The organism is Enterococcus sp. DIV0756 (genome assembly GCF_051710745.1).
In the GTDB taxonomy this organism is placed as follows: domain Bacteria; phylum Bacillota; class Bacilli; order Lactobacillales; family Enterococcaceae; genus Enterococcus_A.
In genome coordinates this window covers 403,461-864,833 of sequence record NZ_JBIOLF010000002.1, presented here as the reverse complement: position 1 = coordinate 864,833, position 461,373 = coordinate 403,461, and the positions used below count along the sequence as shown (strand labels likewise).

The 461,373-nt window shown below is 40.3% G+C and carries 443 protein-coding genes, 1 tRNA gene, 7 pseudogenes, 1 riboswitch and 1 other annotated feature (2 of these 453 running past the window's edge); of the genes and pseudogenes, 213 read left to right on the top strand and 238 right to left on the bottom strand.

Annotation, left to right across the window (positions count from 1 at the left end; all coding sequences use genetic code 11):
• The 3 genes in view from IGI44_RS20590 to IGI44_RS20580 are tightly spaced (at most 16 nt apart) and all read left to right on the top strand, a layout consistent with a single transcriptional unit that may run on beyond the window.
• Positions 1-1,069: the 3' portion of a family 78 glycoside hydrolase catalytic domain gene (locus IGI44_RS20590; protein WP_438789783.1), read on the top strand. The gene continues 1,757 nt to the left of window position 1, outside the view; only the last 1,069 of its 2,826 coding nucleotides appear in the window; the start codon falls outside the window, past its left edge; its stop codon occupies positions 1,067-1,069.
• Entirely contained in the window at positions 1,062-1,718 is a 657-nt protein-coding gene (gene pgmB / locus IGI44_RS20585; RefSeq protein WP_438789782.1) for a beta-phosphoglucomutase, read from the top strand. The genes IGI44_RS20590 and pgmB (IGI44_RS20585) overlap by 8 nt, the downstream gene beginning before the upstream one ends.
• Positions 1,719-1,734: 16 nt before the next feature.
• On the top strand, positions 1,735-3,279 hold the full coding sequence (locus tag IGI44_RS20580; RefSeq protein ID WP_438789781.1) for a family 43 glycosylhydrolase: 1,545 nt from the start codon (positions 1,735-1,737) through the stop codon (positions 3,277-3,279).
• A 114-nt stretch (positions 3,280-3,393) separates the two neighbouring features.
• Here IGI44_RS20580 and IGI44_RS20575 read toward each other — a convergent pair whose 3' ends face one another.
• The 4 genes from IGI44_RS20575 to chvE all read right to left on the bottom strand — a co-directional run bounded on the left by IGI44_RS20575 (position 3,394) and on the right by chvE (position 7,626).
• Positions 3,394-3,720 (bottom strand): PTS sugar transporter subunit IIB, encoded by a 327-nt coding sequence (locus tag IGI44_RS20575; RefSeq protein ID WP_438789780.1) that lies wholly within the window; start codon positions 3,718-3,720, stop codon positions 3,394-3,396.
• Between the two features lie 13 nt (positions 3,721-3,733).
• On the bottom strand, positions 3,734-4,939 hold the full coding sequence (mmsB, locus tag IGI44_RS20570) for a multiple monosaccharide ABC transporter permease (RefSeq protein WP_438789779.1): 1,206 nt from the start codon (positions 4,937-4,939) through the stop codon (positions 3,734-3,736).
• Positions 4,939-6,471 carry a multiple monosaccharide ABC transporter ATP-binding protein gene (mmsA, locus tag IGI44_RS20565; protein ID WP_438789778.1) on the bottom strand — a complete coding sequence of 511 codons (1,533 nt, stop codon included), beginning with the start codon at positions 6,469-6,471 and terminating at the stop codon, positions 4,939-4,941. The genes mmsB and mmsA overlap by 1 nt, the downstream gene beginning before the upstream one ends.
• 66 nt (positions 6,472-6,537) lie before the next feature.
• Entirely contained in the window at positions 6,538-7,626 is a 1,089-nt protein-coding gene (chvE, locus tag IGI44_RS20560; protein ID WP_311871511.1) for a multiple monosaccharide ABC transporter substrate-binding protein, read from the bottom strand.
• Positions 7,627-7,913: 287 nt separating this feature from the next.
• Between chvE and IGI44_RS20555 the strand changes: the two genes are divergently transcribed.
• From IGI44_RS20555 to IGI44_RS20545, 3 genes are read left to right on the top strand one after another with little or no spacing between them, the layout of a single operon-like run.
• Positions 7,914-8,879, top strand: a complete 966-nt coding sequence (locus IGI44_RS20555) for an ABC transporter substrate-binding protein (RefSeq protein WP_438789777.1) — start codon at positions 7,914-7,916, stop codon at positions 8,877-8,879.
• Between the two features lie 11 nt (positions 8,880-8,890).
• Entirely contained in the window at positions 8,891-10,336 is a 1,446-nt protein-coding gene (locus tag IGI44_RS20550) for a sensor histidine kinase (protein ID WP_438789776.1), read from the top strand.
• Positions 10,329-11,861, top strand: coding sequence for a response regulator (locus IGI44_RS20545; protein ID WP_438789775.1), 1,533 nt, complete (start codon positions 10,329-10,331; stop codon positions 11,859-11,861). The genes IGI44_RS20550 and IGI44_RS20545 overlap by 8 nt, the downstream gene beginning before the upstream one ends.
• Before the next feature lie 55 nt (positions 11,862-11,916).
• Here the strand turns inward: IGI44_RS20545 and IGI44_RS20540 are convergent, their stop codons facing one another.
• From IGI44_RS20540 to IGI44_RS20515, 6 genes are all read right to left on the bottom strand, one after another.
• A complete protein-coding gene (locus IGI44_RS20540; RefSeq protein WP_438789774.1) occupies positions 11,917-14,301 on the bottom strand; it encodes a phosphoketolase family protein in 2,385 nt (794 codons plus the stop codon).
• Between the two features lie 163 nt (positions 14,302-14,464).
• Entirely contained in the window at positions 14,465-15,889 is a 1,425-nt protein-coding gene (gene araA, locus IGI44_RS20535) for an L-arabinose isomerase (protein WP_438789773.1), read from the bottom strand.
• Between the two features lie 18 nt (positions 15,890-15,907).
• Entirely contained in the window at positions 15,908-16,606 is a 699-nt protein-coding gene (locus IGI44_RS20530; RefSeq protein ID WP_311871517.1) for an L-ribulose-5-phosphate 4-epimerase, read from the bottom strand.
• A 154-nt stretch (positions 16,607-16,760) separates the two neighbouring features.
• Complete coding sequence (locus IGI44_RS20525) at positions 16,761-18,353, bottom strand: xylulokinase (protein WP_438789772.1); 1,593 nt, start codon at positions 18,351-18,353, stop codon at positions 16,761-16,763.
• Positions 18,354-18,513: 160 nt separating this feature from the next.
• Positions 18,514-19,593: a GntR family transcriptional regulator gene (locus IGI44_RS20520; RefSeq protein WP_311871519.1), complete on the bottom strand. Its 1,080-nt coding sequence runs from the start codon at positions 19,591-19,593 to the stop codon at positions 18,514-18,516.
• A gap of 491 nt (positions 19,594-20,084) precedes the next feature.
• Positions 20,085-20,312, bottom strand: a complete 228-nt coding sequence (locus tag IGI44_RS20515) for a hypothetical protein (RefSeq protein ID WP_438789771.1) — start codon at positions 20,310-20,312, stop codon at positions 20,085-20,087.
• Between the two features lie 405 nt (positions 20,313-20,717).
• On the opposite strand from IGI44_RS20515, the gene IGI44_RS20510 reads away from it, so the two are divergent.
• The 4 genes from IGI44_RS20510 to IGI44_RS20495 all read left to right on the top strand — a co-directional run bounded on the left by IGI44_RS20510 (position 20,718) and on the right by IGI44_RS20495 (position 22,656).
• A complete protein-coding gene (locus IGI44_RS20510; protein WP_438789770.1) occupies positions 20,718-21,050 on the top strand; it encodes a PadR family transcriptional regulator in 333 nt (110 codons plus the stop codon).
• Between the two features lie 2 nt (positions 21,051-21,052).
• Entirely contained in the window at positions 21,053-21,868 is an 816-nt protein-coding gene (locus IGI44_RS20505) for a hypothetical protein (RefSeq protein ID WP_438789769.1), read from the top strand.
• A 42-nt stretch (positions 21,869-21,910) separates the two neighbouring features.
• Positions 21,911-22,435, top strand: a complete 525-nt coding sequence (locus tag IGI44_RS20500) for a hypothetical protein (protein ID WP_438789768.1) — start codon at positions 21,911-21,913, stop codon at positions 22,433-22,435.
• A gap of 98 nt (positions 22,436-22,533) precedes the next feature.
• On the top strand, positions 22,534-22,656 hold the full coding sequence (locus tag IGI44_RS20495; RefSeq protein ID WP_311871524.1) for a hypothetical protein: 123 nt from the start codon (positions 22,534-22,536) through the stop codon (positions 22,654-22,656).
• A gap of 148 nt (positions 22,657-22,804) precedes the next feature.
• Here IGI44_RS20495 and IGI44_RS20490 read toward each other — a convergent pair whose 3' ends face one another.
• The 5 genes and pseudogenes from IGI44_RS20490 to IGI44_RS20470 form a co-directional block, all read right to left on the bottom strand.
• Entirely contained in the window at positions 22,805-23,236 is a 432-nt protein-coding gene (locus IGI44_RS20490) for an Hsp20/alpha crystallin family protein (protein ID WP_438789767.1), read from the bottom strand.
• A 261-nt stretch (positions 23,237-23,497) separates the two neighbouring features.
• Positions 23,498-25,021, bottom strand: coding sequence for a helix-turn-helix domain-containing protein (locus IGI44_RS20485; RefSeq protein WP_438789766.1), 1,524 nt, complete (start codon positions 25,019-25,021; stop codon positions 23,498-23,500).
• A gap of 349 nt (positions 25,022-25,370) precedes the next feature.
• Positions 25,371-25,661 (bottom strand): annotated as a pseudogene (locus tag IGI44_RS20480) (PspC domain-containing protein).
• A gap of 15 nt (positions 25,662-25,676) precedes the next feature.
• Positions 25,677-27,458, bottom strand: a complete 1,782-nt coding sequence (gene liaX, locus IGI44_RS20475) for a daptomycin-sensing surface protein LiaX (protein ID WP_438789765.1) — start codon at positions 27,456-27,458, stop codon at positions 25,677-25,679.
• A gap of 309 nt (positions 27,459-27,767) precedes the next feature.
• The gene (locus IGI44_RS20470) at positions 27,768-28,049 is read right to left on the bottom strand and encodes a PspC domain-containing protein (protein WP_438789764.1); all 282 of its coding nucleotides are present in this window, start codon (positions 28,047-28,049) and stop codon (positions 27,768-27,770) included.
• Positions 28,050-28,331: 282 nt separating this feature from the next.
• Between IGI44_RS20470 and IGI44_RS20465 the strand changes: the two genes are divergently transcribed.
• The 3 genes from IGI44_RS20465 (at position 28,332) to IGI44_RS20455 (ending at position 30,240) form a co-directional block, all read left to right on the top strand.
• A complete protein-coding gene (locus IGI44_RS20465; RefSeq protein ID WP_438789763.1) occupies positions 28,332-28,751 on the top strand; it encodes a GNAT family N-acetyltransferase in 420 nt (139 codons plus the stop codon).
• Positions 28,752-28,943: 192 nt separating this feature from the next.
• Positions 28,944-29,058: riboswitch (FMN riboswitch) on the top strand.
• A gap of 127 nt (positions 29,059-29,185) precedes the next feature.
• On the top strand, positions 29,186-29,785 hold the full coding sequence (locus IGI44_RS20460; protein ID WP_438789762.1) for an ECF transporter S component: 600 nt from the start codon (positions 29,186-29,188) through the stop codon (positions 29,783-29,785).
• Positions 29,785-30,240, top strand: a complete 456-nt coding sequence (locus tag IGI44_RS20455) for a pyridoxamine 5'-phosphate oxidase family protein (protein ID WP_438789761.1) — start codon at positions 29,785-29,787, stop codon at positions 30,238-30,240. The genes IGI44_RS20460 and IGI44_RS20455 overlap by 1 nt, the downstream gene beginning before the upstream one ends.
• Before the next feature lie 43 nt (positions 30,241-30,283).
• Here IGI44_RS20455 and IGI44_RS20450 read toward each other — a convergent pair whose 3' ends face one another.
• The 10 genes from IGI44_RS20450 to rpiB all read right to left on the bottom strand — a co-directional run bounded on the left by IGI44_RS20450 (position 30,284) and on the right by rpiB (position 37,025).
• Positions 30,284-31,207: a transketolase family protein gene (locus IGI44_RS20450; RefSeq protein WP_438789760.1), complete on the bottom strand. Its 924-nt coding sequence runs from the start codon at positions 31,205-31,207 to the stop codon at positions 30,284-30,286.
• 1 nt (position 31,208) lies between these two features.
• Complete coding sequence (locus tag IGI44_RS20445; RefSeq protein ID WP_438789759.1) at positions 31,209-32,021, bottom strand: transketolase; 813 nt, start codon at positions 32,019-32,021, stop codon at positions 31,209-31,211.
• 18 nt (positions 32,022-32,039) lie between these two features.
• Entirely contained in the window at positions 32,040-32,684 is a 645-nt protein-coding gene (gene dhaL / locus IGI44_RS20440) for a dihydroxyacetone kinase subunit DhaL (protein ID WP_438789758.1), read from the bottom strand.
• A gap of 71 nt (positions 32,685-32,755) precedes the next feature.
• Positions 32,756-33,748, bottom strand: a complete 993-nt coding sequence (locus IGI44_RS20435) for a dihydroxyacetone kinase subunit DhaK (RefSeq protein WP_438789757.1) — start codon at positions 33,746-33,748, stop codon at positions 32,756-32,758.
• 47 nt (positions 33,749-33,795) lie between these two features.
• Complete coding sequence (locus tag IGI44_RS20430; RefSeq protein ID WP_438789756.1) at positions 33,796-34,134, bottom strand: Lin0368 family putative glycerol transporter subunit; 339 nt, start codon at positions 34,132-34,134, stop codon at positions 33,796-33,798.
• A 28-nt stretch (positions 34,135-34,162) separates the two neighbouring features.
• Positions 34,163-34,585: a Lin0368 family putative glycerol transporter subunit gene (locus tag IGI44_RS20425; protein WP_438789755.1), complete on the bottom strand. Its 423-nt coding sequence runs from the start codon at positions 34,583-34,585 to the stop codon at positions 34,163-34,165.
• Between the two features lie 34 nt (positions 34,586-34,619).
• A complete protein-coding gene (gene dhaM / locus IGI44_RS20420; RefSeq protein ID WP_438789754.1) occupies positions 34,620-35,003 on the bottom strand; it encodes a dihydroxyacetone kinase phosphoryl donor subunit DhaM in 384 nt (127 codons plus the stop codon).
• A 2-nt stretch (positions 35,004-35,005) separates the two neighbouring features.
• Entirely contained in the window at positions 35,006-35,779 is a 774-nt protein-coding gene (locus tag IGI44_RS20415; RefSeq protein ID WP_311871752.1) for a triose-phosphate isomerase family protein, read from the bottom strand.
• Positions 35,780-35,913: 134 nt separating this feature from the next.
• Complete coding sequence (fsa, locus tag IGI44_RS20410) at positions 35,914-36,564, bottom strand: fructose-6-phosphate aldolase (protein ID WP_311871753.1); 651 nt, start codon at positions 36,562-36,564, stop codon at positions 35,914-35,916.
• 11 nt (positions 36,565-36,575) lie between these two features.
• The gene (gene rpiB / locus IGI44_RS20405; RefSeq protein WP_434266600.1) at positions 36,576-37,025 is read right to left on the bottom strand and encodes a ribose 5-phosphate isomerase B; all 450 of its coding nucleotides are present in this window, start codon (positions 37,023-37,025) and stop codon (positions 36,576-36,578) included.
• A 213-nt stretch (positions 37,026-37,238) separates the two neighbouring features.
• On the opposite strand from rpiB, the gene IGI44_RS20400 reads away from it, so the two are divergent.
• Positions 37,239-38,006, top strand: a complete 768-nt coding sequence (locus IGI44_RS20400; RefSeq protein WP_311871757.1) for a DeoR/GlpR family DNA-binding transcription regulator — start codon at positions 37,239-37,241, stop codon at positions 38,004-38,006.
• A 388-nt stretch (positions 38,007-38,394) separates the two neighbouring features.
• Here IGI44_RS20400 and IGI44_RS20395 read toward each other — a convergent pair whose 3' ends face one another.
• Positions 38,395-39,045 carry a M23 family metallopeptidase gene (locus IGI44_RS20395; RefSeq protein WP_438789753.1) on the bottom strand — a complete coding sequence of 217 codons (651 nt, stop codon included), beginning with the start codon at positions 39,043-39,045 and terminating at the stop codon, positions 38,395-38,397.
• Between the two features lie 718 nt (positions 39,046-39,763).
• Here IGI44_RS20395 and IGI44_RS20390 point away from each other — a divergent pair.
• Positions 39,764-40,180 carry a hypothetical protein gene (locus IGI44_RS20390; protein ID WP_438789752.1) on the top strand — a complete coding sequence of 139 codons (417 nt, stop codon included), beginning with the start codon at positions 39,764-39,766 and terminating at the stop codon, positions 40,178-40,180.
• A gap of 154 nt (positions 40,181-40,334) precedes the next feature.
• A complete protein-coding gene (locus IGI44_RS20385) occupies positions 40,335-41,186 on the top strand; it encodes a Cof-type HAD-IIB family hydrolase (protein WP_438789751.1) in 852 nt (283 codons plus the stop codon).
• A gap of 49 nt (positions 41,187-41,235) precedes the next feature.
• On the opposite strand, the gene IGI44_RS20380 is transcribed toward IGI44_RS20385, so the two are convergent.
• The 12 genes from IGI44_RS20380 to IGI44_RS20325 form a co-directional block, all read right to left on the bottom strand.
• On the bottom strand, positions 41,236-41,946 hold the full coding sequence (locus IGI44_RS20380; RefSeq protein ID WP_438789750.1) for a B3/B4 domain-containing protein: 711 nt from the start codon (positions 41,944-41,946) through the stop codon (positions 41,236-41,238).
• Between the two features lie 16 nt (positions 41,947-41,962).
• Positions 41,963-42,433 (bottom strand): MarR family winged helix-turn-helix transcriptional regulator, encoded by a 471-nt coding sequence (locus tag IGI44_RS20375; protein WP_311871762.1) that lies wholly within the window; start codon positions 42,431-42,433, stop codon positions 41,963-41,965.
• 108 nt (positions 42,434-42,541) lie between these two features.
• A complete protein-coding gene (locus tag IGI44_RS20370; protein ID WP_311871763.1) occupies positions 42,542-43,978 on the bottom strand; it encodes a helix-turn-helix domain-containing protein in 1,437 nt (478 codons plus the stop codon).
• Positions 43,959-44,552: a hypothetical protein gene (locus IGI44_RS20365; RefSeq protein WP_311871764.1), complete on the bottom strand. Its 594-nt coding sequence runs from the start codon at positions 44,550-44,552 to the stop codon at positions 43,959-43,961. The genes IGI44_RS20370 and IGI44_RS20365 overlap by 20 nt, the downstream gene beginning before the upstream one ends.
• A gap of 160 nt (positions 44,553-44,712) precedes the next feature.
• Complete coding sequence (locus tag IGI44_RS20360; protein ID WP_438789749.1) at positions 44,713-45,477, bottom strand: class A sortase; 765 nt, start codon at positions 45,475-45,477, stop codon at positions 44,713-44,715.
• A complete protein-coding gene (locus tag IGI44_RS20355; protein ID WP_438789748.1) occupies positions 45,455-46,540 on the bottom strand; it encodes a DUF916 and DUF3324 domain-containing protein in 1,086 nt (361 codons plus the stop codon). Before IGI44_RS20355 ends, IGI44_RS20360 begins: the two co-directional genes overlap by 23 nt.
• Positions 46,541-46,607: 67 nt before the next feature.
• On the bottom strand, positions 46,608-47,345 hold the full coding sequence (locus IGI44_RS20350) for a WxL domain-containing protein (RefSeq protein ID WP_438789747.1): 738 nt from the start codon (positions 47,343-47,345) through the stop codon (positions 46,608-46,610).
• A gap of 123 nt (positions 47,346-47,468) precedes the next feature.
• A complete protein-coding gene (locus IGI44_RS20345) occupies positions 47,469-48,248 on the bottom strand; it encodes a WxL domain-containing protein (RefSeq protein ID WP_438789746.1) in 780 nt (259 codons plus the stop codon).
• A 26-nt stretch (positions 48,249-48,274) separates the two neighbouring features.
• Entirely contained in the window at positions 48,275-48,958 is a 684-nt protein-coding gene (locus tag IGI44_RS20340; protein ID WP_311904801.1) for a WxL domain-containing protein, read from the bottom strand.
• A gap of 13 nt (positions 48,959-48,971) precedes the next feature.
• The gene (locus tag IGI44_RS20335) at positions 48,972-49,364 is read right to left on the bottom strand and encodes an LPXTG cell wall anchor domain-containing protein (protein WP_438789745.1); all 393 of its coding nucleotides are present in this window, start codon (positions 49,362-49,364) and stop codon (positions 48,972-48,974) included.
• An 8-nt stretch (positions 49,365-49,372) separates the two neighbouring features.
• On the bottom strand, positions 49,373-52,036 hold the full coding sequence (locus tag IGI44_RS20330; RefSeq protein ID WP_438789744.1) for a pectate lyase-like adhesive domain-containing protein: 2,664 nt from the start codon (positions 52,034-52,036) through the stop codon (positions 49,373-49,375).
• A gap of 735 nt (positions 52,037-52,771) precedes the next feature.
• Positions 52,772-53,440: a cyclic nucleotide-binding domain-containing protein gene (locus IGI44_RS20325; protein WP_438789743.1), complete on the bottom strand. Its 669-nt coding sequence runs from the start codon at positions 53,438-53,440 to the stop codon at positions 52,772-52,774.
• Positions 53,441-53,521: 81 nt separating this feature from the next.
• Here IGI44_RS20325 and IGI44_RS20320 point away from each other — a divergent pair, with 81 nt between their 5' ends.
• The gene (locus IGI44_RS20320; RefSeq protein ID WP_438789742.1) at positions 53,522-54,121 is read left to right on the top strand and encodes a YczE/YyaS/YitT family protein; all 600 of its coding nucleotides are present in this window, start codon (positions 53,522-53,524) and stop codon (positions 54,119-54,121) included.
• A 115-nt stretch (positions 54,122-54,236) separates the two neighbouring features.
• On the opposite strand, the gene IGI44_RS20315 is transcribed toward IGI44_RS20320, so the two are convergent.
• A complete protein-coding gene (locus tag IGI44_RS20315; RefSeq protein ID WP_438789741.1) occupies positions 54,237-54,452 on the bottom strand; it encodes a helix-turn-helix domain-containing protein in 216 nt (71 codons plus the stop codon).
• Between IGI44_RS20315 and IGI44_RS20310 the strand changes: the two genes are divergently transcribed.
• Positions 54,442-54,942 carry a hypothetical protein gene (locus IGI44_RS20310; RefSeq protein WP_438789740.1) on the top strand — a complete coding sequence of 167 codons (501 nt, stop codon included), beginning with the start codon at positions 54,442-54,444 and terminating at the stop codon, positions 54,940-54,942. The genes IGI44_RS20315 and IGI44_RS20310 overlap by 11 nt on opposite strands.
• A gap of 53 nt (positions 54,943-54,995) precedes the next feature.
• Here IGI44_RS20310 and IGI44_RS20305 read toward each other — a convergent pair whose 3' ends face one another.
• From IGI44_RS20305 to IGI44_RS20260, 10 genes are all read right to left on the bottom strand, one after another.
• Positions 54,996-56,144: a cation:proton antiporter gene (locus tag IGI44_RS20305; RefSeq protein ID WP_438789739.1), complete on the bottom strand. Its 1,149-nt coding sequence runs from the start codon at positions 56,142-56,144 to the stop codon at positions 54,996-54,998.
• A gap of 134 nt (positions 56,145-56,278) precedes the next feature.
• Positions 56,279-57,688 (bottom strand): glycoside hydrolase family 1 protein, encoded by a 1,410-nt coding sequence (locus tag IGI44_RS20300; protein ID WP_438789738.1) that lies wholly within the window; start codon positions 57,686-57,688, stop codon positions 56,279-56,281.
• A 30-nt stretch (positions 57,689-57,718) separates the two neighbouring features.
• Positions 57,719-59,566, bottom strand: coding sequence for a beta-glucoside-specific PTS transporter subunit IIABC (locus IGI44_RS20295; RefSeq protein WP_438789737.1), 1,848 nt, complete (start codon positions 59,564-59,566; stop codon positions 57,719-57,721).
• A 188-nt stretch (positions 59,567-59,754) separates the two neighbouring features.
• Entirely contained in the window at positions 59,755-60,588 is an 834-nt protein-coding gene (gene licT / locus IGI44_RS20290; protein WP_438789736.1) for a BglG family transcription antiterminator LicT, read from the bottom strand.
• A 316-nt stretch (positions 60,589-60,904) separates the two neighbouring features.
• On the bottom strand, positions 60,905-61,555 hold the full coding sequence (pgmB, locus tag IGI44_RS20285) for a beta-phosphoglucomutase (RefSeq protein ID WP_438790304.1): 651 nt from the start codon (positions 61,553-61,555) through the stop codon (positions 60,905-60,907).
• On the bottom strand, positions 61,552-63,690 hold the full coding sequence (locus IGI44_RS20280) for a glycoside hydrolase family 65 protein (protein ID WP_438789735.1): 2,139 nt from the start codon (positions 63,688-63,690) through the stop codon (positions 61,552-61,554). Before IGI44_RS20280 ends, pgmB (IGI44_RS20285) begins: the two co-directional genes overlap by 4 nt.
• A 56-nt stretch (positions 63,691-63,746) precedes the next feature.
• Complete coding sequence (locus IGI44_RS20275; protein WP_438789734.1) at positions 63,747-65,165, bottom strand: PTS transporter subunit EIIC; 1,419 nt, start codon at positions 65,163-65,165, stop codon at positions 63,747-63,749.
• Between the two features lie 14 nt (positions 65,166-65,179).
• Positions 65,180-66,613 (bottom strand): family 1 glycosylhydrolase, encoded by a 1,434-nt coding sequence (locus IGI44_RS20270; protein ID WP_438789733.1) that lies wholly within the window; start codon positions 66,611-66,613, stop codon positions 65,180-65,182.
• A 162-nt stretch (positions 66,614-66,775) separates the two neighbouring features.
• On the bottom strand, positions 66,776-67,630 hold the full coding sequence (locus tag IGI44_RS20265) for an AraC family transcriptional regulator (RefSeq protein ID WP_438789732.1): 855 nt from the start codon (positions 67,628-67,630) through the stop codon (positions 66,776-66,778).
• Positions 67,631-67,810: 180 nt separating this feature from the next.
• Positions 67,811-68,176: a potassium channel family protein gene (locus IGI44_RS20260; RefSeq protein WP_438789731.1), complete on the bottom strand. Its 366-nt coding sequence runs from the start codon at positions 68,174-68,176 to the stop codon at positions 67,811-67,813.
• Between the two features lie 145 nt (positions 68,177-68,321).
• Here IGI44_RS20260 and IGI44_RS20255 point away from each other — a divergent pair, with 145 nt between their 5' ends.
• Entirely contained in the window at positions 68,322-68,678 is a 357-nt protein-coding gene (locus IGI44_RS20255; protein ID WP_438789730.1) for a DUF488 domain-containing protein, read from the top strand.
• 330 nt (positions 68,679-69,008) lie between these two features.
• Here IGI44_RS20255 and IGI44_RS20250 read toward each other — a convergent pair whose 3' ends face one another.
• The 4 genes from IGI44_RS20250 to IGI44_RS20235 all read right to left on the bottom strand — a co-directional run bounded on the left by IGI44_RS20250 (position 69,009) and on the right by IGI44_RS20235 (position 75,021).
• Positions 69,009-69,572, bottom strand: a complete 564-nt coding sequence (locus IGI44_RS20250) for a methyltransferase family protein (protein ID WP_438789729.1) — start codon at positions 69,570-69,572, stop codon at positions 69,009-69,011.
• A gap of 161 nt (positions 69,573-69,733) precedes the next feature.
• Complete coding sequence (locus IGI44_RS20245) at positions 69,734-70,195, bottom strand: hypothetical protein (protein WP_438789728.1); 462 nt, start codon at positions 70,193-70,195, stop codon at positions 69,734-69,736.
• A 267-nt stretch (positions 70,196-70,462) separates the two neighbouring features.
• Complete coding sequence (ebgA, locus tag IGI44_RS20240; RefSeq protein WP_438789727.1) at positions 70,463-73,528, bottom strand: beta-galactosidase subunit alpha; 3,066 nt, start codon at positions 73,526-73,528, stop codon at positions 70,463-70,465.
• Complete coding sequence (locus IGI44_RS20235) at positions 73,525-75,021, bottom strand: amino acid permease (protein WP_438789726.1); 1,497 nt, start codon at positions 75,019-75,021, stop codon at positions 73,525-73,527. The genes ebgA and IGI44_RS20235 overlap by 4 nt, the downstream gene beginning before the upstream one ends.
• Positions 75,022-75,153: 132 nt before the next feature.
• On the opposite strand from IGI44_RS20235, the gene IGI44_RS20230 reads away from it, so the two are divergent.
• Positions 75,154-75,990, top strand: coding sequence for an AraC family transcriptional regulator (locus IGI44_RS20230; protein ID WP_438789725.1), 837 nt, complete (start codon positions 75,154-75,156; stop codon positions 75,988-75,990).
• Positions 75,991-76,047: 57 nt separating this feature from the next.
• Here IGI44_RS20230 and IGI44_RS20225 read toward each other — a convergent pair whose 3' ends face one another.
• Genes IGI44_RS20225 through IGI44_RS20215 form a run of 3 tightly spaced genes read right to left on the bottom strand, consistent with a single transcriptional unit; the run spans position 76,048 to position 79,909 of the window.
• The gene (locus tag IGI44_RS20225) at positions 76,048-77,682 is read right to left on the bottom strand and encodes an aryl-sulfate sulfotransferase (RefSeq protein ID WP_438789724.1); all 1,635 of its coding nucleotides are present in this window, start codon (positions 77,680-77,682) and stop codon (positions 76,048-76,050) included.
• A gap of 25 nt (positions 77,683-77,707) precedes the next feature.
• Positions 77,708-78,367 (bottom strand): ABC transporter ATP-binding protein, encoded by a 660-nt coding sequence (locus IGI44_RS20220; protein WP_438789723.1) that lies wholly within the window; start codon positions 78,365-78,367, stop codon positions 77,708-77,710.
• A 54-nt stretch (positions 78,368-78,421) separates the two neighbouring features.
• On the bottom strand, positions 78,422-79,909 hold the full coding sequence (locus IGI44_RS20215) for an ABC transporter permease (protein WP_438789722.1): 1,488 nt from the start codon (positions 79,907-79,909) through the stop codon (positions 78,422-78,424).
• Between the two features lie 142 nt (positions 79,910-80,051).
• Between IGI44_RS20215 and IGI44_RS20210 the strand changes: the two genes are divergently transcribed.
• Together IGI44_RS20210 and IGI44_RS20205 are read left to right on the top strand one after the other, a co-directional pair.
• The gene (locus tag IGI44_RS20210) at positions 80,052-80,726 is read left to right on the top strand and encodes a response regulator transcription factor (protein ID WP_438789721.1); all 675 of its coding nucleotides are present in this window, start codon (positions 80,052-80,054) and stop codon (positions 80,724-80,726) included.
• Positions 80,727-80,730: 4 nt separating this feature from the next.
• Positions 80,731-82,047 carry a sensor histidine kinase gene (locus IGI44_RS20205; RefSeq protein ID WP_438789720.1) on the top strand — a complete coding sequence of 439 codons (1,317 nt, stop codon included), beginning with the start codon at positions 80,731-80,733 and terminating at the stop codon, positions 82,045-82,047.
• 36 nt (positions 82,048-82,083) lie between these two features.
• Here IGI44_RS20205 and IGI44_RS20200 read toward each other — a convergent pair.
• Together IGI44_RS20200 and IGI44_RS20195 are read right to left on the bottom strand one after the other, a co-directional pair.
• Positions 82,084-82,944 (bottom strand): annotated as a pseudogene (locus tag IGI44_RS20200) (aminoglycoside 6-adenylyltransferase).
• A gap of 29 nt (positions 82,945-82,973) precedes the next feature.
• Positions 82,974-83,747 carry an HAD hydrolase family protein gene (locus IGI44_RS20195; RefSeq protein ID WP_438789719.1) on the bottom strand — a complete coding sequence of 258 codons (774 nt, stop codon included), beginning with the start codon at positions 83,745-83,747 and terminating at the stop codon, positions 82,974-82,976.
• 242 nt (positions 83,748-83,989) lie between these two features.
• Here IGI44_RS20195 and thyA point away from each other — a divergent pair, with 242 nt between their 5' ends.
• Together thyA and IGI44_RS20185 are read left to right on the top strand one after the other, a co-directional pair.
• Positions 83,990-84,865: a thymidylate synthase gene (thyA, locus tag IGI44_RS20190; RefSeq protein WP_438789718.1), complete on the top strand. Its 876-nt coding sequence runs from the start codon at positions 83,990-83,992 to the stop codon at positions 84,863-84,865.
• A gap of 177 nt (positions 84,866-85,042) precedes the next feature.
• Positions 85,043-85,351, top strand: coding sequence for a YrhK family protein (locus IGI44_RS20185; protein WP_438789717.1), 309 nt, complete (start codon positions 85,043-85,045; stop codon positions 85,349-85,351).
• 186 nt (positions 85,352-85,537) lie between these two features.
• Here the strand turns inward: IGI44_RS20185 and IGI44_RS20180 are convergent, their stop codons facing one another.
• Positions 85,538-86,983, bottom strand: coding sequence for a MucBP domain-containing protein (locus IGI44_RS20180; protein WP_438789716.1), 1,446 nt, complete (start codon positions 86,981-86,983; stop codon positions 85,538-85,540).
• Positions 86,984-87,047: 64 nt separating this feature from the next.
• A complete protein-coding gene (locus IGI44_RS20175) occupies positions 87,048-87,170 on the bottom strand; it encodes a hypothetical protein (RefSeq protein ID WP_438789715.1) in 123 nt (40 codons plus the stop codon).
• A 649-nt stretch (positions 87,171-87,819) separates the two neighbouring features.
• Here IGI44_RS20175 and IGI44_RS20170 point away from each other — a divergent pair.
• Positions 87,820-88,332 (top strand): hypothetical protein, encoded by a 513-nt coding sequence (locus IGI44_RS20170; protein ID WP_438789714.1) that lies wholly within the window; start codon positions 87,820-87,822, stop codon positions 88,330-88,332.
• Positions 88,333-88,845: 513 nt separating this feature from the next.
• Here IGI44_RS20170 and IGI44_RS20165 read toward each other — a convergent pair.
• From IGI44_RS20165 to IGI44_RS20110, 12 genes are all read right to left on the bottom strand, one after another.
• Positions 88,846-89,478: a dihydroxyacetone kinase family protein gene (locus IGI44_RS20165; protein ID WP_438789713.1), complete on the bottom strand. Its 633-nt coding sequence runs from the start codon at positions 89,476-89,478 to the stop codon at positions 88,846-88,848.
• Positions 89,479-89,493: 15 nt separating this feature from the next.
• On the bottom strand, positions 89,494-90,504 hold the full coding sequence (locus IGI44_RS20160; RefSeq protein WP_438789712.1) for a dihydroxyacetone kinase subunit DhaK: 1,011 nt from the start codon (positions 90,502-90,504) through the stop codon (positions 89,494-89,496).
• Between the two features lie 106 nt (positions 90,505-90,610).
• Positions 90,611-91,171 (bottom strand): 6-phospho-3-hexuloisomerase, encoded by a 561-nt coding sequence (gene hxlB / locus IGI44_RS20155; RefSeq protein ID WP_438789711.1) that lies wholly within the window; start codon positions 91,169-91,171, stop codon positions 90,611-90,613.
• A gap of 1 nt (position 91,172) precedes the next feature.
• Entirely contained in the window at positions 91,173-91,820 is a 648-nt protein-coding gene (hxlA, locus tag IGI44_RS20150; RefSeq protein WP_311872226.1) for a 3-hexulose-6-phosphate synthase, read from the bottom strand.
• 25 nt (positions 91,821-91,845) lie between these two features.
• Entirely contained in the window at positions 91,846-92,841 is a 996-nt protein-coding gene (locus IGI44_RS20145) for a dihydroxyacetone kinase subunit DhaK (protein ID WP_438789710.1), read from the bottom strand.
• A gap of 12 nt (positions 92,842-92,853) precedes the next feature.
• The gene (gene dhaL / locus IGI44_RS20140) at positions 92,854-93,495 is read right to left on the bottom strand and encodes a dihydroxyacetone kinase subunit DhaL (protein ID WP_438789709.1); all 642 of its coding nucleotides are present in this window, start codon (positions 93,493-93,495) and stop codon (positions 92,854-92,856) included.
• Positions 93,495-94,658 (bottom strand): mannitol-1-phosphate 5-dehydrogenase, encoded by a 1,164-nt coding sequence (locus IGI44_RS20135; RefSeq protein WP_438789708.1) that lies wholly within the window; start codon positions 94,656-94,658, stop codon positions 93,495-93,497. Before IGI44_RS20135 ends, dhaL (IGI44_RS20140) begins: the two co-directional genes overlap by 1 nt.
• A gap of 19 nt (positions 94,659-94,677) precedes the next feature.
• A complete protein-coding gene (locus IGI44_RS20130; RefSeq protein WP_311872230.1) occupies positions 94,678-95,493 on the bottom strand; it encodes a PTS system mannose/fructose/sorbose family transporter subunit IID in 816 nt (271 codons plus the stop codon).
• A 5-nt stretch (positions 95,494-95,498) separates the two neighbouring features.
• Positions 95,499-96,239, bottom strand: a complete 741-nt coding sequence (locus IGI44_RS20125) for a PTS mannose/fructose/sorbose/N-acetylgalactosamine transporter subunit IIC (protein WP_311872232.1) — start codon at positions 96,237-96,239, stop codon at positions 95,499-95,501.
• Between the two features lie 4 nt (positions 96,240-96,243).
• Positions 96,244-96,735: a PTS system mannose/fructose/N-acetylgalactosamine-transporter subunit IIB gene (locus IGI44_RS20120; RefSeq protein ID WP_311872233.1), complete on the bottom strand. Its 492-nt coding sequence runs from the start codon at positions 96,733-96,735 to the stop codon at positions 96,244-96,246.
• Entirely contained in the window at positions 96,732-97,142 is a 411-nt protein-coding gene (locus IGI44_RS20115) for a PTS sugar transporter subunit IIA (protein ID WP_438789707.1), read from the bottom strand. The genes IGI44_RS20120 and IGI44_RS20115 overlap by 4 nt, the downstream gene beginning before the upstream one ends.
• A gap of 12 nt (positions 97,143-97,154) precedes the next feature.
• Positions 97,155-97,958, bottom strand: coding sequence for an SDR family oxidoreductase (locus tag IGI44_RS20110; protein ID WP_438789706.1), 804 nt, complete (start codon positions 97,956-97,958; stop codon positions 97,155-97,157).
• Between the two features lie 200 nt (positions 97,959-98,158).
• On the opposite strand from IGI44_RS20110, the gene IGI44_RS20105 reads away from it, so the two are divergent.
• The gene (locus IGI44_RS20105; RefSeq protein ID WP_311872237.1) at positions 98,159-98,890 is read left to right on the top strand and encodes a GntR family transcriptional regulator; all 732 of its coding nucleotides are present in this window, start codon (positions 98,159-98,161) and stop codon (positions 98,888-98,890) included.
• Between the two features lie 131 nt (positions 98,891-99,021).
• On the opposite strand, the gene IGI44_RS20100 is transcribed toward IGI44_RS20105, so the two are convergent.
• The 9 genes from IGI44_RS20100 to IGI44_RS20060 all read right to left on the bottom strand — a co-directional run bounded on the left by IGI44_RS20100 (position 99,022) and on the right by IGI44_RS20060 (position 113,999).
• The gene (locus tag IGI44_RS20100; RefSeq protein WP_438789705.1) at positions 99,022-100,005 is read right to left on the bottom strand and encodes an ADP-ribosylglycohydrolase family protein; all 984 of its coding nucleotides are present in this window, start codon (positions 100,003-100,005) and stop codon (positions 99,022-99,024) included.
• Complete coding sequence (locus IGI44_RS20095; protein WP_438789704.1) at positions 100,006-101,931, bottom strand: beta-glucoside-specific PTS transporter subunit IIABC; 1,926 nt, start codon at positions 101,929-101,931, stop codon at positions 100,006-100,008.
• Positions 101,932-102,032: 101 nt separating this feature from the next.
• The gene (licT, locus tag IGI44_RS20090) at positions 102,033-102,863 is read right to left on the bottom strand and encodes a BglG family transcription antiterminator LicT (protein ID WP_154059561.1); all 831 of its coding nucleotides are present in this window, start codon (positions 102,861-102,863) and stop codon (positions 102,033-102,035) included.
• Positions 102,864-102,970: 107 nt separating this feature from the next.
• Positions 102,971-105,247, bottom strand: a complete 2,277-nt coding sequence (locus IGI44_RS20085) for a hypothetical protein (RefSeq protein ID WP_438789703.1) — start codon at positions 105,245-105,247, stop codon at positions 102,971-102,973.
• A gap of 175 nt (positions 105,248-105,422) precedes the next feature.
• Positions 105,423-107,510: a DUF262 domain-containing protein gene (locus tag IGI44_RS20080; RefSeq protein ID WP_438789702.1), complete on the bottom strand. Its 2,088-nt coding sequence runs from the start codon at positions 107,508-107,510 to the stop codon at positions 105,423-105,425.
• Positions 107,511-107,583: 73 nt separating this feature from the next.
• Positions 107,584-108,159 (bottom strand): hypothetical protein, encoded by a 576-nt coding sequence (locus tag IGI44_RS20075; RefSeq protein WP_438789701.1) that lies wholly within the window; start codon positions 108,157-108,159, stop codon positions 107,584-107,586.
• A gap of 11 nt (positions 108,160-108,170) precedes the next feature.
• The gene (locus IGI44_RS20070; protein ID WP_438789700.1) at positions 108,171-109,319 is read right to left on the bottom strand and encodes a GIY-YIG nuclease family protein; all 1,149 of its coding nucleotides are present in this window, start codon (positions 109,317-109,319) and stop codon (positions 108,171-108,173) included.
• Positions 109,312-111,234 (bottom strand): DEAD/DEAH box helicase, encoded by a 1,923-nt coding sequence (locus tag IGI44_RS20065; protein ID WP_438789699.1) that lies wholly within the window; start codon positions 111,232-111,234, stop codon positions 109,312-109,314. Before IGI44_RS20065 ends, IGI44_RS20070 begins: the two co-directional genes overlap by 8 nt.
• Positions 111,231-113,999, bottom strand: coding sequence for a class I SAM-dependent DNA methyltransferase (locus IGI44_RS20060; protein ID WP_438789698.1), 2,769 nt, complete (start codon positions 113,997-113,999; stop codon positions 111,231-111,233). Before IGI44_RS20060 ends, IGI44_RS20065 begins: the two co-directional genes overlap by 4 nt.
• 689 nt (positions 114,000-114,688) lie before the next feature.
• On the opposite strand from IGI44_RS20060, the gene IGI44_RS20055 reads away from it, so the two are divergent.
• Positions 114,689-116,137 carry an IS1182 family transposase gene (locus IGI44_RS20055; protein WP_438789697.1) on the top strand — a complete coding sequence of 483 codons (1,449 nt, stop codon included), beginning with the start codon at positions 114,689-114,691 and terminating at the stop codon, positions 116,135-116,137.
• A gap of 174 nt (positions 116,138-116,311) precedes the next feature.
• On the opposite strand, the pseudogene IGI44_RS20050 reads toward IGI44_RS20055, so the two are convergent.
• The 15 genes and pseudogenes from IGI44_RS20050 to IGI44_RS19980 all read right to left on the bottom strand — a co-directional run bounded on the left by IGI44_RS20050 (position 116,312) and on the right by IGI44_RS19980 (position 132,045).
• A pseudogene (locus tag IGI44_RS20050) lies at positions 116,312-117,480 on the bottom strand (IS256 family transposase).
• Between the two features lie 157 nt (positions 117,481-117,637).
• Entirely contained in the window at positions 117,638-117,760 is a 123-nt protein-coding gene (locus IGI44_RS20045) for a hypothetical protein (protein WP_438789696.1), read from the bottom strand.
• Entirely contained in the window at positions 117,757-117,957 is a 201-nt protein-coding gene (locus IGI44_RS20040) for a Blp family class II bacteriocin (RefSeq protein WP_438789695.1), read from the bottom strand. The genes IGI44_RS20045 and IGI44_RS20040 overlap by 4 nt, the downstream gene beginning before the upstream one ends.
• Positions 117,958-118,166: 209 nt before the next feature.
• Complete coding sequence (locus IGI44_RS20035; RefSeq protein WP_438789694.1) at positions 118,167-118,757, bottom strand: hypothetical protein; 591 nt, start codon at positions 118,755-118,757, stop codon at positions 118,167-118,169.
• 324 nt (positions 118,758-119,081) lie between these two features.
• A complete protein-coding gene (locus IGI44_RS20030; RefSeq protein ID WP_438789693.1) occupies positions 119,082-120,821 on the bottom strand; it encodes an ABC transporter ATP-binding protein in 1,740 nt (579 codons plus the stop codon).
• A gap of 1 nt (position 120,822) precedes the next feature.
• Positions 120,823-122,571 carry an ABC transporter ATP-binding protein gene (locus IGI44_RS20025; RefSeq protein WP_438789692.1) on the bottom strand — a complete coding sequence of 583 codons (1,749 nt, stop codon included), beginning with the start codon at positions 122,569-122,571 and terminating at the stop codon, positions 120,823-120,825.
• Positions 122,572-122,930: 359 nt separating this feature from the next.
• A complete protein-coding gene (locus IGI44_RS20020) occupies positions 122,931-124,061 on the bottom strand; it encodes a glycerate kinase (RefSeq protein ID WP_438789691.1) in 1,131 nt (376 codons plus the stop codon).
• 12 nt (positions 124,062-124,073) lie between these two features.
• Entirely contained in the window at positions 124,074-125,555 is a 1,482-nt protein-coding gene (locus IGI44_RS20015; RefSeq protein WP_438789690.1) for a glycoside hydrolase family 1 protein, read from the bottom strand.
• Between the two features lie 11 nt (positions 125,556-125,566).
• The gene (locus IGI44_RS20010) at positions 125,567-127,381 is read right to left on the bottom strand and encodes a beta-glucoside-specific PTS transporter subunit IIABC (RefSeq protein WP_438789689.1); all 1,815 of its coding nucleotides are present in this window, start codon (positions 127,379-127,381) and stop codon (positions 125,567-125,569) included.
• A gap of 136 nt (positions 127,382-127,517) precedes the next feature.
• Entirely contained in the window at positions 127,518-128,321 is an 804-nt protein-coding gene (locus IGI44_RS20005; RefSeq protein ID WP_438789688.1) for a MurR/RpiR family transcriptional regulator, read from the bottom strand.
• Between the two features lie 282 nt (positions 128,322-128,603).
• On the bottom strand, positions 128,604-128,771 hold the full coding sequence (locus tag IGI44_RS20000; protein ID WP_438789687.1) for a hypothetical protein: 168 nt from the start codon (positions 128,769-128,771) through the stop codon (positions 128,604-128,606).
• Positions 128,764-129,207, bottom strand: a pseudogene (locus IGI44_RS19995) (zeta toxin family protein); the annotation flags it as partial. The pseudogene IGI44_RS19995 and the gene IGI44_RS20000, both read right to left, overlap by 8 nt.
• A gap of 111 nt (positions 129,208-129,318) precedes the next feature.
• Positions 129,319-130,053 carry a hypothetical protein gene (locus IGI44_RS19990; protein ID WP_438789686.1) on the bottom strand — a complete coding sequence of 245 codons (735 nt, stop codon included), beginning with the start codon at positions 130,051-130,053 and terminating at the stop codon, positions 129,319-129,321.
• Between the two features lie 206 nt (positions 130,054-130,259).
• Entirely contained in the window at positions 130,260-131,402 is a 1,143-nt protein-coding gene (queG, locus tag IGI44_RS19985) for a tRNA epoxyqueuosine(34) reductase QueG (protein ID WP_438789685.1), read from the bottom strand.
• Between the two features lie 469 nt (positions 131,403-131,871).
• Complete coding sequence (locus IGI44_RS19980; protein ID WP_438789684.1) at positions 131,872-132,045, bottom strand: hypothetical protein; 174 nt, start codon at positions 132,043-132,045, stop codon at positions 131,872-131,874.
• A gap of 415 nt (positions 132,046-132,460) precedes the next feature.
• Between IGI44_RS19980 and IGI44_RS19975 the strand changes: the two genes are divergently transcribed.
• Together IGI44_RS19975 and IGI44_RS19970 are read left to right on the top strand one after the other, a co-directional pair.
• Positions 132,461-133,069 (top strand): TetR/AcrR family transcriptional regulator, encoded by a 609-nt coding sequence (locus IGI44_RS19975; protein ID WP_438789683.1) that lies wholly within the window; start codon positions 132,461-132,463, stop codon positions 133,067-133,069.
• On the top strand, positions 133,066-133,836 hold the full coding sequence (locus IGI44_RS19970; protein ID WP_438789682.1) for a CPBP family intramembrane glutamic endopeptidase: 771 nt from the start codon (positions 133,066-133,068) through the stop codon (positions 133,834-133,836). The genes IGI44_RS19975 and IGI44_RS19970 overlap by 4 nt, the downstream gene beginning before the upstream one ends.
• Before the next feature lie 487 nt (positions 133,837-134,323).
• On the opposite strand, the gene IGI44_RS19965 is transcribed toward IGI44_RS19970, so the two are convergent.
• From IGI44_RS19965 to IGI44_RS19955, 3 genes are all read right to left on the bottom strand, one after another.
• On the bottom strand, positions 134,324-135,121 hold the full coding sequence (locus IGI44_RS19965) for a Cof-type HAD-IIB family hydrolase (RefSeq protein ID WP_438789681.1): 798 nt from the start codon (positions 135,119-135,121) through the stop codon (positions 134,324-134,326).
• A gap of 208 nt (positions 135,122-135,329) precedes the next feature.
• Positions 135,330-135,944, bottom strand: a complete 615-nt coding sequence (locus IGI44_RS19960) for a YitT family protein (RefSeq protein WP_438790303.1) — start codon at positions 135,942-135,944, stop codon at positions 135,330-135,332.
• 438 nt (positions 135,945-136,382) lie between these two features.
• Positions 136,383-136,934, bottom strand: coding sequence for a helix-turn-helix domain-containing protein (locus tag IGI44_RS19955; protein ID WP_438789680.1), 552 nt, complete (start codon positions 136,932-136,934; stop codon positions 136,383-136,385).
• 153 nt (positions 136,935-137,087) lie between these two features.
• Here IGI44_RS19955 and IGI44_RS19950 point away from each other — a divergent pair, with 153 nt between their 5' ends.
• From IGI44_RS19950 to IGI44_RS19920, 7 genes are all read left to right on the top strand, one after another.
• A complete protein-coding gene (locus IGI44_RS19950; RefSeq protein WP_438789679.1) occupies positions 137,088-137,801 on the top strand; it encodes an AzlC family ABC transporter permease in 714 nt (237 codons plus the stop codon).
• The gene (locus tag IGI44_RS19945; RefSeq protein ID WP_438789678.1) at positions 137,792-138,121 is read left to right on the top strand and encodes a branched-chain amino acid transporter permease; all 330 of its coding nucleotides are present in this window, start codon (positions 137,792-137,794) and stop codon (positions 138,119-138,121) included. Before IGI44_RS19950 ends, IGI44_RS19945 begins: the two co-directional genes overlap by 10 nt.
• Positions 138,122-138,595: 474 nt before the next feature.
• Positions 138,596-138,799 carry a hypothetical protein gene (locus IGI44_RS19940; RefSeq protein ID WP_438789677.1) on the top strand — a complete coding sequence of 68 codons (204 nt, stop codon included), beginning with the start codon at positions 138,596-138,598 and terminating at the stop codon, positions 138,797-138,799.
• A gap of 16 nt (positions 138,800-138,815) precedes the next feature.
• Positions 138,816-139,049: a DUF2922 domain-containing protein gene (locus tag IGI44_RS19935; protein WP_438789676.1), complete on the top strand. Its 234-nt coding sequence runs from the start codon at positions 138,816-138,818 to the stop codon at positions 139,047-139,049.
• A 77-nt stretch (positions 139,050-139,126) separates the two neighbouring features.
• Positions 139,127-139,510 (top strand): hypothetical protein, encoded by a 384-nt coding sequence (locus IGI44_RS19930; protein ID WP_438789675.1) that lies wholly within the window; start codon positions 139,127-139,129, stop codon positions 139,508-139,510.
• A gap of 197 nt (positions 139,511-139,707) precedes the next feature.
• Positions 139,708-140,268, top strand: coding sequence for a DUF2922 domain-containing protein (locus IGI44_RS19925; protein ID WP_438789674.1), 561 nt, complete (start codon positions 139,708-139,710; stop codon positions 140,266-140,268).
• 100 nt (positions 140,269-140,368) lie between these two features.
• Positions 140,369-140,800: a phage holin family protein gene (locus IGI44_RS19920; protein ID WP_438789673.1), complete on the top strand. Its 432-nt coding sequence runs from the start codon at positions 140,369-140,371 to the stop codon at positions 140,798-140,800.
• Positions 140,801-140,994: 194 nt separating this feature from the next.
• Here IGI44_RS19920 and IGI44_RS19915 read toward each other — a convergent pair whose 3' ends face one another.
• Positions 140,995-142,197 carry an MFS transporter gene (locus tag IGI44_RS19915; RefSeq protein WP_438789672.1) on the bottom strand — a complete coding sequence of 401 codons (1,203 nt, stop codon included), beginning with the start codon at positions 142,195-142,197 and terminating at the stop codon, positions 140,995-140,997.
• Between the two features lie 508 nt (positions 142,198-142,705).
• Between IGI44_RS19915 and IGI44_RS19910 the strand changes: the two genes are divergently transcribed.
• On the top strand, positions 142,706-143,158 hold the full coding sequence (locus IGI44_RS19910; RefSeq protein WP_438789671.1) for a MarR family winged helix-turn-helix transcriptional regulator: 453 nt from the start codon (positions 142,706-142,708) through the stop codon (positions 143,156-143,158).
• A gap of 598 nt (positions 143,159-143,756) precedes the next feature.
• Here the strand turns inward: IGI44_RS19910 and IGI44_RS19905 are convergent.
• The 36 genes from IGI44_RS19905 to IGI44_RS19730 all read right to left on the bottom strand — a co-directional run bounded on the left by IGI44_RS19905 (position 143,757) and on the right by IGI44_RS19730 (position 181,116).
• Positions 143,757-144,626 (bottom strand): HpcH/HpaI aldolase family protein, encoded by an 870-nt coding sequence (locus tag IGI44_RS19905; protein ID WP_438789670.1) that lies wholly within the window; start codon positions 144,624-144,626, stop codon positions 143,757-143,759.
• Positions 144,623-145,513, bottom strand: a complete 891-nt coding sequence (locus IGI44_RS19900; RefSeq protein ID WP_438789669.1) for an alpha/beta fold hydrolase — start codon at positions 145,511-145,513, stop codon at positions 144,623-144,625. The genes IGI44_RS19905 and IGI44_RS19900 overlap by 4 nt, the downstream gene beginning before the upstream one ends.
• Positions 145,514-146,026: 513 nt before the next feature.
• Positions 146,027-148,003: a transketolase gene (gene tkt / locus IGI44_RS19895; RefSeq protein ID WP_438789668.1), complete on the bottom strand. Its 1,977-nt coding sequence runs from the start codon at positions 148,001-148,003 to the stop codon at positions 146,027-146,029.
• Positions 148,004-148,038: 35 nt separating this feature from the next.
• Positions 148,039-149,313 (bottom strand): PTS ascorbate transporter subunit IIC, encoded by a 1,275-nt coding sequence (locus IGI44_RS19890; RefSeq protein WP_438789667.1) that lies wholly within the window; start codon positions 149,311-149,313, stop codon positions 148,039-148,041.
• Positions 149,314-149,327: 14 nt separating this feature from the next.
• Positions 149,328-149,612 carry a PTS sugar transporter subunit IIB gene (locus tag IGI44_RS19885; RefSeq protein ID WP_438789666.1) on the bottom strand — a complete coding sequence of 95 codons (285 nt, stop codon included), beginning with the start codon at positions 149,610-149,612 and terminating at the stop codon, positions 149,328-149,330.
• Between the two features lie 2 nt (positions 149,613-149,614).
• The gene (locus IGI44_RS19880; RefSeq protein ID WP_438789665.1) at positions 149,615-151,678 is read right to left on the bottom strand and encodes a BglG family transcription antiterminator; all 2,064 of its coding nucleotides are present in this window, start codon (positions 151,676-151,678) and stop codon (positions 149,615-149,617) included.
• 977 nt (positions 151,679-152,655) lie between these two features.
• Complete coding sequence (locus tag IGI44_RS19875) at positions 152,656-153,528, bottom strand: class II fructose-bisphosphate aldolase (protein ID WP_438789664.1); 873 nt, start codon at positions 153,526-153,528, stop codon at positions 152,656-152,658.
• Positions 153,522-154,061, bottom strand: coding sequence for a DUF4428 domain-containing protein (locus tag IGI44_RS19870; RefSeq protein WP_438789663.1), 540 nt, complete (start codon positions 154,059-154,061; stop codon positions 153,522-153,524). Before IGI44_RS19870 ends, IGI44_RS19875 begins: the two co-directional genes overlap by 7 nt.
• A complete protein-coding gene (locus tag IGI44_RS19865) occupies positions 154,058-155,527 on the bottom strand; it encodes a xylulokinase (RefSeq protein WP_438789662.1) in 1,470 nt (489 codons plus the stop codon). Before IGI44_RS19865 ends, IGI44_RS19870 begins: the two co-directional genes overlap by 4 nt.
• Positions 155,528-155,545: 18 nt before the next feature.
• Complete coding sequence (locus IGI44_RS19860; RefSeq protein ID WP_438789661.1) at positions 155,546-156,589, bottom strand: zinc-dependent alcohol dehydrogenase; 1,044 nt, start codon at positions 156,587-156,589, stop codon at positions 155,546-155,548.
• Between the two features lie 38 nt (positions 156,590-156,627).
• Positions 156,628-157,458, bottom strand: coding sequence for a PTS system mannose/fructose/sorbose family transporter subunit IID (locus IGI44_RS19855; protein ID WP_438789660.1), 831 nt, complete (start codon positions 157,456-157,458; stop codon positions 156,628-156,630).
• Positions 157,451-158,215 (bottom strand): PTS mannose/fructose/sorbose/N-acetylgalactosamine transporter subunit IIC, encoded by a 765-nt coding sequence (locus tag IGI44_RS19850; RefSeq protein ID WP_438789659.1) that lies wholly within the window; start codon positions 158,213-158,215, stop codon positions 157,451-157,453. Before IGI44_RS19850 ends, IGI44_RS19855 begins: the two co-directional genes overlap by 8 nt.
• A 233-nt stretch (positions 158,216-158,448) precedes the next feature.
• Positions 158,449-158,925, bottom strand: coding sequence for a PTS sugar transporter subunit IIB (locus IGI44_RS19845; RefSeq protein WP_438789658.1), 477 nt, complete (start codon positions 158,923-158,925; stop codon positions 158,449-158,451).
• Positions 158,926-158,943: 18 nt separating this feature from the next.
• Positions 158,944-159,357, bottom strand: coding sequence for a PTS sugar transporter subunit IIA (locus IGI44_RS19840; RefSeq protein ID WP_438789657.1), 414 nt, complete (start codon positions 159,355-159,357; stop codon positions 158,944-158,946).
• A 30-nt stretch (positions 159,358-159,387) separates the two neighbouring features.
• Positions 159,388-161,289 carry a BglG family transcription antiterminator gene (locus tag IGI44_RS19835; RefSeq protein ID WP_438789656.1) on the bottom strand — a complete coding sequence of 634 codons (1,902 nt, stop codon included), beginning with the start codon at positions 161,287-161,289 and terminating at the stop codon, positions 159,388-159,390.
• 144 nt (positions 161,290-161,433) lie between these two features.
• Entirely contained in the window at positions 161,434-162,270 is an 837-nt protein-coding gene (locus IGI44_RS19830) for a class II aldolase (protein WP_438789655.1), read from the bottom strand.
• A gap of 395 nt (positions 162,271-162,665) precedes the next feature.
• Positions 162,666-164,192 carry an FGGY-family carbohydrate kinase gene (locus IGI44_RS19825; RefSeq protein WP_438789654.1) on the bottom strand — a complete coding sequence of 509 codons (1,527 nt, stop codon included), beginning with the start codon at positions 164,190-164,192 and terminating at the stop codon, positions 162,666-162,668.
• Positions 164,185-165,585 carry a PTS galactitol transporter subunit IIC gene (locus IGI44_RS19820; RefSeq protein WP_438789653.1) on the bottom strand — a complete coding sequence of 467 codons (1,401 nt, stop codon included), beginning with the start codon at positions 165,583-165,585 and terminating at the stop codon, positions 164,185-164,187. Before IGI44_RS19820 ends, IGI44_RS19825 begins: the two co-directional genes overlap by 8 nt.
• Position 165,586: 1 nt before the next feature.
• Positions 165,587-165,874 (bottom strand): PTS sugar transporter subunit IIB, encoded by a 288-nt coding sequence (locus tag IGI44_RS19815; RefSeq protein WP_438789652.1) that lies wholly within the window; start codon positions 165,872-165,874, stop codon positions 165,587-165,589.
• Positions 165,875-165,892: 18 nt separating this feature from the next.
• Positions 165,893-166,375, bottom strand: a complete 483-nt coding sequence (locus tag IGI44_RS19810) for a PTS sugar transporter subunit IIA (RefSeq protein ID WP_438789651.1) — start codon at positions 166,373-166,375, stop codon at positions 165,893-165,895.
• 2 nt (positions 166,376-166,377) lie between these two features.
• Positions 166,378-167,226: a class II aldolase gene (locus tag IGI44_RS19805; protein WP_438789650.1), complete on the bottom strand. Its 849-nt coding sequence runs from the start codon at positions 167,224-167,226 to the stop codon at positions 166,378-166,380.
• A 3-nt stretch (positions 167,227-167,229) separates the two neighbouring features.
• Positions 167,230-167,970: a GntR family transcriptional regulator gene (locus IGI44_RS19800; RefSeq protein WP_438789649.1), complete on the bottom strand. Its 741-nt coding sequence runs from the start codon at positions 167,968-167,970 to the stop codon at positions 167,230-167,232.
• Between the two features lie 295 nt (positions 167,971-168,265).
• The gene (locus tag IGI44_RS19795; RefSeq protein ID WP_438789648.1) at positions 168,266-169,396 is read right to left on the bottom strand and encodes a sensor histidine kinase; all 1,131 of its coding nucleotides are present in this window, start codon (positions 169,394-169,396) and stop codon (positions 168,266-168,268) included.
• The gene (locus IGI44_RS19790) at positions 169,396-170,049 is read right to left on the bottom strand and encodes a response regulator transcription factor (protein ID WP_438789647.1); all 654 of its coding nucleotides are present in this window, start codon (positions 170,047-170,049) and stop codon (positions 169,396-169,398) included. Before IGI44_RS19790 ends, IGI44_RS19795 begins: the two co-directional genes overlap by 1 nt.
• 15 nt (positions 170,050-170,064) lie before the next feature.
• Entirely contained in the window at positions 170,065-170,607 is a 543-nt protein-coding gene (locus IGI44_RS19785; RefSeq protein WP_438789646.1) for a hypothetical protein, read from the bottom strand.
• Positions 170,608-170,942: 335 nt separating this feature from the next.
• Positions 170,943-171,887, bottom strand: a complete 945-nt coding sequence (locus tag IGI44_RS19780; RefSeq protein ID WP_438789645.1) for a nucleoside hydrolase — start codon at positions 171,885-171,887, stop codon at positions 170,943-170,945.
• Positions 171,884-172,681: an energy-coupling factor ABC transporter ATP-binding protein gene (locus IGI44_RS19775; RefSeq protein ID WP_438789644.1), complete on the bottom strand. Its 798-nt coding sequence runs from the start codon at positions 172,679-172,681 to the stop codon at positions 171,884-171,886. The genes IGI44_RS19780 and IGI44_RS19775 overlap by 4 nt, the downstream gene beginning before the upstream one ends.
• Positions 172,678-173,517, bottom strand: a complete 840-nt coding sequence (locus IGI44_RS19770; RefSeq protein ID WP_438789643.1) for an energy-coupling factor ABC transporter ATP-binding protein — start codon at positions 173,515-173,517, stop codon at positions 172,678-172,680. The genes IGI44_RS19775 and IGI44_RS19770 overlap by 4 nt, the downstream gene beginning before the upstream one ends.
• Complete coding sequence (locus IGI44_RS19765) at positions 173,514-174,251, bottom strand: energy-coupling factor transporter transmembrane component T (RefSeq protein WP_438789642.1); 738 nt, start codon at positions 174,249-174,251, stop codon at positions 173,514-173,516. The genes IGI44_RS19770 and IGI44_RS19765 overlap by 4 nt, the downstream gene beginning before the upstream one ends.
• Positions 174,244-174,852 carry an ECF transporter S component gene (locus IGI44_RS19760; protein ID WP_016179094.1) on the bottom strand — a complete coding sequence of 203 codons (609 nt, stop codon included), beginning with the start codon at positions 174,850-174,852 and terminating at the stop codon, positions 174,244-174,246. Before IGI44_RS19760 ends, IGI44_RS19765 begins: the two co-directional genes overlap by 8 nt.
• 134 nt (positions 174,853-174,986) lie before the next feature.
• On the bottom strand, positions 174,987-175,691 hold the full coding sequence (locus tag IGI44_RS19755) for a Crp/Fnr family transcriptional regulator (protein ID WP_438789641.1): 705 nt from the start codon (positions 175,689-175,691) through the stop codon (positions 174,987-174,989).
• A gap of 201 nt (positions 175,692-175,892) precedes the next feature.
• The gene (locus IGI44_RS19750; protein WP_438789640.1) at positions 175,893-176,687 is read right to left on the bottom strand and encodes a CPBP family intramembrane glutamic endopeptidase; all 795 of its coding nucleotides are present in this window, start codon (positions 176,685-176,687) and stop codon (positions 175,893-175,895) included.
• A gap of 36 nt (positions 176,688-176,723) precedes the next feature.
• The gene (locus IGI44_RS19745) at positions 176,724-177,515 is read right to left on the bottom strand and encodes an ABC transporter permease subunit (protein ID WP_438789639.1); all 792 of its coding nucleotides are present in this window, start codon (positions 177,513-177,515) and stop codon (positions 176,724-176,726) included.
• A 13-nt stretch (positions 177,516-177,528) separates the two neighbouring features.
• Positions 177,529-178,506: an ATP-binding cassette domain-containing protein gene (locus tag IGI44_RS19740; protein ID WP_438789638.1), complete on the bottom strand. Its 978-nt coding sequence runs from the start codon at positions 178,504-178,506 to the stop codon at positions 177,529-177,531.
• A gap of 608 nt (positions 178,507-179,114) precedes the next feature.
• Positions 179,115-180,431, bottom strand: a complete 1,317-nt coding sequence (locus IGI44_RS19735) for a sensor histidine kinase (RefSeq protein ID WP_438789637.1) — start codon at positions 180,429-180,431, stop codon at positions 179,115-179,117.
• A complete protein-coding gene (locus IGI44_RS19730) occupies positions 180,424-181,116 on the bottom strand; it encodes a response regulator transcription factor (protein WP_438789636.1) in 693 nt (230 codons plus the stop codon). Before IGI44_RS19730 ends, IGI44_RS19735 begins: the two co-directional genes overlap by 8 nt.
• A 251-nt stretch (positions 181,117-181,367) precedes the next feature.
• On the opposite strand from IGI44_RS19730, the gene IGI44_RS19725 reads away from it, so the two are divergent.
• The 4 genes from IGI44_RS19725 to IGI44_RS19710 all read left to right on the top strand — a co-directional run bounded on the left by IGI44_RS19725 (position 181,368) and on the right by IGI44_RS19710 (position 184,639).
• On the top strand, positions 181,368-182,327 hold the full coding sequence (locus tag IGI44_RS19725; RefSeq protein ID WP_438789635.1) for an exo-alpha-sialidase: 960 nt from the start codon (positions 181,368-181,370) through the stop codon (positions 182,325-182,327).
• 241 nt (positions 182,328-182,568) lie between these two features.
• A complete protein-coding gene (locus IGI44_RS19720) occupies positions 182,569-183,042 on the top strand; it encodes a GyrI-like domain-containing protein (protein ID WP_438789634.1) in 474 nt (157 codons plus the stop codon).
• A gap of 333 nt (positions 183,043-183,375) precedes the next feature.
• Positions 183,376-184,014 (top strand): TetR/AcrR family transcriptional regulator, encoded by a 639-nt coding sequence (locus tag IGI44_RS19715; protein WP_438789633.1) that lies wholly within the window; start codon positions 183,376-183,378, stop codon positions 184,012-184,014.
• Entirely contained in the window at positions 184,007-184,639 is a 633-nt protein-coding gene (locus IGI44_RS19710; protein ID WP_438789632.1) for a DUF998 domain-containing protein, read from the top strand. The genes IGI44_RS19715 and IGI44_RS19710 overlap by 8 nt, the downstream gene beginning before the upstream one ends.
• A 77-nt stretch (positions 184,640-184,716) precedes the next feature.
• Here IGI44_RS19710 and IGI44_RS19705 read toward each other — a convergent pair whose 3' ends face one another.
• From IGI44_RS19705 to IGI44_RS19545, 33 genes are all read right to left on the bottom strand, one after another.
• On the bottom strand, positions 184,717-185,598 hold the full coding sequence (locus IGI44_RS19705; RefSeq protein ID WP_438789631.1) for a phytoene/squalene synthase family protein: 882 nt from the start codon (positions 185,596-185,598) through the stop codon (positions 184,717-184,719).
• Positions 185,588-187,075, bottom strand: coding sequence for a phytoene desaturase family protein (locus tag IGI44_RS19700; RefSeq protein ID WP_438789630.1), 1,488 nt, complete (start codon positions 187,073-187,075; stop codon positions 185,588-185,590). Before IGI44_RS19700 ends, IGI44_RS19705 begins: the two co-directional genes overlap by 11 nt.
• Before the next feature lie 505 nt (positions 187,076-187,580).
• Positions 187,581-188,528 carry a peptidoglycan amidohydrolase family protein gene (locus IGI44_RS19695; RefSeq protein WP_438789629.1) on the bottom strand — a complete coding sequence of 316 codons (948 nt, stop codon included), beginning with the start codon at positions 188,526-188,528 and terminating at the stop codon, positions 187,581-187,583.
• Between the two features lie 327 nt (positions 188,529-188,855).
• Complete coding sequence (locus IGI44_RS19690; protein WP_438789628.1) at positions 188,856-190,658, bottom strand: FtsX-like permease family protein; 1,803 nt, start codon at positions 190,656-190,658, stop codon at positions 188,856-188,858.
• 11 nt (positions 190,659-190,669) lie between these two features.
• Positions 190,670-191,422 (bottom strand): ABC transporter ATP-binding protein, encoded by a 753-nt coding sequence (locus IGI44_RS19685; protein ID WP_438789627.1) that lies wholly within the window; start codon positions 191,420-191,422, stop codon positions 190,670-190,672.
• Between the two features lie 86 nt (positions 191,423-191,508).
• The gene (locus tag IGI44_RS19680; protein ID WP_438789626.1) at positions 191,509-191,868 is read right to left on the bottom strand and encodes a YxeA family protein; all 360 of its coding nucleotides are present in this window, start codon (positions 191,866-191,868) and stop codon (positions 191,509-191,511) included.
• A 161-nt stretch (positions 191,869-192,029) separates the two neighbouring features.
• Positions 192,030-193,610 carry a ribosomal protection-like ABC-F family protein gene (gene abc-f / locus IGI44_RS19675; protein ID WP_438789625.1) on the bottom strand — a complete coding sequence of 527 codons (1,581 nt, stop codon included), beginning with the start codon at positions 193,608-193,610 and terminating at the stop codon, positions 192,030-192,032.
• A 423-nt stretch (positions 193,611-194,033) separates the two neighbouring features.
• Entirely contained in the window at positions 194,034-194,579 is a 546-nt protein-coding gene (locus IGI44_RS19670; protein ID WP_438789624.1) for a CD3073 family putative ECF transporter S component, read from the bottom strand.
• Entirely contained in the window at positions 194,572-195,072 is a 501-nt protein-coding gene (locus IGI44_RS19665) for a CD3072 family TudS-related putative desulfidase (RefSeq protein ID WP_438790302.1), read from the bottom strand. The genes IGI44_RS19670 and IGI44_RS19665 overlap by 8 nt, the downstream gene beginning before the upstream one ends.
• 18 nt (positions 195,073-195,090) lie before the next feature.
• Positions 195,091-196,467, bottom strand: a complete 1,377-nt coding sequence (selA, locus tag IGI44_RS19660; protein WP_438789623.1) for an L-seryl-tRNA(Sec) selenium transferase — start codon at positions 196,465-196,467, stop codon at positions 195,091-195,093.
• Positions 196,468-196,482: 15 nt separating this feature from the next.
• Positions 196,483-197,607 (bottom strand): aminotransferase class V-fold PLP-dependent enzyme, encoded by a 1,125-nt coding sequence (locus IGI44_RS19655; protein WP_438789622.1) that lies wholly within the window; start codon positions 197,605-197,607, stop codon positions 196,483-196,485.
• A complete protein-coding gene (gene selB / locus IGI44_RS19650; RefSeq protein ID WP_438789621.1) occupies positions 197,608-199,497 on the bottom strand; it encodes a selenocysteine-specific translation elongation factor in 1,890 nt (629 codons plus the stop codon). It lies immediately after the preceding gene.
• A 4-nt stretch (positions 199,498-199,501) separates the two neighbouring features.
• The gene (locus IGI44_RS19645; RefSeq protein WP_438789620.1) at positions 199,502-199,768 is read right to left on the bottom strand and encodes a DUF3343 domain-containing protein; all 267 of its coding nucleotides are present in this window, start codon (positions 199,766-199,768) and stop codon (positions 199,502-199,504) included.
• An 83-nt stretch (positions 199,769-199,851) separates the two neighbouring features.
• Positions 199,852-200,442: a sulfurtransferase-like selenium metabolism protein YedF gene (yedF, locus tag IGI44_RS19640; RefSeq protein ID WP_438789619.1), complete on the bottom strand. Its 591-nt coding sequence runs from the start codon at positions 200,440-200,442 to the stop codon at positions 199,852-199,854.
• Between the two features lie 42 nt (positions 200,443-200,484).
• The gene (gene selD / locus IGI44_RS19635; protein ID WP_438789618.1) at positions 200,485-201,507 is read right to left on the bottom strand and encodes a selenide, water dikinase SelD; all 1,023 of its coding nucleotides are present in this window, start codon (positions 201,505-201,507) and stop codon (positions 200,485-200,487) included.
• A 192-nt stretch (positions 201,508-201,699) separates the two neighbouring features.
• Positions 201,700-203,268, bottom strand: coding sequence for a hydantoinase/oxoprolinase N-terminal domain-containing protein (locus tag IGI44_RS19630; RefSeq protein WP_438789617.1), 1,569 nt, complete (start codon positions 203,266-203,268; stop codon positions 201,700-201,702).
• Complete coding sequence (locus IGI44_RS19625) at positions 203,256-204,353, bottom strand: DUF917 domain-containing protein (protein ID WP_438789616.1); 1,098 nt, start codon at positions 204,351-204,353, stop codon at positions 203,256-203,258. The genes IGI44_RS19630 and IGI44_RS19625 overlap by 13 nt, the downstream gene beginning before the upstream one ends.
• Positions 204,354-204,356: 3 nt before the next feature.
• Entirely contained in the window at positions 204,357-205,649 is a 1,293-nt protein-coding gene (locus IGI44_RS19620) for a cytosine permease (RefSeq protein WP_438789615.1), read from the bottom strand.
• 133 nt (positions 205,650-205,782) lie between these two features.
• Positions 205,783-207,273: a PucR family transcriptional regulator ligand-binding domain-containing protein gene (locus IGI44_RS19615; RefSeq protein WP_438789614.1), complete on the bottom strand. Its 1,491-nt coding sequence runs from the start codon at positions 207,271-207,273 to the stop codon at positions 205,783-205,785.
• A 211-nt stretch (positions 207,274-207,484) separates the two neighbouring features.
• Entirely contained in the window at positions 207,485-208,369 is an 885-nt protein-coding gene (locus IGI44_RS19610) for a TSUP family transporter (RefSeq protein WP_438789613.1), read from the bottom strand.
• 18 nt (positions 208,370-208,387) lie between these two features.
• Positions 208,388-209,404, bottom strand: a complete 1,017-nt coding sequence (locus IGI44_RS19605; protein WP_316403033.1) for a proline racemase family protein — start codon at positions 209,402-209,404, stop codon at positions 208,388-208,390.
• Positions 209,405-209,473: 69 nt separating this feature from the next.
• Positions 209,474-209,953 carry a glycine/sarcosine/betaine reductase component B subunit gene (locus tag IGI44_RS19600; RefSeq protein WP_016178900.1) on the bottom strand — a complete coding sequence of 160 codons (480 nt, stop codon included), beginning with the start codon at positions 209,951-209,953 and terminating at the stop codon, positions 209,474-209,476.
• A gap of 27 nt (positions 209,954-209,980) precedes the next feature.
• Positions 209,981-210,718, bottom strand: a complete 738-nt coding sequence (prdD, locus tag IGI44_RS19595; protein ID WP_438790301.1) for a proline reductase cluster protein PrdD — start codon at positions 210,716-210,718, stop codon at positions 209,981-209,983.
• Positions 210,719-210,734: 16 nt separating this feature from the next.
• Positions 210,735-211,460, bottom strand: a complete 726-nt coding sequence (prdB, locus tag IGI44_RS19590) for a D-proline reductase (dithiol) protein PrdB (RefSeq protein WP_277988950.1) — start codon at positions 211,458-211,460, stop codon at positions 210,735-210,737.
• A gap of 3 nt (positions 211,461-211,463) precedes the next feature.
• A complete protein-coding gene (locus IGI44_RS19585) occupies positions 211,464-211,769 on the bottom strand; it encodes a CBO2463/CBO2479 domain-containing protein (RefSeq protein WP_438789612.1) in 306 nt (101 codons plus the stop codon).
• 9 nt (positions 211,770-211,778) lie between these two features.
• A complete protein-coding gene (gene prdA, locus IGI44_RS19580; RefSeq protein WP_438789611.1) occupies positions 211,779-213,677 on the bottom strand; it encodes a D-proline reductase (dithiol) proprotein PrdA in 1,899 nt (632 codons plus the stop codon).
• A 28-nt stretch (positions 213,678-213,705) separates the two neighbouring features.
• Positions 213,706-214,995, bottom strand: coding sequence for a proline reductase-associated electron transfer protein PrdC (prdC, locus tag IGI44_RS19575; RefSeq protein WP_301282214.1), 1,290 nt, complete (start codon positions 214,993-214,995; stop codon positions 213,706-213,708).
• A 540-nt stretch (positions 214,996-215,535) separates the two neighbouring features.
• Entirely contained in the window at positions 215,536-216,891 is a 1,356-nt protein-coding gene (locus IGI44_RS19570; RefSeq protein WP_438782697.1) for a peptide MFS transporter, read from the bottom strand.
• 25 nt (positions 216,892-216,916) lie between these two features.
• Entirely contained in the window at positions 216,917-217,798 is an 882-nt protein-coding gene (gene pepI / locus IGI44_RS19565) for a proline iminopeptidase (RefSeq protein ID WP_438789610.1), read from the bottom strand.
• A 15-nt stretch (positions 217,799-217,813) separates the two neighbouring features.
• Positions 217,814-218,890, bottom strand: a complete 1,077-nt coding sequence (locus tag IGI44_RS19560) for a M24 family metallopeptidase (RefSeq protein WP_438789609.1) — start codon at positions 218,888-218,890, stop codon at positions 217,814-217,816.
• 516 nt (positions 218,891-219,406) lie between these two features.
• Entirely contained in the window at positions 219,407-219,871 is a 465-nt protein-coding gene (locus tag IGI44_RS19555; protein WP_438789608.1) for a threonine/serine exporter family protein, read from the bottom strand.
• Between the two features lie 33 nt (positions 219,872-219,904).
• Positions 219,905-220,657 carry a threonine/serine ThrE exporter family protein gene (locus tag IGI44_RS19550; protein WP_216410681.1) on the bottom strand — a complete coding sequence of 251 codons (753 nt, stop codon included), beginning with the start codon at positions 220,655-220,657 and terminating at the stop codon, positions 219,905-219,907.
• 121 nt (positions 220,658-220,778) lie between these two features.
• Positions 220,779-222,032 (bottom strand): M24 family metallopeptidase, encoded by a 1,254-nt coding sequence (locus tag IGI44_RS19545; RefSeq protein WP_438789607.1) that lies wholly within the window; start codon positions 222,030-222,032, stop codon positions 220,779-220,781.
• 332 nt (positions 222,033-222,364) lie between these two features.
• Here IGI44_RS19545 and IGI44_RS19540 point away from each other — a divergent pair.
• A protein-coding gene (locus tag IGI44_RS19540) for an IS3 family transposase (RefSeq protein WP_438786903.1) occupies positions 222,365-223,785 on the top strand; the annotation gives its coding sequence in 2 pieces (ribosomal slippage) (positions 222,365-222,842 and positions 222,842-223,785; 1,422 coding nt in all).
• A 98-nt stretch (positions 223,786-223,883) separates the two neighbouring features.
• Here IGI44_RS19540 and IGI44_RS19535 read toward each other — a convergent pair.
• From IGI44_RS19535 to IGI44_RS19515, 5 genes are all read right to left on the bottom strand, one after another.
• The gene (locus tag IGI44_RS19535) at positions 223,884-225,404 is read right to left on the bottom strand and encodes a chloride channel protein (RefSeq protein ID WP_438789606.1); all 1,521 of its coding nucleotides are present in this window, start codon (positions 225,402-225,404) and stop codon (positions 223,884-223,886) included.
• A 57-nt stretch (positions 225,405-225,461) separates the two neighbouring features.
• Positions 225,462-226,538 carry a replication initiator protein A gene (locus tag IGI44_RS19530; RefSeq protein WP_438789605.1) on the bottom strand — a complete coding sequence of 359 codons (1,077 nt, stop codon included), beginning with the start codon at positions 226,536-226,538 and terminating at the stop codon, positions 225,462-225,464.
• A 650-nt stretch (positions 226,539-227,188) separates the two neighbouring features.
• Positions 227,189-227,728 (bottom strand): hypothetical protein, encoded by a 540-nt coding sequence (locus IGI44_RS19525; protein WP_438789604.1) that lies wholly within the window; start codon positions 227,726-227,728, stop codon positions 227,189-227,191.
• A gap of 12 nt (positions 227,729-227,740) precedes the next feature.
• Positions 227,741-228,589 (bottom strand): ParA family protein, encoded by an 849-nt coding sequence (locus IGI44_RS19520; protein WP_438789603.1) that lies wholly within the window; start codon positions 228,587-228,589, stop codon positions 227,741-227,743.
• Between the two features lie 1,089 nt (positions 228,590-229,678).
• The gene (locus IGI44_RS19515; protein WP_438789602.1) at positions 229,679-230,746 is read right to left on the bottom strand and encodes an iron-containing alcohol dehydrogenase family protein; all 1,068 of its coding nucleotides are present in this window, start codon (positions 230,744-230,746) and stop codon (positions 229,679-229,681) included.
• A 226-nt stretch (positions 230,747-230,972) separates the two neighbouring features.
• Positions 230,973-231,205 (top strand) — a binding site (T-box leader).
• A gap of 72 nt (positions 231,206-231,277) precedes the next feature.
• Here IGI44_RS19515 and IGI44_RS19510 point away from each other — a divergent pair.
• From IGI44_RS19510 to trhA, 5 genes are all read left to right on the top strand, one after another.
• Positions 231,278-232,102, top strand: coding sequence for a MetQ/NlpA family ABC transporter substrate-binding protein (locus IGI44_RS19510; protein WP_438789601.1), 825 nt, complete (start codon positions 231,278-231,280; stop codon positions 232,100-232,102).
• Positions 232,103-232,138: 36 nt separating this feature from the next.
• On the top strand, positions 232,139-233,152 hold the full coding sequence (locus IGI44_RS19505) for a methionine ABC transporter ATP-binding protein (protein ID WP_438789600.1): 1,014 nt from the start codon (positions 232,139-232,141) through the stop codon (positions 233,150-233,152).
• Positions 233,152-233,814, top strand: coding sequence for a methionine ABC transporter permease (locus tag IGI44_RS19500; RefSeq protein WP_438789599.1), 663 nt, complete (start codon positions 233,152-233,154; stop codon positions 233,812-233,814). The genes IGI44_RS19505 and IGI44_RS19500 overlap by 1 nt, the downstream gene beginning before the upstream one ends.
• Before the next feature lie 80 nt (positions 233,815-233,894).
• The gene (locus IGI44_RS19495; protein WP_438789598.1) at positions 233,895-234,182 is read left to right on the top strand and encodes a hypothetical protein; all 288 of its coding nucleotides are present in this window, start codon (positions 233,895-233,897) and stop codon (positions 234,180-234,182) included.
• Between the two features lie 89 nt (positions 234,183-234,271).
• Complete coding sequence (gene trhA, locus IGI44_RS19490) at positions 234,272-234,907, top strand: PAQR family membrane homeostasis protein TrhA (RefSeq protein ID WP_438789597.1); 636 nt, start codon at positions 234,272-234,274, stop codon at positions 234,905-234,907.
• A 52-nt stretch (positions 234,908-234,959) separates the two neighbouring features.
• On the opposite strand, the gene IGI44_RS19485 is transcribed toward trhA, so the two are convergent.
• The 4 genes from IGI44_RS19485 to IGI44_RS19470 form a co-directional block, all read right to left on the bottom strand.
• Positions 234,960-236,135, bottom strand: a complete 1,176-nt coding sequence (locus tag IGI44_RS19485; protein ID WP_438789596.1) for an AI-2E family transporter — start codon at positions 236,133-236,135, stop codon at positions 234,960-234,962.
• 314 nt (positions 236,136-236,449) lie between these two features.
• Positions 236,450-237,379 (bottom strand): NAD-dependent epimerase/dehydratase family protein, encoded by a 930-nt coding sequence (locus IGI44_RS19480; RefSeq protein WP_438789595.1) that lies wholly within the window; start codon positions 237,377-237,379, stop codon positions 236,450-236,452.
• The gene (locus IGI44_RS19475; protein ID WP_438789594.1) at positions 237,364-238,056 is read right to left on the bottom strand and encodes a type 1 glutamine amidotransferase domain-containing protein; all 693 of its coding nucleotides are present in this window, start codon (positions 238,054-238,056) and stop codon (positions 237,364-237,366) included. The genes IGI44_RS19480 and IGI44_RS19475 overlap by 16 nt, the downstream gene beginning before the upstream one ends.
• Before the next feature lie 253 nt (positions 238,057-238,309).
• Positions 238,310-239,182 carry a cation diffusion facilitator family transporter gene (locus tag IGI44_RS19470; protein ID WP_438789593.1) on the bottom strand — a complete coding sequence of 291 codons (873 nt, stop codon included), beginning with the start codon at positions 239,180-239,182 and terminating at the stop codon, positions 238,310-238,312.
• Between the two features lie 382 nt (positions 239,183-239,564).
• Between IGI44_RS19470 and IGI44_RS19465 the strand changes: the two genes are divergently transcribed.
• The 3 genes from IGI44_RS19465 (at position 239,565) to IGI44_RS19455 (ending at position 241,127) form a co-directional block, all read left to right on the top strand.
• Positions 239,565-240,266, top strand: coding sequence for a MarR family winged helix-turn-helix transcriptional regulator (locus IGI44_RS19465; protein WP_438789592.1), 702 nt, complete (start codon positions 239,565-239,567; stop codon positions 240,264-240,266).
• 200 nt (positions 240,267-240,466) lie between these two features.
• Positions 240,467-240,910: a GNAT family N-acetyltransferase gene (locus IGI44_RS19460; protein ID WP_438789591.1), complete on the top strand. Its 444-nt coding sequence runs from the start codon at positions 240,467-240,469 to the stop codon at positions 240,908-240,910.
• A gap of 49 nt (positions 240,911-240,959) precedes the next feature.
• Entirely contained in the window at positions 240,960-241,127 is a 168-nt protein-coding gene (locus IGI44_RS19455) for a hypothetical protein (protein ID WP_438789590.1), read from the top strand.
• Between the two features lie 47 nt (positions 241,128-241,174).
• Here IGI44_RS19455 and IGI44_RS19450 read toward each other — a convergent pair whose 3' ends face one another.
• Both IGI44_RS19450 and IGI44_RS19445 read right to left on the bottom strand, forming a co-directional pair.
• Positions 241,175-241,582, bottom strand: coding sequence for a hypothetical protein (locus IGI44_RS19450; RefSeq protein ID WP_438789589.1), 408 nt, complete (start codon positions 241,580-241,582; stop codon positions 241,175-241,177).
• 314 nt (positions 241,583-241,896) lie between these two features.
• Entirely contained in the window at positions 241,897-242,043 is a 147-nt protein-coding gene (locus IGI44_RS19445) for a hypothetical protein (protein WP_438789588.1), read from the bottom strand.
• A 106-nt stretch (positions 242,044-242,149) separates the two neighbouring features.
• Here IGI44_RS19445 and IGI44_RS19440 point away from each other — a divergent pair, with 106 nt between their 5' ends.
• A complete protein-coding gene (locus IGI44_RS19440; protein ID WP_438789587.1) occupies positions 242,150-242,497 on the top strand; it encodes a hypothetical protein in 348 nt (115 codons plus the stop codon).
• Positions 242,498-242,613: 116 nt separating this feature from the next.
• Here the strand turns inward: IGI44_RS19440 and IGI44_RS19435 are convergent, their stop codons facing one another.
• Positions 242,614-243,312: a hypothetical protein gene (locus tag IGI44_RS19435; protein WP_438789586.1), complete on the bottom strand. Its 699-nt coding sequence runs from the start codon at positions 243,310-243,312 to the stop codon at positions 242,614-242,616.
• Positions 243,313-244,291: 979 nt separating this feature from the next.
• Between IGI44_RS19435 and IGI44_RS19430 the strand changes: the two genes are divergently transcribed.
• From IGI44_RS19430 to IGI44_RS19375, 12 genes are all read left to right on the top strand, one after another.
• Positions 244,292-245,395, top strand: a complete 1,104-nt coding sequence (locus IGI44_RS19430) for a tyrosine-type recombinase/integrase (protein ID WP_438789585.1) — start codon at positions 244,292-244,294, stop codon at positions 245,393-245,395.
• Between the two features lie 514 nt (positions 245,396-245,909).
• Positions 245,910-247,778: a SpaH/EbpB family LPXTG-anchored major pilin gene (locus tag IGI44_RS19425; RefSeq protein WP_438789584.1), complete on the top strand. Its 1,869-nt coding sequence runs from the start codon at positions 245,910-245,912 to the stop codon at positions 247,776-247,778.
• A gap of 66 nt (positions 247,779-247,844) precedes the next feature.
• Positions 247,845-252,374, top strand: coding sequence for a SpaA isopeptide-forming pilin-related protein (locus IGI44_RS19420; RefSeq protein WP_438789583.1), 4,530 nt, complete (start codon positions 247,845-247,847; stop codon positions 252,372-252,374).
• Between the two features lies 1 nt (position 252,375).
• The gene (locus IGI44_RS19415) at positions 252,376-253,083 is read left to right on the top strand and encodes a pilin N-terminal domain-containing protein (protein ID WP_438789582.1); all 708 of its coding nucleotides are present in this window, start codon (positions 252,376-252,378) and stop codon (positions 253,081-253,083) included.
• Positions 253,084-253,183: 100 nt separating this feature from the next.
• Positions 253,184-254,947: a class C sortase gene (locus tag IGI44_RS19410; protein WP_438789581.1), complete on the top strand. Its 1,764-nt coding sequence runs from the start codon at positions 253,184-253,186 to the stop codon at positions 254,945-254,947.
• Positions 254,948-254,961: 14 nt separating this feature from the next.
• The gene (locus IGI44_RS19405; protein ID WP_438789580.1) at positions 254,962-257,073 is read left to right on the top strand and encodes a glucosaminidase domain-containing protein; all 2,112 of its coding nucleotides are present in this window, start codon (positions 254,962-254,964) and stop codon (positions 257,071-257,073) included.
• Positions 257,074-257,118: 45 nt separating this feature from the next.
• Positions 257,119-257,697 carry a signal peptidase I gene (lepB, locus tag IGI44_RS19400; RefSeq protein ID WP_438789579.1) on the top strand — a complete coding sequence of 193 codons (579 nt, stop codon included), beginning with the start codon at positions 257,119-257,121 and terminating at the stop codon, positions 257,695-257,697.
• A 28-nt stretch (positions 257,698-257,725) separates the two neighbouring features.
• A complete protein-coding gene (locus tag IGI44_RS19395) occupies positions 257,726-258,502 on the top strand; it encodes a hypothetical protein (RefSeq protein ID WP_438789578.1) in 777 nt (258 codons plus the stop codon).
• Entirely contained in the window at positions 258,502-260,106 is a 1,605-nt protein-coding gene (locus IGI44_RS19390; RefSeq protein WP_438789577.1) for a hypothetical protein, read from the top strand. The genes IGI44_RS19395 and IGI44_RS19390 overlap by 1 nt, the downstream gene beginning before the upstream one ends.
• A 30-nt stretch (positions 260,107-260,136) precedes the next feature.
• Positions 260,137-260,877: a hypothetical protein gene (locus IGI44_RS19385; protein WP_438789576.1), complete on the top strand. Its 741-nt coding sequence runs from the start codon at positions 260,137-260,139 to the stop codon at positions 260,875-260,877.
• A 109-nt stretch (positions 260,878-260,986) separates the two neighbouring features.
• Positions 260,987-262,096 (top strand): hypothetical protein, encoded by a 1,110-nt coding sequence (locus IGI44_RS19380; protein WP_438789575.1) that lies wholly within the window; start codon positions 260,987-260,989, stop codon positions 262,094-262,096.
• A 107-nt stretch (positions 262,097-262,203) separates the two neighbouring features.
• Positions 262,204-262,995, top strand: a complete 792-nt coding sequence (locus IGI44_RS19375) for a helix-turn-helix domain-containing protein (RefSeq protein ID WP_438789574.1) — start codon at positions 262,204-262,206, stop codon at positions 262,993-262,995.
• 251 nt (positions 262,996-263,246) lie between these two features.
• Here the strand turns inward: IGI44_RS19375 and IGI44_RS19370 are convergent, their stop codons facing one another.
• The 9 genes from IGI44_RS19370 to IGI44_RS19330 all read right to left on the bottom strand — a co-directional run bounded on the left by IGI44_RS19370 (position 263,247) and on the right by IGI44_RS19330 (position 269,482).
• Positions 263,247-263,960, bottom strand: a complete 714-nt coding sequence (locus tag IGI44_RS19370) for a GntR family transcriptional regulator (protein ID WP_438789573.1) — start codon at positions 263,958-263,960, stop codon at positions 263,247-263,249.
• Complete coding sequence (locus tag IGI44_RS19365; protein ID WP_438789572.1) at positions 263,941-264,987, bottom strand: ADP-ribosylglycohydrolase family protein; 1,047 nt, start codon at positions 264,985-264,987, stop codon at positions 263,941-263,943. Before IGI44_RS19365 ends, IGI44_RS19370 begins: the two co-directional genes overlap by 20 nt.
• Positions 264,988-265,008: 21 nt before the next feature.
• Positions 265,009-266,391, bottom strand: a complete 1,383-nt coding sequence (locus tag IGI44_RS19360; protein ID WP_438789571.1) for a PTS transporter subunit EIIC — start codon at positions 266,389-266,391, stop codon at positions 265,009-265,011.
• Positions 266,392-266,704: 313 nt separating this feature from the next.
• Positions 266,705-267,502, bottom strand: coding sequence for a peptidoglycan amidohydrolase family protein (locus tag IGI44_RS19355; protein WP_438789570.1), 798 nt, complete (start codon positions 267,500-267,502; stop codon positions 266,705-266,707).
• A 14-nt stretch (positions 267,503-267,516) separates the two neighbouring features.
• Positions 267,517-267,948 carry a phage holin family protein gene (locus tag IGI44_RS19350; RefSeq protein ID WP_438789569.1) on the bottom strand — a complete coding sequence of 144 codons (432 nt, stop codon included), beginning with the start codon at positions 267,946-267,948 and terminating at the stop codon, positions 267,517-267,519.
• A 98-nt stretch (positions 267,949-268,046) separates the two neighbouring features.
• Positions 268,047-268,538: a hypothetical protein gene (locus tag IGI44_RS19345; protein WP_438789568.1), complete on the bottom strand. Its 492-nt coding sequence runs from the start codon at positions 268,536-268,538 to the stop codon at positions 268,047-268,049.
• Positions 268,539-268,584: 46 nt separating this feature from the next.
• On the bottom strand, positions 268,585-268,968 hold the full coding sequence (locus IGI44_RS19340) for a hypothetical protein (protein ID WP_438789567.1): 384 nt from the start codon (positions 268,966-268,968) through the stop codon (positions 268,585-268,587).
• Between the two features lie 69 nt (positions 268,969-269,037).
• Complete coding sequence (locus IGI44_RS19335) at positions 269,038-269,250, bottom strand: DUF2922 domain-containing protein (RefSeq protein WP_438789566.1); 213 nt, start codon at positions 269,248-269,250, stop codon at positions 269,038-269,040.
• 28 nt (positions 269,251-269,278) lie between these two features.
• Positions 269,279-269,482 carry a hypothetical protein gene (locus IGI44_RS19330; protein WP_438789565.1) on the bottom strand — a complete coding sequence of 68 codons (204 nt, stop codon included), beginning with the start codon at positions 269,480-269,482 and terminating at the stop codon, positions 269,279-269,281.
• Positions 269,483-269,931: 449 nt separating this feature from the next.
• Between IGI44_RS19330 and IGI44_RS19325 the strand changes: the two genes are divergently transcribed.
• From IGI44_RS19325 to IGI44_RS19310, 4 genes are read left to right on the top strand one after another with little or no spacing between them, the layout of a single operon-like run.
• Positions 269,932-270,594, top strand: a complete 663-nt coding sequence (locus IGI44_RS19325; RefSeq protein WP_438789564.1) for a TetR/AcrR family transcriptional regulator — start codon at positions 269,932-269,934, stop codon at positions 270,592-270,594.
• Entirely contained in the window at positions 270,584-271,315 is a 732-nt protein-coding gene (locus tag IGI44_RS19320; protein WP_438789563.1) for an ABC transporter ATP-binding protein, read from the top strand. The genes IGI44_RS19325 and IGI44_RS19320 overlap by 11 nt, the downstream gene beginning before the upstream one ends.
• Entirely contained in the window at positions 271,308-272,027 is a 720-nt protein-coding gene (locus IGI44_RS19315) for an ABC transporter permease (RefSeq protein WP_438789562.1), read from the top strand. Before IGI44_RS19320 ends, IGI44_RS19315 begins: the two co-directional genes overlap by 8 nt.
• Complete coding sequence (locus tag IGI44_RS19310; protein WP_438789561.1) at positions 272,027-272,245, top strand: hypothetical protein; 219 nt, start codon at positions 272,027-272,029, stop codon at positions 272,243-272,245. Before IGI44_RS19315 ends, IGI44_RS19310 begins: the two co-directional genes overlap by 1 nt.
• Before the next feature lie 32 nt (positions 272,246-272,277).
• On the opposite strand, the gene IGI44_RS19305 is transcribed toward IGI44_RS19310, so the two are convergent.
• Complete coding sequence (locus tag IGI44_RS19305) at positions 272,278-273,132, bottom strand: helix-turn-helix domain-containing protein (RefSeq protein WP_438789560.1); 855 nt, start codon at positions 273,130-273,132, stop codon at positions 272,278-272,280.
• Positions 273,133-273,234: 102 nt separating this feature from the next.
• On the opposite strand from IGI44_RS19305, the gene IGI44_RS19300 reads away from it, so the two are divergent.
• Genes IGI44_RS19300 through IGI44_RS19280 form a run of 5 tightly spaced genes read left to right on the top strand, consistent with a single transcriptional unit; the run spans position 273,235 to position 276,252 of the window.
• On the top strand, positions 273,235-274,305 hold the full coding sequence (locus IGI44_RS19300) for a hypothetical protein (RefSeq protein ID WP_438789559.1): 1,071 nt from the start codon (positions 273,235-273,237) through the stop codon (positions 274,303-274,305).
• A gap of 35 nt (positions 274,306-274,340) precedes the next feature.
• Complete coding sequence (locus IGI44_RS19295; protein WP_438789558.1) at positions 274,341-274,778, top strand: DUF3788 family protein; 438 nt, start codon at positions 274,341-274,343, stop codon at positions 274,776-274,778.
• 37 nt (positions 274,779-274,815) lie between these two features.
• A complete protein-coding gene (locus IGI44_RS19290; RefSeq protein ID WP_438789557.1) occupies positions 274,816-275,313 on the top strand; it encodes a hypothetical protein in 498 nt (165 codons plus the stop codon).
• 20 nt (positions 275,314-275,333) lie between these two features.
• Positions 275,334-275,735 carry a hypothetical protein gene (locus IGI44_RS19285; RefSeq protein ID WP_438789556.1) on the top strand — a complete coding sequence of 134 codons (402 nt, stop codon included), beginning with the start codon at positions 275,334-275,336 and terminating at the stop codon, positions 275,733-275,735.
• A gap of 40 nt (positions 275,736-275,775) precedes the next feature.
• Positions 275,776-276,252, top strand: a complete 477-nt coding sequence (locus IGI44_RS19280) for a GyrI-like domain-containing protein (protein ID WP_438789555.1) — start codon at positions 275,776-275,778, stop codon at positions 276,250-276,252.
• Between the two features lie 192 nt (positions 276,253-276,444).
• Here IGI44_RS19280 and IGI44_RS19275 read toward each other — a convergent pair whose 3' ends face one another.
• Positions 276,445-278,367 carry a glucosaminidase domain-containing protein gene (locus IGI44_RS19275; protein ID WP_438789554.1) on the bottom strand — a complete coding sequence of 641 codons (1,923 nt, stop codon included), beginning with the start codon at positions 278,365-278,367 and terminating at the stop codon, positions 276,445-276,447.
• 785 nt (positions 278,368-279,152) lie between these two features.
• Here IGI44_RS19275 and IGI44_RS19270 point away from each other — a divergent pair.
• From IGI44_RS19270 to IGI44_RS19230, 9 genes are all read left to right on the top strand, one after another.
• Positions 279,153-279,812, top strand: coding sequence for a class B sortase (locus IGI44_RS19270; protein WP_438789553.1), 660 nt, complete (start codon positions 279,153-279,155; stop codon positions 279,810-279,812).
• Positions 279,793-280,446 (top strand): hypothetical protein, encoded by a 654-nt coding sequence (locus tag IGI44_RS19265; protein ID WP_438789552.1) that lies wholly within the window; start codon positions 279,793-279,795, stop codon positions 280,444-280,446. The genes IGI44_RS19270 and IGI44_RS19265 overlap by 20 nt, the downstream gene beginning before the upstream one ends.
• 11 nt (positions 280,447-280,457) lie before the next feature.
• The gene (locus IGI44_RS19260; RefSeq protein WP_438789551.1) at positions 280,458-289,796 is read left to right on the top strand and encodes a DUF6531 domain-containing protein; all 9,339 of its coding nucleotides are present in this window, start codon (positions 280,458-280,460) and stop codon (positions 289,794-289,796) included.
• A gap of 13 nt (positions 289,797-289,809) precedes the next feature.
• Complete coding sequence (locus tag IGI44_RS19255) at positions 289,810-290,229, top strand: hypothetical protein (RefSeq protein WP_438789550.1); 420 nt, start codon at positions 289,810-289,812, stop codon at positions 290,227-290,229.
• Positions 290,230-290,701: 472 nt separating this feature from the next.
• Positions 290,702-290,827, top strand: a complete 126-nt coding sequence (locus tag IGI44_RS19250; RefSeq protein WP_438789549.1) for a DUF6980 family protein — start codon at positions 290,702-290,704, stop codon at positions 290,825-290,827.
• A gap of 141 nt (positions 290,828-290,968) precedes the next feature.
• Positions 290,969-291,625: a hypothetical protein gene (locus IGI44_RS19245; protein WP_438789548.1), complete on the top strand. Its 657-nt coding sequence runs from the start codon at positions 290,969-290,971 to the stop codon at positions 291,623-291,625.
• A 265-nt stretch (positions 291,626-291,890) separates the two neighbouring features.
• Positions 291,891-292,142, top strand: a complete 252-nt coding sequence (locus IGI44_RS19240) for a hypothetical protein (protein WP_438789547.1) — start codon at positions 291,891-291,893, stop codon at positions 292,140-292,142.
• A gap of 50 nt (positions 292,143-292,192) precedes the next feature.
• A complete protein-coding gene (locus IGI44_RS19235) occupies positions 292,193-292,444 on the top strand; it encodes a hypothetical protein (RefSeq protein WP_438789546.1) in 252 nt (83 codons plus the stop codon).
• Positions 292,445-292,686: 242 nt separating this feature from the next.
• Complete coding sequence (locus IGI44_RS19230; protein ID WP_438789545.1) at positions 292,687-293,118, top strand: hypothetical protein; 432 nt, start codon at positions 292,687-292,689, stop codon at positions 293,116-293,118.
• A gap of 175 nt (positions 293,119-293,293) precedes the next feature.
• On the opposite strand, the gene IGI44_RS19225 is transcribed toward IGI44_RS19230, so the two are convergent.
• On the bottom strand, positions 293,294-295,180 hold the full coding sequence (locus IGI44_RS19225; RefSeq protein ID WP_438789544.1) for a sigma 54-interacting transcriptional regulator: 1,887 nt from the start codon (positions 295,178-295,180) through the stop codon (positions 293,294-293,296).
• 161 nt (positions 295,181-295,341) lie between these two features.
• Here IGI44_RS19225 and IGI44_RS19220 point away from each other — a divergent pair, with 161 nt between their 5' ends.
• Genes IGI44_RS19220 through IGI44_RS19205 form a run of 4 tightly spaced genes read left to right on the top strand, consistent with a single transcriptional unit; the run spans position 295,342 to position 299,075 of the window.
• On the top strand, positions 295,342-296,325 hold the full coding sequence (locus tag IGI44_RS19220; protein ID WP_438789543.1) for a hydroxyacid dehydrogenase: 984 nt from the start codon (positions 295,342-295,344) through the stop codon (positions 296,323-296,325).
• Between the two features lie 25 nt (positions 296,326-296,350).
• Positions 296,351-297,751 carry a DASS family sodium-coupled anion symporter gene (locus IGI44_RS19215; protein ID WP_438789542.1) on the top strand — a complete coding sequence of 467 codons (1,401 nt, stop codon included), beginning with the start codon at positions 296,351-296,353 and terminating at the stop codon, positions 297,749-297,751.
• 44 nt (positions 297,752-297,795) lie between these two features.
• Positions 297,796-298,362: an HD domain-containing protein gene (locus IGI44_RS19210; protein ID WP_438789541.1), complete on the top strand. Its 567-nt coding sequence runs from the start codon at positions 297,796-297,798 to the stop codon at positions 298,360-298,362.
• 11 nt (positions 298,363-298,373) lie between these two features.
• Positions 298,374-299,075, top strand: a complete 702-nt coding sequence (locus IGI44_RS19205; protein ID WP_438789540.1) for an RraA family protein — start codon at positions 298,374-298,376, stop codon at positions 299,073-299,075.
• A 279-nt stretch (positions 299,076-299,354) separates the two neighbouring features.
• Here the strand turns inward: IGI44_RS19205 and IGI44_RS19200 are convergent, their stop codons facing one another.
• The 3 genes from IGI44_RS19200 to IGI44_RS19190 all read right to left on the bottom strand — a co-directional run bounded on the left by IGI44_RS19200 (position 299,355) and on the right by IGI44_RS19190 (position 301,534).
• Complete coding sequence (locus IGI44_RS19200; protein WP_438789539.1) at positions 299,355-299,483, bottom strand: hypothetical protein; 129 nt, start codon at positions 299,481-299,483, stop codon at positions 299,355-299,357.
• Positions 299,484-299,782: 299 nt separating this feature from the next.
• The gene (locus IGI44_RS19195) at positions 299,783-300,094 is read right to left on the bottom strand and encodes a carboxymuconolactone decarboxylase family protein (protein WP_438789538.1); all 312 of its coding nucleotides are present in this window, start codon (positions 300,092-300,094) and stop codon (positions 299,783-299,785) included.
• An 828-nt stretch (positions 300,095-300,922) separates the two neighbouring features.
• Positions 300,923-301,534, bottom strand: a complete 612-nt coding sequence (locus IGI44_RS19190) for a Type 1 glutamine amidotransferase-like domain-containing protein (RefSeq protein WP_438789537.1) — start codon at positions 301,532-301,534, stop codon at positions 300,923-300,925.
• Positions 301,535-301,823: 289 nt separating this feature from the next.
• On the opposite strand from IGI44_RS19190, the gene IGI44_RS19185 reads away from it, so the two are divergent.
• The 5 genes from IGI44_RS19185 to IGI44_RS19165 all read left to right on the top strand — a co-directional run bounded on the left by IGI44_RS19185 (position 301,824) and on the right by IGI44_RS19165 (position 307,435).
• Entirely contained in the window at positions 301,824-303,359 is a 1,536-nt protein-coding gene (locus IGI44_RS19185) for a helix-turn-helix domain-containing protein (RefSeq protein ID WP_438789536.1), read from the top strand.
• A gap of 236 nt (positions 303,360-303,595) precedes the next feature.
• Positions 303,596-306,064, top strand: a complete 2,469-nt coding sequence (locus IGI44_RS19180) for a BspA family leucine-rich repeat surface protein (protein WP_438789535.1) — start codon at positions 303,596-303,598, stop codon at positions 306,062-306,064.
• Positions 306,065-306,077: 13 nt separating this feature from the next.
• Positions 306,078-306,551 carry a tRNA (uracil-5-)-methyltransferase gene (locus IGI44_RS19175; protein WP_438789534.1) on the top strand — a complete coding sequence of 158 codons (474 nt, stop codon included), beginning with the start codon at positions 306,078-306,080 and terminating at the stop codon, positions 306,549-306,551.
• A 21-nt stretch (positions 306,552-306,572) separates the two neighbouring features.
• Positions 306,573-307,061: a hypothetical protein gene (locus tag IGI44_RS19170; RefSeq protein ID WP_438789533.1), complete on the top strand. Its 489-nt coding sequence runs from the start codon at positions 306,573-306,575 to the stop codon at positions 307,059-307,061.
• A gap of 14 nt (positions 307,062-307,075) precedes the next feature.
• A complete protein-coding gene (locus IGI44_RS19165) occupies positions 307,076-307,435 on the top strand; it encodes an LPXTG cell wall anchor domain-containing protein (protein WP_438789532.1) in 360 nt (119 codons plus the stop codon).
• Positions 307,436-307,501: 66 nt separating this feature from the next.
• Here the strand turns inward: IGI44_RS19165 and IGI44_RS19160 are convergent, their stop codons facing one another.
• Together IGI44_RS19160 and IGI44_RS19155 are read right to left on the bottom strand one after the other, a co-directional pair.
• Complete coding sequence (locus IGI44_RS19160) at positions 307,502-308,005, bottom strand: GNAT family N-acetyltransferase (protein WP_438789531.1); 504 nt, start codon at positions 308,003-308,005, stop codon at positions 307,502-307,504.
• A gap of 465 nt (positions 308,006-308,470) precedes the next feature.
• Positions 308,471-308,584: pseudogene (locus IGI44_RS19155) on the bottom strand (DUF4143 domain-containing protein); the annotation flags it as partial.
• Positions 308,585-308,961: 377 nt separating this feature from the next.
• Between IGI44_RS19155 and IGI44_RS19150 the strand changes: the two are divergent.
• Entirely contained in the window at positions 308,962-309,882 is a 921-nt protein-coding gene (locus IGI44_RS19150) for an Rpn family recombination-promoting nuclease/putative transposase (protein WP_438789530.1), read from the top strand.
• A 41-nt stretch (positions 309,883-309,923) separates the two neighbouring features.
• The gene (locus IGI44_RS19145) at positions 309,924-310,124 is read left to right on the top strand and encodes a hypothetical protein (RefSeq protein WP_438789529.1); all 201 of its coding nucleotides are present in this window, start codon (positions 309,924-309,926) and stop codon (positions 310,122-310,124) included.
• A gap of 142 nt (positions 310,125-310,266) precedes the next feature.
• On the opposite strand, the gene IGI44_RS19140 is transcribed toward IGI44_RS19145, so the two are convergent.
• From IGI44_RS19140 to IGI44_RS19130, 3 genes are all read right to left on the bottom strand, one after another.
• Positions 310,267-310,689: a VOC family protein gene (locus IGI44_RS19140; protein ID WP_438789528.1), complete on the bottom strand. Its 423-nt coding sequence runs from the start codon at positions 310,687-310,689 to the stop codon at positions 310,267-310,269.
• 347 nt (positions 310,690-311,036) lie between these two features.
• Positions 311,037-311,459, bottom strand: coding sequence for a hypothetical protein (locus tag IGI44_RS19135; RefSeq protein ID WP_438789527.1), 423 nt, complete (start codon positions 311,457-311,459; stop codon positions 311,037-311,039).
• Between the two features lie 233 nt (positions 311,460-311,692).
• Positions 311,693-311,953 (bottom strand): hypothetical protein, encoded by a 261-nt coding sequence (locus IGI44_RS19130; protein WP_438789526.1) that lies wholly within the window; start codon positions 311,951-311,953, stop codon positions 311,693-311,695.
• A 432-nt stretch (positions 311,954-312,385) separates the two neighbouring features.
• Here IGI44_RS19130 and IGI44_RS19125 point away from each other — a divergent pair, with 432 nt between their 5' ends.
• Genes IGI44_RS19125 through IGI44_RS19115 form a run of 3 tightly spaced genes read left to right on the top strand, consistent with a single transcriptional unit; the run spans position 312,386 to position 313,202 of the window.
• The gene (locus IGI44_RS19125) at positions 312,386-312,601 is read left to right on the top strand and encodes a hypothetical protein (protein ID WP_429957849.1); all 216 of its coding nucleotides are present in this window, start codon (positions 312,386-312,388) and stop codon (positions 312,599-312,601) included.
• Positions 312,594-312,887 carry a hypothetical protein gene (locus tag IGI44_RS19120; protein ID WP_438789525.1) on the top strand — a complete coding sequence of 98 codons (294 nt, stop codon included), beginning with the start codon at positions 312,594-312,596 and terminating at the stop codon, positions 312,885-312,887. The genes IGI44_RS19125 and IGI44_RS19120 overlap by 8 nt, the downstream gene beginning before the upstream one ends.
• Positions 312,888-312,893: 6 nt before the next feature.
• Positions 312,894-313,202: a Fic family protein gene (locus tag IGI44_RS19115; protein WP_438790300.1), complete on the top strand. Its 309-nt coding sequence runs from the start codon at positions 312,894-312,896 to the stop codon at positions 313,200-313,202.
• A gap of 652 nt (positions 313,203-313,854) precedes the next feature.
• Here IGI44_RS19115 and IGI44_RS19110 read toward each other — a convergent pair.
• On the bottom strand, positions 313,855-313,950 hold the full coding sequence (locus IGI44_RS19110) for a type I toxin-antitoxin system Fst family toxin (protein ID WP_438789524.1): 96 nt from the start codon (positions 313,948-313,950) through the stop codon (positions 313,855-313,857).
• Between the two features lie 186 nt (positions 313,951-314,136).
• Here IGI44_RS19110 and IGI44_RS19105 point away from each other — a divergent pair.
• Positions 314,137-314,413: pseudogene (locus IGI44_RS19105) on the top strand (helix-turn-helix transcriptional regulator).
• 229 nt (positions 314,414-314,642) lie between these two features.
• Here IGI44_RS19105 and IGI44_RS19100 read toward each other — a convergent pair.
• Positions 314,643-319,550, bottom strand: coding sequence for an InlB B-repeat-containing protein (locus IGI44_RS19100; protein WP_438789523.1), 4,908 nt, complete (start codon positions 319,548-319,550; stop codon positions 314,643-314,645).
• A gap of 288 nt (positions 319,551-319,838) precedes the next feature.
• Here IGI44_RS19100 and relB point away from each other — a divergent pair, with 288 nt between their 5' ends.
• Both relB and IGI44_RS19090 read left to right on the top strand, forming a co-directional pair.
• Positions 319,839-320,060: a type II toxin-antitoxin system RelB family antitoxin gene (relB, locus tag IGI44_RS19095; RefSeq protein WP_438789522.1), complete on the top strand. Its 222-nt coding sequence runs from the start codon at positions 319,839-319,841 to the stop codon at positions 320,058-320,060.
• Between the two features lie 4 nt (positions 320,061-320,064).
• Positions 320,065-320,325, top strand: coding sequence for a type II toxin-antitoxin system RelE family toxin (locus IGI44_RS19090; protein ID WP_438789521.1), 261 nt, complete (start codon positions 320,065-320,067; stop codon positions 320,323-320,325).
• 1,161 nt (positions 320,326-321,486) lie between these two features.
• Here the strand turns inward: IGI44_RS19090 and IGI44_RS19085 are convergent.
• The 3 genes from IGI44_RS19085 to IGI44_RS19075 all read right to left on the bottom strand — a co-directional run bounded on the left by IGI44_RS19085 (position 321,487) and on the right by IGI44_RS19075 (position 323,501).
• The gene (locus IGI44_RS19085; RefSeq protein ID WP_438789520.1) at positions 321,487-321,783 is read right to left on the bottom strand and encodes a hypothetical protein; all 297 of its coding nucleotides are present in this window, start codon (positions 321,781-321,783) and stop codon (positions 321,487-321,489) included.
• A 422-nt stretch (positions 321,784-322,205) separates the two neighbouring features.
• Positions 322,206-322,664, bottom strand: coding sequence for a hypothetical protein (locus IGI44_RS19080; RefSeq protein ID WP_438789519.1), 459 nt, complete (start codon positions 322,662-322,664; stop codon positions 322,206-322,208).
• Between the two features lie 174 nt (positions 322,665-322,838).
• On the bottom strand, positions 322,839-323,501 hold the full coding sequence (locus IGI44_RS19075; protein ID WP_438789518.1) for a 5'-methylthioadenosine/S-adenosylhomocysteine nucleosidase: 663 nt from the start codon (positions 323,499-323,501) through the stop codon (positions 322,839-322,841).
• A gap of 457 nt (positions 323,502-323,958) precedes the next feature.
• On the opposite strand from IGI44_RS19075, the gene IGI44_RS19070 reads away from it, so the two are divergent.
• The 3 genes from IGI44_RS19070 (at position 323,959) to IGI44_RS19060 (ending at position 326,203) form a co-directional block, all read left to right on the top strand.
• On the top strand, positions 323,959-324,732 hold the full coding sequence (locus tag IGI44_RS19070) for a DeoR/GlpR family DNA-binding transcription regulator (RefSeq protein ID WP_438789517.1): 774 nt from the start codon (positions 323,959-323,961) through the stop codon (positions 324,730-324,732).
• On the top strand, positions 324,729-325,358 hold the full coding sequence (locus IGI44_RS19065) for an HAD family hydrolase (RefSeq protein WP_438789516.1): 630 nt from the start codon (positions 324,729-324,731) through the stop codon (positions 325,356-325,358). The genes IGI44_RS19070 and IGI44_RS19065 overlap by 4 nt, the downstream gene beginning before the upstream one ends.
• Positions 325,359-325,849: 491 nt before the next feature.
• On the top strand, positions 325,850-326,203 hold the full coding sequence (locus IGI44_RS19060) for a hypothetical protein (RefSeq protein WP_438789515.1): 354 nt from the start codon (positions 325,850-325,852) through the stop codon (positions 326,201-326,203).
• A gap of 699 nt (positions 326,204-326,902) precedes the next feature.
• Here the strand turns inward: IGI44_RS19060 and IGI44_RS19055 are convergent.
• A complete protein-coding gene (locus tag IGI44_RS19055) occupies positions 326,903-327,595 on the bottom strand; it encodes a YoaK family protein (protein ID WP_438789514.1) in 693 nt (230 codons plus the stop codon).
• 396 nt (positions 327,596-327,991) lie between these two features.
• Between IGI44_RS19055 and IGI44_RS19050 the strand changes: the two genes are divergently transcribed.
• Both IGI44_RS19050 and IGI44_RS19045 read left to right on the top strand, forming a co-directional pair.
• Complete coding sequence (locus IGI44_RS19050) at positions 327,992-328,402, top strand: MarR family winged helix-turn-helix transcriptional regulator (RefSeq protein WP_438789513.1); 411 nt, start codon at positions 327,992-327,994, stop codon at positions 328,400-328,402.
• A 2-nt stretch (positions 328,403-328,404) separates the two neighbouring features.
• Positions 328,405-329,271, top strand: coding sequence for an SDR family oxidoreductase (locus IGI44_RS19045; protein ID WP_438789512.1), 867 nt, complete (start codon positions 328,405-328,407; stop codon positions 329,269-329,271).
• A gap of 42 nt (positions 329,272-329,313) precedes the next feature.
• On the opposite strand, the gene IGI44_RS19040 is transcribed toward IGI44_RS19045, so the two are convergent.
• Both IGI44_RS19040 and IGI44_RS19035 read right to left on the bottom strand, forming a co-directional pair.
• The gene (locus tag IGI44_RS19040; RefSeq protein WP_438789511.1) at positions 329,314-329,943 is read right to left on the bottom strand and encodes a hypothetical protein; all 630 of its coding nucleotides are present in this window, start codon (positions 329,941-329,943) and stop codon (positions 329,314-329,316) included.
• Between the two features lie 184 nt (positions 329,944-330,127).
• A complete protein-coding gene (locus IGI44_RS19035; RefSeq protein WP_438789510.1) occupies positions 330,128-330,865 on the bottom strand; it encodes a hypothetical protein in 738 nt (245 codons plus the stop codon).
• A gap of 542 nt (positions 330,866-331,407) precedes the next feature.
• Here IGI44_RS19035 and IGI44_RS19030 point away from each other — a divergent pair.
• The 29 genes from IGI44_RS19030 (at position 331,408) to IGI44_RS18890 (ending at position 357,918) form a co-directional block, all read left to right on the top strand.
• A complete protein-coding gene (locus tag IGI44_RS19030; RefSeq protein WP_438789509.1) occupies positions 331,408-332,517 on the top strand; it encodes a tyrosine-type recombinase/integrase in 1,110 nt (369 codons plus the stop codon).
• 393 nt (positions 332,518-332,910) lie between these two features.
• Complete coding sequence (locus IGI44_RS19025; protein WP_438789508.1) at positions 332,911-333,687, top strand: hypothetical protein; 777 nt, start codon at positions 332,911-332,913, stop codon at positions 333,685-333,687.
• 11 nt (positions 333,688-333,698) lie between these two features.
• Complete coding sequence (locus IGI44_RS19020) at positions 333,699-334,928, top strand: hypothetical protein (protein WP_438789507.1); 1,230 nt, start codon at positions 333,699-333,701, stop codon at positions 334,926-334,928.
• A 48-nt stretch (positions 334,929-334,976) separates the two neighbouring features.
• Positions 334,977-335,453 (top strand): signal peptidase I, encoded by a 477-nt coding sequence (gene lepB / locus IGI44_RS19015; protein WP_438789506.1) that lies wholly within the window; start codon positions 334,977-334,979, stop codon positions 335,451-335,453.
• On the top strand, positions 335,428-335,721 hold the full coding sequence (locus IGI44_RS19010) for a hypothetical protein (protein ID WP_438789505.1): 294 nt from the start codon (positions 335,428-335,430) through the stop codon (positions 335,719-335,721). Before lepB (IGI44_RS19015) ends, IGI44_RS19010 begins: the two co-directional genes overlap by 26 nt.
• Positions 335,711-336,880, top strand: a complete 1,170-nt coding sequence (locus tag IGI44_RS19005) for a glucosaminidase domain-containing protein (RefSeq protein ID WP_438789504.1) — start codon at positions 335,711-335,713, stop codon at positions 336,878-336,880. Before IGI44_RS19010 ends, IGI44_RS19005 begins: the two co-directional genes overlap by 11 nt.
• A gap of 13 nt (positions 336,881-336,893) precedes the next feature.
• Positions 336,894-337,862, top strand: a complete 969-nt coding sequence (locus tag IGI44_RS19000; RefSeq protein WP_438789503.1) for a signal peptidase I — start codon at positions 336,894-336,896, stop codon at positions 337,860-337,862.
• A 60-nt stretch (positions 337,863-337,922) separates the two neighbouring features.
• Positions 337,923-339,173: a hypothetical protein gene (locus IGI44_RS18995; protein WP_438789502.1), complete on the top strand. Its 1,251-nt coding sequence runs from the start codon at positions 337,923-337,925 to the stop codon at positions 339,171-339,173.
• Between the two features lie 38 nt (positions 339,174-339,211).
• Positions 339,212-339,991 (top strand): cell wall protein, encoded by a 780-nt coding sequence (locus IGI44_RS18990; RefSeq protein WP_438789501.1) that lies wholly within the window; start codon positions 339,212-339,214, stop codon positions 339,989-339,991.
• Positions 339,988-340,836, top strand: coding sequence for a BsaA family SipW-dependent biofilm matrix protein (locus IGI44_RS18985; RefSeq protein WP_438789500.1), 849 nt, complete (start codon positions 339,988-339,990; stop codon positions 340,834-340,836). The genes IGI44_RS18990 and IGI44_RS18985 overlap by 4 nt, the downstream gene beginning before the upstream one ends.
• 12 nt (positions 340,837-340,848) lie before the next feature.
• Entirely contained in the window at positions 340,849-341,484 is a 636-nt protein-coding gene (locus tag IGI44_RS18980) for a hypothetical protein (RefSeq protein WP_438789499.1), read from the top strand.
• Between the two features lie 85 nt (positions 341,485-341,569).
• Entirely contained in the window at positions 341,570-342,352 is a 783-nt protein-coding gene (locus tag IGI44_RS18975) for a lysostaphin resistance A-like protein (RefSeq protein ID WP_438789498.1), read from the top strand.
• A gap of 105 nt (positions 342,353-342,457) precedes the next feature.
• Positions 342,458-345,769 (top strand): hypothetical protein, encoded by a 3,312-nt coding sequence (locus IGI44_RS18970; RefSeq protein WP_438789497.1) that lies wholly within the window; start codon positions 342,458-342,460, stop codon positions 345,767-345,769.
• Between the two features lie 15 nt (positions 345,770-345,784).
• Entirely contained in the window at positions 345,785-345,958 is a 174-nt protein-coding gene (locus IGI44_RS18965) for a hypothetical protein (RefSeq protein ID WP_438789496.1), read from the top strand.
• Positions 345,955-346,683, top strand: coding sequence for a recombinase family protein (locus tag IGI44_RS18960; RefSeq protein WP_438789495.1), 729 nt, complete (start codon positions 345,955-345,957; stop codon positions 346,681-346,683). The genes IGI44_RS18965 and IGI44_RS18960 overlap by 4 nt, the downstream gene beginning before the upstream one ends.
• A gap of 5 nt (positions 346,684-346,688) precedes the next feature.
• Entirely contained in the window at positions 346,689-347,462 is a 774-nt protein-coding gene (locus IGI44_RS18955) for a helix-turn-helix domain-containing protein (protein ID WP_438789494.1), read from the top strand.
• Positions 347,463-347,496: 34 nt separating this feature from the next.
• Positions 347,497-348,567 carry an NlpC/P60 family protein gene (locus IGI44_RS18950; protein WP_438789493.1) on the top strand — a complete coding sequence of 357 codons (1,071 nt, stop codon included), beginning with the start codon at positions 347,497-347,499 and terminating at the stop codon, positions 348,565-348,567.
• A complete protein-coding gene (locus IGI44_RS18945; protein ID WP_438789492.1) occupies positions 348,564-349,457 on the top strand; it encodes a permease-like cell division protein FtsX in 894 nt (297 codons plus the stop codon). Before IGI44_RS18950 ends, IGI44_RS18945 begins: the two co-directional genes overlap by 4 nt.
• An 11-nt stretch (positions 349,458-349,468) precedes the next feature.
• Positions 349,469-350,155 (top strand): cell division ATP-binding protein FtsE, encoded by a 687-nt coding sequence (locus tag IGI44_RS18940; RefSeq protein ID WP_438789491.1) that lies wholly within the window; start codon positions 349,469-349,471, stop codon positions 350,153-350,155.
• A 22-nt stretch (positions 350,156-350,177) separates the two neighbouring features.
• A complete protein-coding gene (locus tag IGI44_RS18935; protein WP_438789490.1) occupies positions 350,178-350,885 on the top strand; it encodes a helix-turn-helix domain-containing protein in 708 nt (235 codons plus the stop codon).
• Positions 350,886-351,018: 133 nt separating this feature from the next.
• Positions 351,019-351,678: a hypothetical protein gene (locus IGI44_RS18930; RefSeq protein WP_438789489.1), complete on the top strand. Its 660-nt coding sequence runs from the start codon at positions 351,019-351,021 to the stop codon at positions 351,676-351,678.
• Positions 351,659-352,036 (top strand): hypothetical protein, encoded by a 378-nt coding sequence (locus IGI44_RS18925; protein WP_438789488.1) that lies wholly within the window; start codon positions 351,659-351,661, stop codon positions 352,034-352,036. The genes IGI44_RS18930 and IGI44_RS18925 overlap by 20 nt, the downstream gene beginning before the upstream one ends.
• A gap of 345 nt (positions 352,037-352,381) precedes the next feature.
• Entirely contained in the window at positions 352,382-352,975 is a 594-nt protein-coding gene (locus tag IGI44_RS18920) for a TetR/AcrR family transcriptional regulator (RefSeq protein ID WP_438789487.1), read from the top strand.
• Positions 352,968-353,726, top strand: a complete 759-nt coding sequence (locus tag IGI44_RS18915) for a lysostaphin resistance A-like protein (protein WP_438789486.1) — start codon at positions 352,968-352,970, stop codon at positions 353,724-353,726. The genes IGI44_RS18920 and IGI44_RS18915 overlap by 8 nt, the downstream gene beginning before the upstream one ends.
• 1,148 nt (positions 353,727-354,874) lie before the next feature.
• Positions 354,875-355,513 (top strand): TetR/AcrR family transcriptional regulator, encoded by a 639-nt coding sequence (locus tag IGI44_RS18910; protein ID WP_438789485.1) that lies wholly within the window; start codon positions 354,875-354,877, stop codon positions 355,511-355,513.
• 4 nt (positions 355,514-355,517) lie between these two features.
• The gene (locus IGI44_RS18905; protein ID WP_438789484.1) at positions 355,518-356,003 is read left to right on the top strand and encodes a flavodoxin domain-containing protein; all 486 of its coding nucleotides are present in this window, start codon (positions 355,518-355,520) and stop codon (positions 356,001-356,003) included.
• Positions 356,004-356,053: 50 nt separating this feature from the next.
• Positions 356,054-356,344, top strand: a complete 291-nt coding sequence (locus tag IGI44_RS18900) for a hypothetical protein (protein WP_438789483.1) — start codon at positions 356,054-356,056, stop codon at positions 356,342-356,344.
• Between the two features lie 418 nt (positions 356,345-356,762).
• Positions 356,763-357,593 (top strand): AraC family transcriptional regulator, encoded by an 831-nt coding sequence (locus tag IGI44_RS18895; protein ID WP_438789482.1) that lies wholly within the window; start codon positions 356,763-356,765, stop codon positions 357,591-357,593.
• A gap of 175 nt (positions 357,594-357,768) precedes the next feature.
• The gene (locus tag IGI44_RS18890; protein ID WP_438789481.1) at positions 357,769-357,918 is read left to right on the top strand and encodes a 50S ribosomal protein L35; all 150 of its coding nucleotides are present in this window, start codon (positions 357,769-357,771) and stop codon (positions 357,916-357,918) included.
• A gap of 206 nt (positions 357,919-358,124) precedes the next feature.
• On the opposite strand, the gene IGI44_RS18885 is transcribed toward IGI44_RS18890, so the two are convergent.
• A complete protein-coding gene (locus tag IGI44_RS18885; RefSeq protein WP_438789480.1) occupies positions 358,125-358,454 on the bottom strand; it encodes a hypothetical protein in 330 nt (109 codons plus the stop codon).
• Positions 358,454-358,744, bottom strand: a complete 291-nt coding sequence (locus tag IGI44_RS18880; protein WP_438789479.1) for a type II toxin-antitoxin system RelB/DinJ family antitoxin — start codon at positions 358,742-358,744, stop codon at positions 358,454-358,456. Before IGI44_RS18880 ends, IGI44_RS18885 begins: the two co-directional genes overlap by 1 nt.
• A gap of 546 nt (positions 358,745-359,290) precedes the next feature.
• Here IGI44_RS18880 and IGI44_RS18875 point away from each other — a divergent pair.
• From IGI44_RS18875 to IGI44_RS18855, 5 genes are all read left to right on the top strand, one after another.
• Positions 359,291-359,530, top strand: a complete 240-nt coding sequence (locus IGI44_RS18875; protein ID WP_438789478.1) for a hypothetical protein — start codon at positions 359,291-359,293, stop codon at positions 359,528-359,530.
• Positions 359,531-359,669: 139 nt separating this feature from the next.
• Complete coding sequence (locus IGI44_RS18870) at positions 359,670-359,981, top strand: hypothetical protein (protein WP_438789477.1); 312 nt, start codon at positions 359,670-359,672, stop codon at positions 359,979-359,981.
• 349 nt (positions 359,982-360,330) lie between these two features.
• Positions 360,331-360,933, top strand: coding sequence for a PadR family transcriptional regulator (locus tag IGI44_RS18865; RefSeq protein WP_438790299.1), 603 nt, complete (start codon positions 360,331-360,333; stop codon positions 360,931-360,933).
• Positions 360,933-361,877 (top strand): ATP-binding cassette domain-containing protein, encoded by a 945-nt coding sequence (locus IGI44_RS18860; protein WP_438789476.1) that lies wholly within the window; start codon positions 360,933-360,935, stop codon positions 361,875-361,877. The genes IGI44_RS18865 and IGI44_RS18860 overlap by 1 nt, the downstream gene beginning before the upstream one ends.
• On the top strand, positions 361,874-362,650 hold the full coding sequence (locus tag IGI44_RS18855) for an ABC transporter permease (RefSeq protein WP_438789475.1): 777 nt from the start codon (positions 361,874-361,876) through the stop codon (positions 362,648-362,650). Before IGI44_RS18860 ends, IGI44_RS18855 begins: the two co-directional genes overlap by 4 nt.
• A gap of 49 nt (positions 362,651-362,699) precedes the next feature.
• On the opposite strand, the gene IGI44_RS18850 is transcribed toward IGI44_RS18855, so the two are convergent.
• Positions 362,700-363,497: a MurR/RpiR family transcriptional regulator gene (locus IGI44_RS18850; protein WP_438789474.1), complete on the bottom strand. Its 798-nt coding sequence runs from the start codon at positions 363,495-363,497 to the stop codon at positions 362,700-362,702.
• 175 nt (positions 363,498-363,672) lie between these two features.
• On the opposite strand from IGI44_RS18850, the gene IGI44_RS18845 reads away from it, so the two are divergent.
• The 5 genes from IGI44_RS18845 (at position 363,673) to IGI44_RS18825 (ending at position 375,452) form a co-directional block, all read left to right on the top strand.
• Entirely contained in the window at positions 363,673-365,121 is a 1,449-nt protein-coding gene (locus IGI44_RS18845) for a glycoside hydrolase family 1 protein (protein ID WP_438789473.1), read from the top strand.
• A gap of 405 nt (positions 365,122-365,526) precedes the next feature.
• Positions 365,527-366,957 (top strand): ATP-binding protein, encoded by a 1,431-nt coding sequence (locus IGI44_RS18840; RefSeq protein ID WP_438789472.1) that lies wholly within the window; start codon positions 365,527-365,529, stop codon positions 366,955-366,957.
• 244 nt (positions 366,958-367,201) lie between these two features.
• Positions 367,202-370,324 carry a BspA family leucine-rich repeat surface protein gene (locus IGI44_RS18835; protein ID WP_438789471.1) on the top strand — a complete coding sequence of 1,041 codons (3,123 nt, stop codon included), beginning with the start codon at positions 367,202-367,204 and terminating at the stop codon, positions 370,322-370,324.
• A gap of 350 nt (positions 370,325-370,674) precedes the next feature.
• Positions 370,675-374,433, top strand: coding sequence for a MucBP domain-containing protein (locus IGI44_RS18830; protein WP_438789470.1), 3,759 nt, complete (start codon positions 370,675-370,677; stop codon positions 374,431-374,433).
• A 179-nt stretch (positions 374,434-374,612) separates the two neighbouring features.
• On the top strand, positions 374,613-375,452 hold the full coding sequence (locus IGI44_RS18825; protein ID WP_438789469.1) for an HAD family hydrolase: 840 nt from the start codon (positions 374,613-374,615) through the stop codon (positions 375,450-375,452).
• Between the two features lie 80 nt (positions 375,453-375,532).
• Here IGI44_RS18825 and IGI44_RS18820 read toward each other — a convergent pair whose 3' ends face one another.
• Together IGI44_RS18820 and IGI44_RS18815 are read right to left on the bottom strand one after the other, a co-directional pair.
• Positions 375,533-375,943 (bottom strand): type II toxin-antitoxin system death-on-curing family toxin, encoded by a 411-nt coding sequence (locus IGI44_RS18820; RefSeq protein ID WP_438789468.1) that lies wholly within the window; start codon positions 375,941-375,943, stop codon positions 375,533-375,535.
• Positions 375,940-376,182, bottom strand: a complete 243-nt coding sequence (locus tag IGI44_RS18815; protein ID WP_438790298.1) for an addiction module antitoxin — start codon at positions 376,180-376,182, stop codon at positions 375,940-375,942. The genes IGI44_RS18820 and IGI44_RS18815 overlap by 4 nt, the downstream gene beginning before the upstream one ends.
• 166 nt (positions 376,183-376,348) lie before the next feature.
• Between IGI44_RS18815 and IGI44_RS18810 the strand changes: the two genes are divergently transcribed.
• From IGI44_RS18810 to IGI44_RS18785, 6 genes are all read left to right on the top strand, one after another.
• A complete protein-coding gene (locus IGI44_RS18810) occupies positions 376,349-376,603 on the top strand; it encodes a cytoplasmic protein (protein ID WP_438789467.1) in 255 nt (84 codons plus the stop codon).
• Positions 376,604-376,707: 104 nt separating this feature from the next.
• A complete protein-coding gene (locus tag IGI44_RS18805) occupies positions 376,708-377,103 on the top strand; it encodes a VOC family protein (RefSeq protein WP_438789466.1) in 396 nt (131 codons plus the stop codon).
• A gap of 524 nt (positions 377,104-377,627) precedes the next feature.
• A complete protein-coding gene (locus tag IGI44_RS18800; RefSeq protein ID WP_438789465.1) occupies positions 377,628-378,215 on the top strand; it encodes a type IV toxin-antitoxin system AbiEi family antitoxin domain-containing protein in 588 nt (195 codons plus the stop codon).
• Positions 378,212-379,066 carry a nucleotidyl transferase AbiEii/AbiGii toxin family protein gene (locus IGI44_RS18795; RefSeq protein WP_438789464.1) on the top strand — a complete coding sequence of 285 codons (855 nt, stop codon included), beginning with the start codon at positions 378,212-378,214 and terminating at the stop codon, positions 379,064-379,066. Before IGI44_RS18800 ends, IGI44_RS18795 begins: the two co-directional genes overlap by 4 nt.
• Positions 379,067-379,155: 89 nt before the next feature.
• Positions 379,156-379,392 (top strand): hypothetical protein, encoded by a 237-nt coding sequence (locus IGI44_RS18790; RefSeq protein ID WP_438789463.1) that lies wholly within the window; start codon positions 379,156-379,158, stop codon positions 379,390-379,392.
• Between the two features lie 196 nt (positions 379,393-379,588).
• Positions 379,589-379,801 (top strand): hypothetical protein, encoded by a 213-nt coding sequence (locus tag IGI44_RS18785; RefSeq protein ID WP_438789462.1) that lies wholly within the window; start codon positions 379,589-379,591, stop codon positions 379,799-379,801.
• Between the two features lie 505 nt (positions 379,802-380,306).
• Here the strand turns inward: IGI44_RS18785 and IGI44_RS18780 are convergent.
• Positions 380,307-382,205 carry a BglG family transcription antiterminator gene (locus tag IGI44_RS18780; RefSeq protein WP_438789461.1) on the bottom strand — a complete coding sequence of 633 codons (1,899 nt, stop codon included), beginning with the start codon at positions 382,203-382,205 and terminating at the stop codon, positions 380,307-380,309.
• A 182-nt stretch (positions 382,206-382,387) separates the two neighbouring features.
• Between IGI44_RS18780 and IGI44_RS18775 the strand changes: the two genes are divergently transcribed.
• The 5 genes from IGI44_RS18775 to arcA all read left to right on the top strand — a co-directional run bounded on the left by IGI44_RS18775 (position 382,388) and on the right by arcA (position 387,362).
• Positions 382,388-382,696, top strand: coding sequence for a PTS sugar transporter subunit IIB (locus IGI44_RS18775; protein WP_438789460.1), 309 nt, complete (start codon positions 382,388-382,390; stop codon positions 382,694-382,696).
• A gap of 10 nt (positions 382,697-382,706) precedes the next feature.
• The gene (locus tag IGI44_RS18770) at positions 382,707-383,984 is read left to right on the top strand and encodes a PTS sugar transporter subunit IIC (protein ID WP_438789459.1); all 1,278 of its coding nucleotides are present in this window, start codon (positions 382,707-382,709) and stop codon (positions 383,982-383,984) included.
• 24 nt (positions 383,985-384,008) lie between these two features.
• On the top strand, positions 384,009-384,338 hold the full coding sequence (locus tag IGI44_RS18765; protein ID WP_438789458.1) for a PTS lactose/cellobiose transporter subunit IIA: 330 nt from the start codon (positions 384,009-384,011) through the stop codon (positions 384,336-384,338).
• The gene (locus IGI44_RS18760; RefSeq protein WP_438789457.1) at positions 384,338-385,849 is read left to right on the top strand and encodes a glycoside hydrolase family 1 protein; all 1,512 of its coding nucleotides are present in this window, start codon (positions 384,338-384,340) and stop codon (positions 385,847-385,849) included. Before IGI44_RS18765 ends, IGI44_RS18760 begins: the two co-directional genes overlap by 1 nt.
• Positions 385,850-386,144: 295 nt before the next feature.
• On the top strand, positions 386,145-387,362 hold the full coding sequence (gene arcA / locus IGI44_RS18755) for an arginine deiminase (RefSeq protein WP_438789456.1): 1,218 nt from the start codon (positions 386,145-386,147) through the stop codon (positions 387,360-387,362).
• Positions 387,363-387,713: 351 nt separating this feature from the next.
• On the opposite strand, the pseudogene IGI44_RS18750 reads toward arcA, so the two are convergent.
• Together IGI44_RS18750 and mazE are read right to left on the bottom strand one after the other, a co-directional pair.
• Positions 387,714-388,057, bottom strand: a pseudogene (locus IGI44_RS18750) (type II toxin-antitoxin system PemK/MazF family toxin).
• Positions 388,057-388,287: a type II toxin-antitoxin system PemI/MazE family antitoxin gene (gene mazE, locus IGI44_RS18745; protein WP_438789455.1), complete on the bottom strand. Its 231-nt coding sequence runs from the start codon at positions 388,285-388,287 to the stop codon at positions 388,057-388,059. The pseudogene IGI44_RS18750 and the gene mazE overlap by 1 nt, the downstream one beginning before the upstream one ends.
• A 344-nt stretch (positions 388,288-388,631) precedes the next feature.
• On the opposite strand from mazE, the gene fic reads away from it, so the two are divergent.
• Entirely contained in the window at positions 388,632-389,240 is a 609-nt protein-coding gene (gene fic / locus IGI44_RS18740; protein WP_438789454.1) for a protein adenylyltransferase Fic, read from the top strand.
• Positions 389,241-389,344: 104 nt separating this feature from the next.
• Here the strand turns inward: fic and IGI44_RS18735 are convergent, their stop codons facing one another.
• The 4 genes from IGI44_RS18735 to IGI44_RS18720 form a co-directional block, all read right to left on the bottom strand.
• Positions 389,345-390,856: a sigma-54 interaction domain-containing protein gene (locus tag IGI44_RS18735; protein ID WP_438789453.1), complete on the bottom strand. Its 1,512-nt coding sequence runs from the start codon at positions 390,854-390,856 to the stop codon at positions 389,345-389,347.
• Between the two features lie 190 nt (positions 390,857-391,046).
• Positions 391,047-391,577 carry a DUF1097 domain-containing protein gene (locus IGI44_RS18730; RefSeq protein ID WP_438790297.1) on the bottom strand — a complete coding sequence of 177 codons (531 nt, stop codon included), beginning with the start codon at positions 391,575-391,577 and terminating at the stop codon, positions 391,047-391,049.
• A 73-nt stretch (positions 391,578-391,650) separates the two neighbouring features.
• On the bottom strand, positions 391,651-392,532 hold the full coding sequence (locus tag IGI44_RS18725) for an alpha/beta fold hydrolase (protein WP_438789452.1): 882 nt from the start codon (positions 392,530-392,532) through the stop codon (positions 391,651-391,653).
• A complete protein-coding gene (locus IGI44_RS18720; RefSeq protein ID WP_438789451.1) occupies positions 392,532-392,915 on the bottom strand; it encodes a hypothetical protein in 384 nt (127 codons plus the stop codon). The genes IGI44_RS18725 and IGI44_RS18720 overlap by 1 nt, the downstream gene beginning before the upstream one ends.
• 522 nt (positions 392,916-393,437) lie before the next feature.
• Here IGI44_RS18720 and IGI44_RS18715 point away from each other — a divergent pair.
• From IGI44_RS18715 to IGI44_RS18620, 20 genes are all read left to right on the top strand, one after another.
• A complete protein-coding gene (locus IGI44_RS18715) occupies positions 393,438-394,562 on the top strand; it encodes a 2-methylaconitate cis-trans isomerase PrpF family protein (RefSeq protein ID WP_438789450.1) in 1,125 nt (374 codons plus the stop codon).
• Between the two features lie 19 nt (positions 394,563-394,581).
• Entirely contained in the window at positions 394,582-395,850 is a 1,269-nt protein-coding gene (locus tag IGI44_RS18710) for a 3-isopropylmalate dehydratase large subunit (protein WP_438789449.1), read from the top strand.
• A 2-nt stretch (positions 395,851-395,852) separates the two neighbouring features.
• The gene (locus IGI44_RS18705; protein ID WP_438789448.1) at positions 395,853-396,359 is read left to right on the top strand and encodes a 3-isopropylmalate dehydratase; all 507 of its coding nucleotides are present in this window, start codon (positions 395,853-395,855) and stop codon (positions 396,357-396,359) included.
• Positions 396,360-396,593: 234 nt separating this feature from the next.
• On the top strand, positions 396,594-397,787 hold the full coding sequence (locus tag IGI44_RS18700; protein WP_438789447.1) for a CaiB/BaiF CoA transferase family protein: 1,194 nt from the start codon (positions 396,594-396,596) through the stop codon (positions 397,785-397,787).
• Between the two features lie 11 nt (positions 397,788-397,798).
• Positions 397,799-398,719, top strand: coding sequence for a hydroxymethylglutaryl-CoA lyase (locus IGI44_RS18695; RefSeq protein ID WP_438789446.1), 921 nt, complete (start codon positions 397,799-397,801; stop codon positions 398,717-398,719).
• A 16-nt stretch (positions 398,720-398,735) separates the two neighbouring features.
• Positions 398,736-400,145 carry an aldehyde dehydrogenase family protein gene (locus IGI44_RS18690; RefSeq protein WP_438789445.1) on the top strand — a complete coding sequence of 470 codons (1,410 nt, stop codon included), beginning with the start codon at positions 398,736-398,738 and terminating at the stop codon, positions 400,143-400,145.
• A 10-nt stretch (positions 400,146-400,155) separates the two neighbouring features.
• Entirely contained in the window at positions 400,156-400,956 is an 801-nt protein-coding gene (locus tag IGI44_RS18685; RefSeq protein ID WP_438789444.1) for a hypothetical protein, read from the top strand.
• Entirely contained in the window at positions 400,953-401,654 is a 702-nt protein-coding gene (locus IGI44_RS18680; RefSeq protein WP_438789443.1) for a hypothetical protein, read from the top strand. The genes IGI44_RS18685 and IGI44_RS18680 overlap by 4 nt, the downstream gene beginning before the upstream one ends.
• A 3-nt stretch (positions 401,655-401,657) precedes the next feature.
• The gene (locus IGI44_RS18675; RefSeq protein ID WP_438789442.1) at positions 401,658-402,650 is read left to right on the top strand and encodes a GGGtGRT protein; all 993 of its coding nucleotides are present in this window, start codon (positions 401,658-401,660) and stop codon (positions 402,648-402,650) included.
• Positions 402,651-402,818: 168 nt separating this feature from the next.
• Complete coding sequence (locus IGI44_RS18670) at positions 402,819-403,487, top strand: helix-turn-helix domain-containing protein (protein ID WP_438789441.1); 669 nt, start codon at positions 402,819-402,821, stop codon at positions 403,485-403,487.
• A 78-nt stretch (positions 403,488-403,565) separates the two neighbouring features.
• Positions 403,566-404,513: a serine hydrolase domain-containing protein gene (locus tag IGI44_RS18665; protein ID WP_438789440.1), complete on the top strand. Its 948-nt coding sequence runs from the start codon at positions 403,566-403,568 to the stop codon at positions 404,511-404,513.
• Positions 404,514-405,089: 576 nt separating this feature from the next.
• Entirely contained in the window at positions 405,090-405,473 is a 384-nt protein-coding gene (locus IGI44_RS18660) for a hypothetical protein (RefSeq protein WP_438789439.1), read from the top strand.
• Positions 405,474-405,531: 58 nt separating this feature from the next.
• On the top strand, positions 405,532-406,209 hold the full coding sequence (locus IGI44_RS18655; RefSeq protein ID WP_438789438.1) for a DUF2922 family protein: 678 nt from the start codon (positions 405,532-405,534) through the stop codon (positions 406,207-406,209).
• 374 nt (positions 406,210-406,583) lie between these two features.
• The gene (locus tag IGI44_RS18650; protein WP_438789437.1) at positions 406,584-407,753 is read left to right on the top strand and encodes a metallo-dependent hydrolase; all 1,170 of its coding nucleotides are present in this window, start codon (positions 406,584-406,586) and stop codon (positions 407,751-407,753) included.
• Positions 407,754-407,774: 21 nt separating this feature from the next.
• Entirely contained in the window at positions 407,775-409,190 is a 1,416-nt protein-coding gene (locus IGI44_RS18645; protein WP_438789436.1) for a DASS family sodium-coupled anion symporter, read from the top strand.
• A gap of 13 nt (positions 409,191-409,203) precedes the next feature.
• Positions 409,204-410,232: a hydroxyacid dehydrogenase gene (locus IGI44_RS18640; protein ID WP_438789435.1), complete on the top strand. Its 1,029-nt coding sequence runs from the start codon at positions 409,204-409,206 to the stop codon at positions 410,230-410,232.
• Positions 410,205-410,900 carry an RraA family protein gene (locus tag IGI44_RS18635; protein WP_438789434.1) on the top strand — a complete coding sequence of 232 codons (696 nt, stop codon included), beginning with the start codon at positions 410,205-410,207 and terminating at the stop codon, positions 410,898-410,900. The genes IGI44_RS18640 and IGI44_RS18635 overlap by 28 nt, the downstream gene beginning before the upstream one ends.
• 344 nt (positions 410,901-411,244) lie before the next feature.
• Complete coding sequence (locus IGI44_RS18630) at positions 411,245-411,793, top strand: PadR family transcriptional regulator (protein WP_438789433.1); 549 nt, start codon at positions 411,245-411,247, stop codon at positions 411,791-411,793.
• Positions 411,794-411,795: 2 nt separating this feature from the next.
• Complete coding sequence (locus IGI44_RS18625) at positions 411,796-412,728, top strand: ATP-binding cassette domain-containing protein (protein WP_438789432.1); 933 nt, start codon at positions 411,796-411,798, stop codon at positions 412,726-412,728.
• Between the two features lie 4 nt (positions 412,729-412,732).
• A complete protein-coding gene (locus IGI44_RS18620; RefSeq protein ID WP_438789431.1) occupies positions 412,733-413,503 on the top strand; it encodes an ABC transporter permease in 771 nt (256 codons plus the stop codon).
• Between the two features lie 98 nt (positions 413,504-413,601).
• Here IGI44_RS18620 and IGI44_RS18615 read toward each other — a convergent pair whose 3' ends face one another.
• Both IGI44_RS18615 and IGI44_RS18610 read right to left on the bottom strand, forming a co-directional pair.
• Complete coding sequence (locus IGI44_RS18615) at positions 413,602-415,464, bottom strand: sigma 54-interacting transcriptional regulator (RefSeq protein ID WP_438789430.1); 1,863 nt, start codon at positions 415,462-415,464, stop codon at positions 413,602-413,604.
• 181 nt (positions 415,465-415,645) lie between these two features.
• Positions 415,646-416,422 (bottom strand): glycyl-radical enzyme activating protein, encoded by a 777-nt coding sequence (locus tag IGI44_RS18610; protein WP_438789429.1) that lies wholly within the window; start codon positions 416,420-416,422, stop codon positions 415,646-415,648.
• Positions 416,423-416,570: 148 nt separating this feature from the next.
• Here IGI44_RS18610 and IGI44_RS18605 point away from each other — a divergent pair, with 148 nt between their 5' ends.
• From IGI44_RS18605 to IGI44_RS18580, 6 genes are all read left to right on the top strand, one after another.
• Complete coding sequence (locus IGI44_RS18605) at positions 416,571-417,317, top strand: DeoR/GlpR family DNA-binding transcription regulator (protein WP_438789428.1); 747 nt, start codon at positions 416,571-416,573, stop codon at positions 417,315-417,317.
• 184 nt (positions 417,318-417,501) lie between these two features.
• The gene (locus tag IGI44_RS18600) at positions 417,502-419,943 is read left to right on the top strand and encodes a glycyl radical protein (protein ID WP_438789427.1); all 2,442 of its coding nucleotides are present in this window, start codon (positions 417,502-417,504) and stop codon (positions 419,941-419,943) included.
• Positions 419,944-420,085: 142 nt separating this feature from the next.
• Entirely contained in the window at positions 420,086-420,766 is a 681-nt protein-coding gene (locus IGI44_RS18595; protein WP_438789426.1) for a fructose-6-phosphate aldolase, read from the top strand.
• 324 nt (positions 420,767-421,090) lie between these two features.
• Complete coding sequence (locus IGI44_RS18590; protein ID WP_438789425.1) at positions 421,091-421,969, top strand: alpha/beta hydrolase; 879 nt, start codon at positions 421,091-421,093, stop codon at positions 421,967-421,969.
• Between the two features lie 42 nt (positions 421,970-422,011).
• A complete protein-coding gene (locus tag IGI44_RS18585) occupies positions 422,012-423,103 on the top strand; it encodes a GDSL-type esterase/lipase family protein (RefSeq protein WP_438789424.1) in 1,092 nt (363 codons plus the stop codon).
• A gap of 3 nt (positions 423,104-423,106) precedes the next feature.
• The gene (locus IGI44_RS18580) at positions 423,107-424,012 is read left to right on the top strand and encodes an alpha/beta hydrolase (RefSeq protein ID WP_438789423.1); all 906 of its coding nucleotides are present in this window, start codon (positions 423,107-423,109) and stop codon (positions 424,010-424,012) included.
• 154 nt (positions 424,013-424,166) lie between these two features.
• Here the strand turns inward: IGI44_RS18580 and IGI44_RS18575 are convergent, their stop codons facing one another.
• A complete protein-coding gene (locus tag IGI44_RS18575) occupies positions 424,167-424,886 on the bottom strand; it encodes a GntR family transcriptional regulator (RefSeq protein WP_438789422.1) in 720 nt (239 codons plus the stop codon).
• Between the two features lie 189 nt (positions 424,887-425,075).
• Here IGI44_RS18575 and IGI44_RS18570 point away from each other — a divergent pair, with 189 nt between their 5' ends.
• From IGI44_RS18570 to IGI44_RS18550, 5 genes are all read left to right on the top strand, one after another.
• Positions 425,076-426,482 (top strand): PTS transporter subunit EIIC, encoded by a 1,407-nt coding sequence (locus IGI44_RS18570; protein ID WP_438789421.1) that lies wholly within the window; start codon positions 425,076-425,078, stop codon positions 426,480-426,482.
• A 12-nt stretch (positions 426,483-426,494) separates the two neighbouring features.
• Positions 426,495-427,292, top strand: coding sequence for a ChbG/HpnK family deacetylase (locus IGI44_RS18565; RefSeq protein WP_438789420.1), 798 nt, complete (start codon positions 426,495-426,497; stop codon positions 427,290-427,292).
• Between the two features lie 11 nt (positions 427,293-427,303).
• Positions 427,304-428,134 carry an MBL fold metallo-hydrolase gene (locus IGI44_RS18560; protein ID WP_438789419.1) on the top strand — a complete coding sequence of 277 codons (831 nt, stop codon included), beginning with the start codon at positions 427,304-427,306 and terminating at the stop codon, positions 428,132-428,134.
• A 544-nt stretch (positions 428,135-428,678) separates the two neighbouring features.
• Complete coding sequence (locus IGI44_RS18555) at positions 428,679-429,236, top strand: DUF2716 domain-containing protein (RefSeq protein ID WP_438789418.1); 558 nt, start codon at positions 428,679-428,681, stop codon at positions 429,234-429,236.
• 93 nt (positions 429,237-429,329) lie between these two features.
• Positions 429,330-429,653: a hypothetical protein gene (locus IGI44_RS18550; RefSeq protein WP_438789417.1), complete on the top strand. Its 324-nt coding sequence runs from the start codon at positions 429,330-429,332 to the stop codon at positions 429,651-429,653.
• 226 nt (positions 429,654-429,879) lie between these two features.
• On the opposite strand, the gene IGI44_RS18545 is transcribed toward IGI44_RS18550, so the two are convergent.
• Both IGI44_RS18545 and IGI44_RS18540 read right to left on the bottom strand, forming a co-directional pair.
• Positions 429,880-430,962 carry a DUF871 domain-containing protein gene (locus IGI44_RS18545; RefSeq protein WP_438790296.1) on the bottom strand — a complete coding sequence of 361 codons (1,083 nt, stop codon included), beginning with the start codon at positions 430,960-430,962 and terminating at the stop codon, positions 429,880-429,882.
• Between the two features lie 3 nt (positions 430,963-430,965).
• Positions 430,966-431,850, bottom strand: a complete 885-nt coding sequence (locus IGI44_RS18540) for a BadF/BadG/BcrA/BcrD ATPase family protein (RefSeq protein ID WP_438789416.1) — start codon at positions 431,848-431,850, stop codon at positions 430,966-430,968.
• Positions 431,851-432,026: 176 nt separating this feature from the next.
• On the opposite strand from IGI44_RS18540, the gene IGI44_RS18535 reads away from it, so the two are divergent.
• The 3 genes from IGI44_RS18535 (at position 432,027) to IGI44_RS18525 (ending at position 434,595) form a co-directional block, all read left to right on the top strand.
• Entirely contained in the window at positions 432,027-432,893 is an 867-nt protein-coding gene (locus tag IGI44_RS18535) for a MurR/RpiR family transcriptional regulator (protein ID WP_438789415.1), read from the top strand.
• Between the two features lie 84 nt (positions 432,894-432,977).
• A complete protein-coding gene (locus tag IGI44_RS18530; protein WP_438789414.1) occupies positions 432,978-434,276 on the top strand; it encodes a PTS sugar transporter subunit IIC in 1,299 nt (432 codons plus the stop codon).
• 25 nt (positions 434,277-434,301) lie between these two features.
• Entirely contained in the window at positions 434,302-434,595 is a 294-nt protein-coding gene (locus IGI44_RS18525) for a diacylglycerol kinase (protein WP_438789413.1), read from the top strand.
• A gap of 124 nt (positions 434,596-434,719) precedes the next feature.
• Here the strand turns inward: IGI44_RS18525 and IGI44_RS18520 are convergent, their stop codons facing one another.
• Positions 434,720-435,505: a glucosaminidase domain-containing protein gene (locus tag IGI44_RS18520; protein ID WP_438789412.1), complete on the bottom strand. Its 786-nt coding sequence runs from the start codon at positions 435,503-435,505 to the stop codon at positions 434,720-434,722.
• Positions 435,506-436,009: 504 nt separating this feature from the next.
• Here IGI44_RS18520 and IGI44_RS18515 point away from each other — a divergent pair.
• The 7 genes from IGI44_RS18515 to IGI44_RS18485 all read left to right on the top strand — a co-directional run bounded on the left by IGI44_RS18515 (position 436,010) and on the right by IGI44_RS18485 (position 441,723).
• Positions 436,010-438,076: an LTA synthase family protein gene (locus IGI44_RS18515; RefSeq protein ID WP_438789411.1), complete on the top strand. Its 2,067-nt coding sequence runs from the start codon at positions 436,010-436,012 to the stop codon at positions 438,074-438,076.
• A gap of 430 nt (positions 438,077-438,506) precedes the next feature.
• Positions 438,507-438,860, top strand: a complete 354-nt coding sequence (locus tag IGI44_RS18510) for a DUF1622 domain-containing protein (protein WP_438789410.1) — start codon at positions 438,507-438,509, stop codon at positions 438,858-438,860.
• Between the two features lie 151 nt (positions 438,861-439,011).
• Positions 439,012-439,108: transfer RNA gene (locus tag IGI44_RS18505), tRNA-Sec, on the top strand.
• Between the two features lie 142 nt (positions 439,109-439,250).
• Positions 439,251-439,535, top strand: coding sequence for a DUF1905 domain-containing protein (locus IGI44_RS18500; RefSeq protein ID WP_438789409.1), 285 nt, complete (start codon positions 439,251-439,253; stop codon positions 439,533-439,535).
• A gap of 229 nt (positions 439,536-439,764) precedes the next feature.
• Complete coding sequence (locus IGI44_RS18495; RefSeq protein WP_438789408.1) at positions 439,765-440,814, top strand: acyltransferase family protein; 1,050 nt, start codon at positions 439,765-439,767, stop codon at positions 440,812-440,814.
• A gap of 398 nt (positions 440,815-441,212) precedes the next feature.
• Entirely contained in the window at positions 441,213-441,413 is a 201-nt protein-coding gene (locus tag IGI44_RS18490) for a cold-shock protein (protein WP_216410722.1), read from the top strand.
• Between the two features lie 76 nt (positions 441,414-441,489).
• Positions 441,490-441,723 carry a hypothetical protein gene (locus tag IGI44_RS18485; RefSeq protein ID WP_438789407.1) on the top strand — a complete coding sequence of 78 codons (234 nt, stop codon included), beginning with the start codon at positions 441,490-441,492 and terminating at the stop codon, positions 441,721-441,723.
• A 105-nt stretch (positions 441,724-441,828) separates the two neighbouring features.
• On the opposite strand, the gene IGI44_RS18480 is transcribed toward IGI44_RS18485, so the two are convergent.
• Both IGI44_RS18480 and IGI44_RS18475 read right to left on the bottom strand, forming a co-directional pair.
• Positions 441,829-442,296, bottom strand: coding sequence for an ImmA/IrrE family metallo-endopeptidase (locus IGI44_RS18480; protein WP_438789406.1), 468 nt, complete (start codon positions 442,294-442,296; stop codon positions 441,829-441,831).
• A 4-nt stretch (positions 442,297-442,300) separates the two neighbouring features.
• Positions 442,301-442,627, bottom strand: coding sequence for a helix-turn-helix domain-containing protein (locus IGI44_RS18475; protein WP_438789405.1), 327 nt, complete (start codon positions 442,625-442,627; stop codon positions 442,301-442,303).
• Positions 442,628-442,825: 198 nt separating this feature from the next.
• Here IGI44_RS18475 and IGI44_RS18470 point away from each other — a divergent pair, with 198 nt between their 5' ends.
• The 3 genes from IGI44_RS18470 (at position 442,826) to IGI44_RS18460 (ending at position 443,996) form a co-directional block, all read left to right on the top strand.
• Positions 442,826-443,215, top strand: coding sequence for a transcriptional regulator (locus IGI44_RS18470; protein ID WP_438789404.1), 390 nt, complete (start codon positions 442,826-442,828; stop codon positions 443,213-443,215).
• Positions 443,216-443,512: 297 nt separating this feature from the next.
• Positions 443,513-443,728 carry a BhlA/UviB family holin-like peptide gene (locus IGI44_RS18465; protein WP_438789403.1) on the top strand — a complete coding sequence of 72 codons (216 nt, stop codon included), beginning with the start codon at positions 443,513-443,515 and terminating at the stop codon, positions 443,726-443,728.
• Positions 443,721-443,996 (top strand): holin, encoded by a 276-nt coding sequence (locus tag IGI44_RS18460; RefSeq protein WP_438789402.1) that lies wholly within the window; start codon positions 443,721-443,723, stop codon positions 443,994-443,996. The genes IGI44_RS18465 and IGI44_RS18460 overlap by 8 nt, the downstream gene beginning before the upstream one ends.
• 42 nt (positions 443,997-444,038) lie before the next feature.
• Here IGI44_RS18460 and IGI44_RS18455 read toward each other — a convergent pair whose 3' ends face one another.
• Entirely contained in the window at positions 444,039-444,767 is a 729-nt protein-coding gene (locus IGI44_RS18455) for a class I SAM-dependent methyltransferase (protein WP_438789401.1), read from the bottom strand.
• A gap of 86 nt (positions 444,768-444,853) precedes the next feature.
• Positions 444,854-445,069, bottom strand: coding sequence for a hypothetical protein (locus IGI44_RS18450; RefSeq protein WP_438789400.1), 216 nt, complete (start codon positions 445,067-445,069; stop codon positions 444,854-444,856).
• A 561-nt stretch (positions 445,070-445,630) separates the two neighbouring features.
• On the opposite strand from IGI44_RS18450, the gene IGI44_RS18445 reads away from it, so the two are divergent.
• Together IGI44_RS18445 and IGI44_RS18440 are read left to right on the top strand one after the other, a co-directional pair.
• Positions 445,631-446,062, top strand: coding sequence for a universal stress protein (locus IGI44_RS18445; protein WP_438789399.1), 432 nt, complete (start codon positions 445,631-445,633; stop codon positions 446,060-446,062).
• A 519-nt stretch (positions 446,063-446,581) separates the two neighbouring features.
• Positions 446,582-447,010, top strand: a complete 429-nt coding sequence (locus IGI44_RS18440; protein ID WP_438789398.1) for a universal stress protein — start codon at positions 446,582-446,584, stop codon at positions 447,008-447,010.
• A 21-nt stretch (positions 447,011-447,031) separates the two neighbouring features.
• Here IGI44_RS18440 and IGI44_RS18435 read toward each other — a convergent pair whose 3' ends face one another.
• Positions 447,032-447,592, bottom strand: coding sequence for a GNAT family N-acetyltransferase (locus IGI44_RS18435; RefSeq protein ID WP_438789397.1), 561 nt, complete (start codon positions 447,590-447,592; stop codon positions 447,032-447,034).
• A gap of 198 nt (positions 447,593-447,790) precedes the next feature.
• Between IGI44_RS18435 and IGI44_RS18430 the strand changes: the two genes are divergently transcribed.
• Together IGI44_RS18430 and IGI44_RS18425 are read left to right on the top strand one after the other, a co-directional pair.
• A complete protein-coding gene (locus tag IGI44_RS18430) occupies positions 447,791-448,513 on the top strand; it encodes a C39 family peptidase (protein ID WP_438789396.1) in 723 nt (240 codons plus the stop codon).
• A gap of 162 nt (positions 448,514-448,675) precedes the next feature.
• Positions 448,676-449,104, top strand: coding sequence for a universal stress protein (locus IGI44_RS18425; RefSeq protein WP_438789395.1), 429 nt, complete (start codon positions 448,676-448,678; stop codon positions 449,102-449,104).
• Between the two features lie 162 nt (positions 449,105-449,266).
• Here the strand turns inward: IGI44_RS18425 and IGI44_RS18420 are convergent, their stop codons facing one another.
• Positions 449,267-449,959 carry a hypothetical protein gene (locus IGI44_RS18420; RefSeq protein WP_438789394.1) on the bottom strand — a complete coding sequence of 231 codons (693 nt, stop codon included), beginning with the start codon at positions 449,957-449,959 and terminating at the stop codon, positions 449,267-449,269.
• A 125-nt stretch (positions 449,960-450,084) separates the two neighbouring features.
• Here IGI44_RS18420 and IGI44_RS18415 point away from each other — a divergent pair, with 125 nt between their 5' ends.
• A complete protein-coding gene (locus tag IGI44_RS18415; RefSeq protein ID WP_438789393.1) occupies positions 450,085-450,345 on the top strand; it encodes a hypothetical protein in 261 nt (86 codons plus the stop codon).
• A gap of 552 nt (positions 450,346-450,897) precedes the next feature.
• On the top strand, positions 450,898-451,323 hold the full coding sequence (locus tag IGI44_RS18410) for a universal stress protein (RefSeq protein ID WP_438789392.1): 426 nt from the start codon (positions 450,898-450,900) through the stop codon (positions 451,321-451,323).
• Between the two features lie 172 nt (positions 451,324-451,495).
• Here IGI44_RS18410 and IGI44_RS18405 read toward each other — a convergent pair whose 3' ends face one another.
• The 3 genes from IGI44_RS18405 to IGI44_RS18395 form a co-directional block, all read right to left on the bottom strand.
• On the bottom strand, positions 451,496-451,756 hold the full coding sequence (locus tag IGI44_RS18405; protein ID WP_438789391.1) for a hypothetical protein: 261 nt from the start codon (positions 451,754-451,756) through the stop codon (positions 451,496-451,498).
• Positions 451,743-451,997 carry a DUF5960 family protein gene (locus tag IGI44_RS18400; protein ID WP_438789390.1) on the bottom strand — a complete coding sequence of 85 codons (255 nt, stop codon included), beginning with the start codon at positions 451,995-451,997 and terminating at the stop codon, positions 451,743-451,745. Before IGI44_RS18400 ends, IGI44_RS18405 begins: the two co-directional genes overlap by 14 nt.
• Before the next feature lie 481 nt (positions 451,998-452,478).
• Positions 452,479-452,850, bottom strand: coding sequence for a hypothetical protein (locus IGI44_RS18395; RefSeq protein ID WP_438789389.1), 372 nt, complete (start codon positions 452,848-452,850; stop codon positions 452,479-452,481).
• Between the two features lie 209 nt (positions 452,851-453,059).
• On the opposite strand from IGI44_RS18395, the gene IGI44_RS18390 reads away from it, so the two are divergent.
• A complete protein-coding gene (locus tag IGI44_RS18390) occupies positions 453,060-453,497 on the top strand; it encodes a universal stress protein (RefSeq protein ID WP_438790295.1) in 438 nt (145 codons plus the stop codon).
• Positions 453,498-453,521: 24 nt separating this feature from the next.
• On the opposite strand, the gene IGI44_RS18385 is transcribed toward IGI44_RS18390, so the two are convergent.
• Positions 453,522-453,842, bottom strand: a complete 321-nt coding sequence (locus IGI44_RS18385; protein ID WP_438789388.1) for a DUF960 family protein — start codon at positions 453,840-453,842, stop codon at positions 453,522-453,524.
• A 193-nt stretch (positions 453,843-454,035) separates the two neighbouring features.
• On the opposite strand from IGI44_RS18385, the gene IGI44_RS18380 reads away from it, so the two are divergent.
• On the top strand, positions 454,036-454,926 hold the full coding sequence (locus IGI44_RS18380; protein WP_438789387.1) for a diacylglycerol/lipid kinase family protein: 891 nt from the start codon (positions 454,036-454,038) through the stop codon (positions 454,924-454,926).
• 15 nt (positions 454,927-454,941) lie between these two features.
• On the top strand, positions 454,942-455,349 hold the full coding sequence (locus IGI44_RS18375; RefSeq protein WP_438789386.1) for a pyridoxamine 5'-phosphate oxidase family protein: 408 nt from the start codon (positions 454,942-454,944) through the stop codon (positions 455,347-455,349).
• Between the two features lie 40 nt (positions 455,350-455,389).
• Here the strand turns inward: IGI44_RS18375 and IGI44_RS18370 are convergent, their stop codons facing one another.
• Complete coding sequence (locus IGI44_RS18370) at positions 455,390-456,649, bottom strand: MFS transporter (protein ID WP_438789385.1); 1,260 nt, start codon at positions 456,647-456,649, stop codon at positions 455,390-455,392.
• A 430-nt stretch (positions 456,650-457,079) separates the two neighbouring features.
• Between IGI44_RS18370 and IGI44_RS18365 the strand changes: the two genes are divergently transcribed.
• The 6 genes from IGI44_RS18365 to IGI44_RS18340 form a co-directional block, all read left to right on the top strand.
• Positions 457,080-457,646 carry a glycerol-3-phosphate responsive antiterminator gene (locus tag IGI44_RS18365; RefSeq protein ID WP_438789384.1) on the top strand — a complete coding sequence of 189 codons (567 nt, stop codon included), beginning with the start codon at positions 457,080-457,082 and terminating at the stop codon, positions 457,644-457,646.
• A 103-nt stretch (positions 457,647-457,749) separates the two neighbouring features.
• A complete protein-coding gene (locus IGI44_RS18360; RefSeq protein WP_438789383.1) occupies positions 457,750-458,526 on the top strand; it encodes an SDR family NAD(P)-dependent oxidoreductase in 777 nt (258 codons plus the stop codon).
• Between the two features lie 67 nt (positions 458,527-458,593).
• Complete coding sequence (locus IGI44_RS18355) at positions 458,594-459,715, top strand: ABC transporter ATP-binding protein (RefSeq protein ID WP_438789382.1); 1,122 nt, start codon at positions 458,594-458,596, stop codon at positions 459,713-459,715.
• An 11-nt stretch (positions 459,716-459,726) separates the two neighbouring features.
• On the top strand, positions 459,727-460,347 hold the full coding sequence (locus tag IGI44_RS18350) for an ABC transporter permease (RefSeq protein WP_438789381.1): 621 nt from the start codon (positions 459,727-459,729) through the stop codon (positions 460,345-460,347).
• Positions 460,348-460,351: 4 nt separating this feature from the next.
• Complete coding sequence (locus IGI44_RS18345; protein ID WP_438789380.1) at positions 460,352-461,260, top strand: osmoprotectant ABC transporter substrate-binding protein; 909 nt, start codon at positions 460,352-460,354, stop codon at positions 461,258-461,260.
• Positions 461,260-461,373, top strand: partial view of an ABC transporter permease gene (locus IGI44_RS18340; protein ID WP_438789379.1) — the beginning only. It continues 504 nt past the right edge of the window; 114 of the gene's 618 nt are visible here — the first part of the coding sequence; it begins with the start codon at positions 461,260-461,262; its stop codon lies beyond the right edge, outside the window. The genes IGI44_RS18345 and IGI44_RS18340 overlap by 1 nt, the downstream gene beginning before the upstream one ends.

The window sequence follows — 461,373 nt, the reverse complement described above, 5'->3', positions numbered from 1 at the left end:
AATCATTGCTAAAACTGCTGAAATTTTGAAGCTTCCTAATGATGCGATCTATTATCAAAGACAAGCTCAACGAATCAAAGAGGCTATCGTTAAGGAATATATTACTGCAAATGGCCGTTTAGCAATTGATACTCAGACGGCTTATGCAATCGCCTTATATTTTGAGTTGATCCCTCAATCACAACAATCTCGAGTAGCTAAAGATTTAGTCGCTCGTTTGAAAAAAGATAATGACCATCTCAAAACCGGATTTGTCGGTACTCCCTTCATTTGTCAGGTTTTATCTAATTATGGCTATCATAAACTAGCCACGAAAATTTTCCTTTTAGAAGATTTCCCAAGCTGGCTCTATGCAGTAAATCTTGGTGCAACAACTGTCTGGGAACGCTGGAACTCCGTTCTTCCCGATGGTTCTATGAATCCAGAAGGAATGAATTCATTAAATCATTATAGCTTTGGTGCAATTATGGAATGGGCCTATAGCTATCTTCTAGGAATTCAACCAGCTCAACCTGGCTATCAGGAAATCAGCTTTGCGCCACTTTTTGATTACCGCTTAAAACAGGTTAATGGACATTTCGATACACCATATGGAACGTTCGCTGTAAGCTATCAAATCGAATCAGACAGCGAACACACAATTAAGCTCAACTTGACTGTGCCTTTTGGAACGACTGTGCATGTCAACTTACCGCGAGGAGAAAATTGTTCCGTAACCGTCAATAATCAGATGAAAGCCAACGGACACTTCTCCCTTACCTGCGGCACCTATGAAATCGCCTATGTTCCGAGTGAAAGTTACGTAGAATACTATAATAGCGAAACACCTGCGGCCGAAATTATGGCAGATGAACTGTTGGTTCAAAAAATTGATGCAATTGATCCTGTGCTAAATTTTTTCAAAGCAGATCCAGCAGCCATTAAAGGTGGTTTAGGAACTATGTCCTTGACCAAATTGAATACGCTCTTACCTTTTATTCAAATCACACCAGAGAATCTAGCAAAAATCAATGACGTGCTAGGTTCAACCCCTATTTTAAGTGAACGGGAGGAAATCTCACTTGTTTAAAGGTGCATTATTTGATTTAGATGGAGTCATCGCCGACACCTCTACCCTCCATTTTGAAGCTTGGAAAAAACTTACAAACAATTACTTTGCTGTGAAACTTCCAAGTGACTTGGAAGAAAAGACAAAGGGCGTGAGTCGAGCGGATTCTTTGAAGGTGATCTTAAACTATTTAGACGTGTCGGTCTCTGAGCGTATGTTTCAACAGCTTTTGTTTGAAAAGAATGAACAGTATAAGGAGTCACTTAAACAGCTATCCCCTGACAATATCTTGCCAGGGGTTGCGGCATTCATCTCTGAACTGAAACAGCAGAATGTGAAGCTTGCTTTAGCCTCTTCTAGCTTAAACGGACCGCTTATTTTAGAAAAGTTAGCATTGGCAGAGACATTTGATGCCATCGTCGATCCAAGTAAAGTAGAAAATGGAAAGCCAGCACCAGATATTTTCATCGCTGCAGCTAACTCATTGAATCTTAAGCCTTCAGAATGCGTCGGTATTGAAGATTCGATCGCTGGACTTGAAGCCATCAAAGAAAGTGGCGCTTTCTCTGTTGCAATAGGAAATAGCATTGATCTGAAGACAGCAAATCTTCCGCTTTCTACTACCGCTGAACTAACGTTTGCTGCTGTTCGTACAGCCTATCATCAATAGAAAAGGAGTGTCTTATATGGTGGAATCTTATCAAAATCCAATTCTACGCGGTATGTATCCTGATCCGAGCATCGTTTTGGTAAAAGATACTTATTATATGGTCAACAGTACTTTTGAGTACTACCCAGGGATCGCCTTAAGTAAAAGCACTGATTTATTAAACTGGAAAAAACTCCCTGGAATCGTCGTAAAAACGGAACAAGCCGACCTTTCAAAGGCGAAATCTAATGAAGGAATTTTCGCAGTTTGTATTCGCTTTTTCAATGATCACTTCTATGTGATCACCACAAATTTTGCAGAGTTCAAAAACTTTATTATCAAAGGCAGATTGAATGTCAATGGTGAAATCATTTGGGAACAGCACCGAACAGAAATCGATATTACGGGGATAGATCCCGATTTATATCATGAAAATGGACATACTTATGTCACCTTCACAGGATATATTGATGATAAAGGGACAAAAGCGATCCAACAAGCGGAAATAGATCTATCAACTGGCACTATTTTACGCGGTCCAGAAATAACCAGTCTAGGTACAGGCGGTCGTGATGTAGAAGGTCCTCACATCATAAAAAAAGAACAATCCTATTACCTGCTAGCTGCTGAAGGCGGAACCGGTGTAGGACATATGATTACAATGTTCAAATCAGACAATCTATGGGGACCATTTGTGGATCACTCGACAATCAATCCTATTTTTACAAATCGTGATCGCGCAAATGAACCTTTACAAAATATTGGTCACGCGGATCTCTTCCAAGATACAAAAGGAAATTGGTGGTTGACCTGTTTAGGAACGCGTCCATCTACAATTGATTTCAAACAAATTACCAATATGGGACGAGAAACCCTGCTCTATCCAGTCGATTGGGAGAAGGAATGGCCGAAAATCAATCAGGGTATTCCTAGCGAAGTTGTCGATATGAGTCAATTCCCTGAACATCAAAGCGTGCTTGTAAACGAGCAACAACTATTGCCGTTTATTGATACATTTGACCAATCTACTTTAAACCCTGAATGGCTCAGTTTACGGGGGGACCTTGAGGAAAGCATTTTTTTACAAAATACTACCCTAACGTTAATCGGCCGCTCAACAACCATTGAACACGGCGCAACACCAGCCTTTCTCGGGATCAGGCAAACCGAAAAAGCAGAAATATTTACTGTTAAAGTCGAAGAATCTACTACTTTTAATAATGGAAAGATCGGTATCATCAGCATGATCAACGATACCCATTTTGCTGCTATTTTAGTGCGGGAAGAGGCAGAAAAATTTCTTGTATCGCGCTATCAAAAAGTAGAAGATTTAGTTGTAGAGGAAGCTTTGGGAAGCCTTGAGTCATTGCCAACGAAGTTTGAACTAATCAATCAACCAGCAACGAAAGCATTCACTGTCACTGACGGTAAAAAAGTTCTAAGCTTTAAAACTAGCTCGTTACATTTTTCTAATGAAGCAATCGCTGCCCTAAATACAGGAGATATCCAAGGCATCTATGCTTTGAATGATGCATCATTAGTTGTTAAAGAGATACGACGTCAAGCGGTTGATGTTGAATAAAAATACATTTAAGGCACTGTCCATATGCAGACAGTGCCTTAAACTTAGTTATTATTGAAACTGTTCAATTTCTTACTTAAACATGTCAGCTAGACAGCCACTCTCTTTCATTGCTTACATAAAACTCGCGATTATTTCCTTAAGCACCGCTTCCCCATCCAACGTTTCATAATCTTCTTTCTTGATCATTTTGTAGCTGACCGCTTTGTAGTTCAAAAAATCCTTTAAGCGGCTGACTTCATATTCTGATTGGGGGCCAATCAGCAGGCCATCGATTTGCTGATTTTGGATTGCTTGTTCAGCGATGATGGCTGGAGCAGAATAGACGCGAATCGGAATCTTTTGCTCGTCTGCGGCTGTTTGAATATTTTTTACTAATAAACCGGAGGTGATCCCAGCCGTACAGATCAGCAGAATGCGTTTTTCTTTTTGTTCCGTCATATTGTCTACCGCCTTATGAGATTTTTCGTTTCTTATTATAGATATCTAATACGACTGCTAATAGTAAGATCAAGCCTTTGATCGCCTGCTGCCAGTCGACACCGACACCAAGGATCGACATCCCATTGTTCAGAACCCCCATAACCAAACCACCGACGATTGCACCAGTAATTGTTCCAATCCCACCTGAAGTCGACGCGCCACCGAAATAAACAGAGGCCATCGCATCTAATTCTAATGAGGTTCCGGCTTGAGGAGTTGCCGCATTCAGACGAGCAGCTAGGATCAAGCCCGCTAACGCCGCCATCATGCCCATATTGACGAAGACCCAGAAGGTGATCTTCTTGGTTTTGATCCCGGAAAGCTGTGCGGCTTTCAGATTGCCACCTGTTGCGTAAATCTGACGACCTGCGACTGTGCTGTTGGTTAAGAAACCATATACACCAACGATGACTCCTAGGATAATTAGGATAATCGGAAATCCTTGATACGAGGCAAAAATGTAACTCATTCCTAAAACGATTCCCACAGTCAAAATAGATTTCAGAATAAACGCATTCATTGAAGGAACTTCGAACAAATTCTTTTTACGTTTTTCACGGGCTTTCCACTGGAAAAAAACCAAACCTGCGGCTAATATTAAGCCTAAAACAAGTGTCAAAAAGTGCATACCTGAAGAGGAAACCATGATTTCTGGCAGATACCCCGTCGAGATTTTTTGGAAGGCTCTCGGAAACGGTGCGAGTGATTGTCCGCCAAGTACGACTTGCGTCAAGCCACGGAACATTAGTAATCCAGCGAGGGTTACAATAAAGGCGGGAATGCCGACATAGGCGACCCAAAACCCTTGCCATGCTCCGATAAGAGCTCCGATTGCCAAGCAAATGGGCACTGCGAGCCAGGGACTCATATGATTGTTCACCATCATCATTCCGGCAATTGCTCCAACAAAGGCCATGACTGAACCGACAGATAAATCAACAAATCCCAATAATACAACCAGTAGCATGCCCGCGGCTAAAACTAGAATATGACTGTTTTGCAGGACAATGTTCGTAATATTTAGTGGTCGAAGGAAAATTCCTCCTGTCATCATTTGAAAAGCGATCAATAAGGCGATCAAAATAATAACCATACTATATTTGCTAAAAATATCTAAAACTTTTTCTTTTATATTAATCGTACTTTTTTCTTTACTTTCTTTCGTTGCGTTCTCCATTAGGATACTGCCTCCTCTTCCATCGTCATCAAGTTCATCAGCGTTTCTTGGTTGGCGTCTGCGCGCATGACTTCACCAGTCATGGTTCCTTCATTCATCGTATAGATGCGGTCACACATTCCGATGATCTCTGGTAATTCTGATGAAATGATACAGACACATTTTCCTTGTGCGGCCATTTCTTCAATAATCGTATAGATCTCATACTTCGCTCCGACATCGATCCCGCGTGTAGGCTCGTCCAAGAAAAGAACATCTGGTTCGGTCATCAGCCATTTTGCTAAAACAACCTTTTGCTGGTTTCCACCACTCAAGCTGCCCACATTTTGGAACACATTGTTGGCTTTAGTACGCATTTTCTTGCGGTAATTTTCAGATTCCGTGACTTCTTTTTCCTTATCTAAAATGCCATTTTTACTGATCTTTCCTAGGCTGGCGATCGTGGTATTCTCTCGAATATCCATCAGTAGATTCAATCCCACCGCTTTTCGGTCTTCTGACACATAGGCTAAGCCGTTTTCAATTGCCTGTGATACATCGTTGATTTTTATTTCCTTGCCATCTTTATAGATTTTGCCACTGATATTGCTGCCGTAGGATTTTCCGAAGATGCTCATGGCAAACTCTGTGCGACCAGCACCCATCAAGCCAGCGATTCCGACAATTTCACCCTTACGAATGTTGAAATTGATATGATTGTTCATTACCCGAGTGGTATCTATTGGGTGATGCACCGTCCAATCTTTGACTTCGAAGAAAACGTCGCCGATATTCGGATGACGGTCGGGGTAGCGATTGGTCAAGTCTCGGCCAACCATGCCTTTGATGATTCGTTCTTCATTGATGTCCTCATTCTCTAGGGTCTCAATCGTTTGGCCATCTCGTAAAATGGTGATGCGATCCGCTACATCCACGATCTCATTTAATTTATGAGAAATGATGATCGAGGTGATGCCTTGGGTTCGGAACTCTTTGATCAATTCCAGCAGATTCGCACTTTCTTCTTCATTCAAGGCGGCTGTTGGTTCGTCCAAGATAAGCAATCGAACATTTTTGGAGAAGGCTTTGGCGATCTCGACCAGCTGTTGGTGACCTACACCAATTTGCGAAACCAACGTATTCGGGTTGATTTTTAATCCCACTGTTTTTAACAGGTTTTCGGTTTTTCGTTCTGTTAGGTTCCAATCAATGATCCCATGGTTGGTTTGCTCATTGCCTAAAAAAATATTTTCTTTGATTGATAGATAAGGACTCAAGGCTAACTCTTGATGGATGATTACGATACCCTTTTCCTCACTATCTCGCAGCCCTTTGAACTGACAGGTCTCACCGTCGTAAATAATATCGCCTGAATAATTGCCATAAGAAAAGAGTCCACTAAGAACATTCATTAACGTTGATTTGCCTGCACCGTTTTCTCCGCAAAGGGCATGGATCTCTCCCCGCTTGATACTTAGATTCACGTCATCCAGGGCGCGTACACCGGAGAATTCTTTAACGATGTTTTTCATTTCCAAAATGTAATCGGCCATTTTTCCACTTCCTTATCAAGAGGATCGAGAAAAGTACGCGTGATCTTGTACTTTTCTCATCCCTATTTATTCGCTTAAGTCTTTTTCGGTATAATATTTTGTATCAATCAGCTCTTGCTTGTAGTTTTCTTTGTCTACGGAAACAGGTTTTGCTAAATAAGTCGGAACAACTTTTTCACCGTTGTCATAGGTTTCCTTATCATTCACTGGTACTTTTTTGTCGTCATGGATCGCTTCAATCATTTCAACGGTATTATCTGCTAGAATCCGGGTATCTTTAAAGATCGTCTCTGTTTGCTCTCCGGCAATGATTGATTTTACTCCGGCAATTGTCGCATCTTGCCCTGTAATAACTGGCAGTGGCTTATCACCTGATCCATAACCAACGCCTTTTAATGATGAAATAATTCCTAAACTGATTGGATCATAAGGTGATAACACCGCATCTAATTTCTTGTCTGTATAATTGGCACTTAAAAGGTTATCCATTCGAGACTGGGCAGTCGAGCCGTCCCAACGCAAGGTTGCAATTTGGTTGAATTTCGTTTGACCTGAAGGAACGATCAGTTGCTTGCTGTCGAAATATGGTTTAAAGACGGACATCACGCCGTTATAATTGATGAGTGCATTGTTATCGTCTGGTGAACCACCGAACAATTCAATGTTGTAAGGTCCTTTGCCATCTTTTAAACCTAATTGATCTTCAATATAAGAGGCCTGTAAAACTCCCACGCCAAAATTATCAAAGGTCGCGTAATAATCGACATATTTGGAATTCATTAACAAACGGTCATAAGCAATCACTTTAATATCTGCCTGATGCGCTTTTTCCAATACATCAGTAAGTGCGGAGCCATCAATCGAGGCGATCACTAATGTATCGACCCCTTTAGTAATCATATTTTCAATTTGCGCGACTTGATTTTCGACTTTATCCTCGCCGTATTGCAAATCCGTTTTATAGCCTTTCTTTTTTAATTGCTTCACGATGTTGTCGCCATCAGCGATCCAGCGTTCCGCTGACTTTGTAGGCATAGATACACCAACATAGCCCTTTTCTTCCCCTGATGCATTTCCTTTTCCACAAGCAGTTAATGCGGTTAGCGCAATCAGTGAAACAGTCGCCACTAACATTTTTTTGAACCCTCGTTTCATGTCTTTCCCTCCATAACATATTTGATAGGTTAAGTGTACGTTTTCTAGCAAACGCTTTCATTGAGATTCTTATTTATTTTCTTAGAAAAACACGGGACTTTTTTCCTACCGAAAGAATTTCTTGGATTTCTTTTGCCGATTCTTGACATTTATTCGGAATCCCTCAGCATGTTAGTATTAAGAATGAGAGCGCTATATAATAGAAGAAAGATTTCCTATTTCAAATTAAGTTCCAAAAATTATTATCCGAGCTACTTAAAAAATCCTTTATCACGAGGTGTAACTAAATGAAAAAAATCAATCTACTCCTGCTGATTGGCTTGTGCCTTTTATTAGCAGGCTGTCAAAAAGAAGCACCAAAAGAAAATCATCGAGAAATCACGATTGGATTTGCTCAAGCCGGAACCGAAAGTAACTGGCGCAAAACGCAAAGTAAATCAATCAGAGAGGCGCTTGAAAAACAAAATTATCAAGTCATGTCTCGCAATAGTTTTTCTGATCCAAAACAGCAATACCAAGACGTAATGACCTTTATCGCCTATCAAGTGGATTTGATTGTTCTCTCCCCGATTCAGGAGATCGGTTGGGAACCTGTCTTAGAAGAGGCAAAAAAAGCCAAGATCCCGGTGATTATCGTGGATCGTAACATTGCGACAAATCGCTCGGATCTTTTTTTGACACACATTGGCTCCAGTTTTAAAGCCCAAGGCGGACGAGCTGGTCTGTATGTAACGAATCATTATCAAAAAAGTAATAAAGAAGCGATCAATGTCTTGGAGATAAAGGGCATTGAAAATTCGTCTCCTACAAGATTGCGTCATGATGGCTTTTCTGAGACGATTGGACGTGATCCAAGGATACAGATTACTCAGACAATTACAGGCGACTTTATTCGCTTAAAGGCAAAAGAAACGTTTTCCAAAGCGATTGAGGCTGGAAAACTTGAAGGGATTGATGTCATTTACTCCCATAATGATGAAATGACTTTAGGCGCACTCGACGCTCTCAAAGAACATCAAATTGAAAATAACTTTGTGATCGTATCAATTGATGCGCAAAAAGAAATGATTGATCTACTGAAACAAGGAAAAGTGAATTGTGTGGTGGAATGCAACCCCTTCATGGGAGAACTCGTCGCCAATACTGTCAAACGTTATTTCGACAATAAAACGATCTCCGAAGACATTTATGTTTCTGATACCGTTTTTTCTGATCAAAATTCACTTTCCACCATCCCGCCGAGAAACTATTAGGAGGCTCGCTGATGAAAAGACAGGTATCTATTAAATCCCTTTTACAACGCATTAGCTGGCTTATGCTCGTTCTGTCCATCGTGCCGTTGATTATCAGTGTCTTGATATACACTCGCTACATCTTTGCTTATGAACGCAGCGTGGCAAATATTTCAGAAGCCAATCGAATTGCCAACGATGTCGAAGAAAAGATTATGGAGGAAGCCTGGAGTCTTACTTATGGTCAGATGACGCCCGCTGAATTTACCAAAAACAATAGTGTCTATCGCATCAAAAAGGAGATCAGCCAAGTTAAGAAGAATACCAAAAGTTCTCAAGAGCGTGCCACATTAAATATCGTCAATCGCTCGTTAGATAACGTAAACAATTACTTGGAAAAGATCATAACCAATATTGAAGCAAACACACCCTTTCAGGAGAATCAAGAATTAATGGTCCATGTGGAATCAGCCACCAACTTGGTACATGATATCTTGCAAGATTTTGTGAATGTTGAAATCAAGTCAGCAGCTAATCAAAGTCAGCAAGTTCGACAATCAATCATCATCTTGTCAGTCATTGAAGCTTTTATTATCGCTATCATCATCCTATTCTCTCGAACAACCAACAACCGCTTGATGAAACAGATTCAACAACCCATGGAAGAAATGATTCATATGGCGGATGCCTTATCAGAAGGTAAACTCAATTATCGAATCAAGACACTTCCGGGAAATGAGCTGCAAAAATTGAGTACCAGCATGAATGAAATGGCAGATAATCTAGTGGTACTCCTAGAAGAAAATGCTCTGAAGCAATACAATCTTGCCCAAAGTGAAGTCCGCGTGCTCCAAGCACAGATCACTCCGCATTTTATCTATAACAGTTTAGATGCCATTCTCGTGTTAGAAGAAATGGGCGAAAGCGAAAAGGTCAAAGAAATGACGTATGCACTCTCTGATTTCTTCCGAATCTCCTTGAACCAAGGCCAAGATTGGATTCCTGTCGAAAAGGAAATCAAGCATATTCGCGACTATTTGATTATTTTGCAGATTCGTTATGGAGACGCTTTGACTTATTCGATTGAAATCGAGGAAACGATCACTAACTATTCGATGCTGAAGATGATCCTGCAGCCCCTGATCGAAAATGCCGTCTATCATGGAACAAAACTTGTGCGGCGAACAGGAAAGATCATCGTTCAAGCCTTTTTAGATGAGCATGACTATATCCATTTTTATATTATTGATAATGGGAAAGGAATTCCGGATAAAAAACTGAAGGAAATTAATCAGGAGCTTTCGAATGGATTAGATACTGATTTTAAAGAGGGCTACGGTTTGTTTAATGTAAACAAACGCTTGTTACTCTACTATGGAAAAGAAGCAAAAATCCAGATCACGAGTATTGTAGACACTGGAACAACCGTCCACGTGATTATTCCAACGATGAAAAAAGGAGCCGCAAAACATGTATAAAGTCTTTATTGCCGAAGATGAACACTTAATTCGTGAATCTTTAAAACGAACGATCCAACAGTTATCCGAAACATTGCCAATCGGAATCGTTGGCGAAGCTAGTGACGGTGAAGTTGCTTTAACAATGATTTTAGAAAGGCAACCAGACATCTTGTTGACAGATATCCGCATGCCATTCATGGATGGCATTGAACTCTCGCAAGAAGTCCGACAAAGTCTTCCTGATATTCAGATCATTTTTATTAGTGGTTTTGATGAATTTACTTACGCTAAGGCGGCAATCCATTTACAAGTAGCCGAATACTTATTGAAGCCGATCAAATCTGATGAATTGCGTGAAAGCCTTGAAAAAGTCGTTACTCGCCTCGAACAGCAGCCACAGCCTATGATTGATACTTCTTACTCCTTCGATGTTAAGAAAAACCTATTTTTGAATGCCGTCTTTGGTAATCAATCGACCTTGTCAGAAGCATTGGAAGAAGCGCGTCAACTTGACCGGCAAATCGCTGGAAAGAAATTTATCGTACTTTTAATCGCCAATCATATCAACAAGAACTTTGCTGACTATGAACGATTTAGAGGAAAGATGGCTGGTTTATTTTCCGAGGATAAAAACGTCGTATTTTCTTGTCTATCTTCTCGTTTTATCAAACTGCTGCTCTTTCAAACAAAAGAAGAAGACCTGCTCCTACAAGCAGATCAAGTGGCGTTTACTCTTTATACTGAACTTAACGAAGACGACTCAAATCTAGTGGTTGCAGTAGGCAATCCAGTGGAACGAATTAGCGAGATCCAGAAAAGCTATGAAACAGCGAAAAGCCTTTTAGACTATTCCTTAGTTCAGACCAAACAACCGATTCTTCACTATCAAGACTTTGATCAACAATTGACTCACTATCAGAAGACGCTTCACTTAAAGGAACGAATCGATCAATCTACGAACCAATCTCTACGATTGTTGGCGGATGAGTTTATTGAAGAAACAGATAATTGTGAAAATCCCCTACTTTTTCGTTTGATTCTGGTCAATGAATTAAACCAACTAGCTGAAAAAAAGAATACCCAAAGTAAGGAAAAATTTTTAATCCCTTCGCCCACCAAAATCTCAACAATTTTATCGGATTCTCTCCTATTTCGAAATTATCTGGAACAAATTCTACGATTTATAAAGCATACCGTTATTGATGCACGCATGGGACAATACCGTGAGCTGATCGAACAAGCAATTCTATATATTAAGCAAAATTTCGCTGATACCGAACTCTCCTTAGGCAGTGTCGCTGCTCATATCAATTTAAGCAGTTCTCACTTTAGTACGGTCTTCTCTCAGGCACTTGGAAAAACCTTTGTTGAGTATCTAACTGAACAGCGTTTGAAGGAAGCAAAACGTCTGCTAACAACAACTGACTGGAAATTATCTATGATTGCCTCTGAAATTGGCTACAATGATCCCAACTACTTTAGTTACATTTTTAAACGAAAAGAAGGCCTCTCACCAAAGGATTATCGGAAGCAGCAACGATAAAAGAAAAGGCTACAAACACACCTGAAATGGTGATGTTTGCAGCCTTTTTTTGTTTTTAGCTAAAATGATATTCTTTACGATTTAACGCTTCCCATTTCCAATCCTCAACTTCTGGAATGTCTTTTCCTTCTGTCCGAATAAAGTCATGGTGTTTCGCCAACGTTTGATCCATTTGAGCAGAGAATTCTTTCGCATCATCCGCAAGTACTGCGTTCGCAGCATCTTGTGCTAAGTGGAAACGGTCCATCTCACTGAAGACACGCATGTCGAATGGTGTAGTGATATCCCCATTTTCACGGTAGCCGTGAATGTGCAAATTGTGGTTGTGGCGATCAAAAAAGATATCGCGAACCATGCCTTCATAGCCATGGAAAGCAAAGACGATTGGCTTGTCTGCTGTGAAGATCGCATCGAATTCTTCATCGGTTAATCCACGAGGATCAATCTTCGGATGACGTAATTTCAAGATGTCCACAACATTGACAAAGCGGATCTTCAAATCAGGGAATTGCTTGTTTAAGATCGATACAGCGGCTAAAGCTTCTAAGTTTGGTTCTGTGCCGGCTGCTGCAATCACAACATCGGGTTCTTCTCCATTGTCTGTACTTGCCCAATCGATGACTTTCAAGCCCTTTTCGACCAATTCTTCTGCTTCATCCGCGGAGTAGAATTGTGGACGAGGATGCTTACTTGAAACAATCAAGTTAATCATTTGTTTGTCTTGCATCGCTTTATCCATGACGGCCATTAAGCTGTTAGCATCCGCTGGTAAATATTCACGAATGAATTCTGGTTTTTTCTCAGCCAAATGAGTCAACACACCTGGATCTTGGTGAGTATAACCATTATGGTCTTGTTGGAATACGGTTGATGTCGCAATCAGGTTCAACGCTGGATATTCTTTACGCCATGCGTGAGCACTTGCTTTGCGCATCCATTTGAAATGTTGTGTCAACATTGAGTCAACTACCCGCAAGAAAGATTCATAGCTGGCGAAGAAACCATGACGACCCGTTAATACATAACCTTCCAAGAAACCTTCCGCTTGGTGTTCAGATAATTGACCGTCGATGACACGTCCGACAGATGATTGCCATTCGTCGGTACTGTTTTTTGGTTCCATCCATTGACGATTCGTCACATCAAACACTTTGTTCAAACGGTTGGATTTCGTTTCATCTGGTCCAAAGATGCGGAAATTGGTTGGATTTTCAGTGATCATATCACGAGCTTGTTGACCAAAGACGATCATGTCTTGTGCCATCACCGCACCTGGTGTGGTTGTATCAATCGCATACTCTTTCCAATTTGGCATCTTCATTGGTTTTGGATCAATTCCGCCGTTAGTAATTGGGTTGGTTGACATCCGACGATCGCCTTTTGGAGAAATTTCTTTTAATTCGTCGACGATTTTTCCATTTTCGTCAAACAATTCTTCCGGACGGTAAGAGTTTAACCAATCCACTAATTTATCGGCATGCTCCATGTCTTCTGAACTTACTGGAATTGGCACTTGGTGCGCACGGAATGTTCCTTCTAGTTGTTCGCCGTCCCATGTTTGCGGACCTGTCCAGCCTTTTGGTGTGCGGAATAAGATCACAGGCCATTTTGGCATTACAGCATCTTCCGCTTTTCCTTTGCGAGCTTCTGCTTGGATATCTTTGATTTCAGTGATTACTTTATCTAGCGTTTCAGCCATAATTGGGTGAACTTTTTCAGGGTCTGTTCCTTCAACAAAGTAAGGTTTCCAGCCTAATCCTTCAAAATATTTTTTCAAATCTTCATCACTTTTACGAGAGAGAATCGTCGGGTTCGAAATTTTTCCGCCGTTCAAATAAACAATTGGCAATACCGCACCATCATTCACTGGATTAATAAATACATTTGAGAACCAACCGCCAGCTAATGGACCGGTTTCCGCTTCTCCATCCCCCACAACAGTCGCAGCGATCACATCTGGATTATCTAAGATTGCACCTGTCGCATGCGAGAGTGAGTAGCCAAGCTCTCCGCCTTCGTGGATAGAGCCGGGTGTTTCTGGTGCCGCATGTGAGGCAATTCCGCCTGGGAATGAGAACATCTTGAATAATTTTTTCAATCCAGCTTCATCTTCAGTGACTTCTGGATAAATTTCACTGTAGCTGCCATCGATGTAAGAATTTGACACCATTACTTGACCACCATGACCGGGGCCTTCAATGTAGAACATGTTCAAGTCATATTTATTGATTGCACGATTTAAATGAGCATACAAGAAGTTCTGACCAGCGATAGTTCCCCAGTGACCGATTGGATGCGTTTTGACATCTTCTTTTTCCAAAGGTTTTCTTAACAATGGGTTATCTTTCAAATACATTTGTGCAACCGAGATATAATTCGCTGCACGCCACCATGCGTCAACCTTTTCTAAATACTCTTTTGAGTCGAACTTGCTTTCCATAAATAAAAACTCCTTTATAGTTTTTTTTACTTTTATTATTTTAGTACAATATACCTTTAATTAATCCAAAAGTAAACCCTTTTAACTTAAAATATCAGTATTTTTTACTTTAATTAACCGATGAAAATATTGGTCTGGTTGTCCCAAACCAATATTTCATCCTTTATTTAATCGTTACGTACTCTAAATCGACCAGTTTTGCCCATGTAATAATTTGTTCAGTCGTAAGATTCAAAGAGACAACTGTATGATGTCCACCGCCTGTTTCAATCCATTTGCCGACTCCTTCATGAAAGTTTGGTTTCACTTTCCAAAGAACACGCGCTACTGGTAATTTTGGTGCTTTCTCCGTTGGCTCAAAAGCTTCCACTTCATTAATCAATAATTTGTAGTGCGTGCCAAAATCTGCCATAGAGACAACTACCCCATCACCGGCTTTGCCATCAAAAACCAATCGAGCGGGATCTTCGCGGTCACCCATTGATAATGGGGAAACAACGATTTTGGGTTTGTTTACAGCTAGAGTTGGATCTACTTCCATCATGTGAGATTGCAGAATTGCTTCTTTTCCAGCCGCTAATTCATAGGTGTAATCCTCCATGAAACCTGTATTTTGATTGTGGGCCATCACCTTCATCAAGCGATCCAAGGCTGCTGTTTTCCAGTCCCCTTCACCAGCAAAGCCGTAGCCTTCTGCCATCAAGCGTTGGACCGCTAAGCCTGGTAGCTGCTGCATGCCATACAAATCTTCAAAGTTCGAAGTGAAGGCATTGTAATTGCCATCCTCTAGGAAACGACGAATCCCAATTTCTTGTTTGGCCTGCACCTTGACATGGGCATCCCAAGTTGCATGATCATAATCCCCGTAGTCAAAATCATAAAGCTCTTTGTATTTCGCAAACAGGGCATCGACTTCTTCATCCTTGACCGCATCGACATATTGCACTAAATCACCGATGCCAAAGTAATCCACGACCCAGCCGAATTGAATCTGCGCTTCGACTTTATCGCCTTCAGTTACGGCAACATTCCGCATATTATCGCCAAAACGAGCTACTTTGATGTTAAAGCTTTCATTGAAGGCTACCGCAACATCCATCCAGTCAGCAATCTGTTTTTGAACGCTTTCTGTTTGCCAATAGCCAACCACGATTTGATTTTGCTTTTTCAAGCGGGCATTAATGAAGCCATACTCACGATCTCCGTGAGCCGATTGATTCAAGTTCATGAAGTCCATGTCGATCGTTTCCCATGGAATGCTTTCGTTGAATTGCGTTGCTAAATGCAGTAATGGTTTCTGTAATAGTTTTGTACCGCGAATCCACATTTTTGCTGGTGAGAAAGTGTGCATCCAGGTAATCACGCCAGCTACTTCATCACGATAATTAACTTCTTTCATAATTTTAGTAATCGTATCAGAAGTTACCGCTAATTCTTTCAAAACAATTGGGTAGTTCAATTTCCCGCTGTCATTCAACCCTTTGACGATTGCTTCCGCATCCGCCTTCACACTTTTTAATGCTTCTTCTCCGTATAAATGCTGCGAGCCTACGACAAACCAAAATTCTTTTTTACTAATTTCTAACATGCTGTTCGCTCCTTTTTTCTATTTTCCTTGCCCGTAATAGGCATTTTTTCCATGTTTTCTTAAATAGTGTTTATCTAATATGCGCTGTGGTAGTTCTTCAGCAAAGCTGTTCAATTGACGTGCAAAGAGATTCATTTTGGCAACCTCATCTAAAACAACTGCGTTCATCACGGCGCTATCCGCATCTTTCCCCCAAGTGAATGGCCCGTGTCCGTGCAATAATACGCCTGGAACTTCCATCACATCAATCTCGCGTTCTTTAAAAGTCTCAATGATGACATTTCCAGTTTCATGTTCATAGCCCTCATCGACTTCTTCTTGAGTTAAAAATCTGGCACAAGGAACTTTCCCATAAAAAGTGTCCGCATGCGTCGTTCCCATCGCGGGCAAATCCACTCCTGCCTGCGCCCAGATCGTTGCCCAAGTCGAATGGGTGTGACAAATGCCGCCGATTTCCGGAAAGGCTTTGTATAGAACCGCATGAGTTGGTGTATCCGAAGATGGGTTCATTTCCCCTTCGATGACGTTGTTATCCAAATCAACTACGACCATATCGGAAGCCTGCATTTTTTCATAGCTTACTCCGCTTGGCTTGATGACAAAGTAACCCGTCTCCTTATCAAACGCACTGACATTTCCCCAAGTGTATTTGATCAATCCTTGCTTCGGCAGTTCAAGATTCGCTTGAAAAACTTCTGCTTTTAATTCCTCTAACATATAACTATCACTCCATATTCGTCTCAAGGTATTTGCTTTTAATTAAAAAGAGATACTTCATTCTCTTGTCGTATTTCATTCCTCCAGATTGCTGCTGCATGGGTATTTTTAGCGTACTTATAAGACAACTGGCAAAAAGGTGGAACCCAAGTCCTTATTTCAACGCCGTAATTGCTTCCGCCTCAATCGATAACCCTTTTTCGTAGCGGTCAATAAATTCGCTATAGCCTTGCAAATCTTCTTCCATCGGTTCGATGGTCACTCCCTCACTCGATGCAAATACCTTTTGCTCTAAGAAATCTGCTAACGAAAGTCCAGTATCTTCCAACTGATAAGCAGCCAGTAAAGCAATCCCCCAAGCACCGCCTTCACCCGCTGTCTCCATGACTGTTACCGGGGCTTCCATCGCTGAAGCTAAAATTCTTTGCCCTACTTCTGGGGTCTTGAAGATTCCGCCGTGTCCAACAAGCTTATCGATCTGAATATTTTCCTCTTTCAAAATTTCCATTCCGATGCGCATTGCGCCAAATGCACTCGACAAATGAAGACGCATAAAATTAGCTAAATCAAATTTACTTTCTGGTGTCCGGACAAATAATGGACGCCCTTCATTCATTCCAGTAATATTCTCTCCAGAGTAATAGCCATAAGAAAGCATCCCGCCACAATCAGGTGTTCCCTCCAGGGCTTTTTCAAATAGTGTAGTGTATAGCTTATCTCCACTGATTTCTAAGCCTAGCGCTTCAGAAAATTCCCTGAACAGGTTAACCCACGCATTGATTTCGGATGAACAGTTATTCGTATGAACCATCGCCACTAAATCACCCACGGGTGTAGTCACTAAATCGATTTCCGGATGGACCTTTTTTAGTTTTTCTTCAAGTACGATCATGGCAAAAGCTGAGGTTCCAGCCGAAACATTTCCAGTTCGTTGGCGGACACTGTTCGTCGCCACCATTCCAGTTCCCGCATCACCTTCTGGCGGGCAAAGCGGGATTCCCGCTTGCAAAGTCCCTGTCGGATCAAGTAGATAAGCACCTTCTTGCGTCAAGCTTCCAGCTGATTCTCCTGCTAGAATGACCTGCGGTAGCACTTGATTCAGTTCTTGTGTAAAAGCCGTTCCCTTCGTCAAATCGCTGAAAAGGTCCAGCATTCTTCGATCATAATTCTTCGCTGCTGTATCGATCGGAAACATTCCTGACGCATCACCTACACCTAACACTTTTTGTCCGGTCATCTGCCAATGAATATAGCCGGCTAGCGTCGTCAAAAATCGAACGTCACTAACATGCTCCTCTTGATTCAAAATCGCCTGATACAAATGCGCGATGCTCCAGCGTTGAGGGATGTTGTATTGAAAGACTTCCGTTAGTTTCTTCTCCGCTTCCGCCGTAATTGAGTTGCGCCACGTTCTGAACGGTACCAACAACTCATCATTCTCATCAAAAGCCATATACCCATGCATCATCGCACTGAAGCCGATTGAACCGATCGTCGTCAAATTCTCCCCATACTTCTCGAATACCTCTGTCGCCATTTTGCGATAACTCACTCGTAAACCCTTCCAAATATTCTCAAGTGAGTACGTCCAAATCCCGTTTTCCAGCGTGTTTTCCCATTCAAAGCTCCCTGCAGCAATCGGAACCAAATCAGAACCGATCAAGACTGCTTTGATTCGCGTAGAACCAAATTCAATCCCCAAAGCTGTCCGGCCATCCATGATATCCAACTTCGTTTTTGCAATCATTTCCTTCGTTTTGATAGGAATCTCCTCCTTTTCGCGCTTTTGTTACCGTTATCATACAATTTATGTACGTACATGTCAATAAAAATATTATATTTTGTTCGTACAAATATTGAAAAAAAGGCACAAAAAAAGCCCATCGAAATGAGCTTTTTTCTAATGACTATAATTGTTTGACAGAATCTCGTTCAATTAATGTTGGTTCATACAGAATATTATCAGGTTCATGCCCTTCTTCGATCGCCTCAATGATCCAGTTCGCCGCATCATGGCCCAGTAGGTCTTTCGGGTGATTCAGTGTCGTAAGCTTCACACTTCCGATCTTGCTTAATGCAGAATTGTCATTTCCAACAATCGATAACTCATCAGGAATTTCAAATCCGGCTTCCGTTAACTTATCCACCAATCCACTAGCGATCTGATCATTGTAACAGACGATCCCAGTAATCAGCGGTTCTGCTTTCAACCGATTCAGCACCTGATCGACAATTGCTTTTCTCGTTTCTGTCTCATATGTGATAATATCCTCCGGAGAAAATTGGACACCAAATTCTTCACAGGCTTTGATAAAGCCTTTCATTCGGTACTTGCCTTGAAGGTCATCAATTTTTGTTATCAACAGCAGCTTCTGATGGTTTTTTCGAATTAAGTATTCTGTTGCCAAGTAGCCGCTTTTAACATCATCGACACAAATATAAGAGGCGCTGATTTCTTCATACACAGCGTTGATCATCACCATTGGAATGCCCTGCTCCTTCAAACGAACATATAGAGCCAAATTGGGATTGTATTGATTACTCTTTGTTGGCTCAACAATCAAGCCCTCCACCCCTTGGGTAATCATTTTTTCAATACATTCCTTTTCCTGCTGAAAATCATTGTTGGTGCTGGCTAATAATAAGGAATACCCTTTTTCCCGCAGCGTTTTTTCAATCCCGCGAATAATCGAAGGAAAAATGTAGTCAGATAAATAGGTCGTTACTACTCCGATCGTTTTATTTCCGGTGCCATTGTTTTCAGTGCGCCTATATTTTGCATCAACATACGTGCCTGAGCCCTTTTCTTTTCTAAGAAAACCTTCATTGGCTAGTAGCGCAATTGCCTGACGAATCGTGTGGCGGCTGACCTGATAGTCTTTTTGTAATTGCAGTTCTGGCGGAATCGTTGTATTTTCTGGATATTCGCCTGAAAGAATTTTTGATTTTAACTCATCAGCGATCATTTGATATTTTGATTGATTCATCTTGTTCCCTTTCTTTCCACTAATTGTTGTATACAGATTAACAGAAACGATCAAAGATTGCTATATATGTCCGAACAGCTTTTTTTATTTCTTCAGTTATCGGACATATTTTACTTATTAAATAGTAAAAACCTTTGACCAACAGAGCTGAAAGTCAAAGGCTTTTGAAAATTACGTATTATTATCTACCTATTTTTAATTCTTTTACTTTTGTCTTACTAGAGAGTGACGAATCAATTGACCTCGTAGCGTGAAGCCAAAAGCTCCTCACTACTCTTCGTAGGGCAAGGTGTCCTTTTACTCGAAATTGCCTTAGCCTCTCCAAGTGTCTTAAAAAGCTACCTATAAAAATAAAAACTCCTGCGTTAGAAAGAGAAATTGGATGTTAAAAAAGCAGTTTTTATTCTCACTTTCTCTATTGTAATCAAATTCTTGAAAAAGAAAAGATAGATTGCAATATTTTTATCCCATAAATTTAATAGTACAAAAAATCATTCCACTTTTTGTAGTTTCATCGTTTTTATTTTCTTTTTATTATTGAAAATATGCATCTCTAACTGTTCTTTATCTAGTTTACTGATATGGTACTCTGTCTGGCTATCCTCTCTCGTCAGGACGATATTATCCTTTGAAGAGCTGGCGGAAATTTTTGCATTTTTCATCAGTATGTAGCCATTTTGTCTGATATTCCAGTATTTGTGATCGTCATTCTTTGCCATAATTGAATACTGCTCCGATTTATTCGACCAGGTTCCTTCTAGCCAAGTCGGATTATTGACAGCGTAAGCATTGAGAAAGCCAAATAAGCAGAATACACAAAAAATCAACAGACAGAAAACGAATCGTTTCTGCCTCTTTGTTAAATTCCTTAAACTCCACAATCTTTGTTTGACTGACTGTGCCATCTCAGATACATTCCTTTCTTTCAAAATTGTATCTATTTCTATAACTACCACTATAACGGAAAATTTTTCCAACCGAATCAAACTGTCCTAAACGATCAATTTTCCGTCCTGAATGGTGGTAATAACTCTTAAATCAATCTTTATCGCTAGTTTGCATTGCAATATAGCAAGGAATGCTTTACTATGTTGTTAAGCAAACTAGTAGAGAGAGGGTCAACCATGAATCAGCAAGTTTCGTCTCAAATGCTAAAAGGAATTTTAATGGGCTGTATCTTAATTATCCTGTCAAAAAAAGAACTCTATGGATACAAAATTAGTGAAGAACTGCAACGTTTCGGCTTTGACAGTATCCCTAAAGGAACGATCTACCCTCTTTTAATGAATATGGATAAAAAAGGCTTGATTGTTGGAGAAATGCGCGCTTCCGACGAGGGGCCTCAGCGGAAGTATTATCATTTAACAGAGGACGGATTCAAGGAAAAAGAATCATTTATCAAACAGTGGGTGTTTTTGTCAAGTAATGTTGAAAAACTATTGAAGGAGAGTAAATAAAAATGAAAAAGTCCTCGTTTATTAAAGAAAATGCACAATTGCAGGAATTTTTGAATCCAATCAATGATGAGTATTATGGAAACCTATTAGTTTATGTGCGAAGTAGGTCTTTTCTCAAAGACGAAAACGTATTAGAAGGTGCACTCTTAGAAATTCTTCAAGACATCCTCGATGCTCAAGAAAATGGTGAGACAGCCGAAGCTTATTTCGGCAAACAGCCAAAAGAAATCGCTGATGAGTTGCTAAAAGAAACTCCGACCAGCATTGCGGACAGCGCCAAATTAGTAGGCAGCGTTTTGTTTGTCTATATCCTGATTACCTTAATCCCAACCCTTGCCTCCCCCAATGCATTCCTTGATGTAGGAAATTTACTGATAGGCGGTCTTTACTGGACGGCACTTGCGGTAATTATTGTACGGTTGATTGGTAATGATACCTATGCGACTAGACAGTCCCCGATCAAAAAGGCTCTAGCAATCTTCGTAACAGCACTTTTAGCGATTCTTGGAATTGTTTTGACAGTGTTTATTGATACGAGCTTGATCCTTAATACAGCAGGTTCAGTAGGAATTATCATCATTGGAGGAATTATTCTGATTTGTGGCCTATTCTTTTTCCGGCAAACAGCTAGAAAGGAATGGATTCCGTTTATTCCGCTTCTGCTTATTGCTGCTGTGATCGGTATCTTGTACAGAATTCCAGCTTCTCAAGCATTCTTAACCAGTAATACTGGCAAAATTATCGTGATACTCTGTATGGTTCTCAGTCTTATCAGCTTTTATATTTTGTTAAATAAAGGAATGAAAAAGCGAAACTAAATCCGTTGTCTATTTTTTCTTCCATTGAAAGGAGTTTGAAAGATGCAAAATTTTGATTTTACTATCGGGGACACGAATTTTATCAGTTTAGTCGATGCTCAGGCCTATGAAAGCTTTGTCGATGAAGACTGGGATCTCCTCGCCGACTTGCTTCCGCATGTTATCGAACAACAGCATAAAGGAACTATTTTAATGTATCAGATGACTGCTGATGGGATCGAAGATGATTGGAAAATCACTATTTCCTGTGAGCCTGTTTCAGTCGAGACGTATATAAAGAAAACCGTGAATCACATCACGGTTACTAATCACTCACTTTACTTAATCGACTACACAAATCTAACGATGGCCGCCCAATTCCCAGATGAAACTATCCCTGATCAGGATTGCGCTCCATTTCAAATTGAACTTAAAAATGGCCGCTATGCCGTCACTGCTTATCTTTTCAAAGATGTCGATAACGAAACTATTACGAATAAAGAATGCGAACTACTCCTAGTCTTCCAGCCATATACAGACTCTCTTTCTTATTCGAACCAGCAAATCAGCTGGAGCACTTTCAGCTGAACAAACGTTACTATTTCATGCAATTAGCTAACAGTATTGTTAGGTCGCTGAATTTCCTTTTCTTTTCTGATAGGATTTCGTAAAGGGGGAGAGATAGGATGTTCGATGCGTTCTTTCAACTTATTTTGGATATGATCGCCGGTGTTATTGACATGATTATTTCATTTGCTTATGTCCCATTCGAGATGCTTTCGGATTTTATTAATACTATTTTTAGCTAATACCTTTTTAAGATTCACGTAAAGTTTGGTGCTGACTACCATATTCTCGAGAGCGTCAAATTTATCGATCAATCATGATTTTAATGAAATTTAAGTAAAATTCCGCCCCACATGTATCTCAACTTGAGACACACGTGGGGCGGAAACTTTATTCAATTGGAATAGCTGTTTTACGTTCCAATTTTTCTGCTGATTTTGGCAAAGTAACTTTCAAGATACCGTCTTTATATTCAGCCTTGATATCTTCTTCTCTAACATTTTTAATGGCGAACTGTCGGCGAATACTGCTGAAGCTGCGCTCACTTCTAACTAAATTTCCTTTATCATCTTCGGTTTGATTGTCTATTTGGTGTTTTCCTTCGATCGTCAAAACATCATTTTCATAGTTGATTTGAATATTTTCCTTAGGAATTCCTGGTACTTCTGCTTCCAACAAATACTCCGTATCCGTTTCATGAATATCTGTCTTCACCATATTGCCTTTAAAACCTTCAAAAAAATTCCGTCCAAAGTCCTCAAAAAAATTGAAAGGTGTCATGTCAAATAAATCAGAGCGACGGGGAATCATGTTGTTAGCCATCTTGATCCTTCCTTTCTTTTTTTTATCTTCCTTCACTTATAATTTTATTCACGATAACTAAAATTTCAAGTGAAAACCGGTTGAGGTAAAGCTTAAAAAAAGAAAGCATATCATCTTGATAAAACAGCTTATATTCGCTGTTCAATCGACTATTTAAACAAATTTACCTAGTCAGCTACTGCTTCTGAGACGCTTAAATTCAGGACTCTTTTCCACCTTTAGTTTTCTTAAATTTGAGAATCATTTAATTCTTTTTTGATACTACTTACCGGGGAAAGGACGTGGCTTTTTTTCAGATAAATCGTTGATTAAATTTTGAATAGCCACAATGGCTTGCGGTGTAACATAAGGGTCCATTGAGACAAATGGAAAATCCTTTGGAATCCCTTCTCTGGGGCCCGTTGTAATTAGACCGTCATAAGATAAAATTTTCTTGACCATCTCCTCATGACTATCCCATATATCTTCTAAATGATGTATCTTGAAATTCCCATATACAATTTGGGTTATCACCCGTGAAATGAATTTTTCTTCTGTAGGAGTAAGGTCTGAAACTAGTAATAAATGATGTGTTTTTTCTTGAGAAGCCAATAGCTCTAAACTTTGTTCTTCCTCTGTCAGTAAAAGATACACATAATTTGTAATAAAATCTTGTGTCTGAAACATAGAATACTTTTCAACGAAGGATTGAACAATGTTGGTTACTTTTTCCACTGCATGTTGATGCATAATTTTGACCATCTCTAAAAAAGTAGTCCGATTTTTTCGCAAAATAGAGATGAAATCCCCATTTTCATTATGGAGATAGGTCTCATTCACCAGAACTGTGGCTAGTTCTATTTTTCGTTCATCATTAAATGCCCCACCAAGTAAATTTGTAAACTCTTCTGCTAACTCTAGATGTCGGTTAAAAAGTCTTCTATAACGCGGGTTATCCTTGAGTGCAGCCTGTCGATGTTCTTCGTTAAAAATAATCGAATCTGAAAAGGAAAGCCATAAGCAATCACGGAGAAGCTTATCTGACAATGTTAACTGAAAAACCTCAGTGATCATATAACTGAGCTCATCTGTCACGCTCCCTTTTGGCAACAGCAAAGGAGACACTCGTAATTCTTCTTCAGGATAATAGTGCTCATTTTTGATTCGCCATAAGCTGATAAAGAGATTGTATGCCACTCTTTTTTGAAGAATGTGCCTTTTTTGCATATGATTGATTTTGATAAACTCCATAACAAAGTTTTTGATTGCTTTTAAGTGATTTTCACTTAACTCTGGCAATACAATTTTTAAGGTGTACTGTTTTTCAACAAAATAACGATAATAGAAATGCCGGATTACACTTTCTTTCCCCTCTAGTCGCAACGGTCGATAACGTAACCGGATGTCGATTCGCTTTAAATCATTTTCTATTTTTTTTAAGTAACGTTGGGTATTTGAAAAGCTCAAATATAGAATCTTTGACAACCCTTCAATATTGTCAGAGCTCTCATACAATAACTGTTCAACAATCTTAAATTCAAGCGAATGATCAAGTGCTTCTGCGTAAAGCTTTCCAATGCTTATCCCGTCTTTGAGCTTTACCCGATGCAGCCCTTTATCCTTTTCAACAATAAAATCAGCATTGATTTCATTAATTAGATTAATGTCGTTCAATAAAATTGGTAATGAACAATCGAGTTCATTAAGAATCGCATCACTTGAGACCCCTTGACGGTTATAATACAACAGTTCGATCAGTTCTAATCTGCGTCTATTACTTGTTCCTAAAACCTGACGAAAATCCATCTTATCTCCCCTTACTTAGTTAAAGATAACACCTCTGTACAGTATCATATTTTAAATAACTCAAACGCGTGAATTCAAAAATTTTAAAATAAATATTTTTTTATAATTTTAGCGGCGCATGAATATCTTTATTTTACTCTTTTTCACTGAGCGATTGTAGTTTTTAGCAATTTTTTCAGCAGAGCAGTAAACGTTTTTTGTTCTCTGTAGCAAGTTTCCTTTTTAAGAAAAAGAACAATAAAAAAACAGTAGTCATCTAATGCTTCTTTTCCATAGAAAAAAGGACACTTCTCAAATTCAAGAAATGTCCTCCACTTAAAATGACTAATTACCTAGTATGTCTTAAAGACTAAAAATCACTCCAACTATCTTCGTCGACAACTTCTGCCTGCTGGCGCTGTTTTTTGGATTTTTTAGGCTGTTCATAGCGATATTGCTGGTAGTTTTTGCTGCTGTCTGCTCTTGGAATAATCAATGCTAGCAGAATATAAAGAAATATTGGGGCACCTACCAAGATTACGCTAATAAAAACATAGATTACTCATGCGATGGTTGGGTCAATCCCAAAATACTCTGCTATCCCCCCAATTGTTCCCGTCAGCATTCTATTCGTTTGTGATTTTGTCATTCTTTTTCTCATATCCATCAGTCTCCTCTATTTATCATAGTCTTTCAGGAAGATATCGCCTGACTTCGAGGAAACCTCAATCTCAGCTGTTTCTCCTGCATTTCGTTGAAAATGTAGCACCTTCTGTGTATTGCCATTTCTTTCCTGCAATGTTTCACAATTCGCAAAACGATAATTAATCGTACCGATTCCAGTTTTAGCGATACCCTCGATACCAACTGTCCGCGGCAGAGCTACTTTGACATTTCCGTTAACAGATTGCGCCTCGATTTTTTTCAAATCCTCATTACCTGACGTTAATTTGATATCCCCATTAATCAGTGAATATTCTGATCGCACAATATTGGCTTTTGAAATGATTGTGCCAGTAACTGTCTCGATCAATGCGTTCGTAATCTGTCCTTCACGAATTTCAATATCATTGTTCGTTCCTTCAAATTCCAGCATGGTAGCATCTAACTCTTTCATCAGGACGGTGCCGTTTGTTGCTTTGATGGCGACATTCTTTGCACCAAGATCTTCAACCATTAAATCGCCTGCTAATAATCGAACGGATAAATTATGGTATTGTCGTTTGGGTAAATAGAAGGTCAATTTAGCATCGACTCTTTTATTTGGAACATGGAATAAAATTTGATAATTATTGACATCAATTTGACTACGTTCTAAAAAGGCATCGATGGGATCTGACTCCTCCATTTGACCTAAAAGTGCGACGGTTGCCTCCACTTTCACATCATTGATCGTTTCATCATCCCAGCTTTTCAAGATTACTTTCCCTTTAGCTAATTTGATATCAATCGTTTTTGCATCAATGTCCTCAAAGGTGAATTGATGACTGAAGTGTGTTTTAGCTGTTCCATAAAATTTTTGATTGACTCTTTTCCAATCAAACTCATTGTTCACCTTATCCGAAACTCTCTCGGTTGTTCTCGTTACCATTCGGGCAATGCGGCTGGCCAAATCCGTCGGTTCTTCTTGGGGACGGTCCATTGGACGGTATTTTTGCTCTTCAAAATCATCGGGTACTTCAAAAAATCCATCTGAAACATACGGGCCTTCCGGTGAGGTGAAAAGATCCTTGTCGATGGCTTTACGCTCATGCTTCAAGAGCACGATTTCTTCTTCTAGTTGATTTATTTCAATCTTCATTCGGTTGTAGATCACTTCGTTTTCTGCTGAAATGATTCCTAGCTCGGCTTCAAGATTCAACTCTCGAAATTCTTCCTTTTTATTACGCAGTGTTTCGATTTTCGTTTGCAACGCCTCATCAAACTCGTCAATCTTTGACCGCACTGGATCAACCTCTTCTGGTTCTGTTTTCTTGTTTTCCCACTCATCAATCATGCTGGAAACACTGTCAGAGGGCTGTGTTTCTTCTGGTACTGCTCTTGATTCCACTTCCGTTTCCGATGTTTCAGCGGTCGTTGTCTGAGCCATGTGATTCTCTGCTTCTTCCGCTAGTTCCGGCTCCTGTTCAGCGATTGATTCAGCTTGTCCTTCCGATATTTCTTCAGTTTCTAACGGTTCTTGATTGTGGCTATCTTCTTCAGACTCAATATTTGATTTAATAGTTAGTTCTTCTTCAGCTGCTTCTGCCGGTTCTGTTTTTTCTTCAGTAACTTGCGGTGCTTCTATCTCTGATTCAAACTCCGCTGTCATTTCATCGAGCGGTTCTGCTTTCCTCTCAGATAGAGATTCAACTGCTGTTTCTTCACTCAAACCAAGACTTTCTAGTAAATCTAAGCCTTCTTCTGGTGATAATATGCCTTTTTTGATAGATTCTAAGATTTTTTGTCGTTCGTTCATGTTCATCTCTCCTCGACGAAATGTTCTATGCGTCTATTATGCACGATCCACTTCTATCCGTCATGGGTCGAAAGGCCTATCTTTCCCATTGAATAGACGAATTTTTTAACAAATGATAGTTTCATTTTCGCTGCGCACATATGATCAAACTACACTGCTCAATCTATGTTTCAACAAACTTCGATTTTTCTTTTTTTACACTATACATTGCGAAAAGTTTGACTCGTAAAAAGAGTGAACCGTTTTTTTACGGTTCACTCTTCTGATTTATAGATTAAGCTCGATTAGTTACGAGCGTTGTTTTATTGATTAGAAGTCACTCCATGGATCGTCTGACACAGCTTCGGCCTGTTTGGCTTGGCTTCTAGCTGAAGATTCATAGGGTTGTTGGTACGTACGATTTCCGCTTTCTGCTTTAGGAACAAGCAGCATCATCAGTAAATAAAGTAAAATCGGTGTGCCTTCTAAGAAGAAGATCATGAAGACAAAGATGACACGTGCAATTGTAGGATCAATTCCAAAATAGTCAGCAATACCAGCTAACGTACCTGTTAATACTCGATTGTCTTGTGATTTCGTTAATTTTTTCATTTTTAATTTCCCCTTTAATTTTCCAAAAACACTTTTTTGGAACCCAATTTAGTTGTATTTTTTATTTCCCACTCGCGATGTGTTTTTATCTTATGTCTATATTATGCTCAATCTTCCTTGATTCGTCATAGGGCGAAAGAAGTATTTTTCCTCTAGTTATTTAGACGGAGTTTTTCTAGTTCTTTTATTCATTAGCAAACAACTCAAGTTTTTTCTCTAACTGTGCTAAAGTAAATACGGACATCACAACAACCAATTTAATTATAAGAAAGGACGATCTGCTTGTTAGAAATTCGTGAAATAACACAACAAGATAAATCGAGACTTAGACAGTTATACTTAGAAAGCCGCCGTACAACATTTTACTGGGACGATCCTGAGTTGATGCATTTGGAAGATTTTGATCGCGACACAGAGGCCGAACTTGTCTTCGTTGCAGAACTACAGCAAACCATCATTGGGTTTATTTCTTTGTATCTACCAGACAACTTCATCCACTGTCTATTTGTGGATAGTCGCTACAAAGGGCAAGGGGCTGGCCATCAGCTTCTGAAGGAAGCCATGCGGCATCTGCAGCGACCAATGAAATTGAAATGCCTATCACGAAACACCTCTGCTCTTGCTTTCTATGAAAAAGAAGGCTGGGAAAAAGTTCGTGAAATAAATGTGGCTGATCCTTATTGGAACATGATTTATTATTAAAACAGAAGTTTACTTTATTCACGCTCTCTCTTCTATACCAAGATTAGACGTTACTATTGATCTTTCTCGGATTGGCTACTCCCTCCGATGAGCCCCTTCTTAAATCATTTTATTGTGGTAAGTTCTTTTTACCCAACAGTTATTCGAAAAAACGCTTGCATTTCCATTGAAACCATGTGAGAATAAACACAATAAGTTCTTCAGGGCAGGGTTTAATTCCCGACCGGCGGTGATAGTCCGCGAGCCTTTTGGCTGACTCAGTGCAATTCTGAGACCGACAGTACAGTCTGGATGGAAGAAGAAAGTGTGTGTTTGTTGATCGTTCAGATAACAAACGCTATTTGACGAATCAATACACCTTTTTCTACTTTGACTGTGCCTTGCAAATGTTGTTGTAAGGTTCTTTTTTACGTTTCAAGAAAGGTGTGTTCGAAATGAAATTTACCGCAAGAAAACTCGTAATGATCGCAATTTTTGGAGCTCTTTCCTATGTTTTGATGCTGTTCAAATTCCCCTTGCCATTCATGCCGCCATTTATGGACTTTGATTTAGCTGGGATTCCCGAACTATTAGGGACCTTTTTACTGGGACCTGTCGCGGGTGTCTTCATCGTACTAATCAAACTTCTGATCAAGCTAGCAACTGTGGGTACTGCTTCAATGTTTACAGGTGAAATTCAGAACTTTATTTTGAGTCTAAGTTTCATTTTACCCGCTAGTTTCCTGTATAAACACTCTACTCACAAACGTTCGGCACTGCGGGGGATGCTAGCAGGTACAGCGGTCGTTACGATTGTTGCTTGTCTATCAAATGTCTATTTCATCATTCCCTTTTATACCAGGCTGTACGGACTGTCCATGGAGGCGATTATCGCCATGACACAAGCTGTTAATCCAATGGTAGACAGTGTTTGGAAATTGGTCGTGATTGGAATTATCCCCTTCAACTTGATCAAATACGGCGTCACCACCGCAATTGTCTATTTTTCTCTCGACCGCTTGCGCGCCATCTTTCTTAGACGGGAGTATTTATAATGGAATATCAGACAGTGGTTGATCAATTTTATAAAAAATTAGGACGAAAAAAGATCATGGCCTTGGCAACAAGTTTGAATGATCATGTCATGGTACGCAATGTCAGCGTCATTATTCATGAAGAAAAGATCTTATTTAAAACGGATAAAAATTTTCGCAAGACACAACAATTGATCGAAAATCCCCAGGTGGCGATCTGCTACTGGGGCGTTCAGATCGAAGGGATTGCGGTGAATCATGGATTAGTCGCGGATCAGAAGGATGACTCCTTTCAAACGTTGTATCAAAAATACTGGGAAAAAAGCTATAATGCCTATCCTCATAAAGATAGTGAAATTTTGATTGAAATAGTGCCTAAATTGGTTGAAATTTGGGATCAGGATGAAGAGGATAAAGGTTTTCAACTGTTGATTGATTTTGAACAGGAAAAGGCTAAAATCGAAAAATATGATTAAAATAAACGCAGATCAGACGAAATTTCGCTTGATCTGCGTTTGATTAGTTCCTTAATTCTTTGATTTTTTTGATAATATTCCCCGCCGTCAAGCCATAGTGTTTCTTCAGTAATTCTGGATTTCCTGATTGACCGAATTGGTCTTGAACACCGATTTTTACCACTCTAGTTGGTTGATTCTCGGATAAGAATTCTGAAACAGCACTGCCGAGTCCGCCGACTACGCTGTGTTCTTCAGCGGTGATGATCCAAGGTGTTTCTTTTGCTGCTTGTAGAACCAACGTTTCATCTAATGGCTTGATCGTCGAGAAATTCAGCACACGAACATGGATGCTTTCCTCTGCCAACTGTTTTGCGGCGTCCAATGCTTCCTGCACCATCAAACCAGTCGCGATGATCGTTCCATCATTTCCTGATACTAAGTTTTCCGCTTTTCCGATCACGAAAGGTTGCTTTTCTTCGTGAACTCTATCCACAGCGAGTCGTCCTAATCGCAGATAGACGGGACCCTCGTGTTCCAAGATTGTCTCGATCGCCGCTTCAGTCTCAAGGTCATCCACAGGATTAATGATCGTCATCCCGGGAATCGCCCGCATCAATGCAATGTCTTCGATCGCTTGATGAGAACCACCATCTTCGCCAACGGTAATTCCGGCGTGAGTCGCGGCGATCGTTACGTTCAATTTCTGATATGCCACAGCATTACGGATCTGCTCGTACGCTCTGCCGGCTGCGAAGATTGCAAAGCTGCTGGCAAACGGCCGCTTTCCACCCAAAGCCAAGCCTGCTGCTGTGCCGATCATATCAGCTTCCGCGATACCTATATTGAAAAATTTCTCTGGTACTGCTTTGGCGAACACATCCGTTTTTGTTGCCGCAGACAGATCCGCATCCAACACCACTAAATCGGGATGTTCTTTGAATTTTACCAGCGTTTCACCGTAAGCTTGCCTCGTTGCTTTTTTCACTCTAAAACGCCTCCTTCAATTCTGCCAATGCTTGATCCGCTTCTTCCTTAGAAGGTGCTTTCCCATGCCAGCCAACTTGGTCTTCCATGAAGCTGACGCCTTTACCCTTATGTGTGTCGCACACAATGACAGTTGGACCTTCACCATAGTTTTTCGCTCGATCGATTGCGGTTGTTAACGAAGTGAAGTCATGACCATTGGCGTTCAAAACCTTCCAGTGAAAAGCAGCGAACTTCTGTCCGATATCCTTTACACCCATTACTTCATCATTTGTTCCATCGATCTGTAATCCGTTATTATCAACAAAGGCAATCACATTACTCAATTTGTAATGCGCAGCCGTCATTGCGGCTTCCCAGACTTGACCTTCCTGTAACTCGCCGTCGCCAAGCAAAATATACACGTTCTTTTCGATACCATCCAGTCGCTTTGCCAAAGCTAAGCCATTTGCAATCGATAACCCTTGCCCTAACGAACCACTAGAAGTATCCACTCCCAGAGTTTTAATTCGATCTGGATGACCCTGTAGATGACAGCCAAATTTTCGCAAATCAAGCAGCTCCTCTTTAGGGAAAAAGTCCTTATCCGCTAAAACGGCGTATAAGGCTGGTGCCGCATGGCCTTTTGAAAGGACAAAATGATCGCGATCTTTTTGATCGTAATTTTCCACCGTGATATCCATCTCTTGATAATAAAGCGTCGTTAAAATATCAATCGCCGAAAGTGATCCGCCTGGATGTCCCGATCCAGCCGAAGCCAGAGAGCGAATGATCCACTCTCGCAGCTCCAATGCTTTTTGTTCTAAGTTTGTCATAGTAATCTTCCGTTCACTCTATTTTTTCATTTCTTCTAAGAAGACATTCATCAGCATCCATGAGGATTCCGATCCAGGGTCTTTATGGCCGACGGCACGTTCGCCTAAACGCATCGCTCTACCCTTTTTCGCAACCAAAGGAATGGTCGATTCTGCTCCTTGTTTCATGATCGCAACAGTTTCTTCCATCACCGCAATGGCATCCTCATCGTTCTTATGCGCTTCCAAGTACTCGATTCCTGGAAGCAACGCATCGATCATCGTTTTATCCTGTAATTCCGCTTTTCCACGCAGTTGCACGGCTTCGACACCATTTTTCAACATGCCGGCAAATTCTGAGAAAGTAACTGTTTCTTTACCTATATCATCTTTGCCCATTTTGATAAAGAAACTGCCGTATAGAGGACCGGAAGCCCCTCCGACTTTACTCAATAGCAGCATACCGGATTTTTTCAGAAGTGTAGTGATATCCGCCGATTTTTCTAAATTGTCCTGTAAGTTGGCATTCACTGCTCGAAAACCAATACTTAAATTAATTCCATGATCACCATCACCAATGTCTGAATCTAGCTTTGTCCAATAATCGCGATTTACTTCCGCAAGCTCTGCCATTTTCGCTAAACTGTCGGCAAAAAACTGCTTATCTAACACCATTTCACTCATAAAGCACACCTCATTCTTTCTAATTTCGTGTTCCTATGGTAACTCCTAATACCAGAAATGTAACCCTTTTCTTATAATTTATAATAAGGTGTATCACATGGTGCATCAAGCAATTCTTTGATCTCGTCATCTAACTTCACTAAAGTAACGGACATTCCGACCATATCCATTGAAGTGGCGAAGTTTCCAACATCTGTCCGATGAATTTGGATTCCTTTTTCAGTTAAAATTTGATCTACCCGACGGTAGCAGACATATTGGTCCATCACCGGTAATCCGCCTAAACCATTGACAAGGACATAGACTTCATCCCCATCACCGATCTGAGAATCTTCAAGGATTATCTTCATGATCTCATCAATGATCACATCTGCTTTTTCGACTTTACGCCGCTCGATCCCAGGCTCGCCATGAATCCCCATACCGATCTCCATATCGCCTTCGTCCATTTGGAAGATCACTTCACCAGTCACTGGTAACGTTGAAGAAGATAACGCGACACCTAGTGAATACGTGCTGTCATTCGCTTTTTCTGTTACTGCTTTGACTTTATCCAGGTCATAACCCTTCGCCGCAGCACTTCCAGCTACTTTGAAGACTGGCAAGTCGCCAGCCACGCCACGACGATCCTTCTTGTCTTTTGCCGAATAAACATCGTCAGTTGTTGTCACCGTTTCTACTCGGATGCCGTCTTCTTCAAGTGCCATTTCTGCACCCATATCGAAATTCATCACATCGCCTGCGTAATTTCCATATAAATAGAGACAACCTTTTCCACTATCAACCGCTTTCACTGCTTCGTAACAGGCATCCGGCGCTGGTGAAGTATTCACATTTCCCACAACCGCTGCATCCGCAAAATCTTTTCCAACATACCCTAAAAACATCGGCTCATGCCCTGATCCACCGCCGACAATTACGCGAACGCGCGGTTCTTCACTCATTAATTTACTGACAACCACACGATTTTCCAAATCTAAGTCCACATATTGCTTGTTCGCTGCCGCATACCCCTCTAACATTTCCTCTACTACTTCATAGCCATCATTGATTAAACGTTTCATCTTCCCATTTCTCCTTTAAAATACATTTTTTAGTTAATAATTTATTTTTATAAGAATAAAGACAATAAAAATCCGCCTAATAATCCGCCACAAACCGCAGCTGCGATTTTCGGAAGTGATTTTTTCACGTTCCCGCCGACCAATGCGGAAGCTACCCAAACGCCGACACCTGCTGCCAGCCCTTGATCGACCCAGGCACCAGTTTGTGCGATCATCGGGGTTGAAATCCCGTGATTAATACACCAAACCGTTCCAACAATAAAGAGTGCTGCCATCCATCCGCCGATTGGTCCCCAGTGATCCACCATTTTTCCCCAAGCCATTCGAATCACAAAGGGAAATAAAAATCCGCCGCATACTGTTGCAAGTCCTAAACCCAAAGTCATTTATGTTTCCTCCGTTTCTTAATCAGTACTACTCTTCGCCAACTAAACGATCCAACTCTTTTTCGGTCATGCCTGGTTCAGGCGCATTTTCATCACGTTGTTCTTGTTTTGCGACACTCTTTTCAAACGCTGCCGCCACGATCCCACCAAGTACAGCTCCCACGATTACTAGTACAATCGTTGGTAAAGCATCCGTGAAAACGGCTCCGCCTTGCATGAAGGTATCTCGAGCGATTCCACAAACACCGATCGCCAGCCCCATGTCCACAAAGGCCGCGTCATCTTCGTTCCCGGTTAAATTAAGATAATGATTCATAAACCACATGGGACCAATAATAATTCCAGCTGCCAAGTAACCGCCAAAGATGCCAAAACTGCCTAATTCATTCCAAACGGACATTACAATCGTACCGGCGATCATGTACCCTACCATACTTCTCAGAAATTTCATTTTTTTCGCTCCTTTTATTTTATTTAACAAAGCCTTACAGCTGTGCTAATTCTTGAATGATTGCTGCCTTCTCCTGACAGACGGTTGCTTGAACGGCTGCCGCAAAGGCCCCTTCCACTAACGGACAATCCATAATTTCTGTTTTCGCGCTTAGTTCTTCATCATCAATGAGATCAATCGCCGTTTCCGAACTCAAAATAGCGCTTCCAATATCGCAAAAAATTAAGATGTGATCACAATCGGCATTGTCTTCAATCGCTTCCATAATCATCACTGAATTCGTACCAAGTCGACCGTCTCCCGTTCCACCTGCGGAAATGATACGGACGGCATCACTGGTTCCAGTCATTTCTTCGATCATTTCCTTTGTCCCATCCGTGATCTTTTGACTATGAGAGACAAGAATAATCCCAAACATGCTTATTCCCCCTTTACTTTTTTAACGGTTTCGACAATTGACGCATACTGCTTTGGATGATGACCAAAGCGGCCAACAAAGACACCATCAACATTCTCATCAGAAACGATCAATTTAACATTTTCCTGTGAAACTGATCCGCCGTATATAATGCGGATTTTTTCTGACGTTTGTCTGTCGTACAATTCCTTGATGCATTCGCGAATCAATCCATGAACCTGCTGCACATGAACTGCACTAGCAGCACAGGTTTTTCCTACCGCCCAAGCCGGTTCATAAGCTAAAATAATTTTCTCTGCCTTCTTGCCCTCGATTTGGAATAAATCCAGAAATAGCTGTTTCTTCATTAAATCTTTGATTTCTTGATAGTCGTCCGTCTTCATGACCTCACCGATACATAGCACAGGGGTGACGCCGTAATCCAGCGCTAGACGGACCTTTTGATTAATCATGTCATCCGTCTCGTTGAAAATTGTTCGTCGTTCAATGTGTCCAATCTCAGCATAGCTACCGTTCATTTCCTTTAATGACTCGATTGAAAATTCTCCAGTATAGGCGCCATTTGCTGCGGGTGCAATATTTTGTGACCCTAATCCAATCTCCGAGTCCTTCAAAATCATTGCTACCGGGTAAAGCACGCCCATTCCCGGACACATAAATTGCTCGAGCTTTTTCTCGTCTCCAACTTCCTCCACGATCGCATGAGCAAAATCACGAGCCTTATCGATCTGATTTTGATACAGTTTTAAGCTAATACCTACTATTGGTTTACGCATGATGCTTCCCTCCTTCTCTTCTATTGTATTAAACAATTAAAAAACTATTTGATTTTTTTATTTTAATGTCCTCCAGCAATCCCTTAAATGATCCTGAATCGTGAAAACTGGAAGGACATCATTTGAATGTTTTTCTACTTTTCCTTCTTGAACGTTTCCCAATCCTTTAAGAAAGCCTGAATTCCTGCATCAGTCAGTGGATGTGACCACAATTTAGGGAACAAAGCTCCTGGGATCGTTGCGATATCGGAACCTAATTCCGCAACATCTTCCACATGCTTTAAGCTGCGAATACTCGCAGCGATAATTTCTGTTTGATAACCATATTGGGTTAACACGTTTTTTAAATTGCTGATGAGTGCCAAGCTGTCTGTTGCGATATCGTCTAAACGTCCAACAAACGGACTAACATAGGTTGCTCCTGCCTTAGCAGCCATCAATCCTTGTGCAACAGTAAATACTAAAGTGACATTTGTTTTGATTCCTTCTTTCGACAAAGTATTCACTGCCCGTAAGCCATCTTCTGTCATAGGAATTTTCACGACTACGTTGTCTGCCCAAGTCGCAATATCTCTGGCTTCCTTTACCATATTCTCCGTGTCTAAAGCGATAACCTCGGCGCTAACTGGTCCTTCTATCAAGTCGCAGATTTCAGTGATGACTTCTTTAAAATCCCGCCCCTCCTTTGAAATAATCGTCGGGTTGGTTGTCACGCCGTCCACTAATCCTAATTCATTGATTCGTCTAATTTCCTCAACATTTGCTGTGTCTAAAAAGAATTTCATCGTTTTTCCTCCTATTTTGAATACTCCGCTTCTTTTTCCATGATTTGATCAATTTTTCTGCCAGAATTGCCGCCCTCAAATGTGACAGACAGATATTCGTCCACAATTTTTTTGGCAACTTCTAAGCCAATAACTTTTGAGCCCATGGTAATGATTTGCGCGTTATTGCTTAATTGTGCACGTTCCGCTGAATAGGTATCATGAACTTGAGCAGCCCTTACGCCGGGAATTTTATTGGCCGCCATCGCCATTCCGATTCCTGTGCCGCAGCAGAGAATTCCGCGATCAATCTCTTGGTTCACTACCCCGTTAGCAACATTAAAAGCAATATCTGGATAATCGACTTCATTTGGAGAAAAGCAACCGTAGTCCTTCACTTCAAAGCCTTTTGCTTCTATATATGCAAATAATTCACGTTTCATTTCAAAAGCATTATGATCTGATCCGATTCCAATTTTCATATTTCTCTCTCCTTTTTCTCTTTGTACCCTCATAATAATCGCTAACTTTCGCTTTGTCAATCATTATTTTCGTTTGCTTTCGTTTTTATCTATAAAAGCGAAAGATCAATAGCGTAAAAGATACGAAACGAAAACAAAAAGCTGCTTTTCTATTGTTTTTTCGTTTTTTTTACTTTATACTATAGACAAGTAAAAATTGTGGAGGATAACTATATGTATACAAATCAGCGAAGAGAAAAAATTCTTGCTTTACTACAGGAACGAGATTCCGTTTCTGTCAATGAATTAACTGATCTACTTTCCGTCTCAAAGGCAACTATTCGTTCGGATTTAAATTATCTAAGCGATAACAATATGTTGATTCGCACACATGGCGGTGCAACTCGTTCGAAAGAAGACGAAACACTAAAAATCGATAAAAACTATGACATTCGAAAACAAAAGAATATTGAAAAAAAAGCCCAGATTGCGAAAAAGGCGTTTCCTTTGATTGCAAATGGTGAATGCATCGTTTTAGATGCCAGCTCTACTTGTTATGAGCTGGCAAAGCTGATTAGTCAATCAGACTTGCGCATCACCGTTTTGACAAACGGCTTACGAACAGCCTCTCTTTTAAAAGAAAACTTGAACTTAACAGTTGTTTTGATCGGAGGCGTAGTCAAAGGCAGTTCGAATGCGGTGGAAGGCATTTTAGGCATAGAAATTCTAAAGAAAGTCAATATTGATACTCTATTCACCTCAGCCTATGCGATCTCGGCAACAGAGGGGCTGTCCGATTTCAACCTTTATGAAGTAGAATTGAAAAAACGAATGGTGGAGTTAGCTTCCCAAACAATTGCCCTGATTGATAGTTCAAAGTTTGAGAAAAAATCAATCGCGACATTTGCTACCTTGCCTCAATTAACTGCGTTGATTACGGATGATGGAATTCTTAGCGAAGTAAAAGAGCATTATAGTTCCGTTGTGACATTTTTAGATTAAGAAAAGAGCGAGGAACATTCTAAAATTAATGAATGATTCTCGCTCTTTTTTGTTTTCTATTATCCGTTTAAGCTTTCTATAAGCTAACCGTCGTACACTCTTCTTGTGGATGAACTTGGTGTTTAAACTCCGAAATGGGACTTAAAACGACGGTTTGTTTCATTTAATACGAGGTGCGGGTTCGATTCCTGTCATCCACGTTTGGAGAGCTGATTAAGACGTATTGAATCATAAAAGGATATTTTTATAAAAGTTATCACTCTCGAAAATCTTATTGAACTAAAAAACAACCAATGATGTCAAAAAAGACCTTAGCTTTTTTTGCTAAAGTCTTTTGCGATCAAAATTTACAAACAGTTAAGATTAATCTATAACTTATTATCTTAAACTATTTTACTTCTTCTGCAGTGGCTTTTAAGTATTTAACTTGATTACTGCTTGCAAATACCATTGTATCGTAGCCAGCATGTTCCATCATTCCCTTTAGACTAGATAAATCCACTGTATTATCTACATATCTGTATTTGTTTCCATTCAAAAAGTAAGTACGCCCATTTTCAGTAAATAATAACATTACATCTCCTCTTTCCTTTTTTGTATTAGTTTCTCCACCTGATGTTAAAATCGGAATTGGATTTAACCACGTTCCATCATTGATATCCCAGCTACTCAAAGCCGTTCTCCAATCTTTCTTAGTAATACCTACGTGTAAGTGATTACTAGTCAAAGTTCCCAAAACTTGACCAACTTTCACTGTATCCCCTGTTTTAACCAAATAAGTACTTCCAAATTCCTGATACATCACCTGATATTCCGCGATTTGAAGAACAATCACATAGCCGATAGCACCACCGTAATATCCAGCAAAAATGACTTTTCCATCATTCACGGCTTTAAAATTTCCTGAGTATTTTGCTGATCCAAAATCATACCCGTCATGAAAAAAACCTCTGCCTCGTGGAACCGAAGTGTTACCAAACTGTTGACCTTCTTCATATGGCTTTAACTGTCCATCAAATGGAAGTCTCCAAATTCCCAATTGCTTCATTCCTTTCTTTTCTTAAATTTTTAGTGCAGTAAGTATACTCAAAATTGAATCGCCTCTTTTTTGTTACTGTCGAATCACTAAGTATCACACTGAACTTTTAAATGAAATGACTTTATACGTGCGTCCACGTTGCGAACATATGTGCTTCATTTCTAAAATAAGTATAACGTCCCTGTTCGTTTAAAAAGTGTCAAAAAAATGCCAAGAGAATATCCCTAATGAAACGATTAGAATTCAAAGTAGTCTGCGATACGAGTTATAATCACTAAACAAGCTGGATTGGTGTAAATTGACTGCTTGATAAAAAACTAAATCATTTTTTTCTGCCCCTTTCGCGAGTAATTTTTCGAATACTTGATCACTGAACCAATATATTTCTGATAGAAGTCTTCAATTATATTCAATAACTCAAATAACTTTCGATAGACCTCATTTCCACAAACACTTAAAATAGACACAAATAAACACTGACAATCATTTTTATTTCAATGATCATCAGTGTTTTATTCTTTTGTTGCTTAACTTCATCGATTAAGTTTAGTTCAAATTGATACGCCACCAAGCCACTAATCGTTATTTATTCGTTTATTTTTTATAGGTATCTCATAGCAAAAACCATAAGTCCATACTCTTTTTAGAAAATCGATTCTTAACAATGAACAGTTGTATTTCTTTTGCCGCACTGTATACTTTTTATTGAGGTGAATTAATGAAGATTGAAGAAAAATACACTTTGAAGAAACCCTTCGTGATTAGTTACTATTTATTGCTTTTTATCGGCTTTTTACTGACGATCGGTAGATGGCTGAGTGTGCCGATTCCCGGGTTTGTTGTGATTAACGCGGAGATTCACTCCCACATATCGAATTTTTCTCTGAGTCTGATCTTTTACCTTTCAATCGGAACTTTTTGGCTGCTTTCTGACGTAAAATTCCGCTATATAACTATCCTAGGCGGAGTGCTCTTGGCTGGAAATCTTCTCTGTGAAACGCTAATGGGATTTATGAACACTCCGGACATTATTGATGCTCTTTACGGAGCAGTTGGGACGTTGATTGCTTTTGCCTATTTAATTGCGACATTCAAATCAGGTCTAGTCCCTGCGAAGTCAAAAGAGACAGACTAAAGTGATCCGTGATATTTCCGTTAACCCATAAAATGATAGGAATTCTCTTCAGACTAACTCATCTATTTTCCACTGACGTTTACAAATGAAACCATTTACACTGCATCCGCTCGATAGTAGACTGAAAGTAACAACTGGATGAGGATGTGATGGAGTGGCTATCAAAGCAATCGTACTAGACATTGATGGTACATTATTGAATACGGGAAAAATAATCGCGGAAAAAACCAAGCAAGCCCTGGTTGCGGCACAGAAAAAAGGGATTAAGGTGATACTGGCTTCGGGACGGCCAACAACAGGGATGTTTGACCTAGCCGAGCAATTAGAAATGACTAAATATGAAGGATTTCTCGTTTCCTATAACGGGGCACGTGTGACAGATTGTCTGACGAAGGACGTTTTATTCAATCAGGCAATGAGTGTTGAAACGGGTCAAGCGATCTTGGAGCATCTGAAAAAATTCGAGGTTGTTCCGATGATTGACAAGGAAGACTATCTTTATGTAAATGACGTTTACAACAAAGACCTGCAAAAGGTGGCTGCTGACTTTAATCTGGAGGAATTCGGCAGCATTATCGAATATGAAGCGCGGGGCGGAAATTTCAAGTTGTGTGAAAAAGAGGATCTAGCAGCCTTCGCTGATTTCCCAATCAATAAAATCTTGGTTGCTGGAAAACCAGATTACATGGCTGAGCATGCGGAAGCGATGCACACGCCTTTTGACGAAAAAGTGACCGCCGCTTTTTCGGCTCCTTTCTATTTTGAGTTCACGGATAAAGGAATCGATAAAGCCAAAGCTTTGAATACTGTTTTCCCTGAAATGGGAATTCATTCCGACAACATCATCGCATTCGGAGACGGGCATAATGACCGATCGATTATCGAGTATGCAGGGATTGGCATCGCCATGGGAAATGCGGTTGATGAATTGAAGGAGATTGCCGATGATGTGACCCTTTCTTGCGATGAGGATGGCATTGCGGCAGGCTTGGAAAAGTATTTATAATTATTCGCAAGGTTCAGGCAGTACTCTCCTGAACCTTGCTTTTTTACTATTAAATTTTTACTTCTGAATGTGCTGCATCTAAAATAAAATCAGTTCCTTCGACACCAAAAAAAGTTGTAATCCTTTTTTTCAATTCCAACATCGCTTGATTGGCACGCATAGCTTGCTCTGGAGTGACTGATTCCATGAAGAAGATAACATCGCTAGTTTCTTCCGTCAGCATCGTTCGCTGGGCTTCCCGCCAATTTAAGCAACGGCAAATGGCCCCTTCGTTATCATAATAAATGATTTCCCCTGGCAAAGCGGGGGCATCGGTATCTGCACCTAAAGGTAAAAACGTTTCGCCGCCAACAGCCTGACCTAAGTGAATATCTCCAGCGATTTTTTGCAGGTCTTCCCCACCACAGGGCACAGCATATTCTAAAGAAATACTGTTATAGATATCAACTAAAGGATTGATCGGCTGAAACTCACGGTCTTGATTAACCCGTTTTAATAAGGCTTCGATCGACGAACGGGCACCTTTTTTTGTTTTGAATTGACTGAACGCCTCACGCCACTCTTTAATGACTGAATTCTGGCTAAAGGTTTCTTCGGTTAAAAATCCTTTTGCACTTTCTACGCCGTCAGCTAATAAGTTTGTTAAATAGGAATCACTTTCTTGTCTTGAATTGTCTGTTATACCTTTTACTACCAGCACATTGATTTGGGCTTTAGGAAAAATCTCCCAAAAGGATGGTTCTACGATAAACTTGTTCATCTACTCTACTCCTCCACTAAATTAAGCGTTCATTCAAATACGGGCGTATGTTCCCTTTTTTGACTGCCTTCCATTCTGTATCAATATTTTCTTCGATTTGTTTTAAAATTTTGGAAAAAAAGGCGATCTCTTCATCCGTTAAATGCTGTAAAGCCATCTGATTGGAATAATCATTTTCCAACTGAATAATCGGCGCCAATGAAGCCCCTTCTGCTGTTACAAACAAGCGGCGAATTTTTTTGTTCTCATCATCCGCTCGTTTCTCAATCAAACCTTTTTCTTCAAGCTTCTGAATCGCCCGAGCAGCAGTCGTCCGATCGACCTTGATCATTTCCGCCAGCTTATCCGGAATAATTCCAGGATTTTCATAAATTCGAACCAAATACAAATATTGCCCCTTTGAAAGCTGATAATCTTTAAATTCAATATTTGCGATTGAATCCAGTGCTCGGGCAATTTTTCCTAGGTCTCTAAGAACATCAATCATTTCAATCCTCCCAATCGATACCTTGCTATCATAATTTATTTTTGTTGCAAATGCAACAAAAATATTCGACTAAAAAAAGTGTAGAAAGAAAATGGTCTTTTCTACACTTCATTTTTCTTTTTCGATTCTTTTTTCAATGATTTTTTGACCAAGATTGGCCCAATCTAACGGGCGTGGCGGGGATAACCACACGATACATTCGATGTCATACAGATTGCCTAAATCTCTCGAATCCGTCAATAAAATATCCGCCGATTCAATCTCATCGATTATTTTAGCTCCCACTAAATGAAAGAAATTCAAATTCTCTGTGATGAACTGATTGTATAAACTGCCAAATGAAAAATCCACATAGACGGTAATAGGTGCAACAAATGCTTCTTTTGGAAAGCTGTCTAAAATCAAAAAAAGGTATTGGAAAAGAAGCTGCTTTTTCTTCTTGTACAATAAAGGTTCATCCTGGTTTAAATGATTAATATAGATCCGGCAAAAATCTACCACTGCAGAATAATTTTGCTGGAAATACGCAATATTGATTTCCGGTTGGATCATTTCGCTTGCTTGGCTAGTTTCTAGCAATTGAAAATGTATAAATTGACAGCGGCTAAAAAAAGCCTCATGCGTTTCAAGATTCTCCCCTATTTTGGGAAAGGATTCAATCAAGCTTCTCAATAAATTTTGGCTCCAAGTAGTCAGTTGTTTATTTTTAGTCAATTGTAAGTTGCTGCCTAACTCTTCTGAACGAGAATAGTAATAACTTAGAAAGGCGGTAACCTCCGACTCGCGAAATTCTAGTGGAACTCGTTTAAAAAAATAGTCCGTCAGTTCTTGGTTGATTGCCTCCCTGAGTAATACCTCATCAGACTTTTTTTCAATATATTTTTGCTGCTGAATGCGCAGATTCGTTACGTAAAGGTAATGCTGCAGACTGATTTTCTGATGAAGCGTCATTTTCGTCTGCTCCAGTAAAGACAGCTTGAATTTTACGTCTCCTTCTATAGGTTGTTCAAAAAAATCGTAGTCGTTTTTATAAATACGAGAAAACAGCTCCGTCAAAAACAACCGAACATTTTTTTCACTTTCACCAACAAGACGGAACTTCTTATCGATTTTCAATCCATAGTTTGCCAAGTACTTATTTAACCGCTTGAAATTGTTATAGGCGATGGGATAACTGATCAACGCCTTTTCGGAAAGGTCATTTAATGATTTGTATTTTCCTAACACCGCGGCTAATAAGATAGTAAATTCGACAGATTCTTCTACATACTTTTCTAAAAGCGTTTCTGAACTAGCCGTTCCAGTTATTTCTAGCCGAATAAAAGGCTCTTCTAAAAGAACCTGAATTTCTTGTGCTAGGCCGTATTTTTCAAGGTCCTGAATCAGCTGTTCAATAGTACTTTTAAGCACGTAGTTTGAAATCTCTAAAAAGTCCATAATTTCTTTTTTTGATAAAGCAAAATAAGAATTGCGCTCCAATCGCTTTAAAAGCTGATATTTGCGCCATTCTTCTTTTGCTAATAAATTATCCAACAAATTGATCACTCATCCTTGTCGCCAATCTCCCATTCGCTTCGCCATATAAAACAACACCCGATAGTAAATACGCGCTTTGCGCAATATCCGCAAACTCATTCGGAGCACCAGCAGCGCCAGACCCGCTATCGGGAGGAAGTGCAGTCGTATTTGTCGAAGAAAAGAACTCATCGTCCAGCATCAGAACCTGATTTTTTGGCTGTTTTTTTAATTTTCCAGGCTGGAGATCAAAAATCGGATAATCGTCGTCGTTTTCTTTTTGTTTTAATGGTTCTTCAAGCAGTTGCTCACTTGTTAATTGCTCGCTTGATGCTTGATCCCTTGTAACCTCGTTTTCCGGAGTCTTTTCAAGTATCACCTTCGCTTTTTGCTCTTGCATCGAGCTTTCCTCTGTTGACTCCACAGTTGTTTGACTATCAATGAGATAGTCGCTTGGGTCCGGATCATCATTGGGCACTGGCGTAATTGTATTATGCGGATCTAGCGGATCGTAAATGACGTTGTTTGCTAAGACCTGCTCTGAATACAAGAAAAACGATGCTCCAAAGGCCAGAATCAAAGAACGTGATACCATCCTTCTCATTTCATCACTCCTCGTTTTAATGAATTAATTTTTCTAAAAAATAAATTGTTTTGTAAACCCTCTGTCATTTATCTAAAGGGTTTATGCCACAGAATTACCAATCTCAGCAGGTGCTCTACCCATTTAGAAACCTGCCGAAAGTCAAATGGCTTCTGCTGGATTATCTTTTACTGATTTTAGTGATGATCCCTATTCCGATTATTCCACTCATAAGAAAGAGCATCAAAATAAGCACACAATAGAGTCGATTTTTTTGTTTATTTTCTTCTCGGATTTGCTTTTGCTGCACCACGATTGTTTGCTCCAAAGTTTTTTCTGGCCCCTCAATCAGCTCTCCTTTGACTATGAATCGTTGATCCGTATATGTTGGCTTATCACAGGTGATCAATGTAATTACAGCCTTCTGATTATTTGCCAACACCTGAAGCTCTGTTTGTGGAACGACCTTTGTCTGCATCACTCGATACTGATAAAACTGATTTTGATACTCCAAGTAGAGCATGTCTCCCACAGTTGCCTTCAGCAGTTTACCAAACAATAAATTTTCGCGACCTAAATGATGACCTAATAGGACGATATTTTGTTGCTCCGCACGTCTTTCTGGAAACAAGGTTCCAACACCAACCAAAAGCTGTTCATTTGTCACTCCTGAAAAGACCGGTAGGCTAATTCCAGCTTTTGGAATGACGATTTGTCCCGCGGAGTGAAAGCTTTGCTTCTTATCGAAGGCCAAGACTTCTGTCAAACCGGGTGGCTGAACAGCGTCCAATGGCACCTCTTTCGCTTCGCTCGTCATTTTGCTTGGTGTGATGGGAATGGTTTCAGTCTGATAAATAATCAGAACTTGCTTGATAAATGGTAAAAATAACAAAGTGATTGCTAAGCAATAAATCAAAATAAGGCTAAACCGCGTTTTTTTTGTCATTGTTCTTCTTACGCCACACAAGGAACAGAATGATCAGCAACAATAGGACAATACCGATTAGGATATACACCCATGTATAGTCTTTCTTGATCGTGACATCCGAATCATTCAGCTTCTTAGCAACATCGGCTTTGATCTCAAAATCCTTCTCCAATGACCAATGGTAACGGTATTTTTCTTCCTTTTGGCTGCCTTTTGCTAGGAACGGATAACTGCCGTTTTGATCTTTTTGTCCATAGGCTTCAATTTTCATCGTGTAGGTTCCGGCTTTTAGTCGATCGCCTTTTAACGGTACAGATAAATTGAAATTAGAATTTGGTGCCATCTGCATTCCCGATTGCTCTTCTGTGTATAGAGCCTCCGTTTCTCCTTTTTTGGTAATCGTTGTTTTAGTCGCCAACTGATTTAAGTAGGTCGCGTTCGGATTGTGTAGATTTCCTTGGATAACATTCCGTGCATTTCGTTGATTGGGTTGAACATTTTCTAGCTTCAAATCAGGGTCCCCATTTTCGGTCGTTTGTCGCATTAATAAGGCAACAACATAGGAATACTCGTTTTTGATTGCCAAACCTTTATCATTCTTGTCAGAGGAAGTAGCTGTTTGGGACGATCCTTTTTCCTTAAAGGTAATTCCCCCAGCAATCACACCTGCAAATTTTTCATTTGGCATATGTATTTTCACTTTATATTCGGCCGCTGATTGCGGTTTTAGCGTGATTTCTTTTGGAGCCTCTACGTAGTCTTTAATGTTATATTTCAGGGTTTTATCTGCTTTAATTTCATTTTGGCTATACTCAACAACACCGTTATCATTAGTTGTTGCACTAGTAATTTGAGCCTCCACCACAACATCCTGGTCCGTGTCATTCCTTAAATCAACAGTCAATGTCTCTTCTTGGTTTGGGGCTAACATTAAATCAAAATAAGTCTTTTGCTTGTCGATTTGGTTTTCTGATGGCTTAGGCGTCACTGCGAAATTGAATTCTGATGCCAAGCTTGGCGTAGTGATTATCAAACTACTGAAAATCATCAGTATAAGCGGCGCAATTTTTCTACATTTCATCGTGTCTTTTCCTCTCAACGAAAGAAAGGGATGCTGCGAGAGCATCCCCTCTTCAGTATTCTTCGTATTAGTTTCCTGGTGTGTCACTTAGTACCCAAGTAAAAGTTGTGGAATATTTCTTCGCATATTTCGTTGTTGAGCCAGGGACACTTAGTTCTATACTCTCTGCAGCTGTAGCCGCATCGGTTCCCCAATCAAGCAAGTATGTTCCAGCTCCTTGACCGTCTTTGGCTTCCATGACATTCTTTAACGCACCAGAAGGATCAGCTACGATGGTCGCTTGTCCAGTTGGTTTTGCTGAATCAGAAGCAGTCACCACATTTCCATTTTTGAAGGTAATCACCGCACCTGTTAATTCTTCTGCATCCGTTGTTTTAAATTGACTATTTTGCTTCATTTGCAACGTCCAGCCAGCTTCAGTACCGCGATTATCTGTTACTTGGACAAAGTTCGGACCGGTTTTTTCATTGTTGTCTTTGTCTAGGTATTTTTGTGCTTTCGCCTTGTAAATTTCGTCCTTAGAAGTGATCTTCTGAGTCCCGAAATCTAAACTTGAAGCATAATCGATTGAAAGCGGCCCAGCCGTTCCTGGTTTAGGACCGGTTGGATCAGTTGGATCAACGGGTGTGACTGGATTGGTTGGATCAACAGGATCTACTGGATTTGTGATATCGGTATTGGGTGTAAACGTGATCACACCATTTGAATCATAGTTTCCACCGTCTGCTGCAAAGGAAGTAGCTGGTACCAAAGCAATCCCTGCTAAAATCGTCGTTGCCAATAATAAAGAACCAAATTTTTTCATTGTAATAGTCTCCTTTTTTGTGAATGGTCGTTTTTTCAAATCGTTTTCAGCCTACCCATTTGGTGCTTTTATACAAAAAGCTGCATGTTTAATTCTATTACCAAAGGTGCCTCGTTTTTCTAATTAGTTACCGGGTACATCAGATAAGCTCCACGTCAATGACGTACTGTATTTCACCGCATCTTTTGGCGTACTGCCAGGCACTGCCAAAGTGACAGCCTTCGTTACGTCAGCGTCGACTTCATTTCCATCCTTATCTGTTTCCTTCACCGTTTCTACAGTACCCCAACGGTTTGAATAGGTTCCTGCACCTTGATTCACTTTTGCAGACATAACTAAGCTTTCTGTTCCAGCAGGATCTAGTTCGATCGTTGCCGCAGCTGTCGGAAAGACCGCCGTCGAATTGCTGTTAACTGTCGGACTAACTAACTTCACTGCTGAACCTGTCAGGGTATCGTTCAGCGTGCCGGTTGCCTTGAATTGCCCATTTTGTTTGACCTTCAATGTCCAGCCGGCATTATTGCCGCGATTGTCAGATACCTGAACATAATTTGGGGTTGCTGCACGACCATCTTTGAATTGCTGCGCTCTAGCATAATACACTTCATCTTTATTAGTAATCTTATTTACCCCAAAGTCTAATGAGGAAGCATAGTCGATGGACAAAGGACCATCCGTTCCAGGTTTTGGACCAGTTGGATCAGTCGGATCGATAGGATCTACTGGATTTGTTGGATCTGGATCGGTTGGATCGACGGGTTTAGTGGGATCTGGATTTGGAATGAATTCCACTACTCCATTTGAATCGTAGTCCACTGAATCAGCATGAGAAGTGATTCCACCAGCTGTTGATAAGGATAATGCCGCTAAGGTCGCGACTGTCATTAAGTTCAATTTTTTCATCTTTTTTTCTCCTCTTATAGGATTTTTTATGGTACGTTTTTTAAACTCCAAGTTAAGGAAGTTTGATATTTTTTGGCATATTTTACTGAACTGCCGGGAACGTTCAATTGAATGGAACGCCCGCCGCTAGTTTCGTCTGAACCGAACCGATACAACCAAGTGCCGATTCCTTGTTCACTGTTAGCCGTTACGACATCAACCTCCGCGTTCAAAGGCATTTTGATCGTTGCGTTTGCATTTGGCGCGTAGGTGCTTGAAAGATTTGAGACCATTTCCCCATTGTTAAACCGTAGTTCAGCACCTTTAAGCTGTTGCGCCTCATCTGTTTGAAATTGACCGTTTTGCTTTACACTCAATTGCCAACCTGCTCCAGTTCCTCGAATGTCCGTAACTTGAACATAATTAGGGCCTTTCTTCTTCGTCCCATCGAAGTCCGTATATTCCTGCGGCAGCGCATAATAGATTTTGTCCTTCGTTGAAATTGGCTGACTGCCAAATTGAAAGCCAGAGGCGAAATCAAGGGAAAGGCTGCCGCCAGTCCCAGCCGGCGGACCGGTTGGATTGGTTGGATCAATTGGTACTACTGGTTTTGTAGGATCTGGCAGCAAAGGATCAAGCGGTTGAATGGTTGTCCCGCCGCTTTGGTAGTTCATATGAGTCTCTGTGTCATCCGCCTGTACGGCTAATTGACCCGCAAAAAGTAAAGAAATCAGGAGGAGAAAACTAACGAATTGAATTTTTTTCAGTATCTCCGACCTCCTTTAGCTTAAAAAAGACAAGTACCAATAAGAAACAACCGATTAATGAAGCCAACAGATTCGATGTGTCTCCTGTTGCCGGAATAATGGGGCCTTCCCCTTTATATGACGGCAAGCTGTTTGCGAGCTGTTGTGTAGTTCCACCAGCGGTGTCTTGCATTTTTCCTTCTGCGGAAGGATTGCCGCTTTCTTTCTCTTTTACCGGCGGTATCTTTTCAGGATTTTCTTTCGGGTATTCATATTTTCCATAAAATGTGGTCACTCCATTACTATCATAATTAGCTTCTGACCCAAAAACAGGGACCGTAGTAAAGAGCACCAACAGGATGAACAAACTATTTATAATGAATCGTCTCATTTACTCACCTAATTTCCTGGGACATCTTCTAATTTCCATGATATTTTTCCTGAATAGTCTCCGATACGTTGTTTTTCGACAGGGACGGTCAGCTTGAAGCCATTACTGCCTTGCCAGTCAGCCGATATATTTTTTGAGCCATCTGAAGTAAATTCCCCCGACTCCACGATTTGTGTCGCTGTTGTAATTTGCTTTTCACCTAATTGTGAAGTGTAATAAAGAGCATCCTCAAGCGAAATAGCTCCGTTCTTGAGCTCTTCCGATTGACTTAAGGTCAGTCGCCAAGGTTTCTTTGCTCCACCACGAGTATCGGATACGATCAAATCACCGTTTACCGTTGGGTGATAGTCCTCCGTTTTGTTAGATACTTGATGATTTCCAAACTCTAATCCTGTCGGTATCGAAGCTAATGACAGATAACCAACAACAGTGGCCTTCGTCGCTGCCTTGAACGTCGCATCACGATACGTTAATTCATTTTTCGGATTGATATTTCCGATTGCGTTATTTGTACTTGGGCGTTCCGCTTCACTTAATTCAGTGATTGGTCCACTTTGATCTTGTAAAAAGAATTGAAGAATATCGTCTTTTACAAGATTCAGATTAGAGATATCGATTTCCCATTTTCCATCTGCTCCGACCAGCTGTCCTGGAATTCCTGATGGCTGGTCATTGATGGTTAATGTTATAATACTGTTAGGCTCCCCAGTTCCCGTTAACTTAGTAGTCGTACTTTGGATGGCGTCCGAATGATCGACTTTAGCGGGTTCTGGTGGTGTTGCATCAATAACCGTTGTCTCAATTGGATTAGAAGTGATCCATGGGCCTCGTTCAGCAATCCCTGAAATTTTTTCGCCAGCCTTTTGAAATTGGATCGGATCGTTTATATCTGAATATGAAACATACCCATTTGCATCTGTAGATAAGTTGTTGCGAATGTTTCCATACGTATCCGTCAATGTTACCTTCGCTTGGTCTTGTGAGGCATAGACTGGAATGTATTTGATCTCTCCCGCGACTAATCCGTTGTTATCCGGAACTTCTCCAATAATTACACGCCCTTTGATTGTCTTATCCGCGTCGGTAACAGGTGTCCACTCAATTTTTGGCTCCTGGTTCATTCCAGAAATCCGACGATAATTCGCTTGTTTAAACTGATTTAGTGAAGCAACTGACGTTGTTACCACCTCACCGCTCCCACTTCCGACTACCTGAAGACTTGGAACTTTTGCGTAAGTTTCATTGGATGGTCCAAGTACTGGAACACCGACCTTCCACAGATCAATATCTGAATCGAGTATGGAGAACCTATTATTTGAGGTGTTCCCATAGGCCACGTTTACCGCCGTTCGACTGTCATGCAAATTCCGCAAATCATATTGGGCTGGACTGTTTAATGTGAAACTGTTCCCCGTTCGATTGACACTTGCGATTCCTGTCGCATCGGCAGCCAGATTGATCAACGGCTGACTACTTGTTCCGATGACGTAAAGAAAACTCCCAGGTTCGGCGTTGAGATACGTGTTATTGTTACTAAAGGCCACTACTGATCCTGAGGCTTGCTTACTCGTCAAATTTACGACGGCACCTTTTTTGATTATCATTCCTGCACCTACATCATCAAAACGTACCGCATTCCCTGGCATATCCACGTTGTAGACACTATTTTCACCAACTGTTAAGGTAAGATAATGATGGTAAACAGCAGGATAAGTGCGACCGACTGTTTGTGTTTGTCCAACATCCACACGGCAATTCTTTCCAATCGTAAACTCCCTAGTCTCGCCGGTTGATCCTGAACCTGCTGCTACGTTGTACCAAAAAACGGAAAAGTTATAGTTATTCACGTTTCCCCGATAATCTGTTCCATCTTCCATAATCAAGCTTCCTAAGTAAAAGTTTTCTGCACGAGTATCAATAGCCATCTTGCCGTAAACTCTCACCTCTGAATGAGAAGCCCTAGCTAAGCGTTGAACACCAGGCTCTGTAGTGATATTTCCAAAACGATACTTCCATTTTGCTCCATAGGTGTAGTTCAATCTTGTACCCACGATATCTTCTGAGGATGCGCCTACATAATTTTGATTCAACACAATATCATGCATATGAAAGAGTCCAATCGCATTTGATGGAGCTCCTAAACGAATCGAAGAGTTTCGAAAATCTACTCGATGACCTTGACCATCGATTTCTAAATCATTGTTTCGTTGATAGCCAGAAAGATTAGCGTCTGATGCACTGGGATTATCGAAACTTGCTGTCAAGGTAATTTTTGTAATAGTTTCGTTTCGTATAGCATTTACAAAATCAGCCCAAGTACTTACTTCAGCCTCATTTGCTGCTAAACGTTGCAATGCAGCGTTTTTGACCTGTTCATCCGCTTCTTTGCTTTCTGAATTTTCCGTCGCCTTAACCGTCGTTTCAGAATCACTTACGTATTCTTCCGTTTCCTCTGAATCCGACTTTGATTCTGACGTTATATTCTCCTTGCTTATCTCATCATCCGTAGAAACAGTTTCGTTAGTTTTTACATTGTCTTCTGTACGTTGATCCGTTTTATCGGATGGGCTTATGGGAGAGGGCGGCATTTCTTCGGCATTTACGGAAAAAACAGTTGCATTCGGAAGTAAAATAATTAGTAATAAGAAAAAAATTACTTTCCGTCGGTTCATTTTTTTCTCACCTCCTTCACATCCAAAATCCTAACACATTTAATACCCATTTTTTATAATTATTTTTAAATAAATTGATAATTAACTTATAACCAGTGAAATGTCGTTTAATTTCTCGTGAAACCAAATTAAATTATGTATATTTCCTATTAAATAAATAATCTATGTTACATTACAAAGGATTTTCAAAATTGCTTAGGTTTTTTTCGAAGCAAGTGCGTTAAATGAACCGTCACTATTTTTTTCAACTGTTCTATATCTTTTGTAGTTTCAACTGCTAATCCATTTAACAACAGACGACTTTTTTCAGTTCTAAGTGGTTGTTTCATTACTTTAAAATCCCATTAAACAAAGGAATATCCTCATCAAAAATTGCGTATTTATCCTTTTGCTCAAAAATCACATTCGTTATATTATCACGTATAGTTTATCCTCTAATGACATCATAATAAACTGAATTATCAGACAATTTGATAGGTAATACTTATTTGCCAAACAGTTAAAACATGAAAGGGAAGTGTTTTTTTATTTTTGTATTGTTTACATTAAATAGAAAACTAAAAACAATGATTAAATAACACTCTATTTGTATCACACACTAACTTTTCAATCGAATAAATTAGCTATACCAAAAATAACGACGCAAAAATAAAAAACTCCTAATTTTTTAAAAAAATAGGAGTTTTTTTATTCTATTGAAAACTTTCGCTTCATTTTGCTAACAATTTTAACTCTCTAAGCTTCGTTTCCTTCATTGATCAATTGACGAAGCTTCGTTGGATAAATCAAATAACCCGCTTGATTTTTTTCGATATACCCATTTTCCCGTAAAAATTTAAACGTATGAGTCAAATGACGATAACTGACACCTAAATAATACGCGATTTGCGTATTATTCTCACTATATTGTTCATTTACCGCAATCTCTATTAACAGTGCCGCCAAACGGTACTTCAGCTCGAAGGTTTGAGCATTTGAAAAGTGTTCCATTCGCAACAACAGCTTTTCCCCAATGTATTTAGCAATAAATTTAGGAAAGTCCGCTTCAGTCATCAAATCAGCCTCTACCACGCTCAGTGGGATTGCCAAACAGTTAACCGAACCAATCGCGATAACGTCTTTAGGTGTTTCTTCTGCCTTTACTACCGTCAGTTCACCAATAAAATCGCCTGGCTCAAGAAATTGCAGGATCAGATTTTTCCCGTTGGGCTCCTGCTGAATGATTCGCGCTTTTCCTGTCAGAAGGATAAACAAATGGGACATTTTTTTAGCTTGACTCACAATTTTTTCATTGCGGTCATACGCAATAAAAAAACTTTGTTGTAAAATTTTTTCTGTTAAAAACGGGAATCGTTCTTGATTTATCAATGTTTGATTGACTTGACTATACTTTTTTTTATTCATCAGTAGGCTATATCTCCTAGTTCTAATTCTTTTGATCCGGCATACTCATCCTATCAATTAGTTACAGGAGGAACAACTACTATGAATCAAAAAAAATTAACATTTTCATTTTTATACTATTTAATCAGTGCTTTTGGCATCAGTCTGACCTTGAAAGCGAGTATCGGCGTCAGCAGCTTTAATTCCCTCAATGCTACCTTAGCTGATTTTAGTCAAATCAAGATCGGCACCATCACCGCAGGCATCAATTTTCTGTTTCTGATTTGCTGCGTGCTACTAGACCCGCAACGCAAGCTGAAAAATTATCTGGTAATGAGTATCGCTCTATTATTCTTCGGCTCAACAATTAATCTCTTTACCTATTTTGTCTTCCCGCTTTTTACGTTGCATGCCTATTTACTAAAATGCCTGCTTTTCGTTCTAGGAACGATTATTGCTGGCATTGGCACGGGAAAAGTGTTGAAATACCAGCTGCTTAAATTCCCTATTGAGACCTTTTGCCTATTTTTATCCGAACGAACCCAACGAAGCTTCAAATTCTATCGTTATAGTATTGACTTGGTCTGTATCTTGATTGCATTAATCCTGACAATTACCTTCCATTTAACGTTAACGGTCAGGGAAGGAACGATTATTAGTTTTCTCCTTTTATCCCCTATCATTAACTTAGCCAAAGACTAGAAAGAAATCCTGCCACAATGCGTGACAGGATTTCTTTCTCGCAACTGGTGGATTTTTATCGCTCGTTGGGTTTCCTTTACAGGCTGCTTTTATCGTCTGAATGATAATCACAGCTCTATGTAGATGATTCGTGATACATTTGTTCTGCCAGTTCCATCATATAAAAGGCAATCATTAATGACCTGAAAGTATTCGAGTCTTTTAAAGATACATGAAAAAGCTCTTCGATTCGACCAATGCGATACAACAAAGAATTTCGGTGGATATGCAATTCCTTCGGCGGAACCGCGTTTCTGTCCTTCGCCCCTACCTGGTGGCAAATGAACGGCATGAGTGCGACCAATGCAGCAAATTGGAACGCGGTCTACTTGCTGTTTGCAGGTATTCTCTTAATGGCAGCAGGAACTATTTCAACAAAATTACGCATGTCTGGATTCGTGATCTACGTCTGCAGTGCCTTTGTTTTGACTTTTATTTGTCTGAACTTATGGGCAGCGAACGACTCAAACTTACTGATGATCCTCACAGTGCTATTGGCAGCTGCGGCTTACCCCGTCTGTGCGAGTATTCCTTCCTTCGTAGGCACAGAGGCATTTGGTCCTCAAGTATTTGCACAAATATCTGCTACCTTAATGATTGCAGTCTATTTAGGACAAGCCATTGCCTCTCCATTAATGGCTGTGTTTTTAGCCTCCAGCGGCGGAATGGGCCTAGCTTGGAACGTCTTTGCGGGAACAACAGCAATTGGTATGCTTCTGCTGTTAGCCGCTCTTAGAATTTCACAACTAGCAAAACAACGAAAGGAAGGTCTTCCTTCCTAACCAAAGAAACTCTAACCTGATTGCATGGTCATAATCGGGTTAGAGTTTCTTTTTTAAACATAGATTTTTTTTGTAAAGTACTTTAAAAAGAATGGCGACGATAAAGTAGTAATGAGAATCACCAAAATCATCGAAGAGTAATATTTTCCAGTAATTAACTGTGCCTGAAAGCCTAGCTGAATGATAATCAGGGCCATCTCTCCACGAGAAACCATGCCCGAGCCCACCATCAGACTACTATTGTTGTCAAATCCAGAAAGCCTTCCGCCCATGAAGCCACCGACCAATTTAGAGACAATCGCAATCACAGTAAAGACAAGAATGAACAGCAATTGCTTAGTAAACCCATCAAAGGTTACCTCCAAGCCAATGCTGATGAAAAAGACGGGAATAAACACAGCATAACCAATCGCTTCAATATTGTAGCGGACATCTTTCCAAACATTGGTTTGACCAATCGCGATCCCTGTCGAAAATGCGCCGATCACTGAACTTAATCCGATGAAATCAGCCAAATAGGACATGCTCAAACACAAGGTTAAGGAAACGATGATGACAGAGGACTGCGCAAAAATTTTCTTACTCAAATTCATTAAATAGGGGGCTCCCCAACGAATTAGGAAGAAAACAGCAAAAAAGAACAGTACTTGGGCAATCAACATGAAGCCTAGCGGTTTATCGCTGCTGCCTTCTACGCCTAATAACGGCATACATAGACTGACGATAATAACCACTAAAATGTCATCAACAACTGCAGCTCCCAGAATCGTTGATCCTTCCTTCGTGTTGGCTGCTTTTAACTCCTTCAAAACCTCCACTGAAATGCTAACAGAAGTCGCCGCTAAAATCAGACCAAAGAAAAAAGATTGATTCCACGGGACATGAAAAAAGCTACCACTACCGGTTCCTAACAAGAGCGGAAATAGAATGCCTAATAAAGCCACAAGAACCCCTGGTCGAAAGTATTTTTTTAACAACGGTAAATTGCTTTCAATCCCGGCTAAAAACATTAACAAAATCACTCCGATCTCAGAAAAATCCTTCACCAGAATATCTGGATGGACAATCCTCAGTCCGCCATTACCCAACAGGATGCCCACGAGCAACTGCCCCACCACCGCTGGTATACCAATCCTTCTCGAAAAGTGGCTTGCTACGGTGACGCTCACTAAAATCAGACACAAAACCCCAATAAATTCCATCTCTTCGCCTCCACAAGTGCAAACTGAAAAGCTGCTGTTAATGCAATTGTATTCGTTTCCAATGAGTAAGTCTATCGGAAAAATAAAAAGAACCCAAGCACTTATAAGTTTCAAGCACCGGATTCTTCTTTTAATTACTTGATTAACGAAGCGCCATTGGAAGCAATCACTTCTTTGTACCAGAAAAAGCTTTTCTTCTTGTAGCGCTCTAACGTACCTGAACCGTCACTGTTACGATCTACATAAATCATACCATAACGCTTTTTGATCTCAGCTGTAGTAAAGCTGACCAAATCAATACACCCCCAAGAAGTATAGCCCATTACAGGAACGCCATCTTCGATCGCTTCTTCTACCTGAACTAAATGATCGTTCATATAGTTGATCCGATAGTCATCAATGACTGTCTTCTCTCCGTTTTCTAAACTAACCAGCTCATCTACTGCACCCAAGCCATTTTCAACGATAAACACTGGCTTTTGATAGCGATCATATAAACTATTCAAATAGTAGCGCAACCCCTTCGGATCAATCTGCCATCCCCATTCACTCGCCTTCAAATAAGGATTGGGAATACCGCCAATGATGTTACCTTCACCCGCTTCTTTTGTCGGATCAGCCGATTCGCAGACACTCATATAGTAACTAAAGGAAATGAAGTCCACCGTATGCTTCAAGTCTTCCAAATCCTGCGGTAAAATTTCCAACTCAATCCCTTTTTCTTTAAATAATCGCTTCGAATAGCTTGAATAGTAGCCACGGACCTGGACATCCGAGAAAAATAAATTTTCTCGTTCCGTAGCTAACGATTTTAAAACATCCTCAGGATCCGGCGTTAGCGGATAGACCGGAACACCTAAAATCATACAGCCGATCTTTGCTTCAGGAATCAACTCATGACACGCACGGACCGCACGACTACTAGCCACTAGTTCATGATGGATTGCTTGATAAATGTCCTGTTGCGTTAATTTTTCTTTCGGCGTATTGATCCCACCACTCAGAAATGGAACATGAGTGATTGAATTGATCTCGTTGAAGGTCAACCAAAATTTCACCTTCTTCTTGTATCGTTCAAAAACAGTTCGAACATAATGCTCAAAGAAACCTATCATTTTACGGTTTCGCCAGCCGTCATAAGTCCGCGTCAAATATAGTGGTGTCTCATAATGAGAGAGTGTCACTAAAGGTTCAATTCCGTGTTTCAAACATTCATCGAAGACTGCATCATAAAAGGCCAATCCCGCCTCGTTGGGCTCCTGTTCATCCCCTTTCGGAAAAATACGTGTCCAAGCGATCGAGAGACGAAATACCTTGAATCCCATATCCGCAAATAATTGAATATCTTCTTTGTAACGATGATAAAAATCAATGCCGACCAATTTTAAGTTATCCTCAAGCGGCTCCTCGCTGGGCGCTTCATGCCAACCTTTTCGCGTCACATCCTGTACAGACAAACCTTTGCCATCTTCTAGATAGGCGCCTTCACATTGATTCGCAGCAACTGCTCCGCCCCATAAAAAATCCGTTGGAAATCTACTCATATTCGTCCTACCTCCAATTCTTGTTTCTATTTAAATCACATATAAAACGGCATCCTCGTAATCAGCCGTTTTCATCTCATCCTTCGGCACTACATCAATGAAAGTATCACTATTTGTCACAACGATCGGAATCACTGTATCATATCCTGCCGCTTTGACCGCTGCAAAATCAACTGTTAATAATGGTTGCCCCGCTTTGACTGCATCGCCTGCTGCAACAAGACTTTCGAAATACTTGCCATTCAATTCCACCGTATCAATTCCAACGTGAATCAGTAACTCCATCCCTGCCTCACTCGTTAAGCCGATAGCATGTTTAGTCGGGAACAATGCAGAAATGGTTCCATCAAACGGGGCAACAATCGTGTTTTCCTCTGGAATGATCGCGATTCCCTCACCCATCATCTTACTTGAAAACGCAGAATCATTGACCTTTTCCAAAGGAATTACCGTGCCCTTTACCGGCGCCAGTACTTTTTTAGGATCACTGCTGCCGCTGCCAACAACCTCTAATATGGCATCCTCTGTCTTCGTTTCCTCTTCAAACCCAAAGAACCATGTCAACGCAAAGGTAAGTACAATAGAAGCCACGGCAACGATACATGCATTGATAAAATTACCATCAATATTGCCGTTGATAAATTGTGGAAGAGCAACAAGTGACGGTACCGCGAAGGCATACGATTCCACTCCAGTGATTCCCATGAAAATTCCGCAGATTGCTCCAGAAATCATCGCTGCGTATAATGGTTTTTTATATTTTAACGTGACCCCGTACAAAGCTGGTTCAGTCACACCCGCAAGAAGAGCAGAAATTCCCGCACCTAGAGCCACCTGTTTCAAATTTTTGTCCTTTGTCTTCATGGAAACTGCCATTGCCGCTGCTCCTTGTGCGATATTTGCCGCCAGCATCGCTGGTAGAATCAACATATCTGGGGTAGCTGGAGAAGCGATTAAGAAAATCGGTGCAAAAGCCCAATGCATACCTGTCATAACAATTAATGGCATCAAAGCAGACATCAATCCTAACGCTAACCAACCAGCTTTAGCTTGAATCCAAATTACTGCTGCCGATAAGCCCTGTCCTGCGAATGTTCCTAGTGGACCGACAACTACTAATGCAATAATACCCGATACCAATAATACAGCTAATGGCTGCAACAAATTTTTCATGACTGCTGGAACGATTCGATTAAAAAAGGCTTCAATATATTTCATCAACCAAACCATGATCAAAATCGGAATAACCGATGATCCATAGCTCGCTAATGTGATCGGCAAACCAAAAATACTGACCGCATCTCCTGCTGTGACCATCGCTGCAAAGCTTGGGTGCAGCATAATCCCGCCTACCGCAACAGCTAACATCGGTGTTACTCCAAATTTTTGGGAAGCAGTAAATGCTAGCATCACCGGCATAAAGTAAAACGGTGCATCTCCAAAAAAGGTTAAAACAGCGTAAGTTGATGAGGACTCGCTTAAAACATTGATTAATGGTAAAACAATCAGCAATACTTTGATCATTCCGCCTCCAAGTAAAGCGGGAATCAGTGGTGACATACAACCAGAGATCACATCTACCAAACTTTCAAATACATTTTTCTTTTCCGTTGATGCGACCGGTTCGGCGCTAAAATCCCCCAATTTTGTAAAAGCACGATAGTAATTTGCCACATCATTTCCTAAAATAATATGATATTGCCCAGCTTTCTTCATGACTCCCATAACACCAGAAATCGCTTTTACCTTTTCATCATCCACCTGTTGTTGGCTTTTTAGAATCAAGCGCAGACGGGTAACACAATGTGTTGCGGTTTGTATATTATTACTGCCGCCAACAGCATCGTATATTTCTTTTGCGGTTTGTTGATAGTTCATTTATTTTCCTCTTTTCTTAATATAACAACTATTTTATAGTAATGTTTAACAAAAAATTCGCGTTTAATACCTAGTACAGTTAGTTTTAGTCACACTCTTCATTAATGAATCCGATTCAAAAAAATGACCTAAAGCTGTCTTGTAGGACAAGCTCTAGGTCATGCTCCCTGTGGGATAACAATCCTAGTTTATAAATTTTTGGTGATACGACGAATGTGTGCCGTCAGGTAGAGCAATTCAGTCGAGCTTAGATCATACTCAAAATCCTTTTGAACATAATCCTTGATCTCTAACGCACTAGCATACTCACCTTCATATTTGTGCTTCAACGTATTTAATAATTCCTCATCATCATCATCATAATGATCTCCCGCTAACAAACGCTGAGCAAAGAACTTCACATGAGTGACAAAGCGATAATAATCCAGCGAACTTTCATCAAACTCAGTGCGATAATGGTTCTTGATGATCGTTTCGATATTCTTGGTAATCTCAGCGATTTCGTAGGCGAATTCCCAAGTCTTGTCCATCTCAGCATTTACGAAATGAATCGCGATAAAGGCCGCCTCATCAATTTCAAAGGATACACCCAACTCATTTCGAACTACTTCAATCGCCTTTTCACCGACTGCGTATTCATCCGGATAGAAACGCGCGATATCCCAGCGCAATGGGTTCTTCAAAATCAATCCTTCTCGGTACCGATCGATCGCTGAATTGATATGGTCGGTCAGGTTGACATAAATGATTTCGTTTAGATTCTTGCCTAGTTTGATTTTTCCGAAATTGATAATCTTCTCTGAAACCAAAATATGCTCCATTGGCACATTGATCAACAATTCGGTAAACTTACTTTGCGTCTCTTTATCCTTCAGCAAAAATGTTTTTTCGACCTGTTCCATGTCAACTATCTGTCCTTTTTTCTTTCCGAAGGCAATCCCCTTGCCCATCAAAAGTACATCGACACCCTTACTGTTTGAAGAAATAATTGTATTATTATTTAACACTCGTTTTATGATCATAAAAATTTCCCTCGCTAGCCACAAAAAAAGCCCATTTACATACACGTCAATTGTGCGGTAAATAGGTCCTGCTCACATTAAGTGATAACATCCAACAATTTTCAGTTAATCCTCGCATGCTTACCCGAAGTAATAACATCAAGAACTTATGAAAAGGTTATCACGAAATAGTTACTACTGTCAATCTTTTTTTAATCTAATTCTCATAGTTTGTTTTTATGTACAATTTCTGAGGAAACATCTACATTTAGATACCATAAGTATCACGTTTGCTCGAGCTAAAAAAGACTGCCAAAACACGGCAGTCTTCATCGTTCTACAAGGAAATCAATTCTTCGATCGAAATTTCAGTTAAATCGCTGATCAAGCGATCGGCTCCTTTAAGTTGCTTGGCTTCACCGATCCCCACCGCATACATGCCGCAGGCCTTGATACCATCAATACCTGCCTGTGCATCCTCAAAACCAATCACTTCGTTTGGTTGAAGCCTCATCAACGCTGCGGCTTTGACAAAGATTTCTGGATGCGGTTTGCCTTTGTTCAGAGCTGACGGGTCGACAACTCCTACAAAATAGTCGTCGAGGGCTAATTTATTCAAGATAAACGGTGCATTTTTAGATGCGGAGGCAACACTACATGGGATATTCTGGGCTCGAGCCTCAGCCAAAAAAAGTGTAACACCTGGTAAGGCATCTGCCGGTGTTAATTGCTCCAGTAATTCAACATATTGACGATTCTTCTTTTCAGCAAGTGCCGTTAATTCTTCCTCAGAAAAATCCCTGCTTTTCCCGCCATAGGCTAAGATGCGCGCCAGCGATTCTTTTCGACTGATCCCTTTCAACTGTTCATTGAAGGCTTCATCAATCGTGATACCGATCTCCATAGCCAATTGCTTCCACGCGATATAATGGTACTTTGCGGTATCGGCCAGCACCCCATCTAAATCAAACACAAATCCCTTCATTATCTGTTCCCTTCCACTTGCTTTTCAATCCAATACTCGTGATGATTTACATAGATGCGATACTTCTCGTTTTTAAAATACGTGTAAAAATCAATCTCTTCAATTTCCTTTGGCAAGTTTGGAGTAATCGTCAATTTTTCATCGACCACTCGCAAATTACAAAAGCCATAAACGATCGTCATAAAGGTGCCGCCCATTGAAGCCGTATGGATCCCATCTTTGGTATTTTTATGACTATTGTCCAGATCGGTTCGAGCGTTTTTGATAAAGTACTCATAGCCTTTTTCCACTTGGCCCAAGCGACTATAAACGGTTGAAAAGGTTGAATAGGACAACGAAGAATCATGGGTCGTCACCTGATCATAATAAGCAATACTTTTCTCGATTATTGCTTTATCAAAGGTCTCCGGAAACAGCATCAGCGCCAATACCGCGTCGGCTTGTTTTGAAATTTGATAGCGATAAATCGTTAATGGATGGTAGTTTAACAATAACGGATAGTGAGTCTCTTCTTTTGCGTAAGGCCAAAAGCCTTTATTTAAGAAATCCCGATCTTGAGCGATAATGCCCTTCTCCTCATCAAAGGGCAATGCCATCGTCTCGGCAAATTGTGCCAGCTGCTGCAATTCTTCTTCCGCCACATGAAGCTTTGTTGTCAATCCTGCCCATGCTTCAGGATACTGTCCCTGCAGCCTTTTCGCCAAACGATTGATCCATTCAAACTGATACGCCACCAATTGATTGGTGTAATAGTTATCATTGACCAAGACCGTGTATTCATCTGGACCGGTCACCTTGTCAATATGGAATGTTCCATTTTTCATATAGCCGATCTCGGAGAAGATCCGCGCCGTTTCTAGCAGGACCTCGAAGCCACATTCCGCCATGAAAGCCAAATCATCTGTGTATCGATAGTACTGAATAAAGGCATACGCAATATCCGCATTGATATGATGCTGCGCCGATCCGCCCTCGAAAAAGGGAGAGGATTCCGTTCCTGAAATCGTTCGCCAAGGATAAAGCGCCCCCGTTTGATAACCAAATAACTGAGCATTCTCCCGTGCCTTGTCGAGAATGCCATACCGGTAAGTCAGTAATTGCTGCGCTAAAGCCGGATTTAAATGGAGGAAAACGGGAAAGACAAACATTTCCGCATCCCAGAAATAATGCCCCTCGTACCCGCTGCCGCTTAAGCCCTTCGCAGCAATACTAGTTTTTCCATTCGTCCCAAGCGATTGCAGCAAAGCAAAGGTGCTGTAGTTAACGCTTTCTTCCAAATTTTCGGTACTTTTAATGGTTACTTTTGCGCTTTTCCAAAAATCAGCTAAATAGCTGGCTTGTGCCTGTACCAATTCCGTGAAGCTGCGTTCGATACCTTCATGCGTTTGTTCTTGGAAAGCATAGCTCAAATTCTTTTGATAGCTGTCACCCTCCAGCTTCGTACGAATCACGATTCGCTCCTCTTCGACCGTTTGCTCAATGGTTTGATTATCAATCGACCAAATCAACTCAGCCTCTAATTGCGAATAAGCTGTTCCGAATGTACAGCGCTTCGCCTCCAGATCAATTTCCTTAACCGTGATTTTTTGCAGCTCATGACTCATACGCGGATCATTTTTATCGATCGTACGCACCGGATAAAAGTTCAAATGCGTCGTCAGTTCGATCTTTTCTTGATGATCCATCCGTTCGAAATCAAGCTTCAGCGAGAACAAATTTTTATACTGGAAAGATGCCAGACGTGAAATCGTGATCTTTGTTTGACGGCCTTTCGGTGATGTCCAAACCAAGCTTCGAACAGTGATCCCCTTGTCCATATCTAAATAGCGCGTATTTTCACTAATGGTGCCTTCTGTAATGGAAAAACGTTCCCCACCGATCGTAATCAAGGTCGTCTGCCCATCAATCACACTGATCATGGTTTCGCCAGTCGGTGTAAAACCAAACATTTTTTCGGGATAATGAATATCTTTTGTTTCATAGAACCCGTTAATGTAAGTCTCGCGATTGGTCGAAAAATGATCGTAATACGCTTCCTCTAGATTCCCTCGTAGACCGATAAACCCATTCCCGTTAAATAGCAAGCTCTCGGCTTTTTCCAACGTTTCTGTGTCGTAATCATTTAAATAGATTTTCATAAATAATCCTCCAAAAAGCAGGATAGAAGTGTTCTCTTCTACCCCACCTTACTTTTTTATGACTGTACAGCTATGTCTCCAGCAGACTTTTCGGCTGGTGCCGCTTCGATTTTCTCATCTTTTTGCAAAATAAATGTCAAGACAAAGGATAGTACCACCGACATCACCATCATTGATAAACCAGCGATGACATTGGCTGTCCCTTTGTCACCAGAGAAGCCTAAAACCGCCATCAAACTATTTTGTGGAACATACAACGTCACATGCATCAAACCAGCGAAGCAGCCTGAGATACCCGCGCTGATACAAGCGGCTACTAATGGTTTTTTATACTTCATCGTAATACCGTATAAAGCCGGTTCGGTGATTCCCATAATTGCTGAGATACCCGCTGCTGCTGCAATCGATTTGACATTCTTTTGTTTTGATTTAAAGGCCACTGCTAAGGTCGCGCCGCCTTGAGCTAAGTTAGCACAGATTTGCGCCACTAAAATCAAGGATTCCGTTCCAGTCGCCGCAAACGACGCAACGAAGATCGGTGTCAAGGCATGGTGCATCCCGGTCATAACGATGAATGGCATCGTTGCCGCTAATAAAGCCACCATAATAAAGCCTAATTGTCCCTGCATCAGGTTGATCACCCATGCCAACCCTTGTCCCGCGTAATTCCCTAATGGTCCAATCACGATCAACGCTAATGGTGCCGTAATCAATAGTGTCAAGGTCGGATTCAACAGGATTTTCAAGGATTGCGGAGTGATCTTATCGACACCACGTTCAATATAAGACATTGCCCAGATCGTCAATAGCGCTGGAATGACCGATGCTGCATAAATCACTCCTTGAATCGGCATCCCAAGAAATGAAATCGGATCACCAGAAGCCACCCACTGACTAAAATTCGGATGCAAGAAAACCCCGACGACAATAATGGCAATCGATGTATTGACTTTAAATTTGTTCGCAGCAAACACTGCCAATAAAATTGGCATGAAATAGAATGCTCCGTCGCCGATAAAATCCAACACACGGTAGGTACTCGACTCATTCGACATCCAATGGAAGGTCGTCGATAACGATAGAATCACCTTGATCATCCCCGCAGCCGTCAAAGCTGGGATCATCGGTGTCATACAGCCGGTAATCGTGTCCACGACTTTATTGAAAAGATTGGTTTCTTTAGTTGAAGCAGTTGAAGATGGCGCTTTTCCTTCAGCATCGCCATTGGCTACTCCTTGGCTAATTACTTCGTCAAACACCTCACCAACGTGACTCCCGATAATCACCTGTAATTGCGTTGGCGTCGGATTTACACCTACTACACCATCAATTCCCTTTAAACCATCCAGATTGGCCTTCGCTTGATTCTTTAGGTCAAAACGCAAACGCGTCGCACAATGGACAGCTGAATGTATATTGTCTGTTCCCCCGAGCTCTTGAATGATTTCTTTTGCTAACTGCTGATACTTTTTCATGATTATTCCCCTTTCTATTCAAATACAACGGCACCATTTGATGAAATAATTTTTTGATAAAAGGCAAAACTATCTTTTTTATAGCGTTGCTGAGTTCCATTGCCTTCATCGTCCTGATCAACATAAATCACGCCGTAGCGCTTACTGATTTTTCCTTCACTAACACTTGGCAGATCGATGATTCCCCACATTAGGTACCCCATTAGATCAACGCCGTCCTCTTCAACTGCCAGCACCATATTTTTGATGTGCTCTCGCAAATAATGAATGCGATATTCGTCATGCACCTTGCCAGCTGTGAACTCATCCTGCGTGCCGATACCATTCTCAACAATAAACAACGGCTTGTGGTAACGGTCCTGCAGCTGATTCAAGGTGATTCGCAGCCCTAACGGATCGTCCTGCCAAACACTCTTACCTTTTGGCAAATACGGATTTCGCAACGTTGTGTAGCCATTCGTAGCCACACGATCAATGCCGTTCTCTTCTGCCGCGGTACAGGCGCTAGAATAATAACTAAAGGAAACAAAATCAACGGTATTCGCTTTAAGCAGCTGACGATCCTCTGGATGAATCGTTAGTTTTAACCCTTTTTCAGTCATATAATGAGGAAAGAATTTCGGATACTCGCCAAAAACCTGCACATCAGAGAACAATAAATTCTCTTTTTCCTGCTGCAAAGCCGCAAAGACGTCTTGTGGATCACAAGTATACGCATAGGTTTTTCCGGCTGCCAGCATTGCCCCGAACTGATTGCTTGGATCAATTTCTTTTCCCGCCTTAATCGTCAGCGCATTCGCCAATAATTGATGATGACCGGCTTGATACTGGATCGACAAATGATCTTTGCCTTCTTCAAACAGGATGCCGCCGCCAATAAATGGAATGTGCAGCACCATATTCATCTCATTAAAGGGAATCCAATAATTGATTCGGCCTTTGAAACGCTTCATCACTGTCTTTGCATAATGCAAAAATAAATCGACTACTTCTCGTGCTTGCCAGCCATTGTATTTTTTCACCAAATGCATTGGAATCTCAAAATGTGACAGTGTTACGATTGGCTCCATTTGATACTTTTCCAGTTCCGTTAAAAGCTTATCGTAGAACTGAAGACCTGCTTCATTTGGCGTCGCTTCTTCACCGGTTGGAAAGATTCGCGACCAGGAAATTGAAAAACGAAAACTGTTTGCCCCAAGCTCTTTTAATAGAGCAATATCTTCTTGATAATGATGATAAAAGTCATTACCATTTCGGCTGGGATAGATTTCATCTCCCTTTGATTCTAAAATCGAATCCGACTGATTCTTATATACTGCCTTCAAACGTCGATCGTCTAGCGGCAAATAATCAAAATTCGAGGGCTTTCTGCCATCGGCGAGATAGTTTCCCTCAGCTTGAGCAGCTGAGACCGCTCCGCCCCAGAAAAACTGCGTTTCTTTTTTCATTTATTATTTCTCCCTTATTGTCAGTATCCGTTTTCATTCGTGTTGATACTTTTATTATAGTCAGGAAAAAATTTTATGATTCCCCCATTTTTGTTGTATTATTCTCAAATATTGTCAAAGGGCAATTACTGAATCAGTAATTGCCCTTTGACATAGAAAGAGTTATTCAATTTTCATCGCGTGTCGATATTCCAGCGGTGCCATTGACATCGAGTTCTTGAACAAACGATAGAAGGTTTTGTCACTTTCAAAGCCCGTCTGCGTAATAATCTCTGAAACGGGCAGATCACTATTGATCAGCAGCCACTTTGCTTTATCTATACGGTACTCGTTAAGAAAGGTCAAAAACGTTTTCCCCGTATTCTTCTTGAAAAATTTCGTAAAATAGAACGAACTATAACCAGAAACCTCGGCAATATCCTGTAAAGTCAGTGTCTCTCGATAATGTGCCTCAACATAGTTGAATATCTCGTCCAGTTTTTCCAACACATCCTGAGTCCCCAGTTTATTGATCTTCTTTGGCTCCTTCACCTGCGTGGGAATCTCTCGAAGCAGCAAGGTGATCAGTTGAAACAGATCCGATTTTAAAGAAAATTGGTACCCCAATTCCTGTTTTTCCGACTCCAAATTCATTTTGGTCAACAGCCCTCTAATCAGCTCCTCTTCGTGCTTTTCCCACTGAGGACTAACAGGCACCAACTCAGAAAAAAGCTTCTGCAAATCCAAATTTTCTTTATTTCCCGCCGCAAAATACGTCAAATCAAACTGATAGACCAGCCGTTCACTGCCCGGTGAAGCCAAGACATAATGGATCAATCCCCCGCCAATAAAGGCGATCTCGCCTTCCTTCAGCTTATATGGTACATCATCGATTCCTAAAGCAATCGTCCCTTTAGTCACATAGATCAGCTCAACCTCTCGATGCCAATGAGGTGTCGTCAAAATATCACCGTCATTCACCAAAATTCGAAAAGGAAACTCCTTGTTTAATTCAGGCATCTCTAAATAAATTGCCATCACGTTCACCTCCTGTTTATTTTGGCTGAAAAATGATAGAAAGTAAACGCTTAGTTTTACTCTCAAGTAACAGTATGAAAAAATCGCCCACTTGAGTAAGGCGATTTCCTTATTATCTTCAATCTAAGAACTATTACGGTATATTCTAGAACCATTCTACATGCAGAACGCTTTTCTCCTTCAATGATGAGGTTTTCGTCCAGTTTCCTCATGATGTTTCTTCATTTTATGATATTCAGCCAATGCACGGCTGAAATTCGCAATCACTGCAGTAATGATCCCCACTCCGATCAAAACATAGATAATTGTAAAAAGTTTACCTAGAGCTGTGTGGGGAGCTAAATCCCCGTATCCGACTGTCGCTAAGGTCATCACAGAAAAGTACAACGCATCTAGATAGGTCATCCCTTCAACATTATGATAGAAGATCGTCCCGATCGTCAGAATAAATAGAACCGCCAGCATGATTGCTTTTTGTTCATCCTGACGGAACAGAATTTTTAAAATATGCCATAGGCTTCTGAATAATAGTGCAAATGCAACCATAAGAATCGTCCTTCCAATTCTTTCTTAATTTATCGTTTATTTTATCAGATATTAACAAAAGCATAAAACGACTCGAAAAGAGAAAGTACTTTTACTCACTCTTTACTATCATCTTTGCTAATATAAAGTAAAGGAAGTGTTCGACATGCTGAAACTAAAGAGGGCCTATTTACCAGCAGAAGAAGCGGATGGTTATCGAGTATTAGTAGATCGCTTGTGGCCACGAGGAAAATCTAAAGAAACAGAAAACATCGATTTGTGGCTGAAGGAAATCGCACCAAGCCCTGAATTACGCAAATGGTTCAATCACGATTCTGAAAAATATCCAGAATTTCGCACAAGCTATCGCAAAGAACTTGATAATGGAGCTAAAAAAGAAGCTTTAGAACAGTTACGAGCAATTATTACGCGCCATAAAACAGTCACGCTAGTCTATGGTGCTAAAAATGAATCAGAAAACAATGCCCAAGTTTTGTATGAGCTGCTCACTGAAAATCGATAAAACTGATTTACTTAACTCGACGAACGAACTTTTTTCTTTTGCAGATCCTAAAAATGCCTAACTGGAAACCTCCAACTAGGCATTTTTCTTGTTCTATCAAATAGTAGATTTTTCTCGTAAAATTTTTCAATAATAATGATGAGGCTGTAGTACTGACTAAAATCAAACACAAAACACCGATAAATGCCAATTCCTTCACCCCCTCACATTTCACAATAATAAATTATTTTGACTTTAATCGTGATATTGTCTCGACCTCTCTAGTCTAGCGAAAATGAAATCGATTGGAAAATAATTGGGTTCACTGCAAATGCTTTGTGAATGTTAGGATTACAGATATCTTCTTACCGCTTTTTGATAGTCCCGGTAGCGTTCCCCAAAAACAGCGATCAAATAGTTTTCCTCGCCGCGAATCTGCCAATGAAACAGGAAAAGCGCCAGCACTGCCATTACAATCATCAAGACGTTCGGAAAAATCAACGCAAAACCCAGATACAATAAATCAAAGGCCACAAAAGCCGGATTTCGACTAAACCGATAAATTCCAGTAGTCACTAAATCTGTTCGTTGTTGTTCATTAAAGCCCGCTCGCCAATTCAATCCCATCGCTTTGACCGCAATAAAGAATAAAATTACTCCTAAAAATGTCAGAACCAATCCAGCATATCCCCAGCTCGTTTGATTAACAGCAAATAGAAATGGCGCAAGAAACTGAATAAGCGCACCAAATCCAGTCATGACTCGTAAAACAATTTCAAAATACTTTTCACGCGAACTCTGTTTGTCCCCCAGTAAATTAACCTTAATTCCCTGTTTTTTTAGTAGCCATGCCTTCCCAAGATAAATCAAATAGAAGGACGTTAAAATAAGCAATGCACTGACACGTACCAGCATGATGATTTCTCCTTTTTATATGATTGTGTATTCATATGTTTATTATTTCATATGAACATTCTCCCGTCAACAACAAATCTGCTAACTTACTTCCCATAAAAATAACCACCCAATGACCGTTGAGCCTGGTCATTGGGTGGCTAATAAAAAAATCATCCTTTTTACAATTGAATATCCTCAATGTTGTCTGTAATAATCCAATCATCCATATTTTTTTCGCGATTATAATAGAAGGGTTCAATCTTCTCTAAATGGCTAACTTCATAGAGTCCGATACACTTTTTTCCATACCATCTAGTTTTTTGTTTTTCAGATAAATTTAGCTCCTGTCCAAAACCTTCGATAAACTCCGTTGATTCTTCCGGAGTCATTTTGTATTTCTCAATCACTTTGGTTAATACACCGCGGTGAGTGATTTCCATTTTCCCGCCCTTTTCAACAAAGTATAGAATATCGTTCTCTTTCGCTCGCCCACCAAGCGGACTCTTCTTGCCAGCCGCTCCACGAATGATCATTGATTTTTCACCATTGATCAATTTTCCCAATTCCTTGCCTTCATTATCTAAATAAACCAAATGCTCTGCTTGTCCTTCTCTTTTTTGGTACCAATCTCTATTTGCCATTTCTTCAGCCTCCATCAGCGATAACGTATTGTTACTAAATACTCTATCGTAGTGCAGAATAAATTTCTACTCAATTTCTGAGTCAAAATTGGTAAATGACCTAGATACTGATTAAAAATTAGCTGATATATCCGAGAACCGTCGGTAGAGCATAAAGGTTGATAGGAAAAAGTTTATCTGCCTTCTTTTTTTATACAACAAAAAATACTCTCTTCATTCAATGGCAATTAACCATTTTCTGAATTGAAGAGAGTACTAGTTTACTTTTTAAAAGGATGTTTTGAGGACTTCATGAGACAATGCTACTGCATCTATCTCCTTCGTATTAAATCCAGTTAATCGGAAGGACAGAGCGAATTTTTCAAAGGTCGCCCGATATTTTTCTAGTTGCCATTGTCCGCAGGAATAACTGCCTAGCGCATTCTGTTTATAATCGATATTCACCACCACATAGTCACGTTGCTTAAGGTCACAGGTATGCTTCGCGTTATCTAGATCCTCCTCCTCATAATAAGAGGTGCTGAAGTTGAATCCCTCTGTATCTGCAGCAAACAATCCTTGTCCGCGGTCATCCGTTAATGCCACCCATCTTGTATCCATTCGATTCCCGTTTGCCTGAGGAACAACATAATTCGTAAACATGTCCTCAACGGTAGAATCATAGACACCAAGATAACCAGCTTCTTTTGAATCTGCATAGTTTTCTCTTGGCCCGCGACCTAAATACTTCACTTGATGAAGATCTTTATTTACATGCATGGAAATGCCTAAGCGCGGCAACATATTTGGGGCGGTATCCATTTTCCCGCTAGGCGTCCCTTCTAAGTTGAATAGAATCTCCCCGTTTCCATAAATCGTATAGTGATAGATACACTTGTAATGCCACGCACTGTTTGTCGTTGAATTGATCGTCTTCACCGTAATTTGAACGGCCTGCTCATCCTCCTGCCAGTCAAAGGAATTCACGATTTCATGTTCCAAATGCAGGAAGTATTGCTTCTTCATCTCATCAATGATTTCCATATCGTTACTAATTGGTGCACGCCACAAAGTAAATTTTGGTCCGCGTTCAAGAATTGGCTGACCATTTCGCACCAATTTCAAGAGCGTTCCTCTAACTGTATCAAACATTACTGAGAAGTTTGCCCCTGTGATCGTCAACGTCGTTTCAAATTTTTCAACCTGTAGGCTACCACTTGGTACGACTGCTATCCCTTCCGCTTTGATTGGAAGTTCAAAATTGGCCGACGCCAATTCGTAGCCTTTTGGAGCAAAGTTCGTTGTTGCTTTTAAACGATAGGAAATGTTCAAGAAATAGCTTGCTCCAGGCTTCACTGAAAAATTCAAGTCATATGGTAAGGTCAATTGAAGACTTTTTCTTGCCGGAATTGAAGGCAGTGATATTGTGCCGTCTTCAATCAGCGTTTGATCCTCAAGAATCGTATAATACAAATCAAAAATTTGTAGATCTTGAAAATCAAAGCGACTTAAAAGTTCGATTTCTCCACTGTTTAGATCAATCGCCGTCGTTTGAATCGGCTCAATTACCTTCTTGTATTCATACAGGCTTGGCGACGGTGTACGGTCCGGCATCAACATGCCATCAATACAAAAATCTTTATTAGAAGGATCATCCCCGAAGTCGCCGCCGTAGCGATAATATTTCTCACCATTCTCTGTATAGGACTCGATACCATGATCAAACCATTCCCAAATGAATCCCCCCTGCAGCTTATCATGCCCATAAAACAGGTCTTGATACTCCTTTAAATTTCCTGGTCCATTTCCCATCGCGTGTCCATATTCACACAAAATGTGGGGCTTTTTCGATTCTTTGATGATCGTTTCCATCAATGGCTGCTTCGTTGGATGCTCTAACCAACTGTACATGGTTGAGTAAATATCAGCAGCTTCTACCTCAAAATCTCCCTCATAATGAACCAAACGTGTAGGGTCCATTTTTTTCGCTATTTCCGTCATTTTGACAAAATTCGTACCAAAAGCTGATTCGTTCCCAAGCGACCAGAAAATAATTGATGGATGATTCTTATCTCGTTCGATCATTCGGACCATTCTAGAAACGTAGGCCATTTCCCATTTCGAATCGTCACTGATCCAATCGTATTTTCCAGTTAACTCAAAACCGTGACACTCCAAATCGGTCTCATCGATCACATACATTCCGTACTCATCACACAGATCATATAGATAAGAAGAAGCTGGATAATGGCTGGTTCGAATGGCATTGATGTTAAATTGTTTCATTAAAAGGATGTCTTTTTCGATTTCCTCTTTTGATACAACTCGCCCATTTCTAGGGTTGTAATCATGACGATTGACCCCCTTAAATTTGATGGCTACGCCGTTGACAAGGAAGACCTCGCCAGACAAGCGAATATTTCTAAAGCCTACCTTTTGAGGAATAACTTCAATTAAATGATCCCCTTCGTAAACAGAGATCAATAACTGATAAAGCACGGGTGTTTCTGCCGTCCAATGTGCGACATTAGGAATTTCTACATGAAGATTTCCGCCTTCGTCAACGATCTTTTGACTGAATACTTGTTGACCGCGGGAATCCATCAGCTCTACTTCGATGCGCTGACCGATCGCTTCGCGGAATTTGAAGGACAGATCCAATAGCCCTGTTTGATAATCCTCATCCAAGTCGGCAACTACTTTAAAATCATTGATTCCCGCAGTTGGAACGCCCAACAGTTCTACATCGCGAAAAATACCGCTTAACCACCACATATCCTGATCCTCTAAGTAGGTGCCATCAGACCATTGATACACTCTTACCGTTAAATCATTTTCCGCATCTTGATGAATAAACTTGGTTATGTCAAACTCGGCTTCATTTCTAGCGCCTTTGCTGTAGCCGACTTCCTCTCCGTTGACCCAAACATGAAAAGCGGAATCGACACCACAAAAACGGAGAATGATCTGTTTGTCTTTGAAGCTTTCATCGATCATAAATTGGCGCTTGTAAATTCCAGTTGGATTTTCTGTTGGAACATAAGGCGGATTTATCGGAAAGTTATACCACAAATCGGAATAGTGCATCTTGCCATAGCCTTGAACCTGCCAATTTCCAGGAACCTTGATGTCAGCCATTTCTGCTGTATCAAAATCCGGTTCATAAAACTTGCTTGGACTATATTCTGGCGCATCTACCAATAAAAATTTCCAAATCCCATTCAAGTTTTTGAAAGCATGTGTATACTTATTTTGATTTAACAGCGCTTTTTCTCTTGTTGGAAATGTCGAGAAATGCGCTCGTGGCTCTAAACGATTGATATGATCTAATTGATAGTTTTCCCAAATTTTCATTTACCTGTCACCTCTGCATTTGTCTCTTTGTTACTCATTAATTTTGTTTTTCTTTCATATCGATTCCAGCAAATCCAAGCAAAGCCCATAAATATCACTAAGCCTGCGATATTGTAGATCAACATGCCGATTGGGCTTGCCTCACCCGCTGGCAATGTCCCATTTATCTCAGCCATGATCAGCTGCGGATCAGGAACTGTTGACATAAAGAAGACGAAGATAAAAAGCACTAATAAAGCTATCCCCGCAAAAATCCCAAATTGACGACTGCCAAACTTAAAGCTACGAGGCATTGAGTCCTTCTTCAAACGCAGTCCAATATAGGCAATCAATAGAAAGAGCACCGGCAGCAAGGATGTAGACGCTGTCATATTAATTAATGTCGACAGGAAGCTATCCATATTCCCAATCCCTAATGCGGGAATGATCAGCAGCATCGTTACGATCACACCTTGAACAATCAACGCATTGGTTGGATTTCCTTCTTCATTTGTTTTCACCAGCCATTTCCCAAATACCCCCTCTGGAATTTCCGAGAAAAAGACCTTTACAGGAGCCGCTGTCCATAACGCCAACGAGCCTAGACTACCGATAAACAAAATCAATCCGACCAATCGAACCATGACTCCACTTGGAATATGGAAATAAGCGCCTAAAATTTTGAAGATATCAAAAATTCCGTTAGAGAAGTTCCCCTTCAACACTTCTGTCGGGACGACAAAACCAACTGCTACAGCACCTAAAACATACATAATCCCAACGATGATCGTCGCTCCAATCATCGTTCTAACAAATGTACTGTTTCCACCTTTTACATCTTTAATGTAAACACCGATACTTTCACCGCCACCAACTGCCTGTAAAATCCACGCCATCGTCATGAAAAAAGTCCAGTTGAAGCTAGGAGTAATTGATTGCATTGTAAAATCCTGCGCCGGCTCTTTACCAAAACCAAATACAACGATAAAAGCTAACACAACAAAAGCGACTCCCATAAACAACCGCGCGCTTCCGGCAAAGCTGGTAACCTTTGAAATCCAAGAGACCCCTTTAATACAAACCCAGGTCATCAGCCAGAAAAGTAAAATTGAAATAATCGCAATAATTATCGTACTCTTTCCGCCTTGAAAGACATTCCTACCACCAAAAGCATAAGAGCCATAGATCAATGTGTTTGGCAACAAGGAACAGAAGTAAAATAAATTAACAAAAAAGTACGACCAAGCTCCTAAAAAAGCCCACTTATCTCCCAAAACCGATTGCAGCCAGCTATGAACCCCCGATTCCTTTCCTGAATTAGCAGATGCGAATTCCGCAATCATTAAAATGAACGGCAAAAAGTAGAAAATACTACCGAACAAATAACCGGGAATCGTCGCCAATCCAATTTGAATGCTGTTGTTGACAATGCTAGGAAACGCGAATACTGCTGAAAAGGTCATAAGCATCAACGCGACTGACCCCAAGCGCTGTCTTGAATTAGAGTTTTCCATCTCAAACATCCTTTCAATAATTAATTACACATTGATTTTATAGCGCTTTCATGATATAAAAAATAAGAAATGTTTCCAAAAACTTGTAATAATGTTGACATTTTGCTGTTTAAAAAAAAGGGGGGAGTTCAAATGTACAGCTCATTACCAAGCGATGTCAGTATTTTAATAAACAATGAAATGTTGAGCTCCGAGTTTCATATTTGCGAAGTTGGATATGAACAATGTCGCTCAACCAAGCCGATGGAGTACGCTCCAATTGATTATTGGGTGATTCATTATTGTGTGGCCGGAGAAGGCTTTTTTTCCACACCGTTTTTTCCTGAAAGAAAAATTACAGCCGGAGACTTTTTTATCATTCCATCCAATTGTAAAAATGTGTATTATCCCAATCGCGAGAACCCTTGGCAGTATCGCTGGGTAGGATTTTCAGGTACGTTAATGGATCACTATTTTTCAAATTTAAACTTAGGCAAATCGAATTGTGTTATCAGCCATTCCTTTGATCATCGAATGGATGATCTGTTTCAAGATATCTACGAAGCGTTCAAAAAAAATGAACATTTTCGCACGATGGCCTCTTCCTTCATTCTATTCGACACCATCGATAGAATAAACAAAAAAACAGATGACACACCGCAAAGTGAACACCTGTTTAAAAAAATTCTGAATTACATTGATGACAATATCTCAGAAAATCTCAGCGTCTATCAAATTTCGGAAGCGAACAGCATTGATCGAACCTATCTATACAAGCTATTTCAGATCCATAAAGGTATCGGTCCTAGTGAATATATTCAGGAACTAAAACTGCAAAAGGCCTGTTCACTGCTGCGGAAAAGTTCTCTATCCATCACCGAGATCGCGTATGAGACTGGCTTTGCTTCTTCATCCTACTTTTCTAAATTCTTTCACTCCAAGTTAGGAATTGCACCTTCGACCTATCGAAAGAAATTTGTTATTAATTAATGCAAAAAAGGAGCTGAGTCAAAAAGTCTAAAAGACTTTTGACTCAGCTCCTCTACTTTATTCATTCATCCGATATGACCAACTCTCATTATACAGTGAAAACCGTTCTGCACGATAAGCCCATGCACTAGTTGGAAAATTAGTAAGATCGACATTCAAGACAGTTTCACCATCTTCCGTAACTTCCATGATCGAGCTGGTTTGGCCTTCATCACGATAGGCAAAGTTAACGAGGCGATTGCCTGTGTTGCTTAAGTAGCGCGCACTACCAATAATCTTGGTATAGTAATCCTCTCCTAGCTCTTCACCAAAGGTCCATACTTCTTCGATCGTCATTTCTGCTTCGTTAATCCGAACTTGGCGGGCTTCTGAGTATTGTTCAGAAGTCTCCTCATCGCCGCGGGTAACCGAGATGTTATTGTCATAATACAAAATATCGGTCGTCTCGTCGTTATTGTCTTGATCTGGCAGAACGATCGCCGCGTGCTGTCCGCCGCTGGCTTTGACTTCGCCCTCTAAGAAATATTTCTGATAGCTGTCAGGCCAGCCGCTACTGTTGCCCATGATCCATTTGATCTCGGAGGTGTCATAATCAATCTTCATAATCGTATCTTGATGCCTCCCCGAAATAATAATGCTATTGTCCGATTCGTCATACTCTACCGAATTTTGATGGAACCAATCGACCTTTCCGTCCTCACGACTCGTTGAATTGTAGTCTTCGTAAAAGGCCTCCGGTAAAATATCCTTTAGATCAATCGTTTTTTCGATCTCGCCAGTCTCGCGATTCAGTTCGATCATGGTGTCTTCAATATAGTTACTGCCATCATTGACCGTCAGTAAGAAATTCCCGCTTGGCAGTTCGATGCCATCATGATGAATGACGGTCATTTCTCCTTCGCTTTTACCTGTATCATTTGCGGCGCTAGAGCTTGAGAAATCATATCGGTGATAGATTTTCCCTAAGTAGTCCGTCTCTAGCAGCACATTATAGGTGTCCGCGTCATTGGATTCTTTGGTCAGATACAACAAATTACCATTATCTAGTTCTTTAAAAATATGACTGTTGTAACGGGTCGAGTACCAGCGAACATCCCCGTTAGTATCAAAAGCGTAGGCTCGTTTTGTACTCGGTACGACAAAGGTTAATTCGCTGTCACCTAGCTCCATTTTTTGTGTATCGACTTCTTTGACATCAATAGCTGCGATGGATTTGGCTAACGTTCCTGTTTTTATCGTTACCTTATTCTCCACGCTGTTGCCGGATTCGTCCGTCAAAGTGACCGTCACTTCGTTTTCTGTATCTGCGTACAATCCTAAAATCGGAACACTGTGATTCGTTGTATAGTCGTCAAAGCTGTTCTTGATGGTCGTCGCCTCATCCTTGCCGGCCACCGAGATATCCACCTTCATAGCTTCCTCTGTTTGGAAAAGTAGCAATGCTGAAAGCGGACTAGCATCATAGGGATCAAGCTGAACATAGATATTGTCTTCTGTATACTCACCACTTTTTAGAAGAGACTGATACTTTTTCTCTTTTTCCGTTTGTTCCTCCTGCCACTCCTCATTCAGTGAGACGGATAGTTGTTCCTCCGTGTCCACCTCATTTGAAACTGAGCCACTGACGCCACAGCCAGTTAAACATACTGTCATACCAATAAAATAACTGATTTTCTTTAGTGTTGCCCTCATTCACGTCCTCCTTTTCAAGCATTGATTAAGAAACCTGACGAAACATTTGATTTTTCAATTCGTACACGACATCACAGGCTTTTGCGACTTCCTGTTCATGGGTGACTAAAATAATGCATTTTTGCTGCTCATGAGCGATTTCTTGAAAAAGCTTGACGATGTCACCGGATGTCGCCTCATCTAGATTTCCTGTAGGTTCATCAGCGACAATCAGATCATGCTCGCAGCATAATGCCCGCGTGATCGCAACCCGCTGCTGCTGCCCGCCAGATAGCATTGTTACTTTTTTCTCTGCCAGTTCTTGAGTGATACCGACTTTTTCTAAATTAGCTAAGGCATAGGCCTTTTTATCCGCCTGCTGACTTTGGGCAATTTCCATCGCCGTTACCACGTTATCCACTGCGGATAAATAAGGCAGAAGATTGTAGGCTTGGAAAACAATGGACACATCCTTGCGCCGGTATTCCCGCAGCCCAATTTTGGCTAACGATGTTTCTTTATAGAGAATCTCTCCGCTTTTAGGGGTATCCAGGCCAGCGATCAAGGATAAAAAAGTTGTTTTTCCTGATCCGCTCATACCTAAAATGGCGTACATCTTGCCTTTTTCAAAGGTCAAATTCACCTTTTCAAATAAAGGCTCATTATTTTCATACCAATAGCCTAAATCCTTGGTTGATAATGTCATAAAAATTCCTCCTTAAAATTTGTTCTATTCATTTTTCCTAACGGACCTCTACGTTTAAGAGATCAAGATTTTCTTCGGATTCAATCGCAGAATTCCGGCTGATGAAAGGACGATCGAGAAGAAGCTAATCCCTAACCCAATTCCCGCGAGACTGAGAACCTCTGTTGGCTGCATTGAGATATTTAACTCTTGAATTTCTTCGGATTGAGTAAATGGATTGCCGCCCATTTGTCCTCCACCGCGTGGACCGCCATTTCCGCCACCAGGCATTTGTCCTGGACCGCCGTTGTTTCCAGCTGCATTCGCTTCCTGTCCATCAGCATTTTGAGAAGTCGTTTGCTGGCTCAATAATTGATTACCGACAGCATTTCCCACCACATTTCCGCTGGCTGCCGCGATTCCTAACGCAAAAACCATACAGACAAAAATTTCAACGAAAAATTGTGAGATGACCTTCATCCGTGATTCACCTAACGAAAGTAAAACACCAATTTCATATTTCCGTTCACGAATCGACAGCATAATGATCAGCGTTAAAATAATGACACCCGCTGCTGCAACAAGAATCACGATATTTTTCGCAAAACTTGAGACATTGTTTAATGGTTGAAGCATTTGCTGATACATTTGATCATTGGTTTCTAGGCTAAAGGTATCGATATCGATTAATTTATTGGCCTGTTTCACGAAGCTATCCATGTCCTTCGGATCTTCTAGGTTATAAACGGCTGAATCAATCGTTTTGCCTTCTGAACCCGTCAACGTGTTGACCATGGTATAAGAAGAAAAGATCGTATTGGCTGGGTTCATAAAGTTAAAGCGTGCGCTCATGCTGTCACCTGAATTGCTGGTTTTGTAAATGCCTTTAATGGTCACTTCTACGTCCTTGTCATCGCTGTCTTTAATTTTAAATTTGTCACCGACACTTAGATCGTTGGCTTCAGCTAAGCTTTGTTCAATCAAAACATTATTGGTTTCTTCATCCGCAGAAGTGATCGCTTCCCCTTCGACAAGGCTGGCGGTTCCTGCTGAAAATTCGCTATAGGAACTGCTTTCTGAAACACCTTTGATTTGGAAATCGCCTTGACTCATGCCGCCAGGTGCTCCTTGACCGCCAAAGCCGCCCATTTGTTCATCAGAGGAGTCTTCCTCGCTCGCCTCACTATCGGTAGAAATCGGTGTGATCCCCGAGCCTGTATCCGCGGAAGTACTTGCTTCAAAGGAATAAGATTTTACATTGGCTAATTTCGCGATTTTTTTCGCGTCACTCAGATTCACTGGTGTTCGTTCAAAGCTGCCGGGATCAGGACGGCTGTTTTCATCCTCTGAATCGGATTGTTTAAACATCGCCTCGCGATTCGTCGATAAGGTCACGGTCGCACCGACGCTCTTCTTCGCATTTGTCGTCGCCAGTTCTGCGCCACTGCGGATCGTCAATCCTGCCAAGACGAAAATTAGTATCGCCGAAAAGACGGCGATCATAATAATGCTGCGCCCCTTTTTGGCCCAAAGGCTTTGAATCGCCCGTTTGATATAGTTCATAATGGTTCCCCCTTCATTTGTCTGTCTGTAGAATAATTAAACTGGCTTAACCGAAGCTTAAGCGGGAAATAAAAAGTTTTAAGGTTGATTTAGGAAAGCATGGTACACTGAGTGAGTACTATATAAAGAGGGAGAAAAATCGATGATTAACCTATTAATAGTGGAAGATGAAGCAACACTTTCAGAGAATATAAAAGAAATTTTGTCCGATTTAGGAAATATTACGCAGGCTTACGATGGTGAAGAAGGATTGTTCGAGGCGGAAAGCGGGATGTATGATTTGATTCTGCTGGATCTGATGCTGCCGGAGAAAAATGGTTATGAGGTTTTAGCGGAAATGCGTGAAAAAAATATCCAGACACCTGTATTGATCTTAACTGCCAAAGATAGTCTTGAGGATAAAGTGACAGGCTTTCAAAAAGGTGCGGATGACTATTTAACCAAACCCTTTTATCGAGAAGAGCTAATCATGCGCGTCAAAGCGCTATTGAAACGCTCGCTGGGACTATTCGCTGAAAATCAGTTAGTCTACAAAAATATCAGCTGCAATCTTTCGACTAAAGAAGTGACCGTCAATGATGAGGTACTGCCGATTCAGGGGAAAGAGTTTGATCTTTTAGTCTACTTTATTCAAAACAAAGGGGTCATTCTGACGAAGGAACAAATTTTTGATCGAATCTGGGGCTTTGATTCTGACACGACGATAACGGTGGTGGAGGTTTACATGAGTCATTTACGCAAACATCTGAAGTCGTCCGGAGCCGATCAGCTGTTTAAAACACTGCGCAACGTTGGCTACATCTTACAAAAGGATTGATACCATGAATACAGAATTTTCAAGAAAACAACGGTTAAAATTTTTCTTCATTAACGTAGTCGCCTTTGCTGGAATTTTTCTGCTGCTGGGCTTCATTACGCTGCAGCTGCTACAAAGCTCAGCCTATCGTCAAACCGATCTTTCCTTGACACAGATGGCGGAGAACGACCGTCTGATTCAAATGGAGATTAATCGTTATCAGCAGGGCAATCCCTTTCTAGCCCCCATGCCTGATAATCAGCGAATGGATCAAGGTCCAGTTGGTAATAATCGGTTTAATACTCAGATTATTCTTTGGTCTAAGGATGGGCAAATCCTGAATAAGGACGTTCTAGGTGGCCGTTTTACCGAATTAGAAGACCTAACGTTGGATAAGAAGCATCTGGATTCTGTTCAATCATTGGATTTAAAAAGCTCCTCTGATTCCACTCAGAAGCTGGCTTTTCATTCGTATACGATCCAAGCCGATAAAGGGAAGGACATTGCTTATATTCAATTTTTAGCCAACACAGATCAGATCGCAGATTCCATGAAAACCTTTGAGACCACGCTGATCATCTGTATGATCATTTTTTGGCTGATTTCTATCGGTATTAGCTTTTATATTTCAAAAATGAATATGCAGCCGATCATGAATTCGTGGCGCAAGCAGCAGGAATTTGTGGAGAATGCTTCTCATGAATTGCGCACACCGCTTGCGATTATTCAAAACAGCTTACAGCAGCTTTTTACCAGACCCGATCAAACTATTTTAGAGGAATCAGAAACTATTGCACAAGCCTTGAATGAGACGCGTCGAATGAATGGTCTAACTGAAGACCTATTAACTCTGGCTCGTAGCGACTCCAATCAATTGCTGCTGCAAAAAGAAGTCGTAGATCCCAAAATATTCATCCAACAGCTGGCTCAGCCCTTCCAGGAAATTGCGGAAATGAACAACAAACAGTTCATTTTAGAAAACTTCGCTGATCAACCTATGTTAGTCGATGAAAAACGTATCCATCAAGTGCTGGTGATCCTATTAGATAACGCCTTGAAATATACGGAAGCCGGCGAAAAAATCATCCTGCAATCGGAGATTTCCAATGAGAATTGGCTGATTGAAGTCAAAAACAACGGTCCGTCCATCAGCGACGAAGACAAGAAACACATCTTCGAACGCTTCTATCGCGAAGACCGCTCTCGTTCCAAAGAAACTGGCGGGTACGGTTTGGGTCTTGCCATTGCCAAACAAATTATTACCCAGCATAAAGGCAAGCTGACCGTCCGTGACTGGGAACCCCGCGGTGCAGTGTTTCAAATTAAATTACCGATGAAATAAGCAAACCCCTTGAGTCGAATGCCTCAAGGGGTTCTCCTATTTATTCAATCGTTTTTGATGCGCCGCAAGCCACTGCTTTACTTCAGCCGCTAATGCTTCAGGATATGGATAATGATAGTGCTCTGCTAATTTGCGCGAGAGCGTTTCATATAGGGCGATCGTTTTCTGCATTGCACGCCAACTATCTGCGGCATCAAAACGACCATAGACATCATTCAACTGCTCAAAAATATCCTGATCTACCCTTTCATAGATAAAACGTCCGGCATGCCAAGTATCGTAGTTTTCACCATGAACCATCTTCTCATACCATTCGATCGTTTGCAGCAACACCTGCTTACATTCGGCATCCCGCAGCTTACCTGTCCACAATTCCTTCCGCACAATTTGTTTGGCCAAATAAATTGCAAGGAACCAAAAAGTATTTACCGTATACTCAAAGCCTTCTGCTGTTATGGGAGAATAACTCGACCATTCGAATTTTTCAGGGATCAAACGTTGGGCATCCCCCGTCTTGTCAAGTAGCACTCTCGCCCCACGACGAAACCAGTCTAACGGTTCATTTTTCGCGAGTTCCGCTTGATAGTCAGCTAGTGAACTAATGACGAAATCAACTTGATAGCCCCCTTCAAACAAGGATAGCCACTCCAGACCCCCGCCACTTTTGAATGGAATCGCCGTATTCACTGTCCCAAAATGGTCAATCTATTCTTTCGTAGTGAGATAACGCTGCGGATCATCTACATACATCTGAATATCCAGATCAGAATACTCATCTGCACCATGATCCCTCCTTGCTCTCGAACCGGCAACGTACGCTACATGAACATCGGGTTGTCCCTGTCCCCATTCAATAAAACGCGCCTCGATTTTTTGATAAAACTCTTCACTGTTCATCCCATTCCCTCTTTCTTCTCCATTCTTTTTTAAATCCAGCCAAACTTTCGGCACGCATTGTAAATCCCATCGTCAACATTTCGATCCGTCACGTAATCCGCCTGCTCCTTCAACGCAGGAACCGCATTCCCCATCGCGATACTCGTCCAGCTTTTATCAAACATCACCAGATCATTTACGTCATCGCCAAAGACCACCACATCCTGTGCAGGACGCTTAAAATAATCCAGAACATCAAGAATTCCCTGTTTCTTGTTGTCATGCTGGCACATCGTATAGTCAGGCACAAAGCGCAGCTTCGCAAAATTTGTCGGTTCTGGAATCAAGTGATCCTGTTCCTTCGGCAATGCCAAATAGAACTTGAAGATCGCATCCACTTCATCCACCTTAAATGCCGGATCAATGAAATATTCCGTCGGTTCTTGCCGCGGCCCCACCTGTTCTCTAAACAGATCATTTTGCGCATAGACCTTTTCCGAGTCATCCGTGGCGATCAACACACCAATGCCTTTTTCTTCCGCTTGATGAATCACTGCCAGCGCTTCCTTTTTATCCAAGGGAGTATTCTTCACCAATTTATTTTTAATCACTACACCCATACCGCCAGAGCACACCATGTTTTCCAGTCCCAGCTCCTCCAACAAGCCACGACACTTATAATGCGCACGTCCCGTGGCAATCGAAACAAAATGTCCATTCTCTTCCAAAAGCTCCAGCGCCCGTTTCGCACTAGGAACCACTTGTCCCGTACTCCGATCCGTCAACGTTCCATCAATATCAAAGAAAAACAGCCTCTTCTCCATTTTTTACCCGCTCCTTCAACTTAGTCACACTTCTCATTAATTGTATCATATCTGGGGAGTTGAAAAATTTTGACCAACTTGAAAGGTTCCTTTTCATCGATCATATTCAATCTCGCTATTTTGATTGATTTCTTTTTTAATCAACCCACAATTCATCAGTTTTATTCTCTAAAGAATTTTTAATCCACGAAATCCCGCAAATGTGTTAAACTCAGACAAAAGCATAAAAGAGGAGAATTCTTGTGACTGAATATACTGGCTTCGACAAAATTTATCGCGATATCGTCATGGATATTATTGATAACGGCACAGACCAAGACCCGGCATTAGTTCGAGCAAAATATGCTGATGGCAGCCCTGCACCGACGCGCTTTATCCAAGGCGTAAACTTTAAAATTACCCCGGCGGACGGTATTCCAATCTTAAAATCAAAACGTGTCTTCCAAAAAACACCCTTGATCGAATTGGAATGGATCTGGCAAGAATTATCCAACGATGTGACTTGGCTACAAGACCACAACTGTAAAGTTTGGAACGAGTGGGTTGACGATAACAATACTATCGGCAAAGCATACGGCTATCAATTAGCTAAAAAATGCCGCAAGCTGCCAGACCATGAAGAAAAACTCAATCAAGTCGAATACGTGCTGCATCAATTAGAAAACAATCCCGGCTCTCGCCGTATTATGACTAGTCTGTGGGATGTCGATGATTTAGATGAAATGACGTTAGAACCCTGTGTCTGGGCTACCAATTGGAAAGTCAACAATGGCGTCCTTGATCTGCATGTCAAACAACGCTCCGCCGACATGGCATTAGGCCAACCTTTTAACACCTATCAATACGCAGTACTGCATCGTTTGATTGCTGATCAGCTTGGTTTCGAACTGGGAACGATGCACTGGTGCATCGATGACGCCCATGTCTACGATCGCCATATCGATGCCTTAAAGGAACAATTGTCTCAGCCAATCCCAGACAACGAACCAACGCTTGTATTACCAGATAAATTCGATGAAGACGGCAACCAACGTTCCTTCTTTGAACGTCGGTTATCTGATGTGAAGCTGGAAGGTTATGAGCATAACGGTGTAATTAAGTATGAAATAGCGGAATAAATACAAACAGAGCCATAAACGAATAAAAGTCGTTTATGGCTCTGTTTGTATTTATTCCGCTACCTGTTCCTTAAAAATACCTAATCCATCTGTTCTTATAAGCAACATGTTTAGGCTTTCTGTTATTCGATAGTAGAATGAACCTTCATACAAAAAAAGAAAGGTCTGAATACTCTCATGCCCAAAATTGAACGTAAAGCCCATGAAGTAGAAGCCGCCATTGAAGAAGATATTGAAATACAGGGAAAGAGATTTCGTGTGTATTTTCAAAATAGATATACGATTCTCTCTCTGGCAGTCGATCTATTAACCGGCTTCTTTTATATCCTCGGCAGTGTCGCCGCCCTAACCCCGATCCCTGATCGCATTGGCATGTATTTCTATCTCGCCGGTTCGATCTTTCTGACTATACGCCCCATTTTACGAATTATCAAAAATGTTTTTATCTATGATGATTTAAAGATAGAAAAAAAGAATAAGAAATAATACTATCACTCTGTTCCTAAGTAAAAGCTAAAGAACACGCACACTACTTTAAAGAACGGTTGCTGTGATAAACAGATCACAAAATGGCTACATCCTCATATTTAATTGCTAAAAACTTGCGGGAGACAATCTTTTACAAAATAAAAAAAGCTACAGCGAAATGACTAAGCCGCTGTAGCCTATTTTCTAGTTCGGAACGTACATATGATAAACGATCGTTTGATTTTCCTCGGTATAGGCTAAAGGTACCTCTTCGTTGAAGGAAGCACTCGTACCTGGGATCTCTGCTACTTGCTCCACTCCCTCTGAATCAAGATAAGCAATGCCCAATGGGTGATATTCAGAGACTTCCAGATTTAATCCACTTGGCCCTACTACTTTGGTGCCCACTTCTCCTTCAAGTTCAAGCTTTCCATTGTCTGGAATGCGGTAATTCGTGTCATAAAGGAAGAATCCTTCCGCCTTCACTCTGGTCCATTTAGGTCCCCCATCTTCATCTATATAGATATAGAAGTTCTCACCAATACGTGAAGTTATTTCGCTGAAGTCAACGGTCACGCGTCCTAACTGTTTTTCTTTTTCATACACATAAGTGACTTCTTGTTGCTGTTCAGTAAATGTACCTGTAGCATTTCCTTGAACTTCTTTGAAGCGGTAGCCTTCGATTGCTTTTTCATCGGACGTATATTGTTCGCCAATATTTCCTGCTAACGTCACATCTGGAGCAATTGTGTTGCCTTCTTCGTCAACATAATGGACAACGACATCCGCTCCTTTGACAGGTTCCTTCGTATACACATAGGTGACTTCTTGTTGCTGTTCAGTAAATGTACCTGCAGCATTTCCTTGAACTTCTTTGAGACGGTAACCTTCAATTGCTTTTTCCTCGGACGAATATTGTTCGCCAACCTTTCCTGTTAACGTCTCATCTGGGGCGATTGTCTTGCCCTCTTCATCCACAAAATGTACCAACACTTTGCCTTCTTTTTTCTCGGGAATCACTGGGGGCTCGTGATCTTTGGTCGAGTGGATATAGCCGAGATAATCATAGCCTGAAACGGAAGTATCGGGTTTAAATGCACTGCCCTTGGCTAATGTCTCTGTTTTCGCTGCTGGTAATTCAAGCGTGGCCGCTGCCGAACTACTTGTAAAACTGGTTCCGCCAATAAGCGCTGATACTAATAGCACTTTTTTTGCTTGACGACGTTTCCAGATTAAAAGAAGGATGCCCGCAGCTAGGAAAATCATCCCAAAATAGGTAATCGTGTTATTCTGCTTCTGCTCCCCTGTTTTCGGCAGTGTTTTGTAGCTACTTTGCAGGACCTGATGTGTATTAATTTGCCGAGTGGTTTGCTGCAAGGGTGCTTCAGTAGTTTTATTCGTTTGATTAACTGGCTCAGCGGCTTTTTTCTGATAAATTAAGCGGAAGTTTTCCTCGTCATGCGTAATTGTTGCTGCTGGCTGCTCAGTAATCAAATTTTTTTGTTCTGCTGGCGACAAGGAATCATATAAGGCGTATTCTGTCGTAACCGTTGCCGTTGATTCCTCCGCAAAACCTTCTGCTGCCCCAAAATGACACACTCCAACAATCATTGAAAGTACTGCCAAACAGCGAATATAATACCTTCTCATTCAACTCTCTCCTTTACCTATGTATTTAATTACAGAAGCTGCTTTTACAGTCTGTATGGTGCCATTATTTTTTCTTTTCCTGCTTTTTCTGTTTCTTACGGAAAGCTACCCAGCGAGTATAATAAAAAACCCACAACCCTAACGCTACTACGACAATAGCCAATCCACTAATTTCTAAAAATTTCAAAATAAACTCTCCTATTTGCAGCATGTAATGACTGGTAGATGAATCGATCATCATTTCCTTTGTATTTTGAATAGAACCGATTTTCTACGCTTTTAGGATGAAAAGACTTACGTTGTCTACTGATTCGTTCTAGTTCCAGATTATCCATAAACTGTTTCATGTGAACACTATTTCCTTGCAATAGTAAAATTAATGCAACCTGTCGGCTTTGATAATCTATTTTTGCACGAATAAAGAAATAATAGACAAATAAAAAGCCTACTCACTCCACCCAGTAACCCAATTGTTTTCTGAAGAAAGGCAGTCTTAATCCGAATGACCTTCATCAACTTGAAGCTTTTAATGAATCATTTGTATAGCAATAAATAAATTCACTTCTCTTAAAAACGATTATTTTATCTTTAATTTAAGAGATTGGACGTTTACAAATAACGCTAGTTTTCATTACATTCTTAAATTATACCAAATTTAACTTAAAAACACATCGTTAATTATTAATAATTATTATTTGTCAAAAGGAACACATATCGAGTGACAGACGCACTAATTACAAATGAATAATTGATTATTTGCAGTGTTCCATTTCTTTCCTCATGCTATACTAAACTCGTTGAAAAAAGGAAAATACCTACTAATGGAGGGTTGATGGATGAAAACCAAGAAGCAAAAAGAGCTGATCGATTCATTTTTACTCACGCTAGATAATGAGGACAAATCTGTGTACCGCGAGATTGTTCTTTACCTATCTGAACTCGGCTATAACCCCAAAAAAGAACGGTCGCATATCTCATTCAAGCATAGCCTGCACAATAAGCAGATCGCCAAAATGGGCATCCGAAAGAAAAAAGAGCCTTCACCCTTTTTCGCCCTTCGTTTTTCAGCTTGTAACGGCTACTCGCAAAAGTTCGCTGAGGTCATTCGTGCCAACATTGAAAAATATCCCAGTAAAACCCCCGGCTGTATCGAAAACGCCTGCGACTATTGCGCCGGTGAACCTGAGACACATATCTATAGCTATATTTATCCAGACGGAGAGAATAAAACCCATTGCGGAGCCAGCGCACTGGAAATTCCGAATATTTGCGCTGAAGATTCCACCGAAATCAAACAGCTGATTAAAGAAGAACATGAGTATTTGTTGAAGTATGAGGCGAACGTGTAATGCACAGCTATAACCAAAATAAACAAGAGCCGCAAACGATTTAAGTCGCTTGCGGCTCTTGTTTTGATGACGGAAATTTGAAGTTTAGTGCAAATTTTGACGAAAAACTCGAAAATATGAAGTTTGCTTCAAATTTTCCCAATGTAAATAAAAAAATGAACTTCACTTCAAATTTACTCACGTTGCCTTCTTTCCTCTTAATTCACTAACATAGAATCTTTTTCAGGCATTAACCAGTCTTTACGCTGCCTATAGTCATTATAATTTCGGATCAAGTTTTCATTTGGACGATCAAAATCAGCATATAAAAAATCATTCTTTATAGCTATAAAACATTTCCTATATACAAGTACGCCTTTTCTAGTAAAAAAATTTTTTCACAACAGGATTTTGAATCGAGATTGATTCATCCAAGGAAGCGTAAGCCTCCTGAACGAGAATCTTACGCTTCAATATTTCCTAATTTACCAATAAAACATTTTTAACTTAGATTGAGTCGTTAGCTATTTCTCATTATAAAAATTTCTCTACACTCTTCTCCAGAGCTTTCATCATCAAAACAGCCACGGCTGCTCCAGGATCTTTCAATGACCTTGACGCTTCTCCGCGAGTTGCTGCTCTTCCGTGTACAGCCAGCATACCTGCTGTACTGTCGTAACCCTTCGCAGCTCCATTAAATCCATTATTAATGGCAGTACGAGCATCCACCCCACTGGTAAATGCTTCATCCATATTATCAATTGCTGGTAACAGACCATCAATGAAGGTTTTTTCTCCTGCTTGCGCTTTTCCTCGATTCATGACTCCCTCCGCGTAAGCTCGCAGCAAAGTAGCTATCTCTCTAGTATCCATAGTTACCTTACCTTTAAAAGCTTTTCCAGCCTGTATAAATCCAGAAGCCATCAGGGTTCCCATCGTAGAAGGTACAGCAGAAGACATCGCTTTTCCAGCAGTGAAAAGTAACCTACCTAAATCTTTTTCTTTAGATGTTCTGATAGCTTCATAAGCTGCTTTAAAACCATCGCTCATTGTTAAACCGAGATCTCCATCTCCCACCACGCTATCAAGTTCAATCAGATAGTCTTTCTTTTCCACCATGATACTCGATAATTCTTTTAGATAATCAATTATAAACAACTGATCCATTTCTTTCACCTACTTTCAGACTTGCTTAAAGAATGGGGTATTTACCGGTGTGTCAATGAAATTCTTCAATTCATCATCCAATTTCAGTAACGAAATGGAAAAACCAGCCATTTCTAGAGACGTAGCAAACTCACCAACATAATATTTATAAGCAACAATTCCGATCTCTTTCAGTTTTTCATTTATTCTGCGAACAACGATATATTGTTCATCCAACGGAGTTGCACCTAATCCATTGACCAAAACCGCTACCTCATCATTTTGTACATAAGGAATATCAGTTAAGATCTTCTCCAACAATTCATCAACGATTTCATCCGCAGATGCTAATGGACCACGACGAAATCCGGTTTCTCCATGGATTCCCATGCCGATCTCCATGTCGTTTTCTCCAATCGTAAAACCGGCTTTTCCAACACGTGGAACGATACACGGAGTAAGCGCAACACCCATCGTACGAACGTTGGCAGCAGCTTTATCAGCCACACGCTTTACCTCATCAAGACTTAACATCGCCTCTGCCGCTGCTCCAGCACATTTGTACACAAAAAAGATTCCCGCGACACCTCGACGCTTATTTTTTTCATCTGGAGAAGCCGATTTTTCTGTTGCGACATCATCTCCAGCCACCACACTCTTCACTTCGATCCCATCCTCAAAGTCCGCCATTTCTGCGGCCATATCGAAATTAAAAATATCTCCATTATAATTCCCATAAATGTATAAGACGCCCGATCCCGAGTCGATTTCTTTGGTCACATTGTACATTTGCTCAGGACTAGGAGATTGGAAAACGTCGCCGATCGTACAGCCATCCAGCATCCCTTCGCCGACATAGCCTAAAAATAATGGCAAATGTCCCGAACCACCTCCCGTAGCAAGGCCGACCTTCCCTGCTTTTTTGACTTTAGATACGTAGCAGTGTAGATCGTCGCTGACATAGGTGACCATATCTGCATGCGCAGTGTAGATCCCCTCCAGCATCTCTGTAACATAGTTCTCAGGAGCATTAATAATTTTTTTCATAATTGTTTTAGCACTACTTTTAAGTGCCATCTCCTTTCGTAAATATTTATTGATCAAGTGAAAAACAGTGACCGAGCTTTATAAACCGATCACTGTTTTAAGATATCTATTCCATATTTGCGTGACGGTAATCCATATCTTCCTGTTCCTGCTTCGTCGCTTTTTTCAAATCCACGATCATGCTGTCATAGACCAACCAGGATAACTGTTCAAAAGAAGATCCATTTGGTTGAACTGATGGCGCTTTTTCTACCGCTTCATCGCGAGAAGAAATTCCTGGAATTCGAATGTGAGCATCCGCCATCGAACCGATCGTATTTTCAGGATGGATCGTGACCGTCGCCAGCAGTGCGCCTTCACTTTTGGCTTTCTTCGCCATCGTGACTAAGCTTTCTGTTTTTCCAGATCCAGAACCGATGATCAACAGATCTCCCTTTCTAATCGAAGGCGTCGTAGGTTCTCCCACAAAATTTGAATCAAAGCCTAAATGCATCAGGCGATTTGAAAAAGCCCGAGCAGCAAAGCCGGAACGGCCAGCACCAACAATAAACACCCGCTTCGCCTGTAGGATCAGCTCTTCGATTTTCGCTAATTGATCGTTGTCAACTTGTTTTGCATCCTGAGCCAGCTCTTCAATGATCGCCAGCAAATTTTCACATTCAACCATCTTATTTCCCTGCCTTCATATGTTCATTAATCGCTTCTTTGATCAAACGCGCTTCCTCGACTGGATTTTCCGCCCGCGTGATTCCCGTTCCGACAATAATGATATCTGGGTCTAATTCCACATATTTTTGGATCGTTTGGCTATTGATTCCTCCTGCGACGGCGATTTTTGCCTTTTTCGCGTGCTGGGTCATCACCTTCAAATCATCTAATGGTGTGCGTCCCAGCACCTGCACGTCTGCACCGGTATGAACAGCCAAAACATGCGCTCCGATCTCTTCTAATTCCTCAATGCGTTTTGGCATATCCTCCACACAGATCATATCTACTACGGTTTGCTTCTTGAAATCATCCGCTGCCTTGATACAGCCCTTGATCGTCACCAAGTCACTAACACCTAATGCCGTCACATATTCTGCTCCCGCTTCAAAGCCTAATTGTGACTCATAATAACCGCCGTCCATGATTTTTTCGTCCGATAAAATTTCTTTTTCTGGAAATTTTTCTTTGAAACGACGTACTGCCTCCATGCCCGAATCAATGACAAAAGGGGTACCGATCTCGATGATGTCTACATAATCAACAACCTTCTCTGCAAATACTAGTGCGTCCTCTAATTTGTGTTCGTCCAATGCTAACTGTAATTTCATTTTTTACGCTCCTCAACTGTAATCTTTAGTAATTTTTCATTCCCACAGGACTTCCTGCTACATCCATCAATTCCTTGATCTCTTCATCTAAGTCGATCAACGTTAATGAAGCACCAGACATATCCAGCGATGTCACAAAGTTTCCGACATAGACCCTATGAATGTCGTGGCCCTTTTCCTTCAAAATCTCCAAGACTTTTCCGATCAGGATGTATTGCTCCATCAGCATCGTGCTGCCTAATCCAGATAACATGACGGAAAGCTCACGTCCATCCTCAAAGGCGAAATCCTCTAATAGCGTGCTTACCATTTCTTCTGCAATAGCATCTGCATTTTTTAGCTCTTCTTTTCGAATTCCGGTTTCGCCATGGTGACCGATCCCAAACTCCATCGTTCCTGCTTCAATCTCAAAATTTGGTTTACCGACAGCAGGGATCATGCACGGCACCAAGCCGACACAAATACTGCGGGTACGATCGACGACCTTTTGAGCGACCGCGATCACCTCATCTAACGTAGCACCAGTTGCTGCCTTGGCACCGCCGACCTTCCACATGAAATAGCCGCCGGCGATGCCGTGACGTTTTTCCTTCGTTTCTTTTGGCGAAGACGCCACATCATCCGTCGCAACCACACACTTGACTTCGACGTCATCATCCTCTGCCATTTGGATCGCCATTTTTACATTCATGTTATCTCCAGCATAATTACCGAATAAGCAGGCAACACCTGCACCTGTATCTGCTTCAAGCATTGCATCATAAAAGGCTTGAGCAGGAGGAGAAGCAAATACCTCGCCAATCGCTACCGCGTCCAGCATTCCTTCACCTACATAGCCGAGGAAGGCTGGCTCATGACCGCTACCTCCACCGGTAATTACGCCGACCTTTCCGGATTGTTTTTCCTTCTTTACCACGACATGATCATTAGCCTTCGCTAATTCAACTTCAGAATTTGCTAAAACAAAGCCCTTTAGCATGTCCTCAACGACAAAATCCGGATCATTTACAAAACGCTGCACAAAATCTCCTCCTTAAAGTAACTCCTTGATTCCTTCTGCTAATGCCTTCAGCATCAAATAGCACGAGGTCGCTCCAGCATCCTGATGTCCTCGAGAACGATCACCGATCCGACTTGCCCGACCAACTTTGGCCGCCATCTGCTTCGTTGATTCCAGTCCAGCTTCGGAAGCCTTCAGCATTTCCTCCAAGCAATCCGCGAAGCTGCCCGCTGCCGCCTGCGCCTGATAGGTCTCTACTGCTGGTATCAGCACATCCATCAAGGTCTTATCGCCGATCTTCGCCTCTGTCAGCATGGCAATATTTTGATAGGCTTTCTCCAACATCGCACCAAACACCTCTTTATTGATCTCTACTTCTTTTTTCGAAGCCACACTTAATCCACGAAAAAAGCTGCCGTATAAAGGGCCCATTGAGCCGCCGATTTTATTGACTAACACACCACTGATAATTTTGAAGCCCTCGCTCATGTTGACCTGAGCTTGACCCTCGATTTCCTTTTCTGCCATGGTGAAGCCCTTGTTCATATTGATGCCGTGATCCCCGTCACCACCGACACTGTCCACTTCACTCAGATACTCCCGATTGGACTTGATCGTCTCGATGACCTTTATTACTACAGTCAACCCGGCTTCATTCGTAAACGACTGTTTCATCAGCTCTCTCCCTTTTGCTTTTGCAGCTGTTGATATTTTTGGACGATTTTTTGATGCATCGAACCTTCAGGTGGCAATTCAGTATAATGAGTGATCGCCTCGGAAACCCCATGCTCCTCTACGTAAGCCAGCAACTCTCTCGACTGCTGATCCTCAGGATTATCAAAAAGGAACACTGCCGCGATGCCTTCTAGCAAACGATCATTTTTCAACTGATTCTCTTCGCATTGATTTGCAGGTCCGACTAATCGTTCATTCGGCTCCAGCTTACGAATCGGTGAGCGGCAGACCCGAGAAACCGTATCAACTACACCTGGCGTTTGGAAGCGTCGAATAGCAAAATCAATATACCCATTCAAATCTTCTGTCGTGAAGCCATATTTCTTGGCTAACAGGTTGGCGGATTCTCCCATAACCTCTCGTGTCGTCTCTACTAATTGTTCGTCAGCGAAGATATCCGACATCACGTCATAGCCCTTGATCGCACCAAGATATCCCGAACATGCATGACCGCAATTAATAATATAAAGTTTACGCTCGATGTATTTCACTAAATTATTCGTATATTCCGCACCTTTAATTGGTGAGCTTGTTGGATCGACCAATTTATTCCGTTCAATCACTAGTTCAAAGTCCACACCGATATTGATCACCTTTTCGCCATTCCGCTCATCCTCCAGGACCATCCGATCCACTGCGGTATTGGGAAAAGCGGCGATCTGCTCTAGCTGCTCTTCGGTCAGCTGACCCAGCTTCAAAATCTCAGTCCTCAAGATCTCACTGTTGAACATGGCATTTTCACAGGCCAGAACATTGATCTTCTTTTTTGATTGTAAAAAACGTCGATACAAGCCTTCCGAAATCGTCGGAGCTACCTTGGGCAGGTTATCCGCCCAAACAGCAGTCGTAAGAATATCCGCCAAGACGATTTCTTGGATCACCTCAGCTCTCTCTTCCACAGGAGACAGTGCCTTCACTCGGTCGATCGTTTTTTCCTGATAATCTTCTTCGATCACATATAGATGATACGAATGATTCTGATTGATTTGCTGATTCAGCTGCGCGTTGACATCCACCAATGTAATGTCATAGCCAGAGTCATGCAGCAAATCAGCAATAAAGCCTCTACCAATACTACCTGCACCAAAATGTACTGCCTTCATAGTTGCTTACCCCTCTTTATTAAAGTATGCCGGTGATCGCTCCGATTAATGAGATTGCCAAGATAATCAGCATAATCGCCACCATGTTTTGGTTTTTCTTATTCAACCACCAGTAGATGCCTAATACAGCCAGCAGCGGCAATAAACCAGGAACAATACTATCAATAATGTTTTGCACGACAAAAGGATCATTGCCCTTCCCAAACGTAAATTTCAACGGAGAACTTAACGCAACATAATTCGAGGAAAGAGCCCCCATCATAAACAGACCCAAAGTACTAGCACCATTGATCAATTCCTTGATTCGACCTGAACTCAAAATTTCTCGAATTGACGCTCGTCCCATCTTGTAGCCATAGACAGATAGTTGTGTACCGATCGCGATTTGAATGATTGGCAGCAGAAGTAGAACAAAAGCACCAATGGCATTCCCACTAGCAGACAAACTCGCACCCAAAGCAAAAATGATCGGTTTCAAGGTCGCCCAGTCAATCGAATCACCTACTCCGGCTAACGGTCCCATTAGTCCGGTTTTCAACCCGGTAATCGCATCGTCTTCGATCGGTTCACCCTTAGCTTTTTGTTCCTCTAGCGCAATAACAATCCCATTGATCGGCGAGCCAAATACGGCCTCTGTATTGTAAAAAACCAAGTGACGTTGCAACGCAGCCTTCATATCCTCCTTATCTGGATAGATTTTTTTAAAGATCGGAATCAATGAGTAGCAAAAACTAAGTGCCTGCAGACGTTCATAAGAAATTCCCACTTCACAAAACATGTAATAGCGCAGCCAAGCATTCCTGACATCTTTTTCAGTAATTACTTTTTCTTCCATTTTTTTTACCCCTCCACACTCGCTTTTTGATACATATTAATCAATAAGATCGCACATAACCCGAAGATCGCTGCTCCCAACACTGGAATGCCACTGAACTGGATCAAGAAATAGCCAATGAAGAACCAAGGCAGCAATTCCTTTTTCCCAATAACAAACATGGTCAACGCGAACCCTAAGGCCGGCAACAAACCACCTGCGACAGAAAAGCCGTGAGTCAACCATTCAGGAACACTTTCCATAAAGCTGTTCACCGCATCAGCTCCGTAATAATTCGCTAGAAACGGAATCGGAAAACGCAGAATAAAGTTCAGAATCGTTGGATACACATTGTTACAAAGCATGATTTGTCTGGTATTTGCTTCTTCTGCGTAACGGTCTGCCATGTGGACGAAGGTAACATTTAACGTCTTTCGCAACTGATCAATAAAAACGCCCATTACCCCAACAGGTACAGCAATCGCAATCGCCAGTTCCGTTGATAAGCCTGAATGCAGGGCTATCGGAATTGCGATCAAGCCCGCCAAACAATCATCTGCCGGCAGGTTTGACCCCGCAGCAACCAAACCGATATAGAGAATCTGGACGGCCGCCCCAATAATGATCGCCTGCTTCAAATCCCCCATGATAGCGCCAATAAAAAGTGCAGAAAACAATGGTTGCCTTATTGCGTGTGTGATGCCGTATCCAACATCCGTTTTCATAATCCAATAATAAATACCTGTAAAAATACTAACCCCTAACATATTTTCAACCCACTTTCTTACTTGCTTTTTCTAAACTCAATTTTGGTTCCTCTGGTGTGACCTGGAACGTGACTTCAGCACCTTGGTCTTGAACAAAAGCTAAATTGGCGATGTCTGCTTTATCAACTGAGATTCCTTTGACAACCGATGTTCTGCCATTGCCGCTGCCTAAACCGCCAACCTGCACCTGCTTAAATGCCACTCCCTTCTCGACTACTTCACGGGCGTCCTCAATGTTTTTGAACAAAACAAGGATCTTGCCAGAATCAAATTCCCCATTCTTCGCTCCTTGAACGAACTGTTCCTTCGAGATCACATCCACCTGCATCCCCGGTGGAGCTGCGATCACATAGATGTCCGCCATAAACTCATCAGCCGCTAATTCATCATTGACTACTATGATCGATTTCACATCGGTCAGCTTGCTCCACTTGGTAATGACCTGACCATGGATCAATCGAAAATCAATCCGTACTAATCGAATTCCCTCCATCATTTTTCTCCCTTCCTTTCCTGCATGATTTTTTTAACATCCTTGATTCCTTCCGTCGCGCTCGTCATTAGCTTCTCTGTTAACCCATCATAATTCCCCTGCATCCGTGCCATCTCTGCTTCGACCAGCATCGGCAGATTCACACCAGATAAGACGATCACATTCTCTTCTAAAGAAAAACGTGCCGCTACATTACAAGGCGTGCCGCCAAACAAATCAGCGAGAATGAGATACTGATCAAAGTCTTTTTCTAAAAACGTTTTCAATTCTGTCATTAACTCCATCGGCTCTCTTTCAGCCTCCAACGAAATCGAAAAGACATCCTTCAACTCTCCTAAAATTAGTGCTCCTGAAGCAATCAGCTCCTTTCCAAAGCTGCCGTGTGTCATTAAAATAATCGCTGTTTTCATCTCCATCCCCTTCTATCCTCGTGACTTTCCTCCAGTAACATTGATGATCGTTCCTGTGATATATGATGAGTGATCCGATTGCAGATAACTAACTAAATCGGCTACCTCTTGAAGCCTTCCGATCCGACCTAAAGGAATGATCTTGGTATAATCTCCTTTGATCTCACCTGATTGAGTCCCCCGTGTATACGCCAGCTTCTCCATGTGCTTTTGATTCCCCATCGGAGTCGGCTCGTTGATACCCGGTGCTACGCCAATGACCCGAATATTGAATTGTCCCAATTCCTTAGCCCAAGAAAGAGTGAAGGAATTCACCGCTCCTTTAGTTGCAGAATATCCGCTTTGTCCTTTAGAGCCCTCCATCCCAGCCTCCGAAGAAATATTGACGATTACCCCACTTTTTTGTTTCACCATTTCACGCGCGGCCGCCTGAGAAATTAAAAACAACCCCTTTTGGTTGACCTGATACATAATGTCTAATTCCTCTTCACTCATCTCACGTTCAGAATTCTGATGATAATAATCCACCAAAAGATTCGGACGATTGGCTCCAGCATTATTGACTAGCCCATCAACACGTCCAAATTTCTCTACTGCCATCTCGATGCATTTCTCTGCATCTGTCTTTTTCGTAATATCACAGGGAACAAATAAAACACGATCATTTTCTGTCTGTTCCTCGTTCTCAACGAGATCAGCAATGACTACCTTTGCTCCGTTATCTAGTAAATTACGAACAATATTCTCACCAATGCCCATACTTCCCCCTGTAACTACAATTACCTTTTGCGACAGATCAAGCCAGTTTCCACTCATAATTTTCCTCCTCATCGCTTGTAGAGACATCATTACGTCACTACATCGTTATACTGTGTATTATAGAGAAATAGTTTCGTTTGTCAACGCTTTCTTTTAAATTATTTTTAATACTTTTGCCTTTAACAACAAATTTTGTTATTATCTTAAGTGGTAATGACGTCATGATTAATGTAATGGTATGAAGAAAGGATATCGATATGGAAGCAATAGATAAGAATAGTCCTCTTCCCTTATATTTCCAGGTAAAAGAGGATATTGAAAAGAAAATTAAAGAAGAAATCTATATAGAGGGAGAAGCACTACCTTCAGAAATCGCTCTAATAGATCAATATAATGTAAGTCGTACAACTATTCGCCAAGCTGTCGAGCAGCTGGTAAATGATGGACTTCTTGAAAGAAGACGCGGTAAAGGAACCTTTGTTAAAAAAAGAGAGGTCTTTTCATGGGATGTCTCAGAGTTACGCAGCTTTAATGATGTAGCTCAAAAGAAGCAATTCTCTACAAGTACAGAAGTATTATCGATCGAGATCGTAGAGAGTGACGAAATTGTCCGCCGCATTTTCAAAGATAAATATACTCATTTTTATCATTTAGAACGGTTACGGTTCGTAGAAAACCAACCTTCAGAAATTGTCACTACCTATGTTCCTACTGCTATCGCATCAAATTTAGATAAGTTTGATTTTTCTAAGATTTCCTTATTTGATATTTTGCGAGAAACCTATCACATTGACATTTCTCATGCTGAAAAAAAATTTACTGCGATCAATTGTTCCAGTGAAGATGCAAAGATTTTAAACATAAGGAAAAACGACGCACTACAACTAGTAGAAACAGTCACCTTTGACAGTTCAGATAATCCAATCGAGTACTCTATCGCGCGTGATAAGGGATTGATTTCTACATTTAAGGTTACGTTTAAAAAGTAGTACTCTTAGATTTATTAAATACAAAAAAACAGCAACCGAAGTTTCCTTTGTGGAATTTCGGTTGCTGTCTTATATTTATAAATTCAAGGTACAACTCCACCTGAGTTGAACTGGGTAAAACGAAATGATCCCTACTTCACAAACGGAGCGACTTCCTCAGTCAGCTCCTCAAAATCCAACTGATTAACTTCTTCGATCTGCTGGACCATTTCCTTTGGCAGCTCAGGATTCATCCCGCCACAAATTGCAGCGCTAATAGCACCAATCGTGTCGGTATCCCATCCTAGAGAAGCGCTTAGTTGTGCGGCTTTTAATGGATCACCTTTGGCTAACTCGACAATCACAAAGGCGCTTGGAATGGTTTCGATGGTTTCCATGCCGGTCCCGATTTCTTCGTATAGTCGTTTTAGGATGACAGCTTCATCGGCTTCCTGACGCAGGATCTTGCGGGCCTGATTCATACGGAAGGTCAGGGAAGCTGCTGGAAAATCGTGTCCATACTCTTTGGCGGCATTGATGGCGTCAAAGGCCACTGACCAGATTTCTTCGATAGATTGTCCCCCGCGAACAGTGTAGCTGATCGCAGCTGCTACCGCACTTGCGCCGGCGATGGCGATTTTGGTGTTGTGGGTTGGCAGGCAGATTTCCGCGACATTTTTTACCAGTGTCGGTAAATCATGGTAGTCACTGATTAGTCCGATCGGAGCAATTTTCATGGATGCTCCATTGGTTGTTCCCGTGACTCCCGTCTCTTCGATCGGCACGCCTTGAGCGATTTTATCCAGAGCCTTTAAGGTTGATGGACCGGAAACAAAGGCGGAGACGCCTGAATTGTCGTTCCATTCCCGCAGCTCTGCGACATAGTCCGCCACCCGAATCTGCCCGTGGTTTTTCTTGATCATGGATAGGATCATCAGCACGTTCAGCGTATCATCGGTGATCGCTCCAGAAGCTAATTTGCGTCCAAAGACATCGTTTTCGTTGGATGCGATTAATTCGGTTACTCCATTGGGAAAATTCTGACGGATTTTTTCCTGTGACCAGCATTCTGTCGGCATCCCCATCGCATCACCTAATGCACCGGCGGCGAGCACGCCCCAAATCTTTTCTCTCACTTAATTTACCTCCGCTAAGTTGATTGTTTCTGCTTGATTGTTGAAAGGAATGACGGTCATGACCTTGTCGTTGAGCTTCACATGACCCTCCTGTTGACTAAGCACATCTAGAAATTGGTCGGAATTCGTGACCGTCACGAAGGATTCAATTGAATAACCTGCTTCGGAAACTTTTTCCAAATCTACTTCTAAAATTTTCTCGCCTTGAACGACAGATTGGCCTTTTTCCACCAATGGATGAAAGCCTTGACCTTCTAATTCCACCGTATCAATCCCGATATGGATCAACACTTCGATCCCCGTGTCACTAATGATTCCAATAGCATGACCACTTGGGAAAACAGTTTCCACTGTACCAGTGACCGGTGAAACCACCTCGCCCTTTTCTGGGACAATCACAAAGCCACTGCCTAATGCTTTTGAGGCAAAGCTAGCATCCGTCGCCTGTTCGATCGGCTTGATTTCTCCTGTTAAGGGTGAAACTAATACTTCAGCTTTCACGAGGCTTTTTTCTTCAGGATCGACGACATCCTCTTCTTTTTTAAATGTCATATAGGTTAATATAAACGGCACTGCCGCAGTCGCGATCGACGCAATAACCGCAATGATGACGCCATTCATACTGCCGCTTTTCGGATCGATAAAGGCTGCAAAACCTAGAATCCCAAAGGACATCGCGTACATTTTTGTCGAGGTCAACGCCAAGATCAATGACCCCACCGCACCGCCAAGCATTGAGAAGGCAAAACGTTTCTTCACAGGTAAGCTAAAGCCGTAGATCGCTGGTTCAATAATACAGAACAAGCCCGATACCATGGCTGGAATCGCCAAGGCCTTTTGATCCTTCGAGCGCGTCCGTAAAAAGACCGCTAATACAACAGCCGTTTGCGCAAAATTGGCAGTAAAGGACATTGGGAAAATGTAATCCACACCTGATTGCGCCAAATTTGTAATCCCGATCGCGGAAATCGGCCAATGCAACCCAAAAATAACCAAAGGTTGATAAAGCAACGCTACGACTAACGAAGTCACGACAGGAGAAATGGCGTATAAACCTGATACGCCGGCACTGATTAATGAGCTAAGAACATTCGTCACCGGACCAACCACCAAGATCGCTAAAGGAACCGTGATCAAGATTGTTAAGAACGAATTCACGTTGTGGGCAATCACTGCCGGCACGACCTTTTTCAGCCATTTTTCGACCTTTGAACCAACATAGACAATAAAGATGATGGGAATGACGGTGTATTGATAGCCGTTCGCCGGAAACAAAATCGGAATCCCAAAGAAGGTGTTAAAGACCGGCGTTTTGAACAGCGTCCCCTTGAACAACGTATACAGCGCATCGCCGCTCGTAAGTCCTGTCATCAGCTCTGGAATCAGCAGTGTTGCTCCAAGCATCATCCCCACAAACGGATTCATCTTGAAGGCCTTCGCACTCGTGTAGCCTAATGTGACAGGTAAAAAGTAAAAGACCGCCTGTCCCATCGCGTGTAAAATAATATACGCGCCATCGTCGATCGACAAAACATTCGTCGCCGTCAATAAAGCCAAGATCCCCTGCAGCAAACCAGAAGCGGTTAAAATTCCTAAGACTGGCGTGATCACTTTGGTAATTGTGTCAACTAACGTACTGACTAACCCTTTTTTCTCTTCTTCCGCCGCAACTGTTTTCCCATTCAGTTGTTCCTGAACCACTTGAAATATATCCGCCACATTTGTCCCGACAACTACCTGAAACCGTCCGCTAGCAAATTGCGCACTCATGACATCCGGTGATTTCACCACTTCCTCACGCTGAACCAACGAATCATCCTTCAAGGTAAAACGCAGTCGCGTCATACAATGCGTGACGCTTAACACATTCTCCTTTCCCCCGACTTTTTCCAAAATAAATGATACCAAGCTTTGATACTTATCCATGTTGCTTCCCCCTTTTTTGACATATAAAAAAGGCAACACTCAAACAAGAGACTCTTCATCCCTTGCTTGGGTGTTGCCTGCATAATCAGTTACAATCCCGTTTATTTAATTAGCCGCTGGACATGGAGAATCAAATACATCTCCTCCTCCGGATAAATCCGACAAGCCAGCTTCTCTTGTAAATAATGCTTAATGATCCCGACACTCTCCGTCGCCTTCGGATAAAACTGAACGACCTGTTCATACATCTCCGGCACCGCTTCCTGTCTCGGTTCATTTATTATGACACGTTGAATAAAGAATTTCAAGTGGGTAACGAAACGAACATAATTCAGCGATTCCGTATCCAGCTCAATCCCTAAACCATCCTCAACGATCAAGACCACCTTCTGCAGCATCTCCGTCGTCAATAACGTCTGAGCCGTATCATTGTTCAAACCGCCATTGATAAAGTGAAGCGCAATGAACCCCGCCTCATCCTCATTCAGCTCGATCCCCTCATAATAGCTGATCTGCTCTAACGCCTTCATCCCCGCCGCAAATTCCTTCGGATAAAACTTCTTGATCTCCAATAACAAGGCATTTTGAATCGTTTCCCCATTCCGAAACCGATTCACCGCATAATTAATGTGATCCGCCAGCCCAATATAAGTATTCCCGTCAAAGGTCCGCTCCAGCTCCGCTTCCGCAGCCTTGACGATTACCGTCACCATCTCCAGCCGATTGATCGGGACTTCTTCGATCAATTGCACAAACCGATCCGCCACATTCGGAGAATCCACCACGAACGTCTTCTCGATCTTATCCTTCTCAACCGTCTCGCCAACCCGTTTCCGAAAGGCGATCCCTCTGCCGATCAAGATCCGCTCCAGACCCTTCGTATCAATCACCAAGACCACATTGTTGTTAAAAATCTTCTTAATTCTAAGCAAGCTCTCTCCCCATCCTCCGCCTCAGCAAACTTTCATAAGCTATGATACGGGTTCTTTGGGGAAAGTCAATGTCAGATTATAAACTAGTTACAAAAAAAACCAATAATTTATTTAAAGAAAATTAATTCCAACTTGTTAGCTACCTGTTTTAAACGAATTTTCCCCATTTTCGCGTAAGGTGCATTTTTAAGTTCGCTATAAATATTATATACATACTCATCAATTGTTACTCCCAAATTATCGAGTATATGTACCCCAGCTTCTCTGAAGGTGTCCAAAAAATGATCATCATTAAAATATTGATCATATTCTCTATCAATTAGCTTAATAGCGAAAAAGGTAAAGATTGATTCATTATAAAGGTATTGATTAGCTGCATGATCACTATCATATCCAATCGCTTCCAAAAAGACGTCTTTCGCAAAGACGCTATTATTATTCCTCAAGATACTTTCATAATAAAGTAAACTTACTATCCCAAAATTACAAATCGAATAGTAATTTTTAAAAATTACTCCTTCGAGTAGCTTCTTCATTGTAAAAGATAATTCCTTAAATTCTATAATCTCTGGTACTCGATCAACAATCTGTAAATAATCCAAACAAAGTTTCTTGATTATTCTTGATTCATTTTCATTTGACCTATCGAAACGAATTCGATCAGAATAATCATTATCATGTTCTAAAATACCTTGCACAAATAGAACCATAACTGAAGATATACGACTATATTGAAATTGATCAAAATAATCTACGTTGGTAATTTGTTTTTTCCTATCTTTAAAAATGGTCATCAATATATCGAAAGTAATTCTATGATTTATATGTGTGGTCGCAATTTTTTTCGCAGCAGCGCGATACAATTGCTCATTCTCATTTTCATCATAACGATCAAATTTTGATTCAAGTTTATTCTTGAAATATACCGCATTTTCCTTCCAGTCATGATCATTTGGATAAAATAATTGATACAAAGAATAGGCCACGAAATGGACCGCATTCATTGATTCAATTATTTTTTTTAATTTTTCATCACTATCAATGGATTTTCTTAAATCACCATAATCTTCGATCAATACTTTAAATACTGCATTAGAATAAAAGTCTTTATCATCACGATCAAAAAAAACTGGTAGATCGAATTCTATGTCAGAATTTAAATAATTCTCAATCAATCGTTCCCATTTATGATTTTCCACACTTTCATAATATTTTTGGAGTTTATTTTTTGATAAATACTTCAGCTTTCTTGTACTCTCTTTAATGCTTTTATACAATTCGTCTATTTCATTTGGTTCGATCATTGATCTTACGATTAATTGATCAAATAAATAATTATGAACATTATCAATTTGATCATTTAGAACAAAACGCACCCTATCATTCTTTTCTACTAACTTAGGCGTTTCATTAACTAATCGTTTAAAAACAGTTATATCACTTTCTAAAAGTTTTTTAAATTGACGCCATCCTATTTTGTATTTATTAGAAGTAAGAAATTTCCATTTCTCGTGAACGAATCGTTTATAACTATTATATAAATATTTTTCTCTTTCTCCATTTTTAACACTTTTAAAAGCTCCTTCACTCGACTCTAGTTCACATTCTATCTTTGAGAATACTTCATTCAGAAAAATATCTATTAATTTAGTATCAATTTCTAAAAGATCATACTTTAGATTTCTAAAAAACTTATAATTGTAGTCTTGTGAAAACTCCTTAGCATAAGCTTTTTGAAAAAGATTATAGTATTTATTTGAAATTTGACTTCTGATTTGTCCCTCAAGCAACTTATCCTTATTATCCTTCATCAAAAACATGATTTGAATGATTTCCAAACTCATCCCTATTAAAAAGATATAAATTAAAAGCAACATTATGATACTTGTTTGCCAAACATAAATTGAATACTCTTGTACTTTTCCCTGAGTATTGACAATCAGAATAGGAGAAATAATAAATGCAAACAACCCGAATAAGAATGTTCTTGTTTGAGTAAGTTTATACCATATAGATGAGTCTGCTAAGTACTTAATTTTATTTGTGCCTAAATATTTTGCCTTCTCACTATCAGCTACTATGAACTGCAAAAAACCTATATAGATACCATACATACTTAAAAGTCCAATAATAAATCCATATATACCTATTAGATCAAAATTCTCAACTTGATAACTAATAAACTTAAACTCAAAATGCCTTTGTATTGCTATCACAAATAAACAAACTATAATAAATAATCTATTAGTAAATGTCCGAGATATTTTACTAGTTTGTTCCTCTATCAACCCTAAAGTGCAAATTAACATTTTGTATAGCATAAGCAAAATAAGTATACCTACAATAATTTGTAGTCCTGTAATTTCATGATTAAATACGTTCAATTAATAACCTCTATTCTAAATTGACAAAAATACTTACAAAACCCATTAATAAATACTATGTTATCTCTATTTCTAAAATAAATATCCCACTATCCATAAAAAGAATGTGGGACACCAATTTAAAAGAAATTCATCATAGTTTAAAAATTGTCTAATAATTAAATATAGAATACAATCAATTATCTACACTTTCTTGTTTAGTTTCATACAACACTGCATCGATTGATAATGAATCATACTCTATTTTATATAGGTCCAATAGTAGCTTAATATAATTCATTTTCCGCCAGTTAGACAAGGAAGTATAGACGTACAAGCCTTCTGTTACTTCACTGTTTACCGCATTAGGTTCACTGGAAAAAATCCCTTCTAGTCCGTTTTGAATGTCCAATTTAGACAGTTCAATCATTGGATTGAGATTTATTTCTCCTAGTTGTTTAATAACAGCAACAAAAAAATCTTTCCAACTAGTTACTGCCTGATACTCATCCGTTATAAAGCTGTATCCACTAATTTGATAATTAGTAAATTTCTGTTCACCGTCAAAAGTTATCATCTCCTTTTCCTGTAACATTGGAGCATACTTAGTTACTGGATACGGCCAAACTTTAAGGGCGACATTTAAAAGCTCTTCAGTCCTAAGATTAATCTCATTTTCTCCCCAACTTTCAGCTTTCGCAGGAATGCGATTCAAATTTACAAAATGACTATCTTTAAATCCTTTTTGCATCGTCTGTTTTTCTCTAAAGGATTTATTGCTATACTTTGAATTATAGCCAGTAAGAGTTAAATTACCTAACTGATGTATATAGTTTTGATGGACATGCTTGTAATTGTCACCAAGCTCGTTTATCCATTGGGTACTTAATTTCCGTGGCATGATGTGTTCTATCGAATAATCTTGATCTTTAACTCCTTGATAAATTTTTAAAGCTTCAATATGATCAAAATTCTCCAATCGCTCAAAAAGATAGGTTCTGAAAGACGAATTGATATTATAAAAATCATTGGTTCGAAGACTGTTAGCAATCTCTTGATCGTTAGGTAATTTCGCTGTATTCGTTTTTGAAAGTAAAATATAGCTCAATATATCCTGTGTTGATACATTCTCATCATGATCAATTTTTTTTATATCTCTATACAAAGTAGCAATAACCTTATTAAGAGAATTTGATGGAATCTTAGCGATCATCCTTCTAGCAATATATGTTTCTAGAATATTTAGAACACCTACTACTTCATCACTTTGAATCCTTTTTCCATTAAAGTCAGATAAAATCGCCAACAAAAATGGTCGAACAACGGTCACCTGTAATTCATTGAAACGATTTAATATCTCATCAATCTGTTTATCCTTAGTAGAAGCCTCTAATATTTGTTGATAGGCGAAAGAATAGTCAGAAAGTTCGTCAAATAATTTCTTCTTATCATCACAATTATGTTTATAGAAATCAATAAATGTCTCATAAACTTTCGCAATATTCGGATATTTTCCATTCTTTACAGTAAGGTAATCTCTAAAAAATGAACTTAGCTGAAAATGGGTACGTTCTTCTATAGGTTCCCAGTAATTGTTAAAGTAAAAGAGTTGCTCCTCTTGCCTTTCATTCATCAACAAAAAATTTCTTATTTTATCAGCGTCAGTCAAATCTACACCAGTTGAATTTAAACTTTCAAAGATCAACTGAGGATCATCATCAGGTGAATTAAGATTTACAACCATTACTTGTAATTTGTCAATTGAATTCATCAACATATCTAAATCGAAAGAGTTCTTTTCCAATTCCGTATAAAAGTATTCATAGTTCGTAGTAATATTAGAATTTTTGACAAAATATTTCTCTTCTGTAAATAGCTTTTTATACGCATTCAAATCTCTTGGATTAGGTTTAAGCTTGTATTTATCAATATCACGACTAAAACTATCTATCAAATAGGTCGTTTCAAGATTACCTGGATTTATCCTCTCACCATTACATTGATTATTCTCCATCCAGTTTTTCATAGCCAGGAGCAACAATGAAGTTGTGGTTAATCGCTGCTGGCCATCAATTACAATAATTTCTTGAGATAGATCTCCAGGCTTAACTACTATACTGCCAAAAAAGTGTGTCCTCTTCTGTTCTGATTCTAAAGTTATCAAATCATCAATTAATCGTTTACAATTTTCTTTTTTCCAATCATAATTACGCTGATAAACTGGAATAATCAATTTGGTTGCCCCACGCAGATATTCAGTTAAATACCGTACATTTCCTTCCATGAAATAACGCCCCATTTCTTTTTATACTAGATCAATTTCTGTAAATATAGAAACTAAAAATCATTATTTATTTTTAACTATCCAATGTTACTAATAGTTCCACATATTGTTCTGTAAAAGAATCATGTACTGATTGAATTTCATAAATAATATTTTGTAGAGAATTAATCAAATCATGAGGAGCGGCCTTATGATAAGCCTTTTCAATAATATTTATACTAAAATTTATATTTTTTAATCTTGTTTCAATCTGTTCCCTCAATTCATGATCGGAAACAAAAGAAGTATTCATCGCTAAAGCAGTAGTAGCAAAAGAAGATATTCTCTGTATCCCAGTCTGAACAGAAATGAGACTAGATATTGTCTCTGTCGACTCATATTCATTCAAAACCAATAGTATCTTTAAAACTTCATTTATTGATTCTGATGACAAGTCTAAGCATTTTTGATACATCGCAATTTTATGAGTCAAAATAACTTTATTATTTTGAATTTCTTTTTCTGCTTTCATTTTTTTTTCAAAATCTTTTACTGCACTGAAAGATTCAAGTTTGGCTATAAAAAGAGCGAACATGCCACCCAAAAAAGAAGAAACAATACTAATTGATAAATCAGGATTTTTCAACAAATCAAAAAAATAGTTTTTCATATCAGCTATCCTCACATTTGTGAATTAATCTTTACTATTACTTCATTAATTATTTTATTTAGCCTTTCAAGTGAAATTACAAACCATTCTCTAGGAACTATCATACGACCATTAGCACCTACTATTTCAACATCTAGTCGACAGTCTTGGAGTAAATTATGAAGTGTCTTCTCCAGTTTTCCAGCATTTAAATTGTATACATGATACTTTGTAACGATTTCTACAGGAGCATACAAATAAGTAGACTCATTTACTGCATTAGCAATTCTCCGTTCTACTGATCCAGTAGTTACCCCAATCTTATATAAGGCATCAAATGATTTTATTTGAGGATCATCCGATAATGACCGTAAAACATAAATATAGCCCGAAGATATATCATCGTGATTAATATTATCAACAAGCTCCTCAATATTATCCGTTATCATTTTTCCTCCACTACCTGTACGATATAGATTCGCAGCCAGTGAACGAAGTAAAACGTTACTATCTGTTCCATTCTCATATATGACATGTAATCGAGCATTATCTTCTCCATTATCTGTTTTAAAGAAAGCTCCAACAGAATCAATATACAGAAGTATGCCTTTTTGAACAAAAAAGCCACCTTGTTTAATATCATAATTCTTAAATGGAATTACCTTTCTTTTTCCTTCTGCAATTTCTTGCTGTACTTGTCTGAATAAAGGTTCATAAATAGCAAAATCTTTCATCTGTTTTCTTTTAGCAACATAATCCGGCCTATTCTCTACTTCACGAAATCGATCAGTATTAAAAATGGATACTTCTGATCTGTGATTTACACTTCCATCTAGCAAAGCAGATGAGCCAAAATTCAATATATCATCGATTGATTCTATTTCTTTATCAAATTTTCGGGTTTCTAGCAGTCCTTCTTCATCGTATTCTTTTAATTTGGCAACACGTTCAGGATCTTTTCTGATCCCCTTTAATCTACTAGCCAATCCTCGCTCCGATAAACGAGCAAGATCCGTTGTTCTTTTTGGTTCGCGTCCATGCTTTTTATAAAACTGAACAATTTCATTGAACTTTTCAACTTCAGGATCATAAAACGATACCACTTTTTTATCCAAAGTTACTATTTGATCAAAAAGGGCACTCCTCATTATCTCTTCAAGAGAATTATAACGTTTAGTCATTCATACGACTCCTTTTCAAATTACGCATATAAATAACAGCCTCACCCATTCTTTTTTCTATATGATTATTAGATTTTGCATCAGGTGCCCTTCCGTTTTCATAGAAAAATTCTTCAACTTTAGGCCAAATATATTTAAGTTCCCCTTCATCAAATTCAAATCGCTTTGCATCAATACTTTCTTGAATCAAACGTAGGGTTGGAGCGTTCAACTCTTTAGAAATTACTTCGTAAGCTTGTTGGAACGGATTAATAGAATCAATCAAGTCAATACTTAGATCCTCGACATTAACAAATTTATCTGCCATACGAATAAATTCCTTAGATCCTGTTATTTCCCTCACACTACTTTTTAGCGCATTGTCGGCAACAACATTTTGACGCACTTCTTCTACTTCTTCATCCGTTAATGTTGGATATTTCTCTTGTATTACTTTTGGAATTAGAAGTTTATTTATTACTGTAGGATCGACATCTCGATTGATCATGGCCTTTTGAATTTGTGTATCTTGAAAAATTGCTGCTTTTAAATCATTTAAGTCATTTTCAATTATTTTTCTTGTATTTTGCGTTGACGGTTCTTTAAATCCTTTGATATATAGTTCGCCAATTTTATTTATATCTGTTGAGCTTTTTCGGGTTTTAAATTTGAAATCAGGAGTTAAAACTTGCTCCATAAGTAACGATGAAGAAATTGCTTTTAGCATCGTATTAACTGTAAAGGTAACTTCATCATCTTTTGCATCCGGCTGTGCAATCAAGTTAGTGAATTGCGCGTGGGATTTATTGAAGCTATCGCGTGTGCATCGACCAATGATTTGAACAATTTCTGTAAGTGATCCTCTATATCCTATAGTTAATGCGTGTTCACAATATGGCCAATCAAATCCTTCTTTAGCCATTCCTAATGCAATAATAATATCAACATCATCTAATTCTGTTACATTTCTCAAATAGTCTACAACTCTATCGCGTCCTTCAACTTTTACCAGATCAGCAATTTTTAACACTTTTCCATCAGAACCACGCTTCACATAAAGAATTCCTGTTTTAGGGTCAATTTGATCGACTACTCCAATTAGGTCAAGTATGTGGTCGACTTCCATTTCCTTTTCTTTCGTCGATTCAACTGAATTAACATTAGGAATATGAATAATTGTTTTTTTATTAGTATCTAAAACTTCATCGATCGCTGATAAATATTTGCCTTGATAAAAGTGATAACCAATGCCAAATGACTTAAGGTATTCATAACCATCTAATTGCTCATAATACGTATAAGTTACTTTATCAAATAATTCTTCGTCTTGAGGCTCTAGTATGGGAACAGAGTCTCCTCGAAAATAAGAACCAGTCATTGCAACAATATGACATGTAGAATTTCGAAGAACACTACGTAATAGTTCTCCTAATCGAGAATTTACATCCGCTGAAACATGATGGAACTCGTCAATTGCTAACAGACAGTCATCAAACATAGAATCTTCAACTTGCTCAAATGCGAAACGCAAAGTCGCATGGGTACAAACAAGTATTTTCTCATTAGAACTCATAAACCGCAAAAATCCTTGAACTTTGCTTTTATCTCCGCCTGGTGTAGTTAAATTATTGCGAGGTTCGACTTTCCAATTCGAATAAAACCCGCCACTAATGAGATCCGTATCCTTAAACGAAGCTCCAATTGAACGTTCTGGTACCGCTACGATCACTTTTTTTATTCCTTGATTAATTAACTTATCTAAACCAATGAACATTAATGCTCGGCTTTTACCAGAAGCTGGAGGTGCTTTAACTAGTAAGTGTTGAGAATTGCGTTTTTCAAAAACTCTAGATTGCATTTCACGCATTCCAAGTTCATTTGTTGATTTACTATTACCCGTATGATTATAGTTTATGTCAAAAATGTTATTCATCATATTTCACCCTTCATAAAGACAGTCTTGTAACTATTCAAGAGATACTCTAATCTTTCATTATCATTTTTAAAATCACTTTGTTTGTATATTTTATCTACTACTCCATCTAAAATTTGATGAGCTTTTAGTAAATTTTCATCCATTACTTTAGGATTTTTTAAAGCCCGAGGGCTACCATATAGATCACCTAAACTTTTCCCAGATTCTTCACGAATATCTAAAATCTCTAACATGCAATCTCGTATTTCATTTTTTTTTCGTTTCGATATATCGGGAAAAGGAAACGAGTTATATACTAAACTGGTATATCTGTAATCAGTTTTCAAGCGTCCACCCACTGTACCTAACCAAACCATATGCATTCGTGATTCCAGAATTCCTAATAACCATAATGGAGCATCGTAAATACCATAAGCTGAATTCGATAATATAGTTTTGAATTTATCAAAAGTACCCATAGGTACATATAATCTATTTGAAGAAGAGGTACTCGGAATAATAATAGAAATTAGATTTGTTTTTCTAAGTTTATTTTTATATATAGGGGAAATTTGTTTAAATGCATAAGGAAATTCTGCCGCTTTATTTGTCGATTTAGTATCACTAGAAAGTCTAAATTTTTTTACAAGATCAATTCTATTAATAATAATTGGATTGTTTTTCACTTTCTCATAATCCTCATATGCTAACCATAAAACACTTCTTGAGTTCCCATTAATATAATCCTTGCCACCAACATAACTTTTAAAATACTTCTTCAACTCAGGAAACAAACTTATTGCATCTTCATATTCATCTTTAGAGAATATCAGTCCTCCTCCATCTGTAGGTTTATTTCCAAATAAAATGCTGGGAAGCTTTGATATCTGATAGCCAGGATCTTCAACAATGAAATTTTCACCCTCAACAAGATAAGCATTTATATTATCGACTATTTTAGAAGAATCATCATCAAAAATCTTTTTTTCTTTTTTTAATTCTGTATTGGACATACCTATTATTACTACATAAACAGCAGCATTTTTTCTAGCACTATTATTCCATTTAAATGACGTATACGCGAATTTTATATTTATTCCAAGAGAAAACAGCTCAGGCCATAATACTGCAACTTGTTCGCCTTGACAAATAGAATTGGTAGAAACAAAAGCCATTTCTCCCTTTGTATTTTTGATAAATTGAGCACCTTTATAGAACCAGCCTGAAATATAATCTAGATAACCATTTCCTTTGACCCCTTTAAAAATATCTCGAATCTCCTTCTTTTGTATACTATTTTGTAATGAATGGCCAAAGTAAGGTGGATTTCCAAATATATATATTTCATCTTCAGGTTCATGTGGACAGCATTCTAACCAATCAATTTCCAAAGCGTTGGCACAACGAATATCACCTGCTGCCTTTAATGGTAAAGTCGGTCTTACTGCTTCAGTAACTGCTTGTTTTAACTCAAGATTTTTTTGATGTTCTGCAATCCAAAGAGATAGCTTAGCAATATCACTTGCAAATTCATCGATTTCAATACCATAAAATTGAGACAGCGTGACTATTGGTTCATAGACTAACATCTGAGCACCGCTAATTTCATTCATAAGAACATAAATCTCAATTTCAAGCTGACGCAGCTCCTTATATGTGATAATTAGGAAGTTTCCTGATCCGCATGCTGGATCAAAAAATTTCATATTTTGAATTCTTTGAGAAAGGTCTGTTAATCTTGATAGATGCTTGTTTCGAATATCTAATATTTTTTTCTTTCCCAGATTGGCTTGTTGAAATGCTTCATTCCATGAATCCTCAATTTCCTTAAATTGTTGTTTGATGTTATCTAAAAATAATGGGTTTATTACTTTAATAATGTTCGGGACACTAGTATAATGCATTCCTAAATGACTTCGATTATCCTCAGTCGCAACAGCTTGAATCATTGAACCAAAAATATCCGGATTTATTTTTGACCAATCTAATAACTCCCCACACTCTATTATTAGTTGCCTTGCCTTTTTACTAAAAATAATTGGTTTGTGGGGTTCAGCAAATAATTGACCATTTACATAGGGAAAATTTCTATAAATAGCCTTAACATCATCTCTTGATCGCAAATCTAAAACTCTAAACAATCCTGCTAAATATTCATTCAAGTCACTAGAGTCTTCCTCAGTATATTGTTTAATTCCATTAGTGAACTGACCTTTTGAAAAAATGGCTGTATCCTCTGCAAACAAACAAAATAGTAACCTCATTAAAAATAGATTTAGAGCATGTCTCTCTTTGTCACTATCTGAGTCAACTTCCTTATTAAGAACATCGAATAGCCGAGCAAATCTTTCTGCTGCTTTGATGTCAAGAGGATTTTCTCTCTCACGATCTACTTTCTCTATTCCGTTCCAAGCTAAGAAAAAATCAAAATGAAAAGGTAACTCCTGTAATTGAATATCTAATGATTCTCCGGTTTTAGTATCTTTCGCTAAAATAGTTACAAAATCGGTCACCATTAAATATCTAGGATTTGATGAAGAGTCATTAGCTTTTTTTTCTATTTCCACAAAAGCTTCAAACACACTATTATTAACAAATTTAAAATACAATTTATTTTTTAAATGTACTTCATTCGAAACTTTCGAGAGATTGTTTACTCCTTTCCTTAATTTAGTAATAGTTGCATTAGGAATATCATAAACTTTTAAGAACTCATATATAAATTCGTCCTTATCAATGTTATTCACTATATTAATAATCTTATCCTCTACCTCAATTACTGCCAACTCTACTCCTCCTTATGTTGCTTATACTTTTTCCATATTTCATTCTTCATATACTATAATTTCTATGCCTATCAATTATACCAATATTTTCTCACTTTTTTCCAAATTCTCTATTTTCTATCTCTTAATAAGAATAATATTTTTTAATTTAGAAAATTACTTAATTAGTAATTCTTGCTCATTAACTATTTACTATGCAATCCAATCTTTCCCATTTAAAATTCGTTTTTTAAATACTCATTTAATTTTGTTGACTACCCTATATAATAGTTACAATTTTCCAGTTTTATTACATATAGAATTCTCTTTTTATTTCTCGTAGTTTTATCCTCGGTTATTGATCAATAACTAATCAGTCGTAAGTGCATCATTTTGATAATAAAAACTATTATTATTTTATCACTTTTTTGAACTAAAACCATCACCATTTATTCTCAAATCCAATTACTTCCAAACATTCTTATTCCTATTTCCCCCGTAAAAATAGTTGATTAATATCTTGCCGATAGTAGTGAAATAACAAAAAGACAGTATCGAAATCACGTTAAGTAAAGCAAGTAAAAATATACCCCTTTTTCTGAGGCTGCTGAAAAAGTCCCACTCATTAGACTGAAACCCGCTAGAAGTCATCTTGGCTTCTAGCGGGTTTTTTCGTATAATTGAGCTATCAACGAATGGTGGTTAGAGAGATGCTAAAAAGACAAGAAGAACTTGTATTGAGTACACATACAGAACTTTACGATATTCTTATTCCTGAAGATCATGAACTTCGCTTGATTCTGGAATTGACAGACTTTGAATTTGTCTATGAAGAATTAAAAGATACCTATTGCTTAGTCGATGGTCGCAATGCCATCGATCCTATTCGCATGTTCAAATATCTTCTGCTCAAAGTTATCTATAAGATGTCTGATCGTGACCTAGTGAAGCGCACAAAGACAGACCTAGCTTTCAAATTCTTTCTGGGAATGGCACCAGAAGAAGAGGTCATCAATCCATCCTCTTTAACCAAATTCAGACGTCAACGCTTAAAAGATAAAAATCTATTGGATCTGCTTGTCGCTAAATCTGTTCAAATTGCGGTTGACCAGGACGTGCTTAAAAGTAACACCCTCATCGTTGATGCGACGCATACGGTCTCTCGATTCAATAAGAAATCACCTGTAGAAATCTTGCGCAATTATTCTAAAAATCTAAGAAATACAGCTTATGGACTAGATGATGAACTTAAAGCGAAACTGCCATCCAAAACGACGATCACTGATTTAGATGCAGAAAAAAACTACACACAAGAAGTCATTCAAATTATTGAAAAGCAACCTTATGTGCGTATACCTGCCGTAGCCGAAGCATTGAATATGCTTAAAGAAAAACTTGATGATATCAATGTAGCTTCTGTCGAATCATTCGACGAGGATGCGCGCATTGGTCATAAATCAGCTGATACATCATACCTTGGTTTCAAAACACATCTCTCCATGACCATTGAACGCCTCATCACAGCTGCAGTTATTACCAGTGGTGAAAAAGGCGACGGTCCTTATCTGCAAGAACTCATTGAAAAATCGGAAGCGAATGGAGTTGATGTTAAAGCTGTGCTTGGTGATCGTGCTTACTCTGGAAAAGAAAATATCGACTATACTGAAGCAAATGAAATTGAACTCTACTCAAGACTAAATCCGCAAATTTCTAATGGTGCACCAAGGAAGCATTGGGATTATAACAAGGACGCTGAACGGTTTGTCTGCCCCGCAGGCCATCTAGCGACCCGTAAAGCAAGAACCGGTAAGAAAAACCAAAATAGCAATCAAAGCATGACGTATTACTTTGATATAGAGAAATGCAAGGTCTGCCCATTTAGTGAGGGCTGTTATAAGCCAAACGCAAAAAGCAAAACCTACCGTGTCACGATTTTATCTGATACGCATCTTGCGCAGAAAGAGTTTCAAGAAACGGAACACTTCAAAGAGAAAATCAAAGATCGATACATGATTGAAGCCAAAAATGATGAACTCAAGAACCGTCACGGATACAATGTATCTCAGGCAAACGGTCTTTTAGGCATGGATATACAAGGCGCAACAACAATATTCGCAGTGAACTTGAAGCGGATCATCAAATTAAGACAGGAAAAATAACTACAAAAACCAAAGGAAAAGAGTCGCTTCTCATGAAAATATGAGAAGCGACGGGTTTGTCAACTAAACTGTGGAAGTTAAATAGTTAAGAGTTTTTAACAACCAGAATTCTCTCGGCTATTTTGAAATCAGATAAATTTTGATCGGACACATAGTTGAATAAACCTACCGTTGTTATGGAAGGTAGATCGCATACTTTTCAATTCTAGAGGAGAAGGTCTCGTTGATCATTAACTGATTAAGCACCATAGCCCAGTTTTGAATTCGACCACCTGACCACTTCGCATGTAATTCTTTCGTGCGTAAATAAAGTAGTTTTAGGAGTGCATTCTCATTGGAGAACGCTCCTTTTTTTGTGACTTTTCTGAAGCTTGAGTGGACACTTTCAACCGCATTGGTAGTGTACATAATTTTTCGAATGGCACTACCATAATCAAATAGTTGTTCAACATGTGCAGCGTTTAGAGAAGAAGCACCGTAGAACTTTTTCATATCTCGGCAGACTTCCTTATAGTCCTTACTTGGAATATAGCGCAATGCATTTCGAACAAGATGAACAATACAGCGCTGAACAATTACGGATGGAAAGATCGCTTTTGCGCCTTCTTCGAGGCCAGAAACACCGTCCATCGAAATGAAAAAGACATCTTCGACACCACGTGCTTTCAGTTCATCAAATACTTGCATCCAGCGATTTTTAGATTCTGTTTGATTTAACCATAATCCTAAAATCTCCTTATTTCCTTTGAGATCATAGCCAAGAATGGTGTATACAGCATATTCTTTGGCTTCATAATTTTCTCGTAAAGTAACATACATACAATCAACGATAGAAAAGCATAGCACTTGGCCAATGGTCGGGCTTGCCATTCTTCCAATTCGGGAAGTACGGCGTCAGTGATATCTGAAATCATCTCATGGGAAATATCAAAGCCATAAATATCTTCGACTGTTGCGGCGATATCTCGTTGACTCATTCCTCGTGCATACATGGAAAGAACCTTCCCTTCGATGTCGGAAACATCTCGTTTTCGCTTAGGAATTAACTCTGGTTCAAAGGAAGCCTCCCGATCTCTAGGAACATCAATAGCTACTTCACCAAAACTGGTTTTAAGTGTTTTATTTCCATAGCCATTTCGACGGTTATCGTGTTCTTTAGGCTCTTTAGAATGGGCATCATAACCTAAATGATTATTCAATTCTCCTTGAAGCATTTTTTCAAATAAGGGACCAAACACATCTTTCAAAGCATCTTGCATGTCATCGACAGATTCAGGTTGATAGGCATTCAGAATGGATTCAGCTAACTTTTCGGCATCAGGATTTCTTTTTTTTCTAGCCATCGTGTAATCACCTCTTGATCTTATTTTAGAAAAAGAAAAACCGCGAAGCAACCATCTGCCTAGGATTGATGGTTACTTACACGGTTTATATTACACTCTCGAAGCGACTCTTTTTTAGTTTTGAAATGATTCTTAAAATCCATAGTTGTCTGAAAAGCTATAGTTTTTCAGCAGCCTCCTTTTTCTTCCACTGTTTTTTAGCATGAAGTTTTTTATATAAAAATATCCCTATTACTCCAAAACGCCAAAGTATTGCAGAATCACTCGGTTTATTTTTCATTTTACCTCTCCTTTCCAAATCCTTAATCTTTTAAGGACTAATTCGCGCGGGTCTTCTACATCAAAACTAGTAGTAGTTTCGCCAAAGCCTCCGGTTACTGCTCCACCTACTGTGTTAATAGCACAATTTGCATCAGCATTCCCGCCACCGATAACTTTTTGCATTTCTTGAACAGTCATTTCTTTAATGTTTTGCATGTTATAACACGCTCATTCTAATTATTTTTAGTACGAAATGAATGTATCATAGTATTTTTATCTATGGGGAAAACCATCCTGAACGTTAGGTATTTCATCTTGAACGAGTTATTTCGTTGGACCAAACGATGACTCAAAGCCTATTTGTTCGATAATCCCAACGGAAAACAAAATAGCCATTCAGAAATAAGAGGCCTTACCAAAAATCTTCACTCATCCCGCTCTTCAAATTCCAGCAGATAATGATCAATCTGTCCGTTTTCTATGATCTTCATTTCGATCACATCCCATTCTTTATGGTTCAGGAGTTTTTGAACGAGACCGTTTTCAATCTCCGCTTTCGTTATTGACCCTACCTCATGATAGTCTATCTCAAACAGATCTTCGATTTTATTTCCTTCTTCATCTTCTTCATAACTTGAGTAAATGTCGTAATCGACCACAATCCTATTATTTTTTCGCGTATACCTCACTAATCGATCTACGCGCGCGATTTCATAGCCAAAATACCGCAACGCCTCTTCTATTTTTTCGTCATCCCATTTGTGATGAGGTTCGTTTTTTTCAAGAATTTGTTGAATGTCTTCTTTTTGTTCTTCAGTTAGTGATTCGTAAGCAATCTTACTTTGGATCTCTCCATCCGCATCATCTTTTTGTTCAACTTTATATAAAACGTTTCCATCTCGATCCAGTATATTGAACTTTGCTGCACTGTTACCGTTCAACAGAGTGATCCAGATCGCACGTTCAGGTCGATACCCGCCATAAGTTAATTGTGTTTTTTGATACTCTACCGTCACCTTTTCATCCTCCTTAACAACGTCTGTTTTTCCCGTCATTATTATACAATGAGGCGGGCAAAGCCGACTAGCGGATTTCAAGAAATAAAAACCCCAAATGCGATTGATTATTTAATAATTTGACTAAATTAGAGAAAGAAATTTACGATTTCTTACGTACAAAGCTCCTAGTTATTCAATAGCTATCTATTTTTTATCGATCGTCCAATTCATACAAAAAACTTCAAAATGACGCCTGAATTAATCGCGTCATTTTGAAGTTCTATTTACTATGTTAGATCTGGTTGAACATCTTCATTCAACCGCTGCTCTTTCATTTTAGAATTACGTCCTGCTGAATTTCCAATTCGTCGCTTCGTTTTGCATATCAACTAATTTATGGTAAAGCTCACAGGTGTGATAGATGTCCTGATGTGTACCCTTTGCGATGATTCGTCCTTTTTCCAATACAACAATCTGATCTGCCTTCATGACTGTCTTTAACCGATGGGCGATGACGATCACGGTCTTGTCAGCGACTAGATTTTTGATAGCCCGTTGCACTCCTGCTTCGTTTTCTAAATCAAGCGCGGCGGTCGCTTCATCGAGTAGAATAATTTCTGATTGTTTGATAAAGGCGCGGGCAATACTGATCCGCTGCTTCTCCCCACCGGACAACGTGGAGCCTCCTTCACCGACTAGCGTGTCATAGCCGTCTGGCAAGGCGCTGATAAAATCATGGCAATGGGCCTTTTTAGCAGCAGCGACTACTTCTTCAAAACTAGCCGCTTGATTACCCACACGAATATTGTTTAAAATCGTGTCCTTAAAAAGGTATACATCCTGAAAAACCATTGATAAATAGCTGTATAGATTTTCTGGATTTACCGTCTTCAGATCTTTGCCGCCAATTTCAATCACGCCTGCTTGAGCATCATAGAAACGAGCTAATAATTTTACGATCGTCGATTTTCCGCTGCCAGATGGCCCTACTAAAGCAGTCAAAGTTCTAGGCTGAATCGTCAAATTGATCTTTTGCAATACAAGGTCGTCCTTGTAGGAAAAGTCCACATCAGTGAACCGAATCGTATAGTCGTCCGTCAGTTGTTCCTTTCCCTGAACCTCTGGCTGATTGCGAATCGCCATGATTCGTTCCCCACTGATCAAGGCATAACGCATTTCCGTATAATTGATCATAAGTGTCGTGAAGGGATCGTAAATTCGACTCGCCACAACGATAAACACTAAGAAAACGGATTCTACCAACGTTCTTTGAGCCAGCAAATAGGAGCCCATAAAAACAAGAATCGGCAACCCCATCCGTAACAGGGAGATGGCGACCATGACTATTGGTCCTAATGCGCCTTCTATTCGAATCGATTCCTTTCGCAATGTATCAAAGGCTTGTTGGATTCTAGCAAACTGCTGTCCACCTAATGAATAAGCTTTGATTTCTCTAATGCCCTGCAAATATTCTTGAAGACGAGACGCACTTTCGACTTTTGCCTGGATGTGTCGTCCTCCTAGCTTATTCATCAAGATATTTGATCCCTTGACTACCAACAAAACGATCGGCAGCATGGCATACAAACAAAGTGTCATCCGCCAATCAATCAAGCACAATGAAACGAACGCTAAAGCCAGCAGAATAATCGCCGCAAGAGCTTGGGGCACTAAATGAGAAACTGCGGTTTCAAGTAAAGTGTAGTCTCCCAACATCATCGTAGTTAAATCACCTGGATCTCGACTATCTAGAAATCCCAGTGAAAGTTTTCTCAAATGGTTGGCTAATCTTGTTCGCCCCTTTTCGGAGACATCATAGGCAGCCGTGTACTGTCTATCATAGGCGAGTGTCGAAATTAAGACTTGCACTCCAAACCAGACAACACTGGCCAAAATCAAATAAAGATAAAGTTGCGTATTTAGAGTGCGATTTTGCTGGTAAGAGTCAAACAATTCAAAGATTCCATAAAAGGCAATGACCGCCGGCAACAAACGAGCAATGGATTCCAACGTTGCCCAAAACGTAGACTGAACCAATGTTTTTGGTTCTCCCGAGGTAATATTATAAATCAGCTGTTTCATTCTACTTTACCTCCCAATCTTTCGTCTCTGCATTGATCGCCCATAATTTTTGATAGAGGGAATTGTTTTCAAGTAATTCACTATGTGAACCTGCTGCTTGAATCGTGCCGTGATCACAAACCAAAATCTGATCGACATGCTGGATCGTCCACAGGCGATGCGCGATAATCAACACTGTTTTCCCTTTGACCAGCTCGCTGATCGCCTGCTGGATGTAGACTTCATTTTCGGCATCCGCATAAGCGGTCGCTTCATCTAAAACTAAAATCGGCGAATTTTTTAATAGCGCACGGGCAATCGAAATCCGTTGCGCCTCGCCTTTAGATAAGAACACCCCCTGCTCCCCCATCATCGTGTCATAGCCATTAGGCAACTCTTGAATAAACTCATCACAGCGAGCCAATTGTGCTGCCCAACGAATTTCTTCCATACTTGCTTTTTTATTTCCCATGCGGATGTTCGCCGCGACTGTGTCATTGAACAAGGTGACATCCTGGAAAACAAACGAAACATTTTTCATTAATGTATCGATCGTCGCCTCACGAATATCTGTGCCGCCAATTTTTATCGTTCCTTCTTCTGGTTTGTAGAAACGCAATAATAATTGCGCAATGGTGCTTTTTCCCCCACCGGAAGGACCGACTAACGCATTCATCGTATTCGGCTGCAGCTCAAAGCTGACTTTTTTCAGAATCCGATTGCCTTTGGTGTAGGAGAATGACACATCCTTAAATGAAATACTGTTTCCTGAAAACGTCGACGCATTTTCCTTTTCGCTTACTGGTGCCTCTGCAAAAATTTCGTCCACGCGTTTCACCCCTTCATTGACGTTGCTAAAGGTCGAGGCTGCATACATCAACTTCATGAAAGGACTAGTCGTTCCAGAGGCTAAAATGATAAACAGCATCACCGTTAAAGACAATGTTTTATCCTGCGGACTCTGACTAATCAAAAAGGCCCCTAACGGCATGACGAACAAAACAACGGATGTTATTAAAGTGGTAAATAAAACATAACCCATCCGGAAACCATTGGACCAATCCATGACCAGTGTTCGATAATCCTTAATGCTTTGATGGAATCGTTTAAAGTTGCCGACCGATAATCCAAAGACCTTAACTGCTGGCATTGCACGTACATATTCCACGCCATTACTATTCATCGCTTCCAATGCGTCATGATACTCTTTCACTCTATTGTTCTTCATTGTTCTTCCCATCATAAGGGCATACATGCCAACTGCTAGGAAAAGCGGAACTAGCGACATTAATCCTAATCGCCAATCAATCGTCAACATCAACACAATATAAATTACAGGAAAAAGCAAAGCAGAAACAATATCGGGAATCTGATGGGCAATGAAAGATTCCATCTTCTCCACACATTGATCAATGATTTTCATTAACTGTCCGCTGGTTTTTTTGGTAAAGTAGCCCATCGAAACTTTGGACAAATGTTGCAGGATATCCATTCGAATCTCATACAAAATATCAAAAGCAGCAACGTGGGAACACATCGATGAGCCATACAATAGGACAACACCTAGCAGCACACTTCCCATTGAAAGCAAACTCCAATGAATCATTCCACTAGCTGAATAATCTCCCACCATCAGCAACTCGATAATCTTATAAATACAATAAAAAGGAATAAACTGTACCACCGTCGAAATCGTCGCTAAAATCCCTGATACCGTCAATAATCCCCTCTTCTTTTTGATGTAGTGAATCAACACGGATTCATCCTTCATTTATCTAACCCCTTCCTTATTTCAAACCAAAAAACGACCTGAGAATCCCTATTGATAATGAGATTCATTCTCATTTAACCATTATTTATGATGTATTTCAACACTATTCTTATCGACAATCATTGAATATTGTGTTTTTTGATGCTTTTTACAGTGGAATGAACAGAAAGTGACTTTACCTTAGTTTTTGTTTCGATGCAAAATTACTTTATCTAACAATTCCATTGCAAATTATTTTCATCTAAATTACCCGTAGCACTCTTTTAGCGGAAAGAACAATTTATGTAGAATTCATCTATTGCAAAAAATAGGATCCTAGGAAAATTTATTCCTAAGATCCTATCAATCAAAATTATTGTTTAGCGTTCCAATAAATGAACTATACGTCCGATATCTCTACCTATTTCTTCTGCTAAAAAATTCGTATTCCTCATTGATTCTTCTAAAGACAGCGGACCTCGAGGTAGGCTCAACACCAAGTCAATTCCCACAGCATAATTCTCAGAAGTGACCTCACTACCGTCACCGACGACAGCAAAAACTTTTTTTCTATATTTTTTTGCTAGACGGGCAACGATGGTTGGCAGCTTTCCAAAAGCAGACTGCCGATCCATCTTCCCTTCACCTGTGATCACTAGATCTATTTCTGCTAATTTTTTCTCCAATCCCAAAATATCGATAATGTACTCAGCACCGGAAATAAATTGCGCATTTAAGAAGTACAAAAAGCTGATCCCAATACCACCTGCTGCTCCAGTTGAAGGAACTGTCACATAGTCCACACCATACGTTTCTTTTAACTTCTCCCCGTAGTGAGCGATATTTTTGTCTAAACGCTCCAAATCCGAGATGCCTTTCTGTTTACCGAAAATCATGGTTGCTCCAGTTGGGCCTGTTAGTTGATTTTTTACATCCGAAAGTAAAATGATTTCTTTCTCTTTTATCTCTGGGATCAAGTTCGTGTCATCAATTTGAGAAATCGTATGGATTTCACTCGTTCCAAAAGCAATTTCATCGCCATTGCTTTTTTTGAACTGAACTCCTAGGGCCTGCATCATCCCGATACCCGCGTCATTTATGCCGCTTCCACCAAGTCCGATAATCACTCTTTTTACTTGCGGATATTCTGTCAAAATATTTCTTAACATGACCCCGACCCCATACGAAGTAGCTGCTGTTTCGGGTTTGTCATCCGATAAAAAATGGATTCCGGCAGTCTCGGCTACTTCCAGGACGACTGTCTCTTGGTTTAACAAAACAAAATTTGCTGTAATTTCTGTTAAATATAAATTCTTTGCACAGATACTTTTTCGCTCACCTAAACCGTTTTGATAGAAGGCTGCAGCTGTTCCTTCTCCACCGTCAGCAACAGCAAATGAAACGATCTCAGCTGTGGAATCTATCTTTTTGATACCAGAAGCAACGGACTGATTCAGTTCATTGGATGTTAGGCTTCCTTTGAAAGAATCAATGGCTATCAAATATTTCATGACAAGAACTCCTTATACTTCAACAAGTGGTTTTAACGCGATACCATTCGTCGCAATTATTTCTTTATACCAATAGAAGGAACTTTTTTTATAGCGTTTATAGGAGCCTCGACCAAAATCATCAACGTCCACATAAATAAATCCATACCGTTTTTCCATTTGATTGGTAGAATTTGAAATCAAGTCAATGCATCCCCAAGAGGTGTAACCAAGTACTTCCACCCCATCCTGATTGATGGCTTCTGAAATTTGCACAATATGATCATTCATATAGTTGATCCGATAATCATCTTTGATTATGCCGTCAATCATTTCATCCTTGGCACCTAATCCGTTTTCCACCACAAAGAGGGGTTTACGGTAACGATCATATAATTCAATCAGAGAAATCCGCATGCCTAATGGATCGATCTGCCATCCCCAGTCAGTTGCTGAAAGATAGGGATTTTTGATTGTTGTTGCGGTATTCCCTTCATTGATATCTAGTCCCGTTTTATCAAACGCTGAACAGGAAGAACTGTAGTAGCTAAAGGAGACAAAGTCAACAGCATTCTCTTTCATTATTTTAAAATCGTCTTCTGCTACAGCCAGTTGAATCCCTTCATTTTCATAACGCTTCAATAGATAAGCGGGATATTCTCCGAAAACCTGCGTATCAGAAAAAGCAAAGAGCTCCCTTGCATCTAATTGTGCTGACAAGACATCTTCTGGTTTTGAAGTAAGTGGATAATATGTTTGTTTGGTGATCATACAGCCGACTTGAGCACCCGGAATCTTTTCATGACAAATCTTTGTAGCCAACGCACTCGCGACAAATTGATGGTGCATCGCTTGATAGATCGCTTGCTGATAACTTTCTTCGTCTGTGAAATGATCGCGAATCAATCCACCGGACATGAATGGATGGCGAATGATACTATCAATTTCATTAAACGTAATCCAATACTTCACTTTCTTTTTATACCGTTCGCAAATCACTTCAACATAGCGGGTGAAAAAGTCGATCGATTCGCGTGCCGCCCATCCGTCATATTTCTCACTAAAGTACAGTGGTTGTTCATAGTGACTCATGGTCACTAGTGGCTCAATCCCGTATCTTGCCAGCTCATCAAAGACCTCATCATAAAATTTCAAACCAGCTTCATTCGGTACCAACTCATCTCCATTTGGAAAGATGCGTGACCAAGCGATAGACAAACGAAAGACTTTGAAGCCCATCTCAGCAAATAGCTTGATATCTTCCTTATAATGATGATAAAAATCAATCCCGTGGCGTTTAGAATAATAAGTTGTATCTTTAGATTTCTTTGCCGCTTCGATATCCTCCGAAGTGATATTCCAATGTTGGCTCATGTTCGTTTGGTCGACATTCGGTTTGAATAGACAAACATCTGCGACGCATAAGCCTTTACCGTCACTGTCCCATGCGCCCTCCATTTGATTAGCAGCAGTCGCGCCGCCCCATAAAAAGTTATCTGGAAAAGGTTTACTCATTTAAAATCCCTCTACATTTCTACTGATAATACAGTATCAGCAGTATTTTTTTTACCAAAGGAGAAATCGGTGACTTCATTGACCGATGAAGTAAAAACGACCATTGTAGTCGGATCATAACCGGCATCAATAATACCCGCCAGATTAAAATCAATCAACGGTTGCCCTTTTTTGACGGTATCACCTGTTTTAACAAGGGCATCGAACATGTCCCCTTTTAAATTTATCGTATCTAAACCAATATGGATCAAAAGCTCTAAACCATTTTCACAGGTTAATCCGATTGCGTGTTTGGTATCAAAGACCATCGTCACTTTTCCCTCAATAGGAGAGATCAAGTGTCCATCTGTAGGAATGACCGCAAACCCTTCACCCATCATTTTCTTTGAGAAAACCTCATCGTTTACTGCGGATAAGTCAATAATTTCGCCATTCACAGGTGTTGGAATCGTTACTTTCCCTGCCTTCTTAACTGGGATATCCTCTGGTTTGAAGCCCCATACATACGTAATGATGAAAGTTGAAACAAAGGCGATCAGCATTGTAATCAATGCGTGAATCAAATTCATCGGATTTTCCCCGATAAACACAGGCAGTAAAGCGATCCCTGCTCCCCCTGCCGAATAACGAACCAACCCAGAGAATCCTGCATACGCACCTCCGATAAGACCACCTGCCATAACAGAAAATAGAATACTTTTTTGTTTGATCGTTACGCCGAACATTGCCGGTTCAGTGATACCCAATAAAGCTGTAAAACCAGCCGAACTAGCAATCGATTTTTGTTCAGGGTCTTTTGTTTTGATTGCAACGACTAGAGATGCTGCACCTTGTGCAATGTTAGAAGCTAATGACCCAGGTCCTAACAGCGTTTCTGAACCTGTATTCGCAATTGAGCCTAACCAGAATGGTGCCAAACTCCAATGCATCCCAGTCATTACAAGTAATGGGAATACCCCACCAATGACTGTCGGAACAATCCATGAGCCATAAGCATTCAAGCCTTCGATCAACCCAGCCACGACATTTCCGATCAAATTTCCTAATGGCGCCAGAGCGAGAATGGTAATAGTGGCTGTTACCGCGATGACGACTAACGGTTTCAAGAAATATTTTAAGAAACTAGGAATAATCTTTTCACTGATTTTTTCTACGTAAGACATTAACCATGTAGATAACAATGCTGGAATAATCGTGCTGCCGTAGCTAACCAGCGTGACCGGAATACCTAGAAATGTCAGCGATGTTCCTTCGCCAACTAGCGTTGTAAAAGTCGGGTGAATCAAGGTTGCTGCAACGACCATTGCCAATACCTGATTCGTCTTGAATTTCTTGGCAGCGCCATAAGCAACAATCACTGGCATGAAATAAAATGCCGCATCAGCGATAAAACTTAACATCACATAGGTGTCGGATGTATTGCTCATCCATTTAAGGTTAACGAACAATGCTAAGAACGCTTTCAATAAACCGGCACCTGTCAATGCTGGAATCATCGGCGTGATCGCTCCAGAGATGATTCCGAGTACTTGATTGAACCAGCCTTCCTTCGGTCTCTCACTATCATCCGAATGAATCTCCCCGCCCAATTCATGGTTGATTGCTTGATAGGCTTTAGGAACTTCCGTACCGATAATGATCTGATATTGTCCAGAAGTACGGGACAAGCCCTTCACTCCTTGGATTTTTTCTACCTGTTGATCATTCGGAATCTGACTATCCTTCAAAACAAAGCGTAAACGGGTGGCACAGTGACTCAATTCAAGAATGTTTTCTTTTCCACCAACTGCTGCAATAATTTCTTTTGCCGAACTTGTGTAATCCATTTTCTTGCCTCCAAATTTTTCGAATAAGTTCTATTTCTTGCTATCAGTATACTGAGGATTTTTTCTTAAAATGACTATTTTCAGATTCTGAAAACGATTTTTTCTCACAAAAAAACTGATTCCTAAAAATAGGGAATCAGTTCGGCTTATTCTTCACGTATTTTTCGTAATAAATCAGCGTAATCAAATTCACCAGCAGCAAGGAATCTAACGGGTGAGCGGAAAAGCTATCCGCATCAGTCGGCAGCAGAATCGCTTCGTAAACGTATTTTAACTCCTTGACGGCTTCATTTTTTGTCACGACATATATTTTCAGTTTCTTTTTATCACTAATATTTGCAAGATACTCTCTTACGTAGTTGCCTGATAAGGAAAAGATTATGACCAACAAATCCTTTTGTTGATTCTCAACAAAATCAATCTGCTTGCCGGGATCTAATCGAGTCTCAATAATCTTTTTACACCTGAACAAGTTGTTTTGCAACATTAACGAGACCGTCTCCATATGCATCGCACCAAATGTCACGACTTCTTGATAGACATACAAATCATCTACTAATTGATTTAGCTTGCTCATATCAACCGCTTGCGCTAGCTGATCGATGTCATTTTTGACCGCAGAAAAATAATCCTCAACGATATTGTCCGTCTTCTCCACTGTATGATACTCGTAACGAGGCTCGGTCGATTTTTGCCGATTATTGATCAATGTCCTCAATTCACCAAAATTATCTAAACCGATCTCCTTAACAAATCGACTAATAGAAGCAATCGATACATTTGTCTTACTAGCCAATTCCTTGATCGAAACATCCTGCAACTCATCCATATGAGTCAGGATGTATTTCCCAACGATATAATAAGGCGAATCCATATCCACCCGATTTAAAAATGCATATAATGCTACCCCTAGTCCATAAGGCCCGATCATCTGTACCATCTTGTTCTCCTATCAGCTTTTCTTATATTATACCTTTCTTATAGGTTGGATTGGTGTCAATATTATCGAACTCACGTGATTTTTTGTTTAATTAAACTAAAATACTTTTTATCGAAAAAGCTTCCAGACGAATCGCTTGCTTAAACATACAAAAAAGACAAAGAATTTAATCGTACGAATCCTTCGTCTTTTTGTTTTCAACTATTTCATAAAAATCTTCAAGCAACCAATTGTTTAATGGAGGCTTCTATCTCTGTCCCAGAAAAAAATAAATAGAATCGCTTATTTTTCTTTATCAAGACCAATTAATTCACGTTGTTTTCGGTTGGACTCATCGCCAATATATTTAAATACTGTCTTAATTTCTCGGACAGTCGCCTTATTTTGGAGCTCTGAAAAATTACGATTGTACTTGATCATAATCGCCTCTACTTTTTCTTTCTCAGTCATATAACATCTCCTCCAATCCTTCTCTTGTATATTTTATTGGTAATGCAAGTTCAATATTCTCTATATCCATAATCGAATCTGATATTTCATTTTGAAAGTTTTTGACGAAAATGTTAAAGATTACCAAGTCTTTATACAAATCTTTAATTTTTAATAAATTATCTCGTGATTGGAAAAAAGCATTAATAAAGCGCTCTTTGGGAACATACCTTCCTTCAATCTTCTCACGTTTTTTGGTAAACTCCCAAGCAACTAAAGGATCTTGGTAAACGTAGTATATTAAAACATTATAATCCCTCTTCAAGGCTCTTTCAATATTTGACTTAACCTTAGGAGTCGCAAATGTACCATCCAATACAAAACTATATCCTTTTTTTAATACTAAATCTAACGAAGCATCAACCAAAAGTGTTGATCCTCTCTGAAATACATCAGAATTATTGCCTTCTTTTTTACTGCAAAATACCTAAATTATGTCTTCCTTAATCCGTCATTGTATTCCATTATTATACATACTAGCTTGTTGATGATGTTTTATTCAAGATGATTAATAAATAAATCCAGAATAGTGCTTTATATTTTCATCCTTAATCTCTTTACTAAATAATTGATTATTATTATCAAGCTCAAAAATTTCTTTCAGCGATAGGTTAACATGTTCGGAGTAATCAGACTCTTCAATCAAACTTTGTTTGTTCAATGTGGAGAAAAAACCTGCTTTATTATAGGCTCTCTCAACAAATTTTTGGATACCTTTTTCAGGTGAAACATATAGTCGTCCATTAAAAGAAACCAACGTTATATCGTTGCAAAACAGTTGTTTCCAAGTATGCTTCCAATTATGTAAAAATCCTTCAAATAGACGAGCTTGAACCTTTTCACTAGCATCTTTAATTTCTTTCTCTAAAAAAACTGACTCCATAGTTGCCCAACGATTTATCACATTTCCTGTGACACTTATAATTTCATCATGAAATTCAGTATCAAATACGCGTTCATAAAATCCTTTTGCAAATGAATAGTTTTCTATAGTACTCTCTGCAATAGCATCCGCTGTGTAAATAAAATCATGATCAAAATCCCCTGTGTGACCTATAATCGAAAATACTGGAACAGTTTCAACGTTAATTTCTTCATCATTTTCTATAGATAGATTTTTATCCACATAATAAGTGGCTCTGAATTGAAAAAGGGGATCCTCTAATTCCACTGATGCTGAGGGAAAAATAATAGAAAGTTCAACATAACTGAAATCTGTTTCGTAAACGTCTAATATATCCATAATAATACTCCTCTTATTAGGCATTCTGGATTTATACTGATAATAGTTTAAAATCCAGTACCTGTTATTAATATAAGAAAATTATACCAAACGTATGTTCGTGTTTCTACAGTGATTTTAAAACAAGAGACAGAGTTCTCCAATATATTTTTATCCTCTCAAAACAAAAAGACCGAACACCATAACTCGTGTTCGATCCCTTAAACTCAACCAAGCCTTTCCAAAACATTCGTTATCTCAGTCAAAACTTCTGAATCCGTTTCAGTTTCCTTCAATTCCTGCAACAGCCCTATTGTTTCTTCTGGCGCTTTCTTTGTCAACTGCCCCAATGCCCAGACTGCGGTGCCGCGAATAACTGGACGCTGGTCTTGTAGACAGGCTTGGATTTCTGGCAGTGCTTCTTTGCCGCCAAGATTGGCTAACGCAATCAGCGCATTGCGCTGCACCGGTTTTTTCCCTCGCCAAGAGCCGGCTAGGTATCCGAATTGTTCTTTGAATTCGCGATTTGAGATGGACAGGAGCGGTGCTAGTTTTGGATGGACCTCATCGATTTTGGGTTCCATCTCTTCGTGAAAATGAAAATCTTTGCCACGATTATATGGACAGACGAGCTGACAAATATCGCAGCCATAAATCACATTGCGCATTTTCTTACGATATTCCTCCGGCATCATGCCCTTGGTTTGAGTCTGATAGGAGAGACATTTCTTGGCGTTCATTCGCCCGTCTCCCAATAAGGCACCGGTTGGACAGCCGGTAATGCAACGTGTGCAATCGCCGCAGCCGTTTGGCACTGGCTGGTCGGGTTCAAATTGGATGTTGGTGATGATTTCGCCAAGATAGACGAATGACCCGTATTCTTCGGTGATCAGCAGGCCATTGCGGCCGATAAACCCAAGACCTGCGCGTTGCGCGACGGCCACATCCACCAGCTCACCTGTATCGACCTGCGGAGCAAATCGCCATTCAGCCTGAAGCTGTTCCGTCTCCGCCTGTTCTTTGATAAAGGCAATCAGCTTCGTCAATCGTTCTTCTAATATATGGTGATAATCCGTTCCCCACGAAGCACGGGCAAATTGTCCGCGTTTTTCATCACGGGGAACTTTTTCGTGTATTTTAGTCGGATACGCCAAAGCAATCGCAATGATACTTTTGGGATCTTCAAAGGTTTCCTCTGGATACAGCCGTTCTTTGATATTTTGATGTTCAAAACCAGAGGTATGACCAAGCGCGCGCTGCTCCAGCAAGGATTCCTCCATATAATCAAAAGGATCAGCTGTTGTAAAGCCGATTTTATCAATCCCAAGCTGCTTACTTTCAGCGATGATCCGTTCTTTTAAAGTTTGCATGGTTCCACTCCTACTTCGTTTTAAAGGAAATCATTTTTTAAAAACCAAAAAATGAGTCTGGTTCTCATCACGTATGTCTTTCTACTAGACCTGCTAAAGCAGGAAGTAGAACTGAAATCCTATTTCGTATTAAGGAATTCTTTTTTCTAAAAACCGAAAAATGAGTCTGATTCTCTCCACGTATGTCTTTCTACTAATCCTGCTAAAGCAAGTAGTAGAACTGAGATTTTAGCACGAATTTACAGGCCTTACTATATCACATGTTCCCTACTAGCAAAAGAAATCAACTGTTTGCACGGAAAAGTATGTCTGGTATTTTTACATAAGACAATTACAATTAAAAACTAGCGTTGAATGCCTCGATTGCTGCTTAGATTTTCATCGAAGCACATTCTTCCTCCAATGTAAAAAAACAATCATCCATCAAGTTGATTGCCTTTCATACTAATCATTTTTTTATTAGCCAGCGTTAATTCATCGCAAACAAATAGTTATTAATGAATGCTTTAGTCACCACATCAAATTCTTCTTTGCTTAATTTATCCGAGTAGTCCAGCCGATATAGCGCCTGGATCGGGGTAACTCCAACCGTCTTAAATTGCCGCTCCATTTGTTCAAGCGCTTCTTTTTGTCGATCGTTCATCTAGTTCATGCTCCTTCTACACCTCTTCTATCCATCATATCAGCAAACTCCTACAATTAGAATCTTTTTCACATATTCATGGAAGAACCAATAGAGATCGCGCGCTGATCCTCTCCCGAAGAATGAAAAATCCGTCTTTTTGTGGAGGTAAAAGTCGTTCGGCACCAAGTTGTAAAAAAGCTATGAGCAACATACGATCCAAACTTTTTACTCTAAGTATTTAGCCAATCAACGAGTCGTTTCTACCATCTTTCGCTTGATTCCTTCAAAGTCTCTCTTTGAATGTATTGATAGGACAGCGCTTATTTAGAACTTTACAGTCAAAATAGACCTAGTATACTTTAAATTGACTAAAGGATATAAAACGAGTCAGAATAAACGCAGCAATTACAACGATCTAACAAAGGAGAATTTTATGCCAAAAATAGTCACGGAAGAAGAGAAACAACGCGTAAAAGATGAGATGTATACTGAAACGATTCAATTGATCAAGACAAAAGGAATAAAGAAGATCACCGTGGAGGATATCATTCAGGCAGTCGGCATTGCCAAAGGAACTTTTTACAACCATTACTCTTCTAAAGAAGCGCTGCTCTTTCATGTGATCCAAAAAAGCGAAGAAACACTTTTAAACGAGGTTCTGGCAATCGATTATCAGAATGGGGATTTTCACAAAAAGATCCAATGGGCCCTCAGAGAAATTTATCTGGCCCCGTCCAGTATCGCCCTCTATATTCAGCCAGAGGACCTGTCCTCATTGATGGTTAAACTGCCGAAGCAAATGCAAGCAGTTTTCGAAGAAAAGCAACAGCGAAACTTTCAGCGAATCACTGAGCTTTTCGCTCTTGATCCAAAAGATTCTCACGTCTTCGGAGTTATCTCGTACTTGATGGATTGTCTCCATTTTACCGCGACAAATGTTGATTATGGCGATCAGGCACGGCAAGCATCCCTAGACATCCTAATTAATACGATCGCAGATTTTTTGACAAAAAAACAAGAACAAAAAAGGAGAGACGAATGAAAACACAAACAATTAAATCCTACCTACTTTCAACTATAATGATCTCTTGGGGCTTCTGGCTCGCCGCTGCCGGTCTGACTCATTTTGGGAATCTGCCTTTTTCCAATCCCTTCGTCATGATCCTGTTTATCTTAGGCGGGATATCCCCAGCCTTCAATGAACTTCATCTTAAAAAGAAGACGAGCACACCAGAGGACTATCGTGCCTTCAAGAAGAATATCCTTCAATTCAAACAACCCATCCGGGTCTATCTATTAACCATCGGGATCGCTTGGCTGTTCTGTGCACTTCCTGTCTTACTCGGCGGAAGTGTTCAAAAGCTTCCATTATATGTCGCACTGCTTGAATTCCCCATCATGATCATTGGCGGAGGAATCGAAGAAATCGGTTGGCGCGGCTTTTTACAGCCAATGCTGCAAAAGAAATACTCCGCACTGATTTCGGCTGGTTTAGTGAGCGTCATTTGGACATTTTGGCACATTCCTTTATGGTGGATCAAAGGATCGAATCAAAGCTCGATGAGTTTCATTTGGTTTACGCTAACTTGCTTCAGCCTGTCGATTCTGCTGTCATTTATTTGGAACAACTACGAAAGCATCTATCTGTGCATCCTCTTTCACGCGGCAATAAACGCTTTCTGGGATGTCTATGTCTCGAACAATAAGCTTCTGCCGACAGTGATCCTTTTGGGGCTATGCGTGATCTTCTTCGTTCTGACGAATAGACGGATTCAAAAATACCCAAACAAAATCGATGCCTATGAATAGCAGGCATCAATGAAGATCAACCCAAGGAAAAATCCCCGCAGATAGTCGCTTAAATGACTATCTGCGGGCTTTCCCTCTGTCTTGAAGTCCATCGTGCCGATCATTTCCTGTTGCCTCTTTTAAGTGTTTGAAAATTTTCTGACACGAGCGATGCCACACTGAAATAGTTCTCAAAAAAAAGAGATGCCAATATCCATCAGCTATCTCGCATAAAATCATTCAGTTCTTCGCCCTCCAACATCTATCCTATGTATCATTCTTGTTCTTCTAAACCGTTATCTCAAAGACCCCCTTCTTCAACACCCGCTATCCCCTTCACTTAGAAGGATCACATCGGGTTCTTTTGTCCGTTTCTTCAAATAACCAATATCGTATAAGGATGGTAAAACGATCAAAAAAGCCTTACCCCAGCCAGAGTAAGACTTTTGACTTTTCGTATTTAGTGAATGGCGTCCTCTTTTTATCAGGGCTTGTTGGATGCTTTAGCCTATAGCTGCGGCTGTTTTTCAATCAAGCCATTTGCTAAACAGTAGTGATAGATGCCCTCTTCTGCGACATGTCCGATGACTTCATCCGCGATTTCCTTTAAATCCTCTGAGGCATTGTCCATGGCTAAGCCCCAGCCCACCGCTTCGAGCATCTCAATGTCATTATTTCCATCTCCGAAAGCGATCGCTTGGGACTTATCAAAGCCATAATATTCCAGCATTTTCTTAATCCCAGTTCCTTTGCCGCTGCTTGTGGGAATAATATCCACCGCGCGATCCCACCAGGCAGTAATCTTCGAAGCTGTGGTATGTGCCATGACCTCCGCATACTCCTCTTTACGGGCGCCTAACATCAATTGAAAAATTTCCTCGTTCTGGATGGTCGCGTCAAAATCCTCTGAGACAATCACCGGTTGGTGAGCAAAAGAGAAATACTCCGCTAGATCCGCGTCGTTGCCGTTAGTAATCGTCTGCTTGCTGGTTGCAATCGCTACTGGACGATTCAAGGCCTTCGCATTTTCAACAATCTGTTCTACGTCGTTTTGAGGGATCGGATTTTTATAGATACTTTCTTTTTGGTTAAAGCAATAGGACCCATTAAAGGTCAAAAAAGCGTCAAATGTCAGGCCATCAAATTGAGGCAACGCGATCGGGCTTCTGCCTGTCGCAATGCATAAAATAATATTCTGCTCCTTCAGCGCTCTCAGAGTTGCTAGCATCTGCTCTGAAATTTGTTTCTTCTCCATGTCAATCAAGGTTCCGTCTACGTCAAAAAAAATAATCTTTACGTCATTCATCCTGCTCCACCTTCTCCTACTTACTATTTGGCGTTTCTATACGTCTGCTTGTTTCTCAGGTTGTTTTTGTTCCAGTCACTCTTCGTTTCGAAACAATTTTCCCATATGTCAGCGTTTTTTTCTGCAATAAACACAAATTTATTACAAATCCTTAACTTCTCAACCGCTGAGAACAAAGGGACACCAGCTAACCAAAATGCCCGCTTGCTTATTGGTTTGACTCTATTTTTTCGATCTTTTGAAGGAGCCATTTCCGATCAATGGCAGCATACAGCTGCATAGAGATGGTCATGATGACGATCGACAGCGTAGCAAATAATCCATCTAGCGGTCCAAGTATATAGAAATTCAACAGAACAATCACAAGATTCGTCAGCAACAAGCCTCGATGGGTAGGAATGCTAAAATAGCGCTCCAGAATAATCGGCGGAATGGTCACTCCGCCGTTTGACGAGCCTGACTTGTACAGGAAAAAAACGCCCAAACTAAATAAGGCACTCCCTAAAACTAATGAAGCTCGGTGAGAATAGAGTACCTGCGAGAGTGGAACGACTCTTAAAAATACCGGAAACAGCAGGCTGCCTAGGAATACTTTTGAAAAAACTTGTCTGTCTAGCAGCAGATAAGTCAATGCCAGCATGGACAAGTTCATCACCCAAACAGTAAGATTACGATCAATGGCCCACTGTAGCTCAAGCAAATGACCAATCGCGCCCACCCCCGCAGAAGCAATCTGATGCGGCAGCAAAAAGAAATTCAAGGCCACAGAAATAATCGTTACACCGATTGAAATTTTTAACACCTGTACAATTTTATTGATGATCCTCACCCTCTTCTCTTTAGTGCATCAATCGTAGCATGCATACGAATGATCAGAGGGTCATTTTTTTCAGTGGAGGATGAAATTTTTAGTGAAAAAAAATTTTTAGCTCATTCCCAAATAATTGGGGCGGAATACGATTTTGCCCCGAATATTTGGCGATAAAAAGCTTCAAGAACCTCGCTTCACCACTGGTTGGTATGTTTTATATTAACACCATAGCCTCGAATAGGTTGAGCAATGTACATAATGAAGCCACACAAGAATGTGATCCATACGAATGATTCAATAATTTGTTTCTTCAAAGCCACTCTCCTGTTTTCGTTTTATTTGTTAATACAAAAGTTAAAAAGAACGACTCGTAGGAGCTACGAGCCGTTCCAGCAATCATTTTTTCGTTTTTACTGATTAAGTATTCCCTATCCTCGTACGTCTTCTTTATTACTCAGGATAATAATTAATAACCATGAACGTTGCCAATCGATTCTCTTTGTTTGAGTATGTATGTTCCACTGATGAATCAAAAGACAGTGAATCCCCTTCATTCAAGATATACTCGCCATTCTCCGTATTCAAAACCAATTGTCCCTCCAACACATAAATATACTCCTGTGCTTTTATTGAGTGCCCGATGGATTTATTTGAAGAATTAGGATCTAGTTCACAGAAAAATAGTTCAAAATTTCGTGTAGAAGAGGTTTTGTAGTAACAGTACACACGGTACGCTTTTGATTCTCCAGTCTGTGGGACGATTCCTTCTCTATGGACTATTTTCGCATCATCCTCAATCGCGTCAATCAAACTGGTATAAGGAACATTTAATCCGTTGGCAATTTTCCAAATAGTATTGATCGTGGGATTACTGCCGCCTTTTTCGATATCCGATAGCATGGTTTTACTTATTCCTGATTCAGTCGCCAATTGTCCTAAACTAAGATTTCTTTCTGTTCGTAATTTTTTTAAATTAAAGGCTATTGTTTTCCCTAAATCCATCTCAATCGCTCCAGTCTCTTATTGACAACTATAACGAACAAACGTAATATATACTTTACAAAAAGATATATCGTTCATTCGTAAGTTATACTGTTCAAAAACTATTATATTTTAGCCGTATGCACATTGCAAACCCCAGAAGGAGTTGTTTTTATGAAGTTTCTAGCATTAAAAAAAGCTTTTCCTTATACACTCCCCATATTATTTGGCTTTCTTTTTTTAGGGATGTCCTATGGTTTCTTGATGGTAAATAAAGGTTTTTCGTTTGTTTATCCGATGCTCATGAGCTTATTCATTTGTGCGGGCTCAATGGAGTTTTTAGCCATCACCTTATTACTCTCTGCGTTTAATCCCGGCTATGCATTTGTGCTCACGCTCATGGTGAATGCACGTCATTTATTCTATGGCATTGCTATGCTTGAAAAATACAAAAACCAAGGAATTAAAAAGTTTTACCTGATCTACGCTATGTGTGACGAATCGTTTTCCATCAACTGCTCAACGACCCTCCCTCAAGAAGTCGATGAAGGCTGGTTCATGTTTTGGGTCACAGTACTCAATCATTTTTACTGGGTTATGGGCGCAACATTGGGTGGACTGCTGGGCTATGTCATTCATTTTAATGTGAAAGGCATTGAGTTTGTTATGACTGCCTTATTTTTGGTCATGTTCCTTGATCAATGGCAGCAAAATAAGAAGCATTTACCAGCTATCGTCGGCTTGATCTGCTCTTTACTATCCTTGATTCTTTTCGGAGGTCAACAGTTTATTATTCCAGCTATGCTGCTGATTGTGTTAAGTTTTGCCATCCTTAAACCTCGCTTTGATCAAGATAAGAAGAAGGGAGAGAACAAGACATGGACTTGATAGAAATTATTCTTACCATCCTGATCGTTGTCATCGGTACAATGATTACTCGCTTCCTACCGTTCATCATCTTTCCGGCAAATAAAACACCACCAGCATTTATTCAATATTTGGGCAACGTCCTTCCCAGTGCAGTAATCGCCTTATTAGTCATTTATTCCCTTAAGGTCTCTTTCGCTGGAAACTATTACGGATTTCCAGAAGTGATTTCAATCGCCTTCATCGTTCTTCTTCATAAATGGAAGAGAAATACCCTCCTGAGCATTGGATTGGGTACCATTTTCTATATGATTTTAGTTCAGAATTTCTTTACAGCTTGAGTTCATTCCATAGTGAATGGGCTTTTTTTATTGCTGAAAAATCTATTCTTTTGTATCGAAAATCTACGTGAATTCTAGATTATCTTCATTACACACTTCCCTTTTTTTGAAAGCTTAATGGATTTGTTTTCTTCTTTATTCATTAAGAAATCCTTAAGCTAAATAAAACTTTTGGCTTTATTGAAGAACGTTTTCTTTATAAAAACATTGGCAAACCAACCTTCCTCCTTAAAGCCTAAAACCCAAAATGTGTCAACGCGGACAAAATTGCATAGGGCTATGAAAATTACCGCCCTCTTTCATTTCTCACAAAGACAAATCCCGTTCTTATAGGTTTTCACTAAAACAGAGAATGAAAACATCGGCAATTTTGACCCTCAAATGTCATTTTGCCGGTTTTGACCAAGTTTGTGTTTTGCCATTATCGTTAAGTCACCGGCCGGAACAAAAAAACAACACTAGGAGGAATGAAAGATGATTCAAAAAATCGGCAACAAATTACAAGTACAGATCGACGCTGGAGAGGACAAGCTAAGAAAGGTGAACTTCCAAAACGTCATCGATGAACCAGCCGAAGAAGCCGTGCTTGAACTAGGAGATATCTTAAAGGAGCTTTCACCAGAAGGCAGCAATCTAGACGGCGTGATCCTAACCAGTCAATCACGGTACACCAAATAAGGAAGGAGGAATTTAAATGTTAAAACTTGTCGCAACTTTTAGAACGAGTTTGGGGAAAAGCCAAACTTGGAGCATGAACAATCCCAACCCAAATAAAACAGCAAGCGAAGTCAAAAGTTTATTGCAACGTTTAACGGGGATCAAGCTTTTCCACAAAGACGGTGCGGACCTTTTCAACACGGTCGAAAGCGCGAAATATGTGGAAACAACTGAAACCATTCTATTTGATCACACACAGGAACAACCGTAGTATCAGCACTTGACTAAAAAAGAATTAGAGGAGCGGCGGCAAGCTCGCCCGCTTCTCTTATAAGGAGGATAAGATCCATGAATGAACCACTCTTAACGCATCAACAGATTTTTTCACTAAAACCCGAGACATTGGAAGCACGAATCATGACCTATTACCAAGAAACCCAGAATAGCAGCTTAACGATCAAATATATTATGGCATTACGCATCCGCTTTAAACTTGGTGCGCAGGAGTTTGCGAACATTCTCAGCGATCTTGTCCGCTATCTCTTCATGAACACCAAACCAACACGGACCATGAAGCGCTTCTTCTATTATTTTCAGGATTACTTCGCGGCACCTGAATGGAAACAGCTGACGATGAGAGTCTTTCCTTTGAGAAATTTTGGCAAGAAAGTCTTATCTGTCGCGCGTTCACTGGTTTCACTTGTGCGTCCTGAAGAAAATACAGAGCCTTGATAAGAATTACCCTACGCAGAAAATAAATGAGAGGATGCCAGTCCAACTTTTAGCAGTTTACTCGCTAGACTTATCAACCGAATATTTTAGCAAATAAAATTAACGAAAACTAGTTGGATGGTATACGGCTCGAAAATCGAACTTATTTTTCTGGTAAGAAAAATAAATTCGTTGAGCTGAGAAAGGAAAGAAGAAAAATGATTACTGAGTCTACGAAATTGGTCACTACCTTTTTAAACAGTGACCGAAAGAAACACAACTTGACCTATCAGGACGTGGATACAAGCTTGTCGGCCAAAGAGATCAAAGAAGCTTGCGAATTATTGACAACCTTAGACCTTTTTGAACAAGATGGCGTAACCCTATTTGATTCTGTTGTATCGGCAAAATATGTCTCTACAAAAGTAATCACGCTGTTTGACCTGAAACATGAGATTGATGTGGACCAAACTGAACCGTTTAATGAAACCATTTGTGAAGAAGTTGGTTGTTTTGTGGTAGCCGAAACACAACAAAAGAAATCCGAACAAATGCAGCTCCAGCTGCCTGTAGCGATTGTTCCCTTCAGTAAGACCCAATTATCATTAGAGGCTAATAAACCTGTTACGCCTTTAGCAACTACAACTGCATCTGCCAAACGATCCGCTGAGCAGCCAGCGAGGAAAGAAGTCACAGATAAGCAGAGCTTGCTCCAACGGATGTTCAGGCGAAGGAAGCGAAATAAAGAGGACCCAGCAACTCATGATTCTAGTACGTAGCTATTGGCTTTCTCCATTCTATCTCGCGTAGGACACAGACACCTGCGATTGTGATGCCATCGCAGGTGTTGATTATATCTATTGAAAGAAGGTAGTTGAAATGACTCTTTTAGCAATCTTAGCAGGAGGAACGTTCGTCCATTATCTATTCGGCGGAAGTGTCCCACTCATGGGTGTCTTTTTGACAATGGTTGGCTTGGATCTTTTTACCGGTTATGCCAAAACCCTGAAAAACCACACGTGGGTCTCCTCTATCAATCTTTACGGACTATTTACGAAGTTCATCACGTTTTCAACGATCATTTGTGCCGCTGCCTTAGACAAACTTGCACCTGTTGTCGGCATCGTACTGCCTATCAATGTCGCCCTGATTTGGACTGCCCTCTTGATTCTGTACGAGATTGGTTCGATTCTAGAAAACGCCCATGCCTTTGGTTTAAAGATTACATGGCTGCAGAAATGGCTGCGGGTCTTTGAACGAGATGTTGGGAAGGTGCCTGATAAGGATGATCAGGAGAACAATGTACAATAAAAAAGCGTCCATACTGCAAGTGCTGAAGCAACATTGCAGTATGGACTGACTTTGCGTGGGATTTTTTTAAGCTGACTAAATCGCTCGACATTCGGCGTTCATAATAATCAATTAGGATTTGATTTTCTAAATACTTATTCCATCATGAACAATTATACTCAGAGCAGCTAATAAAATGGATTCCTATTATCGTACTAAAATTGTGCTTGATCATTCGGATCGGGAACTGAATTTTTCTTCATAAAATAAATGAAGAAAGTGATAATCGTTAGCACTCCGAAGCTTACCAAGCCGGACCAGTACTGAAATCTCATTGAGGTGATTTCTAAGACGCCCATTAGCCCTGCGTACATGAAAGCTGAAAGAAAACCACCTAAGGACATGCCTGCGTTCACTAGAGACATGGCCATTGGCGTTTTATCAGAAGAAACGGCCCCTCCAACTGCCATCATAATTGAGTTATTAACAAAGAAACTTCCGATGCCTAATAGAAATTCAGCAATCACAAAAGTCAAAAAAGTCATTCCAGTTGCCATCAATATCTGTGAACAGGCTATGATCGCAAATCCAACTGGCAAGCATTTGTACCCGATTGATCCGAAGATTTTTCCAAAGGCAATCCCTGTTACCATTCCCCCTATTGTCATTACGGTAACCGCCGTACCAGCCATAGCAGAGCTTAATCCCATTTGTTTAAAAATTGTCGAAATATTCATTAAGGAAGGATACTGCAAAATTGAAAATATCGTCATCACTGCTGTCCAAATCCAAACAATCGCAGGCATGGATCTAGACGTTTTAGACACATCCGTTTCCGAGCTAACAGCTTCTTGTCTCTCAGGCTCGGGAAGAAAAAGCACTACTATTACCAAAACAAAAAGTGGAATAACATTTAATAAGAAAGGTAGATTCCAACTTATTGACGCTAGAATTCCCCCTAACACAGTGAACAACATTCCACCTACGAATCCCATAACACCATATAATCCCATAATACTTGCTACCTTATCTGGAGCAATCAGGTTAAATATAAGTGCGCCAATCAACGGCATTAGAAGTCCCATACCAATTCCGAACACTGTCATTGCCACAAGGATCATGGTCCAATTCGTCATCCAATACGGACTCACTCCACCGATAGTCATAAGTAATAACGAAATGTATAGGACCGTCTTGTAATTTAAGACTTTTCCAGTGATAGCTCCACCTAAAATTGAGGAAGGAACAGAAACAAGTGATGGAAGCGTTGAAACTAGCATAATTGAAGTAAACGGTACAGTAGGAAATGCCTCACTTATAACTTGGATTGCCGGGGTGGTTGCACTCACTATCATATTTATAAAGCTAAGTGAAAGTATTGCGAATATAATTTTTGACTGGCTTTTATTATTGCTCATTCTCTTCATCCCTTCATTTTTTCAACTGAGTTACGCTGCTTTTGACGATCACAATAACTAAATGGCGGCTACATGAAATAAAGTATTTCCAGTGGGGTAACTATTCAAAAAATTGACTACTAGATGCTCGAGAAGTATCACAAACAAGAATTGGCTTTTCCCAGCCTACGTACTATAAACTTCGAACCTAAAGATTTTCTACAGCACCCTTCCGATCGTAAAGCTAACTATATAAATCTTTACTCTAATGACACAAGTGATGGAGGACTTTTAAGGGTTATATTCTTGTCCTTCTTTCATCAATACTCACCTTAAATGATCAGTAGTATGCCATGCTCTATAGTGCGGTTTGACAGGTTTATTATCCTATGACAACTGCTCTTCTATGACTTCAAAAGCCCTTAAAACTTGAATTATCAACAAATTGACAAGCTTTTCCACCAAGGATACAATGATGAAAGTATTACTATCCAAGATTTGTTAGGATGATAAAAGGAGAGTTGTTATTGTGTTAGAACGTTTATTGGAGCAGCAGGTACGCTATAACAAAGTGCATAAGGAATTAAATGAGTTGTATCACAACGTTGCATTACAGTTTGGGCTCTCGGATGCCTCGTCAACCATCTTATATACTCTGTATGTATCCGAAAAACCCTGTTCGCAAAAGGAACTGTGCGAACAGTGGTCCCTCACAAAAACCACTGTTAACTCTGCCTTACGTAAGTTAATCAAGTCCGAATATGTTGCCTTATCATCGGACCCGACCAATTATAAAGTAAAGCTGGCGAGACTCACAAAAAGTGGCGAAGCTCTCGCAGAAAAGTCCGCTCGGCCATTGTTCGAAGCTGAACTCAAGGCGTTTGAACGCCTGACGGAGGAGGAACAAGAACAGTTGGCGGTAATTTCAAAGAAACATGTTAAATTGTTAAGGGAAGAAATAGGGAATGCTTTCGACAACTAACGCCCTATGATTGCTAGACACTGCTGCTTTATTTGTAGAGGCACCTGTAGTTCATTTGTCTACTAAAATTTGTCCCTCACAATTCTGTTTTTAATTTAATTTCCATTATTTGACAAAGCATCTTGTGCTTTGTTTTTTTCTTCGTCGAACATACGTTAATGCGTAATTGATAGAAAGGTACTTACACTTCCAAATACTTTTTAGGCGTTGGTGATATTTAACCTATGGCTATTAACTCCACTGGCTGTATAAAAACCTTGGAATTTCTATTTATCGTACATGTAACAACCAACATAACTTCTGGTTCTACATTCATTCCATCGTTTTTATTCAGCCTTTCACACGTCAGTACCTTTTTAATTTGTGACAAAAAACGTTAGAAGAAAATCGACTTTGATTTTCTTCTAACAACTATTTTTCTCGACTTTTTGTCCAAATCATCTTAAACTTTTCCACCAACTACGCACTATGCGATTGCCACGGATAGAAAGAATACTTTTTTGGTACCGCTTTCTTTAATAAGCGTAGGAAATTGCATGCTTTTTGTTCGTGAACCTTTTGCTAACTAGCGTTGTTCCCTCACAAAATGCGAGTTACGTTAATCATTCTTCTCTCGTTCAGTAATTACTCGTCTAGCAGCATCTTTTCCAAGATCAATTTCTTTTGGGGTCGATAGTAAGAGACGGTATCCTGCATTGACCACCTCTTCTGCGTTATTTGGAGTCACATTGGCATGCGCAACAGCGATGCCTCGTTCAAGACAAATTTCGAGCACACGAGATTGGCATTCTTGAACATCAGGATGTTGGTGTTGCCCAGGTACTCCGAGCTCTTGGCTTAAATCTGCTGGACCTGTAAGCACCAAACCTATGCCTGGAACTTCGTCAAGAATGGACGGCAAATTTTCTACTCCCATCAGGCTTTCAATCATAATACAAACAATAAGCTCACCCTCTGGGTTAAGAGGCCAGACATCTGCACGCTCATAGTATTCAGCAACGTTGATCCCCCAATAATGCGCAGCTGCATAGGGACCATCTCCTCGAAGACCTTTAGGCTCATGAAGTCCTGCGTTAGACCCTCTGGGATATCGACAAGCAGCAACAGCATTTCTTGCCTCAGCAACTGTATTAATATGTGGCCAAACGATTCCATAAGCACCCATATCAAGAGCTTGTTTAGCATGCCATTGAGAGAACTCTCCACCATTAGAGGGGATTCGAACTAAGGGAGTAACAGACGGTCTCAGATTATCTGATTCAAATACTCGCCGTCTGTTTATTAAGTATTGGAGACTGTCGCGAATACCATTTACATCCCATGGACGATGTTCTGCATCAAGTATCACAGCATCATAATCACTAGTAGATAGAGTAACAGCAGCAGATATATCCAGTGCACTGATGGTACCAAAGACATGAGTCCCTGTCTCAAGCGCTTCAATGATGCCATTTAGACGATTCTTCATCGTAGGTCAGCCACCCAATCGCGGTAGCAATCAGCAAAGGCTTGCTCCTCTTCCCAATATGGGAAATGACCACTCTTTTCAAACACTTCAACTTGAACACCTGGAATCCCTCGGAATAGACCTGCTTTTCCATCAATCGGTTCCCCAGGTTTAGGAAGTGGCGAAACCATAAAATCATACTTGCCATAGGCGATTAATGCAGGGACTTTTAGCTTCTTGAGTGTTTCTATAAATCGAAAATCTGCCCATTTCTCGTTAGATTCAAAAACCGCTTCCATTGTTTTTGACAAAAGAGAGACATCAAACCAATCAGCCATAGAATTATTAGGATCATAGAAATAAATCGGAGATTCAAGCTCAAAGAGACGAACAAGTTTATCAGGCGTATCGAATTTAAAGATTTCTTCTCTCTCCATTGCAGCCTCATTTTCTGTTCGTAAGCGTCGCCGTTCATCGTCCGCATACTTCTCCCAATAATCATTATTTTTTAAAGCATCCAGACTGTTTGGAGTACCAAAGGTGACCAGGCGCAAAACAGATTCTGGGTATTTTGCCGCGTAATGAGCGGCCATGATACCATTTCTCGATTGTCCAAGCGAAATTACTTTTTCAAATCCCAGTATTTTACGTACCTCATCCAGATCATCTGCGATCCGATCAAGGGACCCTACATCGCTTGTATCACCACTTGACCTTGAAGTCCCACGTACTTCGATAAAATTGAATTGGATATTTTTCTTTAGCTCATCTCCAAAAGTTCTCTCAAATGGGGGACTTGATCCAACACATGGAACCAGAGCGGGCTCTCCATGTCCAGAAGTAACCACATGAATTGTTGCGCCATCTGAAAGTGTGACAAATTGCTCAGAAAATGTGTTTTTTTGCATCTCTTTGACTCCTTTTCCCTTTATTTTTAGTCAGTACGATTTCGTACTCACAATTGCATCTTATCAGGTCTATTTCTTTAAGTCAATAACTTTTCCAAGATATTTATCGCTATTTTTTAGCTTTTTTAACAAGAATAATTTTATAAAATGAGTAAACATACAGACTTCAACCCCTTATTAATTGCTCTATTCTCACTAATAAATCTCCTAATAGTTCGTTTCACCTTTAGCATTTTGTTATTAGTTTTGAATAGGAATCGCAGTTGCTACACCACTTTTTTAATGGTGATATTTGAAATAGCTCTTCTAACAATTTTATCGAGAGAACAATGTCCAATAAAAAAGCGTCCATACTGCAAGTGCTGAAGCAACATTGCAGTATGGACTGACTTTGCGTGAAAAAATAGCCGAACGATCAAGCCCTATCGTTATTGATAGAGGCAAAATCGTTCGGCTCTGATTTAATGACTGGTCATTCTTAAGACTTTTTCTTCAGCCTCACCTTGAATCAGACTATTTATTTTTTTCGATTAGTCGTTGAGCTTCTTCAATGATATGATCGACTGTAAAATTGTAATCCTTCAACAAATCTCCAGCAGGAGCGGACTTTCCGAATTGTTCTAAGCCAAATGATGCTCCATTGGCGCCTACATATTTGGACCAGCCAATTGTTGAACCCAACTCAATTGATAACTTGTTATCAACGTTTGTTGGCAGCACGGATTCTTTGTATTCTTCGCTTTGTGCATCAAATAGTTCCCAGCTAGGCAATGAAACAACGTTTACTTTATACTGTTTAAGCTGTTCTTTTGCCAACAATGCCATTTCAACTTCAGAACCACTTGCAATTAGAATTAAATCTGGATTTTCTGAGTCTTTAGATAGGACGTATCCGCCTTTTTCAGCATTTTCGTAATTGACATCCTCAATTACCGGCACATCGTGTCTTCCGAGAGCGATTAGGAATGGACGATCTTTAGATTGGGCTGCCAGTTTCCATGCAACGATTGTTTCGTTAGCATCTGCTGGTCGGTAAACAACTAGATTAGGCATCGCTCTTAAAGAGACTAAGTGTTCTACTGGTTGGTGAGTTGGTCCATCCTGCCCGACTTGTATACTGTCATGGGTCATGATATAAGTCACAGGAACACCCATCAACGCAGAATGACGGATGGCAGAACGCATGTAGTCAGAAAATACTAAGAAAGTTCCACAATATCCTCTTAATCCACCATGCAATGTCAATCCGTTACAAATTGAAGCCATGGCAAATTCACGAACGCCAAAATAGATATTTGGACCTTCATGATTTTCTTCATCCATAAAGGGTAGTCCTTCAATCGTTGTCTTGTTTGAAGAGGCTAAATCGGCAGAGCCGCCGACTAAAATCGGTAAATCTTTGTAAATTCGATTCAACATTTTTCCACTAGCTGTTCTTGTTGCCATTTTTTCTTCTGTAAATGGTGTCAAAGCCGTTTCTGTTACTTCAAATTCCTCATGAATCACTTTTTTCAATTCTGCCGCCAATTCAGGGTACTCATTTGAATATTCGTTCATTAATTCATTCCATTGCATTTCTAGTTTTTCACCATTTATAGCAATTTCATCAAAATTTGTTTTTACATCCTCAGGTACAAAGAAATCGTCATATTCCCAACCGATTGCTTCTTTGATTTTTTTGGCTTCTTCGGCACCGACTGGATTGCTGTGGATCTTCTCAGTCCCCTGCAAGGTTGAGCCGAATCCAATGATTGTTTTTACTTCAATTAGCGTGGGTTTCGTTGTTTCGGCTTGCGCTTCTTTGATTGCTGCGGAAATTTCATCTAAATTATTCCCGTCAGTGACGTAGAGCGTTTGCCAATTCATTGCTCTAAATTTTTCTTGAATATCTTCATGGGCTGATTGCGTTAATGGCCCATCTGACGTAATGTCATTTGAATCATAAAGAACAATTAATTTTCCAAGTCCTAATTTTCCAGCAATAGCGGCTGCCTCTAATGCAACCCCTTCTTCTAAATCACCATCCCCGCATACGGTATAGGTGAAGTGATTTACTACATCAAAGTCCTCTTTATTAAACCGATCTCGTAAATGTGCTTCAGCAATAGCCATCCCCACTGTCATTGAAAAGCCTTGCCCTAATGGTCCTGTTGTTGCTTCTACCCCTGGCGTGTGGAAGACTTCTGGATGTCCAGGTGTCTTACTGTCTAGTTTTCTAAATTGTTTAATATCATCCATCGATAGATCATAACCGGATAAATGCAACAACGAATACAACAGCATCGAACCATGACCCGAAGTTAAAACAAAGCGATCTCGATTAAACCACTTAGGATTTTTAGGATTGTGGTTCATATGATACCTAAATAGTTCATACCCCATAGGTGCTGAACCAAGGGGTGCACCCATGTGACCATGATTGGCATTTTCAACGCTGTCAACAACCAGATTTCTCATAGTAGCAACCGATTTTAGATCAATTTTATTCATTAGATTTCCTCCATTAAATTCGCGATAATTGAAATTTAAAATACACTTTGTAATAATTGTCCGATATAATAGACTAGTAGTCCGACAATGTTAAAGTCTGTTTCTGGGAAAGATGTCCCAGTCAATCCAATATTTTCCATAATTGGGTAAATTAATGCTGGGCCAACAGCAATTAAAATCCCGACAACAAAGGAGCCTACCACGCATCCTTTCCATCCGCCGGTAGCATTACCGAAGACACCTGCGGTTGCGCCAATGAAAAAGTATGGAACTGCTACTGGAATGATTACGATTGTTCCAATTAGCCCCATGATAACCATGGTGACTAATCCACCAGCATAGGCTGCTAAAAAACCAATTACAGTCGCTGTTGGAGCAAATGGAAAGACCACAGGACAATCTAAAGCCGGGCGTGCGTTAGGAATGAGCTTTTCAGAGATCCCAACAAACGCGCTGACGATTTCTCCCAGAAACAGTCGAACTCCAGTAATAATTACATAAAGTGCCGCCGAGAATCCTAATCCTTGGAATAGTGGATAGACTAACCAGTTTACCCCACCAGATAATTCCTCTACTGCCCCTTTTCCCGCTGCAATCGCCGCAATGTAGAAGAAAATAATCATCGTAATTGAGACACCTACCACATAATCCTTAAACATCGTTAACCAGCCGGGTAAGTTTAAATTTTCAGTACTATCTTCCGGTTTTCCGACCTTTGAACCAATCCATCCAGAGAGGGCATAACCGACTGTTACGTAGTGTCCCATCGCCAGTTCATCATCACCAGTGACTTTTCGCATGTATGGTTGGGCAATGGCTGGAAATAACCCTGCACAAATCCCTAAAATGATTCCTCCAAATACGATAGTCAACGAATTGCTCATTCCTAGCGCTTTGAACATAATTGTCAATAAAGCGGCTAAATAAAGATTGTGCTGTCCTGTTAAAAAGATATATTTTAATGGCGTAAACTTAGCAACTAGTAAATTGCACAAAAACCCAATCAACATGACTAATGAAACCGTAGTACCGAACTTATCTTGAGCTAAAGCAGTTACCGCCTCAGCTAATGGCAGAACTCCCTTCAACCCAAAGCCTTCCGCAAACAACGCTTGAAAACTATCTAAGGAAGTCACTGCTGCTGCCGATCCAACGCCAAAAACTAAGAACCCAACAATTGTTTTTAATGTACCTGAAATGACTTTATCCGCAGGTTGCTTCTGCAGTAACAGCCCGGTTAAGGCAATAATACCAACTAAAATTGGTGCCGAAGCGAGCAAGTCAAACACCACTACCTTTAATACTTCCATTGTTTTTCCCCCTTTTATGACTCCTGACTATCAAAAAATGCCTGCAATTTCGTCTCGATTTCCTTTTTGTCCATCAAATTATTGATCCCGATAATATATGGAACCTGCCCTTTTAATTCATCTGCTACATCAGCCATTGTGATCAATACGTCTCCTTTAAAGCTTTTCACATCATCTAAAGTGCTGTGCTGTACCTCTAATGGAAACGACTTGGCTCTCACCACTTGATCCACTTTGATTTTCAGCATCATACTTGACCCCATTCCTGTTCTACAGGCAATCAATGCTTTTTTTATCATTCCTACATCCTCTCTTTCTCAAAACGTTTGATATACGCGATAATCTCTTCCGGATCTGTAGCATTATCCAATACCTGATAGAAGCTTTCCTGATCCAGCAATTCTGCTAGCTCCGACATGGCGGTTAAATGAGTCTGATTATCCAAGGCGCTTAAACCAAAAACATATTTCACTGGATCATTTTCCTTGTTACCAAAAACTACAGGTGTCTTTAAGGTAGAAATACTAATCCCGATTCTTCTCGCCCCTTCTTCAGGTCGGGCATGTGGTAGAGCTACATGTTTGGTAATGACAATGTAGGGGCCGGTTTCTTTCGTTGTCTGAATCATTCCATCAATATAGCTAGGCGTGGCAACCCCTGTACTGACTAAAACATCTGTAGACTTACGGATTGCTTCCTCCCAGTTCGTAGCCTCTACCTGTAGTTTTACAAGATCCTTATTGGTAATTTCACTTAACAACGGATACTCACCTCCTTCTTCGATGATGATTCTAGAATGATTGACATCTGCTTGAATAAGCAGCTCATTTTCAATTTTTTCATATTGTTCTCTCGTTACATACTTTTTCACTACCTTAAGTGTCTCCGCGAGTTTTGAGTCTAGTAACGATTCATCGTTTAAAATTTCATACACACGTCCAATCAACTCAAATTTTTCTTTTGATGTCATAATTGGATTTACGACAATAAATGGAATTTTCATACTCAACATGTCCGTGGTGATCGTCGTCGTAAAAACAATATCAAAACTTTCAAAAGCTATTTTTCTGCGAAAATCTCGCACGATAAACTCTATGCTAGGAAATAAGGACTCTAATTCTTTTTGTAAAATGATTGATGTGCCAATGCCGTTTGGACACAAAATCAATCCCCGATTTCTCTTTACGTGCTCTTCCTGTTCGTCAAAAGCGGATGCAGCAAAATGAACAGTTAAAAAAGCAATTTCATCTGTTGGCAGCTCTCTATCAAATAGCGGTTGTAAAGGCCGAATTGCTTCATTAACTAGGGCATACATTTCTGGATACTCTTCTTGTATTTTGTTCGCTAAAGGATTAACGATAGGTAAGTGATAAAATATCCGATAATAGCTAGGTCTAAAATGCTCATACAACCTGCGAGTAACAGCATCCTTATCTAAGAAGCGAATACCTGACAAGCTCTCGAATCGTGCAATTAATCGTTGAATGATTTTTACGATCATTGGTTGATCTGACGTTCTATTATCGATATTTCCAGCTGACAATCCTAAAATCCAGGCAGAAATATAGAGGATATTCTCTGGTAATTCTATTTGAAAAAAATTACAGACATGAAGACTAAACTGATACTCATTCGATTGATGATCGATAAAATCACTAACCATCTTCTGAGGTCGTTCATATTTAAATCGCTGACTCAAAAGAATGAAGCAATAGGTAAATTCTTTGAGTTTGTTTTCAAAAAAAGAAATATTATTTTTTTCGCTCGCTTCTAAGATTTTGTCTTCAATTTCCGAGTAATCAATATCTAATTGTTTTTTTAAGAAACTTTCTAGAAAAAGTTCTCCATTGTCCTGATGCAGAAAGTTAATTACCGTGTTCATTACCAAATACCTTATATCTGCTTCATCGCCCTGTAAAAAATACCCTTTTGTTCGAGTGTATCCAACGTTGATATCATTTTTTTGGAGCCTTCGTTTCACCTCCTTCAGATCATTTACAACAGTTGATCGACTACTATCCAACATTAAAATTAAGTGGTCCAACGACAAATAATCCAATGAACAAGAAAGCGTTAGTAAGATCATTAATTGTCGATTTTCCTTCGAATGATACACATCCGAAAAAAATTCCATTTTCAGTAAATAATTTTGTAAGAATTTTTGAACGGTATGATTTAAAATGAGTTCACTGCTCGAGACCTTAACCAACTCTTGATTGCCTTCAGCTAGCAGTTCATTTATCTTTTTTATAGAATAAGTAATCTGCCTCCTTGTTAGTAAAAATTTTCTTTCTAATTCTGCTGTACTTCTTTGATTTCTAAAAGCAATCTCATGAAGAATAGATAAATCTTGACTATCAATCATTTCCCTCAGCTCCTACCTAGAATATAATGGCTGCGTTTACATCCTTCAATCGCTATTCAATTCATCTTTTGTTCTCCCCCTTAACAAAAATTAATCCGTTCAAGAAAACCTATAGCCTATTAGGCGTGTATTAAATAACAAAAAACCGGCTGACAGTGACTTAAGCGAATTCGTGCCGATTGCCTTATACTTCTATAAAGTACTGTTACCTTGTGGCATCCTATCAAAATAAGCAAGATATTTAAAAAGCTAATAGACTTCTCCAGTATTCCTTTGATCAAATCCCTCCAAGTTCTGAGAGTCAGAAAAAAATGATATGTGCAATATTCGATTTCATTTATCTGTTTTAAATAAAATAAAGACTAGATAAAAAGCGACCAAAAGATTGGTATATCAATCTTTTGGTCGCTTAAAGCTTTATAATTCATTCAAAAAAACAGGCAATACCACAGTTGTCTATTGATGACGCATCTATTATTTCGCTGCCTCTGATGCTAAAGAGGCAAATTGATCTCATCCAACATTCCCTTTTGTCACTTCGCTTCTACCATCTATCGTTCCAAAATCGTCACTGTAATATCGATCTTTAATTTTAAGTATTAATACATAAGCACTATTAAAAATTCGCAAAGTAAACTTCTCTTCTTCACGTATTTGGACACTTTTAGGGAAAATTATACCGACAGAAATACCAATTTTTTACTCTCGATATCCCTTTTATTGCCACTCATTAATATCGCTAGATTACTCTGTACTTAGTTTCTTCATCATTTCCATCACTAGATTTAAGCAACGCAAATCCAAGATATCGTGCTTTCTTAATTTGAGAATAAACAGAACAGGCCTAAAAATAGAGGTTATTTAAATAACTAAAAAAAGCGATCTTCTCCTAACTAATTGGGAAGATCGTCTTCTTAAAATCATATTACTTTACTCTACAAACAGATTTACGCATAAAACAGACTTGTACTCTCCCCTTACACGCTCGAGTTACTAAATACTTGAATCGCTTGAGTATAATCCATCTTTAACGCTTTCATTGCGATAGCCACGTACTCTTCGAAGAAACCGTCTTGTGCCTCATAAGTCACGTGTTCTTTTAGTGCATTGGCAGCAGCTTTGTTCGCATAGGTGTAGTAATTGATCTTCGCGATGCCGTTTTCGATGGCGGTCTGATAATCGGCGGCAGCAACGCCTGAGCCGCCATGCATGACTAAGGGAATATTGACTTCTTGGTAAATCTCCCGCACCCGAGTCAAATCCAACCTTGGTTCCTTGAGGTAAATTCCATGGACGGTTCCGAAAGCTACTGCTAAACAGTCCACGTCTGTTGCCTCTACGAAGGCCTTGGCTTGTTTTGGATTCGTATAAATCTCCGTATCGCCAATTTGGTCATCGTCTGGCGCCCGTCCTTCGCCGCCTCCCAAAGAGGAAGTGAATACGTGTCCCAGTTCTGCTTCAACGCTTACTCCTAAACTATGAGCAATTCTCACGATTTCTTTGGTTCTCGCGACATTTTCATCAAAAGGCAGATCCGAGGCATCAATCATCACTGACGTAAAGCCCAATTTGATTGCTTGCATCAGCGCTTCAAAGGACTTCCCGTGATCGAGATGGACTACCACAGGAACCCTACTGCGTTCCGCATATTGACGCATGATCGGACCAATCTCTTCCAAGGGGATCAATGAACCATGGCCTTCTGCGTGCTGCAGGATCACAGGCTTATTGGCTTCCTCGGCTGCTTGAATCGCAGCACGGACCATTTCCAAATTTGGTACATTAAACGCGGCAATTGCTTGCTTATTCGCCCTGGCTTGAACCAACACTTCCTTTAATCCTACTAGCATGTGACACCCTCCTTCGATTGGTTCACTTCGGTGACAATAGTTGTCGCTAATGTGCGCATCGTTTGATAAGCCATACTATCTCGGTGGATAAAATTCGGAATTAACCAGATTTCACGGGTGGTCTTTTTAAAAGTTAATACAATTTTGATTCGACCCAACTGTTGTTGTTTTTTCTTGACGACTCTTTCGATTTGTTCCTCTACCGATTGACACTGAACAATTTCTGAAAAAGAAAAGATCTCTGGCTTCAGATTAGTCTTCGTATATTTTTTATGATTTGGCAGACAGATCTGCTGATGGTTATCATCAAAGAAGATTAGCTGATTGATTTTCCTCGTTAGTTCAAACGTATCCTCTGTCTGTTCTTTTTTCACATTACTTAGTGTTGCTAAGAGCTCGGTTTTGGTTTTCGTTTTGATCGTTTGAGTAAAATTCAAGCTGGCTTTCTCATAACAGTTCTTGCAAACATACCCGTCTGCACACTTGAATTTCATTAGTTTTAGCGGGGTACTGCAAATTAAACATTCCTTCATTTTCCGTCACCTCCGAGAAGTACTAGCTGCTGGGACAATTTCAAATAGTTTTTATAGCGTTGGTTGTATTTGGCAACGATCGTAGGATTCGGCTCGGTCCATTGGGCCTTACTTTTGGGAAAAGTGAAGCTGCCTTCTACGCCCATGATCGCTAGGATTGCTGCGCCATGGACTGCTTCTTGACAAGTTTGCACCCGCTTAATAGGATATCCCAAAACATTCGCAAAAATTTTGATCCATAAGTCACTTTTGGCTCCCCCGCCAACGATTGCGAAATACTCAGGCTGTTCCTCATTTTTCATTGCTTCAAACAATTGTCTTAAACCAAATGCTAAGCCTTCTAAAACAGCTAAATACATATCCTTTCGCATTGTTTCCAAACTAAGGCCGATAAAAGCCCCCCTTAAGTTCGGATTCGAAAAGAGTGTTTTTTCGCCATTCATATGTGGGAAAAAGAAAACATCATTCTCACCTAATCGGTCACTGGGAATGGTTGCTTGCTCACTAGTATAGTCTGCCGTCTGCAAAATGTTCTCTAGCCACCAGCTATTGATTTTTGCTCCTGCTTGAACCGTCCCTTGAGTGATGATGGAATCATCCTCTTCAGTCAATTTAGCTACGACATTTTTACCAATTTGTTTTAACTGATACTGACTATTCGGAATGACCACTACACCAGAGGTCCCTAAGGAAAGGAGCGGCTGCCCCGTTTCAAAACTACCAGACGCTAATGCAGAGGCCACGTTGTCACCACTGCCTGAAATCACTGGAATGGGCTCTTCAATAGACAATGCTGTGCATACTTCTCTGCTCAATTCACCAACGATTGTTGAAGCAGGATGGATTTCGGGATACATCCCTTGTGCGAAGTCAAATAACTCCTGCACGTCCTTGGACCAGCAATCGTTGTGTAAGTCATACAAAGAAGACGTGGATGCATCACAATAATCTGTCGTATAGGTATCGGTCAATTTTAATTTTACATAGTCTTTGGCAATTAAAAATTTGTTGATTTGATCGTACTGCTCCGGTTCATGTTGGCGTACCCAGAGCAAGCTAGCCAACGGACTGCCTGTGGACACAATTTTCGCAAGATGCTTCGTTTTTTTGCGGCTTTGCAACTTTTGCTTGATTGCTGGAAGGCTCTCTTTCGTTCGATTGTCATTCCACAGGATCGCTGGTCGAACAGAGAAGCCGTGTTTATCTACAAACACAGTCGTATGCATCTGACCGGTGACCCCGATGGCCTTGACGGTGTCAGCAGGAATATGATGGAATAATTCCTTCAAACCCTGCATAGCTATTTCAACCCACGTGTCAGGATTGATCTCCGTCCAGCCCTTTTGTGGAGTCTGATACTCATAAGCATACTGTTTCTCAAAAACAGCCTCTAATTGCTTGTTTACAGCGGCGACCTTGATTGAGGTGGTACCAATATCCAATCCAACATAAACGGGGGCGTTCATTTTTTCTCCTGCTTTCTGTTAATCAAAGGTAATGATTGTTTTTAGCGTATCTGGTCTTAAGGCATAGTCAAAGGCTTCAGCGGCCTTCGTGTAATCAAACGTCTTCGCTAGTAAAGGGGTAACATCGACAATTCCTTTAGCGATCAGCTGAACGGAACGGTAGAAGGTCGGAATCTTCGGACTGACCGTTCCGGTAATCACTTTTTCATACGAATGGACGACCCCCATATCTGTCGGGACTGGCTCATTCGGGTGCAGCGAACTAAACATAAAGGTCTGGCCGCCCGTGGCGGTAAAATCCAGCGCTTGCTTAGCGATTTGCGGAAGGGCTGTGGTATTGAAGACGACTTCAGCACCTCTTCCTGCCGTTTGCTCTTTAACAAATGCTACTGCATCGCCCTTCGTTGGATCAAAGGTCACATCCGCTCCTAATTCTTCGGCCAGCTTTCGCCGTTCAGCATTTGGTTCACTGAGGATCGCACGTGTCCCAGATAATTTGGCTAAAATGACATGGAAAAGCCCCATTACTCCGCCACCAATAATCACAACATCCTGTCCGAACATCAGCTGAGCCCGCTCCACACTATTTACAACACAGGCCAATGGTTCTGTAAAGGCGCTGTGAGTGAAAGGCACCTCTTTGGGATATTTATAAAGATCGCGGCTTTTTACCGCGATATACTGCGACATTCCCAAGAAACCCGAGATTCCGTCAGGATTTTGAAAGGTTTTTGAGTCAGCTACTTCAGTACATAGATTTTCGCGTCCCGTTTTACAGTAATGACATTCTCCGCAAGCTGGAATGATGTATTTCACGACATGATCGCCTACATCAAAATGTTCCGGCGCCACTTCGCTGCCAATCGCCACGACCTCGCCGCTGAATTCATGACCCCCGATTCTAGGATAGGTGTATTTCATATCGCCTAAGTAATCCCGTAAATCATTGGTACATAAGCCATTTGCACGTACCTTCATCAGCACTTCATCTTTTTCAATTTCTGGCATCGGTAGTTCTTGAATTTCCAGTTGTTTGACACCTGTTTCAACAATTGCTTTCATTTCAACGTTCCTCGTTCCTATTAAGGTAATTATGTTTCTTAGCCTAAAATTCCAAAGAAGCCTGTGACGATCCCGGCAACGACGATCAAACCGATGATTTTCAGGGACGACCAGCCGCGCTTCATCAATAGATAGATCAACATGGTAAAGGCGAAAGGCAAGATATTCGGCATCACGGCATCCAGAAATTGCTCCTGCACCTTAAAGGTCGATGTCGAGCTGACGATCTTCAATGCGACATGCATCTTCACATAACTAGAGATTAAGCCGCCCATAACCATACATCCCATGATTTCAGCGCCCCTTAGCACCTTGTTCAGAATGCCCTTCTCCAGAAAGTCCATGACAGCATCTGCTCCGGCTCGATAGCCGAACATGAAATTGGCGTAACTCATTCCCCAAGCAATCGCGATAATAGCAACAGCATAAATGATCGAACCCCAGATCGTACCCTTTAACGTCAAATCAATACAAATAGCTAATAAAATCGGAATCAATACTCCTTGGAAGATCGTGTCACCAATCCCAGATAGCGGTCCCATCAAAGAGGTTTTCAAGCTGGTGATAAATTCATTCGGAATCTCTACGCCTTTGGCTTTTTGTTCCTCTAAGGCAATGATCATCCCGATAATACATGCGCCAAATTCAATGTGCACGTTGAAGAATTCAATCTCACGTTTCATCATTTCCTTCTTTTTCTCAGGATTATCATTGTGTAATCTTTTTGAAATTGGGACGAATACGTGCGCAACGGCCTGGCCCATCATCCGCTCGTAGTTGTAACAGGTTTGCGGCAGATTTTCCCAAATTAGCCAAGAACGGAACAAATCTTTTTTGCGAATCAAACTTCCTTCTACCTCTTTACTCATAAATTTCATCCTCCTCAGAATCAGATTTGTTGCCGGTCGCTTGTACATAGATTAGTGCAGTCAAGCCAGCGATCACACCTAATGGTAATAAGTCCAGGCCAGAATAAGTGGCTAAAATAAAACCTAAGAACAAGAAGACTCGCGCTTCGCCCTTGAAAATGTATTGCAGCGTAATTGCTACCCCTAACGCCGGCATCATTCCACCGATTACCGTAAAGATCGTCAATGCCGTACCGCTCAATGCTTCGATAAATCCAGAAATATAGCTTGCACCGAAATAAGCCGCCAAACCACATGGGATAATGGTCATTACAGCCGTCATTAACTGCGGATAGAGAACATTGGCTCGCCAGATCTTGTGGTATTCGCCTTTTTCAATATAATTATCTGCCACATGAACAAAAACGGAGCCAAAAGTCATCCGGCCATACCAGACAATTGTCCCTAACAAGCCGATCGGTACAGCAACAGATAAGGCTGTTTTCGCATCAAGGCCACCTGTAATCGCAAAAGCTGTTCCTAAAATCCCCGCTAACGCCATGTCCGCCGGCATCGAACCCCCAGCAGAGATGAAACCTAAGTAAACTAAGTTGATCGACGCGCCTGTCATTGCACCCACCAATGGATCTCCTAAAATAATTCCGGTAATAAGTCCACATACCAATGGCCGCTGTAACGACCACAACCCTACGAAGGGAAGATTTCCTATCGCTAGGAAATAAACGACCCCACACATAAAAGCTTGAAAGACTGACATACATTTTTCCTCCTTATTCTTAATAATGTATCTATTTTTTTCAAAAATAGGTTCGATTTTCATGCCGTATATCATCCAACTAGCTCATCAACTGCTATCGGCTAGCTTGTTGATAACGTATAAATTTCTTTGACGTAAAATTTCAAAAAATTCTTATATACATACAACTTTACTCATCGTACTAAAGGGACGAAGTGAAACTAGCAACTGCGAAAAGTTGGACTGTTATCCTTTTATAATAAATTTGTGATCTCAATTAAGCGTTGTTCAGGGACTAGTTGATAGAACACATGCACACCCTTGTTGACCATTTGACGGATCGCCTCCACTTCGGCGTCGTCACAGGCCACGTTTTTGACAAATGGCTTTCGCTCATCGCGAATCCCCATGCCGCCCAGATTGACCTGCTTTAGATCGATTCCGCCTTCGACGAGCTTAGCATAGGTGATTGGCGTTTTTGTTAATAACAGCACACGTTCCTTTTCATTAAAGGGTTTATTCAATTCTGCAATGCCTTCTTCTGTCGTGAAGGCATCTACTCGAACCTTCGTCGGTGCCAGCGCTTTCAAAATTCTTTTTTGGAACGGGTCGCTGGCTACGATGTCATCAATAATGATAATGTGGTTGATGCTATAGGTGGGGGTCCAAGCGGTTACGACCTCCCCATGGATCAATCGATCATCGACTCTGGCAAATACGATATTTTTCATACTACTCTCTCCTTTGTTTTAGTCTTCTAGATTAACACCTAAATAATTATTCACATCGATAAAAGTTTTTGGTGCCTCTTTCAACAATTTCGCGCTGATGAGTTCCGCCGTAGTCTCCACATTCATTCTCGCCATAAAAGCCTCCAGCACCATCGGCAAATTTATGCCGGTGATATGTCGGATTGGATAGTCTCCCATTAAAGCAACCACCGCATTAAAAGGACTGCCGCTAAAGAGATCCGTAAAGCATATAATGTCCTCCCCGCCACCAAATTCTTCGATCGCGATCCTCACCTGCTCCTTCAATCCGCCGATATCATCATTTGGATACAAGCCGAAAGCCTTGGTATCTGTCTGCTCACCGACGATCATCTGCGCACTTGCCAACAGACTTTTCGCGAGATCCCCGTGGGACACAAAAATAAATTTCATGGTACATCCTCCTAGTTTACTAATTACGTTCTAAATATATTCATCCAGTAGTTGGGACAGATTCTCTCTAAAATGCTCAAATGTCGGATCTTTGATCACACGATCAACGAATCCTTTTTCTTGAATGATTTTGGCTAAATAATTCCACAACTGGAACACTTTTGCATTGTTTTTTTCGATGGCTACTAGCATGACGAGACGGACCTTATTGCCATCAGAATCCCAAGGCAGCTCATTTTTCAATAAAATGACCGAGACAAAGGTTTCTGCCAGGATCGGATTGATCGGATGCGGCAAAGCAATACCATTTCCGAAATAGCTGCTGCCGAGCTCTTCCCGAAGCTCCACTGCTTCTCTTAGCTGAAAAACCTTGTCGCTAACCTTTGAAACCGAGATTGAGCAAATCTTATCCAGCACTTCCTTCTTATTAGAAAAATGACCGAAACGGAAAAGCTCTTTATTGAAGAGATTGACAATCTCGAACTTATCGTTAAATCCATCGATCGCTAGCTTGATTTTGGAGTATTCCTGCTCACTTGGGAAGAAGCTGATTAAGATCGCCCCCATCTTGTCTGTCAACTCTGTTTGCTCCGTCGTGAAAATAACATCATAGTCTTCGATATCGACTGTCGCTACTTCGTGGGTATTCACTAAGGTCAAAATCGTGATCTCATTCGAGAACCAGGTCGCAAAGCGCTGTCTGAGTAGGATACTTTCACTACGCTTCAGGCTGGTAATAATCATGATGCGTTTCTTACCGGAGATATCATTGTATTTTGCTAAATACTGATTAAAGTAAATCGCCAAATAGGCGATCTCGCCTTCCTCGATTTTCTTGTCGATACTATTTTGCAGCAGCAAGCACATATATGCTGCAATGTCGAAGCCCAATGGAAAGGACTGTTTGATCTGATCCAAAAGCTGATTTTCATTTTGAATATTGTACTCGATCCTCGTCAATAAGGGCATTAGATGCAGCGCCAACGAAATCCGTAGATCAATTTCCTGACGAAAGTCGATATCGAACTTCTCGTTGATTTCTTTTAACGCATGAAGGATAAAGGTATTGACCTCCTCTGAGATATAATCGTCGTTCTCATAATCACTTTTCCCTTTGATATAAATGGCGAGATTGACAATTTCCTCCTGTGATAATTTGAAGTACGAGCGTTCTGAAAGTCGCTGGAAAATTTCTGTCGATACCTCCATCTCAGAATCAAAATCGGCTACCCCTTCAAACTCATCGCCCCCGATGTAAAAACCGCTGTTCATACGTTTGATTGCCATTTCAATATGCACGATTAGGTTTTGGAACAAAGTCTCTGAAATATGGAAGTGGTGCTTCAGTAAAACACTGACCAATACCATCTCAATGTCTTGCCGAAAAGCTTCTTGGCTCGTGATAATTCCTTGATTCTGGTGAATATCAATGTGTCCCAGTTTCAATAGGCATTTTCGCTTGTCGTATTCCTTTCCTTGAATGTAAATACCTGCATTGCGCTTCCGTTCAATACTTAAGTGATAGTTACTCAGCAATTTGTCTGCTTCTTTTAGATCGCTATTCAACGTTGATTGGGCGATGAATAGCTGATCTAGCAGCTTTTGTCGACTAACCGGACGCTTTTGATTTAACAGTAAAACGCAGAGCTTGCGGATCCGATCTGATTGGTTTTGATCCATCAAATTATCCTTTTTCGCGATCGTGGTTTGGAAGACTTCGTAGTCCTTTACCAGCAGCTTACTCCCTTTAGAAGCAACTGAGATCAGTTCCGCATATTGACTCTTGGCTAATTCCTCGCGGATCTTTTTGATATCTGATTGGATCGTTCGCATACTTACTTGAAACTTATCTACAAAATGGTCAGCGGTTAAAAAAGAGGGACTACGTCGTTCAAATTCCTGAATCATTTCTTTTTGTCGGTTATTCAACATCCTATCCCCCTCTTTCATCCTAATAATTATTTTTTTGCCCTATGTCATTCCTTCACATAGGCAGTAATCTTATCTTGTTTACTTTTATCATTTGCTCTGTCAATTATAAACCTGCAAAAAAGAACGAACATCCTACGTTTAACACTAGTTTCCGTTGACTTCCGTGATAATCGCCTTAACACGGTCTTCAACATTGTTGATCGCTGCTTTCGACAGCGACATAATGTCAAATTCATTATGATTTTCCTCATAGGCTTGCCCAAATGTGCGAATAAACGCTTGGCGCAGATCGGAACCGTAATTTACTTTGATCAAGTTTTGCTTTCTCGCTCTTCTAACTTGATCGAAAGGAATACCCGAACCGCCATGCAAGACCAGCGGCACTGTGGAAATAGCCGCAATTTTCTCTAATAAGGGAAAATCCAAATTCGGCTTCAAGTCCATCCCGTGTACGTTACCAATCGCTACTGCTAGCAGATCACAGTTTGTTCGTTCCACAAATTCCTGCACATCTTCCGGGTTCGTCTTTGCGTCTTCTTCGGAAATATGATCATCCTCTTTCCCGCCGATCGCTCCCAGTTCCGCTTCTACTGGGATGCCATAAAAGTGACAATATTCGACGGTTCGTCTTACCTCTTCAATATTTTCTTCAAATGGTAAATGTGAGGCATCCACCATGATTGAAGTAAAACCGGCTTCGATACAAGCCTTCACATCCGCAAAGCTTTTCCCGTGATCCAGATGTAAAGCTACTGGAACAGAAGCATCCCTCATCGCTGATTTGACCATGTCCGCGATAATCTTAGGACTGGAAAGCTTTAAATTGCTTGATGAGATAGCGATATACCCGCCTAATCCTTTTTCCTGATAGCCGCGAATGATACCAGCGGTTAACTCATAGTTGGTCGTATTGAATGCCGGTAAGACTAATTCTTTTTCTTTTGCATAGTCCATTAATCTGTAGCCATTCACTAATTGCATGTCGTGCCCTTCTTTCTCTCTTGCTACCTGAATCATATACTGAAAGAAGTCTGCTTGGTGCCGAACTTATTGCAGGATGAATCATGCAATTTGCTCAGTGAAGCTTAAATCATAGAAGGATAAATCCCGGATCTATCAGGATTTCCACCTTCATTCGCCAGGTGCAAGAATGACGACAGCAAGCTGAAAACGTCTAGTAACGAAAATGTTGCAGGATGAATCATGCAGTTGTCGTTCTTAAATAGTAATCCTGTTGTTCTCTTTTTAAACCGTTGACCATAACAGTTATTTGTTGCCTAATTATCTCAAAAATCTAAAGAGGTGAATATTTTATTTCTTTATTAGGTTACTGACGAAGCTAATAAAAAAAGGAACTCAATGAGTCCCTTTCTCAACTAAAATATTTCTTTCGCTTCTTTACACTGTTCAATTGAGTCCTTGCTATTAATAAAATGTTGCTGAGGTTCTTCTTCTACTAAAAAACGTTTCGATTCATACAGATACGAATACTTGTCTAATAACCGATCAAATGATGCCACTTGGTGTTCCATAGGATTGACAATCTGATAATCGATCTCATAATCAAAGTTTGAATAAGTCGCCTTCAATGCCCCAAAGGACACGGCTTCTTCCATTTGAACTACTGAAATTTCTTTGTTTAAAGCATCCGCTTTTAATTGGATCCATAAAGGATTCTTTACCACCGGTCCAATAGTGATGACGCGATTCACTTCTTCTATTGGAAAACAACCTGCAACATACTTCATTTCAAGGCACAATCCTAAAATGATCCCTAGCAAAACATCTTCTCTTCTCGTCTCCAAACTGATGCCGTACATCAATCCACGGGATTTCCCATTCTTGAAGGGGGCACCGGAACCGTTTAAATGTGGAATTAAGATAACGGGATCATCTAGGGAAATTTGATCCGTTACATAGCGTTGATACAACTGTTGACAATCTTCTTCAAATTCCTGTTGATCAACGTTAAAGAAATTTTGGTACCATTCGAAGGCGTTGCCTCCCGTCGGCATCGATGAGAACAATGTATAGTATTTCGGATCAGTAAAAATACCGTTAGATAAAGATTCCTGAAATGATTTTGCTTCTAAAAAGGGATGATCATCAATCAAGAGTAGTCCTTCTGTTGTCCCAGTCGAATTCAGCAAATCCTTGTCATGCAAATTGATGCCCAATGCCCCCACCATGTGATCATGACCCGCAATGCGGACAGATATTTCTTCTTTTTGCAGTTCAAGAATAGTTCCTGAAGTTGTATAACCAACTACCTCACCAGAAGAAATCACCTGCGGAAAAGTGATCCATTCATGCAAATTAAACAATTCCAATACCTCTTTTGACCAGCAGCGTTCTTTTAAATCAAAACACATCGTTCGACTGGCCATTGAGAATTCCGTTTTCATTTGATTCGTCAAAAAATAGCTAAATAAATCAGGTACGTTCAACCAAGTGTAGGTTTGATCCGAAAGCTCTAAATGATCCACCAACCATTTGATTTTCGGCACACTGTAATTCGAGTGAGCGGGAAGCCCTGTAATCTCGTAAATACGCTGCTTTTGTACTTGATCTAGTTCAGCGATATAGCCAACCGCACGTTTATCGTACCAAGCAATCAAAGGCGTCACGACTCGACCGCTGGAATCAACTAAAACTCCAGCCTCTCCAACACTGGAAATATTGATCGAATCAATATTTCCAGAATTATCAGCAACAATTTTTAGTAAGATTTCCAACAATCGATCCCAGATTACAGGCAAATCAAATAATTCACCATATTCATCGACTTTCTTGGTTGTTTGAAAACTCTCGCGGAAAACTAAATTCCCACTAGCAATTTCAAAAAGGGACACTTTCGAATTCGTCGTTCCGATATCAATTGTAATGGAAAGCTCCTTAGCCATTCAATGACTCCCCTTCTGGTGCAGAAGAATCATCGATCATATGTGTTTGCTTGAAGGTTACTTTATAGATCCAGAACAAACCAATTCCTACAACAGGAATCAGAACTAACGCGATAAGATTTCCATTGAAGATTTGTAGAATCCAATATCTCAGTGGATTTCCGCCGTCCAAGAAGCTTGATACCAATCCACTTGAGCCTTCTGGGAAACTGAAATTTACATCCTTAGCCATGCCCGTGATAAACGGTGCAACCGCTGAGGCAATGTACAAATCACCGATCATAATTGGAATAGCAATCAATACTGCTCTAAAGACATTTCCTTTAGTGGACAAAACAACCATTGAAGCCATTACTGCTAAATTCGCCAAATCACCTAAAGGCAACACCGTATTTCCTGGTAAAACAAACGCCAAGATAACTGCGATTGGTGTTAATAGCAACGCTGTAGAAATAATCGCTGGATTTCCAACTGCTACTGCGATATCCAGTCCGATGTACAGATCATCACGATCCGGATAACGATTATTCAGGAATTTTTTGATTGCTTCGGAGATCGGTAGTAATCCCTCCATTAAAATACGAACCATTCTTGGCAAGATAAACATCACTGCCCCGATACTGATTCCCATCGTCAGAATTCCTTTAAGATCATAGCGAGCGGCTACACCTAATAGTAAGCCTAAGATTGTTCCTACCATCATTGGTTCACCAAAAATACCGAAGCGTTTTTGAATACTGACAGGATTGATATCAATTTTGCGAATTCCCGGAATCATATCGATGATTTTATTTCCAATTAGTCCAATTGGGAAAAAGGTAATAGAAGAAACGGTTGGCAGCGAAATGCCTTCCAAACCAAAGTATTCTTCCCCTAATGGCGCTGCCCAATCTGCCATTTTTAGAACAATAATGGCAATCAAAGCTGAAGCTAAAATTCCCAACCAGAAACTACCTGTGCTATAATAAACAAGTGTCCCTGCAAGTGCAAAATGCCAATAATTCCACATGTCGACATCAACTGTTTTTGTTTGGTTAATCGCCAACATGATAATGTTGATCAGCATCGTCATTGGAATAACAAATGGTGCGATCGGTGATCCCCATGTAATTGCTGATAAAGGCGGCCAACCTAAGTCAACTACTGGAAGATTGATCCCCGTTTGTTCTACCATGGCTTGCGCTGCGGGGCCTACATTATTTGTTAAAATATCAAAAATTGCATAAATTCCGACAAAACCGATCCCGACTGTGAGTGAAGAACGGAGCGCTTTTGCCGGTTTTATTTTGAAGATCAACGCTAAGACAAACAATACTAATGGCAACATAACAGTTGGTCCAAAACCTAGAACATACTGTACAACGTCATATAATGTTTTTGTCATATTCTCCATATTATTCTCCTTTTAGCTGCTCATAAATAGCATTCAATACTTTTTCTTCCTTGATCCCTGTAATTAATGGCAACCCATTGATGACAGGCGTTTCTAATTCATAAGGAATTTTAGTCGTTGAAACAATTAAATCAGCCTCGTCAGAATTTTGTTGAACAGAAGCAACGTTTGTTTGCGAATAATTTACATCTGTCATATTCTTTTCCTTTAAAAACTCCATTACCTTCTCCGTTACTGCTGTTGAAGTCGCAATCCCCGTTGCACATACAAATAATAAATTTTTAGCCATTTTTCTTCCTCCTATTTTTTAAAGTCCAATTTCATTTTTTGCAAGTTGATAGATTTCTTCTTTACTGCCATTCTTAATTTTTTTCAATAATTCAGCATCCGGCAAAATACTCATTAATTTCTTTAAGATGTTTAATTGTTTGTTTGATTGACCTAACGCTAATAAGAAAACAATCGATACATCGATTCTCTCGTCATCCATGCCACCCATTACTTCCATTTTGATTGGGTTCTTTAATGTAGCAATCGTCACGCGATTAGTGTTCACGTATTTGGCATCTGTGTGAGGAATAGCCACACCAATCGGTTCTGTAGGCAAGCCGGTTGGAAATCCTTCTTCTCGTTTGATCACCTGTGTAGGATACTCAGCAACCACATCTTGATCGTCAATTAAAGGCTGGGCAATTTTATGGATGAGCTCAGGAAAATCTGTTACTTCCAGATCAACAAAGATATTCTTTTCATTGGTCAATGATTTTTCATTTATTAATGATTCAGTCATTCTTAAACCTCCACAGTGGCAGCGTTCATACTCAGAATTTTGGCATAAACCGTTTCAAAAACAGCATCTTCGGCATTTTGCAAGACCTTAATCAAATTTGCTTCATCGTTATTTTCTTGATAAGCTTTTCCGACACTCTTGATATAGCTTTGACGTAAGTCACTGGCGATGTTGATTTTAGTAACGTTAAACGCGACCATTTGTTGAATGTGTTCATCTGGAATCCCCGATCCGCCATGAATAACTAAAGGCACTGGTGAAACTTCATTGATTTCTTTTAACAAGTCAAAATCAATTCGTGGTTCATCCTCTAACCCATGAACATTCCCTACTGAAATAGCCAACATATCACAGCCTGTCCGTTCCACAAACTCCTTCACTTGAGCAGGATTTGTTTTCGAATCCGCTTCACTAACATGATCGTCTTCTTTTCCTAAGATAGCGCCTAATTCTGCTTCGACTGGAATCCCATAACCCTTTGCAAAATCCACAGCCTTCTTAGTAAAGGCAATATTCTCTTCAAAATCATACGAGGCACCATCGATCATCACTGAAGTAAAACCGGCCCGAGTGGCCATTTTTACATCCTCAAACTTCTTTCCATGGTCTAAATGCAGAGCTACAGGTGTATCCATATTCTCAGCATAGCGAGAAACCATATCGACAATATATTCATAGCCAGCCAACGTGATATTGGTCGGAGCAACTTGAATAAATGTCGGAATCCCGCTTTCCTCAATCGCTTTTAAAATTCCAACAGTTGTTTCCAAGTTTGTCGTATTGAACGCCCCGGCAATTACTTTTCTTTCTTTAATAATGTCTAATAATCTGTAACCATTTACTAACGGCATATGCTACATTTCCTCCCTTTGAAGTACCGTTCCAAGGTAGTACTTGTTCGCTTTCAGCCATACATTTCCGAATTCTACTGGTAACCCTCCTTCTAAATAGACTAATTGTTCCAGATGCAATACTGGAGAATCAGGGGAAACTTCTAATTCTTTTCCGCGCTTCTCACCTACTACTCTGGCTGCGTATCTACTTTCAGAGTAACCAATCCGTTTGCCGCTGATTTCTTCCATCACTTTAAATAAGCTTTCTTTATTAAAATCATGTTCCTCAACACCTGGGCATAAGCGACTGTTGATCCTATTTTCAATCAACATGACTTTTTCCCCTTCAACAAACCGAATCCGTTTCATGTACAAATACTCTTCACCAACAGCAATCTTCAACCTTGAAGCGATCTCTTTTGTTGCCTTACGAAATTCAGAAGTGATGACCTTCGTTTCATAAGCTAATTTCTGACCCTCCAATGATTCTGCAAAAGATAGAAGACCTTTGCCCAATGAATAAGAAATATTGTCCTCTGTAACATAGGTTCCCTTTCCCTGAATCTGGTATAACAATCCCTCTTCAACCAACATGTTAACTGCTTTTTTCACGGTGCCGCGACTTATTTCCAGAGACTTCATGATTTGATTCTCTGACGGTATTTGCTCCCCCTTTCCCCATTCTTCAGAATAAATATTATTCCGCAAATAATCTGCTACCTGAAGATAAACTGGCTTTGAAACTTCTCTATTAATGATCATTTGATCACCTCCTGCATTCGTTTGTACAACTAGAAACAAGAATGTACAAGTGTATTCATCAATGTACAAGTTTGGACTAGCGTGTACAAGTAGGTACAAGTTGATTGTAACCGGTGTCAACAAAAAAGTAAAGAGACTTTTTTATTTCATCCATTAAAAATTAGCTTAAAAATCTTTCTAGAACAAAAAAAAGACGATCTCCTCATGTCTAATTGAGAAGTTCGTCTATTTTAATGCTTCATTTTTATTTTGTATCTACACTTCCTAGATTGTTTGAATCTATATACTCAGGCATTTAAAACTGTACATCTTCTTCCCTAAACTGGAGCGAGGCAATCGTCCCTCTTTCATCCGACGTATAGCTCAGCTTGCCATGGTGATAAGTCATAATCTCATGACAGAGGATTACCCCTTTTCCCATCCCAGAGATTTCCTTTTTATTTAAGGAAAGGCCCTGATTCAATTTGTTTAACAGGGGCGGACTAAGCTCGGCTCCGCTATTTCCGACCTGAATCGTCGCTCCATCGGCTTTAATCCAGACCGTTTGACTTTCACGAAGGGCATTTGATAATAGATTGCTAAAGAGTGCCTTTATTAGCACTTTATTTCCTCTGAGCTTCGGCAAAGGTTTCTGAATAGTCAAATGAGGATATATTTTTTGAAAATCGGAAAGACACTCTTCTAGTGAAAACAACTCCACATGAATCGGCTGATCCTTTAAATTACCGATAATCAGCAACTTTTCCACTAGCTCCTTCAAATAAATCGACTGTCCCATGATTTGTTCAGCAACAAAGAATTTTTCTTCTTCATCGGTTTTCGCTCGAATCAGATAATCGGAGTAGCCTTGAATTGTGGTTAGAGGCGTTCTCAGTTCATGAGCGATGTTTTCAATCGGTTGATAGATTTTTTTCATCATTTTGTATAAAAGAAACGCGACGATAACATTGCAGATGCTGAATAAACCGATCCCTTGAAAGATTCGCTGATAATGGTGTTCGTAAACTTGATGGATATTTTTTGCATAGAGCACAGAGATTGTCGTTCCTTGATAGTTTTCGAAGGATTCATGAAATGTCAGAAATTCATTTCCGTTGTTTTTGTGGATTGGCAGGCGTATCCCCTGCTCGCCGCGGAGATTTTCATCGATCGTATTTACCAAAACCTGCTCCTCTTCTTTTACTTCTAAAAAAATAGAACTATCCGCATATTGTTGGCAATACTCAATGATATCATTGGACGTAGCCTTGATTCGATACCATTTTTCTAAAGTATGAATAAGGGTATCCTGTTCGATTCTCGCGAGATCCGCTACATGCTGCAACTCATTTTTAAAATTTCCGCTGATAAAAATGGTCAAACTAAGTGCAAAAACAAGTGCAAACAGACCATGAGCTACGAAATAATATTTACGCCATAGTTGCATCACTCCAACTCCAATCGATACCCGTACTTAAATACGGTTTTAATTGTTTGGCTTAAACCTAGCTTGCTGCGAAGGCGTTGGATATGAACGTCAACAGTTCGCGTGTCTCCTAGATAGTCTATACCCCAAGCAATATCAAGGAGCTGTTCCCGAGATAGCGCGATGTTTTTATTCACAAGCAACGCCTCCAGCAACAAAAATTCCTGCGTCGTTAAAAATAGTTCGGTCGTCTCTTTGTAGATTCTTTTTTCCTCCAGATTAACACGGATCTGCTCCTCTAGCTCAATCCAGTTGTCACATGGATAGTATCTCCGCAAAACAACGTCAATTCGAGCCAATAGCTCAGCCATCGCAAACGGTTTGATAATATAATCCTCCGCCCCTAATTGCAGGCCTTTCACTCGATCCGTAATCTCATCTCTGGCGGTCAAATAAATCGTCGGCAGCTTCGGCAAGCGTTGGATCAGTAAAAAACCATCACTATCAGGTAACCCCACATCTAACAGCAGGAGCTGAAGCTGCTCTTTTTTGATTCCTTGGACAGCCTCTTCACCGGTAAAAAACTGATAGCAGCAGTGTCCAGACTTTTCCAGCGTCCGTTTTACCAGTTCGCTGATACTGCGATCGTCTTCGATTATCCCAATACTTGCCATAAAACCGCTCCTTACTTAGTTTTTCGGATGATCAGAAACTTGGTAGGCACGTTCATGAATCAACAGCAGGGTCTCCTCACTTAAGTCCTTGATTTTAGCTGTTGCTGCATCGATCCCGGCCGCATTACAAACCTCTTCAATGACCTCCTTCGCTCCGTGAAAAGCGTAGATATCCCCGATCTCAACTTCTAGACTCAATGCCATATCCTTCGATTTGTCACTCGCTAAAACCGGTTGCTCGCCTTTCGTAATCAGCGCATCGGCCACCATTTCATAATCAAACATTTCTTCGGTCAATTCGGCATTTGTCACTGTGTCGTAATCCAAATCAAACTTCTCACAGACTTTCCTGATTACTTTTTCAGACAGATACGGTTGGTTTTTGTATAACTCATCTTCTTTTCGAATGGTGACTTCTATCGGTTCACTTTCTGCTTGTTCTAAACTGGCTTCGGTTTTGCCTTGAGAATAGAAAATTCCGGCGATCATTACGCCAATCAAACCTAGTGTAATCATCAGCGTCGTTCCCCATAACTTTTTTTCCTTGATAAAATTCATTTTCCTCATCCTCTCGTTGATCGTTTTCGATTCGTCCTGATCTATTTTTTAGTATAAAGAGGAGTTGTTGCAGAGTTGTTACCGCGAAACACTTTTTTACTATCCCGTAGTTAAATTTGAATCAAATCGACACATTAAGAAGCTTGAATAGTCTTTTTATTATTATACCAATTCAAGAAGACGGTGGGACAGAAACGATGGTTTGATTAGATAGAGAACGGCAAAATAGACAAGAACAACGGCGATTCTCTCTTAGTTGAATGAGAAAATCGCCGTTGCTTTTATTCTTTGTTATAGCGTTTTGGTTTTAAACGTCTCACATTGCTTTTACTTTTTTAGTAAGTCTCTCTGGTCTCTTGATCCAATCTCACAAGTGCCTCTATCAAAACATCCACAAACCCTTCCCGATCGACCTCTTCTAACACAAGGGTCTGCTTCGGTTCTGGTGCGATTCTGCGAAAATCACCATAGGTTAAACCTCGTGCGGGTGAATCATCGGTAATGACGTGGATATTGGCGAAGCTGCCGGTGAATAGTTCTGGCTTTAATAAATAGACAACCGCACACAGGTCATGAATCGGCGAATTGATAAAGCCAAATTGTCGTCCAGATTGATTATAGAAGGACAATAATTCATAGGCTAACTGGCTGACTCTCCCTTTATCTTTTAGTTGATGGATTTCCTCTACCGTGATCTCGGCTTTTTCCGTTACATCTAAGCCGGACATGATGATCGGCAGTCCACTTTGAAAAACGATCTCGGCAGCATCTGGATCGACATAGATGTTGAATTCTGCCAGTGCTGTGTGATTGCCGTGATGAATGCCGCCGCCCATTAAAGAAATTTCCTCAATTTTTGGAAGCACTTCGGGATAATTTTTGATCAAGAGCGCAATATTGGTTAATGGTCCTAAAGCGACAAGGGTTACCTTTTCCTGACTTGCTCGAATTTTTTCGGCGAGAAATTGAACGCCGTTGCTTGATGTAATTGGATAATCTGCACCATCAAAATAGGGACCGTCCATCCCTGAATCTCCATGGGCTTCTGGTGCGGTTTGCAGCGGCTTGACTAAAGGACCTGCTTGACCTGTTGACAATGGAACATCTGCTTTTAGAAAGCTTAAAATATTTTGGGCATTTTCAGTTACTTTTTTTAGTGTTTGGTTCCCGCCGATAGTGGTGATTCCTAGTATATTAAAGCTTTCTGGATTGGCGAGTGCCGCCATGATCGCCAGGGCATCGTCATGTCCGGGATCGCAATCAATCAGAAGGTTTTTCATGCAATGATCCTCTTTTCTAGCTCAGCCATCGTCATGACATCTTGGTAATCAAGGGCTTTGGCTAATTGGCAGATGTAGGGCTGTTTTAAGGCACTTCGTTGCAGCAATTCCTCGTCCCAGAAAATTTCTCGCGGAGTGCCTTCCTTTTGCAGCTGTTTTTCGGCGAAGACTAATACCCGCTGAAACTCCTTGGTTACAAATTCCATATCATGGGTGATGGTAATAACGGTTTTCTTCTTTTCGGTCAAGAGTCGGATCAGTTTACCAAGTAGCTCTGTCGACTCGCGATCCTGTCCGGCTGTTGGCTCATCTAAAATGACTACTTCTGGGTCCATCGCCATCACGGCAGCAATCGTAATGAATTTTCGTTTGGAATAGGGCAAATTGTAGGGATGCTCCTGTAAAACATCCTGCAATCCACAGGCTTCTGCGGCTTCTTGAACTCTTGTTTGAACAATCTCGGCTGCCAATTTTTGTTTCTTAGGACCAAAGGCGATTTCCTTTTCAATACTATCCTGGAAAATCTGGTCGTCGGGATTTTGGAAAACATAGCCGATTCGCTTGGCCATTTGTGCGGTAGTCAAGCCTTTGGTTTCCTTGCCATCAATCAGCACCCGTCCCTGTGTTGGTCGTAATAGACCGTTCATTAATTTGACGGTCGTCGTTTTTCCGGCACCATTTTGCCCGATGATCGCCACTGCTTCGCCTAATTGAAATTCGACAGAAACATTTTTTGTCGCCTCAAAGCCATTTGGATAACTGAAGCTGACGTTTTCTAAGGTTAAAAAGCTCATTGAAAAGCGCCTCCCTTCAATTTTTTGATTGCTTCTTCCATGGTGATTGGGACAGAAGTATTTTGCTTTAAATGCTTCAAATAAAATAGCGATACCTGCGGTAATGCACCGCCATGCTTAAGAATCTCCGGATCGCTTAACACCTGATGGGCGGAACCTTTTTTCACGAGTTGACCCTTTTCCAATAAAATGATCTCATCACAATACTCCGCTAAAAGGTCAACCTTATGCTCTACGACAATAATCGTTTTCCCTTGTTTTTTCAGCATCGCAATAATCTCAAAGACCTCTTCGGTGCTCTGCGGATCTAGCTGTGATGTCGGTTCGTCCAAGATAACAACATCTGGGTCTAACGCGACGATTGAAGCCAGTGCCACTCGTTGCTTTTGTCCACCGGATAGCTCGAAGGGATTTTTTTCCTTTAGCGCCTCTAGCTTGAACAGGGCGATCAATTCTTGAACCTTTTGCTTCATCGTCGCTGGTGAAATACCAATATTTTCCATCCCGTACGCGATTTCCTCTTCAACGGTGTCCTTGACTCCTGATATTTGCGTGAAGGGATTTTGCGAAGAATAGCCGATCTCCGCTGCCAACGAGCCGATATTGTATTCTTGAATCACTTTTGATTTATAGGTGATACTTCCCGAGAGCTGTCCTAGAAACATTTCCGGAATAAAGCCCCGAATAATATTGCAAAGCGTGGTTTTCCCCGCTTGATTATTGCCGATCAACCCATAGACCTTCCCCTGTTCGATAGTCAGATCGATATTCTTGATAATCGCATCGGAATCTAACGGGTATTGATAGCTCACATTCTTTAATTCAGTAATATTCATAGCGGACCTCCTACAAAATAAGCGACCAAGCCTAGCAAACAAACACCCACGATCAGATAGTCCAACGCTGTTTTCTTCATGGAATAGTACGCGGTCTTTTTAATGGGGGCAGAAAAGCCGCGAGCCTCCAAGGTTAATACACGTTCATCGGTTTGTTGGATCGAGGTTAATACCAATGGTCCCATCATGGGAATAAACGCCTTCATCCGCACCAACACAGAACCTTCTGTTTCAATTCCTCTGGCACGCTGCGCATCGGTAATGGTTTGCGAAAGCTTGGTCATCTGTGGCACTAATTGGATCGTAGCAGAAATTACAAAGGTGACCTTCTTCGGAATTCGAGCCTTTTCTAATGCTGCGACGATGTCCTTCACACTTGTTACTTGAAAGAACCAAATAATAATTGAGCTGATAGCGACAATCCTTGAGGACAGGCCGATACTTGTGTCCAGCCCTATTTGTGAATAGCTGATAAACCACCAAATCGGTTGACTATCTTCATTCTTAACGATAAATACCTGAACCAAAAAGATAAATAATACAATGATGAAGATCGATTTGAAGAAAGTGGTTAAAAAACGCCCGATTTTTCCTGAACAAAGGCTCAACAACAGCGCTACGCCAAACAACACATATTGTACCGGCGGAATCGTTGAAAACATACTAATGATAATGATAGTAAGTACAATCATCAGTTTTGTGGAGGGATACCATTTTTCGATCGGGTTAGCCATGCTTCAAAACCTCCTTACTGATGTAAGTCGCACCGTAATTCAATTTAACTAGGAAACGCGGTGGAATACGCTTAACGACTAGATAACTGATAGCAAAATTCAAAATTGTATTGATGGTTCCGGTGATGATATTCGTTGAAAACACCGAATCCCATAACTGACGCCCTGCCGCTAAAAAAGCTGCCGTTACAAGGTCAGTCCCCGCTCCGGTGATGCCGCCAAACATAAACACTGTCACAATTGCGGCTGTTCCCGCTGAAACAATCGTCAACACACCACAGGCAACAATCATCCCAATCAAATGATTGAAAAATTTAAATCGAGAAAAATATCCAGCGAATAGTCCAATACTCATGGAAACCAAACCATAAGGAATCGCCACCGGATTCAGCATCCCATTGACCACATTTCCTAAAAAACCGGTCATCACTCCAACCCAGGGTCCTGCTACCATCGCCACTAGATACGTACCAATCTGATCAATAAAAACTGGAAGCTTTAATATCGTACATAGCTGATACCCGACAACATTTAAAGACACACCGACTGGAATCAGCATCAATGCCTGCAGACCGAAGTCATACCTTAATCCACGTTTCATCTCTCTTCCTACTTTCCTTCTTTTTTGAAAGCAACCCCTCACTTTGTAAGGGCTTCCTTCCTGTTGCCATTAGTATAGTTAAAATGAAAAGACCACGAAAGGTCATGTGTCCCTTCGTGGTAGATAATCGAATTTTAACTGCGCGTTAAGTTCTGCTGCAGTCGTTGCCTTTCCTTTGGTCCAACGTAGATTTTACGATCTATGCTGACGATTTCTTGACTTTCCCGCAGTTTTTTTAAGGCCCGACCGACTGTCCGCACGCTCATCCCAAGCTTGTTGCCGATTTTTTCTCGAAACTCCTGTACCTCAACTAAAGGTTCTCCGCTTTTCAAATGGCTATCGTAATACTGTACCAAATAATAGCGCAAACGATCCACACCGTGAAGCTGGTAAAAGAATCCATCACTACCTGAGCGATGATAAAGATCATCCGCCAGAAGGTTCGCGCTAAGTCGCAGCAGCTCCAAATCCTGCATGATCCATTGATAGACTGTAGCTGACGGTACCCGTACCACCTCTACGTCCGTTAAACAAGTGATCGTAGCGATTATCGCTTCCTTTTGCGCCAAAGTTTCTAAGAGTCCGACACTACCATTGGTTTTATCCAGTTGAAAATAATCGTATTCACTGCCGTCCTCGTAATCCCTGATCCCAACCGCTACCCCGCTGCAAATAAAATAGATGTACGTTGGAAACTCCCCGCGCATCACGATCGGCTCATTTGCTCGAAATCGCATGGTCGGATGATTTTCTCCTAAACGATCCTGAATCCTCGCATAATTGAAACGTTTTTCACTGCCATAGATTTCCCACATATTCTTTAAGCGTTGCTCTTCCAAGAGTGACTCCTTTCATAAACCGCATTCTGTATTTTTACTAACTATAGCATGACGTATTTAGAATACAATGAAAAGATCGTCTTTGATTCACACCAACAAAACGAAACGTATCTCGTTCATTCTACCCATGTAAAGAGACAAATTGAGGCGCGAAAAAAGGCAGTGCGAAGTATGATTACTCGGCACAGCCTTTTTAAAGGTCTAAAACTTTCCATTTGTTTCTAGCGAATCAACGGGCTTCTTTGCATACAGAAAAGAGACAATCAATAAAATCAAAATAGTCAGAACGCCAGTTTCACCGACTAAATACGGTTTGTTTGGTCCGTTAATTGATTGATCTAGTAGAACTTGAATGACAAAGTTGTGGGTAAAGTGAAAGAAGGCTGCCGGCCACACACTTTTTGATTTAAGACTTAAATACGACATCGGATAGGAAATGGCAATACATTGGATCACATAAATTGGTGCTTGGTACCAAATCGGAATATCGGACACATAACCCGCGAGAATCAAAGGTAAATGCCAGAGCGCCCAGATAGAACCAGTTAGAAAGGCTCCTTTGCGATAGCCGAAAAGCTGGAACATTTCACGATTCAAGAAGCCGCGCCAGCCTATTTCCTCTCCTAAAGCGGTGAAGAGGAAAAGACCTAGGTACAAGAGTAGTAGAAACGGCTTCCTTAGAAGCGCCTCAATGAAATTACCTGAGAAGCCTTCTTTTCCTCGTAGGATTAAGTAGATACTGTATGATAAAAGACTGTAGCTAAGTGGAATAACGATTCCTAACAACACATTCTTCAGATTAGCTTTCTTCAAATTGAACCTCTTCACTTCGCGGTAATAAAGCCGCTGAACAATTATCGCAGCAACACCAGGACACCACATCAGGAAGTTAGCCATATCTAACATCTGATAGTTGATAATAAGCACATAGAAAACGGAACTCAGTGCAAAGCAAAGGATCACAAATGTAATAATCGATTGTTTAGTATTGGGCATAAAAATCTCCTTTCAAGAGTCGACATGTTTATTTTGCTACGCAATATCCGCGGTAGCATACAGCCGTGATCCGGCAAACAGCAGAAGTACATCTAAGAAAAGCCAAAATAGAAGAATCATTCCAACCGTACCGGAGGGAAATTCCCAAAACCTTGATAACACAGAAAATGCCGATAATGGATCACAAAGCTGCAGCCATTCTGCTTTTGGAAATAATTGAAAGAGTTGATTCGTAAAGGATGGAAAAACAATTAACCCAATCAAATAGGCCGCAATAGTGATACTTGTCCGCTTCGTAAAAACCAGCAGCCCATGTCCAATAGCGATCATTCCGATATACAACGGAATGGATAAGAGAAGCTGGAGAAAAACTTTTATGACCAGCGTCAAACTGAAGCCGCCGAGACCGAAAAGGAGTGTCCCCACTATGAAGCTTACGATCAAGCACAAGCAGGAATAAACTAAACAGCATAATAATCCAGTCAGGCATTTTGCATAGTATACTTTCCTGCGATCATCAAAATAGGACAAGCTGTTTCGAATCGTTCCGGTCGAATACTCCGCCCCCAGCACAGCTACAGCAAAGGCTAATATAAAGAAAGGAAAGAGCCCATCATCACGCATCTGCTGTAGGAATTCAGCACCATTCCCGGGCAAGGATCTCGCGGCACTGGCGGTGGATTGAACACCGACTCCTCCAAAACCGCTGCTAGATCCCGACATGTTTATTCCAGTAATAACAATAATGAGGATGCCCGCTAAAAGAACATTGCGAACGGCTGCCCCTTTGCATAAACGAAAAATATCTGATTTTATTATATGAACCATCATCTGTACTCCTTTACACTATTTCATCTAATAGACGGATGAAATAGTCCTCCAAATTTATCTTTACTTCATTAGATGAATAGATTTTTATGCCATTAGTACTTAAAAGATCGATCACCTGCGACGTGTCTTTAGAAAAACCGAAGAGTCGAATTTCCTCTGTTGATGGCACCTCAACTTGTGCCGTGTTCAAGGTTGACTGGATTAAATCTCCAGCCTTTACCGCGCTGCTGACCCTCATAGAGATATATCCTTGAACATTTTTGTCTAGCTCCTCCTTGGTAAATTCTTTTATGAGCACTCCGTGATGAATAACGCCATACCTTGTGGCTATTTGCGTGAGTTCTGAAAGGATATGGCTAGAGATTAGGATGGTTAGGTTCCTCTCTCGATTTAGCTGGCGAATGATTTCACGAAACTCGATCATTCCTGTTGGGTCCAAGCCGTTTATCGGCTCATCTAGAATCAATAATTCGGGCTCTCCCATGATTGCTAAGGCCAGTCCCAAACGCTGCTTCATTCCAAGCGAAAATTGATTGAATGATTTGCTCCCGGTCGCGTCTAAATTGACTAATTTCAGGACGCGTTCGATTTCGCTTTGATTCTTGATCGCTCGCTGTATACGGTAATACTCCAGATTTTCCCGTGCTGTCATTTTTGGAAAAAAAGCCGGCATTTCAATCATGGCGCCAATTCTTTTTCTTGCCAGGATCAGTGCCTGTTCCTCGCTGCTCCCAAAAAGCTCAAGATTTCCGCTGGTTGGATGGATCAGCCGGGTGATCAGGCGTAAAAGGGTGGTTTTTCCTGCACCGTTTTGGCCGATAAAACCGTAGATATCTCCCTTCCTCAACGTCATATTTATTTGCTTTGCACCTGCGCCTCCAGAATATTTTTTTGTAAGATCATTGGTTTTTAAAATCATTTCCTTCATTTTCTTACTCCCCTTCACATTGTTTTCCTCACCCACATGGGTCAAATCTGGTGTTCCCACTATAACGATTCAACCTATAATGAACCTTGAATAGTCCATCGTGTCGTCGGTTGGACACAAAAAAGTCTATTTATCGGTTCCAATGAATAGACTTTTCAACTTTATAGTCCGTCGCCGTTTACTTAGCGAAAAAAATGGGGCATTTGTCACTATTAAAACAACTGAAGTAGTAATTTAATAGAACATGTAAAAGAAAAACGTAGTCCGAATTTTTCATTTAAAAATGGATCAAAATAGCAATCATTTCCAATCTCCTATTTGGTGTCATTGTGTCGGTTAGAAAAAAGTATGTTAACAACTGTGGTGAGAATCAATGACAGTACGAGAGAACGCATCAGCATTTCTTTCACCTCCATTTCTGTAATGCCTCTGATGTGAAAGTTACTATACAGCACCTAACTATAATGAACCTATAATCAATAGACTTTTTCATGAAAGGAATTACTATTCGGCTGTTTAGCTGAAATTATTATCCAAATATTTTCTGATCAACTACCACTGATGACAGATCAAAAAAGAAGATTGATTAAGGCTTGGATTTAGAAAACAAAAACACTCGCCAATCATAGGCGAGTGTTCAATCAAAGTCTGCTAAACATGCAGGACAGTTATTTATTAGTCGAGAATTGCTTCTTTAAAGGCAAGCGAATCGTAAACTTAGTCACCTCATTTACTGTGCTTTCGACATTAATGGTTCCACCCAATTGCTCAATGATCCCTTGGGCAATGGATAAGCCTAAGCCATAGCTGCCCTCGTATTTTTGACGGACCTCATTGGTACGGTAAAAGCGATCAAAAATTTTGGGCAGGTCTTTTTCGGAGATGCCATCACCGGTATTCTGAAAAGTAATGATTCCCTCTCGACCTTTGACTTCTAAGGAAACATCTAGCACACCCTTTTCGTTTGTATATTTGCTGGCATTATCAATAAAGATATCGAAAAGCTGCTGAAGTAAGATTTCATCTGTTTTTATGGTCATTTTTGCGATGTTTCTATTGAGCGTCACCCGTTTCTCTTCAAGCTTGGTTTCGTAATTGGCTAACGCATTTATAAGCAGCTGATCCACTTGAACACTCGTCACGTTTAGCTGGTCAAAGCTGCTATCGGCTTTCGCTACAATAAGTAATTTGTTGACGAGTCCATTCATTCGTTTCGTGCCACGAGAGATATTATCCAGCCATTTCAGCTGGTCTCTGATGGTATCCTCCTGACTCGCATAAAGAACATCGACATTCGTTGAAACAATGCTTAGCGGCGTCTTCAGTTCATGAGACGCATCGGCGATAAACTGCTTTTGCTTTTTCCAGGCTTCCTCCATCGGACGCAGCGCACGATTCGTAAAGAAAACAATGACTAAAAAAAAGAAAAGGATCAAGCCTAGCCCCACGACGATTAAGGTAGTTCCCAGAGTCACTAAGCTTTTTTTTGAATCCGTAACATCTAGAAAACGCATGAGATATGTCTCATCCTTTTTCTGATTGTCTTGGTCCTGAGCGCTATTGCCATAATCAAAATTGGCGATAGCAGGTGCAACTACGTATTCCCATTCACGCCCGTTCATCTTTATCACACCACCGTCTTGATGTTTCCAAGTGTATTTTGCGGCTTTATGATACTGCTTTTTTGACAGCTTCAATGCAGAATCTATCATAAACGGCTTACCAGATTTGTCTACCAACATGTTGAAATAGACACCAGCCCCCGGCACGATGCGATTAATTTCCATCGTATCCGCACTCTTCTCGTCAAAGCTGACTTTGCCCCCCGTAATCCGCAGCTGTTCGGTCTGATTCAATTTTTCATAATTATCCGATTTTTGCTTCAAATAGGTTGTTAGAAAAATCGTCGCAAAAGCTGCAATTAGGATAAGCGTCACAAAAACAGTCGTCATTACGATCAGGCGTTTTCTAAATTGCTTAATCATCGACATCACCTTGAGTAAACTCTAAACGATAGCCTAAATTTCGCACAACCTTAATTTGAGCGACGCTCTCTACTTGGCGCAGCTTTTTTCTCAAGAGGGATATATGCATCTCGACATGATTGTCTTCAGCCTCCGAATCATAGCTCCAAACCTTTTCAATCATTCGATCCTTTGAGGTTAGTTGTGGATAATTCGCTACTAGGATTTCCAAAATATTTGCTTCTTTTTTTGTTAAGCTTCGCTCTCCCATCTGCGTCTTCAACTGTAAATTGTAAGGATTCAGTTCAAAATCACCAAAGGAAAGTAAGCCATCAATTTTAAATTCGCCTTTTCGTCTGCCTAGTGCCTTTAGTCGCGCCAGCAATTCTTGGTATTGGAATGGTTTGCACAAATAATCATCCGCTCCGCTATTCAGTCCGTCAACGCGATCCTCTAATTCGCCTTTTGCCGTCAGCATCAGGATCGGAATATCAATACCAGCTTCCCTGGCTTCCTTTAAAATCATCAAGCCGTCTTTATTTGGCAACATAATATCTAAAATTGCTAAATCATATACGCCTGAAAGCAGACAATCCAAACCATATTCTCCCTCTTCTGCAAGATCAACTGAGTAGCCTTGCTTTTTCAAAATTTGAGCGGTAGCCTCCGCTAACATCGCCTCATCTTCAACTAATAAAAGTTTCATTTAGCGTCCTCCTTCTTCCTCTTTTTCTACAAAAAGTTGGACCAACCTTCTCAACGCTCCTCTCAATTATATAGGATGAACCTCTAATGAAGCTTGAATCGCCAAACATAACGCGCGTAATGAAACGATTTTTACAAATACTATAGATTTTCTTCAATTATTGTTGCCCCATGAATGTCTTTTTCAATTACAGCTTCATTATAGGTTCGCCATTTATAGTGGCTACATAAAATAGAAATGAGGTCGTGCATATGAAAAACAGGAAAATCCCCAACAGTTCAGCCAAAATAACCTGGTCCACCATTCTACGAGATATTCCTTTTACAGTAAGAGTAGTCGTACTCACGATATTGATCGGGCTTTCAGTCGTCTCCTACAATATCGGAAAGGCTGTGACGGAAGCAAAAGCCAATAGTCAGACGGAGGTCACCTTTCCAAGTAAACACAATAAAAAAACGGCGGTAGACGATGTCAAAATTCGCCGAAACAACGGGCGCTGGGAGTTCTCTTCTGATGAAGGTCTTTCATGGTCCACCACACCGCCTGATGGCATTTATGAAGACGATGATGGCCGTTTGCGCTACCAAAATTCCAAATCAGAAACCATCACCTCCACTAAAAACACCTTTAAATTTCCCTTCAGTGATCAAAAGGGAAACAGTACGATTATGAAGCAGGAAGATGGGAAATGGACCTTCTCCTCTGATGGGGGAAAAACCTGGACGGAGGAAAAGCCAGAAGGTGTGGCGGTTGATAAAAATGGGAAACTAACTTGGAAAAGCACTGACGGAAACAAAGTCTCCACCTTCGATCCAAAAGAAAAGCAATGGAAATATTCTGAAGATGGCGGAAAAACCTGGTCAGACCCGCTAAAAGAGATCGAAGACTGGCTTGAAAACGGCTTTACCGTTCCGGTTGAAGGCGGCGTATCGATGAAAATCAACGATGGAAAAATCCAATATTCCACGGATGGCGGAAAAACTTGGACAGATCAAGCCCCTGAAGGCTTTGAAGAGAACGTGAAATCGATGATTACCAAGCAATCTGAAGGCGGAAAGACACTGTATTCAACCGATGGCGGCAAGACCTGGTCGGAAGAAAAACCTGAAGGCTACGAGATTCCCAACGTTCAGGATATCTTGGACTCCCTTCCCGACGACATCCTGCCAAAGGACGAAGACTTAGACCAAAACCAAGCCACTGCAGTTTAAAAAAGAAAACCAAGAGAGGTTGATGCCTCCATAAGAAAAGTATGGCACCAACCTCTTTTTAAAAACTCTTGCTTATTACTTCTCTGCCTAGTCTTACTGATTCTATTAAACAGTGATAAATGACGAAGTTAATCGTTCGGTGTATCGCCATGCAGGAAGCAAACTGAGCATTGGAGAACAAGCCAAGCGTCGGTGAATTTGTTATGCTTCTTTTAAAGACAACGGAAAAGAGGATTTTATCATGACAAAAATCGCTGATATTAGGGTCAAACAATTACCTGAGCAGCACCTGCTGACGCTTCGCAAAACGATCAATTTCTTTGAAGACTACGCAGAGTTTATGGGCGAAGCCATCAGTAGAATTCTTAAGCTGATTGAAGAAAACGAGGCATTCCCCAGCAGCGGTCCCATCGTCTGCTTTCATAATGTTGACTTGGAGGCATTAGAGGTAGAAATCGGTTTTGCCACTCCGAAACCTCTCAAAGCGCGAAATGAGCTGCACACTCTGACCCATCCGATACGCACAATCGCAGTAACAATTGATCGAGGCCCCTATGAAAAACAAGATCCAACACTTGAAGCTCTTATGAAATGGATCCCCGATAATGGTTATGAAGCAGTCGGTGGTATTTACTACCATTACTTAAATGACGAAAAGCAGCCAGAAAATGAGTATTTGACTGAGATGTATATCCCGGTTCAAAAAAACAGTTGATTAATCAACGATGCCCAACAAACTATCCACGAAATTTTCGGATAATTTGTTGGGCTTTTTAACTGAATGTAGGGGTAAAACGGGTGCTCTAACTTAAAATATTTAACTGGACTATCCGTCTGTAAGGTATCAGTTCTATGCATTTTTTATGAACGTTTAAATCTTGATTCTTCTCCCAAGCTCAATACTGAAAATACCTGTGTTACCAGCAGAAAAAGAGACAGGCATGGAATTTTTTCGGGGGACTTCCCAAAAATTCAATTGACAGGCTAATAACCATTAGCTAAAATGGAAGAAAAGCTAATAGTCATTAGCCAAAAAGGAGTGTGCACCATGAGCAACCTTCCTACAAAAGAACGAATCCTTGCAGAAGCCTCTCGTCTCTTTGCCCAAAAAGGCTATGATACGGTCAGTGTTGAGGAGATCGCACAAGCCGTTGGGATCAAAGCCCCCTCTTTGTATAAGCATTATAAAAATAAGCAAGAAATATTTGATGCAGTTGTGCAAAAAATGAACCAGCGCTACAAAGAAAATATGAACAAGCTGCAGATGAACGGGCAAGATAGCCACACTGACGTGAACTTTTTCGAACGTATGACAGAAGAACAGCTTGTAGAACTAGGGAAAAACTTATTTGCTTTCTTTTTACATGATGATTATGCGGCAAATTTTCGCAAACTGTTGACAATCGAACAGTTTCAAAACAACGAGCTGGCCGCAATGTTCACGAAGCAATACGCAGACAATCCACTTTCCTATCAAGGAATGCTGTTTTCGATGCTCATACAAGCAGGTGTCATGCAGCCAAGCGATCCCCAGATTATGGCGCTGCAATTTTACGCACCAATTCATTTGCTGTTGACGATTTGTGATCGGCATCCCGATAGAGAAGCAGCTGCATTGCAGACACTGGAACAGCATATCCACCAATTCAACAAACTTTACCGAACAGGAGAACCTACTCATGGCTAAAAGAAGAGACCTCATTCAATGGTTGGGCCTATTTGGCGTTATTAGTTTTCTCTCATACGTCACGGCGCTAATTTTCAGTCCGCTAGCTTACCCTGGCTATGATTGGATGGCCCAGGCGGTCAGTGATCTAAGTGCAGAGAATTCCCCCTCCAGAATTTTATGGAACCAGCTATCTTCCCTGTCTGGTATTGGCAGTGTGGTCTGTATCATGCTGGTCTGTGTCTATATCCAAGGAAAACTGACCAAGTCTTTGCGCATCGGGATCTACCTTTTCGCTGTCATGCTGTGGTTATCAGCGGTAGGTTATACTATGTTTCCTCTGACCGATAGCGGCTTTGCCGGCGCCTTTCAAGACCTCATGCACGTAGTTGTAACGGTGCTGGTCGTTGGGCTCTCCATTGCTTCGCTGTTGACTATTATGATTGGCAGCTTCCGTTCTGAAGACTACCGATCATTAGGAAAATGGGCAGCCTTCGCACTCCTGCTCATGGTCGCTGGAGCAATCGGGATTAATGTCGTTCCTACTCAATACTTCGGAATTCCTGAACGCTTCAGCGTGATTTCCGCGATGGGTTTTAATGCGATTCTTGGAATTTATTTGTTTCGAGGGTTTGTGGAAACGTGAGCCCTTTTTTATAACAAAAAGCTCATCTTAACACCCTAGAATTCTGTTCTAAAGGTTACTAAGATGAGCTTCATTTATTAAGAGATAGTTGCAATATTTTTTAGTTCACTATTGATTTCTTTAAACACAATAAGCTTCCGAGATGCCTTCACTGCGTGCCTGCGGGTAAACACTTGATAGTCATTCTCACGAACAGCATTCAAAATCTCCCGATAGAGATAGCTAGCTGCAAGTAATGGCCCTCGACAATCCTCATCGATCAACGGCATCATCTCACGACTTTTTTCATAAGCTGCTTCTGCTCGTCGTGCTTCGTACTCCCAAAGAGCAATGAAGCCTTGCGTTTTCTGATGGGCGTGAATAGCCTCGTTCGTGACATCGAATGCGAGCATTTTTTCCTTTGGTAAATAAATACGAGCTTCTGCCGCATCCTCCCCAATGTCGCGTAAAATATTGGTAATCTGCATCGCTTTGCCTAGCTCCTTGGCTTCTTCAACAATGCTTTGCCATTCTTGAGAAAGGATCGGCAGCAGCATCAAGCCAACAGATCCAGCAACATAATAACTATACTCTTCTAACTCCGCTTGGGTTTCAGGCTGTTTAAAATGAGCATCGCGCCGCTGTCCTTCCAGCATGTCATAAAAATAGTTGATATTTAGAGGATAGTGTTCAAAAACCACCGCTAGCGCACGCCACATGGGCTCATCCGGACAATCTCCATTTTGGAATTCCTCCAGCTGTCTGCGCATCTCTTCTAATTTTTCCGGCGCTTTTTCTACATCAATCAGATCATCCGCCTGACGACAAAAAGCATAGATCGCATAGACACTCATCGCCTTTTGCTCTGGTAATTTCGAAAACGCGGCATAAAAGCTCTTCGAATGATGTTTGATAATGCTTTCGCAAACAGCAAAATCTTCTTGCTGCTCCAGGAACTTCTCAGCTAGTTTATCGGTCATCGCGCATCAGCTCCTCCACTGCTAATTTGGCACTTTGCATAACGATTGGGACCCCTGCTCCCGGGTGGGTACTGCTTCCGCAAAAATACAGGCGATCTGCATAATTGAACTTATTGTGGGGACGGTAATAGTTGCTTTGCTTCAATGTTGGTTTCAAACCAAATGTCGCCCCACGGTAAGCATTAAAATTCTGATCAAAATCTTTTGGTGTATAGTGTTCCTCAAAAACGATATGCTCTTCAAGATCCGTAAAGACCGTTTCCTGTTGAATCTTTTGAATTACATGGTTCCGATACTGCTGAATGGTTGCTTCCTCCCAGTCCGAGAATTTCGACAATTCCGGCACCGGCACCAAGACATACAATGTTTCATGCCCCTCTTTTGCCATCTCAGGATCTAGTAGTGTCGGCACGTACAAATAATAGGAAGGATCATCTGGCAGCACCCCTTGATCAAAAATGTCTGAAATATTTTTTTCGAAATCAGTAGCAAAATGGATCGAATGCAGCGCTTCGGCATCGTATTTTTTATCTAATCCTAAATAGAGCAGAAAACAGGAGCAAGAATATTCCATCTGATCAATTTTTTGATCGGTATACTTTCCGCGATCTTTTTCATTTGGCAATAAATGCTTCATCGCATAAGGAAAGTCAGCTCCACAGACAACTGCATCCGCCAAAATAGCTTTATCCGCCACCTTGATCCCTATTGCTTCTTTGTTCTCAATCAGAATTTCCTGAACTTCCGTATCACAATAGATTTCTCCTCCTAACTCGACAAAGAGACGCTCCAGCCCTTGAGCCAGTGTGTACATGCCGCCCTTCATAAAGTGAATCCCATACAGCAATTCAATCATGGGAATAATCGTGTACAAAGAAGGCCCTTGATACGGTGAAATACCAATATAAAGTGTTTGGAATGCCAATGATTTTCGTAAACGATCATCTTTGACAAATTTCGAAATAGAACTATACGCATCGCCGAAGGTCTTCAGCTTCAACCCATTTAATAGTGATTTTGGATTGTAAAAATCCCAAAACGAGCGAAATGAACGCATAATAAACGATTCTTTTGCGATCAAATAGCGCTTGTAAATATCCGCCAGAAAAGCAAAATAGCCTTGCGCATCCTCTTCAGATATTCCTTCCAGCGTTTTCGTCAATTCAACTAAATCCGATGAAAAAACTAAGGGCTCATCCTCAGAAAAATACAGCTTCAGCATGGGATCAATCTTTTCCATCGGAATGTACGCATCCGGGTCTTTCCCGCAAAACTCAAAAACTTCTCGATAGATATCCGGCATCATGACAATGGTCGGTCCTACATCAAAGGTAAATCCGTCCTTTTTAATTTGATTCATTTTTCCGCCTACTTGGCTAGCCTTCTCAAAGAGTTGTACGGAGTAGCCTAATTTTTGCAATCTCACTGCGGCAGAGAGTCCAGCGACGCCTGCACCTATTACTATAACTTTCTTCATAGACACGCTCCTTTTATTAATATCTTATTATTTATCATCTGATAAGTAAAAAAATACGTTTGGCGGGCAAAATTGGACCATCTCCACAAACGAATCACGTGCTTTACTTATGGAGACACTGCCTTCATCTGATCGTCAAAAGAAAAATGACCGGTTAGGTACAAACGGACAAAAACGGCATGATCAATGTACCTGTTTTCCCACTGAAAACAGGAGAAAAATAGGCGTTTCTCCATGCTAAAAAAGCTGCCAGGAAATTTCCTAGTCTATTATTGAAGTAAGAAAGGCTTCGCGAACTCGCTCAGCTTTTGAGCAATAAGACCAAAATATTTCTAAATTGTTTCTCAAATTTCGAAATATTTTTGCTTATTGCCGATAAAGCTAGTTCGTGAAGCCGGACATGGATATTCCTGCTGTAAAGCGATTTATTTATGTGAAAATTTTATACTCCCTTTAAGTACAAAAAAAGATCGCCTCAACAGCGATCTTCTCTAAAATTAGTTGCTTAATATTTGAATGCTTTTACAGCAAACGCATTGGCTCCGGTCTTTTTCACTCGAGCCTCAATTTCATTTCGAACGATTGGTGTATCCACATCATTAAATCCTTCACCCTTCACACGAACATCCCAAGTACCATAAGCATTCGCATACCCATAGGTTTGATCGGACAACAAGATATCTTTTAAGAAATTGCGCAAATGAGGCACCATTTGATCTGTTTGAGCTTTGGTCAAGTTTCTACACTCAATAGTAGATACTGTTTTATCTCCATTAACAATCGCAATATTTTGTTGCATATACCCAGGCTGATACGTACGTAGCTCTTGTTGTGTACGAGCTGTAGCTTCATTTAATTTCTTATTGGTCGGGTTGCAAGTAATGAGCATGGTATAACGACCATCACTTTGCTGTCTTGCTTTCACTTGATCCCGTAATAGTGTCCAGCAATATTGGGTTTGAATCCAGGCAACCATTGTTTTTGCTTGGTCATTAGAAATGTTATCAATCGCAATCCCGTTTTTATTTCCCGGATTGACACTTCCGCCTTTTAGACGGTAGCAAAACGTTGGTGGTCCTCCCATCCATCCTGAAGCAGCCGTTTCCCCAATCCCATTCAATGGATAGGTACAATGAATAATTTGACTGTTACTTAAGAAGACACCTGTATGTCCATTAGCTCCACCACTTGCACCTTTCGTTCCAGAAACGAAAATATCGCCTCTTTTTGCTTCACTTCGGTTGATCGGTTGTAGCAAACTTCCTTCTAATCGGTATAAACTTTCCGTGTTCCCAATGGAAGTTCCTCCCGGTAAAAATCCTGCTTCAATTAGCGCAAAATAGACCGCTGAGCTACAATCATAACTATTTGGACCTAACCGATTAGTCATTGAGTATGTCACCCGACCTTGTCGAGCTCTGAACCAATTAATTACTGCTTCTGTACTTGCCATTATATTTCCTCTTTTCTTTAAATTATTAGAAGTGGCCTCTTCTGACTATTATATTACCCGAACGTACGTTCTGATTGTTGCCAAAAAAAAGACATCCCTATTCCTTCTGTCTGTCTATATTTTTCATAAAGGTGTCGTCTTCTATTTATTCTTGTGTATAGATAAAGGAATCCGTACCGCTTCATTTTGTCTATGCTGAAGTTTCCGCATTCGTTTATCAATTTTGGGAGGTGATTTTCTTACCACGTTAAAAGCGTTCCAAAACCACTTTCAAATCAAAATAGACTAAAAAGCCCCTTCCAGACTAAACTGGAAGGGGCTAGCATTTTAGGCTTCGCGTTTCATAACAATTCCTGTGTAGATCCACACGGTTAATACATAGTAGATAAAGTATAGAACAAAGAAGATCAGAAACGGTACCCATATGTTACTGTAGGGCTCAGTTAATAACGTCTTAAAGAGCTGTAGTCCGAACAAGACATGGGTAACCCCTAATAATCCCGGAACTAAAAATAAGATTCCGATTTCTTTGCGAATCGATTGCTTCAATAGCTGACGCCGTGCCCCGATTTTTTCCAACATACTGTAGCGTTGAATATCGCTTTTCGCGCCAGATAAAATTTTGAACATCAAGCAGCTGGCTAACATTGTCAAAAAGGCAATTCCAAGGAAGAAGCCCATAAATTCAAATCCTGAGAATAAGGCGTTGTATAGGTCATAAACCAAGACTTTTTGATTCATAGTTGTTTGATTCTTATCCAAAGTCGGATTTTTACGGAAATTTTCTTCGGCCAAAGCTTTTAATTTACCTTTGTCCTTTGCAAAATCAGCAACGGTGATCAGACGGATTTCTGTTGGAGTTCCTGGTAATGCTGCAAAAGCGTCACTAGATAAAAATTGATGTTTCTTCGTACTTTGTTCTGGTAATTCTAACGACCGTAATTGATCAGAAGCACTCAAATCATTGGCTAGCTGTTCCCCTGTGTAACGTACTTCTTTTGTTTGACGACTAGCTGAGAACTCCTTGACGACCAATGGTTTTTGGTCAAACTGTGAACGATCATAATAAACATTTTCATTGTCCTCTTTTTGCTGATAAACCGCATCTGAAGTCGGTTTAATTGTGTCCAACTCGGAAGCACTGAAATTTTGCCCATTATTTAACACGAGATCATACGCAGCTGTTGATTCCGTCATTTTCATAATTTCGTTATGAAAACCTAATCCAACGGTAATCGCACCGAGAGCCAAGGCAAAGAGCATAGCCACCATTGACAAAATTCTCGTGTAATCTTGAATTCGGAAGCTCAACTGCGACAACGTGAAATTGTTCAACTTCTTCAATGCGATGCTATCGCGGCGTTTCAGTAAATCTAGTACAAAAATCAGGATGGAATGGAAGACAAAATAGGTTCCTAAAATAATCGTGATCAACGCTACGATCAAGGCTAGGAAGGCCAGCTTCATTACTTGCGTCATCATGAAATAGCCGATTCCTAAAAATACGATCCCTGCGAGTACTTCCAAGACCAACGTAATAATTTTACGATTTGCTGGCAATGGGGTTTCGCTGGCTTTCAACAAGTTTAAGATCGGCTTTTTCACGATCGTCATGGCATTTACAAAGGCCGCTAGTAAGAAGATTACTGTGAAAAAGATCAACGTGAATACTACAGCTGAAGAATTTACAGCGGTAAAGTGAGTGATCTTGATAGCTAGCTGTTTAACCAATAATTGCTGCACAACACCACTCAAGCCAATACCTAACAAGGTTCCGACAAGTGTCGCACTAACCCCTACTACAAAGGTTTCAATAAAAATCAGTTGAGCGATCTTACGACCTTTTGCCCCCAACATCATAAACATCGCGTAATCCTTCTGCCGCATCGACATCAAGAAGGAATTAGCATATAAAATATAGACAAAGGTGATAATTGAAAGCAGGACGGTCCCTAAGTGAAAGATCATTACTACTGACGAGATCATCGAATTGCTTTCTAAGAAGGTCTTATTAGTCGCCAGACCCTCAAACATATAAAAGATTCCGGACGCCACCACAAGGCCTGAAAAGAGCACCACATAGTCTCGCAGACGGCCTTTGATTCCAGCGAGTGATAATTTTAAAAGCATCGAATCACCCCCTACTGTTCCAAATTACCGAGAATACTTAAAATTTGACGATAGAAAGCTTCTCGGGTTTGATTTTCTCTTTTTACTTCTTGATAGATGACCCCATCTTTAATGAACAGGATTCGTTGACAATAACTGGCTGAAAATGGATCATGGGTTACCAATAAAATCGACACCTGATCCTTCTGATTCAGTTCCTCCATTGTATCTAAAAGATCCCGCGCGCTGTTAGAATCCAACGCACCTGTTGGTTCATCGCCTAAAAGAATCGTTGGTTGCGTAATTAAAGCCCGAGCCGCAGCCACCCGCTGCTTTTGTCCACCAGAGATTTGAGCCGGATAGCTGTTTAAAATACCATCGATTGATAAGCGTTTTGCCACTTCAGCCACTCGCCGATGGATGACTTTGCTCTTAGCCCCTTGTAACGATAACGGAACTGCGATGTTTTCAGCTGCTGTCAAATTTTCCAACAAGTTGAAATCTTGGAAGATAAAGCCAATCTCACGACTGCGAAAATCTGCCAATTGATTGCCTGATAATTTTGTGACATCGGATTGATTGATTTGGATTTTACCGTCCGTCGGCTTATCCAACGTAGCGAGTAAATTTAATAGCGTCGACTTCCCAGAGCCAGATGCCCCCATGATTCCGACGAACTCGCCTTTCTCTACTTCAAATGAGATTCCCTTTAAGGCTTGCGTTTTTTTCTGGTTGCCTTTTCCGTAAGTTTTCTTTACCTCATTTACTGATACGATTTTTTCCATACTTCCACTCCTTAATAAAATCAACAGGGTCATTTTTTTCAACGACCCTGCTTTGCTTCTCGCCTATCCACCGTTAGGGTTACAAATTAGACACCCAATTTAGTCGCTGTCTTCTTAGGCAAATCTTTTTGCTGTACTTCTTCGTAAGAGGTTACCCCTTTTTTCTTGTTCCAAGTCACTTTAAGAAATGCTTCTTTACGTAGTGGGCGATCTTTTGTCGCGTTAAATTCTAGCTCTTTCTTGTTTCCATCCTTGTCATAACCTGGCAACGAGTACTTGTAGTCGACATATTTATTGCCGCTATCATCTTTTTCTTCCACTCGTTGACCATCCGTTGTAATCTGGACGTAATACTCGTCCCCGCCTTTAACAACTTTATCTGCTATTTGTAAGCCTACGAAGGCGATGACGATTAAACTAACTAAACCGATTAAAAATTTTTTCATAACTGATTGCTCCTTTTTATTTTCTAGAGCAACTATACAAAACTTCTAAAAATTCAACCATTGAAACAACCTAAAAACACCTAACATTTTTGTCATTTTGAAGAATTTTGGCCTACAAAAAGCTGGTATCAACTTTTTGTCGATACCAGCTTCTAAAAAAATTAACTTAATTTAGCAGCTTTTCTAATGACTGCGTCTTCGATCACTAATTGTCCTTGTGTCACCTTCCGTAAAAAATAGCGATCATGGGAAACGACCAGTAGAGTCTCATCGTAATCCGCCAAAAGCTCCTCCAATTCTTCTTTACCAGCAATATCTAAATGATTGGTAGGTTCATCTAAAATCAGGAAATTGATTTGCTGCTGTAACAGCATGAGTAGGTACAGTCGCATCTGTTCTCCTCCGGAAAGGTCCTGAATTCGTTTTGAAACATCTTCTGCAAAGAAACCATATTGTGCCAGTGTTCGTCGCGCCTTTTGCTCATCCGTCAGGAATTCACGAACATAAGCTAATAGACGTTGTGTCGGTTTATCAAAGATTATTTTTTGCGGCAGATAGCCAATTTTGACGCTGGCACCTAGTTTAATAATTCCTTCGTCTAAATCAGCTGTCCCCAGCAAGCAGCGGATAAGTGTCGTTTTCCCACTGCCATTAGCACCTGTTAACGCCAATCGTTCTTGACGATAGATGACAAAATCCGACTCTGCAAATAAAAGTCGGTCTCCCATTAATTTGCCAATCCCTTCAGCCTTCAACACTTCTTTTCCTGAGCGACTTGCCTGTACCACCGGCTGCAAACGCTTCTTATCTGATTCTGGCGGTTTTACTAGAGACTGCTTCAGTTTTTCGATCCGCCGCTCGATCTCTTTTGCCTTGCGGAAAAAATCTTCATTATCCGCCTCCTTACCCCATTGACGGTAGCGCCGGCTCATTCGTTGTAGCCGCAGGATTTCTTTTTGCTGCAAGTCAAAATTCTTCTGCAATAAAGCGATTCGCTCCCGCTTAAGCTGTGCAAACTTGCTATAGTTGCCAGAATAGCTGACAATCTCTTCGCCATCGATTTCCACAATTTGATCAACCACTTGATCCAGAAATTCGCGATTATGGGAAATCACTACGTAGGCCGGCTTGCTGCGGCTTAGGTAGTTTTCCAACCAATTGATTCCCTCTAAGTCCAAGTGATTGGTCGGCTCGTCCAACAGCAGAACATCCGCCGGATCGGTGAGGACCCGCGCCAACTCTATACGCACCCGTTGCCCACCGCTTAACATTGAAAGCGGGGTATCCAATTTATCCTCAATACCTAACCCTTTTAAGGTGCCGGCTATTCGATCCTCCAGCGTATAACCGCCGGCCTCTTCATAATTTTCTTGCAGACGACCGTATTGTGTCAACAGTCGATCAATCTCCTCGGCAGGAGCTGTCATAGCCTGCTCTAGCTGCTGTAATTTTTGGCGCAGGTATCCGATTTCTTCAAAACTACTTAGCAGATAGTCTTTGATCAATTCATTCGTAGTTGGCAATTTTTGCGGAATATATCCGATTCTCAATCCTTTCTTTCGTGCAACGGTTCCTTCGTTGATCCCTTCTTCCCCGGTTAAAATCCGCAACAAGGTGCTTTTGCCGCACCCGTTCATTCCCACTAAACCAATTCTATCACCCGCATTTACAGCGAGCGTTACTCCTTTAAAAACAGGTGCTGTACTAAAATTCTTGGTAATCTTATTTGCTTGAATCAACATTGTTCTCGTCTCCTTAGAGCACGACCGCAAAAAAGATCATGAATGGATAATCCAAACATGACCTTGTTATTATTTAAACTTCCAAAAGCTCAGGATTTTACCGCATGGTCATGCATTTTTTTTAAATTTAGATGTTTTTGGGCAGACTGCTCCCTTGAACACTGATTTAAAGGTAAGTGTATGACAAAAGCTGATATGGAATCGGAGGCTATCTTGATTCATCGTTATTTTTGACATACAGACCATGTGTAATTTCCCCCTCTCAATAATTACTTACCTATAGGATAGCATAATCGAAAACGTTCGCAAAACATTCCTTTCTTCACTGCAAAAAAAATAAGCTAGCCTCAACATAGTTTTGTTGATTCTAGCTCACTTTAGTATTTCCAGACTAAGCACCTTAGTCTCAGAAGCTGCTCAAGCTCATTTTACCGCGAAGCGTTTCATCTGTGGCAGCTTGATAAACCAGGCGACCAAGAGACAAGAGACGATTTTATCCACTAAATTTCCGGCTACTGCACCCCAATAGGTTGCAGAGATCATTTCCTTGCCGGATGCCCGCAACGCCATAATTACAACATCCGTACCTGATCCGGTAAATCCTCCAAATAGGGCTAATCGAATCGGTGCACCAATCATCGGACAAATAAAGGCCAATAAAAGACCTGCGATCAACGCTTTGCCAAAGCTGAACCCATTTTTTGCGAACAAGGCAACAATGATCGCTACCGCAACATTTACAAGTGCAAAAGGAATCGCCGTCACACCGCTAAATAAGCCCATCAATAAATTGGTGGTCACACCAGTCAAAATGCCGTATCCCATCCCAAAATTCGCCGCAATAAAAATCGTTCCCATCGTGTCTAAGAACAACAGCGGAATCCTCATCATCGACACCGCTTCACCAAGCACTACATTTAAGCCTACCGCGATGGCGCACATAGTGATTATCTTTGCTTTACTAGTCATTTACTTCTCCTTTTTCTAAAAAACACTGCAACTGGGCAACAAAACTTCCTTGATCGTCCTCGCTGTACCACGTAGGTACTTCTAAAAAGTTCGTACCAATCTGAGCCTTATGACATTCTGCGAAAAACTCTTCCATCAAAACCCCGCGTTGCCCACTAATCGAACAATTGGGGCTTTCGTGAATGCCAATGACTCCTAGATACTGGTACCCTTCTGCCTGATAAGCCTGAATCTGTTGGATCATCGGCTGCAGCAGTCTCTGGCATTCCTGACGAAAATCTGGCAAATTATGGTACTCTTCATAAGTCATTGGCGGACGATCCCCGCCTAGCACGATAAATTCCGGGCAAGGCAGTTGAATCAATGCGATTCCGCTGCGCAACAGCTCGATCGCAAAGGGAAAGGCCCCTCGTGCTCTTTCCCAGCCATGGATCACCGCATTTTGGTTTAAAACACAATGAGACACGGCTACTAATTGCTTCTGTGGTTGGATAATTCTACCTCCTTTCCTCTATTGAAAAATTTCCTGCAAGCTCTCCTGAATTGCCGCGAATTCTTCTATGGCAACCGTTCGCATATCCAAGAAATTACAGTCGTCCTTGATGCGGCTGATAATCGGTGTAGCAGCCAAGCGCAGCTTCTCCTGCAGTGTATCTGCAGAGAATTTACTACTGCTTAACACGACCGCGTAGGTGGGTAACACGTGCTCTGGATAGGAGCCGCCGCCAATTTTGCTACTGTCTTTTTCAATCTTCACACTTAGCTCCGTGATCGATTGGAGCATCGCCGCCAATTCAGCCGCCTTCCCTAAGCAATCTTCTTCGCTTTGTCCGATCATTTGCAACGTAGGCACTGATTTTAAGGCTTCCTTTTCATCAAGATACAATGCCAACGTCGCTTCCAAAGCGCTTAAAGTCATCTTGTCAATACGCAGGGCCCGCAGCAGTTGATTTTTCTTCATTTTATCAATATATTCTTTTTTCCCAACAATGATTCCTGCCTGTGGTCCACCTAATAGCTTGTCCCCGCTAAAGGTGACAATGTCGCAGCCCTGGTCCAACACTTCCTTCACCGTAGGTTCATAAGGCAGACCAAGTGGGCGCATGTCCAGCAGCAAGCCGCTACCTAAATCATTGATCAACGGTAGATCGTTGGCATGGGCTAATTCTGCTAACTCGTTCAATTCTGGTGTTTCAGTAAAACCAATAATGCGATAATTACTCGTGTGCACCTTCAGAATCGCACCAGTTTCTTCCGTCAACGCTTTTTCGTAGTCTGTCAAGTGCGTTTTATTCGTTGTGCCGACCTCTACGATTGTTCCACCGCTTGAGGTGATCACATCTGGAATTCGAAAGGCACCACCGATTTCAACCAATTCGCCACGGGACACCAAGACTTCTTTTTCTTGCGTCAAGGTACTCAAAACTAAGAGGACGGCCGCCGCATTATTATTTACTACTAGAACATCCTCTGCTCCCGTGAGCTTTTTCACGATTGAAACTAAGTGACTATAACGCGATCCTCGCTTTCCGCTTTCTAAATCAAATTCTAAATTTGAGTAATGAAAGCTGGTCGCTAACAGCTGCTCCTGCGTTTTAGCACTTAATGAGGAACGTCCCAGGTTCGTATGGATGACTGTTCCAGTACCATTGATTACTCGCCGCAATGAAAATTGTTTTTCTTCTAGCTGCTTATGGATCATGTCGACAACTTCTTTTTGCTCAATCACGGTTTTTCTAGAGCCGTCCACCACTGATTCACGTAGACGCGCGACAACTTGCTGAGCAGCTTCTTTGGCTTTCCCATGAGGGTAGCTTGGATCGATTTGCTTCAGTAGCACATCTACAGAAGGCAAACTTGCTAAAATATTCTGAATCTCTTTTGACATAGGCCACCTGCTTTCTTAGCGTAACGCCAGATTTTGTAATGCTGCTAAGACTGTATCGACTTCAGCCTTAGTAGTGAAACTCGAAAATGACAGCCGCACCGTTCCGCGATCAGCGGTCCCCAATGCTTCATGCATTAAAGGCGCACAATGATATCCCGGGCGGGTCGCGATTTGAAACTCTTCCCATAAAAGATCACTAACAATCGCAGATTCCGCATCTTTGATATTCATCGAGAAAACATCGACTCGCGGCAAATTAAAATCACCGTATATCGTTAGTCCATCAATTTTTTGTAATTCCTGATAGAAGTATTCTCCTAACGCTGGTCGTGCTTCCTTTTCTCGCAGCCATTGGATACTAGCCGCTAAGCCCGCTAGGCCGGGAATATTCAAGGTCCCCGCCTCTAACAAGGTCGGTAATTCCTTCGGCTGGACCTTTGAAAAGGACTGCATTCCATCGCCGCCTGTGATCACAGGCTCTAAAGACAAATCCTTGCGCACACACACGCCGCCTGTTCCCTGCGGGCCATAGAGCGACTTATGACCAGTAAAACAGACAGCAGCGATTTTCCCATCACTAAGGTCAATCGGAACTACACCAGCTGTTTGCGAAGCATCAATAATCAAATACAATTCATGCGCTTCGCAGAAATCCTTGACCCATTCCAGATCTAATAAATTGCCCGTGACATTACTGGCGTGATTACAAATCACAGCTTTCGTTTCCGGACGAATTTTTTCCGTAAATTCCTGGTAGTTCAAACGTCCAGTCACGGCTTCACTGGCTACCACATCAAAGCTGGCACCTTGAGCTTCTAGCTGATACAGCGGTCGTAAAACGGAATTGTGTTCCCACGAAGTCGTAATGATATGATCACCTGTTTGAATCAAACCTTTCAAAACTTCATTCAACGCAACCGTCGCATTATTGGTGAACGCTACTTCATAACGCCGATCTGCTTTGAAAAGCTGCTTCACCTGATTACGGGCACTTTCCGCTACACGGTATCCTGCTAAGGAATAGCCGTGCGCACCACGAGAAGGGTTGCCATATTCACCTGTCAAGATCTCCGTCATCGCTTCTGCCACGACAGCCGGTTTTTGCGCAGTCGTAGCGGCATTGTCTAAGTAAATACCCATTTATTTCCCCTTCTCTCCTAGCACACGATAGTTCTCCACTCGTTTCGTGATTCCCTGCTTGTCCATATATTCAAGAATCAGCATCGATGACTTACGGCTAGAATCGGTCAAATCACGAAAATCGCCTAAAGTCATTTGATCATGCTCGGCAATGTATTGTTGGATCAATGCTACGGATTGATCAAAAACTTTGCCTAACAAAACAAATTCATGTGTCAAGAAGATAACGGTGTCGCCATTTAAGGCCTCTAGGACTTCCTCAGCATTTTTGTCTAAACCGAATAATTCCTCTTTCTTAACAGGCGTATAGCCGTTCTTAGCAAGCGTCTGCTCGATCTTTTCTTTCGCGGCTTGCTGGTATTTGTTGAAAGTCACCTCGAAATCCTTCAAAGCGATCTTGTCATTATTTTCTTTAACAACAGTTTCTTTCATCAAGGTGATCAACGCTGAGATTTCCTTCTCCGCTAAAACACCCCGCATCCGCGAACGAAATTCCTCTAAAGGCATTCCATAGCGCAAACGATATTGCTTATGGTAAGCCGACAAGATTTCAGTTGCCTGAGCGACCAATTTCTGATAACTAGCTTGCGCCAAATAGCCGACCTTGGTTTCAATTACACGGCCTTCAGCCAACATCTCTGTTAACATCGGCTGCAATTCTTCTTGACCTACACCTAGATAGTCCAACAGCTCTTTTTCTTTCGTAAACGGCTGTTTTTTGTTGACCATAAAATCTGCAATCAATTCGTCTAAACTGCCTTCTTCTTTCGCCTTCAAGCTCTCAAGAATTTCCACCTTGAAACGACGATGCTTGTGGGGAGCCGCATCCAACACCTCGCCGCCTGCGATCGTGTACATCGGTGAGTAAGAACGCAAAATAAAACGATCCCGCTCTTTTACTGCCACCTGCTCTTCCAAACGCAATTGCAGAAAGCCCTCTTCTCCTGGTCCGATCCAATCCACACCTAAAGGCACAGTCCGCGCCATCACTTCACGGGTTCCAACTAATAGACGGACGCGATCCCACAGGCCAATCCCGCCTTCTACTTCCGGCAAACAGGTGACCTTGACGTCCAGCATCCAGGTGTCCTCCAGCTTCTCTGAAACGGACAAGACATCCCCCCGTTGGATTTCATCAGTTGCGATATTCGCTAAATTTAACGCTGTTCGCTGACCCGGCTGTGCACTTTTCACATCTGTTTCGTGAACCTGGATGTTTCTGACCCGCGTTTTTTTCTGGCTTGGGTAAAGATACAGGTCATCTCCAGCATTGATGGAGCCATCTAACAGCGTTCCCGTAACTACCGTTCCAAAACCCTTCACGCTAAAGACTCGATCCACATTCAAGCGGGCGGAACCGCTGCCTGAACGTTCCTGCGCCTCTTCTGAATGTTCCTGAATTTTTTCCAACAATTCTTTAATCCCAGTGCCGGTTACTGCATCCGTCTCAATTAAATCCGCCTCTGCTAATGGTGTATCCGCTAATTGTTCACGAATATCGTCCACCACTAATTCCTTCAAGTCTGGATCAACGGTATCTACCTTGGTCAACACGATCAAGAAGTCGCGAATGCCCAATAACGTTAAAATATCAATGTGTTCCTTCGTTTGCGGCATAATCCCTTCCGCCGCATCGATCACCAGCAGAACCAGATTAATACCCGGCAAACCAGCGACCATGTTTTTAATAAATTTTTCGTGTCCCGGCACATCCACGATCCCGACCCGCTTCTTATTTGGCAAATCCAAATAAGCAAAGCCTAAATTAATCGACATCCCGCGCTTTTTTTCTTCACTCGTCGTGTCCGTTTCGATACCCGTCAGCGCTTTGATCAACGTGGTTTTTCCATGGTCGATATGCCCAGCCGTTCCTATCACAATATTTGCCATCTGCTTATCCTTTCTGAACCAATTTATAGTCTGTTTTCAACCCTTCTTGGGTTGCATGATAAAAGCCCTCTGAGGCAATCTCTGCCGCTGTAAGCAAAGACGCTAACGCCTCCTCTTCTTTCAACGGATATTTCAAAGAAAAGCCGCAACTAGCATGAATCTTTTCCGGTGTGGGAATGATTCGAACGGCAAGTTGGGCTTCCTTCGCGATTTCCTCAGCTTTCATGGCCTCCCGGGTTGAATAAAACAACGCAACACCGTACGTTTGCATAAAAACTGCTCCTTTTTTTCATAATACTGTAATCAATAAGCTACAGCTTCAAGCCATATCCCTCTAATGATGCGCTGCACCCTCTATGGTTTAACGATTCTCGGTGCTTGACGCATCATTTCCACGATGCGATACATATTCGTCACTTCGCCAACTGCTGAAGTCAACTCATAGAAATTCAAACAAGCTCCGCAGGCGTAAATTTCCACGCCTTGTTCTTCCATGCCCTTAAGGTCCTCCAGCGAATCAGAGCCTTCTACGACTGAATGCACACCGCCATTGTAAAAAATAACCTTTTCCGGCAGCACATCTTGTTCGGTCAACGAATAGATAAACCCTTTCAATAAGTTTTTCCCTAATTCATCTGAACCACGACCCATCACATTTGTATCTACGACTACGATATAATCGTCCTTCGTTGCCACAGGTTCGACTACTTGCGGCGCATCCTCAGTTAGATCCGCATTCCCTTTTGAAATGACCACTGTATAATGATTCGGCGCATCCTGATCCATTTGATAGATATAGCCAAGCTGCTCCGCCATTTTTTTTAAATTTTGCGTAGCGATCTCATTGTCCACCAGCGTTTGCACAACTTCATGCTCCCGCAGTGCTTTTTTTGTTTCAATGACTGGTAACGGGCAAGCTTTGCCCAATGCATCAATTTTGAACATTTCTTTCACTCCGATCCTCAATTGATTTTCATCTTATTGCTATTAATAAACGATCAATTCCTTCGTCTGCTTTTCAACCACCACTCCGAAATCTTGTGCCGGAATGTCCGCTGCTTGTAATTCCTGTACTAGCGTATCTGCTTGATCTGCTGGAACGCTGACTAATAAACCACCAGACGTTTGGGGATCAAACAATAATTCTTCAATCCCGAAATCCTCAATCTGAAAATCCATCTTCTCTTCCATGTAATTCCGATTACGCTGACCGCCAGCAGTTAAAATGAACTCTTTCGCACCTTGATAGGCCTCTTCAAAATATGGCAGATCTTTGGAATGGATCTCCGCGCTGTAGCGTCCATTCGTCATTTCATGCAGGTGTCCGGCCAAGCCGAAGCCGGTCACATCTGTGCAGCTGTTGATCGGATATTTACGAATAATATCCATCGCATATTTGTTCAATGTTTCCATGCTCGTGGTGGCTTTCACAAATGCCTCTTCACTAATTTCCTCTGCGCTGTAGCCCACCGTGATAATGCTGACACCCAATGGTTTCGTCAAAATCAAGTGATCTCCCAGCTGACAAGTATTGTTTTGATAAATTTTATTTGGATCAATCGTTCCTGTAACAGACAAGCCGTATTTCACTGACTGATCATGAATCGAGTGGCCGCCAGCCAAGATTGCCCCAGCTTCTTGCACCTTTTCAGCGCCGCCTCGTAAGATTTCTTTTAATATATTCAAGTCCTTTTCCTCTGGGAAAGCGACAATATTCAGAGCAGACAAAACATCTCCTCCCATTGCATACACGTCACTTAGCGCATTCGCTGCCGCGATCTTGCCAAAAAGATAAGGATCGGTCACCATCGTTGGGAAAAAATCTAACGTTTGAATAATTGCTAGGTCATCACGCAGTTTAATAACAGCGGCATCGTCTGTCGAGTCAAATCCCACCAGTAAATTCTCGTTTGTTGCTTTAGGTAAATCTGCCAGCAGCTCGCCTAAATTCCCTGGTCCGATTTTCGCGTTGCATCCACCGCAAACAATCAATTGTTGCACTGTCTCCATGCTATCCACCATCCTTCACGCCCTCTATTATAACAGTTTACTTTTTGTTTCTCCACGTATATTTCCATTCAATTTATAACGGTTTTAATCTCTCATAAAAACGCTTCAATTATACTAAGTAATTTCTTATCTGCACATGAGGAGCGCATTAAAAATGCGTCTCCTAATTATTAGGAAACGCATTTCTATTACTTATCCTTCTACTGATGCTAAAGCTTTAGAAAAGCTCAGCTTTCCAGCTACTTTCACTTTAATATTCACTGCTTGTTTTGGCAGATAAGCCAATGGAATGACCTCCACAAAGATCGTTTTTAGCGTGTCTTTTGCCGCTCCCGAAGCAATGGCTTCACGTTTAGCCCCTTCGATTGCTATATTTACTGCCGCTTCTTGAGTTTGCTTTTCTAGAGAATAGACCGAATTGACTTCACCGGAAACTTCTCCTAAAGCCGCACCGATCGCATTTGCAGCATCGTAATTGGTTGGAATGATTACTTCTGAGACCCCAGCCATTTCTTTTGGAAGGATAATACTGCCGCCGCCAACCAAAATAACCGGAACATTCTTACGATCGGTTTTCATTTGATCAATCGCGTCTTCAATTAATTCGCTTATTTTTCCCTTCACTTGATTTACGAATGTCACATCTAAATCAGGGGAAAGTGCTCCAGTTACCGGATGTTCTTTCTGATTGGCGATCGCGATATCTGTTGTACACAAGACATTCCCGCCAAAAGCGAGACTCTCTTCCAAAATTCGATAGCCTAAGCTATCAGGACCGACCCTCAGCTCATTTTCTACATGTACGATCGTTCCGCCGCCTAACCCAATAGATAGAACATCTGGCATACGGAAATTAGTCCTGATTCCACCAATTTCAGTTGCTAATGAAGATTCCCGAGGAAAGCCTTTTTTCAATACTCCGATATCTGTCGTTGTTCCGCCAACATCGACCACTAAGGCATTCTCCATATTGCTTAAATGAGCCGCCCCACGAATTGAATTAGTCGGACCGCAGCCAATTGTCAGCACAGGATAACGCAAGGCCTTTTCTAGATTCATCAGCGTACCGTCATTTTGACAAATAAAAACTTCCGCGTTCAGGTTATTATTGCTTAATGCTTGCTTCAACCCACGAATCATCTGCTGAATTGTTTGTGTTAGAGCCGCATTCAAAACACTCGCATTTTCCCTTTCTAACAATCCGATAGACCCAATCTCGCTCGATAGTGTTATCGGGACCGCCAATTCTTCCTCCACGATCGCAGCAACCTGTTCTTCCTGCTCTCTATTCACTGGCGAGAACACACCAACAACTGCCACCGCTTCTACTTTACCCTTCATCCCTTGACAGGCTTCGCGAATCTCCTTCTCATCAACATCCGCGATTTTATTTCCGTTGTACTCGTAACCACCAGAAACAATGGCCGTTTGCGCGTGCATTTTTTCGGCTAAATCCTCTGGCCAGCCAACCATCGGAGCGACCGCCGTGGTTGCAGGTTTAGCTAAACGAATGATTCCCACTTTACTCATGTCTTTTCTTTGGACGATAGCATTCGTGCAATGGGTCGTTCCTAGCATCACTACACTGATTTTTTCCGTTGGAATACAGGTTTCTGCCAATATTTTTTGAATCGCCGCATCAATCCCCAAACTGACATCCTTCATCGTGGGGCTTTTGATTTTTCCAATACAGTTTAGGTGTTCATCTAAAATCGCGCAATCTGTATTCGTTCCGCCAACATCAATCCCTAATCTATACATATCGCTTTTTCTCCCATCAATTCTTCCACCGGTCTGTACTCTATTTCGTATCCAAAATAGTTCGGTCCGGCAACTTCTATGCCTTTTTCTGTTCGCCATTTAGCATCGCAAGGCAAGGCGATCACATGAATACGTGCACCATAACGCAAGGTTTCTGTCGTAATCGGTCGACCTGTTTCATAATCCAATGCACAGATTAAATCAGGCGTAGAGGCTAGAACTTTCCCGTCTTTTTTGGCCAGCAGCAATTCGTTTTGGAAAAGAACCTCTAGCTCCTCCCCTTTATTCTTACCGATACCGGCAAATAACGCACTGCCGCGAGTAAAGCCGCCTTCCACATTCCGTTCAATACTCTTGATTTTCCCTTCGAATAACGAATGCCCCTTTAAGGTAGATAACAATCGCTTAACAGGTGCTGTTGTTTCTTTGGGATTGGTTAATTCCTCGCCGATTTTTTTAGCCAAACTCAAGGTGCCACGAATCCCGCACTCTTTCACAATTCTCCCAGGAAAGACATTATCAACCATATTGGCGCTGCCACCCATCACATCCGTAATTGCACGAGCAATCTTTTCAGACCATTCCCCATCTTTTGGATAATAAATAATTCGATTTCCCTGACTATCCGCCATTGCCACAATCTCAGGCTGATAACCCTTTAAGAAGAAAGTAACCATCTGCGATTCAGGAAAAGCTCGACCCATAGCATCCGCATCCACGATCGGCAAGCCCATTTTTGCAGCGCAGGCAATCGGCAGCAAAGAGTTTCCGCCACCAATTTCAATAGGCATAATTGCTTGTGTTCGTTCTGGAAAGGTTTCTTTTAATACTTCCGCAGGCGCGTAGAGTTCTTCCTCTGAAGCAATTTTCTCGTTCGAAACAGAAGGTGCCCCAATCGAGCCGACAGGCATAACTAGAGCATCATCGTCCAAGTCTTCTACCTGTAAAACCTTCACTGGACCATATTTTTGAAGCGCCTGCAGCGCCATCAACCGACCGACAAACGGATCGCCGCCACCACCGGTTCCTAACAAAGTCGCACCGATTGAAATGTTCTCTAAATCTTCTACCGTAATCCATTCCATGAGTTATTTCCGTCCTTTAGTCAATTTTGTTGCAATAAAATAGCAAAGTCCCGCCACTAAAATACCATCTAGCGCTGATACATTCGTCAGTGCAAATAAGCCAAAGCCGGCTGGCGGCTGACTGGTCATAAAGGCCACTGTACTGCCGACTACCCAAGAAAAAATGGAAATTGGATAATAGTCCTGCAGCTTCTCTTCGTAAGAATAATCATACTTTTCTTTGTAAAAGAAATAGTCGATCATGTATATCCCAGCAATTGGCGAGACTAAAACCGTCACAATCGATAAAAAGTTCTCAAACATTCCGTAAATCCCAAACATCGCCATTAAAATACCTAACGTCCCACAAACAACGGTAATCACTTTTGGGTTGACCCGTTTAAACACAATCGAAAAATCCAAAGATGCTGAATAAAGATTGTTTGTATTCGTCGTCCATTGGGCAAGCGTTAAGACCAAAATCGATGGAATCCCCAAGCCTAAGGTAAAGAAAACAGCCGTAAGATCCGCGGTGTTCATCACTTTCACTAGAATCAGCGAAATGATAATCATAAAACTATTTCCAATGGTAAAACCAACAAAGCCCGCAATCATTGCCTGTTTTGGACTTTGGGCCCAACGAGCAACATCTGGTGCCATAACCACCCCTACCATATACACGCCTATGACAAGAGAAACAGCCAAACCAAAAGAGATCGCTGAACCTTGCGGAGGACTAGCTAAACCCGAAGTCCCATTTCGGTTTAAGGACATCAATGTCGCGACGATAATCAAAACCGCTAATAGCGGAACCGAATAAGTGCACAGCTTTTCAATCGCCTGATAACCCCAAAAGGCAGACAGCATCATTAAGCCGCCACCAATCAACGATAAAAGCCATGAAGGCATATTGGCACCGGTTAATTGATTGATTGCAGAACCGATATTTTCAGCAAAGAAACCAATTTGCACACCAAACCAGCCCAAAGAAGAAATCCCCATGATCGCCCCCATCAATGAGGCACCCTTTTTCCCAAATGAGATTCTTGAAATCATTCCTGTAGATAAGCCAGCCTTCGCACCGATATAGGTTGCGCCAATTGCTAATACACCTAAAATGACCGAACCAATGATGACTGCGGAGATAGCGGTCCAAAAGGCCATTCCTTGAGACAAGGCAACTCCCATAAACATTCCTGATAAGTCAATCCCAATAGCAATCCAAACCATACTGATGGACAACCAGCGCTTTCTCTCATTTTCAGGTACTCGTTCTCTTTCATAATTTCCCGACGTTGTTTCAACCGTTTCCTCCATTTAACACCCTCATTTCTGAATATTCTGACAAATAAATATTTTATCATTATAGCTAAATGAGAAATCTCTGACTATGTTAATCTGACAAAATAGAAGAAGCCGTCTTGTCACAATTGACAAACGCGGCTTTCTATCAATCTTTATTCAAGTATTTTCGATAATAAATGAGATTTTTAATCAGCAAATAACGGGAAGCCGTATGAGAAAAAGACATTCCTAAGTGCTCTTGTGCTCGTTTCAACCGATACTTAATCGTATTATTATGCAAAAAAAGACGGTTCGCTGTATCATTAATATTTTCATCGCAGTCTAAAAAGAAAACCGCTAACGTTTCGATTAATTCCTCCTCCAAATAGGATTCTAAAAAAATCGATTCCGTTTCTCGTGTCACATCTTTTAGTAAATACAATTCTTCCGGAAAGAAACATTTTTTTTGTGGGAAGACTTTTTTACTCTCTTCAATCTGATCTGCGATAAAGGATAGCTGTTCGAAAACCGAGGACAGTCCTACAAACTCGCGACCAAGAAAAAAGTAGTCCGTCTCAGAATCATAAGTTGGAAAAAGTGTTGTGATCGATGTACTTAGAGAGTTGCTGATCACCCACTCCAGATCCTTTTCCTGATAATAGATACCATGCTTTATATAGGCGGCTCTCCCTTTTTTAGGTACGCCTTTTTGCAGACAATACAATTTTAACGGCTGACCGACGTCCACACCTTCCTTTTGTGCCAATAATGTCGCTGTATGAAAATCTCCTGTTTGGCAGGCAGAAAAGAATTGTTGTCCTGTATTCAGCAGCTGATCTTCCCCAAAGTACTTGATTGTCTTTTCAACAACGATTCGTATCCCATCTATTTGCTTTTCTGCTAACGGCTCTCTTCTAAAAATCGATAAATAGTAAGGATGCTCTAAGGACGATAGCACTAACTGAATATCTGTTTGAAAATAGTAATTTTGGTTGAGTTCTACAGGCACATTTTTCTTAGTCTCTTTCTCCTGCTTGCTGGCAATAATCTCTCTCAAATTCTGATCGAGACTGCGCGGCCAAGCTTTAGACAGCAAAACCTCATTTTCTCGACTTTTAATAAATAGGCTGCATTTAAACTTGTCGGATAAAATACTCAATCCTGTTTCAACCTGATTTGGCGCCGGCAATTGTCGAATCGTCTCGAGTAAAACCTCCTGTTGAGGATCGAGCTCCGCCTCTTCTTTACTAATATAAGTCAAGGCTTCAGAAATCACTTCGCTGTATCTCAAATCCATGCGATTGACCGGCATCAAAATCAAAACCATTTCCAATTCATTCATCTTAGCAATCACCTTTTCGGAAACCTCCGGCAGGATCAATCCAACGTAATATAAGATAATGCCAAGCTGGCTATGTTGATGAAGAATCGAAATAATTTCCAGCTGCTTGTCGACGTCATTGGCGATTTGAGCAAAGGAGGTCAGAACCAACTCATTTCCGGAGTATTCCCCTTTAATCGGCATTCCACTATACAACTTCGGCTCAGAGACCTCCAAAACCGAAATCGTAGTGACTAAACGCTGGTTTTGAGACGCACCGGCGATTATCTTTGCTCCCTTCATGGAAGACAATCTCAATATATCCTGAACATTCAATGGTATTCCCCCATTCACGAAAGCGTTTGAATCATTCTATCAAAAAATGAAAGGAATATCATTTAATTCTTAATTATTTGTTAGAGTCATTCTTTTAAAGCAGATTTTTTACTATTGAGTAAATTGTTCGAGTATCTACTTTGTTATATTTCCTTTACACAAAAAACTACCCGCCCAATAGATGAGCAGGTAGTTTTAATAATCATGTTTTCTATTCTGCAGCAGCTGCTGCTGGTTTCATACTCTTACGAATATACATCACACCAGTAATAATGATTACTACAATGATAATGTACGTAAGCACATTCAAGTCTAATCCAGTGACAAATTTCGCAGCAATGTATACTCCGATAATCCCACCGACTGTAATTGCCAAACTAACTTTACGTGCGTAATCACCCGTTTTAACAAAGTTGATACTTGCGACAGGCATTAAGCCGGCACAAGAACCCATCATTACAGGGAAAGCAACAAGCGGGCTTAAACCTAACATGTATACTAACGCCATACATGGTGCATATAAGCCAACACCGATCGTCATCAATGCCCCTAAAATAAAGTTCACAACAACACCAATAACTAACTTAATTCCTGTCAATGCTGTTGCAGTATTATCTGCACCCAAGATATCAATCCAGCCTTGTTGACGAGCAAACATCAAAACGGCTGTCAAAATTAAAGCCCAGCCCATCCACAATTGAACTTTTCTCTCTGGCAAACCTGTAACGAATCTAGAACCAATAAATGCACCGACCGTTGCTGAACCAACTAGTGCGAATAACGTAACTGGCGATACGTCTACAACCTGAGTAAAGATAAATGCTTCAACTAACACGGGAATTCCGTGCCCTACGTTTAATGTTCCTGGTAGTAAACGGTCAGAACTTAATTGTTTCGTTACATTTAAAAGTAAGGTTGTTGGTGCGAAACTTCCGATACCTAATGTATCTAAAAAGTCAGTAACAAATCCAATAATCCCAGAAACAAACCAGTTACCGCTACCCAAATCATTCTTATGTTTGACTGTATCAACACCCATATTAACTGCATGCAGCAACATTAAACCAACATAAATCGCTAATAATACTGTTACCATATTACCCCTCCTTCATCTTTATCCTAAAAGGAAACCGTCCTTCAAGGAATCTTTCGGATCAACTAAAAATGAGTTGTATCCAGTGACATAAGCAGAACCTGATACCCGAGGAATGATTGCTTTGTATCCTCCAACCTCTGCTTCTTCAACAATTTCACCTTTAAATTTCGTGCATAAAATACTTTCATACACGAAAGTGTCGCCAACTTTCATTTCACCCTTGCCATATAATGTTGCCAATTTGGCGCTAGTACCAGTTCCACAAGGAGAACGATCCACTTGTCCATCACCAAAGACAACGACATTTTGATACGTTGCATCTGGGCTTGTTGCAGGACCATAGAACTCAACAAGGTCAACGGTCTTGATGTGTTCCAATGTCGGATGTTGAATTTCGATCTGTTCGTTCACTGCATCGCGAATAATCATACCTAATTCATTAAATTTCGAAGCATTTTCCGGCTTAATTTCTAAGTTAATAGATGCTGCCGGTAAGATCGCGAAGAAGCTTCCGCCAAAGGAAATATCCATTGTCAATTCACCAATTTCAGGAACATTGACCGTTACATTTTCTTTATAAAGGAATGATTCCACGTTTTCGAATGAAACGGATTCAGCTGAATAGTCTTCATCCAAATGAACGGTTCCGCGTACGATTCCTGCTGGTGTATCTTGAACAACTTTGACTTCACGTTCGCCTTCTTTAACTTCTACCCAGCCTTGCTCAACGGCTGATGTCATCGCTGCGATCGTATTGTGTCCGCACATATTCAAGTAGCCGCCTGAATCCATGAAGATGATTCCATAATCTGCTTCTTTGTGGACCGGTTCAGTAATGAAGGCGCCAAACATATCACGGTGCCCACGTGGTTCCAGCATCAACATTCTACGTAGGTCGTCTGCTTCCGTTTCTAAATAAGCTCTCTTGTCAGCCATTGTTTCACCTGGGAATTTTGGAATTCCGCCGATGATCAAACGTGCAGCTTCACCTGCTGTATGTGTGTCGATTGCTGAGATCATTTTTGATACTTTCATGATTATCCTCCCTTGTTACCTGTTTAAAATAAACAGGACTTTGATGATTCATACTCATAAAAAATTACGCTAACGTATTTGCTGATTATCTTTTCGCATTTTTAATTTAATTGACGCAAGCGCTTTAACTGCATCCCGGTGGTTGATCGTATTTTCACCAACAACCTCCGTCTCGACTCCGGCTTCAGATTTATTAAAGTCTAATACGTGATCTGTAAAGTCATTTTCCACTACAAATTTTGCTTGTGTACCAATGAACTTGAGTCCAATCACGCTAATATCTCGACGACCGATTTCTTCTAAGGTATTCGCAAAATCCACATCTGAATTCCCCCAACCATCGGTTGAAGCAATCACGCCATTGGTGCGCATGCCTTCCAACCATGCAGCCGTTCGCTGCCCGACGAGGTATTTCATTGCGTTGCTTTGCGGTGTTCCCACGACCACGACTCCTTGAAAGTCAATGTCTGGGTCCTTACCAAGAAGATCGACAAGCGGATCTTGGAAATGATGCAGTGATGTTTCTTTGGTCGATGGACCAATTCCCATAACGCCACCACCTATCCGTTATTTACGTTAAACCATGGAACGAATTGCCCCATCGCGATATTCATTCGCTGTTAGAAAGACAGGCATATTGTTCATATCAATGATCGAACAACCGCCTTTGAAGCCACTCGGTTCGTTGGGATAAAGCAGCATATCGTACATTGCTCCCTGTCCGGCCACCTGTTTGACTAAAGCGACTTTGGGTTTACCTGGATTGGCATGCTCTTCATAGACATGCACCTCACAGGCATCCTTCCCTTCTAACATCTTCATTCTTTCGCGAATTTCTTGAACAAAATCGTCCACGATCGCAAACATTTTAAGACAGAGCTCACGATTAAAAGGAGTCCCCTTTTTCGCTAAGAGATCTACATGAATAATGTAGTCCTCCGCTTTAGGCGTCCCTGCTCGATCCAATACTAAATGATCACGCAAAACACCTTCAGAGGAGCCAAATTCATGCATTTGTTCTCCATCTTCAATAGCCCCAGTCATGACGACTGAAACTCCCGTAAGTGTATGCGTGATCCCTGTACCCAACGCGCCCAACACCTTTGTGGAGATCGGAATGATGTCCATAATGGTGTTGGTTTCAACAGTAAGTTGTTGCGGTGGGAGCAATCGAATCGTCAGCTTCTGAATAGCGGCGTCCTCGCAGTCAAAGTCTTGCTTAATTTGTAAACGAGTTGGTTCGATACGAAAGTCGTTACCGGTAGTAACTTCTTCCATATGAAAAACTTTGATCTTTAAAGTTTCGCCTCGCATCATTCACACCTACTTTTTAGACGTGGGCAATGTATTCATAAGGTAATGGAACAATTTTCCCTGGCGTTTCGATTGATACTAGTGCTTCTAAGGTATCCTTCATGATACCAGTTTGCATTTCAATGTTATGTGGTTCACCTGCATTGGCACCCATTGGTACACGCGGCGCAACGGCACGTGGAGTCCCGTTTTGGCGTACAACTGGTGGTAATGCGGCGATTAAAATAGTAGGAATTCCCGCTTCCTCAATAGCTCTCTGCACGATCACGGCAGTTCTATGACAGGTTCCTCAGCCAGCGGTTAAGACGACAGCGTCGACTTCTTCTTCTACTAATTTTTGAGCGATTTCTGGTCCAGTTACATCGTGGAAGGCATCTTGGTCTCCACCACCGCCCATGAATGCGTAATGAACAGGTGCAGATTCTTTGATGAAGCCTTCTGCAGCTAATTCATGTAAACGATCCAATGGGAACATCGCATTGATGTCACGGTTCGCATCGGCGTTATCATAACCACCGTGAGAAACCATCAATTCCTCTACTTTTGAAGTATCTGGTACTTCGCGGTATGTTGTATCACCCGCTAAATTGAAACGTTTATCTGTTTTTAAGTGTACGCCGGCAGCTGTTGCTAATGCCACACGCATTTCTTTAAGCTCTTTTTTCACAGGGGTAAAGACAGATTTTGGCGTAATCGGCACAAAAATTTCTGACTGTAACCCTTCAAAGACTGTTAAGCCCATGTGTTAATTCTCCTCTCCTGCTTCTTCACGTTTTCTTCTGGCTTCGGCCCGACGACGTTCATGCTCGTAAATAGCTGTTTTGTAATGTTCATCCGGCTCTTCTGCCAAAACTTCTGGATAGCTCATTAAAAACCCAACTTCTTGACCGATTTCTAGATTGTACTCAGAAATGATCATCCGACGGGGAATTTTAAGCTGACCGAGTCGACCTTTTAAGTCGATCGTTACGCTGGCATCATGAAGTTCAACGATAATGCCTTCAAACATCTGTTCCGTCGAAATATATTTGAGTTTATCCATTCCATCCATTGCTTCACCTTATTCTACTTCGTAAATTTCTTGGCGTTTTTTACTCTTAGGTAAGACTTGTTCGTTATCTACTAGATCAATCTTCTTGCCTGTTGTTTTTTCGATAATCTCGATGTTGTTGGCTTTCACGTTTGGATTCCATTTACGTTCAGCAGCTTTGATTGTGCCGCCGCCCATCAAGGTCTTCAACATAGCTAAATCACGAATTGCGTCTTCTTTACATAGGGTATTGTTCGACAAGATTTCGTTTTCGATTCCTTGCATTGATTTGTTGTTGTCTACCATAGCAACCATTTCTGGGTTACCGACAACTAACGCACCCTGTACTGCTGAGTAAGAGTCTCCGACAACTTTAATGCCGCGTTTACCAATTTCTTCGATATGTGAAGCAAAGTCGATGTGGTTATTACCAAATCCTTCAGTTGTAACGATTGCGCCATCAACATCCATCGCTTCGATCGTCATACCTAAACGTTTAGAAACATAGTATTTTTCAGTGTTCGCTTGCGGAGAACCTACAAACATAACACCGACTAAATCGATTTCTTCGTCTTCCATTGCTTCACGTACTAATGGTTCTCTCCAGTAGTGACGAGAAGTTTCTTTTGAAGCTGGTCCAATACATGTTAATGCATGGATCCCGCCGTCTAATACTTCAGTTGGTGCCAAAATGACTGGTAAGTTTCCAAGGTCAACGTTAGGTTTCGCACCTAATGTTCCAACTGGTTCGATTGGCATGATCAAGTTATCGTGCATTGCACCTTGACCCATGATCTCTTTAACGATGATCACACGTTTGTTACCAATCCGGCGTTTTTGTACGATTTCATCTTGTTCTACCACTAGAGATTCGTCTGCTTTTTTCACTGCTTCGCGAATTTCTTGTGTAATGTAGTCAGATGCTTTATGAGCGGCTAATGGTCCAGGACGTTCCATATTCGCGCCTTCTTTAATTGTTACTTGTGTTTTGATGAAGATTTCGCCTTTGTCTGGTGCACCAGGACGTCCCCACATGATGTTACGGTCTAATTCACCTTCAGATGAACCGAATTCACCGATTTGCACACCATTGGCATCTGTTCCTGTAAGAACCATAACGACGCCATCTAACACACGCGTAACACCATGGCCGATATCTGCGCCATCAACTTTAGCAGCGATAGGTTGTACGTCCATGATCGTTTCACTATATTCGTTGTATTTATCTGGTGTAATGATTTCAAAAGTTACACTTTCAACTAGTTCTTCTAGTTCTGCCGCTTCCGCACACATGTCTTCCATTTTACGTAAAACTAATGTCGTACCTTCGATCTTTGTTTCATCGCCAAACACCACTTTTTCAATCTTCATGTGATCGCGACGAACCGAACGAACAACTTTTTCTTCTACTTTTGCTTCTGGAGCTGCTGCTGCAACTGGCGCTTCTGGCGCTGGAGCTGCTGCAACTGGAGGTACTGGTGCTGCTGGGGGGGCAACACCCATTTGACCTGCGATAGCCATCGGTACTTCTAAATCGATACCGCGTCCTTCAGCAATATGGATTTTGATTGTTTGTCCGCCCACTGGCGCAACTGGTGCTACGGGAGCGATAGGAGCAACTGGCGTTGGCGCTTCTTCAACAGGAGCTTCCTCTTCCGCTACTTCTTCAGTGTCCTCTGAAACACCATCTAATAATTCTTTTGTCAATGGAACCAACGCATCCGTTGTTTCTTTCAATGTCGTACCAAGTACTTGTTCGATTGTTAACGTTGTTTCAGGCAATTCTAATAACCCTGAATCCTCTAAATCTGGGAAGATCGCTGGATCTTCTAAATCATCTGGTGCGATTACTTTGCCTGCTTCCGCGCGGCAGCATAATACGGCAGGGTCTTTGGCATGTTCTTTAGCAGTTTCTGCTGTAATAGACATTCGTTAATTCCTCCTAATTTTTTAAAAATTAATTTGTAGGTAATCGACGATATAGTCTATGCCCATCTGCCCGCAGCACATGATCTGTATGATGATAAACCGGAACTCCTAACCTAGGAGCTACACCCATAACGGTGTTCGTTCAATCGGAACAGGATCCAGTCAATACTACTTCTGCTCCTTGCTTCTTCAAGGACATCACAGTTGCAGCTTGGCCTGGACAAATACCTGGCAGGGCACATCTATATCTTCCATTTACTTCTACCATTCGCTTGCAGCGTTCTGCAGCGACAACTTCTGCGCCCATGTTGTTAGCGATCTCGGTCATGCGTTCGGCTGAACCGCCGCACTCACAAATCAGCAAACCGACTTTTCGGCTCTCTTGAGGGAATGGCATAGCGACTAGTACACCACCACTTGTTTTAGTGATCGGTGTCATTTCATCACCGCTTCTTCCTGTCATTGGTCCGCCAATCACGATTTCACCATGAGGCTCAACATATCCGCCTACATTGTTAATCAGCGTTTTGACTGGTGTTCCAATCGGCACATCTACGAAAACTGTTTCTTTTTGTTTTACACGACCAGAAACGGTTACGTCTTTGTCAATAAACGGTTTGCGGTCTTCAATTGCTTCAGCGATTCGTTTAATCGTTTCCACATTATCAATCACTGCACCAACTTCTGTTGGAAGTTGACCTGGTTCCAAAACAATGTCCATTACTTCACGAACGATCATACGCTCATCCCCTGCTGGATAAATATCCGGCAATTGATAAACGTCAAGCGTTGGTTCATTGTCCACTGCTTTCAACAGGCGCGTCACTAACATCCGATGTTTGCCTTTTACAGCGATGACACCTTTTGGCGCCTTCGTCATCTCCATACAGTATTTCATTCCGCGAATCAGTTGATCGATGTGTTCGCTCATTTGTTTGACATTATGAGCTAATAACGCTTCACATTCAGCACCGTTAGCGATGAAAAGTCCTTCTGGAATCTCACAAGCCAGTTTCAAGAATGTTGGGAAACCCGCACCTCCAGCACCGACGATTCCCGCAGCTTCCACTGCTTTTGCATGAGAATCCGTTTCAGGGATGGGAACGAATGTTGAAAAATCTTGTTCCTCGTCAATGGTCAGAACGATGTTTTCGCCATCCACATCCACTACTTTTCCAGAAAAGCTTGCATGAATATTGGCACCTAAACCATTAGGTTCAGCGATTAATTGTCCTCGTTGGACTTGATCACCAGCCTGTACGATCCCTTTACAAGGAGCGCCGACATGTTGTTTTAATGGTATAAGAATTTGTGTCAAATTATTTCACCTCCTTGCTTCTTTGTTTGTTCGAACTTGAGCAAATCAGCCACCCGTAGTTCAAATAAATCATAGCACACTCATCCCCCTTGTAAAAGGTCGTTTCCCGATTATTTTGATATTTTCTGACAAATAACTTAACAAATTGTAGATTTTTTTGGATTCTCTAATTAAATTTTCATCAAAAACATCAATTCCTCAAAAACCGTTTACAAAGACTGATTCAATCCTATTTTTACCATTTGTAGATTGTCGACAACGCGAGTTATCTGTTTAGCTTTTAAGAAAACACGGCTGTTATTTCACAATTACAAAGATTAATAATAATCGTTATTTTATTTAGACTGTTCATCGCTTTTATTCGTTTTTAAAGGTTCTTTTTACCCGAATAAACAAAAAATTCCTTTACTATTCATATGTATAGACGTTCACATTAAAATTTCCTGATGCTTCGCTTTTCCCCTTAAAATGTCCCTTTTTGGAATCTACTGCATAGAAAAAAGCACTTGCCTTGTTGAGGCAAGTGCTTGATGTCTAAAATTATTCAGCTGTTTCCAATTTGTCCAAGGTTTTACTACCAAACCATAGAATCAAACCTAAAACGATAACAATTGCTGCTAATACACCGTAACCCATTTGGAAATCTCCAGGTACATCTGTTTCTAGCAAAGCATAGATAACAGGATAAATCATTTGTGAGAAGAACACAGCGATTGTCCAGAATCCTAATAATAGCCCCATTAATTTTGCTGGAGCAAGTTTTGCAATAAAGGAATTACCTAGTGGAGAGAAGATCATTTCACCAATTGACATCAATAAACTTACCATAACTAACCAAATAATTGATGTATGTCCTTTACCTACAATATCAGCAAGAACCATTACCACATAAGAAATACCAACTAAGATCATTCCTAGAGCTGTTTTCTTAAACATACTCATATCCCCTTTTGGACGAGCAGCTAATTTAGTCCATAAACGACCTAGAACAGGACCAAGTATGATACAAGTCAAGGCATTCATTGAGTCGAAGTAAGATGTTGGAATTTTGAAGCTTCCAACTACCCAATTCGCACGTTCGATAAATCCTGCTCCATCACCATATCCAAAATAGAAATATGCTGGCATATAAGCTAGATACCACACAGTCCAGAAAACAACAGAGAACAGAGTAACCAAAATAATAGCAATGATTCGTTTTTTATCTCCAGAAGTCAATTTATTATCTACAGCTTCTGACTTTTTACCAGCAGAGTCATATTGACGTTGGTCAACTTTGAATGGTTTTTTACCAGCTTCGCCTAGTGAGCGACTGTTAAAAATGAACCATAATGCATCAATAAGTAATAATACTCCACAAATCATAAATACAAAATTATATCCAAATGCTGGAATTAGTAATACTAAGAAAGTCGTTCCAATGAATGAACCGATATTAACAAATGAATACTGTACAGAGAACGCTTCATTCAGTGCTTTTTCATCATCAAATAGTAGCGCGTTTACACCAGACAGATTTCCTTTAAACAAGCCGGTTCCAAGAGCAACCAAGATGATCATGAACCACACCATGCCCATTGAACTTGCCTGCCAAGCTAACATATAGCCAATACCCATCATAATCATTCCTGCGGCTACACATAATCGAGGACTTAACCAATAATCGGCAATATATCCACCAATTGTTGGTGTGATATATGTTGCAGCAACAAACCATGCTGAGATTTGTACACCTTGTGCACTTGTCATTCCCAATCCACCTGAAGCAGCAGTTGTTGCGATCCAGATCGCCAACATATATTTCGCTGTGTAGAATGCACATCGTTCAAATGTAAATCCGAGTGCACAGACATAAAACCCAAAAGGTTTCTTTGTTTTTACTGGAGTTGTTTCCACTATCATTCCTTCTCTCTTTAAAAAATTAATCGTTCGCTGCTAGCCATTCTTCCAACAACTTCATGTATTTTTCACGTTCTTCAACAAATGGCATGTGTCTGCTATTAGCAAACAACTCCCATTTTGCTCCCGGAATCGCATCATACATGGTTTTTGCTACTAATGGCGTAGATAAATCGTTTGTGCCACTCGTAACAAGCGTTGGGATAGTAATATCACGCAGCTTTTCGGTATAGTCATACCCTTGTAAAGTGCCTTCCGGCGAGTATTCATTCGGACCCCAAGCCGTCACATAGCTTTCTGTTCCTGCGACTTTTTCGCGCCACAATGGCTCAGGATCATTTTTGGTAAATACCGGAGCCGCATGGCGAACCATGAAACGATCATTTGCGGCTAAATAAGCCGGATCGTCATAAACACCTGTTTCTTCTGCTTTCGCGATCGCTGCTTGATCTTCCTCAGACATGAATTTGATCATCCGATGTTGTTCTTGTGCCCAAAGTTTTGCAGAAGACAATGTACTAGAAAGTACCATGCTCTTGATGCCTTTAGGTGCATAATCGCATACATAAATGATTTCTAACATTCCGCCCCAAGATTGGCCTAATAAATGGACTTCGTCCAAACCTAGATGTTCTCTCAAAGCGATCAATTCATTGACCCATGTTTCCGCCGTCCAAAGTTCCGGCTGTGAAGGCACCGCAGATTTCCCGCAACCTAGTTGATCATACATGATGATCTGGCGGCCATCGACCGCCATTTCATCAAGTACTTCAAAATAGTTATGAGTAGATCCAGGTCCGCCGTGCATGACAATCAATGGTTTCTTATTTCCGCTTTGTTCTCCAACAACTCGATAATAAGTTTGATGCCCAAGATAAGGCATATATCCTTCTTCGATTTTCATACGTTGCGCGGCCTCCTAACCGATTACTTCTAAGTCTTTCGGATAATGGTTCAAGTTTTCACAGCCATCTTCTGTCACAATCACTAAATCTTCGATCCGGACACCCACTTCGCCTGGAATGTAGATTCCTGGCTCGATGGAGAAGACGTTGCCCACTTCTGCAACAGCATCATTTGCTCCTGAAACATCCCCTGCTTCGTGGCAATCGATTCCGATGAAGTGACCAAGACGGTGAGTAAAGTACTCTCCGTAGCCTTTTTCTGTAATGTAGTCGCGTGCTGCCGCATCAATATCAGACAATTTAACGCCTGGTTTTACTAAGTCGATGGCACGTTGGTTGGCTTCTTTGACGATTTCGTAGACTTCACGACCTTTGTCAGACACTTCTTTGTAGAAGAACGTCCGAGTCATGTCTGAAGCGTACGAATTTTTGATACCGCCGATGTCCAAGATAACTGAATCTCCAGGTTTAACTTTTGAATCGTCCGTTTCGTGGTGAGGGTCTGCCGCATTTGCGCCATAACCGACGATCGGATCAAATGAAAAGCCAGTGTTACCTAACTCTTTGTAGATTTCGCCTAATTTATCCGCCATTTCAGCTTCAGTTAGCTCTTGTGGCAATAATTTTTTCAAACGATCAATTGCGATCTCGTTATCTGCTTGCGCATCACGCATCAATTGTTTTTCTTCTTCGTCCTTAATCGCACGAACAGCGTCAGTAACTTCAGAACCATTGCCTAATTTGGCATCTGGAACAAGTTCTAACAAGTGCAATAAGAAATGCGCAGGCCAGTTCTTATCTACACCAATTTTTTGGTCAGTATCAACATACTCAAGTACTTTTTTCACAGCGTCGTCGGTATCATCAATAAATACTTTTTCCACGCCCAAGTCTTCTTCGATTGGGAATAATTTGTTAACGATCAATGTGTTTTTATTTTCCGGAGTAATCACTAATACTAACAACCGTTCACCAGGATGAATCCAGCGACCAGTTAGATAGAAAATAGTTGTTGGATCTGAAACTAGCAGTTGGCCGTAACCTTGTTCTTTCATTTTCTCAATTACTCTTTCAACGCGACGTTCTTTCAAAATGTTTCACTCCTTCTATTGATATTCTTTGCCTGACGGCATTATTAAAAACAGCTCAGCTTTCACGTAGCTGTTGATAATCTTTTTTCGCGGAAATTAACTGCTATGCAACAGTTCGAATTCAACACAAAAAAATTGTGCAGCTATTCACCTATCACTAGTTTTAAAATAACCATAAATTCATTTGAATTTCAAGCCTTTCACAGAATAAAATTTAATAGATTTATCGGTATCCGCTTCCACTAGTTTACTATATCTTTCGGTGTATTTAAACAATTCTTTAAACTTTTTTTCAAAATCACCACCCAGTTGGAAGTTTTATCAAAAAAAGTGACACAAATTCTATTATTTCTCCAGTTATTTCCATTCCTTAGTCTTCTCTCATGAATTTGTTTTTTTATTAAAATAATGGGATTTTCAATAACACTTTTCGAAACACATCTTTTGTTTTTTTAATCTTTAAAATAAAATAAAAAAGAGTCCTGTTGTACAACAAGGCTCTTTTTCATTATTTATTCATGAGAGTGAATTTTTATTCTTTTGCATTTTATGATACGAATAGAAAAATTTAGGCGATAGTTCATAGCCTACCGTGATTCCCACAGCAATTGCGATGGCAATTTTTAACACCTGAACACCAATTTGCGCCGCTTTAATAGAATCGCCAATGAAAAAATTATAAGTAAAATTGTAAATTCCCATTCCGGGAACCAAACAAAAAATACCGCAAATCAAAAAAATTGTTACTGGTGCCTTCAGCGCAAAGGATGCTTCTCGTGAAAGATAGATCAAGACCATCGAAGCAATAAAAGTTGCTGCGACCGGTGCGACCCAAAAATGCATGATTAATAAATAGATCGCCCATCCGCAAGCGCCAATCACTCCGCAATGAACGTAGTAACGGCGAGGAACCTCAAAAAGAATCGCGAATGAGATCGTTCCTAAGAAACCTGCTAAAATTTGAAGCAACGTCGTTATCATGGCCGTCTTCGCTCCTTTCAAGATTGAAATGACTTAACTAAATAGCTGCAGGACCAGACCGACTCCGACTGAAACACACAACGCGGTAATCAATGCATTGATCATCTGACCCCAACCAGAGCTGTAATCCCCATCAAATAAATAACGAATCCCATTGACAATTGCGACACCAGGCAGCAGTGAAATGATCCCGCCAGTAACGAGACTTGTCAGTTGCAGGACTGGAAAAAAATGAACAAACAGACAGGCCAGAATGCTGACAAATCCGCTGCTGGTAATCGTTGAAATAATATCTGACATATTGAATTTCGGTAATAAGTACATAGAAAAACAGGCTAACAGCACCCCTAAGATAAACGCACCAATCGTATCCCAGAGACTTCCGCCAAAGATAAAGCAAAAGCTGGCACTGCCAAAGGCATAAGCAAAAATTTTTAATGGATTTGACGCAAAGGATTCCTTTTTAATTTCTTGCAGCCACTCATTGGCATCTTCAGGACTCAAACGTTTTTCCGTTAAGCGTCGTGACAAGGTGTTGATTTGTTCGATCCGGCCTAAATTAATCGGTGAAATCGGAATATCCCGCACACGCGCCTGAACCGTCTGATCCTTCAAGCGAGCAGTCATAAAAATCCCGTTGATTAGGACAAAGCTGTCAAATTCCTTCAAATCCAACGCTTCAGCGATATGGCGAATGGTCGTCTCAATTCGTTTGATCTCCGCACCATTTTTTAATAATGTCTCTCCAATATCATAGACGAAATCAAACGCTTCCTGTTCATTCATTGGTTTCCCTCCCTTTTCTACGTAGAATGTACAAATTCATACGTTTTTTGTGTGATCAATTGACTTTAAAAAACGACGACAGCCCTCTGCCGTCGTCGTCTTAGTATAGCCTATCTCACGATTATAATTCAATCAAATCATGAGAAATACTGATCATATTTTCATAGCCGTCATCGGTGATCAAGACTTGGTCCTCGATCCGCACACCGCCCCAATCAGGAATGTAAATTCCTGGTTCGATGGTCATGACCATACCCGTTTCCAAAACATCGTCGTATTGCTCATCGATGTATGGCAACTCATGAACAAATAGTCCGATACTGTGACCAATATTTCGATACGTATATTGCGGATATTCTGTGCCCTCTAAAGGTTTCAGAGAGGCTTGATAAATATCTTTCACCGCAGCACCGTTTTTCATGACCGCTTCAGCTGCTTCCAAGCTTTGCTTTTCAAGTTCGTAAACTTCTCGTTGCTTTTCAGAAGCTTTACCGACAACGACTGTCCGGGTCATATCAGACATATATCCTTCGTACTGACAGCCGAAGTCCATTAAGACAAAGTCGCCATATTCAATTGATTTTTTCGATGGAATCCCATGCAACAAAGAAGTATTCGCCCCAGAGATTAAAATATTGCCATAAGGCTGAGTATCGGCTCCCTCTTGTACCATATAAAGGGAAAGTTTAGCCGCTAATTCTTTCTCGGTTATCCCGATACGAATTTCCGGTAATAGTCGATTCAACGCGCGGCAAGAAATTTCACAGGCATTGCGCATGTATTGAATTTCTTTTGGTGATTTGATCGCTCGCATGCGATCAATCACACCGCCAGCCTGAACAAACTCCGCTTTTGTTTTCGAAGTAAAGTCGGAATACATATCATAGGTTAGATAATCTGCTTCAAAGGCGATCGTTTTAATATTTTTCTCACTAGCTAAACGTGCCACCGTATCTCCGACAGTCCGTCCTGGCAAGCGCCAATTAATAATTTCATAATCTGGTACTTCAATATCCGCCTGTTCGGTATAGCGCGGATCGGTCAAAAAGTATTGTCCCTCTTGTGTGAGCAAAATAAATGAATCGTCTCCTGTCCAACCGCTAGTAAAACGAACATTTACTCTTTTGGCAATAAAAAAAGCATCCAAATTCTCTTTTTCCAAATACGCACGAATCTTTGTTTCGTTTAACATTGTCACACGTTCCTTTCTGTTTTGAAGTTCTAGCCTTCTAATCAATAGAGTAGCAGTCGGCAGAACTTTGGTCAACGCTTTCAAAAAAATGACAATCATTTTCCAACGAACAACCAATGGAATGGCCAGCTGCGTGCTTGCTCCCGTACTATTTACACGAGTGCTGCCGCTAATTGACAGCATATAATGAAATCACTTACCATTATATACCTGCTACCAACTCGATTATTGGCAAGGAATTTTGACCTATTATCCTCTTAAGTCTACTGAACTAGATTTACCAGAACTACTTTATCGAGGGAAAAGAATGGCCTTTATGAACCAACTACTCCAAGGAAAAACGACTGAATTAAAAGAATGGCGTTCTTTATTTGAAACAAATCCCGACGAACGTTACTTCAATATCATTGAGCCATAATTGAACTGAGCATATAAAAAAACAATAGAAATTCTTCTCAATGAACCGACCCCCAAAAGTTAGACCAAAATCTAGCTCTTGGAGGTCGGTATTTTTTATGACTAAATATAGTTTTGAATTCAAATTGAAAGTAGTTCAAGAATACTTAGATGGGAAAGGTGGTTATAGCTATTTAGCAAAGGTACATTCGGTTAAGGATAGTAGACAAATACTAGATTGGGTGAATTCCTACCGGGAATTTGGCGAAGAAGGTCTTCTCAGAAAACGTAAAAATGCGAATTATTCTGTTCAATTTAAGTTGGATGCGATAGAGTTATATCAAACTAGTGAGCTGTCTTATCGTGAAATTGCCAATGTACTTAAAATGAATAATCCGTCTCTCATTGCCAATTGGATGAGAAAATTTCGGGATGATGGTATCGATGGACTCTCAAAAACGAAAGGACGTCCATCCGCTTTGGCTGAGAAAAAAGAACAGAAAAAGAAGCGTTCAATTGAGACAACACCGGAAGAACGAGACCGTATTAAAGAATTAGAAAAACAAGTGCGTTCCCTTCAAATTGAGAATGCCTTTTTAAAAGAGCTGAGGAAGCTGCGAAAACAGGAAGCCCAACAAAGACGAACGAATCAATCGCACGAACCATCGACAGCCTCCGAGGATCATTCAAATTAGTTGAGCTTCTTGAGACGTTGAACTTTCCTAAAGCGACATTTATGTACTGGCAAAAACGATTTGACAGAGAAAATCCCGATCAAGGAATCGAAGCCGAAATGCTTCGTATTCGTAAAGAACACAAAGATTATGGCTGTTTACGAATGACCAACGAACTAAAAGAGCGAGGCTTTCATGTCAATAAAAAGAAAGTTCAACGTTTGATTCGAAAACTAGGGATCGAAGTCCGTTCCTACACTCGGAAATCACGTCGCTACAGCTCTTACCGAGGAAAGGTCGGCAAAGTGGCGAAACACCGAATTCGTCGTCATTTTTACACGAATATCTGTCATCAAAAAATTACGACTGATACAACAGAATTCAAGTATTTTGAAATAGATACCAAAGGCGTGATCCGACAAAGAAAGTTATACCTAGACCCGTTTATGGACATGTATAATAGCGAGATTCTTTCGTACCGCATTTCAGAAAAACCGAATGCCTTGGCAATTATGGAAGGTTTAGAAGAAGCCATCGCGATCACGGCTGATTGCCCCTATCGTCGCACCTTCCATTCGGATCAAGGTTGGGCTTATCAAATGAAGGCCTATCGGCAAAAACTAAAGAAACAGAAAATCTTTCAAAGTATGTCTCGCAAAGGGAATTGTTTAGATAATTCAATCATGGAGAATTTCTTCAGTCTTCTAAAACAAGAAATCTTTCATGGGGAAACCTATCACAGTTTTGATGAACTAAAAACGGCGATCGATGACTATATCTATTACTACAACAATCACCGGATGAAACAGAAATTGAACTGGAAAAGCCCTGTTCAATTTCGAAAAGCTGCACAGAAAGCGGCATAATTGCCCATCTTAACAAACAAAAAAAGGAGTAGATTTCTCTACTCCGAAATAAGTCTAACTTTTGGGGGTCACTTCACAATGAAGAATTTCTATTGTTTTTACTTGCGTCGATGACGACTCATTCGAGTCATTGGTGCGTCTGTAGAAGGCTCGGCTGTTTTTGTTGTCACAGTCCGTTTCACTTCACGTGACTGGCGAGCTTCTTTTCGTTCTAAAATTTCTTGCTTTGGTTCAGCCACTCGCGGCTGCACATCCGCTTTTTCAGCTTTTTTACGATCTGCGGCTTTTCTTAACGCCGAAACATCACGTGTTGTACTTTCTTCCTCTTTTTTCCCTGCGGGCTTTTTCGTTCGCTTCGGTAATTCAGGAAGCTTGAAGGATTTGATCGTTTGCTCTTCGTGGAAAAAAGGAATACGTTGTAAAAATAAGTTTCCTAGATAACCCGCTAGCCAGATCCATAAAAATAATTCTACTGGAAACAGCAACAAGAACAAGCAAGCTGTTGCAAATGGTTGTTTTAAAATCACCGCACAGGCACTTGCAGTAAATACCGCCACTAATAACCCCGGTGAATATGGTGATAAATTGGCAAAAGCCAAGGCTACGGCAATGCTGGAAAAAATCATCGGAAAGATGGTTCCGCCCCTCCAGTTACAAGCCAAACAAATCATCGTAATCGCCAACTTGCCTAAACCGATCAACAGTAGAATGATGAAACTCATCGTTTCTGCCTGACGAGTAAAGGATAAGAGATTGTGCTCCCCGGAAAATAAGAAGTAAGGGGAGAGCGTTCCTAATATTCCTAAAAGAAGACCTGCCAGAATAGCCAAGGGCAATGGATTTCGAATTCGTTGATTCAGCTTATCGCCTTTTTCCTGTAAAATTAAAAATAATTTCCCAAAAAGTGCACCTAAAATGATCATTGGAAGGACTAGCAGTAGGCCTTGCCAGGTAAAACTGCTCTCCATTCTGCGAATTGCAAAAACTTGTTCCTGATTTGGAAAGAGACTATACGCTAACAGATAACCAATGAAACCTGTAAAAGTAGTAAAAATATACAGAACGTATTTTTTTAGTTTACTTTCAGTTACAACTTGCCAATCATCACGTTCCACCGATCGCCCTACCCCAAACAACGGAGTCATAAAGATGACTCCCAGCGAGGTGCCGACGCTAAACTCGACCATGTCCGCACGCTGTTCATCTGGAATCTTTCTTCGATCCGCAACATAGGTCACTAGACCCCCAATAATTGCCACCAAAGCCGCTTCAGGACCTAAGCTTGCGCCAAACAATAAGACGAGCAAAGCTCCTAATAAGTTCCGGATCAACTTTCCATCATGATAATCTACTCGTTGCGTCTCTCGAAATTCATCAAAAGATTCTTGTAACGTTCGGGGATAGCGCCCAAAAGCTTTTACAAAAAAACCGATGGCCACCCCACCAATCGTACAGACGATCAAGGGGTAAAAACGCGGATCACCCAATGCTTTAGGCAACGTTTGCCAAATAAGGTGATGCCCTATTTCTGCCAGCCCCATAAATAAAGCTATAATGACTCCTACAGCCAAGCCCAAAAGCCCACTATAGCCAAAAAGTGCTAGTTTAAACTTATTCATAAAATTAACCTTTCTATACTGATAGACTCCGCTATATTATATCAAAGGTTTTCGTTCTTAGGAGACCTTTTTAATGACTTTTTCCGATTTTTCAAGCTTTTGGCGCACATTTTTTTGTTGAATAATTAATTGAACACATGAAAGCGTTTGTTTCAAGTCGTCCGTCAATTCATAATGATCCACTAAATACTGGCGCGTTTTTTCAGTGAAAAAACCCTTCATGAAGGCGAAGAAAAAACCTTCTGGATTTTTCACTGTTTTAAAACGATACATTTGTTCAATGGCTTTAGCGATAGCATCTCCAATATCGGCTTTAAAATAGTCGTTGTGTTCAAAGGTCAGAACTTCGGCTTCTGCTGGTAAGCCCGCCTGAATGTATTGCTGAGTGCTGGCATACTTTGCTTTAAAAATCGTGTCCACAAACCAACGTGCTTTTTGGTAGTCCCCATTGCAAAAAGGTAGAAACCGCTGAAACGCTTGCTGCGGTAATAAGTGGGCATAGCGAGCACTTAAGCCTTCGATCAGGCTTTGATCTTGCGATTTTTCAGGCTGCTGGCTGGTTACTCTTGTTGCATTTGTGGTTTGTTTTGCTAAGCGTTTTTGTGTACTTGTAAGCAAATTTTGCGAGCTCGTAGACGCAGATTCTGCTTCTCTATCCACAGTGGATAACTCCGGTATTTTTTCTGCTGCTGGTTTTTCCACAGGCACGACAGTTTTTGTACTTGTATAATTTTTGAAGGACAATTGTACAACGACTCCCTTTTCTGGAGCCTGAGGATTTGAAACATAGATTCGATAATTTTTTAAGCCATGACGAAGAACCTGGATCAAGCCAGCATCAATCAATGCATTTTTTAAATTAGTTACTTTCCGTTCAGACACACGCAATAAGGTTGCGGCTTCTTCGTTTGAAAAATAAATGTACGGAAGTCCGGATTCATCCAGCCAGCTGCCGTCCTTTTGGGAATTGTAAATGCTGCAGGTCATACGCATGGTGTATAAAGCATGAAGCATCATAGCCTCAATAGATAGCTTTTTATATTGTGGATTATTAATTAAGTTCAAATCAATTGGAAGATAATTTCCGTTGGGTAAGTTTGTTGCAGTCATGATGTTCTCTAAATTTGTGGACACGACAAAAAACCTCCTTGTTCACTCTCAAAGTTAGTTACGAAAGTTTAAAGGAATGCTTACTGTCACTAGATATATGATTGAGAAAGTTACCAAAATATGGTATACTTAATAGAAGGTTAGGCAAACGCCAATTTTTCTAACCCTTAAATGTTTATCTAAATGTGACAGGCTAATTCGCCAAAATTAGCTCAAACCTTTGAGTTTAAAGATCGCCAAATCTTTAAACTCTTTTTTTCGCTTTTTTCTACATGTATAGAATAATGGATTGAAAGCCTGTTGTAAAGCGATTCCCTAACATCTTTTTTTAGGGTAAACTTTTATCATATTTATAAAACAAATTGAAGTTTACTATAATACAGAGATAAAAACAATTTTGGTTTACTTTATTAAAGGTTGTAAAAGTATTTTTGGTAAACTCTAAATAAAGTAATAAGTATTCCCTGCTTCACTTAGAATGTGGATAAAAAGTAATGTGGATAAGGGCTTCAATAGTTATCCACAGTCTGTAAAGGGAAAGCCCTTTTTGCTATAAAGGTAAACTTTTAAAAATAATAAACAATAATAAAGGTAAACTTAAATATCGACTAACTTTAAAAAAAGTAAACCGTAATGCAGATGATATCCTGCATTACGGTTTACTTTTTTTATGTTTATTTCTCATCGTTTTCTAATTCTTTGAATAATTTTTGGTACTTCGGCTTCTCTTTATACTCCTCCATAGAGGCTTCTTCAAGCTGATTTAAGAAACTTCGATCGTCTCTTGACAGTCCCTTTTCAAGATAATAGTCATATAAGAAGTCGATCATTTTATCCGGAGTATACCCATCAAACTTTGCATTGATCAAATTCTGCATACGAATCTTAGTCCGAGCAGAGATTTTTTGCATTTCCAGTGCTTTCAAGCGTGGATCATAGTATTGTCGCTTCCGCCCCCTCTTCCCTGCCTCAGTTTCTTGCGGCTGAGAAGGTCGTTCTTGAATTTGAGCTCTCTCATTCAAGGGTCTAGAGTCTTCATGAAATGAAGGACGACGAAAATCTGTTTCTGGACTTAAGGTTCGTTTTGCTAAGAGGTCTTGGGAACTGGGCTTCTTCTCCTCTTTGTCTTGATTGGAATACTCAGACATTTTTTCAATGCCCTTGTTTTTCTTATTCGCCGTTAAAAGCGAATCTAACTTCATTTTTTTCGCCATTTAACGTCTCCCCTACTCTTCACCGCTTAATATGAGGCGATGTTCATCAATTTCGTCCAAAATATTGACGAAAACTTCGTGTGCGCGCTTGTCCCATTGTTCAACTTTACCATTTTTGTTGATTTCATAGGTAATTCCGGACCCATCGTAACGTTTTAAACGGCTTTGATTTAGCACGACGGTATCTAAAAGATGGGCACCATAGATTTCTCTTGCTGCGGTATAGATTTCTTGGTCCACAGAATCGCGTTTTTGCATCATAAAGGGAACGATCCCAACAACTTCAAGGTCTGTTTCGTATTGTTCAATGAAGAAATTCATGTAATCAATGTAGTTTTGGGCCCCTTTTAGTGATTTCACCTGTGTTTGTAAGATGACAATGACATACTCTGCTACATACATGGCAGCATTTGAATAAGTACTAATCGTTGGAGGAACATCAATATAGATGACATCGTAAATGCTTTTCAGTGGTTCGATTAATTCCTCCATGTATTTAAATTGAGACAATTTGTCGCCTGGGTATTTTTCAATCATATAATCTGGAAAATCAGAAAATGAAATATTTGCTGGAATCAGATCTAAGTTTGGAATGATTTGATAAATGGATGACTGAATGTCTCCGGAACGAACGGCCTCCCAAATCGTAGAATCGAATTCATCAGGTAATGTATCATTACCAAAATTTTCTGCAGTTAGTGACAATACATCACTCGTGTTACCCTGAGGGTCTAAATCGATAACCAAGGTTTTACGATCTTTTCTAAAAGCACTCTCGAACGAAAGCATTTGAACGGTCGTCGATTTGCCAACGCCCCCTTTAAAATTTCCTACTACATATGTCTCTGCTTTTTTTGGCATACAAATTCTCCAATCGTAATTTCTCAATTTAAAGTTTACTATAAAGGTATAGAAATATCAATAAGGTTTACTACAATTCTCAATAATAAGGTAAACTATAAAAATGATTATCAATAAAGTTTACTCTATTTTGATTATAAGAGTTAACCTTAATCAGATAAAAAGAGTTTACTTTATATTAATTAAAGTAAATCTCTATTTTTATATAAGGTTGACGTTAAAATTTATAAAAGTTTACTTTAAACAGAATTAAGTAAACCTTTATTGATCAATAATAGCTTTAAAACAGTATTTAAGTCTAGAAAAAGTTTACTATAAATAGAACTAAGTAAACTTGAATAATTAAAAAAGTCTACTTTATAGTATCACTTATTCTATTTAAAGTAAACCTAACAAATTAAGGTAAACTTCTTAACTAATGTAAAAAGTTTACTTCTTTCTATTAAAGTAAACTCCAATAAAAAGATATCTATAAAGTAAACCGTATTTTAGCTATAAATATGGGTAAACCTTTATACTAAATAAAAAGTTTACTTAAATAGATACTATTGCGGTTTACCTATAATAAAAAGTAAACTGTATATCAAAGATTTGAAGTTTACTGTATAAATTATTAATACGGTAAACCTTTGGTTTTTTGAAGTAAACCTAATTGTTTATTAGGGTTTACTTCATTTTCGGATATTACGGTAAACTTTTTAAAGGCTCTTTTTTAAGTTAAAGGCAAACAGTTAAACAAATTATCAATGAAAAAGTGGTTTATCTTTGATATTTAGAGTTTACTTTATTAAATAAATTAAGGTAAACTTCTTTATATAAAGAATCTTGGAATATTTAAAGTTAACTGTAATATTAAAAAGTAAACTTCAATCTTTGGAATTGAGGTCTACTTTTTTTGGTGTAAGGAATATTTTGTTTTAAAAGTAAACTCTAAATAAAATACTTTTATATAGGTGTTATTTAAGGTTTACTCAATTAATTATAGGTAATATAGGATTTAATTGAGGTTAACATTATATCTGAGTATAAAGGGTAAACCTAAATTAAAAAGACCCATTGAGGTATACCTCAATGGGTTTAAAGTAAACTTTATAAAAACTCGACTGTTTGAATTGCGCGATAGATTTGATCGGCAGTAATCGTAGGATCAACCATATTAAAGGTTTCATTTGGTGAAGCGGCATGATTGATGACAGGTGTTAAGGCAGCTTTTGATGTATCAAGCACATCTAGTTCTTTCAACTTTAAAGGCAGTCCTGTTTTTTTGTAAAAGGGTCTAAGCTTTTCAATTTCGTCCAAGTCTTTGGTGTGCGCCAATTGAACGAGGATTCCATAGGCAACTTTTTTTCCATGAAGTTGATTGTGTGTCGCTTCTAAATAAGAAAGACCGTCATGTATGGCATGCGCGCCTCCTGAACGACCATAGGAAGCAGCAAATCCGCCAGTTTCTCCCGCTAGACCAATGATTGTATCCGTCACACGACTAAAGGCAGGACTTGCTTGATTGTTTTCCAGGTCCTCAATAGCAGGGATGGCATCCGCTAACAGCAGCTCTTGAATGGCTTTCGCACTAGCAATTCCTAGGCGAACATAGGCTGATTTTTTTTCGTCTGATAGATTGCGCGTGATGCCTTCAATCTCGTACCATTTCGCTAAGGTATCCCCAATGCCGGCAACAAAGTACTCTCTAGGTGTCGCTAATAGAAAGTTTGGATCTACTAAGGTTAAAAAAGGGGCACGCTTCATGAAGCCCATTGCTTTAAATGTCCGATTTGGGTGATAGACAGCAACAATCGGGGTGAAGGGTGCACAATTAGAGATCAACGTTGGAATCACCATCAACTCGGCATTCAGCTCTTCAGCGACCATCTTTGCTGTATCGATGACACGGCCGCCGCCGATAGCCAGAATCAGCTCCGCATATTCGATCTGAGTGGCTAATTCTACGGCATTTTCATGACTTGAACTGCCATCATACCGATAGGTTGGATAATGCAATTCTTTGCGATAGTATTTTTTGAATGCTTCAGAGGATTTTTCTCCTGTAATAACGGAAATTTTCTTAAAACCGGCTAAATAGCTTGGTAAATTTTGTAAAATATTCTCGCCGCAGGCATAACGATTGGCTCCGGGGCGTACCTCAGTGGTGATGTCCATTCATGTCAACTCCTTTTTATAATTAAGGAACAAGTATCTGTTCGAACACTTGTCCATGTTAAACAACAGATTAATCACTGAATAAAAGGTGGCGTCTGTTTATTAAGTGAGATTTCAACTAGTTTATGCTTTGTTAAAATTAAAGTCAACTGTGTTTTTGATGATAAAAAGTGTTGACAGCTTTTATTTAGACGTGTAACATACGATTTAACAATTTGCTAAACAAAGAAACGTGATGAAGAGAAAAGTATAAATGACGAAGCATCAAAGAGAGTCCGAGTAGGTGAGAGCGGATATGTGGAAGAATTTAGAAAATGGTCTCTGAATGGCATTGCCGATACGTAGGCAATGACGGGGCAGCGCTCGTTAACAACGCTCAAGTATGATCGTACTTGTAGAGGCAATAGCTGTGAGGCTGTTGCAAATGAAGGTGGTATCGCGAGTTAGCTCGTCCTTTTCCAACACAGATGGTGTGGAAGAGGGCGGGCTTTTTTCTTTGGCAAAATGAACAAAAATTAGGAGGAAATGATGATGAAAAAATTAGGTAGAGGAATTTTATTAAGTGTCGCGGCATTAGCAGTAAGCGGGGTGTTGGCAGGCTGTGGAACAAAAAGCGAGGCACAACCCTTGGATGAGAAAAAGGTAACGATTGGTGTCACATCCGGTCCCCATCAGGAAATTTTAGAAGAGGTAGCAAAGCAGGCGAAAAAGGACGGCATTGACATCAAGGTAAAGAGTTTTGATGATTACAATACGCCTAATACTGCCTTAAGCGATGGAGATCTAGATGGCAATAGCTATCAAACGATTTCGTTTCTTGAACAGCAGGTGAAGGATAAGGACTATAAAATCGAATCGGCCTTTAAAACAGTCGCTTTCCCATTAGGGGTTTACTCTAAAAAAGTTTCTGATTTAGGTAAACTTCAAAAGGGAGACAAGGTTGGTGTACCAAATGACCCAACCAATGAGTATCGAGCGTTGAAGCTGCTGGAGGATGCAGGTGTCTTGAAGCTAAAAGAGGGTGTCGAAATTAAGGCGACAAAGAATGATATTGCGGAAAACCCGAAGGATATCGAGATTGTTGAGCTAGAGGCTTCTCAGATTCCGTCTCAGCTAGGTGAGCTAGCGGCAGCGGCAATTAATACGAATTTTGCCTTTGGTGCGGGGCTGACGATCAATGATGATTCGATCTACCACGAACCATTAAAGGATAACCCTAATTACAACGTTTTTGCGGTTCGTACAGAAAACAAAGACGACAAGATCGTTAAAGAGATCAAAAAATATTACCAATCAGACGAAACGAAGAAATTCATTGAGGAAAAATTTAAAGGCTCTGTAGTCCCCGCCTTTTAAGTGTGTTCGTGATACCAATGAGAAAGGAAGCCGCACATGATCGAACTTAGAAATGTATCAAAGATTTATCAGCAAAAGAAACGCCGGATCGAGGCGGTGAAAGAGGTCAGCTTAACCATCCAACAGGGCGAGATTTTCGGTGTGGTGGGGTATTCTGGCGCGGGAAAATCAACTCTGATTCGGATGATTAATTTTTTAGAGCCGCCAACAACAGGAAAAATTTTGATCAATGATCAGGATTTGGGTGAGCTGAACAAAAAAGAATTATTGTTAACTAGACGTAAAATTGGAATGATTTTTCAAGGATATAATTTGCTGTCAACAGCAACTGTTTATGAGAATATTGCTAAGCCCTTGAAGCTGGAGGGGGTGGCTAAAGAAGTGATCGCCGAGCGTGTAGACAAGTATTTGGACTTGGTAGGCTTAACGGATAGAAAGGACAATTATCCTGCCCAATTATCCGGTGGTCAACGGCAGCGGGTAGCGATTGCTCGAGCCTTGGCCCATGAGCCGGAAATATTACTATCTGATGAAGCGACCAGCGCATTGGATCCTGAGACGACGGAATCAATTTTGACGTTATTAACTAAAATTAATCAAGAACTGGGGATCACGATCTTTCTGATTACTCATGAGATTGATGTGGTACAGCGTATCTGTGATCGTGTCGCGGTGATGGAGGAGGGCAAGGTCGTAGAGGTAGGCCCTGTGATCGATTTATTTACCCGTCCTGAAGAAGAGACCACCAAACGATTCATTGGTGCAAATGATGGCTATAACGTCCCCGAGGAGGTCCTAGCGGCTTATAAGGGCAGTGGACGGCTGGTCCAGCTGCAATTTATTGGTGAGGAAGCGACAGAACCGATCTTGGCAAAGGTAGCAAAGGATTTTCCATTGAGTCCCAATATTCTCAGCGGGCATATCGGGTATTTGAAGGAGAAACGCCATGGACAGCTGCTTGTTCAGTTTGATGGCGGAACCGATGCCGATTTCCAAGCGGCGAAGGCATACATTCAAAGTCAAGGAATCATTGTGGAGGGGGTAGTCTAATGAGTGAATTTTGGAATCAATGGGGCAATGTCGTAATCGAAGGATTGGGTCAAACCCTTGTGATGGTGTGTGTCGCATTGGCTCTGTCGATTGTGATCGGGATACCACTTGGTGTGCTGCTTGTCATTGCTCGACCAGGGGGATTGAACAGCAATTTACCCCTTTATTCGATCTTGAATAGTGTCATTAATGTGCTGCGTTCATTGCCATTTATTATTCTATTATTCTTGATTTTACCCCTGACAAAATTAATTATGGGGACCACGATTGGCGTTCAGGGGGTATTGCTGCCGCTGATTATCTATACGGCGCCGTATTTGGCTCGTTTAGTGGAAACGTCACTTTTAGAGGTCGATGGCGGTGTAATCGAAGCGTACCAGGCGATGGGGATTAGCCATTTTCATATTATTCGCAGTGTGTTGTTGAGAGAGGCACGGGGTGGAATTATTCGCGGATTGACAATCGCTATGATTGGTTTGATCGGAGCGACGGCGATGGCGGGTCTAGTCGGAGCAGGAGGATTAGGCAGCATTGCTTATCAATACGGTTTCTTACGAAATGAGCCAGCGGTAATGTACACAACGATTATCTTATTGATTGTGCTGGTCCAGATCGTTCAGACATTAGGAAATACGATTGCTAAAAGCTTGGATCGCAGTTAGCGATAGGACGGTGAATCAGGGAGCGTTTTTCCCCGATTCACCGTTTTCTTTTTGCTATAATAGGGTCGGAGGTGAGCGCGTTGAAGGCAAAGGATTTATTGACCGCGATCCAGGTGGATGCGACAGGTGAGCTGAAAAAGCTGTCTTCCTATACCTATGTTTTTGTAAATGATGGCGGCAAACAGACGAATCAGTTAACGATCAAAACAGAAGACGCTAAGATTATTTTACAGAAGCAGCAAAATCAGCGGTTAACGCTGAATGAATTGATCAAGGTGCTGAATACCGCCAAAGAATCAGAGATTTACGCGGGAGATGAGCTGGTTTTTGGCTATAAATTAGTTAAAGAAGGCATCGTTTTAGGATAATTGACTTTATCTAGTTTTTGAAACTAGATTGAATTATTTCGTTAACTATGATATAGTGTCTTTAATAAATTATCTGAGGTGACAAATAAATGAATACACAATTTAGTCGGAAATATCTGATCACGAATGAAGTGTTGAATGCGATTACGCATGGTGTGGGTGTGGTGTTGAGTATTATTGGGTTTGTTTTTCTGCTGAAGAAGGCCGATAGTGGACTGCATTATGTATCATTTATTATCTATGGCGTCTCGCTACTGTTGCTGTTTTTAGCATCGACGCTGTATCATAGTTTGATTTTTACCAAGGCAAAGAAGGTCTTTCAGGTTTTTGATCATTGCTCGATCTATCTGTTGATCGCCGGGACCTATACGCCATACTGTTTACTCTATATTAAAGGAACAATCGGGATTGTTTTGTTGAGTATTATCTGGCTGGCGGCAATCGTCGGGATTGTCTACAAGAGCCTGACCTTAAGCAAAGTGAAATCGGTCTCGAAATTATCCACGATCATTTACAATGTAATGGGCTGGGCAGTCGTGATTGCTTTACCAAGCCTTTACCAAAGTGTTGGTCTGAAGGGCCTGCTATTATTAGTTGGCGGCGGCGTCGCCTATTCTGTCGGATCGGTCTTTTACAGCATGAAAAATCGCCGATACATGCATGTTGTCTGGCATTTGTTTGTGATGCTGGGCGCGATGCTGATGTTCTTTTCAATCTACTTATAAAAAACTAAACAAAAATGAGTTGTCTCCAAATGGCGGAGACAACTCATTTTTTTTATAGATAATCATCTTCAGAAAAGCCAGTGTTGCGATAGGCACCTTCGTCAGCGAAGTACTTATTATAGCGCTGTTTGAATTTGCGGAAGGTGAAGACGACGAACAGTTTGATCATGGAGTAGATCGGGATTCCAAAGATCACACCGACCAATCCTAACAGATCGCCCATGACCAATAATACAACCAAGATCGTGATTGGATGTATCTTCAATTTGTCTCCCATGACCCGTGGTACGACTAAATCTCCATGAAGCAGCTGGACGACAAACCAGGCAATCACAAATTTTACCACCATCAAGTTTGAATCCTGAAAAGCGATGAACATCCCTGGTAAGAAGGCCAGAAATGACCCAATGTAGGGGATGATACTCAAGATTCCAGCAGCCAGAGCGATGACGGTTGCAAATTCCAGCCCCAGCAGCAGGAAGACGACCCAATAAATCAATCCTAGTAACAAGGAGGCGATGACTTGTCCTTTTAGAAAGGCGCCTAATTGTTGATTTGCGATTCTGATTAAGGCACTGGAGTCCTTTCTGAACCGCGGTGGGATCAGTTCGATCACGGCATTGTACAATTTATGCGGACTTTGCAGCAAAAAGAAGGCGATGATCGGTCCGGTAAACAAGGTAATGGCGGTACTGGAGACGGCAGAAAAGATCGTTCCTAAGCCTTTGGCACCGTCCTGCCAATTTTTCCCTAGATAGGTGAGCGCTTCTTTTGCCAGCTTGTCCAATGAATCCAACGCCTGGTCAGAGGATGTCGCAAATGGTGTCGCATCCAAAATATTCCGGATCGATTTCTGAAAATCGTCGACGTAAGAGGGAAACTGTTTAATCAAATCCTGCGCTTGGTCTTGGATGACTGGCACTAGCCGTGCACCACCGAAAAACAGTACACCGAGAATCACGACATAAGTGAGGATGATGCCAATGGTTCGTGACAAGCCTTTTTTACTTAAGAAATTGACCACTGGATTCAGTAAATAATATAGCAGCAAGGCAAAGACCATCGGCGGCAGTACCGTGGTAATAATTACTACTAACGGTCTGAAAATGAATGAAACAGTATTCAATAAATAGATAGCTAAAGCACTTAAAATAATCAAACCAATGATATAGTACGAGGTTTTCCCGCCAAAAAATTGGATAATTTTTGAGGGTTTTTCTTTTTCCATGGACCAATGCTCCTTTTCGATTGAATGATCGACTTTTCATTAGAAAAAGTCTTTGTTTTAAAAACAACCTTCAACAATTAGTATACCGAATGTTCGGAACACTGTATACTTTTGACGTCTTTTGACTAGAAAGCTGTTGGGATCATCGTTTTGATTGGGGGATTCTTTGGCGTAAGCAACGGAAGGAGGTGAATGATCAAGGGTGCTCTAGGAAAAACTAAAAAGCAGCCTGAGTATCCTGAGATCTCAGCGCTGCTTTAGAAGAAAGGGGATCAAAGAAGGTGTGCACTGCTTCTCTAATCCCGTTTTTGTCATCATTTTGAGTTCGCTTCATTGAGTATTTGGGAGAGCCCTTCTTCAAGCGTGGTGATGGTGAAATCTGGAAAGGCCTTTTTGAATTTATCAGAGATAAAAAGATTATCGACGGCATATCTAGGCAGTAATTCATCTAATTCACGTACCTCTTTACTGAAAGGCTTGACTAATTTAAATTGCCAGAGAGGAATCGTTTTATACTTGATCGGTCTGTTTAGAAGTTCCTCAGCAATAGCAATCATATCCAGATACGTATGGGGTTCGTCACAAGGCAAGTGCCAGGTCTGACCGAAGGCGCTGGGCGTGTTTCCGATCAACGCCATTGCGCGACTAGCATCAGGGGTCCAGATCAATGTTCGCAGCGTATGATTGTTCACAGGAATCTTCGCGGGTTTATTCGCCTTAATGGCATTTAGAAATAGCGTATTGGTGATGCTTTGCGTTTTTTCTGGACCGTAGAATTCTGGCGCTCGACAAATGACGGCTTCTAAGCGATTCTGGGCCATTTCTTTCAGCACAAGATTCGCCATGTCAGAACGAACGACTGCTTTTCTGCCTTTTGGAGAAAATGCCAGCCCTTCTATCTGCGGGGTACTGTCTTTTGGATACATATAGGTATTGTCAAAGAAGACAAGTTTGCTTTGAGATTCCTCACAGGCCTTTAGGACATTTTTCGTGATTTGCATAAAGTTTGTTTCCCACAGTTCAGAGTCCTTGGGCAACCCAACGGTAAAATAAACAATCTCGCTGCCTTCAATCGCGTGTTTGGCTTGAGCGTAGTCCATCAAATCTGCCGGAACTAATTGATCTGTTGGGTTGATTTTTTTAGGATTCCGGCTGACTAATCGAAGCTCCTTTGTGTAATTGGTGTATAATTCTTTCGCTAATTCATAGCCGATTTGGCCATTACTGCCTAAGATTGTTTGCATGTTTCTAACTCCTCTAGATATAATTTTGCAACTGCACGTACCGAAAACGGATTTTGTCCCGTGATGATCCGACCATCTTTAACCGCAAATTCTTTATAGAATCGCTTTTTTTGAAAGAGGGCGTTTCGTTTTTCTGCTTCCTCTTGATTGAAGAAGGGTACCACATGTGTTTTTCCGGCCAATCGTTCTTCGGATTGAGTAAATCCTGTAATCTTTTTCCCAGAAATCAAAAACTTGCCCTCTTTATCTTTGATATTAAATAACCCGGCGATCCCATGACAAACAGATAAGAGATACCCATTATTTTCATAAATAACAGATGCAATTTCTTGCAGTTCTTTATTATCAGGAAAATCCCACATTACACCATGTCCTCCAGTGTAATAAATGGCATTGTAATTCTTCGGATTGATCTCGTTTGGTTTTTTCGTGTTTACTAAGCCTTCATGGATGAAATTTTTGTCCAAATAAACCTTCATAATGGCCGCATTTGTATACTTCATGCTTCTAGGGTCTAAAGGGACGAAGCCACCTTGAGGACTGACAAAATCAACCTCAATCTTTTGTTTAGCCAGCTCATCAATAAATTCAACGCTTTCTCCCAGCCAAAGGCCTGTCGGTTTGTCTGTTCCGGCGTACTTTTGAACATTTGTTTCAACAATCAATACTTTTTTCATAACAATCCCTCTCATCGATTATTTTTCTCTTTTTATACGTTTTAATCGAGTGGTCGATCCACGGAAGCATCCCTCTATGGTTCAATGGTTTAAGAAATTAAACCATAAAAACAAAGTTAGTGCAATCAATTCGAGTTACCTGTTGGAATTTTAGCGTGCTTTAAGGGTAATTTGATAAAGGAGAGAGAGAAAAAAACAGGCGCTCGTTTTTATTGATCCGCAACGTAAACGGTTCAATAGAAGGAGAGTCTGCTTATTTACTGGGTTCGACATGGACATCAGTTTCGAAGACATGAAATTCTTTTTGTAACAGCTCCTCGATCTGATCGGCTACATCGTGGCTTTCTTTGACAGTCAACTCAGGTTTCATCGTGACGGTGATATCGAGATAAATATTGGCACCGTAGCTCCGCCCTTTGATACTTTTAACGGCTTGAACCTGTTTGATTTGGCTGATCGCTTCATTGTATTGATCCAACTGTGTCTGATCAAAGCCATCAGAGAGTGAAAAAACACTTTCTTTAAAAATATCAATGGCAGTTTTCAAAATCAACAATGCCACCACGATCGCGGCCGTACTATCAAGCCAGCCTAAGTTAAAGGAAGCCGCAAAAACCGCGATGGCCGTACCGATACTGGTCCATGCGTCACTCCGATTGTCCTTAGCAGCGGCCAGTAATCCAGGACTTTTAACTTCTTCGGAGAGGCGTTTATTGAAGAAATAGACCCCATACATAATAATAGCTGAAAGAATTCCGATGATCGCAGCTGTCATATCTGGCGCTTCCGTATTTTTATGGACCACGGAGAGAATCGAGCTGTAAAGCACCTGCAAGCCCACTAACAACATAATAAAAGAAGTCACAAGACTAGCAACATTTTCTGCCTTCCAGTGTCCATAGCGGTGCTCTTCATCCGCGGGCTTTTGTGCGATTCGCAAGCCGATCAGAACAGCGATCGAGGCAAGGATGTCTGTGAAATTATTCAAACCATCGGCTCGTAAGGCTTCAGAGTTGGCTAAATTGCCTACTATCAGTTTCATGGCGGAGACTAGGATATAAGCGACAATACTGATCAACGCTCCCAGCTCAGCTTTTTTTAATTGTTCGTAACGGTTATTTACCATTTTCTACACCCCAAAAAATAAAATGTTTTATCACTATACACTTTAGTTCATCGTGAAAACAAGTGATTTTTTAAACTGTAATGATTTTGGGGCAGCTAAACTATTTTCCGATCACTGCCATGAAAAGACCTTCTAAGCTTAGCTAATTTTATTACACAGGACACCTTTTACCTGCTTTTAGAGCATTTAAGTCAAAAAGGGAGACGCGTTAAACCTTGCTATAAGAGGCTTTTAAAACTTTTTTGCGGAAAAATCATCAAAAAAAGTAAAAGTTTTTCTATTTTATTCATTGACAATGATTAGGTACCGAAGTATACTAAGGTCAAATAAAAGGTTAGGTACCTAAAATATAGGTACCGAAACAAAGAGAGGATGAGTGACGATGAGCGAGTATACGAAAGAATTATTGAAGCGTCTGTCCTATGTAGGGAGTGCCAGTCGCCGGTTGATGGATGTCGGCAATTGCCAGAAAAGTGCCCCAACTCAGCAGTTGGTCTTGGATATTTTAGCAGAAGAGGATGGTGTAACTTCTGGGGTATTAGCAGAGATTTTGGACATGCGCCCCAGTTCAGTTACTGAGATTTTGAATAAATTGGAAAATCGCGGGGAGATCGAACGTCGGGAAGATGAACAGGACAAACGAATCAAGCGCATCTACATCACGGAAATCGGTCGCGAAAAGGCGGACCTGAACAAACCGCAAGAACGCTCAGAAGAATTCTTCGCCGGCTTAACGGACGAAGAACTGCATACCTTGGATCAATTATTGAATAAGGTGATTGATGGCTGGAGCGAAGATTTCGGTGGTCGACCTGAATTTCCAAACGATCCATTTGAAGCGATCGAAGCGCTAAAAGCCATGAAACTTCAGTTTGAGCCGCACATGAAAGAGCTCGGACGGATGTCACAAGCCGAACGCCGCCAAATGAAACGGGCGTGGCGAGAACAAATGCGTAACCAATTCGGCAGAGACGGCTTTGGCCCTGGGCCATTTGGTCCAGAACATCCTCGAGGGCCAAAAGAAGCTCCTCGAAGAAAAGACCCGCACGATCAGCCCAATAATAGCGATTGGGAAAATTGGTAAAATACACGGCTTGAAAATTAATACAGTAATATGAAAAAGGATGTCAGTTCCACTTTTTCCAGTTTATACGGTGAGTAATCGAATAAAAAGAGAAGGTACACATAACAAAAGAACAACTAGTGGAATGATATACGGCTTGAAAATCAACCTAATTTTTCCTAGGAAAAATTAATACAGTAATATGAAAAAGGAGGTCGTTGATGATGAAAATTGAAATGGCTGAATTGTTTAGTAAGGAACACATGAATGCAGTGAAATTACGCAAGCAAGTTTTAGGTGGAAAATTCGACTGGGAGAAAGAAAAAAACTTATATGTTTTTGTTGCACTTGAAAACGACGAAGTGATCGGAACAGCTGCGATCCAGCTGTATCCCTTTGGTATCGCGCGTATCCGTCAAGTAGCGGTAGCGCCAGAATATCAGGGACAGCACATTGGGGATCAACTAATGAATAGCGTAGAGGAATTCGCCCAAGAGCAAGGGCATTTGCGCATCATTTTGACAGGACGTAAAACGGCTCAACTGTTTTACATGAAACGCGATTACCATCGGATGTTGTTTTCATTCAGAAAACACGAGATTGACTTTTTATGGATGACGAAGACATTGCCAGCAGTGGAAGTCCCTGTTTTTTCGGAAAATTAGCAGAACAATTGTCCGCCTCTTAGCATTATGAAAAAGGAGGAAATTTACGATGAAGGAGCTATTTGATCCAAGAAAAAAAGAAAACGAACCAAAGAAGCATACGGGCAAGGAGTTTGAAAAACTTCGGGTCGAACTAGAAGCTAAATCACGGCTCTTCACCACGACACTGGGAATGGTGAACTACCAAAAATACCATGAGCTATATGATTTAAGTTAAAAATAAAAAAGGATTTGAGAAAGTGTCTGACCTTCTCAAATCCTTTTTTAGAGAATCTGGAGTAAAAAGACGACCCCAACAATGACAGCAACGCAACTAAACAGGACAATGATTACTCGTTTCGTGATTCGATTCTGGATCGAAAGGGTATTGACAATACCCAGAATAGAAAAGAGGCCCATCAGCGCAATCAGCACGTTGCAAACGAATGGATAATAGTTAAATGGCAGGGGCGTATAGATTGCTACAAAAGGAAATAGACATAAACAACCGAGAAGAGACAGGATCGTAAAGCCGATAAAGAGCAACGATCGTGCCTTTTTATTTTTGATCAGGATCGCCGAGGCAGTTCCCCCAAAAATACTGATTAGGATCGACGACAATCCGAACAAAAGAATCGGCAGAATAATGGCACATAGAATGAGGGGAAGCAGAATCAAGACAACATGAAACATAGGCACACTCCTTTTTCATTTTATTTCTGTTCATAACTCCTCCAATGGACGAATTTTTCAGCTGCTATTTTTTAACCATTACAGCGGAAAAAAGAGACGGACATTTCTTCAACAAACACCTAGTTTCATTATCTGTGAAACAAGCAAGAGAAACAACCGCTTCGAAACATTTTGTTCGTTTGATTTTTTGAGAACCATCAACTGGAGTTTTCTTTGTTAAATATAAGTCAAAAATGCTTTTATCAAGGATTTTAAGCCAGAAGAGTGATTTCAGAAGCACAAAAAAACAGCGGAGACTTATCCACTGTTTCGGTTTACCTTGCGTGAAACACCTGATGCAGCAGCTGAGAAATAAGAACAATCACGACAATCCCAATGATTGCTGCGAACAACGAATGTTGTCCAAACAACAGCCAGAGAATGATGGCGATAAGTTCCAATCCAAAGATCACATAGGCCATTTTTATCCTCTTTTCTTTTTGCAAAGGATAGTCGTTTGGGGGTGAAAACGTCAACTTGTTTGTTTCTGGTATACTTTAGAAAATGGGAATTCGAGGAGGCGTGTGTATGTTCAATGAAATCTGTATCTATGAAGCCAAGGTCACTAAACAGGAGGAAATTGAAGCGTTGATGGAAGAGGTCGCGGAATTTTATTTAAAGCAAGAAGGAGTCATTGCTGTCCACTATATCAAACGAACGCATCGGCAAAAGGATTTCAATGCGGTAAAAGCGGGAGAACCTCCGATTCGTCTTACAAGGAATGTCGGCAAGGTAACTTATGTCTTATATTGGGTGTTAGAGGATGAAGCGACCCATGCGCGAATCTCCAAAGCGGCTCTAGAAAAGTTTTATAAACGTTGGAACCGCTGCTTAACCACGATGCCTAAAATAATTTTAGGAGAGAATATCGTTTAACAGGTAAATTTAGAGGTTGTGAAAGAGCTGCTTAAAGAAGCTACTTCTGCTACACCGTTAATTCAGAATAAAGAGCTGTGACGTATCTTGTCACAGCTCTTTGTTCGCTTTAAAATTTACTGCACTGCCTCCAGCATGACATCCATCTGATCAGGTCCTACATTCCCTGCATAGTTAGGGGTAATAAGGGATAATCCGCCATTTCTATTATTGATCAAATACATCACATTGCTTTGACCGTGCATGCCGTTGCCGACAAGATGTTTTGTCAGTGTGATTTGGGTATTCACTTTAACTGTTCGAATGCCGCTGCCATCATGAGAAGAAATACGAATTTCTTTGGTAGGAATCGTATCGGCTTGAGCAGTGAACTGATTATTATAAGTGGGGTTGCTTGCAGGAAAATCCAGAGTCATTTCACCATTGTTTTCCAGAATGATCGTGCGAGGAACATTCCCACCACCAAGATTGAAGGTCACAGGATAGCTTAATTGAGTAACATCTACTGCATAGGGTGCTGCTTGATTAACGGCCGGACTTTCCGATGATTCGGAACTGCTGACAGATGTTTCCATATGGTTAGTGCTTCCTGCGGCTTCAATCGAGTCACTGCTAACGGAGCTTGTTGAGCTAGTGGTCGTTTCAACAGTTTTGGAACTGCTGTTATTTTTAGAGCTGCTTGTGCTGGTTAATTTGGTGACACTTGATTCAGAGGATTTCGTTTCTTTAGTTGTTTCTTTTTTGTTATTGCATCCTGCTAAAAATAGCATACAGATAATTGCGAGGAGGACTATTCCACTCATTTTTTTTAACATATTCTCAATCCTTTATTTAGTGAATTGCCTGTAAAATGTGATAATTAAGCTATCAGTGGTATAAAACGAAAGAGCGCTAGCACTCTCCGAACAGTAGCAAATGAAACAGATCACAAATATTGGCAACTATTATTTTAAAGCAAATGAATCAAAAAATACATCTTCAATAATCTGCATAATAATAATAGGGAATGATTATTTTAAGTGTGTTTTTTTAAATGGATAGAGAGTAGCTCATCGGATTGGAGATAGCGAATACATGTAGAAAATTTAGAGGAACGAAGCTTCTTGAGACCCAGAAGATAAGATAAAAGGGAATTGAGTTGTAACGAGTAATGGTCGAATGGGTTCTTTAAAAATGGTGGAAGTTCTTGTTGTTATACTCGTAAGGGACGGCTATTTGGTGGATTTAAACGATTATCCTCTTGCAATCCACTTCGCCGCTGAATAAGCGCTGCTAAGTTAAGAAGGAATCAAGTCAGCATTCAACGAGAATGATGGCATACACTGGTTAAAGTAATCGAATAATTTAATTTTTTAAAAAATAAATAAAAAATATAATTAAAACGTTATAAAAAACTGTATTTATTTTATTTAGACATATAATATAAAGGCATCTTTCCCTTTTTTATAGGATAGATGCCTTTATTTTTTTAGCAAATAAAAATAAATACTCGTTGGGTAAGCAAAAATAAATGTGCATAAACATTACTTAGTCTTATAAAAAACTAGAAATAGCAAGAACTAAATGAAATATATTAACTTATTTGTGGGATATATCAAAAACAATTCATAATGCAATTATATATTATTAATTATTAATAGGCAATACACTTCATTAAAATAATTATTTTTAAGCAGTTGCATAATAGGAAACTAAGATATGAATATATTTTAAGGCGTTTTTACTAATAATTTAGAAAAAAACACGTAAATATACACCGTCTGTTAAGCCGTCAAAAATAGGAGGAATCAACACATGCGTAGAGGTGAAAATATCTATCTAAGAAAAGATGGGCGTTGGGAAGGACGATATCCCAAAGGCCGAAAATTAAATGGACGAATTAAATATGGGTATGTATATGGAAGAAGTTACACTGAAGTCAAAGAAAAACTGTACCCTCTGCGGATTCGTTACCAATCGCTTCAACGAATTCAAGGAGTCTCTGCAGGAACCTTTGGAGAATGGGCTTCCGTGTGGCTAAAGGAAGTGCAAGAAGATGTTAAGCCTTCGACCCTTTCAAGCTACTATTATAAGCTAACAAAATATGTCTTCCCATTTATCAAGGAAGTTCCATTAAACGAGCTCACCTTTGAAACGGGAAAAATATTATTAAATCAGCTTCAAAAGAAACTTGCCAGATCGACTGTTCTGGTCATCTTTCGCATCGTAAATAAATGTTTGAATCGAGCAAAGAAAAATGGCAAACTCCATGCTAATCCGTTTTTAGAACTAAAAATGCCAAAAGCAAAGCAAAAGAAAGTTCGAGCCTTGACGTTGACCGAACAAAAAAAAGTCATGGAAATTGCTTCTAATGAAAAGAAAGGACGAGGAATCCCTGTTTTGTTGGCCTTGTATTCAGGTCTGCGGATAGGAGAAATCGCTGCACTAAAATGGGCAGATATTGATTTTGAGACAAATTTGATGTATGTGCAACACACGTATCAACGAATTCCCTCGCTTCATTCCACGAAAAAAACACAGTTGATTCTGGCGGATTCAAAGACGGAAGCGTCCGTACGGGTGGTCCCTATCGGTAAAACATTAAAACGGCTGCTGCTTCAGCATCGTAAACAATCAAAAGGCAGCTTTGTCTTTTCTACCAACGGACAACCTTGTGAACCGCGACTGTTGACCTATCATTTTCACCGAATTCGCTTGAAAGCGGGGCTAATACAAGTTCATTTCCATCAATTGCGTCATACTTTCGCAACGCGTTGCCTTGAAGCAAGAAAAGACATTTCTTCAGTTAGCGCGTTATTAGGTCATGCATCGACCCAAATGACTCTCGATACTTATGTTGACGCGATGTTGGACCAACGCTACCGAGTCATCAAGGAATTAGACCGAATGATCAGCTGAATAAGAGTGAAACTGTTTTCAAAAAATTAGAAATCACTTTTTGGGAGGAGTTCCTTTTACACAAACCAAGAAAGCGCTTTCTAAAAAGTGTAATTTATTTTCTAGTAACTATTGCTAGATAACTATGATTATTTTTTAAGAAAACAAGCGTACCACTAGAAAAGAATCAGTTGCGCCGTCAGTTCTCGTCAAAGAGTGCTGAAAACCTCTTTACATAAAGGTTTACAGCACTTTTCTAGTTTTTTATAAGACTAAGAAGAAATGATACTTAAATTGTACTGAAAACGTGTGATAGTAAGAGAAAAAATGATGAACTTATTCATGTTTTGAAAGGAGGTATGTTTATCGAAGGACAGACATACTAATTTTTATGATTTCCCAATACCCAAGAAGAAGGCGAATTCTCCTAGGTATTGGAAAAATGAATATATGAGAAATTTGGCGGTAACCACTTCTCATATATCCATTTTACTTAATTTGGTAATAAAAACAAAGAATAGTAAAGGAGTTTATTATGAAGAATAAGAGAAAATGGATAAGTAAAGCGGCAATGACGTTAGGCGTGCTGACAATGTTGGGATCGGCAGGTGCTGGATTAGGGTCCATCGCCTATGCAACACCGGATGTACCTTATGTGAGTACAAATGCGGTTTCAGATGATACTTCTGATCGTACGATTACCCTTTGGAAATATGAAATCAATAGTTCGGCTGAATTAGGTGAACGCGGCGATGGTGAAAAGATCGATCCATCGAAAACACCGGATACAACAGGGAAGAAATTGATGGGAGACGTGGAATTTGAAATTGTCCGTGTCATTCCTGTAGAAACATCACCTGGAGTGTATAAAAAGTTAGAAGATCCAACTAAGCAAGTCGAAGGGACAGATTATACAATCGACCCTACCTTTACAGCAATTAAACAAAAGACGGGCGACCATACGACAGGTGCTGGCTTTGGTACAACGACATTTAATGTCGGCAATGGAAAAGCGGCCGATGGAATTTATTTGATTCGTGAAGTGCCAAATGCAAGTAATGAATACACATACACGGATGAAAATGGAGAAACCAAAAAAATCTCTACACCAATGCAACCGTTCTTTGCTTACTTACCACAAACCAAACGTGATTCTGAGAATGAATTGATTTACGACGTTCATGTGTACCCGAAAAATATCGTGACCGATAGTAAAGGGGACAAAACGGTAGAAGGGCAAAAAGGCTACTCTATCAAAGCAGGTCTGCCTTTCCAATGGGAAGCAACAGTCAAACTTCCAACTGGTTTATACAGTGAAATTACAAAAGATATGACCATTACGGATCGAGTGGACGCAAATGGCGATCCGCTACCGGATTTAGTGATTACTGCATCACCATCAAGTCCTTATGATTTGTTTGCGGATCATTTCTACATTCACGATGAACTGAACGAAGAATTGCATTTGGACAATGTTGAACTAGAAGTTCTAGACAAAGGAACACCTGCAACATGGTCGAAACTAGTTTTAGGCACTGATTATACCGTGACCGTTGATGGTACAGCAAAAACCACTGCGCCAATTACGAAGGTCAAGGATGACACACCGACAGACGTTAAGATTGAATTAACGCAAGCGGGAATGAAAAAGATCGAAGGCAACTATACGGATATTCGAGCAATCTACCATGTTCACACAGATGTCGATTTTAACGGTACGATCGAGAATGAATTTGACTATGGCTATTTAATTCCTGGTCAAAAACCATTTACGGATACCCCGGAAGACAATCCAGAATACTACGATGGTGGCTTCACGATTGACAAGACAGAAGAAGATAAAGACAAGAAGTTAGCAGGGGCAGTATTCTATATTGCAACGAGTGAACAAAATGCCAAAGATGGAATCTTCTTGGCAACGGATGGAAATTCATACCGCTTAAAAGCGGATCCGAAAGACCCAACAGGAAAGCCTGCACAAACACCACCTTCACCAGCGTATTTCTTAACAGATACAACCGATGTGAATGGGCATGCGCAATTTGATGGTTTGCAATTGGATTGGTATACAGAGTCTGGGAATAATTCGAAACAGGATGCAGATATTCCTTCAGAAGCGACTTGGCCAAAAACAGATCCAGGTAACGGCGATCCATTTATTTCAAAAGATTACTGGTTAGTGGAAACAGAATCACCAGATGGTTTTGAATTGTTGAAGACACCGACAAAAGTAACGGTCACACTTGATCCAAATGATACAAAAGTTCACGTGGAAAACAAATCACAAACCAAACTACCATTCACCGGTGGCACTGGCACCATGTTACTAGTCATCATCGCCATCGGCGCAATCACTATTGGTACTGCATCAATCGCAATTGATAAAAAACGCCGTCAAGCTTAAAAACAGGACTATTGTAGAGAGGACGAGAATATGAAGCAGAGAAAGAGAATTTTAAAGAGGCTAATCATGATCTTGCTTCCAGTCATATTCCTACTAGGTATCTTTTTTAAGATATCTAGTAGTGGCCCTTTACAAGCAAATGATACGGCAAAGCAGGAACAAACTAATGAAAAGAAACCTGTGGTAGATGTTGAAACCAAAGAAGTAGATGGCAAGACTATTATGGTAGTTCCGACAGAAAAAACGGATAAAAAAATTTCTCAGTTGAACAAAGAGAATTACGAGCCAAATGAGAGCTTAATTACACCTGTAGTCGCGTTATCAGAAAATCTGTCAGGAAGTTCTAAGGAGACAAAAAGGTCAACGAAAACAGGGGATGTCCAAATTCCTAAAGCAAATGTCAAAGTAATTGATGGTGCGGCTACATTCGATAGTGACAATAATCCAGGTCACGATAAAGATGGGTCGAATAATATCGTTCGTTCATTTGATCAAATTTCTTATCTGCTTGATTTTTCTGTTCAAAATATGAATGTGGACAGAACGTACACGAATATTAAATATCGAGTAACAGCGAAATTACCTGATGCGATTACACTGATGGCGGATGGGACAACTCCGCAGGTAAATGCAGAAATTGCAAATGGGAAATCCTATCATCCGGATGGGACTCCTATGACAAATGACGACATTGGGCATGGTTATTCGGAAGGGATTGTAGAGTCTTCTATTTCTAATACGGGACAAGTCTTTATTCCTGTTGTTGTCAATGTTTTTGGGGCACCTCATGGGCAACAATTGGAGCCCCAAATAGAAGTAACAATCCTCAGTGCAGAGCGTAAAAAAGATGATGGAACAATAGAAACAATAATGATTGATGAGACTTATGATGAAACAGATTTTTCAAGTCTAGGACCTGCAGCAACAAGTGTCTCTTCTAAACCGAATATTATGGTGCAACTACAACAAGGGAAAATTCAAAATTCATCAAAAGTTTTTGATAAAAATCCATCAACAATATTATCAGATACCTACAACATCGGTGTTGTTACAACTTTAAAACCTTTGGACGAGCATGCTGAGTTTTCTAATCCCTATGTTGGTGTTTGTTATCCTAAAGGCACAATCAGTTATTCCTTTAGTTCTGCAGGATCATACAGTGGAAGCACAACGAGTGGCAATTTAACTCCTGGTGTATCAATGACAAAACCAGGGATAGGTGCCTATGCTCCAGCAACTTTAAATCGAACAGCGTCATTTACTGACAACCTTAATGAGGGGTTGAATCTTTCTAGTTTGTCAACTTTACATGTACCCAATGCTAATACAGAGAAGATATTCATGACTGCACCAACAACTGATCTTAACGAAAAAGGTGTCTATTATTCTGGAGATTTTACTGCTTCAAAGGCTGGATCTGTGACGAATAGTGACTATATCCCCGTACAAAGCAACTATATCTATGATATGGTTGGAAACGCGGTTAAAAAGGATTGGGCGACAGCTTTTTCAAGCTTAGAATTATTAATGTATTGGAATAGGACGACAACAGAGAACTTTTTAGGATCTTCATTTGATGGAGTTTATGGTATTGACCTTTCAGTTGAATCTGTCACTTTCGATGGAATAACGGTTGACAATACAAAGGGAAATGCTGCGTACAAGGTATCTTATTCATCACCAAAACGTCCTACCGGAGGAGGGTCTGGTGGAGTATCCTTTTATGGACGTAATCCTCCTGCGGACCCAAATACAAACACATTTAAACTTGGAAATCAAACAGTTGTAACTTCGGGGACAGGCTACTATTCTGCCTCTCCTGATACTGATTACGCTGGGGAGAATACAGGGAATGAGATACTAAATGTTGAAGATAAAAACGTATATTTTTCTTCATATATTCAAGAACCTCGGCCTTCTTTTCACGATTTTACTACGATAGACCAAATTTTGATGTGGGATCCATCGGCTTTTCAATATGATGAGTCACGCTATTTTTATGTTGGGAATAGAAATGCTGTAATTGGTGAAAATATTACTTTTAAGTATGGTGTCGCAAAGACAGCAGATACCCCATGGAAAACAGGGACCACTAAACAATCGATACCAGCACAATATGGTAAGCCCGCTACGACGGCTGTCGTAGCCCAAGTGAAAAGTTACGATGAAACCTACAACGATCAATTTGCATGGTTTGATACGCCAAATCAAGCGAGAACCTATGCAATGGCTAACTCTACCCATGCAGGAATAGGCGGTAAGTATGGAGATAGTGATGGGATATCAGCAGTAAGAATTCACTATGAGTTTTCACATATAGGAACTAATAGTGGTAATGTCACGTCACAAGCGGTACCAGTAAAAGTAATTCAAAAAACCGGAGGGGTAGTTTCCCCAGCAGGAAATACCCTAGCAGGATTAACAGTAAAAAAGATGTATAATCCTGAAACTGGTAAAAAAATTGAACCTGGAATTGATACCCCAAGTAATGTTGCTCAGTACAATAATGGGAAATACCTGATTACGAACTATAATTCTGACGGTACTGCACCTATTGCACAACGTCCGATGCAACTATGGAATTGGATTGGCACGTCAGCTTTTATTAGACCTTTCTACATTAAAACGGATACTAATGTCATTAATGCGCAGTATATAACGGATCAAGATATTGATATTAAAGTTAAGGGATATCTTGAAGGGGCAGATTCATCAAGCTATGATACGGCTTTTAATACGACGTTACCAAAAGGAATATCGTACAAGAATGATTCTTCAGTAGATGCACAAGGAAACTCATTGCCTAATCCTACTATTACTGAGAATCCAGATGGAACGTCTACCTTGCGCTGGGTTTTTCCAAAATCGGACTTTGATCAAGGAACAGAAGTGAACTTCAAAGCAACATCTGACATCTCCAAGTTAAACTTTGATGATACTGGTTTAACATCAAATCTTACGGTGAATACCGTCGGAGAGATGTGGATAACTGGAAGTCCAGACAATAAAGACAATTCTTCCGAAAAGAGTCGTTCTTCTTCTGATAGCTTTAGAGAAAAGTTAGATCAACAACTGATACTCACTAAAGAAATTGATAAAGAAGTGATTGAGGTAGGTACAAATGATCCTGCAGATTCTGATTCTACTAGTAGTACGGACTTTAATTATACAGTTACAGGGGAGAATAATTCGATCCAAGATCTCCCAACACTAAAGCTGTTGGATGTCCTTCCTTATAATGGAGACAGTCGAAAGACGAGCTTTAACGGGAGCTATAGTGTGCAATCTGTGAAAGTAACATTGGTTGATTCAAAAGGAAAAACACTGCCCGCTCCTGCGTCATCGAAGCTTTACTTTACGACAACTACACCAAGTGCTGGAACCTATGATGAAAAAACGGATCCTAATAAGATCACGGGATGGACAGAGGCAACTTCAAGTGTACCTGTTTCTGCAAGCACTAAAGGCCTTTTGGTAGAGGCGAAAAATATTCCGACAGGCGGAAAAATTATATTAAAGCTTTCTCTTCGACCAAATGGGAAACAACTGGCGGGAGATGTATATCGAAACAATGCACGAATGAACTCTGTGATCGATAACCCTGTCACTTCACAGGTAGTAGAGACCAAAGTTTATGGGCGTGATCTAACTGGTTATGTCTGGTATGACGACGATTATAATGGGCTAATTGATCCAGCAGAAGCGCCAGTCGGAAATATTCCAGTGAAGCTGTATCGAACAAGCTATAAGAATGGCAGTTATACGAACGAATTAGTAGAAAAAAGCTTGACTGGTGAAGCATTTATTGACGGTTCTGGTGACTCGTTGATCAAAACGGGCACCGATGGGAACTACACCTTCAACAATCTGCCAGAAGGTGAATATATTGCGCGATTCATGGTTGATGACATCGTGACCACACAAAAGATTGCGATCGTTACCAAAAAGTTGGAAGGTATTGATTCGAAATTGAATTCCAAAGCGGATCCAACGACCTTCAAGACGGATGATTATGATTTACCAGTGGTTGAGGATTTACCAGGGAAAGTCGTTTCTGGTGAGTATATCCATCATACAAAGGATGTCAATGCAGGACTGACACCTCTATCAAAAATCCGTATCTTCAAATATGAAGAAGGCTCAGTCATTGATGTGAATGGAGATGGGACATTAGAACCCGAGGAAATCGAAGCGAGCACCACCAATGCTTTAGAGGGTGCCGAGTTCCAACTGTACAAAGGAAAGAAAGACGATCCAGATACGGTCAAAGATGAAAATAAAATCGGACCGATTCACGTGACAGATAAGAATGGTTGGTTGGAGTTTGTTAGTTTACCTCCAGGCGATTACACAATTGTCGAAACGAAAGCTCCTTCTGGATTCGAGTTGTTGAAAGAGCCAATCGAAGTACACGTGCCGACATACAATTACATTGCGATTGTCCATGTTCCGGATAAAGGCCACACCAAACTACCATTCACTGGAAGCACCAAAGCCATGCGAATCATCTTAATCGTTGCTGCTTGTCTCTTAGTCATCGGCATGACTGGCGTTTTCCTACATTTTCGACCGATCAAAGTAAGGGGAGGAAACTAAAATGAAAAAACTACGTCGTTTGTTGTTCTGTTTGTTCGTTTCTTTCCTGAGCTTTGGTGGGGTGGTCGCTGCTCATGCCGAAGCAGAAGCCACAGAAAATACGGGATATAACATCTATATACAGAAATATAAGATACTGGATTTTGCCAAGATCGAGAGTACGTTGCCGTTGGATGGAACGAAGGTCGATCAAGTGAAGGATGCGGATGGGAAGAATTTGGACCCGTTGCCGGGGATGTCCTATGAGATTACTCGTGTTACCCCGATTCAAGGTGCTTCCGGGTTTGAACCTGTTCAAGGGGATGGGGCTTTTACCACGACAGTGACTACGGATGAGAAAGGGCTTGCCCATGCAGGTAACCTCGTTCAAGGGATGTACCAGATTGTGGAAAAGGAACATGCGCAGCTAAAAGATGTGATGGAACCCGTGATCGTCGAGCTGCCGTTTCCTCAACAGACAGGGGAACCCTTGAATGAAGTCTACATTTATCCGAAGTCCAGTGTAGTCGGCGATACCCCTAAGTTGCCAGTAACCAAAGGACCGGATGGGACACCAATCGAAGTCGATGAAAAGGGTGAAATCAAACGCTTGCCGCAAACCAGTGGGAATATCGGAACAGCTCAAGTGCTGATCTGGATACTAGCGATGATTTTCGCCATGGGCGGCTTTGGGATGTTGAGTATCCATCGAAAGAAAGACGTTTTTTAAGAGGTAATTGATGCATCATTACTGAAGAAAGAATCTAGGATGCGTAATTTTTGGTATCCTTGGATTCTTTCTTTCAAATTGTTGGAAAGAAGGGCCCGTCATGAAAAAGCTGAAAAAGAATAAGAAACCCCAAAGAAAGCATTCTTTTTTAAAGATTTTCGCGATCATCATGATCGTGGGCGGTGTGTTAACCCTTCTGTATCCAATTGTTGGGAACTATTTAGCTAATCGTGAACGCAGTCAGGCGGTTTCTGAATACGATGACACAATGAAAAAGATGTCCCAGAAAGAAAAAGACGAACAATGGGCGTTGGCGAAGGCTTACAACGAATATATCTACAATAAACAAGAAGGATTACCGAAGGGTGATCCGGTGGTTTACAACAAGATCATGAAACAAGGGGATGTCATGGGCACCGTGGACATTCCGTCGATTGATATCAAACAAATGCCTTTTTTTCACGGCACGTCCTTTAAAACATTGGAAAAGGGTCTCGGTCACTTTGAACCCACATCGATTCCGATCGGTGGGAAGAATACCCATTCGGTCATCACGGGACACAGTGGGGTCAAGAACCAAGTCTTGTTTACGGATATACGTAATCTAAAAGAAGGCGATTTGTTTTTTATCAATATTTTAGGCAAACGTTTGGCCTATGAGATCGATTCCTTTGAAGAGATTCTGCCAAGCGATGTCGATAAGGTCAAGATACATAAAGGAAAAGACAAAGTCACACTATTGACTTGTACTCCTCCAGGGATTAATACCTTTCGATTGTTAGTCACCGGGCACCGGATTGATTACAAAGCGGCTGTGAAGCGAAAAGTCAAGAAACGCAACACCTGGAGTTATCAAAACATTGTTCTGGCAACACTTGGCTTGAATGTCGCGATCTTCGCCTTATTGATGGGCTTGTATCGTCGCTTCATCAAACGTTTCCGATCGGAAGATCCGATTGTTTCAGCGAAAGCTCGTAAGAACTTGAAACGTCTATTTACAGTAACGAAGACGCTCTTCATTATCCTGTTCATTACCATGACAGCCGTATTGATCACCGCGATTTATGGCTATCTTCATATGGAACAAGAACCGGCATCGACGGCAGTCAATGTCGGAGCGACAGAGGAGTTGAGTTCCTACAATATCGACAAGGTCCAAAAGGCAAACTACGGCGAGAAACAAATTGCCAGTGTCAAAATCTCGGATTACGCCAAAGCGAAATCCGTGGTTCAAACCACTACTAATAACTGGGGCATTGGAAAGATCGTGATTCCCGATGTCTCGATTGACTTACCGATCCTCGCCGGGATGGCCAATGAAAACCTGTTAACAGGAGCGGCGACCTACCGCTCCGATCAACAGTTAGGCAGAGGAAATTATGTGGTGCTGGCCCACAATATTTTTGACAAAGATGTCTTATTGCATCGAATTCAAGACTTAAAAAAGGGACAATTGATCTACACAACGGACTTCAAGAACGTCTATGTCTACGAGGTTTCTTTGAACAAGATCATCGAAGAGACCGAGGTTTCTTATGTAGAAAAAGAACCGAAAAATGGGATCGCGAAACTGACGTTATTACGCTGTGAAGGCGATATCGGTACGATCTATCGGCGACTTGTTCAAGGAAATCTCAAAAGCGTCGAGCCGTTGCATGATGCAGAAAACGAGCTATTTAAAAAAATGAAACTGAAGCGCGACGACGAAACAATCGACGGCACGATCGTGAAAAAGGACCCGGTGTCCGAACCCGAACGGGTGAGTATGACGCTGGCAGCCAAGATCATTTCTGATCCGATGCAGACCGTTGTGCCATTGTTCTTACTATTCTTATTACCGATTTTATTCTTTAGTCTGATTTAGAAGGGGAAACGTTCATGAAAAAAATAGTATTAGGTGTTTGTGGGGTTCTCGTCTTTATTGGAGGACTCGCTGGAATTCGCAGCGGTGTGTTAAAGGCGGGGGAATTGACCAAGGACTCCTCGTTCATCGTAGAAACAGGCACCGTGGAAAGTGCCGTGATTGTGCCGGAAAGCAGTGAAATGCCAGTAGAGGAAGTGATTGTTCCTGAAGCAGAAAATCCTGCACTGGTAGAGGAACAGCCGGAAGTACCGATAGAAGAATCGAGTGCGTTACCTGAACCTTCATCTAGTTCAGAGCCTGTGCCGTCTTCAGCTTCGTCAGATACAAGTTCATCTGAGAGTAGTACAACCGATTCATCGACCAGTACTTCGGAATCATCAAGTAGTACTGACAGTTCGACTTCGGCGTCTAGTAGTTCGTCTATACCAAGTACAACGAAGCCCAGCAGTTCGACATCCAGTCATACCAAACCAAGTACAACAACGCCAAGTAGTGCCGAGCCAACAAAACCGTCGACGACTCAACCATCAAAAGCGCCGACAACACCTGCATCATCAAATACACCGGTAACGCCTGGAACGACAAATAAAGCAAGTGTTCAAACGAACGCATTTGTTGCACCATCTGCACCCGAGGCCTTCTCGGAAACAAGCACTTTGAACTTGCCAAGTGAGCTGAAGACGGATGAAGTTGCACAGTCGGACTTGAAGGGTTTTGAGCTACCGTTGTTAAGCAGCTTTAAAAACAAAGACCACGCGGCAGTCATCTACGACGGCATTAAGCAACTCGGTACAAAACAAGAAGAAAACTACTATGTGGAACAATTCGCCACAGAATTGTATCAGAAATTATTTAATCTAGAAATTACTGGAAAACCAGAAAAAATGCCAGAGGAACTCACCATCGGTAGTCTGATTTATCAGAAGAACGAAGAAAAAAATGTCTTACTTGGTGTCTATATTGGGGATGACTATTACTTAACCGTTGATGACGTAGAGATTGAGAAAGAAGATGAGGAAGAAGCCTCTGAGTTGGAGGCAGATGAAAAAGAAACGCAACGTCAAGTGATTATCGAAACCCTTGATTTAGAAGAAGACTTACTCGTCCAAGAACTACCAAAAGCAGAATTAACAGAGTATGGCGAACAAGTATTAGATGACTATCCAGCTTCTATGAATTTTACCGAAAATGAGAGTGCAAAGAACTTTATCGAAATCATCGCAGAAGATGCACAAAAACTAGGACAAGAATATGATGTGTTCGCTTCTGTTATGATCGCTCAGGCACTAATAGAGAGCGGATCAGGAACGAGTACCTTGTCACTTTCGCCTAATTTCAACTTATTTGGAATAAAGGGAACCTACAACGGACAATCCATTTCGATGGCAACCCAAGAAGACCGTGGGAATGGTGAGTTGTATTCCATCAACTCCGCCTTCCGTAAGTATCCCAACTATGCGGCGTCATTAGGGGATTACGTTCAACTAATTCGCGGTGGTATCTCAGGCAATGACGGGTACTACAAGCAAGCTTGGCGTTCGGAAGCGAAGAATTATTTACGCACGACGAATGCGTTAACCGGCACTTATGCGACGGATACAACCTATGGTCAAAAATTGAATTCGATTATCGCCTTGTATCATCTGACACAATACGATCGAGTGAAAACCGCTGACAGCGATTCAGGTATCTTCATTAAAGGAAAAGAGGAGATTCCAGAAGAATACCGCAGTCGGATGAAATATCCTGACTATAATGGCGTGAACTACAATAGCTCAGGTTCGTATCCTGCCGGTCAATGTACCTGGTACGCCTTTAACCGCGTAAAACAATTAGGAAAATCGGTGGATGATTACATGGGTAACGGCGGTGAATGGGCAACCAAAGGCAAGGCATTGGGGTATCAAGTCAGTCAAAAACCAAAAGCTGGCTGGTTGATCTCCTTTAAACCGGGTGTGGCTGGTTCTGATCCAAGATACGGTCATGTAGCCTTTGTCGAAGTGGTTCGTCCAGATGGGATTTTGATTTCAGAAGGCAATGTCTATGGCGGAACGGTGATTTCGTATCGTGTGATCGACAACGCGTTAGCCACTTCCGATCAGGTTTCCTATATCAAGGCTAAATAAATTTTCACATATTCTTATTTACTAATAGAAGGAGCACCAGAATTTATGGCAACTGTTCGATCACGGCAAACGAAAAAAGAAGGAAGCGCCCCGCAACGTTCGATCGGGAAAAGTCTTGTACTGACAATCTTGACCCTGTTGGTCTTAGTGACGATGTTCATTTCAGGACAGCTGGTGCGCAGAGAATACAGCTTCCATCCTATCTCCGGTACTTCAATGAGTCCAACCTTGACGGAAAAAGACATGGTACTCGTCAAAAAGCGTGATCCGATTCGTCGTTATGACATTATCGCATTTTCTGTTAAGGGAGAAAAAGGGAAATTTGTGAAGCGTGTGATTGGCATGCCGGGAGACACGATGTTTATCCGCAACGATCGAATGGTTTTGAATATCGGGGAGCAGGGGGAATTTGAAACGACGTATACCTTTCAATTATCCCCAGCAGTAGCGGAGGAGTTTCAAGCGTTAACGGAGATTCCGAAAGGTCTGTACTTTACCACAGGGGATCATATTGATGTCTCGAAAGATAGTCGCACCTTTGGTTTTGTACAAAAAAAAGAAGTGGAGGGGAAGGTTCAATTTCATCTTCCCTCTCTGATCGGAAAGCAGGTAGATAGTGAATGAAGAAGAATAACCTGCTGGAGGAGACGTCATGATAGTGATACTAGGAATACTCAGTACAGGATTGGTTGGTTTAGCCATGATTTTTTTAGGAATACGGTTGGTGTTTGACTGGCGATTGACCCTGATTCAACGAGAACCCGATCACTCGCCACTGTTTCGGCGAAAGCTTCATCACCTCAGAAAAATGGAACAGGCTAGACATATTCGCTATCTACTGCTTGCAAGCTTGACGATGGGTGTTGGTTTGATGCTCTTTATCGGTTCCTTTCTATTCTTAGTGGATGATCATCAGAAGTTAAAATCAAGGACTATCAAACTAGAAGAGCGAGTGAATAATTTGGAAATTCAACAGGAACAATTGATCAAAAGCATTCCTTTGAAGAAGTATCCGGAGAAAGGAATCGGGCTCACTGACTATGAATGGAAAAAATTGGCTGGGGAAAAGAAAGATCCACAACTTCAAGAACAGATAGAAGTAGCCATTTCACAAAAGACCACACCATACTTCGGTTCTTCCAATACGAGGGTTTCATTAGAGGAATCCAGTACACTCTCTCTTCAGTTGAAAAGCTGGACAGACGATGATGCAAGTAAAGAAGTAATCAAACAAAACCTGGATACCTTTGCGAAGGAGGCGGAAAAGATCTCCGAACTAACCGCTATCCATGTTCGAATGCTTACTTCCGTTGATAACGAAAAACAAGTCATCTATAGCGTCAATTATTCTCGCGAAAAGAGCGAGGATGTGTTTCATAAGAAAAATGTTTCTGAGCAGAATCTAAAGAATGATGGTGGGAAGGGCTAATGGCAGAAAATAAGAAAAAACGAAAATGGCTATCAACGCAGGCGTTGAAGGAATTTATCAATGAGATCACGGAAGAAGAATTGAATGCGGAAGAATTGTATAACGATACCCATCAGCTGCAGGATTCCTATCCGTTAGTCGATGAAGCGGCTTCCACCTCAGAATTAGAAGAGCTGATTCAGGAACAAGAGGTTCTTTCAGACCTACCCTCGGAAAACCCAGAGTCAGAAAAACAGTCGGAAGAGGACTATTCCAAACAACAATCCGAGCTCCAACAAATCTACGAAGAACTGGTTGCCTTAAAACAAGAAGCCGAAGTTCGGGTCCAAGAGCTGGAACAGGAAAACGATGCCTTAAAGGAGAAGTTGGACTTTGAACGGGTACGAATGGCAGACGAGTTAACGGAACGAGACGAAGAATGGCAGACGAAGCTTGCCGAGATTGAAGAAGAGAAGCAAGCAACGGAAGCCACAATCGAAGAGCTTCAGGAACAACTTGATGGAAAACAGAAAGAGCTAGCAGAACTAGCCGCGAAAATTGAAAAAGAACAAACTGCAAAAGAAGCAGAGAATGAAGCTGCCGCGGTTGATCTAAAAGAACTGACACGACAGCTGAAGGAATATCAAAAGAAGTATCAGGAAGCGCAAGCAGAAAACAGTGAACAGGAAAAAAAGCTGACTCAGATCAAAGCGGAGCGTGAAGAAGAAACGGCTCAATTTGATCAGCTAACCACGCAATACCGTGAATTAGAACAGGACTATCAACAGCTCCATCAACTCAATCAGAAAAATGAAGCGAAACTGGTGGAGCTTCAAGCTGAAAATGATGTGTTGGATGAACTGCTTGAGGAAAAAGAACAGGAAATCGAAGCGGAGCTTACACAGCTCAGAGAAGACAACGCGCGATACAAACAAACGATCCAACAGTTAAAGGAACAGGGAACACAAAAGCTTACGAAGGCATTGGAGGAATCAAACATGGCGATCGATGAACACGGACAACAGTCAGAAGAACAGGGACAAGAAGAAATGAGTGAGGATTTCGAACAATTAATTGCGGAAAAAGAAGCCCTCAACAGTGCCTTGTTTGATGCCCATGAAGAAATCGCGAAGCTGGAGGAACAAACCAGTCATTTAGAGGAATTAGAAGCGGAAAAAGAACGACTGGCAAGCCGCTTGGCAGATGCGCAAGTGGAATTAAGCAAATTAAGAGAGCAAAAAGCCAACGAAGAAAGCCTTGAATTAATTCAAGCGAAGAAACAAGTGGAAGAACTGATGGAAAAGAACGAACAGCTGAAAAAAGAAGTCGTTCAATCCCAACAGGAAATCGGGGAGGTCTTGATTTCAGCTAAGAAACAAGCCAATCGCACGATCGAAGAGGCACAAACCGAAGCGAAACACCTGATCAGTTCCGCCGAATTGGAATTAGAAAACATCAGTAACCGCGCGAGAAAGATTTTGATCGAGGTTTCCGAGTCACGGAAGAATGTTCTTTCGATCTACGATGACTTGGAGTTCAAGGTCGAGGCGCTTTCCAACGGCTCGCTGTTAAAAGAAATAAAGAAAAAGAAACAGGATCAGAAATTAGCCGATTATTTTGATTAGAAACGATAGAGAAAAGGGGAACGAAAGATTTTGATCATAAATTGGATTAGTGTCGCGCTAGTCATTTTGATACTCATCGTTTGGTTTCGGCGAATGATCATTAAGGTGCAGCTGCAGCGGCTGAAGGTACCACCGAATACACCGCTGTCCTTTCAGCGGAAATTAGAATACGTCAAGCAAGCGGAACAGGGCAAACACGTATCTTCCTTGCTTTATCTGACGATTCTCTTGGCAATGGGTTTATTGTTAACTACCTACGGATTGTTTCAAATGGAGGACCAGCTGCACATCATTACCGAGCGAACCAATCAATTAAAAGACGAGCTGTACACGCTGAAAAAAGAACAGAAACAAATTATTAATAAACTCCCCATCAAAGCCTATCCTAACAAGGGGATTGGTTTGAAGGAATATCCATGGGAAGAACTCTTCTCTGATGAGAATCGGGAGAAGCAATACGAGATCGAGAGCGATATCTCGACGAAAGTGAGTCCTTACTTTGGTCTATCGACAACCCTTATTGTTCTAGACATCCCAACCCAAACGCTAAATATCGCTATGGCAGGGGATTCTGGCAGTGAAGAGAATCGCCAACAGATCAAGGACAATATCAAAGCCTTTGCGAAAGAAGCGAAGGATGTATCGAAGTTAACCCAAATCACCTTCCAGATGAATTTGATGAACGATAAGAACAAGAAAAAGACCTATAGCTGTACCTTTACACGGGAGAAACCAGACGAAGAGTTTACTTTGGTTCAAGAAGACGAGTAAGGATTTCAGTTCTTAGCAAGAAGCAGAATGATATACGACATGAGAATCAAACTAATTTTTACGGTAGAAAAATGAATCCCTTAAGACGAATAAGGAAAGAGGAGAAAAAATGACTGCACAACAAAAGAAGAACGGTTGGTTCTTTAACAAGAACATCATTGATGAGATCAACTCGGTGCCAGAAGAGGAAGTAATGCTCACCGAGCAACCAGCACCTATCAAGCCCGTAGAAAAAACGACCGCCGCCCAACCCAATGAAGTAGCCGAATTAAAACGTGCTTTGGCGCAAAAAGAAGAAGAGCTCAATCAGATCCAGACAGAAACTGTGCTTGAGAAAACACGGTTGTCCAAAGAGAACGAAAAATACAAACAAGCGCTGCTAAGAACCGGCGAAGAAAAAGCCGAGAATCGTCGTCAGATTCAAGAATTGGAATCGGAAGTTCGGCGAAACAAACAAGAAATTCAACGCCTGCAAAACAATGAAGAAACCGGCTATTTGAAGGAACAACTAGAAAAAGCCAAAGAAGAAGCAGACGTATTGAAAGGCACCATCGAAGAGTATAAACAATTGGAAACGGAGCTACAAGAAGCTCAGCAGCAAATCCGTGAGCTGACGATCAACCAAAAGGACGATGCCTACCATCACCAAGAAGATCTGCAGAAGCTGGAACGACAAATCGATCATTTGATGAATGATCTGACGGAAAAAGAAGAATTGGTTACTCAGTTGGATCAATTGATCAATGAAAAGGATCAAGCGATTTTAGAAAAAGAAGAGCTCATCCAACAATTGGTAGACGATCAGAGACAGCAACATACCGTGCTGGAAAGTGAGCAAATCGCCCACCTGCAGCAGCAAATTGCCACACTCCAAAAAGAAAACAAACAGCTCCAGCAAGAAGCGGTGCAATCGCAACATGAAATTGGCGAAGTCTTGATCTCTGCTCGCCGTCAAGCCAATCGCATGGTAGAAAAAGCCAAATTAGATGCGCAACGAATTGTGAAGGATTCCGAAGCGGAGCTGCAAACGATTCATGATCGGGCGAAGGAAATCTCTTGTGAGGTAGATGAATCCCGTCAAACGATTTTGAGTATTTACGAAGAATTGAAAAGTCGGGTGGACCAACTTGCCCAAAGCAACGTGCCTGATTTAGAAGAGATCAAAGGACGTTACGAATATCCAAAAGTATCCGTGTTATCACGGAAGGATCACCAATAAAAACAAGGAAAGTTGGGTCTATGTGCCTCACTTTCCCATATACATAGTGCTTCAGCAAATCGGATGAATCATTATTAATAGGGTTTATACAAGAAGGGGAGATTATCATGAATCAGGTCTTGATTCTGACAAAGAATATTTTAGCCGAGCAGGACATTCAACAGAAGTTGCAGGCATTGAACTATGAAGTCTATTGTTCGGCACGGGTGTTTGAAAATTCGATCCGCCACGTCGAGTCGCTGGAGTTTTTCAACTATTTTCAATACCTCATTTTGAGTGAAACGATTTGCGAATCTGAAGTGATGGAAATCATTCAGCTGATTAAGAATCCAGCGATTCGGATTATTCGCAAGGTGGAAGAGAAAGTAACAGAAATGGATCACCAATACTTGGAGGAGGAGGTGTTGCATGCCATCATCTCCAATGAAGATTCAGTAGATGAATTGCGGGAGTGCTTGTATGCATTGAAGAAGCAAGAATCCAAAGAGCCTACCTACGAAAGCCAGAAATACGTGCAATTATCTGATAAGGTATCCTTGATCAAACCTAATGTGTTGCAGAAAAATACGGCTTCACCGGAGGAGAATTATCAATTTTTAGAAGTCCTGCATCATTTGTCTCAAACCGAAACCAAGATTCTGTATATTTTGGTCCAAGCCGGAAACAAAGTCGTGACTCGTGAAACGATCTGCCATAAAATTTGGAACGAAGAAGTCAATAAGTCTCACTTGGCCTCCTTATCCAGTACGATCACACGGATCAAGACGAAGTTTGAGCAAACGAATCTACCCCATAAAGCGATTCAAACTCTTTGGGGAAAAGGCTACCGAATCAATCCAGAGTTGCTGGATCGAATTCAGAAAAACGAGGCGTTGCATGCGCTTGTTTCGAATGAGTAGAAAGGAGCACACTAAAAAAGGATCAGTATAAAAACTGATTTTCAGACTGTAGATAAAGTCCATTTTATGGATGATATCTACAGTCTTTTTTATCTAAATAATACTAGGAGAAAGCATCGTTTAGTAGGTAAGACTAGAGTTATAACAGTTTTTGTTTTTCTCGCTAATTATTATTTGAAAATTAGCTGAAGCTATTTAAGAACATAAAAAGACGTCCTTCCACCACTTGGGCCGAAGAACGTTCACTTCATTTATGGAACCTGCAATTGTATGTTGTAGCGGTAACGATCCCCACGATAAAAGAATTCGGTATATTCAATCAATCGGTCTTTTTGATCTCGTGTGACTCTTTCAACGTACAACAATGGTTTGTTTTCTTCTATGTCTAAACATTTAGCCAGTTGTTTATCTGAAACCACTGATTCAATTGTTTCTTTAGCTTTCGTAACTATAAAGCCCTTTCCTCGCAATAATTTGTATAAAGAAGCATCAGGCGCCTCAAGTTCATCTGCAGATAATGCAATGAAAGATGGACAATAGACTCTTTGAAAGCTGATGGGGATCCCATCTACCCAACGAATTCGTTCATGACAGCTAACTTTTGCGCCTTTTGGCAATTCCAAATGTGAACAAACCGTTGGATCTGCAACTATCGATTCCGTAAAAGAGTATAAAGACGAATGCGCATCACGATCATTATTTTCTTCCGTAAAACTCAATAAAGTTTGTAATTGAAGCGATTCTTTCTGGCTCAATACAATCGTGCCGACACCGTGAATGCGTTGTAAATACCCCTCATCTACTAACAGTTTGACTGCATTCCGAACGGTAATTCGACTGACACTGAAGCGTTGCTGCAGCTCAGGTTCAGCAGGGAATGCTTCTCCAACTGTGTATACGCCGTTAATGATCTCTTGTTTTAATTCTTCATAAATTGCTAAATATTTAACACTGTTTCCCTTCATGAAACCCCACCACATCTGCTAATGAATTTGCTAGTTGAACTAGATTAAAATCATTGGCAGACTGGACAATTTCTAATAAAGATTGGAATTGCGAATTAGATTGATCAATAAAAGCTCCCACCATAGAACCAACAATTGTTGCGATGGTATCTGTATCATATCCAATATTTACCGCATCAATGATTGCTTGCAGTACATTCTCTTTATTTAAAGCGATAATGCCAAAGGCACAAGGAACCGCTTCCGAAATATGCAACCCACTGCCAACGACTTGCGAAAGTTGACGCAATCGTTCTTCTTTCGTTCCGACACCGTTAACAATAGTATACGCTAGTTGAATACGTTCGACAACACTCGGCCCAGCTACTTCGCGCGAGACTTCTTTCGCCAAAGTTTCCCCTCGAACAGCGCCATAAAAACCTGCGGACAGCACATCATCAACTGTAACGTGTGAAGCTAAAGAAACACTTGTTGCCGCTGCGACAGCACACGCGCCGGAAATTGCTAACGAGTTATCATGAGTTACTTGTGCGATGGATATTGCTGCATTGATAGAACCCTCGATATTATTTGGAAATAAAATTCCCGCAGGAGCAATTTTCATAGCCGCACCATTTGTAGCTTTAGAAGCATAGTCAACAGTTACTGCACCGGGCAAAGCCTTCATCGTTAAAGAAGGATCCTTATACATGGCAATGGCACTTCTTGTTGTAGGTCCGGCGAATCGATCAAAATACATTGAAACATCCGACCAAGCTAGCATAGCCTTGATAATCGTTTCTTTTTCTAATTTTCCATCGTTCGCTAAAATTTCATTACATAAAAAGTAAATTTGTGAAAAATCATCAGTAACTTGTCCTGCTTCATTTCCTAAGGCAAAAGCTGTTTCACCAGGCTTTTTAAAATCAGTTACTTCTCCAAAAAGAGTACGAATTTGATCAAAAGATAGATTTTCTGTTGCGGCTCCCATGGCATCTCCAATTGCGGCCATTGCTAATGTTCCTAAAATTTTTGAATGTAAAGTCATTGTATTTTTTCCCTTCTTTTTTTAATTTTTTGACATTTCTGCTTCAGGATCTTTTACACCTAATAAAAGGGTTAAGATCATTCCGCCAATAAATGAGATTACCAGACCAACGATATATGCCCATAAAGTAGGTCCAGCAAATGCTGGAATTGTCGTTAATCCACCGAAAACAAAGGCGTTTCCGATAACATCAAAGGCGCCCATAAATGCTCCGCCCAGCGCAGCACCCAAACAACCTGCGATCAAAGGTGTTTTAAACTTAACCCCCAAACCATAAATAGCCGGTTCAACGATCCCTGATAGAAAGACCGAAGTAATCGCTGTTAAAGAAAAAGTTTTAAGCTTCTGATTTCGAGAACGTAGGAAGATTGCAAACGCAGCACCCGCCATTCCAAAGTTAGCAGTCGCACCATAAGCAATAAAGGCCGAATGACCAGTACGTGCAATTTCTGGAATGATGACCATCGTATTTGGTGCCCAGTGAACGCCAAACATAATCAAGATGTTCCAAATCCCTCCGATGACAGCACCAGTTACGATTTGATTAATATTTGCTAACCAACCAACAATATTGGCAATCCCAATACTTAGATAATTTCCAAGAGGTCCAAATACACCTACAGCAACTGGAACTAGCACTAACAATAAAATGGTCGGAATCACAATCATATGGAGACTATTCGGCAGTTTTTTCTTCATAAAATGCTCCATAACAGATTGCAGCCAGACAGTTAAGATAGCTGGAATTACTTGACTGGTGTAATTAAATACAGGAATGGAGATTCCAAAAAGCTGGATCATGTTTCCACCATTACCTTGGATTAAATTAATAAAATCAGGCATGATCAATGCGCTTAGAATAGCTACAGCAATGAAAGGACTTGTTTTAAAGCGATTTGCTGACGTCACAGCTACCAATAATGGCAAGAAATAGAAAACGGAAGTAGCAGCGAGTGTCAACATTAGATTTGTTGTACTTTCGGTAGACAGCCAACCCAACTCATTTGCTAAAATCGTAAAGCCACGAAGCAACCCAGATCCTGCAAGTAATGGCAATAAAGGAGAGAAGATACTAACAACCAAAGCGACAAAATCATTTAAAAAATGTCTTTCCTTTGGTTCGTTTTTCAAATTTTCTGCTGCGGGAGAAGTGTGGGTATCTAGTGTTTGAATAAATGCCTCATAAACTTCTCCAACATTCGTACCAATAACCACCTGAAAACCCGAATCTTTATCAACAATACCAGTAACACCATCTAAATCTTGAATTTCCTTTGTTTGTACTAAACTTCGATCAATAAATTTTGGCCGTAACCGCGTGGCGCAATGAGTGATCGATTGGACATTTTCTGAACCTCCCATAAGTTGCAATAATTGCTTTGCTAAAACATCGGTCTTATCCATAACACTTTTCCTCCTTATCCTAAGAAATGATTACAATATTGGATAAGACGTTATAACGTCTTATCCTTTAACTGAGTATACAATATAAAATTGCTAATGTAAACGCAAACATTTCTTTTTTTTCTGAAGTTTTCTCTTCAACTTTGCGCTAAATGCGGATAAATCAAGACAAAAGATTCTTTTTTACTACGAAATTAAATTAACTTTTCCATTCAGATCTAAAAAAGTGTTCAACGTTCGCAAAATATTGTCTTCTACGCACTAAATACCCCTGAGACTGACATCCCAGAGGTACTTTCTAGCCCCCCCCCCTTTACAATCGTCCTCTATTCAACCTGCCTTGCATTGCCTTCACACAAGCAGACACTGGACTAATCTTCCCATCCAGCTGCGTCCCCATTCTCTTTTGCAATGCCAAACAGGTAACTGGACCAAAGTTACCGTCTGAGGGCATACGTAAAAAGGCTTGGAGTGCACGGATCATACGTGAACCGCCATACCCAAACTGAGCAGAGGGAATAAATTGATTTGCAGGGTTCTTGATCTGTCCGCTGATGATTCCGTCTTTGCTGGCACAGTTCAAGACTTCCTGCATTCGTCGGGTAGTGGCCGATCCCCATGACCCGTCAATCACTAGATGTTGTTGCTGGCTGCTGTGTTTATTTGGTCCTGCGGCAATCGCCTTTTTTACGCGAAAATAGCGAATAGGCAAGCCTGAATAGTCGCCCATCCAGCCGATCGCTTTTGTGACGGCAATGTTTTGGCAGCCTTTAGAATAAGTACAATGCAGCGCGTCACCGTTAATGTCACCTAAGAACCAGCCTGTATGCCCAGCTGATCCTAAGGAAGCACCTTCGTGACCCGCAATCCATAAATCTCCACGACGTACTTCTTGACGAGTGATTTCAATTAACAATGAGCCGTTTAGTTTAAAAAGTGTTTCTGTGTTGCCGATAAAAGCATCCTTTGGTAAAAATCCAGCTATGATCAATGAACGAAAAATAAAGCTCGAGCAATCCATCGATTGCGCTCCGAGTCTGTTTGCCATGGAGTAGCAGATTTTTCCGCGCAAAGCTAAGCCGTATTGCAACGCAGTTTCAGTACTCAGCAATGAGTCCGCCTCCTTTATTGGATATTATTTTCTTGATCCTCTTTATCAGGAGCATCCGTTGTTTTTGCTTCAAAGACTCGCAGCCATTTCTGTAGCCAAGCGATTTTTAGACCGAAGGCATGGGCGTTTTCTAAAATGGACCCGATCTCATAGATAATTAATAAGACGGTCCAGATCAAAGCGACATTGATTGGCAAGATGATCCCGACAATCGGCGCAACTTTGTCCAATGCCGCAGCACAAATGATCGTTGAAAAGGTGATGAATTTGGTTAATAGACCATAAAGATTAATGGAAGACACCCAGGTATGGCTTTTTAGGGCTTTGCCGTAACCGGTTAAAAGGTCTAAGCCAGTCATTGTCAAAAAGACGCCCATCAAAGGCATACTGCCGCCAAGTAAGTCATCTATGAGTGCCCCTCCAGATAGTAACGTGAAAAGTTCCATTAAAAATACCTGCTCTTTCTTGATATCCCCCTGAGACCGTGAGATCCCAGGGGGTCTGTTTATTTTCCTATGCATGAAGGATGTGAGAAGGACTGGATTTAATTGTCGTAAGGGTCTTCTTTGTTTCTACTCCTTCTTCGGAAGAGTCGCTGGAGCCAACCGCTCTTCGTCATTGCCTCTGTTAGTCGGGCAGGAGGGGACTCGTGGATAGCTGCCACAGCAGGCTGATCTGCAGATTCCTCCGGGGACAAAACGGGTCTATGTGAAGGAGCGATCGACAGAAAATCCTGTTGGTTTGAGACGTTAAAACAACGAAGCGCTTGGCAGTCTGTTTCAGTCGTCTGTTCATTTTCTGATAGCGGTTCGTGCTCGGGATCAAAGACCAATCGCTCTTCATAGACTCTGACTTTTGCTGTGACAACGGAATCAAATAGGGTTACGCCATCTTGTTCAAAAAGGTTTAAAGTCGTTAATAGTTCGCAAGCTTCTTTGATTTCTATTACAGACAAGTCGGGGTCTAAGTCTTTAAACGTCCAGTCGTGCGTCCCGCCATTGCTTTTCCCGAATGTAGCAATTAAATCCTGGGTCATATTTTCCATTCCTTTCTCAAATTTTCTGTGCATAGGGCTCTTTTTATCAGGTTTCAGTTGTTTCCTCTGGGCGGATAGTTGAAAGTAGTGATCGGACAATTGATTGAATCGTTTCACCAAAATTTCTTAAGGGGAAGACTCTCAGACGCAATCGTTTCCATTCAGATTCCATAAAGTAATCTTGAAAATAATAAAAGAAACGTTTCATGGTACGGGTCGCTTTGGTATTCATGAAAAGGTAGCGAACGAGATCCTGTAAAATGGGAGCAAACTCCTGCGCACCTAACTGGCCTCTCACCCGCAAAGCTAGGATATATTTAAGCGTTAAACTGCTATTTTGTGTTTCTTGATAGTATTCCATGATTCGTTTTTCTAATGTCTGTGGTTTAAGTGAAAAGACCTGTTGATGCGATAAAAGCTGCTCGTTCATTTTTTCTCCTCCTTTAGTAGTGGAGGGCGGTAGCACTACCGCCGCTCCTTGCCTTTCTCTGCTTCCGCTTTAAAAGATAATTGTTTCGGTTGTTTGGACATACTTCGCGCTTTCGACAGTGTCGAAGAGATCCGCGCCGTCTTTATGGAAAAGTTTGATGCCTGTCAGTCGTTGCAATAAATTTTTGACCTCCACATCTGATTTGTTTGGATCTGGTTCATTAAAGCTCCAAGTTTGACTCTTTCCTAAGCTGTTTCTAAATGTTGCGACAAGTTTTAACATGTGTATTCCTCCTCATTTTTTGTATTGATTACTTAGTGTAGCGGGATTGACTGGTTAAGATTACGCCGTCTAAGTTGCTGCCTTCAGGTGAAAGCTCTGTTAGGATGGCCCCTAATTCCAAAACATCTGCCTCTGCAGGCTCATCAATCACATTTTGGAAGGTCACTTTCTTGGGTTTGTCTGCACCTGAGTCGATTTGTACTTGCAATTTACTACCAATTTTTTGAATCATTGTAATTCCTCCATTTCGTTTAACTGTTTGTACCGGCCGGTGACTAAAAGATAAAAGATTTTTGAAAAAAATACGAATCGCAAAATTGCCAAAACCCCCTCAAAATTACCGGTTTTTGATCAAAAAGCGCCTTTTTTCGCCTAAAAGTGGTCATTTTGGGGGTAGATTTGCAAAATTGCTGTTTGCTTCATTTTTTCGTTTTAGGTATAATTAGAAGTTTTGCTAGAAATGGTTTTTTAGTCTGAATCTATCCGGAGGCCTTTTTAGCGTGTAGTGGATGTTCGGAGCTATTAAGATCATTCCTTCGATTAATAAGTATTACATCGTCATAAATATAATAAAAAAGATAATTAATTTTCGCGTTTACCCTAAAAATGATTGACAATGTTTATTTTGATCGCTATACTAAAAAATACCAACGGTCGGTTTTTTATTGAGGAGGAACAACGATGCCTAGAAAAAATAATCCAAAACAGACAGTAGAAAAAATTCTATCGGTGTCTGCCCGATTATTTACGGAAAAAGGATTCGAGAAGACAAGCATGCAAGATATCGTGAATGCTATTGGCATGTCCAAAGGGGCAATATTCTATCATTTTAAGTCTAAAGAAGAGATTCTTCAGGCGGTAATGGCGCTGCAAGCACAATATACAGAACAGACATTGACTACGTGGATTGAGGAATTTAGTGGTAGTACGGCAAAAGAAACATTAATCGGACTATTAGAAAAAAATCTCCACGATCAGCAGATGCATTCGCTGGATAGTACATTGTCGTCGCAAATTTTAAATCCTCACTTTGTTCTTTCTAGTATGCAGGATAGCGTCAATAAGAGTGCACCATTTTTCGCGAAGTTGATGCGAGAAGGCAATGAGGATGGTTCAATTCAAACGGATTACCCCGATGAATGTGCGGAAGTTTTCTTTTTGTTGATGAATATTTGGTGTGATCCAATGATTTTTGCGTGTGATTCGGCTCGATTAGAAAAAAGATTGAAGTTTCTTCAACAGCTAATGATGAAGATGGGCGCAGATATTATAAACGATGAATTGATCGCCAATTATTTGACGTTTATTGAAAGATTATACGGGGATATGATGGATGAAAAATGAGTATGCAGTACTAGTAGACAACCTGACGAAGACATTTTCAGGTAGTGAAGTGATCAAAGGGTGCAATATGACTATTCCAAAGGGGTCTATTTATGGATTGTTGGGGGCAAACGGATCAGGGAAGACCACGATTTTTAAACTACTCATGGGATTGCTCACGCCAACGCTTGGTTCAGCTGAGATATTTGGCCTGGATAGTGTTTTATGTAGAAGTGAGATATTGAAGCGTACCGGCAGTATTATCGAAGTGCCGGTCTTCTACGATCATTTGTCTGCACGAGAAAATCTGGAAATCCACTTATCTTATATGGGCACCTCTGGAGACATTGAGTCAACTTTAGAGTTGGTTGGACTTAAAGCATCGAATAATCAACCTGTTTCAAAGTTTTCTTTAGGTATGCGTCAGCGATTAGGGATTGCTCGGGCACTGATTCACGAACCCGAACTGTTAATACTTGATGAACCCATCAACGGACTTGATCCAATGGGGATACGTGAGATGCGTGAATTGTTTTTATACCTAAAAAATGAGCGGGGAAAGACGATCCTTATCTCTAGCCATATTCTTAATGAGATGGAGCATATCGCTGATCAGGTGGCGGTACTTGTAGATGGAAAGATCGTGGAGGAAGTAGCCTTGGCAAAAGTGAAAGAGCAATTTCCAACTGGCTTAGAGGAGTATTTTTTCAACATAATGACTGGAGGAGCCAAGTATGCTTAACTTAATGAAATTGGAATTGAAACGTAATAACATGAAAACCTATATCATCGCAACGGCAATAACTTGTGTGATCATGCTGGGCTTCATCTTTCTTTTTGCTTACGCACCTAGCGTAGATCCCGATCCAGATCTGCAGCTATTTGCAGGCTACAATAATATCATCTCATTATTTTCTATATTGAGTATGGCGGTATTTGCGACCCTTTCCGCGATAATGTATACGAAATTTGTGATTGACGAATACAAGGAGAAGAGAGCGATCTTACTTTTTTCCTACCCAATCCAGAGAAAGAAAGTAATGTTTGCCAAATTGGGTGTTGTTTTTCTATTTACACTAAGTGCCATGATCGTTAGTAATCTATTGTCCTTTGGGATTTTCAGTGTATCAGAAACGATCGCACCATTGGTGGATAGTCCGCTAACGGCTCAAACATTGATTCGAGCATTGAGGGTTACGATTATTATGGCAATAACCGCTGCAGGGATCGGTATCATTGCGACAGGCATCGGATTTATAAAAAAATCGGTTCCTACCACAATCGTCTCTGCAGTCCTTTTATCTTCCTTGCTATGCAATATCATGTTCAACACAACCAATAATGTAAATAATAGTGATTTGGCTGCCATTCTATTTATGAGTGTAACGGTCATAGCCGGGGCCCTTGTCGCGATGTTGCTGATGAAAAAAGTTACTAGTATGGAGGTAGAATAATGGAAAATTTTATTGATAAACAATTGGATACTCTCTTTGGCGGTTTGAGCCTTCAGATAAATGTGATTGCGGGGGCATTGTTAATAGTGATCGGGATCATTGTACTTATCGCAGCCAACAGGCAATCGCCCAAGCGGAAAACGACTGCCGGCTGGATTTTGATTGGTCTTGGGATTTTGGCGGTTTTGAGCGGCGTTCTTCAGGGCATCGTTTTTTAAAAAATACGAAAACAACGAAGTGATTCATTCAATCACTTCGTTGTTTTAAATTGGTGGATACAGCAAGAAAATGCGACCTCGCAATAATTATCCGAGCAGTTAGTTACATTCACCGTTTCTGTAAAATTGCCATCCCAATACCGTCCATTATCTCTAAACCAATTACCAATAATTTGCAGCATCAAAATTCTAATCCGAGTAACCCCTGCTTCGTCTAAAGGATGCAAACCAAAATAGTCAAAGCTGGCCCATTGACCACATGCAAATGACCATTCAACAAGTGGACATGCATCAAGATCGTCGCAGCTTTCCTTTTGGACTAAATACTCTTGACTGAATTCCCCCGGAGATAAATTTCTGCAGGCGGCCGTGTATATCGGTGTTTGACAAGCCTCAATGCCCTCCAATAAACTTCTTCCCCACAGTAAATTTTCATGATTGTGATAGCGTCTTAACTCGCCAGATAAGGTGAATGCTGGACGAACAGACAACGTGGCTTCGCCAACCATCCCGTTTGCGGACATAGTGAATCGCTCTAAGGTTGGAACATCGACGATTTCCACCCGAATGCCTTGCTTGCGAAAGCGAGCAGGGGTCGTGCCATAGCATTCCTTAAACGCGCGAATATAGGATTGCTCATACTGAAAGCCGCAATCTAACGCCACAGAAAGGATCGACGCACCTGACAATAGCTGCGGCAGGCTGCTGGCTAGTCTTCGTGCGCGGAGATAGGCCATCGGCGTCATTCCTGTAAAACGGTCAAATAAGCGAATCAACTGAAACGTACTTAAATCGGCTGTCTGAGCTAGCTGCTCCAGCGTGATCGGATTCTTCAGATTTTTTTCAATATAGTTAAAGGTATGGTTTATTTGAGTAATGATAGACATAGGAACTCTCCGCAATTTAGGTTCATTTTTTCGTTTTGCCTCATGTTATGATTATAGCGTATTCAGACAACGCAAGAAACGAATGAGTAGAAAGGGCGAACAATGACGCAATTAATTTCATTTGATGGATCAGTGGATCGAAGACAAGCCCCGTTGGTTCCCCATAGACATGCCTTTCCGTCAGCAATGATGTCTTTAGGTGTACTAATGGGTCTTCCCCATGAAACGAGCCTAATTCAGGCGCATGATAGAACATGGCGAATGGATCACGACCACAACTTACATATGGGGCTTTCCGGGGAAGCCTTTCATTTCAAGTTTGACACCGCAGAATACTTTCATTGCTCTATGCCCGAAGTTACGGCACCCGTCCGAGATTGTTTTTCAGCGATTGGTTTACCTTGTGAGATTCATTCCATGCAGGGGATTCAGGGCCTTGATGGGGAATTTACGGATGAGTCGGAGGTGAAAAAGCTCGTAGTGGAAAACCTATGCGAGGGGTTTCCCGTATTGCTGTTGTGTCGTAAAAAAGTAGAGCGAGTGATACTGGCTATTGGGTATGAGCAGGATGGCGAGGTTCTTATCGCCTGGGTATTTTCAACGGGGGATGATATTCCCAACAAATGCTTTTCCTCCTCCGAGTGTCAGTACCTCTCAGCGTGGAGTCAAGACATTGGAGCAGTTGTCTTGGTCAAAGGGGAACCTTCGCGTCCCAAAACGGAGCTTCTCATGGATACTTGCCGACGTGCGCTTACCCGCAATGAACGAATTTTACGCGAACATCGTAATCCTTGCGAGGAACCAGAAGGCAGTTACTATGATCGCTGGATTAAAGGCTTACGAGATAACCGCTTTTGGACAACAAATCCTACAGGGTTTCCTTATATTTATCCAGATATTTTCGATCTGGCGGAACGCCGCATTTATGGGGCTGAATTTTTGAAAAGCGTGGGGGCTATTCTTGGTACCGATAAGCTTTTACCGGCAGTCGCTGCGGGAAACGACATTCACCGCTTAATGTGGACGGTTCACTCTATGATCAATGAGACGGAAAAGGGAAACACTGCTTTAAGTGATTGGTCAGTGCGTGAGAAGATAGTGAAGCTGCTAAACCAGTGCCGATCTTTAGATAAAAGGATGGCTGAATGTATAGCGAACACATTGCAAGAATAACAGATAAAAATTCTCTTTTGAGGAGGAACGTCCCTATGTACGAACGGTTATTGGACAAAACACTCGCCCCAACATTTACTGAGTTGCTTAATTACAGTGGGCCTAGTCGTGAGTGGTGGTTAGAGCTCGATGCTTATTTGCAGAACGAGTTTTCCGCCAAACAGCAAATCCGTTTTCCTTATGGAAACAAGTATGGGTGGAGCACCAAGTACAGCGTGAAGAATCGCCACATCTGTGACGTATTTGCGGAAAAGGAAGCCTTTGCTGTGCATCTTCGGGTAAGCAATGATTGTCTGGATGCCATTTATGATGATCTTTCAGATGAGGCCAAGAAAATCTGTGATGCCAAGTATCCCTGCAGCGAGGGCGGCTGGATCACCTATCGGGTGCTGTCGCAGGAGCAATTAACGGAGGTAAAGAAAATACTGCGAGCCAAGATTTGTCTCTCAATACTGAAAAGTCAGAAAAGGTAGAGAAGACCTACTGCCTGTTGATAGAGGGGAAATGAATATGATAGAGTTAAGGAAAACGACAGTGATAGCGATTCCCGATGCAAAGATAGTTGGTTTAGAAGTCATAAATGGCGGCGGACAAAACCCGGTACCATCACTATGGGCGAAAATTTTTCGTGAAAAATTATTAGAAGAACTCGCCGGCGAACAAGCCATTTTAGACATGTATGTCGGATGGATGGGCGAGTACGACCAACAAAACGATACGTTCCGTTATATTGCAGGGCGGCTTATGCCGATAGAATACCCGGTACCAGATGGCTTCGACCATCGTTCTGTGTCCTCCTGTCAAGCTGGGCTAGCCACAATCAACGGCAGCTTCAAGGATGGAGAAATATTCAAACAAGCCCATGCTCTTACGGTACAAGGCATCTGTGAAATGGGGTATACACCGGATTATTCTTACGGCTGGAGCGCGGAAGCCTATCCACTGGAGTTATCGTTTGACGCAGAAAGTGGAACTATCCACTATATTTGTCCGTGTAACAAAAAATAACAGATAGAAGGAGTTCATCCATGACTAAAAGACGAAACAAACGCGACGCGAGAGAGCGAATGATCAATGTGACGATGTTAATCGGAGTGTTGCTATGGGCTGCCACGGTTTTTCTGCGAGAAACCAGTCTGATACACATTCCTATTATTCGATCTTTGCTTGGCGTTGCCCCTAACTTTGGGGCAGTCTGGGGAGCTTTTGGACTGACCTACACCACCGTATTTCCAGTGATACTAAAACGTAAATTTGATTTCCGGTATTCTGTGCCCCTACTCGTACTCATAGTAAGCTTGCTGCTGGTCTCTGAAATTATCCACGATGTTTTTCTAAATTCACCATTTGATGGCTGGGATATGGTGACCAGTCTTGTTGCAGCTGCCTTACTCTGGCTGGGCCTTAGTTTAACCAGACCGACTGCTTAAGGAAGCCGCATTATTATGATCTTCAAAAGGAGTGTTCTTGATGACCTACCGGATCGAATCAATGGGTCCCATTCAGCTAATCGGAAAGGAGCAACGCCAATTTATTGGCAACGTTCAAGCGAATCTTTTTTGGGAAACGTGCCAGCAAGATGGGACATTAGCCCAGCTTTCAGCACACTCAACCTCGCTTGATAAAGAACTGATTGGTATAGCAGATTCGACATCCTATGATGGGAAAAGCTACAGGTATTTCATTGCGACTCCCTATGATAAAAAAGATGCGCCAGATGCGTTCACACCGATCACTCTTCCGGCCTCCTTGTGGATCAAATTTCAGCGCTCCGACTTTGTTTCTGGGTCTGCAGATCAGGAGCTTTGGACAGCTATCTATGCTGAACTATTCTCTACAGCAGAATATGAACCCGCCGATTATCAATTAGAAGTCTACCCCTTTGGCGATGGAAGCTATCCCCAAGAAATTTCGGAGATTTGGATTTCAGTGAAGGGAAAGAGCTGATGATTAGGGATCACAGTAGTGTTCAACATTAAACAGGAAAACTAATAAAGGCTGGATGATTGAGATCATCCAGCCTTTATTATGTTTTGAGAATTATTGACCTTCAGATGGACGAGTGAATATCTTTCCTCTAATCAACTGTTTTTATGATTTTTGAAAGCTTCTGAAGAGTTAGAAATTTTCATCCACAGATTAAAGAGACGAATCATTAAATGTTTTGGAAAGATTGTGTAATCTAGATGAGCTGACGAATGGCACACTTAAAGTCATCCTCTTTGGAAAAGCAGTTACTGCTACAGCAATCAAACATTCACCACGGAAAAGCTGAATAAAATGCTTTGGTGACATAGATTGTGGGATGAACTGGTTACTAGTGACACTTGCTATGAGTTTTGATTGAAGATCATCATTTGCTTTGAAATCAGTTTTAATTGATCGTATTTCAGGTCCATTGATTCTCTTTTTTGATTTTTTTTCATGATCAAATTTCATCAAATCATAGGCTTTGATGATGGCATTCAATTTTTCCGCGTATTGTTTGTCTGTCGCATAACGTCCTTGTAGATGTTTAGTCGCATCTTTATAGGATTTCGTTTGATCTTTCCAAGCAGCTTTGTAAAACTTTTTATTTCCAGAGATTCCTTCTTTAATTAGTTTTGCATAGTCTTCTAAAGATTCTTTATAAGAGGGATATTTTCGAAATTCAGACTGGATTTGATAGTTAGCGCCGTCTTTATCTTGTTCTAACGTTTTGAAAGTAACGCTGCTATTCTTAAATGTGCCTTTGATTCCGAATAAGTTATAATTTGGTTCGCTGGCTAAGGAACTATTTCCTGAACCACTTTCTAAAATGGCCTGGGCAATCATAACAGAAGAATAAATACCGTATTTTTGTCCAATCTCACGAGAAGGTTCACCGATCTTCTTAATAAATTGGTCAGTCGTTTGGTTTTTGTTAAAAATGAATGGTTGGTTTGTACTGTATTCGCCAAAAGCATTGGACAATGAGTTTGTTGCTTTAGGCAATCCATCAATAGACACTCGTACTGCAAATGTTGGCGTAAAATTGTTGATGATCTCAATTTTTACGACATCCCCAGGCTGTGGAGCATGCACATATTGTCCACTGCCAATATAAATTGCTACATGGGTCGTTATACTCGTAGGCGCACCCCAGAAAAGCAAGTCCCCAGGTTGAGCTTCGCTCACAGGAATCTGCGTTCCCGCATATTGCTGGTCGCCTGTCCAGCCTCCGATAGAATATCCTAGAGCATTTGCATAAACAAAGTATGCCAAACCTGAGCAATCAAATGCGTTCGGTCCTTTGGCTCCCCAAACGTAGGGTTTTCCAAGATGGCGATACGTCTCTTGAACAATGGATGTTTGAATCGTATTGTTTAATGTTGGGACTGTATGAGAAGATGGAATTCGGCTATCTGTTACACCTGAGTTAGTTGTTTCAGTAGTTCGGTCTACTACTGCTGTGTCTCGATTTGCAGCAGATGATTTTGGAGCGGTATCCTTTGTATCGTGATTGTTTGGATTAATTGTTGTTACGCCTTTATTATTGGTAGACTTGTTGTCAGAAATTTCGTTCGACGCCTCCTCTGATTTTACCGGAACCTCGGGCTCTATTTTTTCTTCTTTCTTCGTTTCCAATTGAATCCTGACATCTGACTCTGGAATCGTAAATACACCGTTAATCTCATTGCTGGATAAAATCAACTCATTTGTTGTTGCATTGATAACTCTTATCTCTTTTAATCTCGTGTCTTCCACTAATTTCACCGTGTAATGAACGACTGTGTTCGTCACCAAACCAGTATCCGTTGTGTACTGGAAATTTATTTGATTTCCTTTCGAATCACTATACGTATTATTTTCAATTAGGCTATCACCTACCAACAAATTATAGCTTTTTGGCAAATCTGGTTTAGGAATCGGATGTTCAGAGTCCTCTGTTTCCTCTGGATTTAAATTATCGTCTGTTTGTTGAGTTAACAGCGTCCTAGTGCTTGAAGGATACTCTTCAGCAAAAGATTGTGTCGAACCAAAAACAGTCGAGCTGCACAGTATTCCTAAAGCTAAAACACGTATTATTTTTTTGTACTTCACATTGTTACCTCGTTTCTAATCCAAGAATAAAATAGACTATTTTCAAAACGCTTCAAAAGCGAAATCATAGTGTACATCTTCAATGTGTTGAAGATTAAAGAAGGCTATTTTTATAAAGCTTACTCAACAGATAAACAAGCAAATAGCTCCTCCAAGACCTCGTTTTTATCGAGCTCTAAACAATCCACCTCTATCAACGTTCTAACTAAATTAACTATTTTAAAACAACTCTCATTTAACAAATAGATTAAAGAGTATTGAATCTAAAGTCAATAATTATTACTAAAAAAATTATAATTAGAATAAATTTTATTATTTAATAAGCGCGTATGTATAAAACAATCTCCGTTTTTCCTCGAAAGAACCTTACCCTATTTTATGAGTGATGTATTGGAATGATGGTTTTTAAAACTCCTAAAAATGTTTTTTTTTAGGGGAAAACGAAGTGATTAGGCTAAAAGTGGGTACATTTCTGAAGCTTTTAACAATTGGTTGAAATTAGGAAATCAAAAAGGAGCCGATTTATCGACTCTTTTATATATATTACTAGTTAAGAAAATTTTTTTCTAAATATATATTCCTAAATCAAACAAAATAACTTAAAATGTTAATTATGAAGACTTTTTGGCTTTGTGAGATTTAGTCCGTTTTAAATGTACGTCTCCTTAATAAAATGAAGGGATAAATCGAAACGTAGATAGTTATCAGATTGGGGAGTAAGAGGTTCAATGATACTTTTCTAAAATTAGTATCTTATTTAAGAGGGCATAAGGAGAGAAGGTGATATGTTGAAGCGTTTGATTACATTTATTGTGTTAGTAGCTGTCCTATGTATTTGCTGGATCAAACTTGTAGATATTGAAGACGAAAATCAAGCCACGGAAAAGAAAGAAGCCTCATTTGTTGAAATGGGAAATATATACGCGCATTTGACTGTTGAAGGAACGAACATTGATTATCCGGTCGCGCAGCATCCGACAGATGATAGTTATTATCTTAGTCACGATTTTGATGATAATGAAACGGTATATGGGGCTGTTTTTACTGAACGGGTTAATCAAAAAGATTTTAAAGATCCTGCAACAATTATTTATGGGCATGCAACAAGAGATGGTTCAATGTTCGGGACCCTTTCAAACTTTTCAGATCCTGCTTTTTTTGAAAAAAACAAAACTGTGACGGTTCAAACAAAGGAGGGAAAAATATCTTATGAGGTTTTTGCGGCCTACAGTTTTACTGATGAACACATATTTCACACTTATCATCTGGAGAATAAAAATTCTGTAAATGAGTATTTTGGCAAAATTGAAGAACTTTCAGCACAACTACATGGGAATTATCGCGAACCAGTGACGAGTTCCAACGGAAAATTATTAATTCTGTCTACATGTGATGCTGAGGATGGGGGGAGAAGATTTGTTGTCCATGCAAAAGAAAGAAAATGAAAAGGGATTTAAAAAACTTGGAAAATTGAATTCCAAGAAAGGCTACTTTTCCATTTATGTTTTTGGGCTGATGCTATACGGAATGGGAAGTTACCTATTTTTGAATGACCTATTGTCCGCGAGGATGGAAGATGATCTAAGTCTAAATTTAATGAATTTTTTTGGGGTTTTAGCGGTGTGTTTAGGATTGTGTCTATTGCTTTTTCTCTTTTACCAGTTTTATAAACGTGTGCAGTTCAAACAAAAAACACGCAATGCATTAAGAAATTATCTTCTAGTCGTACTGATTTCCGGTGCTGCTCTGGGCTTGCTGGGAGAGGCGATCTATCGGGCAACCAATATGAGCTATGACGAAGTGAAAAAACTTATTTGGGTTTTAACGACCTATATACAAGGCATAGTTCGTTTTATCTTTTTGTACTACTGCCTAAAGCTCATTTCAAATGAGGCTTTTGATTGGAAAAATTCCCAATTAAAAAAACTGTTATTAGGCGTTCTATTGTTATTAAGCGTTTCAATTGGTGTTGGTTTACTTTTCCCTATATTCGGTTCAATGGTCATGTTTATAGCGGATTTAGTTATTGCAATCGGGATTGTTTATAAAGAGCTGTTTCAAGTTGAAAAATTAGATTAGGGGTAGAAAGTATGAGTAAAAGGTTAGGGAAGCTTGTTAAGTATATGGTGTTGTTAAATATGTTAATGGGTAGTATGCCATTAGCGTATGCAGAGGATATTAAGAGTGCAATCGATCAGAGTAAAGCAGAAAACTACTACAATGACACAGTAGACAGTGCTCAGGATTCAGTAGTTCCAGATGTGAAAAATCAAACAAACTCTTCGTCGGAAAAAGAGGAGGAGACTGATTCTAAGTTACCTACTCAGGAGCAGGATGAGGAAACGACAGAATCTTCTTCGAATCAATCAGACAAGCAAGAAGAGGAAACTAAAAAAGAACATGAAATTCGTTTGCCAGAAGTTGAAGAAAAGAAGACAAACGAAGAAGAACAGTCACTAAAAGCAAAATATGGCGAACCCATTTCAGAAAAGGGTCAGGAACAAATCTATAAAGTTGACGAGACTCATTTCATCACCTATATCAGTGGGGAATTAAAAACGTATAAGGATGAAGAAGGGACAGAACTGCCCGTTGATCTAAGTCTTGTATCAGCTAACGAAGAAGATCAAACCGTTTTCAAACCCAATGGAAGCCCTGTAGAAGTCGTATTACCTGATAAGGTTGATGATAGTCAAGGGATTCAAGTTTCTAAAGGAGAAGACACTTTAGAATTAATGCCCAAGGATAAAACTTATGAAAATGCGACTGTGAAGGAGAATGCGCTTCTTTATAATAATGTGGACGAAGCGGATGATGTTCAATATACGATCACAGACAACGGAGTTAAAGAAGAAATCATTTTAGAAGAGTGGCGTGAAAAACATCAATTTACGTATCAATTTTCTTCTGAAAAATACTCTGCCGCTTTGGAAGCCAATCAAGTAATCGTTCGGAAAAAGGGTAAAAAGAAAGTCTTATTTGTTTTGTCAGCACCTCAAATGATAGATAGCTCAGAGGAAACTAGTGATGACATCAAGTTGAGTTTAAAAGAGGAAAAAGACTGTTATGAAATGACGATTGATGCGAGCGAAGAATGGTTGAAGGATGAGAAAAGAACGTATCCTGTACGCATTGACCCAACAGTGACTGTTCCGACCGCAAATCTGATTGATACGGTTACTAGCTCGGTCCATGGAACATATCAGGGCCGTGGCTATGGATATGTTGGCTATATTACTCAGCAAATGACGGGTATCTGGAATGCGAAGGATGTTGGTCGTACGAGGATTTACACCAAAATAAATTATGATTTTTCAAAGATTCCCAAAGAAGCAAAAATTGACAATGCGACTTATAATTTATATCAATATATTCAATATCCGCAAACAAATGCAACATTCTCCAGTTACAAGCTAACACAGAATTTTAATATTGATACGTTGACATGGGATAACTCGGTCGGCTTATCGCAAGAACCTACGGGTGAAAAGGCGATCAGTGGTGCCAAGCATGGGATGCATCGTTTTGATGTACGCGACGCTGTGAATAGCTGGGTACAGGGAACAAGTAAGAACTATGGAATGGTTGTTCAAGCAACCAATGAAAATGATTATGGCGGCGCGTTCTATACAACCTATTCAACAGGCGGACCTGGACAAGTAGATTTTACTCCAGACAAACGACCGAGTATGACCATTAATTGGTCTATTCCTGATCCAGTAGACATTAATTATCCTATCAAGGATACGACGATCGCCCTTCGTTCAATGATGACTTCGGATAAAAAAGGGAAGCTGCAGTTTCAAGGCGTTTTTGCAGATGGACTGACGACGCCCGGCGCAATTCTTGACTATGAGTTAAGTGACAAGGGCAAAGGATTCGGCGGACAATCGTTTGCTAGCTACTCTTACAAGTATCCTGATTCTAGCTTGTTTGATTCCTATTTTCCGAAAGGAACAACGAAATATAAGGACAAGCTATCCAATTGGCAAACAGGACTTCCGTTTACCGACCCTACCTTTAACACGGTTTATACGATTGATGCTGAGAGTAAAAAAGATGGGAGTTCTAGCGGAAAGAAAAGCAGTGAAAAATTTGTCATATATAAAGTAACTCAATATGACACACTACCAAAAATCGCTGCGTATTATGGGGTTCCGTTATCCCAAATCGTATACGATAATCGTGTACAGGATATGCTGCTTTTGAGTAACAATACACTTTTTATCCGTAATCCGAAGAAGAATGCGAATAAGCCTTATAATCCACCGAAGCTTTCTGATGGAACAAAACAAGATATTGATAGCTTGTTAATGGGAAGAGGCTTACACTGTGAGTTTGGCTTTGAGCCAATCAATCTAAATACAGGGAACTTTTATCTTGATCGAACAGATGTAACGATTCCAAGTTTAACCAGTGAATTTGAAATTACACGGGCTTATAATTCGAAGGGTGCCGAGATCAATAGTTTATTTGGACGTGGCTGGTCGTTTGCTTTTAACGAACAAGTAACCAGTGATGACAAAGAAAATTTATACTATACCCGTACTGATGGCAGTATTTTGAAGTTTAAAAAAGATGGCAATAAGTACGTAGCGCCCGAAGGTTATGATTTAAAAATGTCGGTAAAAGATAAGGATACCAAAGAAGCTGATTTTGGTAATGGAAAAGAAAAATATACAGTAAAAGAATATCAAATTACTGACAGTGAGAATCAACAGAAAACCTTTAACTATTTTGGTCTTTTAACGAGCCAAAAGGACGAAAAAGGCAATGTCACAAAATTGGATTACAATAAGAATGCTCAGTTAACAGCTATTACCGATCCAACAGGGACGATGTACAACATTTCAATGAATGAAAGTGGCTATATCGGGAACATCACCGTGCCGAATGGATCGAAATTAGCCTATGAATATGATGATGATGGGCATTTAATCGGTTTTACAGATGCTACTGGAGTAAAAACACGCTACGAGTACAATAAAGAAGGTCTCATGACTGCTTGGTATGACGGAAATGGGAATAAAATTATTGAAAATACGTATGACAAGGAAGGACGAGTTGTCAAACAGGTAGACGGAACAGGTGCAGTTTCGACATTGGAATACAGCAATGGTCAGACCATTACTACTGATGGGAATGGCGACGTTACGACCTATCAATACGACAAACAATACCGGACGACAGGAATCAGCTATCCAGATGGCACGAATGCTTCAAAAACCTATGATGCAGAGAACCGTCTGACAAGTGAGACGAATGAAGCAGGTCAAACCTCTAGCTACTCATATGATCAGAATGGCAATATGCTTTCTGAGACACGCTTTGATGGCGCTGTTAGACAATCCAGTTATGATGCAAAAAATCATATAACCAGTGAAGTGGATTTTGATGGAACGAAGACGCAATACAGTTACGATGGCGCTGGAAATCTTACTTCTGTCCAAATAAATGGTCGACCTGAAACAACCTTTGGCGTAGATAAACAAGGCCGGATAACCAGCACAACAGATTCTGAAGGGAATGCAATCACTTATAGCTATTCTGGCGCTTTCTTAAATAAAATAGTCAATCCTCTTAAAGGGGTTACCAGCATTGGCTACAACTCCCATGGACTCCCAGTTAGTATGACGAACCCGTTGGGTGGCGTAACCTCAATTACCTACGACAATGAAGGGCGTAAAACGAGCGAAACAACACCAGATGGTCAGAAGACCAGCTATACGTTTGACGGTTCTGGTCAAGTGATCGCACAAACGGATGGAAATGGCTTTACTTCAACATATACCTACGATGCAGTTGGAAACAAATTGAGTATGGCAAACGGTGAGGGTGGCAGCTACACGTATGCGTATGATGGTGTGGGCAATCAAATCAAGATGACAGATCCTGAAGGCCATGCGACTACCTACACGTATGACCAGCGTAAACGATTGTTGAGTGAAACAGATGCAGCAGGTCAAACATTGACCTATCAAAGAGATGTATTAGGACGATTACTGAATGATACGAATGAAGCTGGCAAAACAACGACCTACACCTATGATGATGTGGCAAACCAAATTGCAACAATCACTGATCCATTAAAACAGGTGACAACACACACCTATGATCGCTCTGGAAATCTTACAAAGACTGAAAATCCAGATAGTACACAGGTAACAAATGAATACGATGACTTGGGTCTAGTCGTTAAGAGCACAGATGAGGCAGGAATCATCACGACTTACGAGTATGATGAAAATGGCAATCCCCTGAGTGAAACAGTGGATGGACGAACGACGAGTTTTACCTATGATGCGATGGGGAATGTGACAAAGGTTACGTATCCAAATCAAGATAGTTGTTCTTATACGTATGACGCGATGGGAAATGTTCTTTCCTTTACAGATGCTCGTGGAAAGAAGACGACCTATGGCTATACCAAAGGCGGAGCGTTAGCTAGCATCACTGATCCACTAGGGAACCAGTCGAAAATTTCATATGATGGTAATGGCAATCAGGCAAGCTTGACGGATGCTGCTGGTTATACCACAAGCACCACATATAATGCGCACAATCTTCCGGCAACTGTCACTGACGGTTTAGGGAATAAAACAACCTACTCGTATAGTCAGATTGAACAAATAACCAGTTCAACCGATGCGTTGGGAAATAAAAAGACCTATTCCTACAATGAACTAGGATACCCGACCGCTATTACGGATGAGAACGGCAATGTCTATAAGATTTCTTATACACCAACAGCACAAACAAAGAAAATTGAAAATCCAGATGGATCCACGATCACCAACGATTATGACGCCCTTGATCGACTAGTGAAGGAATCACATTCGAATGGCTTGGTTACTGAATACGAATACGATGCAAGTAGTCGTGTAAGCCATGTGAAGGATAACCAAGGACTAGACGAAACATACACGTATAATGCTCATGGCGAACGTTTAACAGAAACCAATAGCTTAGGCGAAGTCACGATGTATGAATACGATAACCAGAAAAATGTCACCAAAGTAGCCTATGCGGATAAAACAACAGAATCCTTTACCTATGATGTGATGGGCAACATGGTAACTTCGACGGATGTTGAAGGAAAACAGACGACCTACACCTATGATAAAAATGGAAATCTAAAAGAATCAACAGATGCGAAAGGTCGTGTGACCTCCTATACGTATGACGCCGTTAACCAAATCGTCACGGAAACAAATCCTGCTGGTGGAAAGACTACGTATACCTATGATGTCCTAGGAAATGTTTCCAGTATCACCGATGAAAACGGCGAAAAGACTAGTTACGGTTATGATGCGAACCAAAACCTGATTCTTTATACGGATGCAAAGGAAAACACGACAGCACTTAAGTATGATCCATTGAATCGATTATCTGAAAAAGTTAGTTCCACGGGAGCTGTGCAAAAGTATTCTTACGATAATCTTGGAAATACGTTGTCAGAGACGACGGGTGAAGGCAATACGACGAGCTATACGTATGACAAGATGAATCGTGTGGCAAGTATGACCAAACCTACCGGAGGTGTCAGTGAATACACTTACGATCAAGCTGGAGCCTTGCTAACAGAAACGGATGCCAATGGTCATAAAACGACTTATGAAAATGACCTTTATGGACAAGCAACCAGTCGTACTTTGCCAAATGGTGCGAAATACAGCTACGCCTATGACAAGCTCGGGCGCTTAAGTCAGCAAACAGCACCAAAAGGATTGTCGCAAACGTATACCTATGATGTGTCGGGGAATCTAGTCACACAAGAAGATCAATCAAAACGGACGACAAATTATACCTATGATAAAGCCGGTCGTTTACTTACCACAACTGATCCAGCTGACTTAACTACAACCTTTGAATACGACGAAGTAGGAAATCTTGCTCAAACAGTTAGTCCAAGTGGGATCAAAACGAAATATAGTTATAACATTTTGGATCAGATTGAAACAGTCACTCAGCCAACAGGTCGTGAGACAGCCTATGATTATGACCCTGTTGGTCAGCTAACGACTCGGACAATCAATGGCAAACGAAAAGAAACCTATAAATACGATCCTAACGGAAATCTGACCGAAACCATTAATGCCCTAGGACAAAAGAGTACGAATAGCTATGATGAAGAAGACCGTTTGATCGCGGAAACGAATACGGCAGGCCAGATAACTGCGTACAATTACGATAAGGACAACCGTTTGACGAAAATCACTTCAAGTGAAGGCGCGATCAACGAGTTTTCTTATGATGGAAATGACAACCTAACGAATGTGACGTCTGGCGGACAGCGGGTAAATAGTTATAGCTATGACAAAGCGGATCAAATGATCGAAGCAACGACTGGTACTGGCGATAAAGCTGCTAAAACCAGCTACGCGTATGATTCAGTAGGAAATGTCACTGAGATAACGAATGGCAATGGTAAAGTGACGAAGTATAAATATGATGAGCTTTCCAATGTTGTTGAAAAGGTAAACAGCTTGGGAGATACTACTCAATATACCTATGATGCAGACAATCGCTTGAACAGCGTCAAGCAAGCCAATGGAAAGACGATCACCTACGATTACAATAAATTGGATCAGCTTCTTCAGGTAGATTATTCTGAGAAATCAGATGGCACAGTCATGTATACCTACGATGCAGAAGGTCGTCGAATCACGATGGATGATTTAACTGGTCAAACGAATTATGAATACAATGATGAGGACGAAATCACCGGTGTCCGTCAAGGTGATGGCAGTCTAATCAAGTACGATTACGATGACTACGGAAATATTACGAAAATGATCTATGCCGACGATTCAGAAGTGAAATACAGCTATGATGAATTGGATCGACTGATTAAGGTTACGGATCGGGACAATCAAATAACGACCTATGAATACGATGAAGCCGGAAATATGACCAAGATTAAGCGGAAAGACGGCACGACCTCTACCTTGACTTACCGCTTAGATGATCGGGTGGAAGAAATCATTCATCGTAGCAAAAAGGGTAAAGTCATTGCGTCCTACCGCTATGAATATGATGCCGATAATTTTGTTTCCGAAGAAGTGATTACCCAAGAAGGTAAAACCGTCGTACAAAAATACGAATACGATAGTCTTGGACAAGTTACCCAAATGACGGTTACGGATAAGAATAAGAAAAATGAGCTGGCAAGCTATGTCTATTCTTATGATCAAGCAGGCAATAAGCTGACCAGTACCGAAACAATCGATGGAAAAGAACAAACCACAGAATTTACCTATGACGACAACAATCGTTTATTAAGTATGAAAAATGCGGATCAGACCATCAACTACGAGTACGATAAAAATGGCAATCGTGTGAAGCAAAGCGGAACGGATGAGGTTCTGGATTATATTTATGACACGGAAAACCGCCTGCTTGCGGTAAAAGACAATAAAGGCTTACTCATGGCAGCTCTCTATGACGGCGATGACAATCGTGTCTTCACTGCCAGTCGGACAGAAGATACGACCGCCTATCAGCTCTTTAAACGTCGAGAGAAAAAAGCGAAGAAAACGAACAAAGGAAAATCTTCATCTTATTCAGACGGGAAAAAATCACCAAAAACTAGTCCAAACGGTGAAGAGAACTCACTCTTCTGGTATGGCTTCACTGAGAATGTTGTTCAAGCACTCTCAAGTTTGCCGGAAACCGTCGGGAATCTATGGATGAATGTCTTTGATACCGTTTCACGTGCGTATCATCAAAAGATCGCGAAGGATCGGGCGAATAAAGAAGGTATCGTTGTGAATCCGCCAAGTCTAGGCAATCGACCAGGAGAAGGAAAGGTCACCTATTCTTCAGAAGTGAACGAAGTATTAATTCCTTATACCACTCGTGAAGATACGTATAATTACTATGAAGTCCGCAACTATGTCAATGACGTCAATCAGGAAAACACGCAGGTACTTCAAACCTACGATGATGAAATGAAGGCTCGTGAAACCTATACCTATGGCAACGAGCGTCTCAGCTACACAAACGAGAAGACGAAGGACGAGTATCAATACCTAACCGATGCCCGAGGCAGTGTGACAGGGATGATGCAGGATGGCGAACTCGCCAGCACCAATAGTTACTCCGTTTTCGGTATACCAGAAGAAATAGATGAAACAGGTAATCCATTTGGTTATACAGGTGAAGCGCAAGATGTTACAGGGTATAATTATCTAAGAGCCCGTTATTACGATAGCCAAAGCGGTACTTTCTTAACACAAGATAGCTATGAGGGAGAAGAAGACAACCCACTGAGTCAAAATGGGTATACGTATGTGGAGAATAATCCGATCAATTATACCGATCCGACGGGGCATAAGAAGAGTTTTATCTCACAGATTTTATCTGTTGGCAAGACGGCTATAAACGCAATTGGAAAACTATTTAAACCGATTGTTAAGCCTATATTTAATACAGTAGTGAAAACTGTTGGTAATTTTATCTCTTATGGCGTAAATTCATTTTTAAGAAATCCTATCCAGAGTTTCAGAAATGTTTATAGTGGCGTTAGAAATTTTGTTTCCGGAAATATAGCGCCGATTAGTCGTGGTATTGTGGACTATGCGAAACAAGCAGCAGCTCAAACTGCCCTACGGCAAAAACAAATAAGTAATGCATATACTCTGGTAACCGGAAATAAGGGAAGACCTAAGACTAAAGAAGGTGAAGCTCTATACCGAAATTGGAGCAAAGCTTGGAAGGAAACGTTAGCAAAGTTCTGCAAAACAGCTCCAAAAGCTACAAAAAACAAATCAGTTAGACAACAACAAGAAGAGAATTTAGAGAAAGCTTTTGGAAAACCCAAGAATGGCAAGTACTATATCCCATCAGTTACGGGGTCCGGACAAGGGCAGTGGCTTAGTATTGATGATGCATATAAAAAAGTAGAAAATGGTAGGAAAGCAAATTGGAAAGGTGTGGGAGTAAGCGTTATTGTGTTGGCTGTATTGCTGTTTGGTCCAGGTGCTTTAGCCGCGATGGGAGTAGGAACAGGCAGCGGCGTAGTTGTAGGATCTGGAGGAACTTTGACAGCCATTCAAGGACTCTCCGCACAAGAAATAATTACAAGTTTGGTAGCGAGTGGTGCAATTACGGCGGCAGCGGGGAAAATGTTGTCTTCATCTCTAGGTAGTTCTTCGGACAGTAGCATTAATACTGGAAACTGGAACAAAGGATCTAAAAAAACTGCTGAAGAGTCTCTACTGAAACATTATAGAAAACACGGAAAAGAAGTTGGGGCACAAGATGTAGATCAATACCTGAGAAAAGCACAAGAATTCGCAAGAACTGCTAAGAAAGGGTCAAAGAAAAGTAAAGTAGATGGATATGTAAAAGGTGTTATAAGATATAGAAAAAATGGATATTATATTGATCTTGCTCCAGATGGTTCAATAATATCATTTGGAAAATAAAGGGAGGATTTTGATGGGATTAACACATGATTTTTATTTAGTAGATAATGAAGTTGGTTGGCAAAACATCCCAATGAATGCTTTATCTGTTAAGATATCTGATAATTTCTTTATATCTTTTAAGGATTATCTAAGATGGTTTCACTCAGAAGATGATGATGGGGAAATTCGAGAAGGGTTATCTTATTATGATACTTCAATAATTAGAGGAACCAATTTAGAAAAATTTCTGTCTATATTGGATTCCTTAATATTGTTATACAGCAATTCAACTGAAACATTTTATTTAACAGGTTTTTTCATGCCTGAAGAAGATATTTATGAAAAAAACTCGTTTCAAAGAGAAGAGGTATTGATACAATTGAATTCTTTACGAGACATTGTTAATAAAGCAATTACATGTAACAAGAAAATTCTTCATATAGGAATATAATTTGATTAGTTGTATGAAAGAAAAACTGCTAGATGTTGCTGTTTATTTAAAAAAACAGGGTTGGACTGTAACCCCATTAGAGGAACGACGGCTCCAGCGATCCTGCATTGATTGCAACAGAAATGGCATTAGTTTACTGTGGCTACTACGTCCATTTGAACACATGCGAGCACGGTAATGCAGAATAGTTTGAAGGGGAATAATTATAGTAGTTCGGGAAGTAACAGAGAGTCAAACTCCACTAAAGGAGATAGTAAAGTTTGGAAAGAATTTGATAATGTAAAAGGAAGAGATAGAAAGACAACAGGTCATGGTAAAAATCAAAAATACTATGAATGGAATCACACACATAATGATATTGTTATGATAATAAAGGTAAGGACTTGGGTTCCATAGATTCAACGACTGGTAAAATGTATAAGCTGGCGGTTAAGGGAAGAAAAATTAATTTATAAAAGGAGGCATCGAATATATGAACTATTGTTGTGAAAATAAACTACCAGATTCAAAAAAAGATTTATGGTTTAGTGAACTAGGGAAGTTGGAGATGGACAACTTTAGTAAGGACAATATTCCTAGTGATTTCAAAAACGAATAAATGGTGGAAAAAATTTTAGAAATAATAGATTTTTTTACCTGAAAAATTTGTTTAAAAAAAGACTATTTGTTTGTATCCATGCTAGCAAATAGTCTTTTTTACTAAATTATGTCAATAAGGATAAGAGAGAAGGAACCTATAATGAAGATGGGTAACGAATCAGAAATTAACATTCAGGATGGAAAGATCCCTGAATTAGAAAAAATGGATTTTTCAGCAAGCAGTTTTGATAATGAGGTTTATAAATCATTTTTCAATACAGAAAGTTATATTGACTTAGTGGATGAAGCGACAAGGCATAAAAAAAGTGCAATATTAGATGTATTTAATGAAACTATGCAGATAGGTGACCCGAGACTTGATCTATTGTCAAATGAATACTTCAGACTAAGTCAAGAAAATAAGTATTTATCTTTTTTTGAGAGAGTATTTGAAATAAATGGTAACGAAGCTTATATAGATTTCGCAGGTGAAGATGACAAGCGTAAGATAATACAATCAATAGATAATGATTTCGAGGCATTAGATAAGATAGATAGACTAATTTATATGAATCAAATCGATATAATAAACAATGGTGATAATTATATATATAAGATTAACAATATAAATCTTTTAAAACTATTTATCAAAGGTTTTCTTCGAGAAAAAATATGGAACAGTTTATACTTTAACTCACATCCTTTGATTTTAGTCTCCGGTTATGACCTGAGTCTCCCAATTATTTTTGATAATGATAAAGATAAAAAGCTTTATGAAAAAATTGCAAATGAGAACAATCTATTTTTGAGGATTTGAAGTTGTTTCTACGTTACACAAATACTAAAAAGGAAAGAAACTTATATGGAAAATTGGAAGGATACGTTTATTAATCAAGTACCCAAAGATGTTTACACGGTAAATATAAGTAGCGGCGAATAAGACGGTTTAAATATTATGTTATATGGAGAAAAAAAATAGAATTGGCATGACTAGACCGGTTGTGAAAAGTGATTATGAATACGGACGTTGTTGCTTAATGCTAGATTAATGAACCTTTTTGAAATAGGAGAGTGATTTAACAGTGAAAATAGTATGCGAGTGCGGAAACATACTGGATGATGAAAACTTGGAAACTACAATTCCTTTAACGGTTTTTCCGGATAATGATTATTATGATTTGTTGGAATCGAACCCAAAAACTGTGGAGGAGCTTGTTGATAGAATGCCTGTTGCTCCAATGTGGGAATGCAAAGTATGTGGTAGGCTTTATTATTTTAATACAGGAAAATTAGATGTCTACAAATTAGAAAAAGAAATATTTGATGATGAATAAAGATGGATCAAGGCCGATAAAACTGTTTCAAATGGGAGAATGATTTAACAGTGAAAATAGGATGTGTGTGTGGAAACATACTGAATGATGAAAACTTAGAAACTACAATTCCTTTAACAATTTTTCCTTCGAATGATTATTATGATGTGCTGGAATCGAACCCAAAAACTGTGGAGGAGCTTGTTGATAAAATGCCTCTTGGTTCAATGTGGGAGTGTGGAGTATGTGGCAGGCTTTATTATTTTAATACAGGAAAATTAGATGTCTACAAATTAGAAAAAGAAATATTTGATGATGAATAAAAATGGATCAAAAAAATTTTTGATGAACAAAGGAATCTGTCTGTTTTATTAAACCTCAAAAAGGTCGAATGTATATGTAAGACCATAAATGATATCTACAAAGTCCTTCTGCCTATCTTATTAATTTTTTAGACGTCCATTTTGTTCTCCATAAATATATAACGGTGGAGAAAATATGATACAAAACATCAATAAGCAACAAGCGAACTTATAAAATATCTTATACAGGAGGAATAAAAAATTTGAATAAAAACAGAATTATTTCTATTGGTTTTACAGTACTTCCAGTTGTTTTTACAGTTTTTTTTATTAAAGTAACAGGTATTGCTGAAAATTATAACTTTATTCTCGGACTTTTCTGCTTAGCGATGTATGTATATTACTCGTTTTTAATCGCTCCAAATCAGAAAAGGTTTCTGAATATAAAAGAAGCACTAAAAAAATCGGATATCTCAAATGAGGAGCTCTCTTTATTAACTCAGGTTGATCCTGAAAAAATTAATTTGTTACGGGTAGACAATGATTTTACTGAAGAGGAACTGAATAGCTTGGCTATGGCATTAGAAGTGAAAGAAGATCGATCAAGCCAGATGAATGCGAAGCGGGTTGTTCTTATTGTACTGGGATTAATCTTGACAGTGGTTTTAGTGTATTTTCTATTTGGCGAAGCTTAAACTACTACAGAAATAGAGGTTGAGCAAGGGGATGGCCTTCTAACATCAAATGAAATAATACTTTATTTAACAGGACATAAACCTACATCGTGTGACTTACTACTCGTTATCAATTTAGTAAGTCACACGGTTTTTTTGTTATTCTGATCGCTCATCATTAAAGAAATAGGCTATCTTACAGTCCAATCCCGTATTTTTTCATCTTTCTCCATAAAGTGGTTTTACTTATTTTTAGTTCCTCGGCGGTTTGCTGCCGATTGCCGAAATTTCGTTTCAGGGCTGCTTCAATGAGCCTCGCTTCGTCAGCAGTTTTTTGAACGGGGACAACCATGGTCTCCAGGTCTGTCGGCAGGTCTTCTTCCAGCTCGGTTTCAAATTCCCTTTTACAGACCTTCTCGACGATGTATTGACTGATTTTAGAATACTCTGCTAAAACAGCACAGCGCTCAACAAGATTCATCAACTGTCGGATATTGCCTTCAAAAGGAAACTTTTTGAAGTAGTCTAGACTGGCGTCTTCAATTTCCAGCGATGGATAATTGGCCTTCAAATAATTTGACACTAAAAGAGGAATGTCTTCTTTCCGTTCTCTCAACGGAGGCAGTTCCAATTCTAAGACGGATAAGCGATAAAATAAATCACTGCGAAATTCATTTTTCTTCGATAGTTTCTTCAGATCCTTATTGGTGGCCGTGATAATCCGCACATCAACGGGAATTACGTTGTTGCCGCCCACTCGAACGATTTCTTTTTCTTGAATTACCCGCAGCAGCTTCGCCTGAAGCTCACCGCTGATTTCACCAATCTCATCCAAGAAAAGGGTCCCTTTATGAGCCAGTTCAAAAACACCAATCTTTCCTTGACTGCTTGCCCCAGTAAAAGAGCCTTTTTCATAGCCAAAAAGTTCACTCTCCAAAATGGAGGTTGCTAAGGCGGCACAGTTAATCGCGATAAAAGGACCAAATTGACGAGAACTGAAATTATGAATACTTTGGGCGAACAGCTCTTTTCCTGTACCGGTATCCCCGTGAATCAAAATATTGTTTTCAGATTGAGCAATTTTTTTGGCCCAATTAATCGTTTCAAGAATGACTTTGCTTTTGCCGATGACGTCTTTAAAATTTGATTTAGCGATATGTCCTTTTTCCGCCAGTTGTTTTCGCAAAGTGGTTTCCGTATTGATCAACTCGGTACTAATGGTAATGGTTGCCACAGCACCGTAAACTTTTTGATTGTTTATTAACGGTTTGATCGAGAGTAAATGAGGTTCCTCATTGATTTTGATTAAGTGATTTTGCAAACTTTCTTGATGGGTATATATTTTGGTTTTGATTTCAGCTGGAAAGAGGGTCTCAGTGACCGTCTGACTCAACGTATTTTTAAAAATTTTTTTGGCCTTTTCATTAATAAAGCTGATCTGCAGATGTTCATCAAAGGCAATAAAGGCATCCTCCGAGGTGTTCAAGATTGTTTGAATCAACGTGAAGTTCTGGTTTCTTTCGGATTGGATGTCAATTAAACTCAGTGCTTCATCCAGAGCAATCTTGATAGATAAGGAGTCGCTATCCAGCATGACATGGTTGAGCCCATATTCGCGACAGGATTCGCGGGTCGTGATCCCACCAACAAATGTATCATATCCTTGATCCGCCGCGTCCTTTACTAGCTGGCGAATGTTGTTCACATCGTCAACCTTGATTGCCAGAAAATCTTCCTTTGAGAGACGTTGAAATTTTTGAATCGTGGTATAGATTGATCCGTAGCCTAAAATAGCGATTCGCTTTGAAACGTTTTGCGCTTGCCGAAAAGCCACTAAAATTTCCTCGTAGGTGGCTCTCACAGATACCACCGGAATATTGTATTTCTTGTTAATAAGGTCAAAATTTTGACCTCGAGCGATAAAGACCTTAGCGCCATGTTCATAGTAGAAATCAGCCACCTGCTGGGTTTTCTTTCCAGCTGTTTCAACAACTAAGCATCTGCTTTTTAAATGTCTATCTGACAGAATTTTTTCTGCTTTTTCAGTAAAGCCTTCTTGACCAGAAAATAATATGATCTCCATACGCGTCTCCTTTGCGATGTTAAGGTTCATTGCAACAAATAGTTTCGTTATATGGAATATATCATTTCAACTATGGAAAAGTAAACCCTTTCAATGCGCCTTTTTTATTTGGCATGGGAATTGCTTTATAGAAAAGTGAACAATAAAAGGAGGAATTACACATGGGATACAAAATTTTATTACCACAAGAAATTATGCAAGAAGGTAGAGAATATTTAGAATCACGAGGATATGAATTAATTACTGGGTCAGGCTTAGAAGAAGAAGACATCATTCGTGATATTAAGGGCTGTGACGGCATTATTGTGCGTCTCTCAAAAATGTCGCGAAAAGTGTTTGAAGCGGCTGATAAATTGAAAGTAGTTGTACGTCATGGCGCTGGTTATGACACAGTAGATTTGGAAGCAGCGCGTGAGCACAATGTGATGGTTTGTTATGCACCTGTCGCAAATAGCATGTCCGTTGCTGAAGCGGCGATGATGTATATGCTGAACTGCTCGCGTAATTTTAAAAAGACGCAAAAGCATTTCATCGACGATTTCTATTATGCAAAATTAAAATTGCCGCGTGTAGAAATGGATGGGAAAACATTAGGACTTATTGGCGTCGGAAATATCGGCTCTCGCGTAGCTAAAAAGGCTTTGCACGGCTTTAACATGAAGGTTATCGCTTATGATCCATATAAAACCCAAGCAGAAGTTCCAGAAGGTGTAGAGCTGACCGATGATTTTGATCAAATCTTCAAGGAAAGTGACTTCGTATCGCTGCATTGTCCAGCCAATGAAGAAACGTATGGCTATGTTGGCAAGCGAGAGTTGGAGCTGATGAAACCGACGGCTTACTTAATTAACACGGCCCGAGGGAAATTAGTTAAGGAAGACGAATTATATGAAGCAATGAAGAATGAACGAATCGCTGGCGCTGCACTGGATGTAATGATTGAAGAACCAGCAAACCCTGACAACCCATTGCTTTACTTGGATAATGTCACTATTGGGCCTCATTTAGGTGCGGCAACGATCGAAGCGACGGATCGTGCCTCGCTGCATTGTGCCATTGGGGTAGACGAAGTACTTAGCGGGAAAAAAGTAACTTGGCCAATTCCAGAAATGAAGGATTTTTGTCTGAAAAAAGTAAGTGTTTAAATCAGAAAAAAAGTGAGGGTTTGTCATGAAAAGGATCGTTAAATTAGTGATTGTCTTTTTAGTTCCTGTGATTATTTGGTTAATCGATACGCCAACAGGACTAGAGACAGAAACGTGGAGAATGTTTGGAATTTGTTTATCTGTACTACTGGGGCTCATCCTAAAGCCATTAAGCGAACCGATCATTTCCTTAGTGATTATTGGGGTATTCGCCTTCTTTGTAGAAGACGCCACCGTTCTATTTTCCGGCTATGCCAATCAGGGTGTTTGGTTTTTACTAGTCGTTTTATTAGTCTGTGGGGCCTTCAACAAAACCGGGTTAGGAAAGCGGTTGGCCTATATGATTCTCTCGAAGTTTGGTCGAACGTCCTTAGGCTTAGGCTATATTATGATGTTTTGTGACCTGATTTTGAGTCCTGCTACGGGCTCAAACACCTCGCGTTCGGCGATTGTTTTCCCGATTTTTAGAGGGGTGGCGGAGTCTTTGGATTCTCATCCCGATAAAAATCCTAGAAAATTAGGGGCCTATTTAGAGATATTGGAACACGTAGTTGCGATGTCAACGGCGGTGCTGTTTCTAACGGGGATGGCCTCTAATGCAGTCATTGCTTCTACGATTAAAAGTGTCGCAGGGATTGAATTAACATGGATGCTTTGGTTTAAGGCGGCCTTAGTTCCGGGAGCGATTGTTCTGTTGATTTCGCCGCTCGTGGTGTACAAACTTTACCCGCCTGAATTGAAAAAGTTGGAAAATATCAAGCCTTTCGTTCAAGGAAAATTAGCGGAGATGGGCGCAATTTCCAAGCAAGAAAAGCAATTGGCCGTGCTGTTTATCTTAGCGATCTTAGGCTGGATGATTGGTCCGCGTTTTGGTATTGATATGTACGCCGTGGCCTATGGCTTCTTAGCTTTAGAATTGGTTCTTGGAATATTGGATTGGAATGATTTAATGCAGGAGAAGGCCGCTTGGAATATGTATCTGTGGTACGGCTTATTCTTCAGTGTTTCTTCCGCACTTATGACGGGTGGTTTTTACGTTTGGTTATCGGGCATTTTGGAAGCCAATTTAGATTTAGTTCATGTCAACGGCATGGTTGTATTAGCGATCTTATTATTGATTAGTTTTGTCACGAAATACTTTTTCGTCTCAAATGCCGCGTATATCGCGTCGATCTATCCGGTTATCTTGACCATTGCCTCTACGACACAGGTCAATATGCTGATCTTATCTTTCATGCTGGCCTTCTTCGGCGGCTATGGCGCCTTGCTTTGTAACTACGGAAATGGCGCCAGTATCTATATCTACGGTAATGGTTACGTCCCTCAAAAGGATTGGTATTTAATTGGTACCATCATGCTAGTCATAATCTTAGCCATCTATGTGGTGATTGGTTTCCCTTATTGGAAACTGCTCGGTTTTTGGTAAAAAGTATTCTTTGTTTTTAATAAAAAAGAGAAGGAGTAACAAGAATGACATTAAACAGACAGAACATTTTAGATTTTTTCCCAGCTTTAAATGAAGTAACGAACAAAGAATGGGTAGATACCGCCTGTGACATTTGGTTAGAAGCCTTTGAAAAGAGTGATTGGAAGGACGTTCAAGACGCTCAATTTGCGATGCGAGCACCGAATGTTCCTCTAGTGCAGCACACGAATAGTGTGGTTGACAATGCGTTGAAAATCGCGAAGCGAACCATCGCTGAATACAACTATCCGCTGGATCTTGATATTCTGATTATTTCAGGTGTTTTGCATGATGTATGCAAACTAGAAGAAATGACTTATGGAGAAGGTGGTGTGGGGACAAGTAAGAAATCAGACATTGGCGCAATTTATCAGCATGGGTTCCTAAGCGGCTTCTATGCGCAACAATACAATTTGCCAAAAGAAGTGGTCGCTTTCTGTGTTTCTCATGCGGGCCAGTCAAAGCTGTTGCCAAAAACGAAGGAAGAATTGATTTTATTTTACTGTGATGTCATGGATGCGGATCTTCATTTTATGGAAGCCAACGTTCCGCTTACGCTAGAAGTGGATTAGGAGATGGAAAAATGGGTGTAGGAAATAGAGTTTTTTTAGAAAGAGATTTACCTTCAAAGGAATTAATCGAAAAGTTTAGCACGCTTCCTGCGGCCAATGTTGCCGATACAATGGGACGCTTATGTGCAATGCACAGCGACATTAAATTAATGTCTAAACCAACGAAGTTTATGTGCGGACCGGCGTTGACGGTAAAAGCACGTCCAGGAGACAACCTGATGATCCACGCGGCTTTAGATATTTCACAGCCAGGCGACATTATCGTGGTATCCAATGAAGGCGATCGAAGCCAAGCCTTGATGGGGGAAATTATGACGGTATACAGTGCCAGCTTCTTGAAATTAGGCGGTATTGTGCTAGATGGTCCAATGAGGGACATCGACAGTATCGGTAAAATGGATTTTCCTTTTTATGCTAGTGGAACCACACCAGGCGGACCGTATAAAGAAGGCCCAGGAGAAGTAAATGTTCCGATTGCCTGCGGACGAATCTCCGTGAATCCAGGCGATATTATTTTGGGCGATCAGGATGGCGTCATTGTTATTCCACGCGAAGATGCCGAAGCTGTTTACGAACAAGCTTTGAAGCTCTCAGAAGGTGACCAGGCGAAAGTGACCGCTGCCAGTGAAGGCAAAAACAATCGTGCTTGGGTAAGAAACACGCTTGAAAAGAAATCCGTCGATTTTATTCAAGGAAAGTGGTATAACAGTTAGGATAATTGAGAAAGAAACCTTTTCAAATTAGAAACAAACGGCTTCAAAAAACGTTCTAAAACAATGATAGGAGAAAGACACTGGGAGGATGGCGCATTGCGAGCCACACGCCCAGTGTCTTTTAGTGATTTCATAAGTTCAATGTGAGTAAGGTCTATTTATCAAGTGCGTATAGGTGATAGTAAAAGCTGACATTGAAAAGGTACTTAGACGTTAGCCCGAGAATTTTTTAAGCGCGAGTGCGCTAGTTACTGGATCATCAAGAAACAAGACTCGTAATTAGGAATCTTTACGAGTCTTGTTTCTATTTTTCACGTTGTCTGTAATGGCGATTCCTGTGATCATTCCGCAAGCGGCTATAGCAATCCACCAAATTGCGACGATCGGTAAAACACGTCGTGCTGACACTTTCATCACCCCCAGTTTAAGTATGCAGCATTCCTTGAAAATGAACAAGCAGAATTGGACGTTTAATGACAAATGCTTAGAAAGTAAAACGCGCTAAAGATTAGGCGTCCTTCTAACCATAGACCGCTGTTTAGCTAAGCGCTCCCCGTGGTCGATTTTAAAGCTGCATGAGTCTTGCAAAGCGATAGAATGATCTTCCATCAATGCACCCTAATGAGAAGCAATCAAAAGAACTTTTCTAGGGAAATAGAAATGGAACAGGATCACATGAGTAGCTTTCTTTTGTGGTCAAACGTTCATTAGTCTACCGCATCATAGGCTTCAAGAGCTACAGGTAATGCGTGAATGACTTCATTTCCAACGGCGGGAAGCCCCACAAGGATGGCGCTAATGACTTCTTCTCTAGTTGCTCCAGCTTTTTTTGCTAACAGAACATGGAAGGGAAGACCGCTTGTTTTCCCTGTTGCCGCTAAGACAGCGAGGTAAGATAAATGATTGGTTTTATCTTCCAAGGCACTGTTCTCTCCCCACGCTTGTATCAACTGTCCAAAAGCTTGTTGATATTGAGGAGCTTCATTTGCAAATGTTTCGAATGCATGACTTATTTTCATGAGAGACCTCCAATTTTTAAATCATTATACCATTTGGAATTTCCAGTGTTAACGGAGAAATGTCTCTCTTAGATGTACACTCAGAAAAAATAGAACATCATGGTTGAAGGAATTTTGCAAGATTCGTTCGATAGGTGCTTTCGAGCATACAAGGGCACTTGTTTTGATAGTACTAAAAAAGTTAACAGAAGAACTCACGAAGACAATGAGTTAGTAAACTATGTAACGAACCCTGCGTGCAAAGTATAGATGGAACGAAAAAAAATGAACGGTCAACACGTGACCGTTCATTTCTTTGAATTTTTTTCTCGATCTGTCAGCAGCCAGTCTATTGACATAAACAAAAAGGTCACTGCAAATAATCGCCATAAATACCGTCCAACTCGTTTCATAGAAAGGCCCCCTTTGATTAATTTTAGCACAGTAATACGTAACTCTAATACAGAATAATGAATCGTTTTTGAACTTTGGTTTAAGATGAACGGTGAGGATTTTTCATAGAGTTCATTACTGAGAAAGAGCAGTGACGGTTGGATTCAGAGGAGATCGGTTAAAGAAAAAACAGCTTTTTAGGCTGCTGGGATAATTTATTTCTTAAAGAATCTCTTTAAAGGAGAGTAGGGCGGTAGTAGAGCGATGATACAACAAAGGATTAAAATCTTGATCATGTTTATCACACCAGTCTTTTATAAAAACCATAACAAATGTTATCAAAAATGTAAATAAAGGAAAGTAATGAAGTCAAATGTGAAATAAGAACGGAAACTGTTTCGACACTCGGTTTCCGCTCTTATTTCGTTTCTCTTATGAAGAGAAGAAAATTACGCATTAATGAACACTCAAAGACGTCCCTTTTACTGCAAGTATTTCGTGGTTAGTCAGTGGGATCAGATCCTTTGTTTTATTGTATTTGTTGAAAATAGAGGTTGTGATTTGAGAAAAGGGTTCTTCTTTATAGTGTGGCAACGGGTAATAAGGAATCACGTTTAGCCCTGTATAATCCGTCAGAGAAGGGGCTTTCGCAGGATCATCCATCTCAGAAAGATATTCAATAGACGCTGAAGCGACGACTGCACCGGCCGATTCCCCAATGTAAATTTTACCGGCATCTAACTGAGTAATCAGCGCGTTAAATGCGCCAGATGCCTTTAATTGTTCGAGTAAATAAAAGGTATTGCCGCCTGAAACATAAATAAAATCATTGTTTTGTAATGTACTGGTGATCGTTGAAAGGTCCGCCGTCGAAATATCTAATTCATCTATCTTAAAATGTAAGTTCTTAAATACTTGCTTTGCCTCATCCACAAAAAAATCAACGTCCTCAACGAAACTGGCTGTAGGGATAAAGGTCACACGACGTTCATTAGGAAAATCCTTGAGGTAACGGGCAAATTTTTCGGAAACATCTGAAAAGGATGAAGCTAAAAACATATTAAGCATAAAAAACGTCCTCTCATATACTTTTAGTATTAGGATACCAATTGTTCTAACTGTAGTCAAACATATGTTCGTTTTTTTCTGTTGGATAAGACACTCTACTAAGAGGGATAGTCATTTCTATCACTCTTTTCTTCCTGCGAGTTATTTCAGCGAGAAAATGAATTTAATAATCGTAAAAAATAATTTATAATCGAACCGAATTAATTAAGTGTAAAACATATGGTATAGTTATAACGTAAAATAATTGTTACAATTAATTATACAAAATTTGCAGGAGTAATGATGATCGATGAAAGAGCTGTTGGACCTAAAAAGTAAGAAGAAAGTAGCAATTATTGAGAGAATATTCCATAGTAAGAACCATTCCTGTGCGCAGTCGTTATTATTAGAAGAATTAGACGTTACCTATCCAACATTGCGTTTATTAATTGAGACGATAAATAGTGACGCTTTGAAATTTGGCTATGAAACCTTTTCGATTACCCATAGCCCGTCCAACCAGTTATATACGTTGAACACTCATGAAGAAAGCAGCATTCAATTAATCATTCATTCCTATGTAAAGGAGTCTCCTAAATTTAAGCTGCTTGAACTATTGCTGACTTCTGATTTTCCCAAGCTTCAGATGGCTGCTGATAAATTATTCGTTTCCTATGGGTCGATCAGAAAAGATATCAAGGAGCTCAATGAACTGTTAAAACAATATCGTGTCTCGATTTCAACAAGTAATGGCATTAGGCTTGAAGGAGACGAAGTTGGAATAAGACTCTATTTTACCTTTTTATTTTTAACGGTTTACGGTGGCGAATCATGGCCATTTAAATTTATCCGTTATTTTGAAATTACGGCATTGCTAGATAGCTGTCCGAAAGAGATTTACAACGCCAAATTTCTTGATAAGAGTATGATGGTTCATTTTTATTTGGCTGTTCATTTACTAAGGGTTAGACAAAATAAGTTCATTCCAGATTCCCACAGCTTTTGTATTCCTTTGTATACGGCCTATTCCGAAGAATCAAAACGTTCCTATGAATTATTTTTGATCAATTTAAGCAATTATGTACCTAATGTGAGTGGAGAGAACCTTAGATATACCGCTAGAATTATTTTAAGTGTGATCGTCGCATTTGGTAGTTATGCTTCCATCGAGGCGGTTCCGACATTTTTCTATTCAGATCCCTTGTTCAAGCAGAATGGTTTCTTAGAACTAATTTTTTTAATCGATGAGAAAATAGAGCAGCATTTATCCATTCCTCTTTCTCATAGCGAGAGGGAAAAGCTCCTTTACTCGTTAATGAGTGTGAATTATCGCTATTTGTTTTTCAAAAATGTAAGTTTAAATCTAGAGGCGCTGATTTTAGGTTATACGAAAATTGATCGGAATCTAAAAAAGAGACATAAAGTCAAACATTTGAAGCTGTTAGTTAATAAATTGATGGCGTTGGAAGAATTCGCTCTATTCGAACCGTATAAAAAAGAGCTAAGCTCGGATTACTTTCTTATTTTAGAAAAACGCATTGATTTTTCCACACACACGCTGCCGATAAACGTCGTCATTCTATCGGTTGTTTCCAATGAAACAGGTGTTTTGGATTTTAAAAAGACGTTTTCAAATTATTACAATGTCCAAGTAGCGGATACACTAGAGGGAGAAGTCGACTTGGTGATAAGTGATTTTCCACTATCGCATCAGCTATTAAGCGCTAATAGTATCAAACAGCCTATTGTGTATGTGAATACACGCTGGTCGGAATCAGACTACCTAAAAATTAATAAAAAGCTCGCTGAGATTGCTACGGTTAAGTTCATTAATAAAGTCGATTAAACGGTGATCTTTGCGGCAGGAACGCACGTCGACTATGTGTTGAAAATCATTCAATACGTAGTCAACGTGCGTTTCTTTTTTGACAAAAAATACTTTTTTTGTGCTGATTTGATAAATTTTTTTCAATTATTTAAAAATTTTTGTCAAATGAACGCTTTATTTTTAGGTATATTAACTTTATAAACTTAATAACCAACATAATTGTACATAATATTTAAAAAGAATGAGGGGTTAGCATGCAAAACAAAAAGCTTGGAGGAATGTTACTCTCTTTTTCACTATTGACGAATTTTATTGCACCTACAATGCTGGCGAAAGAACGATCTGTCATTGATGTAGAAGGGAACCAACTAAAACTAGCTGACCCATTAAATGAGCGGGAGCGCCTTAATCCACTGACCAATGAATTTGAAAAATCTGATGAAGAAACAGCCGATAATCTTGACGAGAATCAGGAGCTGACAGAAGTCGTAAATCCAGATGAACGTCTTTTGGAAGAAACAGCTGATTCAGCAATGCCTCAGATCAGAGCTGCTAGTGAGCGAGAAGAAGTACGCCAAAATTCGGAATCGGAGGCGACGATTGTGGATCAGGGAACAACAGAATCCGGAGAATGGAACGTCTATTCCGATGGCTTATTGACAATTACTGGGAACGTCACTGCTGCTACGTTCACTGAATGGCAGCCCCATGAACAAGCAATCAAGGCGATTGAGTTCCTAGGTTCTGGTCAAGACAATTTAAGTGGGGATTTTAGTTGGACCTTCTGTAACTATAAAAACCTCGAATCTGTTGACTTCGGTGCGTATTCCTTATCTGGTGTGACATCTTTTGAAGGAACCTTTTACTCTTTAAATAAGTTGAAACGAGTTTCCTTTAAGGATGTGACTTATTCCTCCGAAAGTTCGTTGACGAACATGGCCGAGATGTTTAACGGGTGCATTCGTCTAGTAGAAGTAGATTTAAGCGGACTGGATACGAGTTTTGTAACGAATATGGATTCTTTATTTTATGACTGTAGTGGTTTAACAGTGCTAGATTTAAGTGGATTTAATACGAGTTCAGTGACGAATATGCGGGTGATGTTTAAAGGCTGCAGTTACTTAGCCCAGTTGAATATCAGCGGATTTGACACAAGTTCGGTGACGAATATGGTGAGCATGTTCGGGAATTGCTTTAATCTAACCGAATTAGATGTCAGTGGATTTAATACGAGTTCAGTGACAGATATGGGCACGATGTTCATTGGCTGTAGTAGTTTAACGGAGTTGGATGTCAGTGGATTTGATACAAGTTCCGTGACGAATATGGAAACAATGTTTAATGCTTGCAGTCGTCTAAGCGAGCTAGATGTGAGTGGGTTTGACACGAGTTCGGTGATATCTATGTATAGCATGTTCGGTGGCTGCAGCGGGTTAAAGGAGCTGGATGTCAGCGGATTTGATACAAGTTCTGTGACGAATATGATGGAGATGTTTAAAAGCTGTAGCAAACTAAGCGAGTTGGATGTGACCAATTTTAATACGAGTGCGCTAAAGCGTATGGACGGGATGTTTTCTAGATGTGAAAAACTAACCAGCTTAGATGTGAGTGGGTTTGACACAAGTTCAGTCACATTTATGGACAGTGTATTTAATGGCTGTATTGGTTTAAGGGAGCTAGATGTCAGCGGGTTTGACACGAGTTCAGTACAGTCAATGTATGGCATGTTTAAAGACTGCAGTGGGTTAACTCAACTAGATGTGAGTGGATTTGATACAAGTTCAGTAAAATACACGAACAGGATGTTTAGAGGCTGCAGCGGCTTAACGAAGCTGGATGTGAGTGGTTTTGATATGAGCTCCGTCACGTATATGGAAGAAATGTTTGCCGACTGCAGCCGTTTGAGCGAGCTAGATATCAGCGGGTTTGACACAAGTATTGTCATGTCTATGTCCAATTTGTTTGAGAAGGATTTCGCGTTATCACTTATCCATGTCGGTGAACGTTTTAACTTTCATGAGAACGTGAATCTGCCAGCTATTAGCGGGAAATCCGTTTGGCAGGATGAAACGAAACAACTTTTTTCTAGTAACGAAGAGATGATGTCTTACCATAACGGAGCGAATACCACCAATACCTATAGAAAAGTTGTGCAGGTTGAACTGATCATGGACGCGATGGGTGGAAAGTTTAATGATGGCGCTAGTACTGCCCTTCAAAGAAAAGTAATCAATGAGTCATGGGAGGAAATAATTCCCACAAAAGAAACGGATATTTTTGGTGGATGGTATGTAGACAAAGAGTACACGAAAAAATTTGATTTTAGTCAACCCGCAAGTCAATCGCTCACGATCTATGCAAAATGGGTAGAAGAATATACAGTCACCATTCCAGCAAAAGTATCCTTAAATAGTGACGATAAATTAAAAGTAGCTGCAACGAATAATGGGGAGAAAACGGTAGAAGTAAATTTAATCAATGATCCTACGCAATTAAATGCGGAATCACAGCTATTGCTTTCAAATCAAAAGGATGCTGCTTTAAAAATAACCTCTCAATTAACATGGGAACCAATGAGTGAGCAGTCGAAATGGAATGTTCTAACGGTGGCGCCAGCAGAAAATGGCTCTTCGAAAGAATCCGTAATTCATTTTACCAAACCGAAGAATGCACGGGCTGGTTCTTATGAAGGAACGGTTACCTTTAATATCACGTACCAATAGGAAGGATGAATGTATGAAACGAAAAAAAACAATAGCGATTCTCTTAGCTAGTTTCCTGCTTGTCGCTTTGATCGGTGGTCATTACTATTTTAAAAACGGAAAGTCATTGATGGGCGTGGATTCTTCGGCTGTAGATTGGAATGGAAATAAACAGAAACAAACTAAGAATGAGACGGATTCCATCGCGATACCCGGTTTTTCGAAATTGCAATTCGATTCAAATGCAAAACAGCAACAAGTAAATTTCCATAATCCAGAGGTCAATGATTGCTATTTCAAACTAACACTATTGACGGCGGAAGGGGAAAAATTATGGCAATCCGATCTTATTGAGCCTGGCAAAGGACTCTATACGATTGAATTGGCGAAAGAATTACCCGTAGGAACACTAGAGAATGCTGTGTTGAAATATGAATGCTTTACCTTTGATGAAAATCAGTCACCGTTAAACGGTTCTGAAATAAATTTAACAATCGATGTAGTTTAAAGAATGAGGGGGAATATGAGGATGAAGAAATTATTAGGTGGCGTAGCCATTGGATTGATCGCATTAGGAGGAATTGGGTTAGGGAAAACAGCGCTCGCAGAAGAAACATCTGTTGAATATGCCGTTGATAGCACCTACACATTGATCATTCCACAAAGAGTTGAACTGAGCTCAAATAGTGTCACAAACATGAGCATTAAGACGGTTAATCGAAACTTAGAACTAGGCAATACCATGGAGGTGACAATAAGCAGCGGATTAGACGCAGACGGTGAGATCAAGTTAGAAAGATCGATAAACCCTTCGGATACACTGACGAGTTCAGTAAAAGTCGGCGGCTCACTGGTTCCGTTGTCAAACCCTGTGGTAGGTGAATTCTCAGGCTACGAAATGAATGAAGCCGAAGTCGGCTTAATTGAATTTGGAATTCCTCAAGGAAACAAACTAGCTGGAACTTACACTCAGACACTCGTCTTCACTGCGAAGCAAAAAATGATTCCAGCACGTTGAAAGGAAGGAGCAAGATGAAGATACGCTATCTGATTCTAGGGATTTCCCTTCTCTTCGTCGGGGTGATTGCTCTTCCGAATCAAGTACAGGCAGCTGGTAAAACAACGATTGAGTATGTGGTTACAGAAGAAAGTGATCAGGAAACAATAAAAGAAATCCCTAAAGAACCGCTAGAATCAAGTGATTCTACGACTAATGATAATCGCAGCCAGAAGCGAGAAAGTATTGTAAGCAATCAGAAAGCTTCTCAGTATGGAAGACTTCCTAGTACCAATGACCAGAAGCTTTACGGCCTCTCACTGTTGGGCTTGACACTATGTTTGGCTGTTATTGTATGGAAATACAGAAGCTTTTCAAAAGAAGTGAATGAATGAGTTTTCAAAGATCAATTCCGAAGCATGCGGAGTAGCTAACGCTCCGTATGCTTTTTTTAAATTACCTCAATGGTCTATTCTTAGATCTAGCACCATGTTATACCACGTTTCTCCAGCGTGCTGTGAATCAGAAACGCCTTCCAATTGATACCCGTTTTTCTCGTAAAAAGGGACAAGGGATTCTAAACAAGTTAGCGTAATGCCCTCTCTTTTCCTACTTCTCGAAAGCTTAGCTAGCTCACTTAGCAGGTGACTAGCGATCCCAAACTTTTGGAATGCTGGATCAACAACCAGACTTAAAATCGATTGATAGCCTCCAATGGATGGATTTTCAACCGTTTTTTCAAATAACTCATCGTATAAATACCTTTCTGGAATAACTGGTCCAACCACATAACCAATCGGCTCATCCGATTCGGTGACAGCGACGATGAAACTGTCATGAATCCTCTCGATTCGTTTTCTCATCGCCTCTGAAGACGCAGCTTCTTCTGCTGAAAATCCAGAACGTTCAATCTCCATAATTCTTTCAAGGTCATTTAACGTTGGTGCTCTAAAGTGAAAAAGCACAAAATCATCCCCTTAATTAAAATGTTTCAATTCCCCTTTTATTTAGCAAATGAAGACGATCTTATTTCCTTTCACGCCTTCGATAATAAAGTCCAAATCCCAAAAGGACTACACAAGGAAGTAAATAATCGAATAAGCGATCAAACACAAGGTCAAAAGACATTTCCCGATGGAGGATAAAAAGGTCGGAACAGATTCTAAAAACAAAGATCAGGAATAAGATCAACGCCAAAGCCAAGCAATACTTGTAAAATTCTATTTTCCGCTTTTTCAAAAAATCACCTCACAACGATTCTATCATAGTCGGATCGGAAGGGGATAGACGACTCAAGAAAGACTAAAAGCCACGATGATCCGCTCATACCGAATTCGTATAAGACGATCATCGTGGACGCTTCATTTATTTCAACTACGGAGGAAATGCAGCAGTAAAGGTATCATTCAAGGCACATTCATCTACTGTAATTACGTACGTTCTAAAAGCCAATCGATCACACTCAATTTCTTTATACCGTCGTAGTTCGCTTCTTTGTTGAAGTCATCTAAGGTTAACAGATATTTTGGATAGGAATCCTTAATTGAATGATTGGTTTATCAAGGTGTCGTTAAAAAAAATCAAGTACGCCACTCTTTGGACAAGTTCCTCCATAATCTTTGACCTCATTTCCAATCTTAACTATAATTTCAGTTTAGTTTGAATTTGATGTCAAACTTTTGGATATTTTTTCCATTCTTTTACTTTAAGAAAAGCACATTGTTAGTTTGAAGATAGTGATTTATTTAATTTCCCCGTAATGAATTTGTTATGGCCGGAAAATCAGAAAAAACAACCTTTTTATTCTGTCAGTCGCCGTCTTATTTTTCTTGCGTATCTTTAGGTAAAAGAACTTTGATAGCGGCCATTTTGCCATGCTATAATGTAGGCGAGAAAAGCCTGCTGTCTGAAAGGCAGGAAAATGATGCAAACGTACTTACCGACGACCGACCTCTTATTCCGAAAAATGCTGACCGCCCCAGATTCTCTACATATCCTAAAAGCCTTCGTCAAGGATCTCTTAGGAATCGAGTTTCAGTCACTGAAGCCACGAGAAACTTACCACATTGAGACATACAAACATTTTTATGAAAAAAATAAACGAGCAGGAGTCTTTCACACAGAAGTCGATATACTGGCAGTTGCTGAAGATGGCAGCCATACAACCATCGAGTGTCAAGTTCGCTCACATCCTCATTTTATTGAACGTGTCACCTATTATTTGGCAGAAGCCTTTCGGGCATCCTATGGGAACCTGACAGCAACAGGGGATAAAAAGGACAATCACTATTCAAGCTTACGACCGGCATATGGGATCAATATTATGGATTTTCATTTATTTGACGAGAACCAAAAGGCCCTGAAACGATTTCATCTGCTGGATGAGGAGACCCATGCCCCGTTGTACCTCGAAAAAAATAAGGAACTGCTAATCCTGTGTTTTCTCAGTTTAGTAAACGAGAATATTGAAGCCCATAGTCCAGCGTGGCACTGGCAGTATTTCTTAGCAACTGGTGAAGTAACAGATTCGGCACCCGACTATATCAAAGAAGCCAAAGTGAAAACAGATTTTGCGAATCTGAAAAGGGAGGAACAGAAAATGATCATGGACATCGAAAAAGCCAAAGCAATCCACGGAGCAGAACTCTCAGGCGCTCGTCTTGAGGGGCGTCAAGAAGGACGTAAAGAAGGACTTCAATTGGGACGCGAAGAAGGAGAAAAAGGAAAGGAACGCGAACTTGCGTTGAAATTTTTAAAGATAGGAAATACGCTTGAACAGGTCTCAGAAGTAACGGGATTAGACATTGAAACGTTGAAAAAGTTAGAAAGAGAACAGGAGTAGTTTGGCCGTTTGAGATTCAGGGAAAGGAACAGAAAATGATCATGGACATCGAAAAAGCCAAAGCAATCCACGGAGCAGAACTCTCAGGCGCACGTCTTGAAGGACTTCAAAAGGGGCGCGAAGAAGCAAAGTGCGAACTTGCATTGAAATTTTTAAAGATAGGAAACACTCTTGAACAGGTCTCAGAAGTAACGGGATTAGACATTGAAACGTTGAAAAAGTTAGAAAGAGAACAGGAGTAGTTTGGTCGCTTGAGATTCAGAGAAAGACCAATGGTGAAACTAGAATAGAAGAACAGTAGAAGCTGAACGATCCGATGTCATCGTAATGGACGGATGATCGTTCAGCTTCTTTTTTATATAAACTATTTTTCATTAGAACGGTTTAAATGAACCGCGTATGCATAGGATGCTCTTCGTTAAATTGAACAAGATCCCATAAATTTCCGTATAAATCTTTAAAAACTGCAACGATACCGTAATCCGCGACCTTAGGTTCTCTGACGAATTCGACACCCTTAGCAATGAGATTATCGTAATCACGATAAAAATCATCAGTGCCTAGAAATAGAAACACTCTTCCACCCGCTTGGTTTCCAACAAACTCTTTTTGAATGGGTTTGGACGCTTTTGCCAACAATATAGTGGTACCGTTTGAATTTCGGGGAGAAACCACAACCCATCTTTTATCTTGTTCGGGTTGATAGGTGTCTTCAATTAAATCAAAACCAAGTGTTTTTGTGTAGAAATTTAGCGCTTCATCGTAATCGTTTACAACTAATGCAATGTGAACAAGATTTTGTTTCATCATTCTCCTCCAACTATTAAGTGATATGGCTATAATAGCAAATAAAAGATAAAAAGATAGGAGAATTTGATTTTTTTAGCTGAGTAGAGAGGCTCAGAAAAATTTCCTTTGATCCGCTGAGTTGAAATCAATCCTTTTTCAACCCAAATTCGATAACCTCAGACACATATATCATCAAAGAATGCCCTTTAAACCAACAAGTGTTGAATAGGGATTGATTAAATGGTAGACCAATAGAATGGTTTTCGAATGCTTAGAAACAGACTATTTTAATTAAATCAGGTTAATGTAGTCAAACAGAGTAGGAGCAGCAAAAAAAGCATTCCTGAATAAGAATGCTTTCGCCGTCAAACAAATAGTTTCAAAAAAGGCACAACAATAATTATCGGTAAAACACCTTTCAGTAAGAAATCAAGGATCAAGGGTGCTTGATACGCGTCCATCTGAATTCTGACATTTCCGAGTGCTTTCGTGGTATTTAGATCAAAAAGTTTTTCTTGATTGGCATAGTTTCCGCAAGTTGGGCAGGCAAATTTGATGAAGGTCACTTGTCTTTTTGGCGTCGATTTTTTAATTCGCAATGCGCCTTTCGAGAGCTGTCGGGTTTCTGGACCAGATAGTGTGTAGCGTTGATTGCAAGAGCTGCACCTGAAAGAATGCTTCGTCTGTTCAGAATAGGTCAGTCTATTCATCTTTATAAACAGATTAATGGTCCTGTAAAAGAAATTTATCGCTAAGCTAGCAAATAGAAAGATTCCAATATAAATCATGGCACGCTCCTTTCAGGAAATCATCGTGTATTTTCGTCATTATAGTAGGAAGAAGTGGATTAAGAATGTAAAAAACGGCAGTTATTGCAAAGGATATTGGAGTAAACAGGGCATCAGTCAAGTTGAGGAATGCAGTTGACCCGAATGCCAGAATGAATCATTAGCTCATTTTCCCTAAGAGTTTGGAAAAGACCTTAAAAAGAGCAGTAATTGGAGCTAGCACAGATCTATGATTATACAAAATAGGTCATCAAAATAATTATGAGAAACCCAATGAAAAAAGGTGGCACATCTTTGAATACGAATTTCATATATCTATTACCAATCGTACGTTTATTTTCATACCTAGGATCATTCTTATCTTTTACAAACTCGCTCGGGAATCGTGCAATAAAAAGTCCGTGAGTATGTTTAGTGATTAAAGCAATCAGCAACAAAATGATTGTGAACCATAGACCACCAAAAGCATACTGTTGAATTGAATAGATATCCATAGAATTTCGCTCCTTTCATTTAGAGTATTTCTAATGGATATCCAAGTCAAGATAAATTACACAATCGAAGGAAACAGCCCATAAGTAGGACAATTGCATAGAAAAAGCGAACTAGCTAGTTCGCTTTAAAGTGACGTTTATTTCTGATTTTTAGAATAATTAACTCAACAACAAGTGCTGTAGAAAATCCTTGAACAAATTTTAGGAATGATCCATCCAAAGCAAAACCTAGAAGATACAAAAGAGTGGTTACAATTATTGACAGTATCAGGTAAGCATCATATTAAATATCCCATAAAACTTGAAATACTCATTTTTGGTGGAATACTCAACAACAGAGATTTTTATTATATTAAACTTAACCATGAGATGAAATTCTAAAAACATGATATAATGAACAACATTAAGCATTCTAAAAGGAGTTGACGAGATATGTCTGATTACAAATACTCAGTAAAAAATACGACTAAAATCGAGCGTGAGAAGCTCCGTAATGTTGCTTTGAGCTATTCAACTTTAGATGCTGCGGAACCTTCTGATGATACTATGAAGTTAGTAGAAGAATATGTGGCAGGTAATATTGAAATTGCGGATGCCTTAGAAACGGTTATTGAAAAATATCGTGCAATGGGTCTAAAAAATGCTTGATCCTTATTTGATTCCAGATACTGATGTCTTGCAAAATAAACTAGGTATAGCGGATAAGGATCTTCTTGAAAAAGCCGAAGCGGATATCACGTATTTAAAATTGTTAGATATTGATGCTTGGTTTGAAAATAAGCCGCTCAACTACGAAACATTTCTTGAAGTTCATAAATACATTTTTGGTGATCTATACGAGTGGGCAGGGCAGATTAGAACGATTGATATCTATAAAGAAGAAGCTGTTCTGGGCGGCGTGTCGTTAACATACGGTGAAATCTCATCAATTTAGCTTCAAATTGAAACGATTATTGATGATCTGAACCAAGTAGAATGGTCTGATATTAGTGTGGAAGAAATGATTCCGTTGTTCTCAGACTTGATTGCTCGACTGTGGTTAATTCATCCGTTTAGAGAAGGAAATACTCGAACGGTTATGCGCTTTGCCGGTCTATTTGCAAATGCTAAAGGATTTCCGTTGAACTCAAAACTTTTACGAGATCATGCCAGCTATGTAAGAAAGTCATTGGTTTTATATTGTGTTGATGAAGCACCTGAAAAAGAATATTTCTTAAAAATCATGACAGATGCAATCAATGATTTTTAGTTATATTATAAAAATAGTCATGTTCTGGTTTGCAAATGATTTCTAGGTACGTTTTTAAGTACGAATACTGTAAAATTGGATGAAATTCATTGATTTAGCATTTTTAGAAAATTGCTAATTAATATTGTTATTACAACAAATTTTCTGATATACATTATTTTATGTGCGGAATCAGGTCTTGAAATAGTCAATTAAGCAGTAATTAGGAATATGAGAATAATCAAAAGGGGTATAAATGAGCAGTCCCAATGGATTTCTCGGGTTTATTGTTAAGCCATAGCCTATTGGTCTAGATACAAATTTTTTTGTTCTTTGGGAACTATAATTAAAACAAGGATGGCACTGATGCTAAGAACTAAAGCTATGATAATACCAATGTAATTGATGTTTAAGTTTGCTAGCAAAGTGTTTTTTAAAGTGTAAAGGATGATAAGAATTATCGCTAATATACCCAATGCTATACCTATTACTTTGTTCTTACTCATTTAAAAACCTTCAATTGGAAAAATACAAAATATTCATGTTACAATGATTTTGCGAAATGTGAAGATTTCGAGTGCTAGAAACACGAGAGCCCTACTCAGCCAGGAGTAAGGCTTTTTTTTATCACCAGATGCGGTGGCTGGCGCATGGGTCAGATAGACAGCTGCGTTCAGTTGTCGTCTCGATCATCTAACCAATGATCGACCAGTGTTGTAACCAGAGCTACTAATAATGGCGCAACAACTAATGTGAAGATTTCTTTCATGCTAGAAACACCCACTTTTGGGGCATTTGTTAGTATACCATAACGTTATACTTAGGCAGGATTGTTTCTAAAAGAAAAAACTAACCGGCCGACAATGAAACATTCTCAAAAATCTATCTGACGCAAAGAATGGAATGGGTTAAGAAGCAAGCTTGACAGTGTTTTATTTGAGAAAGGAGGATTTCAATGAGTAGGATTGATGAACTGATTAAAAAGAAAAAGGCTGAGGGTACCAATTTTTCTGATGAGTACGAAAAGGAATCTCAACGTTTAGAGGTTGCGATTGCCTTAACTCAGTTGCGAAAAGAACTAGGGTTAAGCCAACGTGAATTGGCTGAAAAAAGTAGGAAAGCCGCAATCAACGATTGCAAGGATAGAGAATGGATCAATGAATCCTAGCTTTGTTATTCTTTATGAGATTGCCAATAAAGTAGGAAAAGAGTTACATATAGAGTTTAAGTAACTGGAACGATCACAAAAAAACAAACTTTAGAAACTAATTCGTTTCATGAGTACGATTATATCTACTTTTGAATAGGGCATTCACGATGATTGGAGAAGTAGAAAAAGAAATCTCAAATCCTCAAAAGAACTGTTTGATAATGCCTATTCTCCATTATAGGCTCACCACTCCTTCTTAAGACAACAAAAAAAGACCAAAACGAGTTGCTTGTTTTGGTCTTATCGGGGAATTATTTGCCTTTCCGCTTTTTCCATCCAGCTAGTGCAGAGCCTACAGCGGCTAATCCGATGATTGTCAGGCCAGAGCCTGTGACAATCCCTGTTCGTGGATAGCTTTTTGCGGTATTAGTATAGCTATAATTCGTTGGATAAGTCTTACGCGTCCCCGTCGTAGTGTTGGAAGTTCCGATGGCTACTCCACCAGTTTTCTTTACCGATTTCAAGTTGGCGATCGCCTGTTTCAGTTCGGTAAGAGCGGTAGTAATTTCTTCGGAAGTGGCTTGCGGGTCTGCCAGCACCTTTTCTGCTTTTTTCAGTGCTTCTTCATAGACGTTCCAGCTACCCTCTGTATAGTCCTCCTTGTTTCGATTGGTCTCCTTTTCCTTAGTGATCAAGTCATCCAGTGCTGTTTTTGCTGGCTTCCACTGAGCGTAAAGGGTGAGTTCCCCACTAGCCACGAGATTCCGAATTTCTTGTGTGTCTGTGTAGGGAGTTCCTCTTCCATCTGCTTGAGTATTCCAGTTAACAAATACATACCCCGATCGGGTAAAGGCATTCGCAGATAACTTCGCTGCCTCATCATAGGTCATGGTTTGAGCAGCCATCTCACCAGCGCCACCATTTGAATCAAAACGGATCGTGTATGGATTTGCCTGCCATCGGGCGGATAGCTTCAAGTTTCCGGTTGAGCCAGTTTTGATCTCTTGGACAATTTTTCCACTATCTGTGACCATGCGGCTCAAGGTATCCTCAGAAACCAACCAACCTAAGAATGTATACCCAGTCTTTGTTTTCATAGGCAACTTGATAGTGTCAGATTCAATCGTGTACGAAATCGCAGAAATAGCTGGATCATCAAAGGTGATCGTATAGTCGATGAGCTTCCAACGTGCCGTTAATGTCCGATCGCCTGTTTTTCCATCAGGGATTGACTCAGTCTTCGTTCCATCCTCGTCGTACCAGCCAAGGAATTTATACCCTAACTTGGTTGGTGTAGGGAAGGAGTTAATTCCCTTTTCGATGGTATAGCTTTGCGGATCTACCTCAGCGCCGCCGCTACTATCAAAGATTACATTGTAGGGAATCGTCTCCCATTTTGCCTTCAATGTTCGATTGCCAGTTTTATTGTTGGGAATACTTTCAATCTTGTTTCCGTCTTCATCAAACCATCCTGAGAAAGAATATCCTGACTTGGTTGGCATAGTGAAAGAGTCGATCCCTTTTTCAATGGTATAGCTTTGCGAAGCGACATCAGAGCCACCGTTGCTATCGAAGGTAACGGAATATTCGATAAGTTCCCATTTCGCTGTTAACGTGCGATTGCCAGTTGTACCTTTAGGAATATTCTCAATTTGTTTCCCATCTTCGTCGTACCAGCCAAGGAATTTATACCCTAGCTTGGTTGGTGTAGGGAAGGCGTTGATTTCATTTTCGATGGTGTAATTCAGCGGGTCTACGTCCGAACCACCAGAACTATCGAAGCTAACGGCGTAGTCAATTGCGTCAAATGTTGCCGTTAATGTTTTATTTCCAGTGGAGCCTATCGGAATTTCTGTTAACTTTTGTGAACCATCATACCAGCCTGAGAAGGTATAGCCCTTTTTGGAGGCAGTCGGTAAGGCAATTGTTTCAGACTCCACCGTGTACTGAATTGTTGTAATCGTTGGATCATCAAAGGTGATCGTATATTCGATAAGTTCCCATTTGGCTTTTAATGCGATATTTCCCGTTGTACTATCAGGAATACTCTCAATCTTAGTCCCGCCATCATCAAACCATCCAAGGAATTTATAGCCTGACTTGGTTGGCGTAGGGAAGGAGTCAATGCCTTTTTCAACCGTGTAGCTTAGTGAATCTACATCAGAACCGCCCATGCTATCGAAGGTTACGTTGTATTTGTCAATCCTCCATTTCGCTATCAATTCTCGATTCCCTGTTTCCCCAACCGAGATGCGCTCAACTTTAGTATCGCCGTCAAACCAACCAAGGAAAGTATAGCCCTTTCTATTTGAAGAAGGGAAGGAGTCGATACCTTTTTCAATTGTATACTCTTGAGGCGATACGGTTGAGCCGCCCTTGCTATCAAAGGTGATCGTATATTCGATAAGTTCCCATTTCGCTTTTAATGCGATATTTCCGGCTGTACCAACAGGGATATTCTCAATCTTAGTCCCGCCATCATCAAACCATCCAAGGAATTTATAGCCTGACTTGGTTGGCGTAGGGAAGGTTGTAATGCCTTTTTCAACCGTGTAGCTTAGCGAATCTACATCAGAACCGCCCATGCTATCGAAGGTTACGTTGTATTTGTCAATCTTCCATTTCGCTATCAATTCTCGATTCCCTGTTTCCCCAACTGAGATGCGTTCAACTTTAGTATCGCCGTCAAACCAACCGAGGAAAGTATAGCCCTTTCGACTTGGTATAGGGAAGGATGCGATGCCTTTTTCAATCGTATACGTTTCTTGGTTCACATCAGAACCGCCGTTACTGTCAAAGGTTACTGTGTAGTTAATCGCTTTCCATTGCGCATGCAGCGTGACGGTTCCCCCTTCTTCTGCGTTCAAATTCTTCACAGGTGCTTCATCTGCATACGAAGCGCCTTGTCCATCCTGACGAGTATTCCAGCCATCGAACTGATAGCCTTTTCTGGTGATGGTATTTTTAGTCAACGGTTTCTCCTGATCATAAACCATGTCAAGAGAAGCTAGATAGCCTTCACCTCCATTTTCATGAAAATTAATGGCATACGTATTCGCTTGCCACTGCGCATAGAGTGGATAGATTGCCCCATTGGTCGTAGCAAGATTTTTCACTTCAGCTTGATCAGAATAAGCATTTTCATTGCCATCATCTGTTGTATTCCATTCCTTAAAAGTATACCCAGCTTTAGAAAAAGTATTAGGAGTTAATTTTTTCTCTTCATCATAGTCAAACCTCTGATCCGTTCTCTCGTTTGTACCATTATTCGCATGGAACCTGACCGTATAGGTATCAATTACCCAATTGGCCATCAAGTCCATCGGGGCAGTCACAGGTGTATTAAAGTCAAATTCATTTCCATTCAAAGTCCAACCATCGAAGCTGTAATGGTCCTTTGTTCCAGTGTAATTCGGATCAGTAACTGCCTTATTTTCGAAAATTCGCTGCGTATCGACGGAACCACTACCACCAGTTGTATCAAAGGTGACTAAATGCTTTCCTTGTATCGTGTAGGTAGAAACGGAATCGTCAGTTAAATTGTGATTGGTGATGAAATCATCAGTAGAATCATACGTTTCATTGTAGTCATCTTTTACCCAGTGGAAGGTGGTTTTCCCGTCGTTTTCAGCAGTGGGTAGGTTACGAAGGCGTTGAGAATCCTCAAGTTTAAAATTTTTGTTTAGTTTTAATGTAGAGAGGTTATTGCAGTCGTAAAACATGTAATCCATATCCACCACATTAAAAGTATCGAAAGAGCTTAGGTTTAAGTTAGTAAGGTTGCTACATTTGTAAAACATAAAGTTCATAAACATTACATTTTTAGTATCAAAAGAAGCAAGGCTTAGAGTAGCAAGGTTGCTACAGTAGGAAAACATACTGTTCATTTCTGTCACATTTTTAGTATCAAAAGAATCAAGGTTTAGATCAGAAAGGTTGCTACAGTAGGAAAACATATTGTTCATTTCTGTCACATTTTTAGTATCAAAAGAATCAAGGTTTAGATCAGAAAGGTTGCTACAGTGGGAAAACATATTGTTCATAAATATTACATTTTTAGTATCAAAAGAAATCAGGTCAAGAGAGTTAAGGTTGTTACAGCCGAAAAACATATCGCTCATATTCGCCACATTTCGGGTATCAAATGTAGAAAGGTCCAGAGTGCCAAGCTTGTTACAGTAGAAAAACATACCGCTCATAGAAGTCACATTTTGAGTATCAAAAGATTCAAGGTCTAAATCATTAAGGTTGTTACATTCGGAAAACATATCGCCCATAGAAGTCACATTTTGAGTATTAAAAGAATCAAGGTTTAGAACAGAAAGGTTGCTACAGTAGGAAAACATATTGCTCATATTCGCCACATTTCGAGTATCAAATGTAGAAAGGTCCAGAGTGCCAAGCTTGTTACAGCGGGAAAACATAGAGTTCATAGAAGTCACATTTTGAGTATCTAATCCGTCTAAATTCAAATTTGTTAGACTAGTACAATTTGCAAACAGATAACTCATATCTGTAATTGCTGACGTATCCGCGTCTCCAAAGTTTACGGAGTGAATCGGTGAAGAACCGCTTACCCACCCTTGACTCACATCCGCAAACAACCCACGAAAAGTCCCTACTACTTTCACCGGTGGGAGGTTTTGTTTTGAAGATTCAATTGCAAATGAGGCTGTTTGTGTTTCTAACAGAGTTCCTAATACATCTTCAAGGTCAATTTCAACAGGCAATCCATCTAACTCAGATGGAACGACGATAGTTTCGGGACTTCCATTATAGTCGGTAATATAGGCGACTTCATTTGCTACATTATATTCCCATTCACTTTGTCTTGGCGCTCGTCGTAATTCCTGTTTCTCCGTGTCTTCTTGCGCTGCTTCGGTTACTGATGGGGTGTTTTCTTGTGAAGCTGCTTCTTGACTGGTGGTGTCTGCTGGCTGTTCCTCGATCGGTTTGATTGGCTGACGATCAGTGGGCTGTTGTTGGGTGGGTTCTTCTTCTGCTAGGGAAGGGATGGTGGCATTGGGATCATAGGCTTCGGTAGTTTGTGTCGTTGCGGTCTCATTTGCGATAGCCTGTAACGGGAAAAGAGCGTAATTTCCGATCAATAAACAGGTCAGACCAACGACACTGATTAATTGCTTGTTAAATTTTTTAAAAACGAAGTGCTGATGCCGTTGACCGACTGTGATCAGCTGTTTTGCTCTTCGTGATTTCATTTTCCACACCTCCAAAATAGGTTGAACAGATAAAAAAACGATCTTTATTTAATTAAATTCTAACAGGGAATGGGAACGGATACAATTACTTCTAAGAGAAAGTAATAGAAATGTTTGTGTGGGGGCTTTCTTTTAACGCCTTCATTTATAGAGGTTCGCCACACACGATTCAATCTCAGTACCCCACCCACTTGCGAAAATTAGTCTCAGCTTTTTGCTTCTAGTAACACCTAACAAGAATATGCTCTACAGGTGTATAACAGAATCAACGAGAAAGGGGAAATTAACATGCCTGTTATTCCAATCAGAGTAAGCGATGATGAAATGGAATTACTGAAAGAATTCGCTAAATTTGAAAATGTTTCTGTGTCTGCCTTGCTACGAAATGCCACTTCTGAAAAGCTAGAAGATCAATACGATATAACCATTGCCGAACAAGCCCTGAAAGAACACCAAAAAGACCCTAAAACAACGTCTCTAAAAGACGTGATGAAGGAGTACGGTTTGTAAGATTATGGCAAAAGAATACTCAGTCGAATTAACGAAGCGATTTCAAAAAGAGTTGAAAAAGATAGATAAATTCTCAGCGAAACTCCTATTGAAATGGTTGGCTAAGAATATCGAAGGCTCAGACAATCCGAGATTACGGGGTAAAGGATTAGTAGGAGATAAAAAAGGGATTTGGCGGTATCGAATAGGAGATTATCGTATTCTGTGTGAGAGTAACGATGATAAGTTAATCGTACTGGCTCTGACAGCAGGGCATAGAAAGTAAATTTACGAATAAGAATGAAGCCCTTGTCACACGACAGGGGCTTTTCTGTCTGTGCTAGGATTGGAACCTGAAGAATGATTAGTGTTGGAATTAAGGAGAGATTGTGATGCAAAGTAAATTAGAAGAACTAGCAATCAAAAAATAAATCGTTGGACAAGATGAGTCAGGCTCGTTGATCAACAAAGGGATTTGATTCATGCGGAACACGCCGAAGGAAGAATCTACAGAATTAATTATTTTTAAAATGGCTCCACAAAGATGATAATCCTTGGAAAATAAAAATAACAAAAAGCCATCGAACATATTCAAAGAATATTTCCGAAAAACTAGGGTCATAGGAAAGGTGACGATTATATTTTTGAAGTAACAACATTACGGGAAGGATAAGAGAAACAAAGAAAATCAATAATAGTTTTTTGATAACTTTGGTTTTCATACTTTCACCTCGACAGACGTTTCACCAATTATACAATTATTCTCTGTAATCAGGAAGATAAATCAAAAGAACTACGATAACTGGGGCTATCACGGAAGTTTTAAATAAAACCTTTATAGAAAAAAGATAGCACAAGAATCGTACTATCCCAGGTTTGCTGTTTATCTGTTGACAATTTTTCTCCAACCAACTTCAAGCAAGACTATTTTTATGAATAAATAAAGAAAAAAGAGAAATAGAATTAATTGAATTGGGATATTGATCTTTATAGCCCAAGTCAAAAGAAGCAATATCAGAGAACTAATTCCGATGGTTAACCATGTCTTCCCGAAAAATTTGTTTGAATACTGGAGGTATTTTTGCTTATCAACTTTACGAAATAAATATGTAATATCGTTCCATGGAGTGTGAGGCGTAAATATTGAAAGACTGCCAAAGAAACCCATAATACAAAGACCAATAAGTAAATACTGAAATTCTTCCATATTAACTCGCCCCGATCCGTTTTACATTATATTATCACTGACAACTAAAATTGAAAAGGTGAATTCAAGTGATTAATGATACAAGAAAGGATTCGAATTTAGAAATTACTAAGAGACTTATAATCAGAAGAAAAGGCTGAAAAAGAACTTCCACAATCGGAGGAAATTAAGTAGGAAAGTTCGCTAACTGGGGCAATAGCGGAAAAATTATCGTAAAAAAACGTAGCCTAAAATAGTTAATTAAGCAGTAATTATAAACATGAGAATAATCAAAAGGGTATAAATGAGCAGTCCCAATGGATTTCTCGGATTTATTGTTAAGCCATAGCCTATTGGTCTAGATACAAATAATTTTTTTTGCTCTTTGGGAACTAGAATTAAAACAAGGATGGCATTCATACTAAGAACCAAAGCTATGATAATACCAATGTAATTGATGTTCAAGTTTGCTAGCAAAGTGTTTTTTAAAGTGTAAAGAATAATAAGAATTATCGCTAATATACCTAATGCTATACCTATTACTTTGTTCTTACTCATTTAAAAACCTCCAATAATTACTCAACTTTAGGATAGAGCTATTGTTTTTGTAAGTCAATACGAACTAGATTATCAGAGGAAACAGCTCAAGACTGGGGCTATCAAGCAAAAAAAGATTTGAAGACAATAGAAAAAGGCAATCGCTTAAAGATTGCCTGCTAGGTAGTGATTAATTGAGTTAGCGATAGTGTCAGAAAAGAAAACTATAGCAGTACCTGCTAGTGAAATAAGAAAGGTGAAATTGAGAAATACAGCATTAAGAATCACAATGAGTATACCGACATAAAAAAATATATTTGGTTTAAGCCGACTATTCCACTTCATATTATTCACCTCTTTAAACTAATTATAGTGTATGTAAACGAACCATAAAATAGGGCTTTAGTACCAATTATTAGGAATTACACTATTGGAGAATATATCTACAAATTATTGACTATTTGTTCAACATTATTGTGGACCATATTTTTTCCAAAATAAATCAAAAGCTTCCGACCTGATTTTTCCACACAGTATTCTATACCGTTTTCCCGTATCTCTATCTTAAATGTATATAGGGTAGAGGGCGGGGGGGGGTGGATTTTATAAACTGTTTTCATACGAGAACCGAAAGAAACATCGATTTTCCTTATATTAAAGACACGCTTTCGGAATTTACCTAAATTGTAAATGATCAGTTGTTGATCATTGCATTTAATTGTTGTGATTTGTACGGATAGAACTAGCAGCATTATGCAAATAAGAGGTGGAAAAAACAACCAAAATTCTAGCTTTATTGCATAGCCATAAATAAATGCAGACACCAACCAAATAATTATTGATATAAAACAGACAGAAAAAACCAAGAGATAACGCCAACTCCAAACAACAATTTTTTTCATAGAATCTCCTTATAGGAATTAGTAACTAACAAGAAATTAGTATATCAAAAAAATAATTTGTAAAGGAAGATTATTATGAAATTTTTGGACAAGTAACGGAGGAAATTAGGTAGGAAAGTTCGCTAACTGGAGCTATCAAGTAGGAAAGTAAGAATGAACAGTTAAATAGGAAAATTAATCGATTTTGTAGATCAAACAGATTAGATTAAAGATTTTTGACATCAACATTTTTTGCTCCATTTCTCCAATGTTGACAGCTTGTGAATTGGCTTTGTCAGAAACAATACGTATGGATAAAAAGCTTATTTTATTCAAAAAGCAACATTGGGCTATTGAAGCTGATTCCATGTCAACACAATCAATGTGAAAGTCATTTATTAAAGATGTCCTTTGTTTATACGTGGTGACGAAACCTTCACCTGTACCAAAAATACCCTTTTTTAATGAAGGATCATGTTTTGAGAACGAATGAATTACATCTTTATCCGCTTCGTAAAAGAGTTGATAGGGAAATTTAAGTTGCGATTGCTTTTTTCGAATGTCGTAATGACAATACTTCTTACCGAGATAAATATCTGATAAAGAAGAATTAGAGGATATTCCTCCACAAATACCGATATTAAGAACCAGATCTGGAGAAAATTTATCAATTAATACTTGAGTAAAAATGGAACTATTTGTTTTGCCCTGACCGGAACAAAGTAAAACAAATTGATGGATACCTTGTTTTGAAACATAGAATTTTCTACTTAGATATTCGAATATTTGTACAGGAGCTAGTCTTTCTATTAACGGTTGGATTTCCAAATCCATAGCAGAAATAATTCCAATTTTCATAATAGATCCTCCAAGATGATTTTAGAAAATTGTATCATAAAAATTATTGAAAGATGCGAATGAAAAAGTCCACAAACGGAGGAAATTAAGTAGGATAGTCCGCTAGATGGAGCTACCGTGGAGGTAATGTTGTTAGGATAGTTAAGAAAATAGTTCAAATGCAGATAAATCGAGTTGAATAATATGTATTTAGCTAATGAGAATTCTATAGATTGTTGCACGTCTTTTGGATACATCAGTTCAAAGAATAGAACAATATAGGGTGTAGCAAATCAGCTGTGCTAATTTAGAAAGTCTGCTTTTTCAGGCAACTATTCCCGAATACTAGAATAAAGCGCAACACCCAGCAAATCTAAGCTGGGTGTTTTTGTTATGTATCAGGTGTTAACATTGACTTTTAAGCTATTTTAAGTTATTATACAAACATGCTTATATTGGCTTAAAAGGAGGCATGTTTATGATTCAAAAGAAACGACTTGAGTTAATTTTAGAGGAATTGAAGATGCGTGGAACGCTTAGTTTGAAGGAAATTGTTACCCTAACAGGTTCTTCACGAGATACAGCAAGAAGAGATATTGTCAAATTAGCACAAAATAATGCTATCGATCGCACATACGGTGGAATTAGTTTGCCCAATACCTTTAGTCGTTTAGATGAGTATCTGGAACGTACTGAAGATCTCAGTGCTGAAAAAGATATTCTAGCAAAAACTGCTAGTAATTTAGTAAAAGATAATTCCCATATTTTTTTAGATATTTCGACAACGGTCAGTTGCATTCCAAGACATATAAGACCTTATGAGAATGTCATAGCAACGACAAATTCATTAGATATTACCGATCAACTATTGAGAAATACTAAATGTAAAACTAAGATTTTAGGTGGAACCGTCGATCCTATCAAACGAAATGTCGTTGGAACGAAACCCATGCTTGAGCTGGATTCATTTATCTTTGATGTTGCCTTTATGAGTGCCGCTGGAATCACAACTTCAGGCATTTATTACGCTTACGATGAAGATATAGATTTCAAAAAGAAGATAAGAAAACAGTCCAAACTTGTAGTTTTACTAATTGATAATACAAAAATCGGATTAAGTCATAACTATAAAGGTTTAGATTTCGAAGATATTGATTTTCTTGTTGTAGAAAGTCGTCTACCAGATGATTTAGAAAGAACAATATCAGATAGTAATGTCTCTATAATAAATTCAAAGTGGGTGCAAACATGATTAAAACGGTATTATTTGACGTAGATGGAACAATCTTAGATACAGAATTTGTCATGATTAAATCTTTACAAAAAACTCTAAAAGAAGAGAAAAACTTGGACGTTCCAGAAGAAAATTTAGAGTACATCTTAGGTATACCAGGTAAAAAAGCAATTGAACGGTATTCATTATCTGGAGAGGAAGCTGATGAGTTACACGCATGTTGGTCCGAAAATGTTAAACAATACTCTCATCATGCGACTTTGTTTCCTCAAGTGGAAGAATCATTGACTGAGTTAAAAGAAAATGGGATACAAATTGGGATCGTTACATCCAAAACAAATGAAGAAATGGAAAATGAATTTGAACATTTTGGTTTAAGTAAACTTTTTGATATTTCAGTAACTGCCTCTGATACAACGAAACATAAACCTAATCCTGAACCAATTCTATATGCATTAAATGAATTAGGAAGTTTACCCGAAGAATCAATTTACATAGGTGATTCAATCTATGATATGCATAGCTCACAATCAGCTGGAGCTAAATTTGCGTTAGCAAAGTGGGGAGCAAAAGAGAACCCACTATTCTCAAGTGCAGACATTAGGTTAGAAACTCCTTTAGAAATATTGCAATATTTAAAATAGACCACCTTACTAAAGGTTTATGCATGGCACTTTCAGTAATTCAACTTAAAAGATAGTCTTAAATCCAAAGAGTAGAGAAACTATGAATACTATAAGACTATCCAAACATTACCTTAAGAGGATATATTCCTTAAGAAATATGGATTTTAACGACTCTTCGATACATGGAGTTGGTGAAAATGACCCCTAGAGAATCCAATCTCTCTAGGGGTTTTGGTGTACAAATTATTCTTATCTGCAAAACAATAATAACAAAATTCGAACAAGACTCAATGGATTGATCGTAAACGAATATTGTCGTGAAATAAGTGACTAGAACAGATAATCTCAGATTCACGGATGTAACACAAACTGTGTGTGTTACACTCGATTTAAGAGAAAACGGAGCTTAATAATCCAATTTAAACGAAAAATAGTCAACTAAAGTTATGGAAATCCAACCAGTTCGTATGATCAGAGCTTATTGTGATGAGAAAAGAATGGAGCGGTTCATGGTGAAAAAGTTTGTATTCGCTTTTTTAGCAATAATTAGTATTGTGTTCATCCTATTGCAAGCAGTTGAAGCAGACAAAATGAAATACAAAGATATTACAGGTACTTGGGTTAATAAAGAAACGAAAAAAGCAGTGGATATTAAATACAATAAAGGATTCTTGTATCTTGACAATAAGCCACTTGAAATAATAGATAATCAAGAGGGTGAAAAATCAAGAATAGAAACGATCAATAAAACAGAGGGTGTTTCGTATACTTTTCTTTTAGAAAAAAAGGATGAATACCTGTTGATACTGTGTGAACTTAACGATGCCGCTTTGAAACCCATTGAACTAATAAAGGATGAATAAACCTTTTATCCTATTGTGATCATTTTACTGATACAATTTTCGATAATGGCAACTGAGTTAGCCACCTAACTTTCAATAAAACAGAAAGAGTAGCGTTCTTATTTCGTTTTGATAGTAAATTACTTCAGAAAAAATGGACGAATCTCAAGGACTCGTCTACTCAGTTAAATAAAAAAAGGGAAACTGGTTCATCATATTCGGTATTCTCACTAAATCATTGAGTCGAACGAATGTTAGGGTCGCATCTAATCAGTTATATTATACTGCCTTCAAACAATCTAACTAAAACAGGTGGTGAAAAGTACTATATATCGTAAAAATACTCATGTATATTATAGGGATATTCAACAGATTAACGGATTGTTTCAGCAAGGGATTCGTTAAAGAAGAAAGATATGCAGGAGGTTGTGACCGCAAAGGCCAGTATCGACCATCTGATCGGTCTCACGGACGCGCAGAAAAACAAGGAATAGGAGCAGTAGCGATGGTGAGCAACGTAAGGCGGAACGTCGCCACTCTTCGGGCTAACTTGGCCCGAAGTTGCCGGGTTTGGGGAGGCTCCCCAACAAGCAATTTTTGAGTTTTGGTCGCAGGGCAAAATCTCAAAAATATACAACTTTTAAAGCCAGTTAGTATACGCCCCCCGTCTCCAAATAAAAAACCTCGGATTTCTCCGAGACTCCAAACGGTAGACAACACTCAAATATTGCCTTTTTTTGCTTCATTGATTTCAATAATAAAGGAAAAGAAGAAGGTAATTGTAGCTAACCAGATCGTGTAGATTCCTAAGAACTGATTTATGAAGGCGAGGGAACAGGCGCCCACTATAAAGGCCGTAACAATGATTGTATAATTCTGTGCACTTCGTTTTCGATTGACAGTCATTGCCTTATTTTTTGAAGTGAAATAGCTGTACCACTCTGTTAACATTTTTCGATAATTCCCTGAAGTCATCATAATCGTGTAGGGATTATCTTCCACCTTCACACCTGTAAATGTCAGCATAAGTAACCCAGATCCAAATGCTAGAACACCAATTTTAGGCAGGTAAAATTGTTCCGGGAGTAGAGGGATTGCTAAGCTAGAAAAAATGACCGGTAACATTGTGTAACAACGCCAATAACGGCTAAAGTTACTTCGCTTAATCCATGTGCCAACTAGAAATCCAATGGTAAATGATGCGATGGATAATAGCTTCGGCAGTGTTTGATACCAATTATTATCCGTCATGTTCGAGGCGAGTAGGATGACATTCCCCGTTTGTGTAGCGACTAACCCATGAAAGTAATTGTGCGAATACACATCGATGGCGCCACCCGAAAAAGTCATCAGGATTGCAAATAGGCGGCTCTCATTAGAGACTGTAGCAACGTTGCGAAAAAATTTAAACATATAGTTTCCCCTTTTGACGGTCAGAATGAATGTAGTAAAAATGAGTACTTCTAAAAGTTTAGTATAAGTGCCAATTTATGTAAAAGATTAACGATGTGAGGGAGATTTATTCCTCCCGAAGAAGACTCATTCTACTATGGGACGTAAGAGCGCAGACCGCCGTATTGAATAATTCCGAAAAACTTGGGCTATAGGAAAAATGACGAGAAGGAATGGGAATACAGGCCCACTCGACAACATGAAATGTGATGCTAACATTTAAGCCCGAATACTAGAATAAGTGCAACGCTCAGCAGCTTTCTGTTGAGCGATTTTTGGTTAGATTGACATTCCGATAAAATTTAGTTAGTGTACTAATTAAATAGGGTAAGGAACGGATTTAAATGGAGGATATTCATGAATACAGGCTATTTATTAATGAACATTTCAAAAAAATTGAAGTATGAACTCAATCAGGCTTTGTTAGAAGAAGACATCACTGTTCAGCAATGGGCCGTTCTACAACAAATCGATCAAAGAAAAGAGATCACAGCTACCGACTTAGTTCAATATCTTGATATGGATAAGCCCACGGCATCAGGTATTATTCAACGACTTGAGAAAAAAGAGTTACTTGTAAAGAATGATAATCCGATGGATAAACGTTCATCCTTATTATCCTTAACGACTTTAGGGAGAGAACGGTTGGAAAGATGTAAAAAATTGAGTGATCATGTTCTAGAGGTACATTTGAATGTTCTATCTGAAGAAGAGCAAAAAAAATTGAATCACTTACTATTAAAAATAAGTTTGGAGAAGAGGGCGTAGTAATGGAACGTATACTTATCATTGGGGGAACAGGTAATATCGGTTTTCCATTGATTGAAAGTCTATCCCAAAATAAGGATATTTTGATGACCGCAGGTGTTCACGACCTATCGGCGGCAGAGAAGAAATTGAAAATTAGTAAAAATGTGACAATCAAACCGTTTGATTTTCTTGATCCGCGTACTTTCCATGAGGCGTTCTTAGGAGTGACTAAAGTTTTTTTCATTCGACCGCCACAGCTAGCTAAACCTAAAGAAGATATGGCACCTTTTTTAAACTATGCGCAGCAGCAAGGCATTCAGCAAATTGTTTTTGTCTCACTCATTGGTGTCGAAAAAAATCCTGTTACTCCCCACCACAAAATCGAAAAGATGATTCGCCAGATGGCGTTACCTTATACATTTATTCGACCAAGTTTCTTCATGCAAAACCTAAATACCACGCATCAAGAAGATATTCGAGTCAATCATGATTTATTTATTCCAGCGGGTCGTTCCAAGACTAGTTTTATTGATACTAGGGATATTGGAGAAGTTGCAGCGGTTTGTCTAACAGATCCAACATATCTGAATCGAGAGTTGGAGATTACAGGTCCTGAAGCGTTAACCTATGAGGAAATCGCAAAAGAAATGAGTACGATTCTAGGAACCACTATTTCTTATAGCCAACCGAGTCTATTAAAATTTCGACGAGTCATGATTGAACGAGGGATTCCAAAAGATTATGTGAATGTTATGGTCATGCTGTATCTGATTACTCAAATGGGAAATGCTAAAAAAGTGACTACTGATTTGGAGAAAGTTTTGAAAAGATCCCCTAGAACCATTCAAGATTATATTCGAGATTATCAAGAGTATTTCAAAGCATAAAAAAAGTGCAACACGAAGGCTGCACAAAAAGGTCGCTAGTAGTTAAGTAGTTTTTACGAACTCAATGACTTGATACTGATCTATGTCCTCTCTAGGCTCAAAAGCGAGAGCAATACTGCCATTATTCATATAATAGGCGTACACCCGCGTATCGTCGCCATTGAATGGATAGAAAAAGTCCTTTGTGGCCGCATTCGTGATCGTCGCTAGTTTGAGCTCTGTATTGATTTTTACGTTTTTCACTGTAGAGTGCTCGTTTACTTTTACCGTTTTGGTCGGAATAGTTGTGGCCGTAAGAATGGCGTATTGCGTATCACTAAAGTTAGGCGAATCATATTCAATCCGGATCGTTCCTTCAGTTTCTGTCGGCAACAGAAGAAAAGACAGTGTCCCATAATTTCCGCTGTACCGATTCTCATTAGTGAAGGGAACCGCATAGTCAAAACGATTATTCTGCTCGTCACTTTCAGTAGATGTCCTCGTGCTGCTTTCAGTGTTTGTCGAGGAAGTATTTGTACTAATGGAAACCGTGCGCTTTGATTGTTCCTCTTTTTTATTGAAGGGACTCATTAAGAATAAACCAAACAAAACCAGCATGGATAAAACTACGACTAGTATGAGCCATTTAAATCGACGATCGTTCTTCATTTGCTTATGTTGATTTCTTTGCATGACTGCACACCTCCACTAGGACTCGTTTCTCTTATTATAGCCAGGAAATCCTTGGAAATGAAAGTTATCTTACTCAATGATGATCAGCAAAGCCATTCCTCAAATAATATTTGCCTTCCGAACAAGCAAACAAAAAATGAACCCCCATCTTTCTTTAAGGCTGGACGATATTAATCGTCCGGCCTTAAAAAAGGTCTTTTTGCAGCATGTCATACTCTAGCTTGGTATATGAATGAAAAAGCAGTGCTTCGTTGTAGCGTTTGGTCAGTTTTCCATAAGGGATGGAGAAGGTTTCAAGCAGCGGGCGTTTCGCCAATTTATTTGAAAAGGGCGAGTCAGACATAGGAAGGTAGTGGCTCGGTCTATCCCCGCGATTTGTAAAGTAGAAGCACTCTCTGCGTAAGGTCGCAAACGCCAGACAGGTAACATCGATCCGTTGCATTGCACTGCGGAGCTGAATCGGCAGACAAATAATCTGACCAGAATGAAAGGTCGCAAAAAGTTGCCCCTCATAGTATTCAAGCTCATGGATTCTCAGGGGATTGATCCAAAGTGTGTTGCTGATGCCTTCTAGGGGACAGAGGGCAAAGAAAGGATTGAGCCACGGAGATTTATAGCCGCCAAAGGACCCGAAGGAGCGAAGGCAACTGCTCATGACTGTATAATCAGCGAAGGAATAATCCGCTGCGTATTCCTGTAAGGCTTCAAACGGGTTCTTATCACTATAGTAGTAACGGTCTGAAGCAATAATCAACGATCCTTGTTCATAAGGATTCGGTAAGATACAATCGATTTCTTTAATATCCAAGGGAATAAACGGCTCTGCATTGGTCAAGGTAATATCCCAGATAGGCGATTCCCCGTATTCATCAAAATAATAGACTCCATTACGAAACTTGCACTTTGCATCAACAGTTGACATAAAAAATTCCTCCTCAAAATAAAAACGTTTTCTTAATAAAAATATACCGCAAAATGCGAAGTTATTTTTTCTTTTTTTTGAGAGAAATTCAGTAAAAAAACATAAATGTATTCATAGATAGAAATAGTAAATATAAAAAGAGTTATATTAAAAAATTCGTTTCAAAAATATAATAATTGAATATAATAGGAAAAGCATCTTCTTAAACAAAAAGAAGATGCTAATTTTGTCATATTAAATTTATAACTTAAGAAAAGAAGCTACTTATTGCATAAATATTTCTTAGTCTTATGAAAACTAAGGAATTGCTGTGGAAAACGTTTATTATTTTAATTATTTCATTCTTTATTAATTAAATTATAAATTATCTGCGAGGTGAATGCAATATTCTTTTTCAAAATAATCAAAATAGAGACAATCGCTCATCGAAATTTCAGTTTTCTGAGTAAATTCGGAGTGATTCACAGAGAAACTTTGTTTTTTTGACAATTTTTCTTTTAACCGTCAAAAAAGCCGTCAAATTAGCTGAAAGGATCAAACAAATGCGTAGAGGTGAAAATATTTATTTACGAAAAGATGGTCGTTGGGAAGGGCGCTATATTAAAGGGAAGAAGGCGAATGGCAAGGCAAAGTATGGTTCTGTCTATGGAAAATCTTTCCAAGAGGTTCGTTCCAAATTATATCCATTAAAAGCCAAATATCAGTCGATTAGAGAGAGGCAAGGAGAAGCTTCCATGACGTATCAAGAATGGGGAAATTACTGGTTCACTGAGATCAAATCAGAAATTAAGCAATCAACCTATTCCAACTATGAGTACAAGTTGAAGCATTATGTCTTTCCTGAGATCGGTGAGTACAGTCTGAACGAGTTAAACGAGATGGTCGCTCAAAGACTGTTTCAAGCATTAAAGGAGAAACAATTAAAGACTACAACGATTCGAGCAATCTTTCGGATTATCAATCAAACGATGAATTATGCGATCCGAAAAAAGCAGATCAAAGAAAATCCTTTCCTATTAATACGATTTCCGAAAGTATCTCGTATAAAGCAACAGGCATTAACAAAAAAAGATCAGAAATGCTTGGAAAAGCAAGCCATGCGAGAGAAAAAGGGAAAGGGAATTCCGGTCTTACTTGCCTTACATGCGGGACTTCGAATTGGTGAAATCGCAGCACTTAAGTGGCAGGATATTGACTTTGAGAACAATCAAATTTCGATTCATTCCACTTATCAAAGGGTTCTTAGTAGTGACAATATCTCTCGAAGAACCTCATTGATCTACACTCGATCTAAGACAGAATCTTCGGTACGAGTCATTCCATTAAGTCAGATACTAAAGAAAGAATTACTTGAACAACAAAAACAATTAAGAGGAAGGTATGTTTGTTCAAATAATGACCATCCAGCAGAGCCAAGATTATTGACCTACCATTTTCACAGAATTAGAAGGAAAGTCCACTTGAATGATGTCCACTTCCATCAATTGCGGCATACATTTGCGACTCGCTGTGTGGAAAGCAATGGTGATATCGTGAGTATTAGCGCACTTATGGGACATAGTTCCTCTAAGATGACCTTGGACACCTATGCGGATGCAATGATGGAACAACGGATACAAGTAGTTCGTCAAATGGAAAAAGCCATATCTTAAAAGCGTTTTCAAAATTATGGAAATTGCTGTTAAGAGAGGCTTTTTTTGCTTTTTCGAGGTAAGCGTTTACTTTAAATAACTTGTAAAATCAATTAATTGCTAATTATTTTGTACAAAATTCCTTGTTAGAATCCTACTTAAAAAATTTTTTTTGAGAAGAATCTTGTTATTTCACAAGGCTAATTACCGTCAGAAACCGTCAGGATGTTGAATAAACGCCTGAGTGACAACTGTTACACGAATGTTCTTAGTTTTCATAAGACTAAGAAAAGAAATCGTTTATTCATCTAAGAAAGTATAGCACTCCAAAACGGCCAGTGCGGTTAGAGTTAGCTGAGTTTTCTGAAAAAATAACGTTTGCATTATTAGAAGATGAGTTAGGGAGGAAGAGGTATGTTTGGATTTGGCAATCGCCAAAAAAAGGATGACTTTACCGAGTCGAATCAAGAGGAGTTCTTTTTCGATGAATTCGAAGAGGACTATGACGAAGGATATGACCATGATCCTTCGTATGAGGAAGAATACGATCGACCACAAAGGGAAGCGCCTTATGAAGCTGGTCGTGAAGAGCGTTCTGCGAGAAAGCCCCGCTCAGAAAAAAGAGAGACTACGGATTATTCCGAATCGATGCAGCAGGAGATTAGTCGACTGCAGGATACAAATGATCAACTAAAACAGCAGCTAGAGGTCAAACAAAATGAGCTGAATAAACTAGCGATGACGTTGACTGAAAAAGAAAAGCATTATAAGGAAGAAACACAGTCAGTGATAGCAAAGCAAACCGAAGCAGAAAAACAAGTGAATGCTTTAACTGAGACGATAAAAGAGCTGGAGGATCAGTTAGCAAAAGCCTTAGCAGAAAAGGATCATTCCTTAGAAGAGGCGAAGCAACAGACCCGCGCCATGGAAGAGGAGCTGGCAAGTATCCTGATCAATACGCGCAAGCAAGAACGGGAAACATTGGATCGAGCGGAATACGAAGCCAATACGATCATTGCGCAGGCCAAGCAGGAAGCCCAACAGGTCGTCCATGATGCATCCTTGGAACTGCGGGTATTAAAGCAGGAAATTAAGAATTATCGCAAACGGCTGCGTAGCGTGCAAGAGGAGAACAGCAAGTTCTTCAATAAACTACTAGCCAATAGCGAACATTTATTGGATGAAGACTAGGAGTAAGGAAGATGAGTAAGCAAACCGCGATCCAGCTGGCGATCTATCCGACCCCAGCATCCCAAACAGGAACTGTTTTGAAGGAGATTTCCTTGTACGACTCCTTAGAAGAGGCTTGCCGCTATGTCTACGCCGCTAAAGGTGTGCTTTCTGACGCACAACGACGCGTTATTCAGGAGCATTTCCAAGAACTGTTCAAACTAATGGATTCCCGTTATCACTTGGAGGTTTGGCTGGAAAAAGCTTTCTCCTATGACGACTATTGGCAGCTGCTTCATCAATTCTTTCCGCAATTTGCCTGGATACAGGTTCGGTTGGAGGAAAAGAGCTACGGACGCGCGGTCTATCGCTTTGAATTCATTCCATTAGTCTTACGGGAAAAGGAATTTCCCTTCGCGATCCATCTAGAGGATAGCTTAGCACAGCAGTTTGGGCTTTCACGAGAAGAGGCAGTGCCTCAGGCGGAAAAACTGCTGGTGGAGCTGGCGGAAAAGAGCGACCAGCCAAAGAAGGCAGAAAGCAATCCTTCTATTAAAAAGGAAAAAGCTTCTTCTGAAAAAGTTTCTTCTATAGAAGGAAACAGAGAAAAAAGAACCAAAGAAAATAGAGAAGAAAAACAACTAGCGACGAAGCAGGCAGATAAGCAAGACAAAGATAAGACGAGTAGCGGCAAGAATTTTCCTTTATTCAAGGAGAAGAAAGAAATTCAACAGCTCCAGCAGCTCAATCAGCAGTTAGAAATGACGATCGAAAAGCTAGAACAGTCGATGCTCTATAGCGGGATTCGCTACTTTGAACAAGAGGGAAAAGAAGAAGAGGACTGGGACAAGCAACTGACCATCAGCCTGCGGGAATACACCTACTTGATGCAGAAGGCCAAGTTTTTAGAACAGGTCTGGCAGTTAAACGGCGAACTCGTCGATAAGACCGAGAAGATGACCATCAACGGCAGTCAAATGATCTATGAACGCAATCAGGTCAAGAAGATCAAAGACACGCTGACCAGTCAAGATATTCACTACGTTCTATATGAATGTCAGCTGATTGAATCCCGAGTGAAGGTTCGTCCGCGACCGTGGTTCCGCAAGCCCTACGTCAAACTAATGAAAATGGACTACAACAATCTCTTAAGCAAAGCAGCTTATTTCGACCTGATTCAAGGCGAAAGCGCGGTGTTGGAGCGAAGCTTAAAGCGACAGCGGGAATCGGCTGCCGTCAAAGACGCCGAGGAGGCAGATTGAGACAGTCGATGGAAACGGCAATTTTCAAAACGCTTGATCGGCATCGGGGTGCTGAGTTATCTGGTATTTTTCTTTGTCTTTCGCAGCTATTACTGGTACTATCCGACCTTTTCCGTTCACGGAGAATCCATGCTGCCCACCTTTCATGAGTCAGAGGTGGTACAGGTCTGGAAGCATCGCACACCGCAGCGCTTCGACGTGGTAGTGTTCCAGCCAATGGAAGAAAACGAACCGATGTATCTGAAACGAGTGATCGGATTGCCAGGCGAACAGGTCGCTTATCGTCAAGGGATTCTTTACATCAATGAACAACCAATTTCAGACCCGTTTGCGCGCCTCACTGAGGACTTCGAATGGGCGATGATTCAAGCACATCCCATCCCTGAAGACTGCTACTTCGTTCTTGGAGACAATCGCATGATCTCCAAGGACAGTCGCAGCTTCGGGGTGATCTCAGAAAAACAAATTCAAGGAATCGTAAAAGAGGAGACAAGCAGACATGAAGACAATCCAAGAAAAAATTGAATTTTACACCTTTTTATATTGGGTCTACGGAATCTTCTCTTTGTTGGTGGTCTTAGGAGTCATAGGTTTAGGAGTGATGGCGTATGTGACGAAATTTCAAGAAGTGGTGACAGTCAGTCAATTGTTTTTACTGGTGCTGCTAATGTTGTTTGCCCTGTATCTCAGAATGAATGCGCTGCATTATCACCGCTTAGTCATTCACCTGTCGCACCTGCCTAAACGTCGTCCGAACCGCCCAACTGCGAGGAGACCGGAGCATGAAAAGTAGGAAAACGGTTCTAGCACTCAGCACACTTTTATTTCTGAGCATCCTTAGTATTCTGGCTCTTCCCTTTCGACAGAGCCTGCTGGCAAAGACCGAAGAAACAGCACCGACGCATCAACCATCGAGTGCAGAAGTAGCCAGTCCTTTGCCCAGCAGTGAGCCTGCTGTTTCGGAAAGTTCTTCTATTAAAGAAGAGAGCAGTCGCGCTCCTGAAAAGGAAAGCAGTACGATCCCTTCGACGGAAGCTACGTCGAGTACAGATGATCGTGTCCCTGTTTCTTCTATAAAAGAGACAGAAGAAACGAAAGAAAAGACGGTCGCTTCATCAGCAGGAACGGAAAAAACAGCGTCAGAAAAGAAAGCAACTAGCGCAGCTCAGGCAACAGTCGCGCCCACTAGTGTGATCCAACCGCCAGCGACCAAACAGGAAGTCGAAGCGAATTACAACTTCTCTGTCGTGAAGAACCAGACGACACAGGAATTTATTGATTCGATTGGCGCGGATGCCCAAGCCATCGCGTGGAAAGAAGACCTATATGCTTCTGTAATGATCGCCCAAGCCATCTTGGAGACTGGTTCTGGAAATAGTCAGTTGGCACGCCCACCTTATCATAACTTGTTTGGCATCAAAGGAAGCTACCAAGGAAAACAGGTCAACTTCGCCACCCAAGAAGATAATGGCAGTGGTCAGCTGTACACGATTCAGTCAGGCTTTCGTCAATATCCCAGCTATAAGGAATCTTTGGAGGATTACGCGGCACTATTGAAAAACGGCATTTCCGGCAATACGAACTTTTACCAAGGTGTCTGGAAAGAAATTGCCAAAACCTATCAGGAAGCAACGAAGGCGTTAACCGGAAAATATGCGACAGATACACAATACGACAAGAAGCTGAATGCCTTGATCGAGACCTATCAGCTGACAGACTATGACAGCGATCCGGCGAAACGAGAAAAATCGGAGAAGGCAGACAAAGCAGAAAAAGCAACGACGAAGAAAGAAAAAGAGCCAAACGCAAAGGACAAAACAGAGGAAACGCAAGCAGCAGTCACCGAGAAGAACACGGCACTTACAGAAGAATCACTGCAACAGGTGAGTGAACTCCTGCCGATCCCGCAACGTCCAGCGAAACAAGTACCAGGCTATTTAAAAACACAATGAAAGAAGGGGTGCTATGGCTAATCAACGTGATTATCGCAGGCGAGACGACTACGAACCGCCAAGAAGACCGGCGAATCGCCGACCACCCCGCAGAGCAGAAGAAGGGGAACGTGGTCGACCACGAAACCGTGACCGACCAAGATATGAGGAGTTCGACACTCATCGCTACGAAAGAGAACGATCCACTCGCGACTATGACCGTTCACGCCCGTATCGTGAGCCGCCAAGTCGAGAAAAGCGGTACAACGATTCCTACAACGATCGAGGGTCCCAACCAATTAGAAGGTATCCAAATCAAGAGAGAAATTATCCGCCGCAAAATTACGGAAGACCGCGGCCGCAGGGATATCCGCGACAAGGAGCGAAGCCCTATCCATCAAATCAATTGAAACAAGCGCGAGATTCAACCTATAAGAAAGCATTCCTGTTTGTTTACAATCTGGTGTTCTATACCGTGATGATCGGGATCATCTTAAGTGCCGTGATGTTTTCCTTTAGCGAGAAATCCAACGCGGCGATCATGGGCTATCGGTTCTATCAAGTCTTGACCAATTCGATGGCTCCATCGGAAGGCGCCTCAAAGGGTGGCTTTTATTCTGGGGATATCGTGATCGTCAAAATGATGGACGGTTCGAAGGTAAAAGCTGGCGACATCATCACATTTCAAGTAGGTGAAGGGGATCGGTATCTGACCCATAGAATGGTGGAACGATTAGACGAGTTAAACGGTGAAAAAGGGGACTACATAGTGACGAAAGGGGATGCCAATCAATCGGCTGATCCGCCAATCTCAGCAGAGAGGGTCTTTGGGAAAGTTACCTTTGTGATTCCGAAAATGGGCAGCTTTTTAGCCTTTGTACGAGAAAATACATGGTTGTGCCTCGTCTGTGTACTTTCCACCTTTGGATTTTTCTTAGTCTTAAAGGCGTACTTTCTGCAGCCAGACAAAAAAGCACCACCATCGTATCCAAGAAGGGTATGACCATCTGTATCAAGTGAGACAGGTGATTATATAAAAATAAAAAATTAGGGGGACAAAGAAATGAAAAACAGCAGTAAAAAGAAAAAGTTGTTAGCGGTAGCGGCTGCCTTAGCCATTATTGCAGTGTTATCTGGGACGTTTGCCTGGTTGACTGCACAGGACCAGCGGATCAATAGGGCGGAGTCAGCGGCAGTCACGAAAGATGCTGTCAAATTAATGGAAAACTGGGAACCTAAAGCTTTGATTCCAGGAACTTCAGCGAAGAAAGAAGTTTGGGTAACAAATACAGGTAAGAATAATGTATTCGTTCGTGTATCATTCGAAGAAGTCTTAAAGCGCTTAGCAAGTGAAGGCGACATAACCTATGATGCCAATGGAAAAGCTACTGGGTTCAATCCGGATGAAAATAATATTGGGGTTGATGTTCCAGTGGAAGTGGATGTAACTGATTTAGTAAATAATGACGGCTATGAAGAAGTTACAGGAGTAGTCACAAATTTACCAGCGGATTGTATTATGTATGCCAAAGGTGGAAAAGTGATAGACCCGATTACAAGTGAACCATTCTACAATGACGAGTATCAAATCGTTCATCAATATACTAATGGTAAATATCAAGAAGTTACAGCGACAATATCAAAAACAGAATCTGCATCAAACAATGCAAAAGATTGGGCGTTTACTTTATCAGATATCGAATATGGGTATTATGCCAACGGCTTTGTCTACAATGTTGCAAATTGGGCAACTTCAACATTACCTGATGAAGATAATAATGTTTCTGGGTACTCCCTATTAGGAACAGAAGGAAATCGTTACGGGGTAGATTACAACTATGAACCGACTGCTAATGGATTAGGTGCAGGCTTTACTTTACCTATGAATCCAGGATTGATTGGTACAGCGGCAACTGATCAGTATCCAATTGCGGGTAGTGCCAATGTTAATAAAGGGGTCCAAGCAGATAAAGTTAGTATCGATAAAACGGATATCCGTATTCAATATGGGGCTGATATGCTCTCTGATACTTCTGCACTTGTAGATGGTAAGTGGGTTTATAACTCAGAAGATGGTTGGTTTTACTATACTCAACCATTGGCTAGTGGTGCATCTACACCTCATTTGATGGATAAATTAATCTTCCAAAGCACAATGGGTAAGGAGTATACCAAAGCTTCTTATGATTTGGTTGTGAAAATGGAAGCAATCCAAGCAACACCGGAAGCGTTGACTGATAATGCTGGATGGAAATTTGGAACACCGGCAGCAGGTACACCAACCAAAGCTATTTTAGACAAATTAACACCCTAATTTAAAGAAAATAGCTATATAAGGGGGGAGTGTGGCATTTGCGAACATTAGCGAAAGTAATCTTCTCAATAATAGGCTGCTTTTGTATTTTTGGATTGCCTATCTTTACCAATGCCGTGGAGACACTTCCTCCCGGCATGGTTATTGGTGATTCAGATGGTGTATATGCGACAGCTGAAGGGGAGTTCTTTGTCGATTTAGTCAATATCTTACCTGGAGAAACCTATAAAAAAGAAATCACCATCCGCAGTCTTGATCTAGAAGAACCATTTTCTCTAGGAATGTTGGCGGAGTTCAAGGATAGTAAGGGGCCGATTAATTGGAAAGATCATCTGACCCTTTCCTTGACCTTGGATGGTGAGGAACTTTATCACGGACCGCTTTTAGGGGATGGCAGTTTTGATTGGAGTCAGACACCGCTAGAGCTGGGTGTCTGCAAGTATGGGACGGACAAGATTTTGAAAGCGGTCTTTACGGCGGATTCCGAGCTGACGAATGAGCATTATCAAGAAGACAGTGAGACGACCTTCTTATGGACCTTTGTCGGAACGAAGGATCAGCCAACGGAACCTACGACGGAGCCAAGTTCGAGCACGGAGCCGACAACGTCGTCTTCAAAGGAACCGACAAAGCCTTCAACGACTCCGTCTCAATCTGTCCCACCCGCTCAAACGAAGAGCGACGGTACTTCTGGTAAGCAATACCCGAAGACAGGGGAGGATCTGCGAGATGCCGTCTATAAATTCTTAGCAGGAATCTTGTTGGTATTGATCGTCTTATTCCTATGGAAGAAGAAGCGAGAGGAGGAGCAGCGATGAGTCTAAAAGAGAAATGGCGGCATTTGTTCAAAGTCTTTTCCAATAGCAAAGGGCTCTTCGCCTGTTTTTCCATCGTATTAAGTTTACTGCTGATCATTGGAAGTACTTATGCATGGCTGACGGATGATGACCAGCGGATCAATCGAACAGAGGCGAATCGCAAAGAGCTTTCTGCTCGGATCGATGAGGATTTCGATCAGGTCTTTCATTGGGCTCCTGGGACGACCAAAACTAAAGCGGTGCGGGTCACCAACAACGGGGAAGTTCCAGCGATTGTGCGCCTTTCTTTAGAAGAGTCTTTCCTCAAGTTTAAGACCGATGTGACAGACAATCATGTTGGCGACCGAAATAAGAACGGTAATCTTGTGAAGTATCCTGATCCAATCGCCGAAGCGAATCAGGTCAAGCTCAAGGATACCTCGACGTGGCAGGTGGACAACTATTATGAGGTGTCCGCGAATGTCTTTCATAAAGTGGAGGCTGTCACACTGGGGAGTGACTATGTTTTCAGGGATACGACACGGCAGATGCCCTTAGAGGCGATCCAGCTGAATTTCCCTGCACATATCTACAATAGTTCTGGAGATGCTTCGGGACAAACGGACTATTGGTATTACGAAAAGGGCTATTTCTATTATTCAGAAGTCCTTGCACCAGGAGAGAGCACCAGTGATTTATTAGAGAGTCTGACACTTAATCCAGCGTATACCAATGAATTCAAAGGCGCTGTCTATAAGCTGGTACCGAAGATGGACGCGCATGATATTACCAGAAGTCTATTATCCGACTGGAATATTGATTCTGGGGATTATGTCCATAGCATGTACCAAAGTAAGCTGCATTAGAGGGGGAGAAAGATGAAGTTTAACCAAAAAAAACGTTTGTATATTCCACTGATCTTCGGACTTCTCCTTCTTCTGATCGGCGGTACGTATCTCGTGTATGCGGCAATGACCGCACAAGATGAGAAGCATAATTACTTTCAAGTCGGAGATGTAGAAACGAAGATTTTTGAAGAGCACTTCGAGGAGGACATGACTGAAATAGCAAAAGATATCTCTGTCCGCAAAGAGGTACGAATTGAAAATGTCGGCACCATCAAGCAATTCATTCGTGTGATGGTCCTGCCTGAAGTGAAGGGTACTATCACAGGTGATCCAGATCAACGGCAGCTATTGCCGTTAGTAGCAGGAAACCAGATTGTGTATAACGAGATGTCCAATAATTGGGCAGATGGCGGCGATGGGTATTATTACTATCTCAGGGCTGTTAATCCCAAAGCAAAAACCGACTATCTCTTTACCTCGGTCAAGTTAGCGGATAATTTAGCTGATCGGTATCACAATGCGGAATTTTCGATTTATTTGAAGGTCGAAGCGATTAATTGTGCCGAGTTTGCCTATCGGGATGCTTGGTGGCAAGGTAATACGCCGGGAGATGGTGATCCATTGAAGACAATAGATGAAACATTGGATGATTTGGTAGAAAACTAGACTAGAAAAGTTAGGGTGACAAAGGATTAAGAAGAATATTTGGACAATCGTATTCGGGAGTTATGTAATTTGTTGGCTATTTCGGGTGATTGAATATTTAGTCATTCGAACCGATCGAACAATCATCGGAGAAGCATTCTTGCACAAGCTTGTAGGGATTCTTGTTTTAGGTATTTGTTTGCATCTGTTTCATAGGAAATGGTCGGCGATAGGTTTTTCTGCAGAGGGATTCGGGAGGAATATACTATTTGGGCTTCTATTAGGAGTTGCGACCTTTGGCGTGGCGTATGGGGTGGAATACTTTCAAGCTGCTCAGAGTCAGTCTCCTGTAAAACTTGCGTATTTCATTACAGCGTATTCGGCAGAAGGAAATATCGGAACGCAAACAGGACCGCTATTTTTACTGATCTGTATCATCGGTAATTTGATTAATGTGGTGATGGAAGAAGGAATCTTTCGAGGTCTGTATGTAAAGGTATTGGAGCAGAAGTATTCCTTTATGGGTGCGGCTCTGATTTCATCTGGCTTATTCGGTATCTGGCATATTGCGGCGCCATTGCGTTCGTACCTTGATGGCGAGAGGAGTCTAACATCGTTCCTTTTATCTTCATTCGTGCAGATTCTTTTAACAGGAATCATGGGGCTACAGCTGTGCCTGTTAGTCAAAATCACGGGTTCATTGTGGGCGAGTATGGCGGTTCATTTTGTGAACAACTTTGTCGTAAATGTCCTGCATGTCGTTACCGCTTCAGGCTCAGATACGATGCAGAGTTTGCGAATCACGATTGCCCAAACAGTGTCATTCCTCTTTGTATTGGTCATTTTTATCATTCAGAAATCGTATCAAAGAAAAACATTTAGAAAGTAGAAGGATGTAGATCAGCTATATCCTTCTTGATCGATCAACACTCATGAGGTGAGTGTTTTACAAATAAAGCATTGATTTGATGAGTATTGGGAAGGAGTCGAGAAGATGAAAAAAAAGATAACATTCAAATATCCATTTAAAGTGAAAAAGTGGCATGTATTTTTAGGAATAGTATGTGCTGTGGGCTTCATTGTAAGTATTGTTGTGGGATTGAATACGATTAATGAGAAGAAGGAAGTTTCCGCTCATCCGAGTAATACGATTACTTTGGATGAAGGTGGGACAAATGAGTTTGAAGTGCCGACGGATGCTCAGAACTTGATGGAACCAGCGTTAATTGATCAAGCTCCGGATTATAATAATTTTGTCCAATCAGGAGCAGGTTATCTTCCTATACTAAAAAAAGGAGATAATGTTGAATCACAATGGAGTAATCCTGTAACTCAAAAGGGGACTACAGAATCAAGAACATTAACATGGACAATAAGAGATGTGAGGGAAACAGATGGTGGAAACTACTTTGTTCTTTACTATGTACATGGCAAAAATGTAGGTGGAGTATTATATGTATCGATATTGAATCGTGATGGAAATAGCATTTATACAAAGGCAATAGGTGATCTAACAAACGCTATTGATCGATCAAATACATTAATTTTGTCATCAAATCAGGGTAAAGATTTTTTAATTTCTACCCAAGGGAATAAGTTTTATAAGTATTCTATTACAGCTGAGAGTAATACGTCTGCTTCTGTGACAATAACAGAGTGCTCAGTTACAAATCTAGGGACCTCAAATATGAGTGTAGCTTATTATCGCAAGGTTTCAGAAAATGTTGACCGAATAACCTACTCAATATTAGCGGGAGATATTCAATTTGATAATAGAAATACTATGAATGGAAGTAATAACCATTTATTTAGAGTTCCAGTAGGTAGATTTACTACTGGAAGTGATGGAAGTGGGTGGACGTCTAACCCTTCTACTTTTACAGGTAGATTTTCTTTAAGGTATTCGTTAGAAAATGCTATTCCTACTGGAGCTGAGAATACCAGTGGAAGGTCATATGGATTTCTTACGATTAATGAAATACGAATAATAGGTGATTATGTTATAGGAAATTTTAGTTATTCGGAAGGAACGAATAATGTAAATTCCGGATTGAAAATGAGTACAGTAGAAATCTTCAATATTAACGATTTCCGAGTCGAAAATGAAAAGAACTTGTTACGATTGAAAAAAAGATATCAAAATAGTTCTGTAAATCGAGAAATAAAGATATTAACGGAATTATGCACAGATGAGTATGTTTATTTTTTTACGAAGGAAAAAGATAATAGTTTTGTGAAAAGAATTAGACTCGGAGGTGATTATACAGTAGAGATCATAAAAACATATCCTGAGAACACTCTCTTGAACTTTGTTAAGAATCCTGCTAATCCTGACCAAATCTACTATTTCGGCTATTCTAGATCATTAACAGATGAGTTGTATCATCCAGTACTAAGTCACCGTTTGTCTGGCTCATATTATTATATCCAGGGTATTACTGATTTAAATTTTAATCGACAATCATTATATGCTTTCACTATGGATAGAAGTATAGATCCGTTATTTATGAAGCCAGGAAATAACAGGGCGTTGATTTTCGGCTCTACTTTTGGAAGTAATACGAATTTTATAGATAGGCAATATAGATTTAACCAAAATTTGACTAGAACAAGGGCGGATGCAACTGACCCTAGTTATGTACATGCTTTTACAGGAACTGTCGTACCAGAGGAAGATTATCCTCCTATTATAAAGAAAAGTAACAATATCGAAGTAAATATTGATGATTCAAGTTTAGAGAGTACCTCGACTAACGAATTCGGTTGGACAAATTTAGACAATTGGCTGATTACTGGAAGTAAATCTGGAAATATGAACAGTACAAATGCAATGTCAGTCTATGATTATCAAGATTCAAACAATGCTAGTTTGGGCCAGGATTGGTTAGAAAAACGAATTAATCGTAATCCTAAAAATGAAACCTCTCCGATTAATTGGGAAAAATTAGGTTATAAAAAAGATCAGGTGGGTCCTCATCTTACAACATACTTTATTACAGATTCAGAATTTCAAGTAACAAGTAATTCTAGAATTGTAAATAACGTCACGTCACAAACAATAAAAAACAATAAATATGCTTTAGATGCACAAAACTTCCATATTCCATTGACAGGAATAGGCACAGCAATCCCTGAGGCAACAGCGGTTGAAAAGTTTAAAGAATTAGCAAAAACAATGGCTTGGAATATGGATGATGGCGTAGTAGATGAAGATGGTACAGACAGCAGCAAGCTCTCCGATAAAGTAACAGTTGATGCGCTTCAATTAAAGGCACTTCGTGAAGCTGAGGTTGCGAAACCTTATCCAGTGGACGTGACTTATGAGCCAGAAGATGGAGTTTCCATAACAAATCGAGTTTGGGTATTTGTTACGACGAAGAATACTTTACCGAATAATGAGAGCATCTATCCTGAGGTAACACCGGATGAAACAAACGGCATTGTTTACTACGCAGATGACTATTCGATTCCGTTTCGAAATCGGAGAACACATGATCCAGATAATGTCTTAGATATGGGGAATGTGAGAGTTTATGATTATTATGATTCGAGTCATGAGGATTCTGGTGAGTTACCTGCTTTAGCAGATGCGAGAAACAATATTAATAGAGACCAATTGCAGGTTATTAATTTAGGAAATATTCATATGGCTTCCGAACCTGGGATTATTAGATTTGATCCATTGAATCCTCATACAGCCATAATAAGATACGAATGGGATGGAGACGTAAATGGCTATCATCAATCTGGAGAAGATCATCCGACTTATGGTGGATTAGATGTGACTTTAACAGGAGATGTACTTTTACATGTTCGACAAGTGATTTTGGATGACTCGGAAAAATTAACCATTCCGACAGAAGGGTATTTGAATCTGAAATCTTATGATGGCGGTGAACATGGTGAGAATTATGTAGAGATGCCATCAGAAACGAGACAGGTGAAAATACCTTCAGAAAGGACTGAAGTTACACCGACTTTTGAAACCTTCGTAGTCGGATTGAACCATATGACTCATGAAAGAGATCAATTAAGTTTTGCCTTAGCAATCCCAGAGTTTTATGAGATTGTTGGGAATTATCTAACTGTTCCAGCAGCGGGAGCTGATCCTAATGGTGCAGATCATCAAAATAGAAATGAAGATAATATCTTTATAACTGAGTTGAATTTCCAAAGAAATCAGTTGATTTGGGAAGAAGAATATTTCATCACCATCTACCTAAAACCAAGACTCCCTGAAAGAGGCCCGCAACCCTATAGCTGGGATTATAAAGTAAATGATTTTGGCGTTATTCAAACGGAATAAGAAGGAGGTGAGGCGTTGGTCTACATGTTATTGACTGTCTTTGGCTTAGGATTATTAGTGAATAGTTACTTGATTTATTCAGTGATGAAAAAGCAACGGGAATTACAGGAACTATTGAGTCGGATGCGGCGGAAGAAGGCGGGGACAAGACCGATGCCGCCTTCTTCTGAGAAACGAGGCGGGCGATGAATCTAGGATATGCGCGTGGGGTGCAGTATACCCAACAGCTGGATCTATTAGAGGATTATCCGGTGGATGAGGTTTTCTCGGATGGACCGCAAGAGGCGTTGGATTTATTTTCTTCGGAGAGTGAGTTTCAAGCGCTGCTGGATTATGGCGAAAGCGGGGATTGTCTCGTGGTTGCTTCATTAGAGGTGCTGTCACGGGATTATCGGGGACTATTAGCTTGCTTGGATGAGCTGGATCGGATTGGGATGGCACTGGAGGTCTTGAATCTGCCGCAGTTGTCCATTGAGGAATGGCGACAGCTGTTCCAATGGACATTACGCAATGATCACCTGCTTCATCCTACCTTAATGAAGGTCGGCAAGGAGCGGGAACGGAGCCAACAGGCGTATTCCTTGTTCAGTCGGGAACCGGAAGCACGGAAGCTTTATCGTGAGGTGATCTGGCTTTTGATGGAAAAGCGAGCAATTCGGCAGATTGCCCGTCAAAAGCGGGTTCCAGCGGAGACGGTCTACCGTATCCAGCAGGAGGTCAAGCAGATTCAGTTAGCGGTGATCTTAGTGGTCTGCTTCCTCTTAGCGATCTTTAGCATCAAATTAGCGGAATCCTACTTTGATCAGTTATGGATTCAAGTCGCCATCTGTGTGGTGGTGACCCTGATCATTTTATGGAACGTGTTATCAGATAGTGAAGCGGCATCGAATGAGGGAAGGAACAAGAAAGGATGAGTCACATGCGACAAGTGATAATTTTAACAAAGAATGTCTTGTTTGAAGAGGAGCTCCAAAAGCGGCTTCAACGACTAGATTTTGAAGTCTTTTGTTCCTCCTGCAGCGATCATTGGTTGGAGGAACGGTGGGAATTGACGATCTTTAATCATTTTCAGGCGGTGATTTTGAGTGAGACCTTCTGTGATCAGGAGGTGCGAGCGATGTTGTCCCGTTTAGAGAAGCAGTCTGTCCGCATCTTCCGGGTCGTGGAGAAGAAGCCGAATGAGAAGCGGGCAGAAGCCTGGCGGCGCCAAGGGATAGACGGCTGGATCGAGAAGTCGGATTGCCTGGATCATCTGCGGGAAACGCTAGTGACTACGCCGAGTCAGCGATTAACGGAGCGTTTACCCGAAGGGGAAGTCGAAACGGTGGCGGTCAATGATTCTGTTCGGCGGTGGCAGCTGGAGAATGCGTTGGCGACCTTTTCGAAAACGGAGAAACTGGTCTTCAAGTATCTCGTCGAAGGTCAAGCACAAAAGCGAGTGGTTACCAGAGAAGAACTGTGTCACAAGGTCTGGCACTCGGAGGAAACACCGTCCACCACGAGTCAGCTGTCGACGATTATCGGCAAGCTGCGGACCAAGCTAAGTAAGCATGGGATTCCAGGCAGTACGATCCTGACGTTATGGGGAAAAGGCTACCGCTTCAGTGCCACATTTTATGACCAATGGTTAACGCTGGCACAGCCGAACTATGGGGTCATCATTCGAACGCAATCAGTCGCTCAATCCTTGTGATTGAGCGATTTTCAAAGGGAGGGCAGGAACATTCATGAAAAAAAGAATAATGGGAATCGTACTGCTCTTGCTTGGTTGTTTTGTCCCAATAACAGGGTACGCAGAACCGAAGGAGGAGACCGAAGCGGCGATCACGGAATTACAGGAGCGGCTTTTGACATTGAACAACGCGATCTCTACCAGTCTGATTCAACAGGAAGAACAGGAGGAAGAAATCGCTGTGTTGGAAAAGGACGAAGCACACCAAGAAGCGACCTTGAAAAAAGCCACCGAAAAGCTGGATCGCTTGGAAAAGGACATTCAAGCACGACTGAAGGCGCTCCAGCTAAAGGAAGCAGATGGGAAAACAGCTGTTTTCAAGCTGGAGAATTGGTCGTCCGCGCTAAAGGCCCTCTACTCAGCGGAAACGGTTCGAAAAGCGGATGAAGCACGGGGAAAAGAATACGAGGCGCAGGTTAAAACGGTTGATCAGGAAGCGAAGGCGTTAACGAAGCAACGGATGAAGCTGGAAAAGGCCCAACAAGAACTGGCGGATACGATCAAAGAACAGGAAAAAACGAAAGCGGCATTGGAACAGGAACTGACAGAAAATCAAGCACTGTTGGCGAGTTTGAAGGCGGAGGAAGAACGGCAAGCCGCGCTGCGGCAGGCAGAACAGGAAGCACTGCTGGAGGAACTGGCGCGCACGCCGATTCCAAGAAATGATCGTGATGGTGATAGTGACACTGACGAGGAAGAGACGGGAGAGGGGCAGAGTCAGGCGCAGGAAATCATTCTTAGTGCCAAAGAATTTCTCGGAGTGCCCTATGTTTGGGGTGGCACCACACCGCAGGGCTTTGACTGCAGCGGCTTGATGCAGTATGTCTTCGCCAAGCACGGTGTTTCGTTACCACGAGTCAGTCAAGCGCAGCAGGCAGCCGCAAAAGAGCTTTCATTCAGTGAGCTGCGACCAGGGGATCTGGTCTTTTGGGGGCGACCTGCGCACCATGTCGGGCTGTATATCGGTGACGGCTACTTCATTCACGCGCCTCAACCTGGAGAAGTCGTGAAGGTGACTCACGTTAGTTGGTTTCCTTATCAAAGCGCGGGAAGAGTGTTGGCATGATGGGTTATCGATTGCGGAAATTATGGAAGGAAAGCGGTCAGAACATCCTTCGTCATCGCTTCTTATCCTTTGCCAGCTTCTTGATTATGGCGATCACCATGACCTTTGTCAGTGTGCTGCTTTTGGTGGTGTTGAATCTGCATTCACTCTCGCAACAGGTAGAGGACTCGGTGGAGATTCAGACTTTTTTGATCTCGACCACGACGGAAGAAGAGCTGCCAGCGTTGGAATCTAAGATTGAAGCGCTGGAAAATGTCGCCTCGGTGACGTTTGTTTCTCGTGAAGAAGCCTTGAAGCAGCTGATCGCCCACTATGGCTCGGCTTTTGAATTATTCGAAGGGGATACCAACCCGTTATACGACAAATTTGAAGTGAAGGTCAGGGATAAGACAACGATCAACCAAACAGCCAAGCAGCTGGAAAAACTTCCTGCGGTCTATCAAGCTCGATATGGGAGTGAAGCGGCAGATAATCTGCTGGGCAGTCTGCGGGTCTTTCGCCGATTTGGACTGCTCTTTACGGCAATCGCACTGTTAGTTACCATGCTGGTCCTATTTTTTACGTTGATGATGAGTATCAAAGCCCGTCAAGCAGAGATTCAGACACGGATATTGATCGGCGCTACGCCAAATTATATTCGGCGGCCCTTTATCCTGCAAAGCATTCTGTTGACACTGACAGGTGGGGTGGTGGCACTAGCGGTTTCTCTGATTGGATACGGGGTATTTTTAAGTCGCTTTCGGCAAAGCGTGGCGGCTTCTGGCTATCAGCTATGTACACTGTTTCAGGCTGGCGTGCCCATCTTAGTCATTCTCTTAGTCGGATCGCTGTTATTTGGCTGGCTGAGTGCGCGGCTTGCGGTAAGCAGCAGTATGGATTACCCGAAATAAAGGAGAAACGAATGATTGTTTTAAACAATGTCAGTAAATACATGGTTGTCTCAAAACAAAAGAAACGCATGCCGATCCTGCGTCAGTTGCGCTTGCGGATCGAAAAAGGCGAATTCGTCTATATCACCGGCAGCTCTGGCGCAGGGAAGTCGACCCTGTTAAAGCTTTTGTATAAAGAACTTTCCCCTGATCAAGGGGAGGTGATCGTCGGTCGGACGCCTTTAAGTCACTTGCGACGGAAAGACCTACCGTATTTTCGCCGCCAAATCGGGGTTGTGTTTCAAGATTTTCGGTTACTGCCGACGATGACCGTTGCGGAGAATCTGGAGTATGTTTTAGATGCGACAGGAACACCGCAGGAAGTCATGGAGCGGCGGATCACGCAGGTCTTGAAGCTGGTGGGGCTATCTCATCGGCGCTACGCGACCAACCTCTCAGGAGGCGAAGCCCAGCGGGTGGCGATCGCACGGGCAGTCATCAATCAACCCAAGCTGGTGCTGGCCGATGAACCCACAGGGAACTTGGATGCGAAAAACGCGATGCAGGTGTTGCGTTTATTGGAACGAATCAATCGCCGCGGGGTGACAGTTCTTGTCACCACCCACAATCAAGCATTGATTCGACGGTTTCCGCATCGCGTGATCACGTTAGAAAATGGAGAAATTATTACGGACAAGGATTCGTATACGACACAATAGATTGTTTTACTGGAGGCAGACGATGGAACGAATAATGATTATTACGAAAAACGCTCTTGCAGAAAAGGATTTGCAGGAACAGCTGCATTTATTGAATTATGAAGTACTTTGTCACCAAAGCACAACGATAAATGATCTACTCCTTTCAGAGGGGCCGGCATTTTTGAAATTCTTTGACTGCTTAATTATTAGCGAGACCCTCTCACAGACAGAGTATCAAACGATCCTCGCCGATCTGGCGCGTCAAGACATTCAACTGGTGGTCTTGCGAAAAAGTGAAACACCCATTCCTTTATCAGATAGCGAGTCTAATCTATTACCGACGGATGCCTCATTTGAAAAACTACGAGAGGTCTTAGTTAATCGACTGGGCTACGCCTGTCATGATCAAACAAAGAATTCGGTGAACATGTTGTCTATGCAATTAAACCAGATTCAATGGACCACAAAGGAGCGGCTATTGTTTGAGCTTTTACAGAATAATGCCGGAGACTGTTTGAGTCGTGAGACCGTCTGTCTGACCTTATGGGGTGCTTATAGTAATTCAAACAAGGCGCAGCTATCCAATCTCGTTAAACAGATCAAGGAAAAGTTGGAGATCGCAGGGATTGGTGGAGATAAGCTGGCAACACTTTGGGGGCAGGGGTATCGGTTGGATAAGATGCTAGGGAAGAATTTAGAGAAGATAAGCCCTGTTAATGGTTGTAATAAGAAATTTAAGGATAATTAAAATGAAGAATGGGGTGAATCAAAATGAAAAAGTTAAAGATAATTTTGGTTACAACCTTGTTGTTGGTAGTTTTTGCCGGATGTAAGAAACAGACGCAAAAGAATTCGCAGATGAATTAGCCAAGCAAAGTGAAATGAATGCTGGGGAGTATTCAATTACCATTGATAAGCTGATGCTGACTGATATGGATGAAGATGCCCAAACTGAAGCCACAATGACTATGTGGGCAAAGATGATCAGCGGGACGAAAATTGTAGGGGATTATCTGAAAGATAGTGATAAAGAACTTATTGTGATGAAGATGAACATTGATCTTTTGGATAAGAAGATTCCAGTTGATGCTTTTATAGATTCTAAGAAAAAAGAAACTTATTTAGGTACCGATTTTGCGACAGAAACGGTGAATGCTATAAAGGAATACAATAGCGATGTGTACTTTGATCCAACAGCAATGGAACTTCTAGAAGACAAATACATTCTAATAACCGAAGAAGATATAAAGAGGAGTACTAATAGTAAGTCAGATAAAAGTTTAGCCTATATAAATCTTGATTGGAACAAGATTTTCAGGGAGTATATCAATACGTTAGATTCCTCTTCCTTTGAGAAGAAAGGAAACACGATCAAATGGACTTTTAGCAAGAAAGAGCTAAAAAGCTTTATTAAATATGCTGAAGAAAATAGTAGTGAGAAAGAAAAGAAAGCCGTCAAAGAGTTGGAAAAGATCGCTGACATTTTTAGTAATTACGAAGAAACACACTCAAAAGACAATAATGAAATTCACCGCAACTAATGATGATAGGACCCTTTCAGCTAAAATAAGCTTAAACAAACAAGCAAAAGAGTCTAAGAAAAAAATTAAATTACCAAAATCAACGGACACGATCTCGGTAGAAGAGTATACAAAGATTATGGGAGATGCTCAATATCGAGAATTTTCAATTTCAGATGAAGAGTTTAATGAGTTATTGGATGCCATCAATCAAGAGGGTAGCTTTTTTATACAAGAGCAAATTGAACAGATTAAGCAGACCTATAAACCGTATTTAACTGAGGAGCAATATAAGCACCTTGAAGAAGCATTGGATCAAAAAAAATCAACAATGAAGTCAGGTAAATTGTGTGTAACTACGGCTAACTTAAATACATGATCATTGCAAAAATCTACTTGTCCATATCATTGTGAATGTAGGCTTCTGCTCAGTCCCAATTTTTCTTGAGCGGCGAACTTCGATTTCGCTGACGGAGGGTTTATCTGAAAAAAATATCTCTTTACGATTAATATTGGGCTGTGCAGAGATGTATTTGGGAGATTTCGGAGGAAGTAGGTGGGATGCATCAGGCACCAAGTATATATACACACGAATTTCCATGGGTAACGATAATGCGGTAGACAGTCATCTGGGTAGTTGATGCTTTCTTGATAAGAAGTTTTTTATGGTTTTTAATGACTATAAAAACTATTTCCAGTCTAAAAAAATATAAAGGAGCATGTTATGCCAAAGATAGTTACGGAACAAGAACGTGAAAATATAAAGGAATCTATATATGAAAAAACAAAACAGCTGATAAAGGATAAAGGTATCAAAGCGATTATTGTTAATGATATTGTTCAATCTGTGGGTATTGGAAAGGGATCATTTTACACGTATTATCCTTCAAGAGAGGCATGTCTTTATGAAGTGATTAAACGATATGAGCGAGAAACTTTCACGCAAATAGAAGAAATGATGTCCTCTGCTCAGACTGACAAAGAGAGAGTTATTCAGCTTTTAAAAAAAATATTTGCTTCGCCGGATAGTCTGTTTACATCAATAAATCAATTTGATGTTGAAGTTTTACTTCGAAAACTTCCTCCAGAATATATGGTTGCTGAAAAAGAAAAGATGCATAATAATTTTCAGAGGGCACTCCAGTTCTTAAATTTAAATGAACAATGCATGGAAACCGTTGCGATACTCACCGATTGTTTAAGCCATGCAGCAAATAGTCATTCATACAGTCAAGAGGGGATCAATGCATCTTTAGATATCCTCATAAATGCTATAGCGAATTATGTTACCGAGCAAGGGGGAGTAGGGAATGAATGATATTAAAGTCAAACCAATGACATTCTTCAAATCGTTTTGGTATTTTTTTGTTAGTTCGCTATTGATATATTTAGGGTTATATGTACTTACCCCAAGATTATTGGAGCGAGGAGTTCCCTTTTTAGTCGCATATCTTACCTTGTTCTATGCCCCCTTTGTACTTTTGTTTCTTACGGCACTAATAGAATACAGAAGAGAAGGGAATGTTTGGAATCTACGGGCGTTTAAGACGCGAATGAGGCTTAATCCATTAAAAAAAACCGATTGGTTTTGGATTATTGGGATTATCTTGTTTTATCTTATAGCAGTAGCGGCAGCTACACCACTAATGAATAAAATGGCGCAGATTCCCATTTTTAGTCCTCCAGATTTTTTTCCCGCCGAAATCAATCCTAATAAAATAAGTGTGCCTGGATACATGATGAATTACAAATTATCTGGGCAGTATTGGGTTATTGCAGTTTACTTTATTGGTTGGTTTTTCAATATATTTGGGGAGGAATTCCTATGGCGAGGTATAATTCTTCCTCGTCAATTAGAAAAATATGGCTCTAATGCTTGGGTAGTACACAGTATATTTTGGGGACTGTGGCACTTCTTTTGGAAATGGCAGCTAGTCATTTTACTTCCTATTGCATTTTTGATTACTTATGCGGTGTATCGGTGTAAAAATACTTGGGTAGGTATTATTTCTCATGGACTGCTTAATGCCATTCCATTAATTATGATAATTAACAGCGTATTTAGTTAAAGATATAAATCCTAATAGACAATCTTGGCGGCTTGAGAAAACGATGTGTGATTCGGTAAATTGACAAGAATTTTTGAATAGGAATAGAACGAAATTGGAAAGTATTTAAAAACCTTCTACAAAAGAAACCTACTTAAGTACTGGTTTTGTAAAAGAGGCAGTGAGTATCATGAAGGCGTTTAATGCGAGTGGGTCCTTTAATTCAATAGAAATAGAAGAATTATACGGGAAATACGTTCAACAGATCAAAGAGGTCGCAAGGAGAAACACACTCAAAAGATCATAGTGAAATTCACCGCAAAATTGGTGGTAGGGCCCTTTCAGCCAATATAACTCTCAAAATTAAGCAGACCTATAAACCGTATTTAACTGAGGAGCAATATAAACAGTTGGAAGAGGCTTTGGATCGATAACGTCTATCGACTATCAGGAAAAAACGGTTTCGATAATCAATAAATTCCATAAAAGAAACAGAAATCAGTTGAATGAAACCTTGGTGTTTTGCCTACTCGCTTAAAAAGTTAGTTGCATCATACCAAGGTTTTATTGATGAGTAATTTATGATGAACATTCGTATTCTAGAACAGATGATTCCAATGTATAAAGAAACTGTGTTTTACAGCTTGTGAAAGAAAGCACTTGACAGGAGAACAATTAGTAGCTAAACTTTAAAAGAGAACAAATAGTAGCTAACGTCGCTATTTATTACATGAAGAAGGTGGAGAAAAAATGATTGATTTGTACTTTGGTACCGCCATATGCATTTTTTCTACGATATTGATATTGGGTAGTTTTGCTCTGATTGTATTTGTGGTCAGGAATCGTAAGAACTATCGGTATTGGGGAAGGACGTTTGCTGCGTTTTTTGTGATTGGATTGCTTATGTCTATCATATCAGGAACAAGGGATATGATTGGTTCGTCCGACGGGTTTCCCACATCAGGAACTATCTTCATAGTATTGTGTGGGTTAGGCGTTTTAGGATTTATCGTCGCATTAGCCGGTCTAATTTCAAAGATAGCAAAAACAAATGTCGTGTTTCACTATGGTTCCTACATTTTGATGGCAATTATCATAGTGAAAACGATACTTGTCGAATCCAACAGGATCATTGCATTGTTCTCCTGATCTAAGCTCAATAAAAGCAAGTGAGGTGTTTAATTTTGGTAAGACGGAACACAAAAGAAATAATTTTGTTCACCGCTCTGGAGTTGTTCGCAGATAACGGCTATGAAGGTGTCACTATGCGCGATATTGCCGCTGGCGTAGGCATCATGCAGAGTTCACTATACAAGCACTACAAAAGCAAGCAGGAGATTTTCGATAGCTTGATCGAAAAAATGAGATCACAGTTTGGCAATATAGTTTCTTCGCTCGGACTGCCGGATAAACCAGTTGAAGAAATGGCAAAGGAGTACGGCGAGAGGGGCCATGCGTTTTTAGTGGAACTAAGTATTTCCGCGTTTAACTTCTATTCAAGCGACCCCCACGCATCGCAGTTCAGGAAGATGCTTTCCATTGAGCGATACAGCAACGAGAAGATCAATAGAATATACCTTGATCTGTATATTGATTCTGCGCTCACCTATCAAAAAGCCCTTTTTACGGAAATGATGCGGCAGGGGTATATCAGGGAAGGCGACCCGGATATAATGGCTTTGCAGTTCTATTCACCAGTATTTTTGATGTTATCCAAGTACGATGCTGGTTCAGTAAAGGACGATAAAGCCATTGCTCTCTTAAAAGAACACGTTATTCAATTTGACAGAACGTATAGGAAGGAATAAGGCGATGAGAACATTGATACTCTACGCTACCAAATACGGTAGCACTAAAAAATGCGCCGAACTTCTGAAAACCTATCTCCACGGGGATGTCACTGTCGAATCCATAAAAAGCAGCCGCATTAATCCTACCTCCTATGATGCGATTATCATCGGTGGCCCTGTTTACATGGGTAAAATGAACGGGAGTGTAACGTCTTTCTGCAAACGGAATAAGCGTCTGCTGATGTCCAAGCGCATTGCGCTCTTTGCCTGCTGCTACACTCCAAAAGAAGATACGGAATACCTAAAGCGGCTGTTCCCCGCTGACCTCATGGCCCATTCGGTTTGCACCACAACGGTTGGCGGTGTGATGGACTATGCGAAGATGAACGTTGCATTTAGAAAGCTGTTTGAATCGCTAAAGAAGATAGACGATTTTAATGAGAAGTTCGCGGAGCCTGAAATTCGCACAGAGGATATAAAGATGATTGCTGATACAATCAATGGGTGATAAAAGTCAAAGATGGGTATAGGAGAAGTACTTGGAGGGTGGTTAAACGTATGAAAATTACAATGTGGGTTTTTCTCATAGTCGGGTTGATTGAAGTGCTTGCCAATACATTCTTCCTAATAAGTCGGGCGTGTGGCAAAGGATTTGTCGCAGCCAAGATGTTCCACGGGGATTTCCCGAAGTTTGCGAGTGAGAAGGCATGGATGAACAAGGTTATCGCATCACTCTTGTTAGGTGTTGTGGCGCTGTTTGCCAGCTTTTTGATTCATACAGGCAATAAGCTCGCAGCAGATTGTTGCTGGTTCTTTTGCGGGCTGTATATTGCTCATGTGCATTATTGAAGCAATTTTATATGGAAGGAAGCATCTGCCTGCCAAGCTAAGTATTTTTCTGGGACTTGTTTTTGTCGTTCTGGTTAAATTTCGCATTTGATTTGCTCTGAATTGCAGTTTTAAACTTAACATTGGCTTAGCAATAGATTACTGGATGGCATCAATCAAGAGGATCTATAAACCATATTTAATTGATGAGCAATATAAACAGTTGGAAGAGGCGTTGGATCGATAACGTCTAGCAACTATCAGGAGGAAGGGGTTTCCATAATCCATAAATTCCATAAAAGAAACAGAAATCAGTTGAATGAAACCTTGGTGTTTTGCCTACTCGCTTAAAAAGTTAGTTGCATCAAACCAAGGTTTTATTGATGATTAATTTAATACTAGAAAAGTTTTTGTGAATCGGTAAAAAGGAGGCACGTGAATGAATCGGAAAGCGCTCATGAACAAAAGTATCGACTATATTTTGGCGCATCTTGAGGAGCCGCTTTCGATTGAGGATGTGGCGAGGCAGATTTCTTTTTCGAAGTATTATTTTTGCCGATTATTTAAGGAAGAGACTGGGGAAAGTGTCTATTCGTTTATCAAACGTATGCGTGTCGAGCAGAGTGCGATTGATCTGAAGCTGCAGATGGATAAGCGGATTACGGATATTGGGTTGGATTATGGGTATAGTGCGTCCAATTTCAGTTCTGTGTTTAAGGGGTATTATCGGCTTTCACCTCAGGCTTATCGGAAGTCGCTAGAGACGGCTACGGTTTCGAATCCGTTTGTTCCTGCTAAACAGGAAGTGCTGGACGGCTTTGATGCGTATCAATCAAAGGTGAGGATCAGAGAGTTGAAGGAACAGCACGTGATGTATGAACGAACGCTGGGGAATTATCAGGAATTGAAGGATCGTTGGGCTTCACTGATAGAAGAGAGTGCCTATTATGATGAGACCACGGTTCTGATCGAAAAATTTTACAATGATCCGGCCGCTGCGACGGAAGAGAACAGTATTTGTGATCTTTGTTTGACCCTCACTGAAGCGTTACCGGATGAACAGACGATGGTGATAGCCGGCGGAAAATACGCGGTGTTTCCTTATGAGGGGACGATCGAGGGCATTTTTCGAGTCATGCAGGGGCTTTTCCGAATGTGGTTGCCGAAAAGTGGCTATCGGATGCGGGAAAACTATGGATTGACGATCTATCAAGGAATTGATTGGGAACGGGAGTATGTGCAGCTGGAGATGTGCATTCCAATTAAATAGCGCAAGAATTCAGAAGTCGAACAGAAAATTCTTTTCTACAATAAGGTTATCTTAATCAGATAATGTTGTTGTAGAGAAGAATTTTTTTAGTGAGGAGTGAGAGGATGGAAAAGGTGTTTCCACCTTATATTGGGCGTTAGACTGACTGGTTAATTAGGAAAAAAGGAGACGAGTCATGCCGAAGATGAAATCCCATAGCGGACTAAAGAAACGAGTAAAGCAAACAAAAAGCGGCAAAGTAAAGCGAAATAAAAAAGGCAGTGCTCGTTCCGCCTATGTTGAGCAAGCAGATATGGCCGCCGTAAAAAAGGGTCTATTGAAGTAATCATGCGTCTGTCAAATCAGTTGTCTGCGGAAAATCGAAAGAAGATTTTCCGCAGATTTTTTACTAATCAAGCGATGAAGCGGAATCTGCTGGATTCTCAAAATTGAGCAAGTTTCTCGACCTTTCTTAGCTGAATTTAGTTGTAGCCAAGAAAAGTATTATACGACAATAAACCAGTGCTCAGAATAGTTGTCTGAGCACTGGTTTTAATAGTCGTAATTTTCGATGAACGCTGCTAAAGAATTTATATCTTTTTCAGATAATGCGCCAATTCTTTTTGGGTGTAGATTCTCTAAATTGAAACAAGCAGCTTCACCAATGTCTATCCAAGATGGTCGATCTAATCCAGCTTCCTTCCAATCTTGAATTTCGTAATACCGTTTTTGAATTTTCGCTGATTTTGTTGAATATTTAGACGTTATTCGAAAAACCTTCATACCAGATTTTGTCATTTGTAACAACAATACAGACCTGACTTTACCTTTTTCCTGAACCATCGTTATAAGGAACATAAAGGATGAATACGTCATTTTCACTATTCATCATCTTCGTCCAACCATTTTGTTCGTTCGTCTATGTTATCCAGTTGTTTTGTGGGAACGTTGTCTGCTGCTTTTGAAAGTCTGTTTATGGCTTTTTCACGGTCAGTTAATGCCAATGAGAAAGGAATTTCCCCCTGCGCGGCGACTCTCTTATATAATGCTGTGATAAGGACTGTCGGATTCAAACCTAAAGAATCTAGAACCAAATCGACATCTTGTGATAACTCTTTGTCAATATTTACTTGTATCTTCTTTTTTTTAGTTTTTTTATCTTTCAGTTCCATTTTGTATCACCTCATACTCTTAATGTACTCCTTCAAGCATTTATATTCAATGGAATAAGTCAATTGAAGTAAAACACCGTTACATCGGCTTTGGAGAATTGATTGAAATGGACGAGTGAATATCACCATCGTGTCTCACGATAGTTTATATGTAGACAGGTTGAAAAGGTCCTATAGGCGGGAATGCTCGTTTAGTTTCAGTTTTTTAACCATTTTTTTTATGGCACTCCAAATAATTGGTTTACTAGAGCTAAATGTAAAAAAGGAATCTTTTTCCATTCAAAAATAGTCAGCTCATTATGATGAGAAACTGTTATCTAATTAATAGCTATTATGAGTGAATGTGTCGCTTGATTAGGCGGTACAATCATATTGGTTGGAAAGTCATATAAATGAATAGAAAATATTTCTGTAATTTATCTTCGAGCTTTTGGAATTTATAATAATTATTATCAGCTTATCATTGTAAATATGATAAAAAATATCAAGTGTTTTCTTAAAAATTTGATTGTGTTACTATGAAGGCGTAATTTGAGGGGGACGATGATGATGAGAGTTTCAGAAACAGTTGAGGTTGGTCTTACTTATGAATGTCACGCGCTTGGGATTAAAAACAGTGTTATTGGAGTGGTGGAGCAGCTTTATGCGAATACAGTGGTAATCAATGTTCTTCGTTGTCATCAAAACGATCGGGCTACGGTGATCGAACTTCAGAATAAATTATTAGTGCGGTACGAAAATGTCTATGTGTGTAACGAAACAGCAGAATGTCGTGTTTGTCTCTAGAGAATCAGGTGAAAAATTTACTTGGAAAGACTTTTTTTATAACAAGTGTTCCAATTGATGTTTATTTATTAATATTATAATCTTATTATAGGCATTTTAATCTAACTATAATCAAACGTTAAGGGAGAGCAAATTTAATATGAAAATGACTGTAAATGTCACGGTTCCAAAAGCTGAAACAATCACTGATACACACAAAGAATTGGTAGCACGCGCGAGAGAAACCTTATTGGGGAAACAAAAAGCAACACCTATCGCTTTATTAGGGACGCAACAGGTGGTAGGAATGTATTATTGGATTCTTTGCGAGGTAGAGCTGCCAGAAAATCGCGGAGAAACATTGACGGTCTATCAGATTTATCAAAGTCCGAGTGATGAAGTGGCCTTGATTGAGGCTAAGCCATATGAAAACCCGTCATCAACGATCAACCAACTCAAAATTTCAGCATAAAAAGTACGAGCAATGGAGTGGCAAAGGCCAACAGGAATCCATTGCTTTTTTTGCGGACTGGCATAGCTTGAATGCTGGTTATTCATTTAACGTTTTCCATCAGGCGTGATCGTTCTCCTTGCAAGCACATTCGTTATGATCAATATAAAAGAGGACGAAAGATAAGTTTCGTCGAACAAAACGTTGCCTAGTGGTTCATAGGCGGCGTTTTTCTCTATTTTCAACAGGAAGCAGAGTTCATTTCATTTTATCCCTTGCGATTGCCGTAATTAAAACACCGTTGACTATACCTAATAGTAGTGTTACTATAAGTAATATAGAAAACGTTTGCTAAGGAGTAGTGATTGTGATGGATATTATTATACTAGGGCTTTTAATGATGCAGAAGTGTACGATTTACGAAATGCGCAAACTGATTGAGAACAGATTTTCTCTCATTAGCAGTAATAGCATGGGCAGTATTCAGGCGGCAATTAAAAAGTTGTCCGCTAAAAATATGATTATTTTTAGTGAGTCTGTAGAAAATGGCGTTAACAAAAAGGTGTATGAAATTACGACTGAGGGGAAGGACTATTTTTATTCCGGCATATCTGCACCTATGCTGTATAAAGAAAAGAATATGGAATTATGCAAATTCTTCTTTATGGGATTCGCGGATAAAGAGAAACGGGTCGAATTGATTGATGCCTACATTGGCGAGTTGGAAAAGGAACTTGCTGTGTTGGAAGGAGTGAACGCGATCGTTTCTCCCCGTCATGCTCCGAAAGGCGAGGAGCTTGCTGCAATGCACGAAAAAGGTGCGGCTCATGAAATAACAGAAGAGACGGTTAGGGACATCACTGTTTTCCAGTATGCCACACTTGATTTATCCATCGACAAGATACGGTTTGAAATTGGTTGGTTTCAAGATTTCAAGAAAAAGGTTGTTGCCATGGAAGGGGGTAATTTGTAATGGCTCATGAGCTGGCTATTTCATTGCAGGCGGTGGAAAAAGCTTGGGGCAATAAGAAGGTCTTAAAGGGTGTTGATCTATCTGTGCCCAAAGGCAGTATTTATGCTTTGCTTGGTTCCAACGGAGCGGGGAAGACAACGACTATAAAGATCCTTTCCACCTTGATTCACTTGGATAGTGGTGTGGCGAAGATCTGCGGCTATGATGTTACCCGTCAGCCGGAGCAGGTACGTGAGCAAATTAGTCTGACCGGTCAATTTGCGGCTGTGGATGACGTGCTGACTGGACGTGCGAACCTGCGTTTAATTGGGGCGCTGCGCCATCTTCCCGATGCCACTACTCAAGCGGACGAATTGCTGAAACGCTTTGGGCTGGAAAATGCCGCCGAGCAACCGGTGTCCACCTACTCCGGCGGTATGCGACGCAGGTTGGATATTGCGATGAGCATGATGGGCGATCCGGCTATAATATTTTTGGATGAACCTACTACCGGGCTTGATCCGCAAAGCAGAGCTGCAATGTGGAGGATTATCAAGGAGTTAGCCGGTTCGGGAGCGACTATTTTATTATCGACGCAATATCTTGAAGAGGCGGAGCACTTGGCGGACCGAATAGCGATATTGGACGATGGTGTGATTGTTGCTGAAGGGACACCAGGAGAACTAAAACAGAAACTTCCTCAAGGAGTCATCGAGTTTGCTTTTCAAAATAGGGAGGATATTTTCACTGTATCGGAGCTGCTTTCAGACTTTAAAACAACCTCAAATGAGGACATGCTTTCATTAACAGTGGTAACGGATGGGAGCATGGAGCAACTTACCGAAATCTTTACCCGGATAAAGGAATGCGGCGTAGAAACATCTAGTTTCACACAGAAACTACCGACATTGGAAGATGTTTTCTATATTTTGATTGGCGATAAAAAGGAGGCAGTGAAACAATGACGACATTAACAAGGGCTGTAACTGACACAAAAACGATGACAAAACGGAACCTGCTGAAATCATTTGGCAGTCCCGACACGCTGATAGAAAATGCTATTTCTCCTGTGTTAACACTGATGATTTTTGTTTTTGTTCTTGGCGGCGCTATGGATATGGGCGATAGTTCCATGAGCTATGTAAATTATATTGTCCCAGGTGTCATTGTATTATGTATCGGGCAATGCAGTACCGCAACGGCGGTTAGTGTAAGTCTTGATATTGCGAAGGGGATAATTGACCGTTTTCGCTCGATGCCGATTGCCAAATCATCTGTATTGACCGGGCGAGTGATAGAGGCTGTTCTGCGTACCATGTTGACCGTTATATTGGTATTCGTGATTGCTTTGGCAGTGGGATTTCGACCAGTCGCAGGATTTGGAGGATGGGCTGCCGCTATGGCGGTACTATTCCTGTTTAGTTTAACAATAAACTGGATTTCCGTTGCCTTCGGACTTTTAGTAAAAAGCCCTGAAGGAGCAGGCGCATTTACGATGTTTGTTCTGCTGTTTGCTTATCTTAGCGCTGGATTTATTCCAACGGCTTCGCTTCCTAAAGTCCTTCGTTTATTTGCTGAAAACCAACCGCTAACGCAAGTGATTGATGCGGTTCGGGCACTGTTACTCAATGATCCTCCGGGAAATAGCTTATTCTTGGCTGTGATATGGTGTGTGGCATTATTGATTGTGGCATTTGTTTTGGCGATGCAAATCTATCAGAAAAAACTAGCAAGATAGCTGTTACGACTGAAAGGCACTTCGAGTCCTCTTGACCCGAAGTGCCTATTTATTTTTTCCCGAAGAGACTGACGTAGCGGCGAATCACGTAGTCAAAGAAGAACGTTAAGGGATAGGTCCCGATTTGGACATAGTTTTGGCTAGTGACCTGGATCGTCTGAGTAAACAAATTGGTCAGCGTATTTTTCGTATTTTGCGTAATAAAAATCGACTGTGCGGGACTGTTGTTGATCAAGCGAGTCAGCTCTGGGTCCTTCGTTAAGAGTGTTCCATAGGAGGAAATCAGAATGATTAACGCTTGATCGTTCAAGCCTTTGATGAGCTCCTTTTGTAAGGGTTCGGTTTCTCCGAGATAGAGAATTTTTCCGCTGGAAAGAAAGGAGACCTGGACTTCCTTGGCGATTTCTAAGGTTGCGCTGTAGCCCAGCAAAACCACCTCAGAAGCATCGTGGATTTTTTGCAGCAGCTGATCGATTTCAGGAATGTCAATCGATTTCAGAACGTCCTTAATGGACGTAATGATCTCGTCACTGTAATTTTCCAAATATTCCTTTGGGTCTGTTTGAAGCAGACGGTATTCCTGTTCGTTCATACGCAGTCCATTATAAGGTGGCATTCCCACCAAATTTCCTAAGGTCTTTCGCAGATCATTAAAGGAAGAAAAACCAAAATGACGGCTAAAGCGTGTCAGGGTCGCTGGCGAGACGTAGCATGTATCGGCAATTTCAGAAATGGTCATGGATTGGACCGCTTCTGAATGAGTCAGCAGGTAAATAATGATCTTGGAATAGCTGGTTTCTTTTCCATTGACATTTAAGTAGGTTAAAAAATCTAAGAGATTAGACAAAGGGTAGTTCACTCCAATCAAAGCATTCATTTTCATAAATGTGAAAATGGGATAGTCAAGATGAAAATGGCATCTAAAACATGAAAAGCTGCTTGCCCGTTCTTATGATAAGATGAAGGAAATCAAGCATGTCAATTATACAATAGACTTGAATGGAAAAGGAAGGATGAAGAGCATGAGTGGATTTCCTAAGGATTTTTTATGGGGTGGAGCAACGGCGGCCAATCAATTTGAAGGCGCTTTTTTGGAAGATGGTAAAGGCTGGTCTACAGCGGATACGGCTCGTTACGTGAAGGAAGACGGCATCGATATGCATAGCATCACAAAACCAATGACGACGGCTGATGTAGAAGCGGCGATGGCAGATAAAGAGGGCGTTTACCCGAAACGCTACGGGATCGACTTTTATCATCGCTACAAAGAAGACATCGCACTGTTTGCGGAAATGGGCTTTAAGACCTTCAGACTATCGATCTCTTGGCCGCGAATCTTCCCGAATGGCGATGAAAGTGAACCGAATGAAGCAGGCTTGGCTTTTTATGACGCCGTTTTTGATGAGCTGTTGAAATATGATATTGAACCTTTAGTGACGATCTCCCACTATGAATTTCCGTTGGGCTTGGCCTTTAAACAAAATGGCTGGGAGTCGCGGAAGACGATCGCGGCTTTTGAAAAGTATGCACGGGTTCTTTTCAACCGTTATAAGGATAAGGTCAAATACTGGCTGACCTTCAATGAAATCAATATCATCGGGATGACTGGGTATTTGAGCGGCGGGATTTTAGCTGATAAGACAGAGAATATGCTGCAGGCGCAGTTTCAGGCGGCGCACCATCAATTCATCGCTAGTGCATTGGCGGTGAAAGCATGCCATGAAATCATTCCGGATGCGAAGATTGGCTGTATGCTGGCTCGAATGGAGGCCTATCCTGAGACCTGCAACCCGCTAGATGTGCTGGAGGGAGTCTATGGGGATCATATCAATCTGTTCTTTTCGGATGTCCAAATTCGTGGATATTACCCAAGCTACATGAACAAATTTTTCCGAGACAACAAGATCACGATCAAAAAAGAGTCTGGTGATGATGAAATTCTGCGTGCTGGCACGGTCGATTACATGTCCTTCAGTTATTATATGAGCAGCATTGCGACCCATGAAAAAGAAGGCGAAGAGGTCGGCGGCAATTTGCTGGGCTCGAAGAAAAATCCGTATCTAAAAGCCAGTGACTGGGGCTGGCAGATTGATCCGGTTGGTTTGCGAATCACGCTGCATAAGCTGTATGACCGGTACCAAATTCCATTATTTATCGTTGAAAACGGCTTGGGCGCAAAAGATGTCGTAGAGGCAGACGGCGCCATCCATGATCCTTACCGCATTGATTATTTGCGGGATCACATCAAGGAAATGGAACTGGCTATCGATGAAGGTGTTGACTTAATGGGCTATACGCCATGGGGCTGCATAGACTTAGTCAGCGCAAGCACGAGCCAAATGTCTAAACGCTATGGCTTCATCTATGTGGATTTAGACGATGAAGGACAAGGAACCTTGAAGCGCTCTAAAAAAGATTCCTTTGAATGGTATAAAAAAGTGATTGCGACAAATGGGGCGGAGTTGGATTAGGTGCCCTCGGAGAATGGCGTTTTTTAGAGGCATCGCGTGAGCAAGCCTTCTTAGAAATCCTATTGCCAAAACGACAGTGTAAAATAGAAAAGTAAGATAGAAGGAGCAGTGACAAAAGACGTGTCACAGCTCCTTCTATCTTTATTTGACTATTCATTCCTATCTCTCTATTGCTAAAGGTTTTCCTCAACCGCAACGAAAAGATCCTTTCCAGGGTTAGTGGGAGAGGGAAATTGTTGACTACACCTTCAAAAAAACAATAGATAATTCTGATTAGAATAATTCTGTTCATAATTATTCTAATCAGAATTATCTTTGAAAATATGCTATACTTCTTTTAAAGAACCGAGACAGATAAATGCAGTTGGGTACGTTCATGTAAACTAAAACTGGAGGAATACAGAAATGTTTGTCGGTAGAAAAAAAGAATTAGCTATTCTCGAGAAATTATATAAGAAACCTAGCTTTGAAATGGCTGTCGTTTATGGCCGAAGACGTGTTGGGAAAACGCGTCTTATTTCAGAATTTGCAAACGGAAAACGAACGATATTCTTCTCAGCGAAAGAGGTGAATGATCGTTTAAACATTAATGGGTTTTTACAAGCGATTCAGGAAATAGTCGGTGAACGTTACGCACCTAACATTGACAATTGGGAAGATGCCTTTAATTACTTGTATGAAAAAACAAAAGGGGACAAAATTGTTTTAATTATCGATGAATATCCTTATGCAGCAAAAGCGAATAAGTCTTTGAATTCGATTCTTCAACATTTTATTGATCATAAACTCGATCGTGATAGTACTATTTTTCTCATTCTTTGTGGTTCGCAGGTGAGCTTTATGGAAGATGAAGTATTAGCCGAAAACAGTCCGCTTTTTGGCCGAAAAACTACGCCTATTTATGTCGGAGAACTGGATTATATCGATGCAGCAAAATTCCTTGAAGGTTACTCCAATGAAGACAAAATAAAATTTTATTCTTGCATAGGGGGGATTCCGTACTATCTTTCCCAAGTAGATCAGAACTTATCCTTTGATGAAAACATGGAAGAACTTTATTTTGATATTTATGGCGGTCTGTTTTCAGAACCCATTATGGTGTTGCATCAAGAATTGCCAGAGCCGAAACTATATAATTCGATTCTACAATCCATTGCAAGTGGCGCGAACACGCTTGAACAAATTCGGCAGGCAACGTATATTGAAAAAAGTACGTTGAGTAAATACCTTAAAACATTAGTGAACATGCGGATTATCCAGCGGAAACTACCTTTCGATGTTGATCCGTTAAAGAGTAAAAATTCTCACTATACATTAGCGGATAATGTCTATCGTTTTTGGTTTCGTTATGTTTTCACGAATCAAGAAGAAATCGAGCGTGGACGAGGGAAACGGTTATATCAAAGAGAAATTAAAGAAACAATGAATGAATTCATTGGTGCCCCTGCGTTTGAAGAAATCTCCATGAACTATTTATATTTCTTAGATGAGTTGGAAGAATTGCCATTCTTTCCAAAACGTACAGGTTCGTGGCGAGGAAAAAAGCAAAAGGGAGATGCGGAGGAACGTGAATTTGATCTTGTGATGGAAAACAAGAAAGAGAAGAAAATTTTGATTGGTGAATGCAAATGGCGAAATCAATTGAAGACGGTTAAGGAAATTCAAAAATTAATGAGTCACGCTGCCTATTTACCGGGATATGATGCGTATTATTTCTATTTCTTCTCGAAAACTCCTTATCCAGAGCAAGCACGTGAGCTAGAAAAAATCCACGAAAACCTAGTATTAGTGACCATCGATGATTTGTTCGATGAGAAGCTAAACGCGCTTCATTAAGCAGGAGAGGATCACGTCTATTTGTAGCCGATGTACAATTGAATAATTGTCTATACGTTCAAGGAATGATTCCGTTTATTCCTTGAACGTTTTTTCTGTTCTTTTTTTTAATGCTTCATCAATTTAATGGGACGCAAAACCTTGGTATTAAGCGGTTTTCCTGTTCTATTCTATGGATTTTCTCTTTAGAATTAGAACTATAGGATGGACGTTGGGTGAGTGGGTCATTAATGGGGGAATAGGTATGAAAAAAAGGAATTATCAGAGTTGGTTTGGTACTAGAAGGAAGAGGGAATTTTGGGTTTGGACCGTCATTGTGTTAATCCTGTTCTTAGGAAATTATCTAATGATTCCGATAACGGTTTCTGGTGTTGATGCTACGGCTATTGATACTTCTGTTGCTACGTCTACAGAGGGCAAGGCTCTGCCTACAGTTTCGGATGAACCTGAGTTTCACCCGTATTCTGAGAGTACGTCTTCTTCGGTCGTAAATGAATCTGTAAGTTCACCAAAACCGGCTACGTCTGAAACGAATGAATCGCAACAAAAAAGCCTCATTCAAGACGCTAATAAGCCATTGGGTAACCTTGTGAATCCAGATGAATGGATGTGGACGAATAAGGATGGCAGGGCGGTAATAACAAGCTATTCGGGTGATCCAGAACACATTGAGATTCCAGCGACAATGAATGGATTGCCTGTTGAAATTGATCTAGAGGCGGTACTTGGCGATGTGTTAGAGGAAAAAACAAAAAACTTTTCAATTGAGGCTTCAGCACTGGGCTCTCCTCCAGTGAAAATCACAGGGACGTTTCATGGACTGTTTGCTACAGTTTACGGTGGATCTAGAGTGGAGGGGACAGCACCGATTGAGTCGGTCAGCTTTGGGAATGCGGATACTTCTGCGATTACGGATATGAGCTATATGTTTGCTCAGTGTCAATCGTTGAATACATTGACCATCGGAGGAATAGATACACAAAATGTGAAAACGATGCATAAAATGTTTAGTTCCTGTAACAGCTTGACAGGACTAACGTTGACGAATTTTAGTACAAAAAATGTGACTGACATGGGGCGGATGTTTGAAAATTGCAGTAAACTCGTAGCTCTCGACGTTTCAAGCTTTGATACCGAGAATGTGACTGATTTCTCTTACATGTTTCGTTATTGCGGCAGCGTCTCATCTTTAGATTTAACTAATTTTGAAACGCAGAATGGCGAAACGATGCAGAACATGTTTGATCGCTGTCATAGTCTGAAAACATTGGATTTATCGAGTTTCGTTACGAGCAGTGTTACGAATATGGATTACATGTTTGGTAACTGCAAAGAGTTGCTGACTATTAAAATGGAAAACTTTGATACATCGAATGTCACAACGATGGCGCATATGTTTAGTAATTGTTCAAAGTTAGTCTCCTTGGATCTTTTGAGCTTTGATACGAGTAACGTGACGAACATGTCTTACATGTTTGCTGGTTGTCCCGTATTAACATATTTAAAAATCGGACACTTTAATTCTGCAAAGGTCACGGATGTCTCGTATATGTTTCATAATTGCTTGGCACTTTCTGCTTTGGATTTGGTAAATTTCAACACGTCAAGCGTAACTTCTGGCTATCGAATGTTTGGAGGCTGTAACACGCTCAATCAATTAAGAATCAGCGGGAAATTTACCATTCACTCCGACTTTGAATTGTTGGCGCTCTCTGCCCCTAGTAATGAAGGGAAAACTCTTACCTATTGGGTACGGGATGATGAGATGGAAATCTACGATTCGACAAAGGCGCTGATGGATGCGCATAATCAATTAGACGAAACCGCTGTTCACACCTATACGATTCAGAATAGTCATCTTGTCAGCTTTGATTTGGCTGGGGGGAGTGGCGATCCGATTCAAGAGCAATGGGTTTTTGAAAATAAGACAGTGGTTGACCCAGGCTATAGTGGAACAAAGGCTCATCATCAATTTAACGGATGGCGGTCAGAAGCAGAACCATTCGATTTTCAAACAAAAATTACCGAGCCAGTGATCCTAACCGCAGATTGGACAAAGGATTCCTATCAGGTTCGCTATCACGCAAATACGGGACAGGGAACGATGCCTAATCAGGTCTTTGAGTATGATCAAGAAAGCACATTGAGCGCAACGCTCTTTTCGAAGGAAGGCTATACGTTTAAGGCGTGGAATTCAAAAGCGGATGGGACAGGTGAGAAAACATATAACGATGGTCAGTCAGTGAAAAACCTCTCCGATGTAAATGGTGCGACGATCAATCTGTATGCGCAATGGCAGCCGATTAGTTATACTGTCAGCTTTGATAGTGAGGGTGGTTCAGCGGTAGATGCTCAGAAGTATACGATTGAAACTGGCATCACTTCCTTCCCTTCGCCAAGTAAAAAGGGCTATGCTTTCCTTGGCTGGTATGAAAACGGGAAAAAAATCGAGGCTATTCCAATTGGTGAAACGGAAAATCGTTTATTGACAGCGAAGTGGGAGGCCCTTGAGTACAGGATTACATTTGATGATCCAACTCTTTCTCCAATCACCTATACGATTGAATCTGAAACGATCAAGCTGCCCATAGTAACAAGAGCTGGTTATACTTTCTTAGGCTGGTTGGTCTCTGAAAAGGCAGAGCAATCTGTCCTGCCGCAGAATGGAAAAATTGTGCTGGAAATTCCTAAAGGAACGACAGGTGATGCGAATCTGCTGGCACAGTGGCAGCAAAACCAATACACTATACGCTTCGAACCCAATGGCGGAACGGGCGAAATGTCCGCTCTGACTATAAACTATGACGAAACCGCCAAGTTATCAGCCAATCGTTTTACGCGAGCTGACCATTTGTTTACCCATTGGAATACACAAGCGGATGGCAAAGGCACGACATACACAGATGCTCAAAACGTACGGAATTTGACAGCTGAGGCGAATGGCTCCGTCCTCCTGTATGCGCAATGGCAGCCAGCCAAAACAGCGCTGGAAGACTTAGTTAACAAAGAAAAAGAGACCAAACGGAACAAACAAGATTATACAGACGAAAGCTGGAAAAAATACGCGGAAGCACTGGCGGTTGCAGAGCAGGTTTTGGCAGATCCGGAGGCAACGTCGGAGCAGGTGGTTGCAGCATTAAGTGGTCTACAAGAGGCAATCACGCAGTTGAAACGGAATGTTCCTATGGCGACCAAGATACAAAGTCCGTCATCAAGTACGGGAGTAGGAAAAACGTCTCCAACGGCGAGTTCAAAGGGGAAGAGTTATCCTCAAGCAGGGCTAATTGTAAGCTCAGGTTTGACGATTGTCGGATTAGCAATTATTGGGGCAACGATCGCGCTCTGGAGGATGAAAAAGAACAAGTAAAGAGTTATTGAAAGGCACTGAAGATCATGAAGCAAAATGGTCTTCAGTGTTTTTTAGACAATACGACAGCAGATAGAAATGAAACCTAGGATGTCGGATGTCCGCTACGAAGAGTCAGTGAAACCTGTATATTTTGTGCAAGCCAGTCAAGAAAATTATGCCATCCAATAACCATAACAATTAAGGAACCTTTTTATTATTATGTTCTTTTTTTTGGAAATTCATTAAGTTAATGGGCGCAAGTTTAGAGGTAGAAAGCTAGTAATCTATTCTTTTCTAAAGATATTTTATTTAAAATTAGAGCTATAGGAATCGTATTTTGTTACTTAGTTTACAAGGAAGGTGTAAAAATGAAAAAACTATTACGTAGCTTGTTACTATTCATTATGCTTTTTCATAACTTCGTACCATTAGGACAACTGGTTTATTCTGAAACAATATCTGAAACTTCAAAAAACGCTGTTTCGACCGAAATGACTTCGACTACAGCTGATCAGACCACTCAAAGTACAAAAGCAGACACACAACCAACAACGACAGCCCCGTCATCAGATATCCAACATGAGACTCAACCAGCAACTGTTTCGCTAACTCAAGAAGAAAACACGTTCAGCACTACGAGACCCTCCGCTGTCCGATCCAATGAACAAAAGAATAAGAAAGCTGAAGGACCTACTTCGTTACAATTAGCGAAGGAACCTACACCTGCAATCACGATTGATTACAAGAGGGAATTATTACTAGACTTTGATTCAACTGCGAAGTACAAATTGATTTTAGGAACTACCGAACTTAGAGTAGAAAATGTCTCGGAGTACAAAATCACAGATGACATGATGGGAAAAACCAGTCATGGAAACGACTGGAAAATTATTCGTGTAGCTAGTGACACAAGTAAACAGGACAGTGATCCATTCACCCTGAATATTCCGATGCGCAACATAATCTCATCAAATTATATAACGTCGAGAGATGAGACCGTCAAGGGCGCTAATGATGGACGATTGAACATGAATTTTACCTCGTTTGCGGTGGAATATCGGAAAAAAGGTGCAGAAAATTGGACGCCAGTCGTGGGAATGTCGGTCACCGGACTAGCTCCGGGGACCTACGAAGCACGCTATCAAGCGACAGATACATCCTTCGCCAGTCTATCGCGAGAGTATGAGATCAAGGCCGGGTTAGAAAAGGAAGTAACGCCAAAAATAACAATCGATTTCAAAAAGGAATTATTACTGGGCTTTGATTCAACTGCGAAGTACAAATTGACTTTAGGAAATACCGAACTTACAGTTGAGAATGCCTCGGAGTACAAAATTACAGATGACATGATGGGGAAAACCAGTCATGGAAACGAATGGGAAATTATTCGAGTAGCTAGTGACACAAGTAAACAGGACAGTGATCCATTCACCCTGAATATTCCGATGCGCAACATAATCTCATCAAATTATATAACGTCGAAAGACGAGACCGTCAAGGATGCAAATGATGGACGATTGGACATGAATTTTACCTCGTTTGCGGTGGAATATCGGAAAAAAGGTGCAGAAAATTGGACGCCAGTCGTGGGAATGTCGGTCACCGGACTAGCTCCGGGTACCTACGAAGCACGCTATCAAGCGACAGATACGTCTTTCGCCAGTCTATCGCGAGAGTATGAGATCAAGGCTGGTTTAGAAAAGGAAGCAACGCCAAAAATAACTATTGATTACAAGAAAGAACGACTATTAGGCTTTGATTCAACTGCGAAGTACAAATTGACTTTAGGAAATACTGAACTTACAGTTGAGAATGCCTCGGAGTACAAAATTACAGATGACATGATGGGAAAAACCAGTCATGGAAACGACTGGAAAATTATTCGAGTAGCTAATGATGCTGCTAAACAGGACAGTGATCCATTCACCCTGAATATTCCGATGCGCAACATAATCTCATCAAATTATATAACGTCGAGAGATGAGACCGTCAAGGGCGCTAATGATGGACGATTGAACATGAATTTTACCTCGTTTGCGGTGGAATATCGGAAAAAAGGTGCAGAAAATTGGACGCCAGTCGTGGGAATGTCGGTCACCGGACTAGCTCCGGGGACCTATGAAGCACGCTATCAAGCGACAGATACATCCTTCGCTAGTCTATCGCGAGAATATGAGATTAAGGCGGGGTTAGAAAAGGAAGCAACGCCAAAAATAACAATCGATTTCAAAAAGGAATTATTACTGGGCTTTGATTCAACTGCGAAGTACAAATTGACTTTAGGAAATACTGAACTTACAGTTGAGAATGCCTCGGAGTACAAAATTACAGATGACATGATGGGAAAAACCAGTCATGGAAACGACTGGAAAATTATTCGAGTAGCTAATGATGCTGCTAAACAGGACAGTGATCCATTCACCCTGAATATTCCGATGCGCAACATAATCTCATCAAATTATATAACGTCGAGAGATGAGACCGTCAAGGGCGCTAATGATGGACGATTGAACATGAATTTTACCTCGTTTGCGGTGGAATATCGGAAAAAAGGTGCAGAAAATTGGACGCCAGTCGTGGGAATGTCGGTCACCGGACTAGCTCCGGGGACCTATGAAGCACGCTATCAAGCGACAGATACATCCTTCGCTAGTCTATCGCGAGAATATGAGATTAAGGCGGGGTTAGAAAAGGAAGCAACGCCAAAAATAACAATCGATTTCAAAAAGGAATTATTACTGGGCTTTGATTCAACTGCGAAGTACAAATTGACTTTAGGAAATACCGAACTTACAGTTGAGAATGCCTCGGAGTACAAAATTACAGATGACATGATGGGAAAAACCAGTCATGGAAACGACTGGAAAATCATTCAAGTAGCTAGTGACACAAGTAAACAGGACAGTGATCCATTCACCCTGAATATTCCGATGCGCAACATAATCTCATCAAATTATATAACGCCGAAAGATGAGACCGTCAAGGATGCAAATGATGGACGATTGGACATGAATTATAACTCGTATGCGGTGGAATGTCGGGAAAAAGGTGTAGAAAATTGGACGCCAGTTGAAGGAACGGCGGTCACCGGACTAGCTCCGGGAACCTACGAAGCGCGTTATCAAGCGACAGATACATCCTTCGCCAGTCTATCGCGAGAGTACGAGATCAAGGCAGGACCCGAGAGACAGGAAAGCTTGCAAGTTGAACCAAAAAGTCTAGATTTTGAGGCGCCTCTTGGTTATGATCCTAACGCCTTACTAAAGGAAATCACTATCACGAATAGTAGTGAAGATAAGGTTACGAATATCGCACTAACAACAAGCGAAACAGCGGCATTTAAAATCGAAAATACCGTGATAAATGAACTGGATGCAGGAAAGAGTGTCAATTTTACTATCGCTCCAGTGGAAGACTTAGCCGTAGGGATTTATAAAATGACTGTAGATATTTCTAGCGACAACGCGGTTACGGTATCGATCCCGGTTTCCTTCGAGGTGTTCGCAGAAGGAAAAGTTGTCGTACGTTATCAGGATGATAAAGGAAAGAACATCGCTGATACTGAAGTGTTTTCTGGAAAAATCGGTGAGCGTTTTACCACTGAACGTAAAGAAATTGAAGGATACCACTTTAAGGAAGTTCAGGGTAATTCTTCTGGAACGTTTAGTGAAAAAGAGCAAACGATTACGTATGTTTATACTAAACAAGAGACTGTCCCTGAAAAAGGCGGGGATGTGACGGTGAACTATGTAGATGAAGCTGGCAAAAAGCTTGCTGAATCTGAGCTTCTTTCAGGGAATATCGGAGCCGCCTATGAAACGAAACAAAAGACTATTAAAGGCTATTCCTTCAAAGAACTTCAAGGAAACGCTAAAGGGAACTTCACCTCAAAAGCACAAACTGTGACGTATATTTACAAAAAGACCGCGGTATCTGGTGTTACGAACGCTACTAAACCAAAAAGCGGAGGAACTACAAGTCAAAAAGGTAGTGTCAGTTCTCAAAAAGCGTTACTGAAGGCTGGAGAAACAAGAAACCGCCTCGTTGTTTTCTCAGGATTAGTCTTTGTAACTTGTTCTATCATCAGCCTCTATGTAAAAAGGAAATATCAGATGACCGATGAATAGTGAGAAACGAGGCGAGCCATGTAAAAAAGGTCCGATAAAAGCTGGATTAAAACCCTTTTTCCCTCTATAATATTAGTTAATCTGTGAAGGAGTGAACAGATTACTGAAGATCAATCATAAAAACGAAAACCTATTTAGAGCGTTATTCTAAGTAGGTTTTTTTAGAATGGAGAAGTGAAATGGGAAAAATCATCTTTTTAGATATTGATGGCACATTATGTAATGACAGCGGAGTGGTACCTGAAAGTGCCGCAAATGCTATTATCCAGTCGTATGAAAAAGGGCACCGTTTCTTTTTGTGTACTGGGCGTTCGAAGGCGGAGATTCCAGCGGACGTTCTCGCTTTGCCGATCAGCGGAATTATCGGTGCTGGCGGGGGCTACTGTGAGGTTGACGAAGAAGTGATTCTCCATCAGGTGTTTGATCCAGAAGAGTTAAAGAAGCTCGTGGACTTCTTAGAAGAGAACGGTGTTGAGTACTATCTTGAGTCCAATCAAGGGCTGTTTGCGAGTGCTAATTTGCAGAACCGGTTAATTGAGTTAACATTGAATGGTTTAGCTGAAAATTCAGCAGAAGGTCAAGAGAAAATAAACGGGATACGCTGGTTTTTGGATCTTTTGATTGATGATCCTGAACGCATCGATTATGAGGATGTCAACAAGCTGTCCTTTGTCAATCAGGCCATTCCATATGAGGTCATCCATGCGAAGTATCACGGTGATTTCCATATGTTGCGAAGTACTGTTCCCGCTTTTGGTCCAGACAGCGGTGAAATCGGACTGAGAAATATCAACAAAAAGACCGCCATTGAAACATTGTTGGCACACATTGGTCAGGAGAAAAAAGACTGCCTAGCCTTTGGTGACGGTGAGAATGATATCCCGATGTTCGAAGCAGTCGCGACTGGGATCGCGATGGCCAATGCCCATGAAAATCTAAAGGCTGTCGCTGATGAGGTCACTTATACCTCTGATGAAGGTGGAATTGCGTATATGTTGGAGAAAATGGGGCTTGTTTAATTAGTAATGGTTAAAGACCGATTCTCTTGTGGAGGATCGGTCTTTTTAGTGACTGTTCATTGCGAAGTACATGTCGGTTCTCAGGATGGGGTCATTCGTACACGGATTATCTGTGAAACAGCATCTTTCAAGTTTTCAAAATCACTCGATTCATCGGTAGCGATGGATACGACGAGATCGATACCTTCTTGTACATCAAATTGAACGGAATAGCCATTAAGCTGCAGAAAAATATCTACTGCCATCATAGCTGTACGTTTATTTGCATTATGAAAGGGATGTTTTTTAATCAGATTGATCATTAGGATGGCTGCTTTTTCCTCGATAGTTACATAAAGTTCACGACCGAATACGTGTTGAGCAGGTTGATTTACGCCTCTCTTTAAAGCATTTATGTCTTTGATTCCCAACTGCTCATCCGGTGAATAATTCACTATTTGAAACGCGTTCATCTTTGAAATATCCTCTGTCCTTAAATAGTGGATCGTCATCTATCTACCAATTCTTTATAGAGTTCATCGTGCTTCTGAACGGATTTTGCAATCATCATTTCTAATTTTTTTTGATGCTCGTCCTTTACTTCCTTTTTTGCAAAAGCTTCTTTAAGCTTCTCCTCATCAACGAAAACAATATCTGATTCACTCGCACCAATACTCTCCAAAAATTCTTTTGAGAGAGTAACGACAACTGAATTTCCTATTTTTCGAAGTTTTCTTTCTTGAATCGCCATCATAAGTCCCACCTTTCGTATATCTCGTGTATCCAGTATATCATGATCGATGAAAGATAGCGATTTGACTAATTGTTGTTAAGTGAAAGTTAGATAATGAGATTCACAACGCCTGTTCATCCATAGTAAGATAGAATTAAACCAATTGTTAAATTTAGGAGGAAATATGGAAGAACGCTATCAAGCTGCTCACAAGTACTCAATTTACAATAAAAAAATGCTAGAAAAATCTGAGTTATGCGGTTGTTTCTATTGCTGCCTGCTGTTTCAATATGAAGGCATCAAGGAGTGGATTGATGGAACTCCCGACCCGACCGCATTGTGTCCTAACTGCGGTATTGATTCAGTTATCCCGCGAAGTGAGGAGTACTCGTTATCGGTAGAATTTCTAGAGGAGATGCGAGGTGTTTGGTTTTGGTAGATAGATTAGTATCTTAGAGCACTCATTGCTTGAGAAACTAATTTATTTAAGGACTCGCATATGATACATTAATGGAAAATACAGTTGATTGGAGGTATTTACTCATGGTAACACCGTACATCTTATTCGATAGGCAATGCGAAGAGGCGATGCAATTTTATGAACGGGTTTTTTCTGGTGAAAAGAAGAATATCATGAAATACAATGATTATGTTCCAGCAGGTGTAGAGGAAGATGTCAGTAACTATGTGCTGCATGGAGAGATGGAGCTCTTCGGCACACCGTTTACCTTTGCAGATGAAGTAGCCAAGCCGGTGATTGTCGGAAATAACATGCATTTGACGATCCATCCGAAAGACGTGGAGGAAGCGACCAAGATGTTTGCTGCGCTGAAAGAAGGCGGCGAGGTCTTTCTTCCGCCAACCGAGACCTTTTATAGTCCGTTCCATGCTTCGGTTAAGGATAGGTTTGGTATTGTTTGGAATATTATTGTTGTATAGAAAGCAAAAGCTTCTCGTTCACGTCAGGGATTGGTTGGCGTGAACGAGAAGCTTTTTTATGAGAATTGAAGCGGTGGATGCTATCAATTACGGTCTAAAAATTAATTCCATCTAAAAAAATAAAAGAAATTCAATTAATACGATCATTGCAAAAAACGTAAGGGCTTTAATTGGAGAACGATATTTTTTATTTTTTCCCATTACCTTCACTTCCTCGACGAAAACAACATTCGATTCATTCACTCTGATAAGCTCTGAAAATTCTATTGAGAGAGGGTTTCCAGCAGTATCCCCAATTTTTCGAAGTTTTCTTTCATGAAATCCCCTATGAAACCGACCTTCCTATATCCGGTATATCATGATAGTTGAAGTGCAAAAGTAGAACTTCTTTTTATCAGTCGAATAACGCGATAGAGTCTTTTTTAATAGTGAAGAGATCAAAAAATAGCCTACAGAGATTTTTTACAAGAGCTACTTATATGCTATAATAATATATATTAAATAGCACGAAAGTAGGTTTAAGTATGAATAAAAAAGATGAAGCCTTAGAGATTGCTAACAGGAATAATGGAATTCTATTAACTAAACAAATTACTGATGCGGGAATTTACCGGAGTGCTTTGCAGGAACTGGAAGCAGAGGGAAAAATAATAAGAGTTCAACATGGTGTTTATGTCACGCCGGATGGATACGTTGACGATTTTTTTCTGCTACAACACAGATTTCCAAAAGGAATCTACTCTCACGAAACGGCATTGTATTTATTAGGCTATTCCGATCGTGTGCCGCTTAAAATCGTAATGACTTTTCCTCAAGGTCAGTCATCTACAAGGATGAGAAAAGCTAACATTCGACCAGTAATGATTTCAAAGAATTATGAAATAGGCAAAACAATTATTAATAGAAATGGGAGGGCTCTTTCTGTCTATACTATTGAGCGAACCCTCGTGGATTTACTAAAGCCGCGCTATGATAGCGATATGGAGCAGTTAATACCAGCGTTAAAACGTTATGCCAATAGTACAGAGAAGGATGTTAACAGACTGTTTCAATATGCAAAATTATTTGGAGTGGAAAAGAAAATGAATGATTATATGGGGGTATTATTATGATTTTCAAAAACGCTATGAGTTTTAAGGCAAAAATTAATCAAATTGCTAAAGAAAAGGGGATACCCGCACAACAAGTACAACAAAACTATCTAATAGAGATTTTTTTGGAAAAATTAGCTAGATCTAAGTATAGAGATAACTTTATCATTAAAGGTGGTTATTTGATTGGAGGGATGATTGGAATAGATTTGCGAGCTACAATGGATCTTGATACGACAATTGTGGGGATTGAATTAAGTTCTGAAAATTTGTATTCGATTGCCGAGGAGATAGTAAAGGTTCAAACTGAAGAATCATTCCAGTTATCAGTGCTGGGTGTTGAAAATATACGAGAAAAGGACCAATACCCAGGATTAAAAATAAAGCTAATTGCTAATTTTGAAAGAATCCATGAAGTAGTTGCGATTGACGTTACAACAGGAGATGCGATCACCCCAAAAGAAATAGATTTCGAATTTGAAAAAATGTTTAGCGATGAAAAAATTCAAGTTTGGTCCTATCCTATAGAAAATGTTCTTGCAGAAAAATTAGAAACCATTTTATCTAGAGGGATCGCTACGACTAGACCGCGTGATTTTTATGATGTCTTCATGTTGAGTAGTGTTCGATCAAGCAAAATAGATTACGTCATTTTAGGTCAAGCCTTAGAAAATACTAAAGAAAAGAGAAGGTCTACTTTTGACCTTAAGGATTATGATTCAATTTTAAGTGAAATTCATCTATCGGACTTCCAACAACAATTATGGATTAAATATCAGAATCAATACCCCTATGCAAAAGAGATTAGTTTTGATTCAGTTATTCATTCAATAACAAAACTAATATCAAAAATTTATGAGAGCGATCATTAAAATATTACTGTTTATAAGAAAGAGAACCTTGCAATCGTATAAAAAATATCCTCACGTCGTACACTAATTAATATGTGCTGCATGGAGAGATGGAGCTCTTCGGCACACCGTTTACCTTTGCAGATGAAGTAGCCAAGCCGGTGATTGTCGGAAATAACATGCATTTGACGATCCATCCGAAAGACGTGGAGGAAGCGACCAAGATGTTTGCTGCGCTGAAAGAAGGCGGCGAGGTCTTTCTTCCGCCAACCGAGACCTTTTATAGTCCGTTCCATGCTTCGGTTAAGGATAGGTTTGGTATTGTTTGGAATATTATTGTTGTATAGAAAGCAAAAGCTTCTCGTTCACGTCAGGGATTGGTTGGCGTGAACGAGAAGCTTTTTTATGAGAATTGAAGCGGTGGATGCTATCAATTACGGTCATTGCAAAAACGTAAGGGGTTTCAATTAGAGAACGATTTTTATTTATTTTTTTCCGTTGTACTATTTTATAAGTATTCATCATGATTAAGGAGGATAAAAAGTGAGGCATTGGATGAATAAACAAAAGAAAAAGGCTGAATGGCGATCGCCCTTCTTTAGGTTTTATGTTGGAATCATCTCTACCAGTATAACCTTCGCTATAATGGTTGTAGGCTCAATCGTTCTTCATCACGGAATAGACGATAAAACCCTTCTCGTATTTATCATTCTATGGATTTTGGCGGCCATTTTATCTGCTGTTTTAGATAAATAGATAGAAAATCAATCAGAAGTTGTTCATGAAGTATGCGAGAAGCCTATCTTATTTGTAAAAGTGCGCCCATCATACAAAAAAGTGCTACGACCTGAATATACCTAGAAGACAAGGGATATTTTTTAAAAAATGCTGATTCTGAGGCTCCGAGATTCAAATTGATCATAAACATGCCGATGATTAATAGACTTTCAGGAGTGAACATATTTTTCATCTACTTTCTTTAATCGATAGGCTTCAGCGCTGAGGACACAATTTTCTTGATTCATTAAATGACGTTTTCTCTAAAATAATGGTAACCCAAAGGAAAAAGTGTGCTGTTTATTTTACTAAATTGAAGCCCCACATTATTTACGTGATGAAAATAATATGGAGAAATAATGTATCTTTTGGTACTTCTAGAATTCTGAATCGACTAATTGCTTGATATTTAGGAAATCAAAAGTGATGCGGCTCATTAATCGAGCCGCATCACTTTTTAAGTTAGTGTCAAAAAAACGTAGGATCAACTTATGGGCAACAAAGTATTGACGAAATCAGAGAAATTTTTCGTACCAAGTAATTTGATTTGATTGTCGGGAGTTACGAAGAATTCAATTAATAAATTGAAGGCATCGTTAAAATATTTCATATCACTTTGGGTGATGCCAATCATTAAGATGAAATTGACCTTATTATTTGTCCATTGAAGAGGGACATCATTATGGATCACGCAAATAAATGATACTTCAGCATGCTGGCTGATAGTATGAGGAACTGCTAAGCAATCAGTAAACGCCGTACTAGAAACAGATTCGCGTAATAAAACATCCTCAATAAAGTTTGGTTGAATAAAATGATTTTCCAAGCATTTTTCTCCCATAAATTGAATATATTCCGTTGGGGAGTCTAGCTGAATATTTCTGAAATAGATTGCTTCATTAAACCAGCTTCTTAAGTATTTTCCGGCGCGGCTCATTTTCTTTCGTTCGTTTAAATAATCGAGTTCATTTTGGATATCAATAAAATTTTTGTTTGTAATGATGGGACTGATAGTGACGATGTGCGGATGCTGGATCGGCACCTCAACGATACTAATTAATAAGTCGCATTCGGGCTTAGACATCATAAACTGATTTAACGACATCACCTGTCGAATGGCTAGATCCTGTTGAAATTTTTTCTCAATTTGCTGGACAATCGTTTTAGATAGGTTTAAATAATCCTCTACGATAATAATGCAAGAAATACTCGCTTGATAATTCTGATTGTTTTCTAAATAAGCGCCAAAATGAAAGGTAATAAAAGCAATCTCGCTTTCAGATAAAGTAACGGCATATTTTTTTGAAAATAAATGGGCAAAGTAGACGGCCATATCATAAATAGGCGCGTATTCTCGTTTTACTTCCTTGGCGATAGGATTAGGATAGCTCAAATCGAACTGACTTCGCTCTCGAGCATTGTACATATGCAGGGTTAATTGAGAAATAAACTCCTGATCAAATGGATCAATCGTATACCGCTGAGAGACTTGGGTAACCATTTGTTCAATGGAAGAAATGAAAGAGGTATCGATGATTGATTTCAAACTATTAACATCGTAATTGGTTGATAAGAAAATCAATAGGACAATTTGTTGGTAATCTTTCTCTGGTATTTCAATTGAAAAATGATCCTCAAAATATTGATGGATACGATCGGCAAGCTCGATGATATCCTTTTTTTGTTTGAAATTTGCTAAAAAATCAGGCTCCTCTTTTTTTTCAAAGGCAGTGAGTCGGTCATTCGAATTGACTCGAATCAAAATGATTAATATATGAATCAATAAGTTATTCATCGCAAAATTATTGATAAATAATGTTGACTGGTCAAAAAGTTTGTATAGGTTCTTCATTAAGTCTTTTATATTGAAGTTCGGAAAAATTTTTTCTAGCGTGTCACCCGATGTAAAATAGCCGTAATTATTATGGGTAACTAAATAGCCAATCATTTTTCGTTTATCTCGCTCGGAACCATTCAAAAAGAAATCGTAGTTCTGGGATTGAATCGTTAAATTAAAGGGAAGAATGATATTTTTTATTTTTGGCATGCAAATATTAATAATGGTGCTTTCACTGACGGATAATCCTTCCGATAGATCGAATACAGAGACTCCTGTTGGACAGGCAAGCAGTTTTGACATAATAAAATAGATGCGTTCATCCATCAAGGGTTCCTTGTCGATAGAGGCAGGGACTTTTTTATTTAGTTTATAGCCGCTTTTAGAGGATTCGATATCTGCTAACGCGTTGCTATTAATAGCATTCACATAATTTCTGATTGTACGTTGACTTACACCCATCAAGGTAGCTAGTGAGCTTGAAGAAATCCAATCAGTTGATTGAGTCAAAATTTGGAGTAATTCCTCTTGTTTCGTCTTTTTCATAATCAATCATCCAATCATCCATTTTTTCTCAATTATAACGAAGTGCTTTTCCTATTGAAACCACTCTTTTTTCCGCTAACGGTAAAAATAAGTATATTGCCGGGGTCTGGAAAAAAGAGTAGTCGAAAATCTCAAGAAATGTCTTTATGATTAAGTTATCAAATCCAAGGAGGGAAAAGAAAATGATCAATATATTGCTAGCTTGTGGAATAGGGGCCTCAACAGGATTCATGGCGGCAAACATGCGAAAGATCGGTAAACAAAAAGGGCTGCAAGTAAAAGTGAATGCCGTCAGCAAGTCACAGGTTATGGAGTACGCGGATAAAATTGATGTTCTATTGTTGGGACCACATTTCTCGGCAGAAGTGTCGAAATATCAAGCAGAGTTAGAAGATCATCACGTAAAAGTTATGGCAATTGACCCGGATGATTATGCGGCATTAGATGGTGAAAGCATCCTAGAGGCTGCTTTAGAGCTTTACAACAGTTAGGAGGATAAAAATGAAGAAGATACAAGCATGGATTGAAAAACATATGGTTCCTATTGTAAACAAGATTACTCAAAACTTTTGGTTCGGCATAGTAGCGGACGCCATCCTGTATATTGTTCCTTTCTCAATGGTCAGTGCTATCCCTAGTTTATGGAGCATTGTTCGAACCTTTTTCCCGAATCTCCCAGATCTCTCGCCAATCAGTCAGTATTCATTTGGCTTAATTGGATTATTCGTGGTATTTATCATCCCGTATAATTGCTTAGTAAAAATGGAGAAAAAGGATCGCAGTATGATCGCTGGTTTTACTGGGATTGGGACCTTCATGCTCTGTATGAATATGACGACAACAGAAACAGGGACATTGATTGATCTTGGCAAATTTGGAGCTGGCGGAATGTTTACCTCTATGGTTATTGGACTTGCGGTAGCGTTCATTTATCGAAGTATGGTTAAGTTTTCTTTCTTTGGTGAAGACAGTCTTATTCCAGATTTTATCAAGAATTGGTTCGATAATATCATCGCCATTTTCTTAAGTTTATTCATCGGTTTTATCTTTACAACGTTATTGAAAGTCGATATCTTCTCGATGGTTCAGCTATTGATGAAGCCAGTAACAGGATTTGCACAAAGCTTGCCTGGGGTTATCTTTATTGTCTGCTTACAGAATTTGTTTTACTTCTTTGGTATTAGCGGGTGGGTATTTACGCCGGTTACGCGATCTATTACACAAGCGGCGATTGCTGAAAATGCAGCGGCTATTGCGGCGGGCATGAAACCGACGAATATTTATTCCTATGGCTTCAGTCGTTATTACCATATTGGTGGACAAGGAGCGACCTTGCCGATTGCCTTTATGATGCTTTTTGCAAAAAGTAAACGCTACAAAATACTTGGTAGAGCAACAATCGTTCCATCCGTATTTAACATTAATGAGCCGTTAGTTTACGGGACAATTGTAAATAATCCGTTCATGTTTATTCCAATGATGCTGTTGAGTGTAATTTTACCAGGAGTTGCTTATCTGTGGATCAACTTTGGATTTGGATCAGTAAATCATGTGAACTTTGATATGAACTTTATGCCGAACCCGATTTCTGCTTTTGTGATGTCAGGCGGCGACTATCGCAATGCATTATTAGTGATTGTTAATCTAATCATAGCAGCTCTTGTCTGGTACCCATTCTTTAAAGCGGCTGACAAATTTGAAGTGAAAAAAGAAGAAAAACGAGCGGCAGAAAAAAAGGCTAAGAAGCAACAGGTCGAAGGTATTGTAACGGAAGCATAAAATTTTAGGAATGGGGACAAGATTATGGACATAAATTCAGCAGCGATGACAGTAATCTTACATGCTGGTAATGCACGAGAATATATTGATGAATCACTGGATTTAATGGCAAGCTTTGAGTTTCAGGCGGCTGAAAAGTCATTAGAATTAGCAGATTTGGAAATCGTAAAAGCCCACAACGGTCAAACAGAAATTATTCAACAACAGGCAGCAGGAGAAGATATGGAGTATTCACTACTATTTATTCATGCGCAGGATACGATGATGACCATCAATACAGAATTGCATTTAACGAAAAAAATGTTACCGATTTTTCAGACATTATTTAGCCAGGTGAAAGGAGAAAAAGTATAATGACAAAAACATTTCCTAAAGGATTTTTATGGGGCGGTGCTACTGCTGCGAACCAAATCGAAGGTGCCTATAATGAAGGTGGACGGGGACTAGCGACTTCTGATTTTGCTCGATTAATTACAGATGAAATTCGTGAAACAGAAGGTGCTTTTGATGAACATGTTCCTCATAATGCAGCGTCTGCTGAAATGGTTGCTGACATGAAGAAAAATCCTGAGAAATGGGCGCTTCCTAAACGTCGAGGGATCGGATTCTATCATACCTACAAAGAAGATATTGCATTATTTGCGGAAATGGGATTTAAAGTGTTTCGATTGAGTATTTCATGGTCCCGGATTTTTCCGAACGGCGATGACGATACCCCGAATGAAGAAGGCCTAGCATTTTATGACAAAGTATTTGATGAATGCCATAAACATGGGATTGAGCCGATGGTAACACTTTGCCATTTTGATACGCCATTGCATTTAGCAGAAAAATATGGTGGTTTTCTAAGCAGACATACTGTGGACGCCTTCGTTCATTATGTTGAAACAGTTTTAAAAAGATACAAGGGAAAAGTAAAATACTGGTTGACCTTTAATGAGATCAACAATGTCTTATCTAATCCATTTACCAGTAGTGGGTTAATCTTTGATGGCGCACCTACTGCAAACACCTGCAACCCTTACTTGGGTCATTGGCAAGAAAAATTTCAAGCGGTGCATAATCAAATGGTCGCAAGTGCGTTAGCAGTAATTAAATGTCATGAGATTGACCCTGAAGCCAAGATGGGGAACATGCTTTGTCGATTAGAGAACTATGCCGAAAGTACAAAACCAGAAGATCAATTGCAGGTTCTTTTTGAAGATCATTTTAATTGGTTCTTCACAGATGTTCAGTGCAAAGGGAAATACCCTTATTACATGAAACGATTTTTTGATGAAAATGCTATTACCATCGCGATGGAAGAAAATGACCTGGAAGTGTTACAGCAAGGAACCGTTGATTTTATTACGATTAGCTACTATATGACCTATGTCATGAGATTTAAAGGAGAAAAAGTACCCAAACCAACCGGACGACTAGTTTCAGATATAAAAAATCCGAATCTAGAAATGTCTGGTTGGGGATGGCCTATTGATCCTATTGGCTTCCGAATTACTTTGAATCATATTTATGATCGCTATCAATTGCCTATCTTCATTTCGGAAAATGGTTTAGGTGCGATTGATCAGGCGGATGCGAATGGTTATGTTGAAGACGATTATCGGATCGATTATATGAAACGACACATTGAGCAAATGGGAGAAGCCATTACCGATGGCGTAGACATTTTCGGCTATGCTTGGTGGGGACCGATTGACTTAATCTCATCAGGAACCTCAGAAATGAAGAAAAGATACGGAATGATCTATGTTGACTTAGACGATTATGGAAATGGAACCGCAAAAAGGACGCGAAAAAAATCATTCTATTATTATAAGCAGGTAATTGAATCAAACGGGGAAAACTTAGAGAATAATAGTTAATAATAGAAGGCTAACTACGTACAAGGAAGTTTTATATTTAGAATTGATGACCAATCGCTAGTAAAAGGTGGTTGGTCTATTTTTGTTTTCTCAGCTTATAAAAGGGTACTCTGTGAAGCGATAAATAGGAGAAAAAATGTAAGAGTCTTTCTAGGCTCTTTCCTTTTTGTAACAGCAGGGAATTTGGATTATCTGTGATTCTCATCTATACTTTTGTTAGGCATTCTTTTTTGAGGACTGGATATCAGGCCTTTAATTGAGAACGCGTACATGCAGAGAGGAAGGGGAAGAAGTTATGAAGAAACCAATTCATGTTTTTTCGGAAATCGGTCCATTGAAACAAGTGCTCTTGCATCGACCTGGACAGGAGCTGGAGAACTTGATGCCCGATTATCTGGAGCAGCTGTTATTTGACGATATCCCATTTCTTGATCAGGCGAGAAGGGAGCATGATCTATTTGCGGATACCCTTCGCTCAAAAGGGGTCGAGGTTCTTTACTTAGAAGACTTAGCTGCGGAGTCGTTGACAAGTGACGGCACCAAACAGGAATTTTTACAGGAATACTTAGATGAAGCCTTCATCACTGATGATGATATTCGTAAAGAAATGACGAACTATTTTTCGGATATTAAGGATAATCGCATGTTAATTGATCATACGATGGCTGGGTTGAAAAGAAATCAGCTGTCGATTGGGATGCGCAACCGGCGGACTGACAGGATAGACGAGGTGTCACCTTTTTATATTGACCCGATGCCGAATTTGTATTTTACTCGTGATCCTTTTTCGACGATTGGCAGCAGTATTGCTCTGAATAAAATGTATGCCGAGACTCGTCGCAGAGAGACTTTGTATGCTAAATATATTTTCAACTATCATCCGATGTTTGCCCAAAATCCTGTGAATCTGCTGTACGACCGTGAAGATAGCACGAGACTTGAAGGCGGCGATGTGTTAGTACTTTCAAACAAGGTGTTGGCTGTCGGAATTTCTCAACGAACGGATAAGGAATCCATCAAAAAATTGGCTGCTCGCATTTTTGAAGATGAAGCAAGCTTTGAGCATATATTGGCCTTCAATATTGGTGAAGAACGGAAATTCATGCATCTAGACACTGTCTTTACGATGGTTGATCAGGATAAATTTACGATCCATCCTGAGATTGAAGGAGATTTAGTGGTCTACTCCCTAATCAAAGGCAATCACAAAGTGAACATCATCGAGGAAAAGGATACGCTGGAAAACATTCTGTGCCGCTATCTCGATCTGCCTGCTGTAGAACTGATTCGCTGCGGCGGAAACGACATTACCGCAGCTGCTCGGGAGCAATGGAACGATGGCGCGAACACCTTAGCAATCGCGCCTGGCGAAGTGATCGTCTATGATCGCAACACGATCACGAATAAGAAATTAAAAGAAGCCGGCGTCAAAATAAACACCATCCCGGGAAGCGAACTCGTTCGCGGCCGCGGTGGTCCACGCTGTATGAGTATGCCGTTTGTTAGGGAATAAGTGAGGTTTGGTAGGGGTCATCATGTGGGAGAAGGGAATCATTTATGATTATTTTAAAATAACTATTTGGCAGGAAAGTTCAAAATAACTATCGGTTTTAAATTAGGAGATCTGATTGTTACAGGAAATAGTGCTGAAAAGGGTGATTATTAAGAAGGAAAGATTGAGCGGTTAATGATGAATGAACTGTAATAGTTTTTAGCATGAAGTCGGAGTTTGCCTCGTATTGGACAATCTTTGATAGGAGTGTATTTTGTTTTCGAATTTATATAACGTGACTCTCGCAAAATATACGAGAAAAAATCATAATAACAAACTCGTTGTACTAATAACAACAGCTCATTACTATGATTAAAAAAAATATTCAATAATTTGATCTATTTTAGCCATATCTTGCAAAGGTAAGGATTCAATTTTTTTGAGCTTTCTCTCTTTGAAATCAAGTGATTTTAATTGAGAAATAAGTATTTGTCCCGTAGTATCTAAATCGTTTGGTAAAGAGTAACGTGTTGGTAAGTTTCTGATTGTAGAAGTAATCGGGCAACTCACTGCAAACATCGTTTTACGGTTAAACTCGTATCTAGATACGACCAACCCGGGACGTCTCTTTTGAATCTCTTTTCCTGCGGAAGGATCAAAATCAAACCATACAATATCCCCTTTTTTTTAGGAATATAAATTTTTTCTTCAGTCATCATAAAATCTCTCTTCCTTCAGGAGATAAATCTGCCCATTCGTCTTTTTCATAATACTCCGCTTTTTCTCCACCGCTGAAGGAATCTTCAATTTTGGGAACTAATGTGATTGTCCCATCATCAGAATAGACAACAATATACTCTTTGTTTTCTTTAGGTTTCTTTCCGTTATCTGAAGGTAAAGTTATCACTACAGAGTTCCCTTGTAATCTAGATTTTGCAACAAGCATAGTATCCCTCCTTTATGTTAATTTTACCATGTAACACTCAATCACGCATCGGATGTTTGTTTTATTTTAGTGCCTACAGAAAATGCAATTCTAATTTGAAAGAAAAATCAATTTTGAAGAGGAAAATCAATGAATAAGATGGGAAAATTTAATTAGACAACTCGGGGTATCACAAATGAAGATCCGAGTTGTCTTTATTTTAATTTCTCCTTAACAAAAATAGACCGTTCGAACGGTTATGCTAAGCTTTATAGGTATAAAAAATAAGTGATATAATAAATGAATACGAGGTAGATGTTTGGTAGATTTTATCCTGATGACTATTTGAAAGAGGAGAACGAGTTATGGCTGTTTTAGAGAATTTACTTGGCATAGATAATCAGGCTGAGCTTGCGAGAATTGAAGAAAGAACAACAAAAATCAGAGCAAAAGAACTCGTAGAAAAGAATGTCATTGATTCGTTCGAGGTAGGTACTTTTAAAGGACTAGCTCAACTTCATCATTATCTATTTCAAGATATTTATCCTTTTGCGGGGAAAATCCGAGAGGTTGATTTAGCCAAAGGCCAGTTTCGATTTGCGCCTGTGCTGTATCTTGAACCTGCGTTGAAAGAAATTGAGAAGCTTGAACAGACGAATTACGAACAAATAATTGAAAAATATGTAGAGATGAATATTGCCCATCCATTTAGAGAAGGCAACGGCCGCGCCACTAGGATTTGGTTGGATCAGATACTGAAGAAAGAAATTGAAAAGATGGTAGACTGGAACGAGGTGGACAAGGATGCCCATCTTTCAGCAATGATCATGAGTCCGGTGAATGATCTTCCAATCAAAGAGTTATTGAGACCTGCTTTGACTGATAAAATTGCTGATCATGAAATTTACTTCAAAGGGATTGATGCTAGTTATTATTATGAGGGGTATTCAGAGTTTAAGACGGAAAATTTGTAGTTGTAGAGAAATTAAACAGCCCACTAGTATAAGCGATGTTTTGTCATTATACTGGCGGGCTTTTCAATTTACATAACGGTATTGGTATCAATGGGGCACAGCAATTACACTTCAGCAGTCCCAAAAATCCCCAAGTATTTTTTTCTTTTTCGAACGAAAGTAGAAGGCTCCAAGTTCAGTGCTTCCGCAGCATCCTTGACATTTCCGAATTGTTGATAGGCTTTTGTGATCGCTCGAAGTTCAATTCGGGCAATTTCAGTTTTTAAATCAACTTTTTCGATTCCAATATTTGAAGCAAAAGAGGTGTTGTCTTGGCTAGTTTCTTTGTCATATAAAAACGTGATATCTGAGGGGAAAATCTCATCTTGCTCACTTAGTATAAAGGAGCGTTCAACCACATTGCGTAGCTCTCTTATATTTCCAGGCCAATGATAGCTTTCCATGACATGAATCGAATCTGAAGTGAATTTTTTTTGAACGTCGTATTTCTGATTTAGGCGGTCAATGAAGAAATCTGCTAACAAGCGGATATCATCTCTTCTTTCTCTTAAAGGTGGTACCTCAACGGGAAAAATGTTCAAACGGTAAAAGAGGTCCTCTCTAAACAACCCATTCTTAACCATCTTTGTCAGGTCCTGATTCGTAGCTGCAATAATTCGAACATCGATTTTTATGTCTTTTTCAGAGTTTACGGGTCGGATTACCTTTTCCTGCATAACTCTAAGAAGGCTTGCCTGAGCTTCAAGTGATAGTTCTCCAACCTCATCAAGAAAAATAGTTCCTTTGTCTGCTAAAAGAAATAATCCTTTCTTTCCACCTTTTTTCGATCCTGTAAAGGCACCTTCGTCATAACCAAATAATTCTGATTCAATCAGGTTATGAGGTAAAGAAGCACAGTTAACCGCGATAAAACTACCATTTTGTCTACTTGAGTTTTTCATTATGTATTTCGCTAGCTCTTCTTTTCCCACTCCTGTTTCACCTAGAACAAGAACAGTTGTATCTAATTTAGCGACTTTTTTTGAAAGATTCAATAAATTTAGAAAAGCTTTGTCACTACCAACAATACCTGTAGAATGCAAGATTGTGGAGCTAACAGTATCTAGCTTGTCTTTGTATTCTTCGGATTGCTTTTTGGTTATTTGATACTTTGCTTTCAAATCTATTAATTCAGTGATGTCTCTTACATTGCCAACAGTGTAAATCACATCGCCAACCTCATTGAAAACGGGTGTCATTGTTGTTAATGCCTTTCTACCCGTTTTGAACGTTTGCTCAATTGTAAGGCTTTGCTTTGTTTTAATTACTTTAAGCGCAATGGATTGTGATACAATTTTGGCTTTCTGCAGTTCTTGCATACTTTTTCCTAGTAATTCTTCCTTTTTAAGTCCAGTAATTTTTTCATAAGCATGATTGACATATATTTTTTTCGCTTCTCCATCAGTAATACATATTCCATCGTGTGATCTTTCAACGATCATACTTAAAAAATGAACAATATCAACAGAATTGCTAAGGTCATTAAGCAATTTGGTATCAAGGGTATAATCATCTTCAGTGCCACTATTCACTTTTAGCTCCGATTCAACGGTTTTGAGGGTATCTTTTTTCCTCATTTAAATCACCTCTTTTTCTCATTTTTATTCAATTATAGCATAGCCGATTAATCAGATGTTTCTTTGGTAAAATAGAAATTTTTTGATGATGATCAAACTTCATGACGATCTTTTAACTTCCTAAAAGATAGATAAATGCAGAAAGACTGCAAAGAAAAATCAGATGATTTTCTCCTTGCAGTTTTCCAGATTATTCAGATTCAGTTGATTCTTTCTTAAATTTCCAATTCCCCTCTGAGTCTAATATGTTTAGTGCATATGCAGAAATATAAGCAAGTGCTACACCTAAAAACAAAGTAATCATCAAGGGAATAGCTTTTTCTCCACCAGTTGAAAAAGTAGCTGCGATGGCGCCAAATATTGCAGGTAATTTATTAAAAAATGTTCGATCAAGAATTATGAGATGAAGTGAAGCGCAAATAGTAGTCAGAATGCAAACCGCAAGTGCTTGAGAAAGTTCACTAGAGATACCTAATGAACTCAGGATCTCGATACCTTGTAAAAAAACGATTCCCCAGAGTACACCGAGAATGGAGCTGAACGCATAATTAAAGAATTCATCTTTCTTTGCTCCGCCGTTAAAATATATCGGAAAAGCAATATAAGTCGCGTACATGACACCATAACTCGCTAAAGGAGAAATGCAATATAAAAATACGTAGATCCCTCCCAAAACACCCATCCAAAGAGCAAAATTTAAATTGAATTTTGGATTATTCATTTTCAATCTCTAAACACCTCCTCAAGAGACATGAATATGGCTGATATTCATGCATATTTTGAATGACTAACACTTATTGAAATTTTTCAGCAATTTCATCTAAAATCGGAAGAATATATTCTTTGAATTTAGGGTAGTTCTCAGAAGCAGGGAAGTGTCCAAGATTTTTCATTGCTGTGAATTTACTTCCTTTAACAATATCGGCCACCACTTTCCCGTCGGCAGGAGGTGTGTTTGGATCGTATTCGCCATTCAACAGATAGAGCATACATTTTTCAGTATCGATTTGCGCAACATCTTCTGCTGAAAGAATATGATCTACATAATAATAATAGAGATCTCCGGCGAAAACTCCAGGGCCGCCGCACATATACATCCACTGTGTCTCACGGACTGCGGCTTCTGGAGAGGTAGGTGACATGTTTAACAGCATGGCAGCACCCGTCGAAGTCCGACTCACACACGGATGATCGAATTCTCGACGAACACCCTCTACACCAAAATCACGATATTCCTTCGCTGATTTTAACGCGCCCTCCAAGGCAATCGTTGCTCGATAATTTTCAGGATAATTAATTGCTAGATCGATCGCTAAATGACCGCCCATGGAAGACCCCATATAAACTGGGCGCTCTAAGCCTAACACTTCTGAGAAGATGTTAGGAAAGTCCATCATGCCTTTTTTATCCATGTTGTATTCCTGGGTCCACCATTCAACTCCGTAAGGTGGTAAAGATTTTCCATGATAAGGCAAATCAAAAGCGATTACTCGAAATTTGCTTGTTACATCAGGATCATTCAAAAGATGCCGATATTGTCGTCCATCAGATCCAGCAGTGTGACCGACTAAAAGTGGGATGCCTGATCCAGCTTCTTCATAATAGACACGATATTCGATTCCATCTATTTCAAAATTCACGTAACGTCCGACAATTTCTTCGAATTTTGCTTTCATTATTTCACACCTCCACTTACTTGGGCTCTCATAATTGCGACCATCCGATTCAATGCAGGAAGATAGGCGAAAGTATAGAATTTATCGCTTACTTGCATACCATGACGAACTTGGGTGGTCTGTAAACATTGGAAAAATGGTTTTGGAATGGGTTTAAGCATTTGTTCCCATAGATAGTCATCCCCTTGAATGAGAATCTCGACTGTAGGATCAATGAAAGTTCCTTCTTCGTGTTTGACCAACGTACCATCAGAAAAAGTCAGAGTAAAGCAACGTTCACCTATCACAAATTGTAATCTGCCATTGAAATAACGGATTTCTCTGGAAAACTCTGGATCTTTTGTTGCAGTATTCACAAAAGTGTTTAAATCAAAATTTAACATTTTTTCTCCTCCAATTCTTCAACATATTATTCCGATAAAACAAATACCAAACAAGCTCGAAGGATGATTAAACTTTCGTCTACTGGACTTCGCTCTTGTTACATGAATTAAACAATCATCCGCATCAACTCCCATTTGCTACTTTCATCTCTCTATTAAGCAATTGCTATGCCAACTTATTGGGGTTAAAGGAAATGGCTGTATGAGGGCGAAAATTAGTATGCGCTTACATTTATTTGATGAGTGAACGCATTTTTTTGATGCAAAAATGGAATTATCGTGAAAAAATGCACCGCTTTTTTGTTTAATCTTGTGTACCTAATTATATCAATCAAAACATTTTTTTTTCACTCTTTTAATAGGAAACGTTTATTCGCAGGAGCTATGGTGCAAAAATGCAATTTATTTCTATTTGTGCAAGGAGAATCTGCAATTATTTGTCTCACTATGTTGATTTTATCACCTTTTGAAGGATGGCACGGATTTTGCTTATAAGAAAGTGAGGAAGGGAGCAAACATATTATGGCAGATTTTGAAATATTAAGTTGCACGATTATGAGAGGCGGAACAAGTAAAGGTATTTTCCTAAAAGAAGAAGAACTCTCACGCAATTTACAAAAAAGAGAGCAACAGATCTTGAGCGTTTTTGGAAGTCCCGATAAACGACAAATTGATGGGTTAGGCGGAGCAGATGTTTTAACGAGTAAATTGGCGATTATTGGTAGGTCCACTATAGAAGGGGCTGATATTGATTATACTTTCGGACAAGTATCGATTGACAAGCCAATCGTTGATTTTAAAGGAAACTGTGGAAATATCTCCGCAGCTGTGGGACCCTACGCGATTGACAACGGACTTGTAAAAGCTGTTGAACCATACACGACAGTCAATATACACATGACGAATACTAATAAAATTTTGAAAGCTAAAGTTCAAGTCAAAGATGGAAAAGCAGTTACCAATGGAGAGTATAAAATCGATGGTGTTCCAGGTACTGGATCGAAAATTGAGTTGGATTGGTCGGATTGTACTGGGGGTGTGTCTGGTGCCATTTTACCCACTGGAAAAGTTGTTGATCACATTATTGTTGAGGATCAATCCTTTGAGGTAACACTGATTGATGCTGGAAATCCCGTTGTTTTCATTACATCTAGTTGTTTAGGCGTGAATTTTGATTCTGATTTTACGAATGATGCAAAAACAATGGCACTAATTGAAAAAATCAGAAGCAAAGCTGCTGAAATTTTCGGATTAGTCGAAGCGGCGTCTGATGCTACTGAAAAGAGTCCATACAATCCATTTTTTGCTGTGGTTGCTAAGAAACAGAACTATGTCGGAATGAATGGCTTAACGGTGAATGAAGATAAAGTTGATTTTCGCGCAAAGATTATTTTTATGCAGAGCCTGCATAAGGCTTATCCCATCACTGGAACTATTGCAACGGGAATTGCTGCCAAGTTAAAGGGAAGTATAGTTAACGCTCTAATTGTGAATGGACAGTTTATCAATCAGGATCACGTGAATATTGGACATCCAAGCGGAATTGTTTCCACCAAAATTGTGTTAGATGAGAAAGGCAAAGCAAAAGTAGCGGAAGTCTATCGAACCGCTCGAAAGATTATGGAAGGGAAAGTATTCATTAATTAGAAAAGTGAGGATAGAAAAGATGGGACAAACAATGGCAGAGAAAATTCTCTCTGAAAAAGCAAAGACAACTGTTCATGCTGGAGATATCGTCTGGATTGATATAGATCGAGCAATGATGGACGACATACTTGGCCCGCGGGTACAAATAGCTGAAGGATTGAATGGTTTGTGTGAAGAGGTATGGGATACGTCGAAAACGGTGGTCATCTCTGATCACTATACACCACCAGCAAATGAGAAGCAGGCAGAAATTGTTAAGTTCACTAGGGATTGGTCCAAAGAGAACAACATCGATGAATATTATGAGTTTGAAGGACCCTGTCATCAGGTGATGGCAGAAAAAAGGCATGTGATACCGGGAAGCATTATCTTGGGTACAGATTCTCATACTTGTATGGGCGGCGCATTTGGAGCTTTTGCTACAGGGGTTGGCTCGACTGAAATGCTAGGCGTTTTGCTTTCAGGAAAAACCTGGTTTCGAGTACCTGAAACCATCCAAGTTGAATGGGAAGGTGATCTACCTGAAGGTGTAATGGCTAAGGATATTTCACTACACACGATTAAAAATATTGGACATGCTGGAGCAACGTATCAATCGGTTGAATATATTGGTGAAACGATTCGACAGTGCTCGATGGATGAAAGAATGTGCCTCAGTAATATGGTTGTCGAGATGGGAGCAAAGGTCGGCCTTATTTCTCCTGATGAAAAAACCTGGGATTTTTTAAATGAGATTGGTGCAGATTTTTCTGAATATCGGATCGAAAGTGATTTGAATGCAGATGTGTCCCAAAAAATTGTTTTTGATGCAACAAAATTAGTCCCACAAGTTGCTTGTCCCCATGAAGTAGATAATGTTTTTGAAGTTACAGATATTACTGATACTCAAATTCATCAAGCCTATATAGGTTCTTGCACTGGAGCTAGAATCAACGACTTGAGACAAGCAGCCAAAATATTAAAAGGCAGAAAAATAAAATCAGGTGTCCGCTTACTTATTTCGCCAACGTCCAAAACGGTTTGGAAGCAAGCTTTGCAAGAAGGGTTGATGGATATTTTTATTAATTCAGGTGCTACGATTCTTTCGCCAACCTGTGGCGTTTGTGTAGGATTACATTCTGGAATTCTGGCTGCTGGAGAAAACTGCATCTCAACTTCAAATAGAAATTTTATTGGCAGAATGGGTAGTAAGGACGCAGGGATCTACTTAGCTTCACCATTAACCGTAGCAGCTAGTGCGATCGAAGGAAAAGTAGCTGATCCAAGAAAATATATGAAGGAGATTTAATTATGGAGTTGATTAGAGGAGGAACCTATGTTGTTGGCGACAATATTAATACCGATATTATTTCACCACCCAGATATATGGAGTTGAGTATCGAAGAGGCATCTATTCATTCAATGGAAGCGATAGACGAGAATTTCGCTAAAAATTTTAAGCAGGGAACCATTTTAGTTGCTGGAAATAACCTAGGTTCTGGCTCAAGCCGGGAAACCTCACCACTTACTTTAAAATACTTAGGCACAAAAGCAATTGTCGCTGTTTCATTCGCCCGGATTTTTTACAGAAATTGCATAAATTTAGGGATTCCAACAATTATCTGTCCTCAAGCTAAAGAGATTAAAGCCGGTGATGAAATTGGGATTGATTTTGAAGAAGGAGTATTGATCAATCTGTCGCAGAAAACGTCATATTCGTGTAGTAGATTGCCAGAGCACATTCAAAAAATGTTAGATGCAGGTGGATTAATTGAATATTTAAAACTTGATAGTCCAACGTCTAGCAAGTTTCAATGATATACGTGACGGGAACCAAACTTATTTTTTTCAGGCTTTGAAAAAATAAATACCATATTACGAGATAGGATGTCAGTCCAACTTTTGGCAGTAGTCAAAGAACAAAGGAATATCTAGAACTAAATCAAATAAAAAAAGCACTGTTTAGTTGGATGATATACGTGGCGAGAACCAAACTTATTTTTTCGGTTTTTGAAAAAATAAATACTTAAATACGAGATAGGAGCGAGAACAATGGAGAAGGCTTTAGAGGGTGTACGAATTCTAGATTTGAGCAGAGTTTTAGCTGGACCGTATGCGACGATGATGTTAGCGGATATGGGGGCTGAAGTGATTAAGGTAGAGATTCCAAATTTTGGCGATGACTCGAGACGCTTTCCTTCTTTTCTTGAAGATGAGAGTGGCTACTTTATGAACATGAATCGAAATAAAAAGGGCATTACGTTGAATTTAAAAAGTTCAGAAGGAAAAGCCATTTTTAAAGAGCTGGTTAAAAAAAGTGATATTTTAGTTGAAAATTTCCGGCCGGGTACAATGGAAAAATTAGGACTTGGTTACGAAACATTGAAGGAATTGAATCCCTCTTTAGTCTATGGATGTGTTTCCGGCTTTGGTCATTTTGGCCCATACAAAGATCGCCCTGGCTATGACATTATTGGGCAAGCCATGAGCGGATTAATGAGTGTAACTGGTTGGCCTGGTGGGGTTCCAACCCGCACTGGAGGACCGATGTCAGATACAATGGCTGGTTTATCAGTAACAATTGGGATTCTTGGTGCGCTGCATTATAGCAAAACAACGGGAATCGGACAGAAAGTAGATGTATCTCTGGTTGATTCATTAGTAGCAAGCCTGCAGATCATCAATCAGATTTACCTTATCGAGGGCAGATTACCAGAACGTATCGGTAATAGATATGAGTCTTCCTATCCTTATGATACTTTTCCTACGAATGACGGAAAACATGTTGTAATTGCTTGCGCAAACGATAAATTTTTCGTTCTACTCGCAAAGCTTATGGAAAAAGAGGAGCTGTTGGAGGATGAACGATTTAATGTCAACCGAAATCGAGTCATCAATCATGAACAAGTTTCAGAAATTGTTTCAAAATGGACAAGAAACTATTCAGAACAAGAGGTTTTAGAGAAATTGATGTCAAAAGGCATCCCTTGTTCGCCGATTTATTCAATAGAGGATGTAAGCAAGGACGAACATATTGTGGGAGCGAGAGAAATGTTTGTGGAGGTTGACTATCCTAAAGTTGGAAAAATAAAAGTGACAAATTCACATATAAAAATGTCTGAAACGAAAACAGGATTCAGAACACCTGCTCCAGATTTGGGACAACACAATGATGATATTTATACAAGTCTGTTAGGAATGGATATAGATGAGATCAATGAGTTAAGAAAAAATAACGTTATTTAGGAGTGATGATGATGGATAATCGAAAAAATCAGATTCGTTTCATTGAAGTTGGCCCGAGAGACGGTTTTCAAAATCTTGCTCCTGAGATCAAGGTTGAAGATAAATTGAAAATCATTCACGGTTTGATTGATAGCGGTGTCAAGGAGCTAGAAATAGGATCGTTTGTCAATCCAAAAGCTGTTCCGCAAATGAGACACATGAAGGAAATTGCAGTAGATATTTTATCTAGCTACAACAAAGAGGAGATCAACATTATTTGTTTGGTTCCAAATAAAAGAGGAGCTGAGATCGCTGATGGACTGGGAATGAAGACAATAACCTATGTTTTATCAGTGAGCGAATCGCATAATAAGGCCAATGTGAATAAAAGCATTGAAGAGAGCCTTGCTGAGTTGGAGGACGTGATCTGTTCATTTCCAAATTTAGATGTTCGAGTGGATCTAGCGACTTTCTTTGGTTGTCCTTTTGAAGGAAGTATTGATGAAACAAAAGCTTTACGGATTGTTCGTAAGGTTTTTGAACTAGGAGCTTGCGAAGTAATTCTGTGTGACACAATTGGAGTCGCCAATCCTCAGCAGGTTTATGATTTATCAACGCAGGTGATCCAAGAGAACCCTGATAAGAAGATTTGCTTGCACCTACATGACACAAGAGGTATGGGACTGGTCAATACGTATGCAGGCATGGAAGCGGGAATATCTAGTTTTGAATCGACCCTTGGAGGGTTGGGCGGCTGTCCATTTGCGCCAGGGGCTACAGGCAATACTGCCACTGAAGATTTACTGTATATGTTAAATAAAATGGAAATAGAATCAGGTGTTGATTTATCAAAATACTTGGATGTTACAAGATTTCTAGCGGAAAAAATTGGAGCAGGCAATATTAACAGCCACATTTTCAATGTATATAAAGAAAAGGAACTGTTGGTTTAGCGGAGGAGAGAATAGAATGAAAAAGAATAATTTGAATGCCAAAGAATATGTAGAATCATTAGTCAATCGAGCAAGAATTGCTCAAAAAAAAATAAATTATCTAGATCAAGAAACGGTTGATAACGTTGTTGGGACAATCGCTTATAAACTAACAAGAGCTGAGCTGAAGCATGAACTGGCTGATTTTGCCTTACGTGAAACGGAGTTGGGAGATTACACCTCTAAAATTAATAAGATAGAAAAAAAGGTTAAAGGTGTGTATCGAGACATTAAGCATGAAAAAACGGTAGGTATTATTGAAGAAATACCTGAAAAAGGATTACTGAGAATGGCAAAACCAGTAGGCGTAATTGGTGCAGTCATTCCTAGTACTCAGCCTGAAATGTTACCAATAACTAAAGCGATGTTTGCTTTGAAATGCCGAAATGCGATGGTCTTTTCACCGCATCCCCGGGGGAAACAAACAACCTTAAAAGTCGTTAAGATCATGCGAGGAATTCTGAAAGATTTTGATCTGCCAGAAGATTTACTGGTTTGTACCGAAACGGTTTCTTTAGACGTTACAAACGAAATTATGCGACAAACAGATTTGATTGTTGCGACTGGCGGAGCCGGAATGGTCAAGTCTGCCTATAGCTCTGGAACGCCTGCTTACGGTGTGGGGGCAGGGAATGCAAATCTTTTTGTATCGAAAACAGCGAACCTGGAAGAATCTGCCCGCAATACAATGTTGAGTAAAGTTAGTGATTTAGCGGCTGGTTGTTCATGTGATAATGCGCTTATTATCGAGGATTCTGTATATTCTGAAATGCTTTCTGCACTTGAAAAAGAAGGCGGGTATTTATGTACCGAGTTAGAAAAGGAAAAAATACAAAAAGCGATCTTTCCAGAGTGGCCTAAAAATCATGCATTAAATCGAGATATCGTTGCTAAGCCAGTTCAAGTAATTGCTAAGATTGCTGGGATTGAAATCCCTGAAGAAACGAAATTTATTATGGTCAAAGAAGAAGGCTCCGGGGAAAACTATCCATTGTCTGGTGAAAAAATGTGTCTGGTATTAACTATTTATAAGGCGAAGAATTTACAAGAGGGAATAGACATTATTAATGCGAATCATGCATATTCTGGAGCAGGACATTCTTGTGGCATTTATTCAACAGACCCTTCTGAGATCGAAGAATTTGCTAAACAGACTTTTACCGCAAGAGTAAATGTCAACTTACCAAATAGCTATGTTAATACTGGGGATTGGCAGGCTGGCTATCCATTTTCTGGGTCAATCGGGTGTGGCACTTGGGGCGGCAATATCGTCTCTGAAAATATTTCTTTAAAACATTTTATGAATAATACTTGGATAGCCAATCCGATTGAAGGAGTTTGTCCTTCTGATGATGAGTTATTTGGTGATTTAAACTTGGAGTTTTAGGAGGTAGATTATGAATCAGTCTTTTGAATTTCCTAAAAATGAGATGTTTTATAGTACGGCATTTCAAGCAAAATACCAAGAAAGTTTGTCCTATTATTTGTATATTCCTCATAAATTTGAGCAGACACTCGACAACTATCGTTTGATCGTACTAATCCATGGAACTGAACGAGGAGCAGAAGGCTATCGAAACCGGTTTAAGAAATTTGCTGAATTAACAAACTCTATTATTCTAGCACCGTTATTTCCGGCAAATCCGATCGGACAAAAAGAATTGGCAAATTATAATATTTTAAAAGATGAAACCTATTCTCGGCGGTATGATCGATGGTTGTTAGATATTGTAAAGGAATTAAGGGAAAATTTCCCTATCGAAGATCAGTTTTATCTACATGGTTTTTCCAGCGGAGGCCAATTTGTTCATCGATTCTTCTATCTTTATCCAGAGCTGTTGTCCGCCGTCTCAATTGGCGCACCAGGAACCATCACACTTTTTGATAGTGAAGCGAGCTGGCCGGCAGGAGTAAGGGATATTGAAGAAGCGTTTGATCGAAAAATCTCGTTTTCTGATTTAAAAAAAGTAGCCGTTCAAATTATCGCTGGAGAAAATGACACAGAACCACTTGAGTTAGAATCAGGATTAGCAAGAACGCGAATCGAAAATTGCCGTTTATTGCGAGATGCTTTGAAGCGAAAAGATATACCTGTTGATTTTGAGCTGGTATCAGATGCAGGACACAATGGTTTTCTAATTTTGGATGAGGTTCAAGAATTTTTTCTTGAAAAAATGGAGATGGAGGAGAAAGCATGAGTATGTCTTGTGAAACATGTAAATTAAGAAGCATGGGGGTGGTGAACCGCTGCTTCAATCATGGAGCGTCACCAATCCCTCAAGAAGGAGAGTTTTCAAGTGTCAAAGAAATAAATCAAATTTCAGGCTTTAGTCATTCCGCTGGAACGTGTGCTCCTCAACAGGGCGCATGTAAATTAACGGTTAATGTGAAGCAAGGAATTGTTGAGGAAGCATTAATTGAAACAATAGGCTGCAGCGGGATGACGCAATCTGCAGCGATGGCGGCAGAAATTTTACCTGGAAAGACGCTATTAGAAGCGGTCAACACAGATTTAGTTTGTGATGCAATCAATGTAGCAATGCGTGAAATTACTTTGGCACTGATTTACGGACGAAGTCAGACGGCTTTTTCCCAAAATGGATTGGAAATAGGAAGTGCTTACGACGATCTAGGCGAGACGGTTAGAAGCCAGGTGGGAACCTCTTATGGCAGTAATGCGAAGGGGCCGAGATATCTCGAATTAACAGAAGGGTACGTCACTTCTCTAGGGTTAGACGAAACGAGCAGTATCATCGGCTATAAAAGTATCGATATTGGAAAAATGATGAAGTTGATTTCTGATGGAACAGCTGTTGAAGTAGCTTATCAAGAAGCGATCAATACTTATGGCAGATATAATTCTGCTATAACGTACATTGATCCAAGAAAGGAGTAGCTCATGCCAAATTTCACAAATTATGAAAGCAAAAAGAAAAATATTGAAGCCTTTCTAAGTAAATATGATATCTCTAATTTAGATCAAGCCCGAAAAATCTGTGAAGAACAAGGTTTGGATATTTTCAAGCTAGTAAAAGGTGTACAACCGATTTCCTTCGATGACGCCAGTTGGGCTTATATTGCTGGAGCCGCTGCCGCCATAAAAAAAGGTGAAAAGAAAGTTCAGGAAATTGCCCTGATTCTTGGAGAAGGGTTGCAATCCTTTTGTCTAGATGGCTCAGTTGCTCAGGAGCGAAAAATTGGTATTGGGCATGGAAAGTTAGCTAGTAAGGTTTTAAGTGAAGAAGTCGAATGCTTTGCTTTTTTAGCCGGCCACGAATCCTTCGCCGCGGCAGAAGGAGCATTGGGTATCGCACTTTCCGCAAATAAAGTCAGAAAAAAAGCACTTAGAGTTATTCTAAACGGACTAGGGAAAGATGCTGCACAAATTATCTCAAGGATTAACGGATTTACTTATGTTCGAACACAATTTAATTTTGATACAGGAAAATTGAACATCACAGATAGAATTTCTTATTCAGAAGGTGAAAGAAAGAACATTTTATGCTTTGGTGCTGATGAAATGCGTGAAGGTGTGGCAATTATGGAGCACGAGAATGTGGATGTTTCAATTTCGGGTAATGCCACCAATATGATGAAATTCCAACACCCAGTCGCCGGTGCCTATAAAAAAATCTGTAACGATAATCATAAGGATTATTTTGCGGTTGCCTCTGGCGGTGGGATTGGGCGTACGTTGAATCACGATGAAATCTCCGCAGGACCAGCGTCATACGGAATGACTGATATGATGGCAAGAATGTATGCAGATGCGACTTTTGCCGGATCATCTTCGGTGCCAGCACATGTTGCTATGATGGGATTTATCGGTATGGGAAATAATCCGATCGTTGGAGCGACAGTGAAACTTGCTGTAGAAATAAGTCAAATTTGAAAATGAATGAGAGATGTTGGGATAAGATTTCTAGAGTTTACGGAATGTGTGTGGACGAAATATCCAACAAGATTAAAATTATTTTTACTATAAAACTCAATCATCTATTGATACGCTACCTCTAACTAGGACAAAGAAATAATTAAATCCTAGTTAGGGGGATTTATTATGGGAAAAAGAAGACTGAAGCTCAGTGCTGAAGAACGAGTAATGGTTGTAGAAAAGGTTCTTAATAGAGAAATTGGATTAAAGCAAGCAGCTAAAGAAGTTGGTGTTGACCCGGTTACTATTTTGGATTGGAACGCTATTTATGAAAATGAAGGACCGACTGGATTACTCGCTGCAAAAACGAACAAGTGCTATTCCAAAGAATTGAAATTTGAAGCTGTTCTTGATTATCTGAATGGAACAGATAGTTTAAGAACAGTAGCTAAAAGATATAAATTAAGAAGTAGAACACAACTACGAGACTGGATTAAGAGATATACTACTCATGGAGACTTCAAATCAGAAAGCGGTGGAAGTAAAGTGAGTCAAACGAAAAAATTCAGTTTAGAAGAACGCCTAGAAATGGTGCTTTATTGCATTGCCAACAACTATGATTACAGTGAAACTGCCGTCAAATATCATGTGAAATACACCAATCTCTACAATTGGGTAAAGCGTTATGAAAATAAAGGCAGAGTGGCTGGGTTATTTTTGTACCTTACGGGCAGCTCACAAATGATTGGAAAAAAAGCGGTGTATTTACACCTTTATATTTTTCGTGCTATGTTAAAGGAACAGATTATGTGCGAGCTGTTCGAAGTTTCTTGTTTTAAAAAATTGTTGTTTTAATCGGATAAAGCGAGATATTTTGGTTCATGTCTACCTTGTAGTAGAGTTGCTGTGAATAACGAATAGGAGGTTGTTCCCATGACAGGATTAGTAGAGGCCTTTTTGAAAGAAACTGAAGAAAAAAAGCTGTATGTCTTAGCCGCTCAGATTCGAAAGGATGGACAGATTGTTGATGAATGGAGCAGGTTTCCAGGAAAACCAAGATTTGAGTCCTACTCTATTTCAAAAACGTTTGCGGCTGTTGGTGTTGGGATTGCCATAGAGGAAGGATTGATTTCTTTAGAGGATCGAATCGTAGAGAATTTTCCCGAAGAAAGCTATGATACGACAAATGAAAACGCTTTAAAAATAACTGTTAGGGATTTATTGACGATGACTTCGGGTGTGAGTGAACGAATGCTTCGCAGAGCTGGCTATGAACGGCGATATGAACGAGATTGGGTTCGGTATTTCTTCAAACACGCGCCTTTTGTTTATAAACCGGGAACGACTTTCCGTTACAACAATGTAAATGCGTATCTCCTAGGGGGTCTAATCGAGAAGAAATCGGGGCAGAATTTAAGGGAGTACTTAAGGTATCGTCTTTTTGAACCTCTAGAAATTCATAATGTCGAATGGACTAGCTGCCCACTGGGACACACGATCGCAGGCAATGCGCTGCAATTAAACGTGGATGAAGTAGGGAATTTTGGACAATTTCTACTAAATAAAGGTGTCTATAACGGGAAGCGTCTCTTGTCGGAAGCGTTTATTGACGAAATGGTATTTCCTCATGTTGAAAGTGATGAGTGGACTCCAAACGATCCTCCGATGAAGGCAAGCTATGGGTATCAGATATGGGTTGATCGTGGAAATGATGTCATTTTTATGTGGGGAATTCTTGGGCAATACGGCATTCTAATACCTAAAAAAAATGTGGTGATCAGCGTGTTAGGCCTAGAACCAACCGACGAGATGGGGCATGAGGACTATCCACTCTCTCCGTTGCGGCAGGCGATATGGCAAGAGCTGGTGATGAAAGTATGATGGGGAAAATGAGGATTAAAACGGCTAAAATACCAGACTAAAATCGATCAAATTGTCGAATATAGTGTTCAATCATAGTCATGAGTTATTGCGTTAAGAACAACGCAGTGACTCGTGACTATGATTTTTTAGGTCAAAATCCTTGTATGGGTGTTATGGTCAACGTTAAAAGGTATGCGTATCCACACAACCTGATAGCATCTAGACGTAAAGACCAATGCATGAAAGGACTACTTGCTAGGCGTTTGGGAAGTATTAATTGATCAATAGGGTAATCAAAAAAGGTTGTTTGGAGACTTTTTTCTGTTATTTTTTGGTGTTTTAAGAATTGACATTACAATGGTTATCTCTTGACTATCATTATTATTTAATTGATCTAAATAAATTGGTTTGTAATTCGTGAGGAAAAAGGCGTATGTTGTTGGTGTAGATATCTTAACAAAGAATTATTCCAAACAAAGATATCAGTTTTACTATTCGCAACCTATTTAGCTCAAAAAAATAGCAATAGAGCGGTTTAGCAGAATGATATTCGGCGTGAGGATCAACCAAAAAACGAACAAGGAGGAAACCCAGTTGCAAGAATACGGCATCACGAACCAAAATCTATTCACGCTATCACGGCAAACCGTCGAAAAACGGATTCGTAAATTTTACCATGAAACAAAAGATGGCACGGCCACCATCGAACTGTTGATTGCGCTGCAAGTGCGGGCGGAACTTTGCGAATCAGAATTCAAGAGTGTTCTGAGGGGATTGGCGAATTATATTTTCTTAAAAACACGATCGACTGCAGCGATGCGTCGCTATTATATTTATTTTATTGATTATTTTGGAAAGAACGAATGGCAATTATTGACTGCCAAGTTATTCCCAGCGCAAACCTATGTCGCTGAAGAGTCTGAGGAATTAGTTAGTCAACGGACGAATGAACCGTTAATGGGATTCGGTGAATCATGAGCGTGCTTCCTAGACGAGGTGGAGAAGAAATAAAAAACGAAAGGAAGAAAACTTAAAAATGAAAACGATTACGTTGGATGCGGAATTTGCTGATGAAAATGGCAGGTCCCATCATTTAAAATTAAAGCAGTTTGATCCGACAAAAACTGCGGATCAAATCAAAGCAGCCTTAACTAAATTAACTAAGCTGAATTTGTTTGAAAAAGACGGAGTGGCTTTGTTCAAGAAAGTCTTGCATGCAAGAATCATCGTGCAAGAAGTCCAAACGCTATTTGATGATCGAGAAGAGAACGCAGCTGATGATCCAATGGCTGTTATGTTGGAGTCAGCTGGAACAGAACCAGTGGTGGAATCACCGTCTGTAAAGGAAGAACCACAGCCGAGGTCTGTCAAAAATACAGGACAAGTCCGCTTTCCTGAAGACTTTACGATTACCGAAGTGCATCCGAAATCAGGCTGGCTGATCAAAACAATCGAATTACCTCCAAGTGTTCATCCGCAGGATATCAATGAAAATCAGGCCATGATGATGATTCAAGCTTGTTTGCCGTCCGGTGTCGTTTCGGTAGAAGACCTCGTATTGGACGACGAATCTACGCCAGCCAAGCTGATCATTACTGCGAGATATGAGGAGGAAGTGAAAGAAGCAATTGTCTCCGCAAACAAAGAATCGCCGCCGGAAAAACCTAAGAAGAAACGCAAACGGCTGCTTAATCGTATGCGTAAACGAGAATAAACAGCCGAGTTCTGCCTCATCGAAAATCCAACGTTGGTATGAGGGGGAATAATCAGCATTGAAAAGTTGAAAGCAAATTTTTAAGCCCGCAAACGTTGCGGGCTATTTGTCGTGGAGTCATTTATTTATTAGATGGTAATAAGGGAACAGCGGATAATAAACAGTCTCGCTCTCACTTATAGTGAAAAAATCCACATATAAGATAGAGCGTTTTCAAAAGAAAAAATCGTTTCAAAGTGTTTCAAAATGAAATAGATATTTCATTTTGAATGCTGTTTTTGATGGTTTGACACGCGTTAAGGCTGAATATGTATGGGATTTCACATTGGCACGCTACTTGCTTCTAATTAAGTAAAAGAAGGAGGCGTTTTTTAATGGAGTTAGATATTCTTATTAAAAATGGACGCGTGTATGACACTTCGTCCAATACAGATGAAGTAAAAAGTGTAGGGGTGAAAAGAAATAAGATCGTTGATATTTCTGGTGTCGATGAATCCTCATTAACCGCTGAGCGAGTGATTGATGCAGAAGGGTGCTATGTATTTCCAGGCTTGATTGATTTTCATGCCCATGTATTTTATAACGGCGCACCAATCTGTGTGGAACCGAATTCCTCATTTTTACCAAATGGTGTTACCTCTGTGGTTGATGCGGGGAGTGCTGGCTGGGGAAATTATCGAAGCTTTTATAATTCGATTATTACGCCGAGTGTGGTTCGTATCAAGAGTTATCTGAATGTCGTGAATGTTGGATTGGCAACGTTAGGCGGAGGTCCTACTGGCTATTTGGAAAACATTGATCCGAAAAACTTTAACCGCGATAAGATTATTCAAACGTTTGATGAGTACAAACATAATCTAATCGGCTTGAAATTACGCTTCAGTAAGGACTTATTGGAAGATAGAAACCTGTATATGGAACCATTGATTGAAACGATTAAGATCGCTGAAGAGATCGGCTGTCCGATTTGTGTCCATACAACGGACCCAGTGATTGATGCTGGGGAATTAGCAGAGTACTTCCGACCAGGAGACATTTACGCGCACATCTATCATGGGGTTGGCAACATCGCTTTAGACAAAGACGGTAAAGTTTTAGACAAAATCAAAGATGCTCGTGAACGCGGCGTAATCTTCGACTCATCTAACGGTGTCGCTCACTTTGACTTCGATGTAGCCTACAAAGCAATTGAAGACGGCTTCTTGCCAGATGTTATTAGTACGGACTGCACATGTAAAAACTGCTACAACCCATCAAAAGTGGTGAACCTGCCATTTATCATGTCGAAATACTTGAACATGGGCTTATCAATGAAAGACATCATGAAGGCTGTAACGACTACGCCAGCGAAAATCATGGGTCTTGAAGGCGAGATCGGAACATTGGCACCTGGCGCGAGCGCAGATATCTCCATCTTTAAGATCATCGATAAGGAAACGATCTTTGAAGATACGGTTGGAAAAACGATGACTGGAAAACAATTATTCAAGAATCAATTAACTGTCCGAAATGGAACCGTTGTATTTAGACAAATTGATTTTTAGGCCGATAGGGGGAAGCGCTCGATGTTAAATAGGAAAACAATTATAAAGTTAGCGGTGGTGCTGGCAATTCCAGTGATTTTGTGGAACATTCCAGCTCCATCTGGATTAGAAGTTGACACCTGGCACTTAGTAGCTGTTTACATTGGCTTGTTAGCTGGTCTAGTTATTCGACCAATGTCAGAGCCAGTGATCACTTTAATCATTATTGGTTTTGGCATCATGTTCATGGAGCCGGCAACACTTTTAATCGGCTATAGCGACAGCATGGCCTGGTTCTTGGCAACGGTAACAATTGTTTGTACTGCCTTTGTGAAAACCGGTTTGGGTCGCCGGATGGCGTATATTTTGTTAGGACGTTCGGGAAATTCAACTTTGGGCTTGGGCTACTTGATGATGCTGACCGACTTGATTTTTAGTCCGGCGACCGGTTCTAACACTTCACGGACGACGATCATTTATCCGATCTTCCGTAATATCGCGGAAGGGGTAGATTCTTATCCTGATAAGAATCCAAGAAAATTGGGTGGCTATTTAACCATGCTTTCATACGTTGTTTCACAAAGTACCTCCGCTTTATTCTTGACTGGGATGGCCACCAACGCTATTACGGCTTCATTAGCTTTAGAAATGTTGGATATTCAATTAACTTGGGGAACGTGGTTTATGGCTTCAGTTGTGCCAGCGGGGTTAGTTTTATTAGCTGGACCATTTGTGGTGTACAAGCTGTATAAGCCAGAATTAACTGAATTGACGGATGTGAAGATTCAAGCCAAAGAAAATCTGAAAAAAATGGGCAAGGTAACGTCGGCTGAAAAGAAATTATTTGTCATCTTTATCTTCGCTGTTTTAGCCTGGATGTTTGGTCCAAAGATAACCTTTTTGGCCTTAGGCACACAAAATGTCGGCTTTGTCTTCTTAGCACTAGTCTTAATCACCGGTATTTTAAATTGGGATGATGTGATCGGTGCGAAAGCTGCCTGGAATATTTTCGTTTGGTACGGTGCCTTTTACGGTGTTGCGACTGGTTTAGCGAATGCTGGTTTCTACACTTGGCTGGCTGATTTGCTAAAGAAAATTTTGGATCTATCTAGTGTCAATGGCCTCGTGGTCACATATGTTCTAGTGCTGGCAAGTCTAGCGGTACGTTACTTCTTTGTGTCGAATAGTGCTTTCGTGGCGTCTTTCTTCCCAGTAATTTTCGCAATCGCGATGGGGACACAAGCAGATTTGATGGTTCTAACGTTGTTGTTGGCCTTCTTTGCCAGCTACGGTTCATGGCTAACCCATTACGGAAATGGCGCTGGTTTAATCGCTTTTGCTTCAAATTATGTTTCACAAAAAGAGTTTTGGAAGATCGGCACAATTATGGTAGGGGTAGCACTAATTATATTCACCGTTGTTGGTCTGCCGTATTGGAAATTAATCGGACTTTGGTAAGGAGAGAAAAAATATGGGATGGAAAGTATTATTACCTCAAGAAATCATGGAAGAGGGTCGCGACTACTTAGAAAGTCGTGGACATGAGTTAATTACAGGTTCAGGAATGGAAACGGAAGATATTATTCGCGACATTAAAGGCATTGATGCCATGGTGGTTCGTTTATCTAAAATTACCCGCGAAGTTTTTGAAGCAGCGGATAAATTAAAAGTCATCGTTCGTCACGGTGCCGGCTTTGATACCGTTGATTTAGAAGCGGCAAAAGATCATGGGGTACAAGTCTTGTATTGCCCGACAGCGAACTCTACATCCGTTGCGGAAACCGCAGTCTTCTACATGCTTTACTGCTCACGCAACTTTACAAAAGTGAAGAACACGTTCATTGAAGATTATTACAAAGCAAAATTACGTACACCAAAATCTGAATTAGATGGTAAAACAGTCGGTATTATCGGCTGCGGAAATATTGGCTCACGCGTCGCAGAAAAATGCCGCGATGCTTTCCACATGAAAGTGTTGGCTTACGATCCTTACAAACCAGCCAAAGATTTCCCAGAAGGGGTGGAAGTCGTTCGTGATATCAATCGCATCTTTAAAGAGTCTGATTTTGTCTCGATGCATTGTCCAACAACTACAGTAACCAAAGAATTTGTCGGCAAAGAGCAATTTGAAATGATGAAACCAACGGCCTTCTTCATTAACACTGCCCGCGGCATGGTCGTCAATGAAAAAGAATTGTACGAAGCCTGCAAAAATAATGTGATCGCCGCAGCTGGCTTGGATGTCTTGCAGCTAGAACCAGTTGATCCAGAAAACCCAATTCTTTACTTGGATAACGTCGTTGTAGCACCCCATATCGGAGCCGCTACTGTCGAAGCAACCAATCGTGCCTCTCTGCATTCAGCAATGGGGATTGTTGAAGTGGCAGAAGGAAAAGAACCGAGCTGGCCAGTGAAAGCAATTGATTGGGATTCTGCAACGATTTACACTGATTTGAAGGAGGAAAAGACCGCATGTCCATTGGAAACCGCGTCTATTTAAAAAGAGAGTTACCAGAAAAAGGGTTAGTTGAACGCTTTAGAGAGTTACCTGCCGCAAACGTTGCGGATTGCATGTCGCGAACCTCTGCTTTGTCACCAGAAATCAAGCTGCAATCATCGCCAGAAAAAAGAATGTGCGGTGTTGCGCTGACCGTAAAGGCGCGCGCAGGCGATAATTTGATGCTGCATCAAGCCTTAAATATGGCGCAAGAAGGGGATGTCATCATCCTTTCCAATGAAGGCGATCGTTCACGCGCAATCATGGGAGAGATCATGTACCGTTACCTTGCGGATTTTAAAAAGGTTGCAGGGATTGTGATTGATGGACCAATCCGAGATCTCGATGTGATTGCGTATGAAAAATGCCCGATTTATGCGACTGGATCAACACCTGCGGGGCCATTCAAGGAAGGCCCTGGAGAAGTGAATACACCGATTTCAATCGGCAATATCGTAGTTCAACCAGGTGATATCATTCTAGGTGATCGAGATGGGGTAATCGTCATTTCAAAAGAAGATGCGCCGAATTTAATCGATCAAGCAGAAAAAAATGCCGAGGCTGACAGTGCGAAGGTTCAGAAAGCATCCTCTGGTTCAGCCGATCGATCATGGGTAGATCGAACATTGGAATCCAAAGACGTAGCGTTTATTGACTCCCCGTATTGCTAAGGAGACAAAAAAACGTATTTTAGCAATCCAATATAAAAGTATAGCAAGCAGAAACGGCGTAGAGCTAAGCCGTTTCTGCTTTTTTTTGTTCGTAACCTCCACACACCAAAGGGTTTAAGCCTACTAGTAGCGCCAGTTTGCCTGAAAATGAGCAGACAGAGTAATCCTGCCATTTCTCAAAATCATTTCTGGTGCAGTCGCGCATTTTGCTCCTGCGATTAAAGAAGAACGTCTGCTAGAGGTACAATAACGAATAGAAAGCTACGTAGATTTACCTACTCTTGACAGTGTGAGAATAGGTCTTTATAATATGTCGTATAGACATGTTTGAAAGGAGTGAGGGAATGTTTGACTACCTTGTAATTGGTATGGTTCTCCACGAAGAATTAACTGGCTATGACATCAAAAAACGAATTGAACAAGGAATAGGTCATTTGTATAAGGTGAGCCACGGTCAGCTATATCCGGCTTTGAAAAAGCTAACTGCTAAAGGCTATCTGACTATGAACGAGCAGATGCAGGGGAAAATGCTTAAAAAATACTATATGGCAACGGAGGCTGGCAAGGCAGTGTTTTTAGATTGGCTTTCAGCACCCTTTGACCCAAACACTGACGGAGACAACTATCTGGTAAAAATCTTTCTGCTCGGTGAATTGCCGAAGGAAATACGCACGAAACGACTACAAGAGTATGAGTTTTACACACAGCAGTTATTGGGGCAACTGCAAGTCGTGGAAAAGCAGTTATCCACCGAAAATCTAAGTGATAGGGAATACTTTGAGCTTTCAGCATTTTACTTTAGCTATCAGCTCTTGCAAAACACGACACACTGGATTCAATATATTAAGGAGGAAAGGCCGCTTGCGGGGTTCTTACAGAATGAGGGTGATTAGCTATGTTTACGCAAGCTATTAAAGTAGAAAACCTGACAAAATCTTATAAGGATAATCACGTCTTAAAAGAGGTTAGTTTCACCGTGCCGAAGGGGAAGATTTTTGCTCTACTAGGCTCTAACGGTGCAGGGAAAACAACAATCATTAAAATAATGGCAACTCTTCTACGTCCCGATGGTGGGAGTATAGAAATATGCGGCTGTGATGTTGTCAAGCAACCCGAACAGGTGCGCGCATGCATCAGTCTTACCGGCCAATTTGCTGCGGTAGACGAGCTTTTGACAGGCCGCGAAAATCTATGGATCATCGGAGAGCTGCGGCATTTGCCGGATAAGAATAAGCAAGGGGAAAAATTGTTGGAGCTTTTTCGTCTGACGACTGCAGCCGATAAGCCGGTGTCGACCTATTCGGGCGGTATGCGACGCAGATTGGACATCGCTATGAGCATGATGGGGCAGTCCCCTGTTGTATTTTTGGACGAACCGACATCAGGGCTTGATCCACAAAACCGGCTGGCAATGTGGGAGATTATACAATCAATGGCAGCCAATGGCACAACAGTATTTCTGACGACGCAATATTTAGACGAAGCGGAATACTTAGCTGACCATATCGTAGTTTTGCATGAAGGGGTAATCATTGCGGACGGCACATCAGAAGAACTAAAAGAAAAAATACCACAAGGCATTATACAAATTCAATTCAGAAACGAGCTGGAGTTGGCAAAGGCATTAGAATTACTTAGTGAGTACGCAAGTTACGGCGGTGATCGTGAGTACACACTAGATATTCAAACAGACGGTGGTGCAATGCAGTTTGCGGATATTCTAAATCGTCTTAATCAGAGTAATGTTGAAATGGTGAGGTTCGCTCCCAAGCAGCCCACACTGGAAGATGCTTTTCTTACATTGATTGGAGAAAAGAAGGGAGGATAAACCTATGCGACAAGGGTTACTATTACGCGATTCAAAAACAATGTTTGTACGCAGTTTGAAGCTGTCTTTTCGGCATCCGAGTACAATCGGATTATCTCTTTTGATGCCAGCAACACTGTTAGCGGTGTTTGTGTATGTGTTTGGTGGGGCAATGGATGTAGGCGGTTACAGCGTTGTTGACTATATCGTACCAGGGATTATTCTGCTGACCATCGGACAAGGTGCGCCCTCAATTTCTGTCAGACTAACTAACGATGTCGCAAAAGGAGTGATTGACCGCTTTCGCACCATGCCGATTGCCCAATCATCCCTATTGGTAGGGCATGTAGCGGCAACAGTTTTGCAGAGCATCGTGACTACAGCGATTGCAGTTCTCGTTTCGATTTTGGTGGGCTTCCGGTCGCAGGCTGGATTAGCTGGGTGGCTCATAGTTGCGGGCATTGTGGTGTTGTATATCATAATGATGATGTGGCTGGCAGTATTGATTGGCATGTACGCCAAAACTGCGGAAGAAGCGTCCGGGCTAATGACCCTGATTGGTGTACTGCCGTTTTTAAGTTCGGGATTTGTGCCGACAGAAACTATGCCGCCTATACTTCGCATTTTTGCGGAAAACCAGCCAATGACATCAATCATAGACACGGTTCGTTCTCTGCTCCTAAATGAACCACTATCGGAGAAGACACTGTGTACAGCGCTACTTTGGTGTGTTGGATTAGCCATTGTATTTTGGGTAGCTGCACTTCATATGTACAAGCGTAAAACAACAGAGTAATCATTATGAGCCAGTGTCATCTGTATGCACTGATGACACTCTGCTTCGCGGACTTGGCAGCACAAAGTGAGCAAGTCGCGAAGCCTTTCTTATTGCCGCTATTCGAGATGATAGCGTTTGATTTTGCGCCATAGGGTAGATTTACTGATTTTTAGTTCCTTTGCGGTCAAGGTTTTGTTGTTGTTGAAGCGAATCAAGGTGCGGGCGATTAATTCCTTCTCGTTCTCTGGAATAGACGTCGCTTCGTTTGCAGGGATTGTTTTCTTCAAACGAGGTTCGTTGTTTAAAATGTCGCGAACAAGCTCGTCATCAATGGTGGCATTATCACTTAATACAACTAGACGTTCAGTGATATTTTCCAATTGGCGAATATTTCCCGGAAATTCATACGTCGACAATAACTGAATCGCAGAGGATGAAATTTTTAACGGCTTTTTTGACCGGCCAAGGAAATAAAGTACCAATTCATTGATATCTGTTGCTCGATCGCGCAACGGTGGGATCGTTAACTGAAGAACGGCCAACCGATAGTATAAGTCCTCGCGAAAATCTCCTTCCTCCACCATGGAAATCAGCTGACGATTGGTAGCAGAAATGATTCGCACATCCACAGGGATCGATTTTGTATCACCGATACGCGTGATTTCTTTTTCCTGTAACACACGCAAGAGTTTGGCCTGGAAGTTCAAGGAAACCTCACCGATTTCATCTAAGAAAATCGTGCCTTTATGGGCGGCTTCAAAAAGACCGGCTTTTCCTTCGGTCATGGCTCCGGTGAAGGCGCCTTTCACATAGCCGAAAAGTTCACTTTCTAAGATATTCTCCGATAGCGAGGCACAATTAATTGCGATGAACGGTCCGTTTCTGCGGGGTGAACGGTTGTGGATGCTTTGCGCAAACAATTCTTTTCCCGTTCCGGATTCTCCGTTAATCAGCACCACAGATTCGGTTTCCGCATACCGCTTTGCCATTTTGATGACTGCTAACAATTCGGGACTCGATCCAATCAAACTATCAAAAGTACGGCGGGCCACAGTAATTTTTGTGGAGAGCTTCGTTCGGACATCGCCTTCCTTTACTTGCAGCTCATCAAGCTTTTCAAAGGATGCCAAGAAGCCGATTGTCTCGGATTCAATCATGATGGGCGAAAGATTAAAGATCAAGTTTTGATGATTGACGGTGAGGAGCTGGTTAATCAGATTGTCGTTTGATTCCGCGGCTTCATTGATTTTCTCTACAAGGGTGGTTTCAATGAAGGAGTCTAAGTCATTTTCTAAAAACAATTTGGCCTTCTTGTTGATATAATTGATTTTTTTATCCATCGAGATCGCGATCATTCCCGTATCGGTTGCTTCTAAAATCGCGCTGATGAAGGATTGATTTTTTTGCTTTTCCTTATCTAGCTGGACCAAATGCATCGCTTCGGATAATGCGGTTTTTATCGACCCTGGTTCTACCAGAATATCAATGGAGTGTGCACCGAGCCTTTTAGCCACATCTTCGGTTGCCTTTCCACCAATAAAAACATCAATTCCCTGATTGAACAATTCCTCTACTTTTTTAGGAATATCATTGAGGGTGTTGATTGTTGGGATGAGCATTTGATTGTCGGTGATGGTTTGAAAAGCACTCGTTTGGTCACGTATAATATCGGTGGATATGAAGGCGATGTTCTCTGAAAGCGACCGAGCTTGTTGAAAAGAGTAGTAGATATCTTCAAACGTATAGCGAACATCCACGATAGGGAGTGTCAAACGTTCTCTTAAAAACTGGACATTGTAGCCGCGGGTGACAATGACGTAAACCTTGTGTCGTTGAATGTATTCTTGAATCTGTTCAAAATACTGCTCTCCTGAGGTCTCGATGATTTGGAACTGCCGACCTAGTTCCTGCATCACCAGACGGGTCTGCTTCGAAAAATTCTCAGAAGGAGAGACGATGAGTATATTTTCAGTCTTCATAAAATCTCCTTTTTGTTTCATTTTACACGATAGGGTTTCAAAATGAAATGCGTTAAATAGCGAATGTTTTTTGACACAGACAGTTAGTTGAAGGGAAATAGCGAATTAACAAAAAGGCATGGGGTCAAATAAATGATCCCATGCCTTTTGCTGATATTCGGCGTTCCAGAATGAAGTCTTTTTAGTGAACTGAACAGGAAATCTGATGCTCCTCAAAGATCGCTTTAAAGTAATCCAAATCTTCCGTATGAAGCTGAGGGATATCGTGCATCGTGTACTCTCGTTCAAGATAGTCGTATTTCTTTTCTCCAAATTGATGAAAAGGCAGCAGCTCGACTGTAGTGATCCCCATCTGATTAAAAAGCTGAGCAAACGCTTCAGCATTTGCTTCTCCGTCATTATAGTTCGGGATGACCGGGATTCTTACTACTAGGTTCGGATGTTCGTTGAGGGCGTAGGTTAAATTATTCAAGATAGGCTTCAATGAGACTCCCGTTCCTTTTTTATGTTCGTTCTCATCATGGTGCTTCACATCGAAGTATAAAATATCGACTTGTTCAATATATTTTTTAAAAACTTCGGATCTAGCGAAGCCCGTTGTTTCGCTGGCAGTATGAATGCCTTTTACTTTTAGCTGTCGAAGCAATTCGGTGGCGAATTCTGCCTGATAAAGGACTTCGCCACCAGATAAGGTGACCCCGCCGCCAGACTCTTCATAGAACGGTTCATCCTTCATCACTTCATCAATAATTTCATCTAAGGTTTTGTATTCACCAACGGTAGTGACAGCTTTCTTTTGGTTATCCCACATGTTTTCTGGCTTGCCATCTTGTGACTCAGGGTTTGAGCACCAGTAGCATTTCAACGGGCAGCCTTTGAAAAATACGACGGTTCGGATACCCGGACCATCATGAATACTAAATTTTTGGATATTGAAGATACACGCTTTGTCATTCATGGTAAGGCTCCTTTCCTAGCTCACTTGTATTTTAGCAAATAATATTGTTTTCGTAAATAAAATATATTACGTACGAAACTTAATGGTTTTAAAATATTGTTGCATGACAGGAAATATGGTAATCTAAAAGGGATAGAGGAGGTTGACTATGACAAGGGAAGAAGAAATTATTTCGATAGTAAGCCAAAAGAAGAAAATTGAAGTAAATGAGCTATCGGAATTACTAAACGTGTCGAAAGTAACCATTCGAAAAGATCTCGATAAATTAGAATCAAGAGGCCTTTTGCATCGCCAGCACGGGTTTGCGTTATTAAATAATATGGATGATATCAACTATAGATTGGCGCAAAATTACGATTTAAAACGGAAAATTGCCTTAGAGGCAAGTAAAATCGTTAATGACGGCGACGTGGTCATGATCGAATCTGGCTCCACTTGTGCGCTGTTAGCAGAAGAATTGGCTTTCAATCGAAATGATATTACGATCATTACGAATTCATGTTTCATTGCTTCTTATATAAGAAAAGCAGACTCAGTGAAGGTAATCTTAATCGGTGGCGAGTATCAAAAGGATTCTCAGGTTAATGTCGGACCATTAGTGAAGCAAGTGATCAGTGAGTTTTACGTGGATAAGCTATTTGTCGGGATCGATGGTTTTGATCTGAAACGAGGATTCACCGGCAGCGATATCACGAGATGCGACACGACTAGAACCTTAGCAACCGCGGCGGAGCACACGATTGTCTTAACGGATTCCAGCAAATTTACTCAAAACGGCGTGGTATCTGAGTTTGGATTTAATGAGATTAGCAAAGTTTTTACCGATTCCGGGATTGAAGCCTCCACGCGCACTTTCCTAAATGAGAACCAGATCGATGTTATCACTGTGAAGTAAGCGTTAATTGACGCTATTTTTGTGGAGTAAGAATCAAAGAGCGGTATTCAAGAATTGCACAAATGTGCAGTTCTTTTTTTTGTTTTGAATATCCCTTCTTCATATTGACTAATTTTGCAAAAGCATGATACGATTACTTCGAAAGAATAATATATTAGTTACGAACGAAACAGGAGGGCTTAAAATGACGATTCAAATAAAAGAACGAGAAAGTGCAAACAGTCAACCGTATTTCGGCTATTTAACCAACCGGATGAACCAGTATCGGGAATCCGTATTAACCAAGAAACCTTATATTTGTGCAGAACGCGCATTGTTAGCTACTGAAGCGTATAAGGAAAACCAACATCAGACAAACGTCATGAAGCGTGCCTTAATGCTGAAGAATATTTTAGAAAAAATGTCTATTTACATTGAAGATGAAACCTTGATCGTCGGGAATCAAGCAGCTTCCAACAAAGATGCACCGATTTTCCCGGAATATACGATGGAATTCGTGTTAAATGAACTGGATCTATTTGAAAAACGGGATGGCGATGTCTTTTATATAACTGAAAAAACCAAAGAGGATCTACGTTCGATCGCGCCTTTCTGGGAAAACAATAATTTACGAGCAAAAGCAGGCTGCTTATTGCCTGATGAAGTTTCTGTGTTCATGGAAACCGGCTTCTTCGGAATGGAAGGAAAGATGAATTCTGGTGATGCTCACTTAGCAGTAGATTATCAGACTGTTCTAGAAGTTGGCTTGGAAGGCTATCGCAGACGGACATTGCAGGAAAAAGCGAACCTAGATTTAACAGAGCCGGAAAGCATTGATAAGTATCAATTTTACAATGCGATTTTAATTGTATTAGATGCTGTTCAAACCTACGCAGAACGTTTCTCTGCCTTAGCAAAACAGCTGGCCGAAACAGCGTCACCTGAAAGAAAAGCGGAGCTGTTAGAGATTAGTCGTATTTGTGCGAAGGTTCCCAATCAACCGGCGGAAACCTTCCAAGAAGCGGTACAATCGGTTTGGTTTATTCAATTGATCTTACAAATTGAATCGAATGGCCATTCGCTTTCTTATGGTCGCTTCGATCAATATATGTATCCCTATTTGAAGTCTGATTTAGAAAAAGGCACCATTACTGAAGCGAAGGCGGTTGAGCTGTTAACCAATCTTTGGATCAAAACATTAACCGTCAATAAAGTAAGAAGCCAAGCACATACTTTTAGTAGTGCGGGTAGTCCACTTTATCAAAATGTGACCATCGGCGGCCAAACTCGGGATAAGAAAGATGCCGTGAATAAGCTTTCTTACCTTGTCCTTCGAAGTGTTGCGCAAACAAAATTACCGCAACCGAACTTAACGGTTCGTTATCATTCAGGATTAGATAATAACTTTATGAATGAATGTATCGAGGTGATGAAGCTAGGCTTTGGGATGCCTGCTTTTAACAATGATGAAATCATCATCCCTTCATTTGAAAAAATTGGTGTCACAGAAGAAGATGCCTATGATTATAGTGCAATCGGCTGTGTCGAAACGGCTGTTCCAGGTAAATGGGGCTATCGCTGTACAGGAATGAGCTACATGAACTTCCCTAAAATCTTAATGATTGCCATGAATGACGGGATTGATCCCGTTTCAGGCAAACGTTTTGTTGAAGGCTATGGTCATTTCAAAGAGATGAAGTCCTTTGAAGAGTTGCAGGAGGCTTGGGATAAAACCGTACGTGAATTAACTCGCATGAGTGTCATCGTAGAAAATGCCATTGATATTGGTCTTGAACGAGAAGTCCCAGATATTTTGTGTTCTGCACTAACAGAAGACTGTATCGGTCGAGGGAAGACATTGAAAGAAGGCGGAGCTGTTTATGACTTTATTTCTGGCCTTCAGGTTGGGATTGCCAACTTAGCGGATTCCCTGGCAGCGATTAGAAAGCTCGTTTATGAAGATGAAAAAGTTACGCAAGAAGAACTTTGGGAAGCGTTGATGACGGATTATGCCAGTGAACGCAGCCAAGAGATCCAACAAATGATTCTAAACGATGTTCCAAAATATGGGAACGATGATGACTATACCGATCAGCTAGTGACGAAAGCTTATGACAGCTATATCGAAGAAGTCAAAAAATACCCAAGTACCCGTTTTGGCCGCGGACCAATCGGCGGTACCCGTTATTCTGGAACGTCATCGATTTCAGCGAATGTCGGGCAAGGAAAAGGAACGATGGCTACACCGGATGGACGTAATGCATGGGTGCCTTTAGCTGAAGGCTGCTCGCCATCGCATAATATGGATAAAAACGGTCCGACTTCCGTACTTAAATCAGTTTCTAAGCTAAGAACAGAGGAAATCATTGGCGGTGTCTTACTCAATCAAAAAGTCAATCCTCAAACGTTAGCCAAAGAAGAAGACAAGCAAAAATTGATCATGTTACTGCGGGCATTCTTCAATAAATTGCACGGCTACCACATTCAATACAATGTCGTCTCTAGAGAAACATTGATCGATGCGCAAAAACATCCAGAAAAACATCGTGACTTAATTGTCCGTGTTGCCGGATACTCAGCCTTCTTCAATGTCTTATCAAAAGCCACCCAAGATGACATTATTGAACGGACCGAACACGTATTGTAATCGCATTATATATCTGAGAGACGAGGTCTCTCAGATATATTCTAGGTTTAGTTTCGGTGAAAATGGCGAAAATTGTTTTTAGAAAATTTGTGAATTTCTCCACAATCAATAATAATTATTTAAAAGATGGAGCGTTTAAAAAATGGAATTTATGCTAGATACAGCAAATATTGAAGATATCAAGAAATATGAAAGAATTATTCCCTTAGCTGGTGTGACGTCAAATCCTTCAATCGTAAAGAATGAAGGCAACATTGAGTTCTTTTCTCATATGAAACAAATCAGAGAAATCATCGGAGACGACAAATCACTTCATGTCCAAGTCGTTGCAACAGATTACGAGGGAATGCTCAAGGATGCAGAAACGATTTTAGCGAAAATTGACAAAAACGTCTTTGTAAAAGTTCCTGTCAGTGAAGAGGGCTTAAAAGTCATTAAAGAATTAAAGAAACGTGGAGTAAATGTGACTGCAACCGCAATCTACACCAAATTCCAAGCGTATTTAGCCATCGCAGCAGGTGCGGATTATATTGCACCTTATTTCAATCGAATGGAAAACTTGAACATTGATCCTAGAGAAGCCATAGCTGAAATGGCGAAGGAGATTTCAAGAACCAACAGCCAGACAAAAATTCTTGCTGCTAGCTTCAAAAATGTCGGTCAGGTGAATGCCGCTTTAGAAAATGGTGCGCAATCGGCAACGATGGGTGTAGACATCATTAAGTCTGCTTTTGCAATGCCGTCAATTGAAAAAGCAGTGGTTGATTTCACGTCTGATTGGGAAGCAAGTTTTGGTGAGGGAACGACTATTTCGTCACTATAACGAAAAAAAGGGGGGCTGCTTTATTTATTAAAGAAAATGTTCCTGCTAAAAAACTAAAGATAATTGATAGATAGCCCAAGCATCCTTAAGTGATGAATGGGTTATTTTTGTTCGTAAAAGCGAAAGGAAATCCTAGTCTATTTTTATCCCATGATCGGAGCTAGTCAATAGTTTGCTACAAGTGTTGACTAGTTACCATTGCTCAAAAGCTTCTCTACACAAAAATGAAAAGGCTATCAAAAAACGTTGACAATTTGTTTAAACAAATATAGTATAAATGTATGGTTTAATGTACGAGTCAATAAACAGAAAGAGGTTATGTAAATGAGAAGCTTACGCGATACAAACTTTGTCCCTGAATGGGTCTCCATCACGAACGAGAAAGTGATTCCTCAAATCGACTGGATCAAGCATAAAAAGCTGGACGTTGCTTATGGCGATCACGATCTGCAGAAGCTAGATGTTTATCTGCCAGAGGGGGAAGGGCCGTTTCCGGTTGTCGTTTTGGTTCATGGCGGTGGGTTTGCTTTATGTGATAAACGTGATTGGCATCTGTATCCTGGCTTTTTTGCTTTACAAGAGGGCTTTGCGCTAGTTTCTGTAAATTATCGCTTACTGCCGGACATCCAACGAATGGACCCGATCAATGATCTTACGGCTGCGCTGGCTTTTATTAGAGAACATGCGGAAGAATACCAGTTTGATGCGACAAATATGTTTTTGTATGGGACATCGGCAGGGGGAAATTTGGTTTCACAGGTAGGCCTGCGTACAGCCGCTAATGGTGAAGCAGTCAGAGGGGTTGCTGCGTTATGTCCATTATTGGATTTCAGTAATGAAGCGGCTTTTATCGAAATATTTGAAGCCATCGCTCCGGAGTATATGCAGCAAAGTCGGAAATTATTGCATGACTATCTAGGCTTTGATCCACAGGTGAATCGTGAAGCGGCGAAAGAGGCGAACATCGATTATGTGATCACAGAGAAAGCACCGCCGTTTTATATTCAACATGGAACGATGGATCCAGCAGTTCCTGCGGAGCAATCGATTAATTTTGCTCGAAGTTTGGAAGAAAAAATCGGGAAAGAACACGTTGTTTTAGATTTAATGCCTGAAACAGGTCATGCTGGCGGGGGACCCGAATTTTTGGAAAAAGAACACATTCAACCGATTCTTGCGTTTTTCAAAGCTTTGATCAAGTAGTTTTCAGCGGGGCAGAAGTATTTTACTGAAGGAATGATAAAAATGTATCGAATGATCTGGCATCAAGTCTTTTCAAATTATGGCAATCTTCATTTTAAACCCAATGGCAGAACCGAAAAAATCGCTATTAAACAAAACATTTCCGGCAAGGGGATTCGAGTCGAATTTTCCAATAAATATGACCAGACTGCGATGAGCGTGAACCGTGCAAGTGTTGCGACAAATCCGCAGATGGCCAATGCGCGCCCACTCACTCTGAATGAGCAAACCGCTTTTGAGATTCCTGCTGGGCAATCTCTATGGTCTGATCTCACCACTATTGTTGTGCCGCTGAAATCGACCTTGTATTTCCAGCTGGAGATACGCAACGACGTCAATGATTTGGCTACGTCTGCCCATAATTTTTCCACTCAAATTTTTGAAACGAACATTCTTGATTTTGGCATGAATTATGTTTACGGTATGACTTCGGTAGCGATTTTGACTGAAACGAGCGGGCACACGATTGCTTTTTTTGGCGATTCACTGACAAACCAGGGCTATTATGCGGATAATGCCGCGAAAGGACTTTATGACCATATCGACGGGATCACAACGATCAATGAAGGGATCTCAGGCAATCGTTTGCTTTTGCCGGGAACCTCTGATTCTGAATGGAATGCCGGCTTTGGCGAGCCTGCCGTGGCGCGTTTTAGCCAATTAGTCAGGTATCGACCGGATGTGGCGGTGATATTGATTGGAGACAATGACCTTTACCAAGTTGGTTCGGACAATAGAACCGAAATGCCTACCGCCACAAAAATGATTACTGCATTAAAGTGTATCGTTAATGAAGCCGTAGTAGCAGGGTTGACGCCGATTTTAGTCACCCTGACACCTTTTAAAGGGGCCTTTTCTAATGGAAAAGCAGCTTGGTCAGAAGAAAAGGAAATTATTCGTAAAGCGGTCAATCAATGGATTCGGCAAAAGAACTTAATGATTGATCTGGATCGTTTTGTGCGTGATGCGGCTGATCCTAGAAAATTGGCTGAGCAGTATGATTCAGGCGATCACTTGCATTTCTCTGAAACAGGGGGAGCAGCAATTGGAGCGTATATGGCCAAAGAAATTTCTGAATTATTGAAGGAGGAATGACCGATGAAACTGACTATTATGCTGACAAAGCTGTTATATCAGCTAACGACGCTGAATCGTAGCAAGTATAATGATACGTTTCCGATCGAACCACCGGTGGAAAAATTCAGAAACGTGCCGTATTCCAGGGGGACAGATAAAAAACAGGTACTGGATATTTACACCCCAGCCGTTAAAGGAAAGTTTCCCGTCTTTATTCAAATTCATGGCGGCGGCTGGACGTTGGGCGATAAGGACGACAACATCGGTTATTGCGAATATATCGCCTCAAAAGGTTATGTCAGTGTCGCAATCAATTATAGCTTGGCACCCAAAGCGCCGCATCCGAAGCAAGAAAGAATTGTTTTTGATGCGATTAGATGGATAAATGAACACATTGCAGCGTATGGAGGAAACCCTCAACGTATTTTCTTAGCTGGAGATTCTGGCGGTGCTCACTTGGCTTCGACGGTAGCGAATGTCTGCACGAATCTGGACGCGGCGAAGGTATATGGTGTGGAACCACCGTTAAGGGAAGAACAGCTTGCGGGAATGGTTCTGTTTTACGGAGCGTATGATTTTCTGAGTGCCAAATACGCCAAGTTTCCCTTTATTAAAGTCAGCTATGAATCTTTTTTGGGGACGATGGACGATAAGAACGACCGTGAGTTCATGATTGAAGCCTCCCCGATTAATTATGTAACTGAAGAATTTCCGCGAACAATCCTTCTTTCAGGAGAAATCGACGGGCTGCACGACTCTCAAACGCTGCAATTTTCGAAGTGTCTGAAGGAAAAGCAGATTCCCGTGACAGAAGTCTTTTTTGATCAAACTCGCGAAGACGCGGTTCATGGATTTATGGTGGATTACAGTCGCGAATGTACAAAGGAGAGTATGGAGAAGGTCTTGGAGTTTCTCGCAGATAGATAATAAAAATCGTAGGAAGAGATTGGGACGGAAGTGGTCAGCTTCAAGAAATTTCGGTTTAGTTGCGAAGAAGCTATTTCTGAATCACTGTTTGATCGAAAAAAGGAGCTGTGACAAGGTTTTTGTCACAGTTCCTTTTTTTGAGCTTTTTCTGATTCTATCGCTGCGCAAATGAAACCATCACGTATTCATTCGGAATATAGCGAATAAAGGTGTGCTCAAACAAACGTCCGCTGTCGGTATAGGCGATGTTCTCAATTTCGCCAACGCAGTTGTTTTCGCCTAAATCTAAATTTTCAAAATCAGCCTCTACGGCTGAAACGACCTTCATGACGGATTTGGAGGCCGCGATTTTGAAATCCAGTTGGGTATCGATATACTCGTAAATGGAGCCCTCCGCGATTTCTGCAGTGATCGGACCTAGATACATTTTCTTGAAATAGCTGGTATCATACATCATGGATTTTTCATTGATGATCCGAAGTCGACTGATTTTATAGATACGTTCGCCTTCGTTAAAGGAAATCTTTTGAGCAAGCTCTTCAGAAACGGTGAGTTCTTGGAAATCAATTAATTTGGAAGAGGTGCTGATTTCATTATAATTTGAAAGCTCTTTTAGCCCATGAAAGTTGCCTGTTTTAAAAAAGACTTTGTCAACTTTAGACGTCTCCAGCACCACTACCCCACGGCCCTTGACGCTGTATACCAGTCCTTCGTCATTCAGTTTGGCGATGGCCCGGCGAATCGTATTTCGACTGGTTTTGAAGCGGTCAACTAGCTCCAATTCTGTTGGTAGTAATAAGGTATCGTTATAAAGGCCTTCTCGAACTTCCTTTTTAAGCTGTAGATAGATTTCAGAAAATTTATTAGCAGCCATTCAAAAACCTCCTTATGAGATATAGTCATTATAGCATATTAATGAAATATGTTTGAACAAATTTTTAGAGGAAAAGGTTAAACTACTATTGAATATTTGTTTAAACAAATGTATAATACATGTAAGGGTTTTCTAACGTTAGATTGAATTCGATTTTCTCAAGTAAGGGATATGGAGGAGGAGCAAGTAATGGAAGAAAAACAGGCACGGCAAATTGCACAACAAACATTAGCGGCGATTGGTGGAAAAGAAAACATCACCTCAGCCTTTCATTGTGTGACCCGTTTGCGTTTTATTTTAAAAGATGATAGTAAAGTGGATTTAGATAAAATCAAGAACATTCCTGGAACTTTAGGCTTTCAGAAGTCCGGAGATCAGTACCAAGTGATTATCGGTCCTGATGTAGGCACGGTTTTTGAACAAATGCACATTGATAATGAGCCAAGCAGAAATGAAGAAAACGCTGAAACGATTCCTGCACCAAAGAAAAAGCGGACACTAAAAACCGTCGGCAGTAATATTTTAGACGCCTTGGTTGGAAGTATCACACCAGCGTTGCCAGCCATTATCTGTGCCGGGATGATCAAGATGTTCCTGATGCTTTTGGGGCCAAGCTTGATTGGTGTGCTGTCAGATAAAAGTGGTACGTATCAAGTTTTAAATTTTGTTGGCGACGCCGGCTTTTACTTTCTGCCAGTCTTTCTAGGGTACACCAGTGCCAAGAAATTTAAGGCAAATCCGATTTTGGGTATGTTGATGGGGAGCGTGTTGATCGCACCGGCCTTTGTGGAGAGTGTGATGCAGGGCGCGGCACTGAATGTCTACGGACTGCCGATCACGCCAGTTAACTATTCAAGTACCGTCATTCCGATTATTTTAATCGTCTGGATGATGTCTTATGTTGAGAAATTTTTCGATAAATATATTCCAAGCAGCTTCAAAATGGTCTTTGTACCGGTTCTTACCGTGCTTGTCACAGTGCCTCTGGCGTTAGTCGTTTTAGGACCTTTGGGAAGTATTTTGGGCAATTATATTAGCGCCTTCTTGCTATGGACGCATCAAGTTTTTGGTCCGTTTGGGATCGGTCTGATCGCCGCTGTCTTCGCTTTGCTGATCGTTACTGGGATGCATCATGCGATCAATATGGCGGTCTTGGTAACCTTGACGGCGAACGGCTATGATGAAGTAGTGTTTGTCGCGGTGGCACCAGTAGTGATCGCCATTGCGGCGGCGGCCTTGGCCTTCGCGTTGAAGGCGAAGCAGCCGGCGAATCGAAGTCTGGGATTCTCCAGCTTTGCCTTGCAGCTGATCGGTGGAGTGGCAGAACCGACGCTTTATGGGGTGATGATTCCCTACGTCAAGCCGTTTGTGGCCCAAGCGATTGGTGCTTTTTGCGGGGCGCTGTATATGGGCTTTATGCAGGTGAAGGCTTACGCTCTGACAGGCTCGAACATCTTCATTTTAGCGGGGTTCATCCATGAAGACTCCGCGAATTTAACGAATGCAATTATTGGCTGCGGGATTGCATTTGTCGTCACCTTTGCTTTAGTCTGGGTGCTCGGATTTAATGAAAAGGAACAAGAAATTTTTGAATAGGTAGTGAACGGAATGATTTCAAAACTAATCACAAGATCCGATGATTTCGGATCAAGTAACGCCTCGAATCAGGCGATCTATCAAGCGTTGAAAACGAAGGACTATATAAAAAATGTCTCTTGCATGGCGGTGGGTCCCATGATGGAATCAGGCGCGGAGCTTTTAAAATCTTTGCCCGATCGTGATTTTTCAATTGGGATACACGGGACGCTTACCTCGGAGTGGACTTATCTGAAGTGGTTTCCCATGACTGAGACGAGTCAGATTACCTCATTGATTACCGAAAATGGCACTTTTCCTCCCGAATTTGGCCTTCCTGATCAGAACATCGATCCGGATGACGTAGTAAAAGAGTTTGATGCACAGCTGGATTACTTAACAAAGCTGGGATTATCGGTCAGTTACTTTGATACTCATATGATGCCGGAGCTGTATTATCCAGAATTAGTGCCGGTTTTACGCGAGTGGACCAATCAAAAGGGTCTGATCAATCACCTTGACTGGTACGATCTGAAACAAAAATTAGGGCCCCACAGCTTTGCTACAGCAGAAGTGGGCCTCACGCTGTGGACGGATTGGCTCAGTAGCTTAACGGAGGACTATCGTCTGACGCTAATGCATCCGATGCTCCCCGGTCGTGAAGGATTGTCCTTTGCGAATGACCGATCAGCGGTTGGCATGGTTGGAAACTATCGCGGGATAGAATATGAACTATTGATGTCAGGTAAATTAGAAGAATGGTGTGACCGAAATGGTATTATGCGGGTTTCCTATGAGTATGCTGCACGGAACCTTGAAAAAAAAGTGTGAGGTGAAGAAAAATGAGAGCAGAGGAAATAGAACCCCAAACGTGGCTGATCACTCGTGGAAATGGACAAGCTTCTACTCACAACTATCTGATTGTTGGTGAAAAAAAGGCGGCGTTAATTGACACGGGGCTAAAGGCAGAAGACCTTCGTGCCTTTACGGCTACTTTAACGGATAAGCCGATCATCGTGCTTCATACCCATGGACACATCGACCATATCGGCAATGATCAGCAATTTGAAGAAATCATGTTACATCCGCAAGATTTTTCGTTGTTTCAGCTCCATTCGTCGGCTGCTTTTCGCACGGAATTTTTCAAGGGCAATAAAGCAATGAAATGGGACCAGGATCAAACCGACCCTCGACAAGCGATCAATCAAACAGTTAAGCTGGAGCCGTTGACGGAGGGGATGATTGTCGATCTTGGTCAGCGGCAGCTCAAAGTGATTGAAAATCCCGGGCATACCTACGGCTGTCTTTCTCTGATTGAGGAGGACAGGAAAAGGATTTACACCGGCGATATGATCTGTGAAAAGGGGGTACTCCTGCACTTTGCTGAATCAACTGATATCGCTCGTTATAAAAAAAGTTTAGAGCATCTTCGCTCGGCTATTGCTCCTGACTATCAGCTTTATCCTGGGCATCAGCGAATGCCGCTTTCCAGCGAATGGATCGATGCGTACACCGAATGTGCAGAGGAATTGCTTGCACTCGGAAAAGAGCTGACGAAAACCAATCTGACTGAACAGGAGACTCATGAAATCTTATTCCATTCAAAAGGAAAAGCAACGATTTCTTATACAAGGGAAAAAATATTGGCGCACGAAGGGACTAGCGACAACTAAGAATTTCTCTGTTAGTACCTGAAAGGCGTATTAAAACAATGAAAAGACAGCTATCCATCCTCTAGCGTTCTGCGTAGGAGCTTGTATGAGGGAGAAGAATAAACAGACGGTCCATTTCAGACCATTTTTTTGCGCTTGGCCATTTAGGTTGCTGAGCGTTTTTTTCTTTGCTTTATCGCTACCATGTTCTTTTACCATTTGGATACCATCTATCCGCAAATAAAAAAAGAATTGGAAGAACGAAAAGTCTGATCGGTTCACCGTCCAACCATCTTGAATCGATGGTTGGGCTTTTTGTATTCACGGGATGGTCATCAAACATTTTGTAAGTAGACACTCTTCATGTCTTGAAAAGAACCTAGTAAAAAGAAACTTAATCATGCAGGGTAATTCTTTTTTAGTCGTTTCATGATCTAGGACATTTTTACATGTAATGGCCAATTAAGGTAAAATATGACAGGAGAACGTCTTTTACGCAAATAAGCGTAACGCTGAAAGCCATTGTGTCAGAAAACATTACATTCAATCAGAAAAGAGGGATAGTATGCAGGCTCAACAGGAATGGGAAATACTTTCGAATCAAATAACAGACGAGCTATGGAAAATTGTCTACCAGCGATTTTCCTTCGAACCAGATTATTATGCGAAAGATTCTCGCTATTTATTAAAGGAACCACACGATCTCTATAGCTGCAAGGAAATCGGTCTTCTCGCTGATTCTGATCCGAACTGGCGTAAAACGATTCAAGATATTTTCTGTAGATGCTTAAAAGATCAGGAGTCTATGTATGTGTTGGATTGGCAACACACCTGTTATGAATATTATCCACGAGTGAAAGTACGAAAAGAAAATCCCACCTTTATTTCGGATGAACGCTTTGGCGATGGGGGTTACTATGCTTATTTTCCAGAATTTTTCCCCGATGGAGATTACTATCTGTTTTTCTCTAAAGATTTTTCTTGGGGATATCTGACGGATCCTTGGCGGCAACAGATTTTTGTTTATGGAGAACAACTGAGACAAGAAATCCGCGCGAAAGCAAAATTTATTGGACTTATTCTGATTGAGTCTCGAGAGGAGAACAGGGAAGAAGAAACGTAAAAGACTTCTATAAAATTTTTTAAAAAAAGGTTCTTTTGTTCGTTGATTTGAACCATTCATAAGCGCATAATAATCAAAAAAGGACTGAAATCAATGAGTAAAAAAGTGTTATGGGTTTGGTCATTTAACAATCGTCAGCAAACAGTCGGTACACTTGCTGGAACGAGCGGTGTGACTCTACGACCGATCAAGTTTCAAAAAGAGATGCGCGAGGTATTAGCTCCTGAATGGGAAATTGAGTTTATCAGTGATGATTGGTCGGAGGAAATGCCCCTAGCAGACGTGATCGTTCTACCTAAGACGAATAAAACACTTTATGCAGAACGTGCCAAAAATGCGAATGTTGTGTGGGTGTCAGGTATTGAGGTCGCGGAACATGATTATGAAGGAATCAAGCAGAAGATAGTCGAAGCATAAAGAAGCTAAAATAAGCAGCAAATCATTTCTACGATCGAAGAAGGAAAACACTTTTGCAGTGAATCTATTTCGAAGTTAGTGCATAGAGCAGTCTAAATTTCGTCTCGCCTTCGGTTTCGATTACGATAAAAGAGGAAGTATCGTCGATGGATACTTCCTTTTTTGCGTTTAATTATTATGGCTACGTAATCCTTTATCGCTTTAGGTAAAAAAACTCGAAATGAAATTAAATAAAGTTGAATTTGGTCCAGGGATTTAAATATTTTAATAACACTAGTTCCTCCTTCGAAATACGACCAATTTTGTTTTTTCGAGTATCCTTGTGTGGTGTCAATACGATTTGCAATTCGTTTTTATAGATACCAAATTGGTCATTCCCGATTAAAACATCACCGAATTTGAATTCGATATTGTTGGTGTGAGGAGGGGTTTCCTCTTCTTTATAAATAACCCGTGATTGGGTGGAACGCGCCACTAACGCGTTTGTATCGCCGCGACGGAAATGCTGCATGTCGCAGGCGATTTTGCGTTCTAATTCCGTTGCCTCCGCTAAAAAATCTACCTTTAATTGGAGCTGATACCGATCCATTTCTGCTAGAGCCTTCAATTCTTCTTCTGTTGCATAAGCATTTCCGATAATGACATCATCGATGAAGCCAGTGGCAAATAGTTTTTTCGCCTGTACTTGTATTGGCAAATAACGGTCACTTTCCAAAGTTGGCAAGCCATCATTTACATTCCATGGACCTTGTTCCCCATGCTGGCTGGCTACGAAGGCGGCGGTATGAATACCATTCTTCTTAAATCGTTCACTGCACTCTAGGAAAAATTCTTCTGTTAAACCGGTTCCCACCTGCGGGTAAAAATTGTGACAGCCGAATAAATAAGGTTTATTGGCTTGATAACTCAAGATATTCTCAAGGTAAGCGACATCGTTGCTCATGTTCAATTCGATGATTAGTCCATAAGGATTATAGCTGATCAGTGCCTCGGTATTCCCATCAAAGCCTTGATCTAAACGAATGCCATCCACGCCTAATTCCGCAAAAAAACGGAGATCTTGATAGCTGATCCGCAGTTTTTCAAAGATGCGAGGGGAGATATCGATGATGGTTAAATAGCCTAACTCCTTCGCCACAGCAATGATCCTGCTGAATTTTTGTTTGGTGGCAAGGATGTCGTCCGCTTCAAGCATACTCATGAAAAGTCGAGAATACCCGTATTTTTTCCCCAGTGCTAAATAGTCTTTGTCTTTTGAAAAATCGCTATGGTCTGGATAAATGGAAAGTCCTAATTGTCTAAATGTCATCATTTATTCTCCTCTGTAATAAAGTACCCCAGAAGCATTTGTACCAACTAAAGGGATCAACGCCACTTCGGGATATTTTTGTCTGATAGTTTGTTCAAAACTTTTTTGAAGCACCTGATTATTTGTCAAAACGGAACCTGAAAGGGCAATGTTACTTTGATTTGCGCTTGGACCTATTTGATCAAGGATTGCCAAAACCTGAAGACCTAAACGTTTTCCGCAGCGCATTAAAATTTTTTGAAAGGCTTGATTTTTAGTGCCATGTTCTGCAAATGCTTTTCCAAAAGCGGCCAAATCATTGCGAGGAAGACGATTGAACAGCTGAACGGCTTCAAACACATTCTCTACGCCAATTATTGGCAAAATCAGTTTTGTTAACTCACCAATGTTCCCTTTATCCGCTTCCCTCAGCATTCCTTTAAAAGCTTGACGGACCAAATCATAGGCACTGCCTTGGTCCCCTAATAAGTGTCCCCAGCCCCCAGCGCGATAGGCTGTTTGATTGAATTGGCCTAGAACAATAGAACCTGTTCCAGCGATGACCAAGATTCCGTCTGTTCCTTGTAATCCTTTCAACATTGCCAGCTCGGCATCCGATAAGACGACTGCTGGCCGATGAAATGTCTGTTCAATAAAATCCGCGATTTCATTTTGGTTTCCAGCACTTTGACTACCGGCTACGCCAGCTAAAATTAGTTCACAATTGGCTATCGGCAATATATCGAATAATTTTGTTAAAACGCTCTCAATATTTTGCAGCGTTTGTGCGAAATGAATCAAGCTATTTCCTGGTCCCGCCTCTCTTTCGGCCAGTAATTCTCCAGTTTCAGAGTATGCCTGAGCAGTTACGCGCGTTCCACCGCTATCAATTCCTATTCTATAATTCATAAATTTTTCCTCCAAAATGCTTGACATGGAATAAAAATACGTTTACATTGTATCTGAAATGAAATTTTATTTCAAGAGAAATGAAGAAATGAAATCGAATTTCTAAAAAGGGGAGAGAAAAGGAAGATTGAAGGAGGTCAATTAGTAAAAGCAAGAACAGTATGGGAGGAACAGGAATGCCGATTTTTGCCAAAATTCAAGAACATCAGGAGGCATTTTCAAAATCAGAATTAAAAATCGCGCAGTTTATTTTGGACCAACCGCAAGAAGTGTTGGAAATGACTGCTCAACAATTAGCTAGAGCAGCTGATTCCAGCAGTGCCGCTGTTATCCGTTTGTGTAAGCGGTTAAAAGTTTATGGGTTCCCGCAGCTTAAAATAGAATTATCCGCGGATTTAAGCGGGGGAGAACTGAACCGAAAAATACAGCCAGAGGTACGAGAAAATGAAGAAATCAGTTCCATTAAAGAACGATTATTACTGAATACACAACATTCTTTAGCTGAAACAGTGAACGAACTAGACGATAGCCAAATCAGTCAACTTAGCCAATTGATTGCTCGTTCAAAGCGGTTGCTTGTCTTGGGTATCGCCGCTTCTAATCTGGTCGCTCAAGATATTGCTCAAAAATGGGGAAATGTTGGCACGATTGTTTTCGCTTTTAATAACGTAAATGATCTATTGCCGATAATAGCAAATGCAGGAGCAGAGGATATTCTCTGGGTGGTAGATAATTCTGGCGAAACCCCAGAGGCTGTACAGGCAGCCCAGATTGCTAAAGAGCGAAAGGTTCCGATCATTACGATGACGAAAAGAGGCAGCAGTACTGTCTCTGAGCTTGGTGATATTGAGATTCACACGAGTCAGCCGATCGAATTACCGGGAAGAATTGCTGCGACGGATTCCTTACTATTACAGTTTATGGCTATTGATATTATCTTTTATGATTTTGTGAGTCGGAATTACGAGTCAAGCATTTCCCAGTTGAATCAATCGGCGAAACTGGTGAAGGATTATAAGAACCATTTCTATAAAAATAAATGATACAAACTGGTGTAGGGTCAACGCCTACGCAGCTCAGTACAACCAATCTAATGTAAAAAAAGTGTAAAAAAAGGAGAAGTACCCATGGATAAATTCATGAAGATTATCGAAGAAAAACTTGTGCCGCCAATGTCTAAACTAGGGACACAAAGACATTTATTAGCCATTCGTAATGGTGTTGTGTCGACGTTGTCTCTCATTTTAATCGGTAGTTTCTTTCTTATTTTTGTAAATATTCCTTACAAACCACTAGCTGACTTATTAGCCCCTTACAGTGCAACGATTGCTTTGCCATTTCGGATGACCATGGGCTTGATGGCGATCTATGCGACCTTCATCATGGGGTCTGATCTTGCCAAATCCTACAAGCTAGACCCAACAACAGGCGGGGTATTGTCTTTAGGGGCATTCTTCATGCTGCAAATGCCAGTGAATGTGACAACTCCCGCTGATGCCCCATTAGGATTTGTTTTACCGATGGCGTCATTAGGCGCTTCGGGGATGTTCTCAGGAATCTTAGCTATGATTTTTTCTGTTGAAATCTATCGTTTTTTCACCAAAAAGAAAATCACGATCAAAATGCCAGAACAGGTACCACCAGCAGTGGCGCGCTCTTTTGAAGCTTTAATTCCAGGCGCTGTTGTTTTGGTTACGCTGTGGGTTATCCGCGATATCATTGGTTTTGATGTAAATTCCGCTTTAATGGCGATGTTTAAACCAATTACGGGTCTGTTAGGAAATAACTTATTTGGCGCCTTATTGCCAATGTTCTTCATTCATTTGTTGTGGTCGTTTGGGATTCACGGAATGAGTATTGTCGGCTCTGTTATCCGGCCAATTTGGCTAGTGATGCTAGACGACAATGCCAAAGCGTTAGCATCAGGAACATCTGCTACAAAGCTTCCTTATATCGCGCCGGAGCAATTTTATCAATGGACAGTGACGATCGGTGGAGCAGGTGCGACCATCGTTGTTGCCGCCTTATTCCTGTTTATTTGTAAATCAAAATTCCTAAAAGAAGTCGGACGTTTCACCTTGATTCCCGGGATTTTCAATATCAATGAACCAATGATGTTCGGAGCACCAATGATCTTGAATCCGTATATGTTTATTCCATTTAATTTGGTGCCGTTAGTATTGACGACAATTTCTTATTCAGCTATTAAGTTGGGGATCGTCAACGGCTTTACAACGTATCAGGCATGGACGCTTCCAGCTCCAATTGGTGGGTTCTTGAGTGCCGGGAATGATTGGCGCGTTGTCGTATTGATTGTTGTGAACCTCCTTGTCGCAGGGATTATCTACTATCCGTTCGTAAAAGCTTATGACAAGAAGATGGTTCAAGATGAGATGGCACAGGTAGAAGCAAGTGCTGCAGAATAAGTTGTAAAAGAGAGGGTGGGAAACGATGTACTGGATCGCTGTATTTGTATTTTTCTTCATTGTATTAACTGTGAGCCAATTCTTATTAACCAAATTAAAGAAAGCAGGCATTCGAATTCACCGTTGGATTTGGGCTTTTGCTTCCTTTCTAATCATGATTCTACCAAATGTTTTATTGCCAAATTTATCAGAGCAGGTAAATATCTTCCTGTATGCATTGTGCGCAGTTTTTGCGGTTAATTTTATGATCGAGCAGAGAAAATATGTAGAAGCGATGAACAATCGATACCCTACTCAAGAAAAAATAAATAGAACTTAATGCAGGACTTATGCTTCCTGATTTTTGATTGATTGGAAAAAGATTCTAATGAAAAATAAACCGGAAACAAGTGAAAACCGAGTCTTTCGGTTTTCACTTGTTTCCGGTTTTTTGAATTCTTCTCTTAAATCACTGTTTTCTGCAATTCAGTAAAGCTTTCCACCGTTTTGATCTGCTCGCTGCCTCGTGCCCAATGGTATTCTTTACAAGGAATCCCCGTTGCATTGCTGACTAGTTCTTTAAAATGTCCAACTTTCTCCATAGTATTCAGATGGAATCGTTTATTGCCCCATACGCCATAAATATCGTTGGAAGTTCCCGTTGGTTGCGGTTGATAATAAATAAACATACCGATTTCATTCCTTTCATTATTTAATATACCGGTGTCAATCGCTTCTAATTTATTTGGATTTTGTTTTTTGAGGGCATTATACGTGGGCACTAACATACTTAGATAGTGTTGATACCCACTTGCGGCATAATCGGCTTTTGCGCCACCAACTCTAAATAACCCCTTACAAAAATCTTCAATCGTATTTTTCCCTTCGACTTTGTAAAGTCCATTTCTAGCAGATAATAAGAAAGTATATGCGTTGAAATAGTCCTCCAAAGTATCAAAATGAACATAGTAGCCGCCTTCATTTGACGGTCGTGCACTGCCTCGACGCATACGTATTCCTAAGTCTGAGGGGACGTTGAAGGGTTCTGAAATGCCGCTCCAATTATTGTCGATACTTCCGACCAACGATATATTAGGATCGCCCCAATGGCTTTCAATAAACATTTGAGTAATTAAAAAACTAGGTTTCAAATGGTACGTTTTGGAATGTTGAATAATCCGTTTGATATTCTGTTCAGAAATAGCTTTACCCGCATTAACCAGTGACCCTGAATTGTATTCTGCTGACATTGATAATCCCTCCTCTTAATCGCCAAAAGTATAGTACATATCCGAAAATAGTAGCTTAATGTTTACCGAAGTGACCACTTCTTACTCATTATTATAGGGGAATACATGGTCGTTTTTGTTGCCGCAAAAAGGACATATGCTAGGAATGGTTCATCTTAAAGGTAAAAGACTATTTACTTATTTATTCAGAAATTTCTCCCAAACTTTTGTGCAAATTTCAATAAAGTGTTTAAACCTTGAATAGTAAGAAAATGAAAATCGACAATTAGGAGATTGTTATTTTATGGATAAATATTAAGAATATGAAATTTTTATGTCTTAGGAAATTTTCATTTGACGTCAAAAACCACTAGATTTCGCGGGTCTTTCCTTAAATTTTGAAAGAAAATCAGCTCATTATTTAAAAATATAAAATTGACTGTTTCATCGTAAATAAAAATGCATTTTTTTAAATTCTGCTCTATAGTTATATCGGACAATTTAATATAGAAAGAAGTGTTCCGGATGAACCGGGTGAAAAAAGCTTTTAAGAATCGTTGGCTGATCCTAATGACTGTCAGTGTACTATTTTGGGCCAAAACAATTTTAGCCTATTACGTGGATTTTTCATTAGGCGTAGAAGGGTCCATTCAATACTTCATTTTATGGATCAATCCAATTGCCACAACGTTACTGCTGTTTGGGGTTTTCCTCTACGTCAAAAAATTTAAACCAGCTTTAATCGTGTTGTTTTTGATGGATCTGCTGAATACCTTGATTTTATATTTGAACGTGATTTTTTATCGAGAGTTTACAGACTTCGTCACAATCAAATCGATTTTAGGTTTTTCAAAAGTTTCGCAAGGCATTTCCGGCAGTTCCTTTGCCTTAATGAAAGTGCATGATAGTTTATACTGGGTAGATTTGTTGGTGTTTTTGGGGATTCTGATTTATCTTTTTGCTAAACGCAAAGAAATTGACAGTAAACCCGTCAAAAAAACGTTCGCAGTGGCGCTCAGCTGTTTATCAGCGCTGATTTTCTCAGTCAACTTGTCGTTGAGTGAAGCCAATCGCCCACAATTATTACAACGGACGTTTGATCGTTCCTACATCGTAAAATACCTAGGATTGGATGCCTTTACGGTTTATGACGGTATTAAGACGGAACAGACTAATAGCGTGAGAGCTCATGCTTCCAGCAATGGCTTAACCGACATTTTGAAGTACACAAAAAGCCACTATGCAGCACCTGATCCAAGTCGATACGGGGTTGCTAAGGGGAAAAATATCATTGTGATCCACTTGGAAAGCTTCCAGCAATTTTTAATTAATATGAAGGTTGATGGTCAAGAGGTCACCCCCTTCTTAAATAGTTTAGAAAATGACAATAAGCAAACATTGGCCTTCGACAATTTCTTCCATGAGGTCGGTCAAGGGAAGACCAGCGATGCAGAAAATATGCTGGAAACAGGAACCTTTGGCTTACCACAAGGCTCACTATTTACTCAATTAGGTTCGGATAATACATTTCAAGCTGCGCCTGCGATTCTGAAACAGGAAGCTGGGTATACGAGTGCCGTTTTCCATGGAAATGTAGGCAGCTTCTGGAATCGCGATCATGTGTATAAAAATCTCGGCTATGAAAACTTTTTTGATCGCTCGTATTTCAATAAAAGTGATGAAAACTTAGGGTATGGGATTTTAGATAAAGATATGTTGAAGGAAACGGTGGGACATTTAGAACATTTGCAACAGCCGTTTTATACGAAATTCTTGACCGTAACAAACCACACACCGTATCTAACCGATGATAAAAACTTTAACTTCCCAGCATTAAAAACGGGAAATAGTACCGTAGATGATTATGTTCGGACTGCACACTATTTGGATGAATCATTGCGTCAATTTTTTGATTATCTAAAGGCTTCAGGAATCTATCAAAATTCAATCTTTATGATTTATGGCGATCACTTTGGTATCTCTGATAGCAATAATAAAGATTTAGCAAAAGCGCTAGGAAAAGACCCAACGACTTGGGACAAATTTGATGATGCGCAAATGCAGCGAGTACCTCTAATGTTCCATATCCCAGGTTATACAAATGGTGGGATACAACATCAATATGGCGGAGAGATCGATGTTTTACCAACACTTTTGCATTTGATGGGAATCGACAATCAAAATTATATTCAATTTGGTACGGATCTATTTTCACCGAAACATGATCAAACTGTAGCTTTTCGAAATGGTGATTTTGTTTCGCCAACCTACACTGAATTGGGCGGTGAAACTTATGACAATAAAACAGGTGAAAAGGTTGATCCAAAAGCGTTAAATATCGCGCCAGAAATCGATAAGGAACAGAAACAAGTGAAGCAGGCGTTGAGCTTGTCAGACAAATTGAACCAAGAAAACTTATTGCGTTTCTACACGCCAAAAGGGTTCACGCCTGTTGATCCGCAAAAGTATGATTATCACGATCTGGATAAGAAAAATGAGGCGATCGAAAAAGAGAAGGGTAGTCAATCAACGAGCCTGTTTTCTAAGAATGGGAATAAAACAACTACCGCTTTATATCCGCCGATTCAGTAGCACATGCAGGAAGCATCCGGTAATGGATGCTTCTTTTTTTAATTAGGATTTTTGTTGTTTAATAGGTGCTTAGGTATTTGCTGAGTGTCGCCTAGTGACCTCTGAGCTGGGATGCAAATGATTTATCAACGAGCGGAACGTTGGCCAATCATTTCAACAACTGGGTGATTATTTGATAGAACCAGTGGGAAATCAGTAAGATCGTTAAGTCATAAAAGGCATCTTTTAAAAGGCTGGAAGTATTTCTTTTTAAGGTGTTGAACATACGAATCATCCTTTCGAATTTGGAAGTGAACTTAACATAACTAGCGAAGCTTATGGCCCGCTTAAACAGAGCTAAGAAAGTTTAAATTATTATGCTGAGTTTTGTTTGATTGGTGAATGAATTCAGATTAGAATGGGGATATAGCGTTGAAAGGGTAGGAGAAATATGGAAAATTTTGAGCAGTTACTTCAATTGATCTTTCACCCCATTGTTTTAGTGTTAAACATTCTCTCTATTTTTATTATTTTATATGGGGCAATTTTTTCTTTTATCAAATTGATTCAATCAAGAAGTCAACAGGATTATTCTTCCGTTTTGCATAAAAACAAGTGCATCAAAGCGTATTTAGGTAGCTATATTTTGCTGAGTCTGGAATTTTTGATCGTCGCTGACATTATCGAAACGATCATCAACCCCACATTCCAAGACATTATTAAGTTAGCGATGATCGTGTTGATCCGAACGATGATCTCTTACTTCTTAAATAAAGAAATAAACGAATTCTCTGATGAACAATAAAGATTTTAAAAAAGGAATTACTTGTTCTTCTTAACAATCTAGTAATTTATAAAAAAGAAAGAAGCATTCAAAATAAGCTGAATGCTTTCTTTTTTTCTTTGCAAATTGTTATTGATTCCAGTTTGAAGGAGTGGTATGATAGTTTTGTTTCGGGAGTGGATGGGTTCTGGTGTTCCCTCTGGTCTTCAAAACCAGTATGAGGAGTTAGGAGCTTCTTGGGTAGGTTCGATTCCTACACATTCCCGCCAATTAAACTATTATGTCTGACAAACACTGATTTGACGCTAATCTCAGTAGTGTTTGTCAGATTTTTTTATTTGTGTTGACTTTTTACATCTGTTCAGTCTTTAATATTCAGGTGATTAATCGTTTTATGAAGGAGAAAGAAACATGAAGGAATATAAATTTGAATCAACAATTTATGCGTCAGAAGTCGGAAAGGGAGGAGCTTATGTAATCTTTCCGTATGATGTTCGAGAAGAATTTGGAAAAGGACGTGTCAAGGTCCATGCGACTTTTGACGGGGCGGATTATGATGGAAGTATTGTAAATATGGGCATTAAGAATGAGGATGGAAGTATTTGCTATATTTTGGGGATACGCAAAGATATTCGGAACAAAATTGGAAAAGATATCGGAGACAGTGTACATGTTGTAGTTGCAACATCTGAATGATTTCAAAAACGATAGGTGTGTTTAATTAAGTTCTTTTCAAACCTAGTTGTGAACAGCCATTAAATGAAAATGCGTATTTTTTTATTAGAGGCTTCTTGTTGGATACGTGAACAGTTTATTATGAAAATACTAAAACACGCTTGTTTTATCTTTTTCCGAATTATATGATTAATAAGTAAATGCTGTGCCTTATCAAACTACAAATATATATCAGTGACGGGGGTGCTAAGTGGGAGTTTCAAAAAGAAATAAGAATATTGAATTGCTTAGGATTATTAGTATGCTAATGATCGTTTATCATCATTACTATGTTCATAGCGGTTGGGTGTTTCCTAATGAGTTTTCTGGAAAAGCCGCTTTTATTATCATTATGGGAAGTATGGGGAGAATCGGTGTTATTCTCTTTGTTTTAATTACAGGCTATTTTTATTCACAACAGGAGCTAAAGCCGAAAAAAATTCTAGCATTATCGAATGCAGCCAGATGGTATGCTATTTTATCGCTAATAATAGTTATCTTCTTCACAGATACCAAATTGGAATTAACAGCTCAAGAAATCGTTCCTGCATTGTTTCCAGTTGGATTTGGCTATTATTGGTTTTTGATCCCGTACGTCATTCTGCTACTATTAAACCCATTTATAAGAAACTATTTAGTTAGTGTAGACAGAAAGAAAAAATTATTGGCTACATTACTTTTAATTATCGTCCTGCATATTCCCGGATTGATCGGCATTATTACACAAACGGAAGGCTATTATGTTCCCAGCAGTCTTCTCACTTTTTTTTACTTCGTATTGATAGGTGATTTATTAAAGAATTATCAACATGAATTAGCAACAAAATATTTCAATTACGTCGTTTTGCTGTTTGTTTTCAGTGGGATGTTGCTTGTATATAAGGGGCTATTTTATCAACCCTATGCTGTGGAAGATTTTCCGAAATTACCAGCGTTCTTCTTAACTGGAATCGAAAGTATTAATGCGTTAATTTTTAGTGCAACGCTTTTCGTGATCGTTCTAACAAAAATTTCCATCAAGAAGAATCTCGTTCTGTTTGTGGCACCGTTAGTTTTTGATGTATACCTTTTACACGATAATAAATACATTCGGCCATTGATTTGGCAGACGATTTTTAATAATAAAGAATCATTTGATAGTTCCTGGTTGATTTTAAGAAGTATTTTTGAACCGTTGGTTGTTTTTATCGTTTGTTTATTATTTGCCTTTGTGCGCTTTACACTATTTGGCGTAGTAAAAAGAAAGTTTCAGAAAAATTAGCTTGTCGATTTTCTAAAGAAAGGTCGACGCGACAGCAAACTTTTTATAATCCATATAGGATTGATACTCATTCACAGGAATAACCTATAATAAAAAAAGATTCTTTAGAAAAACTTTATTTTTGAAAAATAGTGCACATCAGTATATTAAATCATTGAGTAGAGGCGCTTTTCAAGCATAAAATAGTAGCTAGCTATCTTCTTATACTTGATTAGTTAGCTTGGAAAAAAGGAGATTCTCATATTATTTTGCTTTTGCCATCCATACGTGTTAAGGTAACTAAGTAATACTTTGATATGTGACTAGGTTGTTATCTATATTCTTTAAGATACTTTTTTATTACACGTCATTCTTTATTACAAATAAACACATTTGATGTGTAATTGGAGGTACTTTACATGAATAAAGGTACAGTAAAATGGTTTAATGCAGAAAAAGGTTTTGGTTTTATCACTGGTGAAGATGGCAACGACGTGTTCGCTCATTTCTCAGCTATTCAAGGAGACGGTTTTAAATCTTTGGATGAAGGCCAAGCAGTAACTTTTGATGTTGAAGAAGGCCAACGTGGCTTACAAGCTTCAAACATCGTAAAAGACTAATATTTGTTTATTTACGGATAACTAAGAAGATCGGAAACGATCTTCTTTTTTTTAATATTTGAAGGAGGATGTTCACATGGCAAGCACCTATGGATTTAAATCTCCAAAGCCCTCTTTTTTGGGGGAACGCTTCTCGGTAGGTCAAGAGGTATTTTTCGAATATAAAAAGCAAACACAACGAGGGATCGTAAAGAATAAGTTGAATAATTCAGCAATCGTAAAGATCATAAAAAGTGAAACAGAAGATTTGAATGATTTTACAACGGTGATTAGTTACGATAGCCTAGTTGATCCGGAAACAAATGTTTAAAACACGATAATTTTCTTCGAAGTAACGAGTGTTGTTATGAAAAGAATAGATAAAAATAAATAGATATACTAAACGTCCCGAGAATAACTCAAGGACGTTTATTTTTTATTCAAAAAATTCAAACACACCAATTGTACCATTTGCGCGAAAAAGAATACGATAGTTTTGATAGGCCAATCCTTCTTCGTACGTTCGAGCATAGACTTTGACGGCATGCTCAAAGGATTCCTTAGTGACCCCCAAAAATTCTGCGCACTCCCAAACGTTAGAAAATCGTTCCTTATAGCAGGCTATAATATCCTCTGGGGTTACGACTAGCGTAGCGCCAACATCCCGTGCACGTTGCTCTTGCTTCCGCTGTTCTACGGTGTCTTGGCTGATTAGGTCGCCTGAGCTGGTTAAATAGTGCGCAATTTCTTCGGCCACAGTGTCTGTCAATTCCTCGGAGGATTGTCGTGGGTTTAAGTAGATGTGATTATCGATATACAATCCTTTTTGTCCATCTGGCATAGAGGGGTCAAAAATATAGTTGATCCCTTGGAAATTGGCCATGAGTTTTTCTGCTTTATCCATCTACTCAATCCTTCTTTGCATGTTTTTGCTTAATGAAATCAATGTAATTCAAAATGTCTTCCATTTGTTCTTCGGTTACTTCATCATCTATGTGCGCAGCAACAGTCATCTGTTTTGCTGAAAAAGGATTCTTCTGTTCCCTTCCGTGAAGATAATCCAACGATACGTTAAAGAAGTCAGCAATTTTGTTTTGTGTTTCAATATCAGGCGTTCGCTTTCCTTGTTCATAGGAAGCATAGGTAGTTTTCGCAATCCCTAATTCTTTTGCCATATCTACCTGAGTGAGATGTGGTGTTTTTTTTCTTAATTTTTTTAATTGTTGAGCCAACATGAGCATATACTCCCTTCTATTTTATTGTAACACGTTACGTATTAAATTTCCTGTAAAAAAGAATAATAAATTTACAAAGTACTCGAAATGTATTACCATTGAATTAGAAAAAAGTTTTTTTGGTTTTTATGAAATACTAATCAATAAAAAAAGTCTGACAATTTAAGATTGTTTCAGTTATTTTTAGGGGGAGAGACGATGGAGAAATGGAAAAAAGATTACTTGAAGGGAATCCTACAAGACTATCCTAAGATGGAAGATTATTATCTAGAAAGAAAAGAGAAGTTGCTTTGGCACAGTAAACAAACACAGTATCGTTCCAATACAGAGGCGAAGGACAAGCAATTGTTGATCTCAATTTCGCTTGACCGACAACTAATCAATTTGGAACGAAATCAGAGGATCATTTCTCTGTGTTTAGAAAAAACGACGGAAGAAACAAGAAAAATCATCGAACTGCTTTATATGACAGAACATCGGAAGGTCAATCTTGATTTAGTCGCCGATCAAGTCTTTTTAAGTAAACGCCAGGTCATTCGTTTACGTGATGCTTTTTTTGAAGAACTAGCAGAGCATCTAGGGATCTGATGTCTTTTTTTTGGCAACAAAACAAACATACGTTCGTATAAAGTATAAGTATAGCAAGAAGAGAGGGATGAAAACTATGAGTGAAGCAGCAATTGCTTTGAAAAAGTTCAGGAAAATGCGTCAAAAATTTTGTGAGTAGGAAGTGAGAATCTTGATAATTCAGAAGGATTGATTAGCCGTTGTTTTTTTGATTATATCGATTTTGCATCATTATTAGAGAGGGAAAACACTGTGGTAAATCAATACGTTTGAAGTCAAGATGATGATAGATAAACATTTTTGGAGGTGAGAGAAGGCATGGATAACTTTATTTCGACAGTTCTCAATAATCCGGAAAGTATCGGATTTCCTGTACTTTTTGTCTTTCTCTTAGTCTGGGTGATGAAGCAGAATAATACACGAGAAGAGCGTTATTTGAGCACCATTGATGATTTGACAGAGTCACTTAAACAGATTGAGAGAATCGAGACAACAGTAAATCGAATACACGAAAGGATAAGAGAAAATGGATGAGATTTTAACACACATTTTGGCGACGGGATTAAGCTTTGCGCCGATCATGATGATTATCACAGAAGGTGTAAAGCAAACTCGTTTAGTCGCTACACGGTATTTACCGATAGTATCGCTAATTTTAGGTACAGGTTTAGGAATAGCGATGGGCTTTCTTTTTAATCAGTCGCTAGGAGAATTGGCGCTCGGCGGGCTTGTTGCTGGCGGAATGGCTTGCGGGTTGTACGACGCCACGAATAAATATGGGCATAGCAAAGAAAATCCCTGAGGACTTCAGTCTTTAGGGATTTTCTCTACTATTAATTTTCTCCTAATTTTTCTCCGCCTTTACGATCAACATCATTGGGCGACGCATCTCATCTTTCATTCCTGGAATATCCAGCATATTTTCAGGCGGCATTGGCTCGACAATACGTTTGATCTGGAAGCCATTCGTTAGTAAATTATCAAGATAGGTGGTCAAGGTTCGATGGTATTTTTTAACATCACTACCGAGAAAATGAGCGATGCGTTCTCCTTCATAAAAGTAATTATCGACAGGAAAATGAGCGATTGCTCCATTCTCATCATAAAACCAGTCTTGGGAGCCCTCTGCAGTGAAAATTGGATGCTCGACTGAAAAAATGAATTGTCCCCCAGAAACCAACCAACTTGCAATATTTTTCGCCAATTTTTCAAAATCTTCAATATAATGGATCGCTAAGGAGCTGATTACGATATCAACAGTATTTGGTTTAAAAGTGATCTCATCAATACTGTCGTGAAGGTAGGTAATAGTATCAAACGTCTTCTTTTGACGTGCGACCGCCAGCATTTTTTCGGAAATATCAACACCCATGACGGAGGCTGCACCGTGTTCTGCTGCATACAGACAGTGCCAGCCATAGCCACATCCTAAATCGACTACCTGCTTTTCGTTAAAATCGGGTAGCAATTCTTTTAACGTTTGCCATTCACCCGCTCCATCCAATCCTTGCTGACTGCGCGTCATCCGACTATAGCTCTCAAAAAATTTCTCATTATCATAAATATTTTTCATTGTTATTCCTCCATGTAATTTGTCTTTAGTTAAACTACATGGAGAACGTCTCTTTTGTGTGCAATCATCTTTATTCCTCGCTTTCGTTAAATTTCATTCATCCAGTAAGTGCGATCAATCGGTTCGACGAAAATCTCGAACTCGATGGATTCGTTTTCAATAATATGAGTAACCCCGTGAACCAACAAGAATTTATCTGGCTGTCTCAGCTGTAACGTATCGCCTACGTGAGGAATTAGTGTGAGATCCACTGTTCGTTCTTCTTTACGGGTGAGGATGTTTTTTAAGTTGGCTTTGTACATGTTTGTTCCTCCAATTACACTTGTGTTCATCCTCTTTAGTGTAACACACAAAAGAGAAAGTAGAAGGAGGATTTTTATTTGTTATTTTTTCGAAAGTCATGAAAACTTGATGCCTAGTCCATCAAAAAAAGACCGGCCAAAAATGGCAACGGTCCGCAAGTGAAAAAAACAAATTCTATAAAGGATGGGTAATACCCGCTTTTTACTATAATAGGAAAAGGCTTTCTTTGCAATTTTTTTGCTCAAAAAGAGCCGTCGCAGGGCAACGACGGCTGGAGTCCTGGGAAGGAACTCGGATAAACAAATGAACTACTGTTACCTTAATGGATTGTCGAAAAAGATACAAGAAAAATGCTCACAGGAAAATAGAATATTGGAGGAAAGTGACTGTCTAACGCTTCCATTGAATGATTTAAAGTCTAACGCTTTTTGAATAGGTGTTGAATGCCCATCAGATAAGGTGGGTTGACAAATATCTTTGACGCTTTCATTAAAATAAAGTTGATTTCGTTTCACAGATTTCTTATTTTCCTTTATAATTTAATAAAGGAGGCGGTTACAATGATTAGTAAATACAAAAATATTTTAGTAGCAATTGACGGATCTGAACATTCGGAACATGCTTTTGATGAAGCCGTCGAAGCAGCCAAACGTCACGATGCCAAGCTGAATGTTATTTCAATCATTAACGACAGTGAACTTTCCACCAGCGCTTTCTCCTTCAGTAAAATTTACGCAGCAGAAAAAGAACAAGTCGAAAACGAAATGTTGAAAAAAGTTCATGATGCGGCTCGAAAAGAACTTGAAAATGTGGAGCCTTTTGTTGAATTGGGCAGTCCAAAAGAGAAAATCGTCGAATTTGCGAAAGATAATGATATTGATATGATCTATCTTGGTGCTACTGGTAAAGGAGAAATTCGTCTGTCTCGAATCGGTTCAACCGCAGCTTATGTTGTCAATCATGCGCCATGTAGTGTAACTGTCATTCGTTAGCGGTGTTGAACGCGTAAAGAAAAGAATAGGGACATTCATTCAATTGAATAAGGATTTCAGTTCCTCTTTTCCCAGAAAAAATGGCGCGAAGTTAGGATATAAGCAACAACAAACCAAGGCAAGGACAGTTTAGAGGAATGACATACGGCAAGAAAATCAGACTTACTATTCTGAAGAAAAAATAAATTCATTCAATTGAATAAGGATTTCAGTTCCTCTTTTCCCAGAAAAAATGGCGCGAAGTCAGGATATAAGCAACAACAAACCAAGGCAAGGACAGTTTAGAGGAATGACATACGGTAAGAAAATCAGACTTATTTTTCTGAAGGAAAAATAAATTCATTCAATTGAATAAGGATTTCAGTTCCTCTTTTCCCAGAAAAAATGGCGCGAAGTCAGGATATAAGCAACAACAAACCAAGGCAAGGACAGTTTAGAGGAATGACATACGGTAAGAAAATCAGACTTATTTTTCTGAAGGAAAAATAAATTCATTCAATTGAATAAGGAGTAGATATCATGGTTAGTAGATATAAAAATATTATGGTTGCGGTCGACGGTTCGGATCAATCGGAAGGGGCTTTCTTTGAAGCGATCGGTGCTGCAAGACGAAATGAAGCTAAATTATATGTTGTTCAAGTCATTGATGATTCGAGTATTTTAATGAGTAGTGCGCAGCCGATGGATGATATTTTAGCCGAAGAATCACAACGAGCGAAGCAATATCTAGAGAAGCTAAAGGAACGTGGACGCTATCAAAATATGGAACTCGTTCAATACATTGGCAATCCTAAAAAAGCTTTGACAGAAGAATTACCGAAACAATATGAAATTGATTTGATTTATGTTGGAGCAACAGGTAAGGGACGTTTTCAACGTTTATTGGTTGGTTCAACGAGTGGCTATATTGTCAATCATGCGCCATGCAATGTAATGGTTGTACGATAAAAAAGGTTTTTGACGAAGAAATTATTCGTCAAAACCTTTTTTTAATTGTTCTTTCAAAAGTGTGTAGTGGTTCATGTCTCGCATTTTTCCGTGAAGCAATGAATCTTGTGGTTCAGTACTAGTCAAAAGAAAGCCGCAACGCTGTGCCACACGGTTGCTAGGGCCATTTTCAACGTCGACACAAAGCACTAGTTTGTTTAAGCCAAAATCATTAAAGGCCAAATGACAAAGGGCTTTGACGCTTTTTGAAATAATTCCTCGTTTGGTAAAGGAGGAATGCAACCAGTATCCGATTTCGCCCTTACCTACTTTGAGATCAATGTTATGAATATCAATACAGCCACAAATTTTTTGATCCTGTAGAATGAAAAAAAGATAATCAGTACCATCAGCATATCCATGTAGCTTCATTTTGATAAAGTTCTTTTCATCCTCAACCGTTTTTGTTTCCGCCATGACATCAATAAAGGCCTCAATGTGTGAGCGATCAGACTCAATTAAAGCTAAAAGTTCTTCAGCAGCCTCTAGCTGAGGAAAGGCAAAAGCTAACTGATCATCAATTTGATAGGTAAAAGCATTCATAGACAGGACCTCCAAAGATTATTTTATCAAAACATATCAGTCTGGAATAGGAATGTCAAAATGAAATCTAGGCAATCCCTATTTATAAACATGAAACGTTAAAACATTTTAAAGTATTTGTGTTTCAAGGGCTTTTCTTTGTCACCTTTTATAATAGTCCGTATAATTTCGAATGGACTATTGATGCTAGGTGATGAAATGAAGAAAAAAGGAATAGTAATCTTGCTGCTTATTTTAGTAGCGGCTAGTGGAGGAATTTATTATGCTCAAGGAAAGAATGGATTGTCTGAACTAATTGAGCAGCCTCAAGAAAAAAATAAGATTGTGTTAGATGTTCCCTTGGAGAGTCAATTTGACGGTGTTGCCTTAGAAAATGGTTGTGAAGTTACTGCGCTTTCAATGCTATTACAATATTATGGCTACAACACGGATAAAAATGAGCTGGCCGATGAGCTGGACTATCAACCACTATACACTGAATCAGGAAATCATGGGAATCCCCATTTGGGATTTGTGGGTGATATTACCGGTGGAGATGAAGCGATGGGTGTTGCTGTAGAGCCAATCGCAAAGCTGGCCAAAGAGTATGTCAATGATGATTATCGCGTGGCAGCCGGGAACAAAAAATCGTTTAATAAAATCATGGCGGTTGTAGCCAGCGGGAAACCCGTTTGGATCGTCGCGACCGTGGATTTTCAAGTACCAAAAGATGAGGATTGGTTATTGTGGGAGACCGATCAAGGCAGTATGTATGTCACACCATTGATCCACTCTGCGGTTATTACTGGCTTTGATCGTAAGAAAGAGGTCGTTTACGTCAATGATCCTTACGGCTATCAAAATCGCGAGATTGATTGGTCCGATATGCAGAAAGTCTACCAGGAATCTGATCAGCAATCACTGTATTTAGAAAAAAATTAGGTCGTTTTTTACCACTTCAATTCATTTTGAAGTGGTTTTTTAATGTTCGCTGAATAAAAAAAGGATATTGGAACAAACGCTGCTATTACACTGTTTTTATCAAAAAAAAGAGCTTACAAATTAGTGGCAGCTTGTTATACTAGAAGAAAAGGGGGAGGCGCCATGACTGAACGTTATTGCAATATTTTAGCTGCAGTAGACGGGTCGCCGCAAGCCCACCAGGCGTTAATGGAAGCTGTCGAAGCTGCACGAAGAAATAATGCACGTTTGTATATCGCACAGGTCATAAACAGCAGTGGGTTGCTGTTGAATCGTGCGACGCCAATTGCCCAAATCATTGAAGAAGAGAAGAAAGCCGCACTCAAGCTGTTGGAAGAAGAAGTTGCAGGAGTCGATTATTACAATAAACAAATGATTACTTGTGTGGGAAGTCCCAAAAAGGCCCTTTGTTTTGATCTGCCAGAAGTTTATAAAATCGATTTGATTTATATTGGCGCTACTGGTAAAGGTAAATTAGAGCGTATGCTTGTGGGTTCTACTACCGACTACGTAGTGAATAACGCACCTTGTGATGTGATGGTCGTAAGATAGCGAAATCTGTGCGTTTGGTCAACTAACGTAATTAAACAGGTCATCAAATAGTAAGCAAAAAGGAACTGTGCCAAACGTCTTCTTGTCGCAGTTCCTTTTTCCGATTAAACGGTGTTCCAGAAGTAGCTTCTTCGGAAATAAGCCGAAATTTCTTGAAGCTGACTAATTCTGGAACACGCCCTTTTTTGTTTCAAGGATCTTTAATGAACGCTGGGCTTCTGAAACGAACTGAGTTTCCTTTTGTAGAAGTTCTTTGCTTTGAGGGAAAGCCGAAAAGCAAATCAAAATTTTCCATTGAATCAAAACGTCAGTCTTATATGACTCTTTAATCTCTAGCAAGAGTTGATAATTTTTTGTAGTCGCTAGACAGGGATTGTAAAAGACCATATAACCAATGGCATCAATCAATTCCCGCAATTTTACATTTGGTAGTTGTGTAGCAGCATCCAAAAGGGTGGGAAAAATTTCCGGATTCATACGACCTAATGAGCGAGCAATCAAGTCTCGTGGTAAAGGGAAGGAGCTCTTTTTTGAGGGCGACACCGGAGAGTGATGTTGATTTTTTCCAATTTTAGCAAGAAACGGAAGCATTTTCTGGGCAGTAGCTGAATCACCGCTTTCTAGTTTTTCAGTAATCGCTAATCGAGTATACAGGGCAGATTCATTCACCAAAGCGTCCAAAAGAATGTTCGTTTTATCACAATTTAATAGTAAAAGCTTTGCAGAAATTGTTCGTTCGAAAGGTTTTTCTGAGGATAGCAAGCTCTTCAATTCGTCTGTTGACTTCTTTTTATAAGGGATTAAATCTTCGTTTTCGACCCATCCGCGCTGTTTTCGTTTTACGAATGTATGCAAGAATCTCACTCCTTTTTAAAAAGTATAACAGAAATTAGTGTTATATAATTTTGTGTTTTAATTCACAAAATTGTTGATTTTTCATATACCCTATGATATTATCAAAAAAAGAAGGAGTGATGGGAATGAAAAAAGTAGTTGCGAATCCAATGGAATTAAGAGATGCTATTCGTTGCGAGAAGAGAAATATTTCAATCACAGGCGGCTTTGCTAAAATGATGCAGCCTTTAGCTTTAGAGAAAGAAGCAGATGTTGAAAAACTTGATTTGCCAACCTTTGTTAAGCTGGCTTTGGATCCTACAACATTGGAGACACTGTCAACAGCATATCGAGTAGCCGCAAAAAATGACCATACTGGTTTTGAATTAGAATACGTAAAAATCTAATTTTTTTCAAATTATTTGTGAAAAAAATATCAAACTAGAATCATCCTATCCTTATAGTAATATGCTATAAGGATATTTTTCTGATCGATAAAATAGCTCAATATCAGCGTAATAATTATTTTTATAATTTATTTCTAACATAATTGGAAAAAGGGAATACTTTCGAAGAATAAAAATATTTAGTCACATTCAGAATAAATTTAAAAATGTTAAAAAAACAATTCGTAAAATCACCAAAATGACAAAGAAATCTGTTAAAATATGAATATGAGGAAGACCTCTCTCAATCTTTCTTAGCTAGTTTTATTTGACTAGCATCCCCTTTAAGCACCTTGTGATCAAGGTGCTTTTTTCTGTCTACTATTTTACTGATTATTTAATAAGAGACTGGAGGTTGTGGTCTTTTTAAGTTGGCCCTCTCACAACATTAATTGAGTAGGTTCTAAGTGTGCATAGAAGATATGCGAAAAATAGTCATTTTAGAAAACGATTACCATTTTCTGTACAAAGGTACCTGTGATTCGTTACAATAGAAAAAAGGGGGTCTTTATTATGAAGGAATCATACAAAAGAATACTTGTTGCAGTTGATTCATCTGAACAGGCACGTCGAGCATTCCAAGAGGCTATCGAAGTCACCCGCAGAAATGAAGCACATTTGTATATTTTGATCGTATCAGATACCAATCACTTAGGGGCAGAGCCCTATGCCGTAGATCATATTGTGAAAGAAGCGCAGAAGGCTGCACGCACAGTTGTAGGATCATTGGAAGAAGCGATTCCAGAGGATATCTCTTATACCACTGTCGTTGATGATGGAAATCCAAAGGCTAAAATTGTTGGCTTTGCAGAAGAGAAGCAGATTGATTTGATTTTGATGGGGGCTACAGGAACTGGTACTTTTTCAAGATTATTGTTAGGATCTACGACAGCGTACGTTGTCAATAATGCGCCATGTAATGTAATGGTTGTTCGATAAAGAGGCTGACTCATAGCTGTTTAGCGTCAAGAAATATAAAGGAAATTCTAAAAATTAGTTTTAAAATTTTTGTGAACTGTCGGCTTATTTCTGCAGACGCTACTTATGAGTCGCCATTTATTCGTGAAAAGGAGCTGCCCCAAAAGTCGATAAGACATTGAGGCAGCTCCTTTTAGCTTGCAGATTGATAAGATTGAATATCATTCATTAATTTAGTACTGCCTAAGACCGCATATTTAGCGACAATGAACTGTCCTCGTGTATTTCTTTTTCCGAGTACGACAATTTTCATACCAGCTTCTACATCAGCTAGAAAGTTTAACGAGTGAGCAGCGATTAGACAGTTGGTATTCGCAAGTTGAAAATAAACTAAAGGCTGTTGTGAAAATTGGATAATTTTTAATTTTGTGACAGTTCCCTTAATTGACTCCATCGTTTTTCCTCCTTGTGTGAATGCCTTTGAAAACAAGCTCATCATTTTTACGTTCAAACTGAAAATAGATATCCTTCTTACGTCCGGTCTTTTTAGCAGGGATGATAAAATAATCACGATTTTCGGCATCCATTTTGGCGGTAATCTGGTTCAAAAATAAAGCTAGTGGCAGTGAATCTTTCACTAAGGAATCATAGGTTCGATAAAAAATTTCAACAGAATCTGGACTAATCATAGACATGGTCATCACCTCAAGAATATTATACGAACATTTGTTCGTAAAGTAAAGTAGAAGACTAAAAACTTCTTAAAATAATGTACGCATAAATATAATAGTCATTTGAGGATTTAAAGTTCTTTTTTATATAAGACAAACAAGCAACCAAAAGAGCAAGCAAAATAATCCGATGATGCGATAAATCCTATATTTGGGTTGGCGATAAAGCCAATTGTAGAAATTAGTCATAATAATCTATCCTCGTTTCAAGTATCTAACAGATTCATCTACTGTGAGTTTAAAGCTTAATAAAATGGAAGAACACGCCTGCAAAATCTGCAGGCGTGTTCTTTGCTAAAGTGTGGACGGCTGGAATCGAACCAGCACCTCTGTCTTAAATGCGGACTACATCATTGAACGAGTAAAACACCAAGTTCATCCACGTTTACAAGTATAGCGAATCCGAAGTGGATTTGAAAGAAGCTTTCCAGCAATTAAAAAAATATTATACTTTTCTTTTTTTCTCGAATTCCTCTGAAAATTCTTTAGCAATTAACCAACCATAGCTTTCAGTAATGGCTGCGGCAGTTGATCCGTTGACAACGTTGCCTGCAACAGGGAGTTTGCCTACAAGGAAACGCGCAGTCATTTGGCCTGCTTTTTGGGCCAGAAATTGAGTGGCGAGCGCTTTTGCGGCACCTTGTTCAAGCTTGACATGAAAGACCTTGCCTAGCGCAATCACCATAGCTGTTTGAATAGGTAATAAAACGGTCGCATCAGGAAAAGGTAGTTGAGCCATTCCTGCCCCAACACCTGCAGCAGCGGTCGATGCGCTATGAATAATGAGATGGGCTTTTCTTCGTTGTATTTTGTTCATCTCTGAGTCTCCTTATTCTCTTCTTGATATTTTGTGTAGATAATTTTTGTTGAGCCAAGTCTAGCATTTTAGTTTGAAAAGAACAATTTTTCAGAATGCGTTTAAAGCAGTTTTAATGATTACATAGTGAAAAAACAAAGAGAATTGACTATTTTCATTTTTCGAAGAAACGGTAGAATGATAAAATGAAGGAGAAAGGGGCGGCAAATATGGTTGATGAGTATAAAAATATTTTAGTTGCTGTCGATGGTTCAAAACAGTCTAAAAAGGCGTTTGATGAAGCCATCAATATTGCGAAGAGGAATAAAGGGAAACTGACTTTAGCAACAGTGATTGATACGGCCAGTTTTAGCGGAACAACAGGCGGAAATTCAATTGCCTTAATGCAGGAAGTTCGTGAAAAAGCTCAGGGCATTATTACGGAGTTGGAACATCATCGCATGGCGGATGAGCAAGAGGTTCATCTATCGTCTCAAATCGTAGCCGGAAATCCTAAGCGAGAAATTGTTGAACTGGCACAAAAACTTGAGACTGATCTGATCGTGATGGGGGCAACTGGATTAGGGGCATTGTCCTTGCTATTTGTCGGTTCTACCACGGCTTATGTAGTAAATCAAGCCCCTTGCAATGTGATGGTTGTAAAATAAGTACGTAAAAACGTCTGACGGAAGTCAGACGTTTCTTTCGTCTAGCGTCATGATCAGTTCATTCCCATCGTCATAAACATACATGATTTTTGGAAATTCAATCTCCTCGTAGGCTTCGACATAAGGCGCGGTGATGCCATCAGAAAAATAAGGGTCGCTTTGGGAATAAACAACACTTAAGGTACGAGCGATTTTGTTTTTGAAAAAGTGGAAACGCTGTGGTGAAGTAAGCGGCAGTCCCTTCATCGGACGCATAAAAATCATATGCCAGATTTCTTGCTGCATATGTTCAGGAACTGTGTCGAAAGCAACTTCACTTCGTCGTGGTTTTGTCGGTTCAAACATTTTTCTCAACCCTCTCTTAGCTTTATCATATCAGGTTTTATGAAGAAGAAAAGAGGAAAGAATCAAATTCTAACTATTTAGTTCGTTAAAACAGTTTTTTTAGGTTAAAAATGATAAGGTAAAAGAGAATAGATAAAGATTTTTAGCGCATAAAATCAATTTTTTAATTAACAAATGAATGAGGGTGAAAAATATGCGTTATGGAATTTTTTTTAATCCAAATGCAGGGGATGGAGACGCTGAAAAATTAGCAAAAAGAATGCAGGAAAAATTTGAACAGGCTGGCCACTCAGCGGATTTTTTGACAGCACCGGATCCTGAAAAAGCAGTCGAAACAGTAAAAGAGGCAATTGATGAATACGAGGGGATTGTAGCGATTGGCGGTGATGGTTCGTTAAACATTGTCGGAACAGCGTTCGTTCAAGCAGGAAAATCGTTGCCGTTGGGAATCATTCCGGGAGGCACGATCAACAATTTTGCCAAACGTTGGCATTTACCTATGGATGAAGAGGAAGCAATGGATGTAATCATTGCAGGACACCAACGTCAAGTTGGGATCGCGGCCTGTCAAGATCGACAAAAGGCGGTTATTAGTTCGTTTACTTTTGGTTCATTCGCGGATATTTCCAATGAAGTTCGCCAAAGTGAGAAGCGAAAATTCGGTTTAATTGTTTATCCTTTGAAGGCCTTGAAACAGATTGGGAAAGATACGTCTTATCCAGTTGAAATTAAGGCGGATCATTTTCATGAAAAATTGAAAGTCTGGTTTTCTTTAGCGACCACGACCCATTCAATTGGCGGAAGAACCTACGTAGATTCAGATTATGATAAGTTGCATGTTAGTATTTTGCACAATATGCGCTTTCGGAAATTGCTTCAGCTTGCACGTTTCATTTTTACAGGTCGTCTGAAGGATTCTGATGCAATGACCTATCTTGAAACAAACAAATTAGAATTAACACCATTGACGGATAAGAAAATTTATTCACGGATCGATGGTGATAAGGGACCTGCGTTACCTTTAACAGTGGAATTTTTGGCAGACTTCGTGCCGCTATATGTACCTGAAAAAAGAGAAGAATGATAGGAGGGTTTAGTAATGGATAAAAATATGGAAACACTGCTAGCAAATGCAGACACATTTACATTGATCACGATTGATAATCGCGGATTTCCGCACGCAATCGCTGTATCTCCACCGCTAGAACGAAATGGTTTTTACTATTTCAAATTCTACATCAATGGTGAGGGACGAACAGCGGAAAACATTCGTCATAATCGGTCCGGCAGTTTGTTCTGTTTTGACAAAGAGAAGCATGAAAGCATCGCGTTGAAGGGGTATCTGTTTGCAGAGGAATTAGTTGAGTATAAGAAATTAGCTGCACAACTGAATGAATTTCAAAAAGAACTGAACTATGAGCATCCCATGATCGCTGTTTTTGAGACATTGAGTGTGAAGCATTATGAAAACATGCATGGAGAATTTTTAGATGTGCCAGAGAAATAAAAAACGCTCTCCCGCTTATCAGCGAGAGAGATTTTTTTGTTTAATCGACTTTAGCCGCAATAGTGCCAGAAGCTTTGGCTTTTTTGATAATGAAAGCAAGTACCAATGAGAAGATGATACAGCCAATTCCCATAGCGATGGCATACATGAACATCATGTTGAAGCCGGCTTTTCCTGGATTATTATCTAACCAGCCGCCGATCATGGTGTACATAAATACATCTGGCAAATAACCAAGACAAGAGACAATCCCGGATACACGACCGGTCATTTCCACTGGGAAACCAGCATCATCAATGATCGCGAAATACTGGCTGCGTACCACATAGATAAAGAACAATCCGAAGATAAAGTTCACAATAACAGCGACTAGCATGCCTGCGCTGGCCGGCAATACTAAGAACCCAGCGAAGCTAAGTGTCAATAAAGCTGCGCCCCCGATGATCACCCGCAGACGCGAACCCATTTTGTCAGCGATGATCCCGCCGATGATTCCGCCAGCGGCTTGCACTAAATAACGAATCGCACCGAGCTGCGCGCCGCCCGAGACAGACAGGCCATAAACATTAATGGCGAAGGTATTGATGTAGCCTAAAATGCCATACATGCTGTAGGCGAAGAATACGATCGCAACCAATACCCACGTGCGGGGGATTTTCAGCGTTTTAAACATGCCGATGACAACTTTAGAAAGCGGTTCTGAATGTGTTTCTGCTTCCGTGTCTTCAATAACAAACCAATTTAAAATACCAATGACGAAAACAGTGATGGCACACACACGAATAGCCCAAGCGGTTCCCAATACTTCATTCGAGAAGCGAACGAACACGGCATTCATTCCAACTACTAATAACCAATTTAGCAACCCTCGTAAACCTTCCTGCCAACCAAACAAACGTCCTTGCTCTGAACTATCACCCAACATCCGTGTAGCTTTGATCGCCGCTGACCAATAGGTGATGATCGTGGAAATTCCCATCAAGACGAAAATGAGCCGACTGATCTGGAAGCCCGGAAATGTCGAGAACCACCAACCTAAAACACCGGTAACCAAGAATGAAACCGTCAGCAACTTTCGAGCCGAGAATTTATCCGCAACGACCCCGCCAACAAAGTAAGAAAAGGTTGCCATTGTAGCATAACCTGACGAGAGCATCCCCATCTGTGCGTTGGTTAGATCCATCGCTTTTTGGATTGGCACATAAAAGGTTTCTCGGATATAAGGAAGCTGAAAGATAATCCCAGCCCCGGCTGACAATAGCAACAACGTTCCCCATTTTTTAACTGCTTGCTTGTTCATATAACACCCTCCTGCTTGTGAATTTTTCTGTAAAAGAACGCAAAAAAGAAGCAACGCTTAAATAAGCGTTACTTCTCTCTGGGCTCCAGTAACATCCAAAGTATAGAATTATATGAAAGCGATGTCAATGTTTTTTAAAATAAAAAAATTTCTAAGGTACGTAATTAGCAAAATTTCCTCTATAAAAAAGTCAAAAAAATGTTGATATTTCAAGGCGTATTGTATTTCCATTTTTTATTATAGGATTGACGAAACTCATGTTATCCATTAGACTGTGAAAATAAAGAGACCAAAAAAGAAATAAGTTTGAAAAAATGAAAAGTGATTCTAAAAAAATAGGCTCTCTTAATTTATGGATTTACCAAAAAGAGTTTGTGAGATACAACGTAATGAAAGCGCATAAAATTACTTGGTAGGGATAAGGATAGAAATGAAGAGAAAAATTATTCAGATGATGGAAGACAATCCGTTGATTGCCGCGATTAATAATAAACGTAGTTTTGAAAAGGCTTTGACTTGCGAAAGTGACATCATATTTGTCTTGTATGGAGATGTTTGCAGTATCGTAGACATTGTCGATCGTTTGAAGGAGGCCGGGAAAATCGTTATGGTTGATGTGGACTTGATTGATGGCTTAGCAACAAAAGAAACCGCCGTTGATTATTTAAAAAGAGCCACTAAAGCAGACGGAATCATTAGCTCGAAATCGATTTTATTGCGTGCAGCAAATGCTCGCGGACTATTTACTATTCATCGCTTCTTTTTGATCGATTCAAAATCGTTTCACAACTTGCCAAAACAGCTTGGAACCTCCAAAGCGGATGTTGTAGAGGTTTTACCTGGGGCGATGCCGAAAGTGTTATCGTGGGTACAGGATGTTGTGGATGTACCAATTATCGCAAGCGGGCTAGTATGTGATAAGGAATTAGTGATGACGGCATTACAGGCAGGAGCAGTAGCAATTTCAACGACAAACATGGATGTTTGGGACATTTAAAAAATTAAAACGGTAGTTGATGCTAAGAGGACAGAGAAAAGCGGACACCAGCTTATTTGGTGTTCGCTTTTTTGTTTGGATTATTACTTATGGGGGGATACAAATGGAAATCACAGAATTCACTATGGACTTTTTCTCACTGGCTGGAAAGGTCGCTATTGTAACGGGCGGAAATACAGGTATTGGACGTGCTTTTTCATTGGCACTGGCTAAAAGTGGAGCCAATATTCTTGTTCCAAGCCTGATCGATGATGATGGAACGACACAAAAAATTGTGGAAGAGACGGGTTCTTGCTACGTTTTTATGGAGGTGGATTTGACTGAAGAAGATGTGCCGCAGCAGGTGATAGAACATTGTGTTGAAGTCTTCGGCACAGTGGACGTGCTGGTCAATTGCGCGGGGTTATATTTATCTGATGAGCTGATCAAGTTTGATCGATCAAAATGGGACCCGATGCTGCAATTGAATTTGACAGCAGCTTTTGAGATGGCTCATGCCACAGCTAAGGTGATGATTCCTCAAAAAAGTGGAAAAATAATCAATATCTGTTCGTTGTTTTCGTTTTTAGGAGGGCAGTACTCTCCCGCGAATGCAGCGGCTAAACATGGATTGGTCGGATTGACAAAAGCATATTGCGATGAATTGGCAGCTTACAATATCCAAGTCAATGGAATCGCACCAGGTTATTTGGCAACAGATATGACAAAAAAAGATCGAGAAGATCCGGAAACGAATCACCGAATTCTCGCCCATGTTCCCGCCAATTACTGGGGATATCCAGCGGACTTGATGGGCGCACTTATCTATTTAGCAAGTCCTGCCTCGAATTTTGTAAACGGTCATATTTTAACGGTGGATGGAGGATACTTAGTTCGTTAATTTCTATCGTTGCGATAAGGAATTTTTGTCGCGACGTATTACATAATGGGATGGAGGAATCATTAGTATGATCGAGTTTGAACAGGTAGAAAAAAGGTATGGAGAAGAGGCAATCGCGGTCCACCCCTTTGATTTAACGATCGAAGATAATCAGTTTATCTGCGTCATTGGTACTAGCGGCAGCGGGAAAACCACACTGGTGCGCATGATCAATCGGATGATCGAACCATCGAAAGGCAGTATCAAGATCAATGGGCAGGATGTTACTAAGCTGAATGAAGACGAATTGCGCAGGCAAATCGGGTATGTGATTCAGAATATCGGTTTGTTTCCCCATATGACCATTAGAGAAAATATCATGATCGTTCCCAAGCTGCTGAAATGGAGCGATGAAAAAAAATCAGGAATTGCTGAACGTTTGATTCAGCGGGTCGATCTGCCTTTAGAGTATTTAGAGCGTAAACCGAAAAATCTCTCCGGCGGTCAACAGCAACGGATCGGTGTGATTCGAGCGCTAGCTGCGAGTCAAGACATTATTTTAATGGATGAGCCATTCGGGGCGTTAGATCCGATCACGCGAGATGCGCTCCAGGAAATGATCAAGGGATTGCAACAGGAAATGAAGAAGACCATCGTTTTTGTTACTCATGATATGGATGAGGCTATCAAGTTGGCTGATAGGATCATTATTATGGATCACGGGGAAATTGTTCAATATGACACTGTTGAAACGATCTTGGAGCATCCAGCCAATGATTTTGTAGAGGAACTGATCGGTAAACGAAAACGAAACAGTTTTTACAACAATGAGATGACGGTTGCTGATTTAATGGTGGCAAGGGTTGAGGCGATCTCTATTAGCAAATCAATTACGGATGCGATCCGACAAATGTCTGAAAAAAAAGTCGATACGTTGTTGGTAGTGGATGACCAGTATTGCTTAAAAGGGTTTGTCGACATCAATTTTATTGAACGAAATATTTCTAAGCACAAGCCGACTACCTCTGTTTTCGATGTGATGGCAACGGATACGGCTAGCGTGAATCAAAACGATCGAGTAGCCGATGTCATTGGCCCTTTAATCAATCATACGTATAAATACCTGCCAGTAGTGGATGATGAAAATCATCTTGTGGGGATCGTGACCCGCTCATCTTTGGTTTCACTCGTACAAGAACAATTGCAATAGGAGGCGATGACATGAATTTTTGGTCCGAATATGGGAGTGAAATCTTATTGAAATTTTGGGAACATTTCTATTTGTCCTTTTTAGCCATTTTTTTGGGTATTCTTGTGGCAGTTCCTTTAGGCGCAGTATTGACTCGTTTAAAAAGGGGTTCTGAAACAGTGATAAAGGTGGTAGGTGTCTTTCAGACGATCCCTTCATTGGCCTTGTTGTCGATCATGATTCCGTTTTTCGGAATTGGGAAAATACCTGCAGTAATCGCATTATTTTTATATTCCCTCTTGCCGATTCTGCGCAATACATATGTTGGAATTAAGTCGGTAGATGCAACTTATTTGGACGCCGCTAAGGGAATGGGAATGTCACAAATGCAGCGGTTGCTACAGGTCGAGCTACCTCTAGCAATGGGGGTCATCATGGCTGGCATTCGTGTTTCAACCGTCTATGTTATCTCGTGGACAACGTTAGCTGCCTATATAGGAGCGGGTGGGTTAGGCGATTATATTTTCAATGGTTTGAACCTATATCGGATGGATCTTGTATTGATGGGGACGATACCGATCACCTTTTTAGCCCTGCTTTCTGACGCTCTTTTGAAGCGGTCCGAACAAAAATTAACGATGAATCGAGGGTGAATCGATGAAAAAGCGAATAATACTTTTTGCGGCGATGCTCCTGCTTTTCGGAAGTTTTGTAGTGAATAATTTTTCTGCTAAAGATGACACAATTACAGTGGCAGGAGGAGTGACGTCAGAATCCCAAATCTTAGGAAACATCGTAGTGGAGTTGCTTAAGCATTCCACAGATAAGAATATTGTCTACCTAAATAACCTAGGTTCAGCAAATTTGATGCATGAAGCGATGCTGCGAGGGGATTTGGCTATCGCGCCAACAAGATATACTGGAACGGATCTGATTGGGACCCTCGGGATGCCAACGGAAAAGGATCCGGATAAAGCATTGAAAGTCGTCCAAAGAGAATTTGATCAACGTTTTGGCTTTGAGTGGTTCCCAAGCTATGGCTTTTCTAATCAGTTCACGTTTATGGTAACGCAGGAAACAGCGAAAAAATATGGTTTAAAAAAAGTTAGTGATTTGAAAAAGTGTGCGGGAAAAATGCGCTTAGGCTCTGATCAGACCTGGTATAAACGGGAAGGTGATGGGTATAAAGGTTATACAGAAGCCTATAATACGAAGTTTCAAAGAGTGTATCCAATGCAGGTGGGCTTGCTTTATGATGCTCTGGTCGCTAAAGAACTAGATGTGATTTTGGGATACTCAACAGATGGACGTGTCGGCAGTTATGATTTGGTGATGCTAGAGGATGATTTGAAGTTTTTCCCACCTTATACAGCGAGCATTGTAGTTTCAGGTGAAACACTAAAAGACTATCCAGAATTAAAACCAATTTTGCTAAAATTGCAAAACACGATTGACACGGAAACGATGCAACGCTTGAATTATGAATCTGATAATGAATTATTGGAACCGAAAATCATCGCTCGGCGCTTTTTAGAGAAACATAACTTTTTTGAGGAGGGAAGCTAATGTTTGATAATTTACTGCAATATCTAAGTGAAAACTCTTCGTACTTGATTACACAGTTTGGCGTTCACGTTTATATTTCGGTGATTGGGGTCGTGCTGACCTTCTTAATCGGG

What these genes read in the sequence shown, in the direction of transcription:
- IGI44_RS20580 (WP_438789781.1), top strand. Translation starts at nt 1,735, where the DNA reads ATGGTGGAATCTTATCAAAATCCAATTCTACGCGGTATGTATCCTGAT.
- IGI44_RS20575 (WP_438789780.1), bottom strand. Translation starts at nt 3,720, where the DNA reads ATGACGGAACAAAAAGAAAAACGCATTCTGCTGATCTGTACGGCTGGG.
- mmsB (WP_438789779.1), bottom strand. Translation starts at nt 4,939, where the DNA reads ATGGAGAACGCAACGAAAGAAAGTAAAGAAAAAAGTACGATTAATATA.
- mmsA (WP_438789778.1), bottom strand. Translation starts at nt 6,471, where the DNA reads ATGGCCGATTACATTTTGGAAATGAAAAACATCGTTAAAGAATTCTCC.
- chvE (WP_311871511.1), bottom strand. Translation starts at nt 7,626, where the DNA reads ATGAAACGAGGGTTCAAAAAAATGTTAGTGGCGACTGTTTCACTGATT.
- IGI44_RS20555 (WP_438789777.1), top strand. Translation starts at nt 7,914, where the DNA reads ATGAAAAAAATCAATCTACTCCTGCTGATTGGCTTGTGCCTTTTATTA.
- IGI44_RS20550 (WP_438789776.1), top strand. Translation starts at nt 8,891, where the DNA reads ATGAAAAGACAGGTATCTATTAAATCCCTTTTACAACGCATTAGCTGG.
- IGI44_RS20545 (WP_438789775.1), top strand. Translation starts at nt 10,329, where the DNA reads ATGTATAAAGTCTTTATTGCCGAAGATGAACACTTAATTCGTGAATCT.
- IGI44_RS20540 (WP_438789774.1), bottom strand. Translation starts at nt 14,301, where the DNA reads ATGGAAAGCAAGTTCGACTCAAAAGAGTATTTAGAAAAGGTTGACGCA.
- araA (WP_438789773.1), bottom strand. Translation starts at nt 15,889, where the DNA reads ATGTTAGAAATTAGTAAAAAAGAATTTTGGTTTGTCGTAGGCTCGCAG.
- IGI44_RS20530 (WP_311871517.1), bottom strand. Translation starts at nt 16,606, where the DNA reads ATGTTAGAGGAATTAAAAGCAGAAGTTTTTCAAGCGAATCTTGAACTG.
- IGI44_RS20525 (WP_438789772.1), bottom strand. Translation starts at nt 18,353, where the DNA reads ATGATTGCAAAAACGAAGTTGGATATCATGGATGGCCGGACAGCTTTG.
- IGI44_RS20520 (WP_311871519.1), bottom strand. Translation starts at nt 19,593, where the DNA reads ATGAATCAATCAAAATATCAAATGATCGCTGATGAGTTAAAATCAAAA.
- IGI44_RS20515 (WP_438789771.1), bottom strand. Translation starts at nt 20,312, where the DNA reads ATGGCAAAGAATGACGATCACAAATACTGGAATATCAGACAAAATGGC.
- IGI44_RS20510 (WP_438789770.1), top strand. Translation starts at nt 20,718, where the DNA reads ATGAATCAGCAAGTTTCGTCTCAAATGCTAAAAGGAATTTTAATGGGC.
- IGI44_RS20505 (WP_438789769.1), top strand. Translation starts at nt 21,053, where the DNA reads ATGAAAAAGTCCTCGTTTATTAAAGAAAATGCACAATTGCAGGAATTT.
- IGI44_RS20500 (WP_438789768.1), top strand. Translation starts at nt 21,911, where the DNA reads ATGCAAAATTTTGATTTTACTATCGGGGACACGAATTTTATCAGTTTA.
- IGI44_RS20495 (WP_311871524.1), top strand. Translation starts at nt 22,534, where the DNA reads ATGTTCGATGCGTTCTTTCAACTTATTTTGGATATGATCGCCGGTGTT.
- IGI44_RS20490 (WP_438789767.1), bottom strand. Translation starts at nt 23,236, where the DNA reads ATGGCTAACAACATGATTCCCCGTCGCTCTGATTTATTTGACATGACA.
- IGI44_RS20485 (WP_438789766.1), bottom strand. Translation starts at nt 25,021, where the DNA reads ATGGATTTTCGTCAGGTTTTAGGAACAAGTAATAGACGCAGATTAGAA.
- liaX (WP_438789765.1), bottom strand. Translation starts at nt 27,458, where the DNA reads ATGAACGAACGACAAAAAATCTTAGAATCTATCAAAAAAGGCATATTA.
- IGI44_RS20470 (WP_438789764.1), bottom strand. Translation starts at nt 28,049, where the DNA reads ATGAAAAAATTAACGAAATCACAAGACAATCGAGTATTAACAGGTACG.
- IGI44_RS20460 (WP_438789762.1), top strand. Translation starts at nt 29,186, where the DNA reads ATGAAATTTACCGCAAGAAAACTCGTAATGATCGCAATTTTTGGAGCT.
- IGI44_RS20455 (WP_438789761.1), top strand. Translation starts at nt 29,785, where the DNA reads ATGGAATATCAGACAGTGGTTGATCAATTTTATAAAAAATTAGGACGA.
- IGI44_RS20445 (WP_438789759.1), bottom strand. Translation starts at nt 32,021, where the DNA reads ATGACAAACTTAGAACAAAAAGCATTGGAGCTGCGAGAGTGGATCATT.
- dhaL (WP_438789758.1), bottom strand. Translation starts at nt 32,684, where the DNA reads ATGAGTGAAATGGTGTTAGATAAGCAGTTTTTTGCCGACAGTTTAGCG.
- IGI44_RS20435 (WP_438789757.1), bottom strand. Translation starts at nt 33,748, where the DNA reads ATGAAACGTTTAATCAATGATGGCTATGAAGTAGTAGAGGAAATGTTA.
- IGI44_RS20430 (WP_438789756.1), bottom strand. Translation starts at nt 34,134, where the DNA reads ATGACTTTGGGTTTAGGACTTGCAACAGTATGCGGCGGATTTTTATTT.
- IGI44_RS20425 (WP_438789755.1), bottom strand. Translation starts at nt 34,585, where the DNA reads ATGAAATTTCTGAGAAGTATGGTAGGGTACATGATCGCCGGTACGATT.
- dhaM (WP_438789754.1), bottom strand. Translation starts at nt 35,003, where the DNA reads ATGTTTGGGATTATTCTTGTCTCTCATAGTCAAAAGATCACGGATGGG.
- IGI44_RS20415 (WP_311871752.1), bottom strand. Translation starts at nt 35,779, where the DNA reads ATGCGTAAACCAATAGTAGGTATTAGCTTAAAACTGTATCAAAATCAG.
- fsa (WP_311871753.1), bottom strand. Translation starts at nt 36,564, where the DNA reads ATGAAATTCTTTTTAGACACAGCAAATGTTGAGGAAATTAGACGAATC.
- rpiB (WP_434266600.1), bottom strand. Translation starts at nt 37,025, where the DNA reads ATGAAAATTGGAATCGGATCAGATCATAATGCTTTTGAAATGAAACGT.
- IGI44_RS20400 (WP_311871757.1), top strand. Translation starts at nt 37,239, where the DNA reads ATGTATACAAATCAGCGAAGAGAAAAAATTCTTGCTTTACTACAGGAA.
- IGI44_RS20390 (WP_438789752.1), top strand. Translation starts at nt 39,764, where the DNA reads ATGAAGATTGAAGAAAAATACACTTTGAAGAAACCCTTCGTGATTAGT.
- IGI44_RS20380 (WP_438789750.1), bottom strand. Translation starts at nt 41,946, where the DNA reads ATGAACAAGTTTATCGTAGAACCATCCTTTTGGGAGATTTTTCCTAAA.
- IGI44_RS20375 (WP_311871762.1), bottom strand. Translation starts at nt 42,433, where the DNA reads ATGATTGATGTTCTTAGAGACCTAGGAAAAATTGCCCGAGCACTGGAT.
- IGI44_RS20365 (WP_311871764.1), bottom strand. Translation starts at nt 44,552, where the DNA reads ATGAGAAGGATGGTATCACGTTCTTTGATTCTGGCCTTTGGAGCATCG.
- IGI44_RS20360 (WP_438789749.1), bottom strand. Translation starts at nt 45,477, where the DNA reads ATGACAAAAAAAACGCGGTTTAGCCTTATTTTGATTTATTGCTTAGCA.
- IGI44_RS20355 (WP_438789748.1), bottom strand. Translation starts at nt 46,540, where the DNA reads ATGAAATGTAGAAAAATTGCGCCGCTTATACTGATGATTTTCAGTAGT.
- IGI44_RS20350 (WP_438789747.1), bottom strand. Translation starts at nt 47,345, where the DNA reads ATGAAAAAATTTGGTTCTTTATTATTGGCAACGACGATTTTAGCAGGG.
- IGI44_RS20345 (WP_438789746.1), bottom strand. Translation starts at nt 48,248, where the DNA reads ATGAAAAAATTGAACTTAATGACAGTCGCGACCTTAGCGGCATTATCC.
- IGI44_RS20335 (WP_438789745.1), bottom strand. Translation starts at nt 49,364, where the DNA reads ATGAGACGATTCATTATAAATAGTTTGTTCATCCTGTTGGTGCTCTTT.
- IGI44_RS20330 (WP_438789744.1), bottom strand. Translation starts at nt 52,036, where the DNA reads ATGAACCGACGGAAAGTAATTTTTTTCTTATTACTAATTATTTTACTT.
- IGI44_RS20325 (WP_438789743.1), bottom strand. Translation starts at nt 53,440, where the DNA reads ATGAATAAAAAAAAGTATAGTCAAGTCAATCAAACATTGATAAATCAA.
- IGI44_RS20320 (WP_438789742.1), top strand. Translation starts at nt 53,522, where the DNA reads ATGAATCAAAAAAAATTAACATTTTCATTTTTATACTATTTAATCAGT.
- IGI44_RS20310 (WP_438789740.1), top strand. Translation starts at nt 54,442, where the DNA reads ATGAACGGCATGAGTGCGACCAATGCAGCAAATTGGAACGCGGTCTAC.
- IGI44_RS20315 (WP_438789741.1), bottom strand. Translation starts at nt 54,452, where the DNA reads ATGCCGTTCATTTGCCACCAGGTAGGGGCGAAGGACAGAAACGCGGTT.
- IGI44_RS20305 (WP_438789739.1), bottom strand. Translation starts at nt 56,144, where the DNA reads ATGGAATTTATTGGGGTTTTGTGTCTGATTTTAGTGAGCGTCACCGTA.
- IGI44_RS20300 (WP_438789738.1), bottom strand. Translation starts at nt 57,688, where the DNA reads ATGAGTAGATTTCCAACGGATTTTTTATGGGGCGGAGCAGTTGCTGCG.
- IGI44_RS20295 (WP_438789737.1), bottom strand. Translation starts at nt 59,566, where the DNA reads ATGAACTATCAACAAACCGCAAAAGAAATATACGATGCTGTTGGCGGC.
- licT (WP_438789736.1), bottom strand. Translation starts at nt 60,588, where the DNA reads ATGATCATAAAACGAGTGTTAAATAATAATACAATTATTTCTTCAAAC.
- IGI44_RS20280 (WP_438789735.1), bottom strand. Translation starts at nt 63,690, where the DNA reads ATGAAAATCTATTTAAATGATTACGACACAGAAACGTTGGAAAAAGCC.
- IGI44_RS20275 (WP_438789734.1), bottom strand. Translation starts at nt 65,165, where the DNA reads ATGAAAAAGTATCAGCAGTTAGCAAAAGAAATCATTCAAGAGCTCGGG.
- IGI44_RS20270 (WP_438789733.1), bottom strand. Translation starts at nt 66,613, where the DNA reads ATGAAAAAAGAAACGCAGTTTTTCTGGGGCGGAGCGGTCTCAGCTGCT.
- IGI44_RS20265 (WP_438789732.1), bottom strand. Translation starts at nt 67,630, where the DNA reads ATGGCAATTTATTTAGAGATGCCTGAATTAAACAAGGAGTTTCCTTTT.
- IGI44_RS20260 (WP_438789731.1), bottom strand. Translation starts at nt 68,176, where the DNA reads ATGGTTGCATTTGCACTATTATTCAGAAGCCTATGGCATATTTTAAAA.
- IGI44_RS20255 (WP_438789730.1), top strand. Translation starts at nt 68,322, where the DNA reads ATGCTGAAACTAAAGAGGGCCTATTTACCAGCAGAAGAAGCGGATGGT.
- IGI44_RS20250 (WP_438789729.1), bottom strand. Translation starts at nt 69,572, where the DNA reads ATGCTGGTACGTGTCAGTGCATTGCTTATTTTAACGTCCTTCTATTTG.
- IGI44_RS20245 (WP_438789728.1), bottom strand. Translation starts at nt 70,195, where the DNA reads ATGGCAAATAGAGATTGGTACCAAAAAAGAGAAGGACAAGCAGAGCAT.
- ebgA (WP_438789727.1), bottom strand. Translation starts at nt 73,528, where the DNA reads ATGAAAATTTGGGAAAACTATCAATTAGATCATATCAATCGTTTAGAG.
- IGI44_RS20235 (WP_438789726.1), bottom strand. Translation starts at nt 75,021, where the DNA reads ATGGAAAACTCTAATTCAAGACAGCGCTTGGGGTCAGTCGCGTTGATG.
- IGI44_RS20230 (WP_438789725.1), top strand. Translation starts at nt 75,154, where the DNA reads ATGTACAGCTCATTACCAAGCGATGTCAGTATTTTAATAAACAATGAA.
- IGI44_RS20225 (WP_438789724.1), bottom strand. Translation starts at nt 77,682, where the DNA reads ATGAGGGCAACACTAAAGAAAATCAGTTATTTTATTGGTATGACAGTA.
- IGI44_RS20220 (WP_438789723.1), bottom strand. Translation starts at nt 78,367, where the DNA reads ATGACATTATCAACCAAGGATTTAGGCTATTGGTATGAAAATAATGAG.
- IGI44_RS20215 (WP_438789722.1), bottom strand. Translation starts at nt 79,909, where the DNA reads ATGAACTATATCAAACGGGCGATTCAAAGCCTTTGGGCCAAAAAGGGG.
- IGI44_RS20210 (WP_438789721.1), top strand. Translation starts at nt 80,052, where the DNA reads ATGATTAACCTATTAATAGTGGAAGATGAAGCAACACTTTCAGAGAAT.
- IGI44_RS20205 (WP_438789720.1), top strand. Translation starts at nt 80,731, where the DNA reads ATGAATACAGAATTTTCAAGAAAACAACGGTTAAAATTTTTCTTCATT.
- IGI44_RS20195 (WP_438789719.1), bottom strand. Translation starts at nt 83,747, where the DNA reads ATGGAGAAGAGGCTGTTTTTCTTTGATATTGATGGAACGTTGACGGAT.
- IGI44_RS20185 (WP_438789717.1), top strand. Translation starts at nt 85,043, where the DNA reads ATGCCCAAAATTGAACGTAAAGCCCATGAAGTAGAAGCCGCCATTGAA.
- IGI44_RS20180 (WP_438789716.1), bottom strand. Translation starts at nt 86,983, where the DNA reads ATGAGAAGGTATTATATTCGCTGTTTGGCAGTACTTTCAATGATTGTT.
- IGI44_RS20170 (WP_438789714.1), top strand. Translation starts at nt 87,820, where the DNA reads ATGAAAACCAAGAAGCAAAAAGAGCTGATCGATTCATTTTTACTCACG.
- IGI44_RS20165 (WP_438789713.1), bottom strand. Translation starts at nt 89,478, where the DNA reads ATGGATCAGTTGTTTATAATTGATTATCTAAAAGAATTATCGAGTATC.
- IGI44_RS20160 (WP_438789712.1), bottom strand. Translation starts at nt 90,504, where the DNA reads ATGAAAAAAATTATTAATGCTCCTGAGAACTATGTTACAGAGATGCTG.
- hxlB (WP_438789711.1), bottom strand. Translation starts at nt 91,171, where the DNA reads ATGGTTGAATGTGAAAATTTGCTGGCGATCATTGAAGAGCTGGCTCAG.
- hxlA (WP_311872226.1), bottom strand. Translation starts at nt 91,820, where the DNA reads ATGAAATTACAGTTAGCATTGGACGAACACAAATTAGAGGACGCACTA.
- dhaL (WP_438789709.1), bottom strand. Translation starts at nt 93,495, where the DNA reads ATGAAACAGTCGTTTACGAATGAAGCCGGGTTGACTGTAGTAATAAAG.
- IGI44_RS20135 (WP_438789708.1), bottom strand. Translation starts at nt 94,658, where the DNA reads ATGAAGGCAGTACATTTTGGTGCAGGTAGTATTGGTAGAGGCTTTATT.
- IGI44_RS20130 (WP_311872230.1), bottom strand. Translation starts at nt 95,493, where the DNA reads ATGGAAGAAAAAGTAATTACTGAAAAAGATGTCAGGAATGCTTGGCTG.
- IGI44_RS20125 (WP_311872232.1), bottom strand. Translation starts at nt 96,239, where the DNA reads ATGTTAGGGGTTAGTATTTTTACAGGTATTTATTATTGGATTATGAAA.
- IGI44_RS20120 (WP_311872233.1), bottom strand. Translation starts at nt 96,735, where the DNA reads ATGATGGAGGGAATTCGATTAGTACGGATTGATTTTCGATTGATCCAT.
- IGI44_RS20115 (WP_438789707.1), bottom strand. Translation starts at nt 97,142, where the DNA reads ATGAAAACAGCGATTATTTTAATGACACACGGCAGCTTTGGAAAGGAG.
- IGI44_RS20110 (WP_438789706.1), bottom strand. Translation starts at nt 97,958, where the DNA reads ATGAGTGGAAACTGGCTTGATCTGTCGCAAAAGGTAATTGTAGTTACA.
- IGI44_RS20105 (WP_311872237.1), top strand. Translation starts at nt 98,159, where the DNA reads ATGGAAGCAATAGATAAGAATAGTCCTCTTCCCTTATATTTCCAGGTA.
- IGI44_RS20095 (WP_438789704.1), bottom strand. Translation starts at nt 101,931, where the DNA reads ATGGATAAGTATCAAAGCTTGGTATCATTTATTTTGGAAAAAGTCGGG.
- IGI44_RS20080 (WP_438789702.1), bottom strand. Translation starts at nt 107,510, where the DNA reads ATGGAAGGAAATGTACGGTATTTAACTGAATATCTGCGTGGGGCAACC.
- IGI44_RS20075 (WP_438789701.1), bottom strand. Translation starts at nt 108,159, where the DNA reads ATGAAAAACTATTTTTTTGATTTGTTGAAAAATCCTGATTTATCAATT.
- IGI44_RS20070 (WP_438789700.1), bottom strand. Translation starts at nt 109,319, where the DNA reads ATGACTAAACGTTATAATTCTCTTGAAGAGATAATGAGGAGTGCCCTT.
- IGI44_RS20065 (WP_438789699.1), bottom strand. Translation starts at nt 111,234, where the DNA reads ATGATGAATAACATTTTTGACATAAACTATAATCATACGGGTAATAGT.
- IGI44_RS20055 (WP_438789697.1), top strand. Translation starts at nt 114,689, where the DNA reads ATGCTAAAAAGACAAGAAGAACTTGTATTGAGTACACATACAGAACTT.
- IGI44_RS20045 (WP_438789696.1), bottom strand. Translation starts at nt 117,760, where the DNA reads ATGAAAAATAAACCGAGTGATTCTGCAATACTTTGGCGTTTTGGAGTA.
- IGI44_RS20040 (WP_438789695.1), bottom strand. Translation starts at nt 117,957, where the DNA reads ATGCAAAACATTAAAGAAATGACTGTTCAAGAAATGCAAAAAGTTATC.
- IGI44_RS20030 (WP_438789693.1), bottom strand. Translation starts at nt 120,821, where the DNA reads ATGAAACAGCTGATTTATAATATTACCTCGGGAGAACCAAAAACATTG.
- IGI44_RS20025 (WP_438789692.1), bottom strand. Translation starts at nt 122,571, where the DNA reads ATGAAGGATGAATCCGTGTTGATTCACTACATCAAAAAGAAGAGGGGA.
- IGI44_RS20020 (WP_438789691.1), bottom strand. Translation starts at nt 124,061, where the DNA reads ATGAAATATTTGATAGCCATTGATTCTTTCAAAGGAAGCCTAACATCC.
- IGI44_RS20015 (WP_438789690.1), bottom strand. Translation starts at nt 125,555, where the DNA reads ATGAGTAAACCTTTTCCAGATAACTTTTTATGGGGCGGCGCGACTGCT.
- IGI44_RS20010 (WP_438789689.1), bottom strand. Translation starts at nt 127,381, where the DNA reads ATGGATTACACAAGTTCGGCAAAAGAAATTATTGCAGCAGTTGGTGGA.
- IGI44_RS20005 (WP_438789688.1), bottom strand. Translation starts at nt 128,321, where the DNA reads ATGGTACAGATGATCGGGCCTTATGGACTAGGGGTAGCATTATATGCA.
- IGI44_RS20000 (WP_438789687.1), bottom strand. Translation starts at nt 128,771, where the DNA reads ATGACTGAGAAAGAAAAAGTAGAGGCGATTATGATCAAGTACAATCGT.
- IGI44_RS19990 (WP_438789686.1), bottom strand. Translation starts at nt 130,053, where the DNA reads ATGGATATATTAGACGTTTACGAAACAGATTTCAGTTATGTTGAACTT.
- queG (WP_438789685.1), bottom strand. Translation starts at nt 131,402, where the DNA reads ATGCAAACTTTAAAAGAACGGATCATCGCTGAAAGTAAGCAGCTTGGG.
- IGI44_RS19980 (WP_438789684.1), bottom strand. Translation starts at nt 132,045, where the DNA reads ATGAACGATCGACAAAAAGAAGCGCTTGAACAAATGGAGCGGCAATTT.
- IGI44_RS19975 (WP_438789683.1), top strand. Translation starts at nt 132,461, where the DNA reads ATGCCAAAAATAGTCACGGAAGAAGAGAAACAACGCGTAAAAGATGAG.
- IGI44_RS19970 (WP_438789682.1), top strand. Translation starts at nt 133,066, where the DNA reads ATGAAAACACAAACAATTAAATCCTACCTACTTTCAACTATAATGATC.
- IGI44_RS19965 (WP_438789681.1), bottom strand. Translation starts at nt 135,121, where the DNA reads ATGAATGACGTAAAGATTATTTTTTTTGACGTAGACGGAACCTTGATT.
- IGI44_RS19955 (WP_438789680.1), bottom strand. Translation starts at nt 136,934, where the DNA reads ATGGATTTAGGGAAAACAATAGCCTTTAATTTAAAAAAATTACGAACA.
- IGI44_RS19950 (WP_438789679.1), top strand. Translation starts at nt 137,088, where the DNA reads ATGAAGTTTCTAGCATTAAAAAAAGCTTTTCCTTATACACTCCCCATA.
- IGI44_RS19945 (WP_438789678.1), top strand. Translation starts at nt 137,792, where the DNA reads ATGGACTTGATAGAAATTATTCTTACCATCCTGATCGTTGTCATCGGT.
- IGI44_RS19940 (WP_438789677.1), top strand. Translation starts at nt 138,596, where the DNA reads ATGATTCAAAAAATCGGCAACAAATTACAAGTACAGATCGACGCTGGA.
- IGI44_RS19935 (WP_438789676.1), top strand. Translation starts at nt 138,816, where the DNA reads ATGTTAAAACTTGTCGCAACTTTTAGAACGAGTTTGGGGAAAAGCCAA.
- IGI44_RS19930 (WP_438789675.1), top strand. Translation starts at nt 139,127, where the DNA reads ATGAATGAACCACTCTTAACGCATCAACAGATTTTTTCACTAAAACCC.
- IGI44_RS19925 (WP_438789674.1), top strand. Translation starts at nt 139,708, where the DNA reads ATGATTACTGAGTCTACGAAATTGGTCACTACCTTTTTAAACAGTGAC.
- IGI44_RS19920 (WP_438789673.1), top strand. Translation starts at nt 140,369, where the DNA reads ATGACTCTTTTAGCAATCTTAGCAGGAGGAACGTTCGTCCATTATCTA.
- IGI44_RS19915 (WP_438789672.1), bottom strand. Translation starts at nt 142,197, where the DNA reads ATGAGCAATAATAAAAGCCAGTCAAAAATTATATTCGCAATACTTTCA.
- IGI44_RS19905 (WP_438789670.1), bottom strand. Translation starts at nt 144,626, where the DNA reads ATGAAGAATCGTCTAAATGGCATCATTGAAGCGCTTGAGACAGGGACT.
- IGI44_RS19900 (WP_438789669.1), bottom strand. Translation starts at nt 145,513, where the DNA reads ATGCAAAAAAACACATTTTCTGAGCAATTTGTCACACTTTCAGATGGC.
- tkt (WP_438789668.1), bottom strand. Translation starts at nt 148,003, where the DNA reads ATGAATAAAATTGATCTAAAATCGGTTGCTACTATGAGAAATCTGGTT.
- IGI44_RS19890 (WP_438789667.1), bottom strand. Translation starts at nt 149,313, where the DNA reads ATGGAAGTATTAAAGGTAGTGGTGTTTGACTTGCTCGCTTCGGCACCA.
- IGI44_RS19885 (WP_438789666.1), bottom strand. Translation starts at nt 149,612, where the DNA reads ATGATAAAAAAAGCATTGATTGCCTGTAGAACAGGAATGGGGTCAAGT.
- IGI44_RS19880 (WP_438789665.1), bottom strand. Translation starts at nt 151,678, where the DNA reads ATGATTGATAGTCAAGATTTATCTATTCTTCATGAGATTGCTTTTAGA.
- IGI44_RS19875 (WP_438789664.1), bottom strand. Translation starts at nt 153,528, where the DNA reads ATGCTAGTAGGATTAAAGGAAGTGTTGGTTCAAGCCAGGGCGAATAAG.
- IGI44_RS19870 (WP_438789663.1), bottom strand. Translation starts at nt 154,061, where the DNA reads ATGAAGGAATGTTTAATTTGCAGTACCCCGCTAAAACTAATGAAATTC.
- IGI44_RS19865 (WP_438789662.1), bottom strand. Translation starts at nt 155,527, where the DNA reads ATGAACGCCCCCGTTTATGTTGGATTGGATATTGGTACCACCTCAATC.
- IGI44_RS19860 (WP_438789661.1), bottom strand. Translation starts at nt 156,589, where the DNA reads ATGAAAGCAATTGTTGAAACAGGTGTCAAACAACTGGAAATTCAAGAA.
- IGI44_RS19855 (WP_438789660.1), bottom strand. Translation starts at nt 157,458, where the DNA reads ATGAGTAAAGAGGTAGAAGGAAGTTTGATTCGCAAAAAAGATTTGTTC.
- IGI44_RS19850 (WP_438789659.1), bottom strand. Translation starts at nt 158,215, where the DNA reads ATGTCAGTCTTTCAAGCTTTTATGTGTGGGGTCGTTTATTTCCTAGCG.
- IGI44_RS19845 (WP_438789658.1), bottom strand. Translation starts at nt 158,925, where the DNA reads ATGAAAAATATCGTATTTGCCAGAGTCGATGATCGATTGATCCATGGG.
- IGI44_RS19840 (WP_438789657.1), bottom strand. Translation starts at nt 159,357, where the DNA reads ATGAAATTTATTTTTGTGTCCCACGGGGATCTCGCGAAAAGTCTGTTG.
- IGI44_RS19835 (WP_438789656.1), bottom strand. Translation starts at nt 161,289, where the DNA reads ATGTTGAATAACCGACAAAAAGAAATGATTCAGGAATTTGAACGACGT.
- IGI44_RS19830 (WP_438789655.1), bottom strand. Translation starts at nt 162,270, where the DNA reads ATGCAATTAGTGAATGGCTACAGATTAATGGACTATGCAAAAGAAAAA.
- IGI44_RS19825 (WP_438789654.1), bottom strand. Translation starts at nt 164,192, where the DNA reads ATGGCTAAGGAGCTTTCCATTACAATTGATATCGGAACGACGAATTCG.
- IGI44_RS19820 (WP_438789653.1), bottom strand. Translation starts at nt 165,585, where the DNA reads ATGGAGAATATGACAAAAACATTATATGACGTTGTACAGTATGTTCTA.
- IGI44_RS19815 (WP_438789652.1), bottom strand. Translation starts at nt 165,874, where the DNA reads ATGGCTAAAAATTTATTATTTGTATGTGCAACGGGGATTGCGACTTCA.
- IGI44_RS19810 (WP_438789651.1), bottom strand. Translation starts at nt 166,375, where the DNA reads ATGACTGAATCATTAATAAATGAAAAATCATTGACCAATGAAAAGAAT.
- IGI44_RS19805 (WP_438789650.1), bottom strand. Translation starts at nt 167,226, where the DNA reads ATGCCGTTAGTAAATGGTTACAGATTATTAGACATTATTAAAGAAAGA.
- IGI44_RS19800 (WP_438789649.1), bottom strand. Translation starts at nt 167,970, where the DNA reads ATGATCATTAATAGAGAAGTTTCAAAGCCAGTTTATCTTCAGGTAGCA.
- IGI44_RS19795 (WP_438789648.1), bottom strand. Translation starts at nt 169,396, where the DNA reads ATGCAACTATGGCGTAAATATTATTTCGTAGCTCATGGTCTGTTTGCA.
- IGI44_RS19790 (WP_438789647.1), bottom strand. Translation starts at nt 170,049, where the DNA reads ATGGCAAGTATTGGGATAATCGAAGACGATCGCAGTATCAGCGAACTG.
- IGI44_RS19785 (WP_438789646.1), bottom strand. Translation starts at nt 170,607, where the DNA reads ATGAATTTTATCAAGGAAAAAAAGTTATGGGGAACGACGCTGATGATT.
- IGI44_RS19780 (WP_438789645.1), bottom strand. Translation starts at nt 171,887, where the DNA reads ATGAAAAACCTTCTGATTGATTGCGATCCCGGACATGACGATGCCCTG.
- IGI44_RS19775 (WP_438789644.1), bottom strand. Translation starts at nt 172,681, where the DNA reads ATGAGCTTTTTAACCTTAGAAAACGTCAGCTTCAGTTATCCAAATGGC.
- IGI44_RS19770 (WP_438789643.1), bottom strand. Translation starts at nt 173,517, where the DNA reads ATGAATATTACTGAATTAAAGAATGTGAGCTATCAATACCCGTTAGAT.
- IGI44_RS19765 (WP_438789642.1), bottom strand. Translation starts at nt 174,251, where the DNA reads ATGGCTAACCCGATCGAAAAATGGTATCCCTCCACAAAACTGATGATT.
- IGI44_RS19760 (WP_016179094.1), bottom strand. Translation starts at nt 174,852, where the DNA reads ATGAAACGTGGATTAAGGTATGACTTCGGTCTGCAGGCATTGATGCTG.
- IGI44_RS19750 (WP_438789640.1), bottom strand. Translation starts at nt 176,687, where the DNA reads ATGCCCAATACTAAACAATCGATTATTACATTTGTGATCCTTTGCTTT.
- IGI44_RS19745 (WP_438789639.1), bottom strand. Translation starts at nt 177,515, where the DNA reads ATGGTTCATATAATAAAATCAGATATTTTTCGTTTATGCAAAGGGGCA.
- IGI44_RS19735 (WP_438789637.1), bottom strand. Translation starts at nt 180,431, where the DNA reads ATGATTAAGCAATTTAGAAAACGCCTGATCGTAATGACGACTGTTTTT.
- IGI44_RS19730 (WP_438789636.1), bottom strand. Translation starts at nt 181,116, where the DNA reads ATGAAACTTTTATTAGTTGAAGATGAGGCGATGTTAGCGGAGGCTACC.
- IGI44_RS19725 (WP_438789635.1), top strand. Translation starts at nt 181,368, where the DNA reads ATGAAAAACAGGAAAATCCCCAACAGTTCAGCCAAAATAACCTGGTCC.
- IGI44_RS19720 (WP_438789634.1), top strand. Translation starts at nt 182,569, where the DNA reads ATGACAAAAATCGCTGATATTAGGGTCAAACAATTACCTGAGCAGCAC.
- IGI44_RS19715 (WP_438789633.1), top strand. Translation starts at nt 183,376, where the DNA reads ATGAGCAACCTTCCTACAAAAGAACGAATCCTTGCAGAAGCCTCTCGT.
- IGI44_RS19710 (WP_438789632.1), top strand. Translation starts at nt 184,007, where the DNA reads ATGGCTAAAAGAAGAGACCTCATTCAATGGTTGGGCCTATTTGGCGTT.
- IGI44_RS19705 (WP_438789631.1), bottom strand. Translation starts at nt 185,598, where the DNA reads ATGACCGATAAACTAGCTGAGAAGTTCCTGGAGCAGCAAGAAGATTTT.
- IGI44_RS19700 (WP_438789630.1), bottom strand. Translation starts at nt 187,075, where the DNA reads ATGAAGAAAGTTATAGTAATAGGTGCAGGCGTCGCTGGACTCTCTGCC.
- IGI44_RS19695 (WP_438789629.1), bottom strand. Translation starts at nt 188,528, where the DNA reads ATGGCAAGTACAGAAGCAGTAATTAATTGGTTCAGAGCTCGACAAGGT.
- IGI44_RS19690 (WP_438789628.1), bottom strand. Translation starts at nt 190,658, where the DNA reads ATGCTTTTAAAATTATCACTCGCTGGAATCAAAGGCCGTCTGCGAGAC.
- IGI44_RS19685 (WP_438789627.1), bottom strand. Translation starts at nt 191,422, where the DNA reads ATGGAAAAAATCGTATCAGTAAATGAGGTAAAGAAAACTTACGGAAAA.
- IGI44_RS19680 (WP_438789626.1), bottom strand. Translation starts at nt 191,868, where the DNA reads ATGAAAAAATTTTTAATCGGTTTAGTTAGTTTAATCGTCATCGCCTTC.
- abc-f (WP_438789625.1), bottom strand. Translation starts at nt 193,610, where the DNA reads ATGTTGATTCAAGCAAATAAGATTACCAAGAATTTTAGTACAGCACCT.
- IGI44_RS19670 (WP_438789624.1), bottom strand. Translation starts at nt 194,579, where the DNA reads ATGACTAGTAAAGCAAAGATAATCACTATGTGCGCCATCGCGGTAGGC.
- selA (WP_438789623.1), bottom strand. Translation starts at nt 196,467, where the DNA reads ATGTCAAAAGAGATTCAGAATATTTTAGCAAGTTTGCCTTCTGTAGAT.
- IGI44_RS19655 (WP_438789622.1), bottom strand. Translation starts at nt 197,607, where the DNA reads ATGGGTATTTACTTAGACAATGCCGCTACGACTGCGCAAAAACCGGCT.
- selB (WP_438789621.1), bottom strand. Translation starts at nt 199,497, where the DNA reads ATGGCAAATATTGTGATAGGAACGGCTGGGCATATCGACCATGGAAAA.
- IGI44_RS19645 (WP_438789620.1), bottom strand. Translation starts at nt 199,768, where the DNA reads ATGCAAACGTACGGTGTTGCGTTGTTTTATTCAACCCGGGAGGCCATG.
- yedF (WP_438789619.1), bottom strand. Translation starts at nt 200,442, where the DNA reads ATGTTCAAAATTGATGCATTGGGCAAAGCTTGCCCGTTACCAGTCATT.
- selD (WP_438789618.1), bottom strand. Translation starts at nt 201,507, where the DNA reads ATGGAGACAGTGCAACAATTGATTGTTTGCGGTGGATGCAACGCGAAA.
- IGI44_RS19630 (WP_438789617.1), bottom strand. Translation starts at nt 203,268, where the DNA reads ATGTATAGATTAGGGATTGATGTTGGCGGAACGAATACAGATTGCGCG.
- IGI44_RS19625 (WP_438789616.1), bottom strand. Translation starts at nt 204,353, where the DNA reads ATGGAATGGATTACGGTAGAAGATTTAGAGAACATTTCAATCGGTGCG.
- IGI44_RS19620 (WP_438789615.1), bottom strand. Translation starts at nt 205,649, where the DNA reads ATGGAGGAAACGGTTGAAACAACGTCGGGAAATTATGAAAGAGAACGA.
- IGI44_RS19610 (WP_438789613.1), bottom strand. Translation starts at nt 208,369, where the DNA reads ATGGTAACAGTATTATTAGCGATTTATGTTGGTTTAATGTTGCTGCAT.
- IGI44_RS19605 (WP_316403033.1), bottom strand. Translation starts at nt 209,404, where the DNA reads ATGAAAGTATCAAAAATGATCTCAGCAATCGACACACATACAGCAGGT.
- IGI44_RS19600 (WP_016178900.1), bottom strand. Translation starts at nt 209,953, where the DNA reads ATGGGAATTGGTCCATCGACCAAAGAAACATCACTGCATCATTTCCAA.
- prdD (WP_438790301.1), bottom strand. Translation starts at nt 210,718, where the DNA reads ATGCGAGGCGAAACTTTAAAGATCAAAGTTTTTCATATGGAAGAAGTT.
- IGI44_RS19585 (WP_438789612.1), bottom strand. Translation starts at nt 211,769, where the DNA reads ATGGATGGAATGGATAAACTCAAATATATTTCGACGGAACAGATGTTT.
- prdA (WP_438789611.1), bottom strand. Translation starts at nt 213,677, where the DNA reads ATGTCTATTACAGCAGAAACTGCTAAAGAACATGCCAAAGACCCTGCC.
- pepI (WP_438789610.1), bottom strand. Translation starts at nt 217,798, where the DNA reads ATGAAAATCGAAGAAGGATATATGCCTTATCTTGGGCATCAAACTTAT.
- IGI44_RS19555 (WP_438789608.1), bottom strand. Translation starts at nt 219,871, where the DNA reads ATGATAACGACGTTGCTTCAAATTTTAGCAGGTTTCTTAGGAACGATC.
- IGI44_RS19550 (WP_216410681.1), bottom strand. Translation starts at nt 220,657, where the DNA reads ATGAATGAACAGGAAGCGTTTGATTTCGTCTATGATATTGGAGAGACA.
- IGI44_RS19545 (WP_438789607.1), bottom strand. Translation starts at nt 222,032, where the DNA reads ATGCTGTCAATTAGCGGCAGCACTCGTGTAAATAGTACGGGAGCAAGC.
- IGI44_RS19535 (WP_438789606.1), bottom strand. Translation starts at nt 225,404, where the DNA reads ATGAATAAGTTTAAACTAGCACTTTTTGGCTATAGTGGGCTTTTGGGC.
- IGI44_RS19525 (WP_438789604.1), bottom strand. Translation starts at nt 227,728, where the DNA reads ATGGCGAAAAAAATGAAGTTAGATTCGCTTTTAACGGCGAATAAGAAA.
- IGI44_RS19520 (WP_438789603.1), bottom strand. Translation starts at nt 228,589, where the DNA reads ATGCCAAAAAAAGCAGAGACATATGTAGTAGGAAATTTTAAAGGGGGC.
- IGI44_RS19515 (WP_438789602.1), bottom strand. Translation starts at nt 230,746, where the DNA reads ATGGACATCACCACTGAGGTACGCCCCGGAGCCAATCGTTATGCCTGC.
- IGI44_RS19510 (WP_438789601.1), top strand. Translation starts at nt 231,278, where the DNA reads ATGAAAAAATTAGGTAGAGGAATTTTATTAAGTGTCGCGGCATTAGCA.
- IGI44_RS19505 (WP_438789600.1), top strand. Translation starts at nt 232,139, where the DNA reads ATGATCGAACTTAGAAATGTATCAAAGATTTATCAGCAAAAGAAACGC.
- IGI44_RS19500 (WP_438789599.1), top strand. Translation starts at nt 233,152, where the DNA reads ATGAGTGAATTTTGGAATCAATGGGGCAATGTCGTAATCGAAGGATTG.
- trhA (WP_438789597.1), top strand. Translation starts at nt 234,272, where the DNA reads ATGAATACACAATTTAGTCGGAAATATCTGATCACGAATGAAGTGTTG.
- IGI44_RS19485 (WP_438789596.1), bottom strand. Translation starts at nt 236,135, where the DNA reads ATGGAAAAAGAAAAACCCTCAAAAATTATCCAATTTTTTGGCGGGAAA.
- IGI44_RS19480 (WP_438789595.1), bottom strand. Translation starts at nt 237,379, where the DNA reads ATGCAAACAATCTTAGGCAGTAATGGCCAAATCGGCTATGAATTAGCG.
- IGI44_RS19475 (WP_438789594.1), bottom strand. Translation starts at nt 238,056, where the DNA reads ATGAAAAAAGTATTGATTGTTGAAACAAATGTTCAAAAGTACGCCGGA.
- IGI44_RS19470 (WP_438789593.1), bottom strand. Translation starts at nt 239,182, where the DNA reads ATGGTAAATAACCGTTACGAACAATTAAAAAAAGCTGAGCTGGGAGCG.
- IGI44_RS19465 (WP_438789592.1), top strand. Translation starts at nt 239,565, where the DNA reads ATGAGCGAGTATACGAAAGAATTATTGAAGCGTCTGTCCTATGTAGGG.
- IGI44_RS19460 (WP_438789591.1), top strand. Translation starts at nt 240,467, where the DNA reads ATGATGAAAATTGAAATGGCTGAATTGTTTAGTAAGGAACACATGAAT.
- IGI44_RS19455 (WP_438789590.1), top strand. Translation starts at nt 240,960, where the DNA reads ATGAAGGAGCTATTTGATCCAAGAAAAAAAGAAAACGAACCAAAGAAG.
- IGI44_RS19450 (WP_438789589.1), bottom strand. Translation starts at nt 241,582, where the DNA reads ATGTTTCATGTTGTCTTGATTCTGCTTCCCCTCATTCTATGTGCCATT.
- IGI44_RS19445 (WP_438789588.1), bottom strand. Translation starts at nt 242,043, where the DNA reads ATGGCCTATGTGATCTTTGGATTGGAACTTATCGCCATCATTCTCTGG.
- IGI44_RS19440 (WP_438789587.1), top strand. Translation starts at nt 242,150, where the DNA reads ATGTTCAATGAAATCTGTATCTATGAAGCCAAGGTCACTAAACAGGAG.
- IGI44_RS19435 (WP_438789586.1), bottom strand. Translation starts at nt 243,312, where the DNA reads ATGTTAAAAAAAATGAGTGGAATAGTCCTCCTCGCAATTATCTGTATG.
- IGI44_RS19430 (WP_438789585.1), top strand. Translation starts at nt 244,292, where the DNA reads ATGCGTAGAGGTGAAAATATCTATCTAAGAAAAGATGGGCGTTGGGAA.
- IGI44_RS19425 (WP_438789584.1), top strand. Translation starts at nt 245,910, where the DNA reads ATGAAGAATAAGAGAAAATGGATAAGTAAAGCGGCAATGACGTTAGGC.
- IGI44_RS19420 (WP_438789583.1), top strand. Translation starts at nt 247,845, where the DNA reads ATGATCTTGCTTCCAGTCATATTCCTACTAGGTATCTTTTTTAAGATA.
- IGI44_RS19415 (WP_438789582.1), top strand. Translation starts at nt 252,376, where the DNA reads ATGAAAAAACTACGTCGTTTGTTGTTCTGTTTGTTCGTTTCTTTCCTG.
- IGI44_RS19410 (WP_438789581.1), top strand. Translation starts at nt 253,184, where the DNA reads ATGAAAAAGCTGAAAAAGAATAAGAAACCCCAAAGAAAGCATTCTTTT.
- IGI44_RS19405 (WP_438789580.1), top strand. Translation starts at nt 254,962, where the DNA reads ATGAAAAAAATAGTATTAGGTGTTTGTGGGGTTCTCGTCTTTATTGGA.
- lepB (WP_438789579.1), top strand. Translation starts at nt 257,119, where the DNA reads ATGGCAACTGTTCGATCACGGCAAACGAAAAAAGAAGGAAGCGCCCCG.
- IGI44_RS19395 (WP_438789578.1), top strand. Translation starts at nt 257,726, where the DNA reads ATGATAGTGATACTAGGAATACTCAGTACAGGATTGGTTGGTTTAGCC.
- IGI44_RS19390 (WP_438789577.1), top strand. Translation starts at nt 258,502, where the DNA reads ATGGCAGAAAATAAGAAAAAACGAAAATGGCTATCAACGCAGGCGTTG.
- IGI44_RS19380 (WP_438789575.1), top strand. Translation starts at nt 260,987, where the DNA reads ATGACTGCACAACAAAAGAAGAACGGTTGGTTCTTTAACAAGAACATC.
- IGI44_RS19375 (WP_438789574.1), top strand. Translation starts at nt 262,204, where the DNA reads ATGAATCAGGTCTTGATTCTGACAAAGAATATTTTAGCCGAGCAGGAC.
- IGI44_RS19370 (WP_438789573.1), bottom strand. Translation starts at nt 263,960, where the DNA reads ATGAAGGGAAACAGTGTTAAATATTTAGCAATTTATGAAGAATTAAAA.
- IGI44_RS19365 (WP_438789572.1), bottom strand. Translation starts at nt 264,987, where the DNA reads ATGACTTTACATTCAAAAATTTTAGGAACATTAGCAATGGCCGCAATT.
- IGI44_RS19360 (WP_438789571.1), bottom strand. Translation starts at nt 266,391, where the DNA reads ATGGATAAGACCGATGTTTTAGCAAAGCAATTATTGCAACTTATGGGA.
- IGI44_RS19350 (WP_438789569.1), bottom strand. Translation starts at nt 267,948, where the DNA reads ATGGAACTTTTCACGTTACTATCTGGAGGGGCACTCATAGATGACTTA.
- IGI44_RS19345 (WP_438789568.1), bottom strand. Translation starts at nt 268,538, where the DNA reads ATGACCCAGGATTTAATTGCTACATTCGGGAAAAGCAATGGCGGGACG.
- IGI44_RS19340 (WP_438789567.1), bottom strand. Translation starts at nt 268,968, where the DNA reads ATGAACGAGCAGCTTTTATCGCATCAACAGGTCTTTTCACTTAAACCA.
- IGI44_RS19335 (WP_438789566.1), bottom strand. Translation starts at nt 269,250, where the DNA reads ATGTTAAAACTTGTCGCAACATTTAGAAACAGCTTAGGAAAGAGTCAA.
- IGI44_RS19330 (WP_438789565.1), bottom strand. Translation starts at nt 269,482, where the DNA reads ATGATTCAAAAAATTGGTAGTAAATTGCAAGTACAAATCGACTCAGGT.
- IGI44_RS19325 (WP_438789564.1), top strand. Translation starts at nt 269,932, where the DNA reads ATGCCTAGAAAAAATAATCCAAAACAGACAGTAGAAAAAATTCTATCG.
- IGI44_RS19320 (WP_438789563.1), top strand. Translation starts at nt 270,584, where the DNA reads ATGAAAAATGAGTATGCAGTACTAGTAGACAACCTGACGAAGACATTT.
- IGI44_RS19315 (WP_438789562.1), top strand. Translation starts at nt 271,308, where the DNA reads ATGCTTAACTTAATGAAATTGGAATTGAAACGTAATAACATGAAAACC.
- IGI44_RS19310 (WP_438789561.1), top strand. Translation starts at nt 272,027, where the DNA reads ATGGAAAATTTTATTGATAAACAATTGGATACTCTCTTTGGCGGTTTG.
- IGI44_RS19305 (WP_438789560.1), bottom strand. Translation starts at nt 273,132, where the DNA reads ATGTCTATCATTACTCAAATAAACCATACCTTTAACTATATTGAAAAA.
- IGI44_RS19300 (WP_438789559.1), top strand. Translation starts at nt 273,235, where the DNA reads ATGACGCAATTAATTTCATTTGATGGATCAGTGGATCGAAGACAAGCC.
- IGI44_RS19295 (WP_438789558.1), top strand. Translation starts at nt 274,341, where the DNA reads ATGTACGAACGGTTATTGGACAAAACACTCGCCCCAACATTTACTGAG.
- IGI44_RS19290 (WP_438789557.1), top strand. Translation starts at nt 274,816, where the DNA reads ATGATAGAGTTAAGGAAAACGACAGTGATAGCGATTCCCGATGCAAAG.
- IGI44_RS19285 (WP_438789556.1), top strand. Translation starts at nt 275,334, where the DNA reads ATGACTAAAAGACGAAACAAACGCGACGCGAGAGAGCGAATGATCAAT.
- IGI44_RS19280 (WP_438789555.1), top strand. Translation starts at nt 275,776, where the DNA reads ATGACCTACCGGATCGAATCAATGGGTCCCATTCAGCTAATCGGAAAG.
- IGI44_RS19270 (WP_438789553.1), top strand. Translation starts at nt 279,153, where the DNA reads ATGTTGAAGCGTTTGATTACATTTATTGTGTTAGTAGCTGTCCTATGT.
- IGI44_RS19265 (WP_438789552.1), top strand. Translation starts at nt 279,793, where the DNA reads ATGCAAAAGAAAGAAAATGAAAAGGGATTTAAAAAACTTGGAAAATTG.
- IGI44_RS19260 (WP_438789551.1), top strand. Translation starts at nt 280,458, where the DNA reads ATGAGTAAAAGGTTAGGGAAGCTTGTTAAGTATATGGTGTTGTTAAAT.
- IGI44_RS19255 (WP_438789550.1), top strand. Translation starts at nt 289,810, where the DNA reads ATGGGATTAACACATGATTTTTATTTAGTAGATAATGAAGTTGGTTGG.
- IGI44_RS19250 (WP_438789549.1), top strand. Translation starts at nt 290,702, where the DNA reads ATGAACTATTGTTGTGAAAATAAACTACCAGATTCAAAAAAAGATTTA.
- IGI44_RS19245 (WP_438789548.1), top strand. Translation starts at nt 290,969, where the DNA reads ATGAAGATGGGTAACGAATCAGAAATTAACATTCAGGATGGAAAGATC.
- IGI44_RS19225 (WP_438789544.1), bottom strand. Translation starts at nt 295,180, where the DNA reads ATGGAGATCATATTATTTTCTGGTCAAGAAGGCTTTACTGAAAAAGCA.
- IGI44_RS19220 (WP_438789543.1), top strand. Translation starts at nt 295,342, where the DNA reads ATGGGATACAAAATTTTATTACCACAAGAAATTATGCAAGAAGGTAGA.
- IGI44_RS19215 (WP_438789542.1), top strand. Translation starts at nt 296,351, where the DNA reads ATGAAAAGGATCGTTAAATTAGTGATTGTCTTTTTAGTTCCTGTGATT.
- IGI44_RS19210 (WP_438789541.1), top strand. Translation starts at nt 297,796, where the DNA reads ATGACATTAAACAGACAGAACATTTTAGATTTTTTCCCAGCTTTAAAT.
- IGI44_RS19205 (WP_438789540.1), top strand. Translation starts at nt 298,374, where the DNA reads ATGGGTGTAGGAAATAGAGTTTTTTTAGAAAGAGATTTACCTTCAAAG.
- IGI44_RS19195 (WP_438789538.1), bottom strand. Translation starts at nt 300,094, where the DNA reads ATGAAAATAAGTCATGCATTCGAAACATTTGCAAATGAAGCTCCTCAA.
- IGI44_RS19190 (WP_438789537.1), bottom strand. Translation starts at nt 301,534, where the DNA reads ATGCTTAATATGTTTTTAGCTTCATCCTTTTCAGATGTTTCCGAAAAA.
- IGI44_RS19185 (WP_438789536.1), top strand. Translation starts at nt 301,824, where the DNA reads ATGAAAGAGCTGTTGGACCTAAAAAGTAAGAAGAAAGTAGCAATTATT.
- IGI44_RS19180 (WP_438789535.1), top strand. Translation starts at nt 303,596, where the DNA reads ATGCAAAACAAAAAGCTTGGAGGAATGTTACTCTCTTTTTCACTATTG.
- IGI44_RS19175 (WP_438789534.1), top strand. Translation starts at nt 306,078, where the DNA reads ATGAAACGAAAAAAAACAATAGCGATTCTCTTAGCTAGTTTCCTGCTT.
- IGI44_RS19170 (WP_438789533.1), top strand. Translation starts at nt 306,573, where the DNA reads ATGAAGAAATTATTAGGTGGCGTAGCCATTGGATTGATCGCATTAGGA.
- IGI44_RS19165 (WP_438789532.1), top strand. Translation starts at nt 307,076, where the DNA reads ATGAAGATACGCTATCTGATTCTAGGGATTTCCCTTCTCTTCGTCGGG.
- IGI44_RS19150 (WP_438789530.1), top strand. Translation starts at nt 308,962, where the DNA reads ATGATGCAAACGTACTTACCGACGACCGACCTCTTATTCCGAAAAATG.
- IGI44_RS19145 (WP_438789529.1), top strand. Translation starts at nt 309,924, where the DNA reads ATGGACATCGAAAAAGCCAAAGCAATCCACGGAGCAGAACTCTCAGGC.
- IGI44_RS19140 (WP_438789528.1), bottom strand. Translation starts at nt 310,689, where the DNA reads ATGAAACAAAATCTTGTTCACATTGCATTAGTTGTAAACGATTACGAT.
- IGI44_RS19135 (WP_438789527.1), bottom strand. Translation starts at nt 311,459, where the DNA reads ATGATTTATATTGGAATCTTTCTATTTGCTAGCTTAGCGATAAATTTC.
- IGI44_RS19130 (WP_438789526.1), bottom strand. Translation starts at nt 311,953, where the DNA reads ATGGATATCTATTCAATTCAACAGTATGCTTTTGGTGGTCTATGGTTC.
- IGI44_RS19125 (WP_429957849.1), top strand. Translation starts at nt 312,386, where the DNA reads ATGTCTGATTACAAATACTCAGTAAAAAATACGACTAAAATCGAGCGT.
- IGI44_RS19120 (WP_438789525.1), top strand. Translation starts at nt 312,594, where the DNA reads ATGCTTGATCCTTATTTGATTCCAGATACTGATGTCTTGCAAAATAAA.
- IGI44_RS19110 (WP_438789524.1), bottom strand. Translation starts at nt 313,950, where the DNA reads ATGAAAGAAATCTTCACATTAGTTGTTGCGCCATTATTAGTAGCTCTG.
- IGI44_RS19100 (WP_438789523.1), bottom strand. Translation starts at nt 319,550, where the DNA reads ATGAAATCACGAAGAGCAAAACAGCTGATCACAGTCGGTCAACGGCAT.
- relB (WP_438789522.1), top strand. Translation starts at nt 319,839, where the DNA reads ATGCCTGTTATTCCAATCAGAGTAAGCGATGATGAAATGGAATTACTG.
- IGI44_RS19090 (WP_438789521.1), top strand. Translation starts at nt 320,065, where the DNA reads ATGGCAAAAGAATACTCAGTCGAATTAACGAAGCGATTTCAAAAAGAG.
- IGI44_RS19085 (WP_438789520.1), bottom strand. Translation starts at nt 321,783, where the DNA reads ATGAGTAAGAACAAAGTAATAGGTATAGCATTAGGTATATTAGCGATA.
- IGI44_RS19080 (WP_438789519.1), bottom strand. Translation starts at nt 322,664, where the DNA reads ATGAAAAAAATTGTTGTTTGGAGTTGGCGTTATCTCTTGGTTTTTTCT.
- IGI44_RS19075 (WP_438789518.1), bottom strand. Translation starts at nt 323,501, where the DNA reads ATGAAAATTGGAATTATTTCTGCTATGGATTTGGAAATCCAACCGTTA.
- IGI44_RS19070 (WP_438789517.1), top strand. Translation starts at nt 323,959, where the DNA reads ATGATTCAAAAGAAACGACTTGAGTTAATTTTAGAGGAATTGAAGATG.
- IGI44_RS19065 (WP_438789516.1), top strand. Translation starts at nt 324,729, where the DNA reads ATGATTAAAACGGTATTATTTGACGTAGATGGAACAATCTTAGATACA.
- IGI44_RS19060 (WP_438789515.1), top strand. Translation starts at nt 325,850, where the DNA reads ATGGTGAAAAAGTTTGTATTCGCTTTTTTAGCAATAATTAGTATTGTG.
- IGI44_RS19055 (WP_438789514.1), bottom strand. Translation starts at nt 327,595, where the DNA reads ATGTTTAAATTTTTTCGCAACGTTGCTACAGTCTCTAATGAGAGCCGC.
- IGI44_RS19050 (WP_438789513.1), top strand. Translation starts at nt 327,992, where the DNA reads ATGAATACAGGCTATTTATTAATGAACATTTCAAAAAAATTGAAGTAT.
- IGI44_RS19045 (WP_438789512.1), top strand. Translation starts at nt 328,405, where the DNA reads ATGGAACGTATACTTATCATTGGGGGAACAGGTAATATCGGTTTTCCA.
- IGI44_RS19040 (WP_438789511.1), bottom strand. Translation starts at nt 329,943, where the DNA reads ATGCAAAGAAATCAACATAAGCAAATGAAGAACGATCGTCGATTTAAA.
- IGI44_RS19035 (WP_438789510.1), bottom strand. Translation starts at nt 330,865, where the DNA reads ATGTCAACTGTTGATGCAAAGTGCAAGTTTCGTAATGGAGTCTATTAT.
- IGI44_RS19030 (WP_438789509.1), top strand. Translation starts at nt 331,408, where the DNA reads ATGCGTAGAGGTGAAAATATTTATTTACGAAAAGATGGTCGTTGGGAA.
- IGI44_RS19025 (WP_438789508.1), top strand. Translation starts at nt 332,911, where the DNA reads ATGTTTGGATTTGGCAATCGCCAAAAAAAGGATGACTTTACCGAGTCG.
- IGI44_RS19020 (WP_438789507.1), top strand. Translation starts at nt 333,699, where the DNA reads ATGAGTAAGCAAACCGCGATCCAGCTGGCGATCTATCCGACCCCAGCA.
- IGI44_RS19010 (WP_438789505.1), top strand. Translation starts at nt 335,428, where the DNA reads ATGAAGACAATCCAAGAAAAAATTGAATTTTACACCTTTTTATATTGG.
- IGI44_RS19005 (WP_438789504.1), top strand. Translation starts at nt 335,711, where the DNA reads ATGAAAAGTAGGAAAACGGTTCTAGCACTCAGCACACTTTTATTTCTG.
- IGI44_RS19000 (WP_438789503.1), top strand. Translation starts at nt 336,894, where the DNA reads ATGGCTAATCAACGTGATTATCGCAGGCGAGACGACTACGAACCGCCA.
- IGI44_RS18995 (WP_438789502.1), top strand. Translation starts at nt 337,923, where the DNA reads ATGAAAAACAGCAGTAAAAAGAAAAAGTTGTTAGCGGTAGCGGCTGCC.
- IGI44_RS18985 (WP_438789500.1), top strand. Translation starts at nt 339,988, where the DNA reads ATGAGTCTAAAAGAGAAATGGCGGCATTTGTTCAAAGTCTTTTCCAAT.
- IGI44_RS18980 (WP_438789499.1), top strand. Translation starts at nt 340,849, where the DNA reads ATGAAGTTTAACCAAAAAAAACGTTTGTATATTCCACTGATCTTCGGA.
- IGI44_RS18970 (WP_438789497.1), top strand. Translation starts at nt 342,458, where the DNA reads ATGAAAAAAAAGATAACATTCAAATATCCATTTAAAGTGAAAAAGTGG.
- IGI44_RS18960 (WP_438789495.1), top strand. Translation starts at nt 345,955, where the DNA reads ATGAATCTAGGATATGCGCGTGGGGTGCAGTATACCCAACAGCTGGAT.
- IGI44_RS18955 (WP_438789494.1), top strand. Translation starts at nt 346,689, where the DNA reads ATGCGACAAGTGATAATTTTAACAAAGAATGTCTTGTTTGAAGAGGAG.
- IGI44_RS18950 (WP_438789493.1), top strand. Translation starts at nt 347,497, where the DNA reads ATGAAAAAAAGAATAATGGGAATCGTACTGCTCTTGCTTGGTTGTTTT.
- IGI44_RS18945 (WP_438789492.1), top strand. Translation starts at nt 348,564, where the DNA reads ATGATGGGTTATCGATTGCGGAAATTATGGAAGGAAAGCGGTCAGAAC.
- IGI44_RS18940 (WP_438789491.1), top strand. Translation starts at nt 349,469, where the DNA reads ATGATTGTTTTAAACAATGTCAGTAAATACATGGTTGTCTCAAAACAA.
- IGI44_RS18935 (WP_438789490.1), top strand. Translation starts at nt 350,178, where the DNA reads ATGGAACGAATAATGATTATTACGAAAAACGCTCTTGCAGAAAAGGAT.
- IGI44_RS18930 (WP_438789489.1), top strand. Translation starts at nt 351,019, where the DNA reads ATGAATGCTGGGGAGTATTCAATTACCATTGATAAGCTGATGCTGACT.
- IGI44_RS18925 (WP_438789488.1), top strand. Translation starts at nt 351,659, where the DNA reads ATGAAATTCACCGCAACTAATGATGATAGGACCCTTTCAGCTAAAATA.
- IGI44_RS18920 (WP_438789487.1), top strand. Translation starts at nt 352,382, where the DNA reads ATGCCAAAGATAGTTACGGAACAAGAACGTGAAAATATAAAGGAATCT.
- IGI44_RS18915 (WP_438789486.1), top strand. Translation starts at nt 352,968, where the DNA reads ATGAATGATATTAAAGTCAAACCAATGACATTCTTCAAATCGTTTTGG.
- IGI44_RS18905 (WP_438789484.1), top strand. Translation starts at nt 355,518, where the DNA reads ATGAGAACATTGATACTCTACGCTACCAAATACGGTAGCACTAAAAAA.
- IGI44_RS18900 (WP_438789483.1), top strand. Translation starts at nt 356,054, where the DNA reads ATGAAAATTACAATGTGGGTTTTTCTCATAGTCGGGTTGATTGAAGTG.
- IGI44_RS18895 (WP_438789482.1), top strand. Translation starts at nt 356,763, where the DNA reads ATGAATCGGAAAGCGCTCATGAACAAAAGTATCGACTATATTTTGGCG.
- IGI44_RS18890 (WP_438789481.1), top strand. Translation starts at nt 357,769, where the DNA reads ATGCCGAAGATGAAATCCCATAGCGGACTAAAGAAACGAGTAAAGCAA.
- IGI44_RS18880 (WP_438789479.1), bottom strand. Translation starts at nt 358,744, where the DNA reads ATGGAACTGAAAGATAAAAAAACTAAAAAAAAGAAGATACAAGTAAAT.
- IGI44_RS18875 (WP_438789478.1), top strand. Translation starts at nt 359,291, where the DNA reads ATGATGAGAGTTTCAGAAACAGTTGAGGTTGGTCTTACTTATGAATGT.
- IGI44_RS18870 (WP_438789477.1), top strand. Translation starts at nt 359,670, where the DNA reads ATGAAAATGACTGTAAATGTCACGGTTCCAAAAGCTGAAACAATCACT.
- IGI44_RS18865 (WP_438790299.1), top strand. Translation starts at nt 360,331, where the DNA reads ATGGATATTATTATACTAGGGCTTTTAATGATGCAGAAGTGTACGATT.
- IGI44_RS18860 (WP_438789476.1), top strand. Translation starts at nt 360,933, where the DNA reads ATGGCTCATGAGCTGGCTATTTCATTGCAGGCGGTGGAAAAAGCTTGG.
- IGI44_RS18855 (WP_438789475.1), top strand. Translation starts at nt 361,874, where the DNA reads ATGACGACATTAACAAGGGCTGTAACTGACACAAAAACGATGACAAAA.
- IGI44_RS18845 (WP_438789473.1), top strand. Translation starts at nt 363,673, where the DNA reads ATGAGTGGATTTCCTAAGGATTTTTTATGGGGTGGAGCAACGGCGGCC.
- IGI44_RS18840 (WP_438789472.1), top strand. Translation starts at nt 365,527, where the DNA reads ATGTTTGTCGGTAGAAAAAAAGAATTAGCTATTCTCGAGAAATTATAT.
- IGI44_RS18835 (WP_438789471.1), top strand. Translation starts at nt 367,202, where the DNA reads ATGAAAAAAAGGAATTATCAGAGTTGGTTTGGTACTAGAAGGAAGAGG.
- IGI44_RS18830 (WP_438789470.1), top strand. Translation starts at nt 370,675, where the DNA reads ATGAAAAAACTATTACGTAGCTTGTTACTATTCATTATGCTTTTTCAT.
- IGI44_RS18825 (WP_438789469.1), top strand. Translation starts at nt 374,613, where the DNA reads ATGGGAAAAATCATCTTTTTAGATATTGATGGCACATTATGTAATGAC.
- IGI44_RS18820 (WP_438789468.1), bottom strand. Translation starts at nt 375,943, where the DNA reads ATGACGATCCACTATTTAAGGACAGAGGATATTTCAAAGATGAACGCG.
- IGI44_RS18815 (WP_438790298.1), bottom strand. Translation starts at nt 376,182, where the DNA reads ATGGCGATTCAAGAAAGAAAACTTCGAAAAATAGGAAATTCAGTTGTC.
- IGI44_RS18810 (WP_438789467.1), top strand. Translation starts at nt 376,349, where the DNA reads ATGGAAGAACGCTATCAAGCTGCTCACAAGTACTCAATTTACAATAAA.
- IGI44_RS18805 (WP_438789466.1), top strand. Translation starts at nt 376,708, where the DNA reads ATGGTAACACCGTACATCTTATTCGATAGGCAATGCGAAGAGGCGATG.
- IGI44_RS18800 (WP_438789465.1), top strand. Translation starts at nt 377,628, where the DNA reads ATGAATAAAAAAGATGAAGCCTTAGAGATTGCTAACAGGAATAATGGA.
- IGI44_RS18795 (WP_438789464.1), top strand. Translation starts at nt 378,212, where the DNA reads ATGATTTTCAAAAACGCTATGAGTTTTAAGGCAAAAATTAATCAAATT.
- IGI44_RS18790 (WP_438789463.1), top strand. Translation starts at nt 379,156, where the DNA reads ATGGAGCTCTTCGGCACACCGTTTACCTTTGCAGATGAAGTAGCCAAG.
- IGI44_RS18780 (WP_438789461.1), bottom strand. Translation starts at nt 382,205, where the DNA reads ATGAAAAAGACGAAACAAGAGGAATTACTCCAAATTTTGACTCAATCA.
- IGI44_RS18775 (WP_438789460.1), top strand. Translation starts at nt 382,388, where the DNA reads ATGATCAATATATTGCTAGCTTGTGGAATAGGGGCCTCAACAGGATTC.
- IGI44_RS18770 (WP_438789459.1), top strand. Translation starts at nt 382,707, where the DNA reads ATGAAGAAGATACAAGCATGGATTGAAAAACATATGGTTCCTATTGTA.
- IGI44_RS18765 (WP_438789458.1), top strand. Translation starts at nt 384,009, where the DNA reads ATGGACATAAATTCAGCAGCGATGACAGTAATCTTACATGCTGGTAAT.
- IGI44_RS18760 (WP_438789457.1), top strand. Translation starts at nt 384,338, where the DNA reads ATGACAAAAACATTTCCTAAAGGATTTTTATGGGGCGGTGCTACTGCT.
- arcA (WP_438789456.1), top strand. Translation starts at nt 386,145, where the DNA reads ATGAAGAAACCAATTCATGTTTTTTCGGAAATCGGTCCATTGAAACAA.
- mazE (WP_438789455.1), bottom strand. Translation starts at nt 388,287, where the DNA reads ATGCTTGTTGCAAAATCTAGATTACAAGGGAACTCTGTAGTGATAACT.
- fic (WP_438789454.1), top strand. Translation starts at nt 388,632, where the DNA reads ATGGCTGTTTTAGAGAATTTACTTGGCATAGATAATCAGGCTGAGCTT.
- IGI44_RS18735 (WP_438789453.1), bottom strand. Translation starts at nt 390,856, where the DNA reads ATGAGGAAAAAAGATACCCTCAAAACCGTTGAATCGGAGCTAAAAGTG.
- IGI44_RS18730 (WP_438790297.1), bottom strand. Translation starts at nt 391,577, where the DNA reads ATGAATAATCCAAAATTCAATTTAAATTTTGCTCTTTGGATGGGTGTT.
- IGI44_RS18725 (WP_438789452.1), bottom strand. Translation starts at nt 392,532, where the DNA reads ATGAAAGCAAAATTCGAAGAAATTGTCGGACGTTACGTGAATTTTGAA.
- IGI44_RS18720 (WP_438789451.1), bottom strand. Translation starts at nt 392,915, where the DNA reads ATGTTAAATTTTGATTTAAACACTTTTGTGAATACTGCAACAAAAGAT.
- IGI44_RS18715 (WP_438789450.1), top strand. Translation starts at nt 393,438, where the DNA reads ATGGCAGATTTTGAAATATTAAGTTGCACGATTATGAGAGGCGGAACA.
- IGI44_RS18710 (WP_438789449.1), top strand. Translation starts at nt 394,582, where the DNA reads ATGGGACAAACAATGGCAGAGAAAATTCTCTCTGAAAAAGCAAAGACA.
- IGI44_RS18705 (WP_438789448.1), top strand. Translation starts at nt 395,853, where the DNA reads ATGGAGTTGATTAGAGGAGGAACCTATGTTGTTGGCGACAATATTAAT.
- IGI44_RS18700 (WP_438789447.1), top strand. Translation starts at nt 396,594, where the DNA reads ATGGAGAAGGCTTTAGAGGGTGTACGAATTCTAGATTTGAGCAGAGTT.
- IGI44_RS18695 (WP_438789446.1), top strand. Translation starts at nt 397,799, where the DNA reads ATGGATAATCGAAAAAATCAGATTCGTTTCATTGAAGTTGGCCCGAGA.
- IGI44_RS18690 (WP_438789445.1), top strand. Translation starts at nt 398,736, where the DNA reads ATGAAAAAGAATAATTTGAATGCCAAAGAATATGTAGAATCATTAGTC.
- IGI44_RS18685 (WP_438789444.1), top strand. Translation starts at nt 400,156, where the DNA reads ATGAATCAGTCTTTTGAATTTCCTAAAAATGAGATGTTTTATAGTACG.
- IGI44_RS18680 (WP_438789443.1), top strand. Translation starts at nt 400,953, where the DNA reads ATGAGTATGTCTTGTGAAACATGTAAATTAAGAAGCATGGGGGTGGTG.
- IGI44_RS18675 (WP_438789442.1), top strand. Translation starts at nt 401,658, where the DNA reads ATGCCAAATTTCACAAATTATGAAAGCAAAAAGAAAAATATTGAAGCC.
- IGI44_RS18670 (WP_438789441.1), top strand. Translation starts at nt 402,819, where the DNA reads ATGGGAAAAAGAAGACTGAAGCTCAGTGCTGAAGAACGAGTAATGGTT.
- IGI44_RS18665 (WP_438789440.1), top strand. Translation starts at nt 403,566, where the DNA reads ATGACAGGATTAGTAGAGGCCTTTTTGAAAGAAACTGAAGAAAAAAAG.
- IGI44_RS18655 (WP_438789438.1), top strand. Translation starts at nt 405,532, where the DNA reads ATGAAAACGATTACGTTGGATGCGGAATTTGCTGATGAAAATGGCAGG.
- IGI44_RS18650 (WP_438789437.1), top strand. Translation starts at nt 406,584, where the DNA reads ATGGAGTTAGATATTCTTATTAAAAATGGACGCGTGTATGACACTTCG.
- IGI44_RS18645 (WP_438789436.1), top strand. Translation starts at nt 407,775, where the DNA reads ATGTTAAATAGGAAAACAATTATAAAGTTAGCGGTGGTGCTGGCAATT.
- IGI44_RS18640 (WP_438789435.1), top strand. Translation starts at nt 409,204, where the DNA reads ATGGGATGGAAAGTATTATTACCTCAAGAAATCATGGAAGAGGGTCGC.
- IGI44_RS18635 (WP_438789434.1), top strand. Translation starts at nt 410,205, where the DNA reads ATGTCCATTGGAAACCGCGTCTATTTAAAAAGAGAGTTACCAGAAAAA.
- IGI44_RS18630 (WP_438789433.1), top strand. Translation starts at nt 411,245, where the DNA reads ATGTTTGACTACCTTGTAATTGGTATGGTTCTCCACGAAGAATTAACT.
- IGI44_RS18625 (WP_438789432.1), top strand. Translation starts at nt 411,796, where the DNA reads ATGTTTACGCAAGCTATTAAAGTAGAAAACCTGACAAAATCTTATAAG.
- IGI44_RS18620 (WP_438789431.1), top strand. Translation starts at nt 412,733, where the DNA reads ATGCGACAAGGGTTACTATTACGCGATTCAAAAACAATGTTTGTACGC.
- IGI44_RS18615 (WP_438789430.1), bottom strand. Translation starts at nt 415,464, where the DNA reads ATGAAGACTGAAAATATACTCATCGTCTCTCCTTCTGAGAATTTTTCG.
- IGI44_RS18610 (WP_438789429.1), bottom strand. Translation starts at nt 416,422, where the DNA reads ATGAATGACAAAGCGTGTATCTTCAATATCCAAAAATTTAGTATTCAT.
- IGI44_RS18605 (WP_438789428.1), top strand. Translation starts at nt 416,571, where the DNA reads ATGACAAGGGAAGAAGAAATTATTTCGATAGTAAGCCAAAAGAAGAAA.
- IGI44_RS18600 (WP_438789427.1), top strand. Translation starts at nt 417,502, where the DNA reads ATGACGATTCAAATAAAAGAACGAGAAAGTGCAAACAGTCAACCGTAT.
- IGI44_RS18595 (WP_438789426.1), top strand. Translation starts at nt 420,086, where the DNA reads ATGGAATTTATGCTAGATACAGCAAATATTGAAGATATCAAGAAATAT.
- IGI44_RS18590 (WP_438789425.1), top strand. Translation starts at nt 421,091, where the DNA reads ATGAGAAGCTTACGCGATACAAACTTTGTCCCTGAATGGGTCTCCATC.
- IGI44_RS18585 (WP_438789424.1), top strand. Translation starts at nt 422,012, where the DNA reads ATGTATCGAATGATCTGGCATCAAGTCTTTTCAAATTATGGCAATCTT.
- IGI44_RS18580 (WP_438789423.1), top strand. Translation starts at nt 423,107, where the DNA reads ATGAAACTGACTATTATGCTGACAAAGCTGTTATATCAGCTAACGACG.
- IGI44_RS18575 (WP_438789422.1), bottom strand. Translation starts at nt 424,886, where the DNA reads ATGGCTGCTAATAAATTTTCTGAAATCTATCTACAGCTTAAAAAGGAA.
- IGI44_RS18570 (WP_438789421.1), top strand. Translation starts at nt 425,076, where the DNA reads ATGGAAGAAAAACAGGCACGGCAAATTGCACAACAAACATTAGCGGCG.
- IGI44_RS18565 (WP_438789420.1), top strand. Translation starts at nt 426,495, where the DNA reads ATGATTTCAAAACTAATCACAAGATCCGATGATTTCGGATCAAGTAAC.
- IGI44_RS18560 (WP_438789419.1), top strand. Translation starts at nt 427,304, where the DNA reads ATGAGAGCAGAGGAAATAGAACCCCAAACGTGGCTGATCACTCGTGGA.
- IGI44_RS18555 (WP_438789418.1), top strand. Translation starts at nt 428,679, where the DNA reads ATGCAGGCTCAACAGGAATGGGAAATACTTTCGAATCAAATAACAGAC.
- IGI44_RS18550 (WP_438789417.1), top strand. Translation starts at nt 429,330, where the DNA reads ATGAGTAAAAAAGTGTTATGGGTTTGGTCATTTAACAATCGTCAGCAA.
- IGI44_RS18545 (WP_438790296.1), bottom strand. Translation starts at nt 430,962, where the DNA reads ATGACATTTAGACAATTAGGACTTTCCATTTATCCAGACCATAGCGAT.
- IGI44_RS18540 (WP_438789416.1), bottom strand. Translation starts at nt 431,850, where the DNA reads ATGAATTATAGAATAGGAATTGATAGCGGTGGAACGCGCGTAACTGCT.
- IGI44_RS18535 (WP_438789415.1), top strand. Translation starts at nt 432,027, where the DNA reads ATGCCGATTTTTGCCAAAATTCAAGAACATCAGGAGGCATTTTCAAAA.
- IGI44_RS18530 (WP_438789414.1), top strand. Translation starts at nt 432,978, where the DNA reads ATGGATAAATTCATGAAGATTATCGAAGAAAAACTTGTGCCGCCAATG.
- IGI44_RS18525 (WP_438789413.1), top strand. Translation starts at nt 434,302, where the DNA reads ATGTACTGGATCGCTGTATTTGTATTTTTCTTCATTGTATTAACTGTG.
- IGI44_RS18520 (WP_438789412.1), bottom strand. Translation starts at nt 435,505, where the DNA reads ATGTCAGCAGAATACAATTCAGGGTCACTGGTTAATGCGGGTAAAGCT.
- IGI44_RS18515 (WP_438789411.1), top strand. Translation starts at nt 436,010, where the DNA reads ATGAACCGGGTGAAAAAAGCTTTTAAGAATCGTTGGCTGATCCTAATG.
- IGI44_RS18510 (WP_438789410.1), top strand. Translation starts at nt 438,507, where the DNA reads ATGGAAAATTTTGAGCAGTTACTTCAATTGATCTTTCACCCCATTGTT.
- IGI44_RS18500 (WP_438789409.1), top strand. Translation starts at nt 439,251, where the DNA reads ATGAAGGAATATAAATTTGAATCAACAATTTATGCGTCAGAAGTCGGA.
- IGI44_RS18490 (WP_216410722.1), top strand. Translation starts at nt 441,213, where the DNA reads ATGAATAAAGGTACAGTAAAATGGTTTAATGCAGAAAAAGGTTTTGGT.
- IGI44_RS18485 (WP_438789407.1), top strand. Translation starts at nt 441,490, where the DNA reads ATGGCAAGCACCTATGGATTTAAATCTCCAAAGCCCTCTTTTTTGGGG.
- IGI44_RS18480 (WP_438789406.1), bottom strand. Translation starts at nt 442,296, where the DNA reads ATGGATAAAGCAGAAAAACTCATGGCCAATTTCCAAGGGATCAACTAT.
- IGI44_RS18475 (WP_438789405.1), bottom strand. Translation starts at nt 442,627, where the DNA reads ATGTTGGCTCAACAATTAAAAAAATTAAGAAAAAAAACACCACATCTC.
- IGI44_RS18470 (WP_438789404.1), top strand. Translation starts at nt 442,826, where the DNA reads ATGGAGAAATGGAAAAAAGATTACTTGAAGGGAATCCTACAAGACTAT.
- IGI44_RS18465 (WP_438789403.1), top strand. Translation starts at nt 443,513, where the DNA reads ATGGATAACTTTATTTCGACAGTTCTCAATAATCCGGAAAGTATCGGA.
- IGI44_RS18460 (WP_438789402.1), top strand. Translation starts at nt 443,721, where the DNA reads ATGGATGAGATTTTAACACACATTTTGGCGACGGGATTAAGCTTTGCG.
- IGI44_RS18455 (WP_438789401.1), bottom strand. Translation starts at nt 444,767, where the DNA reads ATGAAAAATATTTATGATAATGAGAAATTTTTTGAGAGCTATAGTCGG.
- IGI44_RS18450 (WP_438789400.1), bottom strand. Translation starts at nt 445,069, where the DNA reads ATGTACAAAGCCAACTTAAAAAACATCCTCACCCGTAAAGAAGAACGA.
- IGI44_RS18445 (WP_438789399.1), top strand. Translation starts at nt 445,631, where the DNA reads ATGATTAGTAAATACAAAAATATTTTAGTAGCAATTGACGGATCTGAA.
- IGI44_RS18440 (WP_438789398.1), top strand. Translation starts at nt 446,582, where the DNA reads ATGGTTAGTAGATATAAAAATATTATGGTTGCGGTCGACGGTTCGGAT.
- IGI44_RS18435 (WP_438789397.1), bottom strand. Translation starts at nt 447,592, where the DNA reads ATGAATGCTTTTACCTATCAAATTGATGATCAGTTAGCTTTTGCCTTT.
- IGI44_RS18430 (WP_438789396.1), top strand. Translation starts at nt 447,791, where the DNA reads ATGAAGAAAAAAGGAATAGTAATCTTGCTGCTTATTTTAGTAGCGGCT.
- IGI44_RS18425 (WP_438789395.1), top strand. Translation starts at nt 448,676, where the DNA reads ATGACTGAACGTTATTGCAATATTTTAGCTGCAGTAGACGGGTCGCCG.
- IGI44_RS18415 (WP_438789393.1), top strand. Translation starts at nt 450,085, where the DNA reads ATGAAAAAAGTAGTTGCGAATCCAATGGAATTAAGAGATGCTATTCGT.
- IGI44_RS18410 (WP_438789392.1), top strand. Translation starts at nt 450,898, where the DNA reads ATGAAGGAATCATACAAAAGAATACTTGTTGCAGTTGATTCATCTGAA.
- IGI44_RS18405 (WP_438789391.1), bottom strand. Translation starts at nt 451,756, where the DNA reads ATGGAGTCAATTAAGGGAACTGTCACAAAATTAAAAATTATCCAATTT.
- IGI44_RS18400 (WP_438789390.1), bottom strand. Translation starts at nt 451,997, where the DNA reads ATGTCTATGATTAGTCCAGATTCTGTTGAAATTTTTTATCGAACCTAT.
- IGI44_RS18395 (WP_438789389.1), bottom strand. Translation starts at nt 452,850, where the DNA reads ATGAACAAAATACAACGAAGAAAAGCCCATCTCATTATTCATAGCGCA.
- IGI44_RS18390 (WP_438790295.1), top strand. Translation starts at nt 453,060, where the DNA reads ATGGTTGATGAGTATAAAAATATTTTAGTTGCTGTCGATGGTTCAAAA.
- IGI44_RS18385 (WP_438789388.1), bottom strand. Translation starts at nt 453,842, where the DNA reads ATGTTTGAACCGACAAAACCACGACGAAGTGAAGTTGCTTTCGACACA.
- IGI44_RS18380 (WP_438789387.1), top strand. Translation starts at nt 454,036, where the DNA reads ATGCGTTATGGAATTTTTTTTAATCCAAATGCAGGGGATGGAGACGCT.
- IGI44_RS18375 (WP_438789386.1), top strand. Translation starts at nt 454,942, where the DNA reads ATGGATAAAAATATGGAAACACTGCTAGCAAATGCAGACACATTTACA.
- IGI44_RS18370 (WP_438789385.1), bottom strand. Translation starts at nt 456,649, where the DNA reads ATGAACAAGCAAGCAGTTAAAAAATGGGGAACGTTGTTGCTATTGTCA.
- IGI44_RS18365 (WP_438789384.1), top strand. Translation starts at nt 457,080, where the DNA reads ATGAAGAGAAAAATTATTCAGATGATGGAAGACAATCCGTTGATTGCC.
- IGI44_RS18360 (WP_438789383.1), top strand. Translation starts at nt 457,750, where the DNA reads ATGGAAATCACAGAATTCACTATGGACTTTTTCTCACTGGCTGGAAAG.
- IGI44_RS18355 (WP_438789382.1), top strand. Translation starts at nt 458,594, where the DNA reads ATGATCGAGTTTGAACAGGTAGAAAAAAGGTATGGAGAAGAGGCAATC.
- IGI44_RS18350 (WP_438789381.1), top strand. Translation starts at nt 459,727, where the DNA reads ATGAATTTTTGGTCCGAATATGGGAGTGAAATCTTATTGAAATTTTGG.
- IGI44_RS18345 (WP_438789380.1), top strand. Translation starts at nt 460,352, where the DNA reads ATGAAAAAGCGAATAATACTTTTTGCGGCGATGCTCCTGCTTTTCGGA.